This window comes from Owenweeksia hongkongensis DSM 17368 (assembly GCF_000236705.1).
GTDB classification, from domain to species: Bacteria; Bacteroidota; Bacteroidia; order Flavobacteriales; family Schleiferiaceae; genus Owenweeksia; species Owenweeksia hongkongensis.
This window is the reverse complement of the sequence record NC_016599.1, coordinates 2,306,858-2,768,230: the sequence shown is the minus strand read 5'-3', so window position 1 is coordinate 2,768,230 and position 461,373 is coordinate 2,306,858. Positions and strand designations below refer to the sequence as shown.

Here is a 461,373-nt window from a genome sequence, read left to right as displayed (position 1 = left end):
AAAATTAGTCCATTCTATTTGCACTTCCCTCTCAATAACCTTGATAAAAATGAACTCACCAAAAACCAAGGCTTCTTCTTTTTACCGCATTGTGTTGCTCATTCTGGCTGGTGAATCCATTTTCATTTTACCCTTTGTGCTAGCTCGAATTTTCCGGCCTACATTTCTGGATGTTTTTCAGGTCAACAATTTTCAGTTGGGCACCTGCTTTTCCATATATGGTGTGGTGGCACTTCTCTCCTATTTATATGGTGGCGCTATTGCGGATAAGTTTTCCCCTAGAAAATTAATAGCCACAGCTTTGTTTCTCACAGCCATTGGCGGTTTACTCATGGCTACATTTCCCTCTTATCTAATTTTAAAATGGCTTTTCGGCTACTGGGGTTTCACCACCATATTTTTATTTTGGGGTGCCATGATAAAAGCTACCCGCGTATGGGGCGGCTCCGCAAATCAAGGGCGCGCTTTTGGCTTTTTGGAAGGAGGTAGAGGTTTTGTAGCCGCCTCTATAGGTGCCATTGGGGTTTTCATTTTCGCACTCTTTTTACCTGCAGATATTCAATCGGCCAGCTTACCCGAGCGCCAGAAAGCCTTTCGATTTGTTGTGTTATTCTCTTCCTTTCTGGTCGCTTTTATTGGTCTGTTGGTTTTCATTTTTCTTAAAGATGACGAGGAAGTCGACACCACAACCCAATCCAAAAGACATTCTTTTGCCAATATCAAAATGGTGATGCGACTCCCAGCCGTTTGGCTTTTGATGATTATAGTGTTATGCGCCTATGTAGGCTACAAGCTCACCGATATTTTCTCACTTTATGCCAGCGAAATCATGCTGTTTGATGAAGTGCAAGCAGCTCAAGTCGGAACTTTTCAATTGTACCTTCGACCAATTGTATGTATCACTATTGGTCTACTAGCCGATAAAACCAAAAGTTCGCTTTGGCTGAAGGTTGGTTTTGCAACCATGCTTATTGGTGCTATTGCTTTTGCATCGGGTGGCATTTCTGCCAATCTCAACTTTCTATTTTTCTTGTCACTCATCATTACCGCCACCGGAACTTATGCTGCGCGCACTTTGTACTTTGCAGTTTTGCATGAAGCTAAAATACCTTTGGCTTTGACAGGAACAGCTGTTGGAGTAGTTTCTGTTATAGGCTTTACACCAGATATTTTTGTTGGCCCCGTGATGGGTTATTTTTTAGACCGTTCGCCTGGAATTATTGGACATCAGCAGGTATTTGTGATGTTAGCCATTTTCGCACTAGCGGGATTTTTCGCTTCGTTCCGCTTTAGCAGGATTGTAAAACGATAAGGATACCCATTTAAAGTTCCCTCAAAATCAGAATCTATATTAAACCTCTTCATAAAAAATTGGTCTATCAGAAATAGAACTTACACTATGATGAAAGGGTTTCATATTTACCTAATTCTTATTTCGGTTTGCCTGGCTTGCACCAACCAAGCACCCGAAAACATTTCTGTGAAGAATTACCCGATTACGGATACAATTCCTATTTATGATTTTGAGGATTTAGAACCCCTGCTTTACACAAATTCAGACACAACCTACATGGTAAACTTTTGGGCTATGTGGTGCGCTCCTTGTGTAAAAGAGCTTCCCTACTTTGTGGAGTATGCCAAAAGCAATCGAAATCAAAAAACTAAGGTTATTTATATCAGTCTCGATTTTCCAAAAGACATTGATAGCAAAATCAAGCCTTTCTTAAAGAGGAAAAATATCACCTCAAAAGTTATTTTGCTAGATGACCCGGATTCCAATTACTGGATTGATGAAATAGACCCAAACTGGTCAGGAGCCATTCCTTTTACCATTGTTTTTAATAAAGAAAAGCGTGAATATTTTGAGCGCTCTTTTGAAAGTCTACAAGACTTGGAAAACACCATACATAAACACTTTAATACCAATTGAATTTAAAAATGAAGAGATTGAGCGTACTCGTTGCGGCATTGGCATTTGGCCTTGCATCTTGCAACAATCAAGCAGAACAAAATACTGCAAGTCAAGAAAAGAATAAGCCTGCTGAAGGCCGCCATCACGAAGGACACCCACCAAAAGATGGAGACCATAAAGGCCCTCATGGACATGGAGGTGAAAAAGGGCACCCACCGCATGGTGAAAGAAAAGGACCACCAAGAGGAGGAAGCCCGGAGCAAACCAAAACTCTGGAAGAAATAGGCGGCTATAAAATGGGCGAGGTTGCCACCGATTTTTCTCTTAAAAACGTGGATGGCAAAATGGTTTCGCTGGCTGACTTTAAAGATGCCAAAGGCTACATTGTAACTTTTACCTGCAACGAATGTCCATTTGCAAAAATGTATGAAGACCGTTTAATCGAGTTGCACAACACCTATGCACCACAAGGTTATCCGGTAATTGCTATCAACCCAAATAGTCCGGAAAACGAAATGGAAGGCTATAAAGTAATGCAAAATCGCGCAAAGGAAAAAGGTTTCCCATTTCCCTACTTGGTAGATGAAGGGCAAAAAATATATCCACAATATGGAGCGGTGAGAACGCCTCACGTATTTTTGCTAGATGCAAATCGCACCGTACAATACATTGGCACCATTGACAATAATGCGAAATCTCCAGAAGATGTAACCGTAAAATATGTGGAGGATGCTATTGCCGCATTGCAAAAAGGAGAAAAACCAAACCCCAATTTCACAAAAGCTATTGGCTGCCCGGTAAAGGCCAGCAAAGCATAGTGATTAATATTTAGGTTAAAGTACTGATTCATTAAAGGCCGCAATTGCGGCCTTTTTTACTGTATTATAGATTGAGAAAACCCAAACAGTTACTCATTCAAAATAAGCTTGTACCCTACCCCTCGCACATTCACTATTTTCAGGTTCGTATCTCCTTCCAGTTTTTTGCGAAGCTTAGAAATAAACACATCCAATGTGCGGCCCACATAATCGCCTTCATCGCCCCATACTTTATTTAATATGGTATCACGGTCTAAAGTGGAGTTGGCAGAGTTATACAACAGCAACAATAAATCAGACTCTTTGGATGTTAAATCTGTTTTTTTCCCTTGATGCAAAAGCACCATATTTAGGGTGTCAAAATCAAAAGCTCCAAGAGAAATCATGTTAGGATTCTCTCTATTACTAGTGGGATTTTTACGGAAGTAAAACCACAAAACTGTAATAATGATAAGCAAGGCCGCTGATACCGCCATTGGCAAATGACCTTGAGGCTGAGTAGAGGCTACATTCGATTCTGCTCTTGAAGACTGCAGAGACAATGGCAGCTCTAAAATAGTGAATGACAACAAATAGCAACCAACTGGCAACTCCCTCCCTCTGCAAGGAATAATATCCATCTTTTCAGGACCCCCAATTTCATAGCTATACAGTACTTCTTTACTCTCGCAGTTTTGTATTTCTACCAAATAGCTCTTGGCAATACTGGCTTTTTTCACCACGCTATCCATCACCTGCACCAATTCATTTGGCTCTATTTTAATAGGCGCTTCAAACTTTAACTCATAGCTATCCCCATTTCTGCCAACAGGCAACACGCGTGAAGTGCTATCGCCAGCATTGAGGAGCATCTGATGCCCCACCATGCGTAAAGCCACATTTACATGTTTGTCATCCAGCCTCAGCTGAGCGTACGCTCCTGAGATGTCAATCATGAAGCTCCACAAAACAAGAAGTCCGATTTTAACTTTTATAAAACCCATGTTACAAATCTACCGGATAATAGGTCCAATTGAAATGTTTTGCTTCTGCTTTTACATTAATTTACACTTCTTAATAAGCCCCCTAGCTAAAGCAAGGTCGGTAGATACTTGAAAAAATAAATAGATTTGAAATACTAAATGCACCTCATTTGATTACTATGAACCCAAAAGTCGATTTCTACTTCAATAAAGCCAGTAAGTGGCAGGAAGAATATCAGAAACTAAGAACCATTGTTCTGGATTGTGGGCTCACCGAAGAGCTGAAATGGGGAGTACCTTGCTACACACTCAATGGTAGCAACGTAGTTTTGATTCATGGTTTTAAAGAATACTGTGCACTGCTTTTTCACAAAGGAGCTTTACTAAAAGACAGCGAGGATATTCTTATTCAGCAAACTGAAAATGTACAGGCTGCCCGCCAAATTCGCTTTACTACGCTGGAAGAGATTTTGGAGACAGAACCTACCATCAAAGCATATATACACGAAGCTGTAGAAGTAGAAAAAGCTGGGCTAAAAGTGGAATTGAAGAAGACCAAGGAATTTGACATGCCTGAAGAATTTAAAACCGCCTTGGAGGAAGACCCCGAATTGAAAGATGCTTTTAAAGCTTTAACGCCAGGCCGACAAAGAGGCTATCTTTTACATTTCTCTGGGGCGAAACAATCCAAAACCCGTGTGTCGAGAATTGAAAAAGCCACCCCCGATATTTTAGCCGGAAAGGGCTTAAATGATTAACGCATGAATACGAATGTTGATTTATATTTTACGGAAGGCTGCGGACGCTGTCCCCTAGGCGGAACCCCACAATGTAAAGTTTACAATTGGCCCGAAGAGCTAAAGCTACTGCGTAAAATTGTACTCGATTGCGGCCTGACCGAAGAAAGCAAATGGGGCGTGCCCTGCTATACTTACAAAGGTGCAAATGTGGCCATAGTAAGTGCTTTTAAAGATTACGCGGCCCTCAGCTTCTTTAAGGGTGCCTTGCTTAGTGATGAAAACAATTTGCTGGATAAACCCGGTGAAAACTCACAAGCTGCCCGACTATTTAAGTTTACCAAGCCGCAGCAAATTATAGAAATCGAAGACCTTATAAAAGCCTACATTTTTGAAGCTGTAGAAGTAGAAAAAGCTGGCCTTAAAGTAGAGTTTAAAAAAGACCTTGAGCCAATCCCTGAGGAGCTACAAAACAGATTAGACGAAGACCCAAATCTTCAATCAGCATTTTATTCTTTAACCCCAGGAAGACAGCGTAGTTACATCCTTCACATTTCACAAGCCAAGCAAGCCAAAACCCGCGAAACCGGGTAGAAAAATGCCTGCCCAAAATCTTTTCAGGGAAGGGGTTTAATGAATATTAAATCCAATGGTTCACATATTTTACCACAAACAGGAGACTTATAACATTTTATTAAAAATTAAAAGCGAAGGATTTCTCTCTTTTCATTGTCTAAAGGACAAAACCATAAACAATGACACAAATAAAATTCCCGCTTTTGGCTTTAAGCCTATGCTTGCTGGCTTTTTCTTCCTGCAAAAAAGATGAGGATAGTACTGATACAGATACCACGGTAGACGCTTGCAATACTTCTGGTACGGTAGACCAATCTTCCAATACAGAGATTGAAACCATGAGACAAGCCATGGTAGCATTTAGAAACTCACTATCTACTGAGCTCCTGAATGAAGGGTCTACTTGTCTTGACAATGAGCGCTTTTATTTATGGCACAACACCCCTGCGAACAATAATAACAGGGATGGAATTACCTACGGAGATTTAAGCGCCTCTCAGCTTACAGCTTTCAAAGAAATTCTCCAGCTGTTTTTGAGCGCTGATGGATATCAAAAAGTATATGAAATCACAGAGTTATCAGAAGGCTGGTTGAACAATGTAATGAGTGCGGTATGGAACCCCGATTTCTATTCTATAGATATGTTTGGTGACCCTGAAACCAGTGGCTCATGGGGATTTCAATTAGATGGCCATCACTGTGTAGTCAACTTTTTGGTGCATGGAGATAATGTATCTATTGTTCCTGCTTTTTTGGGTGGCGAGCCTGCTGTCGACACATGGAATGGTGAATCGTTTGATATCTTTTCTGATGAAAGAGATTTGGCCTTAACTTTATACAACAGCCTGGATGCAACTGAACTTTCACAGGCATCATCCACTTCTACATCTCATTCCTTACAGGTAGGACCGGCCGATATGAACGGAGACCCTGATCCATATAAAGGAAACTATGATTATTCAGGTTTTGAAACTGGTCTGAAATATTCAGAAATGTCGGCCACAGCTCAAGCCAATCTTATATTGGTAATGAAGGAATATGTATATAATATGACCACCAATTTTGCAGATGTATGGTGGGCTGATATTATGACCAACATAAATGACACATACTTTGTGTGGATAAATGATGCTGGCACCACACCCACGGCCACTTCTGAGTTTTATTACAGAATTTACAACCCTTACCTATGGGCAGAATTTAATACCGAAGGTTCTACCGGGGCCAACTCAGGTAGCATAGCTGATTATAATCATGTGCATACCATTACCCGTATTCCCAACAACCCGACTACAGACAATGGTGGCGACTATGGCATTTTTGCCAGTATGATTAATGGCAATGGCCCCAAAACATTATATGAGCACTACGCCATGGCAAATCACCATGAATTGAGCTCATTTAAATTTGACTACACCGTAAAACTGGAGGATCACAATCACACACATGGTCACCATCACCATCATGAAGGGTAGGTTTTAAAACCAACTTTGTGTTAAAGGTGAAAGCGGTTTGGGTAAGCACTCAAACCGCTTTTTTTGTTTGCAATCACTTGTATTTTTATAATGCCATAACTGGCCAAACCATCGCATTGTATCACCCCGATACTTTGAAATTAAAATCTATCTTGCAAGGGCATGTTTCCCTAAAAGCTAAGCAATTGCAGAGTTAGAGCGGGATACAGCGTTAAATTATATAGTGGATATAAGCAATATGTTGTTTAGGCATTAGTTGTGCTTACTACAAAAAAACTCTCCAAGCAGATAAAATTTTCTTTTAAAACAATTCTCTTGCCAATAAGAAAATGTTTTTACATTTGCACTGACCGTACGTGCAGCCAATTAGCTTTAATCGATTTTTTATGGATAAGAGAGAACAATTAATAGAAATAGCTACTAAACTATTCTCCGAGAGAGGATACGAGAATACACCACTGTCGTTGGTATGTGAAAAGGCAAATGTCTCTAAAGGACTAATTTCCCATCATTTTAAGTCGAAAGATGGATTATTAAGAGAAATTTTTCTAAAAACAACTCAGTTGATTGTTGAAATAAACAGAGTTGATAAGGAAAATCAAACCCCTAACAAACAACTCGCTGAACTATTAGAATCATTCTTTTCGAAACTGGCATCAGATAAGCTATTCTTCCAATTTAATATGAATGTAATGGTTCAACCTAACACTAGAAAGGTATTAGATGACTTAATTAAAGAAAGGTCATCTTTTATATTAAAAAAAACTAAGGAGATTTTTGATAAAATTGATATTGAAAATTCCTTGGTCATGAGCCATATGTTCATTGCTGAATTGGACGGGATAGCTCTAAATTATTTAGGGATTTATGAAGACTTCCCTTTACAACAAGTCAAAAAAGAAATAATTAAAAAATACGCATTATAATGCATTTCATAAAAACAGATATTACAGAAACAATTAATAATTTAAGGTCACAGTTATACAAATCATTAAAAGCTCCCATTGATGCAATGTGGGAACAGCTTTACATAGGTTCATCACAGCATTATCTAATTGAAGAAAATGAAACATTAGGGTATTGCTGCATTAATGAAGAAGGATCTTTAACTCAAATATTTCTTGCTAAAAACCATCTAACACTGATGGAGAACGTAATTCAAGAACTAATTTCAAACGGATTAATAAATTCTGCAAGTTTGAGTTCAAACGAACCTGTGGCATTTAACGCATGTTTGTCCCATTCGAAATCGTTGAAGAAAAATACCTTTTGTTTTCAGCATGTGAACAATGAAGTGAAAGTTGATTCGGACCTAAATATTGAATTGGTCAATACGGACAATATTCCTTCAGTAAAGCTATTTCTAAAGGAACAAGTTGGTATGGACGACACTTTTGGTTATACAGAGAATCTTGTAGCAAGAAAAGAAATTTTTATGCTTAAAGAGTCTGAATCAATCGTAGCAACAAGTGAATGCAGAATGAGCGATTCTCAACCTGAAATAGCAGACCTAGGAATTATCGTGAATCGTAAATTTCAAGGCAGAGGACTTGCAACTCAAATCATGAAAATGCAAGTAAACAGAATCCTCCAAAGCGGAAGAAAACCAATTTGCTCAACCACATTGGATAATATTGCTTCAAGAAAAGCAATTGAAAAATCAGGGTTTTATTGCTCGAATATAATTTTTGACATTAATTTTAAGGATATTGTTTAGCAAAAAATACTAGCAAAATAATTATGTATAAGCAATAGTGGTTTGAGTTCTAGCTCGAACCGCTATTTTATTAACTTAAAGTATCTTTAAGTTGAAAAGTAGTTGAATAAAATCCGCTACTGCTCATACACGAGACCTTCACCAACAATTACACATGACCGAATTCTGGGAATCTGCTTTTAAAGACAAACAAGAAATGTGGGGATCTGCTCCAGCGGATTCTGCTATTACTGCTGCCAATCTGTTTTTAGAAAAAGGATTAACAAACATTCTCATTCCCGGTTTTGGCTATGGCCGAAATGCCAGGGTATTTACCGAAAAGGGCCTAAAGGTTACGGGTATCGAAATTTCAGAAACGGCCATAGCTTTAGCTAAGCAGCATTTTGGAGAAAGCATAACCGTTCATCATGGTGGTGTTGGTGATATGCCATTTGATAGCCATCAGTATGATGGTATTTTTTGCTACGCCTTGATTCATCTTTTGAATGAAACCGAAAGAGCCAAACTTATTAACGACTGCTACCGCCAATTAAAGCCTGGTGGCCTTATGGTTTTTGTAGCTATTTCAACAAATACCCCCACCTATGGTGAGGGTATAAGATTAGGAAAGGATTGGTTTGTGACTAAACATGGCGTGAAACTATTTTATTACCAACCTGAATCTATAGAGAAAGAGTTTGGCAACCATGGCTTGCTGGAAGCAACTGAAATAAGTGAGCCCGCCAAAAATATAGAGAGCAAGCCTTCGCAAAAGTTTTGGCAAATAGTATGTAAAAAAGATTCGCCTGCTAAATAATAGTAGACTGCCCGAGCGAAATATTTTGATGATTGAGATTTACCACCAGTTCCTCTGCACTTTGAATTAAAACCGAAATGTAGTCTCCTACAGCTTTGGTTCCATACGTGCTGTGCTCATCCAGATCAGAAGTTACCACACCGTTGGCCAGGGCAATATCTACCGCTTCTCGCACGGCATTACCTTCTTCATTAAGACCGAGATAATCCAGCAATAAGGCGGCACTCAAAATAGACGCTATGGGATTGGCAATGTTTTTCCCTTTGGCCTGCGGATATGATCCATGAATAGGCTCAAACAAACCATGCTCATCGCCAACAGAGGCTGAGGCCAAAAGCCCGATTGAACCGCCAATCACGCTGGCTTCATCAGAAATTATATCACCAAACATATTCTCCGTAAGGATTACATCAAACTGTCTGGGGTCAAGTATCATTTGCATTGCTGCATTGTCTACAAACAAAAAGTCAAGCTCAATTTGTGGATATTCTTCCTTGGCGATTTTTGTAACCACTCGTCTCCATAGGCGCGAAGTTTCCAGCACATTGGCTTTATCTACCAAGGTTACTTTCTTTCTTCTAAGCTTAGCGGCTTCAAAAGCCATTCTGGCTATACGGCTTATTTCCTCTTCAGAATAACTACACAAATCGGAAGCTTGCTTACCGTCTTCACTTAGGTGCTTTTCGCCAAAATATATACCACCGGTAAGTTCACGGTAAATCAACATATCTGCACCTTCAATGCGATTGCGCTTTAATGGTGATTTGTCCAATAAAGTTGGATAAGCCTTTACGGGCCTCACATTGGTGTATAGGCCGAGCGACTTTCTAAGTTTCAGCAGACCCTGTTCGGGGCGCACTTTGGCATCCGGGTTTGTATCATACTTCGGATCACCAATAGCCCCGAACAAGACTGCATCACCTCTCAAGCAAATTTTTATCGTTTCATCCGGTAAAGGATTTCCCGTTTTATCAATGGCAATAGCACCCACAAGTCCTTCTTCAAAAGTGAAGGTGTGCCCAAATGCTTTTCCTACCGATTCCAACACATTCACGGCTTGTTTTGCTACTTCAGGCCCAATTCCATCACCTGACAACAGCGCAATTTTATACTCCATAACTCAAGCTTTTTGAAGCTTCAAAAGCCTCAATTTTAGTTTTTCTACTAATTAAAAAGTCGATATCATCATAGCCATTCATCAGGCATAGCTTTTTATACGAGTCTATCTCAAAGTGTTCATTCAACTCTTCCACGCTAATGGTTTGATTTTCTAAATCCACCACTATTTTCAAACAAGGGTTTCTGCGAACTCTGTCCAGAGCTTCCGCTAAAAACTCAGGGGAAACCTGAATTGGAAGAATACCATTATTCAAGGCATTTCCTTTGAAGATGTCAGCAAAATAGCTGCTCACCACTACTTTAAAACCATAATCAGCCAAGGCCCACGCGGCATGTTCGCGGCTGCTTCCACAACCAAAATTATCACCCGCCAAAAGGATATGTCCGCCATAGGTAAGGTCGTTTAACACAAAATTGGTAAGCGGTTTTCCTTCGCCATCATAGCGCCAATCTCTAAATAGATTAGCCCCAAAACCCACCTTATTGGTGGCTTTCAAAAAGCGGGCGGGGATAATCTGATCGGTGTCTATATTTTCAATAGGCAGAGGCACCGCAGTGCTGTGCAGCTTTACAAACTTTTCCATCTAATTCAAAAATTTAGTGATGTCTACAATTCTACCTTCTACAGCTGTAGCTGCCGCCACCAAAGGGCTAGCCAAAATAGTGCGAGCGCCTTGCCCTTGTCTACCTTCAAAATTTCTATTGCTTGTAGAAACGCAATATTCGCCAGCCGGAACTTTGTCCTCATTCATTCCCAGACATGCTGAGCATCCCGGCTGACGAATCTTAAAACCTGCCTCCTCAAAAGTTTGAGATAACCCCTCCTCAAAAATTTGCTTTGCTACTTGTTGTGAGCCAGGAACCACCAGCGCATTTACGTTTGGTGCTTTTTGTTTTCCTTTTATAAAATCTGCGACTATCCTAAAGTCCTCTATTCGGCTGTTGGTACAGCTACCTATAAATACATAGTTCACTTCCTTTTCGAGCAATGACTCGCCCGGAGCAAACCCCATATATTTTAATGATTTGGTGAAACTTTCACCTTTAAAGTCCATTGGAATAAATCCATTCAACTTGATGCCCATCCCAGGATTGGTGCCATACGTTACCATGGGTGCAATGTCTGCTGCGTCAAAATTGTACTCCTTGTCAAACACCGCGTCCGCATCAGTTTTTAAGGTTTTCCAATAAGCTACCTTCATGTCAAACTCTTCACCTTTTGGAGCAAACTCACGACCTTTTACATATTCAAAAGTGGTTTCATCAGGAGCTATCATTCCGCCACGAGCACCCATTTCGATGCTCATATTACAAACCGTCATTCGGCCTTCCATGCTCATTTCTTCAAACACATTTCCAGCATATTCACAGAAATACCCTGTTCCGGCATTGGTGCCAATTTTTGAAATGATATAAAGAATCACATCCTTGGGAAGCACACCTTTAGCCAACTTTCCATTCACGTTTACACGAAGGCTTTTTGGCTTTTGCAGCAACAGACATTGGCTGGCAAAAACCTGTGCCACCTGACTGGTACCAATTCCAAAAGCGATAGCTCCAAAAGCACCATGTGTAGAAGTATGGCTATCTCCACATACCATGGTCATTCCCGGTTGAGTAATGCCAAGCTCCGGTGCCATCACATGCACTATCCCTTGATATTTGTCACCAAGCCCATACAGTGTAATACCGTGTTTTTCACAATTTGTGGTAAGCTTTTCTACCTGATTTCTAGACAACTCATCTTTGATAGGTAAATGCTGATCTTCTGTGGGCACATTATGATCAGCTGTGGCCACAATTTGATCGGGGCGCAAGATTGGAATCTTACGCTCCTCCAGCTCAGTAAAGGCCTGAGGGCTAGTTACCTCATGTATTAAATGCTTGTCTATATAAAGAATTTGGGGCCCTGCGGGGACATTGTCCACCACATGAGCGTCCCAAACCTTATCAAAAAGAGTCTTTATCATTCTTTATCAGAAATAGATCAGGCCGTAGCCCTCACATTTAGTTTACAGTTTTCCATTATTTGATGAATATCTCCATCGCATACTTCCTTGCTTCGGTCGGCAAAAACCAAAAATTCATTGTACACATCATCCAGCTGAAGCTTGGTCAATTCATAACCTAGATTCTTTGCCCGATAGGCTAAAGCTGCACGTCCACTTCTGGCAGTTAGTACAATTGCTGATTCGGTTACCCCAACATCTTTGGGATCAATAATTTCATAGGTCTCGCGGTTTTTTATCACACCATCCTGATGAATTCCTGAGCTATGCGCAAAAGCATTCGCTCCTACTATGGCTTTATTTGGCTGCACGGGCATTCCCATACTTTCCGATACCATTCTGCTGGTGCTGTACAGTAGTTTTGAATCTACATTGGTGTCGAGGTTTAGGTAAGGATGCTGGCGAAGAACCATCACTATTTCTTCCAAAGAAGTATTTCCTGCACGCTCGCCCACTCCATTTATGGTACATTCTATTTGACGGGCACCATTCATCACCCCTGCTATAGAATTGGCCGTAGCCAAACCCAAATCATTGTGGCAATGGCAGGAAAGAATAGCCTTTTCTATTCCCTGCACGTTTTCCTTTAGGTACTTAATTTTTGCACCATAAGCTTCTGGTAAGCAATAGCCGGTAGTGTCCGGAATATTTAAAACCGTGGCTCCGGCTTTAATAGCTTCGGAGCAGATGTAAGCCAAAAATTCATTGTCGGTACGACCAGCATCTTCGGCATAAAACTCTACGTCATCCACAAAAGTTTTGGCGAACGAAACCGCTTCCACGGCTCGTTCGACAACCCCTTCACGAGTAGAGTTAAACTTGTATTTTATATGCGAATCAGACGTTCCTATTCCTGTATGAATACGCGGCTTTACCGCATGTTCCAAAGCTCGGGCAGCGGCTTCTATATCGCTCTTCACCGCTCTCGACAATCCACATACGGTGGCGTTTTTCACAATTCTTGCAATAGCTTGCACCGAGGCAAAGTCTCCGGGACTCGAAATTGGGAACCCCGCCTCTATTACATCTACGCCAAGTTCATCCAGCCTTTGCGCAATAAGTACCTTTTGGTGAGTGTTTAACTTGCACCCCGGCACTTGCTCACCATCCCGTAAAGTGGTATCAAAAACCTGAACTTTATCTGCATTCATATCAAATATTTAAAACCAAATAATAGATTTGTGTCTCACGAATGTAGAGGCTTGTTGATTGCTAAACTCACCCCATTTTGCAATCATTACAATGTTTAAACTGCTATATTTTTTTATAACACATTGACAAACAGCCAAAAACATATTTTGAGATTACGATGACCAATCGACAAAAGGATCCGTTATTTATTTTAGTAAAGTCTCTTTCCAAATCTGAAAAGCGTCAGTTTCGGCTTTATGCAAATCGGCTGGACGTAAATGCAGAAGCAAAATTTATGGCCTTGTTTAACCATTTGGATAAGGCCAATGATTATGATGAAGAAGCGATTTTGAATACCGGAATTGTAAAGAAGCAGCAAGTCTCCAATCTTAAGGCTCACCTTTATCGTCAAATATTGATTAGCCTTCGGCTTTCGCCCTCGCACCAAAACATTCGTATCCACTTGCGCGAGCAGCTGGATTTTGCTACCATACTTTATCAAAAAGGTCTTTATAAGCAAAGCCTGAAATTGCTGGAAAAAGCAAAACAGCAGGCCATTGAAAACGAGGAGAAAACCATAGCCTTTGAAATAGTAGAGTTTGAAAAAATAATAGAATCGCAATACATAACGCGCAGTATAAGCGGCCGTGCCGATGAACTTTCCATTCAGGCCAAAGACCTGAGCCGACTGAACATTGTGGCCAGTAAGCTTTCCAATCTTTCGCTGCAGCTGTATGGCACCATGCTAAAATCGGGCTATGTGAAAAACGATGCCGAGATGCAGCACGTTACCGGATACTTTAATGCGCGCATGCCCGAAGTTGACTTGCAACAGCTCGGTTTTCGTGAAAAGCTTTGGCTCTACAAAGCCAACCTATGGCATAGCTTTTTGACGCAAAACTTTTTGAATAGCTATAAAAATGCTACTCGCTGGGTGGAGCTATTTTATAGTGAACCCAAAATGATAACGCAAAACCCTGTTTGGTTTTTGAAGGGCAATCACTATTTGCTGGAATCGCTCTTTTTGATGCGCTATTATGCCAAGTTTAAAACGGCCCTGCACAATCTTGAAAAAACCGTGACTGAAAAGAGTTTTCCAAAAAATGAAAACACCCAGTCGCTGGCATTTCTATATGTGTACATCAACAAAATAAACCTCCACTTTTTGGATGGCTCATTTGCTGAAGGGGTTTATCTAGTGCCTGAGATTAACAAGAAAATTGCGAAGCACGAGGATCGGCTGGATCACCACCATGTGATGTTGTTTTATTACAAAATTGCCTGCCTGTATTTTGGGATGGGCGATAATCTAAATTGCATTGTGTACCTCCAAAAAATAATACACAACAAAAACCTCAGCATGCGCGAAGACCTGATGTGCTTTGCCCGTGTGCTCAATCTTGTGGCGCATTATGAAGCCGGGCTGGATGAAGACTTTGAGCGAAACTTGAAAAGCACGTATAAGTTTCTCATAAAGATGAATGACCTGCATGAGGTGCAGCGCGAAATGATTCGCTTTTTGCGAAACCTTGACCTTGGAAATGTGTACCCGCACCAGCTTAAAACGGAGTTTAAAAAACTGCATGGCCGCCTAAAACTGTATGAAGAGCACCCTTATGAAAAGCGAGCTTTCCTTTACTTAGACATTATCTCTTGGCTGGAAAGCAAAATAGAAAACCGCCCCGTAGGCGATATAGTTACCGAAAAAGCAAAACTACTAGGGCGCTGGAAAAGGGTAACGAGCTAGACCTAATCCTAAAAAAATTAATAATTCTTTTAGCTTTACATGCTAAGCTCTGTAAAGAGTTTGGAGTGGAATTATATAGTGGATACAACGCTATAGACGTTATACACTAGTTGGCACTAATATGAAAAGGACCATAAATGATTGAAGATTTCAAATATGAATTAATTGACAACTCAAGCTCATTTATTTGTTCCAAATGGGTTTTAGACAGAGTCCCATTTGTATTTGAAGATGACAGAATTTCATATATCGAATGGAAAGAAGAACTCTCTAAGAAACTTGAAATTGACAGTAAATCAATGGTTTTTACAGGAAGCTCAAGTTGTGGGTTTAGTCTAAATCCATATAAGGATTATAAAAGTTTTAATGACGAATCTGACATTGATATTGCAATCATTTCCGAGTTATACTTTGATATAGCATGGAAGTGCCTTAGGAACCTTGGCACCAAAAGGTTTGACTTAACACCGAGACAAAAGGCTAGTCTGCGAGACCATAGGGAAAAGTATATTTATTGGGGAACAATCGCAACGGATAAGATACTAGAGCTCCTTCCATTCGGCAAAGAATGGTCATTAGCACTCATGGAACAATCAAAAAAATCACCTGCTAATAATAGGACAATTAATATTCGACTGTATAAGGATTATGAATCCTTAAGAGCATATCAAATAAACAATCTCGAAAACCTTAGAGTAAAACTCTTTGAAACAACATAAAATGAAAAATTACTTAAATACCACAAATCGAAACGTAGCTTGGTTCAAGGGCGCATATGACAGAGGTGAGCTTGATATGAAGCCGCCCTTTCAAAGAAACCCAGTTTGGGTTACTAGACAAAAAAGCTTTTTAATTGATACAATTTTAAATGGTTATCCCATTCCAGAAATATATATGCAGGAAACTGTAGATGAGAAAGGAAAAGCTAAATACATTATTGTTGATGGACAGCAGAGAACAAGAGCTGTACTTGATTTTTTAGAAGGAAAATACTGCATTGATTCAAAAGAAAGTCCAGATTTAGCAGACTTATATTTCGAGGATTTATCAGCTGAACAGAAGAAGGTTTTCTTTCAATACAATTTTGTAATCAGAGTTTTACCTGATATACCTGATACTGAACTTAGGGCGATTTTTCAAAGACTTAATAAAAATGTCGTATCCCTGAATAAACAAGAATTAAGACAAGCAACATACTGGGGCTCATTCATTAAAACAATGAATCTAATTTCTGATAAAGAGTATTGGGGTAAAATTGATGTTTTCACTCCAAATGATATTAGAAGAATGTTGGATGTTGAATACATAAGTGAACTTGCCATTTTTGCGCTACATGGTTTTCAAAACAAAAAAGATAATCTAGATAAGTTTTACGAATTATATGAAGAGGAATTTGGAAGAGAAAAGGAAATTGTTGAAGTTTTTGATATAGTCAATGGAGAACTGCTAAAGATACTGCCTGAAATATCAAATACTCGTTGGAGTAAAAAAGCAGACTATTATACATTATTTGGGTTATTTGCCAAACAAGTCGCTAGCCTTCCATTAGCAAAAGAGTCACGACAAGAAGTAAGAGAAAAACTTCTAGAATTTGCAGGTGAAATAGATTATTTCGTTAAAACTGATAAAGGAGATGCAGAAGTTGAATACAATGAAGCTACCAAAGAATATGGTAGAGGTATTAGAGCTACCACAGACATTGGAAGCAGAAAAGTACGTGAGAACGGTTTGAGTTTGAAATTGGGTAATGTTTGGAATTAAATACTAGTGCCAATAGAGCAAACGACTCCGCCCCTAATTAGGAACGGAGTGCGCCTCTCACCACCAAGCGTACGAGTCTCCCCGCATTAAGTACAGGGCAGGCTCTGCTGGGCTATTAGTTTCACTAAAAACAAACCTCATGAACAGATTGATTTTTCTTTTTTCAATATTAATTCTGGTTTCATGTAAAGAGCCGAGAAAATCCTCAAGCAATAGCGCTCAAGAAAAGCGTGTAGAGGTAAGTGTAAATCAAACCATAGAGACATTTATGATTTTACGCTCTATTTCTCAGGATGATCCCTTGTTTCAATATCGGGATTCAAATTACAAGGGCAAGCCGATAATGTACGAAGCAAGGGAGTTTTTTGCTGAATATAAAAATCATCCTGCAGTGCTAGAAACTCAAAATATGCTGAATGCTACAAGTAGTACAGGGGATATGATTTTGCAAGGACTATTGTATTTTGAGGAACTACCTTCAAATTCTTTGAAGCATGAAATATCTTCTGAATATTGGGATAAGCGCAAGGACACTTTGATGGTCTACATAAATACTCTCCAAAATTTTTATGAGGATGCCAAGGTTGGGGAATTCATCTCCAAGCATTCATATTTCTATGAAGGAGCAATTGCTGAAGCAAAATCCTATTTAGATGACAATCTAATACCTATAATGGAAGATTATTTTGGAATAAAAAACCATGCTTACCACATGATCTTAATTCCAAATTCACCATTCGGGATGGGTTTTGGTGCCAATACAAAGTCAGAAGATGGAGATATATTTTTCCAGATAATTTCCCCGGCAAACGATGTCGAATGGGATAGTAGTTCAACTTATGAAACCTTTGGTTTTTCAGGAGAGGGTGCAGATGAATATTATAGAGACTTGGTTGTACACGAGTTCTGCCACCCCTTTATTACACCATACATTGAGTCCGAAAAGCTAAAATCGCAAATCGCCAAAACGGACTCTTTGTTTGTTCCTAAGCTTGACTCTGTAATGACTAAACAAGGCTATGGCACTTGGTGGGGATTTGTAAATGAACACCTGGTAAGATTAGGAGAAATTAGAGTAGCCAGAGCAATGGATATTCCAGACCTCGATGCGATGAGAAAATACAATATTGAAGAAAATGGTTTCATTCTATTGCCCGAAGCGGAGGAACTCGTTTTGCACTATGAAAGCAAAAGAGATAAATATGGCACATTTCAAGATTTCATCCCAGTATTGCTTAAGCAGCTTGAAACCTTCAATAAAAAGCAAATAAATAGTAAGTTGATGCGGCTAACAAAAGATACGAACTGATAGTGCTGCCATAGCCAAACAGCTATCTACAAACTACTTAACCATGAAACAATTCATTCTCTCTCTATTAATCCTACTCAGCACGGTTTCAATTGGGCAAAACCAAAATTTGTCTAATGGAAATGTGTTTGATGGCGAGCCCTACCTAGCTATTGATCCGTATAACTCGCAACATTTGGTGGTAGCCTGGATGGGCTGGATTAATTTTTCCAATCTCTTTAAAATAAAAATACGCAGCAGCTTTGATGGCGGAAAAACATGGAGTTCTACTGTAGAGCTACCTCACACAGTAAGTAGCTATTCATCAGTTGACCCCTCCCTAGATTTTGATCACAATGGTGATGTGTTTGTTTGCTTTATAGATTTTACAGGAACAAATCCTCCCGTTACAGGTGGAGTGTACATCAGTAAATCTACAGATGGTGGTTTGTCTTGGGGCACCCCTACCGAAGTGATAAACACCAATTATGACGGCACCAAGTGGCCTATCGACAGGCCCTGGATCGCGATTGATAAATCAGCTGCACCTACCCAAGGAAACATTTATGTAAGCTCGATGCCCTTAAATCGTAATAATCCTAGTTACCGCCCCTACCTATCGGTATCCACCGATGGCGGAAACACATTTACCACCACCTATATAGACACGGCAGGCTGGCTTGCCGGAAGCATCAATCCTTTACCACTGTGTTCTCCCGCTATTAGTTCTACAGGTACATTTTATGGCGCCTATCCCTCTTATGTGATTTCACAAAGTCCCTATGCCCAAACCTTTTTGGCATCTTCTACCAATGGTGGCAAAACTATTTCGCACAAAAATCTGATAACCTTCGTTTCGCCTACAAACATTGGCGATTATCCTTTAGCCAAAAAAGCCAATCTTTTAATCTGCGATCCATCAGATCCCAATCATTTGGCCTATATATTTTTAAGCGCCACGCATGGCGATTTGGATGTGTTTTTTATAGAGTCAGTAGATGCCGGAAATAACTGGACCTCGCCCATCCGCGTAAATGATGACCCGATTGGAAACAATAGAATGCAGGATTTACTATGGGCAGATTTTGATACAGATGGCGATTTGGTGATAAGCTGGAGAGATAGAAGAAACGGTGCAGACAGCACGTTCCAAGCATCAACCGAGATTTGGGCTTCATACCGTAGCAAAGATTCTGCAAGCTTTTCCCCCAACTTTCAAATCACCAACCAAGCCGCAGCACACGACACTGTTTTAGAAGCTGCCGGAAATGATTTTATGTGCATCAAATTGCAAAACGACACGCTGAATGCCACCTGGGGCGACACTCAAAATGGTGATCTGAACATTTGGTTTCAAAGAATGACAGCAGATGGAACCACCTTATCCTTGCAGTCAATTTCTTCTGAAAAAGTGCCTACTGTTTTTGTGTACCCCAATCCGGCCGTCTCCACCATTTACGTGGAAAGCAAACAACTACAGTATGTAAAAATTTACGATTCCAATGGTCGACTAATGATTTCAAAACAAAATACTGAGGCTAGCGAGAGGCTGGAGATTAACCTAGAAAACTACGGAAGCGGCACTTACCATGTGGAGATAAGCACTGCGCGCGAAACGGTGACTACACAGATTGTAAAGCAGTAACAGTATTTCAACTTTGGATAAACAGATGAGCTTTTCAAAAATTAAGCTTTACATTTAGCATCTACCTTATAGAAAAAGAAACATTCGATGATCAATAGCACCAAGTCTCGCACACTTTTAATCACCGGCCTATTTATGTTGGCCGCTACTCAAATTCTTTATTTCTATTTTCAGTTGCCAGATATGCTTCACGGTTTATTGGTAGGCATCAGTGTAGGTTTAACGCTTACCTCACTTCTTCCAAGAAAAACACTCAAGAAGTCTAAGGTTCGCTCTTAGTCCTTTCCTAAATTTCTAAATGGATGAGTTGCTCGGTTTTTATAACCGTGTATTGCTATTGCCAAAAATAGAACCGCTGCCCAAAAAACGGCCGTCCACTGTATTGCGGGTATTTCTCCCCAGTGCCTTACCGCTATTGCTAAAATCGCCCACACGCCCACAGCAGCAAACTCGCGCATATTTCGGGTGTAAATCATAAAGAGGTTTAATACACCTGCCACGCTTATCATTATTACCGTCCAGTTGACTTCACTAAAAAGTGGACTCCAATCGGCTTTGGCCAAATAGGCTGAAATATTGGCAATGCTGGCTACTGCAATCCATCCGCTATAAATACAAATGGGCCACCACACTGTGGCAATGTAACTCAATGGAGCGTCCCATTTCTCCATGTTTAGCCTCACAATTATTTGAATTAGCGAGAATAAAATCACCAGCATTATGAGCACGCTTAGCCCTGTTTGCTCATGGAGCCAAAACCACAACCAGGCAGCATTGCCTAAGTTTGCAATTATCAGCCAAGGCCCTATTTGCAAAATGCTTTCACTGTGCTTTCCATCAAAAAAGGCTTGCTTTATTTGATTAAAACCTAAAACCAAAAGCGCTAAAAATATAAGGCCCCAAATAGCAAAGGCATAGCCAGCAGGTGTAAACAAATTATAATATTGGTCGCTCAAGTCTCCAACCGTATTTCCATTGATTCCGCCCGTATTGCTCCAATAGTTCCAAATTATTAGCGCAATAATCACCACCGTATTTAGGACTGCGTATAGTTTTTTCATTTTGCTCGTCTTTGATTGAATTATCCTAAAAACCTAAAACCTGGCTTTGTGTTCAGTATCAGTTCAATTTCCAACCTTTACCTAAAAATTCAGTCTTTGGTAAAAGTGACGCACTTGCATTGCAATCATGTCGCGCCTTACCTTAATTTCCTATTTTTAGAACCCAAACAAAATCACTTCACCATGATCCGGATTATCCTAATTACCGCACTTTCATTTTGCACCTTACACATTGGCTTTGCGCAAACCTTTGACAAGGAAAAGCTCGACAATTACCTGGAAGCTCTAGAAGCCAATGATAAGTTTATGGGCAGTGTGGCTATTGCCAAAAATGGCGAAGTGATTTACACCAAGGCCACGGGCTTTGCTGATGTGGAAAGCAAAAAGAAGCCAGATGCCAACACGAAATACAGAATTGGTTCTATCTCCAAAACCTTCACCGCTACTATGGTTTTAAAAGCTGTAGAAGAAAATAAGCTAAGCTTGGATCAAACGATTCACAAGTTCTTTCCTTCAGTGACCAACGCTAAAAAAATAACCATCAGCAATTTGCTAAATCACCGAAGCGGTATTCACAACTTTACAAATGATGATATCTATTTGGAATATAATACTGAGCCAAAAACTGAGGCCGCCATGGTTGCCATCATTGCCAAGTCAGGAAGCGATTTTGAGCCAGACTCAAAAGCCGAGTACAGCAACTCCAACTATGTTTTGCAATCCTACATTTTGCAAAAAGTATACGACCAGCCTTATTCGGACATTTTAGATGAGAAAATCATAAAACCTGCGAACTTGAAAAACACCAAGTTTGGCGGTAAGATTGATTTATCTAAAAACGAGTGCAACTCATACGAATATGTAAGTAGCTGGGAAAAACAACCTGAAACGGATATGTCTGTACCTATGGGTGCTGGGGCTATTATTTCCACACCTTCGGATTTAACCCAGTTTGCTTTTGCGCTTTTCAGCGGAAAAATAATTTCTGAAGAAAGCTTAAAAACCATGACGACCATAAAAGATGGTTATGGAATGGGCCTTTTCACCATGCCTTTTGGCGACAAAACAAGCTATGGTCACACTGGCGGCATTGATGGTTTTAGTTCCGTTTTTGGATATTTTGAAGATGACAAAGTTGCTTTTGCAATCACTTCTAACGGGAACAATTACAATCACAATAATGTGAGCATAGCTGTGCTTAGCGCTGTTTTTAATGAACCCTACGAAATTCCGGTTTTTAAAAGCATTGCGGTTTCCTCTGCCGATTTGGACAAATATTTAGGAGTGTACTCCAGTCCACAAATACCTTTGAAAGTTACCATCACTAAGTCCGAAAACACCTTAGTGGCGCAAGCTACCGGCCAGCCATCTTTTCCGTTACAAGCTACTGCCGAACATCAATTTTCTTTTGATAAGGCCGGAGTGGTTTTAGATTTCAATCCAGAAGCAAAGCAAATGACTTTAAATCAAGGCGGTGGCAGCTATGTGATGACAAGGGAGTAATAGGGTATTAAAAAACAATGTATCTTTTCATTTCAATGATTTGAGAAATGCACATAACAGATTTTCCAACTACAGCTCCCACAGACCTAAGCGAAAAGAAAATAACTAAGAAATTCAAGAAGCTTCAGGATCGACTTTTTGATTTACAGCATTTGCTTTACGCTAACCAGAAAAACTCCGTGCTTATCATTTTACAAGGGCTTGATGCTGCTGGAAAAGATAGTACAATAAGGCACGTATTTTCTTGCCTCAACCCCACGGGTTGTAATGTAACCTCATTCAAAAAACCAACTGAAGAAGAGTTGATGTACGGATTCCTGTGGCGTATTTACAAGCACCTTCCCGCCAAGGGAATGATACAGATTTTCAACCGATCGCACTATGAAGATATATTGGTGCCAACTGTGCATGAAACGGCCGATGCCTCCAGAATCGAGCATCGATACGATTACATAAATGACTTTGAGCAGCACCTTCAAATGCAAGGCACTCTAATTTTAAAATTCTTTCTCAACCTATCAGAAGAAGCGCAGCAGGCCAAATTGAAGGCACGTTTAAAGGATCCTAAAAAGCAATGGAAATACGATGAGGCCGACACCAAGGAACAGAAAAACAGACAGGCCTACTTAGAGACTTATGAAAGAATATTTGAGCGCTGCAGTCCTCAAATTCCATGGCAAATAATACCCGCTGAGGATAAGTGGTACCGAAACTACCTTATTGCAAAAGCAGTGGTAGAAAAGCTGGAGACATTAAATATGACTTATCCGAAGCCGAGCTAAAATTGCTATCTATGCTCATTGCTTTATTCATTCCATGAAACACATCTTTCATACACTATTATTTTTCGCTTTTTGCGCTTCCCAAAGCCTTGCTCAACCCAACATTATTCTCATTGTAGCTGATGATATGGGCTACTCAGACCTGGCGTGCTTTGGCAGCGAAATACAAACTCCCCACCTTGACAAGCTAGCACAAGAAGGAATAAGGATGCGCCAGTTTTATAACAGTGCCAAATGCGAACCTTCGCGAGCCATGATTATAAGTGGGCAACATTGGCACGACAGCGGCATTCATCTGGAAAATGGGCCAACTATTGCCGAAGTGATACGAAGAGCCAACTATAATACCTACGCTGTGGGAAAATGGCATCTTTCGGGAAACCCGGTAAATCGTGGCTTTGACCATTTTTTTGGACATCTCAATGGTGCTACTAACTACTTTAAAGGCGATCCAAGCTTTAGGCTTGATCATGATAAGTTTGAAGTTCCGGATAATTTTTATGCCACTTCAGCCTATGGCGATTATGCAGTCAAGTTTATTGAAGAAGGTCATAAAGCAAACCCGGAAAAGCGTTTTTTCCTTTATCTGGCGCACACCGCCCCGCATGCGCCTTTGATGGCACTTCCTGAAGATATTGAGCGGTTTAAAAACACCTATAAAGCAGGCTGGGATAAAATCCGTGAAGAGCGAATAAAACGTCAATTAAAACTTGGGATCATTGATGCGAAATGGCCCGTTCCTGATCGTCCATCTACAATCCCCGCATGGAAAGATTTATCGCCAAAGGAGCAGGAAATTGAAGCTGATAGAATGGCGACTTATGCCGCCATGATTTACAGAATGGATGCTTCTGTAGGTAGAGTAATTGATAAGCTTGAAGAACTAGGAATTCGAGACAACACTCTTATCGTTTTTATTAGTGATAATGGGGCCAATCCTTTTGACCGCGGAAGAAAAGATGTACCCGGAGCATTGGGTGAAAATCACAATTACGGTCTGGGCTGGGCGTTTGCAAGCAACACTCCATATAGGTTGTATAAGCAAAATCAGCACAATGGAGGGGCTTGTACTTCAGCCATATTAAACTGGCCAGATGTGATTCCTCCCAATGAAAAAGTGAACGATACACCAGCACAGATTCTGGATCTGGCCCCTACTTTTTTTGAACTCGCTTGCGCTGAATATCCAAGCGCACCTGATGATAAGCCTTTATCCGGAAGAAGTTTGTACCCTCTGCTAACGGGTAAAAAGATGCCACCTTCTCCTCCTATGTATTTTCATTTGTATGACAATGCCGCCCTCATTGATAATAACTGGAAACTTGTGAAAGCTTTCGGAAATACTTGGGAACTGTACGACCTAGAAACTGACCGAGCCGAAACCCAAAATCTGATATCAGAACAACCAAAAAAAGCACAAAAGCTACAGCAGGAATGGGAAAACTGGATGGGTAATTACCGTTTAAAGCACGTGGGCAATGAACCTAAGTATGTTCCGCTGCAAAACGACTAGAAGCCATTTTGACGTTCTTCGTTCAATTTCCCTAGAAATCCTTTTAACTACAGCCAAATAGCGGGTCACACAAAACACTAAGGCTAGCATCTTTAATCTTCATTAATTCATACCTTTGCCCCCAATTTTTAAATGGAATTTTTATGAATCTTGCATCTGTAATGTTAGGTATGATTGGCCCTTGGCAAATCGTTCTTATTGTAGCCGCGGTACTTTTACTTTTTGGTGGTCGCAAAATACCTGAATTAATGCGCGGACTTGGTGGTGGAGTGAAGGAATTTAAGAATGCAATAAAGGAAGACGAAGACACCGATACCAAGGCTTCTTCATCGGATAAAAAATAACCCACTTTTCCCAAATACCCGTCTTTTAATGGATTTTAAAACCTTAGCTGAAGTACAGGAAAAATTACACAATGGTGAATCTTCTTGTACCCAACTGGTAGAATTTTACTTGGAGCGTATTGCTGAGCATGAGCACCTCAATGCTTTTGTAGAAGTATTTGCGCATGACGCTCGAAGCCGCGCCACTGTAATTGATCAAAAGATACAGCGCGGCAATGCCGGTAAACTGGCGGGTATGGTAATCGGTATTAAAGACAACCTTTGCTTTAAAGGTCATAAAGTGACTGCCGCTTCCAAAATTCTTGACGGTTTTGAATCTCTTTTTGACGCAACCGCCATTGAGCGCCTTTTGGAAGAAGATGCTATTATCATTGGTCGCCTCAATTGTGATGAATTCGCAATGGGCTCAGCCAATGAATTTTCGCATTATGGCCCGGTAAAAAATCCACATGATATCACCAAAGTACCTGGAGGTTCTTCAGGTGGAAGTGCTGCTGCTGTTGCTGCCAACCTTTGTCACGCTGCATTGGGTAGCGATACCGGTGGCAGTATTCGTCAGCCGGCCAGCTTTTGCGGTGTAGTTGGTTTTAAACCATCTTATGGGCGAATTTCTCGCCACGGTCTTATTGCTTACGCATCATCTTTCGATCAGATTGGCCCTTTTACCAAAAGTGTGGAAGACGCTGCCTTGCTATATGAGGTAATGGCGGGTAAGGATAATTTTGACAGCACGCTTTCGCGTAAAGAAGTTGAGCCGATTGAACTTAATGCGAGCGGTGACAAAAAACTAAAAATAGGATACATCAAAGAATGTATTATGAATGATAGCCTTGATGGCGAAATTCGTGATGGCATGATGGATCTTATTGAAAAATTAAAAGCTGAAGGTCACACTGTAGAGCCTGTAAATTCTCCACACTTGGATTATATGGTTCCCGTGTACTACGTACTTACCACGGCCGAAGCTTCTTCAAATTTGGCTCGCTATGATGGAATTCATTTTGGCTACCGCAGCGAAAATGCTACTGATCTCGAATCTACCTACAAACTTTCGCGCACCGAAGGTTTTGGCACCGAGGTAAAGCGTAGAATCTTGCTAGGAACATTTGTACTGAGCAGCGGATATTACGAAGCATATTACGGTCAGGCACAAAAAGCAAGAATGCTAATCAAACAACAAACCGAAAAGGTTTTTGAAGATTATGACTTGATGCTTTCGCCAACAGCTCCACACACGGCCTTTGAAATTGGCAAAAAACAAACCGACCCTACGGTAATGTACCTCGAAGACATCTTTACGGTACAAGCCAATATTTGCGGTATTCCTGCCGTTTCATTACCTATGGGAAATCACAGTAATGGGCTGCCCTACGGTATACAATTGATGGCTCCTGCTTTTTCTGAAAAGGAATTGCTGCAGTTTTCACACCAGTTAATGAACAGCAACTAGTTGAAAAAACCGGGGTGCTTTTGTTATTCGCTCCTGTTATTTTTTCAAATTGACTAAAAGCTTGGCACTATTAGTGTTAATAGGCTTTTTTGTGAAAACCCGAGAAATGTTTTATAATGCAGAAGAAAACGGATTACCCACAGGATAAGGAACATAGAACGATAAACTCTCTCACTTTGAAAAATATAATCTTAACAGCCTTTGTCACCTTTTGTGGCTTTAGCCAAATCGCTGCTGCCAATAGATGGCAGACAATGGAAAAAGGCGATACCGACACCATCAAAAAAATAAAGCCGCTAGATTTAGGTGAAATCTCGCTTGAGGACGATCCTTTTGTAGCGAAACTCGATAGCCTTCTGAATCTCAGCTTTTTTATTACTGATTCGGCTATTGCCTCTACCGAAGAGTTTGTAAATACTGAAGATACCGCTTTTGTGGTTCCTACCTTTTCAGACAGCATCTATAAAGAGCGTATTGCACTTCTAAATGCCAACACCCCTTTTGATTTAGATTATAACGAATACGTAAAACGCTACATTGACGTGTATGCTCAGCGCAGACGCGAACAGGTGAGCCGTATGCTAGGTTTGTCCGAATACTATTTCCCTATGTTTGAGGAAGCACTGGATAAATACAATCTTCCGCTTGAGCTAAAATACCTTGCAATCGTAGAGTCTGCTTTGAACCCAGCTGCACGCAGCCGAGTAGGAGCAGCCGGACTTTGGCAATTTATGTACGCCACTGGGCGCATGAATGGACTTTCCACCACCTCTTATGTGGATGATCGCAATGACCCATTAAAATCTACAGAAGCAGCTTGTAAATACCTGCAAACACTTTATGGCATTTTCGGTGATTGGAATTTAGCTTTAGCAGCATACAACTCCGGGCCAGGAAACGTAAACAAAGCCATAAGACGATCTGGCGGAAAGCGTAACTACTGGGAGATTCGCCCATTTTTACCACGTGAAACTGCTGGATATGTTCCGGCTTTTATAGCGGTAAATTATATTATGAATTATCCTAGTGAGCACTTCATTTTCCCTACGGATGTAAAACCTTCTTACTTTTCTACAGACACCGTTCTTATAAAAGAGCAAATTAGCTTCGAGCAAATTTCTAAACTCATTGATATCACTGAGGAAGAGCTGGCTTTCCTGAACCCTGCTTACCGCTACAAGATGATCCCTAAAAATGAGAAGAAGCCTTACACCTTGATTCTACCTTCGCAAAAAATGGGAATGTTTGTTACTAATGAAGATTCTATTTACGCTTTAGCGCAAAAAGATTTTGAGCAAAAAAAGCCTGATGTTCCAACCGAAATAGTGATGGACGAAAGAATTCGTTACACTGTGCGTAGAGGTGACGTATTGGGAACTATTGCTGAAAAATATGGAGTGTCCGTAAGTAGTATTCGCAGATGGAATGGCATTAGAGGAAACACTATTAGAGTAGGACAAAGGCTTACCATTTACCCAAGAAAATTACCCACATCCAATGTAGCACAATCTACTACTCCAAAGCCCGCAGCAACAGATGGAAAAGGAGAGTATGTAATGCATAGCGTGCGAAGTGGAGAATCCTTTTACAGCATTGCAAAACAATACCCTGGAATAAGTGCTCAAAATATAATGGGATGGAACGGCATTAGTAATGCCCGAAACCTGAAACCAGGCATGCGATTAAAAATTTACCCAAATAGCTAAACATGAAAAATTTCTGGCTCTTACCTATTCTTCTTCTATTTGTTGGATGTCAGGATGGTTCTGAAAGCCAGATTTTCGCAGACACCCTACCCACAAGTAATGGCGGCCGTTTAGACATTATTGTGGTGACTGAAGAGTCCATTTGGAGTGAAGTAGCCGGGGAAAAGTTTATCAAGTATTTTGCACCTCAGCAGGATGGACTTCCACAAGCAGAGCCCATTTTTACCGTAAGGCAAGTGCCCCCAGAATCATTCAATAGTTTGTTGCATCGCTCTCGCAACATTGTGGTTTTGGAAGAAGGCCCTGAAGCTAAAGTGACCGTTGAAAAAGACGAATTTGCCCGCCCTCAGATTTTCATAAAATTTACAGCTCCAAGCGGCACTGAACTGGCCAAGCTGATTATCCAAAATCAGAAAGATCTAACCAAAATGCTTCATGATAGTGAAATGGAGCACCTGCAAAAAAGAGTGACAGCTAAGCCACAACCTGTGCCTAAGCTTCTTAAGGATCATCATGTTTCCATGAAAATTCCCGCCTCGTTTATCATAGATCAGGAAAGTGAAAACACTCTGGTGCTTTGGAATAAGTCCTTAAAAAGTGATCAAGGTATACTCATCCACTTTGACCCAATAATGGAAGATGACGCCCTTATCGGAGATCGCATTATTCCTTTGCGCGATAGCCTCACTAGCCATTTTATAAAAGGTGACCGTGAAGGGAGTTACATGGTGGTGGAAGATTACATTCCGCCAGTGTTTGAAAACCTGAAAATAGATGGCAACTTTGCTATAGAAACCCGTGGGTTGTGGCGCACTAAAGGTGATTTTATGGGCGGCTCGTTTATCAACTATACTGTGTTTGACGAAACCAATAATCAACGCATAATGCTTGATGCATTCATTTATGCCCCCGAAATAAAGAAGCGCAATTTGATACTTGAGTTGGAGGCGATTTTGCGAACTCTGGAGATTACTAACTAAGTAAAACCCTTTTTACTCCACCACCAATTTACCCACCTGCTCCGTTTTACCTTTCGCAGTTTTTAAGTTGTACAGATAAAAATCTTCCTTCAGGTTTATATTCATAGAACTGCTATTCCGCTCTAAGAGTTGACTCAAAACAAGTTTGCCATGCATATCCATTATCTCCATTGTGCATGGCCCTTTTGCCTCTGGCAAAAAATCATAATACAGCCTGTCTTTTACCGGGTTGGGGTAAAAACTTATTACTGTCTCCGGAGCATCAAACTCCACATTAGAGATAGTACCATCTGGACCGAGTTTTATAAGAACAATACTGCTCTGTGGAAAATTATAAAAATGTAGACCAGCCATAATGCATCCCCCGTCTGGTGTGGGTGTAACACTTCTCATATTTGTAAGAGCTCCTTTACCGTCCCACACATAACGCTAATATTCATCGCCCCGACTATTCGTTTTTATTATCATAAAATAATACTCATTTGGCCCTTGTTTCGAAAGTTTTGAATGAGTGGCTAAAAAGATGTTATTGGTATCATAAACAATAGCAAGTGGCCCTTGTGCATCTTCTATTGAATAGTTAATATACCCCAAACGCGGGTATGTACTGGAATCCACCACTGTATTGAACTTCAAGGTCTCTAACACATCTCCATTTGCATTGATACGATAAAAACCTAAATCATCACTATAATTACCCGGCTGCCCTGGCACGGTGGGCTGACCTACGGTACCAAAAGCCAAATACTTGGTGCTATCTATTTTGTAATAACTTTGAGTTTCTCCGTATAGTTTTTTACCAGAAATCGTCTGTTTACTTTTCGGATTATACAAGTATAATGCATCATTAGTATGAATATGCCAAAGTGTATCATTAACCGGGGTTATAGAAAGTATTAAAGATATCCATTTTAGCACGTTTGGTTGAACCTGTATGGTATGATACTCCTTCATGTTAAAATTTGAATCTAAATCTACAATTGTAGAATTAAGAATAAACCTATGATTAGTATCCCATTTTGCTATTATCATTCTTGTAGTATTCTCATCTACCGTATAGGCTCTAAATGGTTCACCCCTGTCAATTGTGTCAATAGGAAGAAACAAAGAGTCTTTTAAGCGTTCATTATGAAGCTTTCTTGCATAGAAAACATTTCTGCCATTTTTTATTTTCCTCAAGAGAATATGAGGTTCAGAATTTATCACCAAATTAAAGGCATAATCCAGTGAATCGCGGCCAAGTGCAAAGATTAATGTATCAATATTATTAAGATCATAATCAAGTTGTAAAAATCGAGAAGCTTTTACTGCCGAGTAGTCTTGATACGGGCAATAAATTGTATCGTTAATTTCAAATAGACCACAAGTCCAAATATTCCCAGAAGGCGGGAGTAGTGTGACAACTTTGTCTTGAGCATGGCTTACGCTAAGGGTTAAAAGACAAAATGCAAATAGTATATTTTTCATTGAGAGAGGGTTAATTCACATAGGTTACATACAAACTTCAAATTTGCGCGTTACCTTATCCTCAATATTAAAAAATCATCTCCAACAAAAATCGATTATATCAAACTTTAACAAATTGTAAGCACCTAATTGTAGCTAATTTATTTGCCAAATCATTTGTTGTTATTGACAAAAATGACTTACTACTATATCCTAAAGGTAGTCTGCTTTCTTAACTCAAAAGTGATTTCACCACTTCCAACGAGCGTAGCTGCCCAAAATCGGTAATATGCAATCGGTAGTAATTGAGCATAAATTCCAACAGCTGTGAACGACTTGTTTTTGCAATTCCCATCTTTAAAGAATTAGCTTTTTCTGCCTCCTGCATTTGCAGCCACAGCTTACTTTCTTCTTTATTTAAGTAATGATAATGCTCTACATTGCTGGAGCTATAAATACCGCTTTGCAAATCAAAATACTCCTGCCCCTTCAAAGGCATTTGAGGAGCGAAACCCAAAAAGCCAGAAAGCCGAAGCAGAAAGAAAAGGTGAAAATTGCCAATACCCTCCTCCAGTTCATCCAGCTCCATAAAAGCTTCACTTATAAAATCAAAAAGGTTTGGGTTGGTTTCTTCTTCCTTTAAAACATGAGCCAGTATTTCAGCCAGAAACATAGCTAAGCTACTCTTTACAGGGTCAAACCACAGTTCATTATAATGATGTGCCATGGCAGCCTCCTTTATCCTTTTCAGCTCACCCTTTCCTTTGGAATAATACACCAGATCCAGCTGGCTCAATGCTTGAACCATGGCTGGTTTTAGAACACCTTTTTTGGAGTGAATACTCCCCACAATAAAACTTTTGATTCCCTCGTCTTTGGTGTAGGCTTTCACAATTAAACTATTGTCGCCATACTTTACAGAGCCCAATACCAAAGCACGGGTTTTGGCAAGCATCAGTTAATGATCATAATTTTTGTGACAGCAGTTGCTGAACCATCATCATTAGTAATGTAAGCTAGGTATACCCCAGATTTTACGCGCTGGCCGCTAAAACTCTTGCCCGACCATAGTGCTTGTCCACCTTCAGCTATGGTTTCATAAACGATATTCCCTTCAATGTCGGTGATTTTTACCTGAGCATTGGTTACTAAGCCTCTAATAAGAATTGGCCCCTCATAACCAGGCTCTACAGGATTCGGGTAAGCAAATACATCTACCATGTTGCCCACTCCCTCAGTAGCTCCCCCCTGAAAAGACACGATTCCTTGATCGGTAGCGAAGTACACCATTCCGGTAACGTCATCAATCTCAATATCTAGAATATTATTACTCGGCAATGGACTGTTATCTATGGTAAAATTATAGATCTGTTCCTTTCCGTTTTCGGAAGTGTAAAACACCCCGCTACTTCCGGTAGCAAACCATTTTTTGTTACTTCCATCTACCTCAATGTCATTTATGATTTCTGTTCCAAGCACACGCTCACCATTTCCATCACCATCCTCATCTATCACTATTATTTGAAAATCATAATTGCGCTCAGCTTCAAAAATATTTTGTGGACTATACAATACAGCCATGCCCTCTATTGTGCCTATCCATATCTCTCCATCTAAATCTTCGGCATAGCTCAAAACGGTACCACTTGGCAGGTTTCCAAAGCCTTCCTCTGTACCCAAAGCCTTCCTGTCACTCACCACACCATCTTCGTTTATTTGAGCCACTACTACTCCATCATTCCTTACCTGAAGCCACACCTGATCTTGGGTGGTATACATTATATTCTTTATTGCATCTGAACTGCTGGTAAGTGATCCTAAAGAAAACATTTCTATGCTCCCATCCTGGCGAAGCACCCCAAGTGGCCTTTCTGTTTGGCTATTTGAAAACCAAATTCCACCATCCTCATCAGCAGAAAAACCGCCAATTCGCTGCTCCGTTCCGCCCGACATTGGTACCATATCGCTATTCTCTGAATTAATCAGTTTCACAAAATCTCCATCTTTAAACTCTAGAATACCATTACCGTAAGAAGAGGCATAATAATGATCCTTATCCTCGGGATCTGTAATAAACGCTACTAAATCCATGTATTGATTATACTCCGAAGAAGTATGACTTGTCCAATTATATTCTCTTAGCTCATAATAACCATAATCTACAAATGAAGGGCTCCAGACCCCGGTGATACCCCCAGGCGCCACAAACAAACGTTCGTCATCATGATACATTTGTATTACAAATTTTTGATTGGGGCTGTTGGGCAAAATCTGCTCCGCATAAGAGTTCACCCCATCAAACTTAATCCAGGCAATCATACCAATTCCGCTAGTGCCTATCCAGTAAAATCCAATACTAGAGCTTAGGGCTGCACAGGTGAGGTTTGGTATATCAAGGGATTGGGTCCCCGCTTGAAAATTTTGAATAATGGTCAAAGCATCTTTTTCCACGGCTTGTGAGCCAAAATTATTGGTGATAAGTAGATAACCTTTATCACTTCTCATGTCATTCAAGTCACCCCTAAAAAGTGGATCCAGCATACTTGCAGTCCACCCTTGCCCATCACTGTATAATATTTCATCACTACTATCCTGATACACGAAAACCCTGTCATCAATACTACACACAAAGGGAATATCATCCCCCAAACTATTGATCCGGTTCCAACTTTCGAAAGTGAGTAAGGGTGCATTTCTATTGGCGGCAAAGAGACCTAAAGATGTTGCGGCAAATATGCTATCCTCTGAAAACGCCAGTTGATCCACCCCCAAGGTGACTCCATTTGGCCCGATTACAAAAGTTTCTTCCACAATACCACGAGCCATATCATACTGTACAATACCAAAATTGGTACAGATGTATGCGTATTTTCCATTTGTTTCTATGTGATTTACTTGCTTAAGACCCGTGTAGCTTGGACTGGCTTTGATGTCCTGCATGTTCTCAATGTCGCTTCCGTCAAAAAAATCAATATTCCCGTTCTCATATCCGATGATAAGGGTTTGATACTGCTCAGACCAACCGAGACAGGTAAGAGAAACATCACTTAGCGCATTTACTTTTGAATAGCGCTCTATATTTAACTCATTATGATCGTACACAAAAAGGCCTTGATCGGTAGCGCAATACAACACTTTTTCGCGCTCCACCATATCTTTTATATTTCCATAAGGCAGATGATCGAGCCACACTCCGATGGTGGAAGAAGCTTGAGCTATGCCCAATGTACTGAAAGCCAAGTATAAAAAAGCGAATATTGTTAATCTCATATCAGGTATCATGTGAATGCTTGATGTAGTAAACGCGAAACTATTCAAAAATGATATGAAACAGCCATATTCTCCGTTGTTGGATATTAATATCTTTGCGCACTTTGTGGCCTAGCTTTGCAAAGCCATAAAGCAAATAAATTTGAAATACAGATAAATGGGATGCACTAATTGTAGTAGTAACGGGCTTCCCAAAGGTTGCAAGAGCAATGGCTCGTGTGGTACCAATAGCTGTGATAAATTATCCGTTTTTGATTGGCTCTCTAATATGGAGCAGCCTGCTGGCAAAAAATTTGAATTTGTAGAGGTACGATTCAAAAACGGACGAAAGGAGTTTTATAAAAATACTCAGGATCTTCCCATCCATATTGGTGATAATGTAGCCGTAGAAGGGAGCCCTGGACATGATATAGGTACTGTATCTCTTACCGGAGAACTGGTACGCTTACAAATGAGGCAAAAAAAGGTAAAACTTGATGCCAGTGATTTTAAGAAACTTTATCGCAAAGCCAATACCCGCGACATTGAAATTTGGCAACAAGCCCGCGAAAGAGAACAAGAAACCATGGTGAGAAGTCGTGTGCTGGCACGCGAACTTAACTTGGTAATGAAAATAAGCGATGTAGAATACCAAGGTGATGGCAACAAAGCCACATTTTTCTACACTGCCGAAGAGCGCGTAGACTTTAGAGAATTGATTCGCGTTTTGGCCTCTGAATTCAAAATACGTGTGGAAATGCGCCAAATTGGTGCGCGACAAGAAGCTGGCCGTGTAGGCGGAATTGGCTCCTGTGGTCGTGAGCTTTGTTGCTCCACCTGGCTTACAGATTTCCGCTCAGTAAATACTGCCGCAGCACGTTATCAGCAGCTTGCACTAAATCCGCAAAAGCTAGCCGGCCAATGTGGAAAACTAAAGTGCTGCCTCAACTATGAGTTGGATTCTTATTTGGACGCACTCAAAGAATTTCCAGATACTTCGCAAAACCTATTTACCCAAAAGGGTGAAGCCGTTTTTCAAAAAATGGACATTTTTAAGGGTAGACTTTGGTACGCTTACCGCGAAGGTGGTACGGATTGGGTAGCTATGGATGTGAGCAAGGTGAACGAAATAGTAGCTCAAAACAAGCAGAACAAAAAGCCCGCTGCGCTTGAAGATTACATGGTAGTAGAAGATACAATTGCTTCACCAACCTATGAAAGCGTAATTGAGCAAGATAGTATCACACGTTTTGATCAGTCAAAATCGCGTAATGCGAAAAAGCGCAGAAACAAAAAGCGTCCACAGGGTGAAAATCCTAATGCTCCAAAAGCGCAAGGAAATCAACCTAGAGCTCAAAAACCAAAAGGACAGAAAAAGCCGAAAGGTCCTAGGCAACCCCAAGGTTCAAAAGATGCAAAACCTGGAAACGCACCAAAGCCCCAAGGAAAACCTCAAGGCCAGGGACAAGGGCAAGGGCAAAAGCAAGGAAAGCCAAAGCCTAACAATAATCGAAACAGAAGACGTCCACCGCAAAACCCAAAGAAGAGTGAGGAGTAAATTTCTGGTATTATTTGCAGGCATACTACTGGCCTCCTGCGGTCCATCGCCTATTTATGAGGCCTACGTTCCTGTTTCAAAAAACGGATGGTTCAAGGATAGTTTGGTTTCTTTTGATGTAGAAATTGACGATACACTGGCTGCCTATCAAATAGTGTGGCACCTCCGCAATAATGATGACTATGAGTACAGCAATATCTATTTGTTTCGCTCAGTAGCTTCTGATAGAGGAATAGAGTTTAGTGACACCGCGCAGTTTACTCTTGCTGATGCTTATGGCAAATGGCTTGGTGATGGAGTGGGTGAATTAAAAACCAACACTTGGCCTTTCAAACAAGGCTACTTGCAATTTAACCGATCAGGAAATTATACATTTACGCTTCAGCAGGCAATGCGGGTGGATTATTTGAAAGGTGTGGAGGATATAGGTCTGGGGGTTTATAAAATCGAGAATACAAAAGATGGCAAATAAGAAAAAGACCAAGGATGATTTCAGGGCTTATGTAAAATGGTTGTGGATACTCTTTGGCATCGGCTTATTTGCAACCTTTGCTTTTATCACTCTTGTGGCGGTGGGCGCATTGGGCAAGCTCCCCACTTTTGAAGAAATTGAAAATCCAAAGAGCAACCTCGCCAGCGAAATCATTACATCTGATAATAAGGTGCTAGGGAAATTTTATCAAGAAAACCGCACCCATACCGATTACAAAGATTTATCCCCTCACCTTATCAATGCTTTGGTAGCCACCGAAGATGAGCGCTATTACCAGCACAGTGGAATCGACTTTGAGGCTTTGGCAAGAGCCGTTATCCGAATGGGAAAAGATGGCGGGGGCAGTACCATAACTCAACAATTGGCTAAGCAGCTATTCCATGAACCTGCCCAAAGTGTTCTTGAGCGTATCAAGCAAAAGTTTATGGAGTGGGTAATTAGCGCAAAGCTAGAAAGACAGTATACCAAGCAAGAGATCATTGCTATGTATTTTAATCAGTTTGACTTTATTTATCAAGCTGTGGGAATAAACTCTGCCGCCAAAATATATTTTGACACCACTCCAGATAGTTTAACCATAGAGCAATCTGCTATTTTGGTAGGAATGGTGAAGAATCCCTCTTTGTACAACCCCAGACGAGATACCGTCCGCATGAAAGATCGCAGAAATGTGGTGTACAGCCAAATGTTGCGAAATGACATGATTACCAAAGAGGAATATGACACACTGAAGATTCGCCCACTTCGCATCAAATTTTCGCGCCAAAGCCACCTGGAAGGACTTGCCCCATACTTCAGGGAATACCTTAGAGCCTATATGAAAGACTGGGTAAAAGAACACCCAAAACCTGATGGCACTGAATATAACATTTACACCGATGGTCTTAAAATATATACCACGCTAGACTATCGCATGCAAACCTATGCTGAAGAAGCTGTAAAGGAACATTTCTCCAACTTGCAGCGAGTTTTCTTCATGAAAGAAAAAGGCCGCAAATATGCACCTTTCCATAATGTGTCAGAGTCTCAGATTGAATCGATAATGGAACACGCGAAGCGTAGAAGTAACCATTACAAAAGCTTGAAGCGAAGAGGAATGTCTAATGATTCCATTGACATTGTGTTTAATACACCAAAGGAAATGACCGTATTTGGCTGGAATGGTGATTTTGATACGATTATGAGTCCCATGGATTCCATTCGCTACTACAAGCATTTTTATCAGGCAGGTATGATGTCGGTAGAACCACAAACTGGTTTTGTAAAAGCCTGGGTAGGAGGAATAGATTATAAGCACTTTAAATACGATCACGTAAAACAGGGAAAGCGTCAGGTGGGATCTACATTTAAGCCATTTGTATATGCCACAGCTATTAAGCAAAAGCATTACTCCCCTTGCTTTACTGTACCAAACGTAAAAACCTGTATAGAGCAAGGCAAGTTCGGGCTTTTGCAAGATTGGTGTCCTTCCAATTCAGATGGTAAATATGGTGGTTCACTTACATTAAAATCGGCTTTGGCGAATAGTGTGAATACGGTAACCACGTATTTAATGAAGCAAGTTGGTCCGCAGCCGGTGGTTCGCTTAATTGAAGAAATGGGCGTAACCAGCGAGATCGATATTCAACCGTCTATCGCTTTAGGAACTTTGGATCTTTCAGTATATGAGATGGCTGGCTCATACACCACTTTTGCCAATAAAGGTGTTTACACGGAGCCTATAATGATTACCCGAATTGAGGATAAAAATGGCGTAGTACTTCAGGAGTTTACACCCCGTACCAACGAGGTAATGAGTGAGGAAGATGCGTACGTAATCTTAGATTTGATGAAGGGTGTAACTCAAAGCGGAACTGGAGCACGACTGCGTTTAGGATCAGGTCGCTACACCAATGATGTTGTAACTGGCTTTCCATGGGATTTCCAAAACCCAATTGCCGGAAAAACCGGAACCACACAGAACAATTCTGATGGTTGGTTTATGGGTGTGGTTCCTAATTTGATCACTTCTGTATGGGGAGGTTGTGAAGACCGAGCCGCACACTTTGGAAGTATTTATTATGGGCAAGGAGCAACAGTGGCATTACCTGTTTGGGCTCTTTTTATGGAAAAGTGCTATGCAGACAAAAACCTTAATATAAGCAAGGCGGACTTTGAAAAACCATTGGATCCCATTAGCGTAGAGCTAAACTGCAAGCAATATGAGGATGAGGAGGGTGAGCCTATGGAGCAAGTAGATCCGAATGAAATTGACAACGAAATTAATCTTTGATAAAATCAGGACATTATGATAAAGAAAGTAGTGGCTGGAGCCAAAGAAGCGATAGACGGAATTAAGGATAACATGACTTTGATGCTGGGTGGTTTTGGTCTCTCAGGAATTCCTGAAAACAGTATAAATGCTTTACGCGAAAGCGGAGCTACTAACCTTACCTGTATAAGTAACAATGCCGGTGTTGATGATTTTGGCTTAGGTCTTTTACTCCAGACACGTCAAATCAAAAAAATGATTTCTTCTTATGTAGGTGAGAATGATCTTTTTGAAAAACAGATGCTTAGCGGTGAACTTGAGGTAGAGCTAATCCCGCAAGGAACATTGGCAGAAAGGTGCCGAGCTGCTGGAGCTGGAATTCCTGCTTTCTTTACTCCTGCAGGCTATGGTACCGAAGTAGCTTTGGGCAAAGAAGTTCGCTGGTTTAATGGAAAGCCACACATTTTAGAACACGCCTTTGAAGCTGATTTTGCCTTTGTAAAAGCCTGGAAAGGTGACGAAGCAGGAAACCTAATCTTTAAAGGAACTTCACGAAATTTTAACCCCTTGATGGCAATGGGAGGTAAAATCACCGTGGCCGAAGTGGAAGAGCTAGTGCCTGCTGGTGAGCTTGATCCAAATGAAATTCACACCCCAGGTATTTTTGTGCAGCGCATTTACCAAGGTGAAAAGTTTGAAAAACGCATAGAACAAAGGACTGTAAGGCAAAAGGCGGTTTAAGCTTTTTTTTACACAATGGCCAAAGTCGAGAAAGTCCTCTTCGTCCTTTTTGCCCTGATTGCGGTTATTTATGTAAGTGCTAGGGCGTATCTCAACCCGCTAATAAATGATGAGGCTTATACCTTTCTATATTTCATTTATACGGATAGGTTCCTTCCTTTTGACACCATATTTTGGTCAGCTAATAATCACCCTGTAAACTCACTACTTACCTGGATTTGCTTTAAGTTGATCAGCATTGAGGAGTGGGCACTAAGGATTCCCAATGTGCTTGCCCTTGGTCTATTTTCCTTCTATAGTTTCAAAATAGGGAAGCTTCTGAAAAATATCTGGATTCGTTGGGGCTTTTGGATCTGTCTTATTGCCACCCCCTACCTACTCGAACTATTTGGATACACTCGTGGATACGGTCTTTCTATAGCCTTTTTTACCGCTGCTATTTGGCACTTTATAAAAGCTGTAGAGAGCAAAAAACTTCTACTTGATTGGCAAACTTGGCTCTTTATGACTTTAGCGCTTTTTTCCAATCTCAATTTGGTGAATAGTTATTTTATATGGATTCTACTGTTTGCCTACTTTACTTATACGCAAACGCCCAGATTTAAATGGTTTGTAAATATTCTCATTAGAGCCAGTGTACTTATAATCCCAATTCTTATGGGGTTACAATTAAAAGCTTACAATCAATTATACTTTGGCTTTCAAACTAACATCCGCGACAGTTTTCACTCCCTGTTAGCGGCACTACATGGCAATATTTCTTCAGCTTGGGACTTATTAATAATTGCTCTAATAATTGCAACTGCAATAGGAACAATCATAAGTAAAATAGGCACGAAAAAAGCCCAAAATCCTTACTTCATAATTGGCACGCTTCTTACATTAAATATACTAGCCACCTTAGTGCAGTTTTGGTTTTTAGATGTAAACCTACCACGTGAGCGCACCACCATCCATTGGTATTTTCTATTGGTAGCTTCACTATTTTTTAGCCTAGATTTTCTCCAATCCTATTGGAACAAGGCATACTTATTCAGCGTTCCTCTATTACTAATACCCATAACCCAAGTACCACGCTATAACCTATACCGCGCCTCTTTGGACGATTGGGCTCTCCAGCAATTTTCAGATGATTTTTATGATGACCTTGTAAAACTTCAAAAGGATACTAATCAACTTTTAACCCTTGAGAGCAATGTACTTTTTAACAAGCATGTGTACGATTATCTCAATATGAAAAATGGAACTCAGCTGAACGATTTGCAATATGCTTGGAACATCACCAACACCTCCGCAGATATAGTTTTGATTTCAGATTCGCTCGGCCAGTTTCCCGCTAAGGATTATAAAATTATATCCAGCGATAAGCGAAACAGTACCTCACTTTTAAAGCGAAAATCTCCGAAAATATTGACTCCCGTATATAATTACCAGATTTCACATCCAGACAAAATTGAAAACCAGCGCTATGAATTTGGAGATATTGGGCTAAACACACTCAAAAACAAAAACCTTCTGTTTTCTTTTTCGGTAAATATTGCAGCTCCTTCTGCACCACATTTACTCTATACAACCATTGAGCTAAAAGATTCGATTGGAGAAATAATAGCCACCGAACAAATAGAAATCACTCCTTTAAAACTCAATTGGAATCAAACGGGTGATACAAAATTTACTTTTACTTGGTACAATATTCCTGCATCTGCTACCTTGGCCCACGTTTATATTTGGAACTACCGAGTACCCAAAATAAGCGTGAAAGCTGCAGAATGCACTATTTTTAAACTTGATTAAATACACAATATGGCACTTGATAAAAACGGAATCGCGCAACGCATTGCACAAGAAATGCAAGATGGATATTATGTAAACCTTGGAATTGGCATTCCCACATTAGTGGCAAACTATATTCCTGAAGGCATTTCTGTAGAGTTTCAATCCGAAAATGGAATTCTTGGAATGGGACCATTTCCCTACGAAGATGAAGTAGACGCTGATCTTATAAATGCTGGTAAGCAAACCATTACCGCTTTGCCTGGAGCAGTGTATTTTGACTCAGCCACGAGCTTTGGAATGATTCGCGGACAGCATGTGCACATGACGGTACTTGGAGCTATGGAAGTTTCTCAAGATGGAGATATTGCTAACTGGAAAATACCTGGCAAAATGGTGAAAGGCATGGGTGGAGCTATGGACCTTGTAGCTTCTGCGGAAAACATTATCGTGGCTATGATGCATACTAATCGTGCTGGCGAATCCAAGCTTTTACCAAGCTGTACTTTACCCCTTACCGGAGTGCGCTGTGTAAAGAAAATAGTAACCGACCTTGCCGTAATTGATGTTACTGAAAGAGGTTTTGAGCTAAAAGAAGTAGCACCGGGAGTTACCGTAGACCAGGTTATAAAAGCAACAGAAGGAAAACTTATCGTGGAAGGAGATATTCCTGAAATGCAACTTGGCTAATGAAGAAAAACTCACGAGTTTTTTATATCACCTATTCTCTCCTTTGCATTATTTCGGCCATAAGTTTTCTGCGATTAAGCATTTGGAATAGTAAACCCGTGATTGATTGGGATATAAGCCAATATTACACATACCTACCTGCCACCTTTATTTATCAAGACTTTCATTTTGAGGACCAGGATTCCTTGTGGCATAAAGCACACTTTAAACATGCTGTAATTGATGGCACAACCCTGCCAGTTAAAATGACTTACGGAGCATCTATATGTTACGCTCCATTTTTTCTTGCAGCTCACGGGTATGCATTGTATAATGATACCCACTCGGCTGATGCTTTTAGCAAACCATATAAAATCGGCTTGCTAGCCTCTAGTCTGGTTTTTGCCCTAATCGGACTCTGGTATTTGGGCAATTGGCTTCAGTTTTATGTTTCCTCATTCATAGCTTCGGTGGTCACAGTCGCCCTATTTATAGGCACCAACTTGCCGCATTATACCTTTGTTGAACCTATGAGTCATGCTTATGGCTTCGCACTGTTTTCAGCTCTCCTTTATTTCTTTTATAAATACCGCATCCGCCAAAGCATGAGCTTAGCGATAGGCTTAGGGTTGCTTGCTGGTCTTTTGGTATTGCTGCGCCCTACTAATATTGTCCTACTTCTATTTCCTCTTATCTCCTTATTTTTTCAAAGAAAGCAACATGATCCTCTTATAATCCTAAAGCATGCTTTAATAGCCGGTCTACTTGCCATTTTACTTTGGGTTCCTCAGTTTGTCTATTGGAAACACATGACAGGACACTGGTTTTTTTACAGCTACAATGAAGAAGGCTTCTTCTTTTCTGATCCCAAGCTCTGGAAAGGCCTCTTCAGCTACCGCAAGGGTTGGTTCATCTATAGCCCTCTGCTGTTTCTGGCTTTACCCGGATTTTACTTTCTATTCAAGAAAAACAGAACAACAGCCACAGCCTCGCTTATTACCCTTTTTGTAGGGTTATGGATTACTTTTAGCTGGTGGTGCTGGTGGTATGGCGGCAGTTTTGGAGCTCGTGCATTGATAGAGTACCTGCCTTTTATGGGGCTTTCCATAGCCTCCTTATTGGCGGCTGTCGCCAAAAAAGGCATTTTACCTTCTACGCTTACCTACACACTAATTGTGGTCGCCAGCATTTTATCACTGCACTTCAATATTCTTTATTCTAAAGGGCTGATACACCCCGATAGTATGTCAAAAGCATTATTTTGGGAACAGATTACCGAAGACAATTTTGTAAAAAACTACCCTGAACTTTTAGATCCACCAGACTACGATAAAGCCAAAAGAAATGAAGGATTTTGATATAAAAAACTTGTCTCTCCACTCATGAACATACTTTTATTTTGCAGCATATTACTTTTCATGATTGGTGGTCTTTTATGGTATCGGCAATCTTATAATTTTTCTTTTTTCACCATCTTAGGCGGAGGAATTTTAGTCGCCATTCACTCCATATTTCTTGACGACTATCTTCATCCCTGGGATGAGCGCTATCACGCTGTAGTTGCACTTAATGCAATGACGGATCCATTCCATCTAAAACTGATGCCAACAAATTACATTACTTCATGGCCATATCAAGCTTGGTACGCCACATATACTTGGCTTCATAAGCAACCCCTCTTTACTTGGCAAATGGCCCTAGGAATGAAAGTTTTTGGCACCTCACTACAGGGCATGAGGAGTGCAAGTGTAGTGATGTTTCTAGTTATGGGATTAGCTGTTTATAAAGCAACAAAACTCTATTTTCCCAAGGCCTCACATTGGCTTATGCTCATCGTATTTACCTCCCCCATGCTATTATTGCTCGTTAATGGGCGCCAAGGTATGGATCATAATGACTTGGCTTTTGCAAGCTACACGAGCTTAGCTTTTTGGGCATTCATCTCTTATACAAAAGCACCTAAACTAAAATATGCCTTAGCAATAGGGCTTGCTTGCGGAGCAGCCATGCTCACTAAATGGTTGGCAGGCTCATTGGTGCTATTCAGTTTTGGGCTATTCTTGCTGCTCACAAAGAATTTTACGCTTAAAAGCTGGAGGGATCTATTTCTTTCTGGCCTTAGCTCATTACTCGTTTTTGTTCCTTGGCAACTCTATTCATACCTACGCTTTCCAGATCTATTTATAAAGGAATGGGAATACAATAGTCTGCATTTCTCACACACTGTAGAAGAACACTACCATGCCTGGAATTACCATTTTGTAGTATGGGCAGAACAGTTTCTTGTTCTTGTATTACTTGCTTTGGGCACTTTATCCATCGCCCGGTCTTTGCGCAGGGAGCACCGCCCCATACTCATCACCGCAGCAGTTTCATTTTTTGCCGTCCTTATTTTTTATACCATTGCGGCCACTAAGCTTAAGGCCTTTACCATAATATTAATTCCCTATGCCGCTTTTTTAGCTGCACCGTTTATCGAATGGTTGTGGGCCGCTCGCAAACGAAAGTTTGTCTTCCTTCTTATAGTAGCCATTATCTCAATAAAGTTTTTTGTGACCTATGTAAACGAAAGTGAACCACAACTAACTATTGAGCGCTCTGAGAAATACCGGGAATTTGCTCTCGAAGTAAAAAATAATATTCCGGAAAACTCGGTAATCTTCAACACACCATCTATGCTATTTGCCGATATGATTTTCTATACACATTGTACTGCTTATGATCGCCTACCAACCTTGGATGAAGTGGAGTTGTTGCAAAGTCTGGAGAAAACTATTTGCATTTTGGTTGCACCTAATCAACAAATAGATTCTTCGCTTTCAAGTCGCTCAATACTTATCTCTGCAGATTCAATACATTTCTTTTATCCACAGAACTAAAAACTAATTAAACGTAGACGCAATCAATTTCTTGGTATACTCCGTTTGCGGATTATCATAAAGCGCATCGGCCGCGCCTTCCTCCACAAGTTGTCCATCTTTGAGCACCACTATTCTATCAGAAAAATACTTGACCACAGAAAGGTCATGAGAAATGAAGAGGTAAGTAAAATTGAATTCGTCTTTTAGGTCATTTAAAAGGTTGAGCACTTGCGCCTGTACCGAAACATCCAACGCGCTCACTGACTCATCACAAACAATAAACTTGGGCTGCACAGCCAAGGCTCGTGCAATACCAATTCTTTGCCTTTGTCCACCCGAAAACTCGTGTGGGTAGCGGTCATACTGCTCAGCAGTCAACCCCACTTTTACCAAAAGACTCTCGGCCTCGGCCTTTCTATCTTTACTTTTAATATCCTTTCGCAACGCCATAGCTTCTACTATTGCGTCTCCAATTTTTATCCTTGGGTTTAAAGCTGAAAACGGATCCTGAAAAATGATTTGAATATCGCGGTGCAAAGTTCGCCAATCACTTGTGGTGGCTTTACTTATATCTTTTCCTTTGTAAAAAACAGAACCGGTGCTGGCCTTTTCCAAGCCACAAAGTATTCTTCCCAATGTAGTTTTTCCTGACCCTGACTCTCCCACCAAGCCCAAAGTTTCTCCGGGGTAAATCTTTAATTCCACTTTATCCAGAGCAGTTACAGTGCTACTTTTCGTAAACATGCCGCTCTTCCCCTTAAAGTATTTGTTTACATCCTTTACCTGCAAAAGTGGTTTTTGCTTAAGCAGCTCCTCCAACTTATGCTCACGCCCTTCAGGGGTTTGCAACTTTAACTTAGGTCTATTTCCCTCTAAAAAATCACTCACCACCGGAAGCCTTTCAAAAGAAGTTCCGGGGCTTGGCTTACATGCCAAAAGGCCGCGGGTGTAAGGGTTTTTAGGATGATGAAAAACTTCTTCAGACTTACCGTATTCCATGGTTTCCCCCTTGTACATCACCAAAATATCATCCGCCACATTTTTTACCACACCCAGGTCATGGCTTATAAAAATCATACCCATACCGTATTCATCACGCAGAGCATTCAAAAGGTCTAAAATTCCTTGTTGCACGGTAGCGTCCAGTGCAGTAGTTGGCTCATCCGCTATCAGTATTTTTGGCTTGCAAGCAATAGCCATGGCAATCATCACGCGCTGCTTTTGTCCACCGCTTATTTGATGCGGATAGCTATCTATTATTGCCTCCGGCCTTGGAAGGTCCACCTTATTGAAGAGTTCTAAAGTTCTTGTTTTCGCTTCTTCCTTTCCAATTTTCAAATGACGAAGCATTATTTCCATCACTTGTTTTCCACATTTCATGGTTGGATTGAGAGCTGTCATAGGCTCCTGAAAAATCATAGCAATGTCCTTTCCGCGAAGTGCTGAATACGCATTCTCCTGGATTTCAAGAAGGTTCTTCTTTGTGTAAATAATTTGCCCGGAAACGGTAAGAGATTTGGGCAAAAGCCCCATGATAGCCAAACTGGTCAGTGATTTTCCTGAACCGGATTCACCTACAATACCCAGTGTTTTTCCTCTGAAAAGGTCAAAATTCAGATTATGTACAAGCGGTAATTTTCCCGCTTTTATGTTCAATTCTTTTACGCGAAGTAAAGGGCTATCAGTCATTATTTATAACTATTTCATCTTCCGGGAGCTCTCCCAGACCTTCCATTTTTAAAAATACACGCGCCACGGTTACCGCGTCCTTTTGGCAATAGGTAACTATGCGTTCCAAATCTTTCTCTTTCCAATACACATCTCCCACCATACTGCCGTCAATGTCATCTTTGGGGGTAGGAATGTCCAACAAAGCCGAAAGCAGCTTAATACTTGTGTAACTTTTCCAATCGCCAAATTTCCACATTTCCATGGTATCCAAATGTGGCACTTCCCACGGTTTTAGTCCGCTTGTATTTAGCGAATTTGGCAAATGTATTCCGTGCACAATCATTCTTCGCGAAAGGTAGGGAAAGTCAAACTCCTTACCATTGTGAGCGCATAGCAAATAATCTTTGTCAAAGTGCTTGCAGAGCATTTCTGCGAAATCTTCGAGAACCTTTTTTTCATCATCACCATAAAAGGATCGAACGCGAAATGTACGGTGTCCTTCTATTTCTTTGAGAAAACCGCATGAAATACAAATCACCTTTCCAAACTCTGCCATCACCGCAGCACGCTTGGGGTAATATTCTTCAGGAGTTTCATCCTGTCTTTGGTATTGAGTTTTTCCATCCCAAAGGTGTTGCCAATTTTCATCCAGCTTATTGAAATCTTCTACCTGGCTCACTGTTTCAATATCCAGAAATAAAATTTTGAAGGGGTCTGTTTTGTAGAGAGGCATAATTATGAGTTTTTAGTGTTAATGGAAGTTATGATATTTCAAGCAATTAGAAATTACAACTGTTTGATTTTCACATCTAACCAAACGCTACAGCACTGAAATTCAAACCATTTACACAATAAATTGTATTAAACTTGCGTAAGTATTACTAAAGTAAACAATCATGAAAACACCAAAATTTCTACTCTCCGCACTTCTTATTGCGGGGTTGGCCTCATGCCAAAAAGACGACACACAAGCTGATACTAGCCCTGAAAAGCCAGAGGCTGAAACCACAGATGACATCGCCATGACGATGAGCATAGACGATGAAATCACCAACCTTGGGCAAATGAGTATGGAAGGTAACCCTTCAAAGAAAACAACCTCGTGGCTCAGCTGTATTACCTACACTATTGACACCACAGGATCTACAACAGAGGTCACGCTTGATTTTGGAGCCACAAATTGTTTAGGTTCTGATGGTAAAAATAGGCGTGGAAAATTGATTGTTACACTAGAAGATAATCCATTTGATGCTGGTTCGGTTACTTCTGTAACTTCTAATGGGTATACGGTAAATGATCACTTAGTTATAGGTTCTAAATCAATGACTTTTCAAGGCTTAAATAATGATGGAGATCCGTATTTGGACATCAACACCGCTTTATCTATTATCAATCCAAATCAAGATACGATAACATGGAACAGCACTCAAACCCGTGTATGGACTGATGGCTTTGGAAACTTAAATCCGCATGACAATGCAGTAGAAATTACAGGTGTGGCAGATGGAAAAACCGCTTCTGGAATTGACTACGACATTACTATAATCGACCCACTTCGTGTAGAAGCTGGTTGTAGTTACATTGTTAGTGGTTCATTTAACCTGCAAGTTCCACCGCTTCCAGATCGCCTGTTTGACTATGGAAACGGAGTCTGTGACAGAGTCGCCACCGTAACTATTAGTGGTTACACCTTTACTTTTTTGATGTAAGTCAATATGTTGCAAAACAACAAAGCCCCGCATCAGCGGGGCTTTGTTGTTTTGTACAAACCTGTAAATACTTAATCCGCTTTTATTCTAAACCAAACATAGCGCAGTACTTCATACAAGTTTTGGTTTTTTAGATTATCCCGATCTATTGTAACACCACTTTGATATGCGATATCATATAAAGCTTCCTCCATTCCAAAGTTGGAAACATCGGATTTCTTAGCCGCCTCTTTAAGAACTCTATACAACGGAAGATCTTCTCCAGCCACATATACAGGATTCTCATGAATGTGTGAAACCACCGATTTGAAAAAATAGTAAGCCGACAAAGCCACGTAATTTGGAATATCTTCCAGTGCCTCTACTCTTTGATAAAGTGGGCTTCCATCACTATATAACACGGCAAAAAGGTACTTTAGAGCAATTGGGTTTTGGGTAAGCGCATAATCTTGAAAGACATAATATGCAGTCAAAAACTGACCAAAAGATAAATTGAAACACAAATCTTGAGGGCCAGTGTATCTAATGTTATTCCACGTGTACTGTGGTAAATTATTTGTTACCGTAAAAGTGTTTATTTCTATAACTCCATCTAAGTGTTGCACAAAGCCATCTAGACTATACTCCTCAGAATTAATCATTTCTTCCACTCTCATTCGGCTTGCACCAAAAGAACTCATTCGAGTGAGATAAGCCAACCATTCTACTTTAAAATCCTGAATAGATATTTCTTGATTGCTGTACCTCGACAGAAGCATCAAGTAATGAATCCATTGGGCAGGCGTTAATTCAGAAATATTTTGGGGATAGTTTGGAGAGTCTGCGTAAGACTTGAATGCAGCGATATTAGTCATTTCAATTTTATGTTATTTTATAAAAGCAAGCCTGGGGAGTCAACCTGCTTGTAAGAAAACTACTGCATAAATCAGGCCTAAAATATTACTAACGAAAGTGACACATATCTACCATCTGATTTTAAGCGCATTGATTTTCAGACGAATCAAAAAAACGAGAATTAACATTTGGGGATTTTTCCTACAAAACGAGCAGCGAATCACAATTTGTGCAAAATACCTAGCAATCTTTCTAGCGGTAAATACCACAGTAGAACACTACCGCCTGTAATTTTTACATTCCGTTTGCATTGTTTTACATTAGGTAATGCTTTGTCTCGATGGCTTGCTGCAACTTCACTGTAGTAAAACATAACCCGGTGTGCCCAATGGCATTCCTCAAAAAATCAAGTGATGAAAAAAGGAAAAATCATGTTATCGCTGCTTATAGTTTCTTGCGGATTTATAACAGCCTGTGCACAGCAAGACAAAGCAAATCAACCTGAGCAAGCAACGGATGCTGAGCTTCAAACCGTAGAACAAACCAATGCAAGTATTCACCCTTATGGTGGATGGTATTGCCCGGATAATTTGCGTGGCTTTCCACCGGTAAATGTGGTTGATCTTGCCAAGATCCCGGTAGTGAATGGTAGAATGCCTACCAAAGATGAAACACGAAACGGAACCTCCCTTATGTATTTTGACCCAGCCGAATATCCCACCGCAAAACCTGTGGACATCACTCTGCCCAAATTGGCACATTACTATTCTCCGCAAACCCGCCAAACCGAATTGGTAATTGTAATCCAAGCTGTAATAGTGGATACAGATACAGTGGTTGGTTTTAGGTATTTGAATGGCGGTAACGGCACTTCCTGGTATAATGAAGTAGACTTTCTTACAGATAAAGAAGCAGCCGAAATTGGATCTACCCCTTTTGTGTTTTTGGAAGCTGAAATAAACGCCTCTAAAGAAAAAATTTGGGAAGCTTTTACCAAAACAGAGTATGCCCAAAGTTTAGGAAAACGATTTGGCGAAGAGGCCTTTTTTAACGCTCCTTGGACAAACGGCTCTCGTGTAAAACTAAACCTTGACGTACCAGGCGAAAAAGCCCACGGCTATGTAATGACCCTTTTTGGAAACCTATACCTACAAATAGACTATGATATGAATGGCCGCCATACAGTAGAAAAACTGCTTGTAATGGATACTGAAGACGGTAACTCCAAACTTCAGTTCGTTTTTGGGCCTTATATAGATGATTATGGAAGCCAGGAAATACGCTGGCAACAATGGCTGGAAGAAGTTAAAACACTAAGTGAAGCCCAATAGACCAAACTTATTTTCTGCAAAAAATATCTTTCTATATTGCCTACTAATTACGTGTGAACTACCGCCAGCACTGAGACTTAGTGAAAAGGTGCTATTGGCGTATATAAACACACTTACTTATACACAAACGTTGTAACCAATGAGCGAAAAAAATAATGAGTAAAGAAGATTGGTATAGAAATACAAAATGGAACGACCAAATTGAATCTGAATTTGAAGCTCGTTTAAAACGTTCTCGTGGGAATTACCACAAAGCTCAATATTTAAGAATTCAGGCTAGTTATTTATTGGACTCTGACATAAAAACTCTTCAAGAAAAGGGAATAGAATTTATGGAAAGAGTTATTAGCGATTACCCTGAAGAAAAATCAAGCACTATTTTCGGAAATGAGCAATTAGGAGAATACTACCTAAAGAATAATTCTTACAATAAAGCAGAAAAACACTTTCGAATTGTAGTTGAACATTATTATTCAAAAAATAGAAGCGGGACAACTGGACTAGCTGATTTGAAATTATGTCAAGTAATTCTTGAATCAGAGCAATCGGAAAAATATGATGATGCTTATGAAATAGCGACTGTAAGATTTGACAAAACAGGTGGAGACTTAATGATGAATAGTGACAAATTCTATTATGCTGACTTAATGGCTAATTTATGTCACAAATTGGACAGAAAACAAGAAGCCTCTGAATTCGCTATTTCCGCATTAGAACTATCAAAAATTACTGAACCTCAATTTAATCGACATAAAACTGTAGGATTAATTAAAGCTAAATCTGAACAGCTAAAAAGGTTAGAAATAATAAAAGAAAAGAAATCACTGGTTACAACAACAGCTATAAATAATAGCGGTTTAGGTGCCAAATTGAAAAATATATTTAAAAAATAAAGGTTTAAGTATTCTGAAAAGTAGGTGAATATAAATCCGCTACTATTCATAGCTAAACCGTTCCCAACAAACAGCAACACCTCCCGCAAACAATTTCTATCTTGCGCAGCACATCACGCACCCCAAAATTTTAGTCTAAAAAGTGAAAGTCTGCATAGCCGAAAAGCCCAGCGTAGCCCGCGAAATTGCTCAAGTGATTGGTGCCAACACCAAGCATGATGGCTATTTTGAAGGCAATGGCTATCAGGTAACCTGGACTTTTGGCCACTTTTGCACTTTGCTTCCACCAGAAGATTACAAACCCCACTGGAAACGCTGGGATTTGAACACCCTCCCCATGCTTCCGGAGCGCTTTGAAACTAAGGTGATGCAAGACCCCGGAGTGAAAAAGCAGTTTAAAGTCATCAAAGGACTTTTTGACAAAGCTAGCGTGGTGATAAACTGTGGTGATGCCGGGCAGGAGGGAGAGTTGATACAACGTTGGGTGATTCAGCAAGCTGGCTATAAAGGCGAGGTGCAAAGGCTTTGGATTTCATCACTTACCAAAGAAGCCATTGAAGATGGTTTTAAACAACTGCGACCCGCCACGGAGTTTGACAATCTATACTATGCCGGCAGCTCACGCGCCATTGGCGATTGGCTTCTCGGCATGAATGCCACCCGGCTTTTTACTTTAAAATATGGGGCGCCCAAGCAGGTGCTTTCCATCGGGAGGGTGCAAACCCCTACCCTCGCCATGCTGGTCAATCGCCATCACGAAATTGAAAACTTTAAGCCCCAGCCTTACTGGGAACTTCAGACTTTATATCGCGAAACGATTTTCAACAATACCGAAGGTAAATTCTTTACAAAAGAGGATGGGGAAAAACTGCTAAATCAGGTTAGCGGAAAGGATCTCGAGATTACAGATATAGAAAGAAAAGAGGGCAAAGAATACGCTCCCAAGTTGTTCGATCTTACTAGCCTTCAGGTATATTGCAACAATAAGTTTGGGATGAGTGCCGATGCCACGCTCAAAACTGTGCAGAAGCTTTATGAAATGAAAGTGGTAACTTACCCGAGGGTTGACACCACATTTCTACCCAATGATATGTATCCCAAAATTCCCGGTATTCTTCAAGGGTTAACCAACTACTCTTCATTTACCCAACCTTTATTGGGCAAGAAAATTCCAAAATCCACCAAGGTTTTTAATGACAAAAAAGTAACCGATCACCACGCGATTATTCCAACGGGTGAGCAAAAACCTCTGGACGGGATTAGCCAAAACGTGTATGACATCATTGTTCGCAGGTTCATCGCTGTTTTTTACCCGGATTGTAAGGTGGCCAAAACGGTGGTTACCGCTAAGGTTGAAACGGTAGAGTTTATAGCCCGTGGAAAGGAGATTTTGAAACAAGGCTGGCGCATACTTTTTGACACCAATAAGAAGGATACAGATGATGGCGACAAAAATGATACTGACGATGACGGTATTTTGCCCGCTTTCGCGAAAGGGGAAAAAGGACCTCATCAACCCTCGTTTATAGAGAAAAGTACCAAGGCACCGAGCTACTACACCGAAGCTTCTTTGCTACGAGCCATGGAAACGGCCGGCAAGCAAGTAGATGATGACGAGCTTCGCGATTTGATGAAGGCCAACGGCATCGGAAGACCATCAACCCGTGCCAGTATTATTGAGACACTTTTTAGGAGAAACTACACCCAGCGAAGAAAAAAGCAAGTGATCCCCACCGAGATGGGAATCCAACTTATCAGCACCGTTCAAAATGAATTATTGAAGTCGGCAGAGCTTACCGGCCAGTGGGAAAAACAGCTCAAGGAAATTGAAGAAGGTGAGTTTAGCGCCAGGCAATTCATATATAATATGAAGAAAATGGTGAACGAACTGGTGTATGAAGTGCGCATGGAAAACAGAAGACCAAGATTGGCACATGCCTCGGAAACACAGACTGAGTATAAGAAGGCAAAAAAAAGCACCCCAAAAAAAACAAGCTCTAACAGGAATTGCCCAAAATGTAGTGAAGGAAAAGTCCTCAAAGGAAAGTCTAGCTACGGTTGCAGCAGATGGAAGGACGGATGTGATTTCCGTCTGCCTTTCCACTTCTTAAAAAAGAAACTTACCGAGGCTCAAGTAAGGCGATTGATTGACAAAAAAGCTACTACAAAAATCAAAGGATTCGTTTTGAATGGTGAAAAAGTGGAAGGCATTTTGAAGCTCACCGATTCATTCGAATTAGAGTTTGAAAACAAAACCCCGGCCTCTCCCAAAAAAGATGGAGGAATGCCCAGTTGCCCAAAATGCAAGAAGGGAACTTTGATAAAGGGAAAAACCGCCTATGGTTGTGACCGCTGGAAAGAAGGTTGCGACTTTCGTTTCAACTTTGAAGACATTAAGGTCAAAGCCAACGGTAAGCCCTTGACGAAAGAATTGGTGCTGGAGATTATCTCAGGATAAGCGTTAGAATTTTCATGAGTTGATCTCTGCGATTTACTCTGCGTACTTAGCGACTTTGCGTTGAGGAAAAACCGCACCCCTTTGGCCTTTTGCGTAAAATCAACCCCCCACTGCCATAATATTACAAAGCCTGTAGAGCAATCTCGCCCCTACGTTAGCATCCCATTCGTCCTCTCCGGGAGCTACTTCATTAAGGTCCAGTCCGATTATTTTCTTACCGGATTTCACTAAAGTTTCCAAAAGAAAAAGCACCTCTTCTACTTCAAAACCACCTGCTACGGGTGTTCCTGTATTTGGACAAAGCTTAGGATCCAAGCCATCAATATCAAAACTCAAATACACCTTTTCAGGAAGCTGCGCCACGATTTCCTCGCACTGCTCTTTCCACGTTTTCCCGTTAAATCGAGCGGCTTTTAAATCACGGTCAAAATATGTAGTAACGCGACCTTTTGACTGTTCAATGATGTCGTTCTCTGCCTCGCAATAATCTCTAATACCAATTTGCACCAGTTTACTTACCTGAGGTATTTTAAGCGCATTAAACATTATGGAAGCATGAGAATACTCAAAGCCTTCATAAGCATCTCGTAGATCTGCGTGGGCATCAATTTGCAGTATCGCGAAGTCGGCATGCCTTTCGGCTAAAGCTTGCATGTATCCTAATGGCGTGCTATGATCACCTCCCAAAAGCGCAACCCTTTTTCCATCATTCAGGGCATTCGCACACAGCTCCTTCACACGCGCCACCATTCCTGCACACGCTCCATTCACACTATGCAAAAGTTCTTCATCTACCCTTTCACTTTCTAAATTGTCAATGTGCTTTTCAGCCAAATGACGATACTGATTGCTCGTGGCTTCCCATTTATGATCTTGCTCCATCATGAAAATTCCGCGCTTCCAGGCATCCTTCAAAAAAGCATCGTACAAATCTACCTGTAGCGAAGCCTCTGCAATGGCTTTTGGCCCCGATGCAGTTCCAGCACTATAGCTCACGGTAACTTCCCATGGAATCGGAATGACTACAGTTTCACTCTCTTCATAGCTAAACGGCAAGCCAAAAAGCTGGTCACTAGTTGCTAATCCGTTGGGATCAAAGGCTGAAATTTTTTCTTGCTTGGTCATGATCAATGCTGTGTTTTTGATGCCTCAAAAGTAAGCAGGAATATCCTACCTAGAATTGGAAAATATTCAGAGACTCAACACACATGTCTCTTTAAAAATCTGCCTGTCGCCATTCGGGTTAAAGTACTCCAGCACAATAATATAAATCCCTGAATTTAGGAGTTGTGAGTTATTGTCTGTGCCATCCCAGGTAAAGAATCCCTCCTGACCCACGTTGGTGTTTTCCTCAAGCTCTTTAACCAAAGTACCGCCACTATTCCGAACATTTACCGTCACCACATTTCCAGGCTGCTCAAAGCTGTAATTGATATTCAAAATATCGCGATACCCATCCTGATTTGGAGAAAAAACTTTTGGATCAAGCGACACTGTTCCTTTAAAAATGCTTTGATAAGCCATGCTATTTAAATAGCCAGGAGTTGCAAAGCCCACCCCTTCGGCTGCACTGTGCCAATTATCTTCATCTTGGCTTGATTTTGCAAAACTGATACGTTCCAAACTCACACCTTCTTCACTTTGCAAAACAGAAAGATGCATTTTATCGTCATACTCCAAATAATCACAGATAGTAGACAAATCGCTGCTAACAAGGGCAACACTACCCTCTGCATCTGGCATACTGGGCACAGCATCGGATTTTAATAGGGCCCGCTTATTTTCTATTTTATAATTCTCATTTAAAAAATCCACATCAACAGAAATTGCAACATATTCACCAGGCCCAAACAGGTAACTTTCGTTTGAAATCAGCTCAACATTTTCCACGGATTTTGTTACTGGGTTCCAAGTACCCAAAAGAAGCTTATTAAGGTCAAATACTTTTTCAGAGTAATTATAAAGTTCCACAAAATCAGAACCTTCTGGATAGGGATTAAACAAAACTTCATTAATTAACACTTCCCCCTCCTTTGGGATAGAAGGAATAGCAAATATAGCAGTGTCATTCATCATAGTATTTCCAGTACAATCAAATAGCAAACTACTCATCCACAACCTATAAAGCGTCTCTTCCTTAATTTTTTCTCCAAACCTAATAACAGTACTAGAGTAACTTATAGAATCCGGCTCCACACTTTGGATAGCGATACTAGGAGAAATCATATAATTTGAAATATCTGTCAATTGTAGCTGGTCTACTCTCTCTGAAAAGTAAACCCCGATGCTGCTATCTCCCAAAATAGCTACTCGAGTAATTGCTGGAGGAATGGTGTCCGGATTCACTCCTGCCACACTATTTTTAGCGCCAGGTGTTCCTCCAATAGGATTCACAGATGCCGTCCAATTCTCCTTAACACCGCAAGGATTATCAATATCAATCAGCTCTATCGACCACCCACCATTTTCCTTGTTTGCATCATTATACCAATCATCTGTGTATGTCACACTATTTACAAACACTCCCTTTGGAGACATTAAAGAAACACTTGTTCCACTATTGGTAAGTGCGGTTGAAGACATATCCAATCCTAAAACAGGAATTCCTTGAGGAAATTCAGCAACTCCAATGTCTTTAGTGACCACCACAAACTCTCCCGAATCCAAAATGAAATTTGGCAATAGTTCATCTGCACTTCCCAAACGTAAAACCCAATCTTTCAAATCAATAGATAAACTACTGTTATTATATAGTTCCAAATATTCCCTCTCGGGCAATGCGTTTGGTGGAACACCCACCACAGGACTTGGATCAGGCATTAACTCAGTAATTACGATTTGATTTTCGACAGCCTGAAAACGGATAAAGGGAAGCGTATCATGAGTTGTATTTCCAAACAAATCCGTGACGTCATTTACATTTAGATAATATTGTTTATTTATTTGGAAAACAGAACTAAACGCAAGGTCAACTTTAGTGAAATTTGACTGGTTGAAAACTGCAGAAACAGGCAAACCTAAATTTCCGCTCCCTTGGTAATTTGAGATGTCAGAAGCGCTGGAACTATCCATTGCCTCAGAAAACTCCAAGCGCAAAGAAGAAGAGTCTAAAATTGTCAAACCAACAATGGCAGCGGGTTGATTATCATTATAGGCATTTCCTGAAATTGAGAAGTCATCAAAATAGAATTTATCTGACTTGGTGCTGGTATAAATACATTCTACACCAAAATACTGACTCCTGATATAAGTAGCATCTGAAGCCGAATCTAACGCCACATAATTCGTGGCTCCGGATGTATCCGCGCTAAGCACCCAAAAACCTAAACTATCGCGAGTAACTTTGACCGAAACTTCGACAGCAGCAATATCCAACCAATCATCACCACTTTCGGCAACCAATAAAGAGCTAGCTCCATCCTGTCTATACAAACTAATTCGATCATCAGAACTCCCTCCCAGCCTCACATAGTAACCATAGAAAGGACCACTTATATCTGCATTGTCTGCAACCAGGCATATTTTGGAATAGTTACTTGAAGATGGATTGAAATCCATTTTGACATAAAACTCCCAGATAGCATTATCGATAACTTCTGAAACTGAGCTTAAATAAGTACTACCCGCAGCATTGTCATTCAACTGAAGTTGAAAATTGGGGTTCACAATAAATTTTCCGGTGTCACCTACCCAATTCGGGTTCTGCATAAAATCACCATCCGAAAAATCATCAGAAACGGTAATCTGCGAAAAGCAGAAAACAGGGAGCAATAATATTATCAGCGCAGTTCTCATTGATTGAATTTAGAGCTTAACTTTGAGCTCTTAAAATCAGTTGATTAATTTAAGATTAATTTTTTAGAACCTATGCGTATTGCTGTAGTTGGAGCCACCGGAATGGTAGGCCAGGAGATGCTCAAAGTACTTGAGCAAAGAAATGTCCAGATGGACGAATTACTATTGGTTGCCTCAGAAAAGTCTGTAGGTAAAGAAGTTTCCTTTAAGGGTAAACAGGTGAAGGTAATCTCCATGAAACAGGCAATCGCATCCAAACCTGACATAGCTCTTTTCTCAGCCGGTGGCGATACTTCATTAGAGTTTGCCCCCCAATTTGCCGCTGTTGGAACTACCGTTATCGACAATTCTTCGGCCTGGAGAATGGACCCAGACAAGAAACTTATTGTACCTGAAATAAATGGTGACAGCCTTACGGAAGATGATAAAATTATCGCCAACCCAAATTGCTCAACCATCCAATTGGTGATGGTTCTTAAACCACTTCACGAAAAATATTCTATAAAAAGAGTGGTGGTAAGCACATACCAAAGCATTACCGGAACTGGTGTAAAAGCTGTTGCTCAAATGGAAAATGAGCGCACTGGTCAAAAAGGCGATATGGCTTATCCTTATGAAATTGACAGAAACTGCATCCCTCATTGCGATGTGTTTTTAGAAAACGGCTACACCAAAGAGGAAATGAAACTGACCAACGAAACCAAGAAAATTCTTGGTGATGATAATGTTCATGTTACCGCTACAGCTGTGCGTGTTCCCGTAGTTGGCGGACATTCTGAAAGTGTGAATATTGAGTTTGAAAACGAATTCAACACTGGTGATGTAAGAAAGTTATTGGCAAACTGTGATGGAATCACCGTGCAGGATATGCTGGAAACTAACACCTACCCGATGCCGTTATATTCTAAAGGAAAGGACGATGTATTTGTGGGGCGTATTCGTAGAGATTTGTCGCAAATAAACACTCTGAACTGCTGGATAGTGGCTGATAACCTGAGGAAAGGGGCTGCTACCAATGCTGTGCAGATTGCGGAGTATTTGATTAGTAAGAAGGTAATGGCGTAAGGTTTTAAGACCAATGTCAGTCTGAGTTTTCTGACCAAAGGGAGGAAAGTACCTAAGACTGTTTTTGACTTCGGAACCACCCTTCGATACTTTCAATTGCGCAAAAAGCTTCATTGAAAACTCAGGGTGACTTCTAACACAGAACCTTTGGCGTGTCTTTTGCGTAATTGATATCACAGGTTTTTTCGCAGTAATCCGCGAAATCATCGTGACATCAAAACTTAAAGACAATGAAAAATTGGATAATAACAACATTGGCGCTGATGCTAAGCATCGGTGCCTTTGCACAAAACAATAAGCCCAAAACTATGGAAAGAGCTCTTTTTGCCTCAGGATGCTACTGGGGAACTGAATATTATATGCAAAAAGCTGACGGTGTAATTTCCACTACAGTGGGATACACAGGTGGCCATGTTGCCAATCCTACTTATCGTGAAGTGTGTACTGGAACTACAGGCCACGCGGAAACGGTAGAGGTTGTTTACGATCCGTCAAAAACAGATTTTGAAACCTTGGCTCGTTTGTTTTTTGAAACTCATGACCCAACTCAGGTAAACGGACAAGGCCCGGATATTGGCACCCAGTATCGTTCAGGTTTGTTTTACCTAAATGATGAGCAAAAGCAAATTGCCGAAAAACTGGTAAAAGAGCTTGAAGCAAAAGGTTATAAAGTAGCAACTGAAATAACCAAGGCTGGTGAGTTTTACCCTGAAATGGATGACCACCATCAAGACTATTATGACAAAAAAGGAACCACTCCGTACTGTCATGCTTATAAGAAGAGATTTTAATTTTCCTACTTGATACAAAAACAACAAAGCCCCGAAATTTGGGGCTTTTGCTTTATACTACATTGCTCTTGCTTAGTCTTCGTCTGCTTCCTCAGGAGCCTCTAAATTAGCATCATCACCAGCTACAGTATCATCATCGTCTTCATCATCATCCATGTAAGCCTCAATTTTAGCATCCATTTCCACACTTACCTTTACTAGGTATTTGGTGTCCTTGGTTTCAAAGGGCACTGCTCTTACAGTTTCGCCTTTGGCATTTTTAAACTTGATGATGTCCTCATCTTCGTATCCATAAGGATAACGATCTGTAAATAGCTCAAGAATATCCTGAGTTACATTCTTGTAATCCACGATCACTCGCTTCTTGTCGCTCGATGGTGTTGGTTTCATAACGCCCCTTTTATCTGATTTAATAATTTAAAAGCCACGCAAAGATTAATGGCGCCACTATAGTAGCGTCCGATTCTACAATAAACTTTGGGGTGTCAATATCCAGTTTTCCCCAAGTAATTTTCTCATTTGGCACCGCTCCAGAATAAGATCCGTAGCTGGTGGTTGAATCTGAGATTTGGCAAAAGTAACTCCAAAATGGTATATCTTCCATCTCTAAATCCTGATAAAGCATAGGCACCACACAAATCGGGAAATCGCCCGCTATACCGCCACCTATCTGGAAAAAGCCAACTCCTTTACCTTCAGAATTTTTCACATACCAATCTGCCAACCATGTCATGTATTCAATTCCACTTTTCATGGTAGTAGGCTTCAGTTCGCCCTTCATGCAATAGGAAGCAAAAATGTTTCCCATGGTACTGTCTTCCCATCCAGGGCAGATAATTGGCAAGTTCTTTTCGGCCGCAGCCAGCATCCAGCTATTCTTTGGATCGATCTCATAGTATTGCTCCAAGTCACCGCTTAGCAGCATTTTGTACATATACTCATGTGGAAGAAAACGCTCGCCAGCAGCTTCCGCGTCTTTCCATATTTTTTCAATGTGCTTTTGCAGTCTTCTAAACGCCTCCTCTTCAGGAATGCAAGTATCGGTAACACGGTTAAAGCCACCATCCAAAAGCTCTCTTTCTTCTTGTGGGCTTAAGTCGCGATAATGCGGAACACGCTTGTAGCTATTGTGTGCCACAAGGTTCATTATATCTTCCTCAAGGTTTGCCCCCGTACAGGAAATAATATCCACCTTATCCTGACGAATCATTTCAGCGAGACTTTTACCCAACTCTGCCGTACTCATAGCTCCGGCAAGGGTAATCATCATTTTACCACCTTCTTCCAGGTGCTTTTCATAACCTTTGGCAGCATCCATAAGTGCCGCTGCATTGAAGTGCAAATAATGCTCTTCAATAAACTTCGATATCGTGTTTCTTTCTTTGCTCATTTCTATTGCAATATTTTAAATCCTTTTGATATATCAAATGAAAATTATCAGTACCCTAAAATTTTCATCATCGATTTGTAACTCTGTTCTTTAGCAAACAATCTTGTACGCACTTCGCCATCCTCATCACGGTCTATCACCACGTGTTTTGGGGCCGGTGTTAAGCAGTGCTGAATTCCTCCATAGCCACCCACACTTTCTTGATAAGCACCCGTATGAAAGAAGCCTACAATTTGCCTTTCCTCAGAATCATACTTTGGCAAGTAAATCGCATTGGAATGCTGCTCACTGTTGTAATAATCATCGCTATCACAAGTAAGCCCACCTAGCAAAACTCGCTCGTATGGCTTCTCCCATCGGTTTACCGCCAACAGGATAAAGCGCTTATTAATAGCCCATGCATCAGGTAAAGCCGTCATAAACGAACCATCAATCATGTTCCAATTTTCACGGTCATTCTGCTTCTTTTGGTCAATAATCGAAAAGAAGGTCGCTCCACTTTCTCCTACTGTAAATGAACCAAATTCAGTAAAAATGTGTGGTTCCTGCACTCCATTGCTGTTACACATCATTTTTATTTGCTCAATTATTTGCTCCGCGATGTAGTCGTAATCATAGTTAAAGCTCAAACTATTTTTAATAGGGAAACCTCCACCAATATTCAATGAATCCAGTGTTGGGCATATTTTCTTAAGCTCCACATACACGTTCACGCACTTCAACAATTCACTCCAATAATAAGCCGTATCGTTGATACCGGTATTAATAAAAAAGTGAAGCATCTTCAGCTCAAACTTCTTATTGTTCTGAATCTTATTCTTGTAAAAAGGAACAATATCCTTGTAACCAAGTCCTAAACGAGAGGTATAAAACTCAAACTTTGGTTCTTCTTCAGAAGCAATTCGGATACCTATCTTAGTTGGATTCTTAAAACTTTGGTCAAACAAATCAAGTTCGTTCTTATTATCCACCACTGGAATAACGTTTGTATAACCACTATTTATCAAGCGAGCAATGTTCTCCACATACTGGTTCCTTTTAAAACCATTGCACACGATGTACTGCTCCTTGCTAATTTTTCCACTTTCAAAAAGTGATTCTACAATATTGATATCAAAAGCACTTGAGGTCTCAATATGAATATCATTCTTCAAAGCTTCCTCAAGCACAAATGAAAAGTGTGAACTCTTTGTACAATAGCAGTAATTGTATTCACCCTCATAGCCAGACTTGGCGATAGCAACATTAAACATGCGCTTGGCACGCTGTATCTGTTCACTGATTTTTGGCAAATATGAAACCTTCAAAGGCGTTCCATATTGCTTTATGATGTCCATCAAATAAACACCATTCCACATTAAGGTTTGGTCATCATCAAGCTCAAACTCTTTTTGTGGCCATTCAAACGTTTGATCGATAAGATCGAAATATTTGTTTCTCATGATTACTTTGCTTTAAACAAATCCAACTCATTTGGATTCGAAAAGTTTCGGCAAAGTAACTCACTTAGATAATACGAAATCAAAAAAAGTGTTGTCTGTGGGTTAATTTATACAAATGTCACCCCTACAGGTCTATCCAACATCCAACCCGTAATACTATACCGGTCAACTTCCGTAGACATAACTTCATGTAAAACTGTATCACTTCGGAATATTGCAATTCGGCCCGCTATGGGCTCAATGTCTAAATACCCATCATTCTTGTGAATGCGCAGCTCTCCACCATCACCAGCTTTCCAATTTTCATTGAGATAAAAGGCAAAAGAAATTTTACGCGCTCCCGAGCTTTGAAATTGATCAATATGGGCTTCGTAGAAAGTGCCTTTAGGGTAAATAGCAAAATGTGTTTCGTAATCCTTAAGACTAAGAAATAAGCAACGATTGAGCTCTCGCATAAAGGATTCAATCTTTTCAAGAAACATCTTTGTAGGACTCAATGCTTCCTCTTTATCAATCCATTTAATACGATCACCTCGAATGTCGCGATCTACCTGAAAATTTTGTAGCTGGCCAATTCCGGCCTTCTGAAATGCCTCTTGCTCACGATGATGATTCATCACCGCTTTGAGGCGCATAACATCTTCGGCAGCTAAAAAATCTTCAATTACACAGAAGTCATTATCTGCCAAGGAATCTGCGATCTGGTCGATACTGCTGTCCGACCAGATCACACTTCCATTATAGGTCAATTCTCATTTTGATTGAGGAATTATTTTATTACACCAAGCTCCTTACCTACTTTAGTAAAGGCAGCAATAGCTTTGTCGAGATGCGCAGTTTCGTGTGCCGCAGATAGCTGTACACGGATTCGGGCTTGACCCTTAGGAACTACCGGATAGAAGAATCCAATTACATAAATGCCTTCTTCCAAAAGTTTATTGGCAAACTCCTGGCTCAAGGCTGCATCGTAAAGCATAATTGGAACGATGGCAGAATCTCCATCTTTTATATCAAAACCAGCCGCTTTTATTCCTTTCTTAAAGTAATTTACATTGTTCTCAAGCTTGTCTCTCAAATCTGTGCTTTCGCTCAAAAGATCAAACACTGCATTAGAGGCGCCAACTATTGCAGGTGCCAATGAATTTGAAAACAAATATGGACGTGAACGCTGACGCAATAGCTCAACAATCTCTTTTCTACCTGAAGTAAAACCACCCATTGCTCCACCAAGCGCTTTACCCAAAGTACCCGTGATGATGTCAATGCGACCCATCACATTTTTCAACTCGTGAGTTCCACGGCCTGTTTTACCAATAAATCCGCTGGCGTGACATTCGTCCACCATCACCAATGCATCATATTTTTCGGCCAAGTCACAAATTTTATCCAGCTGAGCTACGTATCCGTCCATTGAGAAAACCCCATCGGTAACAATGATTTTGAAACGCGATGTGTCTTTAGCTTCAATTAGCTTAGCCTCAAGATCGGCCATGTCATTATTATTGTAACGGTAGCGCTGAGCCTTGCACAATCGAACCCCATCAATAATAGAAGCGTGATTTAAAGAATCAGAAATAATAGCATCTTCAGCGGTAAGCAATGGCTCAAAAACACCTCCGTTTGCATCAAAAGCTGCTGCATAAAGGATAGTATCTTCTGTGCCTAAAAAGTCCGCAATCTTTTGCTCCAACTCTTTATGGATATCTTGAGTACCACAAATAAAACGCACCGAAGACATTCCAAAACCGTGAGTATCCAAAGCTTTTTTGGCTGCCTCAATCACTCTTGGGTGAGAAGAAAGACCCAGATAATTATTGGCGCAAAAGTTTAAAACCTTCTTACCATTTACATCAATTTCAGCTCCTTGCTCGCCTTCAATAATACGCTCCGACTTAAAAAGACCGTCAGCTTTTATCGCTTCAAGTTCTTCTTGTAAGTGCTCTTTTAATTTGCCGTACATAATTTCTTTTTTGAATTTGGAAGAGCAAAGATACTTTTTCAGTTATCGATTACCACTTCACCACCTCAGGATTTTCATTTAGGTAAATCAACACTTTATCTCCCACCTTAAAGCCCATTTCAAGCAACACATCACTATAAGCGTCAAGCTGTTTTTGATGATTGGGATCGGAAACCCCTGTTTTGTAATCAATAATATGAACCACACCATCTACCACAGAGAGCCTGTCCGGTCTCAAACTTCCCTTTTTAGGAAGTAAAATATCCTTCTCATTCAGCATCTCCACTCCTTCTGCAAAATAAGGCATCACCTCAGGGTTAGCTAAAACTGAATCTATTAAAGTCTTCAACGGTTCTGACTCCTCATTTGACAACCTGCCCAATATTACTTCATTGTCTATAATTTCTTCAATCGAGGTTTTCCCATCCAGCTTGGCAAAAACGCCATGAACTTTCTTCCCATAAGACGTTCCTTCACTTTCTCCAGAAGTCCAGTCCAGAGGAGCATCAATCGTAATTCGCAACCTATCTTGCCAGGAAACAGCTTCATAGTTCTTCCACATCAAGGCATTGTCTTTTACATCTTCGTGGCGCTTCTGAGACCTTTCGCCCACCTCCAACAACAAGTCCTCAACACCCTTATTTTTAAAGTATTGTGAAATATAGATAGTGAGGTTTGAGCTCTCTTTGGGCTTACCCTTGCTTCCAAAAACATACAGCTCATCCACAGCTCTGGTAAAGGCTACGTAAGCCAAGTTTAGATTGTCCAAATACACCAAGCCTTTATTCCTTTGATAAAGATTCTGGTAGTCTTTATGAGCATTTGCGTTTTCCGACAAGGACACTCTTGCCACCGGCAAACCAGCCATATCATGAGATTCTAGGTTCACCCAAGCACTACTTCCATTCGGTTCGCTTGTAGAAAGCCAGTCTGCAAAAGACACTATGGTGATCGGAAATTCCAAACCTTTACTTTTGTGGACCGTCATAAGATTTACAGCATCCACACCATCCGGCAAGGCTATACTTTGCCTTGATCCTTTATCATCCCAATGTCTGCAAAATTCAGCTTCACCACCCTTTTTATTGTTTTGAAAGTCAGAAACTTTGTCTACAAAAGTGTGCAAGAACGGATTTCCCTGAACGTCTAATTTAAACCACTTAGCCAACAAATAAACTTTATCTAACAAGCCTTGCTGAAGGAGCTCTGGGTAACTATAGTTAGGAATTATTTCAGACAGTGCTGAATTGAGTTCTACAGGATTTGACTTTACATGAGAACTAATAAACTGATGTTCTTCCTTGTACTCTTCTTTAATAACATCCAAAGCCCAAAGCGAACTGAGGAAATCCCAGCGTGATGCAAAATCATCTGGTCGGCATAAAAATTTAAGAAATGAAACTAGAGATCTTACTTCTTGTGATTGCTCTAACAGTAAACTATCCGGACTAATTACTTTAATTCCTTTATCCAACAAGAATTCAGCAAGCGCAGCTAAATAATCCTTTTTCCTAGTAATGATGGTAATATCATTCAATTTATAGCCACGAGAAATAGCATCCTGAATTACCGCCAAACTCTCCTCACATTGCTGCTGCTCATAGGTTTCCTTATCGTATTCTATTTGCTTTAAGCAAACGTAGCCACCATCTTGTCTTTCTACATTTTGATTGCTTGCAGAGTAAATGTCTTTAAAAACCTCTTCCTGCATCAAGTCCGCAGAATTGGTAAAGAAGTCATTATTGAACTCCACCACATTTTTTCTGCTTCGGAAATTGGAGCCCAGGTTTAGTGTTTCACGAGAATACAATTCCATTTCTTCACCATTGAGCAATACTTTGTTACTCGGATCAACGTCATTGCTCAAGTCGATAAACTGACCAACTTCTCCACCGCGCCAGCGATAAATAGACTGCTTGGCATCTCCTACTATCATTGCTGAGCCACTGGATGACAATGCATTATTTATAAGTGGAAGTAGGTTTCGCCATTGAAGTACTGATGTGTCCTGAAATTCATCAATAAAGAAGTATTGATACCTATCACCCAACTTTTCAAAGAGATAAGCCGTGGGTTCATTTTCTAGTTTATCACTAATTAACTTATTGAATTCCCCAATCGGCAACTTGTTCTCCTCCTCTTTTACCTCTTGAAGATTTTTATCAATTTCTGCCAATACAGCCAGTGAATAAACATCCTTTAAAATTTTGGTTATTAAATGATAACGGGGGAAAACCTCAACAACCTCCTTAACCAACTTATCCAGCTTCGCTCTTAACTCATCTTCTATTGGACTGAACCTTGGAGCAAGGTTTTTGGCCTTAGTTTTTGCATAAAACGGAGCTCCATCAAAAACCACTTTTTCAAGGGTTTTATTTATTGGCCATTTGCTAGAATCCTTTTCTACAAATTTTAAAATGTAATTATATACCGTGCCGCTACTGAAGTCCATCCGCTCAATCCCTTGGCTATGGATCAAGGTCATCATCTCCTGCGCTTCATCACTCCATTTATCCTCCCAATCCTTTTTTTCCTTTCGCAGCTTTCCCGCAGCTTTCATTATTTCTTCCTTTCCAAAACCCTTCAAGTGTTTTAGATAAGGATAGGCGGCCTCATCAAAGAGGTTCCTACCCATCGCAAGCAAGCTTTGCTCTGGCCTTGGTGATTTTCCCTCAGATAATTTATCATTAATAAACTCCAACAAAACCTTGGAAGTAGCATCTCCCTCCTGCAAATCTGCTAACATTCTATCTACTGCTTCCCGAAGCAGCTCGTCCGTGTCCAGCTCCACTTCATAATTACTGCTCAACTTTAAATCCTGTGAAAAACTACGGATTAGGCGATTGGTAAATTTATCAATGGTAGAAACAGAAAAAGCCGAGTAATTATGGAGAATCGACTTTAGCGCGGCCTGTGCTACATAACTCAACCTTACATGCGAAACTTGCAAATCTTCAGCTAGTTGCAAAAATATAGGGTCCTGTATTGACTCCTGTTCATTGGCAAAAGTTTCTAGCTTTTGCACGATTCGTTCTTTCATTTCATTGGCTGCCTTATTGGTAAAGGTAATAGCCAAAATTTGACGATACTGGTTTGCATTTTCACCTGTGAGGCAAATTCTCAAAAACTCTTTTACCAGAGTATATGTTTTTCCTGCCCCAGCAGAGGCATTGTAAATTTTAAACTTTGACAATTTTAAAAGTATTTCACGCCTGCATGTTCGCCCCTCAAAATTAGGGGCATACATACAAAGCTGTTATGAGATCATTATAAAATCTAATAAGCGTAAACTTATGTAGAAAAGCATTGTTACTTTTGGGAAACCGAATTTAATATTAACATTCAAAATCAAATATTTATGTCTTTTGAACTTCCAGATCTACCTTATTCTAAGTCAGCATTAGAACCATATATTGATGCTCAAACCATGGAAATTCACCATGATAAACATCACGCTGGATACACTACCAAATTGAATGATGCAATTGAAGGCACTGAGCTTGAAAAGCAGTCAATCGAGGATATCCTAAAAAATGTTTCTAAGCATTCAGGTGGTGTGCGCAACAATGGTGGTGGATATTATAACCATAGCTTGTTCTGGAGCATCATGGGCCCTGATGCTGGTGGCGACCCTACTGGTGATGTAGGTGCTGCAATTGACGATGCTTTTGGTTCTTACGAAAACTTTAAAACTGAATTTAGCAATGCAGCCGCTACCCGTTTTGGCTCAGGTTGGGCTTGGCTTATCGTAAATGGTGAAGGAAAACTTGAGGTTACTTCTTCTCCAAATCAAGATAACCCATTGATGGATGTTGCTGAGAAAAAAGGAACTCCAATCTTGGGTCTTGACGTGTGGGAACACGCATACTACTTAAAGTATCAGAACAAACGTCCGGATTATATCTCTGCATTTTTTAATGTGATAAACTGGGATGAAGTAAATCGCAGATTTGCTGAAGCGAAATAGTAACTTTCGCTAGAAATAATTAAGAGCCTCGCATTTGCGGGGCTTTTTTGTACCTGCTTATTTCAGAAAAAACAATAAACCGCGTTAACAAACAATAACTAATTTTACTCAAATGAAAAAACTTACTGCTATACTATCTCTCTCACTTCTATCGTACTTCATGCACTCTCAAGTCTATCAAGAAGATATTCAACTTGGCATTCTCGGAGGAGCCCTTATCACTAGCAAACCAGGCATTGGTCTGCAGGCATTAGGAGAATTAAAGATTGCCAAACGGTTTTCTTTAAGCTATAGAGCATTATCATCGGCTGGTGAAAATGTGATGTTATTTGGAGGTGCTCGCTCCAATAAATATGTCGAACAAGCGATTTTATTTGGCTTTCATCAGCCTATTGGCAAATCAAGGTTTAGCGCATTTGCCAAGGCAGGACCAGCTTCTTATAAGCTCACCACATCTACCATCCAACTGTTATTTAAAGATGAATCTACCACTTATAAAGGTTCTGAACTAGCTGTTGAAATTGGGGCGTCCTACGAGTACAAAGCTTTGGACATCCAGCTTGTGGTAGGCAAAACTGACTTCAACGCTGTGAACAAAAATCCGTTCATTTTAGGTATTCGAATTGGTTTGGATCCATTTTACTGGTTGCTACCTAAAAATCCCGATTCATCAAAAACTCCCTATACTCCAGACAGACCATCTCTCGTAAGTACAGACCACTTATAGATAATATCATTTCTTAATTATCTTCGCCCCATGCAACTGGAAAACGGCAAAAAAATCTACTTCGCTTCCGACCTCCATTTAGGAGCACCAAACCATGAGGAAAGCCTAAAGCGTGAACGTCATTTTGTAAAATGGTTAGAAGAGATCCGCCATGATGCTGCCGAAATCTTTATTGTTGGCGATCTTTTTGACTTTTGGTTTGAGTACAAAAAAGCCGTTCCCCGTGGCTTTGTTCGTGTATTAGGGAAACTGGCAGAAATAGTGGATTCCGGGATTCCTGTACATATGTTTACCGGCAACCATGATATGTGGATTTTTGACTACTTACCTCGGGAAATTGGTGTCACTCTATACCGCAAACCCATTGAACGAGAATGGGATGGAAAAAAGTTCTTAATAGGTCATGGAGACGGACTCGGCCCTGGCGACCATGGATATAAGCTTATAAAAAAGGTGTTTTCAAATCCCTTCCTGCAATGGTCATTCGCTCGGCTGCACCCCAATTTTGGGATTGGTCTTGCAGATTATTTTAGCAAAAAGAGCCGTGCAAAAACCGGAGATGACGATGCTGTATTTCTTGGCGAGGAAAACGAGTGGCTTGTGATTTACTGCAAAGAAGTTTTAAAAAAGGAACATTTCGACTATTTCATATTTGGCCACCGCCATCTACCATTAAATATTGAGCTTAAGCCAGACAGCCACTACATAAACCTTGGGGATTGGATTCAGTACTTTACCTATGGAGAATTTGATGGTGAAACAATGGAACTAAAAGACTACCCTTTTCCAAAAAATTAACGGCTTTTCCTACAACAATGTAAGTATCTACTAGTTATCTTTAGTAAAATTTATTACCATGGATAATCAGTACGGAACACTTTCTGAAGCTACAAATGCGCTTCAAAAAAAGGGATATGAATTAGATTTTACCTTTAAGCCAGAGGCAATAGTTTGCAAAGCAATCAACAAAACTTACGAGCCAGAAGATTTTCATATTGATGAATTTCATCGCTTTGAAGGGATGTCCAATCCTGATGATATGTCTGTAGTGTATGCTGTAACCACAATTGACGGAAACAAAGGAATGCTCATTGATGCCTACGGAGCCTATAGCTCTCTTTCGCAAAAAATGGCTCAAAAGATAAGGATGCACTAATTTTTTCTTTTTATAAAAAACAACAAAGGCCGGTAGATAATCACCGGCCTTTGTTGTTTAGCTCTCAATTTGCTACCTCAGCAATTTCATTAATAATGAAATCACAAAGAGAACAATGAATATGTAAAAAATGATTTTAGCGATACCTGCTGCTCCTGCTGCTATACCCCCAAATCCAAAAATGGCAGCTATGACTGCCACTACTAGAAAGATTAAAACCCATCGTAACATAATTGTCGTTTTTATTGGTTAATAAATACTAAACTGAATTTTAGCCAATTAGTTCACAAGCCGGGTTTCTAATTGAAAGTACAACGCACTCCCAAGAAAGCTCTTACTCCTTGGTTTGGTGCGTACACGTAGGAAGGATCGAAAGTTAAAGCCTCAGGGTTTTCCGCTGTTGGTACCACATTTCCGCTGGCATCAAACACTACATTTTTATCAAATGGGTCATTCGCTCTCGCAATGCTATTATCTGCAGGGCGAAAGTTTAGAATATTCTTAACCCCTCCATAAAATTCCCAGCGAGAACCCAACTTACTCCAGGTAAGCTGAATATTCTGAATACTCCACCAAGGAGAGTATTCATCACGTGAATCCAATTCACCAAGTAAAGGCAAACGCATCGGTCCATAAAGATTCCCTGTATAGTCTACTTTGAGATTTATAGAAGCTATTTTATAACCCAAAGCCCAAGTCGTTGTCCACCTTTCGGTAAGAATTGGGCGATATGTATTCATAATACCATTTTCATCCTTTTCCGTAACTGACACATCTATAAATGACCCTCCAAATCGAGCATCCCAACCTTTAGGCAAAACCACATCCGCATTAAGTGAAACACCACGGCTAACCGAGTTTCCATCTAAATTATCATAGATTATTTTGTTAGGATCTGAATCGTAATCAGGAAGAATTTGATTGGTAAAGTAGGTATACCAAGCGGATGCATCCAATGTCACAAACGCTTGGGCACCAAGCACCATTCTCTTTTCATAATTGAGGTTTACATTATAGCTTCTTTCAGGCCTCAGCTCCTCTTGTACCTCCACCTCTCGAGCACCAGTAAGAGCGGCATGCTCTTCGGTGAAAAGATTTACAACCCTAAAGCCAGACCCCGCATTTAGCCTAAAAATATTCTTCTTATTAATGCTCCACTTATACGCTACTCGTGGTGTAAAAATACTGCCATGATCCCGATGGTAGTCATACCTCATGCCTAGCAATAGCTTGTGCTGTTCAGACAAAAAGATTTCATCCTGAATAAAAAAGCCTGGTAAAATCACCTCATTTGGTTGATTGATTGAGTCTAGCTCAGTGGCAGGTGTACTGTCATCATAATATGTATATCTCGATGTCACACCGCCAAGCACATCATGTACCCCTATCGCTCTATTCCAGTACGCTTGCGCGTAACCTACTTTTTGATTTGCCATATACGGCACATCACCATAGTATGAATTTTGATTATGTGAATTGAAAGACACATCTACAAAAACGTCTTCTTCAATGGGCAATTGATATTTTCCAAACACCTCAACTCTATTGGTGATAATACTTTCTCCATAAACTTCATCACCCCCTCTATCCTCAGGCTGCCATTGCATTTCACCTCCCCATCGATTTTCATAAAAATACCTCCCTCCTAATGTGAATACTCTGCCTACTTTGCCAAAATCCCACTTTTGAAAAATCGAAATTTTGTCTTGTAATGTCACGTCCGTGAAATTGTCCCCATTAAGATCTACCGGGTTATCGTATTTATAAAAGCTCAAAGCCGTAAGGACGTTCGTTTTCGCCCCAACCTTATTTTTAAAAGCCATATCCAGACTATGTTCAAGGTAACTCGTAGTCATAAAGTCTGCTGAAAACACAGGTGCTTTTTCGGGGCTTTTAGTAATCACGTTAATAAGCCCACCCACCGCCTCGGAGCCGTATAATGAAGATGCAGGTCCCTTTACCACTTCTATCCGTTCAATTATCGAGTTTGGAATTCCACTCAAACCATACACCGTAGACAAACCGCTCACCACGGGCATTCCATCAATCAAAATCATGGTGTACGATCCTTCCAGTCCATTAATATGAATATCACCTGTATTGCACACATTACAATTCAATTGTGGCCGAACACCATTTATATTTTGAAGACCTTCAAAAAGGTTTGGTGTTGGATTTTTCTTAAAGAAAGCAGCATTATAAACCTCAACAGGCACTGGACTTTCCGAGCGACTTACAGCTTTCATTGTACCCGAAACCACTACTTCATCTAATCCTGTTTCAATCTCATGAAGCTCAAAGTTCACCTCCCTTTGCTCACTTTCCCGTAAGGTGATTTTTTGAACCTCAGGGCGACAACCAATAAATGAAGCTCGAATTTGATACGTTCCCGGTTGTGCAATCACCAACTGAAATCTGCCTTGAGCATCGGTAACGCTTCCTACTTTGCTGTCTTGCACCTCTATCGCCACTTCTCCCATGGGTGCCCCATTTACAGTAACGACACCCGAAACAGATACCCGAGCAAAGCTTACTAAACTATGAAGCAAAGCAATTACGATAAAGCTAAATCTAAAAATAAGATTGCGCATTGATTAATTTTTAGACAAACCTAAATATTAAATATTAGCTATCAAACATTTTATCTTAGATTTGCCTAGCAATTGTTTTTTGATGTACACATTTACCGAAGAGAATTACCTGAAAGCCATACATTTCCTATCTCAAGGATCTGAAAAAGGCGCCACTACCAATGCCATTGCTGAAAGGCTTGAAACCAAAGCGGCTTCTGTGAGCGATATGCTCAAGAAATTGAGTGATAAAGATTTACTCATTTACAAAAAGTACCAAGGCGTAAAGCTTACCGCCAAAGGCAAAGAAATCGCCATTAAAACTGTTCGTAAGCACCGATTGTGGGAAGTTTTTTTGGTAGACAAACTCGGTTTTGGATGGGAAGAAGTGCATGAGGTGGCTGAGCAGCTAGAGCACATCCAGTCTGTAAAACTTACCGATAGACTAGATTCTTATTTGGGTAACCCGAAGTATGACCCCCATGGTGATCCTATTCCAGATGATGCGGGTAATTTCCCGAAAAGGACAGAGACTACTTTAGAAGAGTGTGAAACAAATTCTGAAGTAATAATAAGAGGTGTAAAAGATACCTCACCTGAATTTCTTCGATATCTCGAAAAGCTGGGCATTGGCTTAGGCGCAAAACTAATGGTAGAGGAGAAAGAAGAATTTGACGGGTCAATGCGTGTAAAAATAAACTCAACATCCGAGACTAGCCTAAGCGCTGCCGTATGTACCAATCTATTTGTAAAGCAACTATGAAAAAAATAATTCTATTCTGCGTCTTAGCCGTATTTGCTATTTCCTGTACCGAAACGAAAAAGGACCACCGACCGCACATTGTGTGCACCACGAGCATAATTGGCGATGCTGTGCAAAACCTTGTAGGTGATACAATTAAGGTAACTTCACTAATGGGAGCCGGGGTTGACCCACATTTATATAAAGCTACACAAGGCGATATCGCTGCACTAACAAATGCCGATGTGGTGGTTTATAATGGGCTTCACCTTGAAGGCAAAATGGGCGAAATATTTGAAAAACTTGGTAAAACCAAACCCACATTTGCCATTGCTGATTTTGTTCCAAAAAACTTACTTATAAATAGCACCGACTTTCAAGGTGCTGAAGATCCGCACATCTGGTTTGATGTTACTGTGTGGGTGCGTGGTGTAAATGGCCTTTCTAAAAAGCTACAAGAAACCTTTCCTGCTTACGCAGATTCAATAGAAGCAAACCGACAGGATTATGCTAAAGAACTTTATTATCTCCATGGCCGAATTGTGGATCAATTAAATCAAATCCCTGCGGACCAGCGGATAATGATCACCGCACATGATGCTTTCAAATATTTTGGGAAACAATACAGTATGGAAGTGCGCGGCTTGCAAGGCATCAGTACTACCGCAGAGTACGGATTGCAAGATGTTTCGGAACTGGTAAAATACATCACAGAAAAAAAGATCAAAGCCATTTTTGTGGAAAGCTCGGTGCCCAAAAAATCTATTGAAGCGGTGATAGAAGGCTGCCGTGAAAGTGGACATGACGTAAAACTCGGAGGCGAATTATACTCAGATGCACTGGGCGCTGCTGGCACACCTGAGGGAACGTATGTTGGAATGTTTGATCACAATGTGAAGGTGATAACGGAGGCGTTGAAGTAACTGGGTCTCGACTCCGCTCGACCTGACCAACCGACAAAACCTCGTCTACGGTCTGTTCGAGCGGAGTCGAGAACACACAAAGAGCATGAATAAGCTCTAAACTGAAAAAAATTAGAATGGACATCAGACCCGAAAAAACCGCGATAGAGGTACACAACCTCACTGCAAGCTACAACCGCAAGCCTGTATTGTGGGACATTGACTTTAGTTTGCCTCAAGGCCAACTCATTGGGATTGTTGGCCCAAATGGTTCGGGAAAAACCACACTGCTTCGCAACATGATGGGCCTGATGAAACCCGACAGCGGCTATGTAAACATGTTTGGCAAAAAGTTGGACGAAGTCCGCGAAAGGGTAAGCTACGTACCTCAGCGTGAAACGGTAGATTGGGACTTTCCCGCCAATGTGATGGATGTGGTTATGATGGGGCGTTACCGCAAAAGCAACCTCTTTAAAAGACTAACCAAAAAGGATAAGGACATTGCAACGGAAGCGTTAGAAAAAGTAAATATGCTGCCCTATGCCAACCGTCAGATTTCGCAACTTTCGGGTGGACAACAGCAAAGAGTTTTCATTGCACGCTCCTTAGCTCAACAAGCCGATTTATACCTAATGGACGAACCCTTTGTAGGGGTAGATGCCGCCACGGAAGAGTCCATTTTAACCCTGCTTTCTGAAATGAAAAAGGAAGGAAAGACAGTGGTAATCGTACATCACGATTTGCAAACAGCTTATGAATATTTTGATTGGATCGTTTTGCTGAACACCAGATTGGTGGCCAGCGGCCCCAAGCAAGAAGTGTTTGAAACCGAACTTTTACAGGAAGCTTATGGTGGACGCCTAACAGTTTTGTCACGAATTGGAGACCTGATGGCGAAGAAAGATTTCCCTATGCGCGAAAGCGAGTTTAAAGAAAAAGAAGGACCAGGCGATGAAGGAGCTTCTTGAATTTTTGAGCTTTAGCAACCCCAACGTGCGGGTTGTAACCTTCGGCACCATGTTTATTGGCATGAGCGCTGCTATGGTAGGAAGTTTTGCTTTTTTGCGCAAGCGCTCCCTTATCGGGGATGCCATAGCTCACGCCATTTTGCCGGGTATCGCCATTTCATTTATGGTTACCCAAAGCAAAAGCCCCTACATACTTATGTTTGGTGCGCTTATTAGCGGATGGGCTGCCATGCTCCTCATTGAGGCTATCACCAAACATTCCAAATTAAAACCCGATACGGCCATTGGCTTGGTACTAAGCGTATTTTTTGGGGTTGGTATTTTACTCCTCACCCACATTCAACATTCCGGTGCAGGCAATCAAGCCGGGCTCGATCAATTCCTTTTCGGGAAGGCCGCCTCTATGACCAAAGATGACTTGGTAGCGTACTCCGTGGTAGCCAGCATACTTTTGGTAACGGTGTTTTTACTTTTTAAAGAATTTAAGCTGATGAGCTTTAACGCAGAATTTGCCCAAATTTCGGGGCTACCTGTAAAGAGCTTGCAGTTTGTGCTTTCGTCCATCACCGTTTTGGCTATAGCCACCGGAATACAAGCCGTGGGTGTAGTATTGATGGCTGCTTTGATTATTACTCCAGCTGCTGCCGCACGCTCCTGGACAGAAAATCTGGTGAAGATGCTTTTCATTGCCGGTTTTGCCGGAATGCTCTCCGGGTTTGTAGGTTCATACATCAGCTTTACCGCACCCAATATGCCCACCGGACCATGGATTGTGATGAGCCTTTCCGCTATAGCGGTGATCTCTTTGGTGTTTGCGCCCAAGCGAGGACTATGGAGCAAGATGAAGCGCCAGCGTGAAAACCGTGAAAAGATCTTAACTGAAAACATCCTGAAAGCTATTTACCACCTCAGCGAAAGACGAGACGCAGACTTCCCGGTGATTGATGAGGAAGACCTTCAGGAAATACGACAATTTAATTCGGATGAACTTAAGAAGGGGTTACGCCTATTGAAAAAGCGCTTTTTGATTTTGCGCCAAGCTGAAGGTTTTCGCCTGAGCGAAGCAGGCCTTACCGAAGCTAAGCGCGTGGTTCGCCTCCACCGACTTTGGGAAATGTATCTCACGCAGCGTATGCGCCTCAAGGCCGATCACATTCACCCCAATGCCGAAACCATTGAACATATTATTAGTCCTGAAATAGAAGAAGAACTTTTACGTGAACTCGGTTACCCGGACAAGGATCCGCATGAAAGCCCGATACCTTACGAAGGTAGCTCGCCCCCTAAATCCCCCTATAGGGGGACTTAATTACAGCGCTGAAATACCACAATTCCAACTAATGAAACCTTTAACATATAACTTTTTAACTTTTAACATCGTAGCGTGGCAGCATTCTACATCATACTAACAGCATCAGTAATAGCCGTAAGCTGCGGCCTCCTCGGCTGCTACCTCATCCTACGAAAAATGGCGATGGTAGGCGATGCCATCTCCCATGCCGTATTACCGGGAATTGTGATTGCCTTTTTAATCTCTGGTTCGCGAGGAAACTTTGTAATGCTGGCAGGAGCAGCAGCTATTGGTGTGCTTACCACTATTTTAATTGAGATACTTCACAAAAAAGCAAACCTACAGGAAGACGCTTCGATTGGCGTAACCTTCACTTCTCTTTTTGCCTTTGGCGTAATTCTTATTTCCAGCTTAACCGGGCAGGTAGACCTTGACCAGGAATGTGTGCTGTATGGCGAAATCGCTTATGTGCCGCTCGACCCAATTTTGCTAGGCAATGGAACCAACATTGGCCCACGAGCTTTGTGGATTAGCGGAACGGTTTTACTCATTATTATTATCGCTTTAGTAAAAGGCGACAAAGGCTTGGCCTTAACCACCTTTAATGCGGATTACGCCAAGGCTTTGGGTATCTCCACTGCCTTTTGGCACTTTGGTTTTATGGGATTAGTGAGCCTCACCACCGTTGTTTCTTTTGAATCTGTGGGTGCAATTTTAGTAGTAGCTCTACTTATCGCTCCACCTGCCACCGCTTACCTACTTACCGAAAGCCTTAAGAAAATGCTTTGGCTGACTGCCCTTCTGGGAATACTCACTGCCGTGGGAGGTTATTACCTAGCACTCATTTTGGATGGCAGCATTGCCGGTGCTATGGCCACTTTTGCTGGGTTGCTGTTTGCTGGGGCTTGGGGGTGGGGTAGAGTGAAAAACAGAAAACACTCAAAAGATCAGTGAAATAAAACCAAGACTAGAAACGAAATCTTCCGTTTTTAATAGATGCCTCTTCTAGCATAAGGCTCATATTGTTTGAACAAAGCCCTTATCTCATTTTGTATCGGACCCATCGGGTCTCGTTGTAGCTCCTCTCTTGCCGAAATCCCTTTTTTTCCTTTTAAATCAGGATTAGCTCCTCTTGAAAGCAATAAATGCACTGCATAAACACGCCCAGCGTTAACAGAGGCAACCAGCATGTTTGTTATTTCTTCTTCGGTGGCGGTTTTTGAATCAAGTAATAATTTGATTGCATCAATATTTCTTCCTTCAGACTGATACTTTGACAGAAGGGAGGGATAATACCGTACTAAAGTTCGGTTATTTAGGTATTCCTTTTCAAACCACATATCGTATACCCTTACCATTTCTTCAGGATCACAGTAGAGGCCAAGCTGGGCCTTTAGAACGCCCGCCTCTTTGAGAGTATATGAAGATCTTTCTAGGTATTTTAGAAACCTGCCTTTCACAGACTTGTAAGTTTGCCACAACTCCTCACTATCTTTCAGAGTTGCAATTATCTCTCCAGCGCCTGAAATCACCTCGTATGTTTTTTGCGACACCTCTTCGTTATTATCCAACATTCTTTCAATCTCATTGGCCGACATATCAATGTTTCCATTTGCATCTACATTTGGGTACATCCATGACGGCCGAAATGCCCAATTGAAAATAACTTCTCTCATAGCCTTATTAAGCTGCTGCTGTTGTTTGTACATTTCAATTGCCCAGTCCTGCTCAAATTTGAGAAAAGCTACCACAACGGCATCTGGTTCTAACTTTTTTTCGGCTGTATACACAATATTAGCAATGGCAGTTAAAGAAGCTCCATTCTTCTCACACGGGTAAACTCTTTTTTCGGAAATTGGAAATGTTCCCTGCCCACCCCAAAATTTATTCAGCACATCGAAGTATTGTTCTTTAAGAATAGTATAACTCCTAATTCGCAACAATCTAATATTAGCCAACAATTCTGAGTATTCACGTTGCGTTGGGCTTTTTGGATTATACATGGTTAGAATCCTGTCCCAATACTCTTGGTTCCCTTCCATCGCAAGCTGAAGATAATACTCAAATGCCTCATCTTGACTCAGCTTTATAATAGCTAACGAATGCCAGCTTCCAGTGGCAATTGAAACAGCACTCTTGCCCCTTTCTGGCAAATCTAATTGACCATACTCATTGGAGCCCCACCCCACTATTTCACCATCTTTTCTTTGCATAAAACCGTGTCCCCCCTTGCTCGAAAATATCTTAACAATTGAGTTTTCTCTATTTGATAAAGGATATGATTGCGGTTCAGAACAATTACTATACAGCATTCCATTTGTTCCTAAAATTGTCAAGCACTCCATGCCTGCATATATCTTTTTAATTGGAAAACACTCCTCTGGGATGCTTCTTACCCAATCTGGGCTTATCTTACCCCAGGTCTCTACTTCTCCATTTTGCTTTAGTGCTGCAGCAACATTATAACCTGCAGATATTTCTACAACACCCCCTAGCCCTTTTGGAACGGAGGCCTGCCCAAAATTATCCAGCCCCCAGCCTTTTACTTCTCCATTTTTTAAGAGAGCTAAGCTAAAACCATAACCTGCTGAGATATCAACAGCATCATTCAAATCATCTGGCCTAATTACTCCATCCCTGAGACCAAAGCCTCCTAGTTCATACAAATCACCAGATTTTGTTAAAAGTAATGAATGGTTAAAACCTGCTGCAATCTTATCAATATTATAAAATCGATTTAAGCTGGCTATCTGCCCACTTGCATTCGATCCCCAGCCAATCACTCCTCCATTTTGTAAAAGAGCCAAACTAAAAGACCCTCCACAGGCTACTTCCTTTACGTTTTCTAAACTTGTAGGAACTGAAATCTGACCATTTGTATTATCTCCCCACCCTATTACAGTCGTAATATCCTGTCCAATACTAACTTGTGACATTATTGATAAAATAATAACTAGCTTTTTCATCTTTAGGATTAAAGAGTTTTGTGATTAAAATGTGAGCCCAAACTTTATTCTGAAATTTATCGGCATTACCTTCTCCCTTTCGAAAGAAACAGACTCCTTAGTTGACCCTGAGTCCATGCTATAATATAAATCGCCTTGCTCTACTATTTTTACAATCGATTCATTCTTATATTCCGTAGTTAGCTGAATAATAAAAAGGTTTTCGATAATAATCCCAAAATTTAAAACACCATAGATTGGTGGCCCCGTAAATTCAAGCATTTTATTAAACTTTTCTCTCCTTAAATTGAGACCCGCATGTGTTTGGTTTATTGCCTGGTCCTGCTCAGCATTAAACCTTAGTTGTGCATTTGTGTATGCATTCCACCCGCCACCTACATCCACATAGAAAGGTTTCATATAAAACTTTAAAAAAGCTCCTGCACTAAGTTTTTGAATATTTAAATTGACATAGTCTGGTTTTACAATTTCTTTTAGATCCGTTCCATCAATAGAGTTTTCCGTAATATAAGCTCCCGCATAATAGGAGTGCCCCTCTTGGTTCAACCCATAATTATCAGAGTTCCAGTTTACAAACGCACTTATACTCCATAACGTTTTACTTTTCAAAAGTTTATAGTCACCTAAAATCATGTAAGACAATTGAACGTCATAAGCAATTCCCGACCCATCGTATCCTTTTTCCCAAATCTCATTATAATTTACTCTGGCGAAGGGGAAGCCTAGGGTTAATTGTGTTTTTGGAGTTATAGTTTGTTTACTGATGAACGACTTATAACTTAGGGTATCAAGAATCTTATTATCATTCAATTTATACTGACTTTTATACATCTCCTCCAGCTTCATTATCTCTTGTATTCTGAACTTTATGCCATCTGAATTCCTTAAGCCATACTCCGCCATTAGCAACTCAATCTGTGGCATATTTGGATAAAAAAAACTGTACTCCTTTATAAATTGCTTCCCCTTACCGCTATTGCCTATAATGTTTTGTAAGACAACATTGTTATCCCTGATGTCTTTCAAGTAGTCTTGCTGCAAATAGACTACCGTCACGCCCGTATGTTTCCGCCTTTTAGACTTCATCCGAATTTCTTTGGATTGATATTGCCGAAGTTTAAAGCCATTTGTATCTTCTTCAAGAAATAAGGTGAGTGTTGCAGGGGTTTGGTTTGTAACGGTAAGTGCAAATTTATCTGATGCCGAAAATTTCACAGTCCTTCCCTGCGCAACCATCATTAGAGGAATAGCCGTGATTAACAAAATCGCAAAAACATACCATGATAAATGCCATCTCGGTTTCATAGAGGTTGGTTTGGTGTTGAATATATAACCTACTTTAAAGTCAATAAGAAGACCCTATTCAAATTTAGCTTTTTAGAGCTACCCAACAAAACTGGTGGTTAACTTAAATCATGTAAACTCCAGTACGCACGCTTTTGCAGAGCGTATTCAAAAAACAGTCAATTTTTGGCCTGCCCTTCATTTTATAAAATCTTTTATCTTTCGCCAATCAACAAAAACTAATGCAGTCGGATACCAATTACCGCAAGCACTTCCCTCTTCATCAAAACTCACTCAACCCCACTACTCAGAAACCACCCATGCCAGAAAATCAAGATCAACTCAATGCGCTCTTGGAAAAGATGAATGCTCTGATGAAAAGACAAGAGGCCTTTTCGCAAGAGATTGATTCTTTGAGAAATGAGGTTTTAAAACTAAGGGGTGATGATCCATCTGAAGCTGATTCTGCCCAATTAGCAACTGAGCAAAATTTTATAAATGCCAAAATAAACCATCGCAATCCACCGATAAATCAAACGGTAAAACCTGCTTCTTCAGAAATCAAATCATCCCGCTCAAAGGTCAAATCTCCCAGGCTAAAAACAGACCTCGAGAAGTTTATAAGTGAAAACTCACTTATACTTCGCCCTAAATCCCTTTGGTGTAAATCCAGTACGAGCTTTAAACAACTTTGAGAAATAGGCATAATCTTCATAACCGAAGCTATAGGCTATTTGAGATAGGTCACCATTTTCGTACACTATTCTACGCTTTGCTTCCAATATCACACGGTTCAAAATAAGGCTGGATGTGGTTTGGTCAAGCGTGGTTTTCACAATTCTATTGAGGTGCTTTGTTGTAATATTCATCTTATCTGCATAAAAGGCCGCAGATTTGTTCTCCACAAAATTCTCATCAATAAACCGCCCAAGCTCTCTCAACTTCGCGGAATAGCCTCCAGCACCAATTGCAGCATGTGTCGGCTCTTGTAGATACCAATTACTTAAATCCAAATAAATAAGATCGACCAATGTTACCAGCTTTTGATATGCTAAAGCATTCTGGTTTTCGCTCTCTTTAAGCAGTTCTTCAAAATAGCCCATGAGTTTTTCAACCTGCTTTGATCCTAACTGCAAACCTGGAGAGTTTTGAGTAGAATAGAAAAATGGAAATTGATAGATAGACCTAGCCGCATAGTGTTTATCAAAAAATTCTTGTGAATGAAAAAAGATGAAGCCATCTATATCATCAGTAAAAGTCCAACTGTGCACTTGCCCTGGCGACATCATAAACACACTCCCTGGCCTTATCGGAAATTTTGCGAAGTCAATTTCGTGCGTTCCGCTGCCCGCAGTAAAAACTACGGTAAGAAAAAAGTCATGTTTATGGGCATGAGTAATAGAATGAAAATGGTCATTAAGATGACTCTTAAAGTCATTGCAGTAAAAATTTAGGGTCCCACCCTGTTCTTCAAACTGATCAATATGTAAAACCTTCACCTCGTCCACACTCTTTTTTAATGTCCTAATAATACAAATATTGGAGACAATAGTATAACATATCAAATAATCTACACACGAACTTTGTCCTATAAATTTGAAACCAATGAGCGGCTTAAATACGATACTATCCGGAACATGTCCCTGCTGTCAAAAATCTAAGGTATTTGAAAAAAGTACAATCGTCACACTCTTTGAAATTCCAAAAATGCGTGATAATTGCAATAATTGCGGATATAAATTTACCAAAGAACCTGGTTTCTTTTTTGGCGCCATGTATGTAAGCTATGGCCTGATAGTAGCCCAAATGCTAACTGTAGCCGTAGTCTCTAAGTTTATCCTTGATCTTGAAAATTTACCCACAGTATTCGCCATGGGAATAACGGCTTTACTGTTCAGCAAAATAAACTTTAGACTATCTCGACTGATATGGATGCAACTATTTCTGAAAAAGGCAGAGTGCAATTAGCTCCTTGGTTATTACCAATGTTGATGAAATCTTGTTTTCAGTCAAAAGCCAGTATTCTCTTCAAGTAAATTCATTAAAGCCTTTTGGGGGCCATTCTTGTGCTTAAAACCTCCGCACTGTGGTATTCCCTGATGAAACCTCATCGCCCAATTCAAGCGTAATATTGGCAATTTGAGGCCCACAGTCACAACACTTATTTTCCGGATCATATAGGTTTATATCACGCACTCTAAGTGTGTCCGCAAACTGCAGAGTATCCGAAGTAATTACCCAATAGGTATTTGGTCGATAGTATATTTCTACAACACATTCATAAGAGTAAAAGGCCGATGGCTCTGCAACCACATCATTGGTAGTTTGATTATATGCTGTAACTACTATTTGGTCGCCAAATGAAGTTGGACAACTCAGGCTATCACTTTCGTAAAAAACGCCCACACTCGGAAAGTTACAATCACAGTTCATAGATCGGCAACATCCAGACAGAATGACTCCTGCCAAACAAGCAAGCGCGCCCAGCTTAAAAACACCTTTTGGTTTCATAAAAAGAAAAGAATGAAGTTTTGAAAAACGCCTCTATCACGGTGAGAACTGAGGATGGTGTCCTAAACTCGAATACGATTACCACAAGCAAAAGGTGGGGTGCTGCGAAAATAAAATGCTAGCCATTTAGCCTAAGCTGATTTGTGCTGAGAGTAAAGTCCTTTAACGAATCATAAAAGCCATACTGTTAATATTCCGCACTACCTCATCACCCGGGCACTTGGCTTTTATGTATGTAAAAATGTAGGTATCCCCAGGTTTGGCACGATTCACCAACTCACGTGTTTTGTTGGTGTATCTTGGGCCAGCATTCGTAACTGTAATAGGCTCACTTCGCTTAGCTATGTAAGTCAATCTAAATTCAACGACAGCACAGGTGGCGTCAAAATCAAAATTGTCAAGGAAGGCTGCTACTCCTCCTTGAGCCTTAAACTCTCCATTGCCCATAAGTCCTCCTGTTTTATTACTAAGTCTTACTACAGGATCAGGTATGCGCTTGACCCGAAAGATGTGAATCCGTCCTAGCCCGGGGCCTTCTACACTGATCTGGGCTTCTCCCGGTTTTGCAGCCGTTGCCACATACCTTCCCACTGAAACTTCTTTAACGGAAACACCTTCCAAACCTTTTACTTCAATATCCGCTGGACTCAGCCCAGCCACATGTACACTAATAGGATTATCAACACCAACGTACAATACACGCATCCTCTCTAGCTGAAGAAACTCCTGCGGTTGGTGTCTCACTACTGTGTCATGGATGTAAACTGTGTCTATTTGGCTCACAGCTTCAATTGCAGGTTGGTTTGATGAAGTTTCTTGCTTCGTATTTTTACACTGGCTAAAAACTAATAAGAGTGCAAGAATTGAGATTTGAATTAACCTTCTTTTTAAAATCATTGGTTGGTTTGGTTTAAATTACTTTAGTTGAGTAATTTACAAATAAAGCATGTAGTAGAATGATCCGCCCATATCTCCCCTCCGACAAACCACACCTCATCGAGCTTATTCGATTGAACACTCCTCCTTATTTTGACAAATCAGAGGAAGCTCTATTCTCAAACTATTTGGATAATGAACGCGAAGATTACTTCGTTCTCGAAAGCAGTGGAAAAATTATAGGCTGTGGGGGGCTCAATTATGAAAAAGGAAAAACCGAAGCAGTACTCTCCTGGGGCATGATTCACCCCTCGTATCATGGTTTAGGCTATGGAACACAAATTACCCAACACAGAATTAACCATCTTAAAACCATAAGAACTGCACATACATTAGTAGTGCGCACTAGTCAGCACACATCAGTATTTTATGAAAAAATGGGCTTTAAAGTTCTTGAGATCAAAGAAAACTACTGGGCTCCAGGACTTCACTTACATTACATGAAAATGAAGCTTTAGTCCTCCGTCTTCTTTGTTTTTACATTCTTGGTAACCAGCACATTCTTAGCGGTAATATCTTCTACAATCAAACCACTTAGTTTGGCGCTTTCATCGTTCAAATCTTTGTAATCAATTGTTTTACTCTGTGAAGAATAAATCAATTGCTCCGAGGCTACATCAAACAAGTTGTTCTGTAAATAATAAGTGGAAGAGGTTGTGTAATACCCTTCTGAGTGCGCTGTCGCTACATTGTAAGCATAGTAGTCATAATAGCTACCATACGCATAGGGAGAGGAACTACCGCCATACCCAGGGTAAGGATAGCTATTGCCATACACCGGAGCTGCAATGGTAATGCTCGGCCCTCCTTGATGGTATTCTTTCGTCTTTTGTATATCAAAAGCACTGATCATAAAAATACCATCAGCCTCTTTTCTGATAACTTTTTCTTTGAAACTTTGCTTTACACTTTCAAGCATTGCACTATCGCGAGCCATTCCCATAAGTTCCTTTGCCTTTCCGGCCATTGGAAACTCATCATAACTCACCATTGCTCTTACGCCTTTTGCCACCAAAGCATCTACCATAGCATTTTCTACCGCCACGCGAGTTTCCATATTGGGAAACATAGCCATCACGTATAGCTTATGATACTTTTTTGCTTCTTCGCTCTCCCCGCTCCATGAACTCATAAGGTTAGAGCTTGGACCACAACCAGTAGCTACAAGAAGTGTAAAAATGAAGATGGTAATTATGCGCATGCTTTTCAGCTTTTAAATTAAGGCGGAAAGATATAGTTATTCCAGATATTTTAGCCGGAAAAGCACATCCTCTTGGTCAAATACAATTCATTATTACCCATATAAACGGAGCATCTCCTGTAAATCAGCAAGTGTATTAGCTTCTTTGGAAGGTTTATCTTTTCTCCACCTTTTCATACGTGGAAAGCGCAAGGCTATACCTGACTTATGACGCGTGGATTTTTGAATTCCTTCAAAGGCAATTTCAAAAACCAATTCTGGCTTTACACTTCGCACCGGGCCAAAGCGCTCCAAAGTGTTGCGCTTCACAAAGCTGTCTACCTTATTAAATTCTTCATCAGTAAGACCTGAATACGCTTTTGCAAAAGGAACCAACTTGTCGCCATCCCAAACAGCAAAAGTGTAGTCGGTGTATAAATTTGCTCTTCTTCCATGACCTCTCATCGCATATATCATCACAGCATCTATGGTGAGGGCGTCCACCTTCCATTTCCACCAATCGCCTTTTTTCCGGCCCACTCCATAGGTCCCTTTTTTTGCTTTTAGCATAAGTCCTTCACTATACTGGCTACGGGCATCTTCGCGTAAAGCGATCAACTCTTCCCAACTATTAAAGTTAATGAGCTCCGAAAGCTGAAGCAGATTATTGTCCGGCAAACCAGTAAACACTCTTTCCAAAATCTCCCGTCTAAACTCTTGTGTCTCATGTCTCAAGTCTCTTCCCTCCCATTCCAAAATATCATAGCAGCGCAACACCACAGGTGCATCCTTCAGCATTTTTGCACCCACTGTTTTGCGCCCTATTCGTTTTTGCAAAAGGCTGAATCCTTGTATTTGCCCGTCTTTATACACAAGCACTTCTCCATCCAGTACGGTGCCTTCAGGCAAAAGTTCAACTACCTCTTTTAGTTCAGGGTATTGATCCGTTACGAGTTCTTCACCTCGGCTCCATAAAAACACTTCTCCATTTCTAAAAATCAATTGGCCGCGGATTCCATCCCATTTATATTCTGCAAACCAATCATGTGGTGACCCTAAACTTTCGGGACCATCTTCAAGCTGGTAGGCCAAAAAGAAAGGATAAGGTTTGGAAGTATCTGCTTCCACGCTATCATCCAAAAGCAAGTCATAAAAAGTAACCGCTGCAGGGTCCCAGTTTCCCATCAGGCGGTGGGCCATCTCAGCCGGATCCTTGTCTAGATGTTGGGAAAGGGCGCGGGTCATAAGCTTTTGGCTCACCCCCATTCTAAACCCACCTGTTATCAATTTGTTAAAGACAAAACGCTCAAATGTTTCCAGCTCCCTCCATGCTGCCAGTATTTGCTTTTTCTTTTCCTCTTGCGGTTTTCCGCGTAGTTCTATCAGAAAATTAACCCAGTATAGTAAACCTCTGTCTTCAGTGTTTTCAACTTTAGGTAATAGCTTGGCAATGGTTTCAGCAAGGTCGCCCACCACATGGTAGGTTTCGTCAAAGAGCCATTCAGGCAAACCCGTTTCTTCCTGACACCATTCTCGCAAATCACGTGTACTAACAGGGCGCTTTGGCCTTCTGTGGCTCATAATGGCGATGGCCCACACTTTTTCTTCATCGGGCGCTTTATCAAAATAATCTACCAAAGCAGCCACTTTTGTGTTTGTCTTGTTGGTTTGGTCCAACTGCATAAAAAGGTTTGCGAACTGTTTCATGCTTTTTTCACTTCTTTTCCTTCCTGCTCTTCAGCACCTTCTCCTTCATAAAGAGTTTTCACAGCCACCGCATTCAGCCCGTACTCTTCCACAAGCCAGCGCGTATAGGCGGCTTGATAGCCATGCGTTACGTAAATATTTTCAGCACCAGTGGCTATTACAGCCGTATTCAAACCATCCCAATCAGCATGGTCGCTTAGCACAAAACCCCTGTCTGCCGCCCGTCTACGTCTTGCTCCTCGCAAAGCCATCCACCCACTTCCGAATGCTGTTTCAGCAGGGCCAAGCCTTTTCATCCAAGCGCTGCCAAGCGCCCCGGGTGGACATACCACCAAGTTTCCAGCAAAATCCTTCTTTGCGAATTCATCGCTCACATAGGTGGTGGGCGCTATTTCCATCCCACCTTCTCGCAGCGCCTGATTGGTATTTTCCACCGCGCCATGTGTAAATATCCTTCCAATGCCTTGATCTACATGATTAATGATACGCTGTGCTTTGCCCAATGAGTATGCTCCAATCACAGCTACCTTTCTTTTTTCTTTGCAGGATTGCCACCATTGATTGATTTCATCCATTACAACAGGCTGCTCCTCCCATTTATAAATTGGCAGGCCAAAGGTGCTTTCGGTTATAAAGTGCTGACAAGCCACCGGCTCAAACGGGGTAGAAATTCCATCCTTCTGCACTTTGTAATCCCCACTTACCACCCATATTTCGCCCTTATACTCCGCACGTATTTGCGCAGAGCCGGGGATATGCCCTGCCGGGTGAAAAGAGAACTTCACACCATTGATAGTCTTTACTTCTCCAAATTCTACGGTTTCTAAATTGATATCTGCACCCAGTCTCAATCGCATTACTGTTTCACTATCCTTATGAGCCAGATAACTTTGATGCCCGCTCCTTGAGTGATCTGCATGTGCATGGGTTATCAGGGCCCGTTTTACAGGCTTCCATGGGTCGATATATACATCGGCCAGCTTGCAATAAATTCCATTTTTATTAAAAGTAAGGAGTGACATTGCAGGCAATAACCCTGAGCAGAGTTAGAAGTTTAAAACTTTCGCATGTAAACCTTTATTTCCTATACCTTTTTTGTCTGGATCTTCATCCTTCGGTTTGACCTTTTCTGGATATTATCGTCCATTTATGGACTTTATCTTACCAATTACTAAGTACCAGCCAAGCCTCACGTTTTAAGTCACAGCTCTTTGTACATTTGAATATGTAACCAATGTCCTTGTGCCTCTTTGCATTAACTTTCGCAAGCACGCTCAACTAAAACTCCTGACTTTAAGAGGTTACAAAAGCTGCTTTGCCATGCTCGCCTTTGATGTTCTTTTAAGTAAAACCTAAGAACACCTCGATACTTACTGCACAGTTTTACATACAATTACTTTACTAAACCAATCTTACAATGCGACTTCACAAATTTAATCCTGCATGGCTACTTGCACCTGCTGTAGCGATTTCAATGCTTTTCTCTTCTTGCGAGAAATCCCCGATAACCTTGGCCCTACATGAGCCAATTTACCCTACCGGAAGCCAAGCGGTAACCTATACGCTAACCAAGGTTACTGATGGTGATATTAATTCGGCCAAACTTTATGAAACTGTTTCCACTATCAATTCTTCAGGAAGTATTACTTCTGCAGGAAGTGAGGTGGAAATTAACTCATGGACAAGTCCTGCTGGAGACTTGAGCTTTTCTAAACCTTCAGGGTATGGGAACAATAAGTTGGTAACCTATCGTTTTGAAGTGGTGACACCCGAACAAACCAAAAACTTTAGGGTAACCTTTGCTACCAGACCGTATCCGGTGGCAAACATGGCTGCTCCCATATATACTCAAGGCGACCCTGATGATGTATTTGATTTAGTGTTTATTCCTGATAATGACATCTCTAACATGAATGACTTCTATACCCATTGCCGGGGAGCTATTTTGGAGTCATTTTTTGATGAGCCCAAACTTCGCTTTTGGAGGCGTCAATTCAACTTTTACATAAATCCATTGAAAGGGACCGCCACCGACTACGACCGAATATCTACTGATGGAACTCATCAGGTGCCAAGCAATAATGCCAACATTTCGTGGGCCGAAGGCCGGGTTTTGATGCATCAAAATAATCTTAGGGATTATGCCAGTGGAGGGTTATTTTCTACTGAAATGCAAAACCGTGGAACCATTCTTCACGAATGTGGGCACGCCTGGTTTGACCTTGCAGATGAATATGGAGGAGGCTCCCACTGGGAAGAGGCTGATTACCCAAACAATTGGCCATCGTTAGCTTCAGCGCAAGCTGCTGGCGGAAATTACGGTAGTTGTAAATCAGATGCCGATGCGGTGGAAATGGACTCTAGTGGTTGGTTTAAACTCTGTGTAAACAATTGCCAGATGAAGGCAACTGGCCTAAATCACACCACCTACGATTGCCCTTGCCAGTACCGGATAAACCACGCCATTTTAGATAACGCAATAAATTAATTAGGTATGAAAACTTTATATAAATTAAGCTTAATGGTACTTTTTGTACTTATATGCGCCACAGCCTTTGCTCAAGAAACCCCTGACCAGCAAAGGGATAAAGTAGAGAAAAACACCGCACCTTATTCCACGGACTATTTTACTCGCTCCGGAAATTCATACTATGTGATGACCTTAAGCGTAGAAAAAGGAAAAATTGTAGTAGATCAAAACTCGAAACTGGAGGAGGTGAAGGGTAAGTTTCCATACCAACGAGGTAATTTAAATGTGCAGGTAATGGACACCAAGGGAGAGCGGTTAGCCAACTTCTTTATGCCCGACCCTTTAGTAGTTCGCTCTTGCGAAGGCGAAGATTCTGAAACAAAGCCCATTCAAAAAGGCAGTATTCAAATACCGCTGCCAAAGGCATCCAATATTGGAAAGATTGAGTTGGTAAGAGGGAAGCAAACAGTTGATAGAGTAGACGTAAGTGCCGTAGTGGAAGAATTCATTAAACGCCAGCGAGGCGATGATGGTAAAGACGAGGAGGAATAGACTTTTACATGAAGTCCACTGGCTTAACGCTAGAGGCTGCCGGAAAAGAGTATGTTTTAAAAATAAAAGCTCCATTCCCTACTCCTGCGATTTTGTTCTGTTTCACAGCCCTGACAGGTTTTGGAAACCTGTCAGGGCTTCTTAGTCTATAAAAAAGCGGGACAGAAACTTAATTCCATCCCGCGTTTAAAACTTTTATCTAGATCGGCTTACCCGAATAACTTCAAAATGTCATTTCCATTGGCCAGTACAATCAAACCTAGCAGAATGATAAAACCTACCATCTGAGCATACTCCAATACTTTTTCAGAAGGCTTGCGGCCAGATATCATTTCCCAAAGTACAAATACTACATGACCACCATCAAGCGCAGGAATGGGAAGTATATTAAGGAAGGCCAACATAATGCTCAAAAAGGCTGTGAAAGACCAAAAGCGTTGCCAGTTCCATTGGGTGTCAAACTGATCGGCAATCATTAAGAAACCACCAACCTCCTTGTAGGCTTCTGTTTTTGGGTTCAAGATTAATTTAAACTGACGGATGTAATCGCTAAGCACCGTGTACGACTTATTAAGGCCGGCAGGAATTGCTTCAAAGAAACCGTAATGTTTTGTTTCTAAATCGTAAAAGTGTGTGAATGGCATCGCATAAACTCCAATGCGACCACTCTCAGGAACAATCATTTCTACAGATCCTTCCTCACCATTTCGCACATAGTTTAGCGTCATTGTTTGCCCTGCGTACCCAGGAATCATGCCGATATACTCATCAAAAAAGGCTACCTTTTTTCCGTCAAGGCCATATATGCTATCACCCTCCATCAAGCCAGCTGTTTTGGCTACAGATGAATCGGTAAAACCACCAACCACATAAGGAACTCTTGGAGAAACCAATGTGCTTTGTGATTTTATCAAGTCTCTTTTATCCTCTTCAGTTATCTGAATTTCTTTGATTGAGCCATTGCGCTCCACGGTGATCAAGCCATTATCAGAAAGCAGAATTTCAATTGGAATTTGAGAAAAACGTTCAATCTTAACTCCGTCTACCGAAAGAATTTTGTCTCCATTTCTTATTCCAATCTCACGTGCAGTAGAGTCTGCCGCTACTCCATAGGTCAGGTTTTCGTTTGGTAAATAGCTTTCGCCATAATACATCATCATACCCGCATAAATGATGATGGCCAGGATTACATTTACGGTAACGCCACCAATCATGATAATTAGGCGCTGCCAAGCCGGCTTAGAGCGAAACTCCCAAGGCTGAGGCTCTTGCTTCATTTGCTCCTTGTCCATGCTCTCGTCTATCATTCCGGCTATTTTTACATAACCACCTAGAGGAAGCCAACCAATACCATATTCGGTACCGCCAATTTTCTTCTTTACCAAAGAAAACCACGGGTCAAAAAAGAGGTAGAATTTCTCAACTCTTGTCTTGAAAAGTTTGGCAGGAATAAAGTGCCCCATCTCGTGCAAAATGATGAGTAGAGAAAGGCTAAGTATAAATTGAGAAGCTTGTATAAAAATGTCCATTCGTATATTTTAGTCGGTAGCGAGTGTTAACGCATTCCGGGGGTATTCATTATTAAAGCGGGCAAATTTAACCAAAGTGATTTACTTTGGTCCATAATATTTCTTTACCAATATTTTAGCCTTTTTGCGCACCTCAGCATTGGAGTCGTTTTCACTCAAAGCTATAATCGTGTCTTTCAGTTTTTGCTGGCCCGCTGCATTTAGGTTATCCGCATAATCCAGCGCTAACGCACGCAAGCGCGCTTGATCATCATCCATTGCTATGCCAAGTGCGGTAGAAAACAAATTTGGGTTTGATGTCTTGAACAAACCAATAAGTGCTTCCTCACGCTCCTCTTCACTTTCGGCCTTACTCAGCTGAAACAAATTGTACGTATCAGGGCGTTTATCCGACAATGTTCCTGGAAAGAAATCACCCACCTCAACTTTTGCCAAATTGGGCACTTTTGGAAAGGTGATTTTAAGCTCTCCGCTCACCTGATCCACAAGCTTAAAAGCGGTATCTATCAGGTCGCCACTGCGCACTATCACCCTTACAGGAAAAGCATAAACATTGCTCTTTGCTGTGTCTTGTACATACTTTACGTAAAGGGCTGTATCTCCCGAAACATAACGATAGCTGAAGCTCACCATGGGCAAAACTCTGCTTTGCGTTAAAGGTTTTACAAAAGCTGTATCCAGTTGTTGTGATGGGATTTCGGCCATCAATTCAGGATTGCTCTTTTGATAATTCACCACACGATAGGCCAGCATCTTATCATAATGCTCCACAGTCAAACTATCTCTATCCTTCCATTTTTTGAGCATAATTTGGTTTGTCCAATCCGCTCCTTTTAGTTTTGAATAAGCACCCCAATGTCTGTCTGATGCCTTTTTAAAATCTCGATTTTCTATATAAAAGGCTAAAGCAGCTTCTATTTGATATTGCTCTTTTAAGATAGTTGGTAAATCATCTTTACTCAAAAAATATGCTGAAAAATCCTGTGCACTCAAGCTGTCTACAATTGCATATTCACTGTCAGAAATAGCGCCTTCGGTAAAACCGTATAATGAAATATAAGGCATCACTTTCCGCTTCGCTTTTTCATACTTCATTTCCTTCAGGGCAATGGTACTTAGCTCAAACTCCTCCTCCAATTCTTCAGCGTCATACTCGTTGAAGGTTCCAATTATTAAGTAAAAGTCTTCCGGCAAAATCTCTTTATCGCTTTTCCAAAAGTGTGCAAGCAAGCCGTTTGGCAGCTTTACTTTGTATTCCTCGCTTCCGCTAAAACCAATATTCTCGTCCGCTTTGGTGGTAATGTCCAGCTTCATTTTAAAGCGATCGCCACTTGCTGAGGGAAACCACATTCCCGGAATACCCATGCCCATTTCTGTGGTGGCATTCATCGCGTTAAGCGCAAAAACGTCTTCTGATTTTTGAATGTAAGCCAAGTTGTTTTCATCAGTCAGGCTTATTTGGTAATCAATTTTTACCGTGCTCGTTGACCTTTTACCTGCACGTAATTGAATAAAAAGGCTGTCATTGCGCTGGTTCCATTTTAGCTTTCCTTTTATCCTTCCTTCGCGTAATTCTACATTACTTACAGCTAAGCCTTTGGTGAGCAAAACCGCTTGGCTAGGAGATTTGCTCGCTTTGAAAGTAACTTCAGCGGAAGCTTGAATTACATTTGGATTAGCAGAAGCGAAAGCCCCGTCCTTCCAAATTGAAAGGTGAATAGAAACAATATCTGAGGGTTGCGCCATCAACACACTTCCCATTATGCAGAAAATAAAAAAGAGCCATCTTTGCATTTTGCCTTTTCCTATAAATTGAAGCGTCAAAAATAAAGGCATTATTCAAAGAAGAGCACATGCAGATAATAAACATTGGAGAACAGCAGTATCAGGTAGAGCCAGTAAAGGAAAAACCACAAACAGGCACCGTAAATGGAGAATCGTATGACTTGGATTTAGCCAAAGATGGAGACGGTTTTCACATTTTACGCAACAGCAAAAGCTACCGTGTGGATGTAGTAAAGGCCGACTATGCTGCCAAAACCTTTACCATAAGGGTAAATGACTCTATGTATGAGCTTAGCGCAAAAGACCGTTTTGACCTTCTCTTGGAAGAACTTGGAATGGCTGATTTAGCTTCCAGCAAAGCCAATGACCTTAAGGCACCTATGCCCGGAATGGTTTTAGACATTATTGTTTCTGCTGGAGACACGGTAACCAAAGGCGACAAGCTAGTAGTATTGGAAGCTATGAAAATGGAAAATGTGCTGAAGGCCGAAGGCGATGCTGTGGTGAAAGCTATTCACGCTGAAAAAGGTAAAGCTGTAGAAAAAAACCAAATTTTGGTGGAGTTTGAATCCTAAGGGTGCGCCACTGCAAAACTCCCAAAACATTCGGTAAGCTCTACTGAAGTGCCGTCCTCACTTTTTAAAATTGCATTCGCCTCAAAAAAGAAACGGGTAGTTTGCTGCCCTTTTTCATTTTCTAAATAGGGGCTTAGCGAAACTATTTCAAAATCACCATTTGTACCTGAATAAAAAGTGGTGAACTTCTTTCCATTTTCATCATAGTACTCGAGCTCCACCGCTCCAAGTTGCTCAGAATCATAAGTAGTTGACTTGTTTTTTTCATACCAAAAGTCAGTAAGGCATGGTGTGGTGTTGAAAGCGTCAAAAGTTCTTTCCACCACTTTAGAGCAGCCTTCCTCAAAATAAATTTCGGCCCTCAAAGTATGTGTGCCATACAAGCTTGAGCTAATGGCTCCAACAAAATCAGGATCTACTTCCTGACCATCCAAAGCCCAGTCTACATTCAGAACATTTCCTTGGCGGGAAATAGCCTTTACCTTGAAACCATAGTTTGAAATCTCTGAAATCTTAATGGTTGCATCACAGTTGTTCTGAATATTAACCCAGTGTGTAACCTCACTGATGCAGCCATAATAGTCCGTCTTCAACGTCACTTTAAAGGGGTCAAACTCTGACACCGACACCCGAATTGGAGCAGGGCTGCGAAGCGAAGAATTGCCTCCGTTTTCAAATGTCCAATTATACCCCAGTTGCGAATAGGAAGTATCTCCAAGGAATTTCAAATCATAGGAACCCGCAACGGTGATATATCCGGAAAGGTCACGGTACGAAAACAGACCTGGGTAAAGTGACTGTTCTACTCTAAAGCTGGACTCGTCCGCCACCTTTTTATTTCCTCTTATGTTCAGTAGTATAGTATTTTTTAAGGGTTGATTTTCTTTGGCCAACTTACCAGTCATTATAATTACACTATCCTCAAGAGTGTAATCTGTTTCCAATCCATACCCATTTTCACCAGCATTAAAATCGATTGGCAAACCGTTAATTTTTGCCTTGGCATAAAAGCGATACTCGTCCTGGTAGCCGCTACCTGAAGCCAGATCAGAGCTATCCTTACTACATGCTGTAGCTAAACCAGCTATCAGCGCCAACATCCATATTATCCTCCCCTTCATCATAAAAATCTGTATCGAAATACTACTCTGGTATTCTGGTTGGTGTGCCTTTGTAGGTAATCTCCTTGCGTGTTTTTAGTGATGTCCACTAAGCCAAGATTGTAATGTAAACCCACACTTAATGCGGGAGTAAGTCTATACCTATACCCTAATGACAAACCGTAATCCATTCGCTTAAACTCCTTTTGGTAGCCATTTTCTTTGGTTGACTCGTATTGTGTTTCAGTTTTAAACTTTGAAATTTCCTTATCCACATCACGGGAAACGTTTACCAAATACCCAGTATACATTCCAAGCTCTACCATATTTCTTTGATTAAGCTTGTAGCTAATGCTTACAGGAAGCTCCACATAATCCAGTCGCCTGTTTATTTCTTGTGTTTCCACTAATTCTTTACCAAAATTGTAGAACACACTGTCACTATTATTCTCAATACCTACACCGTTTTGTACTGTATAGCCGAGTCCAATAATAAACTGAAACTTCTCGCCAATCGCTCTTTCCCAACCAAGGCCAGCATGCCAGCCTACTCCAACGTTATTTGCATTATATGAGCCAGAGAATACAGGTGATACTTCCAGATAAAATGAACTCTTTGAATCGAACTTTTTGAAAGCCTCTGGAGTAAAGTTGTTTCCTGAGGTAATCTCCACTAAAGCCTGTGGAAGCTCATTATTAAAGACAAAACCTTTTTTAGAAAGAGGAATTGTAGAAACAGGGTCAACCAAAGAAAACTCATCAGCAACAACTTCATCTACATAAGAATCTTCAGCAGTAGCTACTTCAGTTGGTGCTGGCTGCACCTCTTGATTGATAACCGTGTTTCGCTCAGCAACTCCAGCAGACGTGGGCGCCACAGCTTTCTCCGGTTTTCCTTTCTGCAGTTCGTTTTCTGCTAAATTTTCTTCCAGTTGGGTTTCCTTAAGGGCGGTATTTGCCTCTTGAGCCTGATCCACTTCTTCTAGTGGAGCCGTAACCTCGCTATTGTTTACCACATTACTTTCAGCTGCAACTGGAGCAAATGTGATAAGGCTCCATACAGCCACACCAAATAATAATACTGCCATAACCGAGCGCCAATAAAAGGCTCCAGCAGGCTTAGGTGTGCTATCGAGAATTGCCTCCATAGCCTCCCAATTGGCAGGATTAAACGCAAACTCACGATTATCGAGCTTACTCTTAAATAGTTTTTCAATCTCCTTCTCCGTCATAACAATACCGCTACGTTATTCAGTATTTTCTTCATCATTGCTTTCAACTTCTTACGAGCGCTGCTCAGGTGCCATTTGCTCGTCCCTTCGCTCATGTCAAGCTGGTCAGCTATTTCTTTGTGATTATATCCGTCAATCACGTATAGGTTAAACACCTTTTGGCTAACAGGAGGCAGCATCCTTATCATCGTCTCCAGCTCCTCAGCATCAAACTTTTTGTCGGCCTCGTTGTAATCCATCACCGTGAGTGGCGCCATATCCATGGGCTGCTCATAATAATCCAACTTACTGCGGCTGTTTTTTCTAAACTCATCAATTTGAGTATTGATGGCAATTCGTCTAATCCAAGCTTCAAATGGAGCTTTGTCGTCATAGCGATCGAGGTGGGTAAGTATCTTGTGAAATACTTGATTGAGCATAAACTCAGCGTCCTCCTTATTGCGCTCGTACCTCATGCATACCGACATTAAAATACTGTAGCAGCGCTTATACAGCTCAAACTGAGCCCTACGCTCCTGCTTAATGCAAGCTTCTAACAGTTCCTTTTCAACGTCCATATATTATAAAAACCGGGATGACTAATTTAACCAAAATCAGCCCTCCCGGTACAACCGAACAATTAACCACAGGGTTTGCGACATTCTGAGACATTAGGGTATAATGTTTTCGCAACTATATGGGTACACGATAGAGGTTGGAGAAAGGTTGGGTAGGGCACAAAAAAATCCCGAAAAAATTTCCGGGATTTCTAAAAACGTAGTGTTTATAGGCTTTTATAGCTCTATTTCAAACTGAGTAAGTTCAATAAATTGGCTTACGCGTTCATTCATTTCTTCAGGAGTAATGGCTGCTATGCGCTCTGTCCCAAATTTCTCCACACAAAAAGATGCCAATGCAGAACCAAAAATTACCGCACGCTTCATATTGTCAAAAGAAATATCGCGAGTGTGCGCCAAGTGACCGATAAATCCACCGGCAAAAGTATCTCCTGCTCCGGTTGGATCAAATACTTCCTCCAAGGGCAATGCTGGTGCAAAGAATACTTCACCTTCCCCGAACAAGAGCGCTCCATGCTCACCTTTCTTGATGATTAAATATTTTGGACCCATTTCAAAAATCTTTTGAGCAGCCCTTACCAATGAATACTCACCACTAAGCTGGCGTGCTTCTTCATCATTTATCGTAAGAACATCAATCTTCTTGAGCACAGCTTTTAGCTCGTCCATAGCAATATCCATCCAAAAGTTCATGGTATCCAAAATCACCAACTTAGGACGTTCCTCCATTTGGTCAAGTACATTCATCTGCACAGCTGGAGTAAGGTTACCCAACATCAGGAAGTCACTCTTTCTAAAGCTTTCTGGAATTACCGGATCAAAATCCGCCAACACATTAAGTTGTGTATCTAAGGTATCACGAGTGTTCATATCGTTGTGGTACTTCCCTTTCCAAAAGAACGTTTTACCGCCTTTTACCACATTGATTCCTTCCGTAGAGATTCCTTTTTTACGAAAGTTTGCCAAATGCTCTTCCGGAAAATCTTCTCCAACAACGGAAACAATGTTGATGTCATCCATAAAATTGGAAGCAGAAAGCCCAGCGTAAGTGCCGGAACCGCCTAATATTTTGCCCGATTCGCCAAAGGGAGTAATCAATTCATCAAAGGCTACGGTACCTACAATAAGTAAACTCATAATTTTTATTTGAATAATTTCTGCAAATATTGTGTAATTGAATGAAAGGTACTAATATTGCACCCGCAAAAACGAGGAAGGTACACTTCCTTAACCTTGCGGAAATATTCCTCCTTAGCTCAGTTGGTTAGAGCATCTGACTGTTAATCAGAGGGTCCTTGGTTCGAGCCCAAGAGGAGGAGCTTTAAAAACCCGATACGAAAGTGTCGGGTTTTTTTATGCGCATTATTTTGACAAGAGAATTAGTTATGCCTTTTCCTGAAACTAAGCATTCATTGTTTCCTTAAAAATTATCAAGCCATTTATTTTTTTTGTGGGTGCCCCCCCCTCAACTCATCGATTTGCAGCACTTACCTTCATCTACGACATTCATATCCGAATAATTTTACATTTGTGACATTCAACACTTACAATGTCATTGAACCATAAACTCAAATCTCGCTTTAACTTTACCGATTACGTCTCCGGTAAAGACTTGCTTGAAAACAAGATTTTCAACGCAGCTACACTTGTTTTCTTTTTGTTGAGCACCGCCACAACGGCTTTGGCTAGTTTTTATGAGTCTACCTTATGGGTAAGGCTTTCGCTTTCTATACTCTCGCTTATATTTCTCTATATTTTTTATAACGCACATTACAAAGGGCGCTACATTCTATCCAGCAAAGTGTTTGTTTTACTTACCCTATTGTTTAATGATGTAGCCTGGTGCTGGAGTATTTCTTCCACCCACACTGCAAACTATTTCTTTGTGCTCATAATAGTTGTAAACCTCACTATACTCAAGGTTAGAGATCACTTGGGGTTTATGATACTTACCGTTGTAAATGTTGTGGTAGTACAGTATTTGGCCTACAATTTCCCTAATTATATTCTCACTAACCCTGAGCTTTTTGAAGAGCTTACATTTCCCTTCCCAGGTTTTTATCGTCTCATGAGCCTGGTGATTTTGATTTCTGTAGTTCTAAATTACTTCAAGAAAAGCTATGAGAGAGAACGTGCTGATTCGCATTTAAAAAGCCGTCAACTGATAAACAACAATGAGGCTTTGCGGCACAGAAATGAACACCTCGAATCTATGGCCAGAATGGTGTCTCACAATTTGCGTTCTCCAATGGCAGGGCTTAAGATGATTATGAACCTCTTTGACAGAATGGAAACGCCTGAGGATAAGGCAGAGCTTTTAAAAAACTTTAAAGACGGCTCACAGGTAATGTTTGATATGGTAGATGATTTCTCAGAAATACTAATGGACTACAGAGAGCTTGTGAAAGACCTTGAGCCACTCGAATTAGCAGTGCATTTAGAAAATGTAAAAAAACAACTCGCATCTCAAATAAAAGAAAGTGGAGCAGTGATAAATGCAGACTTTTCCGGGTTTCCTGAAATAATTTACTCACGACTATTTTTAGAAAGCATTTTCCTAAATATGATTTCAAACTCCATAAAATATGCGCAACCGGATACTAAGCCAATCATTGAGATTTCATCTTATGTGGATGATGGATTAGTAATGCTTACTTTTAGTGACAATGGTATTGGAATAGACCTAGACCGACATGGTAAAGATGTATTTAAAATGTATAAAACATTTCATGGCAAAAAGAATGTAGATAGTAAAGGAGTAGGTATGTTTATCACCAAAAACCAAGTGGAAATAATGGGTGGAAAAATTGATATTGACAGTACTCCTAACCAAGGAACTCAATTTTACATTGAGCTTTATAGGTTATAAATACTCCTTGAATTTAGTTTTTACATCGTTTTTGTAAGACCTACTTACCGGAAGGTTAAAGTATTCACCCACAAGATAGCTATCATCAATTTCTAGCACCTTATCCAGATTTACGATGTATGATTTGTGAACACGCAAAAAGGCATCGGGCAGTTGAGTAATAAAAGCTTTCATAGTGCTGTGCACCACATAATTTGAATCAGCAAGTACAACTTTTATATAATCCCCCATCGCCTCTACATAATCAATGTCTCCAGCATTTATTTTTACCAAAACACCATCTGACTTTATCACTAAGTTATGCTCCTCCACACGCTGAGGCATGCTTTGAGAATACCTAAGTACACGCTCCACAGCTTGCTCAAAACGACTATGATCGATAGGTTTAGAAATGAAGTCGGTAACGTCATACCTGAAGGCTTCAAATGCATGGTCCTTATTTGAGGTAACTAAAACAACCTGTGGAATATTTTTATACGAATTCAAAAGCTCAAAACCCGTCATTTCCGGCATTTCTATATCAAGAAAAACTAGATCAAGGTCTTTTTTGGCTAGAGCCATTTTTGCTTCTAAAGCATTGTGATAACTCCCTTCAAGCCGAAGGTCGGAGTGTCTTCCAATGCTGTGACGAAGCGCTTCACGCGAAAGCGGATCGTCATCAACGATTATGCACTTTAGTGGCTTCATGTAGAGTTTTATCCCAACCAAAACGTAAGCTGAGACCGAGTCAATTTTTAATTGTTAAGGGTTTTCTTACTTGCTAATGTAAACAAGTATTCACAATGTTAATACATTTTCATTAATCTTGGGCATTGTAAAAGCAGTAAAATGAGGATTGATAAATTTCTTTGGAGTGTACGCAAGTACAAAACGCGCTCTCTTGCTACCGATGAAATACGAAAGGATAAGGTTTCTATAAATGGTGATACCGCAAAACCATCTCGCGATGTAAAAGTTGGCGATACTATACATTTCAGGATAGAAGGAATAGAGTATGGCCTCAAAGTTTTGGATATCCCAAAGTCGAGAGTGGGAGCCAAACTTGTGCCTGATTTTATAAAAGATGTAACCGCTGAAGAAGAACTGAATAAAAAAGAGTTCATTCAACTAATGCGCAGCTATGATCGCAGGAAAGGTACAGGACGTCCTACAAAAAAGGAAAGACGTGATTTAGATGATTTTAAGGAGTAAGGAGCTTTTTAAACAAACCCTCAAGCACTGGTTTATAAAGCTTGTGTTCACCTTCAAAAGTTTCTTGTTCCACCTCAAAACCTTGTGCTTCCAATTGCCTAATATGTTCGCCAAACTTTTCCAAGGATATATATTCATCAGCATCCCCAACCAGCATATGCACAGGTATGTTTCGCATTTTGGCAATAGCACTTTTATGATCTAAATCAGGAGGAAATGCCCCGGCATAATTTACCAAGTAATCGAACTTATGCTCAGATGCCGTAAGCCACCTACACGCTGTAGCCACACCTTGCGAAAAAGCGAATAGGCCCACACTTTTTGCAGAAGCTATTTGCTCACCAAAGTGCTCATAAAGTTGATCCAGATATTTACAGTAATCGGCAATATCATTCAGCCGATCTTCCTTAGTCATCCAGCTTGTGCCAACTCTTCCTTTGCTTCCATTAAGGTAAAAACGGTGCAAACCTTCGGGGGCAATAAAAAGTACATCCTTCATTTCCAGTTCTTCAAAATGGCGGATAAAATAAGGCACCAATTGGCCATAGCCGTGCAGCACAAAACAAATGTGCTTATAATTATGTGACAACGGCCCGCTAAGGTAATAGCGAGCCGTTTTTTGTATTGTAATGTAGTGGGGTTCCTGAAGCATTAAAAAGAGGGTTTTCTCTTTTCTAAAAATGCAGTGGTGCCTTCTACAAAATCCTTAGTGCCAAAGCACTTTCCAAATTCTTCAATCTCTACTTTGTAGCCGTCAATACCTGTGCGGTAGCCGGCATTTACACTTCTAATAGCGCTCTTCAAAGCGTTAGGCGAATTCTTAAGCATTTTCTTTACCAAATTCACAGCCTCGGTCATCAACTCATCAGCTGTGTAAAGATGATTTACCAAGCCCATTTCATGCGCTCTTTCGGCATCAATCATTTGTGCTGTGGTAATCATTTCAATAGCCCTACCATGGCCAATCAATCTTGCCAAACGCTGAGTACCACCATATCCCGGGATTAGCCCAAGACCTGTTTCTGGCAAACCTAATTTAGCATTGTACGAAGCCACACGAATATGACAAGCCATAGCCAATTCTAATCCACCGCCAAGGGCAAAACCATTAACAGCTGCAATCACAGGCTTGTTAAAATTTTCTACAAAGTCAAAAAGCAACTCATGTCCGCGGGCAGCTAGTTCGGTTCCTTCACTTATGTTAAAATTGGCAAACTCCTTAATATCCGCTCCCGCCACAAAAGCCTTTTCTCCACTTCCGGTGATGATTACTGCACGCACATTTTCATCTGCGTTAAGCTTAGTTAGAGCATCATGAAGCTCTTCGATGGTTTGCTTATTCAGCGCATTCATCTGCTTGGGGCGGTTGATTGTAATAATGGAGTACTGCTCCTCGTGATTAACTACTACGTTTTCGTAAGCCATGGTTTACTTTTACTTTAGTTCAAATTGTATCTGTACGGTTTTGGTGATTTTCAAGGTTCCCGGAGATACCGATGGACCTCCCCCTCCTGCGGATGAATCAGAAGAAAAAGCCATTTTATACTCCGCCATTGGATACGGCCCTGCATTTCCCTGCTCATCAATCACCTTGGCTGCGCCAACTTCCTGACCCAACTCTGAGGCCAAAATAACGGCTTTTTTGCGAGCATCCTGCACTGCTTTGCGCATCAATACTTCTTCGTAGTTTTCCTCCTCTGTACTTTTAAACTGCACATTGCCCACTCCATTTATGCCCATATCTATAAGGCTCAGCATTACCTCGTCATAGTTCTCCAGTTTCTTCAACTCAAAATTTAATGTTTGACGCGCATTGTATTCTTTAGCTCCACTCTTATAATCTCGAATACGAGGGTAGAGCATTACTTGTGTGGTTTTAATATTTTCAATGTCATCTCGTTTTTTCAAATAAGCAATCGCCTTGCTCATTTCTTCGGTCGTCATTTTGTAAGCTTCACGGGCATTTGCATCTGTGTGGTCAGCCACAATTTGTATAGCTACATGATCCGCCACAATATTCATGTCCGCACTTCCGCTTACCGCAATTGTTCCACTTGTTTTTTTGGAGGTGGGCTCATCTTGGGCCATCAAATTAGCAGCCGGCATTAGCAGTGAAGCGCCCATTATACATTGAAAAACTATTCTTCCAAGCATGTTTCGTTTCATATTATTTGGTTTTAAATTAATGTTCAGAAAGAGGTAATGTGAAGTAGAACGTACTTCCAACACCTAGGTTCGAATTGTACCACACCCTGCCTCCAAAACCTTCGATAATGTTTTTTACCATGGCCAAGCCAAGGCCCATTCCATTTGTTTTGGTGGTAAATCGAGGCTCAAAAATTCGTTCTCCTTGCTCTTCAGCAATGCCACAACCATTATCGCTTATGCTGATCAGCACCTCTTTTTCCTTTTGCTCCATGCGCACATGTAGTTCTGGCTCCAGTCCTTCGGGTATTGCCTGGATGGCGTTATTGATAAGATTATTCATCACGCGCACTAGTTGATCCTGATCTCCATAAATCTCCACCTCCTGATCTTCGCAAATAAATTCTATCTGATAGCCTGGATAAAGGGCTGTAGTTCTTTGTATGATTTCCTTAGCGGGGAATTTCTCAAAGTTCAACTTAGGCATACTGGCAAACCTAGAAAATGCTTCAGCAATACTGCTCAAGGTATCAATTTGACTAATCATACTTTCAGTAAACTCATGCAGCTTTTCAGGGTTTTCACACTTTAGGGTCTTCTCCAAATACTGTACATTAAGGCGCATTGGTGTCAGCGGGTTCTTTATCTCATGCGCCACCTGCTTGGCCATTTCCTGCCATGCACTTTCCCGTTCTTGTTTGGCTAATTTTATGGCACTCTTTTCCAGCGCAGCCAGCATCCGGTTATATTCGTCTACCAAGGTTCCAATCTCATCATCAAATTTCCACTTAAGCGGAGGGTTGGGTTCATTGATTTTAATGTTTTTCAGCTTTTGCCCTACAGCATTCAAAGACCCAGTGATATAATTGGAAAGCAAATAAGCAATGAAGGTAGAAACGATTCCCAGTAAAAGATAAATTTGACTAAGGCGTATCAGGAAGTTCTCAGTGTCCTGACGATGCACATCCTCGGTTTCAAAATAGGGAAGGTTGATTATTGCAATCGCTTTTCCTTCATTATTCCGAATGTAGTCGTAGGTAGAAAGATATTTGGTACCATAATTATCCGACTTTACCAAAAGTGGCTCATGCGCACTCTGAATAGAACTTAATATAGATTTGTGAAGCGTATCATTGAGTACATTTTTATCAAACAGTTCAGGATTGCTGCTAATAAGCAAACCTCCGTTCATACTAAAGATGTTTATATCCATAGTGTTGATTTTAGAAAGCTTGCAAATCTCTGTGTCAAACATACCTACCAGCGAGTCGGCATGCACGCTGGAAGTTTCTTCGCGAAGTAAGAAGTTGATAGACTCCAGTACAGCAAATTCCTTTCTGCGCAAGCGCTCATGGTGGTAGCGCTCATTTTCCATTTTAAAGTGGTAGAAGTAAATCATACCCGTAAGAAAAAAGGAAATGAGGATGATAAGAATCATCGACATAAAGATGCGGGCACGCAATGTAAGCTTGAAACGTTTCAATGAAAATTGTTTTGTCGGGCTAAACTTATCAAAACTAAAGCCAAAGTCGGTGGCTAAGTTAATCGGTTGATTTGTTAAATGGTAGAATGGGTTCGTTGGGACTCACCATTCCCGAATCCTTACTCCCGACTACCAACTCTAACTACCAACTCTAAGAACCATTTCATAATCATCCATCACATAGCCTTCCCCAATATCCATCACCAGCTCGCGAGTTTTGGCAAAACCCATTTTGAGATAAGCCGCAATACTGTTGTGATTGTATTTGTTTACGGTTAGCCTAATTTGTGAAAGCCCACGTTTTTGAACCTCTGTTTTCACAAACTCGATAGCGGCTTTTCCAAGCCCTTTTCCACGTGCCTTAGAGTGAACGTACACTTTGCTAAGAAAAAGCCCGTGCTGCTCTTCTTTAAAAGCCAAATAGCCTACAAGCTGCCCCTCTTCCTGTATCCTAAAATATTCATAGCCCTCCGAAACCTGCTTTTGCATGGCCTCCACACTTTGAAACTTATCCAGCATATAGGCCACCTGAGCGGCACCGATAATGGGTGTATAATGCTCTTCCCAGATTTCACGGGCAAGGGTTTCGATTTGAAGGAAGTTTTGTTTCGATTGGCTTTTAATAATTAGTGTTTTAGGCATAATTTTCAAAAAGTAATATCTAAAAATTCGATTATGAAACCTACAGCCCAAAAAAGTGCAAACGCCAGAAAGCCAATTTTTATCCTCATCTTTTTAGTAAAAACCAAAATACCTAAAACGACTCCTATCACATCAACTAAGCATTCCATAACAAGGACCCAATGTGAAATCATGAGAGCATATAATATACCTTCAATCTGATAGTCTTGCATGATTCTCCAGTTTCGGTAAAACCACAAAAGAGAGATAGCAACTTCCGCAATTCCGGCTATTCTTTCGCGCATAATAACCGCAAACTAAACAAAAAACCCTGACCAGCTTACGCCAATCAGGGTCAGAGTAGAGACTCCCTCCATGTTATCTCTTCAGTATCTTACCTGTCCACTCACCTTTGGCGGTGGTGTATTTTACAATGTAAACTCCTGTAGGCAGGTTTTTAATTCGTATTTCTTTTGAGCCCAGCGCTGAAACTTCCTGATTCATCCGCTCTACACCGTCCAAAGACTGAACGGAAAACACACCCTCAGAACCCATTTCTTCCGTCACCCAAAAGTTCAGTTTTTCAATAGCGGGATTGGGGTAAACCTCCAATGTATTGAGATTTGAGTCTGCCACAAATACACTTGTCTTTTTTGAGAATCGAGCATTCTTCAAGCCGGCTTCAACAGCTCCGTCATCGTTAGGCGAAAAGGCAAAAATGAGTCCTGTGACCTTGGTGAAATCAACATCTCCAAATTGTTCAAGCGATACAGAAACCTCACCCTGTAGCACTTTTACTGAAGGGTAATCCTGCCAATTGGTGTTTTCCAACATCAGGAAAATTTCCATCGACTCATGGCCTGCAAAGTCAAGCTTCAAACTTTTATACTCCTCCAAGTTGACGGGCATAGCACCAGCCTTCAGAAAACGGTATACCGAAACATAATCATTTGTAGCCGCAGCAATTCTAACCGAACGCTCCACTAAATATTCGTCTTCCAACACCTCATCGGTAGAAGATTCGTCAATTTCAAAACTTTGTATCTGAGTGTATGCTTGCTGGTAATCCAGACCCCAACTACCATCCGCCTGATATACATAGTCCACCATTTTACCATTGCTGTAAAAGGCCAGCCCAGCATCAAACAAATGACCTGTTACAATACTTACCTCTTGCGTTTTTTCTCCGCTCAAGCTTACACTTTCTTTATATCCAAAAGCGCTTTCCACCTCAGTGGCACGCAGAACACCGCTTACTTCCAGCCCGGTGGCCCCACCTCTATTTTTGAACACAGCCTGGATGTTTCCATCCTTGTAAAAAGCTTTGCTCACATACACCTCCGGCACTTCTGGCAACTGCTGCTGAGTAGTTTGGTCAGGTAGATTAGAAACTACCTTCATCACCAGCTCTTTGGTGTATGCTGGCGCAGAAGCCCATACCTGCACGTTGATCACCTCATCCCCTTTGCGGTAATTGGCAAGGTTCCAAAGGCTTTGCAAATCATACACACCATCTTCTTCAAAAACTGAAAAAGTAGTAGCATACTCTACTTCTCCGTTTGTTCTTTTGATAGTGCTTTGCAAAAACTCAAACCCGTTGATCTCAACAACCTCCACATTTAGCAACTCTGCACCAGTAAGGCGATCACAAATAGTCTTGGTATGATCATACACATCACCCTGTGTACGGGTGGCCAAAAAAGATGCTTTCCGCTGTTCCCCGTCCATATAATCCACAGCTAATACTTCCTGTGCATTGGTGATGGTCAACAAATCATAAGGTGTAGTGGTAAATGCATCTTTTGCACAAAGCAATTCTGCAGGTGGTAATTGCTCTAGGCTCATCGCTCCGCTTGACTTCTTGGCTGCAGCAGGAAGCTCTACATAGCGATATTGCTCATTGATAAACTGCGCAGGTTTTGCACCTTTTTGCATCCTATTCAGATTGCGCTTTCCTATTAGTTGCGACAGTCCACCACGGCTTTCCAGTCCGCCATTGAAACCACTGGAAACACCCTGCCCGGTAGGCGTGATGGCTTCCATGCCAGTGGTAGAAATGGCCTCGATAGGGTTTGACTTCACATAAAACAGCGCGTCATTAAAATCCTGGTCACAACTGCTGTAATCTCTACGGATGTCCTCAAAACCCAACACCACCAAACCATTTGCTGAATCATTCAGTAGTACATTATGATTTCTCAAAGTCACATCACTTTCGGGATTAAAACGTGGGTCAGAGTAAAGCGTCCAGTTCCCTGAAGTTACGGTAGAGTTTTGAAATCCGTTGGCCAAAAGCACCCAGCCAATTCCCGTATTTGCAGGGAATGTTCCGATTTTCACTCGATCCCCCACTAGGAGTTCTCCACCAGAGTAAAGTGCCGATACATTTGGGAAAACTATTTTGATATCTGCCGGAGTGGGCGCGGTAATTAAAGGATTCGTGATATCATAAGTGTAGTAGCCCAATACATTTCTGTAGCCCGCTCCCTCTCCTACAAAGGTCACCCACACATCTGCTGAATCGGTAAGAATAATATCCGTAGGAACGCCATTGGCAATGTACTGAGGGTTGAAAGTAGGCACCGGATACCCTTCCGGAAGACTTGCGTCAATATCGCTTAGCAAACTTGGAGAAACTGTGTCGCGAGTATCTAAATAGTTTGGGCGGCCATTTGAATTAAAACTCCCAAGGTATTGATAGCTCTGTGCTTTTAGGCAAGCATTTACCGTAAGGAATAGAGCAAGTGCGTATAACTTTTTCATGATTCGTAATTTTTAAGGTTTATGGATTAATTATTCTACAGTTACTGATTTGGCTAAATTGCGTGGCTGATCCACATCACAACCCTTCAGTACAGAAATGTGGTAAGCCAAAAGCTGAAGAATGGTGTTGGCCACAATAGTGCTCAGCATTTCATTTGTTTTTGGGATATACAGCACATGTGAAGCGCTTTCAGCAATTTCTGTATCACCTTCAAAGGCAATGGCAATCACCTCACCCTTTCTGGCGCGGATTTCCTGCATATTGCTGATGATCTTATCACGACCAGCCCCGCAGTTTGCCAATACCATACATGGCATATTCTCGTCAATCAAAGCGATAGGGCCATGCTTCATTTCTGCAGCAGGATAGCCTTCGGCATGTATGTAACTGATTTCTTTTAGCTTCAAGGCTCCCTCCAGGGCAATTGGGAAATTGTAACCACGACCGAGATACATAAAGTTGGTACTCTCCGTATAATCGCGAGCCAATTCCTTCACCTCATCATTAAGGCTAAGCACCTGCTCGATGGCTTTATCAAGCACCGCCAACTCACTAAGGTTATTCCAATAGGTAAAGTCTTCCATTTCATTATTGGCACGAGCCAACTCCAGCGAAAGCATGTACAGACAAATAAGCTGCGTGGTGAAAGCTTTGGTAGAAGCCACGCCAATTTCCGGGCCGGCATGAGTGTACATTCCGGCATGCGCTTCACGCGAAATTGATGATCCTACTACATTACAAATGCTGAAGATAAATGCGCCTTTGCTCTTTGCTAGTTCCATCGCAGCCAGGGTATCGGCAGTTTCACCCGATTGTGAAATGGCAATTACTACATCCGTAGGTTTTATTACCGGCTGACGGTAGCGAAACTCAGAAGCGTATTCCACTTCCACAGGAATGCCAGCCATTGCTTCAATCCAATACTCGGCTACCAATCCGGCATGCCATGATGTTCCGCAGCTTACTATGATAATACGGCTTGCGTTTTTAAAAGTGTCCAGGTTTTCGCGAACCGCTCTCAGATCCAGATTTAAATCCTCCACATTCAATCTCCCGCGAAGACAATTTTGTATGGCTGCTGGTTGCTCATAAATTTCCTTTAGCATGAAGTGGTCAAAATCTCCCTTTTCTAGATTTTCAAGGTTGATATCCAGCTCCTGAATAAATGGATCAACTACCTCATCCTCTACTGTTTTTATAGTCAAGCTCCCATTCACTCTTATTGTAGCGATTTCAAAATCGTTTAAATAGATAACTCTTTGAGTATGCTCGGCAAAGGGAGAAACATCACTTCCTATAAAAAAACTATCATCTGCCACTCCAATAGCTAAAGGGCTACTTTTCCTTGCAGCTACCAGCTTTTCTGGATCATTCACCGCCATTACCACGATGGCATACGCGCCTACTACCTTTTTCAAAGCCAAGCGCACTGCATCCTCCAACTGATACTCACCTGCCAACTGAATTTCTTCAATAAGGTGAAGCAATACTTCGCTATCGGTTTCACTTTTAAAACTGTGACCACGAGCGATCAACTCGGCTTTTAAGGTTGCATAATTTTCAATGATTCCATTGTGCACCATGGCAAGGTTTCCATGGCTTGTAGTATGAGGGTGAGCATTTATTTGATTTGGCTCTCCGTGGGTTGCCCAGCGGGTATGACCAATTCCAATAGCTCCATTTTTATCTTTTTCTTCGCAAACGGCTTCAAGGTCACTCACCTTGCCTTTTGCTTTATAGATGTTCATTTCATCACCGCTAAGCAGTGCGATTCCGGCACTGTCATATCCACGGTATTCCAATCTTTTAAGTCCGTTTACCAAAATTGGGTAAGCAGCTTTAGGTCCTAAGTATCCAACTATTCCACACATAACTTTTCGTTTTTGATGATTAATTATGGTACAAATGAACTTCAGCTGGAAGGCTTATGAGGGAGGTTTTCGGAGTTTGGAAGCGAGGCTTCGGAGTTTGGTTAGGCGTCCGGTTTTTTGGCAAAACCTGCACGGGTCATTTCGCCCCAGCCTTTGTTGCTACCAGTGGCAAAATCACGGTTTCCTCTAAGGGACCAAAGCACGGTGCGTGGGTGATACACCACTGCCTCTATCATAGCGGTATAGAAAATCATCATAAGGTCGCCAATACGCTTGTAACTGCTGTAAGTACGCTCTTGTGTAAAAATGGCAAAGGCACTAATCGAAATGGCCATAGAATACACCAGTAAAACCATGTAGAAAAAAAATTCCCAGTTGGCTAAACCGAATAGCGCCATGATAAAAAAGAATATTAAACCCAAAAACTCAACAAAGGGAGCCAGCCACTCAGCCAACAACCAATACGGGTAGCTTAGCAAACCAAGCACTCCATATTTTCTGTTGAGGAACATTTTTTTGTGAAATAGCAAGCACTCAATGGTTCCACGGGTCCAGCGGTTTCTTTGCCTTCCGAGTATCTTGTAATCAGCAGGAGCTTCTGTCCAGCACAAAGGCTCAGGAATATAGCTCACCCGATATGGGCGTTTCTTTTCGCGCATCAAAGCGTGCATACGCATCACTAGCTCCATATCCTCGCCCACCGTTTTGTGATCATACCCACCGGCTTCGAGCACTATTTCTCTATCAAAAATCCCGAAAGCACCCGAGATAAGCAGTAAGCCGTTGAACTTACTCCAGGCGGTACGTCCCAATAAAAATGCCCTGAAATATTCTAACACCTGCATACGGGGAACAAACTTTTTCGGCATTTTCAGGTCGATCAATTTTCCCTGCTTTACAATAGAATCATTGGTAAGCCATACAATACCGCCTACGGCTACAATGCGCTCTTTAGTGTTTCGCATTATCGGCCGTACCATTTTTAAGAATGCATCCTGCTCAATTATGCAGTCCACATCAATACAAGCAAAATAGGTAGAGCTACTTACATTTATTCCCACATTTATGGCATCTGCTTTTCCACCATTTTCCTTGTCTACTACTATCAGTTTAGAGAATGAAGGATTTTTGGATTTATAAACACCACGAACATTTTTGGTATCTACCTGCATGTCATAAAACCAATCCACTTTTTCTAAATCATAGGCATCAATGGCCCTCTGAAGGGTATCGTCTTTAGACCCATCGTTTACCACAATTACCTCAAGCTTGCCGTAGTGCAGAGACAAAAGACTACGGATATTATCCACTATAGTTACCGATTCATTATACGCAGGAGCAATGATGGAAATGGAAGGCAAAAATGGTGACCCCATAAGCTCATCAAATCGCTCCTTCTCCGTTTCCTTAATATAAGCTCTTACCACGTGGTACGATACAACTGAAATAACCCAGTAAGAAACCAAAATGCCTGTGCAATAAAAGAAAACACCAAACTCAAAAAAGTCAACCAGAAAATCTACTATATCCCAAATCATAGCTTAGCAGTTTTAAGGTTAATTGCGTGCTGTATCCATTGCTTTCTGTTTTCATCCGCCACTGGAATGGCTCGTACATCCACAGATTGCTGAAGCATGTGTGCCACCAACATTGTCACGCGCTTTTCTGCCGTTTGCATCAGGTCTATCAGCCAGTTTTGATCTTCGCTGGTAAGCATGGCGCTCAATGCCTTTAGCACTATCATGATGTTTTCTTCGCCCTCTGTTTTGTCAAGAGCATCCAGCAAACAATCCTTTACGCGCTGCGAAGGAAATGCCCCAAGCACTTCAATTACCTTCATGCGCAGACTCTGCTTCCCGCTTTGTAAGTATTGTAAAAGCTCAGGAATAGAATCATCCCAATGAAAGTGTGAAATCAACTTTAGCAAAAAGCTGGAAATATCTTCTCGTTCGGTAGAAAGCCAGTATTGAAGACTGTCATGCGAAATTTGAGAGTGAACGGTAACTTGCTTAAAAACTTTGCTTTGTTGCCACGGTGAAAATGAAAACTCTAATTCCTTGAGCATTGTAAGCGGGTTGGCATCCAACTCTGCACGAGCCTGAATTGCCGCATCTCGCACGATCTCTGATTTGTCATTTATCAATTCAAAAATAGAGTCATACGCATCGCGAATGTCCATCTGAGCAAGCTCGTCAACGGCATCTCTTTTTTTGAAAGGGTTTTTGCTTCCGAGTTGTTTCAGGGCGCTTACCGCAAAACCCAGCATTAAGTACACTTCTCTGAGTTTACCTTTTTCAGGCCCGGCCAGCAGGCGATGTAAATCCATCAGGTTGGTTTTGAGCACCGCCCTATTAAACTCATTTTTTATGTCCGCTTCAGAAAGTGTGAGGGTAGTTTCACCATCTCCTGAAAGCATGCTGAGCATTCCACCGCTGCTTTCGCCACTCACCAATTCTGATAAAAAATTGTAGTATTTCTTTTGAAGCTCTTCAGCGCGAGCCTCCCTTTTGTTTTTACGGTTTCGGCTATAAATGGTGAAGAAAAAGAAAAGAAACGCCAGCGTGAAAAGTAAGGTTACGATGCCGGTAATCCACATTACCAGCGTTTCTTCTTGCACAAGATTTGTAATATTTTCATCGCGCATATCGCCCATCCTGTGGGCGGTACGCTCCAGGCCACTTACCTGCAGCAAAGGACTATATGTGATCCCAGCGCTCATTTCTACTTTGCAAAATGATAATTTAAACTCAAATTCAGAGTAGTTAAATTTCTTGAAAGATTCTCACTTATGGCTTGCTGCTCGGCAGAAAGTGTAAGCTCAGCACTCCACCTTGGTGAAAGTCTATAATTTATCCCTGCGCCTATGCTGTTTGAGGTAAGCGCTCCTGCTGCATTAGCTAATCTGTCTACTTCAGTGCCTGCTGCCACGCGCAGCAAAAGGTAACCAAAACCATTGTGCAAATAACTTCTGGCTTCGCCCATCACAGCGTGACTTATGCCATTTCCGGATTTTACATTAAAGTACTTTACGTTGATGTACATCCCTTTAGGATAATAGGTAAGCGATGCAATACGCATTTGTACCGCGGTGTTTGAAAACTTTGAATAACGATAACCAAGGCCAAGTTCCGTCTTCTTTATACCTGTAAAATATATGCCTGCTCCGGCTCCCCATACAGGGAAAAGGTTGTTGCTACCAAGATTGAAATTGCCATTAAAGTAAAAGCTGTTACTGGCTTCCCAATAGTGATCCAAGTCCAATTGATTTCCGGACTGCTGAAAGCGCTGCGCCTGAGCTACACTAACCACACTGGTGTGGTCTCCATTTTTCAGCTTTACGCCAAGGCGAGTTTCTGTCCAGGGTGCGCTATTATCTACAAGGGAATGGGTGTGCTTAAACATCACTTCATTTTGCAGGTTTTCTACGGCCCATAGTTTCAGTTGCTTTTTGCTTATAGCTTTCAGGCTGTCATCTTCGAGCTGAGAAATAGCAAGCTTGGCCTGATGCAAAGAATGACTTTCCATAAAACGGAAAGCCTCAAAATTACTTTGTGCCTGAAGTGCCAATGAAGCAAGCACCAAAATCGATATGTTCAATAGGTACTTCATACCGCCAGCCTCATTCTTTTGAACCTGTTAAGACGCGCTATAAGCTCTCCCGGCAAAAAAGGTTTTGTCAGGTAATCGTCTGCTCCAAGATCAAAACAACGAACCTTCTCCTCTTCAAGCCCCATTTGCGAAAGCACCATAATAGGCACATTACTATTTTGCTCATGGCGAATAAAGTGAATGAATTCCGGTCCGGTAACAAACGGCATCATAAAATCCGTTATTACTATATCGGGCTGGTAAGAAATAAAGAAATCTTTGGCTTGCTGACCATCAACCACACCTTGCACTTCAAAGCCTTCCTTCTGTACTTTCCAGCACACACTTTGTAGCAATAATGGGTGATCTTCTGCGATTAATACTTTCATGGCATCGTAATTTGATACCAAAAATCACTTTTGCCGATGGTGTAAATGGGGAGTTTTCGGAGTTTGGAAGCTATTCTTCGGAGTTTGGCTTAGCCACCCAGATTTAGGCGTTCTTTGAGCACTGGCCGGAAAGCCCTACTCACAGGAATAACGGACTGCCCCACAACAATTGTTGTTTCTTCTATATCCACAATTTTGCTCAGGTTTACGATGTATGAACGGTGTACTTTTTGAAACTGAGCAGCAGGTAGCTTTTCTTCCATTTTGGTAAGCGTACTATGTACAATACACTTGCTTTTATCCTCCAGATGGAGCTTTAGATAGTCGTCCATCGTCTCTACATACATAAGGCTTTCAAATGGCACACGAACATATCGGCCTTCTGATCGGACAAAGAAGTCATCACGTTTTTCCACTGTGTTATCCAGTCGTTCTACTGCTTTTGCTAAACGACCGTAGCTTACTGGCTTTGGAATAAAATCGAGCACTTCGTACTCAAAAGCCTGTACGGCATAGTCTGGGTTGTTGGTGGTCAAAATTATATTAGGCAGAGTATCCATAGAAGCTAAAAACTCCATTCCACTGAAGTCGGGCATTTCTACATCCAAAAAGATGACATCTACCTGGTTTTTCTCTAAATACTTTTTAGCATCAATGGCCGATTCAAAAGATTCAACCACTTCAATATTATCCACTTTTTCAATGAGATAACTCAGCGATTCGCGCGCCATTTCTTCGTCATCTACAATAAGTGCTTTAATCATTCTCAGTATAGTTTAAGAGTATTTGTTTCAGTTGTTTTAGCTTCTCCTCTTGCTGTGCAAATTCGTGCACCAATTTCGGTATTTCTTTTTGTTCCTCTTTAGTAATACTTCCTGCTTTAATTTTTAGCTCTATCTGGCTATACTTATTAGAAAGGTCCACTATTCCAAGCATTTTTAAACCAGGCGATTGTTTGTGAAACCAGCTTTTCAGGCCATGAAGGTCATTTTCTTTTAATAATTCCACAGCTACTTTGTACTGCTTATCCAGCAACCTTAAAAAGATCCCAATCATGTTTAGCGCATACTCTATATCCTTTCCATAGAAGTCACTCAGAGCATTGGCGTCAATTCCATCCGGTAATGATAAAGTGGAAAAAATAACCTCTTGGGCTTCCATAGAAAGGCCACGTTTCGATTTACCTAAGTGTAAGATCAAATAATTTAATAATTGATCAGGTGTAAATGGTTTAGTTAAATGACCATCCATCCCTACCCCCAGAGCTTTCTCTTTTTCGTCCAATAAGGCTGAGGCTGTGAGCGCTAAAATTGGAGTCCTGCAATTGGGGTTTTTCTGATTATTTCTAATCTCTTGGGTTGCTTCATATCCATTTATTAAAGGCATTTGCATATCCATTAAGATGATATCGTATTTTGTTTTTTTAGCTTCTGCTATGGCTTGCTGCCCGTCAGACGCAAACTGACACTCTACTCCCCATTGCTTTAACAAGCCCTTAATATACTTTTGATTCAAATAGCTATCCTCTGCTACCAATATTTGTTTGCCCTCTAATTCGGCATAGTTTTCTTCACTTTTCTCCTGATCGTTCCAATCTCGAAATTCACCTTTGGCCATCCCTATGCTAAGACTAAAAGTAAAACTTGATCCTTTACCTTTTTTGCTAAATACATCAATGCTTCCGCCATGAATCTTTACTAATTGCTTTACAATACTTAAACCAAGGCCCGTACCGCCATGTTTGGATTGAGTAAAGTTGTCTTTCTCTTGTTTATAGGGCTCAAAAATCTTCTGAAGTTTAGCCTGTTCGATACCTATCCCCGTATCTGCTACACTTACTATTAAGCTTCCCTTGTCTTCTTTATTTGGCCTATAGCTTACATCTACGTTTATTGAGCCATTCTCAGTAAACTTAACGGCATTACCAATCAGATTCAGCAAAATCTGATTGACAAAATTTCGATCTGCCAAAATATTTACAGGCACACTTTTATCTACCTTATAATTGATAGTATTAAACCTCTCTTTGGCCCTGTGTTCCATCGTTTTACAGACCATAGATAATACGTCATTTACATTGAGTTCACTGGGCACCATTTCCACTTCACCAGATTCGATTTTAGAAATATCTAGCACCTCACTAATCAATCCATGCAGAATATCACCGGCATACTGAATATCGTTTACATACTCCCTTTGGTCGGCATTAAGCTGAGTTGTACCTAAAAGATTAGCCATACCCACCACCGCATTGAGCGGTGTGCGTATTTCATGGCTCATATGCGCTAAAAACTCTTTCTCGGCTTGCCTTGCTTTCTCGGCCACCTCTTTTGCTCTTAGAAGGTCATTCTGAAGCTTTTTTTGATTTGTTATATCAAGATGTATCCCAACTGATCCGATCATTTTTCCCGATGGGTTATAAAATGGTGCTCCGCTAATGGTTACCCATATTAGTCTTTCGTCCTTTCGCCTTAGTTGTATTTCATACACTTCGGCTTCACCATCTTTACGCTTTTCATTTCTATTTCGCATCTTTTCCACACCTTCCGCTGTGAGCAAAAGTTTTTCAAGGTCGGACTGTTTTAGTTCTTCTACGGAGTAACCCGTCATTTCGCAAAACCAGCTATTAGCAAATATGACTTTGCCTTGCTGATCTACCTCTACCAATCCCAGCTCCATGTTTTGAATGATCCCCCGGTATTTGTTCTCACTTGCTTCCAAAGCTTCTTGCACTTGTTTTAAGGCGCTTATATCCCGGGCTACAGCCGTAATCATAACCGGGTCTTTACCTTTAAAGTCAATTTGGGCAGTCTGGCCAAGCCAGCGTACCTCACCATCCTTGGTTACTACCGGAAACTCATAATATGTGGCCTTTCGCATGCTCTTTACAGCTTCTCCATAATAGCGCTGCACTTCCTCTCGCATGTCTTCCCGAACAAGATCCAAATAATGCATTTGTAAAATTTCATCGGTGGTGTAGCCAAGCAAGCGTTCGGTAACCGGGTTGGCATAGGTAAACTTACCTGAGGGCGAAGCATTGTAAATAATATCACCTGCAGACTCTACCAGTGTTTTAAAACGAGCTTCACTTTCCTGTAATTCTTTAGTGCGCTCAGCAACGGTAGCCTCCAAATGTTCATTAAGCTTTTGCAACTTAAGATTGCTCTGGTAAAGCTCAAGAGCTTTTTGCTCCAAAATTGTCTCAGCCTGTTTTCTAGCTTTTATCTCTCGCTGTAGCCGCCTTTCAAGTAGATCAGACATAGGTGATTATTGTGCAGTGATTGTAAATCTCACTAAGCTACCGTCTTCATTCAAAAAATCGCGTTGGATATTAGCATCCTCTTTATAATGCTCGAGGGTTTTTTCAATAAGTCCCAATGCTAAATCCGACATTTTTCTTTCAGAAGTATACGTCATCACCATTTCTCCAGAAGTCTTTTTATTGATTTCAAACCTAGGCAACTCCGCATCAGGGTAAAGCTTAGCAACCTCAATATGGATATAATTATCTATTGAGCTAAAGAGATCGAAAGCCGTTGGGTTGGGTTCAAAAAATTCTGGATAGGACTTGTGAAAAACCATAAGAAGATGATGCCCAAACTTTCTAAGTACTTCACCAACCTCTTGCTCAGATCGCTGAGCATAAGCCACTACTAACGCGACTATCTCAGTATGGCTATAGGTACCCACCGCGGTATACACACCCTCTGATTCCGGGTCCACATCGTTTATGATTTGATCCACCAACTCATAGTCGTGAGCGTCCTCAACCATTTGCAGAAACTCAGTAAATACAATGCCTTTCATTTGTTTTCATGATTTTTGTAAAGATGATTTAAAATTGAGATTCTTCCAAACAAAAAACCCTGACCAGCTTTCACCAATCAGGGTTTCTTAATTCTTAATACCAGATACCAATTACCCAGTACCCACTACTATATTCTATCCGTTCAATGCCTCAGCACCACCCACAATCTCTAGGATTTCGTTGGTAATAGCTGCCTGACGCGCTTGGTTGTACGACAGTTTCAATTGCTTTCTAAGGTCAGAAGCGTTGTCGGTTGCTTTGTGCATAGCCGTCATACGTGCCCCGTGCTCAGAAGCATTGCTATCAAGCAAAGCTTTGAAAAGTTGTGTCTTTAATGACTTAGGAATAAGGTCTTCAAGAATTTCTTCTTTTGAAGGCTCATAGATGTAATCCGTTTGTGAAGTACTGTTGCCACCTTCTACTTCGCGTACCGGCAAAAACTGCTCTACTTGTACGCGCTGTACAGCTGCATTCTTAAACTGGTTATACACCAATTCAATTCTATCGTACTCTCCTTTGCGGAATTTCTCCATTAGCATTTCAGCAATCTCACTTACATTTTCAAAAGTAAGATCATCATAAATGCTATTGCGCTCTCCAATCTGGTTAAGCCCTCTTCTACCTGCAGCTTCAAACACTTTTTTACCAATGGAAAAAACAGTGTATTCTACATTAGAGTTTGCGCTCACCTCGTTAGACACAGCCTTCATGATGTTGGCATTAAATGCTCCGGCCAATCCACGGTTAGAAGATATAGCTACCAAAAGCACTTTTTGCACATTATCAGCCTTGCGAGCATACTCCCCTTCGCTAGCGTCAAGAGTGGCACTTACGTTTACCAATATCTCTTCAAGCTTTTGGGCATAAGGACGCATCTCGGTAATAGCATCCTGCGCGCGCTTTAGCTTTGCAGCAGATACCATCTTCATAGCAGAGGTAATCTGCATGGTAGATGATACCGAGGTAATTCTATTTCTTAATTCCTTTAAGTTCGCCATCTTTCAGATTGCAATTTTTCAGTTTGCAGTTTGCAAATTGCCCACTGCTTTTATGCTAATTGAAAACTAGTAATTCGCTGATAATTCCTTAGCTACTTTCGTCAATACATCAGTAACTTCATCGGTAAGTTTTCCAGCTCTCAAAGTATCCAAAATGTCTTGGTGCTTGTTTTCCAAAAAGCTGATATACTCAGTTTCAAAAGCTTTCACTTTTTCTACAGGAACATTGTTAAGCAATCCCTTGGTACCTGCATAAATGATAGCAATTTGCTTTTCTACAGACACAGGGCTGTTTACACCTTGCTTAAGGATTTCCACGTTACGCTTTCCTTTGTTGATTACTCCCATAGTGGCAGCATCAAGGTCAGAACCAAACTTAGCAAATGCTTCTAGTTCGCGGTACTGAGCTTGGTCAAGCTTAAGGGTACCCGATACTTTCTTCATCGACTTAATCTGAGCGTTACCTCCTACACGTGATACAGAAATACCTACGTTAATTGCAGGACGCACACCTGATAGGAACAAGTCAGATTCCAAGAAGATCTGTCCGTCAGTAATCGAAATTACGTTGGTAGGAATATATGCTGATACATCACCCGCCTGAGTTTCGATAATTGGAAGAGCGGTAAGTGAACCACCACCTTTTACTTTACCCTTCAATGACTCTGGAAGATCGTTCATCTGAGATGCGATTTCATCATCATTGATCACCTTAGCGGCACGCTCCAATAAGCGGCTGTGTAGGTAAAATACATCACCAGGGTAAGCCTCACGACCTGGAGGACGTCTCAATAGTAGAGATACCTCACGGTATGCAACAGCTTGCTTAGACAAGTCATCAAATACGATCAAAGCAGGACGACCTGTATCACGGAAATACTCACCGATAGCAGCTCCGGCAAATGGTGCGTAAAACTGCATTGGTGCAGGATCAGCAGCATTTGAAGCTACAATTACAGTGTAAGCCATTGCTCCTTTATCTTCAAGGGTTTTAGCAATACCTGCCACTGTAGATCCTTTTTGGCCAATAGCCACATAGATACAGAATACAGGCTCTCCCTTATCGTAAAATTCTTTTTGGTTGATGATGGTATCAATCGCCACGGTAGACTTACCAGTCTGACGGTCACCAATAATCAACTCACGCTGACCTCTTCCTACAGGAATCATAGAGTCAATCGCTTTGATACCCGTTTGAAGTGGCTCAGTTACCGGCTGACGATAGATAACACCAGGAGCTTTACGCTCAAGTGGCATTTCAAAAGTTTCGCCTTGGATTGGTCCTTTACCATCAATAGGGTTACCAAGAGTGTCTACCACACGACCTAGCATACCTTCACCTACTTTTAGTGATGCGATACGGTTGGTGCGTTTTACAGTGCTACCCTCTTTGATATTATCTGCTGGGCCTAATAGTACGATACCTACGTTATCTTCTTCAAGGTTAAGTACGATTCCTCTTAGTCCACTTTCAAATTCAACCAATTCACCGGCTTGAGCTTTGCCCAAACCATAGGCGCGGGCAATACCGTCACCTACTTGCAATACAGTTCCTACTTCTTCTAGCTCAGATTCAGATTTGAATCCTGCAAGTTGTTGTCTTAAAATTGCTGATACTTCAGCTGGGTTTACATCTGCCATCTCGATTAACCTTTATGAATGGTTATTTAAAAATCTGCTATATACTGGTTAGACTCAAATTGTCTCTTAAGCTGGTCAAGCTGGTACGCGATGCTACCGTTATATTGCTTGTCTCCAACTCTGATTTTAACACCACCAATAATTGATGGATCTATCATCTCTGTAATTTCTATAGAGTTTCCGGTTATGCCTTTCAGCTTTTCGCGGATATCATTTCGTTGAGCTTCGCTCAATTCTACTGCACTTGTTACTACAGCCTCTTCTATACCTTTATTTTTGCGGTAAAGGTTCAAAAAGCCGTGTGCAATACCTTCAAGCTGAGACTCACGCCCTTTGCTCAAAATGATGTTGATAAACTTGAAGGTAAGGTCGCTTATCTGTCCTTGAAACAAGTTGACAAGAATCGCTTCCTTTTTATCAGCATTTACAATTGGGCTCTTCAACAATACACGCAAATCTCTTGAAGAAGCAATAACCTTCATTACATAGTCCATATCCTTCATGCTTTCCTCAAGCTTATTTTGCTCGATAGAAAGATCAAGAAGAGACTTTGCGTATCTGCGATTTAATGCGGTTACTATCATCAGGTGCGCCTTAGTTTAATTTGAAATCTTGCAATTGCTCCCCAACAAGAGCTTCCTGGTTTGCTTTATCAGAAAGTTCCTTGCGGATAATTTTTTCAGCAATGTCGATTGACATTTTAGCTACCTGATTCTTCAAATCAACAATAGCCGCCATTTTTTGGTTTTCGATTTGCTCGCGAGCTTGCTCGATAACTTTATTTCCTTCTGCAGTAGCTTTTGCCTTTGCGTCAGCTACCATCTTTTCGCTAATCTCACGGGCGTCTTTTAGAATACCGTCTCTTTCAGCTCTTGCTTCACGGAGAATCTGCTCATTGTCAGACTTCAATTTCTCCATTTCTTCGCGAGCCTTGTCCGCAGATTTTAATGCATCTGAAATAGATGTTTCACGGTCTTTTACCGCTTTCAAGATCGGTTTCCAAGCAAATTTCCCTAAAAGGAAAAGTAGGATAAGGAAAGTAAGAGTGGTCCAAACGATCAGTCCAATTGCGGGCGTTACTAATTCCATATTAATAAACTGGTTTATTCTTTTATGTAAGTACTTGTTTTCTTTGTTTAATTAAACCGAAGCTAGCAGCCAACCGCTACTGAGCTTCGGTTTGGTCTTCTTCAATTACTTCAAGAAGGCTACTACTACACCAAAAAGGGCAACACCCTCAACAAGTGCAGCAGCGATAATCATAGCAGTTTGGATTTTACCAGCAGCTTCAGGCTGACGGGCAATAGCATCCATAGCACTCCCACCGATTTTACCAATACCGAATCCGGCACCGATTACAGCAAGACCTGCTCCAATTGCAGCATAACTCATGTTACTTAGATTTGAAATTAAACATTAAAAAAAATCTTAATGACCTTCCTCTACTGCTTGGCCAATAAATAGGGCTGCAAGCATGGTGAAGATAAAGGCCTGTAATGCTGCTACCAACAGCTCTAATACTGATATAAATAGTGCAAATGGCACTGAGATTCCTGCTACTCCCACATTTTTGAAAACAAAAATCAAGGACATCAAACTCAAAATAATAATGTGACCTGCAGAGATGTTTGCAAACAAACGAATCATCAATGCGAAAGGCTTGGTAAGTATTCCAATAACTTCAATAGGAATCATAATTGGCCACAAAGCCCAGTGGGTGGGTGGTGCAAAGATATGGCTCCAGTAATGCTTACTACCATTAATATTTACTACAATAAGTGTAAATGCGGCCAAAGTCATAGTAAAAGCAATGTTACCAGAAAGGTTGGCACTAAAAGGGAAGAAAGGAATAAGCCCGATAAGGTTGTTTATCCAAATAAGGAAGAAAATAGTAAGTAGGAAACCCATATACTTCTCGTATTTCTTACCAATATTAGGTCTTGCGATTTCATCACGTACAAATACTACAAGAGGCTCCATAAAGGAAGCAAGTCCACTTGGCACCGCATGTCCTTTCTTATATTTTCCTCCTACAGGTATAAATATCAAGCAAAGAAAAACAGCTGACATTAAAAGTGTGAATACATTTTTGGTAATAGAAAGGTCAACTGGCGCGCTAGCGTTTACCGGATGGTGCTCATCATCTAACTCTAGAGTAGTAGCTCCTTCTTCAAGCATAAAGATGTGTTCATGAAGATTCACGAAACGCATTCCATTGCGCTCTACCACTTCTCTACCTTCTATATCATGATGAAAAGCTGAAGACATGAAAGTAACCAAGCCGTTATCTGTCCACAAGATAACTGGCAACGCAACAGAAACAGCATCATGGCCCTCACCATATACATGAAAACCGTGAGTGTCACCAATATGATGCAAAATCATTTCAGCAGGATCAAACTCACCCTCCTCATCACCGTGCGCAGCTTCTTCATGATGCTCATCCAGCTGTGAGTGGTCTAAATCCACTTTTTCAGCGGCACGATCCTCTAGATTGTGCTCATTTTTATCTTGCGCTTGCAAGTTACTGGAGAACCCTAACAACAGCATAAAAACTGCTAAAGAACTGAGTTTTAAATATTTACTCATTGTATAAAGTGTCAACTTAGCCTTTTTAAAAATCGGGGCAAATGTAGAGATAAATATTTGAACGAATAGTGGAAAAAAAAGGAAAACTTTTGCCTTTTACTACTCAGCTGCGAAGGGGCTCTTTTGGATAAGAATATAGGCCTCGCGTACTTCGAAAAACAAAAATGCAAGGTAAATAGCAAAAAAATTGAAAACAACTTCCTTTACATCATACACTGGTGGCTCCAGTAGTGGATACAGATAAGCAAAGCTTACGATCATTTTTATAATTACCAATCCGGCAAAGGTGAACCCCACCTTGGTGTCATCCAACCTTGCCACCACCAAGAGCATTGCGTAAGCAAGCATGGTAAGCGCCACCACAAATACATGCATTTTGTAAACCTCCTTTATAGGAAAAGTCATGGAAATATTAGTAGCGACCAAATAATGTAATGCCGCAACCACCAGCGAAAAAACCAGCAACTTTAAGAGAAACTGTAAAAAGGCTTTAAGTACCGTCATTTACTTTTTTAGAAAATCGCGAAGGGTGAGATAGAGTGCTGCAAAGATTGAAAACAATCCAATGCCTATGGTAAACCATGGTGTTTCATTAGCGTTGCGCTTGTCTAGCCAAGAGCCCAACAATACTCCAGCCACAATTATACCCCCCATCTGGAATGCCAAAGTGGAGTATTTTATATAAGAATTAAGCTGAGGCTTCTTCTTTTGATTTTTCTGATCGGTTTCCTGCTGATTCATCATTCTTCATCTTTCTTACTACCGATCCCATATTACATGATCCGCTGAACTCAGCACCAGGCTCTACAGATAGTTTATTGGTTTGCACCTCTCCATTTACTATAGCCGTGGCTTGTAGTGATAGCAATTCACTTACCTCAACCTTGCCCTTCAGCTTACCAGAAACGGTGGCGTAAGCACACTTAATGTCACCTTCTACAGATCCGTTTTCGCCAATCACCAATTTTCCGCTAATGCTAATGGTTCCTTTTAGTGATCCATCTACTCTAATATCTCCGTTTGAATGCACCTCGCCTTCAATATTGGTTCCGGCCAATATCCGATTGCTTGCTTGGTTTGCATCTGTTACGTCCCTATTTTTCTTAATCATCTGTGATTTACTTTATGTAATTCTCCTTATAATATGACTCGTACCCTTCAAAATCTTTTGTGCTGTAGAAGGTTTGAAAATTAGTGTTCGAAATTACAAAATGTTTTACGGCTGCCCCTCCCAAACCTTTGCTAGCCACTTTTTGCTGCGTTATATTCTCCACATAACTAAGCGCTTCCTTCTTATCTGCCAGACCACTCACTAATATCATTTGCTCTGAAGGATTTAAATACACCGCCTTTGTTTTCAGGCCAGAGTTTTTAAAATACTTCTTATTAAAATCTGCTATAGCTATGGTCATATTACTCACTAAACCTTTGGTATTGGGCACTACCAAAATATACTTGTGTTGCTCATTATCGGTTACCTTATAAGGTGACTCTTCTTCCTTTTCTTCAGGTTGTTCTGTAGCCACGGATCCCGGCTTTTCGTTGACCTTAGCCTCTTCTTCCTTACCACTTCCTATTTGTGCTAAGATTCGCGCAGCTTCTTTTCCTTGCTCGGTACTTGCATACTGATTGCTCACCACAGTAAGTGTAGCTATCATACTTTCCGTTTTTCCTACCTTTCCCTGGCTCAATGCTTTTACCATCAAAAACTGTGGGCCTTGCTCTGTATTACCAAAAGCCACCGCTCCTGAATCAGACATCTTTAACGCCTTTTTGTATTCGCTTTCTTTAAAAGACTTGTAGGTTTTTATGTAATACAACTTGGCTTTAGAAGCATCTTGCTCACCTCCAGCTACCAAGCCATCCACTAGGCGAGCATATTCAGAATCGGGAAACTCCTGTTTAATTAAGTTCTTATAATACTGAGCATCCGTTTCATCTTCGGCCAGCACATTTATGCGATACAGCATATACCACACACGGCTTTTTAGTTCCAAGTCCGGGTATCGTTTTAGGAGTTCTTTGAGCTCCACTTCAGCTTGGTGATAATCCTGAAAGTTATCCTTATAAATAGCTCCCACATTTATGAATGCATCTATTATCATCACATGGCTTTTGGCCATTGCCTCTTCAGTAAGTGGAACATTTGCCAAATACTGCTGCACTTTACTGTTCGCTTCCTCTTCAGCAGAGGCCGTCACATCGCCTCCTTCTTCAAGATCGTCATCGCTACTTTTGCCTCCGTCAAAGTCACTTATCGTTTCCTTATCTCTTCTTCGCCAGTTATCTTCCAGCTTTCGGTTTCCAAACTGGTTTGTAAAATCACGCACGCCCACCGATCGCAAGCTTTGATTGTAAAAATACCATTGACCACCCTTTACTGCACCTTGGTTATTTGCTGTAATAGAGCCTTCCTGTGCAAAAGGATTCGAGTTTCGCATTTCGTCCTCCCTTCTTTTTTCTTCAGCAGCTTCTTGTTCCTTTTCTACTATCTCTTCTATTTTGCGCAAGCGTTGCTTTTCGCCCATATTGGCTAGCATCTGTAGGCTGTCTTGGGTAATAATAATGTTCAGGTTTTTCACCAACTCACCCAAGCTTTCCTTTTTCCTTTTTACCTCATCAAAGCGTGGGTTTTCTTTATCAATGTTGGTAAAGGAGCTATCGTAATAGGCAGAAGCCACTGTGTACATTTTATCATCAAAATTGTTTTCGGCCAACTTCAAATAGCTCATCCCTTTTTGATTATTATTGATGGTGCTATTGCGAACTGATTCTTTTAAATAGTCTTCTTCCAAGCCGTCTTCATCAAGCTTGGCTTGCACCTCAGCCATCACATAATAAATCTGATCACGATTATCATAATTTTTATCATCCTTCAGCATAGCTCGCAAGTCGTCCATCACAACTTCCGGATCCTGTAGATCTACGTCATAATTACGTGCGCGATTTAGCTGTGCTTGAAAAAGCAGTTCGTAAGGAGGGCCTTTTTTGATCACCTTCTTAAACATTTCACTCGCCTCAAAATCATTGCCCAGTGCAGAATGCAGCTGACCGATAATAAACATCCATCGAATTTCACTATCCCGGTCCTTTGTTTTATCCACCGCCTGGGTAAGCAGCTGTATAGCCACAGAGTAATGTTTTTGATCAATCTCCAATTGGCCAAAAGCCGCAAAAACATCTCCCTTCAATTTTTTTGGAAGTCGCTCACTTCGATACATTTTTTCAAACTTATCCTTAGCACTGATAAAGTTCCCCAAACGTGTTTCGGTGCGTGCCGCCCAATAGCGTGCTTCTTCATAATCTTTTGAATCTGGGTATTGCTGCACACAATAATTAAATGTTTCAAGTGCCTCCAAATACTCACGTTTGTAGTATCTGGCTTTTCCCAAAAGCAGATAACTATCATCCACATAAGTGTTCTTTTGGTCATTGCGAATCATCATAGAGTGCTCCTGAATGACCTTGGCCGCTTTTTCAATGGCCTTATCCATTGTAGGCTTTACATTAGAAGCCGCAGCTTTATCACCCTCCTGAAATACCGAAAGTATAGTGTTGAAATCATCGCGATGCGCCTGCTTTAGTGCGGCCTCGCCCTGTACCATAGCCTGCTGACCATTATACAATGGATTAAACTTGGATACCATACGGTGAAAAGTACGGCTCGTAAAAGTGTCTTTCGTTTTTTTACAGCCGGCCAATACAAGAGCCAGTCCAAAGAATAGGACTATTAGTAATTTATATGGTTTCAGAGCGATCGCCTTTTAAGGATTCAATTTGTGTAACTGCAAAAGAGCAAAATTATTTTAATTTTTTGCTAATTGATGCAAAGGTGTATTAATATCCTGCTCAGCAATTAGGCAATCTCTTTTTTTAAGAATAAAAAAAGTACACCACCAATCCTCCTGCCAGCCACAAATAACAAAGTAAGGCCAGATACTTTAAAACTTGCTCCAGCAGTTTACTTTTTGGTGCCATTTCCTTCATGTAGTGCATCCCCTTAAACTTTGAAAAACCTAACCACATCAGGAATCCAGAAAGAGCGAGAAAGGCAAGGTTCAGGTAAAATGTATAGTTCAGTTCAAAATATTTGGAATCGGAGATGGTAACCTGAGAGGGATCTGGTAATATTCCCGCTAAGGAAAAACCATAATGCAACATTAGCGAAGTCCCGATAAGTGATGTAAAAAGTAAAAACAGAATAAACAATGACATTTTCCAACCATAGTATTTCGCATTTATTCTCAATACCGGAAACACCACCAGGTCGCTAAAAATAAATGCCATTACTCCTGCAAAGCTCACCCCTTTGCCAAACAAAAGTGCCGCCAAAGGAATATTTCCCATAGATCCGATAAAAGTTAAAAAGGCCGCAACCGGCCCAACAATAACATGCTCCAGAATCTCAAAAAATGAAAAGTCGGTGTTGCCATTTCCTGAGTTTATAAATAATGTCTGAAAAAATGAGTCAGGAACAAAAGCCGCAACTATTCCAGCAATGGTAAAGCCCACCGTAACATCCTTCCATACCATTTTCCACTCCATGGCGTATTGGCGAGAAACTTTTGCCCAGTTTTTTTCTCTCTTTATGCTCTCCTTCCAATCAGACTTTTCAGCCTCTTCATCTTCTTCGGCAGACTTCAAATTTTCTCTGGCCCGTTTTATCAATTTAGTTGGGTTAATAATTCTAATTAAGAGCCAACTGATTAATATTAGCAGGACGCCTCCCACATATTCACCCACTACAAATTGCCACCCTAAAAAAATGGATATGATGATTCCCAACTCCACCACCAGATTGGTAGAGGCTAACAGAAATGAAATAGAAGAAACAAAACTTGCCCCTTTTTGAAAAAGTGATTTGGCAGAAGCCAAGGCCGAAAAACTACATGAACTACTGATAAACCCAAAAAAAGCACCTAGTAGGACACCCTTTCCTTCTTTCTGGCCCATGGTTTTTTGCATGCGCTCTTCTGTAACAAAAACTTGAATCATACTACTAATGAGGTAGCCTAAAGCAAATGCCCATAGTGCCATCCAAAAAAAGCCAGCACTTGTATAGGCGGCTTCTCCCCATTTTTGTAAAAATTGCTGCATATCGGTTTTTTAAACCGGTAGCTTTCTTTAATGTTTGAAAAAAACTCACAAAGCCTTTAGCCCTTAATCGGTTCCCTCAAGTATCATTTCGATGCCCACTTGTACTGCCCTCGTTTGTGTAAGCATCATCATATGCGAGCCATTTTTAATCACCACATCACAATTCACATTATTTATAGGAATGGTGTGGTCATTATCTCCATGAATGTGAAAAACATTGTCGGGAAGACAATCTGGCTGACTCCAATTTGTAATCATGTTGATCGTTCGCTTCAAAAACACTGGAGATTTAGAATCCAGCATGGCATTGCAGGTTTCTTTTTCTAACCTTCTATCTGGCTCAAAAATAGGTTGTGCTACAAATGATAATTGCTTAACCCAAGCCGAAGGAACCGCCTTATAAACAGGAATCGATTTTTGAAAGCGATATTGAAGGGGTAACTCATCTCTGCATTTTGCACTCGACACAAGAATTACTTTTTCTGGATTTAAAAACTTACTCATCTCCACAGCTATCATCCCTCCAAGGGAAACACCAACTAGGTAAAATGATTTTGATGTATCAATTTGGGCGGCCAGTTGACGTGCAAACCCACTCATAGTTTCACCCTCTTCAGGAATTTCCCAGTTTACATAGCACATTTCATATTTTATAGAGTCTAGTTTTAGATTCTTAAAAATTCGATAATCAGAACCTTGACCGGGAATAAGATAAACACGCTTTCTGTGACCCACACCCTGAGCTACTCCAAGTAATGGCAAGAAGGAAATAACAAACAGAAAAATGCGGAAAATCATGGAGATTAATCTTTGCTGAATAGCCTAAGTAACAAAGATCAGCTGAAAATGATTGCTTCGTTAGAACAAAGCCGAAATACTAAACTCGAAACAAAATATAAAATGGCTGAACAGTTCCAGTACTAAACCGTGCCTTCAAGCATTTGTCAATCGTAAAGCAAAAATCGTGAACCACAATCCTAAATCACTGCTTCACAAACCTCAGCACTCTATCCTCAATTTTCAAAAAGTAAATGCCTTTAGAAAAGTGCTTCACATCAAGCGTTATTTCCCTATCCCGTGAGGTGTCCAACTGCTTTTGCAAAATGATTTTGCCATTTACATCAAGCACGTTTAGCCCTGTGTTTTTGCTCACCATTTTTTTGGGAAGAACTACATGAAGCACATCTTTACTAGGATTCGGATAAATCGATATTTCTTTATCAAGGGCATTTTCAGGCAAGCTAATATTACTCACCTGAAAGCAAGCCGAGGTATCCACACATCCGTTGGGAGTAATGATAATCACCGCGTAGCTTCCAGGTTGTGATGGGTAGAATATTTTATCAGTAACCCCAAAGTTTATTGTGGAATCATTGCAATCTACCCACCGATATGAAACGGAATCCGCCTTAGCCTCCAATATTCCGCCAAACCAAGCTTGAACATCAGTATTTGGTGTGTCAATGCTTAAAGAAAAATATTTGGCCGAATCCGGAGCATAGCTTTGTTTGTAAACTCCACCCTCAGCATAATAGCTGCTGTCAAAAATTATAGAGTCTCCATTACAGATTGTTTGAAAGGTAGTGTCCGCCCAGGCAGGAATGTATTCGTAAGCGCCCAAATCTACTTGACCATCTGCTATGCGCATTGTGCCGTTCACATCCAATGGCAATAACTCATTGGTTATACCGTCATCATCCAAATCATGAATATCCATGGGAATGGAATCATTGAGACCTGCATTGATAGCTGGTGAAATGGATTGTACAGCAAAACTCCCTGCCCCAACGAAATAGGCGTTGGTGTCAATATTTCCACCTAAATCGGTGGCGTCATGTGCCCAATTAGAACTTCCTCCTGAATAACGTACTAACGAGTTTGAAACATACACGCTAGAAATATTTGATGGAAAAGCTTCCTCCCTAATCAATATAGAATCTGAAATAATTGAATTAACAAGAAAAACGACTGCCTTGTTTGCACTCGCAATCGCACGGTTGCTAGAGCAATTGGCAAAAGTGCACCCTATAAATCGAACAGTTCCATAATTGACTAAAACGTCTGCTAAATCAGCTCCGGTAACAGGACTATTTGAATTCACAGTATTAGACCCAATTACACAGTTAATAAACGTATCATCACCAACGCACACAATTCCAGCACCGCCTACAAACGCGCCATAATTATTAATGATTTGGCAATTATAAAATGTGCTTCTATTATCCTCCACAGTAAATATTGCTCCACCTCCATTATATGCAGAGCATCTGGTAATTTTAAGGTTTCTAAAAATGGCACTTATACTATAATCTGTATTCAAAATACCACCTCCTAGCCTATCATCTGTGCTGACTACTACCGTCATCGCATACCCATCCCTAATTGTAAAGCCGTCTAAAACAGATTGATTACTCAACGCCCAATCGTTATAAATTACATGTCGGCTATTATCCGTTTTATCACCTATCACCCCTAGGTCACCCGAAAGTTTGGTGAGGTTTAATCGCCAATCTCTTTGTTGCCTAATAGTTTCGGTGCCCGCAAAGCCACCATAAATACCCACGCTATCTATCATAGCAAAACTCATTTGTTTGGTATCTACATTGGCATCATAGTTTATATCCTTAGAAGGGTAATAGGTACCCTGAGCCACCCAAATATCGTCTCCGGCCTGAGCAGCCTCCAAGGCATCTTGCAGGTCAGCATAAGCGTTGGCCCATGAGCTACCATCATTAGCACCAGTGGCGGCATGGTTTACATAAATAATATTTTGAGCAAATAATAACTGGCATGAGATAGCCAGTGTGAGGAGGAGAAATTTTTTCATTGTTAGTTTTTAAGCTGTTAGCGTGGGTTAAAATAAGTAGAAATAATAAACCCGAAAATCTAAACCCTAAACAAAGCTCAAAACGTTTAAACTCTTAGCCCAAAATCAAAAATCTCTTTTCTAATCAATCGTAAATCCGAAATCAAAAATCGCAAATAGTCCTTTTAACGTTTAACTTTTCACCCCCTGCTTCCCCTTTTTCGCAAGGTTTGCGATATTTGCGCTTTATGGCAAAAGAGAAAAACCAAAGAAAGATTAGCAAGAAGCTTCGCAATAAGTACCGCTTGGTAATTCTTAATGACGATACTTTTGAAGAGAAGCTTTCGCTAAAGCTAAGCCGCCTCAATGTGTTTGTGCTCGCAGGTTTTCTATTTATCTTTTTGATTACGGCCACCACATTGCTTATTTCTTTTACCCCTTTGCGGGAATACATTCCAGGGTATTCAAGCACTGCTTTGCGCAGAAAGGCTTTTGAGCTTTCGCTAACCACGGATTCATTGGAGCGACAGCTTACCTATAATCAGCGCTACCTATTGAACATTAAAAACATTGTAGAAGGAAAACCCACCATCAACTTTGCAGACACAGCTATGAGCGACAGCATAGTACAGGCTGAAATAAATAAGTCTATAAGCAAAGAAGATAGCTTGCTTAGACTCATGGTAGAGGAAGAAGAGCAGTTTAACATCAACTCTGGAAACAGAGGAGAAGTGGCACTAAAGAATATTTCTTTTTTCACCCCGGTAAAAGGGCTTGTTACCAATGATTTTAATCCAAAGGAAAATCACTTGGGGGTGGACATTGTGGCTAAAAAGAATGAGGTAGTAAAAGCCTGCCAAGAGGGTATTGTTATTTTCTCAGAGTGGACTTCCGAAACGGGTTACACCCTAATAATTCAGCATCGGGGTAATTTTATATCGGCTTATAAGCACAACTCATCCTTGCTAAAGCAACAGGGCGAAAATGTAAATGCTGGCGAACCTATTGCCATTATTGGTAATTCAGGTGAACTAACTACCGGTCCACACTTACATTTTGAGCTTTGGTATGATGGTCACCCAGTAAATCCGGAAGATTATATTTCTTTTTAGACCGAAGTCCGTAGTCAGAAGACATCTTTGGACTGTGGACTAAAAGCTACAAACTATTCTCAAACCCTTCATCCACCTGCAGCACGCCTTCTTTGTAGGCATTTACAGCCAAAAAATCACAGCGCTCATTTTGCGGATGATTATTATGTCCCTTTATCCAATGGAGGGTAGGTTTAAATTTTCGGTATTGCACCAAAAACTTTTGCCATAAATCAGGGTTCTTCTTGTCTTTAAAACCCTTCTTTTCCCAATTAAAAAGCCAACCTTTGTTTACAGCATCCACTACATATTTACTATCTGAGTAAATATGCACTTCAATATCAGCACGCTTTAGAGCCTGCATAGCCACAATTGTGGCCAGCAGCTCCATTCTATTATTTGTTGTATTTCTGAAGCCTTCGGAGATTTCTTTACGCTTTTTAGCGGTTTCCATTACCACCCCAAAACCACCCGGCCCTGGGTTTCCGCTAGCACCTCCATCAGTATAGATGTTTACTCTCAATCCAAATCCTTTATCACATATTCTATTACCTCAGGGTAATGCTTATGCTCTAGCTGTTGTACTTTATATTGAACGTCTTCTGGAGTGTCCTCATAGTCTACCTCCACAGTTTCCTGAAAAATGATTTCTCCTTCATCATAATCATCATTTACATAATGAATGGTGATTCCGGTTTCTTCTTCTTCATTTTCTACCACCGCTTCGTGCACATGCATCCCGTACATTCCGTCACCACCATAGTCAGGCAGCAGTGCTGGGTGTAGGTTTATTATCCTATCAGGAAATTGTTGGATGATGTCAGAAGGAACTTTGAGAAGGAAACCTGCCAAAACAATCATGTCGATTTTGTATTCCTTGAGTTTTGCCAAAACTTCGCCATTTTGAAGTCCTTCTTTGCTAAAAACAATGCAACGAACACCCAATAATCGAGCACGATCTACTACACCTGCATTCTTGCGATTGCAAAAAACAACGAATACTCGAGCCAAGTCGCTGTCTTCAAAATAATTTACAATACCCTCAGTATTAGTGCCGTTGCCCGAGGCAAACACTGCAATTCTCTTCATTTTAACAAAAGTTCAATTCTGGTTTTTTATTAATCCTTGTAATGTCAGACGGCTAAAGTAAGTTATTGTTTCATTTTTGATAAATTTACTTTCTTTGCAGCCTAATAATTACAAAACAAAATCGACCATGTCAGAAATCGCTTCAAAAGTAAAAGCAATAATCGTTGATAAACTGGGTGTAGACGAAAATGAAGTAACCACCGAAGCAAGTTTCACTAACGATCTAGGTGCGGACTCATTGGATACAGTTGAGCTTATCATGGAATTCGAAAAAGAATTCGACATTCAAATTCCAGACGATCAGGCTGAAAACATCGCTACTGTAGGACAAGCAGTATCGTACATCGAAGAAGCCAAAAAATAAAATTCTAATTCAATTAGATGGAATTGAAAAGGGTTGTAGTAACGGGTGTAGGAGCCATTTCGCCAATTGGCAACACTGCTGAGGAAACTTGGCAGAATATGCTAAATGGTAAAAGCGGGGCGGCTCCTATTACCCTTTTCGATGCTTCCAAATTCAAAACCCAATTTGCCTGCGAGGTAAAAAACTTTGACGCTGCTGAGTATTTTGATAGAAAAGAAGCCCGTAAAATGGATCGTTTCTCTCACTTTGCAATTGCAGTGGCTGATGAGGCGCTAAAAAATAGTGGCCTTATTGAGCATCCAAGTTTTGATCCTGATCGTGTAGGTGTGATCTGGGGTTCTGGAATTGGAGGGTTAGATACATTTCAGCAAGAAAGTATCGCCTTCGGAAAGGGTGACGGCACTCCTCGATTTAATCCTTTCTTTATCCCTAAGATGATTGCGGATATCGCTGGTGGTCATATTTCTATAAAATATGGTTTGCGCGGACCAAACTTTACTACAGTTTCGGCCTGTGCATCATCTACCAATGCTATGATTGACGCTTTCAACTACATTCGTTTAGGGATGATGGATGCTTGCGTAACCGGAGGTAGCGAGGCTGCGATTACAGAGGCAGGGATGGGTGGCTTTAATGCCATGCATGCCTTGAGTACACGCAACGATAGCCCCGAAACGGCCAGCCGTCCTTTTGATAAGGATAGAGATGGCTTTGTACTGGGCGAGGGCGGTGCATGTATAATTTTAGAAGAATACGAAAGCGCTAAGAAAAGAGGTGCAAACATTTTGGCTGAAGTAATTGGCGCAGGCCTTTCTGCTGATGCTCACCATATCACCGCTCCTCACCCCGAAGGGTTGGGCGCTAAAGCGGTAATGGAGAATGCACTAAAAGATGCCGGTATCAAAGCTCAGGAAATTGGGTACATTAACGTACACGGCACTTCTACCCCTCTTGGTGATGTTGCAGAACTAAAAGCCATTAAAGCCATTTTTGGTGATGATGCCTATGATCTCAATATAAGTTCTACAAAATCTATGACTGGTCATTTACTTGGTGCAGCAGGTGCTCTAGAGGCAATTGCTTGTATAATGGCTGTCAAAGAAAATATTGTTCCTCCTACTATCAATCACGTTACTGACGATCCTAACATTGATTCGAAACTCAATTTGACTTTCGGAAAAGCACAGGAACGTGAGGTAAATGTTGCTCTAAGCAACACCTTTGGTTTTGGTGGACACAACGCATCAGTTATCGTAAAGAAGCACATCTAGTACTTCATGATCAACTGGTTAAAAAGATTAAGTTCCCGTTTCCGAAAGGATACCGGGAACTTTTTTTTTGAAATTAAAAATATCACGGGCTTTGACCCCGTTACTGAGGAGCATTATAAATTAGCCTTTAGGCATAGTTCCGCTTCACGCGAAAACCAGGGTGCACGTCTTAATAATCAAAGGCTGGAATATTTAGGGGATGCTATTCTTGGAGCTATTGTAGCCGATTTTCTGTACGATAGATACCCCGAAAGTGGCGAAGGATACCTTACCAGTATGCGCAGCAAAATTGTTAGCCGCAGGCACCTCAACCAGCTGGGTATGAAAATGGGGCTCAACAAACTGGTAGTAAAGAAAACCTCGCGCACGGTAAACGCAAAGTCTATTTATGGTGATGCCCTTGAAGCTTTGATTGGCGCTGTATATCTCGATCGTGGTTTTGAAGACACAAAAGCTTTTGTGCTCGACCGAATCATCAACGTACATGTGGATGTAAGCACTCTAGAGAACAGAATTGCCAGCCACAAAGGAGCAATACTTGAATGGGGACAAAAACACAAAAAAGAAATCGCCTTTGAGATTACCGGCTGTTACGGTGAAAGCCATAACCGCAAGTATGAAATCTCCATGAAAATTGACGGTGATCTAATAAGCACCGGCAGTGGAAGCAGTAAAAAGAAAGCTGAAGAAGAAGCCTCGAGACTGGCCTACAAAAAAATTCTTGTACACGATAATGGCTAAAAAGATTGAGCTTGACGAAGACTTTTACTTTAGAGAAGCTACCATCTTTGGAATCGTAAGCGAGCTTCCCGATTACCGCCTCTGCTACATGCTTAATGAAGCTTTAAGCTTAAAGCTAAAACGCGCTCCGGCTGACCGTGAGTTTAGCTCCAAAAAAGGAACTTTTCTTTATAGCGAGTTTGAATTTGACGACCCTGAAAAACAAGTAACCTGGCTACTTACCACAAATAGAAAGGCAAGAATCAAACAATCAGAGCATTCTGCAACTCTGCAATTGGATTCTCTCAGTTCCGAAACCAGTGCCGTACCTTTGGTATCTGATTTAAAAATGATTGATTTCTTTTTATGGTATGATGGCGAGTCATCTTCGAGTCTTGATGCTTTTATTAATAAAAACTTAAAGAAGCTCAGCTATGTTCGTACCTTTCAAAAAGTTAACATTGAAAGCTCAAAACACATTAAAAACCTACTATTAGAGTATTAAAATATGTCTTTTAACAAAACAAAAATTATAGCCACCCTTGGCCCAGCTACCGAAAGCAAAGAGACCATGTATAAAATGATACAGGCCGGGGTAAACGTTTTTCGCATCAACTTTTCGCACAGCTCACACAAGGATGCGGTGCAAATGATAAAGCAAATTCGTGAGCTAAATGCTGAACACGACTATAACGTAGCTATTCTTGCCGACCTTCAAGGTCCTAAGTTGCGAATCGGAAACGTAGAAGAGGGAGCTGTAATAAAGCAGGGCGACATTCTTACCTTTTCTAATGTAGACGAGATGGGTACTGCCAAAAAGGTGTTTATGACCTACTCGCAGTTTCCTCGCGATGTAAAAGTTGGTGAGCGCATACTCGTTGATGATGGTAAGATTCTTTTAAAAATCATCCGCACTAACGGCATTGATGAAGTACAAGCCGAAGTAATTCATGGCGGCCCACTTAAGTCCAAAAAAGGTGTAAACCTTCCTAACACTAAAATCTCTCTTCCTTGCCTTACGGATAAGGATTTGGCGGACCTTAAAGTTGCCATGGAACATGAAGTAGAGTGGATTGGTCTTTCTTTTGTTCGTTCAGCAGATGATGTGATAGAACTGAAAAAAATTATTGCCGAAAATAACGCCCCGTGTCGCGTTATCTCTAAAATAGAAAAGCCTGAGGCCGTAGTTGAGATTGATCGCATTATAGAGGAAACTGGAGCTATTATGGTAGCTCGTGGTGACCTTGGTGTAGAAGTTCCGATGCAAAGTGTTCCGCTTATCCAAAAGATGATTGTGAACAAGTGCCACAAAATGTCTCGTCCTGTAGTGATCGCTACACAAATGATGGAGAGCATGATAGAAAATGCCAGCCCCACAAGAGCTGAGGTGAATGATGTAGCCAACAGTGTATTGGATGGCGCTGATGCTGTAATGCTAAGTGGAGAAACCTCTGTGGGAAAACATCCTATTAAGGTAATTGAGGCCATGACAAAGATTATAGAGCACGTAGAGGAAAGTGGGCAGGTAGCTACCAAAACTGAAAACCCACCAACCTATCGCAACGAACGTTTTATCACAGATTCAATTTGTTATAACGCCAGTAAAATTGCGGATCAGATTGGAGCCTCCTCTATTCTCACCATGTCATTTAGTGGTTATACCGGCTATAAAATTTCTTCTCACAGGCCAAAAAGTAACATCATTGTATTTACAGCCAACCGCTCTATTTTGAACATGCTAAGCTTAGTTTGGGGAGTGCGAGGGTATTTTTATGATAACATGGAAAGTACCGACAATACCTTTAAGGAGATTAAACAAATTGCCAAAAACAATGGTTTGGTAGATGAGGGTGACCTTGTGGTAAAAATTGCAAGTATGCCAATTGAAGAAAGCGGTACCACCAATATGTTAAAAATTAGTCAAATAGATTAAGAGATGAACTGGGAAGAGAAGGACAATAAGCTAGTAAAAGATTTTAAGTTCAAAGACTTTAGCGAGGCTTTTGCATTTCTCACCCGTGTGGCCATTTTAGCTGAAAAGCACAATCACCATCCCGAAATCTATAATGTTTACAATAAAATATCCTTATCTCTCACTACCCATGATTCGGGTTCTAAAGTGACAGATAAGGATATTAATTTGGCAAAAGCCATTGACGGGCTTTCTTAAAGAGCAGATTTGAATTGCTCTAAAAAGCGCTGATCATTTTCAAATAAAAGTCGGATATCACTGATTTGGAATCGTTGCATCGCAATTCGTTCTACGCCCATTCCAAAAGCATAACCGCTATATTCTTTAGAGTCTATTCCACAGTTTTCCAGCACATTTGGGTCCACCATTCCGCAACCCATTACTTCCAACCAACCAGTTCCTTTGGTCATTCTGTAGTCCACTTCATTTTCCAAACCCCAGTACACATCCATCTCGGCACTCGGCTCGGTAAAAGGAAAGTATGATGGACGAAGTCGGATCTTTGTATCCTTACCAAAGAATTCCTGAGCAAAGTAAAGTAGTGTTTGCTTCAGGTCTGCAAAACTCACATTCTTGTCAATATAAAGTCCTTCTACTTGATGAAAGATACAGTGCGAGCGCGAAGAAATTGCCTCATTTCTAAATACTCTTCCTGGCGAAATAGTACGAATTGGTGGTTTTTGATTTTCCATAGTGCGAACCTGAACACTACTTGTATGAGTGCGAAGAGCCCAGTCTGGATTCCTTGCTACAAAGAATGTATCCTGCATGTCTCGAGCTGGATGCTCCTCCGGAAAATTTAATGCTGTGAAATTATGCCAGTCGTCCTCTACTTCCGGTCCTTCACTTACGTTAAACCCTATCCTTTCAAAAATTTGAATAATTTCATTCTTCACCAAGTTTACTGGATGGCGGCTTCCTAAGCCAATTTCTCCTCCTGGACGGCTGAGATCATAGTGCATTTTCACACTTTCTCCAGCGCCTGAGTTCGCTTTTAGCTCCTCAACTTTAGCCGAAGTAGCTTGCTTTAACTCATTTAGAGGTTTCCCCACATTCCGTTTTTGATCACCGGGTAAAGCCTTGAACTCGTCAAACAGCGCAGGTATCAGCCCTTTTCGACCCAAAAATTTTATCCTAAATTCCTCTATCTTAGCTCCATCAGACTCATTGAAGCTTTCTACTTCTTGAAGATATCCCTTAATTTTAGCTTCCATAAAAGGCGAAAAACCTATCGTATACGTTAATTACTATATTTGCTTTTGGCAAAGATGTGAATTATTATCTACACTCATGAAAAGACTTCTTCCGGTTATCGGTGCATTATTACTCCTTTTGGGAGTTGCCATTAGCACCACATCTTGTGAAAAAGATACACGAGACTATGAACTTACAGTGGTCATTACAACGTACGACTCTGTAAGAGTACAAAACGCTAACGTTCATTTATTTGCACCTGTTTCTAATTCAATAATAGACTACTGGTATACTACTGATGATAAAGGCGAGGCTAAGTTTAGCTTTGAAAATAAGGTGATTGTGGAGATTGAAGTAGCAAAAGGATCTTTTCAGGCTTGCGGCTTTGCAGAAGTAAATAGAGGTGAAAACACTATTTATATTGACCTAAAACCATTTGTGGATCGAGCACATAACGGCTGCTAGAATAGTATGAAAAAGGTTTTAATAGCATTTCTTTCTATTATTTCTTTGTCTTTTTTATCATGTAAAAAAGAGGCCGATTTGTACCAGCTTACTGTTTTGGTTTCAACCGAGTCTTCTGTAGTTAATGATGCATCCGTACATCTATATGAGGCTACTACAGGAGGCACAAGTATATTTCGTAGAACTGACGAAAACGGAGAAGTTCGTTTTATTTTTGAACAAGCTACGCATGCCGAAATAGAAATAACAAAAGGGAGTGCCCGTTCATGTACTTCGGAGATAATAAGCAAAGGCCACAAAACGATATATATTGAGCTAAAACCATTTAGCCAACAAGCTACCAACGGATGTTAAGTTAATTATGAAAAAGATATTTTTCCCCCTTATTATTCTTTCCCTTGCCTTGATATTCTCATGCAAGAAAGAAGATTTAGACCCTGAATACCCCTTTACTATAGTGGTAAAAACTTATGACGACAGTATTTCTGTGGCAAACGTAAACGTGGAGGTATTTACTCCTGTACAGGGAAATACGGTTGATATGTTAGGTATAACTGACCAAAATGGAAAAGTAAGCTTTACATACGATCAGAACGCAGTTTTATTGATCCGCGCCACAAGAGGAGCTAATCCTTTTGCCTATATGGGCTGCGCTGATATTAGACTTGAGCCAAATGAAAGGGTAACCAAAACTGTGTATTTGGAAGTATATGACCCTAATGTTCCTGGCTGCGTTTATTCGCCTTAATTTTCAAAATACCTTACTAAAGCCTCTTTCATAAGTAGGCTCTGCTCCCCGGGCTTCAGAGATGGCAGCTGTTCTATCACCTTATAATGTGGCCATCCGTCAGGATCACGTCCTTCATATTCGTAATATCCGTAAGGTTCTAGTACACGGCAAATGGCGATATGCATAAGGTTCAGCTTTTCATCCTTCTTGAATTTTCCGAAGCCCATTCCTAGCTCTTGCACACCTACCAAAAATATAATAGCATCAAGATCTAGTTCCTCACCATCTCCAAAACGAGCAGAAACGTCTTTTACGAGCTTTTCCCACTTTACTTTAAGTTCTTCCCTATTCATTTATTTAAAATACTTTTGAAGCCCTCTAAAAGGACTATATCTTGAATTTTGTTGACATTCTTCTCTTACTACCTTTAGTCTATGGCCTTGTCCGCGGGCTATTAAAAGGTTTGGTACACGAGTTAGCTTCGGTGCTGTCTATTATACTCGGAATCTATTTTGCTTACACCTATTCCGCAGAAATGTCCAAGTGGCTTGCTAAGCATTTTGAGGCCTCAGAAACCACATTAGAAATTGCTGGCTACATTTCTGTATTCCTAGTTATTTCATTGGGTCTTTATGCTCTCGCATTTATCCTTACCAAAATGCTAAAGTTTATGATGCTCGGTATGGTAAACCGCGTTCTTGGCGGAATTTTTGGTTTCCTCAAAAGCCTACTCCTCCTCTGTCTGTTTATATTCTTTGCTCAGCCGTGGTTCAATCAATGGAAAAAAAATTCCCCACAACTTAAGAAGAGCATCGTATATGAATACCTTTTGGACGCAAGTCTTTATATAGGAGGACTCTCCACTGATTTTGACCAGAAAGAATCCCCCTTTGATTTTATTCCGCCATCAATTAAGGATAGCCTTGATGCCAGGGAGCTCCTTCCCCTCTAGGTACTCAAGCATTGCTCCGCCCCCCGTAGAAACGTAACTTACCTGATCAGCCATTCCGAACTGCTTTACAGCTGCCACAGAGTCTCCACCGCCAACAATACTAAAAGCACCGGCTTCAGTAGCCTTCACAATACTTTTAGCAACTTCCCTTGTTCCAAATTCAAAGTTTGAAAACTCGAAAACACCCATCGGGCCGTTCCATAGAATCACTTTGGAATTAACCAAAACTTCATCAAGCATGGTAACGGTTTCCGGTCCCACATCAAGGCCCATCCAGCCATCTTTCACTTCATCAGCTGGGGTAGTTTCTTTAGCAGCATTATTGTCAAACTTATCAGCATTCACCGAGTCAACAGGAAGGTAAACCTTAACTCCTTTGGCTTCCGCTGTTTTTAGAATTTCTCTTGCGGTTTCTAAAAAGTCATCTTCCACCAAGCTTGATCCAACTTTTCCGCCCTGAGCTTTAAGGAAAGTATAGGCCATTCCTCCACCGATAATTAGGTTATCCAATTTTGAAACCAAGTTCTCAAGAATAGCAATCTTAGAAGAAACTTTTGCTCCTCCAACGATTGCTGTTACCGGCTTTTCGGTACTATTTAACACCTTTGTTACGTTTTCTATTTCTGCTGCCATCACCAATCCAAAGGCTTTCTTTCCCTTGAAAAACTCTGCTATTACAGCAGTGCTGGCGTGGGCTCTATGTGCTGTACCAAAAGCATCATTCACATAATAATCGCCATTTTTTGCAAGCTCTTGGGCAAATCCTTTATCTCCAGAGGTTTCACCTTCATGAAATCTTAAATTTTCCAGTAACAACACTTCGCCTGACTTAAGATTGTTGCTGGCTTCTACAGCTTCATCGCCTACGCAATCCAAAGCGAAGTTCACTTTTGCACCAAGCAGCTCTTCAAGCTTGTAAACTATGTTACTTAGGCTAAACTTGTCGTCATATGCACCTTTAGGCCTACCTAAATGAGACATTAATATCGGACGACCTCCGTTTTTTAGCACCGCTTTTATTGTTGGTATGGTAGCTCTGATTCTGTTGTCATCAGTTACTTTCAGGTCATCATTCAGTGGCACATTAAAGTCCACTCGAATAAGCACCCTACCATTGTTGTATTGAATATCTTCTACTGTTGTCATGTTTAGCTAATTTTGGGCGTCAAAAATACACTCTTAATATTAAGCTCCAGCATATGAAGTTTGAAGAAATTGTAGGGCACCAAGCTTTAAAGCAACAATTGATTGATACTATTCGTCACAATAGGGTTAGTCATAGTCAGCTTTTTTATGGCCCTGAAGGCAACGGAGCATTAGCTTTAGCCATAGCTTATGCGCAATATCTTCTTTGCGAAAACCCTTCGGAGCGAGATAGTTGTGGAACATGCAGCTCTTGTAAGCAAATGGCTTCCTTCAATTACCCGGATTTACATTTCGTCTACCCTATAGCAAAGCAAGGGAAAAGCACCTCAAAAGTTTTCAGTACTGATTTCTTAAGTGACTGGAAACAAATGGTTCAAAAAGACTTGTATTTCAGCATATACGGATGGCTTGAGGCACTTGGTGTGCAAAATAAGCAGGCCCAAATTGGCGTGGATGAAAGCGCTCAAATGCTCAGGAAACTCCAATTAAAATCTTACTCTGGTAAACATAAAGTGATGATTCTATGGATGCCAGAACGAATGAATGCCAGTGCCTCAAATAAGCTCCTTAAACTGCTGGAGGAGCCTCCTCAAAAAACCCTTTTCATCTTTGTTTCTGAGGATCCCGACTCTCTTCTGAAAACAATTACTAGTCGCTGTCAAAAGGTATTTATTCCAAAATTCACCTTTAATGAAACTCATGCTTTTCTTCAAAGAGAAGAAAACCTTGAAAGTGGACCTGCACAGGTAATCGCTAGAATGGCTGATGGAAACTTGGCTCAAGCAAAAAGACTAGCAGAAAAAGCGGAAACCTATAGTGATTACGCAAAACTTTTTAGCCACTGGGTTCGAAGTTGTTTCACTGCAGATTTAAAACAGATTATCGGATGGGCTGAAGAATGTGGAAAGTTTGATAGAGAAAAAATTAAACACTTCCTCTCTTTTTGCAGCCAGACTTTTCGCGACTCCTTAAATATTCACTACAAAACCCTTGAAGACTTTAACCAGATATTTCAAGAGGTGAATTTTGAGTTGTCAAAATTTGCACCATTCGTACATGTTGGAAACACCCCACGAATTTTGCAGGATTTAGATGTCGCAGCTTACGATATTGGAAGAAATGCTAACCCAAAAATAGTTTTGACTGATTTAAGCCTAAATATGGCCCGCCACCTTCGTATAAAACCCTAATACACAATCACCTACAAACAGGCTTTAAAAAATAGCTTTTCTGCGCATTTCTCAATCTTTTAGACACACAACCCCCCAGACGCATAAAATCAAAGCTAAGCGCCTTATTTATGGTCTTTCCAGAATATAAATAAGGCTACTCATATTTTTGTCAGATTTTCCCTTCAAATTGCTCTTTAAACCCGTAGTTAGCGCCTTCAGAGAGCTCCCTTTAGCAGATCCAATCTTTTCACTCAGCAACGAAACATAAAAACTATCAAAAGGCATATTTAACGCCTCTTTAAAAACAAAGCCATGCTTTTTAGCAAGAGCCTGAATACTTGATTTCTTAAAATGCCATAAATGAAGTGGGACATCAAGTGCCGCCCAATTTTCACCGTAATGTTTGCTATCGCTTGATTCGTGATTAGGAACGGCTATCACCAATTTTCCTCCAGACTGAAGTCCATTGTAAAACGACTGAAGGTGTTCATTCAAATTTGGTAGATGCTCCAACACGTGCCAAAGCGTAATTACGGAATACTTACCGCCTTCTACCTCGAATTGCTCAGGATCATGAAGCTCAAGCGCATTGTCCTTTTTAGCAACCTCTCTAGCGTCTCCTGAAATTTCAACACCTTCTATGTTCCAACCGGACTTCTTAGCTTCAAGTAAAAAGTGTCCTGTCCCAGCTCCATAATCTAACAAGCTCTTTGAGCCATTATCTATTCTGGAAATCAACTGAACCTTCTTTTTCAATGAATAATTACGAACTACCTGATACGCTTTATCCATTAAACTTTTGCTACTATTGTTATGACTAATGTAATTAGCGGAGTCATAATACTTACCCAAATCAGCATCTTCCGGCCGAGGACTAGTTACCCAGAACTTACATTCATTACATTCTTGAATTGCAAACAACTCATTGTCACCTCTAAAATAAGGCGCTTTAAACACCTCTTTAAAAGAAGACGCCCCGCAAACGGGGCAACTTTTTACTTCAATCATAACTTTAGTTTCACGTGGAACGTGTCATTTATCTTCCCATGTAAACCAGCAATACGCTAATATCGCTTGGCGTTACACCACTTATTTTCTTCGCTTGTTCAATGGTTTGAGGCTGAACTCTGCTCAACTTCTCACAACCCTCATAACTCAGACTCTTTAACCTCTTGTAATCAAACCCCTCAGGAATGCGTATATCCGACAATCTAGAAAGCTTTTCGGCATTCTCCTTTTCCTTGTTAATATAGCCCTGGTACTTAATTTTAATCTCTGCCTGCTCCCACTCTTCACGGGTTATTCCATTGTCTAAAACAAAATTGGACAACTCACCATACTCCATCAAATCTGTAAACTCAATTTGAGGACGAGATAATATACCATCCAAGCGAAGCTTTTGCTTTATAGAACTAGAACCCTTACTCTCAAGAATAGGATTAACATCCATAGGTTCAACACCATGTTTCTCCAAAAAGCGATTCAATTCCTCAACCTTTGATTGCTTCCCTTCCAACTCCGCCAATCTTGACACCTCTGCCAAACCAATATCAAAACCCTTCCGCGTAAGACGTTCGTCTGCATTATCCTGCCTCAAAAGGATTCTATACTCCGCTCTGGATGTAAACATCCTATACGGCTCCTCAGTACCCTTTGTAATCAAATCATCTATAAGAACGCCTATATACGCCTCATCACGACCGAGAACAAACTCACCTCCTTCCTGCACTTTTCTGTGCGCATTAATACCGGCCATTAATCCCTGACAAGCTGCCTCTTCATAACCAGTAGTACCGTTAATCTGACCAGCGAAATAAAGGCCATCAATTAACTTTGTCTCTAAAGTGTATTTCAACTGCGTTGGAGGAAAATAATCGTATTCAATAGCATATCCAGGCCTAAAGAAGCGAACGTTTTCAAACCCCGCAACACTTTTTAGCGCCTTAAACTGAATATCCTCAGGTAAGCTAGTACTAAAACCATTAACATAAACCTCACAAGTCTTCCAACCCTCAGGCTCTACGAAAATCTGGTGTCTATCCTTACCCGCAAACTTATTGATCTTATCCTCAATACTTGGACAATATCTAGGACCTGTGCTTTCTATCTGCCCATTAAACATTGGACTCCTATCAAATCCTTCTTTCAAAATTTCATGAACCTCATTACTTGTATAAGTAATATGACAACTTCTCTGAGTCTCTAAAGGCTTAGTCTGGCTACTAAAACTGAACTTCTCCGGCCTTTCATCGCCAGCCTGCTCTTCCATTTTGGAGTAATCCAAAGAACGGCCATCCACACGAGGAGGCGTCCCTGTCTTCATTCTTCCATATTCAAAGCCCAAAGCAGCTAGCTCAGGTGTAAGACCAGTAGAAGCCCTTTCTCCAGCACGACCTCCACCAAATTGCTTTTCTCCCAAATGGATCAAACCATTAAGGAATGTGCCATTAGTTAGAATAACAGACTTCGCTTTTATCTCAACTCCTATACCCGTCTTAACACCGGCAACCCTGCCTCCTTCAACAATAAGGCCTGTAACCATATCCTGAAAAAAGTCAAGATTAGGCAAGGACTCCAAAGCCCATCTCCATTCTTCCGCAAAACGCATTCTATCACTTTGTGCTCTAGGAGACCACATTGCAGGTCCTTTGCTCCTGTTAAGCATACGAAACTGTATCATGGTTTTATCCGTGATAATACCACTCATTCCACCCAGTGCATCAACCTCCCTCAGAATCTGACCTTTCGCAACACCTCCCATAGCAGGGTTGCACGACATCTGCGCAATTGTTTGCAAATTCATAGTAACAAGCAATGTCTTACTGCCCATTTTAGCCGCAGCCGCAGCTGCTTCACAACCAGCATGACCACCGCCTACTACAATTACATCATATTCTCCTCTCGTCATAAACTAAATTCGTTTCACGTGAAACAACTATAACTAGTTGCTTCTCAAAATTTTGGGGCGCAAAATTAGGCAATTTTCTTCTTCACTCCTCATTTCAGCCTTTTCCTCTTCACTACGATCGTCAAAACCTATTAAATGCAGTAGACCATGAGCAATCACTCTGCACAACTCATCCTCTTTTGGAATACTACGGTCATCTGCATTTTCAAACACCGTTTCATATCCTATAAACACCTCTCCACTAACCCTTCTCCCTTCGGAATAACCGAAGGTGATTATATCAGTGGCATAGTTATGCTCCAAATGCCTAACATTTCTAGCCGTGATCTCCTCGTTATCTATAAAGTGATACACTAGATTCTTAATCCTGCTTTCATGACTCTTGGCACAATCCTTAAGCCAATTTTTAAGATCTTCTTCCCTACCCAATAATACATTCGGCAAATCTAAAAACTGAATCATTCTACACTAAGATATTTAGACGTTTGTCCCTTGTAATAATTCCTAAACTCAACAGGCAGCTTATCCAAAGTTTCCTCTTCAATCCCCTTCTCCTCCAGATATTTTTCGAGTTCTTCAGTATACAACTGCTTTAATTTATCCGCTGTGGTAGACTCCCTCTTTTCGTCCTGTTTTTGTTTTAGCTCCGCCTTCTCTGACTCCAACAATCTTGTTTCAATGTCTTTCAAACGCTCCTTATAATTGTCCGCAATCTTACCATCCATAAGGTCGTCTTGCATCTTTTTAAGCTCCTCAATAGCCTTCTGCCTGTTTCCTTTACTTCCGCTGCTTCCTTCCTTGTCCTGCATCTCTTCCAAAGCCTCACGCAGCTGCTCCTGCTTGCTAATGGTTTCCACCATTTCCCTACTCATCTTTCTTCCCTCGCCCTTCTTTTGACCTTCCTTAAGGCGATCCATCATCTTTCCAATTTGACCCTGCATTTCCTTCAAGGTTTGTCCATCCGGTTTGCTACCCGGTTTCTGGCATTGCTGTTGACCTTGAGTCATTTGTGCCTGCATTTGCTGCATCTGCTGCAGGCTTTGCTCAAGCATAAGTGCCAAGTTATTTGCGGCCGTCATCACATACTGTTGATGCGAAGCTGCTCTTGCCGATTCCACCTCTTGCAAATACTTAATTCCGGCATCCATATTCTCCTTCATCGCATCCAATTCGTCAAAAACCAATTGCTGAATTTGAGGGGCTCTAGAGGCCAAAGCCAGTAAGCTATCTTCAATCAATTTTGCACCATCCATCAATCGCTTTTGTTCAGTAAGAATGTCCTTAATGCCCGGATCATCTCTACCAATTGATCGGCTCTGGCTAGCTAGTTCTTCTATTCCAAATGACACCGTTTCTAGGTTCTCTAAAATTTGACGAAGGGTTTCAATATTCTCCTTATTACTTTGAGACTGCATATTCATCATAGAGCTTTGTAAACTTTCGCTCATTTCCTGCATTTTTTCACCAGACTTCTTTTGATTCTCATTGGCTCCTTCCGAATCCTGATTTTGCATCTTATCAGACGATTTCCGCATTTCTTCGGAGGCCTCTTTTTTGCTTTCGTCTAAGCCTTGTTCTTCGCTTTCTTTTTTAAAGTCTTCATTCTCCTCCTTCATTTCCTCCAACTTTTCGGCTACCTTCTCAAATTCCTCTTTGACCTCATCCTGTTTAGCAGACTCCTCTTTCTCATCCCCTGTTTTCTCAGAGAGCTCCTTCATTTCCTCAGACAGATTCTTAAGCTTTTCGGCACTCTCCAACATGTCTTTCTTAAACTTCAAGTCCTTAAGTAACTCATCCTTTCTTTCCTGAGTTCGCTCATTGCTTTTGTTCATTTTCTGGAGTTCATCAAGCTTCTCCTTAAGCTTATCAGTATCCAGTTTTTCCATCAGGTCCTCAATCTCCTTCATCAAGTCTTCGATCTCCTTATCCTTTTCACTTAGCTCGTCAATCTTCTTTTCCTCTTCCTTAAGCTCTTCCTTTTTGAGATCAAGCTTCTCTTCTTCTCTTTTAAGTTTTTCAAGTAACTCTTCGTTCTGCTCTTGCTTTTTCAGCAATTCCTGTTGCTTCTCCAGCAAATCCTTAAGCTTAGATTTTTCCTTAAATGAAAGGGATTTCTTTTCCATCAAAGCTCTCCTCATCTCCTCCAAAGATTTTTTCAACTCCTCACGCTCCTGCTGCTCTTGTTTACCTGATTGGAAATACTGCTTATACCCCTTCTCTATATCTTCTTCCCGTTCTTTTTTTCCTTTAAGGTCCAAAACAAAAGGTTGTGAGCTTGTAGTTTTTGCCCCATTCACCCCGTCATTATCTGAAACTTTAAAATATACCTTTACTGTTTTTCCATCATCTCCAGCCAAGCTGTCCAGGTCCAATACATTTCCAAATCTTTGGTTTAACCCAGATTTCAAATTCACCTTTTGAACCTCAGCCTTTCCTTCCTCCTCAATTACCAAGCTTAAACCCGAGAAACCATAATCATCAGAAATCGCCACCGAATAGTACAAGACATTTGCCTCCAAGCTATCCTGGTCAAAATCTGCTTTCACATCAGGAAATGCATCTTTTACAACATGTATCTTGTTTCCACTTAAACCTCTCTTTTTAAGCGCATTATTCTCTACATCAATTGCATATTCCAAATCTGCAGTAGTTCGCTTTTCATACTTAAAATTATCAGTGTTTAGTTTCTCGAACGGCTGGCTTGATGTATCACCCACAAACCAAGCTTTCTCAGCTTGCCTTGAACCCAGCACCCAGATCACCTGACTTCCCTCGGGAACATCGTGAACCATGCGTAACTCTTCTTCTGATGGTGCCAAACCCGTATATGAAGGTGGGATGATTTTTATGCGGACATTCTGCAGTTGAGGCACCGGCAATACTTCAAAATGATAAGTTTTGCTGAGAAAACCTGCGGCTTTAAAACGCAGATCAAAGTTTGCCCTGGCCTCTGGAATCGTAAGTGAAAACTCAGAACCTTCACCTCTATTCATCCGAATTTCTTCATCGCCCAATATCAAACTAGCTTCGGCAGGTATCTTGTCTCCTTCAAGCTGTAGCTTAATAGTTACACTCTGTCCCTCTTCTAAGGTATTTTCATCATTCAGAAGCACAAACTGGAAAGGAGCTGCTGGAACAAATTCACGATTAAACTCAGCTATCCTTCTTCCACTTTCGGTAAGATTAGTCCATTCACCGCTAAGGAAAACACCAATAAAAATAAGAGCAGGAATAACAAGAATCGGCCAGTACTTTTTGTTTTCACTAAAATCTACTGCCCGAGTAAACGGAACAGGCGACAAGTTTTCGATCTTTTGATCAATACTGGCTTGAATCAAATCACTTTGCGCACCCGAAACCGTTTCTAACTGAATAGCGTTCAGTAGTTTATCGTCAACTTCAGGAAAATGCTTACCAATAATTTGAGCCGCTTTTTGGTAACTAATCCTTTTTCCAACTTTGAGTAATTTACTCAGCGGATACAAAATGTAATAGCCAAGGATTGCAAGAAGACCAGCGATAAGACCAATAAGAAGTGTGAGTCGAGTTCCGCTGCCAAAGCGACCAAAATATTCCGCTACAGCGAGAAAGAAAAAATACATAGCGCTCAGACTGACGCCATAGATAGCACCCTTTATCAGCTGATTTTTGTAATACTTGCTGATAAAAACTTCCAGTCTTTTCCGTAAAATTTCACTTTTTGCCATAGTCTCGTAATGACGCTTTACAAATCAACGTCAATTTATACAGTCAATTGCTGTTGTTCAAAGGTACAAACCCTGTTAAGATAATTATCTTTGCCGCCTCAAAGTAAAAGATCAAATGAGCGAAAGAAAAGTACGAGTACGTTTTGCCCCCAGTCCCACTGGCCCTTTGCACATGGGTGGTGTGCGCACAGCCCTTTATAACTACCTGTTTGCCAAGAAACACGGTGGCGATTTTATTCTTCGAATTGAGGATACGGATCAAACCCGATACGTTCCTGGTGCCGAAGATTACATTATCCAGGCTTTGACTTGGTCAAAAATCATACCTGATGAAGGACAAAGCGTAGGCGGAAATTATGGACCGTATCGTCAGTCAGAACGCAAACACTTATATCGTGCGTATGCAGATCAGCTAATTGAAAGCGGACACGCATACTATGCTTTTGATACTTCAGAAGATCTGGACAAAATGCGTGAACTGGCAAAACAAGCCGGAACTGCAAACTGGCAGTACAATCACGTAACCCGCAGCCACATGAAAAACTCCATCACACTTTCTGCACAGGAAGTTCAGGAGCGATTGGATGCTGGCGAGCCTTATGTAATTCGTATTAAGCTTCCGCGAAATGAGGAAGTGAAATTTGAAGATATCATCCGTGGTTGGGTTTCTGTAAACACCAACAACATGGACGATAAAGTGCTTTTTAAATCTGACGGAATGCCTACTTATCACTTGGCAAACATTGTGGATGACCATTTGATGGAAATCACTCACGTAATTCGTGGTGAAGAGTGGTTGCCTTCTGCCCCGTTGCACATTTTACTTTACAGATATTTAGGTTGGGAAGAAACCCGCCCACAATTTGCTCACCTACCGCTATTGCTTAAGCCTGATGGAAATGGTAAACTCAGCAAGCGTGATGGCGATCGACTTGGCTTCCCGGTTTTCCCACTACAGTGGAAAGACCCTGAAACAGATAATATTTCTTCGGGTTACCGCGAGCAAGGGTATTTCTCTGAAGCCTTTATAAATATGCTGGCCTTTTTGGGATGGAACCCAGGTACTGAGCAGGAATTATTTACCATGCAAGAGCTAATTGACGCCTTTACTTTAGAGCGTGTAAATAAGGCTGGAGCTAAATTTGACCACGAAAAAACTAAGTGGTTCAACCAACAATATTTGCGCAAGCACAGTGACAAAGAATTAGGAGAACTGCTTCTTCCTTACCTTGATGCAAAAGGTATTCACACCGATGCTGAATATGCAGGAAAAGTAGCTTCTATAATGAAAGAACGCGCTTACTTTGTTACCGATATTCTTGATGAAGGCATGTACTTTTTTGAGCCTCCTATCAATTACGATGAAAAGACTTTGGCCAAAAAATGGAACGCAGAATCTCGTATGCACGTAGAAAATCTGCTTCACCGTTTTGAAGCTTTAGAGTACTTTGATTCAGAAACTTTGGAGAAAAACTTCAAAGATTACCTTACTGAAAAAGAAACAGGATTTGGTAAAGTAGGTCCAGGGTTTAGACTTGCCGTTACGGGTCAAGGAATGGGTGCTTCTATGTTTGACATTTGCGCCATTCTTGGCAAGCAAGAAACCGTGGCACGCATGCGCACCGCTTTGGAAAAACTACCTGCCTAATGGACAGAATTGAAGTAGAAGGAATAAAACTTTTTGGCTACCATGGCTGCCTTGACGAAGAAGGCAAGATTGGCACCGATTATAGAGTTAATGTAACTGTGTGGGGCGATTTACATCGCCCTGCACAAACTGACGAACTGAAAGATACGCTTGATTATGTTATCATCAATCGCGTAGTAAAGCAGGAAATGGCCGTTCGCTCCAAACTTATTGAGCACGTGGCGCAGCGCATTTTGGATGGCCTTATGGCCGAAATGCCTTTGGTGCAAAAAGCAGAGATTAAACTAAGCAAACTACAGCCGCCCATAAATGGTGATGTAGAAAGTGTAAGTGTGGTGATGGCTACAAGCCGCTAAGTGCATTGTAAGTTACTTCATCATAAATGCCGACTACGCAAGTATTGTAATTCCACATTACATAGTAGTTGGCTCCTTGTTGTATAAAAACCTCTCCCGTTCCTGTTGCCTGGCAGCGTTCAGTTCCACAGCCAATTAATCCGTTTATAGAATAGGTTTGATTCCCTGTTCGCAAATTCTGCATCAACAACCGGTTTCCTGTGGGTTGAATGGTCTGACCGGCAATGTTTACAGTAATGTCCAAAATACAATTGTACATATCTCCCATGTAAATGAGATTAGCACTCACCAGGTTGTTTGAAACTGGCTTGCTATAATCTTTGTCGTATCCCGGGTCATTACTTTTACCCTGGTGGTAATCATTATCGTCAACCACATCCTCCCTTACTGGATCCGGTGGATATGCCGTTTCCATCACAATCTGGTCTATTAAAATATCGTCACCTTCTTCATCAAAATTCACTTTTACCTTTTGGCGAATGAGCTTATAGTTTTTGTGCTTTAGCACCACATCCAGGTATTTACTTCCTTTTCCATTTAGTCTCACGGCAAATTTTCCTGAGCCATCGGTTCGATCAAAAGCTTCAGGGTATTGAGCTACTTCTACCTCGGCACTCACCACAGGTTTTCCCTCTGCATCTTTTACATGTCCAGTAATATATTTTGAAACCAAAATAGCCTCCTTGTCTCTCTGATTCTTCTGGACATCAACATAAATCCAGGCAGCAATTCCTACCAAGGCCAGCACACACGCCCCGATTATCATCATCCGAATAACCGTGTAGCCCTGCTCTTTGGTAAGGCCCGGGAAGATATTTTTGCGGATAACGCTACCGAAAATAAGAACCAGTGCACCGATGGAAATCCCCGCTATTCCAGCAATTTTCCCAAGGTTTTCTAAAGCTTCGATATTCATGATACTGAAAAGGTTAAGGTTGGTATTAATCTATTGAATTTACATATTTCAAATTATCTCTTTCAATCCTGTATATTTTTCTATTTTTGCACCCTGCATATGGTTCCGTGGCCGAGTGGCTAGGCAGTGGTCTGCAAAACCATCTACAGCGGTTCGAATCCGCTCGGAACCTCAACAAGGGTTTGGCTTTCGCCAGACCCTTTTTTGTTTCCAGCCTATCTAAAATACTTCTTATCCAGTCTAGCTGCTACTCCCTTCTATCATTTATCACAAATGCCTAGGGTTTCTGCTTTTCTCAATGAGCATATTCTCTTTGCCAGTTTCCTCAAATTTATGTGGCAAACATTTTCCTTACCCCAATCCTTTATGTAATATTGATATATAATTCTTAGACCCTAGAAGCCATGGAGTATATAAAGCGAGAAGGAGAGTGGATTCCCAAATTAGGCTTCGGTACTTTTAACCTTACCGGAAGACAAGCCCTTGGTATTCTTGAGTTCGCTCTAGACGTAGGATATCGTCATTTTGATACTGCACAGATGTATGAAAATGAGGATCAAATTGGAAAGGTAATTGGCAATACTTCCATACCAAGAGAAAGGCTGTTTGTCACCACCAAGGTCTGGCATACTAACATGTCCAAGGATAAATTTCTGCCTTCTGTAGAAAACAGCTTAAAAAGCTTAAAACAAGATTACATCGATCTGCTCCTAATCCATTGGCCTAACAAGGAAATTGATTTACAGGAATCACTTGAGCAATTAGCAGAAGCCCGCGAAAAAGGCTACTGCAAACTTATTGGTGTGAGTAATTTCAATATTGAATTACTTGAGGAAGTTGAGAGGTCCGGTATTAAAATTCACTGCAACCAGTTTGAGAATCACGTTTTTCTAGATCAGAGAGCTTTGCTGAATAAGACACGAGAAATGGGCTGTTTCGCTACTGCTTATGCTCCTATTGCGAAAGGTCAGGTTGCTGATGAACCGATTCTCCAAAAAATTGCCAGAAGACATAACGTAACCGCAACCCAAGTGGCTCTGAGGTATCTTGTAGAACAGGAAGATGTGGTTGCCATTCCAAAGTCCAGCCAGCTTATTCGCATTAAGCAAAACTTTGATGTGTTCAATTTTCATCTTGAGCCAGAAGAAATTACGGAAATTGAAAAGCTACGAAGCAGAAATATGCGGTTGATAGACCCTAATTTTGCTCCTGTGTGGGATAAGTAGCCGTGCAGCCTCTTCCCCTTTCATACTATCAAAATGATGATGTGGTTTTTTTGGCCAAAGACCTTTTAGGCAAAAAGCTTTGCACCAACATAAATGGGCAATTTACCTCTGGTATAATTACCGAAACGGAAGCTTACTGTGGGCGAAATGATAAAGCCTGCCATGCTAATAATGGAAAACGGACCAAGCGCACTGAGATCATGTTTCAGGAGGGGGGCAAAGCTTACGTCTACCTGTGCTATGGCATTCACAATCTCTTTAACGTTACGAGCAATGTAAACGGCTTGGCAGACGCTATTTTGGTACGAGCTATACAACCGGTAGACGGAATAGAAATAATGCTTGAGAGACGAAATAAAAGCAAGCTGGACAAAACCCTGTCGTCCGGACCAGGAACCCTAAGTCAAGCTCTTGGAATTGACCGTAACTTTTATGGGCTAGATTTAACAGGCCACGATATTTGGATTGAAAATTCTACAACTAAAATTGCACACTCAGAAATTGTTGAATCTACACGCATTGGAGTAGATTATGCCGGTGAGGATGCCTTACGCCCGTGGCGATTTTATATTAAGAATTCTATTTGGGTGAGTAAGCTTTAGGAGAACCCTTCTCTTCATACTTTGCCAAATTCCTTATCATACCATTGAATACAAAATAGTGAAAAGGTAAAACTGCATACCAATACAATCGTCCAAAAAGCCCATGGGGTCTGAATGTAGCTGTTTGATATAACACAGGTGGTGACTGTTCTTTATCAATTTTGAACTCCAACCAAGCTTCACCAGGAAGTTTCATTTCTGCGTAAAGCAATAATCTTGACTCTTTAGTATCTGCAACTATCACTCGCCAAAAATCAAGGGCATCGCCTACATATACTCTATCAGAATTTGTCCTGCCGCGCCTTAAACCAACACCTCCTACAAACTTATCCATGATGCCCCTTATTTTCCACAGAAAGCTCCCGTAATACCAGCCACGGCTACCACCTATTGCAAAAATATTCTTTGCCACATCCTCTACTGGCCTTTCTATTTTCAAGGATTTACAGTCTTGAAAAACACCATTTTTGGGCACCTCTACAAACTCGCTCCTATTGATAAAGCCACGGCCAGCCACCATGGCATCCTTCCAACTGCTTACCACCATGTGCTGCTCTATTTTGGTAAAAGCCAGCTCTACAGCTTCCTTATAGCTCAGTAGCTCCATTGGGATAATCTCCTTTATACCCTCCCGTTTCACCACCACATCTACCTTCATACTGTCTACCAGATTTGTTGCCAAACTATAACTTGTAGCGGTTACAAAGTAGAGCCAGTAACTGCTGAGCCTCGGTGTCATTACGGGCACACTAATTATGCTTCGTTTCAAACCCCGTACTTTGGCAAAATCCATTAGCATTTCTCTATACGTAAGTACATCTGGCCCGCCAATATCAAATACCTTGTCGTAACATTCTTCTTTTAAAAGAACACCGTTCAAGTAACCCACCACGTTACGAATAGCAATAGGCTGACATTTGGTGTTTATCCATTTAGGAGCCACCATTACGGGTAATTTCTCCACCAAATCTCGAATGATTTCAAAGGATGCTGAGCCAGACCCAACGATAATTCCAGCTCTTAAAACTGTGGTGGATAATTGAGATTCTTTCAATACCTCTTCCACTTTTAACCTTGAGCTAAGATGTGCAGAGAGCTCTTCATTATTTACAATTCCACTTAGATAAATTACTTGCTTGCACTTTGATTTCTCTAAATGTTTCAGGAAATTCTTTGCACTTCGCTCCTCCTTTTCAGCAAAATCTCCAGCCTTGCTCATTGAGTGAATTAAGTAGTAAGCCGCATCAATGTCGGTTGGAAGAGTTTCTTTTTCAGGCTCTTCCAAAAAGTCAATTTCTACAACTTCAACCTTCTCTCTAATTGACTTTTTTATTTCAAAGCGACTACTATCACGAACCGTACATATCACATGATGACCAGCCTCCACAAGTACCGGAAGCAGGCGCATTCCGATATATCCATTGGCTCCTGTAAGAAGTATTTTCATGCAGGTATAACCCACATATTGCCAAATAGTTGGCACGCGGTCAAATTTCTACACAAAAGCCTTCTCCAATACATCTCCTACAAAATACGCCAGCGTGGCTGCAGCTCCACCAAGAAATAAGGTTTCGAGAATACTTCGCAAAATTTTGGTCTGAGTAACTATGGCTTTGAGCCCTCCAATTAGCGCAAAAGTCAGAGCGGTAAGGGTTGAAGAAATTACGAATAAATCTGAGTCTACATCTCCGAAATAATCTACAACGTAAGCCAGCAAAGGAATAAGCCCAAAAAGCTGAAAACTTAAAAAGGTAACCCCGCCCATTGCCAGAGGAGATTTACTTTCTTCCATCATTTCCAGCTCCTCCTTCATCATTACATCTACCCAGCGGTGGCGGTCTTCAGTAATTACATCTACAACTTGCTCCAGCAATTCGCCTTCAAAGCCTTTGGCCTCGTATATCTCACGTACCTCAGCTCTTTCCTTGTCGGGAAGGTTATCTACTTCCCAATATTCCACAGCCTTGTGTTTATTGTAATTCTCCTTTTCACTTTTGGTAGATAAATAGCTACCTACAGACATCGCAAAACCATCAGCAATAAGATTGGCAAACCCTAAAATGATAACCACCTTGCTATCCAATTGAGCACCAGCGGCACCCGCCACCACCGCAAAAGTGGTTACACTTCCATCTATTCCGCCATACACAAACTCCCCCAGGTAATCCTGGAAACGGTTTATGAGTGAATGTTTGCTTCCGTGAATTTTATCTTCCTGATGATGAGGCATTGTAGGCATAGAGTGCGCTTTTTATAAAATTAAAGGTAAAGGCTTATTCCAAAAAATGGTATCCATCACCTTTATTGTTTCATTATCATCTAAGCCAAATAGAAAGTTTCTCTAACTTCAAAGTATCTTGCCCTACATTAAAAAGGTATGCTTTGATACTGGCATCTTTAGGATAATCTTTTGGTAACAAGAAGGTATAATTTGCCTCATTTCCACCATCTCTCTCCATTTCCTTCGCTACATTAAAGCTGGCAAATGCAAGAACACTATCCTTATAAACTTCAAATGCAAGTTCCGTTTTGGGGCCATACCCCTCCACTTTTAAGCAAACATCGGCTGCATGATAATTACTAATAGTAAAAAAGCGGTGGGCATCACTATTAACACCCAAAAACATTTGATTAGGTAAAACCTCCTTATTGGAAATGCTTTGATAATGCACGCCTCTCGTTGCCATACCTACAAATTCCTTCCAGTTCCAAACCCCAAAAGTGTAGCAACCTCCAAAACTATGGGCCAGACTAAGAGTAAACATCATTGAAGTAATTAGTAAACCTCTCATAAGCTTTACCCTTTTTAATTCATTTAGCCACAGCGCCAGAGGTATAAAAAACAATACACTAAACTCTACAAGGTTTCTGCTCCCAAATGAGCAACCAAAAAAGTAAACATGCCAGGAGGCCATTAGGTAGCAAAAACCTAAGAATCCTATTATTAATACTTGGTTTTCCCTTTGTTTTATCTTTCTAAAAATTGCTACAATAGCAAGCAAATAAGCTGGTGAATACAAAAACAAACCCGCCAATGGCGCAAACCAAAACTCGATGAGCATTGGACTCTTCCAATTGCTAAAACCTTCATTGCCGTAAGAGTAATGAATGGCGCTACCAGAAGTATATTTCCAATACAAAAACTGTGGTGCTAGCATTAATACGGCCATGGTAATTCCCACCATTACTTTGGATATACTTAGTTGCCTCTTTGCCCAATGCCAATCTCTTTTATAAAGGAAAAGAAGGTAAAACACGGCCATCGGAATGAAGAGTAAGTTAATTGGTCTTACTGCAACTATAAGCCCACAAATTGCCCCAACAGCAACGAGGTTTATCCAATTTAGTCCATTTCTACATACTCTATTAAAAACATAAATAAACGCACTAAAAAGGAAAAACGAGTAGATGTGGCTCATTCCCGTATTATCCACTCCGTAATAATAGGTACTTGTTCCGAAGAAAATAACACTGATAATGACCCAGGCTATTTTGCGCTGTACCCGCTCTATTAGAAATAAATAAAATAGCCACAGCCCTATGCTCGCATAAAACCAAGCCGCGCAGTTGGGAACATTGTGATAATTACCTGAAAAGCCATCTATGCGTCCTCCGGTAATTTTGGTGTGAAGATGGACCAAGCCGAAAAAAGGAGCTTGTAACATGGCTACTCCCACCGCATATTTAGTAATCATTTTTCCGCTGGTGGTGTCTACATGAAAGCCATGCCCAATACTTTTTAGTAACGTATCAGGCATTTCACTCCCGTCAAAATCATAAATAAATGCACCCGGCAAATACATATAATAGCCTGCCTGGTCAGCCCAAAGCTCTCCCTTAAAATGGAAATATTCCCTAGGCTTGCGCTTGCTATAAATAAGCAATCCAATTACCACCATGATAATGGCTAATGCACCTAGTTTATTCTTTTTCAAATACTTAATTGTTTGCATTATACTTTATACGGGCTTTCATAAAAAAGCCCCGACATAATGCCGAGGCTCCTAAAGTCTCTATTTAATTTATATCCTACAAATCAAACTTGATACCTTGTGCTAGTGGCACTTCCGTAGAATAGTTGATTGTATTTGTCTGACGCCTCATGTAGGCTTTCCAGGCATCAGAGCCAGATTCGCGTCCACCGCCAGTTTCTTTTTCGCCACCAAAAGCACCGCCAATTTCAGCACCGCTAGTACCAATGTTTACGTTTGCAATTCCGCAATCGCTACCTTCTGCCGAAAGGAATCTTTCTGACTCACGCATATTGGTAGTCATTATTGCAGATGATAATCCTTGCGGTACATTGTTTTGAATGGCAATTGCTTCATCCAAATCTTTGTATTTCATGATGTACAAAATTGGAGCAAAAGTCTCAGTACAAACAATTTTGTAATGGCTTTCCACTTCAATGATGCAAGGCTTCACATAGCAGCCACTTTCGTATCCTGCACCTTCTAATCGACCACCTTCTACAAGCACGGTTCCACCTTCTTCCTTTGCTTTCTTGATTGCATCTTCATACATATCAGCCGCCATGGTGTCAATAAGTGGACCTACGTGATTATTCATATCCAGAGGATCACCAATGCGCAATTGGCTATAAGCTTTCTTCAGTTTTGTCTTTACTTCATCGTACATGCTTTCATGGATGATTAATCTACGTGTAGAAGTACAACGCTGACCAGCTGTACCTACAGCCCCAAATACGGCTCCTACCAAAGTTGCATCTAAATCAGCATTTTCGGTAATGATGATGGCATTGTTTCCACCTAATTCCAACAGAGATTTTCCTAGTCTTTTAGCTACAGCTGTACCTACTTCGCGCCCCATACGGGTGCTACCGGTGGCTGATACCAAAGGAATCCTTCCATCATTACTCATGTACTCTCCAATCTCGCGACCACCATTTATAAGACAGGAAATTCCTTCCGGAAGATTGTTTTCTTTAAGTACCTCGGCCATTATATTTTGGCAGGCAACACCTGTAATTGGAGTTTTCTCGGATGGTTTCCAAACGCAAACATCGCCACAGGCCCAAGCTAGTGCCGTGTTCCAGCTCCAAACAGCCACAGGGAAGTTAAATGCAGAAATAATTCCTACTGTTCCCATTGGGTGCCATTGCTCGTACATTCTGTGCTTAGGACGCTCCGAGTGCATGGTAAGCCCATAAAGTTGGCGGCTAAGCCCTACTGCAAAGTCACAGATATCGATCATCTCCTGAACTTCTCCCCAGCCTTCTTGCAGGGATTTTCCCATTTCATAGGAAACAAGTTTTCCAAGGGCATCTTTTTTCTCACGTAGCTTATCTCCAAACTGACGAACTATTTCGCCACGTTGAGGAGCTGGCATCATTCTCCAAGTTTTAAAAGCCTCTTGTGAAGTTTTGATTACCTCATCATATTCTTCCTTTGTAGTGGTAGTAACCTTAGCTATCAGCTTGCCATCTACTGGTGATTTTGATTCGATAACTTCACCACTTCCAAAATTCTTCTGACCGGTTGATGTTCCTGAATTCTCGGCTTTTACACCAAGTTCATTTAATATATCTTCTATCTTAAAATCGCTCATGCTCAATAATTTTAAGGCGAAGTTAAAAGAAAGTGCGAGGGGATAAAATGATGAAGCATTTATCTTAAAATATGCCTCTAGAAATCAAACCAGGTGCGAAAAAAAACCACAATAAGAAATAGAGCGGCAATCGTTAATACCATTGACAAAAGCATTCTTAACACTTTTTGACGATCCTCTTCCTTCGCTTTTTCCCTTACTTCTCTTCGAAATTTTTTCCATTCGGCTGCGGTAAACTTCCTATCAGCAGTAGATAAAATACTAGTCGTGTTCAAGTGTTTTTCTAACTGTTCACCATATAGCTGCTTTAGATAAGCATAGGGTTTTTTGGGCTTACGCGAAGACACTGTCCTGTTATTTCCAAAGCTCATATGCTGATGTTAGTTTCGTTTCTACTTATTAATACGACATGAATTTGGATAATAGGACAATCCTCCCACGTCCTGCGGCCACCCCCTCCAGATGGGCTATCCACTCTGATCGTATTTCAGAATTGTTGTTACTACCTAATATTAACGGTTCTCCCTTTCGGGTAACGCACATTATACTTCAGGTCTAGCTTCTTTTCTTCTTTTGGTTCCAGCTTAAATTTCCAAACAATCTTGCCTGACTTATCATCCACAACTCCTTCACTACTTTCTACACGTTCCACAGTAATTTCATCATTACCCGAAATTGGGAATTGATCCATGATTTCTAAGTTGAGCGATGCAGTTTTGTTGTTGCGCACTTTTATTTCATAGTGGAATTTCTCTTCTTTCCTGTTGCTCCAAACTCGGCTTCCTTCTTTTGAAACCACCGCCTCTCGCTGTACAATTATGTTTTCATCTTTACCCAAAGAAATGCTCAGAGTATCCCCAGCCTCTTTTGGATTAAGAGCGGTTTCGCCCAAATAGGTTCCTTCAAAATAAATACATGCACTACCATTCATCAGGTTAAGCTCTTCCCAATCTGTAATACTTGCCGTAAGAAATGCATGCTCATTTAGTTTTGGAACAGCCTTGTACAAATAATCCGCTTCTTTCTCGTATTCCGTAATGGCCACTTTGTATGGCTCACCATCCGATGGAATGTCATAAGGTGTTTTTACATCAAACTTCAGGTTAACAGGGTTTTGAGAGATCTGAAACTTAGCAGTACTTGGAATATCCGCACTGCCTCTCACCTTTACTCCATCAATAAAATGTACCTCCCCCCTAGCTCCACGAATATTTGTTCCACCGTTTGCATTCACACTATTTGGAGCCATTGAAATCTCTCGTCTTTCCATTATTGTCTCCTCGCTTGTGTACTCTCTATCCATAAGCGGTGCCTCATAGGTTATCACCACTTCTTCCAGCTGGCTGGCGCTTTCGCTTAATCGGATAGTCTGAAAACGGTTGCGGTCATTTAGCCCCGTTGTGTATTTGTTATACCCCACATAGCTCACCTCCATCAGGCTCACAGCTGAGTTGGCGCTTACCTTAAACTTCCCATCAATATCAGTAGTTGCTCCACTTATCACCCTCCTGTAATTGTCCAGCAATACCACATTGGCAAAAGGAATAGACTCCGCGGTTTTTGCATCCAGCACCACACCATTAAACTCTCCGGTTACGCCTCCTTTTTGGGGTGTGGTAGGTCTTGTTTGTTGCTGATAATATCCTGGGTTTACAAAGTTCAAATACCAAGGATCCAATTCCGGTAAACGTCCACTTTCATAAGGGTTTCCTGTGCTTAATGTGATTTTCACATCGCCCCAGTCCTCACCCGTTTTTTGGTACACTTTGGCTTTGTACTCTATTTTCAATGGCTTACTAATATCTTCTACACGTAAATCATAATAGGGCTCCCAGCCTGCATCGGCCACCACATAACTAATGTTTCCTTTTGAATTTCCCGCTGCTGCGGCATCCACTTTTACCACCAAAACACCATTTGGAGTAGCGTCTTCAATTCGCATTTCCGAAAGGCTATTTAGTGTTTTTTGGCGCTCAATATTCAGTGCATCTATTTGCTCTTTTGCTTTACGCTGACGCTGTTTTATATCCGTCAACCGGGTTCTTACCAAATCCAGTCCTTGCTTCAGCTCTACTGTGTTTATTCCTTCCCATACATCAAAATCGGTGTTGGAAAGAAGTACCTCCTCTTCCCTTTTAGAAATTACCAAAACATCATTTTGAGTTCTAATATCTTCCTGCAACGACTTCAGTTTGGAACTCAAAGTTTGAGCCTCAAGCTTGCGTGCCTGGGTACCTTCATCGTAGCGTATTTCATAATTTAAAGACAAAATACTGATATCTCCTTCGGCAAAAAACTGGATTGATTTTTCATCTAACCCAGGCGAAAGTCCTTCAAAAGCCAAAGTGTTTTCGCCTTTTACCAAAGTCATTTTTACATCACGGCTCACCTGGGCCCCAATGGTAAAAATGGTAACCTCATTGATTTTTGATTTGATCAACTTTTCATCATTACCAAAAGAAAACAGAGGTATTAATGCCGCAAGAAAAATGGTGATAGCTTTCATGATAAACGTCTTTAGAATATTAGAGTAGGCTTTTGTGATTAGTTGCCTAAAACAAAAAATTCGCATCCTTGGTGTATTACCAAAGATGCGAATCTTTATCATTTCGTTGCTTGTAACTTATACCTTTTCAGCTTCCAAGCTTTTCTTTTTAACGTCAATTTTTTCCTTCTCGGTTTCACAAATTGGCTTTTTCATCACCTTGTTTCCGAGGTTCCAAAGGAAAATAATCAAGCCCACAATAAACACCTGGCTAAGGAATGTTTCCCAAGTAGGATACAATCCGATTAAGCTCCAGCGAAGGTCTATTGGCATTAAGCTTATACTTATTATTCCAGCTTCCTGAATAGAGTGCACACCTTTCCCGATAAGGACTACAGCCAAGAAAGAAATAATCATAGCCGAATATTTGAACAGTTGCGTGATCGGAATCTTTTTAGAATAACGCAATAGAAGAACTGAGATAACCAACAGAATGGCAAAGGCTACTACAATCCCCATTACAAATGAAAACTGATGATCTTCTCCTACTTCCATGTTTAAAGCTGAAAGGAAAAGTACCGATTCAAAAGCTTCTCTAAACACCACCATGAAGGATAAAAAAGCAAGGCCAAGCATGTTTTCCTTACGGGCCAAAACCTGAATTTTGCTCTTTACATAAGCCTGCCATTTTCCAGCTTCTGATTTGCTGTGCATCCAAAACCCTACATAGAGCAGCACTCCCACCGCAAAGATGGCGATGGCGCCTTCCATTACCTCTCGCTGCGCACCTGAAAAAGTGAAAAGTCTATCGGCTGCCAGCCAAAGTAAAAAGCCAACAACAATGGCAGCAACCCAACCTGAATGTACCCATACGGCCGCATTAGGCAGCTTTAGCGAGCGAATAATCCCAAGGATGGTAACGATTACCAGAAAGGCCTCAAGACCTTCTCTAAGGATGATGGAGAAAGACATTAAAAACGCCAACCATGCCGAAAACTCCTTTTCCGAAAGCATTACCTGCGCATCGTTTATCATGTCTACGCTTGCCACACCTATGGCTTCCACCTCGCTAGCATCGGCATCTTTTTCAATTGCACTTCTAAACTTTGCCAGTTGATTTTCTATCCCCACTGAAAAACTCGCGTCATTAGCTCTTAGTTGAGCTTCCACAGGTTCTACACCTTCCAAATAGGCTGTAAGCGCCAAGTTGCGAGCTTCATCTCTTCTGCCCTCTTTATAAGCTTCAACAGATAGGTTCAATAGTCTTTTGGCCTTTTGTAAATAATCACCCTGACTCTTTTCGGCTACCTCTTTTGGGTACAGTCTCAAAGCAGCAATTACTTCTTCATGATGCTCCGGAGCTATGGCCAAATCTAGTTTTAACTCTTCATTGCTCGAAGAAGCCAATCTCTCTAAATCAATTTCAGCATCTACTTTTTGTGCAGCATCTACACTAGTTTCTTTTCCTATTTGCGATAAGCTCAAAGCATAAAATGCCAGATCCCAAACCTCATCATCATTCAATTCATTGAAACCACGCATTCCTGTTCCTTCCACACCCAAACGAATAGTGTTATACGCTTGGAATGGTGACAAACCATTGGCTTTATCCGGACTATGAAAATTAGTAGGGGCTGGCTCTAAACCTGCAGATAAAGGGCCGTCTCCTCGGCCATCTTCTCCGTGACAACTTTGGCAATGCACTGCAAATAATGCTTTTCCACTTTTAAGCTCTGGCCAACGTTTTGGAGCAATTTCCAGATTGTAAAGACTGATAACTTCTTGCTTCAAGTTAGAAGCAACACTGTTTATTTTTTCCTGACTGGCCTTTTCATCCACCAACCTTTTGATCAGCATAATGTCAGATTGCAACTCGGCTGGAGCTTTTTTTCCAAGGTCATTTACCGTGGCGGCAAACTCTTGCATTTCGGTATACTCCGCCTGGCTGATTACTTTACCATTTTGCACGGCCATACCGTAGTCCACAGCTATGTAATCCAGCAAGTGAACCATCATACGAGCGTCTTCTCCCTGTGCCGATGCTTTTCCAAACCCTGCCATCATTACGATAGCTGCCAAATACAAGCGCCAAATACTTAAATACTTCAAGGTGATTTATTTAGACCAGTTAAAAATAAAACGCAAATATAATATACCCACTCCAACTGGGCATATCTATCCATAAATATTAGCTATCGGGACCATCAAATACTAAAAAAACCCATTGCACTACACAATGGGTTTTCATTAAATCTATATTAATAAACCGTTATGGTAAGGCATTCTGAAACGCCACATACCCACTATCCATTGATAAGCTAGTATCGCAACCTAGTTCATCTGCCTTTTCTTCAATGTTCTCTATCCTATTAACCGGGTTTGGATGCGTGCTCAAAAACTCAGGTGTAGTTCCTCCCTGCCCACTATTTTCCAATTCCTGAAAGAAAATCTTAGCTCCATCACATGCGTACTCGGTTTGTGCCAAATATTCAACAGAACGCTCATCCGACTCGGTTTCATACGCACGGCTAAACTGAAGTCCTGCCAAATTACCTGCTAGTTGTCCGGCAATTTGCTCTAGCTGACTGCTATTTTCTCCCAACAATATGCTCAACAATACAGATACTCCGTATTGCTTTTGAAGGTTTCTACTGGTGTGTCTCAAATCTGAATGAGCTACCTCATGACCTAAAACTCCGGCCAAGGCATCAGCCTCTTGAAGATACTTTATCAATCCGGTATACACATAAATGTAACCCCCTGGCGTTGCAAAAGCATTAAGCACCGCATCATCTTCAACAATAGTTACATCCCACTCAAACTCATCGCGATATGCCACCTCACCACTATTCAAAATTTCATTTACCATGGCATCCAAATAACTGTAAGCTGCCTCGTTTCCGGTCCTTGGCAACAATTTATAAGTTGGGTCACTCGCAATTTCATCTCTCACCTGCTTACCCAAGGCTATGTCATCGTTTACACTAAATAATAAAACCGTGTTGTCATTTTTATCACAACCAGCAATGCCTATGCTCATTGCAATGGCCATAAAACCTAATTTTAAACTTTTCATCATAATTCTGTAATTGTCTTTGTAGCAACGCATTTTGCTTATGCAAAGTTCGTAATATCTGCTTTGTGTGTACCTTGAGCTTACAAATTATCCCCTTTATCAATGGAACACTTGCTAAAATTACTGGAATATAACTTTTGGGCAAATGACCTTTTCATCACTAGATTAACATTAAATGAATCTATTCCCACCGAAGTCCAAAAGCAGCTTTCGCACCTACTCTCTGCTCACCAAATATGGTTGGGAAGAATAAACGGTCGCGGTAGTTTACCCTCTGTTTGGGAATCTATAGACCCTGAGACATGGGAAGGTGTAAATATTGAACTGTATAATGAAACCACGGATTTGGTGAAATCTATTTCACTAGGAACAACCTTCACTTATAAAAATACGCGAGGTATCCCTTTCCAAAATTCCCTCGAAGATCTGATCACGCATATTCTCCATCACAGTACCCACCACCGAGCTCAAGTTGCTCTACTTATGCGCCAGCATAGTATTTTACCTCCACAAAGTGATTATATTTTCTATCTACGCAAGTGAACAATCCGAACTCACCTGCTGTAATTGTTCTTTTAAAAACCTTATTTTCACCGTCTTAATTCAATATCACCCTTTAAAAATTTCTTTATTATGAAACTAAAACTTTTGGCACTTAGCATTTTAGCCGCATTTACTTTTAACAGCAATGCACAACATGGCGACAAACAAAAAAGACAAAGCCCACCTGCAACAATGGAGCATAAAATTGGCGATGCGTCAATTACAATTAACTACAGCCAGCCTTCCGTAAAGGGACGTGAAATATTTGGAGAATTAGTTCCTTACGGTAAAGTATGGCGTACGGGAGCAAATGAAGCAACTACCTTCACCACAGACAAGGATATAACCATTGGGGGGCAAAAATTGGCAGCTGGCACTTATGCCCTACTTACAATCCCAGGTAAAGATGAATGGACTGTAATTTTAAACACGGAAGCCAAGCAATGGGGCGCTTATAAATATGATGAGGAGAAAGACGCTGTGCGTTTTACTGTAAAACCTGTATCGCATGACATGACGGAAGCCATGACTTTCAGTGCAAAGAAAAACACTATCTATCTAGACTGGGCAGAAACCCGTGTTCCAATGGCAGTCAAATAATTTTTCTCGCAATAATATTTAAAGCCCGAACATTTCTGTTCGGGCTTTTTTTGTCAGAGCTATTTTTTAAAAGCTCCAATGTTTACTATTTGTATCCTTTTCAAAAGTTTACTTCATTATAACACAAAGCCCTTATAAGCACTAAAAATCAACACTTTACCTTCTTAACAGTTCCTTAACCTACAGTTTCTTATTAGTAAACTTTGTTGACTCATTTTTGCACTGTTCACAAATAACAACAATCAGGAATGAGGGGTAATACGTTAATTAACTTGATTTTAATCTGCTTTCTTTCTAGCAGTATTATGGCTCAAGTAGAGGTAAAAGGTAGAGCAGTTGGGAATGATGGACCATTGCCAGGAGCTGCTGTTCTACTTGTTGGTTCTAACCTTGGAGTTGCCACAGATTTCAATGGCGCATTTAAACTTACCAACATCCCTGCAGGTGAGCAAAGTATTGAAATCTCTTTCATTGGATTTGAAAATAAGGTAGTATCATTTAATGGTACAAATGGTCAGAAAATAAACTTAGGTGATTTAAAACTTACGGAAGGAGCAACTCTTGAGGAAGTAGAGATAACAGGGGCCTTGGATGAAGGTGAGCGAAAGGCACTACAAATGGTGAAACTTTCACCCCGCATTCTTAGTGTTGTTTCTAAAGAAGGGATAGAAAAGTTACCAGACCGTAATGCGGCAGAAGCGCTGCAGCGCATGCCTGGGGTGGTTATGGAAAGCGATCAGGGAGAAGGAAAATATATTTCCTTTAGAGGAACACCTACTGATTGGAGCTCCGCTCTAGTAAATGGAGATCGATTGCCTGTAGCTTCCGAAGAAATGGAGGGTAGAACCATGAATTTTGATATTCTACCCACTAGTTTGATCGAATATATCGAATACAATCAAAACCTTACTCCAAATATTGAAGGCGATGCCATTGGTGGTAGCGCCAACTTTATTACAAAATATATACCTGAAGAAAAGTCAATGGATTTTCAGGTGGGTTACGGTCACAACTTTAAAGCGGACAAACCTCTTTGGAATGCTTCCTTAAATTTTAGCGACAGAACAGAAAATAAAAAATGGGGCTATCAGGTAGGAGGATCTGTGTATAACAGAAACTGGGCTACCGACAATTATGAATTGTTTTATGGTAATAACGAAGATCAATCCATTGAACGACTAGAACTCCGAGATTATAATGGCACCCGCACCTCTTATGGCGCCAACGTACGGTTCGACTATAGACCCAATGCTAAAAATGAATTTTATGTATTAGGTTTTGGTGGCTTGCTTAAGGATGATGAGTATAACCTGAAAACCATGTACAACTGGGTGGCAGGAGTTGGTCAGTCTATTCGTGTTCAAAATATCCATAACATTATGCAAAACCGCGTTATGGGTGGTGAAGTAGGAGGTAATCACCATTTAAACGATCGCTTTAGTGTAAACTGGAAAGCAGCCCAATATGATGCCCATTTTGGATTTGGAAATGTTCCTTTTGAAGATGGAGATAATAGAAATGGCTATTATGTAGTAGAGTTCGAAAAACAAGTATACTTCACTGACTACCTATACCTTGACGCTGATGGAAATAGGACTGATGAAAGAAATTCTACCTCCCGTATGCGCCTGTTGGATATTGATAGTCCATTTGATGATTACGGTGATTCATATGACAATATTCAGCCAGAGTATGTGAACCTGGTTGCCAATAAGCCCACAGATACTATGTTTCAGTTTACCAGAGCCTATACTGAAACCATGGAGCACACGGAGCGAGACCCTTTGGTACTTTCCCTTAATGGAACTTATGATTTAAGCAAGAAACTAAAACTCCACGCTGGCTTTAAGTTTAGAAACAAAGTAGGAAGCAGAAGTATAGGTTTTGAAAAATGGGTAAGAAACCCCGAATACCGCGACCCAATAGTTTTAGGTGAGTTTGAAACCAGAGAAATACCAAGGAAAGACCAGTACCTGAGTGAATTAGATGGCAATTATGTAGATGATGTGTATCCTTTTCTCGCAGAAAATGAACTGAATAATTTTCTGGAGAACAACGAAGATCGTTTGCTCTATTTACCATTTGGTCCTGATATAGAGTACTATCGAGAGTTTGTTGGTTCTTCATTTACCTATACCGAAAATGTAACGAGTGGATACGTCATGGCTGACTTTAAACCTACCCCACGATTCTCCATGAATGTTGGCGTAAGATTAGAGCAAACGGATGTAGAAATTATTGCGGACGCAGTAGAAGAAGACACCATCAACTTTACGCGTAATCTTTCGCAAAAGGAACTGCAAAAGAACTATCTGTCCGTACTTCCAATGATGAGCCTGAAATTTTCTTTAAACGAAAAACAAAACATCCGAGCTTCCATTACACGTTCTTTCAGAAGGCCAAATTTTAATGAAATGAAGCCTGGTGAACCTGAAATTCACTATACACATTTTCATGTAATTTATGGTAACCCCGATTTGAAGCCCACTTACGCCTGGAATACAGACTTGTCTTACCAATACTTCTTTGGGCTGGATGGGATGATTACAGTAACTGCTTTTTACAAGTATGTTACCGACCATATTTATACGGCTTATCAGGCTACTGAACTGGAAAATGAAGGTTCGGCAAACACAGTAAACCTTAATGTAAATGCCAAACGTTTTGAAAACGCGCCTTATGCTCATGTAGGAGGTTTGGAGTTTGTGATAAATAAAAAGTTCTCATTCCTCCCCGGAATATGGAAAAACCTGGGTGCTCAATTGAATTACTCCTTCACATCTTCTAGCATGAAAATGGAAGCACGTCCAACCTTACAGGATTTACCAAGACAGGCAAGGGATGTATTTAATTCGAGACTGTTTTACGAAGGCAAAAAGTTTAGTGCAAATCTGGCGCTCAACTATCGCTCACCATATTTAATGGAGTTTAGTTTTTATGCTGCTCCTGATCCCGAAACCGGTGAAATGGTAAACCTTAGAACCAACAATGACTACGATACCTACATGGGCAAAAGTCTTACGCTAGATGCTTCTATTCATTATAATTTAACTAAAAAACTAAGTGTGTATGCGGAGGCAAATAACCTCCTTAACACACCCTATGTAATATACCGAGGGCAGCGCGAACGCCCAGTTAAGACTGAGTATTATTCAATTAGAGCTTTAGTAGGAATGAAATATCAAATCTTTTAACAATTATCACAATGAAAAAAAGAGTACAATTTTTTGCAGCACTCACTTTAGGAGTGTTAATGGGAACTGCAGGTTATGCACAAAAGACCTTTAAGGAAAGAAAAGTTCTTTTCATTGGTATTGATGGCGTGCGCAGTGATGCACTTAATGCGGCCAACACCCCAAACATGGACTCACTTATGAATGCCGGTATCAGCACTTTTGATAGCTGGCATTTGGGGATTACATCATCAGGACCAAGCTGGAGCTCTATGCTTACCGGTGTATGGGAACCAAAACACGGTGTTACAAACAATAGCTATGGTGGCGCAGATTATGGCAATTACCCATATTTCCCTACGCGTGCTAAAGAAGTTGACCCTAACCTTAAAGCGGTACAAATCATTACTTGGAATCCCATGGATGACGCCAGCAATGGTACAGGGGGTTACGTTTTTAATTCCAGCTGGGATCAAGCGATTGATGCAGGTACATATGGCCAAGGATTGGTTACATCTGCGGCTAAAATTCAACTCCAAGATCCAGATTTGGATATCTTATTTATACACTACGATGAATGCGATGCTGCAGGTCATGGAACCGGTTTTGATTTAAATAGCCCTACTTACATGAATGCTATTCAAACAGTAGATACCGAAATAGGTGAAGTAATGAAAGCTTTGATGAAGCGACCAACCTTTGCTGATGAAGATTGGCTGGTATTGTGCACTACAGATCATGGTGGTAATGGCTATGGACATGGTGGAAACTCAAACACTGAACGCCATATCTGGTGGTTTGCTGCTGCTGAAAGTTTACCAAAAATGACTGTTACAGGCGCTGACCCTGGCTCTTATCAAATGCCCACCAATCCAGTTAATCCTACCTTGCTTGAAACCACTCCTGTTTTAACCGACATCGCAGTTACAGCAATAGATTGGATTCTACCTTTTGATGCTCCTAAAAACCACACTAACTGGGGATTGGACGGGAAATCATGGATTCCCGATTCATTGAGCATCATTGATACAAACACCGTTGGATTTGATGAAAGAATCTTGGCAACTAATGTGAAGTTTTATCCAAACCCTGCCCAAAATGAACTTACTATAGAATCTACAAGTACAGAACAAGTGCAGCTTTTGATGCTATCACTTACCGGAGCTGCTGCAGTAGAGATGAACATAAATGAGGGTAAAACCACAATCGATGTGAGCAATTTTGCTAAAGGAATTTACATCATCAGGCTTTCTTCAACGGAAGCGGTAATAACTCAAAAAGTAATAATTGAATAAACTAAAAAGGCCCGTTGCAGCGGGCCTTTATTAATTATCTAATAATCGTAAACAAACAATTTAGACATGTCAAAAGTAAGGACTTTCCTATTATCATGTTTTGCGCTGCTTGCACTAGGTGCTTGGGCACAACAAGGCGGTGCAGGTTCTGCCTTGTATTTTCCTGCCACATCTGCTTCTGAGCACCTTCGCTTGGATACAGCAATAAATGATGTAATTGATACCACCGACTTTACCATAGAATGGTGGATGCGTGGTGAGGCCATGAGTGGTGATCCCGGTATAATTGCCAACAAAAATTGGAATAGTGGTAATAACCCTGGCTTTATTGTAGCGCGAACAGGTAGTTCTACAATAAAAGTTAATGGCCGCTTCAGTGGTGGTAGCCGTTTCGACTTAAACAATGTTAGCATTCCAGCTTTGGAAACAGACTGGGTACACATAGCAATAGTTTTTGACCGTAGAAGTAGCCATCCTGATTTAAAAATTTACGCCAATGGATTGATAGTAGATTCATTAGTGCTTAGTGGAAGTGTACCCACCGGTGCTATGGCTCCAAATTATCCCATTGTAGTAGGGCAGGATGGTACCGGAAGCTATGGCCATAAATACAAAGGTACTCTGGATGAAGTACGCATTTGGAATGAAGCACGAACAGCAGACGATATTCGTACAACTATGTGTCATTCTCTAGTTGGAACAGAAACTGCGCTTGTAGCCGCTTATAGTTTTAATAATATATCAGGCTCAGTAGTGCCAGATGCTACTGGTATGCACGATGCTTTGTTGATCAATGCACCATCCGTAGTTAGCTCAGGAGCCGCAGTTGGAGATACTTCTGTATTTGTTTACCCAACTAGTTGGTCAGCACAAAGTCTAAACCTGAACTCGGCTGCAAACGGAAACATTACTCTTGACAGTATTCAAAACGGTGCTGCGGGGTTACACTTGTACAGAACTACCGCTGCGCCAAGCAGTGTTACCGGTATCAAAGCATTGGCCACCAATGATGTATTCTTTGGTGCATACGCAGTAGCCGATACTGGAATTGAATACAACATTACGTATGACTATTCAAGTTTTGCTCTTGCTGTAGCAAATGAAGATAGCTTGGAACTATTTGCTCGAGGTGGTGGAGATAGCCTTACCTGGAAAACGCTTCCAGCCGCCAGATACAAAACAAATGATGAGATAAAGACCAGAAGTTTATCAGGTAAATACAACGAGGTAATCCTTGCAAATTTTGCCGGTTATGTTTGTGCTGCACCTTCTTTGGGTACCTCTTCAAACATTACTTACAACAGCGCACAGCTTGCGTGGACTAGTGGTGGAGCACTAGTATGGGATATCGAATACGGTTCAGTAGGTTTTACCGCTGGTACAGGCACCTTGATTTCTGGTATTACCAGCAACCCGTATACTCTTAATGGTCTCATCCCGAGCACTAATTATGAGTTTTATGTAAGAGATAACTGCGGTAGCTTAGGTAGTTCTGTATGGGTAGGGCCATTCAGCTTTGCCACTACGGCAGCTCCAGCTTGTAATGCCCCTTCTTCTCTAAGTGTTTCCAGCCTTGGATTTAACAGTGCTAATCTAAACTGGGTAACGGGTGGTTCAAATCTTTGGAATGTAGAATATGGAACAACAGGATTTACTTTAGGCAGTGGAGCTAAGTTGGATTCTGTTTATACTAATTCTTACTTCCTAAACGGACTTTCTCCAAATACCACTTACGATTTTTATGTTCAGGATACTTGCAACTTTGCCAATGCTTCAGCATGGGTTGGCCCATTTACATTCACCACTCTAAATGATTATAGTAAAATGGGTAGTGGAACATCATTGAGTATTGATGGTAATGGATATGTCGATCTTTCTGGTGGAAAAGTTTCAGCTGAGTCAATCGGCTTGCCTGATTCTGCAATCACTTTGGAAGCCTGGGTAAAACCATCTTCATTTGGTCAGTGGAAATCTATAGTATCCTTTATTCAGGATAATGGAAACTTTGAGCGTGGATGGGACTTGGAAACTAGTAATAATAATAAACTTGCTTTTGCCCTTAAAAGTGATTCTGCTTCTAGCCTTACCTATTTGGAAACTACAAACAGCTTTAATACCGATGAATGGATGCATGTCGCTGGTGTGTATGATGGAGATACAATGAAAATTTATGTAAACGGAGTATTGGAAGCCAGTAGCACTTCTCAAACAGGAGCTATAGACTATGCTGATAGCTGGTTGGTAATCGGTAGTTATAAAGATGATAATGAGGATAACAGAGTGGATGCTGAAATTGATGAAGTGAGAATATGGAATTCTGCTCGTAGTGCTTCAGAAATTCGCCAGTACATGTGCCAAAAGCTAAATGGAAATGAAGCCGACCTAGTAAGTTACTATACGCTTAATGAAGGTTCAGGAACCAGCGTGATGGATCAAGCAGGGAATAATCACGGAACTTTTACAGCCCTAACCCCTGCAGCATGGCAAGTATCAGGAGCTCATATTGGTGATACTTCTGTATATGCTTATGCTACTGATTATTCTCAAGTTGCTCTTAGCCTTGCTTCTGCAGGTTTTGGAGATGTAGCTATTGATTCTATAATTAATAACCCTGAAGGTATTCATCTTTACAAAGTAGATACTCTACCAAATTTCACCTTGGGTATTAGTGATTTAGGAAATCAAGAAGTACACTTTGGAGTTTTCCTAGCTGAAGGTTCTACCAATGCTTCTTATAATTTCACTTATGATTATAGCGGTTTTGCAGATGCTGTAAGCAATGAAGCATTTCTAAACATTTACAACCGTAAAGATGCCTCTTATCACAACTGGGTAAATACTGGTGCTGCCAGACTTCTAAATAATGATGAGGTGAAACTTACCGCTACAGCAGCAAACAAGCAGTTGATCCTTGCAGATTTTACCGCTCCATCATGCGCGTCTTCTACTGGCCTTACCGCCACCAATGTTCAATTCTTTTATGCTGATATAGCTTGGACTGCTGGTGCTGCAGGAACCTGGAAAGTAGAATACGATAAATCAGGATTTGCTATTGGATCCGGAATGAAGCAAACTATATCAGGTACTCCGGCTACTACCTTATCAGGTTTACAACATAGCACTACTTATGATTATTATGTAAAAGATAGTTGCAGCACTACAGATCAAAGTAGCTGGGTAGGCCCATTCACTTTTACCACTATGAATGTTTGTCCAGAGGCCGATTCACTATCAGTAGTTTCTGTGACTGGAAACTCAGCCACCTTTAGTTTTTCATCTACAGGAACAAATGCTGATTGGGATATCCAGTGGGGGCCAACAGGATTTACACCTGGTGTGGGTATTATTACAAAAGTGTCGGGTAATCCTGCTGATCTTTTAAACCTCTCGAAGAGCACTACTTACGATGCTTATGTTCGTGCAAATTGCGATAGCATCAATAGCGGCTGGATTGGGCCTGTAACTTTTACAACAGATTCAATTGGTGGATTTAGCATTGGTGAAAATAATTTGGCTAATTCCTTGAATGTATTTCCCAACCCAAATCATGGTGAGTTTACAATTAGCGTTGAGTTGCTAGATCAATTTACAATCAGCATTCTAGATTTGAGTGGAAAAGTAATTTATTCTCATACACAACTCAATGGAGGAAAGTGGGAGGAAAAGATGACTTGGAAAGAACTACCTAAAGGTTTGTACATCATTAAATTGAATAATGATGAAGGACATTTCAGCAGGAAAATGATTATTGAATAGAAGAGGGTTAGTTTTTTATGTGTGATAACCGCTTCGGGAAACCGGGGCGGTTTTTTTATTTAGATATATTACCCTGATTGCATTTATCTTATAATTGACAGGGTAATCTCTACCACTACATTCTCAACATACTTATCCAGCTTCACCTTCTTCACTTTAAATAATGGAGCGCTGCATTGCTTAAACATGCAAATAGATGGGGAGTTGAACGAAAAATATATACTTCCGCAAACAGCTTTAAATGCTTTTAGATCGTGCATTTAAAACCTAAAGAGAGAAGTACACCAAGGAAAGTATATTCAATATGCTTACTTTAAAACAGTACTATCGCCAAACCATTGAGATAGCTGCTGTTCTCTTAACCGAATTACGACAGCACCATTTTACCTTGCAATTCTTCAACTTTTCTGCTGGTCTTTTTTTTAAAGTACAGAAGACAAAAACTAGCGGAAAGGATGGTAATAATACTAAAGGCATAACTCAAACCTACAGTAAAAGAAAGCCAATTGATAGAAGGCGCTCCAAAGTTTTTATAAAGCAATAACCCTACGCTACCCATATACCCGAAAGAATCTGCCAGATATATGAGAAAGCCTACGTTAGCACTTTCCTTAATTGTGGCAATCAATCTATCAAAGAGCATAGTATTGAACATAGTGTAGCCTAAATAAAGCCCAAAGCCTATACCGGTCATCCAAAGGATGGGAGATATTAATTGCAATTGAAGTAGCCAGGTAGAAACACCTGCAATCACGCCCCCAAATAATATTGCTATAAAATTTATTCTAAGTGCTTTAGTGTTATTTTTTACAACAACTAATGAGGCGGTAATTACTAAGGTGATAATAGCAATTGGAATTTCAGTGAGGCTCAATAGCTCCGGCTGAGATGCGTATCCCAAGCCTTGCCATATTTCTACAGCAAAGTTGTCTCTAAAGTCACGATAGGCCGTCATAGCCATGTAAATGAATATTAATACTGAAAGCCCCAGTGCATGCTTTTTGAAGAAGGCTAGTCTTTGCTTTCTATCCATAGGCTTTCTTGCACTTCTAAGCGCTACATCATCAGCCTTGGGCGCAGGAATTTTACTCAACATCCATGCACCTGCAAGAAGTAAAGGTAAGTATAAGAGCCCTGTATAAAATGGCATCCAAAAGTCTGAAACCCCAAAGTCCATAATAAGCCAACGTCCGGTATTTTTTACAACTCCCGATGAAACGATAAAACTAACGCTGAGGCCGGCTCCTAGAAGTTCAGTAAACTTTCTACCTTCTAAAAAGCTAAAGACAATTCCCCAAATCATACCCAATGGAAGACCATTAACAAAAAGCCAAATAAAACTGTATGGGAAGGGTGTGATTGCGAAAAGTAACAATGCCAGTTGGGCAATTCCTATAAGAATAAGCAAGAAACTAATTCGGTGCGATGGTTTCAGCTCAGAAACCAGCTTAATACCGCTAAACTTTGAAAGCATGTATCCTAAAACCTGCGCTATGATGAGAACTATCTTATAGTCCATTCCGTAAAACTCTAACCCATCAAAGGTGCCTGCACTAAACGGTTTACGAAAAGCATACATAGCAAAATAGGTGGAGAAGGCAGCTAGAGAGGCCCAGCTTGTAAATAAAATAGAGCTTCTGTTGAGATACTTTTGAATCATCCTGTTCTTCTAAAATTGGTTTACAAAACTAGGCTGAACAAGTGTGTAAAAGTTTACAAATGGTAAAACTTAACAGGAACTTAATGTCGAATTTTGACCAATACTACTACTTTTGTTTCTTAATTGTAAACAACAATAAATTCTGAAAGATGGATATTAAACTTGCAGTGCTTGACATGGCAGGAACGACCGTAAGAGATAACAAAGAAGTGGAAAATTGCTTTGCTGAATCTCTTGTGCAAGCTGGTTTGCAGATCAGTGAAGAACGTATACTGGCAGTTCAAGGGTGGAGTAAATATTTTGTGTTTGAAACCCTTTGGGCTGAGGTCATTGGAAAAGATCATCCTGACTACCGAAAAAGGGTAGATGAAAATTACGCACTATTTAAGCAAATACTTGAAAATCATTATAAAAAACATCCCGCCCAGCCGCAGCCTTTTGCTGAAGAAACATTTCAATGGCTTCGTGAGAAAGGAGTAAAAATAGCCCTCACCACTGGTTTTTACCGAGAAATTACAGATGTAATTCTTGCACAGCTTGGATGGAATAAAGGCTTAGATGACAATCATCTAGCCAACGGTCAAGGAATTATCAATTGTTCGCTTTGCAGTGATGATGTAGAAAATGGCCGACCAGCACCAGACATGATTTTTCTTGCCATGAAAAAATTAGGAATCAATGATGTAAAACAAGTTTTAAAAATAGGGGATACTCCTTCTGATTTAGAAGCTGGTAAAGCAGCAGGGGCAGGAGTAAACCTTGGTATTTTGAACGGGACTCATACTAAGGCTCAATTACAAGCAATAGAAAATACCGATTTGATAGAAGATTTACGCGGTATTAAAAATTATATAAACAACGAAGTGATTGTTTAATTTTGGATAGATGTGATGATCGAGAGCCCGCCATTTTGCGGGCTTTTTTCATTTATATCTCTGGAACCCTTGCTGTTTCCACAAGCTGTAAAAATGAAGTTAAATCCGGGTACTTGGATAAAGCCAAATAATCTTTTAGTAAAAGAGCTTTCTTCAAGTTTTTCTCAGGGTCTACACCAACAAAACGAAGGTTTAACTTTTTACAAGTAACCAAATCCCAGTAGCCATCCCCTACATATACTACATCAGTAAATTCCTTTTTGTAATGACGCTGTGATGCCACTATGGCCTGGGTTACAATTTCATCTCTGGTGAAATATTTATCTGATGTAGCCATTGGCACTTTTGGCAAAGGAAAGCCTGCTGCTCTTAATTTTATTTCTGCAGATTTACGCCAGCAGCCAGTTGCCAAAGCATAAGGTATTTCGTTTTTCTTTAATTCCTTCAAAAGTGATTGAGCACCCTCTGCGGCTTCAAACTTTGTGCTTTCAGCTTCCAATCTCAGGTTTATCAAAAACTGCCGTTTGAATTCTTGTTCTGAAAATGAATCATTGTTTTGTGCCATAGCCAGTTGAAAGGCTATGTATGAATCAGTAAAGTGCCACTTTTCATTAAACGAAAACTTAAACTTTCTTGTGGTGGCTAATTGTTTTACCGTGCGAGTGAAGCATTTTTCATCAATAGCATTGGTTTTGGTAAGGGTGCCATCAATGTCAAAAACAATTAAACGACTCATGATGGACTATGATCAAATAAATATACAATGAGCATTACAGTATCCTCAGTACCTCTATTCTCCGGTACATGTGGAATTCTTCCATTAAAATATAACGAGTCTCCCGCTTCAAGCTCATACTCATCTTCACCTATAAGATAAGTCACATTACCACTCAAAATGTATTTATACTCATAAGCATCGGTTACTACCTTTTCGCGCTTAGCACCAGGTTTTAAGGTTAGCATTACACATTCCAGCGTAAGCTTATCTATTTCTGTAGTAGTAATGTGATGATAGAAAAAACCTTCGGCTTCCTCTTTTTCAAAAGGATCATACTCTGACTTCTTTATAACCCTTACATCTTGATGTGGCTCCCCATTCCCAAATCCATGAAAAAAGTCCTCGGCATTAGTTTCGAGTCCTCCTATTATAGAAAGTAGTACGGGTAAACTAGGTATGGTTCTACCATTTTCGATTTTTGAGATAAGTCCTTTACTAACATCTGCCCGCTCAGCTACGGCTTGCACTGTAAGGCCATTTATTTTTCTTACCTCTTTTAACTTCCTAGCTATTTGTAGAAGTAGTTTTTCGTTCATCTAAATCTTATTGTGGGTTTAGAATAAAGTGCAACAAACTTACATCTAAATATTTCAATCTGCTTAATGCCAATGCCTAGTTTAGTTTATTAATAGTAAACAAATATTTCCAAAATAACTTAATTTTAACATTAAAGTGTAGTAATAGTAAACTTAGTACTTTTCTTTTGCTCAAAAGATTAGCTATGACAAGCAATTGGTTTATCCGTTTAAAATTATGTGCAATCGTACTGACTATTGCAACATGTATAGCATTAATAATATGGACATGAAAAGTGATGTTTTGGTAATAGGTGCGGGTATAGTTGGATTGGCCCATGCCCTAGCGTTTGCAAAGCGTGGAAAAAATGTAACTGTGGTTGATCGCGATTCAAGAGCGGTAGGTGCTTCGGTTAGAAATTTTGGTATGGTATGGCCCATCGGACAGCCAGCCGGTAAACTTTTAAATCGAGCGTTGATTTCCAGACAAATTTGGGCCGATATTGCCAATGAAACTCAAATTTTTAATGATTCTGTTGGCTCCATATGTCTTGCATATGAAGAGGATGAGCTAGCACTTCTTCAGGAGTTCTATGAATTACATCAAAACAGCGCATATAAGCTGGAATGGGTAAGTCCTGATAATCTTAAAGAATATAGCAAAGCAGCAAAGTCCGAAGGTTTCTTAGGAGGATTGTTTTCTGCTACAGAATTGATTGTAGACCCTAGGGAAGCTATTGCTAAAATTCCTCAATATCTCAACGACAAATATGGCGTAGAGTTTTTGTGGAATCGCCCCATACAAAAGGTAGAGTCAGGAAAGGCCTGGAGTGCTGATTTTTGTTTTGAAGCAGAACATATTCTAGTTTGCACTGGTGCCGATTTTGAAGTGCTGTACCCTGAAGTTTATAGTAAAACCTCCATAACCAAGTGTAAATTACAAATGATGCGCACTTTACCTCAACCCAATGATTGGAGATTGGGGCCAGCTATTAGTGGAGGTTTGACCTTATTACATTATCAGGCTTTTCAAGAGTGTAAATCCCTATTGCCTTTAAAAGAACGCGTGCAAAAGCAAATGCCTTATTATGTAAAATATGGAATCCATGTAATGGCATCCCAAAATGGTTTAGGAGAAATAATTATAGGAGATTCTCATGAATATGCGCAAACGCATGACCCCTTTAATCGCGAGCATATTAATGAAAAGATACTAAGCTATTTTCATAAAATGGTAGAACCCGTAGAGGCCAGGATAAGTGAACACTGGCAAGGAATTTATGCTAAAATGACAGACGGGGCAACTGAATTTGTATATCATCCTGAAGCGGGTGTAACTATAGTAAATGGCTTAGGAGGTGCTGGTATGACTTTAAGTTTTGGTTTGGCCGAAGAAACGGTTCCTGAAGTCTTAGAGCAAAAAGAGCCCATTATAATTTAATTAAAAAAACACTCTTCTAAAGCGAGTCCAAAAGTGGACTCGCTTCTTATTTCAGCTCATGTTGAAGGCCATAAAGCAAAGGGTTTCCTTCTCGTATTTTTAAGCAGGCATGGTTCATATATATCTTCCTCTTTCCCATGTTCCAAAGCATAATTTGCACTTTGCTTCCCTTAATTGGAACGTTTGTATCGCGCACCCTCACACTAAAGAAAGAAGTAGTTGTTTCATTCCTGTTTTTTGATAAATCTACTTTTTCTGCTCGCCAGTCTAAAACTTTTCCCTGTTCATCGGTAGCTTGCCATACCCAATGCAGTTCTCCAGTTCCTGCAGTGCTATCTATAATCACATTCCCGTCAATCACATTGTCTGTAGTTTCTATTAGTTCATCCAGATTTCCATTAAATATGGGTATCCACTCGTGCTCTATCCGTAATTGTTCTTTGTACCTACAACGTTCACTGCTGTATAGTTTTTCTTTTCCGCTTTTCGCTAAGGCGTAAAAACTACCATTGTCATAATTTACTTCTCGCTCCATGTAGGGAAAATAATTAGCCATTATATTCATCAGCACCGGGTCAGCACTTGATACATAACCATAGGTCAAATATTGATCCGTAGATTGATTTAGCTTCTCCTTCAAGCTCTCTCTATTATATCCATTTTCTATCCATTCATACTTTCCTTTTGCACCATATACCTTTTCATAATGAGCGTTTATTTCTGGATGCGAATTGATAAAATGAAGTGTTCCCGCATCATCCAAATCCATGGTTTCTTTTACAATTTGATCATAAGATGAATTATAAAAGAGCTGATAATACTGTCTTTGGTAAATCGTGGAATACACGCATACGCTCGCTAATACAACAAAAAGTACGAGCTCTTTTTTGTAGTCCATTTTGGCTAAACCACCAAATAATGCCAGCAACAAAAAAGGAAAAGCAAAGATTAGAACCGATACCTGAAGGATAGGATTTACTAAATGTGAGTAAGCAAAACCAATGGTAAATGGAATGGCAAACCAAAGAACCATAAGTCCGCGAGTTCCGAGTTTTCCTTTCTTCCCAAAAAAACTAGCAACAAAAAGTATGGCTACAGGAATATACACCCACCATGAAAAATTGAAGATATACTTGACATAATGAATAAAGAAATCTGACTCTGGAGCCCCTAACCAACCATCCGCTCCACCTACTCCGCCTTTTTGAATCTGTACCCAAAAGATGGGCAAGTTGGGTGCATATAAAATCAATGATGCTACTAAGGCTAAGAAGTATTTCTTCCTTTGATTAGCCTCCACCATAAATATTCCACTTACAGCAATTACCGCTGCCTGTACGGCACTAAAATGATGGTTATAAGCACAGAGTGCCAAGGCTACCGCTAAGCCTATGTAATCCCTTAATTTTTGGCTTTTTTCATAAACTATGTTTTGCCAAAACAGGAAAAGCAACAACACCAAAAACACTCCCGACACATACGGCCTTGCAATTTGCCCATAATACATACTGTAAGAAACCGTAGCTAAAAGGGTAGAAGACACTACGGCCGTGGATGTTCCAAATCTTTTTTTTGCTAAAACAAACAGCAGCCCCACCGCCAATATCCCCGAAAGGATGAAAGGAACCTTTACCCACACTTCTCCTTCACCACCAAGCATGGTCCAGTAGTATAAAAATACTTGCACACCTGCCGGGTGAAAATCTACTTCTACACCTTTTTCTATGAGGTCTGAAAAGTTGTCGAAATGTGTTCTGTTTACTGCGCTAAACTCATCATGCGTAAAGGGAATGTCTGAAACATGATAGAACCTAAGAGCTGCCGCAAGCGCTAATATTAAGAATAGCAGTATGTATGCGCCACGCTTCATTTTTACTTAATGGAAACTTTTTCTCCACCAAATTCTATCACATCTCCGCTGCGCAATTTCTTTCTTACTTGCGTTTCTGGTTCACCGTTTAGTAAGGCTTCTCCATCGCTAATTCTAATTTTAGCTTCCCCCCCTGTACCTACCATTCCCAGCGTCTTTAGCAAGCGGTTTAACTCTATAAATTCTTGGTCGTTCAGTTCGAATGTTTTCATATATGTGTAAATAAAAAAGCACCTCAAATGTAGGGTGCTTCCAAAGTATCAAAATAAATTATGTTGTTTTATTTGCTTTGATGCGCGGCATACATCCACACAAGCTTTTCTTGCTCGGTAATATAATCGCTCATAAGTGAGTTTGTACCTTCATCACCTATCTCTCCAGATAGATCTAAAAGAGCACGCTGCATGCTGATGATAATCTTAAAAGCTGCCAAAATTCCTTCAACACAAGCATTTCCGTCAGATACCTTTCCACTTTCCTTTACTTGCGACACTTTAACGTATTTGGTGTAATTATGCTCTGGGGTATGTCCCAATGTCAAAATACGCTCAGCTATTTCATCAATCTTTAGCTTTTGATCATTGTACAATTCCTCAAACTTTTCGTGAAGCACAAAAAACTGCTCACCTTTTACATTCCAGTGATAACCTCTAGTGTTTTGGTAAAACACAGAATAGTTTGCCAAAAGATCATTTAGTCCTTTTGCTAATTCTTCAGTTTTTGCTTTGTCTAATCCTATTGCATTGGTTCGATCCATGGTCATGTTCTTTTTTAAATTCTGAGATTAAAATTAAAGTTTGTTGATTTATTTTCTACTGATAAATATCAGTCGATTTACATTATATCTAAGGCCGTTCCATACTTTTTGTTCGTAGATAAAACCTATTTGCTCTTCATCAATTTCAATATCCTTTCAGAGTCTTCTCCTTTCACTTTTAGCAAATACATTCCTTCCTGCAGCTCAATCACATTTACTTTAGCCTCTCTAGAATTCGTGTAGTTTATATCCAGAGCCTTCTCCTTTCCGCTAAGGTCAAAAATGCTTACCTCCACTATTTCCTCAGTTCCTTTTATCTCCACTATTTCTTTAGCAGGATTTGGATAAACTTCCCAAACGCTTAACTCTTTCTCTTCTATATTTACACCTTGCATGCAAGATTTTGAGGCTAAGCGCTGACGAATTTCTGGTAACTTACTGTACAATGAATCCCCGGGACAAGTAGTTCCTTTTGGGCAACCGATTGGTGCTGTGGAGGAGTTTCCATCTCTATGTGAACTGATGTTAAAAAGATTGAGTTGAGAGGTAGAATGCACGCTCATTCCATCTGGGTCAATATTGAAATTGCTAGCTTCATAAGCCAATATATTTAGTAAGCTTCCAATTGATGTATCTGTAGGAGCCTGGCTTTCAAAATTTCCAATCATACAAATACCCAACGTGTAGCTGTTCATGCAGCTAAAATGAGAACCCTGAACTCCGCTTCCTCGTCCTTCATAAATCACCCCATTAGGGTCTACCAGCCAATTGTAACCAATATCATCCCAGCCATTGGTGTTTACATGAAAATCCCAATAGTATGAAACCACATCCTTATAATTTGTATTTGTATTAAATCCTGCCGAATGATGTACTATTAGATGCGTAGGGACAGTAGGGGTAGGGGTGCTATCCGCAGGACAATCATTTTCTCCCCAGCAATAGCGCGAGCAATAAATTGGTAGAGGGCATCCGGCAACAGCTGTCGACTTCTTCCCCGTATTTTCTATTTCAACCTCCCCATTTCCTTGCGGGAAATACAAACGAAACGTCCATGCATTGTCAGTTATGTGATTACTTCTAAACTGTATGCTATCAAAAGACACAGTAATAGGTGCAGCTTCAAATACGGTTCTATCTTCAAGCTCTACCTCATGATACAGTTCCATACTTTGCCAAGCTTCCCATCCATCAATTGCATAAATGCGAAAAGATAAATCACCCAGTAAGTGGGCTTCTTTATTAAAAGCTGTTAATCCTATAAAACTTTGATTGTTTGAAGCTTCTATGGCTTCTACTGTGCTGTAATGATACTCACCCTTACTAAAACCGTCTATACTAAAATCAACCTTTATTTCTCTGGTTTGGCTCAATGCCGTTCCAAACATTGCAAAGGCAAAAATCAGTATTGACGTTAACTTGTATATCACTTTGGTGGTTTACTTATTATCTCCTTTTTGAAAGGAATTCTATAGCTCAAGGTCCAATTGTAGGTAATGGTAATATTTTTTTCGCCTGACCCATATCCTGGTATCACGTAGGCATCCATGCGGGTATCTCTCTTACCCCATAAGTATATTCCACTTCGTATTGACCATCCTATAAAGACATTTTTCATGAAGAAAAGTTCGGCCTTCATTCCCAGCACCAACTCCACCCAATTGCCATTAAAGCTTTCCTCTCTTATCGACTCTTGGATAGGACCCCAGTAATTCTCAATGGTAATATCTGCCGCGCGATGTTTATATCTCGATACCCCATATCGAAGGCCCACTGTAACTATATCATCTGTAAATTCTGATTTTAATACATCATAATCAAAACCCAGTTTAAAATAACCTCCTTGAAGATCGTACTTAAAATTACTTCTATCTACATGTACTTGCTCAGCGCCAAACTCTGTTGCGGCAAACCAGTTTCTCTTCCATTGATAATCTCCCGTAACTTCCCAACCAGTACGTTCGGGCAATAATTGATGTACCAATAAATAACTAGCATCTACACCTATACGTAAGCCCTTTGTAGTAAGTGGCTCACGCTCGCTACCTTGAGACATTGTAGACAAGGTACACAGTATAAAAACACTACTTAATATATACCTTGATATTCTCTTTGTCATCAGTATTTACATCGTTATCCGTAATATTTACTGCCTCTATAAAATTGGTAGTGTTTTCCACCTTACTAAGCGTATAGTTTGGCACAAAGCCACATACCGTATTTATCAACTGTAATTTAGAAGTATAGGTAAAAGTGAGAGTATCAATAATGCTATCATTTATTAATATAAAACTCCGCTCACTAAAATCAGGGGAGAGAGGCATGGTAAATATATCCACCTGCGTGCTGCGATTATTGAGCTTCTCATCTTCCTTGTCCAACCCATAAAGCGTAAATACAGGTAGCTTGGTCACTATCTGCGTTCCTAAACTATCTCTTAGATAAAAGGTTCCCTGCACCTCTGATGAAAATGCTTGTGCGCACTGTTGTTCTTCACAGGACAATAACCCTAGAGTAATACTAAGTACCACTAACAACAAAGTGCTTTTTCCTAATTTCATTAATGCTCTCACTAAAAAAGGGATGTGCTTACACCCCTCTCTGTTTATTAATTTCGTCTTGTAATTCTCTTCGCAATTTTTGTTCCCTTTCCAGTGAACGCTTTTTGTATTCCGCAAATTCTTCCTCTACATCATTCAAATTACTCTTTGCCAAACTAGAAGCAGAATTACTGCTTTTAAAACGGAAAATGAACACTAATAGTAACAATACTAAAACACCAATCACAGACCACATCACGGTTCTGTATCCTGATTTTTCCATTGGCATACCCAATAGAGCTATGCTGTTCTTCTCTTCATTTACAGTATTCAAGCTATCCTTTGTATGCGCCAACTGCGCTTTCAGTTGGTTAATTTCCTGCACTTGAGACTTAGCTAAATCCTGCGCTTCTTTTTTGCTTTGCGCGAATGCCTCTAGGCTATCATTCAGGTTTTTTTCAAACTTTGCTACCCAAACTTTTTTGATAACCTTGTACTCCTGAAAATCATTTGATTCTTCTATCAGGTAATCATACTGACTTTTTAAAGTACCATTGTCCAAAGATGGTTTTTCTTCTTCCGTTTCTTGAGCTATTCCAGTGTTGATAAACAATACCGAAGCCATTAAGAGTAGTGTCGCTCTTATTTTCATCAATAAATTTCTATTTGCGTTGCCTTCGCAACTATTTGTACATGGTTAGTAATGCTAAATAAACCGTTTGCGAAAGCTTTTAACCGATGCTTAAATTATAAAAGTTGAGATTGTTTTTGTGCAAAACATAAATATTCCACACTGTATTTTAGATGTTAAACGCCAAAAATAAGTTTATCCCTTCAATTAGCGAAAAGCAAATTTTATATCTGACCAGCTTCTTTTAATATCTTATACTTTAACACTCCTGTAACACTCAAGGAATCAACTACCTCCCCAGAAAGAACCATGTTATAAAGCCCATCAAAAGAAACTTTTCTAATATCCAGCTTCTCCGTTTCGTCAGGGTTGGTTTCGTGCTGTGTAAGTCCCGTTGCCACGTAAATTTTTACACGCTCTGTTGTAGCAGAATTACTCAAATCCATCTCCTGAATCAACGTTAGTTTTTCTGCTTTCAATCCTGCTTCTTCCAGTAATTCTCGTCTTGCAGATTCTTCTGGATCATCCTCTAAAGGACCACCGCCTTCTATTATTTCCCAGGTATATTTTCCATCAAAAGGAAACCGCTCCTGACCCACAATCCAGGTATTTCCTTCTTCATCTATGGGAATTACACCAATTGCTAAATTTTTAAAATGAACCACACCATAAATTCCTTTACCACCATTGGGGTTCAGGATTTGGCTTTCGCTTACCTGTATCCATGGATTGTCATATTTTATCTCGGTGCTCAGCTCTGTCCAGCTGCCGCGTTTCTTTGGAAAATCACTCATAAAAAAACCCTTTGCGCAAAGAAACACAAAGGGTTTTAATTCCATTATAAACAAGGTTTAACTATTATCTCTTTCCTTCTCTCTTTCTTCACGCTCCTGTGTTTCTTGTTCCAAAGCTCTTTCCAAACGTTTACCGTATTTTATCTTATCTCCATTGTATTTTACTTCTTCTCCATTTTCATATTCAATGGTAATTGTTCGAGCTCCTGTTTCGCTAAAATACTCCCAAATGCCATCCTTTATTCCACCACTGTAATTTCCTCTGCGCTTTACTTTTCCATCAGGATAATAATAGATGTGCATCCCATTTTCCAGGCCGTTTTCATATTCCCCTTCAAAGGAAAGCTTGTCGGTTGCTAAGTAGTAAAACTTCCATTTTCCCTTTCTTTCTCCTTCAAAATAGCTACCCTCTTCCCGGTGGTCGTTTTGCTCAAATACCCATGGACCATCTTTAAATCCTTCAATATAATTTCCTTTCGCTATCACAGCACCTGTATCGTTATACTCTATAGAAGGACCGTCTTCCTCGCCCATCACATATTCTTCTTCACGCCAGGTTTGACCATTAGGATAAGTCCATGTCCAAATTCCATCAGGCAAGCCATTCATATAACTTCCAGTTTGTTCTACAGTTTCATCCCTGTAATAATATACCCATTTAGAAATTTTCAGATTGTCCTTATATCGCCCTTCGGATTTCAACTCTCCAGTTTCGTAGTATTCTTTCCAAGGGCCTTGTCTGCGGCCTTCTTCATCCACTATTCCTTCAAACAATACTTTTCCATTGTGGTATATTTTTGAAGAAATAACCTCGCCATTCTCATCATAATTTCGGTGTACACCCTCTGCTACACCATCACGATAAGAACCTTTAAACGACAGTTTTCCTGTTTGTGGGTTTATCTCCCTTCGTATTTCAATTTTTACCGTCTCCTGAGCATTCTCCTGAAGAACCCCCATCACCCACTTTTCAACACGCTTTAAGTTTCCGTTTGGCTGATAGTATTTCCAATAGCCATGTTTAAGATCATTCACATAAGGCCCTTCATTATCCACAGCTTTATTCTTGAAAAAAGTCATCCAAATTCCCTGCTTTTGCTCCTGCTGATCTTTTCTATTGATGCGTTGTTTTTTGGTAAGCACACCACCCTTATAGGTGAGCAGAGTTATTACCAAACCCTCCTTGTTGTACTCATAGCCAGCGCCTTTTGACTTTCCATCTTCAAAAGGGGTTTCCTGTTTTAGCTCACCTGTAGGAAAATAATATTCTCTTGTAAATCCTTGAAGCTGATCCTCCTCAAAGTTTTCTTCCTTAGTAACTTTGCCCTCGCGAAAAGTTTTTCGCAAGCCGTTCTTCTTATTTTCAGAATAGTTGATTTCAACTGTTTTGGCGCCATCTTCATTGTAAAAAATCCATGGGCCATCCAGCATATAATTCTTGCGGTTTCCTTCAGCTTTTATATTTCCATTGCGATAAAAGCTTTTCCAATAGCCATCTGGCTTGTCATCTCTCAGGTAGCCTTCTGAGCTTTTTCCTCCCGTCTCGTAGTAGTAAGTCGTAAACTGTAAGCTGTCATTTTTATCCGTTTGTGAGAACGAATGTAGACAACTCATCACAAGTGCCAGAGTGAGGGGAACTCTTAATAACATATATATTTTCTTCTTTTTAAATTTTATAAATCTATAGTAGTAATAATGGGCTGTTAATAAGGTTGACAAAATTTTGGACACTTACTTTGTAGAGTCATTTTTGAGGGGTTATTCACAGCTTATGAGCCATTATTATGCAAACAAGAGTTTCATTTTTAAGGACAAACGAATTTAATTAACAATTGTTAGGAAGCATTGTTAATAGCCAATTATTGAAAACAAATATCAGGCTCACGGTTAATATAACTCCTTAACAAGGTGAAAAAGTACAAAGCAATTAATGACAGCTTGTGAGGTATTATTCAGATACTTGAACATAAGAGAGTATATTTCGAAAATGCAAGAACTTATTTTGAAGAGTAATTAACACTGGCTTAATCTTGTGTTCATATTGGCTGTTAATTCTAAAAGATTGATTTCAAGTATTCAATGAAGGTTATTAACAGTTACTAACAGTGCCTTATCTTTGCCCCGTGCAAAGCACAATAAGTGTTTATAAAAGCAAAAAAACATACCATGAATATCTCTTTAGGATCAGATCACGCTGGTTATCAGCTAAAAGACAAAATCGTAAAGCACCTTGAAGACAAAGGAATAAAAACAAAGGATTTTGGAACACACGGAGATGCTAGTGTTGATTATCCGGATTTTGGACACCCAGTAGCAACTGACGTTACCACAGGCATGGCAGATTTAGGAATTGTAATATGCGGAAGTGGGAATGGTATTAATATGAGTGTGAATAAACACAAGGGTATTCGCTCGGCACTTTGCTGGAATGAAGAATTGGCTTCATTGGCCCGCCAGCATAACAATGCAAACGTATTAGCACTGCCAGCGCGTTTCATTTCAGAAGAAATGGGAATCAAAATTGTGGATGCCTTTTTGGATGCCGAATTTGAAGGCGGCCGTCACCAAAGAAGAGTAGATAAGATTAGCGTGGAAGGATAATAGTTTTCAACTTCTCAACAAGGAGCAACATTTGCTCTTCATTGTTGAGGTTACCACTCCCTTCTAACTCTATATAGTTAATGAGATAGTAAGAACTATAAAGCGCGGCCTCCTTGCGATGAGCCGCGCTTGTCATTGCATAGCCATCAAAGTTTATCCAATATATTGGTTTTGCTACAGCAAAAAGCTCTTGAATAAAAGGAGCTTGTGCATAACTCAGCCATTGATGATTGGTGTTTGGGGCCAGCTGTTCTGCACCAAATTCATTTGCCCAGGTATTAGAAATTCGTGTCTTTAACTCATCAAGGTCTACAATATTCTTAGCGTGGAGTATTTGCGTTTGGCGAGGTGTTAAACTATCCGCAATTACCCATTCGGAATAATCATGTAGTGGACTTTTAATTCCTATGTTAATAATAATAGAAGTATCACTTTGTAGAGGGTGGCTCAATTTAGGAACTAGATAAGCTCCTTCACCGATACCTATTAGTATAAAGTGGTCGTATTGGCCAGCAATTTCTTGTTGATAAACGGAAACAATATCAGCCAACCTTCCTTCACGAGAGTCTAAAGAGTGAACATCTTGTATTGTAGATCCCGGTTTATTGACCACCAAAATATCATATCCTTCTTTTTTTAGTAAAGAGGTGGCCTCTGTATTGGCAATATTCAAAGTATCCGGATTGTCGGGAAGTATAAGGGCAACTTTGGAACTGGATTTTTTTTGCTTAAAAATCTGATAGGGTACTTCGCGATAAGGTTGGTTAGTATCTATTTTTTCCTGATATACCACGGTGGTTTTGCAGCTTATCAGCAAAAGGAAGCAGCAAAGGATGAATATGTGCTTGGTGTGTTTCATTATTAAAATAGTAAGGCAATAATAATGAGAATTGTGGAAAAGGGGAGGAGAACGTTACGGCAAGAGCTATTGAGGCTTTCCGTAAATTCCTAAAGAATCGCGATCTACATCGTCCACCGCGTCTTTGTCTATCGGATATGAAATGTCGGTATTAGCTTTAGGGGTTGATGTAGGCAGTGATTTTTTTTATTTTTTCTTCGTCCATATTTCTCCACCTTTATTTCTATAAGCAACCAAACCATCTTGGTCAGTCCAATACACAACTTCAATTTCGGTGGAGTCTTTTATTCTTTCAGGATATCCATGTTGAACTTTGTAGTAATTCGTCAAAGTCAAATTATTAAGTTCTAAGGGTCCTGTATTGAACTGTCCAATTAGGCTGTCCGTTGTTGAGTGAAAGTCTTTAAAATCGATATTGTATTGAATGGTTTTTCCAATAGGATATTTGCTAATCCAAAGCAATCCTTGATAGTCAATTTCAATTTCGGCTTCTTTGGTCATGTCTTGTGAAGTTCCATGCCATTTGTCTTTTGGAAGGTGCTTTATTGTTACCCATCTTGTGTTTGAGGGTTGTCTTGATATTAATCCACCGCAGTTGTCAAATTTTTCATTTTCATAACCCATTATCTTGATGGTGTCAATGTTACCTGAGTTGCTTTCAAAAAATATGGTGTCGCCCGTTTCATAGTCAGCGAAATGCCTTAATTCTTGGTTATCAAATTCCAAGTCCTTTTTGTCAAATGAACAGCAACTATTCAAAATCAATGAGATTGTTAATATGATGAAGATTCGTATCATTTTTGGCTTGCTGCCAACTAGTGGCTAACGATGTCATCGTTATATATAATATATAAAACACCCTGAAACCTTTTCAGGGAGCGGATTGTGAAGCTAAAAGAAAAATAGCAGCCCTGGATTTTGATAATACACTGGCTATGAGTTAGTTTTCCCATCCATTATATTATTGCCACCTTTGTTAGCGTTTTGATTCATCCTATAGATCTCACCATATTTATTGCTTACCTGCTGGCCATGCTCGGTGTGGGTTTCTACTTTATGCGTAGAAACAAAAATGTGGATGACTACTATGTGGGTGGCCGTGGAATGAGCAGTGGACACATTGGCTTGAGTGTAGTAGCCACAGATGTTGGTGGCGGTTTTTCTATCGGTTTGGGAGGTTTAGGCTTTGCGATTGGCCTTGCGGGTAGCTGGATGCTTTTTACTGGTTTGGTTGGAGCCTGGCTTAGCGCGATAATCTTAATTCCTCGGGTGTTTAAGCTTATTTCAAAACACAAGCTTTTCACCTTTCCGGAAATATTTCTTCACCTTTTTAATAAACGAGTAGCGCTGATTGCCGGAATCATTTCAGCTATTGGTTATATCGGCTTTACAAGTGCACAAATTTTGGCTGGTGCCAAATTAGCTACAGCAACTTTTCCAAGTTTAGATTTACAGCAAGCGGTTTTAATAATGGGAATTACGGCTGTTGTCTACACAGTTTTTGGTGGACTAAAAGCCGTGATATATACAGACACCGTACAGTGGTTGCTGCTTATGGTGGGTTTAGTTTTTATAGGAATTCCTTTAGGTTATAAAGCCGTGGGCGGTTGGGAAGGAATTACTTCCACGCTCGATCCTAGCTTTCTTGACATTTGGAATGTAGAGTGGCAGCAACTTCTCAATTGGGCAATTACAATTATTCCCATCTGGTTTATCGGGATGACGCTGTACCAAAGAATTTACGCGAGTAAAGATGAGAAAACAGCCAAGCGAGCTTGGTTTATTGCCGGGCTGTTTGAGTGGCCTGTGATGGCTTTTATGGGTGTGCTTTTAGGCTTGTTCGCTAGAGTAGCCGTACAGCAGGGTCTTTTTGAAGGGCTTGGCTATGGATCTGTAGCTGATATGGATAGCGAAATGGGCTTGCCCGTAATGTTGCGAACTGTCCTTCCGGTAGGTTTGATGGGGCTGATGATGTCCGCTTATTTTTCAGCAATAATGAGTACAGCGGATAGCTGCTTGATGGCCGCCAGCGGAAATGTGGTAACCGATATTTTGTCGAATGTGCTTCCCGTAAAGGAGGAAAAGTTGTTGAAATATTCACAAGTGGCCACTTTTATAATTGGAGCCGTGGCGCTTTTGCTGGCTACCGTAATGACCAATGTGCTGGATTTGATGTTGCTGTCCTATTCCTTCATGGTTTCGGGATTATTTATTCCGCTGATAGCTGCACTTTTCTTTAAAAAGAAAGACTCAAAAGCCGCCATAGCCGCTATGATAAGCGGAGGAACAACCACGCTAGTTTTGGAGTTATTGAAAAAAGAAGAAATCATACAAATGCCCTGGAATATCGATCCCAACATTTTCGGGATTTTAATGTCTTTAATAGTGTACCTATTGGTATCCAACAGAAAAAATTAAGAAATGAATATTACAAGAATAGAATCGAAAGATGGAGAGCATAGTACTTTCACTAAGGATAAAGTAGCCGATTTTCTCTTTGAGCATTTAGAGCAATATGGTGACGAGAGAGTCGATATAATGAAGTGCTTGAATTATGTTTTCACCAAAGGAGGGTCGATAACGGTAGCGCATGAAGATGACACCATAAAAGGTGCCGTAGTGCTGAATGATACAGGAATGGAAGGCTATATCCCTGAAAATATTTTGGTGTACATAGCAGTACATAATAGCACACGTGGCCAAGGAGTAGGAGGAAAGCTGATTGAAGATGTGCAGAGTAAAACCAAGGGTGACATCGCGTTGCATGTGGAGCCGGACAATCCTGCCAAAAAGCTTTACGAAAAGTTGGGCTTTACCAATAAGTATCTGGAGATGCGGTATAAAGGGAAATAGAACATAGAAAATGGCACGCGGATAACACTGATGAGACTGATTTGAGCGGAAAGAGTGTAAAACTAATCGGTGATAATCCGCACAACCCGTGAAATCAGCGGTCTAATTTTGAGAAAATGACAGCAGAAGATTTAAAGCAAATACGTAGACATTTACATAAACACCCTGAAGTTTCTACCGAAGAGGTGGAGACACAGCGCTACGTGAAAAAGCATTTGGAAAAGCTGAATCACGATGGCTTGCAGGAAGTGGGGAAAACAGGATTGGTTCTGTTCTTTAAAGGAAAAGTTGTCGGAAAGAAAATTCTGCTTCGTGGTGATATGGACGCTTTACCCATTCAGGAGATAAATGACTTTGAGTACAAATCGGTAAATGAAGGTGTTTCTCACAAATGTGGTCATGATGGGCATACTACCATTTTGTTGGGGGTAGCAAATCACCTTTCGGAGAATAGACCAGAGAAAGGCGAGGTGTGTTTGGTATTTCAACCAGCTGAAGAAAATGGCAAGGGAGCGAAGGCGATTTTGGAAGACCCCAATTTTAGCTTTGATGCGGATAAAGCCTATGCGCTCCACAATTTGCCGGGCTATCCATTGCATAAAGTGGTTTGCAGAAAATCGAGTTTTACGGCTGCGGCCAAAAGTGTGATTTTTAAACTCAATGGAAAAACCTCTCACGCTGCGGAACCCGAAAAAGGCATCAATCCGGGACTGGCGATTTCTGAGATTTTACAGCTTAGCGAAAGCTTATCGGAAAAGGATATCAATAAGGATGATTTCCGATTGATTACCATGGTGCATGTGGAAATGGGTGAGAAAGCCTATGGCATTTCTGCGGGATATGGTGAAGTTCATTTTACCCTGCGCACGTGGCGAAATGACGTTATGCAAATGCTGGATAAAAATTTGGTTGAGGCCGTAGAACACATTTGCGCCAAGCAAAACCTAAGACTCGATAAAGAATACTTGGAGATATTTCATGCCAACGATAATGACGAGGGAGCCTATGAAATAATAAAACAGGCGGCCGCCAATAATAGCCTTAGCTTTGAAAATCGCGAAACGCCTTTCAAATGGGGCGAGGATTTTGGCTTATTTACTGAAAAGTATAAAGGCGCCATGTTTGGAATTGGCTCGGGCGAAAACTGTCCGGCACTACACAATCCCGATTATGACTATCCGGATGAAATTACGGAAACGGGAATCAAAATGTTTACTGAAATATTAGCTCTGTCGCAGCAAGAAGTATGATGGAAAACACCAGCTACATTGAGCTTAGCCGAAAGGCTGTGCAAAATAATTTTGACTACCTCCGAGAAATTATAGGAGATAGAGTCACCATTTCGCATGTGGTGAAAGGCAATGCCTATGGCCACGGAATAAACACTTATGTTCCCTTGGCGGTAGAGCTTGGCGCTAAGCATTTTTCCACCTTTGATGCACACGAGGCTCATCAGGTGTACAATGCTGTAAATGGCGATGCCACTTTGATGGTGATGGGCATGATTGATAATGAGGAGCTGGAGTGGGCGATTGAGCATCAAATTGAATTCTTCATTTTTGATATTGATCGGCTGAAAAAAGCGATTTCTGCCGCCAGAAAAATGAAGACTCAAGCCAGGGTTCACATAGAGTTGGAAACTGGGATGAACCGAACAGGCTTTGAAAAAGATCAAATGGCTGAGGTGATCAAAATCATTAAAGCCAATGCTGAGGTACTATTCATAAAAGGTATTTGTACACATTACGCAGGAGCGGAGAGCTATGCAAATTTCTTTAGAGTGAAAGATCAGTTTCAGCGTTTTAAGAAAGGTGTAAAACGTTTAGAAAAAAATGACATTCAGGCGGAAGCCTTACATGCAGCATGCAGTGCCGCTGCGGTGCGTTTTCCAAAATCGCGGTTGGATATGGTGCGTATTGGAATTATGCAGTACGGTTTTTGGCCTTCAACGGAAACGTATATTGAAAAAGTGAAGCCTACTCAAATACTAGGAGAAGATCCCCTGCAAAGGGTGATAAGCTGGAAGAGTAGAGTGATGAATATAAAACATGTGAAGCAGGGCGAATATGTGGGCTATGGAACCAGCTATTTGGCCACTTCAGATATAAAAGTTGCCACAGTGCCGGTTGGCTATGGTCACGGTTTTAGCCGTTCATTAAGTAATACAGGCCGTGCTTTGGTGCGCGAAGTGCGTGTGCCGGTAATTGGCACGGTAAATATGAATATGATGCTGCTGGACGTTTCGCAGGTGGATAATACTGAGAAAGGTGATGAAGTGGTGCTCATTGGTAATCAAGGAGAAATGAGCATTTCTGTATCTTCATTCAGTGATTATAGCGATCAATTGAACTACGAACTTTTGACAAGACTCCCTCATGATATACCGAGGTATATTGTGGAATAACAAAACATAAAATGGCCTATTTAACATTAGATAGAAAGAAACTCAAAACGAATTACGATTACCTGAATAAGCTTTTTAAAAGTAATGGCATAGAGTGGGCAATAGTTACCAAAATGCTGTGCGGATATGAGCCTTATATTAAGGAAGTGCTCAACCTTGGCATTAAGGAAGTTTGCGATGCCCGTATCAGTAATCTTAGAAAGATAAAGGAGATGGCTCCTGATGTAGAAACGGTGTATATAAAGCCGCCTGCTAAGCGGGCTATTGGTGATATTGTAAAATATGCGGATGCCAGTTTTAACACAGAATTTCATACCATAAAACTTCTTTCTGAAGAAGCTGGCCGACAAGGGAAGGTTCACAAAGTAATCATCATGATAGAGCTAGGCGACTTACGCGAAGGTGTGATGGGCGACCATTTGATGGATTTTTATGAAAGTGTGTTTGAGCTGCCAAACATTGAGGTTACCGGAATTGGTAGTAATCTAAATTGCCTGCATGGTGTGATGCCGAGCCATGATAAGTTTATTCAACTTTCGCTATACAAGCAATTGATAGAAGCCAAGTTTAACCGCAAAATTCCATGGGTTACGGGCGGCACTTCTGTAGTAATTCCGCTGATAGATTTACACCAACTGCCAGCGGGTGTAAATCACTTTAGGGTGGGGGAGACGCTTTACTTCGGAACCGACTTGGTACACCAAACTATTTTTGAGGGAATGGAGCATGATGTGCTTCGACTGTATGCTGAGATTATTGAAATTACCGAAAAGCCAGTGGTGCCCATCGGTACTATGGAAGCCAACCCTAGTGGAGAAACATACGAGATAAACGAAGAGGATTATGGTCGTACCACCCACCGCTGTATTTTGGACGTTGGGCTCCTCGACATCAATTCAGATTACTTGATTCCTGAAGACAAGACTTTTGAATTTGTAGGCGCTAGCAGCGATATGCTGGTATTGGACATTGATGATAATGACCAAGGCTACAAAGTGGGAGACCTCATTCCTTTTGACCTAAAATATATGGGCGCGCTTACGCTGCTTAACTCGAGTTATATTGGGAAGAGGGTGATATAGCAACGGCACCATCCTCAATAAGTTTTTATTGACCTAGAATTTCGGCATCTACAAAGAAGACTGAATGAACATCAATTGTGTGATCAGAACTCATAGCCTCGTCAGTAATTGTATTTAGTCTTAGTTTGAATTCATCTTTTTTAATGAATTCCTGTAAATCCGCATCAGTAGTTTCTAGCTGGATGCTGCTTTTGTTTTCAGGAATATTATCTCCCCAGGCAATTCTTCTCTCAGACAAACCCTCAGCAGATATGTAAACATCAATAGATTTTAAAAAGCTGAAATCTGAATTAGAGGGTGAACTAACAGTCAGTTCCAATTCAATTAACTGTATTTCTTCGATAAGATCCTTTCGCGTATCATTTACAGCAAACGCAGACTCTGAGTTGGATTCAACCTCAGGGGTAAACAAATTGAAAGGAAGGTTCAGGCCGCTGGAAGAAGGAATAACAACGCTTTCATTGTATTCCATTTCAAACTGTGTCAACTCGTCTATCTTTTTGCAAGCAACTGTAGATATAAAAACAATAGCGGTAAGTAAGAGTAATTTTTTCATGGTAAAAATGTATTTGACTTTAAAGGGCTAAGGTAACACAAGTGAAAATGTTAACTAATCTACTTTCTCTTAACAACCCCTTGCAGCAGCCTCTCTTCAAAATGATCATCATTAGAAGAAGCGCGGTGCAAAACGGAAATATCACCAGTTGATTCCAAAACTACAGCTACAATCTGATCATAGTTGAGAACATTAGCTTCACGCAGTTTGGCAACCACTTGGCCTTCCTGAACCTTAGCAGATTTTAAATTATCATACAACATTTTGGAACCATCCATTAATAGAACAGGATCGTTGGAAATAAGATTGTCAAAGGGTTTATACTTTTTCTGAAGTGCCGAGAAAACATAAGTTAAACCTAGAAGCGCGCCTATAGCAATGAAACCTTGGACTACAGAAGTGGAGGATGTTAAAACCGAAGAAATAATGCTACCTACGGCTATGGTTACAGCGAAATCGTACACAGTAAATTTTGCGAAAGACCTTAAGCCAATTATTCGAGTTAACAAGATTATCAATACAAAAGCGATAATAGATCCAGCGATGGTTTCTAGCAAGGGGTCAGTGGGCGAGTATATCCAATCCATAATTCTTATTTTTTGTTAGAAACTGTAAGTGTTTCATATTATCTAATAGATAAAGCCCTTAGCTGATTACATTGTTCTATGAGCTTAGATTTAATCTTACCACACTGCGTACTTTTGCGCCTTCATGAAAAAAGAGAAAGACCTAACTACAGGCAGTATTTTCAAATCACTGGTTTTTTTGGCTTGGCCCATTATTATGGCCAATGTGCTGCAAACCATGTATCAGCTTATAGATACATTTTGGCTTGGCCGCTTAGGTGCAAATGCGGTGGCCAGTGTGAGTTTGAGCTTTCCCATTTTGTTTTTGGTACTTTCCTTAGGTGGTGGTCTTACCTTGGCGGGGACCGTGATTGTGGCGCAGCACAAAGGGGCTAATAATCAGAAAAAGGTAAACTACAGCTCATCGCAAACGGTGATGGTCATTTTTCTTATTTCCATCTTGCTGGCTTTTGTAGGTTACTTTTCAGCCAGCCCACTTATGAAGTTTGTGGGTGCTGGGCCAGAGGTGTTTCAAGATTCCGTGGACTATTTTCAGGTCTCATCCTGGGGGTTCATCTTCTTGTTTATGTTTTTCGTTTTTCAGTCGCTTATGCGCGGGATTGGCGAAGTATTTATGCCCATGTACATTGTACTGGCCACAGTACTTCTCAATTTGGTTTTAGACCCACTTTTCATTTTTGGCTATGGCCCAATAGAAGGACAAGGTGTTGCGGGAGCTGCTGTGGCAAGCATCATTACGCAAGGGCTTTCGGCAGTTGCGGGGCTATGGATTTTATTTAGAGGCTCGTATGGCATTCGCATTAAGTTCAGTCAAATGAAGCCCGATTTTAAATGGATAAAAAAACTGTTTCAGCTTGGTATTCCTTCCAGTTTGGATCAATCGAGCCGAGCTGCGGGTATGACGGTGATGGTAATGCTGGTAACGGGCTATGGTAGCGAAATAGTGGCGGCCTATGGTGTGGGCGCTCGCATATTGAGTTTGGTAATTGTGCCAGCTCTGGGCTTTGCCATGGCTACCACTAGTTTGGTTGGCCAAAATTTCGGTGCCGGAAAAATTGTGCGAACAGAAAAAGTAGCGAACCTTAGTGCTATGATTGCCTTAGTCGGTCTTACTAGCGTAGGGCTTATTTTCTTCTTTTTTGCTGAAGCTATTATTGCCTTTTTCGTGCCGGGAGATGAGCAAGTGATACGTGATGGAGCATTATTTATAAAAATAATGGCGCCAAGCTTTGGCCTTTTAGGAGTTCAGCAAGTTCTCAATGGTGCTTTTAACGGTGTGGGCATGACCACGGTTTCTATGCTGATTTCCATATTCAGTTTGTGGATAGTTCGCTTCCCGTTGGCATGGATGCTTTCCGAAAAAACAACTTTGAGCTATGAAGGTATTTGGTGGGCATTTCCCGCCTCTAACTTACTGGCGGCTATTGTGGCTTTCGCTTATTTCAAATCTGGAACCTGGAAGAAGAGAAAACCAGTAAGGCATTAAAATACTCAGATGCCTTACATCAACCGCAGTTTAAAATATTTATACCCGCCCTCTACACCGGTGGTGGTACGAGAGCCTTCATACACCTTAAGGGCAACAGTGTTTTCGTTAATCCAAAAAAGATCCTCAATTGACCAATTGTACAAGTGGTGAGCAAGTTCATCATGGATAGCTTTAAGACCTGTATCATTACTTAGGTTATAGCTAACAATTTCCGCTCTATGAAAATAATAACTGGTGTAATCGGGGCCGTCATAAGAGGAGTATATAACGAAGCGCTCATTGGATGGTGAAAATACAATTCCCATTACGCCTTGGTCAAACCCTGAAGGAAGCTGCATTTTGTGTTTGCTTTTCTTTTCTACCAAGTAGGTCTCGCATATTTCATCACATTCACTATCCATAGTTAGCCCAAGCTCTTCAAGTTTGTCAAGCGGCTCCTTGGTATCTCTTTGAGTAAACTTGAGCATGGCATTCATGTAGGCATTGGAAGAAATTTTTACCAAATGGCGATCTACCGCCAAGGAGTCATCATACATCTGGGCATATGCCTGACTAAAATAACAAGAAGCTAAAAGGAAGATGAGTTGAGGTAAGGAGTATTTTTTTAGCATAAAATTCTGAAGGCAAGGTTTGTCTCCTTAAATCTACAAGAAAATTTGCGTGTAGAAAAAAGCGACTTAGAATAATACTAAGCCGTTAACTAAATGGATGTTATAGCTAGCTAGCCAGCCTCCACATACTTTTTAAAATTATTGAGAATTGCCTGCCAGCCATCTTTTTGCATTTCAATTGGGTTCTCGGTTTCCGCATCAAAAACGATGATTATTTGAGTACCGCTTTCAGTTTCCTTAAAAGTAATATCCACTTTGCGACCATCCGTAAGCGAGTATACCATTTTGTGAGGAGATTCTAGCTCATCATACAGAGCTTCAAAATCAAAACCGAAACTGCCATCTTTGGCTTCCATACGAGCGGAGTATTTTCCACCTACACGAAGGTCATTTTCAGCACTTGGGCAACACCATGATGGGTCGGCAAAGTTCCACTGTGTAATGTGCTTGGGCTGGGTGTAATAATCCCAAACCTTTTGAGGGCTGGCGTTTACTGCCGCTTCAATGGTGATTTTTTCGAAATTCATAGCTATGCTTTTAAAAGTGTTTCAATATCAAATTTCTGCATTTTCAAAAATGCCTGAGTAACTCTTGGAGCTCTGTCAGGGTCGGACATTAGCTCACCCAAAATAGAGGGAACCACTTGCCATGAAACTCCGTATTTGTCGGCAAGCCAGCCGCATTTATCGTAGCGCCCAGCTTGCCCAAGGGTTTCCCAATAATGGTCTATTTCATCCTGGTTTTCACATTCTATCACATAAGAACTGGCCGGAGTGTGTTTGTATTTTGGGCCGCCATTTAAGGCCATAAATTTCGTCCCGTTCAGTTCAAAGTTTACAACAACAGGGTTAGCACTCAGAATTTTTGATTCCTTAAAAATGGAACAGTAAAAGTCTGCTGCTTCCTGTGCATTATTGTCAAACCAAAGGCAGGGATATATTTTCTTGGTCATGTTGCAGGTTTTTAGATTGAAACGAATTTTACTTGCTGTTTGCCAGCACCTCATCAAGGTTACCAAGAGCCATGGTAAACCCTTCTTTAAAGCCCATTTCGATTACTTTTTCAAGATCTGCGAGGCTATCATATTTTGCTACAATCGAAACAAGGGTTTTATCAGCAGTTTGCTCTGTGAATGTATTTGTCCAAAGCGTTCTTGGCATTGCTGTATTCGTAGTGCCGTTTTCATCACAAAAAGCATCCAAAGCTGAATAATTTTGCTTGGTGTGAATGGTTTGATAATCGTTTTTGCACCAGTGTTTATCACCTTCAGGGCTTATCATATAATACAGCCACATCCCGCCTTCTCTAAAGTCCATCGACTTAGTTACCGTCTTGTATGGTTTTGGCGCCCACCATTGATCCAGAATTTCGGGTTTAGTCCAGGCGTCCCAGGTTAGATCCAGGTCAGCAGCAAATTCACGCTGTACTTTTACTGTGTTGGTTTCCTTGTCTACTTGGAAATCAAATTGAAGATTACTTTTCATTTTGGTCTTTTTTAAGGGTTACTAATATATCGTCTAGTTGATTAAAGCGGCTTTCCCAAATCTTTCTGAATTGCTCTAGCCAAACGTCTATCTGTTGCATTTTTTCTACCTCTAGCTGGTAGTATATTTCGCGCCCTTGTTGTTCTTGCTTTAGTAATTGGCATTCGCTAAGAATGCGGAGGTGCTTAGAAACGGCCTGCCTTGTCACTTCAAAGTGCTCGGCTATTGCATTTGGCGTCATGGCCTGTGTTGCTATCAGCACTATTATGGCTCTTCTTGTTGGGTCGGCTATAGCCTGAAATATATCCCTCCTCATAAATCAACATTTTAAGAAACTATTCGGTTGCAAATATATGCGCAACTAATTGGTTTCTCAAAATAATTATTGTGTTTTTTTAAAAATTCATTTTACCCTTACTCCAATCCAAGAAGTAAAAAAGGCCGTAACTCTTTATGTAAACCCTTAAAAATCAAATAGGATTATGAAAAAGATATACACTTTGATGCTGGCTTGTCTGGCATTTACATTTACGGCCACCGCTGCCCACCTTAGCGGAAATCTTTTGCTTACAGCAAAAATGACGGGGTCTCAAGAGGTTCCTGCGGTTACTACCAATGCTGTTGGCTTGGGAAGTTTTTTCCTTAATGAAGATATGGACACACTTTGTGTAAACATTACTGCTATCAACCTTTCGGGACCAATTACTGGTATTCACGTACACCAAGGTGCTGCGGGAACCAATGGTAGCGTAGTTACCAACCTTACACCATTTATAAATGGAAACAAGATTACCGCTACCCTTACCGGAAGCGACCTTACACCAGCCATGCTTAAGGCTTACCTGAAAGGAAACATGTATTTGAATGTACACACTGCCGCTAATCCAAATGGGGAAATCCGTGGACAGATTACTGTAGAAAGCGACTTTTCATACCATGCGGCTTTGGATGGAGCGCAGGAAGTACCTGCCGTAACGACCAACGCTATAGGTTTGGGGACTTTTGCTTTGTCCAAAACTTCAGAAGAAATGTTAGTTGAAGTAGTAGTTGATGGACTATCAGGTCCAATTACCGGAGCGCATTTACACAGAGCCCCAGCGGGAATGAACGGTGGTGTTTTGATAAACCTTACCCCTGGAATTACCGACAATAGAATTAGCATGAGCGTAGATCCAACAACTATTTTGGGAGCTTTAGATTCTGGTAATATTTACATCAATATTCATACAGCTGCTAATCCAAACGGAGAAATCAGAGGTCAACTGAAACTTGCGAAAAGTGTGCTGTACTTTGATGCTGTGCTAGACACCATGCAAGAAAACACGCCAGTAACCGCAGCTGGAAACCCAACGGGAGTGGCTTGGTTTAACCTAAGTGCAGGACTTGATACTTTAGATTATGATGTGTTAGTAGAAGATGTAACCGGGACACCCACTGGTGTACACCTTCACATGGGAACTGTGGGTAATGATGGCCCTGTGGTGCTAAATCTTACTCCAGGTATTAATGGAAACCATATTAAAGGGCAAATTACCGGAGCGGCTATTACTTCTCAAGTAGTGCATGATATGCTATCGGGTGCATTTTATGTAAATGTTCACACTGCTGCAAATGCCAATGGAGAGCTTAGAGGTCAAGTATATAGATTGGCTCGTGAAGGATACACGGCAAATTTAGAAGGCGCGCAAGAAGTACCGGCAGTAACAACTACTGCAACAGGTAACGGAATTGTGACTATTGATAGAAACCAAAGCAATGCCCACTATATGGTAGTTGCTGATGGCCTTAGCGGGAATGTTACTGGTGCTCACCTTCATGTAGCTGAAGCTGGAGCTAATGGTCCAGTAATCTTTAACCTTACCCCAGACTTTGCAGGTACGGGTACATCTGATGGTGCATTCGGATATTGGACGGATAATGATATGACAGCTTTTGTTACTCAAAATTCAGTACAGTTTAGAGGCGACAGCGTGTATTTTAATATTCATACCGCAGCCAACCCTGGTGGTGAAATAAGAGGACAAGCGATAAGAGGTTCTTTTTGCTTCCCGGAAAGCACCATTGGTATCAATGAAACAGAGTCTGTGATTGAAGGACTGAGCGTTTATCCAAACCCATCAATGAGTAATGAAATCAATATTGATTTTGTACCAAGCAGCGATGAGGTTTCAATAAACATAAATGATATCTCTGGCAAAAGCTTGATGAGCTACACTAGTTCTGCGGCCTCAGGAAACTTGGTAATAAACCCGGACCTGACAGGTGGAATTTACCTTATCACCATAAAAATGGGTAATAGCACCGAAACGGTGAAGTATATAAAACGATAGGTTGACTTGTGTTAAGCAACAACAGAGGGGAGGCAGAAGTGTCTCTCCTTTTTTTGTTTAATGGAGCCGTAGCCGTGAGTGATATTTTAATTCCAGAAATTGAATAAACCCCAATAGGCAAAGGCAATAATAGAAAGTAAGTAGATAAGATTATTGGCAACCAGCAGGCTCTTAATCCCAGCTTTTGCGCCCGCATTTCTAACAAAACGTATGGTATAAGTGAAAATGGGGACAGTTATGATTAAAAGAAGAAAGGGCATATATGAGGACATACTGATAAGGCTGGAACTGTAATGCTTGAAGGGAGCATCAAAGTAATAGATCCCAATATTTGTGGCTAATACGAAAAAATAGAAAGTTAGCGCCACGTTCAATCCTGAAATGAAAATCAGGTTTTTATAAGCTGAATCTGTTTTTCGGTTTCTTAAAGAAAAAACTATAAAACTAAAGGCGAGTAGTGTAAGAATGCCTGCCAGGATCACGAGTGAAACTCTAAGCGAGGCGGTATTAAAAGGTGTTTTGAAGCTTGCTAACCTTTCAAACTCAGGATTTGTGGGAAATAAACTGGCCACATTTATAATATGATCTCCTTGAGCTAGTTCGTCAGCAATATCAAACTGTACAGTAGAATCATAAGAATGGTAGAAGTACAGGTTTACAAGACCCTCCTTGGTGTCCCAAATGGAGGTGAGCAATGTGCCATCACCATTTCTACTTCTGCACACATGCATGGTGTCCGAAACAGCAGTGCAGAAATCCAGGGAAGCATTGGGTGTATGATTAGTTAATAAGTCTTCACCATTTCTGTAGCGTTCCAATTTTCGTGCTTTGTCATTGGTGGTTATGGATGGGCAAAAATTGGATAACACATAATACTGGTCACTCCCTTCAATTAAGTCATAAGGCTCCACCACCAAATAGTTGCCAGAACTATCAATATAAATGAACACATCACCTATAAATATGCTGTGATCATACTGCTCAATAAAGCGCTTCACATCTGCTACTGTAGCACAGGTGTGTAATATTTCAGTTAAATAGCTTACTTCATTCGTAATATTCTTTTTGTCACTTTTTTGATCGCTTTTAGGAAAATAAGAGACTAACCGAGAAAACGTGAGGCCAACGGTATTCATTCCTGATTGTGGTGCAAATTGGTTTGGCCCAACTTTTCGAGAACCCGTGAATGCTGCTCCGTATTCACTTTCGTTTTTAGCGGTTTCAAACCAAATTCTTGAAGTTGTTCTCCAGGCATCTTCATTGCAGCCCACCATTGTTTTTCCGTCAGCAGTTAATTTGTACATGCTGCATGCCTGGCTTTCATTTTGAAAAAAGAGCAGGAGAAATACGAGAATGAAAAATATAGGTGACGGGCTGATTTTCATAAGAATTAAACGAAGCTACTTAGATTTTAATTGTGATTAGAGCTTTGGCAAATCGAACCGGCATTGCTCAGCTATACAAGCGACTGGAATCCGCCATAAACCATGCGGGACGCATCAAAAATCAACTTTGACTTATCGGTCAATGGACCCACCAATTTTCCCATTCGTGGATCCTTAGGAACCTGTTTGTTGGCTTGGTCGCGAACTTCTTTTGAAGAAAATAAAGCCCAGCCAAATACCACCACTTCATCTTCCTGCAAATCCACAACTTCTGCGAAAGAACGTGTGCCTTCCAATTTTAAATCTTCTCCTACATATTCAAAGTAGGCAAGAGCGCCATATTCTTTCCAAATCTCAGCTACTTGTTCAGCTACAGCTTTGTATTCGTGTAGGTGCTTTCGTGGAATTGGAAGCATAAATCCGTCTATGTAATTGCTCATGTTGTTGTAATTTTAGAATTAGTCGAGGTTTTTGAGTGCACGCTCGTTTAGTTGCTGAGGCAAATGCTTTTCTAGCTCTTCAAAACTCACTTCTTGTACCGAAGATAAAGTGATATTGCCATTTGGGTGGCGATCCGAATAGGGAAGGTAAATTCCAAAGTTTTGATTGTTTCTAAAGGTGCCTAAAAGATATTCTTGATCCGATTGAGAATCTACTTTTACGATATAGTCTTTTGACGAATCTACTTTATTGATCCAATAGCCGTAAGATTCATCCGAAGCGATAGCGCTAAGAAAATCAATGGCTTGGTGAAAATCATGAAAGTTGGAACCCTGAATCTTAACCACCTCCCATTTTGAAGGCGTTTCTATTTTCTCCGATTGCAATCCCATAGAGTCTTGCAGCAATTTTCCTAGCTCTTCTGTCTTTTCAACTAGGTTCCGTTCACCCACAATCAGGTATTTCGTGTAGTTAGTAAAGTCAATTGGGTGCCAATGTGGATCGCTGGTAGGAACAGGAGGAACAATATGATGATGCGACTTCTTTTTTAATAGCCGGCTGCCAGGGCCAAATCTGAAATAGAAAAAAGCGATGCCCGCAATAATTCCTAGTATGCTTTTCGGGTCCATTTAGTTTTGTTTGAGTCAAATATATTGGAAAGAGTCAATGATTTGTGTTGGTTAGATAGAGCTTTCACCTAATGTATAATAGTAGTAGCAATCCAATAATTTCTGCAAAGAACTCAAAAGGGGACATTCTAATTCGTAAAATTTAAACTTGAGACTCATGATTATCATGATAAAAAAGTGAGGACACCAGCGAGACGCTATCCCCATCTGCGACTAGATTCTATCTACTCTATATATTTAAAAAAACATGTTGCAACTATTTAAGGTAAGACTATGTTAAGCAAGCACATGTGTCATTTAACACATACTTGATTAAACCTAAAATCACATCCCTGCATTGAAAAAAATAGCTCTAATAGGTGGTGGCCCTGCTGCACTATTTATGTTTAAACGCTTGGTGCAATCACCGTTGAAAAACATCGAAGTTTCCATTTTTGAGCAACATGAAAAATTAGGAGCAGGAATGCCTTACAGTAGATATGGTTCTTCAAAAGAGCATATTACCAACGTTTCTGATAATGAAATTCCCGAGCTGAAAGCGCCTATAAAAGATTGGCTGAGTCATGCGCCAACCGAAATGCGGATCGATTATTCAATATCTGAGAAAGAATTTAATGAGGACAAGGTTTTGCCTCGACTTTTATTTGGAGAGTACCTTTCGTCTCAGTTCGATTTGTTTTTGGCTGAAGCCAGGAAAAACAAGCTTCCAACTAATGTTTTTTACAATACTCGGGTAACGGATGTAGAAGATGTCCAAACCAAAAAGCAGGTTAAGGTAAGTGTTGAGAGCGGGGAGACTTTCATTTTTGATGAAGTAATAATTTGTACGGGCCACAGCTGGCCGTGTAAGGCGGAAGGGAGTATTACAAATTGGTTTGATTCTCCATATCCCCCTCAAAAGCTTTTCAAAAAAGCAAACTTTCCAATTGCCATAAAAGGGGCTTCGCTTACCGCCATAGATGCGGTACGAACACTTTCTCGTGCTAACGGCTGTTTTACTAAAAATTCAGATGATACCTATAGCTTTAAGCTGAACCCTGAAAGCGCAGGTTTTCATATCACCCTGCATGCTATTGACGGCCTGTTGCCTGCTATGCGATTTCATTTGGAAGACAATCATTTGGAGCCCGCCCATGTTTTGTCTCACGAAGAAATTTATGAGATCAAGCAAAAAAATAATGGGTTTGTTCCACTGGATTTGATTTACGAACTCAATTTCAAGCAGGTTATCCAAAGGAAAAACCCTGAACTGTTTGAAGAAATCAAAGAGATGAGCATTGAGGATTTTATTTCTTTTATGATGGAAAAGAGAAAAAAAATAGATGCATTTGCCCTCTTAAAAGCTGAGTATAAAGAAGCCGAGAAATCCATTAAAAGGCATGAGTCTGTAATTTGGAAGGAGGCACTAAGCACTTTGAGCTATGCGATAAATTATCCCGCTAAGCACTTTTCTGCCGAAGATATGATTCGGCTAAAAGAAAAGGTAATGCCTCTCATTTCTATAATTATTGCTTACATGCCTCAAAGTTCGGCTAGAGAACTAATGGCGCTTCATGAAGCTGGTCTTATTGAAGTTAAGGATGTAGATTCTTCCAGCAGTGTAGTGCCCGGCAAATCGGAAGGTGCCATTTATAAATATAGCCAGGGAGAGGAAAAATATTTTTCAATGTTTATAGATGCGGTAGGGCAGAGGCCCTTTTTCTATAATCAAATTCCGTTTGAAGGACTCAAAAAGAAAGAAACCATCAGTGCAGCTTATTTAAGGTTTGCTTCTAATTTACGTGGTGAAAAGGAAATGGAATCTGATACTAATGTCGTGCTGAAAGAAGAGTCGGGTGGATATTTACTACAGCTGCCGGGTATAAATATAAGCGACTTTTTCCAGCCTCTGGACGTTTATGGCGTTGCAAACCCTCGTTTATTTATAATGGCGGTTCCTTTTATTGCCGGTGTTAATCCTGACTATTCCGGTTTGGATTTTTGTGAGGCGGCATCTGAAAAAATAATTCAGAGAATGATGGAAAAGTAATGGGGAAAATGCTTTAGCCTAGAAGACTTGAGGTTTCTCAATGTAGTTCCGCTAGGGCAAATTGCTATAAAGCGGACACCCAACTTTTCGGGAAATTTATTCTTGAAGCTAATTATTGTGAATAGATAAAGATGGAGGGCACGAGCTAGACACTCGCGGTAGCGGAGGACATTGGAAAAATTCTCACTTGTTTCGATTCAAAATACTTACAATAAGGTTTTTCACAACATCCATCTCGTCTGGTTTGCTGGCGGCTGCGAAGAGAGTGATGCTTGCCAATGCTTCATTGCTAATTATCAGCGTGCCGTCATTATTTGAAAGTGCATTGTTGGTTTCAAGGAATAATAGAAAACATGCGGCTGCTATTCTCTTGTTCCCATCAGCAAATGCATGGTTTTTAATTATCAGATATAGAAGAGTTGCTGCTTTTTCTTCAATACTTGGGTAAAAATCTCGTTCTCCAAATCCTTTTGAAATCTGACCGATTGCACTTTCAAAGCTCTTATCCTTTTCAATCCCAAATACATCTGATTCGAATTCTAGTTTCATTTGATTTATTAAAGACTGATACTCGTTTCTTGTAGGGTAATGTGCGGTTTCTAGAGAAAGTCCTTTGCTATCGAGTCTCTCATGGTCATAATCGTCCAAAAGTGTCAGTCCCTTTGTAAACTGGGCGAGCCATTGAAACCCCTCTTCCTGCGCTGTTTCTTCTAAAGCTCTGCTGAGTATTTGTAACCCAGATTTCAAAACTTTTATTTCTTGATTCTTTTGCTCTAGTCGTTTTTCATTGATTGAATACCCCAGAATCAAATAATCTTTGAGCCGACTACTAGCCCACTGACGAAATTGTGTTCCTCGTATGGATTTGACTCTGTAGCCAACTGAAATAATAACATCAAGATTATAGTATTTGGTCGCTTTTGTCTGAGTTTTCCCTTCAATAGCGCCATGTTGAGTGGTGTGTGCAAAATCTGCACATACCATATTTTCATCTAATTCCCCTTCATTGAAAATATTCTTTATATGCCGTCCGATAACCGTTCTGTCTCGGTCAAACAATTTACCAAGTTGATCCTGATTTAGCCAAACTGTATCATTATCAAAAGTTACTTGAACCTCAGTTTGTCCGTCAGAACTTTGATAGATTTCTATTTCGCTATTCATTTTTAAATTGAAGCCAACGGTTTGTCCAAAATAATGGCGCGTTTAAAAGTACGTTTTTGTCGGCCGTAACCAAAGCTGGCCAATTGGCCTAAACCTTTCGTTTAGCTGTCAACCCGCGCTATTTTTTGCACTTTGTTGGCGATAGTATTTTTTTAATCTTCTGGATATATAATATTGGTAAACATAAAAGTCTCTTGTCCAATAATGGCTGTTATACTTAAAGGGTCTGTGCAAAAATTCATATCTACCAGTTTCTTTTTCAAAGTCAAGATAAGGTCAGGGTTAATTGATTCACTTATCTTGTCTTCACTTGTGTCCGCTTTTTTTGTGTTTTTGAAAATGCTTGTAATAGACTTCTTTTTATTGTAGACAATATTATCTCTCAATTGTAGCTTAAGTCTCCAGGTCGCTCCAATATATTCATCAGCTTGTTCACGAAACCCGAATAGAAATCCAACGGGTGTGCTAAGACTACCTCCACTTGAATTAACCACAATGTGCATTAATTCACCGATAAATCCATTTTCGTCTTTTGATTTCCAATGAATAATGTAGTCAAGAATTCGTGTTGATTTTTCCATTTTTATATTATCGCCAACTAGTGGCTAAACAATATGTTGTTTATATCTCATTATATACTAACACCCCTGAAACCCTTTCAGGGATTGGACTTGTGTTAAAATCGATACTCTTGCTTCACCATTCCCTTTATTTGCAAATAAGGAAACTCCAGCGTAATGCTGCCTTCAGAGTAGGGGGCAATTTCGTACTGATTGTACATAATGGTAAGTCCGGAGGCATCATACTTAAAGTTGTTATTCAGAGCAAAAGCATCATTTTCAAACCAATATCCGGCTTCTTCAAAAGTTTGCCCTTCTTCTATTTCGCGGGTTTCTCTAAACTGCTTTTCGGCCAAGGCTTTAAACTCCGCAAACTTATTGGGGAGAATCAAATCGGTAAGCTTTATGGGAGTGCCTTTATCAGCGGCAAAGGTGTAGTAAAACTTAAATCCATTAGGGTGCGCACCACCCGTAAAAGTGTAGTTGTAAATAGAGCAGCCAAACAGGTTATTGTCGTTTAGGTACACTTCCATATTGTGAATGTACTCCCACGAAAGGTCATAGTTTTTCATGTCCTTGCTAATCTGCGTGTACTCTTTTTCCAGGTTGGCAATTATGTCTTGCGGCTTTCTGGGCGCTCCTTCGCTATTGTCGGTTTCGCTGAGTGCTTTACGCAAAGTGGCTTCTATTTTTGAGGCCGAGGCCTTGTTAGTTCCACCGTTTATGTAAAGTTCATCAATCTTTACTTCCACACAGTTTTTGGCAGAATCCTTAGCGCAAGGCAAATTGCTGGCTACGGTTTTTATTTCGTACTGAAGGGTGTCGGCCGCAGGCGCGGCTTCTTCTTTCACCACCTCTGGGGTAGCGGGGTCGTTTTGGCAGGCAAAGCTTGTCGCAAAAATAATAGCGGCAGCAGAATAGTTTTTGAGCGTCATAAATTCCAAATTTTTAAGCTCTTCAAATTACGTTAATTTTGAGCGTAAATACTGAGAATCCACATTATGAAAATACACCCCCTACATACCGGAAATTTTAAACTTGACGGAGGAGCCATGTTTGGCGTAGTACCAAAATCCCTTTGGCAGCGCACCAACCCGGCAGATGAAAACAATCTTTGCACCTGGGCCATGCGCTCTATGCTTATTGAAGATAACAACAAGTTGATTCTTATAGATACGGGCATTGGCAACAAGCAGAGTGAGAAGTTTTTTAGCCACTACCATTTACATGGAAATGATTCACTGGATGGAAACCTCAAGAAATTAGGCTGCAGCCGCGATGATATTACGGACGTGTTTTTGACACATCTGCATTTTGACCACGTGGGTGGAGCAATTGAGTTTGATTCATCTAAAGATGCTTTTCGCCCGGCTTTTAAAAACGCACATTTTTGGAGTAATGAGCGCCACTGGAAATGGGCCACTGAGCCAAATGCCCGCGAAAAAGCTTCGTTTCTAAAAGAAAATATCATCCCCATACAGGAAAGTGGGCAGCTAAAATTTGTGCCGGTAAATGATGATAAAGACGGGGTTTACAATACTGAATTAGGTTTTGACGTACTTACCGTAAGCGGCCACACCGATGCACAAATGTGCCCGATTTTAAAGTATAAAGACAAGACCATCGTTTTTATGGCCGACCTTCTTCCGTCTACCGGCCACATTCCATTGCCTTATGTGATGGGATATGATACGCGCCCACTTATTACTTTGGATGAAAAAGGACGTTTTCTAAAGGAGGCTGCCGACAAAGGTTACTATCTGTTTTTGGAGCATGATGCCGCCAATGAATTGTGCACAGTAGAAAACACGGAGAAGGGCGTAAGGCTGAAGGATAGCCACAGTTTTGCTGATATTTTTGGCAAATAATATTGATGGCCGCCACCTTTCAAAAAATACATTATAACCTACTAAAGCAATGGGGAGCATTGCGGCCTGCACAAGAGGTGAAGGCCGATGCCCCCCTGTTTGTGGCCTGTGTTTTCAAAAATGAGGCGCCATTTCTTAAGGAGTGGATTGATTTTCATTTGAAGCGAGGCGTGCAAAAGTTTTACCTCTCGGATAATGGCAGCACCGACAATTTTGAGGAAGTATTGGCACCTTATGTGAAACAAGGTTTGGTGAGTATTTCTAAAACGCCATTTACCCAATGGAGCATAAGGCGGCAGGCACAGGAGTTTAATCGTCTGGTTCAAAAAATCAAAAGTGAGCAGGGTTCTGATTGTTGGGTGGCTTTTATTGATATTGATGAATATTTGTTTTCGGTGGAGCCCCGAGGGGTGAGGGATGTGTTGAATTCTTTTGAAGGAAAAGAAGTGGCCGCTGTGCAGGTAAACTGGCTGATGTTTGGAACATCAGGTTTGAAGAAGCTGGATAAATCTAAACCAATGATAGAGCAGCTTACCAAGCGGGCGCCAATGGAGCATGATGAAAACACCAACTTTAAGCCCATTGTATATTTGGCAAATACATTTCAGTTTTTTGAAGGGCCACATTTACCTATTCAAAAAGGGAGTGCGCAGTTTTACTTTAGTGACGGAAGCAATTTTGCGCCAAGCAGAAAAGAGGGAAAACATAGCCCATTACGGCTAAACCACTATTGGTACCGAGCGGAGGAAGATTACTATCAGGAAAAAGTAGCCAAGCGCGAAGCTTATGGCGACTATCGTAAAAGGGAATTGGAAGAGTGGCACATGAACCGCTGCAATGAGGTGGAAGATTTGGAGATTTTGAAAGATGAAGTTTAAGATACAGCCAGATGTTATTGCCATTCATGTCCCTAAAACTGCGGGAAGTACGTTTCATGCGGTTTTAAAGGAAGCTTATGGCTTTCGCCTAAAGCACATTCAGGCTTTTGAAGATATGCACACTTGGAATAACGGGCTGCCTTATAAGTGTAATAAGCCGCTAGTGCAGGCTGTTTATGGACACATCACAGTACACCCCAATTGGTTGGAATATTATCCACAGGCAAAACTGATTACTTGGGTAAGAGAGCCGGTGGAACGCGTTATTTCGGCTTATTATCACTGGCAAAAAGCAGGTGAAAATCAGAGTGAAAGACAAAAGGCTTTTTTGAGCAAACAACCAAGCCTATTGGAGTTTGTGGAAAACAAGGAATATCAAGCCACGGTAAATGCCTATGAAACCTACCTCGGTAGAATTGAAATCAACAATTATGGTTTTGTTGGTCGCACAGAGTATTTTGAAGAAGATTTGAAAAAACTGGAAAGCTATTTAGGTAAGCGTTTTTCGCCAAAAACTGGAAACAAAAATGTGAATTCTAAAAAGCCGGAAATTCCTTTTGCCGAAAAGGAAGAAATCAAATTACTGCTGAAAAGCGAGTACGATTTATATCATGAGCTTTTGAAAGCAGGCAGGCACAAATAAGCCAATTATCTCAACACAATAAATTTTCAGAACTTTCGCGGCTCTTAAGGATTTACCTGCGGAATGAAAATTGAATAGAAAGCGAAAAATACATTCATGAAGAAATTTCTTTTAGCACTTCTTTTACCATCAGCTTTGCTTGCACAGCCGGGACCAGGTTACTGGCAGCAAGAAGTGAAATACACGATGGACATTGATTTTGATGTGGCGAAGCATCAGTTTAGCGGAAAACAAGAGTTGCTATATACCAACAATTCCCCTGATACTTTAAACGAGGTTTTTTACCACTTGTATTTTAATGCTTTTCAGCCGGGGAGTATGATGGATGTTCGTTCGCGAAACATTGTAGATCCTGACAAAAGAGTAGGAGACCGCATAAGCAAGCTCAGCAAAGAAGAAATAGGATATCATAAAATAAACATGCTGAAGCAAAACGGTCAGCAGGTAAACTTTCAGGTAACTGAAACTGTGATGAAAGTGGAGTTGGCCGAACCAATCTTGCCAGGAAGCACGGCAACTTTCAGTATTGATTTTGAAAGTCAGGTACCTGTGCAAATTCGCAGAAGCGGTAGAAATAACAAGGAGGGAATTGATTATACCATGACCCAATGGTACCCAAAAATGGCCATGTATGATGAAGATGGCTGGCATCCTGATCCGTATGTAGGACGCGAGTTTTACGCTGACTTTGGAACCTTTGACGTAAATATTTCTATCCAGGATAATTTTGTGCTTGGCGGTACAGGAACCCTTACCAACAGTGAAGGAATTTGGGAAGCGAAAAAGGAAAAGAGAGGAATTACCACCCATGAAATGGTGCGGTCAAAAACTGAAAAACGCCTTTGGAAGTTTCATGCTGAAAATGTGCACGACTTCGCTTGGGCTGCTGACCCGGACTATATTTATAAAAGCACCGTTGGTCCTGACGGACTTCAATTAAATTTTTACTACTTAAAAGACTACAAGGAAACCTGGGAGCAACTTCCGGAGCATACAGTGGAGCTTTTCACTTTAATGAACAAGAGCTTTGGGAAGTATGCTTATCCACAATTTTCAGTGATACAAGGTGGAGATGGCGGTATGGAATACCCAATGTGTACGATGCTAAAAGGTACAGGAAAGCTTGAAGGATTGGTAGGGGTAACGGTACATGAAGCGGTACACAACTGGTACTATGGAATGCTTGCCAGCAACGAAAACCAGTACCCATGGATGGATGAAGGTTTTACATCCTTTGCGGAAGCTGAGGTATTGCACACAATGGGTTTTGAAGAAGCTGAAAACCCTCATGGTGGTGCTTATCGTGGAAATGCCTACATGTTTGCCAAAGGAATTGAGGAGCCCCTGAGCACGCCTGCTGATTATTTTGCTGTAAACAAAGCGTACAGTATTTCGGCCTATTCGCGTGGTGAAATGTTTGTGAGCCAAATGCGCTTCATAGTGGGAGAGGAAGCCTTTAGCAGAGGCATGCACAGGTACTTTAATGCATGGAAATTTAAGCATCCAGACCCAAAAGACTTTATAAGAATAATGGAAAAGGAAAGCGGAATGCAACTGGACTGGTATCTCAACTTTTGGATGAATACCAACAAAACTCAGGACTATGCGATAAAGGAGGTGAAATCCGTAGATAGGGGTGTAGTGCAAGTAGAGCTAGAGCGAATTGGAGAAATGCCCATGCCGGTGGACATCACGTTTATTTTGAACGATGGAACTGAAATGGTGTATACAATTCCTTTGGTCTCTATGTTTGGAAGCAAAGAAGGAATGAATGCCTTGAAGCCTTGGCCGTGGACATCCCCAACCTACACTTTACATACCGACATTGTGGCTAGCAGCGTGAAAGAAGTGATTATTGATAGAAAGCAAGAAACAGCTGATTTGAACCGTAAGAATGATAATTATGAAACGGCTAGCGCAGAATAACGTAAACCTGTAAAACTAAAAAGCCGCCCTGGTTTTTAAATCAGGGCGGCTTTTTAGTATGAAGTGGGCATTACAAAAATGCGCGAATAACAATATACACACCGAATAGCAACAAAATAAGTCCGATTATCTTTTCTACCATTTGTAGATTTCGGCCTTTAAAACGCTCTTTAAACTTATTGGCAAAGTAGATTTTGAACATATCAACCGTAAGGTAAGTAAGCATTATCAAGGCATACACCATGATCATTTTGCTGCGCTCATGATGCACCAACGAACCAATTGCCACGGTGGTTGCAATCCAATAAAAGAGTACCCCAACATTTAAAAAGTTCAGTAAAAAACCTTTGAAGAAAAAGAGACGTTTACGCTTTACCGCTACACGGTTTTTAAACTGACCCGGGGTTTTAGATTTTAGGATATAATAGCCACCAAACACAATAACGGCAAGCCCTCCAATCAGGCTTACCCAAATATTATCTTCGAGGCTAGAAATTAGCGATTGACTGCCATAAAATGCAATAAGAATAAAGATTACATCTGCTAGAGCGGCACCCAGGTCAAGCATCAGTGCCTTGGTTTTGCCTTGCGAAATACTAGTCTCTATTATCACAAAAAAAACAGGACCGGCAGCAAAGCTCAAAGTGATGCCCAGTGTTACGGCATACAGTATTACTTCGAGCATAGAGGAGTTTTAGATATCTGAATCAGCACCTGACGACTCTAGGTCAGAAAGCCTTTTTTCCAGCATGTTTACTTTTTCCGTTTGCAAATTTAGGGCTTCATCCTTTTTTACCAAGTCTTGTTGTAAGTTTTGAATTTCAGCATCCTTATCGGCTATCTGTTTTTTGTATTTGGCAATTTCGTGTTTCAATCCATCCAAATGTTTATTCAGTCCTCGTATTTCTTTATTAAGGCTATTAGCCGACATAATGGAGTATACGATGTACACCAGGAAGCCAAAAGAGAAAATAAGGTTGGTAATGAAGATTGATTTGGAAGGATCTTCATTATCACTGAACATAAAAAACAAGGCGATTCCGATAATGGCAACACCTACCACAAGAACGATGGTTTCAATACTGCTTCTTTTCATAGTATGGCTTTAGCGCGGGTTTTCGTTAAGTTAATGGTTTTTAGATGCAGGAACAAAATCTAATTGCTTTTTGTCCAAATCAGCATTTTTTACAGTCACCATTATTTGATCACCAAGTTGGAAAATTTTTCCATTACGCTCCCCCTCTATGGCAAAGTTTTTTTCGTCAAATACATAATAGTCATCCTTAAAGTCGCGGATTCGGATCATACCCTCGCACTTACTTTCGATAAGTTCTACAAAAACACCCCATTCGGTAACACCCGAAATTACGCCCATAAAATCTTCACCTACATGCTTCTCCATAAACTTCACTTGCATGTACTTAATGGAATCACGCTCAGCTTCGGTAGCTAGTTTTTCACGGTCAGATGAATGCTCGCAAAGTTCTTCGTAGGTGTTTTTGTTTACAGGATTTCCACCATCCAAATAATGCTGGAGCAGGCGATGCACCATCATATCCGGATATCTCCTAATTGGCGAGGTAAAGTGTGTATAATAGTCAAAGGCCAATCCATAGTGACCAATATTCTGTGTGCTGTACACGGCTTTGGCCATACTTCTTATGGTCAAAGTTTCAATCATATTCGCTTCACCTTTTCCCTTCACATCGCTAAGCATTTTATTTAAGCTTCGCGAAATACCGTTTCGATTTTTGGTGTCTACCTGATAGCCAAATTGTTTCACAAAATTGCTAAGGTCCATTAGCCTGTCAGGCTTGGGTTCATCATGAATTCTGTACACAAAAGTCTTGTCGCTAGGCTTGCCGTTTTTACCTTTTCCTATAAAGCGGGCTACACTTTTGTTTGCCAAAAGCATAAACTCCTCGATGAGGTGGTTCGCATCTTTACTTTCTTTAAAGTAAACACCCGTTGGGTTATTTTCTTCGTCAAGCTCAAATTTCACTTCTACTTTATCAAAAGCTAAAGCACCACTTTTCATGCGCTGCTGGCGCAGAATTTTAGCCAGTCCATTCATGATAAGAATTTCTTCGGCAAGTGTTCCTTTTCCGGTTTCAATCACTTCCTGAGCATCAGCGTAAGCAAAGCGATGATCAGAGTAAATAACTGTTCTACCAAACCACTCATTGAGCACATTGGCATTTTCGTCCATTTCAAACACTGCGGAAAAGGTTAGCTTTTCTTCATGAGGGCGAAGTGAGCATACCTTGTTGGAAAGCTTTTCAGGAAGCATAGGAACCACGCGATCTACTAAATAAACAGAGGTGGCACGTTTTACGGCTTCTTCCTCGAGCTCGCTGCCGGGCGTAACGTAATGCGTTACATCAGCAATGTGAACACCAATTTCCCAGTTGCCATTTTCAAGCTTACGCAGAGAAAGGGCATCATCAAAATCCTTGGCGTCATGCGGATCGATGGTAAAAGTTAATACATCACGGAAGTCACGCCTTTTAGCAATCTCTTCTTTTGAGATTTCTTCAGCGACTTTCGCGGCTTCGTTTTCTACAAGTTTTGGAAACTCGCGTGGCAAGCCGTATTCCGCAAGTATAGAATGTATTTCTACATTGTGATCTCCGGGTCGGCCCAGTACTTCGGTTACTTCACCAAAAGGGCTACTGGCGTGCTCGGGCCAATCAGTAATTTTGGCAATAGCCTTATCACCATGCTTGGCGCCATTCAGCAATTCTTTATGGATGTACAAATCCACCAGCATTTTCTTATTATCGGGTACCAAAAATCCATAGTTTTTGGACATTTCAATTATTCCCACAAACTCAGTTTTGGCGCGCTCTATTATTTCGGCAACCTCACCTTCAGGTTTTTTGTTTTTGCGCTGAGCATAAAGCAGCACTTTCACAAAATCGCCATCCAAGGCATGGTTTATATTTTTTGGTGTGATGTAAATGTCATCTTCCAGCTCATCAGAAACCACATAGGCAGAACCCTTTTGAGTCATATCTACATAGCCTTCTACGTAGTGTTCAAAATGTTTGTATCGGTATTTTCCACGTTCCGTTTCATCTACGCGTCCATCCTCGGCAAGGCGCATCAGGGCTTCTGAAACCATCTTGCGTTCTTCTTTATCAGAAATGCCCATTTGGGCAGAAAGCTGTTTATAGTTGAAAGTAGTTAGTCGGTCTTTTTTAAGTGTGGCCAATATGGCCGTTTGCATTTTATCTAAACGCTTACTTCTGCGTTTTTTCTTTGGTTTACTCATAGTATTGCTAAGGTAAAAGAAGGGCGAATGTGCACATCTTCTTTTTGAAATTATTAATGAAAAATTAATCCACCAGCGGAGAAGCGGTGGATATGAGCCTTTTGCCCACTGAGCCTTTGGTAGAAACTTTTTGGCTCATTGATGTCTATAACGACAGGCCAAAGGTAATGTTTTAGAATTGTTGCCAAATGGCTGATAAATAAGGAATAAGATTTCTGACTTTTATGCTTGAGTGTAAGGAGAAGGTTCGCTAACTAATTATGTAAGCATCGCCTGATCTATTTCTTTATCTAAGCTCGTAATACTGGTACAAACAAAATATTACGATTATGAAAACAAGACAATTAACCACAGCGCTGTTAGTATTGATGATAGCTTTTATTGGAACTATCAATGCACAAATATTTCAACCCATGGGGAATGGGATTAACCCAAATGATGATTTAATGCAGACGTCTGGTATTTCTTCCGAAAATGGGAATGTTTGTGCTTATTACACTTCGTTCACATCATTCCCAATAACACAAATTATCAAAAAATGGAATGGTATATCCTGGACAACGCTGCCGTCACCCCCTCAAGTTGGGTATATCACAGATATTGAATTATTTAATAATGAGGTATATCTATCATTCAGCTCAGGAGGCTCCTTAGGCCCTGGTATTTTAAAGTTTGATGGTACAGGGTGGATACCAGTGCTTCCGAATCTTTCGGGGAGAGTAATGGATATGGAGGTTCATAACGGAGTTTTGTTAGCAGGAGGTGCTTTTCAAAATGGTTCAGGAGGAGCGTTTGGCATAATAGGCTACGATGGTACAAACCAAATAAACATTCCTACAATGACAATTGACGACACTATAAATGATGTCAATATTATTAATGGTGAAATTTGGATAGCAGGTTTCTTTAGAGAGTCTAGAGGGCAGAGAGACACGGTAAGCGTAAGAAGGTTAGATAATGGAAATAATTGGGTTCATCCAGCTACTTCATTTAAAATCGATCCTATATACAGAGCATTGCAGTCAGTATTTGAAATTAACAATGAGATTTTTGCCGTGGGTTCAGGAAAAATTTATGAGCTGAAAAATGACACGGCTTACGATGTTCAGAGTTACAATGGGTGGATTACATCATATAGCGAATTTGATGGTTTGATGTATATGTCTAATGGTGTTGACATGTATGTTTTTGATGGTACTAGTATTTATGGTCCGACCACATTTCCTTCAGGAGTTCAAAGCTTTGAGTCTGACAAAAGTTTTTTATATGCCACGTTCACAGATACCAGTAAGATGCGTGTAGATACTAGCTATGCCAATAGACGTAAGTTTGGACATATATTAAAAATGGGAACACAATCTCTTGGTTTACTTACAGGGAAAATGTTTATAGATAATAATGCAAATTGCAATTATGATAACGGAGTAGATGTTTCTGCACCAGCGGTAACATTGCCGGTGTATGCAGGAAATAATCTTAGCTATTCGTCAACCGATGGTGATGGGAATTATCGGATCTATTTACCAGCGGGGTCATATAATATTAATACCCCGTCAAGTTCGTTGCCGCTAATGAATCATTATAGTTTAGGATGCAGTGTTCCTTCTAGTGTGAGTATTACTTCATCACAAACCACTACTCAAAACTTTGCATATTCTCACGATGGCTCAAAAGATTTAGAAACTGTGATTTTCATGAATTTAGGAAACAGAAGCCGTCAAGGTTTTTCAGAAAGTGGAAAGCTGGTTTTAAGAAACCCAGGAATCACGATTAATACACCAGTAAGCGTAAAACTCACAATCCCAAATTCAGTAAGTTTCAGTTGGTCAAACCCGGTACCTACAAGTTCGAATGGAAATGTGTACACGTTTACTTTCCCTGGAATAGGACAAGCTAATGAAGAGTACATTAGTTTTAGGGTGAAAGTTGACCTTGCAGCGAATGGTGTTGGCGACACTTTAAAATGGTATTCGGAGGTAGTTCATGTTTCGGGAGATGTAGATATGAGCAACGATAAAGACACCACATGGACAACGGTGGTTGCTGCCTGCGATCCTAATGATAAAACACCGAGCGTAGAGCAAAGCCTTCCTGGCCTTTCGAGGTTAGATTACCACATTCGCTTTCAAAATACAGGAACAGACACAGCCTACAAAGTGACGATTGTAGATACTTTGGAAAGTTACTTTGACCCTGCAAGTATTATGATAAACGGAGCAAGCCATGATTACAGTTTTGCCATGGCAGATAACCGAGTAATTGCATGGACGTTTGACAACATTCTTTTGCCTGACAGTGGGGCAAACTATGCGGGTAGCCAAGGTTTTGTAAACTTTAGCATAGATGTAGACCCAACTCTTAATGTTGGTGATATCATAGACAACGATGCAGAAATTTACTTTGACTTTCAGCCAGCGGTACATACTAATCATGCAAAAACTGCTATCGTTTCAGTACTTGGTGTGGAAGAATTTTTAGAAAGACAAACGAGTCTAGAGGTTTATCCCAACCCAGCACGAGGCATGTTTTACATAGAGAATTCTCTAAATGAAGAGCAAGAAGTAAAGCTAATTGATGCCACAGGAAAGGTGATTAAGAGCATTAGCCTTCAGCCCGAAATGAAAGCTGAGGTAGGAGCAGAAAGTTTAGCACCAGGAATGTATTTTATAAATAATGGAAGCAATACGCACAGAGTAATTATTACCCAGTAATAGAATTTTGAGTTTGTGTTGAAAGCCTCGATTGTGAAAGCGATTGGGGATTTTAGCTTTTGAGCATAAGAACTGGCAGAGTTTGCTCATTAGAACCTTTGCTTGGATATAAAATTTACTGTAGTGACATTCTTTTTAAACTGTTGAAAAACAGAGGTAAGGTATAATAGCTCCTAAGCTTTAGTAAAAGGTTCTGTTTCGTTAAATAGTTAAGCGCATATAGCCTGACCTATTTCTTTATCTATGCTCGTATTACTTGTACAAACAAAAAATTACGATTATGAAAAAACTAAAACGACTCTTTTTTATTCTTACTTTTTTAATTTGTGGAATTGCGCTGCACGCTCAAACGTGGGATCTTATTGGGAATGGAATTGGTCAGGATGTTTCGTATAGAAACGATGTTGATGTTTATAACAATGAGCTCTACGTTTCAGAAATAATTTGGAACGGAAGTACACCTGGAACGGAAGTAAAAGTTCGAAAGTGGGATGGGCAGTCTTGGGTTACCCTTCCCTCATATACAACTCCAACGTTTACTGAATTTGGAGACATGACTATTTTTCAGGGAGAAATATACATAGGGTTGGTAATGGCAAGTGGAACCACCTCTTGGCTTGTAAAATTTGATGGTATGCAGTGGTCGGTTGTGCCAATGTTCAGCGGTGTATTATCCGGTTCTGTAAGAAGTTTGGAAGTTCATAATGGGGAATTGTACATAGGAGGGTTTTTTGATGTTACAATAGGAGGAACCTCTTATGAGAACATTTTGAAGTATGATGGCACCAGTTTTACCGGATTTACTGGGCTCAGTGGTCCAAATCAAACGGTATCAGATATTCATTTTGCTAATGGGGATGTGTATGTATTAGCCAGACAATTGTATAAGTTGAATGGAACAACTTTCGGGACAGGGGTGCAAATTCACCAATCGGGCACTAGCCAAAGGAGCTTTTTAGCATCGTATAACAATGAATTATATTGCGCAACAGATACTTTCCTTTATAAAGTAGGAGCCAGTGCAAGTACACTAATAAAGACCTTTCCGTATAGAATCACCGATATGGATGTATATAATGGTGAGTTGTATGTTGTGGGGGATACATTAAGGAAAACATGGACTTTGGGAGGAGGTTTAACTAAATATGATGGCCAAACCTTTACCATTCTATCAGCACCAAACGCCCTTCATTCAGGGGAAGTGTACAACGGAGCACTGCATTATTTTTCATGCTCTGTTACCATGTTTAATGGCCAACAATATGATAGGGCCTTTAAAATGAGTAATGTTTTAGGACTGGGTGAGAAAGCGGTAAGCCAATCAGGCCTATCGGTTTACCCAAACCCTGCCCACGGTCTGTTTTACATAGAGAATTCTCTAAATGAAAAGCAGGAAGTAGAACTGATTGACGCTACCGGAAAGGTGATTCGAAATATTAGCCTTCAGCCCGAAATGAAAGCTGAGGTAGGAACAGAAAGTTTAGCCCCAGGAATGTATTTTATTAATAATGGGTCGAATACACATAGAGTGATTATTACCCCTTAGTAGGATTTTTGAGTTTGTACTGAAAGCCTCGATTGTGAAAATAATTGGGGCTTTAGCATTTTTTTAACATTTCCCCCAGACAACCCCTTGTATAATGTTGGGTCAAACTAAGGTGGTAACGAAAAAACAATGGCGAAGTCTGCTTTATTTAAACTGGTGTACCCGCTCCGCTTAGAAAAGCCGACCACATCATAAATTAAAAACTGTGACGTTATAGTTTCAGTAATTCGTTACTAACCCTGTTTCTCTAAAGCCCTACGGTAGCTCCGTGGGGCTTTGTTTTTCTGGTAAACAGAAAGATTCCTCAACTTTTAGAAAATTTTTTTCACCCTCAGGCAACCTATCTTTGTTTATGTCCTGTCATATAGATAACAGGCATTAACCAAAACCATGGCAAAACTGATACGCCTTCCTAACACAGATGAACGACTTGCCAAGCAGTGCAAGAAGGGAGATCGCAAAGCGCAAAGAGAGCTTTACGATATGTACTCCCCAATCATGCTGAGTGTGTGTAGGCGATATGTGCAAACGGTGGAAGATGCCGAAGAAGTTCTTTCAAACGCCTTTATTAAGGTGTTTAGAAAAATTGATCAGTACAGTGGCGAAGGCCCTTTGGGAGCTTGGATAAGGAGAATTATGGTAAATGAATCACTCAACTTTATCCGTTACAAGAAAAATCTATTTGTAGAAATAGAAGAGGAAAATCACCAAAGCTTAAGCCACACAGGAGTACAAGATCAAATGAATGCGGACCATTTAATGAGCTTAGTTATGGAGCTGCCAATGGGCTACCGCACGGTTTTTAACCTTTTCGGAATAGAAGGGTATTCGCATAAAGAGATTGGAGAAATGTTGGGGATTTCGGAGAATACTTCCAAATCACAATTGAGCAAAGCTAGAAAACAGCTACAGCAGAAGCTGGGAGAAACAGAACTTTTATACAAAGAGCAATGAAGAATGAAAAGCATCCTTTAGACGAGTTTTTTAAAGAGGGGCTGAGTGAGCATAAAATTCAACCCTCCGCAAGTGTGTGGGACAAAATTGAAGAGGCACAGCCGGAGCCAAGCCGCAAAAAAGGTGCTTGGTTTATACTTCGCGCTGCGGTGGTTACGCTGCTTATTGGGCTTAGCACCTTGTTTTATTTTCAAAATAATGATGTGGATACCAATGATAATGTGGTGAGTAGCCCAGATATTATTGAGGTTGAAGGACCGGATAAAAACAATGCAGCACAGAAGCAAAACAAGGCTACTGAGGGAAATAAGGACAAAACGGAGACGCCAAAAGAAGAGGTGAAACCTAAGAAAAAGGCAGTGCCAATTATGCGTCAAAGTACTTCTCGCCCTGTTTATGTAAGTAATGATGGAGTGTTTCAAGTAATTGATGAAGACGCCCTTTATGCTGAAGACATGAAAGTTGCTGATGCAGATATTTCGCTACAGCTAAAAGCAGAAAGAAAAGCTGCCGCAACACCTATAAAGGTGAAGGTAAGATTGAAGCCAAGAGCAGCAACTGAAGGTTTTTATGCTAATGCAGATGAGTCAGAAGAAGAAACTCCAAGGCCGAGCTTTAAGAATAGAATGCAAACTTATGCCAGTAGCCAGATGGACAATGTGCTTAGCGGAAAACCGCTGGAATGGCCTAAGGTGGAAAAGAAACAGATTGAAATACCACTACCCAGAATATTAAGTAACTAAACCAAATTTGATATGAAAAGAGTATTGATGATAGCTGCGATTGCAGGAATGAGTTTTACAGCCTGGTCGCAAAATGAGCAAACCGATGAGCTACAGCAAAAGCTACAGGAAATGAAAGCTTCTACTGAAAAGTGGCAGGCAGAAATGAAAGAGCAGATGGACTATTACTCCGATAATGCTGAAGAAATGACGGAAAAGCAGTGCAAAGAGTACGCTGAAGTGATGGAAATGCAATCTGAAAGTTTTGAAATGAGCATGGAAGCTTTTGCTGAAAGCATGGAAAAATGGGCAGAAGTATATGGCCCACAAATGGAAGAAATGGGCGAAAAGATGGCTAAGGACATGGAAAAATGGGCCGAAGGTTTTGCCAAAGAAATGGAAGAGTGGGCAGAGCAAATGGAAGAGCAAGCAGAGAGATCAGCTAATGCAACGCCACCAGCACCACCTGCTCCTCCAGCAGCGCCTCAAGCAGAATAAAACAATTAAGAGGGTTTTATGTAACTGATAATAATCTAACGAAAAGTAAAAATGAAAAAATTGATGATGACTGCCGGGTTTATGTTTGTAACGCTCTTTGGAGTGTGGGCGCAGCCGGATGATAAGAAGAAAGAAGAAACGGTAGAGATTGAAATTAGTGGTAACAAAGTAACTATTCAGGCAGAAGATTTAGAAAATCTTTCTGAGGTGGATATAAACACAATCATCCGTGAAGTTACGGCACGCAGCATTCAAATTCAGAAGCAGCAACAAGAGCTTTTAGCACAGGTAAATAAGCAGGAGGCTAATGGAGAAATTACCGCTGAACAAGCCGAAGAAATGCGCGATATGATAAATGACCATACTGAAGAAAGTATGGAAATGGTAGGCGAATTGATGGAAGCCTGGGGCGAAAGCTATGAAGAGCGCATGGAAGCCTGGGGTGATGAATATGAAGCGAGCATGGAAGCTTGGGAAGCTGAAATGGAAGCAAGAACTGAAGCTGGAAACTTTGTGATGCCTCCATTACCACCAATGCCTCCGCTACCACCTGCTGGAGCGCCAGTTCCCGAGTCTGACAGCAAAAGGCAAAAAATAATCATCAACGAAGAAGGTATTATCATTCAACAGGGTGAGAATGGAGAGGAGCCATTTGCCTGGAAGTTTGATGAAGAAGATGAAACTGATGAGGATGAGCCCAATGATAGACCTAGTAAAATAGATCGTACCAATGGTTATTTTGATATCAATTGGGGATTTAATCAACAGTTAGCTGGAGGAACCGATTTTATAACCGATGGCCCTGAAGAACTTGACTTTTGGAGATCGCATGTTTTTGACTTTGGATTTGGAGGAAAGACACGCATTGGTTCCCCTTACAGCAAGTTTTATATCAAGTGGGGAGGTGAGTTTAGCTTCAATGGATTTAGACTTTTAGAAAACAATACGCTACAAAAAGATGCTAATACTGGTGAAGCGGTTATTAAGATGGACACAGGAAAAGCTGTAGATAAATCAAAGTACAAAATCGCATATTTCAGTATTCCGGTTATGCTTCAGCTAGACTTTAGCGAAGTGGGCGATATCGATGAATCTTTTACCATAGGCGTGGGCGGATACGCTGGTGTAAGACTGGGCGCAGGTCGCGTGTTGAAATATAGCACACCACAATATAGCAAGGTAAAAGAAGATATTGATGGAGATTTTAATACCAACCAGTTTCGCTATGGCGTGATGGCTCAAGTAGGATGGGACGCGTTTAAAATCACAGCCAAGTATGACCTCAATTCTTTCTTTAAGGATGGAAAAGGTCCAGATTATCAAGTGGCTTCAATAGCTCTTGGATTTACATTATAACCCTCTTTTTTTAGTTTCTTATATGGTAGATCCTGCATAGATGAATTCTGTGCAGGGTTTTTTCATTGATGTAAGTTCAGAACTTACATTTGTGGCAAATGTGAAGTTTTTGAAAATTTTGGAATCACTTAAAATCAAGCAACCTGAGTATTTTTTGCTAATAGGAGCAGGTCGCGGAGGAACCAGTTTACTGGCTTCCATGATAGATTATCACCCAAAGGTGAAGGTTGGTTTTGAGCGATTTGCTTTTGACTTTCTTCTTGGCGAAAAGTTAGAGAGCGAGGATAAAAATGATATAAACTCTAGGCTTGAAGCTTTTAACAAAAGCTGTAAGGAAGAAGCTGTATTAAGCAAAGGCCTGTGGGGAAACAAAATAACTACAGAGCAAATTTTGGCTTTAGAAGATTGCCAGGATATTCCACCGAACGGAAGTATTTTAGAGTTTATACGAAAGGTAGTTAGAAGTCAAAAGGTAATTTTTATAGTACGTGATGGGCGACACTGCATATTGTCTAAAATGAAGCGTACCGGTCAAGGCTATGAAACAGCGTTGCAGAGGTGGAAGTATTCCACCAAGGTTTTGAATGAATTTTCTAAACAGGGTGTAAATCTTCACTTGTGTAGATATGAAGACTTGCTGCAAAATCCAGAAGGAGAATTGTGTAGAATTTGCGAGTTTTTGGGGGTTCAATTTGAAAGGGATATGCTAAAAGGACCATCAAATAGTATGATGCCAGAAATGTATGCCGGTAAAGGGCTGCGGCCAGTTTCTGAGCTTACGGAAGAACAAAAACTTTGGACAAAGGATATTAAGAAGGAATTGGAACAATTAGGATACCTGAATGACAACTGAAGCAAAGAAATTTGAAGAATTAAGCGGTAGTCAGCTCTATGAGCTTATGAAGCTAAGGGTTGACATTTTTGTGGTAGAGCAAGAATGTGCCTACGAGGAGTTGGATAATTTTGATCAGGTGGCTACTCATATTTTAGGCTACAGCCAAAATGAACTGGTAGCTTATGCCAGAGTGCTACCGCCTGATACAGTGTATACCCAAAGTAGTATTGGCAGAGTGGCGGTAAAAAAAGAAGCCCGCAATATGGGCTTCGGAAGAATATTATTTAAAGCTGCTCTTGAAGAAGCTCAGAGGCTTTACTCGGGTCAAGAGATTAAAATTCAAGCGCAGATTTATCTGGAAGAATTTTATTCAAGTTTTGATTTCAAAACCATTTCGGAGCCATACCCTGATTGGGGCATTTGGCATGTAGATATGATTTTAGAAGCCAGTTAAACTCTACTGCTCATCGTAGCTTATCACCACCTTCTCACTGGTTGGGTGAGTTTGGCAGGTAAGTACAAAACCTTCTTCTACTTCATCATCTTCAAGGGCATAGTTCATGTCCATTTCTACGGAACCCTCAAGCACCTTGGCGCGACAAGTACAGCACACGGCACCTTTACAGGCATAAGGTACATCTGCACCAGCATCAAGAGCAGCGTCCAGCACATTTTTGCCATTTGAAGCAATGTCAAAGTGAGTTTCTTCTCCATCAAGAATAATGGTAACAGCACTTGTTAAAGCATCGCTTTTCTTTTCAGCAGACACTTTGGTTTTGTGGGCAATGTTTTGCGAAGGAGAAGTAAATAGTTCATAATGAACGTGAGATTTATCAGCACCAAGCTTAAGTAAACTGTCATTAATACAGTTAATCATGGCTTCTGGTCCACAGATGAAATACTCATCAACTTCATTGATGTTGAAGAATTTTTGAGAGAAAGAGATACACTTCGCCTCATCCAAGTGACCTTTCAGCATATCTGTACCTTGATCTTCACGGCTAAGAATATGGTGAACCTCAAGTCTATTCATGTGCTCATTTTTCAATGCATCAATAGCATCGCGGAACATTACAGACTGGGTAGTTTTGTTTCCAAAAAACAAAGTGAAAGTACTTTCTGGCTCAATGGCCATTACCGATTTTATAATCGAAAAGATGGGTGTAATTCCAGAACCAGCAGCAAAAGCTACATAGTTTTTCTTGTTGGCCGGATCTAGCTTTGTGTAGAACTTCCCTTCGGGAGTCATTACATCTATTTCGGTGCCTACAGTAAGTTCTTGATTGGCAAAAGTTGAAAATTTACCACCAGGAACTTGCTTGATTGCTACACGTAATTCGCCATCTACAGGGCTTGAACAAAGTGAGTAAGAACGTCTGATTTTCTCACCACCAATTTCCTTTTCCAGCGTAAGGTATTGGCCAGGAATAAAGTTATAGTCATCAACCAAATCCTCGGGCACATCAAAGGCTACAGAGATACAGTCCGAAGTTTCGCGAGTAATGTCCGAAACGCGAAGGCTATGAAAACGAGCTCTGCGTGACGATTTTTCATTGGTAAGGAGTGAATCCTTTTTATCTTTTGCTTTCTTGAAGAAATTCAGCATAATAGTATAATTTCAGGGCAGCAAATATACTACCCCCTTACGTAATGGCTCAATATTGTTTAAAGAAACCTTGCGCAAGCCTTTTTATGCTAAGTATGGAAGTGTAATATTTGCACCCTATCTTTGTAAATCACTAATATCCGTGTGACAATGACGAAAGAAATGAATTTGGAAGAACGTTTTCAGCAATATGTAGATGCAGAAAACAAGGTGGAGCCAAAAGATTGGATGCCGGAGAAGTATCGAAAAACACTAATTCGCCAAATAAGCCAGCACGCCCACTCAGAAGTAGTAGGTATGTTGCCCGAGGCAAACTGGATTACAAGAGCACCTTCTTTGAGAAGAAAAGTTGCTCTACTTGCCAAAGTGCAGGATGAAGCTGGCCACGGTTTATATCTATATTCTGCAGCTGAAACTTTAGCAGCCGACCGCATGGATATGGTAGAGGACCTCCTTAGCGGAAAGGCGAAATACTCAAGCATATTTAATTATCCTACCCCAACCTGGGCCGATATAGGCGCTATTGGTTGGTTGGTAGATGGTGCAGCAATTGCCAATCAGGTGATGCTATGCCGTACATCATATGGCCCATATGCTCGTGCAATGGTTAAGATTTGTAAAGAAGAAAGCTTTCACCAACGTCAGGGGTATGAAATTACCATGACTTTGGCTCAGGGCAGTCCGGTTCAAAAGCAAATGGCACAAGATGCGCTTAACCGCTGGTGGTGGCCATCGCTAATGATGTTTGGCCCTACTGATGATGCTTCGCCAAACTCTGCCCAGAGTATGAAGTGGAAGATTAAACGTAAATCAAATGATGAGCTTCGTCAGGAGTTTATTGATAAAACGGTTCCTCAGGCTGAGTTTTTAGGTCTTACTATTCCTGATAAAGACTTGAAATGGAACGAAGAAACTGGTCATTATGAGCATGGCGAAATTGACTGGGAGGAGTTTTACAATGTGATAAAAGGTAACGGAAAGTGCAATAAGCAACGTCTTATAGCCCGAAACAAAGCGCATGACGATGGTGCATGGGTACGTGAAGCAGCCAATGCTTACGCAGAAAAAGAAGCCGAAAGAAGAAAGAAGAAAAGTAGCGCAGCGTGAGTTCTGTAAAGAAAGAAATACTGAAGAAAGTCAACTACATTTTGGAGAATGAAGCGGATGAAACTATCTTGGTTCAACTTCGAGAAGAGCTGGCAAGTTACGAGGCCAGAGTAGTTGCAAATGATGCTTCAATGGCAGAACAGGCTTTGTTTTCAGAAAAAGAGATACGTGAAATTAATGAGGGATATGAGCGCTCTAAGAATCCGGAAAACTTGATTCCTCATGATAAAGTGATGGAGCATATTTGGAAGGATATAGGGAAATATACTGGGAAAGCTTAGCTCAAGCAAAGCTGAACAAGGTTCTTTTATATCTTCTGGAAAATTGGGAAGGAAAGCATGCAACACAATTTTTTGACAAGCTAAATGGAATAGTAAAGAAGCTGGCAAGAAACCCTGAAATTGGAACAAGGATTGGACCTACTCAAGGTAGTTACAGCTTTCCATATAGTTATTATAGGGTGGTTTATCATTTTGACAAAGAGAAGTTGATTGTTACCAATTTCATAGATATGCGCTCCAGCGAAGAGTTGAAATAATAAAGATAGTAGAGATTTTATGAGCAATAAAGACAATTGGAAAATTTGGGAAGTGTTTATCCGCTCCCGCAATGGTTTGAGTCATAAACATGTAGGAAGCCTTCATGCTCCTGATGCCGAAATGGCGATAAAAAATGCCCGCGATGTTTACACTCGCAGAAGTGAGGGTATCAGCATTTGGGTGGTTCCTTCAGAATCAATCACTGCCAGCAGCCCGGATGAGAGCGAGCCATTGTTTACTCCAGCAGATGACAAGGTATATCGTCACCCTACATTTTACGATATCCCGGACGAAGTGGGACACATGTAGCCTTTGGCATTTTAAGTTTAATGTTTGTGGTTTCGCTTCGGGTGACATATAAAAACGTCAGTTCGAGCGGAATCGAGAACAAACGGTTAAAGAAGTAAAGTTTTGCAAAACGAATTATTACAATATACACTGCGCCTTGGAGACAACGCTTTGATACTTGGTCAACGATTAGCTGAGTGGTGTGGTCATGGTCCTATTTTAGAGCAGGATATCGCTCTTTCAAACATTGCTTTGGATCAGCTAGGTCAAGCCCGAATGCTAATGCAGTATGCGGCTGAACTAAAAGGAAGCGAGTCTACTGAAGATAAAATGGCATTCTTTAGAGATGTGACAGAGTATAACAACTTATTGTTGCTGGAACTAGAGAATGGCGATTGGGGGAAAACAATAGCCCGCCAGTTTCTTTTTGATACCTACAATTACTTTTTGTACACCGAATTACTAAACAGCAAGGATGATCACATTCGCGCTGTAGCGCAAAAGGCGATTAAAGAAATCACATACCATGCCCAATGGAGTGCTGAGTGGGTGATTCGCTTAGGTGATGGAACAGAAGAAAGTCATGAGCGTATCCAAAATGCCATCAATGACCTTTGGGAATGGTCAGGCGAAATGTTTACCATGGACGCCATAGACGAAGCGATGCTAAAAGCCGGAATTGGTGCAGATTTAAATAAAATTAAAGCTGACTGGCACGAAAAAGTAAGCATGATATTGGACATGGCTACTTTAGAAAAGCCAGAAGCTGACTGGTTTCAGAGTGGAGGCAAGCAAGGAGAGCATACCGAATACCTCGGGTTTTTGCTAGCCGAAATGCAGCACTTGCCAAGAATGTACCCAGAGGCAAGTTGGTAAACTAAGCTTGTATAATTTTAAAAAAGGTCGATCCAATTAGGTTCGACCTTTTTTGTTGGAGGCTTATACAGCTCGCAATTTCCGTAAGTTTAAAGAATGGTTTCAAAAGCTTGCAACTAAAACTAAATTGGCGGTCTGTATATATAATATGAAGTCACTTTTCTCTTGGATATTAATAGGTTCTATAGCTCTCCTTGCTGGCTGTAAAATGAAGACATATAACAGTCTTGACTCAGCATACCGTGATGCAGAGAATACAGAGAAACTGGTGCTCTACCGAAAGAAGATTGGCGTTCTACCTCCAGATATTGCACGCTTGGCCAATTTGAAAGAACTGCGAGTTTTTAAGTGTAATCTGTACAGTATTCCCCCCGAAATAGGCATGCTGGACTCACTTGAAGAACTGGTGTTGAGCAATAATCACTTGGACTCATTGCCTCCTGAAATAGGGAATCTTAAAAAATTAAAAAGGCTTTCCCTTCATCACAATAATCTGAAAACCTTGCCAAAGGAAATTGGACAATTGGAGAGCCTGGAGTCGTTAAATCTGGCCTATAATAACTTGACAGAGTTGCCACAAGAAATAATGCTGCTCAAAAATTTAAAGTATCTCTACTTAAGTTTTAATGATTTGAAGAAATTCCCTTTAGGGGTTGAATATTTAGAAAAACTAGAAATTCTGGATTTAGAGCGTAATGATTTAGAAGAAATCCCGGCTGAGCTGGCTGGGTGCCAAAAATTGCTGGTGCTCAATGTAGCTTATTGTGGCACTGCCACAGATGTTCCCGATGAGTTGTGCAAGTCACTTTCTTTGGAAGAATTAGTTGTAGGTAGAAACACAGTGGTGCCGGTATGTTTTGCTGCTCCTTCTTATAGGCGATTACAAATAATATTGCGCCCTTAAAGGGCTACCTTTGCACGGTATTTGAACTATAAGAATCATGGTGTTAAGCGAAAATCAAATATGGCAATGGCTAGAGGATGTTTCCGATCCTGAAATTCCAGTACTCTCTGTAGTGGATTTGGGTGTGGTGCGGCATGTAGATATTAATCATGACCATCCCATTGTAACCATCACTCCTACTTATAGTGGATGCCCGGCTATGAATGAAATCGAAGAGAATATTCGCAAAAAGCTAAAGGAAGAAGGCCTAGAGACAATCGAAGTAAAAACTATTCTTTCCCCTGCATGGACTACCGATTGGATGACCGAAAATGGCAAGAAAAAACTTCAGGAATTTGGCATTGCCCCACCCGAAGGAAGCTCTGCCGATAAGTCTGTTTTATTTGGAAAAGCCAAGCAAGTGACTTGCCCCAAGTGTAAATCCACCAACACCTCCATGATAAGCCAATTTGGCTCCACAGCCTGTAAATCCCTGTATAAGTGTGAGGACTGTAAAGAGCCATTTGATTATTTTAAATGTATTTAGTTTGGCCTAAGCAAAGTGAGATGTCACTTGGGTAAACATATTTTCATCAAAAAAACAGGTAGTCTAAAAAGTCTTATAATTGAGGTTTAAAACCCTTTTTATGAGAACTATCATCATTGCAATCTTTTGCTTATTTGGAACCTTCGCTTTTTCGCAATCAGAAACGGTTAGGGTAAAAACCGAGATGAAAGCTGGGAAAGATGGCTACCCGGGTGGTTGGGGCTTCGCCTATTTTAAACAGCCTAAAACGAACTCTTGGGCAATATCAAACACTAAGCTAACGGGAATTCCAAAAGATTGGAATGAATACTATAGGAAAGATATTCTGTTCCAAAGAAACCAATTCATATTTCAGAATTATAAGGAAGGGAATATTACAGATTCTACATTTACGGATCTCTTTCAAAAAATGGGTCTTGATACCGCAGGCAACAAGTATTCTTCAGAACCAATTGCTTGTTTTAGTACACTAATCTACCGGCAGAAAAATAATGGGAAAGTAGAATATATGGTGGATACGGATGCCGATGGTGACTTTTCGGATGAAGAATCTTATAAGCCATTAAAGGGCGCGGTAGTCAAGCGTCTGGAATCTACTATTAAGAAAGTTCCTTATATGCAGTATGAATTATTCGTAAATAATAGGATAGTGAGAGATAGCGTTCCTTTTATGACCTTCTCGAATGAATCAGAAAAACACGGAAAATACCTTGCTTACACGTTCCCAATATATTCTGAAGGTATTTTTGGGGATGAAACCTTTGTTGTAACACCATCTAAGGTTGACTTTAGTACGTTTACGGTAAGCACAAAAACTCAATTGAACAATGAGATCAAGACCCACGAATGGGAAAAAGCCAAACGGGGCGATAGGGTAAATTACTTTGGAGATTGGTATGAAATAAGTCATTTTGATAGGGCCAACATGGAGCTTGTTTTGGATAAGGTAGATCTTGAAAAGGATAGCATCAGTCCTACTGTTGGGTTTTATGCCCCGGATTTCGAATTTGAAGTAATGGATACAGGGAAAGAAATGAAGCTCAGCGACCTTCAAGCTAAGTATGTGTTACTTGATTTTTGGGGCACATGGTGCAGTCCGTGTGTTAAAGGAATTCCAGACTTAGTAAAACTGCATGAAGAACTAAAGGAGGAACCTTTTGAAATAATTTCCATTGCGGTGAAATCAAAGCGCGAAGCTTTTGATGAGTTAATCGAGGAGCATGGAATGGATTGGCTGCATGCATGGGAGGAAAATGGTAGTGGAGGAATGGTACAGCTTTACAATGTTGATGCTTTTCCCTCTTTTATTTTGATAGCCCCTGACGGGAAAATTGTAAGTAAGGCCAACTATACTGATAAAATTAAGGATTTCGTAATACAAACAGACCCTTCAGCTTTGGAGTAAATCAGGCAAGTGGTTTTGTCCTTTCCCCACCCTTTCTTTTTACTTTTGGGCCAAAACCAGAAAACATGTCAGATTTTATACAAGTAGAAAAGATTGATAAAGTCTTAAAAATAAACCTCAATCGTCCGGATAAGTATAACAGCTTTGTGCGTGAAATGGCTTTGGCTCTTCAAGATGAACTGAAGAAAGCCTCAGCTGATCCCAGCAATCGCTGCATTTACCTTACGGGAAATGGCAAGGCATTTTGTGCGGGGCAAGATTTAGCAGAAGCTACCGATCCCAATGGCCCTGAGTTGACCAAAATCGTAACGGAACATTATAATCCAATTGTAGGAGCAATCAGAAACATTGACCTGCCCGTGGTAGCAGCTGTAAACGGTGTGGCAGCAGGTGCTGGAGCCAATATCGCTTTGGCAGCAGATGTGTGCGTAGCAACAGAGTCTGCAAGCTTTATTCAGGCATTTTCAAAAATCGGATTGATACCTGATAGCGGTGGTACCTTTACTTTGCCGAGATTGATAGGAATGCAAAAAGCTTCTGCATTAATGATGATAGGCGACAAAGTTTCGGCTATGGATGCCGAGCGCATGGGTATGATTTACAAAGTTTTTAGCGATGAAACCTTTGCGGAAGAGTCGATGAAAATTGCTCAAACACTGAGCAACATGCCAACCAAAGCTTTGGCGGCAACTAAGAAATTACTCAATGCTTCTTCGCTTAATAATCTGGAAGACCAATTGGCACTGGAGGATAAGTACCAAACGGAGTGTGGACAGAGCTATGATTATGCTGAGGGAACGAAAGCATTTTTAGAAAAGAGAAGACCGGAGTTTAAGGGGGAGTAGTTAATTGGTGGATTAGTAGATTTGTTAATTAGTGGGAACGTAAATAAGAGGTTTATTGATTCAAAATAAACGTCCCCCTCTTTCACTAATTAACCAGTATACCATTTAACGAATCAACTAAGAGAGATGCAAAGCTTTAGAGATTTGAACTGCTGGAAGGAGGCGAGAGTATTTCGCAATCTGATGTTTGAGTTATCCAAGTCATTTCCTGTTGAAGAAAATTATAGGTTAGTTGATCAACTTGTACGGAGTTCACGAGGTATTACAGCTGCTATAGCTGAAGGACATGGAAGGTATCACTATCAAGAAAACATTCGGTATTGTAGGGTTGCCAGAGGATCTTTGGAAGAAACTTTAGACCATTTAATCACTGCTTTGGATTGTAGGTACATTGCCCAAGAACAGCTGGAAAATTATGAGAAGCATTATAATACCATTCTTGCTTTGCTAAATGGCTATATCTCCTATCTCAAAAAACGAAAAGAAAATTGAAACGGACTTTTTTACTAATTAACAAGTCCACGACTTAACAAGTTAACTACACAATGAAAATAGCAATAATAGGAGCTGGCGCCATGGGTGCCGGAATAGCGCAAGTAGCTGCGCAAAAAGGTCACGAAGTTTATCTAACCGATAAGTTTGAGGCAGCACTAGATAAAGCCAAGGCTGGACATGAAAAGATATTGGCTCGCTTGGTAGAGAAAGGTCGACTAGCTGAAGGTGAGGACAAGGAGATTGTTGGGCGCATCAGCTATACGTCAAATATGGCCGATTTGAAAGATGCCGGTTTGGTCATTGAAGCGGTAATTGAAAACATTGAAATTAAGAAAGCCATTTTTCAGGAGTTGGAAGGCATTGTTGCTGAGGATGCAATTTTGGCGTCCAATACTTCGTCACTTTCTATTGCCAGCATTGGTTCTTCTGTAAAAAAGGCGGATCGAGTAATCGGAATTCACTTCTTTAATCCGGCACCTTTGATGCCATTGGTAGAGATTATTCCTGCGGTGTCCACTTCTGTGGAAACAACAAAAAAGGCAAGAGAAATAATTGACCTCTGGGGAAAAGTAACCGTTTTGGCAAAAGACACGCCTGGCTTTATCGTAAACCGTGTCGCTCGTCCATTTTATGGTGAGGCCGTGCGTATTTATGAAGAAGGATTTGCAGATCCGGCAACTATCGATTGGGCCATGACCGAGTTAGGAGGTTTTCGTATGGGACCATTTACACTTATGGATTTTATTGGTCATGATGTGAATTATGCCGTTACCGAAAGTGTGTTTGAGGCGTTTTATTACGATCAGCGCTACCGACCAAATTTCTCACAGAAGCGGTTGGTAGAAGCAGGTTGGCTTGGACGAAAAACTGGTCGTGGTTTTTATGATTATAGCGAAGGTGCCGAAAAGCCAGAACCAAGCACTAATCAGGAAATGGGAGAAAACATCCTTTGGAGAATTTTGGTGATGCTTATTAACGAAGCTGCAGATGCTTTGTATTTAAATATTGCCAGCCGCGAAGACATTGATTTGGCCATGACCAAAGGTGTGAATTACCCAAAAGGACTTTTGAAATGGGCCGATGAAAAAGGTATCCAACATTGTGTGGATACTTTGGATAGAATGCAAACTGAGTATGGGGAAGATCGCTACCGTTGCAGTCCATTGCTGAGAAAAATGGCAAGAGAAGGACAGACTTTCTTTTAGAGTAAAAAGACTTCTATAAAAAGATAAAGGTGAGCTGTTGCTGAAACGGCTCACTTTTTTTATGCTCTCTAAATTATTTCCGCTAAGGCGTCACCACAAGATTGGAAGAGCCTGTTTTTCCATCGTTTCTCCTAAAGTTTAGAGTATAAACTCCCGTTGGTAGATTGAGGTCAATTACGGTTTCGGCTTGATTTTCTACTTCAATCTGCGTGACTATTTTACCCGCTGGGTTTATCACAAATAAGGTTCCTGCTTCGGTATCCATTCCTTGAGAAAAGGTGAATCTTCCTTTTGTGGGGTTTGGAAAAACGCTAAGCTGCGAAAGGTTATTTTCAGTAAGTCCTATATCAGTAAACTCACAAGCTGACGTATCGGTGCAACCATTTTTGGTGAGTATCACGGCATAGTTGCCTCCTTGGGTGGGCGAATAGGTTTGAAGAACCGCGCCTGGAATGATTTGTTTATCATCACAATTCATCCATTGGTAATTCGCACCACCTAGTTTGGCGAACAAGGTAGTTGGGTTTGACCAAATAACATCGGTATCCAGCGAGTCGATGTTTAGGGTTAGTTGCACAATTGAGTCACACGATCCAGAAGTTGGAAAAGTAGCAGAGTAAATACCTGCATTTTTGTAATAATCATTGCCAAACTGAACGCTGTCACCTTTGCAAATAGTAGCTGAAACCGTGCTTCCCAATACTTTTCCTTGAACAAAATTGGAGCTTGATCCGCTCATGCTAAATCCACTCAAGTTGCCATCTATATTTCCTTTGTCGTCAATGAGTTTTGTGATTGTTGTATTGCTTCCTCCAGGGCTGCCTTGGTCACATTTGTAGAAGAGTTTAAGATTGGGGCTTGAGTTATCATGACCATTAGTGTACATGCAACTAATTTCAGATTGTGTTAAGGCTTTGTTCCAAAGGCCTATTTCGTCTAGCTTTCCTCCCAACTGGAAGTTGGTAGGAGAAAAGGGTAGATATCCAATATGCAGAGATTCGCTTGACAACGAGATAGAGCCACTCGCGGGCATAGAAGCATTTGCCACTCCGTTTAGGTAAGTTTTTATGGTGCTGCCATCATAGGTCATTACCAAATGTTGCCATGTGTTTATCTGAAAACCGGTAATCACAGGGGTGTAGTCCGTTCCTGAGCTATTTCTAAACCTAGCCTCTACTGTGGTTGCAGAGAGGTGGAGGAGGTAGAAGTCGCAAGAAGCATCATTTCTGAATCCAGCTATTCCGTCAAAATTTGGATAGTTTGGAGATGGATTGGTTGCGTACACCCAGCAGCTAAGGCTAATTCCAGAGGTAGAGTTGGCTATATGAGCGGAAGCATTAGGTACTGTAACTATATCATTTGAGCCATCAAAAGAGAGGCTATTGGAGCTTTGACTAAAGGTGGTAAAGGAAAAAAATAGGGAGAAAAATAAGAAGCATGAAAGGTGATGGGGATAGTTTAGTTTATTCATTTTGTTAAAGTTTGATTTGGAAATCTAATTTAGAAAATAATGAGTCTGATTTTGAGTGACCAAAATTTAGGTGTATGTAGTTTCCCTAAAATCTTAAATTGCATCCTATCAGAAAGTACTTTATCCATTATCCTTAAACCTTTTAAACCTAAGAATGTACGCAACTTTATTTCGGCAGCAGTTCAAAAAAGCCCTACGTGCTAAAGCCTTTTCGCAAGGATGGGGGGTGAAAATTCTTATCGGATTTTTAGTGATTTACTTTGGCCTCTCTTTTTTAGCCTTAGGCTTTTTGTTGCCAGAAATAATAAAGGAAACAAACCCCGCAGCCAGTCTTATCACGCCAATATTTGGGCAATTTGTACTGTATTACGTGCTGGTAGATTTGGCGATGCGCTTCTTCTTGCAAGACCTAAATGTACTTACGGTTCAGCATTATTTGCTTCAGCCAATCAAAAAGAGTAAGGTTATAAATTACCTATTGGGAAGCAGTATATTCAATTTCTTCAATCTTTTTCCATTACTTTTTATTGTGCCTTTTGCCTTTCGGGGGGCGATGCCTGAGCTAGGTATGGCAGGCGGTATTACTTGGCTTGTCACAATGTGTTTGTTGGTAATGGTAAATCACTTTTTAGCCATTTATATCAAAAGAGTTGCGGCAGTAAAACAGATGGTTTTTATCGCTTTTGCGGCAATCGTAGCCTTGGTTTTTGTGGCCAATGCTTTCGGGTGGATTTCCTTAAACGACTGGTCAGGCATTGTGTTTGGCAATTTGGGGTCTTGGTGGTTTGCATTGGTGGTCTTGGCTGTTGTGTTTGGTGTTTATATGGTAAACTTTCGTTTTCTTTTGGCCAATAGCCACATTGATAAATGGAAAAAACAGGACGGAAACGTATCCACTCAAAATTTTGATTATTTGGAATCAAAAGGTGCAATTGGTACAATGATGGCCAATGAGCTAAAGCTGATTTTACGAAATAAGCGCACCAAGAGCATTTTGATTATAACTGCACTTTTTGGTGCTTATGGGTTAATATTTTATACACAACCTGAGCAGTATTCTGGCATGGGGTGGCTAGTGTTTGTGGGTATTTTTTTAACAGGCATTTTTATGATTAACTATGGCCAGTTTATGTTAGGTTGGGAAAGCGCTTATTTCGATGGAATCCTTACGCGAGCCTATCCCATGGAATCTTTCTTTAGGGCTAAGTTCTGGCTATTGGTTTCCAGTAGCGTTATTACCTACGTAATTTCTCTGGCCTACATTTATTTTACTTGGGATGCTTTGTGGATTAATACGGCTAGCTTTATTTACAATATTGGAGTCAATAGTTTTGTTCTGCTTTTTGCCAGTACCTATCAAAAGAAAAGAATAGACCTGACCAAAGGCTCGCCTTTTAATTATCAAGGTACAAGTGCTGTTCAGTTTTTGGTGGCTATTCCACTTTTGGTGCTGCCCATCCTTATTTTTCAGGCGTTCAATATTTTTGATAAACCTTATTATGGACTGGCCACAATGGCAGGAGCTGGCCTATTGAGCTTAGCTTTCAGCAAATATTGGTTTAAAGAAATCAGCAAGAATTTTAAAGAAAAGAAGTATCGAAACGCAGCAGGGTTTAGAGAAGCTTAATTGAAACACAGAAATAATATGCCAGAAATTCTAAGAGTTCAAAACCTTAAAAAATCCTACAACGGAGAGACTGTTCTCAACATTCCGGAGCTGAATATTGAGGCAGGTAAATCGTTTGGTTTGGTGGGAAATAATGGAGCGGGTAAAACCACACTTTATCGCTGCCTTTTAGATTTAATCCAACCGGATGGTGGAGAGGTTTTGATCAACAATATTCCGGTGGCAACCGATGAAAGTTGGAAGAACTTTACGGGTAGTTTTATTGACGAAGGTTTCCTTATCGATTACCTCACCCCTGATGAGTATTTCACGTTTATTGCCAAGCTTCATAATATAGATGCCTCACTGCTAAGTGCATTTTTGGATGGCTATGAAGACTTTTTTAAAGGAGAGGTGCGTGGTCGCAAAAAGTACATTCGCGACTTGAGCAAGGGAAACCAAAAGAAGGTAGGTATTGTGGGTGCCCTTATCGGAAACCCACAAGTTTTGATACTCGATGAGCCCTTTGCCAATTTGGATCCGTCTACCCAATACCAGCTGCGCGACCAGTTGAAAAAGCTGGACGCAGAAACCGACATTACCATGCTTATTTCCAGTCATGATTTAGGGCATGTTACGGAATTTTGCCAGCGTATTGTGATTCTTGATCATGGTGAAATCGTAAAAGACATAGAAACGAATTCGCAAACGCTATCTGAGTTGGAAGAGTTTTTTGTGAAGAAGGTGAGGGTGGAATGAGCTTCACTCTAAGTAATTTAAATATATTGAGTTAGTCTTAATAAGACACAAAGGCTGTGCAAGGGTGCCAAAGGTTTACTGAACAACTAATTTTCTTGAAGCCCTAACTTCCCCATTTTCGATAGCACTAATGATATAGATGCCGGATTTTAATGCAGGCTCAACTTGGTATTGTTTACTCGAAGGCCATAAATCCTGAAACACTATTTGGCCGGTGATATCCGTAATTTCTATAGTTGATCCAGGTTCTAAATTTTCCCCTATTATGGAAAAGCTGCCATTGGTAGTAGGGTTTGGGAACACCGAGAAAGTAACGGTTTGGCCAGCGTATACCTTTGAAACAGATAATGAGTTAGTATAAAGAGTTTGAATTTCGCTTGTGCTAAGTAACCGGTTGTAGATTCTAAGGTCATTAATGACCCCAGTAAAAGTTCGGGTATTAAATGTAGAAGCACCCACGTAAATTAAATTATCAGTACCTCCTGTAGAAGGGTATAAGATTTCATTTACGCTACCATCAAATACACCATCAAGATAAAGACTGGTGGAAGTGCCATTGGATTGCATTACAATATTGTGCCAAATGCTATCTACCACGGAGCTTGTGGAGATTCGGGAGCCAGCTGTGGAACCATCAAAAGAAGCAAACAATTTACCGGTGACTGGCTGTATGCCCAAACCAAAACCAATATTTGCTCCTTGAAGTATAAGTTGATCAGAAGTAGTGGTCAGGTGGGAGGTTTTAATCCAAACAGAAATGGCCATTTCAGTAAATGATGAAGCGTCAAAAGTAGAGGTAGACGTTAGTCGATCGTTACCATTAAAACTTAGAGCAGAGTCCTTTCCCGCGACCAAAATGTAGGGGCTGATGCCGCCATTTACCATTAGGTTGTTTCCGTACTGTGTTACATCCCTAAGATTATTGTCAAATGGGTAATGAGCTTTAAGACTATCTGTAAGGGTTTGGCTGTATAGGCTAGGAGCAAAGAAGACAGGGATTAGAAATAAGGCTAAAAAAATTTTCATCGGTTGAGGTATTAATAATGGTTGAGCAAACTATGGATTGCTTACTACGTAAAGATGACAAAATTATTTATGTGTAAAATACATAAGTGTAAACAAACCAATAGAGTACATCTTTTTCGTATTGTTCCCCTAAACAATACCTTTGCTGATATGAAGCAACCCAGAAAAGATTTTGTAGCGGTGGCCATTGCCGATTATGAAGCGATGAGCCAAGCAGAGCAAGGAAAAATGATAGTTCAGATATTGGAAGATCAGCCTATTTTGATGGGCTTTATCACCAACCTTGCCGATGATTTTAGTGACGAAGAGCACGAAGCTTTGGTAGATTCTGCCGTGATCCTTATCAATGCCTTTATTTCAGCCGGTATTCCGGTAGAGCTGGTTCCTCACCAAATGCTGGAAGAGGTGATCAACGACCGCATGGATGCCTATGAGCAAAAAGCGAAAGAGGTAGAGGGTTTGCCTGAAGGCGAAATGATTAAAATTTCAGATAGTCCTTTAGTGTTTGAAGATTTGAAAACCCGAGCGGTGTTTAAAACCAAATCAGCAGATAGTGATGAGCTGGATCGCCAAAATTTCAATGTGGCATTGGACACGATTATTTCCATTATCGAAAGATCTGTTTCCATTACCATGGAAAAAAAGTAGGCCATGGAAGGAAAAGCGATAGTTGATAAAATGTACAATGGCGATGCTTTTAGTCAATGGCTGGGTATTGAACGCATCGAGGAAAGGGCGGGGTATTCCAAACTAAAAATGAGGGTTCGCGAGGAGATGACCAATGGTTTTAAAATCGCTCATGGTGGAATTACCTACTCTTTGGCGGATAGCGCTCTGGCCTTTGCAAGCAACAGCCATGGACGCCAAGCTGTGAGCATCGAAACCAGTATTTCTCACACCAAAGCCGTGCATATTGGAGACATCCTAATTGCGGAAGCCATTGAACTAAATTTGACAAACGCTACAGGCATTTATGATATAAAAGTGACGAACCAAAATAATGAGGTGGTTGCGCTTTTTAAAGGAACTGTTTATAGAACGAAGAAAGAGTGGACTAATTAATGTTGAATATTTAAAACGGAATATTTAATAGATGACTAGCCAAGAGTTAAAAGACAGGACTAAAGCCTTTGCAAAGGGGTGTTTAAAGCTGTTGATTGCAGAAAGTAGAAATAGCAAATTGTTCTGACATATCGAAGGCCAGTTGATTAGATGTTCAACTTCTGTGGCTGCAAATTATAGAGCAGCATGCTTGGCGCAAAGTAGGCCCGCCTTTACGGCAAAAATCAGCATTGTACTGGAGGAAGCTGATGAAAGCATTTTTTGGTTAGAGCTTTTAGAGGAAGAGCTTGAAATAAAGGATAGGAAGGGATTACAAGAATTAAAAAAGGAAGCGCAGGAATTGACGAACATATTTGCATCAACGCGGAAACGCATGCAAAGCGGTTCGGGCAAATCTTAAATATTAAGTTTTCAATATTAAATAAGAAATGAAAGACGCATATATAATAGACGGAATACGTACACCAATTGGAAGTTTTGGTGGAACATTATCAGCAGTAAGAGCTGACGATTTAGGAGCACATGTTATCAGAGAGTTGATGGCTCGCAACGCAGATTTGGATCGGGAAATGATAGCAGACGTAATAATGGGCTGCGCCAATCAGGCAGGTGAGGATAACAGGAATGTGGCTCGAATGTCATCGCTATTGGCAGGGTTACCTTTTTCTGTACCAGGCGAAACGGTGAACAGACTTTGTGCCTCAGGAATGAGTGCCACAGCTCAAGCCATGCGTGCAGTTAGAAATGGTGATGGCGATGTATTTGTAGCCGGAGGTATGGAGCACATGACCCGTGCACCTTACGTAATGAGCAAGCCGAGCAAAGCTTATGGCACAGATTCAAAAATGTATGATTCAAGTTTTGGATGGCGCTTTGTAAACCCTGAAATGTACAAGCGTTATGGCACCGATGCCATGGGCGAAACAGCCGAAAACCTGGTGGAGCTTTATAACATTAGCCGCGAAGATCAGGATGCGTTTGCATACTGGAGCCAAATGAAAGCTAAGGAAGCACAGAATAATGGCCGATTGGCAAAAGAGATTGCAGCAGTAAGTATTCCTCAAAGGAAAAAAGACCCTATCATTTTTGCTAAAGATGAGTTTGTAAAACCTACCAGTACACTGGAAATTTTAGGAAAACTTCGTCCGGCTTTTAAGAAAGAAGGAGGCTCGGTAACTGCTGGTAATGCATCGGGACTTAACGATGGTGCAGCGGCACTTTTGGTAGCTTCTGAAGAAGGCGCGACTAAGAACAATCTTAAGCCAATGGCCAGAATTGTATCAATGGGCGTTGCGGGTGTGGAGCCTCGCATTATGGGAATAGGGCCGGTTTATGCTTCTGAAATTGCTTTGAAAAAAGCAGGTCTTACTTTAGATCAAATGGACATTTTAGAGCTGAACGAAGCCTTTGCTGCACAAGTTTTGGCTTGTACCCGCAAAATGGGCTTGGCAGATAATGATCCTCGAATTAACCCAAATGGAGGCGCTATTGCATTGGGTCACCCACTGGGAATGAGCGGTGCAAGACTGCTTCAAACCGCGGCAATTCAATTACAGGAAACTGGAAAGCGCTACGCACTTTGTACAATGTGTATTGGTGTTGGACAAGGTTATGCTGTAGTTTTGGAGAGAGCGTAAAAGTATTTAATATGTAAGATTGAATATTTTAAATTGATGAGGTTTAGAATATTCAATTTTAATTTTTCACTACTAAATGGCAAAGCCCAAAAACACGGACGAATATCTGGCTCGGCTAGAGAGCAACTTTGCTCACCCGATACTTACTCGTGTGCGAAAAGTTGTTTTGGAAACAGCACCTCAGGTTGAAGAAACCATAAAGTGGGGCGCACCAACTTTTGAGTATAAAGGTATAATGATGAGCATGGTTGCTTTCAAAAATTTTGCGGCCATGTGGTTTCACAAAGGCGCTCTTTTCAATGATCCTAAAAACCTTCTGGAGGCTACAGCCGAAACGACCAAATCTATGCGGAAGTACAATGTTTCTAGCATCGAAGATTTGGATGAAGAGGGTCTTCGAGGTTTAGTTTTGGAAGCTATTGAAAAGAACGAATCTGGAGAGCAAGTTGAGGGTTTCAATCAGCGTGATAAGAAGTATGATTCGTCAGAGTTGTTAAACGAAGCCTTGAAGAACAATGCTGCGGCTCGGAAGACTTTTGAAAGCTTACCACCTTCGCATCAGCGCGAATATGTGGAGCACATAGAAAGTGCCAAACAAGATGTAACCAAACAGCGTAGGTTAGAGAAATCACTGACTTTACTGGAGCAAGGCTTGGGCTTACACGATAAGTATAGAAAGTAAAACCACATTATGATTTACGAATTTGAAGGCTTTAAGCCTGTAATTCACGAGAGCGCGTTTATTCACAAAACTGCCTCAGTGATTGGCAATGTACATATTGGTAAAGATGTTTACGTTGGACCCGGAGCCGCTATTCGAGGAGATTGGGGAGAAATCGTTATTGAGGATGGATGCAACGTTCAGGAAAACTGCACTATTCACATGTTTCCAGGAGTTTCTCTCCGTTTGCAAGAAGGTGCTCACATTGGCCATGGGGCTATTATTCATGGAGCTCAAATCGGTCGCAATTGCTTGGTGGGAATGAATTCAGTTTTGATGGATAATGTGGAGCTTGGGGAAGAATCTATAGTAGGAGCACTTTCCTTTATAAAAGCGGATACTATTATTCCGCCAAGGAGCTTGGTTGTGGGCAATCCCGGCAAGGTGATAAAGCAAGTAAGTGATGAAATGATAGCTTGGAAAACCGAAGGAACAAAGTTGTATCAAAAACTGCCATCTCAATGCGTTAACTCATTGAGGGAATGTGAACCTCTTAGAGTGGCCGAGCCGAATCGCGCAAAGCAGCAAACCTCTTACTTAACTTGGGGTGCTGACAGAAAAAAATGACAGACAGTTGTAGTTCAACTGCTTAATGGTGCAGTTAGTCGAAATTTATTAGGGTGGTTTATTGAAGTGCTGATTTATAACGTACTTTAATAGACCATTTTCTATTTAATCTAAAACTAATTTTTGCTATGAGGAGAAGAATACTTCTAATGACAATGTTGATTATCAGCTATTGTCAGGTCATTGTAGCGCAAAATACTTGCGCCACGGCAACATTAATAACTTCAAACGGCACAATATCGGCCCCGGGACCATCCACAGGTGGGGGGTGCTATAATTGTGGTTCTGCTACCGATGCCAACTGGTATCAATGGACCGCTACAGCGGATGGACTGTTGGATGTCAGCGCCTGCGGGCTGACTGCTACCGACACGAGGCTCTGGGTGTATTCAGGAACATGTGCAGGTCTTACCCAAGTGGCCGCTGATGATGATGCGTGTACAAGTTCTGATGGGTTTGCTTCAGCTGTCACTGCTATTCCTATTACAAACGGAACAACGTATTATTTGGAATGGGACAATCGATGGAGTACTGCTGCTTTCCAGTTTAATTTCACATTTACCGCTGTTAGTTGTTTACCACCTTCAGCTTTAGGGGTAGAAAGCAATACGGCTACTACAGCAGATATTTATTGGACTTCTGGAGGTGCTAGTAATTGGGATGTTGAATATGGCTTAATTGGCTTTTCCCCTGGGAGTGGCACCATTGTAAATGCAACAAACGACTCAATTACATTAACAGGTTTAACCGCAAACTCAGTTTATGAATTTTATGTTCGTGATAGTTGTGGAGTAGGAAATTCTTCAGGCTGGGTGGGTCCCATTGTTTTTGGTTTAAATAATACTTGTGCAACAGCAACTATTTTAACAGCTGGTGGTACTTATTGGGCTGCAGGCCCAACTTCGGGAGGAGGGTGTAATAACTGTGGAACTGCCACAAATGCAAACTGGTATCAATGGACAGCTCCAGGTAATGGGCTTTTAGATATAAGTGCATGTGGCCTTTCGGGAAATGATACTAGACTTTGGGTTTACGATGGATCATGTGGTTCGCTCACCCAAGTAGGGGCAGATGATGATGCTTGTACTTCAGCTGATGGATTTGCATCTGCCGTGATTGGACTTGCTGTAACAAATGGAACGACTTACTATCTGGAGTGGGATGATCGTTGGGATAGTGATCCATTTCAATTTTCAATCGCGTTTACACTGGTTTCATGTAACGCTCCTAGCGCCTTAGGTGTTTCTAATGCTACTGCTACTGGTGTAGATTTATATTGGACCGCAGGTGGCGCTACAGACTGGAATGTAGAGTATGGACTTAGTGGTTTTACACCTGGCACTGGTACCCTGACCAATGCCACTAATGATACCGTATCTGTAAGTGGACTTACAGCGGCCACCGCTTACGAATTTTATGTGCGAGATAGTTGTGCCGTTGGAAACGTGAGTAGTTGGGTTGGGCCATTTGGCTTTAAGACAGGGTTCACCCCACCTATGCCGCTCAGCTGTACTGTTGGTAATCCTATTGTGGTTTTTACTGAAGAATTTGACGCAGTTAATGGTTGGACGGGCGATATCAATGGTGGCAATGATACTTGGGAAATCCCAGGTGCGCCTACTTCCTCTAACACTGGGCCGGATGACGAGCATAGTGGTCCTGCAGGAAGCTTTATGAACTTTGAAGCTTCCAATACATCAGTAAGTTCAGGTCAGGTGGTATCACCAGCGATTGATCTTACTACGGCAATGGGAGATGCTGAGCTATCTTTTTGGATGCATGCCTATGGTGCTAATATGGGAAGGCTTACCGTAGGTGTGGGAACATCAGCTACAGGTCCTTTTACACCGGTGTTTACCTGGGCGGGCCAGTACCAAACAAGCGGAAGCGATCCATGGGTAAATATAGGGGCCGACCTAAGTGCTTATATTGGTCAAACAATATATATCCAGTTTCATCAATTGGATAGTGTTTCTGGGTTTACTGGAGATATGTCAATAGACTTAGTAGAAGTAAGTGCATGTATAAGTTGCCCTAATCCTACGGCACTAGGCGCAACGAATATAACGAGTACGGGTGCCGATTTGTATTGGACGACTGGTGGTGCCTCCAATTGGAATGTAGAGTACGGTACAACGGGTTTTACACCTGGCACAGGAACTATGGTGAATGCTATAAACGATACAGTTTCAATCGGGAGTCTAAGTTCGCTAACTACTTATGAATTTTATGTGAGAGATAGCTGTGCTGTTGGGGACGTAAGTGGTTGGGTTGGCCCGTATACCTTTATGACACCATGTGCTGTCGTTTTATCCGGTACTTATACGATTAATGGAGCACAGCCAACAGGAGGCACCAACTACAATACATTTGCAGAAGCGGCATATGATCTTAATAATTGTGGTATATCATCAGCAGTTACCTTTAATGTTCAAGCAGGTCTGTATGTTGATCAACTCCATTTAAATGGGGTGCCAGGAACTTCTGTGAGTAACACCATAACTTTTAATGGTGTGGGAGGCGACACTCTTGTATGGGACGGCAATGGTGAGCAAGGAACCGTGATTATCGAAAACACTTCTCATGTTACCCTTCAAAATATGCTGATTGCAAATCAGGCTTCTTCAGAGGCATGGGGTGTATTGCTGATTGATAACTCAGACACAGTTACCATAGATAATTGCATTATTGCTATGGACTCAACTTCAACCTCCACTGATGTCAGTGCGGTATTGGTATCTAATAGCTATATTAATGACCTTACAGAAGGAGCGGATGTGGATGGACTTACAATCAACAACTGCCTTATTATTGGAGGGTATTACGCAATGAATTTTGAAGGTGTAGGTTCAGGAACTTACTCAAAGGATTATAATGTTACTAATACAGTGATTCGAAACTTCTATGCTGCAGGAATTTATGTTGACGAAATTCAGGATTTTACATGCGTTGGTAACACTATGGAGACCTCGCGAGGTACAGCAGCAGATGGACTTTATACATTTGATATAAACAATTTTGTATTTGAGGAAAATGTAATAAATGTACCCGACTATGGCCTTTATATTGTGGATGGTAACGATGGCTTTACTCCTACAAGCAATTCGCGGGTGGTAAATAACATGATAACTAGTACAGGTGATTACGGTATGTATCTAAATGACTTTGAAAGTACAGAGGTATACCATAATAGTGTAGTAGGAGAACCAGCTATCCGAATAAACGATCAAATTAATCTGGATGTAAGAAATAACATTTTTGTGTCTATCGGTGATTTTGCATTTGAATCGGATGATGCTCTAACCGCTACAGATGTATTAGACTACAATATTTATTTCAGTACAGGTGCAAATGCGTTTGATGTTGGACCAACTGTATATGCAGACTTAGCATTATGGCAGGGAGGTGATCTTACCAAGAATGTTAATTCTATAGAAGGAGATCCAATTTTTTACGGAGCAACAGATCTGCACCTCTTGGGAACTATTGCGAATAACTCAGGAGATGCTACAGTAGGAGTGTTGGTCGATATTGACAATGATGTTCGTTCCTTAACAGCTCCGGATATAGGTGCTGATGAATATGCCCCAGCTTCATGTGTCCCTTCTTCGGTTCTTATGGTGGCTAATGTATACGCGGATAGTGCAACGGTATACTGGACCCCAGGAACAGGTCAACATTATAATATAGAATATGGAACAGCAGGGTTTACAGCAGGAACAGGAACATTAGTTACAGGAGTGGTAGATACTTTCTATACTATTACAGGGCTTACTCCTAATACTGCCTACGATTTTTACTTACAAGATAGTTGTGGATTGACTGATGTGAGTGTATGGGCAGGGCCAGAATCTTTTATTACATTCCCTGTCCCGGTGACTGTACCCTATACCGAAGATTTTGAGGGGGCTACAAATGATATGGCCATTAGCAGTGGCTCTGATGCCTTTGCTGCCGTGGATACTTTTGGTTGTGCTAGTACCAACGCGATCCTGTTTACAGGAGGTTCATCTGCGGGCTGGAGCGGAAGCTCTTCGAGTACTGGAACCTCTGTTAATCAGGCATGGGTTGTGAATACCACTAAGCATAGCCAAGCATTACTACTGGTGGATGCTACTGCAAATACGGGGACGCTAATGCTTGAGTTTGACCTTCGCCAAGAATATTCTTATGGTCAAGGGTATAACTGGTTTAGAGTACTAATAAATGATACGGATCAGGTAACTCCTGACTATCATGCTAGTGCCAGTACTGGAGACGTTTGTGCACGAATGTCTATAGATATTTCGGCCTATACCGGTACTATGTTTTCTGTGAAATTTCAGGGGGCTAACAAGTATGCCATAGGTACTGGTACCGCAAATGGAGATAACGCTTTTTTAGATAATGTGAGTATTTATCAACCTGCGGTTGCTGGTTGTAGCCCATTTACATCTAATATTCCTAACGATACGATTTGTGCTCCAGGCTTTACTGGTTTTACCAGTAATACGGGAAGCAGTGTAGTTTATCTAGACACAGCTCTAGGTCAAATTACAAATGCGGGAGATACACTTCGTATAATCACAAATTCAGATACCACCTTATCACTAATTGAGGCTGCGCCAACTTCTGTTACAGGCCATGTTGGACCTCTTTCAAGTATTGTTACCGCTGGTTACGGATACTTCAGCAACGGTCAGTGGATTTCCATTTTAGATACTGTGAGAATAGATAGTATGACCGTGAATGCAAATGGGGTGGTGGAAGCAAACCTTAGGATATGGACAGATGATCCAGCAAACGGAGGAACTTTGGTTCAGCGAGGCAAAACTTTCACCACGGGTTCAGCTACTGGAGATTATCAAGTATCTGTAGGCGCTGTGCTTTTGCCTGGAAGTTATTTCATAAATGTAGAATTTACAGGAGGAACGGGACAGTTGTTTAGAGCGACAGGCGGTGCTTCTTATCCATATGTTCTAGCTGGATTGATGTCAATTGACAGTACAAACTTCTCAAGTCAGGCAAGGATCTATTATACCTTTGACTTGGTGGCAACCAAAGTTTGCCTTGGAGCTCCAGTTTTAGCTACGTCTTACATCAGAGGTTTAAGTGCAGGTTCTGATCAGTCGCTTATTTTATGTGATAATGGTTCGGCTGAGGATTTAACAACTTACCTTTCTCAGGGGGCTGATCTAGGAGGAACATTTGTTTCTTCAAATGCATCGGCAGCCATTTCAGGTAATATGTTTGACCCTACTTTGCTTACCGCAGGTACTTACCAAGTTTACTACACTACGGTAGCTACAGCCACTTGTCCTTCTGACTCTGCCTTGTTTACAGTAGAGATTCAGGCTTGTTTAAGTTGCGTTGGTTTGACTACGCCTACCTTAACACCAGATACAATTTGTGGCTCAGGTGTGGTTAACTTAATGGCAACACAGTCTGGAACCGACATTGTATGGTTTAATCCACAAAATAGGGTAGAAGGTTATGGTACAACATTGAGCACCACTATTAGTGCTACCACGCAGTTTGTGGCTCAAGCAATTTTAAGCTCAGGGCCCAGCATAACCGCTGGTCCTTCTCAGAGCTTGAGTGTGAATGCATATCCCACTGCCAACTTTACAAATGGTCAATACATTAGTGTTGCTCAGGACGTAAGAATTGACTCAGCAGTATTTGCGGTTAATGGACCACTTGATTTTGTAGTGGCTATTCAGGATGCACAGCGTACCGATACCCTTCAGGTTAGTAATCTGATTAGTTTCACCGCTGGAGATACATCTGCCAAGGAAATAGGTATTTATCTAAGTCCAGGTAACTACTTTATAAATACTATTCCAATTAGCGGAACTGGTATTTTGTGGAGGCCAACAGCAGGAGCTAATTTCCCATACGGAGCACCAAATATTCTGAGTGTAGATAGTTCGGATTTTGGGCCTACCAGATTGTATTATCTATACGATATGAAGGTAAGTGCAGCATGTTTAAGCGCTCCAGATTCTACTTTTGGAGTTATTGTTTCTGGCACAAATGCTGGAACCAGCGATTCTGTAAGTGTTTGTGGTTCTAATACTATGGTAGATTTAAGTAGCTACTTAGGATCATTTGATATGGGCGGAACATGGTACGATGATGATGCTACTGGAGCCATGAGTACTTCCGGTATGTTTGATGCTTCCATGGTAAGCACTGGAGTATATAACTTTACGTATGCATTGCCTTCTGCTTCAGGATGTCCTGGTGATAGTGCAACGATTACCGTAACAGTGGCTTCACCTAATACGGCTGGTATGGACACTACTGCAAGTGCATGTACTTCGCAAACAGCCCTACCGCTTAGACCATTGCTACCTGGTTCTGCCCCTGGTGGTTCTTGGATAGATGTTGATAATTCAGGAGCACTTGTTGGAAATTCATTCTTTGTATCAGGCGTAAGCGTAGGTACCTACAGGTTTACCTACTATACTGCAGCCGGCATATGTCCAGCTGATAGTGCTACTGTAACTGTAGTGGTAAGTGCGGGTGTTTCTGCGGGAACTTTTGCCAATGATACTATTTGTAACGATGCCAGCCCTCTGGATCTTAATACTTTGCTTGACGCCACTGCTACAACCGGTGGTACTTGGAAAGAGGTGAGTGCGTCAGGAGGTCTGTCAGGTAGCATGTTTAATCCAGGAGCTGTAGTAGCAGGTCAATCTTACGTACTGAGATACGTGGTGAGCAATGCTTGCGGTATGGATAGTGCTGAGGTTTCACTTTATGTGGAAGATTGTACGGTAGGTCTTAAGGATTACGTAGCCAGTAACTTGGTGATGTATCCTAACCCAACATCTGGAAATCTTACAATCGAGATGACTGGAGAGGATATGAAAGACATGAATGTACAGGTTTATGGCCTTAGCGGAAAGTTGCTAATTAGTTCCGAGTTTGAGGATACGAAGAAAGCAACTATTGACCTGACAGCGATGCCTAAAGGAGTTTATACCATTAAGGTATTTACAAATAGAGGTATGGTAGTTCGTCAAGTAACAAAAATGTAACCCCCTTTTAAATAGGTAAATGGAAGCGCCTCAGTCATCTGGCTGGGGCGTTTTTTTATGACTTATACAAAGGTGTATATTTGTTCGTCCTTTGACTTTTGCTACTGTGCGAACCTCAATTTTTAAAATTTTATGAAAACAAAAAAAGTACTTTCTGTAGTTATGGCATCTTCTATTTTGATGGCCTGTAATCAGCAAGTTGAAAAAAAAGAAACAGCTTTGAGTTATCCTAATACAATGCGTGACACCACAGTAGTGGATGAGTATTTTGGCACCAAAGTGCCAGACCCTTATCGTTGGTTAGAAAATGATACTTCTGCCGAAACAGAAGCTTGGGTAAAGGCAGAAAACAAAGTGACCTTTGACTACCTGAAAGAGATTCCATACCGCAAGGATATCAATGATAGACTTACCGATCTTTGGAATTATGAAAAGTACTCTGCACCATTTGTAAGAGGTGAGTACACGTATTTCTACAAAAATGATGGGCTACAAAACCAGTCAGTATTATATCGTCAAAAAGGTGAAGAAGGAACTCCAGAAGTTTTTTTAGATCCAAACAAATTTTCAGAAGACGGCACTACATCTCTGGCGGGGCTTAGCTTTACAGAAGATGGAAGCATGGTGGCTTACCAAATTTCTGAAGGTGGATCTGACTGGAGAAAAGTGATTGTACTAAACGCTGAAACCAAAGAGCAAATTGAGGACACATTGATTGATGTGAAATTCTCAGGGGTTTCTTGGTTAAACAATGATGGCTTTTACTACAGCAGCTATGACAAACCAAAAGATGGTAGTGCTCTTTCAGGGCTTACTCAATATCACAAGTTGTTTTATCACAAGTTAGGAACTGAGCAGTCTACTGACGAGTTGATTTTTGGTGGAGACATCACTCCTCGTAGATATATTGGAGGATATGTTACAGAAGACAATAATTATCTGGTGATAAGCGCAGCCACTTCTACAAGTGGAAATGAACTTTACATCAAAGACCTTAGAAAAGCAGATAGTAAGATTGTGAATGTGGTTGATAATTTTGAAAACAACAACAGTGTAATTCACACCGAAGGTGATAAGATTTTTATCAAAACAAACCTGAACGCTCCAAATGGTCGTTTGGTTACAACCAATATTGCCAATCCTTCTCCAGCTAACTGGAAAGATTTAATTGCCGAGACTGAAAACGTGCTTAGCGTAGGTTCTGCTGGAGGTAAGTTTTTTGCCAGCTACATGATTGATGCTACTGACCGTGTTTATCAGTATAGCCTTGATGGCAAAATGGAGAAGGAAATTGAACTTCCGGCTCTGGGCTCCGCAGGTGGTTTTGGTGGCCGTATGGAAGACACTGTTCTGTATTACAGCTTTACTAACTATGTGTATCCTTCTACTATTTTCAAATACAACATTGCTGATGGAACTTCAGAAGTTTACAAAAAGTCAGGTGTGAAGTTTGACCCAGCTAATTATGAGTCAAAGCAGGTATTTTATACTTCTAAAGATGGCACCAAAATACCAATGATTATTACGCACAAAAAAGGTTTGAAATTGGACGGAACTAATCCAACCTACCTTTATGGATATGGTGGTTTTAATGTAAGTCTTACGCCAAGCTTTAGCACTTCTACAATTGTGCTTCTTGAAAATGGTGGAATTATGGCTGTCGCCAACCTTCGTGGAGGTGGTGAGTATGGAGAGAAGTGGCATACTACAGGTACAAAAATGAACAAGCAAAATGTGTTTGACGATTTTATAGCTGCCGCTGAATATCTTATTTCTGAAAAGTATACCAGTTCCGAAAAGCTCGCTGTAGCGGGTGGTTCAAACGGAGGTTTGCTTGTAGGAGCTACAATGACTCAGCGTCCAAGCTTGATGAAAGTAGCTTTCCCGGCAGTTGGGGTTTTGGATATGCTTCGCTACAATAAGTTTACCGCTGGGGCGGGGTGGGCTTATGATTACGGTACGGCAGAAGACAGCAAAGAAATGTTTGACTACTTGTATGGCTATTCCCCTTATCATAATTTGAAGAAAGGAACGGAGTACCCAGCCACTATGGTAACTACTGGAGATCATGATGACCGTGTGGTACCAGCACATAGCTTTAAGTTTGCTGCAGAGCTGCAACATTGCCATGCAGGAAATAATCCAGTGTTGATTAGAATTGAAACCAATGCCGGACACGGAGCTGGAAAACCAACCGATAAAATAATTCAGGAGCAGGCCGATAAGTGGTCTTTCATGTTCTGGAATATGGGCTATGAAAAATTGCCTTCGGCAAGTGAAAACTCAGAGGTTGCTGAGAAATAAGCTTGGTCAAAGTTTTAGATAACTAAAGGCTGCCTTCGGGTGGCCTTTTTTTATGCCTCGGAACTTTGCACAATGGATTGGGTTATAAAATGAAAAACATTCCTATGTCCATATTTTCCAATATCAAAAAGCTAAGTAACCTCTTCTCTCAAATTGATGTTTCTGACACCATCGAAGCACTTGGGAAGCTCGACCGTACGGAGCTTTACCAAATCATGAAAATCATAAAGTCGAAGAGCAAACCTTATCAAGCTCCGGAGATTGAGGGTGATTATTATCAGCTTGCCAGACTTCTCACCAAGGAGGAAAGAGAAAAGCAGCTGGAGGTGCGAGAGTTTATGAATGAGCATGTAAAACCGATTGCCAATGAGTATTGGAATAAGGCACAATTTCCCATGCACATAATCCCCAAAATGGCGGAGCTAAATATTGCCGGGCTTACCTATGAAGGTTATAACAGCCCAATGGGAAGTTACCTTTTAGAAGGGTTTATTACGGTAGAAATGGCGCGGGTGGACACTTCCATTTCTACTTTTTTTGGTGTACAAAGTGGCTTGGCTATGGGCAGTATTTATTTCTGCGGAAGCGAAGAGCAAAAGAAAAAATGGCTGCCACCCATGCAGAGACTTGAAAAGATTGGCGCATTTGGGCTAACCGAACCAAATGTGGGTTCCGCTGTGGCAGGAGGGTTGGAAACTACCTGTAAAAAAGAAGGAGATAAGTGGATTTTGAACGGCCAGAAAAAATGGATAGGTAACGCTACGTTTGCTGATTTGGTAATCATTTGGGCTAGGAATGTAGAGGATAATGAGGTTCGCGGTTTTATTGTGGAAAAGGGTACTGCAGGCTTTAAGGCAGAAAAACAAGAAGACAAGATGGCACTACGCACTGTGCAGAACGCTTTGATTACACTTACCGATTGCGAAGTTTCAGAAGAAAACAGACTGCAAAATTGTGACAGCTTTAGAGATACATCCAAGGTATTAAAAGCCACACGAGCCGGGGTAGCCTGGCAGGCTGTAGGCTGTGCAAGAGGAGCCTATGAGTTAGCCCTCAACTATTCGCATACGCGCAAACAGTTTGGAAAACCCATAGGCTCCTTTCAGCTTGTACAAGACCTTTTGGTAGAAATGCTAACTGACCTTACTGCAATACAAAGCATGGCTTTTCACCTCTCTAAATTACAGGATGAAGGCCGTATGACCGACCAACAAGCTTCATTAGCAAAGGTGGCGTGTAGCCGCCATACCCGTGAAATTGTAGGCAAAGCCCGCGAAATATTTGGCGGCAACGGTATTTTGCTTGAGCATGATATTGCCCGCTTTGTAGCCGATGCTGAAGCGATCTACACGTATGAGGGTACCAAAGAGGTAAACTCACTTATTGTAGGTCGAGACATCACAGGGATCAGTGCATTTGTATAAGCAAACCTACTACCCAGCGTGAGCAGTAGTGTGTAGTTTGCCAATTTCCTGATCGATGGTCCAAAGACCAACACCTTCTTCACCAATAATGTCAAAAACTTCAATCACTCTGCGCGCAAGGGTTTCTTCTTCGCGCTGTTCCATTACAAACCATTGAAGGAAGTTGAAGGTGGCAAAGTCTTTATTGCTCAAGCAATGATCTACAATGTCATGAATAGATTTGGTTACTTGAATTTCATGATCAAGTACATTTTCAAAAACTTCACGAAGGCTTTTAAAGCTATGTTTTATATCATGAGATGCTGGCTGAATAGCGTGTCCGCCAGCTTCGTTTATATAACGAAATAATTTAAGCATGTGCCCACGCTCTTCATCAGAGTGATTGTAAAGAAAATTTGCAGAATTGGTATATCCCTTAGTTTCGCACCAGCTTGCCATGCTCAGGTAATACGCAGATGATCTGCCTTCCATTTTTATTTGCTCGTTCAGTAGCTTTTCTACTTCTTCGCTAAGAGATCTATTTGGGGTAACTATCATAATATTAATTTTTGTGGGTTCTTCACAAAGGTATCGCATAATGTCAGCTTTCAATTAAGTTGTAGCCAATTGCTATTTAGATTAAATCTTATAAACAGTACATTTATTGGCTATTTGAGCCTGATGCCCAAATCCTTTTGGGATAAAATTGTAGAGATAATGAAACTAAAGTTTAGCCTATCCATCACCGTATTTTTCTTTTGCTTGGCGCAAAATGTGTTTAGTCAAGAGGTAGTAACTGATGAGAATGGTTTTGAAACCTTCAGCTATCAGGAAGGAGATACAACTTGCACCATGAAAAAGTACTTTATGGTATTTTTAAAAGCCGGCCCTGAGCGTGGACAAAGTCCTGAAGAATCTGCAGAAATACAAAAGAAACACCTGGCACATATTGGCTGGATGGCCGATCAGGGTTATGTAGATATTGCTGGTCCTTTTGGTGATGATGGGGAGGTACGTGGTATTTTGGTAATGCGTGTTTCTGATAAGGAAAAAGCAGAAGAACTTGCCGCCATGGACCCGGCAGTGAAAGCCGGAAGATTAGTGATGGAAATCCATCCATGGTGGGCTGCTGTTGGTAGTACCCTAAAGTAATGGAAACATTTGTTTCTCCTGCTTCAAAAGGAAGTTTACACCTGTGTTTGGTATCAATTATTCTCTATGAAAAAACTACTCAAGTTTTCTTCTAAAAATCTGACAATGATAGCGCTGGTTTGCCTTACTCTTGGGTTGGCACCGTTCGCCCCTGAACCCCATGTATGGGAAAAATTAAAATGGGTAGCCAATGGAGCAGTTGGTATGGTTTGGTATGACTGGTTTGATTTACTGTTGCACGGCAGCCCCTGGGCAATGTTAATTATTGGGCTAGTAGGGCGTTTTGCCCTCTCAAAGGATGAAACTCCTCCATCCATGCGTTAGTGCTTCATATGGTGGCTCGGCTCCGAGCGAGCAAAGTAAGTAGAGAGAGATTCGCTTGAAATATTCTTTGAGTTAAGTAAATACAACCCTTACATTGATGCTTCCCTTAAAGGAAGTGAATGGACAAAAACCCTATCCTTATTTCATAAATCCTATAAAATCTAAAATAGGGCTAAATGCTATTTTAGTTTTCTAAAATAAGGAGACACCCTATTTTAGAATTTCAACAAAACCTAAAACAAGTAGCTATTTTTTTCATCGCTGATAAAGGTTTAAATAGCTTTCAAAGCTGTAAAGTCTGCCTCTTTTTTCTCCAGTCAGCTCTTTTAAAATTCCAAGCTCCTCAAGGTCATGTATAAGTTTGTAGGCAGAAGCCATGCTGAGGTTTGTGGCCTGGGCCACATGACTCGCACTTATAATGGGGCGGGCATACAGGTGGTTTAAGAGTTTTTGCGCATTGTGTGCCCTTGCACCAAGTTTTTGGGTCACTTTTTCTTCGGTCTCATTTTTAAGTTGTAAAATGGCATTAAAGGTGTTTACCCCATTTTTGGCTGTTTCTATAAGCCCTGTCAAAAAGAATTTTAGCCACTGCCTGATGTCGTGGTGTGTGCGGGTGCGCATTAGGTTGTCATAATACAATTGGCGGTTTTTTTCCAAAAAGTCCGACATATAAAGGATGGGCTTTTTAAGAATATCACGGCTCACCAAAAAGAAGGGTATGAGCAATCGTCCAATTCGTCCGTTACCATCCAGGAAAGGGTGGATGGTTTCAAACTGATAATGAATGATGGCAATCTTGATAAGGTCTGGTACATAAACATCTGTATTGTGGGCAAATTTTTCCAAATCTCCCATCAATGTGGGAACACTGGTAAATACGGGAGGCACAAAAGCGGCATCACTTATGGCAGCGCCCCCTATCCAGTTTTGGCTGGTGCGAAACTGACCTGGCTGCTTAGTTTTGCCACGCACCCCTTGTAGCAGTACACCATGGGTCTCACGGATAAGCCGTGTAGAAAAGGGCAGCTCCTGCAAATGTTCCACGGCATAGTTCATAGCGCGGATGTAGTTTTGAACTTCTTCCCAATCGTCCTTCTTTTCGACTGGTACATCTTTTTCTTCTAGCAGTGCTTCTTCCATATTAGTTTGTGTGCCTTCTATTTTGCTGCTTTTGGTAGCTTCTTTTACTACATGCATACTTATAAAAAGGTCAATATTTGGAGCATATTCCGAAAACATGTCCAGCCGTCCAAGCTGTCTGTCGGCTTGGCTCAGTAAGCTTTGTATCTCTGGGTCATCAATCAGCCATTGCCGGTTTATTGGGTTTGGTTCAAAGCTTTTATAATGGCCCTGTGAAATTATTTGTCCTGATTCAAAAGTTTTCATTTTAGAATATGTTTAATATCTAAAACAAAGGTAATCCTTATTTTAGAAACCTAGCAAAAACTAAAATAAAACTAGTTTTATTTTAGTTTCTTAAAATAGGATGATAGGCTATTTTAAAATTTTGGCAAAAGCTAAAATAAGAATGGCTTTTGAAAAAAAGTAAAGACTCATAGCAGCCATTAACTCGAGGTTTATTTTTTGGGTATTTTGGCATCGTTAAAACTCAACTATGAAAACTACTAAACAACTCTTTATTTACGGTTCATTATTAACCATTTTCTTGGCTTGTAAAAAGGAAGTGGAAAAAGATACGGTTGAGCCCGGTGTTACCAACTTCAGGGCAATACCGCTTTCGGGTGATACTATACTGGCGGGAAAGGATATCAACATTTCCGCTTTACTGAGCGACAATGAAGGTTTGGGAAATGCTGTGATAGAGATAGATGAGAATTACTCAAGCCACATACATGGAGTAAACGCATCACGTAAGTGGAACGAAAGTAGGCATATACAGGTATCGGGAAAATCGCATACTGTAAATGAGACTTTTTCCATTCCTCCAAATACGGCTCCAGGAAATTATCATGTGTTCTTTAACGTAACGGATGAGGCGGGTAATTCCACAAAATACACGGCACCCGATTTTAGAGTAGAAAACCTTACAAGGCCTCAGGTAAACTTAGTTTTAAATGGAGGGAAAGTAGGCGACTCCTTAACTTTTAGAGGACAAATAACGGATGATAAGGATCTAGTTAAACTGATTATTAAGATGCATGTGCCGGGATACCCGAACAGTATAAAACTATTGGACGAGGAAATTGATCTGGATAATCTTGACGATAAGGTTTGGGACTTTGAAACTGATGGACAGTTAGACTTTGTAATTCCAGCTTCAACTCCTGTGGGAACGTACGTTGTTAAAATCACAGCTTTGGATAATGAATCCAATTACAATGCTTACGAGCAGTTGGTGGATTTATATTAAAGGGTAGAAGGGCATCACCCTTTAACACAATAATTGATTAGAGAAGCATTTAGCCTTTTGCTGCTTTTTTAATTGCCTTAGATAACTTCTTAAAGTCTTTAGATGAGTAATCTCTGTCAAACACATCCATATTTTTATAAATCCATTCGCCACTAGGAGAGTATACATTCATGTATTGATCCGTATTTGAGATTGCCGGAACGAGGATATACCTTCCTTCAGCATTTTTACCTTCAAGAATCATATTGTTTATTTCTTCCATGCTACGGATTTCGTAATCATAGTGATAATGTTTAAAGAAATCTTCCTCATCCCGTTCGCTGAATTGTTGAGTCCATCTACTGTAGTCCGTCAAAATTCCTTCTGGAATTACTAATGTGCTGGTTGCTAGCTTTGCTAAGCTTTCAGTTTCTGGTTTTTCCAGCACGCCACAGGTCTGCTCATCTTCGAGTAATTCGCTTATTTGTTTCAAATAAATGCTTAAAGTTCCGGGGTAAAGGTTGGTAAACTCTGCTTTAGTAAAAATATAGTTACTAGATAACGCAAGGTCATTTTTGCTTTTTGAGCTTAGCTTATCGCCTTTCCAAAAGTTTGTTTCAATAGTAGGGTCGTCCAGATAATTTCTATAAAGGTAAATGAGGTCTTTGATATCTGGCCCCAACACCAATCTTGTAATTATCTCTGACTCACCATCTAGATTATGGGTAATAAGATCAAGGTATATTCTTACGGCAGCAACATACGGTGCACCGTTGTCCATGGTTTTCACTACCGTATTCATATTATACCCCAAAAAACTATATTCTTCAGGTGATTTGTAATATTCATTGGCTTCGGATAGCGGAGCCAAAATAAGTTGGTTAATAGTCCAGTTCTTCTTTATTTTCGAACCATACTCTTCATAATATGGTGCATCTTTTTCACTGTAAAAGAAGACGGTTTTCGTTGTTTTAAAAAGGAGCATTGTTTCAGGGTTAATGTCCTTTCCATTCATTACTTTATTATCGGGCACCCCTACAATGAGTTGTGCATTAAGGGAAGCGGTGAGGGCGGCAAGCAGAACTGTGTAATAAAGTTTTTGCATAACGTTGTTTTGAGTTTTAGAAGGCTGCAAACATAAAATATCGCAAGCAACCTAGGATACTTTTCTAGGTCAAATAAAAGAAACCTACTTTGACACAATGAATAATAAAACCCTGCTTTACCTTTCAGTTTTACTCGTTTGGTTTTTACCGAAGTCAATACTGGGCCAGAAGGTTCCACAAACCAGCATAGCTTTTAGTGAAGTGCAAAATGTTCTTGGTGTAGAGCAGGGAAAGGGCTTTGCGCTGGTATACAGAGGTGATACTTTGGCAAGTTTCAGTTCAAATGATAAGCGTTCACTCACAACATTTTTTGACGAAGAAATACGCTGTATTTATTTTGAAGATAGTGTAGAGTATCAATATTCTTTACCACACAGGTCAGGAGTTTTTAGGCTTAGCTTGTCTGATAGTTTGCCTCTTTTTGAAAAAGAAAACCTATCTGAATCCAACTATTCAAAACTAATCCGATACGACTCCATGGGGGCAGAAAAATACAAGGAAGAGATTCGTGAAGATGCAAAGATTGTCACCCGCACAAGCGGAAAAGGAAAGGAAGCAACCACCATTCAGGAGAATCGTTGGTTCGTCAATTATACTCAGGAAAATCCAGATTCATCGTATTTTCGAGAATACAATGCAGACAGTGTGTTGCAAGCGTGGAGCTATGTTTTGAATATGACTAATGGAGAGCGAATTCATGTTGCTCAAAGAGAAGATCCTTTCAACTATACTTTTTCTAAAACATACTATGAACGTGACACCAACTACAATTATAGATTTAATATTAATCCGGATGGTGACACTCTACTAAATGAAAGTTTTTCCAAAAAATTTAAAGAGCTGGATTCAACTTACTATTGTGCAGATTGGAGTGGTGCAGATTATGTTGCCCGTAGTGAGCAGTATCATTCATTAAAAGGGGACTCATCGTATAGTGTTAATTCGCAGGATGGACTTTATTATAGCGTTGATAATTTTGAGGATAGTCTAGAAATTTCTAAATCATTTGACCTTCAAGGAAATCTGATTTATCGAACTTCCATGGAGATGCTCAATGGTGATTATGGCGTAGAAGAAACCCTTGAACAGAGAGATACGTTTTATCATGAGATAAACTATTTTCACGGGTTGCAGTGGGGTAAAGGGCAGATCACAGAGATATTTCCATACATCAGGCGAGTTTACCTTGATGAAGATTCGGCCGTTGTTAGAGTGCTAGATTATTCTTTTGAAAAGCAAGATGAGTGGCCTGTTTTGACCATTACTGAAGGAGACACGAGTTGGATAGAAAGCATGGATGATGGAGGGAATTCCAAGTATGCCCCTAAGATAGGGGTTACCATAAGCAATAGAGTGGGGTGGGAAATGCGGGAGTCAACATATTATTTTTCAGGAACGGCAAAGAGGAAAACAGAAAAGCTACTGGGGAGTTTTATTAAAGCAAATAATGGGAGAGGCAAAATGGGCTTTGGAGTTCCACCCTTTTATATTCTTAAAAATCAAAACTCAGTTCAATTTGTACAGAACCTATCAGGGCTTAATGATCTACAAATACAAGGACTGAAGCAAATCCTTTCGGGAAAGGGAAAAAAAGCTGTATTGTATATAAATGATAATGCCCAGCACTTTGAGGGAACTTTCGCAAAACTGTTTTTTGAGTTCAGCTACTATGTACAGTAGTATCCTTTTCAACTTTAAACCCTTCAACTTTCCAACCTATTTTGTTCCCTTATCTTCGCCTTTCCAAAAATTAAAAGATAAGCATGAAAAATATACAGAACTATGTAATGGGCGAATGGGTAAATGGCGAAGGCGAAGAGCTGGTTGCCACCAATGCCATTACCGGTGATGCCATAGGGATAGTGTCAAGCGCAGGTTTAGATTACGAAGCTATTTTAGATTACGGACGTAAAAAAGGTGGTGCCGCTTTGCGCAAAATGACCTTTCAGGAACGTGGTCGTATGCTTAAGGCTTTGGCGCTTCATTTGGTTTCTATTAAGGATAAGTTTTACGAACTGAGCTATGCCACTGGTGCTACCAAAATTGACAGCTGGGTAGATATCGAAGGTGGTATTGGAAACCTTTTTGCCAATGCTTCTCTTCGCAGACAGTTTCCTGATCTACCTTATTATGTAGATGGTCAGCCAGCAGCACTTTCTAAAAACGGAACCTTTATCGGTCACCACATCATGGTGCCAAAAAGAGGTGTTGCCGTTCATATCAATGCCTTCAATTTCCCTGTGTGGGGAATGTTGGAGAAGATAGCCGTGAACCTAATGGCGGGAGTTCCTGCTGTGGTGAAGCCTGCAGAGTCCACTTCATTTCTTACCGAATTAATGGTTCGTGAAATCATAGCTTCCAACATTTTGCCGGAAGGCGCACTACAAGTAGTAACCGGCCTTGGCCGTGGAATTATTGATCACGTACAAACTGGCGACACGGTTACTTTCACGGGAAGTGCCGCCACGGGTAAAAAGCTACAGGCTCTTCCGCACATTATAGATCGCTCAGTTACTTTCAATCTGGAAGCGGACTCATTAAACGCGGCCATTTTGGGTCCTGATGTGGAGCCGGGCATGCCTGAGTTTGACCTTTTTGTAAAAGAAGTTCAACGCGAAGTAACCTCTAAAGCTGGACAAAAATGTACCGCTGTCCGCAGAGTTTTGGTGCCAGAAGATAAAATGGACGCTGTTCAGGAGGCCCTTACTTCCCGCTTGAGCAAAACCGTAATTGGAGACCCTCAGACAGAAGGTGTTCGTATGGGGTCGCTTGCCAGCAAATTGCAGGTGGAGCGCTTGGTTGAAAACGTAGAACGTTTGATGAAAAGCCAGGAAGTGGTGTATGGCGACTTACGCGACTTTGATGTGGTAGGCGCTGATAAGTCTAAAGGTGCTTTTGCTTCGCCAATCCTTTTCAGAAATAATGATCCATTCAAAAATACAGATGTACACGATGTAGAGTGCTTTGGTCCCGTGACCAGCATGATGCCGTACAAAACTTTGGAGGATGCTGTAGAAATTGCCAATATGGGTAAAGGTTCTTTGGTATCATCTATCATTACTGCTGACGATAAAATTGCTCGTGAATACGTTGTAGAAGCGGCTCACATGCACGGCCGTATTCATGTGCTTAATGCTAAATCTGCCAAAGAAAGCACAGGTCATGGTTCGCCAATGCCATTGCTTACGCATGGTGGCCCAGGCCGCGCTGGTGGTGGTGAAGAAATGGGCGGAAAGCGTGGTGTATTGCACTACCTGCAGCGTACCGCCATTCAAGGTCACCCGGATACTATTATGGAAATTACTCAGGTTTACCAACCGGGAGCATCTCGTCCAGAATCTGAAAAGCATTTGTTCCGTCAGCATTTTGAAGAGCTTAAAGTGGGCGATACAGTTTACACACATAAACACACCGTTACCGATGCAGATATTGCCAGCTTTGCCCAGGTAAGTGGCGATAATTTCTATGCTCACGTGGATGCCACATCTTTGGATGGGACCATTTTTGAAGGTAAAGTAGCTCATGGTTACTACGTACTTTCGAAAGCAGCGGGAATGTTTGTGGATCCCCGCAAAGGACCGGTTTTACTAAACTATGGTCTTGATGAATGTCGCTTCACTAAGCCTGTTTACCCCGGAATGACCATTGGCGTGAAATTCACCGTAAAGGAAAAAATAGACCAGGAGAAAAAGAGCGAGGATGATATTGCAAAAGGTATCGTTCGCTTTAATGTGGATGTGTATGATGAAACCGGTGAGACCGTAGCTTTGGCGACTATTCTTACCATGGTAAAGAAGATAGATCAGAGTTCTTAAAGGTTCACGCAAAGGGCACAAAAGAAAACGCTCGCAAAGGCACAAAGAATGTTTAGCGTGTTTTGCATGTATTAAAACCATGATGGGGTACAAAGTATGTTGAAGAAGGTTTGTGTCCTTTGCGAAAACCTTTGCGTGCTTTGCGTGAAATAGATATCTGTTATGACCGAGAATGAAATTTCATATGAAATAATTGGTGCGGCAATTGAACTGCACCGTGCTTTAGGTCCTGGTTTGCTTGAAAGTGTTTATGAAACGGCATTGGCTCGAGACCTTTTAGAACTGGATTTTCAAGTGGAGCAACAAAAGGGTTTGCCTTTCACTTACAAAGAGCTGGAATTTGATCGTGGTTTTCGAATGGATCTTTTGGTGAATCAAAAGGTAATTGTGGAAATAAAGTCAGTAGAAAATTTGGCGCCAGTTCATTTCTCACAGACATTGACTTACTTGAAGTTAGCCGATAAGAAATTAGCACTCTTGATAAATTTTAACGTTCCCGTATTAAAAGAAGGCATTCATAGAATGGTTAATAACCTTTAATCTTTGTGCGCTTTGCGAAAAAACTTAGCGACTTTGCGTGAAACTTAAACCCGCGTTCTAACATGACAACTACCTGGAAAAACCAAACCCCACCTATCGCTCCTTTTTACGCGGTGATTTTCATTTCCCGCAAAGGAGAAAACCTGGAAGGCTATGAAGAAATGGATGCCCGAATGATGGAGCTTGCTCAGCAGCAAGAAGGCTACCTGGGCTATAGCTCTGTTTCAAAGCCAGATGGAGGCATCTTTATTAGCTATTGGCAGGATGAAGAAAGCATACAGAAATGGCGCGTAGACAGCCGTCATGGGGAGGCAAAAGGCAAAGCCAAAGACTGGTACGCTTACTACCACAGCATGATAAGCAAAGTGGAGAGCAGTTATATTTTTGGAGAGCAGTTGTAAGGATAATATTTTAGTCTGAAATATTTTGCTGTAACTCGTGAACAAAGAATGGTTTGCAGTTGCTTTGCATAAAACCTTTATAACATGGGTCTTCTCATATTTTATCTTTTATTGGCGCTGGTGGTGTCATTTTTTTGCTCTTTGCTGGAAGCAGTACTATTGAGCATTACTCCCAGCTTTATTGAGTCAAAACTTAATGAAGGCAAGGCTTGGGCTAAGCTAACCTTTGAATACAAAAAGGACATTGATAAACCCTTGGCCGCGATTTTATCTTTAAATACTATAGCCCATACAGTTGGTGCTGCAGGTGTTGGAGCTCAGGCAGGAAAAGTGCTTTCGAGTGTTTCTATGGGAATAATTTCCGGGGTTTTAACCTTTCTGATATTGGTGTTTTCTGAGCTTATTCCAAAAACGGTGGGAGCTAGGTTTTGGAAAAGTTTTACTTTTTTCACCACCAAGTCGTTACAGTTTTTGATGATCCCAATGTATCCATTTGTGTTGCTTTCGCAGCTTATAGCAAAAGCCATAAAGCGCAGCGATGAACCCACAGTAGAGCGAAGCGAAGTGGTGGCTTTGGCAGAAATTGGCCGTAGGGAAGGCGTGTTTACCAGCCAGGAAGCCAAAATTCTCACCAATATTATAAAGCTCAGATCGATTACGGTGAGAGACATAATGACTCCGCGCACCGTGATGGTGGCTGCTGAAGAAAGCACTACAGTCGGCCAGTTTCAGGCGGATAAAAAATACCAGCGCTATTCGCGGATACCGATTTATAAAGTAAATAGAGATAACATAACAGGCTTTATACATAAGTATGACGTGCTGCTTAATGGTGACGAAGGGTTACGTGATGTCAATACTCAACTAAAAGAACTTAGTAGAACCATTCCGGTGGTAGATCAACATCAAAACTTGTACACCACCTACAAATTTATGGTAGAAGGGAGTGCGCATATAGCCCTTGTGGTGGAAGAGTTTGGAGGTACCGCAGGCCTCGTAACTATGGAGGACATTATTGAAACATTGCTTGGGATGGAAATAATGGATGAGTTTGATACTACTACAGATATGCGTGAGTATGCTCGGGGTAGATGGCGTGAAAGAGCTAGCCGAATGGGCCTGAAAATGGACAAACAAAACAATAAGGAAACCTGACAATAAATTAGAAGCCATACTTTTGGCGAAATTTTTAAAAATCTAAAACTTCAATATGCAAGATCCAACGCAACAAGGACATGTTGAAACATCCATAGAAAATGGTTTGGCGACCATTCAGTTTTTTCACCCCATGAGTAATTCTCTTCCTGGAAAGTTATTGGCCAAATTGGCGGAAAGCATTACCGAGGCAGGAAACAACGATGAGGTAAAAGTCATCTTGTTAAAGTCTGAAGGAGAACGCGCTTTTTGCGCTGGAGCAAGTTTTGACGAGCTTACGTCTATTGAAGATTTTGATACCGGAAAGAAATTTTTTAGCGGATTTGCCAATGTCATCAACGCAATGCGCAAATGCCCAAAGTTGATTATTGGCCGTGTGCAAGGAAAAGCTGTAGGAGGCGGTGTAGGTCTGGCTTCTTCTGTAGATTATTGTTTTGCAACTAAGCATGCCGCTGTTAAGCTTTCAGAATTGGCAGTGGGTATTGGCCCATTTGTAGTAGGGCCTGCTGTAGAGCGCAAGCTTGGCCTTAGCGGAATGAGTGAATTGGCGATAAATGCTAACGAGTGGCGTGATGCGCAATGGGCAGAAAGTCGTGGTTTGTATAATCACACTTTTGACACAGTGGAGGAAATGGACGAGGCAATAGAAAAGCTTGTGGCGCAATTTCGCAAGTCCAATCCTGATGCAATGGAATCATTAAAGAAAGTGTTTTGGAGAGGTACAGACGATTGGGACAATCTTCTGATCGAAAGAGCCGAACTGAGTGGTAGAATGGTGCTTTCTGACTTTACCAAAAATGCCATTGCCGCTTTTAAATCAAAGTAAATTCTTATTTTTTCAATCAATATATTAACCTAATCAACACTACTATGAGGAAAATTTCTATTCTTTTAATTACACTATTTGCTGGGGGATACGCTTTCGGGCAAACGGATTCAGCTACAGCAGCACAAGACACAGCCTGGAAAGTAGGAGGAAATATGGGTCTTCAATTTGCGCAATCATCTTACCAAAATTGGCAAGCGGGTGGTGTGAATTCTGTCGCAGGTAATGCTATATTCAGTGTTTTTGCCAACTATGACAATGGTGGAGACTGGGGCTGGGCCAATAGCCTGGACGTGGCTTATGGTTTGAACCTTCAGGAAGATGTTTTTAATAAGACAGACGACCGATTTGAGTTGGTATCTCGAGTAGATAGACATCTTAGTAAGAACTGGAGTTTGAGCGGTGAGCTAAACTTTAGAACCCAATTAACTGATGGGTATAGCGTGGCAGGAAGCAAGGATGTAGATGATCGTATTTCACGCTTTATGGCACCTGGTTATTTGCTAGTAGGTCTTGGAGCTACGTATGCGCCTAATGAAAACTTTACGGTTTACATATCTCCTGCAACTTCAAAAATGACTTTTGTGCAGGATCAGGTATTGGCTGATGCGGGTTCTTTTGGTGTTGAAGCAGCGGATACTGTAAATGGTGCTTATGTTGCAGGTAAGCAGTTTCGCTACGAAATTGGGGGATACGTAAATGTGACCTATCGTAGAGAGTTGCTAAAAAATGTAGATATGCAGTTTAAGCTTGACTTATTTTCAAACTACTTAGATGGACAGTATAAATACATTGATGTGAACAGTGAGTTTAAACTTTTCATGAAGGTAAACGACTTTATTTCAGCTAGTGTTGCTCTTAACCTTATTTATGATCATGATATTTTGTTTGACACAAACAATGATGGAATAATGGATGGTCCTCGTACGCAGTTTAAAGAAGTAATAGGAGTAGGTTTTGCCTATAACTTTGGCTACCAGCCAAAATAGATTTAGCGTACTTTAAAAGTATGGAAGAGCGTAGTAACCTCGGTTGCTACGCTTTTTTTATCTAATGAGGGTAAGGAAGTTTTTGTAGGTAAAAGGCTCATCGGTGTATGACCCGTTTATGATAAAGTAGTAAACGCCATCTGCAGTCTCGCGTGATTTATAGTTCCCGTCCCAACTAAAGTCGGAGCCTTGATGCTCATAAACCAGTGTTCCCCACCGGTTAAAAATTCTGATCTCAAAATCATTTAAGCACGGGATAGAAATGGGTTCGGTGAGTTGAAAGAAATCATTTGCTCCATCACCATTTGGGGTAAACACATTGGGAAACAACTCCTCTACATCAGGGTTTATCGATTCTAGGTTTATGACAAGACTTTCTGTGATGGTGTCTGTGTGTCTGCAGTTATAAGAAATAGCCTTAAGGTTAATTGCCATAGTTTTAACCAGGTTCACATCTAGGCAGTTTGGTGTATAGCAAATTTGACCCTGAACACTTCCAAAGCCATTTTTTTTTATTGACGAAGGAGCGGTACTGCCTTCATAGCCTGGTGTAGCTGCAAACTCTGAAGTCACATAAATGGAGTCTGTTTCATTGGAATCAACTACTAGAATAGAGATGCAGGTTTCTTCGCGCACGATAGTATTATAGCTAAGAGTTTGAGGTGCAACAAATGTGGGAAGAGTATTCGTTTCACAGGGTAAAACTTGAAGTTGCATATCCCGCCTCACTTCACCTATTCTTACACCACCTCGATACTCACTTACAGAATAGGCAAACACATATAATCCAATTTGAGACGCATTACATGTTAAAACTCCTGTGTTGCCATCAATTTGTAAGGAGGGATTACCAATAATAGCATTGTTTGCGGAGTAGCCAGTATTCCAGTTGATGGGGCTGTAAGGAGGTGCTTTTGCAGGATTGCTTCCCGGTGGGCTCGAAGGGCTGGTGTAGGGAGTTACCAATTCGTAAAATAGTGAATCGCCATCAGGATCGACAGCTCCGAGATCGAGCGTGCGCAACTGCTGTAAGCATAAAAAGCCTGCCGTGGGATATCGACCCAACCGTGGTGTGCTATTGCCAATAGCAGGGTCAGGTACCTTGACTGTCCACGTCATGCCCGTTTGGTCTGGGTTGACTATGTTGTCAATAATGGCATTGCGACAGCAGAGCTGGGCAGATAAAATATATCCATTGGGATTATTAGGAAGAGTAATGCTATCAAGGTAATTGTATTCCTCCACACATAGCGAAGGTGGCGAGTAGCATTCATCTCCCAAGGCAAGTGTGTCCCCGGGGTTTATCGCTATTAATACGCGCACTACTTCAGCGCCTGTGGCAGCATCAAATGCTGAAACATACATGTCTGTAAGTCTGGCGGTGCCCCTGCTACAATCTTTAAATATGGTAAGCATCACATTAAATTCGTTTCCACTTTTTTGAGTTACCTCAAAGTTTCCGCCAATAATATGTGAGCCTTTGGATGAAAGTCCAAGTAGTAATAGTAGTATGAGGAGCGAGTATCTCATAAATGAGATTTAGTTTGAGATGGCGTTTTTCAAAAAGGCACTTACTGGTGCACCAGCCGAAAAGTGCTCAAGGACGATAGGCATAAGTTCATCCGTTTCTATTAACGCTGGATCTAGCGTAGTCATATAATACAATTGCTTTTTATAAATCAACGGCTGTTTTTCTGCAGCCTCAGTAAGCTCTTTGGGTAGACGTTTGTTTTCTTCTCCCTTTAATTCGTCAAAGAAATTTACAAAGTTGGGATCATTTAGTAAAGCCTTTACTTTTTTGGGGTTGTCGGCAATTTTATGGCGTACAGCTGCCAATTGTTTTTTTTGTAAAAAATAAGCACCCCCGCCAACGCTTATATGTTCTGGGCCGAGCGAAATATAAAAGCCTGGTGAAGAATGATCCTTTCTTCCTTTTTCAGAAATAATAGCTGAGCGATCCAATTTATAGGGTGATTTATCCTGCGAAAAGCGGATATCACGATTTATGCGAAAAATACAGTCTTTAGCTTGGGCTGAAATAGAAGGATCAATTTGACGAGACTCCTCCAGTAGTGCCGATATAAAATTTTCAAAGGGTTTCTTTACAGACTTCTCATAGCGCTTGCGGTTCACATAAAACCACTCTTTGTGATTATTAGCGGCAAGCTCCTTAAAAAACTCTAAAAAGTCACGATCAAAATATTTCATAGCGCAGTAGATTAATTTCAAATTACGGCATTTCAAATTGGTTATGCCCTTACCTTATAGTTTACGATATTTGCAGCCCTCTTTTCACAAAAAGAAAATCGCATGAAAGACGCAAATACAGCACAGTCAATTTCTATTTCGAAATATATTCTAAAAAAAGCCTTTAGCTTGATGAGTACAGCCAAGAGTATGGCCGAGCTCTACGAAGGAAATAAGGAAATTACCGCGAAGTATGTGCATGCCACCAGTCGTGGGCATGAGGCTATTCAATTGGCAATGGCCATGCATTTGAAACCACAAGATTGGGTTGCACCATACTACCGTGATGATTCTGTTTTGCTGGGAATAGGTATGCGTCCTTACGATGTAATGTTACAGCTTTTAGCGAAACGCGATGATCCATTTTCTGGTGGAAGAACTTACTATTCGCACCCCAGTTTGAATGATGCGGACAAGCCAAAAATTCCTCACCAGTCTTCGGCTACGGGCATGCAAGCCATTCCTACCACAGGTGTGGCTATGGGAATTGCTTTAAAGGAAATCCATAATTTGGGGGAAAACTATGGTGCAGAAAAGCCTGTAGTTGTTTGTTCTATTGGAGATGCGGCAATGACAGAGGGAGAAATTTCTGAGGCCATGCAAATGGCGGCCTTAAAGCAATTGCCAATCATTTTTGTGGTTCAGGACAACGGCTGGGATATTTCAGCCAACGAAAAGGAGACTCGTGCTATGAACGCGGCAGAATATGCCGAAGGGTTTAAAAAGATAGAAACCCGCAGCATAGATGGTACCATTTTTAGCGAAAGCTATAAAACCATGGAAGAGGTTATCACTATTGTGAGAAAGGAAAGACGACCATTTTTGGTGCACGCAAAAGTGCCATTGCTAAACCACCATACTTCTGGGGTGAGGATGGAATTTTATCGTCACGATAAAGACGAATTGGCAGAAGCAAGGAGCCGTGATCCGTATCCAAAAATGATTCAGGAGTTGAAGGCTGCGGGGATTTCGGGTGCTGAAATTAATGAGATTGAGTCAGCCGCCATAGCAACTGTTGAGTCAGATTACAAAGAGGCTTTGAAAGCTGAAGATCCGCGCCCAGAAGATTTATATATGCATGACTTTGCGCCTACTTCCATTACTGAGGAAACAGGTGAGCGCGAGCCAAAGGGTAGAGAAAAAACCGTAATGGTAGATTCAGCGCTTTTTGCCATCAAAGAACTAATGCACAAGCACCCGGAAGCATTGCTTTATGGACAAGATGTAGGTGCACGTATTGGAGGGGTTTTTAGAGAAGCAGCTACATTGGCGCAGACTTTTGGAGACGACCGTGTATTTAATACACCCATCCAGGAGGCATTTATTGTAGGGTCTACAGTGGGCATGAGTGCTGTTGGCTTGAAGCCAATCGTAGAAGTGCAGTTTGCCGATTATATCTGGCCAGGTTTGAACCAACTGTTTACGGAGGTTTCACGAAGTTGCTATTTGAGTAACGGTAAATGGCCAGTGAGTATGATTTTACGTGTGCCAATAGGCGCTTATGGTTCTGGAGGCCCTTATCACTCTAGTAGTGTTGAGAGTGTGTTGACTAATATTCGCGGAATTAAAATCGCTTACCCAAGTACAGGGGCCGATTTGAAGGGGCTGATGAAAGCCGCATATTATGACCCCAACCCGGTAGTAATGCTAGAGCACAAAGGACTTTACTGGAGTAAAATAAAAGGTACTGAAGATGCCAAAACTGTAGAGCCATCCGATGATTATGTGGTTCCTTTTGGCAAAGGAAGAATCGCATACGAAGCGGATGAAGAAGCCATAGAAAATGGTGAATCATGCTGCATAGTTACTTATGGAATGGGTGTATACTGGGCAAAAGAAGCCTGGAAGCAGCACCAAGGCCAGGTAGAGGTAGTGGATTTACGCACGCTTTATCCTCTGGACGAAGATTTGATTACGGAGCGAGTAAAGAAGCATGGTAAGTGTTTGGTGGTAACCGAAGAACCGGTGAGAAATTCGTTTGCTCAAGGCTTGGCTGGATTTATTCAAAAGGAATGTTTTCGTAAGCTTGATGCTCCTGTAGAAGTAATTGGCTCAGAAAATATGCCAGCTATTCCATTGAATAGTACGCTTGAACAAGAAATGATTCCTAACGGAAAAAAAGTTGCTGAAAGGGTAAGTGAGCTTTTGGCTTACTAATTATTCTTAAAAGTATAATTAAAACATTTAAACAGTTCACGTCTATTAGGCGTGACTGTTAATGATGTTCCCTGAGGTGAGTTAATTAGATCAATAGATTTTCCCCCTCCTCCAAACGGAACATCAACGTGTAAATGCTCCAAGAAATTAATTATTGTATGCATTGTTCGATTTGTTAATAATTTATTTGAAGGCGAACGAATATAGAAATCTTTTTCAAGATAACAAGTTCTAATTAACTAAAAACCAACAAGGTATTTTTTGACTAAAGAAAAAACTATAAATGATTTGTCGAAAAAGTTATTGACAATGTTGGTGATTTTCACGGCTTGACGTGCGTGAGAGGGTTTTCCTACATCTGGAATTTGTAGATTTTTTAGGCTAAGTAGACATTGTATTTAAGCCAAAAAAATAATTGAACTTTACGAGTAGGTTGTGAAAACCACTCTTTTTCTGAAACAAACTGGATTTTTAGGAGGGAATGAAGGGAAAAAGAAAAGGGAGGTAAGCACCTCCCTTATTGTTGTAAAGTTAATTACAACAATTAACCAAACCTTAACCGGTATAAAGAACGGGTTATTGTTTCAAATAGTTCACGATAAGCATAAAAGTTTTTTAACAAATCTTACTTGAATGTTGATAATCAACAGGAAAAACTTTTATAAGGGTTGTTTTTAGGGCTTGATTTCACTTCTTATTTGGCAACTACATCATACTTATCAAGTAAATAAATGAATGCCGCCAAAGTTGCGGAGCCCGTCTCCAGCTCACGGGGACTTACAGATTCTATTACATCTGCAGCCGAATGATGGATGTCAAAATAACGGTGATTATCGGGGCGCAAACCCAGCATCACCAGATCTTTGCTGTATAGTTGTGAAATATCGGCTCCGGAACCTGTTTCAGTAAATTGGTGCAAGCCATAGGGTTCAAAAAGAGATCTGAATTCGCGAACACGGGCCACCAAACTATCAGGTGCTACCACGCTAATTCCTCTAGGTGAAAACCCGCCAGCATCTGACTCAATGGCAATGACGTGATTTATGTTTTCCTTTTTGCTTTCCTTGGCGTAAACTTTGGCACCATTTAGCCCAAACTCTTCATTCATAAAGAAAACCACGCGAACGGTGCGTTTAGGTAGAAGATCCATTTGCTTTAGAAGCCAAATAGCTTCCAGAGAATGCACGCAGCCGGCACCATCATCATGAGCCCCTGTGCCTAAGTCCCATGAGTCGATATGACCACCAAGAACAATTACTTCCTCCGGTTTTTCAGAGCCCTTTATTTCAGCCACAAGGTTGTAAGAAGTCACGCTGTCCTTACCTTCACAGTTCATTTTCATGAAAAACTCTAAGGACGGGTCTGCATTTAGGTTTGTGCTGAGTTGTTCAGCGTCAAGTGTGCTGATGGCCATTGCTGGAATTTTCACATCGGCACCTTTATAAGTCATACTTCCGGTATGAGGAAAGTCATTAATCGTGGCGCTAAGCGAACGGATTACTACGCCTACAGCTCCTTTTTTTGAAGCTTCCAAAGCACCCACATAACGCTGTTTGGCGCTACTGGAGTAGGCAAAAAAGGTGTTTATAAAAGCAGGGTTCATAGGAATGTTGTAGAAAGCGATTTTCCCTTCCAGCTCTGTAGTCACTGTATCTAATTGTTCAAAAGAGGTAATTTCAAAAAGAGGGGCTGTAAGGCCATTTTTAGGAGTGGCAATGGAACCTCCGAGTGCACAGGGGTTCAAAACAATTTTTCCTTCTGTGGTCTTGTAATTGGCTTCTTCGGCTTCTCCTCTTACCCATTGCGGAACAGTTACCGGCTGAAGAAAGGTTTTAAAACCAAGAGAGTCCGCTATTTTTTGAAAGTGATAAACAGCTTTAGTCGCATTCTCAGAGCCCGTTAATCGAGGTCCCATTTCGGTGAGCTCCTCAAGCCACTTGTAGCCTTGGTTTTTCACTAAAGCAGTGGTGTAGATTTCTTTTAGGGTTTCTTCATCTGTTGCAGGAGAAATTGTTTGAGCAAAGATTAAAAAGGGAAAAAGAGAAACAAGCCAAATAAAAATACGTGTCATAAAATTTCAACTTTAAGATCATGAGGGTAGTTTTGATCCTTTAGCCAAACTCTAAAGATGTAGATACCTTTAGGAAGGTCTTCAACTGTAATTAAACCTGTTTTAGCGTTAAGTTCTGTATGGCTCAAAGTCTTACCATAAAGGTCTATAACTTCAACATTCTTTATGCTTTTGTCTTTGGACGAAAGGTTTACTACCGAGGACGCTGGGTTAGGGTATAGTTGTATGTTCCGCGGTTGGGTTAGCGATAATTCAGGTTGTGTGAGGAATGGTGTGTTTTTAGCCCATACCAGACAGCCAAATTCGTTTTCATATTGAACGCCATAATGGCCAGGTGTACTTGCCTGGTAGAAGTACTTGGTTGCCCCAGAAATTGCAATGGTATCTCGATACCACTGATAATAAAAATATCCAGTGTCTATTGAAACTTGGTTTTGTTGCACAGAAATAGTTTGTTGCACAACGCTGGAAAAATCAACTGTACTTTCAAGCGAGTCTCTGCCATAGCTATTAGAGCTTATTAGCTTAAATGTATGCGTTCCTTGACCGGAAAACGTTTTAGAGAAAGATTTGCTTGTGTAACTAGTGCCGTCACTAAACTTCCAAAAGGAAGAGGTAGACCTAGGGCTGCTGTCAGTAAAGGTAAGGGTGGAGCTAGAGTCTGTGCAGGTCTGTGCATAAAATGCACAAGGTGCTATGTTTGAGTTTTTAAATTCATCCGCCCCAATATCGGGCGAGGTGACGGATCGAGATTCGCCATCAAAATCGAATAGGGTTCCGGTATTTCTCCCGGCCCCTACTAGCGCATCTGAGCAAGCGTGCAGATCTGTTTGAGAAATAAAGTTAGGGTTCTTCCAAACATGGTATTTATAAATGGAGAAATCAGAGAAATGCAGATACTGTTGGTTGCTGGTCGAAAAACCGATCGAATCTGATCCGTGTGGAGTAAAAAAGGAGTTGTTTTCAAAAATGTAAGGGATGATATCATATAGTATTATAGTTTGTTTATCACTATAAAAGGCATTGTTTTTTATACGTGTATTGGCTCCTAAATTTGCAAATACCAGTCCTCCCCAAATGCTATTGTTGTAAAGGTCTACGTTTTCTGTGGCGTTTATTTCTAAGGTTCTGACGTAAGAAACCACGAACGATTGTCCGGGAGTACTAAAAGTATGATTATGCTCATAACCTCCGGAGAGCATGTTATTTCTTAAAACCACATTTCCTGCATTGAGTACCATGAAATCTAGAAAGATAGCTTTGATAGAGGGGTTAGTTATAAGGTTTCCATCAATAAGCATTAGGCCGCTGCGGAGTTCCAAGCGGTTTGAGTTGCTGACATAATACATCTGTATTCCAACTTCGCCACCATCAATTCGATTGTGAGCAATGATTGTAGTGTCCGTAAAGTAGCCACCAAACTTTAGTGCAGTTTCTATATTAATAAAGTGATTGCCACTAATGACTTTGGTGCCCATGTGATATTTAGAATTGTAATAGGAGTATGCTGAGAATACCACCCCCATCTTTAGTCTCTGAAAAGTATTGTTGGAAATCTGTAAGCCTCCGTAGCAGTCACTAATGGTAAACCCTATGTTGTGATACCTCTGAAGCTTACCAACAATAAGACAACTATCAATAATAATGTTTTTACATCTTTCAATGGCACTTCCCTTGTCAGTATATACAGTATTAGTATTGGTAACGGGTATAAGCTTCAGGTTTTTAATTTTTATGTTTTCACATTCATAAATCATCGAAAACACCAAGGATGTATTGGAGGTGTCACCACTCTGAGATTCAATCGTTATTGTATCTGCCGGATTTATGCTGCCCCACATCATTGGAGTAGTATAGGCACCTGGTTTAATAAGGAGAGTTACTGGGCCAGAGGTGCCACCAAAATAAATACTGTCGCGAGCATCATTAAGAGTGGCAAAATCCGATGGAGCTGATCCCACGGTATATGTTCCGTTTAATTGAGCAGACGCTCCTATCACAAAGAGTGAAAGAATAAAAAGTAAAGTTGTCCTCATTAAAAAAAATTAAGGAGCCACGGCTTGCATTAGATAACCGCAAATCAATGCGCCATAAGTTCCAAGAGCATATCCTAGTACGGCCAATAATACGCCTACAGGAGCTAGGGAAGGATGGAAGGCTGCGGCAACTACCGGTGCGGATGCGGCTCCACCAATGTTTGCCTTACTACCCACGGCTAAAAAGAAGAAAGGAGCTCGGATAAGTTTTGCTACAATAACGAGCAGTGCTACGTGAACAGTCATCCAGGTAAGGCCTACGAGGAAAATTCCTGGGTTGTCAAAAATGGCCATGATGTCCATTTTCATACCAATAGTAGCCACTAATATATAAATGAATACACTACCCATTTTACTCGCGCCAGCACCTTCGTAATTTCTCACTTTGGTAAAACTCATTATTATACCAAAAGTGGTGGCGAGTACAATAAGCCAGAAAAAGCCAGAGCCCAAGCTGAATGTTTTTGCCAGGTAAGGGGCGTTGACATTTACCCAAGGGGCAATGATGTCAGCTCCCAAATGGGCAAGACCTGTAAAACCTAATCCAATACCTATTATTACCATTAAATCTGTAAAGCTGGGAATGCGTGCTGTGCGTTCGCTAAATTCCTGCATGTGGTTTTTAAGGGTTTCCACAGCAGAAGCATCAGCTTTAAAAAACTTGTCAATCTTAGCTGCTTTTCCCACACCAAGTAATAGGAAAAACATCCAAACTTCAGCCACGATAATGTCTACGGTAATCATCATGCTAAAGAGACCTCCTGAAATAAGGTTGGCATCTCCTTCTTTAAAAATCTCATACATGGCCAACTGATTAGCGCCTCCACCAATCCAGCTTCCGGCAATAGTGGTCATGCCTCGCCACACTTCATTGGGCGCCACCCCACCAACGATATCTGGAGCAAAAGATGAAAAAAGCATAATTGCCAATGGGCCTCCAATGACTACTCCGATAGTACCGGTTACAAACATGATAAGCGCCTTTGGGCCGAGCTTAAATACTTCTTTTAGATTAATGCTCAGGGTGAGCAAAACTAAACTGGCGGGTAGCAAATAGCGACTGGCCACAAAGTATAAATATGATTTTCCGATGAAAGGGCTTAGTAATGCTGGGTCCACTTCATTGGTCAGAACAAAGTTTTTGAAGTCTTTGAATTTTGTGATTCCGCTTAAGTCATAGCCGTTTTGAGTAAGCACTGCTATGGCTGCATCCATATCAATCCACTTTGGTGAGATTATGCCAAAGGTGCTAAATAGAGAAGGTAAAAAGTAGCACAGCAAAAGTGCTGGAATAATCTTGTAGAATTTTTTAAAACCGTTGAGCTCGGTTGTTTTAAAAATGAGCAACAGCAGTGAAATTAAGATTCCAAAAACTACAGCGTCATTGGTTATTAGGGGGATGTCCGATACTACTTCTTCCATAGAATATTGCGTGTTTGCGCCAAAAATAGGATTTTAAGATTTGCTGGGTTTGTCTCCTTGGTTTTTAGGTGAGTTCTTTTTTTGTGGAGCAAAGGTTTTCTTTCGTTTTTTCACCTTGGGAGCATTCTCCAATTTTGCTGTAGCCGGAATAAACTGCTCACGATTTACCGTGGTGGAAATATTCGCGCCAAGCGAAATAGTGTACTTGTCGCGCTTTATTTCAATGATGTTTCCTTTTATGCCGCTCTCAATTATCTTCACCTGGTCTCCTATCTTTACTGGAGCTTCTTTTAGTTCATTGATTTGCTTTGCCCTTCGGGATTGGGCTTTGCTAACGGTTTTTTTCTCTTCCTGCTCTGTTTCACCGCTGCGCTGGTTCAGAATTCCGATAAATCGGGAAACGACCTCTTTTTTATCTTTTTTTCCGGTTTGGTCCATCCAGCTATCTACCAACTTTTGAAAGCGTTGCCCCCAATAAATAATCCGGTCGTTTTCTTCATTTTGACGGGATTGTTTGCTGAGTTTTTCTTCCAATTTTTCGATGGTAGACTTTCGCTCTCTTTCTAGTTTTCTAAGCTTGGTAAGTTCTTGGTTTAGCTGATTTTTCTTTTTTTCAAGGTGCAGTTTATCATCTTGAAGTTGAACCAAAAGTTTATCTACTTGCAAAGTTTCCTTTGAAGTTTTGCCTTTTGCTTCATTAATAATATGATGGGGGATGCCACTTTTTCCAGCCACCTCAAAGGTGTATGAACTTCCAGGATTGCCCACCTCAAGCACATATTGTGGGTTTAGGTTTTTCTTGTCAAAAAGCATGGCTCCATTTTGAACACCGGGCAATTTTGCCGCCAAGGCCTTTATATCATTATAGTGAGTGGTGAAAATTCCGTAGACTTTAAAGGAATTTAGTTTTTCAAGAAAAACTTGAGCAAGCGAGCTTCCGAGCTCGGGATCGGAGCCAGAGCCAAATTCATCCAAAAGTAAAAGCGTATCATCATCAGCAAACTCTAAAAAGTGCTTCATTTTTTGAAGTTTAGAGCTGTAGGTGCTCAACTCATTTTCTATAGACTGGCTATCGCCAATATCTGCATAAATGCGAGAAAATAAGGTCATGGTGCTATCTGGATGTACGGGAACTAGAAGCCCAGACTGAAGCATCAGATCTAAAAGCCCTAAGGTTTTTAGGGTTATAGATTTTCCACCGGCATTGGGACCGCTAATTACAAGTATTCTGTGGTCTTGGTTTAGCTTTAAGTTTAAAGGAATGGTGGGCTTGCCTTTTTGGTCATTCAGAATTTTAAGAACAGGGTTGTAAGCCTCAATTAGAGTAATTTTCTTTTCATCCGAAATCACCGGAAGACAACATTCTTGTTTATAAGCAAACAGTGCCTTGGCTCGAGTAAAATCTAAATAGATAAGTTTTTGCTCCATTTGAAGAATAGGAGTTGCAAAGGGACGAAGCTGTTCACTAAGTTCTTTAAGTATTCTTCGTATTTCCTGTTTTTCATCATCCTGAAGTTTTGCAACTTCATTATTCACCTCCACAGTTTCGGCTGGTTCTATGTAGGTTATAGAGCTTTTGCTGCTGCTCCCATGAAAAATTCCTGGTACCTGTCCCTTATACGCAGATTGAATGGCAAGGACTCTTCGGTTCTCAGAAATAGTTTCGTCAAACTCGGCCAACACACCACGGTCACGATACTTTTTTACAGCTCTGGCAAAAATGCGGTCAGCTGCAGCTCGGCTTTTGTTTAATGAGTTTCTAATTGAGGCCAGTTCCTTTGAAGCATTAGAACGAATTTCGCCACGTTCATCTATTTTTTCATCGATGCTTTTGGTAAGAAAAGGATTTGGCTCAAGCTCCACCATGGTTCCAAATAGTATTTCAAACCTGTCCTTTTTCTTTTTTAGGAAGGTAAATAGTGACTCATAAACCAACAGTGTGGAGCGAAGTTCGGCAAAAGCTTTTGTCTCAGGAACGTTCCCTTTTATCTTTAACCTGTTTGCGGTTTCGGTGATTTCTGTAAACTGTGTAGAGGGAAAACTCTCATCAGAAAGTATATAAGCTAGAATCTCGTCAGTGGTTTCTAGTTCCTGATATATGGTAGTAGAATCAGATAAAGGAGAAAGGTCAAGAATTCTACGTTTTGATTCTGTTGAACTACAATGATTGCTGACAGCCTTTTTTACGAAGTTAAAGTCGAGAGATTCTAAAAGATTATTCGGGTATAATTCCATTCAAAAATAATTCCAAAGGGTAATTTACAAAGTCTCAAAATGAGACGATGGTTTCTATTTGGTTCAAGTTTAATAAATTAAATAAACATAAGCCACTAATACACAAGTGATTGTCGTTTGGCATAAAAATCAGATACATGTTGTAATCACTTAACAAATTATTAAACTATGAAGAAACTTATGCTTTTAGGCACTATGCTGGTACTGGCACTTTCTTCTTGTCAAAAAGACAAGGATCAAGTGAAGTCCAAAAATAGTGTAAATGCAGTCAGTACTGCCGACTTGGTAGTACCAAAAGACTTTGATTGGAAAACGACAAGGTTAACCACCTTGCGTATTGAAGGTTCTGACGCCATGTTTACTGGCAAGAGACCTATTGTTATTAAAACTGAAGATGACAGACTTATCCTTTCACGTCATGTAGGAATGAATGAGGATGTTGACATTCAATTTGAGCTACCTATTGCCTACAAGCAAATCAAGGTAGAATATGGGGCTATTACCAAGCTTGTGGATGTGAATAATGGCATGGCAAGTTTTGATTTTGTTCCTGCTGCCAATGAGGAAAGAATTATGGATGATTCGGAAAATCCTCAGCCTGAAGTTGAACTAATTAAAGTTGACGAAGAATGAAAAATTTAATACTATCATTGACCACAGTTCTTGTGGCGTCACTTTCGGTGAATGGAGCAGTAACCGAAAATTTTAACCATGGGAGTGAGTGCTATTCATGGATGAACTGCTGGGCTTTTTGTAATGTTGATATAAGAAGCCGCAGTTATGGGTGTAACCCAGCAAATGAAAGCCCAATGGCACAAACCTCACAACTACAGGGTTGGTGGGGCTGCTATAGCACAGCAAAGCTTTATTCACCATATGTTTCTTATGACGGAACAGGTAATGTGACATTTAAGCATAAGCTTAGTAGCACCAGTGGTAAGTATAGATACCTACAGGCTTACCTTATAGACGATCAAGGTAATTTAGGACCCAAAATTTTTCATCACACTTATATTTATAAGTATAATAAGCCAAATGGAGATCCTAGAAATGTGATTACGGAAACTATTCCGGTTACGTGGACAGGTGTTTACCGCATTAAGTGGTATTGGTTGGGATATGGTGGATCTAGTCGAGGTGTTATTGATGACATTTCAATGGATGGAATTTACGCTTCAGATCCTTGGAATTGGTGCCGACCAACTAACCCATGTCCTGATGCGGATAGTGATGGGTGCTGTGATAGTGAAGATGCTTACCCTAACGACCCTACGAAATGTGATAACTATTATGAGCCATCTAAGGATACCTACAACACAGTGGCGTATGAAGATTTATGGCCATATTCTGGAGACTATGACTTTAATGATAAAGTAGTGGATCGCTATAGTACTTATGGATTGGACAATAACGGTAAGGTTATAGATGTGGTTCACAAATTTTTCTTGAGAGCAGGTGGTGCTGGTTACCATAATGGGTTTGCAATCAATATGCCTGACCTTACGTCTAGTGATATCGCTTCTGTTACAGGTGCGGTAAACCCAGAAGAGTATACGGTGCTAAACGCGAATGGAACTGAAGCTGGTCAATCATCTGCTGTGGTTGTTGTGTGGGAAGATTGGTTGGATATCGTAACATGGGGTAGTGGAGGATACTTTAATACTGAGCCTAGTGCAACTCCAGGAACCTCTGATACGGTAACTATTCATATTACTTTCTCTTCACCACAAGAGTTGTCGGATATGACATTTGATCCATTCTTAATTAAAAATGGACTGAGAAATACAGAAGTACACCTTCCTTGGTTTGGACCAACAGATTTGGCAGACTTAAGTATGTTTAATACAGGTGATGATGATTCAGACCTAAATGGACCAGGAAACAATTATGTAAATTCCTCCAACAAGCCTTGGGCGATTTATACGCCTGTTCAAACTTTTGATTACCCAATTGAGAAAACAGATATAGTATTAGCTCATCTTAAGTTTGCGCAGTGGGCAAGTACTAATGGAGCTTCTTTCCCTGATTGGTATCTTGACCTACCAGGGTATAGAGATAGCAGCAAATTATACTAAGGGTATTTATAACAGTTAACCCCAAAGTAAAACGGGGCGGCCTTCTAAAAAGGCCGCCCCGTTTGTTTTTGTAAAATGGTAGTATTTTTTATTCAAACCAATTTTCTACATCTGGCAATTGTAAAGCAGGAATGTCCAGCTTTTTCTTTTTGCGGTATCCGTTCAATTGCTGGTGAACTTGAGTGGCTTTCGCTTCTTGTAGTTTTTTTACATTACCAAAAACTTCCATAACATGTGCGCTCCATTCTTTAGAAACACCAACTTTTTCAAAGTCTTCTTTCTTAGGAAGAACTGGTTTTTTCTCTGGACGCATCTGTGGGAAGAAAAGGACTTCCTGAATAGAAGTTTGTCCTGTAAGGAGCATAGTCAAACGGTCTATACCGATGCCCATACCCGATGTCGGAGGCATTCCGTATTCCAAAGCCCTAAGGAAATCCTGATCGATAAACATCGCTTCGTCATCTCCTTTTTCAGAAAGTGTAAGCTGCGCTTCAAAACGCTCACGTTGATCAATCGGGTCGTTTAGCTCAGAGTAAGCATTGGCTACCTCTTTACCATTTATCATCAGTTCAAAGCGCTCAGTAAGCTCTGGGTTGTCACGATGCTTTTTGCACAGTGGCGACATTTCTACAGGGTAATCGGTAATGAAAGTTGGCTGGATGTAATGAGGCTCACATTTTTCACCAAAAATTTCATCTATCAATTTTCCTTTACCCATGGTTTCGTCAGTCTCCACATGTAGTTTTTTACAAACTTCAAGTAGTTCCTTTTCGTCCATTCCGTTGATGTCGATGCCGGTATGTTCCTTAATTGCATCAATCATGCTAATACGCTTAAACGGAGCTTTGAAGCTAATTTCTTTATCTCCAATTTTCACCGTTGTGGCACCATTTACGGTTTTCACCACGTGCTCCAGCATCTTTTCGGTAAAGTCCATCATCCAGAAGTAGTCCTTATAGGCAACGTAAATTTCCATCACGGTAAACTCCGGATTGTGCGTGCGGTCCATTCCTTCATTTCTGAAGTCTTTTGCAAATTCATACACACCATCAAAACCACCAACAATCAGTCTTTTTAGGTAAAGCTCATTGGCAATACGCAGATAAAGAGGCATGTCCAGCGCATTGTGATGCGTAATAAACGGACGAGCAGCAGCTCCCCCAGGGATAGGCTGTAGTATTGGAGTTTCAACTTCCAAATAGTCTTTGGCGTTGAAAAACTCGCGCATGGCATTCATGATTTTGGTGCGTTTCACAAAGGTTTCTTTCACACCATCATTTACCACTAGGTCAACATAGCGCATGCGGTAGCGCATTTCAGGGTCGTTAAAACGGTCATGCACATTACCCTGATCATCAGTTTTTACAACTGGAAGAGGCTTTAAAGCTTTGCTCAGCACAGTAAAGGATTCTACCTCAATGGTAGTTTCTCCAACCTGTGTGGTAAATACTTTTCCTTTTATACCGATAAAGTCACCGATGTCCAGCAACTTTTTGAATACGTCATTGTAGAGCGATTTATCTTCTCCGGGACAGATTACATCACGGTTGAAATAAACCTGCACGCGACCCGATGCATCCTGAAGGTTGGCAAAAGATGCCTTTCCCATCACGCGAACGCTCATAAGGCGGCCAGCCAAAGACACAGACTTAAACGCCTCGTCTTCCTTGTTTTCTGGATATTGAGCTTTGATTTGCTCGGTGGTGTGGGTAATATGATACTCGGCTGCAGGATAAGGCTCAATGCCCAAGTCGCGAAGTTTTTTTAACGATTCGCGTCTTTGAATTTCCTGTTCTGATAAATGTTGGCTCATTGCTACGAAAAAATTTGCGCAAAGGTACTAATAGGAATGTTTATGGCGAGGGTTTTAGGTAATGGGGTATTGAAGATGTTTGGAATGACTTATAAATAATCCGTCATAACTAAGTATGAACTAGTATTGTTCTTCCGCGAAATACTTAACAATAGGCCATGCATATTTTTCGCTTATTTTATAGACAGGTATACCAGGATCACAGGTTCTATCGAATCCATGATAATAACATTCTTCTTCGGTTCCTGTAAACTTTGAAGCCTTAAGTTTAAATTCGACATTCAGATCAGCTTCTTTTGGAATTCTTAGGCATGGAATAATTAGAATCAAAGTATCCACTTCTTCAAGGTTTGAGACTTTAAACTTGACAACCCCACCACTACAGAATACACCACAGGAGCCATTATAGAAATCCAAGATGATACCTGTCAGCAGGAGTGTGTCAGAAAGGTGTTCAAAAGAATCATTTATGATTGTGTCACAATTTTCTGAATAGGGTGGTTTTCCTTCACTATCATGGAAAAGAATTTGGAAAGAACCATGAGGCAGGATTAGACCTTTAAGTGGGTCTTTATTTGTAAGTTCCTCATTAGTATCCTGTGCAAGGGATAATGAATTACACAAGATTAGAAAAATTGAAAGAAGGAGTGGTTTCACCGGGAAATAATTGTAGAGTTTAATCTAAAAGTAAAGTAATACATTTCAATTGCAAATCGGTGGTTTGGGAGATATGATTTAACTATATGGTTTCAAAGTTTTGTCATAGCGTTCTTCTTTTTGGCTAGCAGTCTTTGTTTCAGTTTTTTTAGAAGGTGGATGTTCTTTATTAATGGTTTTTCTCAATTGATTATAAAGTAGCCTGGAAAAAGCGCCAGCAATGCTTAAGATGATAAAAAGAATGAAGTCGTCCATTAGCCGAGTTTGAGATTTTGCTATATTCATACAAGACGTTGATTTTAGCAGCTACTAAGTTAACATGGATTTACAATTCGTGCAAAGCCTCAAGGTTTACTTACCACCAGCCAAGGCCGCAAAAAATGCTTTTGAGTTATGTTGTGCAAGGATAAAAACGACCATTCGAGAGGCTTTTTTTTGTGATTACAACCTCCCCATTTCCTCAAGCTTCTCTTTAAACTCCTTTCTCTCCTTTTTAAGCTGATTATAACTAGAGCCGAAAGAAATGAGTGCCCATCGTGATTTTCGTAAGAAGGAACTTATAAAATTGCTTGGTCCGGAGTTGTACTTTTTTAAACCTGCCCTTATTGTGTGTTTGTAAAACCGCATGTAGTCATTTACTGATTGATGATCAATGTGCTTTTGCACTCGGGCCAGTTCGGTTTTCATTACCTCCTTATCGATATAGTTGGGGTCTATAGCATAATCTTGATTTGTATTTTCTGGAAATGGCCCCAGCTCTGTAAAATGATTTAAATAATAAAAATTGTGCATCAAGAGAAAATCCAGTGAATTGAAGTTGCCCTTGGCATGCATTCCAAAGTAAGCATCGGCTATTGATCTTTCTGACCTATCAGGCATAGCCCACCCAAAAGGAGTGAAATCACTATCAGTATGGTTAAAATTCCCTTGGCAGGGAAATACGTTGAGGTAGAATTCGGTAGTAGCTTTTAATTTGGCATCTCTCTTTTGTCGTTTACCTGCCGATGAACCCATTGGCCAATTGTAAACAAGCTTTCCATAGTAGAGGAAAAAAGACTCATAACCATACTTCCAGCTTCGGTTCCACGCTTTATAGTAGTTGCCCGAAATACACTGCTTTTCCATAGACATTCTCCCGTTCATCCAGCCTGTCCACATAAAACCAGCCCATGGGCTTAGAAGCTTATACCCTCGAGGGTTGCCGGTAATGTTTTCTGAAGACTTTTTAATGGCAGCCATGTCGATAACCATGTTCCCACCAATGGGCACGGTACCATCTGGTGTCTGTATTTTGCCGCCATTTTTAGAAAGGAAGTTTTTGACTCTCCTATGAATGGCCCGGCATTCTGTTTTAAAATCACTTTCTCCATCCATAAACTTTTCTTGGGCAAAGTGTAAGTCATCATCCAGCAATTTAGTAGCGAGCAGCAAGCCCCAGATTATTCTAAAAATATGATCACGTGATACGGGTTTGTAAGAGGCTGCCCTAATTTTATTTATGGTTGTGGTTAGCCCTGAATTTTTAATGTAGCCTGTGATTGCACTTGCGTTTACGTCTGGAAACCCGGAGGTGATTTTAGGATTCTCCTCTAAAAAAGTAGAATAGTCAATGTCGTGCCTTACAAGGTACCCACTCAGTTTTGGTGGAAAGTTTTTTGGTGGGTTGGAGTTTGGAATCTGCGTAAATGTTTCTGCATTATAATCTAGCCGGTTTAAAGCGTCCAAGGCGTAGAACAATTCTTTTACTGTTTGCTCAGTGCTGAGGTTTGAATTTTTAAAAAGACGGTACTCAGTGGCCAGAAAGGCAATGTATGTGCCCAGAGTAAAGGTTGTTTCACCAGAGCGGAGTTCATGGTGGGTTCCATTCCAATATCTTGAAGAAAACGGAATACACTGTCCTGGTTTGTTTCCAATAGAAATAAAGGACTCGGCAAACCTGTTTCTACAGTAGTAGTATTTGCCAACGTTGTTAGGGTCGTAGGCCATGATGGATTGGAGGTTTGGTTGTGCTAGTCTAATTTAGGTGTTTTAGACTAAGCATACTAAGAGCCATGTAATTTGTGAAAGCGAAGAGCTCACTTATACGATACTGTATTTAGGGTATGCCCAAAAAATAAGAGAGAGAAACATCAAATGACATTTCCCTCTCTTGGCCTAAAATTAAAGTGAAACTTTAATGTTGTTGCCTAAATAGGCTAGTAAATCTTAATAGTGCGATGCTATATTTACACTTATGGAGACTTTTTCTTGTATAGCATCGTAGTCAAATTCTCCGTTTTCTTTTTTTGCAAAAAGCTTAGAACCCATACCTACGCACATTGCACCAGCGCTAAACCAGCTGTTCAAATTATCCTCAGTAGGTTCCACGCCACCGGTGGGCATAATTTGCAGCCATGGACAAGGAGCTTTTGCACCTTTTATCATAGCTGGGCCATATATGTTACCTGGAAACAGTTTTAACAAAGGCACGCCCCAACTGTATGCAGTTTGCATTTCAGTAATGGTACCACAGCCTCCAGTCCAAAAAATATCATTGGCACTGGCTGTTTTTGCTAAATCTTCATTAATAAAAGGGGATACCAAAAAGTGAGCTCCTATTTCTATAAATTGTTTGGCTTGATCCACGCTAGAAATTGAACCAATACCCAAAGCAAGTTCCGGGTACTTGGAATTGCAGTAAGCCAAAAGATTTTCAAATACCTCCACTGCTTTTTCACCACGATTGGTAAATTCTATTACTCGGGCTCCTCCAGCAAAGCAAGCGTCTACAAGCTTTTTAGCTACTTCAGCATCAGCGTTATAAAATAGCGGAACTATTTTCGTTTCCGCCATTTTGGCTATTACATCTTCTTTTTTCATAATTGGAAATTATCTCGCAACTCTACCAGAAGAATCACCACCCATTAATTTTTCTACTTCTGCGATGGTTACCAGGTTGGCATCACCTTTAATGGTGTGTTTCAAACATGAAGCAGCTACTGCAAAGTTTAGTGCCTGTTGGTCATCACCATCATACTTCAGCAATCCGTAAATCAGTCCACCCATAAATGAGTCTCCACCACCTACACGATCTACGATATCGGTGATTTGATACTGTGGAGATTCGTACAATGTTTTACCATCATAGAGAACACCTGCCCACGAGTTGTGAGAAGCAGAAATAGAACCTCTTAATGTGGTAATTACTTTTTTGGCGCGAGGGAATTTTTTCAGCATTTGGTCGCAAACCGATAAAAATGCTTCGCCTTTTACGTGCTCGCCTTGAGTGGTAATATCCAATCCTTCGGGCTTAATGCCAAAGTGCTTTTCAGCATCTTCTTCGTTGCCCAAAATGATGTCGCAGTAAGCCGTTAATTCGGTCATTATCTTCTCACGATCGCCACCGTATTTCCACAGCTTTTGGCGATAGTTCAAGTCGGTAGAAATGGTCAATCCCATTTCGCTGGCTACTTTCAATGCTTCAAGACAAGCATCGGCTGCACCTTGCGAAATAGCTGGTGTAATGCCGGTCCAGTGAAACCAATCAGCTCCTTCAAAGGCTTTTTTCCAGTCTACCATGCCAGGCTTAATTTCTGCCATAGCAGAATGAGCTCTGTCGTACACTACTTTACTACCTCTATTTACAGCACCGGTTTCTAGAAAATAAATACCTAAACGGTCGCCTCCCCAGATGATGTTTTCACAGTTTACACCTCTTTTGCGCATTTCCATCATGGCACATTCGCCAATGTCGTTTTGAGGCAAACGCGTTACAAAATCTACAGGAACCCCATAGTTCGCTAGTGATACAGCTACGTTAGATTCTCCACCTCCGTAAACAACATCAAAGCTATTGGCTTGAGAAAATCTTAAAAATCCATTAGGTGACAAGCGAAGCATGATCTCCCCAAATGTTACAACTTTTTTCATTTTAATCTTTTTAAAAATTAGATACCTAAGGCCTGACCTCCGCCTATTTGAATTGTTTCAGCAGTGATGAATGATGCATCCTTGCTAGCTAAAAATGAAACTACAGAAGCTACTTCTTCTGGTTGACCTAGTCTTCCAAGTAGAATGTTGTTTTTCCATGAAGCAAAAACTTCTGGTTTGGTAGACTTGATTTGAGCGTGGAAAGGGGTGTCGATAGTTCCCGGAGAAACAGCGTTTACACGGATTCCGTACTCAGCTAAATCCTTGGCTAAAGCTCTTGTGATAGCATGAACTCCGGCTTTGGATGTACCGTAAATTCCAGCTCCAGGGCCACCAGCATTCCAACCTGCGTTAGAAGTATAGTTAATGATGTTAGCGTTTTCGCCTTTTTTCAAAAATGGAATTGCGGCTCTAGAAACGAAGAAAGTAGAATCAAGGTTCAAAGCCATCACACCTCTGTAAAACTCAGTGGTCATTTCTTCAAATCTTGATCTTCCGCCAAGACCACCAGCATTGTTTACTACGGTGTCAATTTTGCTATATTTTTCTCCAATTGCTTTGATGTTTTCGTTCACAGCGTTTTCGTCTGTCACATCAAATCCGCGGTATTCAGCTTTAATACCCAAAGAAGATAGCTCCTTTACTTTTGCTGCTCCTGCTTCATCATCTATGCCGTTCAGAATTACGGTGAAACCGTCTTGTCCTAGTCTCTTGGAAACTTCAAAACCTATTCCTCCGGTGGCTCCGGTTACTACTGCTATTTTTTGTGCACTCATGTTTATTCTAATTAAATGTATTTGACTTGTTGATTTACTATTCCCTTACAGGGCCTATGTTTTTTATTAATATGAAAATGGATAATACGCCCATGGCAACGGCTACGCATATTGCTATAAATGCTGGTGTGTAGGAACTTGTGGTTATTTGACCTACAAACCAGTTCATAATCATGGGAGAAATGGCTGCTACTGTGCCTGCTAATCCTGCTAATGTGCCTACAGATGGGCCTCTGAATAAATCACTTGATATGGTTTGGATGTTGCCAATGGCAAACTGAAAACCAAATAGAGCGATACCTGCCAGGTAGATAAATGTCATGAAGTTGTCTTGTCTCACAAACATTATTATGGAAACGAAGGCCGCTAAAATCAATACTCCTCCCACTACTATGGTTGCTTTTCTAGAAGCATCTACCGAGAATCGCTTCATTAACTCTCCAGTAAAGATTCCTCCTAAAATACTTCCGGCTGCTGCCATCAAATAGGAGATCCACATCGTACCGGCAATTTCTTCAATGCTCAAACCGAACTTGTCATTCAAGTAAATTGGCATCCAGCCAGCAAAAAACCACCAGATGGGCTCTATAAAAAAGCGGCAGGCTAATACTCCCCAAGATTCTTTGTGGCTTAAAATTTTTGCAACACTAAGGCTTTTGGCTTTTTTAGAAGGGTCATCTTCCTCATCTATTCTGCTGGAAAGAATTAAGTTTCTTTCTTTCTCTGTTACCCAAGGATGTTTTTCAGGCGTAGATTTATTTAGAAACAGCCATGGAATAACCCATAAAATACCAAGTGCTCCTAAAATGATGTAGGTGGTTTTCCAACCAAATTGACTGTAAAGCAAAACAATTACAAAAGGAGCAATTACATTACCAATGGAGGCTCCTGCATTAAATATACCTTGGGCAATAGCGCGTTCTTTTACAGGAAACCATTCCCCGTTGCTCTTCACGGCACCGGGCCAGTTTCCGGCTTCGCCAATTCCTAAAAGACCTCTAAAAATAGAGAGCGTAATTAAGCCTCGAGCGAAAGCATGAAAAGCCGATGCTACCGACCAAACGATAATGGAAACGGTAAAGCCGAGGCGTGTTCCGATAACGTCATACAACTTGCCCGAAGCAAATTTTCCGAAGGCATAGCACGCCATAAAAACATTTAGCATTACCGCGTAGTCCGACTTGTCCATGCCCAAGTCTTCGCCCATCTGAGGCCACAATAATGCAAAGGCAGTTCTATCAATATAGTTTATAACGGTTGCGATAAAAATCAACCCTATAATCCACCACCTTAATCCTTTTAGTTTCATCTTGTTTTATTAATCCGTTAGTCTTTGTCGCCAAAATAAGACACGCCACTTCCGTCAAGAAAATCTTCACGAACAGGGCTGAAAACGTCAATCAGCATTCCGGCTTCAAGGCATACAGCGCCATGTAGCGCATTTGGTGGAATGTAAACTCCATCACCGCCATTTACGATTTGCTTTTTACCGTCTATTTCAAATTCAAATTTGCCCTCTACACAGTAGGTGGCTTGTGTATGAAAATGATGGTGGGGAGAGCCCACGGCACCTTTTTCAAACTTTACTTTCACCATCATGATTTGGTTGTCATATCCTAGAAATTTGCGGCTCACACCGCCTCCAAGTTCTTCCCAATCCATGTTTTGAGTTAGAATAAATTCTTCGCTTCTGTTCATACTTTTGATATTGATATATGCGGGTTGTTAAAATTTTGATTTTCTGAAAGTTCAAACTCAAGTTGAAATTCCTGAGATGAAACCGTGGTAATTTTTAGAGTAAGCACTCCGTTGTTTTCTTCGGCTGTAAGGCCAGAAATTTGAGTTGCTGCGCCAGATGTTTTTTCGTGAATGGTGTTGTAATCGCCATGAGGCTCTAAAACTGAAACCCAGGTTTGCGATTTTTCTTTGCTTCTGTAAATCAAAGCTTCTTGATGAAGCAAATTTGCCTCTGGATCATTAGCTCCAGTTTGCGCCCAAAGCACTTTAAAAGGCTGGGTAGCTGTTGTGCTAATGGTGTAAAATGAATTGCCGTTTACCAATGTGCTTTGTGCCAGTTTGGTGGTTTCTGAAGCGCCACGCAGCCAAAGGTGTTGATAGCCATTTTCTTTACCCAAAACTGTAAGTTGATTGGCTTCCATTTGTACCGCTGGCTTGCGAAATACTATGTCTCCTTTGTAGTGAAAGGGCAAATCAAGTTGGTGACTTTGCTCGCTATTAGCGGTAGTTATGTCTATAGTTACAGCCCCAAGTCCTTCTAAGGTGACCAAGGCTACATGGCGTTGTAAGTTTATCCCCGGGTAGGCCGTGTTGTTTTTTGCAGCAGCAGCTTTTATAGAGTCCGAATTGATAAAGTAAATGCCATCACCATGATGCTGATCGGCTAAATCATCATCGCCACCGTATTGGTTGTTTTCGTCTACCACCAATGTATTGTGCGCAATGGTTTGATTGGCCCAAGTATCATTTTCGGGCAAATATCTCCCTCCAAATTTTTGAGGAATGTTGTGGTAACGAGCAGCGCCATAATCAGCTAAAATTTCATTGCCATGGCCGTACCACAATATACCAAGCTGATCAAAATGACCGTGTCCCATGCCGTGTGTACCGAACTTTAAAAGTGCAGTTGTTCCACCACAAAACGGATCGGAACGCAAAATGGCTAAAGCTCCACTTTCACCTTTCGGACCATCTTTTATGTAAAGTGTATTTCGCTTAAAAGGCTCACATTTCTTTTTATGAAGTCCAACCAAAGCATCGGTCAGTACTACATTTCCGTTTTGTTTCATCACCTCAACCCATAGATCCGGGTTTTCGCTGTGATCAAAAACCAGTGGCAAGGCATAACCTAGCTCTGGAGTTTCGATGCTTTTCGCTTTTACCGCATCGTTTAGCGGAAAGAAATATCCGTTGCAGGCACTTAGTTGTACTGTGGTTTCAATGGTTTTTAAAATCACACCGTCCTTGTACTCCAGTACTTTTATCTCAGGCTGATTTGCTTCTATAGCTTGGGCCAAAATCACCAGTGGCATTAGAGCGTAGCGCTGATAATATGGGCCTTCAGAATAATATCCGTCAGGTGAAAAAAGCTGGTCTATTTGCTTAAAATAGCCACTGTTTCCCGATTTGTCTCCTCCGTTGAGGGCGGCATCAACCCACTCTGGATGATCTAAAACGTAACCGGCCATACCAACACCCGCAACACCCCACATGGCGTGGTTGTGTATTTTGTTAAATGTGCTGGCAGATTCGTCTTTGATAAAACTTACCATAGGCTCAAACAAGCCGGTGATGATGGTAGCTCGTTCGTTTTCAGAAAGAGCCGAATTGATTGCGTCAAAAGCTTGGATTAGGTAAACCAATGAAACTTCTTCGTTCAATATTTGCCAAAATAGTTTGCCGGGTGCTTGCGTTTTTCCTTCTGGGTGGGTAGATAAATTTGGATACATGGCTGCGTAGCCAATTAGAATTTCTTTAGCGTAAGCCAATGCAGACGTGTCACTTTCCAGTAAATAAAGGGTGGCAGCTGTAAGCGCATTTTGGTAATTTGCTTTGTGCGTTTCGTGAGAATATCCACCGCCAGCATCAAGCGGTTGTGGAAATTCAAGCGGCTTTTCTACAGCTGTATTAAAAGCTGTTCTTAGCTTTCCAAGCGATTTTTCTATAAGCACATTATCCTGATGCGCCATTATAAAATCAGCGCCATTTTGGGTCAATAGTAATTTTGGCGCATGGGTATTCACGGTGGCTTCTGTTTCTTCTTGGTTTGCACAAGCAAGGAGCATCAGGCCACAAAAGGCCATGGTAATATGTATCAGCAGTTTCTTCATTTGGTTTCTTCTAACTGCCAATTATTGATTGCTTCGTTGCTATAGCTTACCGGCTTTTGCGTGATGGAATTTCTTTGAACCCTTGAAGGGTAAAATGTTTGGATACGCCCAGAGTTGTAGACATTACAATCATGTATAGAAATCTCTGCCCAAGCAGGATCTTCAAATAAAATTACACGGCCACTTTTGCCAGATTCAGTGAAATTGCAATTGTAGATTTCAGCATCTTGGACTCCAATCATACGAACCACTGTGCCTAGCTCACGATTACAAACGTTGGCAAATGTGCAATTGCTAATTGTGGCAAATGGTCCTAATGTGCTTTCGTCATTTCCGCCTCGGTAAATATTGATGGCTTCGCCCATTATGTTGGCAAAAACACAATTTTCAATAGTTATAAACTCTGCGTTGTAGCGGCCTTTATCATCGTTTTCGGAAGCCAGTTTTATGCCTTGGCCAGAGATAGTTTTAAACCACGAATTGCTTACTTTAATGCTGTCTGCAAAAGTTCCCTTCTCGGCAGAAATACCGGCAAAGCTACCTTCGTTAAATTCTGAAAAGCGGCAATTATTGACCGTAAGGTTGTAATGCTTGAGCATTGGAGCGATGGCTGAAACGCCAAATGGAACATCGCCATAAGCCGATCGTCCGATGAATGAAATTCCATCTATAGTCACGTCAACACCGTCAGTAATTTCAATAAATGCGCGGCCTCTAAAATTTTTACCAGGCACAAATTGCGGGTGCTCAATACCTGCTTTCGCTACAATGTGAATGGACTTTGAAGCTTCTATTGGTTGCTCAAATGGATATTCTCCAGCTTCATCAATCCAAAGGGTGTCACCAGTTTGCATATTGGCAACGGTACTTGCGAGATCTGCTTTAGTACTTTGGTTAATGTGAAATGCTTCACCGGTTCTTGAACCTTCCTTTTCGAATTGATTCTTGTCCAGCCAATGCGGACCTGTTTCGGATTTTTGTACAGGTAATTTAGGTTGAGGGTAACCGTTGATGGCATCCAGGCCTTCCGAAGATTCCGCTAGCATAAGGTCTGCTTCAGAAAAGCCTGAATGCGCAACATCAACGTCACTTAACACATTGTTCTCAAACTTTACGCCTGATATATCGTCTAAAAATTCTACTTGCCAATCTTTATCATCCTGATAAATAATATTGTTGCTAAAGGTGGTATTGATGGGTGCCGCAGTGCGCTCATTATCGCTACCAATTCCAAAAGCTATTTGAGTACAATCGATAAAAATGTTACTGTCTATGAGCACATTGTTTACTTGGTGATAGCGGTTGATGGGTGAGTTTGGAACTCCATTCATCACTGCCAATGCCGCAAAAAAGCGTTTGCCCCTAATTCCACTGAAGTAATTGTGCTTGATAGTATGGCCAGCATTTATTACTCGAAGTCCGCCCGTGGCTGCAACTCCGTTGCCAATGAAATAGTTGTTTTCTACAAGGTTTTCGTTTCCATGGCGCATGGCTAATACGCCTTCGCATTCATAAAAAACGTTACCGGACACAGCGTTTTGACTGCTCTTTATTGATACGGCTTCCACTTCGCCATTGCATCGGTCGAAGTAGTTATTTTTTAAAGTTAAGTGGCTTGGTTTTAAAGATTGTGATGATGCTCCCACACGGATAGTTTCACCACCATTACTGCCCATGCGTGGTTTTGGGGCAAAGTAATTGGAGTCGATAGAGTGATAATTGTTTATAGCAAGCGAGTCGGCAATTTCTACAATAAGTGTAGTGCCCAAGTTGAGTTTTGTTCCGATGTAGTTGTGGTCGAATCTATTGTGAGTTCCGTCAATAGTCACCCAGCTGTCTTTCTTTATTCTATCAGGGTTTGAGTAATTGATAATTGCGCATTCCGTAACTCTGGTGTATGATGCTTTTTGTTTTCCATCTTCTGAGCTAAATGATATTACTGAACCTTTTGGTGAAAAACCATTTTCGAATTTGAGGCCATGAAGTACTAAATGTGATCCTGAGATATACACCTGAGATTGTCCGCTAAAAATTGTGTTTCCTGCATTTTCTGCCATTAAAACGATGGGAGCATTTTCTTCGCCATTTGCACTAAAATGAATTATTACATCTTCATAAGTTCCTGAGGGTACCAATACGGTGTCACCAGGTTTTGCTGAGGATATCTTTTCATTTAAACTTTCAACATTAAGAGTGGTAACCTTTTGTTGGTCACAACTAAAAAGTGCGAAAAGAGATAATACGATAAATGAATATTTGGACATGAAGGTCTATGTGTTCGAAAAGGAATGGAGAGGGGCTTTTACACCCCCGACCCCATTCAAATGTTAAGTTTTTAGTATCCTGAATTTTGAGTTAGCAAACCATTGCTTACATCAATTTCTCTTTGCGGTATTGGATAAAGCAGTCTATAGGTAGGTACAGAAAAACCTTCTGTTGCACCTTGAGCATTCATTACATCGAATGCACGGCCTGTGCGAAGTAGGTCAAACCAACGATGGTTTTCAAAGGCCAGCTCGTATCTACGCTCCTCTTCCATAGCAGTACGATACTCATCTGCAGTAGTAATGTCTGTGGTAGTAAGAGATGATAGGCCTGCTCTGTTTCGTGTTTCATTTAGGTAATCCAAGGCATCCTGTGTAGGGCCGTTAAGTTCATTTTCCGCTTCCCCATACATTAGTAGTACATCGGCATAGCGCAGCAAAGGCCAGTCATTACCCGCATCTAGTGGGTTTGCGGATGATAGATACTTTCCACAAAGGGGAGGAGAATCATTTGTAATCAAGAAGCTGGTACGAATGCTATCTTCAGCAGCAGCGGAGTTAATAAAATCCGTAGTAGGATTATTCAATCCTCCAAACTCACCCTGAATAGTCATTTCATGACTAAATGATTGTCCTTCTCCATTTGAGTTTTCTTTAAACTCAATAGCCATAATGATTTCATCATTAAGCTCATTAGAAATGCTAAATACATCCTCATAATTAGGCTCCAGAGCGTACCCACCCATATTGATAACATTACCTAATTGGATTTTAGCATCACTATATTCTTTTAGAGTCAAGTGTACTTTTCCTAAAAGGGTCATAGCCGTGTAAAGATTTGGTCGACCTGCATCACTGGTAGCGGGCAGGCTTTGAGCGGCAAATTGCAAATCACTTTTGATAAAGTTATAGATTGTTGCTTCATCCACTCTTTTGAAGAATTCGTCTTCTGAAGAAAGAATTACATCATCTACCAAAGGCACAGCACCATACAACCTTACTAAGTTAAAGTAGTTGATTGCTCTTATCAATCTTGCTTCACCTTCAAAGGATGAGCGCTGTCCGGCATCTGTCACCACGTCAAGATATTTCAAAACTGTGTTGGCACGCATAATCGTGTTGTAGCTAAGCTGCCAATAGTTTAGTGTGTAGTTATTAGTGGTAGCGTCATTGAATTTATCAAGCTGACCAAATCCACCTTCGTTTAGCACGGTGGTTCCATTATCGGAGCGCATTTCGGTAAGTATAAATTCGATTTGAATCGTTTGCTGCAAACCGTCATAACAGGCATACAGTCCAGACTCTATTTGTTCGGCATCTTCATAGTATCCTTCTGCCGTTAGCTCAGACTCTGGCTCAAGCTCTAAGAACTTTTCGCAAGACGCAGAAACTGCCAGTATCAATCCAAGGGTGATATATTTTATTGCTTTCATAAGTCTGTTTTTTAAAAGTTTAGATTAAGGCCCAAGGCGTAAGATCTGTACTGAGGAGCAGCACCACGCTGATATCCCATGGTAAGTGGGTTGTCGTTAAACAAGTTTACACCTTCAGGATTATAGCTGGTATAATCGTCAGCTGTAAAGTATAGTAGGTTATAGCCCGTAAAGTATACACGCACGCCTGCTTTTTTGGTCCAGGTTTTTGGGAGTGTGTACCCAATGTTTAATGATCTAAGAGCAGTAAAAGATGCGTCCTGAATCATGTCATCAGTTTCTACCTTAAGGCGAGTTTTGGCTTGCTCATCAGCAGTAAGTGTGTTGGCACCTTTCCATTGAGACTCATAGTAATATGGGTCAATGTTGAAAACTTCAGCACCTTGAGAACCTTGCCATACCATGGAAAGATCGAAGGCTTTATAGTTCATACTAGTGGTGATACCCCAAACAAAATCTGGAATTGGTGACCCTAAAACAGTTCTGTCCTCATCGGTAATTACACCATCTCCATTCAGGTCTTTTACATATACAGCATCGGCACCTACATTTACCGGCCAGTAAGGTGTAGCAAGATCTGAAGTGCTTATTTGTGAAGCAGTTTCATATCCATAAAACTGTACTAAGGGAGATCCCACTTGTGCGATGTACTGACTTGGACGTTTTTCATCAGGAGTTGAAATCAATTGATCTACACCGGCAAAGTCAAGCAACTCATTGCGGTAGTGCGAAATATTTCCGCCAATTCTCCATGTAAATTTATCATTGTCAATGGCTACAAAGTTTACCTCAAAGTCAAACCCTGTATTTTTCATTTTACCAATGTTCTGATATTCTTCAGTAAAACCAGTTACAGCAGAAATTGGAACAAGTAGAAGGAGCTGGTCAGTTTCGGCAATGTAGTAGTCAAATGAGAAATACAGGCGATTTTCCATGAAGGCCATGTCAATACCAAAGTTTGTCTCAGTAGTACTCTCCCAACTTAGGTCAGGATTTGAGGTAGAGGTTTGTGCAAAGCCTTGCTCTATGGTATTGTTGTTTATGCTATTTACCGGGGTCAATGTGCCGTAGGCAGCATAGTTTGGGATACCATTGTTTCCTGTTTTTCCCACAGTAGCTCTAAGCTTAAATTCATTAATGGTGTTGGTAAGTGGCTTGAAGAAATCTTCCTGACTAACACGCCATCCTAAAGATGCTGAAGGGAAAAATCCCCATTGATTGTTTATTCCAAACTTTGAGCTTCCATCCCCACGGGCACTTAACGAAACCATGTATTTGTTTTTGTAGGAGTAGTTTACTCTAGAAAAAAGTGACGCTAGAGAAGACTGCTCTTCAAAAGTGCTTCCGCTAGAAATAATACCAGCGTTCAATGTAGATATTTGGTCGGTTAAGAAAGAGTTAGCCGCAAGGCTGGTATTTGAGTAAGTTGTTTTTTGTGCTGAAAACCCACCAAGAACATTCAGGTCATGATCTCCAAATGACTTATCAAACGTAAGTGTATTTTCACTTAACCAGTCAAAAATTTTGTCTTCAGAGTAAGTTCCTTCTGTCGCCTCAGTTCTGATTGACCAAGACTCTTGGAAGTACTCATTTTGTGCTGAGCTATTAAAAGTACCAAAGCTTGTTCTGAAGGACAGAGACTTGGTAAGCTTTACTTTGGCATAAGCATTCGCAATGTTGCTAAAATACTGTGAGGTGCGGGTTCGGCCGTCTACTTTTGCCAAGCTACTATTGTTGCTTGTAAGCTGAAGGTTCACTCCATTTACATCCGAAAAATGTCTTTCATGAGCAATATCGCCCACCTGTACATCATAGCCGGCAGCAGCTGCATATTGTACGGTTTCAGATGTATGATATTCAGGCAACCATGGCTGAGAGCGAAGAGCATCATGTAGACCAACTCCAAGAATTTGCTGCTTGCTCATGCTTGGGTTTATATTTACGCCTACTTCTAACCAGTCATTTAGTTTACTGTCAATATTTACCCTAAGGTTATACTTGTCATAATCGTTAGTGCGAAGCACACCTTCATCTCCAATGTAACTACCACCTATGTAATAGTTTACTCCTTGAGTTCCACCAGATACGCCTAAGGAGTAATTTTGAATTAAACCGTTACGCATCATCACATCTTCCCAGTCTGTGTTGGTACCTAAATTGTCCATTTGTACAATTTCATCAGGTACGGTAGTTAAGCCCATTTGTGAAAGATTGCTTCTTACATAGTTTGACCATTCATCACTTGAAGGATAAATTTCTTGTTTTATGGGAGTTTTTACGCCAACATATGAGTTGAAAGTAAATGTTGCAGGTTTTGCACCGTAAGAGCTTCCGCCACTTTTGGTTGTAACCAGAATTACTCCGTTAGCACCTCTAGATCCATATATAGAGGCAGATGCAGCATCTTTTAATACTTCAATAGACTCAACGTCATTCATGTCAATAGTAGAGAGATCACCTTGAATAGGGTATCCATCAATTACAATAAGTGGAGAAGTACTAGCGCTAATGGAGGTTAAACCTCTCACTTGAATGGTTGGCGCTGCTCCGGCTTCTGCGCTAGTGTTAGTTACTTGAACTCCAGCTAGCTTACCAACAAGCGCTTGATCAGCACGAGGTACAGCAATTTGAGCCATTTCGCTACCCTCGGCTTTACTTACTGATCCGGTAACATGTGATTTCTTTTGAGTACCATAACCAACAACAACTACTTGTTCCAGCACGCTGGTCTCTTCTTCCAGTGAGATGTTGATTTGCGTTCTACCTGAAACTGAAACTTGTTGAGTTTTGTGCCCGATAAATGAAACCTCGAGTATGGCATCTGGGCTTGCTTGGATTGTAAAGGCTCCATTGGCATCGGTAATAGTGGCGGCTTCTGAGCCCTTTACTACCACAGCGGCACCAGGTAGTGGTAGTCCATCCGTGGGTGAGGTAATCACACCTGAAATTGTCTTCGTGTCTTGAGCGTTAAGTGGCTCGTAACAGACCGTAAAACAGGTGATTAATAAAAGGATTTGTAATAATTTTTTCATAACATAGGTTTTAATTATGTGTTGTATTTTTGCTAAATAATAAACGCACGTTCCCCTGACGACTTTGACCGGTGATACTTGCAGGTAGGCTCGGTGTCTGTTGGGTGTGGGTGCAACGATAAAAGGATCAGTATTTAGTTACTGATCCTTTTTTTAACTGGAATTGTCTTTATTCATTAAAGGTATTTTTCGGATTATTAGAGTTTAGGATATCACTTAGGTGTTCCGCCATTCCCGCTTCAGCCTTATCAGGATTTTGCTCCTTAATAGCTTCTAGAATTTGACGGTGCTCTTGAAGAGCTTTATAAAATTTACCATCTCCACATACATTCTTAGAAATATAATTTCTTAGAATATCCGGAGTTATTAGCATCATCAAAGATTTAAGAACTTGATTCTTACTTGCTTCCGCTATTTTTAGGTGAAACATTAAATCTTGATCAATAGCTTGCTTGCCAAGCATCACTTCTTTTTCATAAGCTTTGTATGCCTCCTCAAGCATTACTAAATCTTCTTCAGTTCTACGCAAAGCAGCATTTCTTGCTGATTGTATTTCTAAGATGTATCGGGTTTCTACCAAAGATGAAAAGTCATCTTCATGCAACTTGAGTACATCAGATATTAAGCCTTCAAGTGCGGTAATTCCAATTCCTGATACTATGGTGCCACTTTGAGGAAGTGTTTTTAGAATTCCATAAAATTCTAGCTTTTTAATGGCTTCGCGTACATAACTGCGGCCAATACCAAGTTTTTCGGCCAACTTCCTTTCAGGGGGAAGTTTTTCTCCAGGCTTTAGCTCTCCATCAACGATCAAATTTCTTATTTGACGTATGATGATGTCAACTGGAGATTCGATTTCAATCTCCGTAAGATTTCTTAGTAAATCACGTTGCCCCATAGCATAAAAATTGGTTGACCAAAATTGGTTTACCAATATTACTAAAATTATTCTATTTGCAAATTTTACTCAAAAAAAAACAGTGAAGAGAGGTTAAATCCTGATTAATAGTGGTGTTGCGAAGTGGTTTTTATTTTAGAATTATGTGTGGAGTTGCCGGTGGGAAGTGAAAATTTTAAGTTGATTTCTTCAAAAAATGACATTTGGGTAACCTAAAACGCAAAAAAACTACGTTGCGAAAGGGAAGGTGGTAAAGTAGTTTTTAGGGATATTCCTACGTCATTGTGTTAGGAAGAAACAACATTGCTTAACCCAAAGTGATTACCGTAAAAACAACAATTACTCCGGTCAGAAAACCAGTTATAATTTCAGTGGGTGTATGAGCTTTTAAATATAATCTGGCGCTGGCGAGGAAGCCACATAGTATTATGCACAAAGCAATAAGTGGAAGAAGGTTGATTTGAAATTTTAGCGAAAGCGCAAAAAGCAAAGCGGTGAAACCTGCAATGCCGCCAAGGTGAGCACTCGGTTTCATAAACCGTAAAAGCATTAGATGCAATACAATAATAATAGTGCTGGCAAGTAAAAAGAGGTAAGCTTCTCGCGGGAGTTGCAACACATTTATCATGGTAGCAATGAAGTAATAGCAAATGGCCCCTACGAGATAAGGTATTCGTCTTTCTTGGGCGGTTTTCATTTCCAAGCTTTTGATTACATCTAGCTTGTAAAGAAGGTAGCTGATGGCTAGAGGTAAAACATAGGTGCCTGTAAAAACCAAAGCCAAGGTGATGATAAGTACATTAGAAGGAATAAAATAGGGACTAAATTGCATTACAGCCAAGGTGCCCAATAAGGGGAAAACCGCTGGATGTAATAAATAGGAAAGTGCTTGGGCAAAAGACCTATTCACCTTAAAGTTGTTTTCTTAGTCTGGCTACCGGAATGTTTAACTGTTCGCGATATTTGGCCACAGTTCTTCGGGCAATGGGATAGCCTTTTTCTTTTAGAAGCTTGGCCAAACGGTCATCGGTAAGTGGGCTGCGCTTATTTTCTTCGCCAATGGAGTCTTCTAAAATCTTCTTGATTTCTTTGGTAGAAACATCTTCGCCCGCATCGTTTTTCATGCTTTCGCTAAAAAACTCCTTTATAAGAAAAGTGCCATAAGGTGTTTGCACATATTTGTTGCTAGCCACCCTGGAAACCGTGGAAATATCCATTCCAATTTCATCAGCAATGTCTTTCAAAATCATTGGGCGAAGCTTGCGCTGATCCCCGGTAAGAAAATATTCTTGCTGAAAATTCATGATGGAAGACATGGTAACTAAAAGCGTTTGTTGGCGTTGACGAATGGCATCAATAAACCATTTTGCGCCATCCAGCTTTTGCTTCACAAACATCACAGCTTCTTTTTGTGACTTGCTTTTTTCTTGTGAACTTTTGTAGGTTTCGAGCATGTCTTTATACTCGCGACTAACGTTCAATTCAGGGGCGTTTCTAGAGTTTAGCGTAAGCTCTAGTTCGCCTTCTTCTATACTTATGGTAAAATCAGGAATTACTGATTGAATAGACTTTTGGGTGTTAGTTGATGAATTACCAGGTTTTGGGTTTAGTCTGCTAATTTCCGAAATAGCATCTTTCAAAAACTCTTCATCAATTTCCATGCGCTCCATCAACTTGGAGTAATGCTTCTTTATAAATTCGTCAAAGTAATTTTTTAGAATTTCACGTGCTACTCGAATAGCATTGGTGTTTTCTTTTCTTTCAAGTTGAAGAACCAGGCATTCTTGCAAATCACGAGCTCCCACTCCAGGTGGGTCAAGTGATTGGATGATGTGTAACACCTCCTCTAATCTAGGTTCGTCTACAAATACATTTTGGGTGAAAGCGAGGTCATCTACAATAGCGTTCAGTTCGCGTCTGATGTAACCGTCATCGTCAATGTTTCCTATGAGATATTCAGCAATTTTGCGATCCTCTTCTTTGAGGCGGCTCATGCTGATTTGGTCCATCAAATATTCAGTAAAAGATGTACCGCCCGAAATAGGAACACGTGCGTCTTCGTCATCAGCTGAGTAATTGTTGGCCTTCATTCTATAGTCAGGCACTTCATCATCACTCAGGTATTCGTCTACATTAATATCCTCGGCTTCTATAGATTGATTGTCACCCTCATCATATTCTGGGTAATCATCTTCGGGATGCTCATCTGCATCCATCCCTTCTTCAAGCGCAGGATTAGCCTCAAGCTCCTCTTTTATTTTCTGCTCCAGAGCCTGTGTAGGCAACTGAATAAGCTTCATCAGCTGTATTTGCTGAGGAGATAACTTTTGCAGTAATTTTTGACTGAGGTGCTGTTTTAGCATTTTTTATTAACGTAGCTTTTTAGTTTGTGACAGGCCTTTTCTCATTTTGAAAAAAAGGCGCTCTATCAAATATGTTGCCGAAGTTAATAAAAGTAAGAAGATAGCTTCACAAAACGACCTTCAAAAGCAAGTATTTTTTAAAAATCTGCGTTACCAGGTGTTCTTGGGAAAGGAATTACGTCTCTAATATTGGTCATTCCTGTTACAAAAAGCACGAGTCTTTCAAAGCCAAGGCCGAATCCGCTGTGCACACAGGTTCCGAATTTACGAGTGTCGAGGTACCACCAAAGCTCTTTTGGGTCAATGCCAAATTCCTCCATTTTTTGTAGAAGGACATCGTGACGCTCTTCTCTTTGTGAGCCTCCTACTATTTCTCCAATTCCTGGGAAAAGGATGTCCATAGCACGAACGGTCTTTTCATCATCATTGAGGCGCATGTAAAAAGCTTTGATAGTAGCAGGGTAATCATAAAGAATAACCGGACAGCCAAAGTGTTTTACCAAAAACTTTTCGTGCTCTGATTGAAGGTCTACCCCCCACTCATTAATTAGATATTGAAATTTCTTCTTTTTGTTAGGTTTAGAGTTTCTCAAAATTTCAACTGCCTCCGTATAACTTACTCTGCGGAAGTTATTGTCTGCTACAAACTCCAAGCGATCTTTCAATGACATTTCGCTGCGCTCGGCCTGAGGCTTGGTTTTTTCCTCATCTTCCAGCCTTTTACTCAAAAACTCGATATCATCAGCACAATTGTCCAGAGCAAACTTTATCACTTTTCGCAAAAAGTCTTCGGCCAAATCCATGTTGTCATCAAGATCAGCAAAAGCTACCTCAGGCTCAATCATCCAGAATTCTGCAAGATGGCGAGTGGTGTTTGAGTTTTCAGCTCTAAAAGTCGGTCCGAAAGTGTAAACTTTTCCAAGAGCCAATGCACCAAGTTCTGCCTCGAGCTGGCCAGAAACTGTAAGATTGGTTTCTTTCCCAAAAAAATCTTCGCTGAAATCTACTTCTCCGTCTTCAGTAAGTGGGATGTTCTTTTTGTCTAATGCAGAAACGTTGAACATTTCCCCTGCTCCTTCAGCATCACTTCCTGTAATAATAGGGGTGTGCATATTGTAAAAACCACGCTCATGGAAATACTGATGAATGGCAAAAGATAAACTGTGACGAATTCTCAATACAGCTCCAAATGTATTAGTGCGTGGACGCAAATGCGCTTTTTCGCGCAAAAATTCCATCGAGTGCTTTTTAGGTTGAAGTGGATATTCTTCAGGGTTACTTTCCCCAAGAATTGCCACACCCGTGGCTTGTATTTCTAAATCTTGCCCAGCGCCTTGTGAACTTACCACATCACCAGTCACCTTTATACAAGCACCCACGGTGATTTTTTTCAGTACCTCTTCCGGAGTGTTTTCAAAATTCACAACTGCTTGAAGGGTTTTTATAGTGCTACCATCGCTAAGAGCGATAAAACGGTTGCTTCTAAAATTTCTAACCCAGCCTTTAACGGTTGCTGTGGTGCCAATCGGCTTTTTGCTAAGTAGTTCTTTTATTGAAATATGATCCATTGTGGTCTGATATTTTGAGGGCGCAAAGTTCTTAAAATTCTGCAATCGCAATAAGGTAAATATCGGTTTTAGGATGGCTAATTATTCGGATGGGATGAATCGAAACAACCTAGAGGAATAGGTTGGGGTTGACTGGGTTTCTTCTGCCTTGATGTTAAGCAAGTTATGTTTTTTGGAAACCAAGGAAACTTTTAAAGCCTCAATAGTTTCCGAAAGACATTTGTGTATATATTTGCGCCCGATTTATGGAAAAGCAGGAGAGAGAAATAATGGAGTGTGCGCTTAGGATGTTTAATAAATATGGCATCAGGAGCGTGACGATGGATGATGTGGCCAAGGAATTGGGCATTTCCAAAAAGACGATTTACAAGTATTTTGAAAACAAGGCAGACCTTATACATAAGAGCATCATAAATAAGTTTGCCGAAATACAGCAAAGCCTTTTAGAAATTCATAGTCGTACTACAAATGCCATTGATGAGCTAATGGAGGTGGATGCCGTAGTTGGTCGTATAATGAGAAACCACAATCACAGTATGCAGTTTCAGCTGCAGAAATACTACCCAGAAACTTTTAGCGAGGTGTTTGAAGGACGTCATGAAATGCTAAGCATGATGATTCAGGAAAACATTGAAAGTGGAAAGCGTGATGGATTATACAGGCCTGAGGCGAGCACAGAGGTGATTTCATTTTTGTACTGTGCTAAAATGGAAACCATGCCGGAAGAGGAGCGCGAGCTTTTTGATAATCACTCTATGCCATTTGTGATGCATCAGGCTTTGGAGTATCACATTCGGGGTTTGGCCACACCTAAAGGATTGGAATATTTGGAACAAAAATTAAAGAATAAGTCAATATAGAATATGCGAACATTAGGACTTTTAATGCTAATGGTTTTTGGCGTTACAGCTTGGAGTCAGGTTGACGAAGAGAAAGAAAATAAAACGGCCTTTAGCCTAAAGGAGGCTCAGGAGTATGCTCTGACACATGCTTTTAGTAATAGGGATAGAGAGCTGGAGTTTGAAAAAGCAAAAAGAACCATAAATGAAACGCGAGCTATTGGTTTGCCGCAGGTTTCTGCAGGTTTAGATTTTACTTACAATGCTCAAATTGGAAAAACAGCAATTCCATCGGAATCATTCCCAGGAATGGCTCCAGGGGATATATTTTATTTACCAATGGGGGTAACCTATTCAAATATTGGTAACCTTAACGTTAATCAACTAATTTTTGATGGATCTTACTTTGTGGCTTTACAGGCTAGTAAAGTGGTTAAGGAAGGCGCAAGACTGGATGTGCAGCGTTCAGAAATTGAAATCAGAAGGGATGTAGCACAGGCGTATTATGGTGTTTTGGTAACTGAAGAAACAATTGAGATTATTAAAGAGAATGTAGAGAGTCTTCAAAAGAACTTTAAGGAAACTCGCGCTTTGTATGATAATGGATTTGTAGAGGAGCAGGACGTAGATCAGTTGGAACTGTTAGTTACCGGACTGGAAAATACACTGGATAGAAGTGAAAGGCAATTGATTTTAGCCAAGATGCTGCTCAACTTTAATATGGGAAGGTATATAGAAACAGAAATTGAACTTACTGATAAAACGGAGGAGTTAATGGTAAGTGAGGAGGCTGTGCAGGAATCAGCATTTAAGTTAGATGCTAATGTCAATTTTAAATATGTACAGGCGGTAGAGCGTGGTGCTCAGCTTTCTGTAAAAAATGAAAAGTGGAAATATGCACCAACCATTTCAGGTTTCGTGAGACATGGTCAGTCAAACTACACTAATGATTTTGATCAAACATTTGATTTCAATCACTATTGGATTCCCAATACTGCAATAGGCGCTAGCCTAAAATGGGATTTGTTTACAGGCCTTAGGAGAAATGCAGTAACTCAAAAAGCAAAACTTGATCTGGAACAGGCAACTTTGGCTAGAATGCAAACGGCTAATCAGCTTACCATGCAATACGAGCAGGCAAAATCGGACTATGAATACGCTTTTGATAATTACAATACCACCAAAAGAAACGTGGAGTTGAGTAAGCGCATAAGGGACAAAACCAGAATAAAATATCAGGAAGGTATTTCAAGTAGCTTGGATCTTACTCAAGTCGAAAATCAATATTTTGAAATACAGCAGAATTATTTACAGGCATTGCAGCAATTGCTAAATGCTAAAGAAAACCTTGACGCAGCAATTGGTCAACCTTAATAAAACCCACACAGTAAATTATCCCACAATGAAAAGATTTTTAATAATTGCCATATCCGTTTTAGCAGTTTCATGCTCTACCCAAGAGGCAAGTTCACTTGAAGAAAAGCGTGTTTTGCTTGGAGAGAAGGAGTCAGAAGTGGCAGCATTGCAGGCAGAAATTGAAACCTTGAAAGAGGAAATCAGTGAGATGGATACTACCAGTAACGAAGTGTCTACTTCAATTAAAGTTGCTGAGCTTAAAAAGCAAAAATTCAGTCACCATGTACAGCTTACAGGTACTGTTACCTCTAAGGAGAATATCATGATTAGCGCGGAAGCTGGGGGGCGAATAGTAAGCGTTCCGGCAGAGGAAGGGCAGAAGGTAAGCAAGGGTCAAATCTTGGTGCGGATCGAAAATGAAGCAGTAGGAAATCAATTAGCTGAAGCTAAAACTGCATTTGAACTTGCCGAGACTACCTACAAGAAACGCAAAAACCTTTGGGATCAAAACATAGGTTCGGAGATTGAGTATTTGCAGGCAAAATCAAACTTTGAAAGCACTCGTAGTCGATATGCACAAATACAAACTCAGTATAATAATACCATGATTAAAGCTCCTATAAATGGATCAGTAGATGTGATTCAGGTAAACGAAGGTGAGTTTGTAAGTGTAGGTACTCCCATAGTGCGTGTGGTAGACTTGGCAAAAGTGGAAATTGAAGCAGAGCTTTCGGAGCAGTACATGACTAATGTGCACAAGGGAGATAGTGTAAAGGTGAAAATCCCTGCTTTGGGAGTTGAGCTTACTGCTCCAGTGACATTTGTGAGCCAGGTAATAAATCCTGACAATAGAAGCTTTAAGGTGAAGGTAAATCTTGACAATAAAGATGGTCGCATTAAGCCAAATGTATTGGCCAATCTTATGATTAATGACTACACAAATGATACCGCAATTGTGGTTCCTTCAAAGGTGATTACAAAAGACCTTAAAGGTGACTTTGTGTATGTAGCTTCAAATGAAGGTGGCGAACTAAAGGCTATTAAAAAGTACATTAAAAAAGGAAGGTCATCAGGGCCTGAAACTGAAATTTTGAGTGGCCTTAAAGAAGGTGATAAAATTATTACTGATGGTTACAATCAGGTAAATAATGGAGAAACTGTAAGCGTACACTAAGCTTTATAACCAGCACAGAAATGGCAAATAAAACAGAAAGAAATTTTAAGTTAAGTACACTTTCGCTCAATAACTCGATAAGTGTATTTATTCTTTCGGCACTACTACTTCTCTTTGGATTGTACTCCTATCGTACCATGCCCAAAGAGTCGTTTCCCGAAATTGTGTTTCCACTAATTTATGTGCAAACACCTTATGCTGGAAACACCCCAGCCGATATTGAAAACCTTATAACCCGACCTCTTGAAAAAGAAATTAAGGGTGTGGATGGTATCAAGGATTTGAATTCTGAATCCGTACAAGACGTGTCCATCATTAATGTGGAATTTAATATTGATGTGGATACCGAAAAGGCGCTTCAGGATGTGAAAGATGCGGTAGATCGCGCAAGGACAGACTTGCCTACAGACTTGGATCAAGAGCCACTGGTAATGGATATTGACCTTTCCCGGATCCCTATTTTGAATATCAATCTTTCGGGGGATTATTCTATCGATCAGTTGGTGGATTTTGCGGAAGATCTGCAGGACGAAATTGAGGAATTACCTGAAATTTCAGAGGCAACCATCACAGGCGATAAGGAAAAGGAGGTTCAGATAAATGTGGATTTACCTTTGCTTAAGGCAAACCAAATTAGCTTTACTGATATAGAAAATGCCATTGCCAGTGAAAACGTGAACATTGGGGCAGGTGATATTTTACTGGGAAATACGCGTAGAAGTATTCGTACTGACGCGGAGTTTCAGGATATGAATCAGATTAAAAACATCATTGTAAAGCACGAGAATAATAACATTGTGTACTTAAAGGATGTAGCTGATGTATTGTTTACCTACAAAGAAGTGGAAAGTTTTGCGCGTCTTGGGGGTGAGCAGGTGGTTTCTCTGAATGTAATTAAGAAGAGTGGCGAGAACTTATTAAACGCCACTGATAAGATTACAGAGATTCTGCAGGAGTCAAAAAAGAATGGAATGTTGCCAAAAGGACTTCGTATTACAACGACAAATGATCAGTCCGTGCAAACTCGAAATCAGATTAGCAACCTGGAAAATTCCATTATTAGTGGAGTAATCCTGGTGATTCTTGTTCTTTTATTTTTCCTCGGATTGAGAAACGCAATCTTTGTTGGTTTGTCTATACCGTTTTCAATGTTCATCTGTTTCCTTGTGCTAAGTGCCCTTGGTATTACCCTGAATTTCATGGTGTTATTTGGGCTAATACTTGCCTTGGGTATGCTGGTGGATAATGGAATTGTAACCATTGAAAATATTTACCGACTCTATGAAGAGGAAGGTCTGTCCAAATTTGAAGCCTCAAGACAAGGGGTAGGCGAGATTGCCGTACCTATTATCAGTAGTACGGCTACTACGCTGGCGGCATTTTTTCCATTACTATTTTGGGATAGCATTATTGGTGAGTTTATGGGTTTCTTGCCCAAAACCTTGATCATTGTTCTGGCCTCTTCACTTTTTGTGGCTTTGGTAATTAACCCGGTAATCACGGCTACTTTTATTAAAAAACAAGACTTAAAGAAAAAGCCGAATTACAAGCGAGCATTAATCTCAGCAGCCATTTTTGGAGGCTTAGGAGCGTTATTTATTCTTGCCGGTGTCTTTGTATTTGGGAATTTGATGTTGATCATTGCTGCGCTGATATTAATCTTCGCTTACGTATTAGAGCCTTTAGCGGTAAAGTTTCAAACAGGGGCATTAGTAAAGCTGGAAAACCTATATGCTCGTACACTAAAATGGGCGTTGGATGGTATTAGGCCAATTGTGATTTTGATTGGCACATTTGTGTTAATGGTAGTTTCTATCATGTTTTATTTTGGTAGTAATCCAAAGGTTGTGTTCTTTCCAGTAAATGAGCCAAACTTTATAAATGTATATGTAGAGGTGCCGTTGGGTACAGATGTGCAGGCTACTGATAGCGTTACGCGCATAGTTGAGTCTAAGTTGGATGAAATCCTTGAGCCTTACGGAGAAGTGATTGAATCGGTGGTGACTAACGTAGGAGCCGAAACAGCTAGTCAAAATGACTTTGGAGGTGGTGGTCAGTCCACTCCTAATAAAGCTAGAATTACAATCGCTTTTGTGGAGTATCAATACAGAAATGGCATTGAGACTACCGAAATACAGAAGGATGTAACTAATCAATTGCTGGGCTACTTACCAGGTGTCACCTTTACGGTAGAGAAAGAACAAAATGGACCTCCTGTTGGTAAGCCAATTAATATTGAAATCACCGGTGAGGAGTTTGATCAGCTAATTGAGATTGCGTCCGATGTGAAGAATGAGGTGGATGCGGCCAATATTCCGGGTATTGAAGGTTTACAAATTGATTTGGAAACCAATAAGCCCGAAATGCTTATTAAGATTGATCGTGAAAGAGCAAGAAGATTGGGTGTTTCTACACAGCAAATAGCACTGGTATTGCGCACTGCTTTGTACGGTAGAGAGGCAAGTAAATACAAGGAAGGTGAAGATGAGTACCCAATCGAAATTCGACTTAAAAAAGAGTACCGCTATGATGTAGCGAGTTTGATGAATCAACTGGTTACTTTTCGCTCACAAGCAACAGGAAAAATTGTTCAGGTGCCAATTTCAGCTGTTGCGAGTTATGAGTTTAATAATTCATTCAATTCCATTAAGCGTCTTGATTCTGAACGATTGATTACAGTTTATTCTAACGTTATTGAAGGGTACAACGAAACAGAAGTAAACAATCAGATAAAGGCTACATTGAAGAATTTCAAGTTGCCACAAGGTTATGACCTAAAGTTTACTGGAGCCCAGCAGGAGCAAGATGAATCTTCAGCATTTTTGGGTACAGCAATGCTAATGGCTATTGCATTAATTTCCATTATCCTGGTGTCACAGTTTAACTCACTAGTTAAGCCATTCATTATTATTATGACCGTGGTATTTAGTACTATCGGGGTGTTCCTCGGCTTGGGTATTTTCCAAATGGACTTTGTTGTAATTATGACAGGTATTGGTATCGTTTCGCTGGCAGGTATTGTTGTAAATAACGGTATAGTTTTGATTGACTTTATTGAACTCAGTAGGTCTCGTCAGCGAGAAGCAAAAGGGGTAACAGGTAATCATGAACTTACGGATGAAGATTTGAGAACTGCTATTGAGTTAGCGGGTAAAGTTCGTTTGCGCCCTGTATTGCTTACCGCCATTACTACAGTGTTAGGGCTGTTACCGCTGGCTGTAGGTCTTAATATTGACTTTATAGGCATGCTTTCCAGTTATGACCCTAATATATATTTTGGAGGTGATAACGCGGTATTTTGGAGCCCAATGGCCTGGACAGTTATTTTTGGCCTGGTGTTTGCTACATTCTTAACGTTGGTCGTTGTACCTGTTATGTATTTAATATTTGAACGACTAACCAGAAAAAGTCGAGAACTTTTTAATAAGTTCGCAAGTTAATTAGGTTAAGGTTTGGTTAATTGGTTGACCAAGGGGTCTCTAGCGTTTCGTTAGAGGCCCTTTTTCATTTTAAGAAGAAACTCCATCGTACATTTGCCACTTCGTGTTATTAGATAAAATCAACATACCAGCCGATTTAAAGCACCTAGCCGTGGAAGAACTTCCACAGCTTTGTGAAGAATTACGTGCATTTGTTCCCCAAACCACACAGCGTAAGGAAGGGCATATAAACGCTAGTTTAGGAGTAACAGAATTGAGCGTGGCTCTGCATTATACTCTAAATACTCCAAATGATATTTTAGTTTGGGATGTTGGGCATCAAGCCTACATTCATAAAGTACTAACAGGGCGTAAAAACCAGTTCCATACTAATAGGTTAAAAGGTGGTGTTTCGGGTTTTACTAAGCGTACCGAAAGCCAATATGATCCATTCGGTGCGGGGCACTCGTCTACTTCAATTTCGGCTGTGGCCGGATTTGCCGAGGCTGATATTTTAAATAAGTTAAAGCGAAATCGTGTAGCGGTAATTGGTGATGGTGCTCTTACGGGCGGGATGAGTTTTGAAGCTCTAAATTACATTGGTGAAAGAAATTTGGATGTTCTGATTGTTCTGAACGACAACAATCAGTCAATTGACGATAATAAGGGAGCCCTTTCTGTTTCCAAAAATTACAAGCAGTATTTTGAATCTCTCGGTGTAAATTTTCTTGGCTCTGTAAATGGCTTGGATGTTAAAGAGGTAGTGGAATCTTTAAACTCAGCACTTGGAGTTAATGGGCCTAGATGCATTAGGGTAACTACTTCAAAGCAGTTTCCCAAGGCTGAGAAACCAGCTTCTATTGGCGGCAAGCCGGAAACTACTTTTCAGACGGTGCTTGGCAATACAATTTGCGAGCTCGGAGCTCAAAATGAAAAATTGGTAGTGGTAAGCCCGGCCATGCTTTCTGGTGGCGGTTTTGGTGCTTTTCAAAAGCAGTTCCCAGAAAGGACTTTTGATGTAGGCATTGCTGAGCAACATGCGGTGACTATGGCCGCGGGAATGGCTGCAGCAGGCTCTGTTCCGTTGGTACATTTATATTCAACTTTTGCTCAAAGAGGTTATGACCAAATAATTCATGATGTAGCCCTCCAAAACCTTCACATGGTTTTCTGTTTGGATAGAGCTGGATTGGTGGGTGAAGATGGTGCTACGCACCACGGTACCTTCGATGTGGGGTTTTTAAACACTCTTCCAGGTGTAAATATTTTGGCGCCTAGAAATGGTGATGATTTGAAAGCCATGTTGAATTATGCTGTTGCGAATCATGGAGTGTGGTTTATTCGTTACCCAAAAGCCAATACAAATTATGATGGAGCTTTAAGCAAAAGCTTTGCTCCAAAACCGAAGTGCTTGAAAACAGGAGAGGGAAAAGTTGTTTTGAGCTTTGGCTCAGTAGGAGAGGAGGTGGAAAAAGGTTTGGATGAATTGGCCTATGCCCATTATGACATTCGCCAATTAAAACCTTTGGATGAATCCTTTATTCATGAGCTTGCTTCGAATTATGAGGTGCTAATCACCGTTGAAGAAAACAGCCCTAGAGGAGGATTGGGCGATACGGTGGGTTCTATTTTACATAAAAATGAACATCTAGGGACAAAATTTTTAAGCCTAAGCTTACCCGATAAATTTATTGAGCATGGAAGCCGCACCGAACTTTTGAAAGACTGTGGGTTGGATGCTGAAAGTTTAAGACAAGCCTTCTTACTGGCGTAAGGCCATCATTCGGGCAACGTACTTGCCAATAATGTCAAACTCCAGATTTACCGTTTTGCCCACTTCTAAATTTCTAAAAGTAGTGTGCTCATAGGTGTAAGGAATAATTGCCACTGAGAACATATCCTTTTCGGAATCTACTACAGTAAGGCTAACGCCATTTATGCAAATAGAGCCTTTTTCTACAGTCACATTATCGACTTTTGGATTGTAACGAATAAAGAATTTCCAGCTACCATCTACTTCTTCTATTTTTTCGCAAACCCCAGTTTGATCCACATGGCCTTGTACAATGTGTCCATCCAAGCGGCCATTGGCAATCATGCATCTTTCAAGGTTTACAATATCTCCTTGTTTTAGTTGACCCAAATTGGTGCGATCCAATGTTTCTTTAATAGCCGTTACCACATAGTTACTTCCATCAATAGAAACCACAGTAAGGCAAACGCCATTATGAGCTAAGCTTTGGTCAATTTTGAGCTCACTCGTAAAAGGGCTGGAAAATTTAAAGTGACGATTTGTGCCTTCGTCTTCAATGTGCTGAAGCGTGCCTAAGCCTTCAATAATACCTGTGAACATGGGGTGGAATTAATTTCGGAACAAATGTACAAAGCCCTTGTCAACTTGCTCTTGTACTTCTGTAATTGCTGTGGGAGTATAATGGGCAACATAATAATACACCCCATCAGAGCAAGGCTGGCCAGTATTTATATCTGAACCATCCCAGCCATTTTCAAAAAAGTCTATTGGGCTGTCGCTTTCATATACCATAGTTCCCCAGCGGTTAAACACTTGAATATTTAGTTCAGCTACATCTTTATAATTAATGGCGGTGAAAAAGTCATTGTTACCATCTCCGTTAGGTGTAAATACATTTGGAAAATCAATTAGCGGACACGCTTCTACACAAATCACATTGCTAATCATACTTTCGTTAGGCTGACCATTGGGGTCGCTTCCGGCATCATCTACAGCAGTGATGGCATAGCATCCAGCTACAGATTGATTGGAAATATCCAGATAAAAGTTGGTGATATTTGAAAACATCGGCTGTGCAGGGAAGTCTCCATCTCTGGAGGGTTTATAATACACATTAAAATAGGTGATGTCATTCACACATCCAGAATCTGTGCTTAGGCTCCAGGATAACCGCAGTTCATCCTCTTCACAATTTATAGTGTCAGCTTGTGCGATGGGAGGGCAAGGAGCATTAGTATCTAATGGAGAGCCACAGGCAATTTGTGAGTTGTTTAGCAAATTACCTGGGGTGTTTGGTGCCGTGTATTGTCCTATGGCCAAAGCTTTATAGCAATAGTTGTCACCATTTACCAAGCCAGTATCAATATATGTATTGCTAAAGGAAAGGTCTAGGCTGTCAAAAACTGCACTGCCCGTTGGGTTTTCACGAAATACCACAAAAGTGTCATTTTGCCAAGGGGTGAAATGTCGGAAGCGAAGGATGTTGGATTCATCGCTGGGTTGCACCTCAAGAAACACCGAAGAAGCAGGGTCGGAAGTGGAAGCCAAAACCGCAGGTGAGCCAGAGTAAAATTCTACTTTATAGTTGTAACCACGATCCTGTGTGTTCAGTGTGGGGTCATTATAAAATGTATCTGTAATGGTGGGAAAGTTTCCTACTTCCACAAAATTCACTCCGTCAATCTCGTCTGCCCGATAAAGTTTATAGCTGTAGGGAGGGGGATAAGTATTGCTGTCAATGGTTGGTGGTGCAATCCATTTAATATCTATCCCACCATTTTGAGTGTCTGTATTTAGAATGTCGACATTGGTGATTAGGGGTGATTCTACTTGTTTGGATGAGCAGAACTCTACTGATGCATAGCTTTCTGAGCTATCAGCAAAATAGGCTATCACCATGTAGCAATACTGTACACCATTTAGTAAGTCAGTAGTATCTCTAAAGTTGAGAGAGTCCACATGCGGTGTCTCGCCATGAAATTTATAGCCAGTATAAGCGGGAACGCCCGTTTCACAAGGATCGGGAACAAAGCCATAAGTTCCTTCTCGCCTATAAATTTTGTAACCACTGGCGTCCGTACAAAAGCTTTTATCCCAGCTTAGGTCAATAGCATCTTTTATTCCCGTTGCTTGCGGGTTTTTAGGAGCTGGAGCTACGACTTGAATTTCGGTAGTGTATAAATCTACTAACTTGGTTTCATTAGTAGCCCTTGCACTTGGGTCATCCTCGGCTTTAAAGGTAACTTGGTAAGGAAGCTTTCGAACATGCTCACATTTGGCATCCCAATTAAAAGTGGCGGTAACATTTTGTAACCCTCTGGCATAAACAGAGTCAGCAGGAAAAATCACTTCAAAAGGTCCACCAAAGGCAGTCATTGTAACTTCATCATAAGCGGTTCCTGTTGCTGGTGGCAATGCGGGGCCAGAGTCAGGGTCAATTGCAGTGATGTTAAAGTTTAGGTTTTGACCGGCTTCTACACAAAACGGTCCAACGGGTTGAATAACTGGAGGGTTGTTGTTGCAACTCTTTATGTCTACTTGCAAATCTCTTACCACATAGCCTATTTGACGATAACCTCCATTGCCTGTTTGTCTCCACTCGGTAATTTGAATGGCAAAATTGTACTGTCCAATATTTTGTGGTTTGTCCCAAATCAAATCACCGTTTAGTGAGTCGATGGTTACTGGTGCTTGAACAATATTGGGGTCATAGGTTGTAGGGATGGTAGCGCCTCCAGATTCCCGGCAAAGAACCAGTGAGTATGTTAATAGATCTCCATCCGCATCATAGGCGCCAGGGTTATGTTCAAAACGCCTGTTGAGACATCCGTCATCAATTGGAGGATTGGTAAGAACGGGGGAGCTATTGGGGCCAACCCCTGGGGCAACTTTTAATTCAGACTGAACGTAAAAAGGTTTGTTTACAGATTGAGGGATATTTGAAATCCCAGAGTTTCTGTTCATATCTTCAAAAGAAAGAATATAGGTTCCAGCGTTAGGGTAGGCGTGTGTTCCTGTATAAAGGTTTTTTCTTACGTCATTGCCTACTATCTCACCTCTCCTTGTTCCATTACAGTCCCCTTGGCTGTTATCAATTACTCCATTTACTCTGCTTAAAATCGAACTGGTGCCATCTCCCCAGTTTATTTCAAGCTTGCAACGGTCAGCAGGAGCTGAATCCTTGGTATAGGTAGCAATTGTGATTTTGTACTGATTGTTTCCTAGAGACTCATAGGTGATTTCACCAGCACGGTTGTGAGTGGCAAATCCCTTTAGACTAAAAAGTAGAAGGAAATATATAAGTAGGTGTTTCTTCATGAAAATTTCTTGAGAGCGCTAGCATAATTGTTTTCGCCTAGCTTTATAACTCTATTTAAACAAGCATATTTTAAAGGAGTTGCACTCTGGTTAGTGGTTGCCTGAAATAATAATACTTTTGCTATCAAATTTAATAAAATACTTAGATGAACATTAGAGCAGCCAAGAGCGCAGAAGCTACAGAAAGCTCAGTCTACATATATTCTGAAATAAAGGAACTAGAATCTTTGAACCTTTCCAAGAGCGAATTAGCTTATGTTGAAGATTCAGCTAAAGACGAAGCTCGAAATATTTCAAGAATCAACAGATTTCCTGCATTTCTTTATTTGGTAAAAGTATCAAGCAAAAAGCTTGCTAAAGAACAGTTTCAGGAAAAATTAAGAATGGAAGGTGTGAAGTGCTTCAAAATGTTGGCTTCGCAAAAAACAAAAGTGGTTTCGGTTTCTAGCCTTTCGGCAAATGAAAACGCATACTATCTGGCGGAGGGATTGGCTTTGGGAGCTTACCAGTTTCTAAAATACTTTTCTGATAAAGAAAAGCGCCATCACGGTTTAGAAGAAATTATACTACACGGAATTAGTGATGAAAGAGTAACTGAGTTACAGGCCACAACTAATGGTGTGTACGCTGCTCGAAATCTAGTAAACGAGCCTTTAAGTTATTTAACGGCAGTTCAGTTAGCTGAAGAGGCTTCTAAACTCGGAAAAGAGAAAGGCTTCAAAGTAGAGGTGATGAACAAGAAGAAAATCGAAACCCTTAAGATGGGTGGGCTTCTTGCTGTAAATCGCGGAAGTATTGACCCTCCTACTTTTTCTATTTTGGAGTACACCCCAGAAAACGCCACTAACGAAAAGCCATTAGTTCTTGTTGGTAAAGGTGTGGTATACGATACAGGTGGTTTGAGCCTTAAGCCAACTGCTGGGTCTATGGATAGTATGAAGAGTGATATGGGTGGAGCCGCAGCGGTAATCGGTGCAATGTCTGCTATTGCCGAAGCAAAACTTCCTGTAAAAGTTATTGGACTTATTCCAGCAACGGACAATCGACCTGGCGAAATTGCTTACGTGCCAGGCGATGTGATTACTATGTATGATGGCAGTACCGTTGAGGTGTTGAATACCGATGCCGAAGGAAGAATGATTTTGGCAGACGCACTGGCTTACGCCAAAAAGTTGAACCCAGCATTGGTAATTGATTTAGCCACACTTACCGGAGCGGCAGCTGTGGCGATTGGCAAATTTGGAGTTGTGGCCATGGGAACGGCAGGTCAAGAAGCAATGAATCGTTTGGATAATTCTGGTAAAGAAGTGTACGAGCGTATTGCTCAGTTTCCTTTTTGGGATGAATACAATGACTTGTTAAAATCTACTATTGCCGATGTGAAAAATATTGGTGGTCGCGAAGGCGGGGCGATTACGGCTGGAAAGTTCCTGGAGCGTTTTACTGATTATCCATGGATACATTTAGATATTGCCGGTCCTGCGTTTTTGGGTAGTGATGATAGCTACCGTTTGCAAGGAGGAACCGGAGTTGGTGTGAGAATGTTGTTTGATTTTGTAAAATCTATGGCATAATGAGCGAATCGAGAAAGCCGATAATAGGCATTAGTTGTGGAGACCTGAATGGCATTGGTATGGAAATTATCATGAAAACCTTCAGCAATGGAGACATGATGGATTTGTGCACACCTGTGGTTTTTGCTTCTTCTAAAGTGGCGTCTTATCACCGCAAGGCGTTAAATATGGATCATTTCAATTTCCATATTTGTAATGACTTTGGTCAGATATCAGATCGTAAAGCTAATTTGCTAAATTGCTGGAATGACGAGGTAAATCTTGAATTTGGAAAGGAAAATAAGGAGGTGGGTAAGTTTGCCTTAAAATCTTTGCAAGCCGCTGTTGAAGCTTTCAAAGACGGAAAGATTGATGCTATTGTAACAGCTCCAATTCACAAAAACAGCATACAAAGCGAGGAATTTAAGTTTACCGGTCACACAGATTTTCTTGAAAGTAATTTTGAAGGAAAGAGCACCATGATGATGGTGAGCGAAGAGATGCGCATGGCTTTGGCAACTGTTCATATTCCGCTTGCAAAGGTTACCGGAACTATCAATACGGAAATGTTGACCAATAAATTGGTGGAGCTAAGCCGAAGCCTCAATTATGATTTTCATAAAAAGAAGGGAAAGATTGCTGTGCTTGCGCTAAATCCTCATGCTGGTGATGGAGGCGTGATTGGTGATGAAGATGAGAAAATTGTTTCCCCGGCTATTCAGGCAGCTTTTGATAAAGGGGTGATGGCTTTTGGGCCGTTTCCTGCAGATAGTTTTTTTGGGAGCAACAAGCATAAGCATTATGATGCTATTTTGGCGATGTATCACGATCAAGGTCTGATACCTTTTAAGTCTATGTCTTTTGGGCAAGGGGTAAATTATACAGCCGGGCTAAATGTTATTCGCACCAGCCCGGACCACGGAACAGGTTTTGACATTGCAGGAAAGGGAGAAGCCTCTGAATCTTCTTTTAGAGAGGCGGTTTACTTAGCTTGTGACTTGGTGAGAAATAAAGGAATAAGCGTGGAAATACATAAAAATCCACTTCCGATAAAAAAGGGCAAGAAAGATTACTGATTATTACGCACTTGCGTACTAAAAGATTTTATATCTTTGCCGGCTCTAACGATGAATAGGGTGAAATGAAGAATTTGAAGGAATATAACATCAAGTTTTCAGGCCTTAAGTTAGGGATGCATTCTTTTGAATTTCAATTGGATGACAAGTTCTTTGAACATTTTGAGTATTCGGAATTTACGCGCCCGAGAATAAAAGCTGACGTGGACCTTGTGAAAAAGGAAAACGGGCTTGAAGTGAAGGCAGTTGTAAAAGGTGTTGTAGAGATTCTTTGTGACATTAGCGGTGAGCCGTTTGATTTGCCTATTGAAGGTGATTTTTCGCTCCTCGTGAAGTTTGGAGAAGAGTACAATGATTCCAATGAAGAGATTTTAATTTTGCCGCATGGTGAATACCTTCTCTACGTAGGGCAATATTTATATGAAACTACAGCATTGGCTATTCCTTTGAAACGAGTAAGCCCGGAGGTTCAAAATGGAGAGAAGGGAAAAGAAGTGTTGAATAAACTTGAGGACTTAAAAGGTGGTGAAGACGAAAGTACGGATCCACGCTGGGATAAGTTAAAGGATTTACTGAATTAAAATTGTAATAAACCATACGCAATGGCACATCCTAAACGGAAGATATCAAAAACAAGAAGAGACAAGCGTAGAACTCACTACAAAGCTGTAGCTCCTACCGTAGCAATTTGCGCTACTACAGGCGAGCCTCACCTTTACCACCGTGCACACTGGCACGAAGGAAAGCTTTACTATAAAGGTAAAGTGGTAATGGAAAAAGAAGTAGCTTAAATGCTGAAAAAAGGTAGTTTAAAGCTGCCTTTTTTTGTTTATGACTAATATCGGAATAGATATTATGGGTGGCGACTCGGCACCCAAAGTTACACTGGAGGGTAGTGCGAAAGCACTGCCTGACTTAGGTGAAGACACCTGTCTTTACCTTATTGGCCCTGAAAAACCTATTCATGAATTTTTAGCCAAAAATGGCTTGAGTGAAAGTGAAAAGCTAAAGGTGGTCAACGCTGAAGAAGCTATTGCTATGGATGAACATCCGGTAAAAGCTTTGCAGCAAAAAACAAACTCATCTTTGGCTGTAGGCTTTGGCTTGCTCTCTCGTGGTGTGCTTCAGGGTTTTGGCAGTGCCGGAAACTCAGGAGCCATGATGGTGGGTGCTTTTAATGCATTAAAGCCAATAGAAGGTGTGCTTCGTCCATGTGTGGTAAGCTCATTTCCCCAAAAGGATGGTGGGTTTAATACATTAGTGGATGTAGGTATAAACGTAGATGCCAAACCCGAAATGTTTCTGCAATTTGCCAAGCTGGGCGAAACGTATGCTCGTCTGGTTCATGGTGTAGAATCACCAAGAATAGGCCTATTAAATACTGGCGCAGAAGAAGGTAAAGGAAGTCTCCTTTATCAAAAAGCTTATGAAATTTTAAAGACAGCAAAAGACCTTACATTTGTGGGTAATCTTGAAGCACGAGATTTTTATGAGAATCGTGTGGATGTTACCGTTTGTGATGGTTTTACTGGAAATGTGTTTTTGAAACAAGCAGAGGCTTTTTATAAATTGCTTCAATATAGAAACATCGAAGATCCATTTCTGGATAAGTTCAATTACGAGCGATACGGAGGAACTCCAATTTTGGGGGTTAATGGTAATGTGATTTTAGGTCACGGTGTATCCGGATCTACTGCCATTGCTAATATGATATTGGCTACTGAAAAAGTGGCCAAAGCAAAATTATCGGAAAACATAACTAAGGTTTTTAAAAAGTAATGGGATTGAAAGCTGCGATTACAGCGGTTGGGGGATACGTTCCCGAGTATAGGTTGACCAATAAAATATTGGAAACCATGGTAGATACTACGGATGAATGGATAATGACCCGTACCGGAATTAAGGAAAGAAGAATTTTAAAGGGGGAAGGTTTAGGCACCTCTTTCATGGCTATAAAAGCTGCGGAAGATTTGTTGGCCAAACGCAACCTTGACCCTAAAGAAATAGAGTTGGTGATTTGTTGTACCGCAACACCTGATATGCCAGTAGCTTCCACGGCTGCTTATGTGGCAACACAAATAGGAGCAACCAATGCTTTTGGTTGGGATTTGCAAGCTGCATGTTCTGGCTTTTTGTTTGGTCTTACCACTGGTTCTCAGTTTATTGAAACCGGAAAATATTCAAAAGTATTGGTGATTGGTGGAGATAAAATGTCTTCTATCATCGATTATTCGGACCGTACTACTTGTGTGATTTTTGGTGATGGTGCTGGAGCCGTTCTGCTCGAGCCAAGCGAAGAAGGCCTTGGTGTACAAGATTCAATTTTGAAGAGTGATGGTGGGGGTAGAGAGTTTCTGTATATAAAATCAGGAGGCTCTATGTCACCGCCTTCCAAAGAAACTGTTGAAAACAAGGAACACTTTGTTCATCAGGAAGGCCAGCAGGTGTTTAAATTTGCCGTGACCAATATGGCAGATTACAGCGCTAAAATAATGGAGCGCAATAACCTTACTGCTGAAGATGTTAACTGGTTGGTTCCACACCAGGCTAATATGCGTATCATCAGTGCTACCGCAAACCGTATGGGTTTAGGGGAAGAAAAGGTGATGCTTAACATAGATAGGTATGGGAATACTACCAATGGTACGTTACCGCTTTTATTGTGGGATTATGAGAAGCAATTGAAAAAAGGAGATAACTTAGTACTCGCTGCCTTTGGCGGTGGATTTACCTGGGGAGCATTGTACCTTAAATGGGCGTACGACCCTTCATAGCATTTTAATAGATTTGTGTATAAACTGTAAACAGTTCGAAAATGGATATTAAAGAAATACAGAACTTAATAAAATTCGTAGCTCGTTCAGGAGCAGCTGAAGTGAATCTGGAAACGGAAGACTTTAAAATCAATATTAAAACTGACGCTGCATATAAGAGCGAAAACCCTGTTCCACAGGTATACTCTATGCCGCAAATGGCTCAGGCACCTATGCCTCAGCAAGCTGCTCCTCAGGCTGCTGCTCCTGCTCCTACAGGTGGAGACGCTCCTGCTGCTCCAGCTGCAGAAGATGATGATTCAAAATACATTGCCATCAAGAGCCCAATGATCGGAACTTTCTATCGCAGACCAAGTCCTGATAAGGAATTGTTTGTAAACGTTGGTGATGATATTTCTTCTGGTTCAGTAGTTTGTATTATTGAAGCTATGAAGCTTTTCAATGAAATTGAGAGTGAAGTGAGCGGTAAAATTGTTAAGATACTAGTGGATGATCAAACTCCTGTAGAGTACGATCAACCATTATTCTTGGTAGATCCTTCTTAGGATTTTTCAAATCTATCTTCACAAAATTTACATCTTATGTTTAAGAAAATATTAATAGCCAACCGAGGTGAAATTGCTTTGCGCGTAATAAGAACGTGCAAGGAAATGGGCATCAAAACAGTGGCTGTGTATAGCACCGCTGATAAAGATAGCCTCCACGTTAGGTTTGCAGATGAAGCGGTATGTATTGGTCCTGCAGCGAGCAGCGAATCGTACCTAAACATACCCAATATTATTGCTGCTGCAGAAATCACCAACGCTGATGCAGTACATCCTGGTTATGGTTTCTTGTCAGAAAACAGTAAGTTTTCTAGAATTTGTACTGAGAATGGTATCAAGTTTATAGGGCCAACCCCAGAAATGATTGACCAAATGGGAGACAAGGCCACGGCCAAAGCTACCATGAAAGCCGCTGGTGTGCCTACAATTCCCGGGTCTGATGGCCTATTGGAGTCTTACGAAGAGACTGAAAAGCTTGCCGCTGAAATGGGTTACCCAGTAATGCTAAAAGCTACTGCCGGTGGTGGTGGTAAAGGTATGCGTGCTGTTTGGAAAAAAGAAGACCTTAGAAAAGCTTGGGACAGTGCCCGTCAGGAAGCTGGTGCAGCTTTTGGTAATGATGGAATGTACATGGAAAAGCTTATCGAGGAACCTCGTCATATCGAGATTCAGGTGGTAGGTGATTCTACGGGTAAAGCTTGTCACCTTTCAGAAAGAGATTGCTCAATTCAGCGCAGGCACCAAAAGCTTACGGAAGAAACTCCTTCCCCGTTTATGACAAAGGATTTGCGTAAGCGAATGGGAGAAGCTGCTGTAAAAGCTTCTGAGTACATTAAGTACGAAGGTGCAGGTACAATCGAATTTTTGGTTGATAAGCATCGCAATTTCTACTTTATGGAAATGAATACGCGTATTCAGGTAGAGCATCCAATTACTGAGCAGGTTATAGATTATGACTTGATTAGAGAGCAGATTAAAGTAGCTGCAGGCATCCCAATTTCGGGTAAGAATTATGAGCCGCAGTTGCATTCTATCGAATGTAGAATTAATGCTGAAGATCCTTTGAATGGCTTCAGACCGTCACCAGGTGCCATTACTACTTTTCATGCCCCAGGTGGTCATGGAGTAAGGTTGGACACTCACGTTTATGCAGGATATATGATTCCTCCATACTATGATTCAATGATTGCGAAGCTTATTACTACAGCTCAAACCCGCGAAGAGGCCATTGACAAAATGCGTAGAGCCTTGGATGAGTTTGTAATAGAAGGTGTTAAAACAACTATTCCTTTCCACAGAGCCTTGATGGATGATCCTGAGTATTTGGCAGGAAACTATACAACGAAGTTTATGGAAGATTTTAAGCTTGAGAAGGCTTAGAAATTAGAAAACGCATATAGTTCTTATGAAAGCCGCCTCAAAATATTTCGAGGCGGCTTTTTTGTTTTAAAATCAATCTTATTGAAGTTCTCTCTGAGAGTAGACCCTGCATTAGTCAAAGGTTGGGACAACAAAAAAATCCCGCTCTGCAATATGCAGAGCGGGATTTTTTAGACTTATGTTTTACTTGAGCCTAGCGGGTACCACTAGTGAAAATATTTAGGTGACCTTTAAGTTGCTCCTTTTCGCCAGAAGCTTCGTCACTTAATTCAATTACATAATAATAAGTGCCATCAGCAAGCTGATTTCCACTGTTTATGTCTTTACCATCCCAGCCTTTTCCGCCTTCGTCATAATCCGTTTGTGGAGCATCTATATCTTCAAATACCATTTTCCCCCATCTGTTATATATAGAGATGCTTACGTTGGAGTAATCAGACTGAATATAAAATATGTCATTCATCCCATCACCATTAGGCGTAAACACATTTGGAATTACAGGTTCATTAGGTATTATAATAGGTGGATCTTTTGGCGTTTTAAATTCAAGGTAAACCCAATTAGATTCCGAAATAAAAGGATTATTTGGATTTTGAGGTTCAGTAGCTAGAACGCGGTAGGCGTAAACTACAGAGTCTCCTTTGGCTACATCTGGCCAATTATACAAATTGGTATAAACACCAGTGTTGGCAGCCGGACCCCAAATATTTTCCCACTGTGGTGTACCCCCAACTACGGGACCTCCTTCAAATTCGTAAGTAGAGCTGTCAGCATCATTGCTGGCTGATATGGTATCATTATCAAAACCATCGTATGCAGTCCATGTAAATGTGGAAGTGCTATCTCCATTATTATCTTGAGTAAGTAAAATACTGCGAATAGCATTAGTAGGAGTTATAGCTTTATAATTCTGTACTAATTGCACGGCATATTGAAATGGGCTACCATCTACCAGCTCTGCACTCAAGGTGGTGTCCAGGTAGGTACGTGCATGTACATCATCTACATTGTCGTGTAGGTAGAATTGATCGTCATTATTAGCTCTTAAGATTTGCCATGTGGTAAATACATTTTCACTAAAGGTGGTATTGTCAGCTTCCCAATCAATTCTGATGTCAATATCACGCTCTACCGAAGTATTCAACATGCGATAATCAAGGATAGGACAATCATTAACCTCAATCATAATAGCATAGAAAGGATTAACAGCAAATCCGCACTCATTTTCCAGTACATCACCGTCATCACCAGTTTTTAGATAAAGTAAGAATAGGCCATTAGTATCTAATGGACGGTGCAGTATAAGATCAACTTCATCGGTAAGCAAGTCAGTTCCACATTTGGTGTTTACGCCAACCACTGGTCTGGTAACGCCATCAGGCCCAATAATTCTAAATTCAGAACCATTAGGTGAGAAAGTAGAACACTTCAATCGGGTACTAAAACCAATGGTAACAACAGAGTCATAGCAGAAGTAAGGAACTCCAGGGATTTTGACATTGTATCCACCCGCGCTAGCGGTAGAGTCATTTCCAATTTGAGTAATGCCATAAATTTCTCTTAGACTGTCAGTATTAAATGTAGAAGTGTTAGCAGGAATGTTTCCTGGTCCTGTAAGGTTTGTATCAATTGTCAATCCTTGCTGCGCTAAAATGTTACACTGAGATACAATAGGTACCTGCATTTCTCGAATTGCTGTACCATTTTGCAGCCATACACTAAATGTAGAATCATAGCGATATTCTTCAACTACAACCTTAAGTACATCAACCTCTACTTGGCTAGGTTCAAATGTAAAAGTACCAGTCTTTTGATCCAGATTATATCCATTAGCAGTTTTCATGGGCTGTGGAGTAGAGTATGTTGCAGCCCATTGGATTGGGGCATTTGGTCCGCTCCAAGGTTGTCCTTTTGAGTAACGCAAAGAGTCGCCATCAGGCTCAGCAGCAGCTTGTGACCAAGTGAAAGATGTGCCAACACAGAACTGCTTTGCAGCAGCATTCAAAAATCTACCTGAAGTATTTGGTCCTAAAGTATTATTAAGGGTAGATTCTAGGTATAGATTATTACCTGCAGGATTAACTAGGTTTGTAATGTTTGAGTTTCTACAGCATAGAGACCATGAAAATTTAAAATCTGAGCACTTGCCAGGAAGTACAACACATGTTTGGTATCTATGCTCAGATATATTAAAACCTGCTGGATCATTTTCATCAACGCACGAGGTATAGTTTAGAGGAGTCCAACCACCATCGCCAGCCGCACGACCAGGAGGAGGAGGTGTTCTAGGCATCGATAAAGATTGAGTTCCAAAGCAACCACTTGTAACTTGTAGCTGAGGAGATAAGGTAGCTGGTAATGATGCACTACCAGATTCATTTCTGCGATAAACAGTAAGGTAGATACAATAATGGTAAGGTATCCCGGTTGAGTCGCCTATGTATTTGTAGGTAATCTCTCCTCCTGCGGCATGGCTGGCTTTCGCTTCCTGAGGCATACCCAGTAGAAATAGCGCAGCAAATAGTGTAAATAGTATTTTTTTCATAAGTCTGTGGTTTAGGCTTTCGCCACTAAAATGCGCATAAAATTAGAGCAATGCTATTTAATGACCAAACCCCCTAACGATAATTCGATAGGGGATTTAGTAAAGGGTGAGTTTAAAAAAGTTTGCGATAGTGAATTAATGGGTGCCTCGGATAATTGTGAGGGGGCCTTTTAATTCTTCTGATTTGCCACTTACGAAATCTGAGGCCTCTACTAGGTAGAAGTATACGCCATCTGATGCCGGCTGGCCGGTGTTTATGTCCGTACCATCCCAGCCCTTACCTTGCGTATAATCTTGGCTTGATGCATTAAGGTCTTGATAAACAAGTTTACCCCACCTGTTGAAAATGCTCACACTGATGTTGGAGTAGGTGTTATCATTTATATAGAAAAAATCATTTTGAGAATCCCCATTTGGTGTTATCACATTTGGAATGTTAGCGATATATGGCTCATCATCAATTACAGGTTCATTTTTAAACTCAAGATATAACCAATTACTTTCGGCAATATAGGCGGCTGGAGCAGCTGGATTGGTGGCTATTACTCGATAAACGTAGATGCCTTCATTGGCCGCAGTTATTTCTGGATGATCATAACTATACGAAAGAATGCTAGCAGTGGGGCCAGCTAAAGATTGCCATGGCTCGGAAGTACTTGTGTTTCTGTACTCAAAATTGTACTCTGCATTTGTCCACCCCAAATAATCACTCCAGTCAAAAGTTGTCATTTGATCGTTGGTGCTTTCTTTCAATAATATGTTATTGATGGTATTGCTAGGTGATTTGGCATTAAAGTTTTGAACTAGTTGAATAGCATACTGAAACTGAATGTTGTCCACAGCATTGGCATCCGCAGAGTTATCAACATAACTTGTGGCATTATAATCAGTTACATTATCAATTGGATAAAATTGATTATTGTTAGATCTTAAAATATTCCAACTTGTGAATAGTTTTTTGGAAACAGTAGAGTCAATTTTCGTCCACTCTATCTTAATGGTGCTATCAGCCACAACTGTTACATTTTCTAATTTGTAAATAGGCTGGGTACAACCTTGAACCTTTACTTTTAAAGTATAAAAAGGTGTTAGGCTAAAGCCACACTCATTTTGTAAAGTATTGCCATCATTGCCATTTTTTATTTGGAGATAGTAGTCACCATTTTGATCTAGTGGTTGATGCAATAACAGTGCAATATTATTTGTGGTAAGATCTGTTTGGCAAGCGAATGAAACTGCGGGAATGGCGGTAGCGGCACTGTCTGGCCCCACCAACCTAAAATCTGTTCCATCAGGAGAAACCGTGCTGCATAAAACATCACTACTGAAGCTCAAAGTGATAATAGAATCTCCGCAATTATACTCAACTACCCCTATTGAATCTGTGCGAGGAGAAAGGGTGCTATCAAATACAGCCTTTGTAAGCCCCAGCCCATAAAGAAAGGTGCGCATTGTATCTGCTTCAATAGCTTCATTTGAAAATCCAGAAGCCGAAGTATTAATTTTTGGACCAGCTGCTGTGGCCTGCAAACAGGCCCCAACAACTGGTATTTGAAGGTCGCGAACTGTGGTGCCTACTTTTAGCCATAGAGTTGTTACCGGGTCTAATCGATATTCTTCCACAATTACATTTACCACATCCGTTTCTATTTGGCTAGGGGTGAAGGAGAACGTTCCAACCTTTTCGTCAATATTAATACCGGAAACGGTGGTCATAGGCTGTAGAACACTATATCCAGTTGCAAATGTGGCTAAAGTAGGTGTGGTGCACACTGCGCCAAAAGGAGCATTAAGAGGATGTCCGAATGAGTATCTCAAAGAGTCGCCATCAGGCTCAGTGGCTGCTTGTGACCATGTAAATGGAGAGCCTACACAAAATGATTTTGCTGCTGGGTTTACAAAGGTTGGGCTGGTATTTTGGCCAATAGTGTTATTGAGAAGAGTTTCAACGTATAAGTCTGAGTTGCCTATGAATGTAAGATTATCGATATTATTTACATTTCGAGCATTTCCATGCCAACTAAATTTCCAATTGGGACAGTTTCCCTGCAATGTTACGGTAGCTTCAAAATAGTAAATTTCGATGGTTACCAAATCAGGATCATTGGCATCTACACAGTCAGAAAGACCAGGAACAGGCAGTGCCTGGCGAGCATTACCTCCATTTTGTGGAAGCACAGGCAGAAATGTAAGAGCAACAGTTTGCTGGCCAAAACAAGATGATGAAATACACAGCGACTGATTGAGGTCAAGAGGTATTCCACTGATATCTCTATAGATTTGGAGCCTTACTTTATAATCGTGACTTCCGTTGGTATTGGTACTCAAGTATTCGTAACCAATTTCTGCACCAGCAAAGTGACTGGCCGAAAGGCTGAAACTTGTAAATATTGTAGCGAGAAAGAATATTAACTTTTTCATGGCAAATGGATAATTAAGTCGATTGAAGCTCGAATTTCACTCTATAATCATAATTTGGAAACAGTGACTTAGAATCCAATAGTTAGGAATGAGTGACAAAACTGTATTCCGTAGAATAATTGAACAGCAGGTTTGTAGCAATTTCATTTAGCTTATTTTCGCGCTTACTAAAGGAGAATGATATTTGACTGTATGAAGAACATCCGTAACTTTTGCATCATCGCGCATATTGACCATGGTAAAAGCACCTTGGCAGATAGACTTTTGGACTCTACCAAAACGGTAACCGAGAGAGAAAAGAAAGAGCAGTTGCTCGATGATATGGACCTGGAGCGCGAACGAGGAATCACCATTAAAAGTCATGCAATACAAATGGTGCATGAAAAGGATGGGACGGACTATGTTTTCAACCTCATTGACACTCCTGGACACGTAGATTTTTCATACGAAGTATCTCGTGCCATTGCTGCCTGCGAAGGTGCCCTACTTATTGTAGATGCCGCACAAGGTATTCAGGCGCAAACTATCTCAAACCTTTATTTGGCCTTAGAGCATGATTTGGAAATTATTCCAGTGCTCAATAAAATTGATTTGCCAAGTGCCAACCCTGAAGAAGTAAAAGATCAGATTATTGACCTTATAGGTTGTGAAGACGAGGACATCCTTCTGGCTTCCGCCAAAACCGGACTTGGAATTCAGGAAATTCTGGACACCATTGTAGACCGTATTCCTCATCCTGTGGGTGATGAAGAAGCTCCACTTCAAGCTTTGATTTTTGACTCTGTTTTTAACCCTTATCGAGGCATTGAAGCTTTCTTTAAGGTAGTAAACGGAACCTTAAAGTCTGGTGAAAAGGTGAAATTCATGAACACCGGTAAAACGTATTTTGCCGATGAAATAGGTGTGCTTAAACTTAAGCAGCAGCCCGTAAAAGAAATAAAGGCCGGAAACGTAGGCTACATTATTTCTGGAATAAAAGAAGCCAAAGAAGTAAAAGTGGGTGATACCATCACCGTGGCTGAAAGACCTGCCGATAAAGCTATCTCTGGTTTTGAAGATGTAAAGCCAATGGTATTTGCTGGAATTTACCCTGTAGATACCGAAGAGTTTGAAGAGCTCCGTGCTTCATTGGAAAAGCTGCAGCTAAATGATGCTTCATTGACTTTTGAGCCTGAATCTTCAGTTGCGCTAGGATTTGGTTTCCGTTGCGGATTCTTGGGGATGTTGCACATGGAAATTATTCAGGAGCGATTGGAGCGTGAGTTTAACATGACGGTAATTACTACCGTGCCCAACGTAAGTTACTATGCTTACATGAAGAAAACTCCGGACGTAAGAGAGATTGTAACCAACCCAACCGAATTTCCTGATCCTACCAAATTGGATCGTATGGAAGAGCCATACATCAAAGCTCAGATTATTACTAAATCTGACTATGTAGGTGCGGTGATGAATCTTTGTATTGAGAAGCGCGGAATTCTTAAAAATCAAACCTATTTGACTTCAGAGCGTGTCGAGCTTTCTTTTGACATGCCTTTGGCCGAAATCGTGTTTGACTTTTATGATCGCCTAAAATCTATTTCTCGCGGATACGCCTCTTTTGATTATCACCCAATTGGCTATGTAGAGTCAGAACTTTCTAAAGTTGACATCATGCTAAACGGTGAAATTGTAGATGCACTTTCTGCATTGGTACACCGAAGTAATGCCTATGATATTGGAAAGAAAATCTGCGAAAAGCTAAAAGAACTAATCCCGCGCCAGCAGTTTATGATTGCTATACAGGCAGCAATCGGTGCTAAAATTATTGCCCGCGAAACTTTGAGCGCCTTGCGTAAAGACGTTACCGCAAAATGTTATGGTGGTGATATCTCGCGTAAGCGTAAACTACTTGAAAAGCAAAAAGCAGGTAAGAAGCGTATGCGCCAGGTAGGAAACGTAGAAATTCCTCAAGAGGCGTTTTTAGCGGTGTTGAAGCTGAACGACTAGTTTTTAGTCGGGAGTTTCTAGTTGGCAATAGGCTGTTTGCAAATTGCCAACTGGAAACTGTTTTCTAAAACCCCAACTTACTCCTCACTCTCCCCAAAACTTCCCTCGCAATAGGTCTGGCTTTTTCCGCTCCTTTTTGAAGTTGTTCTTCTATCAGGTGCGTGTTTTCCATGTAGTGGCTAAACTTCTCTCTTTGCGGGGCATACTTTTCAGTAATGAGGTTTAGCAAAGCTAATTTGGCGTGACCGTAACCGTAATTTCCGCCAAGGTAGTTAGCACGCATTTCTGCAACTTGATCTTCGGTGCCTATTATTTTATACAATGCAAATACGTTGCAGGTGTCCGGATCTTTTGGTTCTTCCAAAGGTGTGCTGTCGGTCTCGATGCTCATCACTTGCTTTTTCAATTGCTTTGGAGGCAAAAAGACATCAATAATGTTTCCATAAGATTTGCTCATCTTTTGGCCGTCCGTTCCAGGGATAGTCATCACGTCTTCGCGAATAGCGGACTCCGGTAAGATCAAAATCTCCTCACCCATTTTATTGTTCAGGGCACTGGCAATGTCACGGGTGATTTCAAGGTGTTGCTTTTGGTCTTTCCCCACAGGCACTACTTCAGCATCATACAAAAGGATGTCGGCTGCCATTAAAACCGGGTAATCAAAAAGACCAGCATTCACGTCACTAAGGCGATCACTTTTATCTTTAAATGAATGCGCATTGGCCAACATAGGATAAGGCGTAAAGCAATTTAAATACCAGGTAAGTTCAGCTACTTCAGGCAAATCACTTTGACGATAAAACACATTGCGATCGGTATCTAAACCAAAGGCTAGCCAGGCGGCAGCTACGGCATATACATTATGTTTGCGCGTTTCGCCATCCTTCTCTGTAGTGAGGGAATGCATGTTGGCAATAAAAATGAAAGACTCGTTTTTGTCGTTTTCAGCTAATTCAATAGCAGGGACGATTGCTCCCAAAATGTTTCCAAGATGAGGTCTTCCGCTGCTTTGTATTCCTGTAAGTACTCTGGCCATTTGTGTTTTTATTAATGGAGCCCAAAAGTAAGTATTCAGGCCTAATTCAAAATTCTATTTTTGCAGCGTGAATATTATTAGCGCAGCATTATCGTCAATCTGGAAAGTGTGGTACTATACCACCATACTTATCGCCATCCTCATGCTTTTTCCACTTCTGGTTATTACATCTGCAAATCCTGCGTGGTATAAGTCATTCTTTTACCTGTCAAGGGTTTGGGCGTGGACGGTGCTTTTGCTTTCTGGGTTTATACCCAAAACTACCTGGTTGCAAAAACCTGATAGAGATGGTATTTATATTATTTGTGCCAACCACACTAGCATGATTGATATCATGATGACTTTGGCGCTTTTTCCAAATTGTTTCCTCTTTATTGGTAAAAAGGAATTGGCAAAACTCCCGCTTTTTGGATATTTCTATAAAAAGACGAACCTGCTTGTAGATCGTAAAAGTATGCGTAGCCGCAAAACAGTTTTTGATCGTGCGGCAGTAAAAATTGACGAAGGTTATGGCTTATGCATTTTCCCAGAAGGAGGTGTGCCAGATACGGATGTAATGTTGGCTCCTTTTAAAACAGGGGCCTTTCGCCTTGCCGTAAATAAGCAGATCACCATTATTCCGGTTTCTTTTCTTGATAATAAAAAACACCTGCCTTTTGATTTTACCAAAGGTGGTCCAGGAGTGTTGAGGGCTGTAGTGCACCCATTTATTGAGCCTAAAGGTGCCGAGGAGCATGAGGTGGAAATACTTATGGAAAAGTGCCGTGAAGCTATACTTTCTGGGTTGGGGAGTGTCTCACAAAACCTAGAATTGAGCAAATAAGATAAGGTTGAGGTTGTGGTGGAAATTCAGAAATAGAAATCTGATTTACCATTGATGGTAAAAGGTTACTGCTGGATTACCATTAAAAAATTCATATAAAATATTGTAATTTGGACTAAACCAATACCTCAAGCTCAATGAAAACTAATTTGCTTTTAGTGCTTGCGCTAATTTTTGTATTGTCATCCTGCTACACGCCTTCTTCACTTCCTTCTGGCGTGTATTTACAAAACTCTAATTTAATGGAGAAGCCACTTTACAAGGGGGAGAATGAGAGTATGTTACAGATCTCGGCAGGTTATTCAAAACTAGGCATAGCTGACTCAGAGATAGAAGACGATAATAATTTTTTTTACTCAGGGTATTATGACTATAAATCAACAATCGATTACGGTTTTGCGGAGATTGTTTACGGCCGAAGCCAGAAACGATTTAGTTATGCCTTGGGACTTACGGGGATGTATGGAAGTTTTAGAGCTGAAAGTAGCAGCCCAGTTGTAAGCCCACGAGGTTGGAAATATGCTACTTATGGATTAGGAGCAAAGGCGAATATCTCTTATGATATTAATTCGGAAAAGGTTAGCCTTAGGGTGGCTCAGTTGCAAGTTGGTGTTAGTCGTGATTTTGGAGAATACGGAGAGCTGAGAGATGAGTGGTACAATGTAGGTGAGAGATCTGAAATGTTTTCTGTAACTCATCCCCGGGATGCACTGGTTTATAATGCGTCCCTAAGTATAATAGCAAACTTTAAGGTGGGTAAATATTCTCGTATAAGATTAGGAGGCGGTATCGGATACATGTATGTTACTGAGATATACGAAAATAGTATTACTCATCAGTTTGACTGTGGATTAGGTTATAAGGCATTTGATCTCATAGGGACGTTTGTTATCCAGGGTTCCGATCCGGCAATTATAGATGAGGCTTATAAAATAGGATTAGGTTATAGAATTCCTTTAAAGAAAAATCAGACATTAAATTAAGAGAAGCAGATCGTATGCGTTCAATGCAATAAGTAATTACCTTTGCCCCGTTTTAAAAGCAAATGCGTTTTCCATGAACATCGATAAGAATACTGTAGAAAAATTAGCTCACCTGTCACGTCTTGAATTTTCGGAAGAAGAGAAAGAAACGATGGTGCAGGATATGGACAAGATTCTTGCCTTTGTAGACAAAATCAGTGAGCTGGATCTGGAAAATGTAAAACCGCTGGTTTACCTTACGGAAGAGGAAAACGTGATGCGAAAAGATGAGGTAATCACTCAGGTGACTAAAGATGAGGCTTTGAAAAATGCTCCAGATAAAGACACTGATTATTTCCGTGTGCCAAAGGTGCTTCAGCGCAAAGAAGACTAATCTATCTTCTCCTTCTTTTTATAATCCATAGAATACGAAAACATGATGCCGACAATGTTTTGGCGTCCGTTTAGCTTTTTGTTGGTTTCCATATCCACTCGGTAAAAAGTAGAAAGATCCATTTCTTTATTTATTCGCCACTCTACACCTGCGGTGTATCTATCCTGGCGAAATTCATTTTTCTTATTAAGGCGAAAGAAACTTTCATACTCTACAAAGGGAGTTATGTTTTTTGAAGCTTCCCACTCTAGTGAAAACTTGTTTCTCCAAAAGGTGATTTTTTGATCTGTGTAATGCTCTTTCGCATCCTGAAAACGAGTACGCACTTCTAGCGAAAGCGGAAAATTTTTCTTGTCAAACTCGTAGCTGGCGTCAAGTGAAATACGGCTGGTGTTAAAGTTGGATCTGTCAATCGCATTTTCAGCAAAGCTATTGGGGAAAATGCTAAAACGATATTTAAAGCCTACTTCAAAATCTTTGAAAACCTCATACCCAATGCTTAATTCGGTAAAAGTCTTTTTTATTTGATCAAGATTATTGTGAATTCGAACCTGCTCCTCAAGCTGTACTTCTAGCTTGTTTTCAAACTTTAGCTTATAGCTGGCGCCAAACCAAACTTCACCATCCGTAAGAGTTGGCGTTTGGCTCGTGGCCAAAAAGGGCGAGACTATAAATAAGGTGTAGAGAAGTTTTTTCATGAGGTGAAATTCACTTTATGCTAAAGTGAGATTAGTAAAATACAACTAAGCGACTTATCATAAATAGAACGAAGGAGCTTACTAGGCCAATCACAAAGAACTGAAGGGAAATACGGATGAGTGTATATTTTTTCTGCAGGGTTTTGCCCAAATAGTAAAGGTCACGAATCATGGAGCTGTACAGAAAATTACTATCGCTGAGCTTTTGCAACATTCCCCATTCATAGTCTCTAAATTCCATATTGTGAAAGTTGCCGAAGTATAATAGGTTTCCTTTTTTGTTTCGAATATCATCTACTGTAAACTCGCCCTGTGTGCGATTGGGCGTAATGGAAAGGATAGCGAAAATGATAGAAAACAGAGAGGCGATAGACAAAATAGCCATGGGCAGAATGCCTAGTAAGGTGTCTCCTGTGGATCGAAGCAAGCCACCAATTACTACCGAAAGAATAATAGCATTTACCGTAATCATAATGCTGGCTTTGCGGTCTACCATTTGGTTTAGTGTGTAGTGATTTCGCGAGGTGGTTCTAAATAAGGTTTGAATTCCACGAACGTCTCTTCCTTTTACACCAACCAGGTTTTTACGAAGTTCTTTCAATTCATCTTCTGAAATCTCTAGCTGCTTTTTCAGGATGATATTTTTCTTCTGAGAGAGCTTTCTCTTTTCCTTTTCCAGCTTGTGAATGAGTTCCAGTGCAGCAGGTTGAATGTGAGCTTTACCATATTCTGTATTGGCATTATATGGGCTCAAATAACCAATCATCAAATCATAAAACTTGCTTAAGCTAAGGTTCACATCACCAAGTACCGCTTCTTCATACAGCTTCTTTAAACGATCCATGGCTTGATCTCCAGTAAGATCCATTACCACGGCATCAGTAAAAATGCCGCTCAGCCGATTATGAGGTACTTCAGTTTTTATGGCAGCTTTTACTAGATTAATAATTCTTACACTATCAATTTTGTCCATTCCGAAACTGTCGAGCAATTTAGGGTAGTGCTCATCTATATATATAGAAGATTCGTCAAAGAGCTGATTCTTATTTTTTGATCCTGTTCTAATATTACCAAATAGGGTGGTATACAGCCAAGCACAAATTGAAAGGATTTGAAGATCATCTTCACCTATTTCCTCGTCAGCCGTAATAGTATTTATGTGGGCAATCAGCCTTTTGGCAAAGCGCACATCGTGGTACACCACACGAGTAGCATTTTCAATAATACACTCCATGGAGTGAAGTTGAACTTTGGTAAGAACAGTGGTATTTAGTTTGCTGGTAGAAATATTGTCCATGGATGGTTTTATACTATTCCAAATATAAGGAAGTTGTTCTGTCTAAAATTTTGCTCAATCGAGCTTGTGTTTCTTCCTTATATACTTGTCCTGTCGTTCAAATTCGCGCTTCAGTATTTCAATATTTTGTCTCCAATGCATGCGGCTTTCCGGCTTTTGATATTTTGAAATCAAATAAGGGATGTCATCTTCAATATCTGTAGCCAAGCGATCTACTATGGTGTTAAACTTTTCAGAACTAAAAAATGAGTAAAGCTCTTTTTGCCGTGCTATAAATCTCTCGCGATAAGCGGGAGCATCTTTCATACTTTGGTAAATAGAAGCCATCCCACTTTCATCATATTCGAGTTTTGGAAGCTCGGGATCTTTTGGCCTATCTGCAGACCAATCAGAATCATAAAACATAAACCTGAACCGACCGCCATTTGAGCTATATAAGCGTAGGTTATTGTTTGGCCAGTCGCGGTTGCCGATATAATCTTCATAAATCAAATAGTCGATGTAGGAAGACATGTCCACCAATTCTTCAATCTCCTGCCAGTCTTTGTTTTCAATCGCCTCAAGTAATTCGTTCGAAGGTTCTTCTGGCCCGGATTCCCATTCAAACTCACCATCCTTCATTTGGCTATCCATGGTGGTAATACCTGAAACAGGCACATCAATCAGCCCGGCAATTCCAAAGGCTTCATTTTCGGTTCGCATATTCATAAGCCCATAGTATTCATCATTTATAAATACATGAACGGGTTCATAATACATCATCTCAAAATCTAAGCCCGCCTGAATGGCCAGCTCAGTATAGGCAATATCCTTGATCATGGTTCGCCCAAAATCTTGGCCGCTATTGCGGAAACGTAAGGCGTGAAAAGTGTTCACCGAGTGATTATTTATCAAACGTGTAGGTTGAAAGATTTGAGCACTATCATTATTCAAGGGGTGATTGAAGCGTATGCCTATAGATTTTAATACCAAAGAAGCCGATCCGTTGCCCTTAACTTCTATTTGAGCAGGAGTGGCATTTAGACGTAGATCTCCATTTTGATTGTAAAAGAAAAGGCGCGCATCGACACTTAAATCACGGGAATAAAGCCTGTACATTTTATCAAACTCCGCCTGGTCGCACTCAATGTTTGCCACACTAAACTTAGTGCTTATGGTAGTAGGTGTAATACCATTAACACCTGGGAGGTTTTTATTTTCCACGTTCAGCTCGCTGCAAGCGGCTAATGCCAAAATTGCCAATAGGCCAATCAAATACTTTTTCATGGCTTAGTGATTTGATAGTTTATACCAAAGCTCAACCTCTGAGCCGGATTGTAAAGCAAGTAAGCATCCACATTCGGATAAATCACATGGCTATATCTGAGTAGTAGCGAGAAGCGTTGACTAACATTATAATGTACATCCAGCAGGGCATTGTATCTAAAGTTGTCTGTGCTTTTAGCGCGAAATTGGTCACCATCCCTGTTATTTTCAAGGTTAACTCCTAAACCAGCTTTCCATTTTTCACTAAACCTATAAAGACCCTGTAGCAAGATTTCAAACTTTGCCGAATTGCCGCTAAACTCCTCACCACCTGATTCTCCATTGAAATACATCATTTGGCCGCCAAGGCCCAAGCGGAGGTTAATAGCAGGTTTTGCGAAATGGTACTCATAATATAAGTGCCCATTGAGTCCAGAGGCAAAGTATTGATCAACGGGAATATGAAAAAGCTCTAGTGTGTGTGATTGAAATCCCTGAACATATTGGGCGTCCACCGAAAAATGACTTTGAGCCACCACAGGTTTTATGGTGCAAATCAAAAAGGCAAACAGAAAAAGAAAACGATGCATAAGCCAAGCGTTTGGAAGTCTTTTAAATGACGCGGTAAAATTGAGGATTCTTCTCCAATTTTCGAGCAAATGCCTTTGCGATTATAGTTTTAGACTATTTTATGTGTACGTTTCAAAATTGTGACAAACAAGAATAGAAACTTTGACGGTTAGGTACGATCTAAGGGCTTATATTTGCTGAAATTTTCGAGAAAATATTATCATGAAGTACAATAGAATACTCCTAAAACTTAGCGGTGAAGCCCTAATGGGTGATCAAGAGTTTGGTATAAATGGCGAAAGACTGCTTGAGTATGCCAATGAAATCAAACAAGTAGTGGAGCTTGGTGTACAAGTGGCCGTAGTTGTTGGTGGTGGTAATATTTTTCGTGGCCTGGCAGGTGCTAGCGAAGGTATGGACCGCGTGCAAGCCGACCACATGGGAATGTTGGCAACCATGATTAATGGCCTGGCTTTGCAGTCAGCTTTGGAAGAAAGCGGTGTGAAAACCAGACTTCAAAGTGCCATAGAGATGGACAAAATTGCTGAGCCCTTCATCAGAAGGAGAGCAACTCGCCACCTTGAAAAGAACAGAGTAGTTATTTTTGGAGGAGGTACCGGTAATCCATATTTTACCACAGATACTGCTGCAACTCTAAGAGCCATCGAAATTGATGCAGACGTAATTTTGAAAGGAACACGTGTAGATGGAATTTACACAGCTGACCCTGAAAAAGATTCAACTGCTACAAAATACGACACACTATCTTTTAAAGAAGTGTATGAAAAAGGCCTGAATGTAATGGATATGACGGCTTTTACTTTGAGTAAAGAAAACAAATTGCCAATTTTGGTATTTGACATGAACACCCCGGGCAACCTTACCAAGGTGGTGAAAGGTGATGTAGTGGGTACTTTAGTTCAGAATTAATTTAAAACCAAATTCCACAAAAGAGAGATGGAGGAAATTGATATTATTTTAGAAACTGCCAAGGAGCAAATGCAGGCTTCTATTAAGCATTTGGAAAAAGAATTGCTGAAAATTAGAGCCGGACGAGCCAATCCTGCTATGCTCAGTAGCGTGAAGGTAGACTATTACGGAAGTCAAACACCTTTGGCTCAGGTTTCAAATATTAGCACTCCTGACGCTCGTACTTTGCAAGTGCAGCCATGGGAAAAAGGTTTGATAGCTGATATTGAAAAGGCGATTCTTAACAGTAACCTTGGACTAAACCCTCAGAATAATGGAGAGGTGGTGATGATCAATATTCCTGCACTTACTGAGGAGCGTAGAAAGGATTTGGCAAAACAGGCAAAAGCCGAAGCTGAGCACGCAAGAGTTGGTATCAGAAATGCACGTAAGGAAGCCAATGACGAAATAAAAGCGATTGACGGCATTTCAGAAGATTTTCAAAAGGATGGTGAAGCTCGCGTTCAAGCGATTACTGATTCTTTTGTAAAGAAAATTGATGAAGTGTATGAAAAGAAGGAAGCGGAAATAATGCACGTATAGGCACTATTCCTTTCCACTTACACATATTACGAATTCCCCTTTTGGGGAATTTTTTTTGAAGTGATCTTCCAATTCTGTCACCGTGCCGCGGAGGGTTTCCTCAAACTTTTTGGTTATCTCACGAGAAACAGAAGCTTGTCTATCAGCTCCCCAGTATTTTGCCATTTCGCCCAAAGTTTTAGCAATGCGGTAAGGCGATTCGTAAAAAATCATGGTTCGGGTTTCATCCGCTAGTTCGGTGAATTTTGTTTGGCGGCCCTTCTTTACAGGAATAAATCCTTCAAAAGTGAAGCTGTGAGCCGGCAATCCTGAGTTTACCAAAGCAGGCACAAAAGCCGTAGCTCCAGGCAAGGTTTCTACCGGAATATCTTCACCAATAGCTTCTCTCACCAATAGAAAACCAGGGTCAGAAATAGCAGGAGTACCGGCATCGGTAATTATCGCCATGATGCGGCCGGCTCGCAATTCCTTGACAAGACCCTCCAGAGTTTTGTGCTCATTATGCATATGGTACGGACGCAGCGAAGTGCTGATGCTGTAATGATTCATCAGCTTTCCGCTGGTGCGGGTATCCTCTGCTAAAATCACATCTACTTCTTTCAATACTTCTAACGCACGAAGAGTGATGTCCTTAAGGTTACCAATTGGTGTGGGTACGATGTATAGTTTGCCGCTCATGGGGAAAATGTGGTTATAAGTTATCGGTTATATGATTGGTGCAGATTTCGATTTTAGAATTTGGCATTTGAATTTTGTTTAGAGTTTAGGTTTTCGAATTTAGAGTTTACAAGAACGTTTCTCTATCCAACTCAATAAAAGGATCCCAAAACACTTTTTCAAAATCCTGTACCTGATCATCCTCTACTGAAATGCCTTCACTTTGCAGCAACTGCTCCATCACGCGGCTTCCGCCAAAGTGTGACTTGCCGCTCAAAATTCCATTTCGATTAACCACTCGGTGAGCCGGAATATCGTGTTCGCTAATTGAACCATTCATCGCGTAGCCCACCATTCTTGCACTTTTTGGAGCACCAATAAATTTGGCAATAGCCCCGTAGCTCGTCACTCTTCCGTAAGGGATGAGTTTGGCTACGGCATATACGCGCTCAAAAAAGTTGTCATCAGCCATGTACGCCAAATTGGATGTAGGTGATGGCTTTTCCTTTTTCGCGGAAAAGGCCTTCGTAATGGGTGCGTACGCTGTGCAGTATGTTGTTCTTGTCGTAAATCTGAAGGTCTATATCATGGAAAGCGCGGTGAACGGGCAAATCTAAAGCTTGTAAAATACCATGTGTGTATCCGTGTAAAAACTCACTGTCGGTTTTCAGGTGCATCAAACCATCCTGTTTCAGGATTTTAGCATAACGCTTCAAAAAGTCTGGATTGGTAAGGCGGTGCTTTACGCGCTTATATTTTATCTGAGGATCAGGGAAAGTGATCCATATTTCGGAAACCTCATTTTCAGCAAAGCAGTATTCCAGCAGTTCTATTTGTGTACGAAGAAAAGCACCGTTCTTCAGGTTGTTTTCCTGAATTTCAGTGGCTCCGTACCAAATTCGTGAGCCTTTAATATCTACACCAATAAAGTTTTTGTCGGGATCATTTTTGGCCATAGCTACGGTGTATTCACCCTTTCCACAACCCAATTCTAAAACGATAGGATTATCGTTTCCAAAAAACTCATTCCACTTTCCTCGCCATTCCAAATTCTGAACTACATCGTCGCGGGCAGGCTCTATCACATGCCTGAAACTTTCATTCTCTTTAAAGCGAGCTAATTTTTTTCTTGCCATGCGGCAAAAATAGGGAAGATACAGTTCACGCAAAGACGCTAAGAACGCGAAGTTTTAATTGAAGGTAATATTGATTGTGTTCTGCGTGCTTGGCGACTTTGCGAGACAATGAGTTCTAATCAAGCCACCTAACAGAAAGAGTCTATATCCTTTTTCCAAAACCTGCAATTAACGTAAGTTGCGCCCCCAATTTAGATGATGATTATGCAAGACAATACCGTGCGAAATTATATTAGTGATGTACTGAAAAACATGCCTTCTGACTGGCTGAATCTCACCACACATCGACTGGATATTTATGATGAGAAGTTGGCCAAAACCCAGTTTTTGGATCAATTTGAAGATTTGTACAATGCAGGCAATTTTGCTGCTAGTGGCTTGGCGGCATTACCCACGGCTTACGATTATATCCGTTTGGGTCATCCTTTATCTTCTGTGCTCGAATGGACCATCGCCCAGTTGAATAATTTGAAATCGGAAAGTGTAATTAGCTATGATTCTCAAACGGTGCCAGTTTTGGCTGTTTTGCGAAAAAATCTATTTGAAAAGAAAAGCACTTTAGTAGCTTACACTGATGAGCTTCCTGCGGGTTTTGATGCCGAAGTTATTCGCGAGGTTTACGGCTATACATTTGAGCTAAGCAAAGTGGAAAGTGTAGATGACGTTCCTTCATTTGATGGAAGTACGGTTTTCATTTCTCATCAAACTCAAATAGGCAAGCTTGCCCCGATGAATATCGGGCTTGACTTTTACCTTGATCTTTATCCAAATCTTGGAAGTGTGCTAATTGTAAACGGTCAGCAGAATGAAAGCTACGTTTCAGAAATTCAGCATGTAAGAAGAAGAGAGACGATTGCTATGACACCCGCCAATTGCCTTGCTGCTTTAAAATCTTTGGTGGCACAAGCTCCAGCGGAGCCATTCATTAGTGATGTGGAAGGTAATAAGGCCAGCGTAGTAAAATCGATAAATACAATTACCGGAACCACTACCAAAGCATTGGTTGCTTCCAGTGGTTTGTCCATTCAGTATGCCATTATGATGGGCTTGGTGGATGATGCTCAGCAAAACCATAAAGGAAAGGCCATCAAGTTTATTGTTCCTCCAAACTGCTATGGCGGAACCAATGACCAGGCCAGACGAGTAGCAGCTTGCCTAGATAATGTTGAGGTTTTGGATTTGGCGGTAGATGGCGATAATGACATGGTGCAAAGCATTGAGTATGTTTTGGAGAAAGTGGCTCAAGAGGATGCCATCCCATACATCATTGCTGAAATCCCCACGAACCCAAGAGTGGAGGTTCCAAACCTGGAAGATTTGAGAACGGCTCTGTCCAAAGAGCGCAAAACTCCTTCGGGCGAAACGGCCATCGATCCGGTGTTTATTTTAGATCAAACTTTCTGTCCTAATTACCTTTTCCTGGGAGAAGGAAAAATTCTGTCGGAAGTAAGAGCAATCTCCTACGCCAGCGGTTCTAAATTCCCGAGTGGTGGACTGTGTACAGCCGGATATTGTGTAGGAAATACCAAGACGGTTTCCTTAATGGAAAAAATAGAGAAGCACCTTGCTCTTTGCGATAATGAAGCTACTCCGCTTCAATATGAAATATTGGCTAAGCAAATGCCTTCAATGAATCAGCGAATTGTAGATGCATACAAGAATACACGTGAGTTTGTAAACTTCATTCACGAAGTTTTACCCGCTGCGAAAATCAATTTTGTTTCCGAAGAATTGGCTGAGCAAGGATTTACACCTTCTGTATTTTCACTAGACCTTCCTACTAAAGGAAATACTGTTGAAGAAAAGGAAGCCTACAAAAGAGCACTAAACTTGAAGCTTATAAACTTGATGATTACCGAAATCCCGAAGGAGAGCAAGTTTTGCGTAAGCTATGGTCAGCTAAAAGGCTGTTACTGGACAATACCGGCAACTTCTACTCAAGGCACCACCAAGGAGGGCGACAAGGATTATATCGTTCGTGCGTCACTTTCGGGAAACATGGATTTGGAGAAACACAAAGAGGTGTTTAGGGAATTTGTGAGGAGTATCTAGATGGGTTTCACGCAGAGGCGCGAAGGAGCAAAGAAATCTCTGCGAGGCTCTGCGGGCTTGGTGGCTCTGCGGTGAAGAAATGCATGGCACGTTTTCAATAAATCTATTGCTATATTGGCGTAGTCTTTACATCTGAAAAAGCAAATATGAAGATTAATAGTCATGTGGCTAATTTGAAAAATGAGATACTCTAGCAAGTTTGACCAAGAAGTAATGATTGGCTTTCCAATTCTTGCGATAGTTGGAGGGTCAATCCTTTTCCTGGTTTTAGACTCTTATCAGATTGGGACAATTACAGCTGCTGTATTAGGAATTGTGGCTGCAACGGGGATAATGTGGGCAATGCTTTTTGATATTAAAAGGCTTACAATCGATGAAAGTCATGTAGAATTTGAGAGAGTTTTTGGAACTCAGAAATTTGACCTTTCTGATGTAAGAGAAATTCGGGATTATTATCATTAGAGCCTATATGCACGTAGGCTATTAATCATTCATTTTAAAAATGGAAAAAAGGTTCAGGTTAAAGAAGCTAGAGAGAAGGCTTTTGACAAATTGAAAGAAGACATCCAAAAGTTGGACTGGGATATTGAGTTTAAAAAGATTAAAAAATAGAAATAGTTACTCTCAGTCTCTAGAGGATAAGCACTGGTGCTAAACAAGTCAAATGAAAAACAAACCCACCATTCTTTACGGCATCCTCAATTGGGGGCTAGGCCACGTCACGCGTTCCATTCCAATTATCCACAAACTTTTGGAGCATGGTTTTGAGGTGGTTATTTGTTCCGATGGCTTGGCTTTAGATTTTCTAAAAAAGGAATTCCCGGACTTAGCCACAGAAACGCTTCGAGGCTACAATGTAAAGTACCGAAAAGGCATGGGGCAGATTTGGGGGCTTACTGGTCAGCTGCCTAAAATATATACCGCTATGAAGGCGGAGCACCGAGCAGTGAAAAAGCTGGTGGAGAAGTACGAGGCCACAGCAGTGATTTCGGATAACCGTCTGGAGTTTTACCACAAAGATTTGCCTTCCGTTTATATCACTCATCAGCTGAAAATCATCATGCCGCTGAACACGGACTTTGCTTCAGCGCTGCATCACCGATTTATTAGGAAGTTTGATGTATGCTGGGTTCCCGATTTTGAAGGGGAAGGAATTTCTGGCGCTATTGGCCATGAGCTGAAACCCAAAATTCCGGTAGAATATATTGGATCATGTTCTCGGTTTACGGAAGCCATTCCCACGACAGTGGAGAAAGAATATAGAATAGCCGCCATACTAAGCGGCCCTGAGCCACAGCGCACTTTGCTAGAAACTAAATTGCTAAAAGAACTTAGCAAACTGGAAGGCCAACACTTAATGATAAGAGGAACAGACAGACCGATAAAGGCGGAGGTTCCAGAAAATGTAAAAGTGGAGGATTTGGTGGCAGCCGATGGAATTTATGATGCAATTTCAAAAGCGGAAACAACAATCAGCCGCTCGGGCTATTCTTCGTTGATGGATTATTATGCTTTGAAAAATCATGCTTTGCTGATTCCAACTCCTGGGCAACCGGAACAGGAATATTTGGCGAGATTTCAGTTACACAAAGGGCGCTTTGCCTACGTAGGGCAAGATTACATAAACTTACCTGAGGACTTGGAGAAAGCTGAAATGTACCAGGGCTTCAATGATATTGAATCGAAAGAAACCGATTGGGGAAGGTTATTTTCCTTTTTAAGGACTGGCGAATAGGTTTTGCAAAAAGAAACTATTGATAGTGATATCGGCAGGAGATAATCAAAAGTTCATTTTCCTGGTGGCTGTAAATCAAACGATGTTCAGTGTCAATTCTACGAGACCAAAACCCTTGCAAATCGTGTTTTAGCGGTTCCGGATTTCCTATTCCTTCAAAAGGTGTGCGCTGGCAACTTTTTACCAATTCGTGAATCCGCTTGATTTTCTTTTTATCGGTCTTGTGCCAATATAGATAATCATCCCAGCACGCAGCTGTCCAAGTGATTCTCATTCTTCAATGAGACCTTTTTGTACCGTATCTCCTTTTTTGGCTTGTTCAAGAGATTCCATCAAGTGATCGCGGTTTTTGCCGGACATTAAATACTGGGTTTCTTTTAGCGAGCGATATTCCTCAAGAGATATTAATACTAGATCTCTGTTGTCTTTGCGTTTGATGATTAATTCTTCAAAATCATCAACAACCAAGTCAAGCCAGCGTTTCAGGTTAAGCCTTAATTCTGTGTAGTTTATAACTTTCATAGTATCACAAAATTACTAATTACGTACGTAATAGCGTTTCTTTTTTGTGATTTATAGATGAGAGAAGGTTATTTTCCTTTTTGAAGAGTAAAGGAGAAAGTTGAGCCAGCTTTTTCGCTACTGCGGGCATTGATAGTTTGCTTGTGCGCTTCTATAATGTGTTTCACAATAGAAAGCCCAAGCCCTGTGCCGCCTGCTTCACGCGAACGGCTTTTGTCTACACGGTAAAATCTCTCAAAGATTCTTGCTAAATCTTCTTGCGGAATACCCACGCCATCATCGCTCACTTCGGTAAGTATTTGCTTATCCATATCATAAAAGCGAACTTCTACTTTTCCCTTGTCATTACCATATTTAATGGCATTGGTGATAAGGTTGATGAGTACTTGTTCTACTTTTTGACGGTCACCATAGACCTTTATAGGTTTGTCGTATTCCTTCTTAAAGACCAATTTTATCTTTCGCTCCCTGGCCTTGTCCTCAAGCATTTCAAATACTTCTTTTACAAGACCAACAATATTGAAATTGGAATAGGCCAGCTGAATCATATTGGACTCCAGCTTACTGATAGTTTCCAAATCGTCAATAATGTAAATCATGCGATCTACAGATTTACTGGCCCTTTTCAGGTATCTTCTGTTAATTTCAGGATCATCCAAAGCACCATCCAAAAGAGTAAGTAGATAACCTTGAATATTAAAAATTGGCGTTTTCAGTTCGTGAGAAACATTGCCAATAAACTCACGTCTAAAGGCTTCACGTACTTGTAGAGCTTCAATTTCTATATCGCGTTGCTCTGCCCATTCTGATACTTCACGTGTAACCATATCAAGGTCACTACTGCGCACTACTTCATCTTCGTCTTCATCATTCCCTATTTTCAGGTTATGAATATTTTTGTAGATGATCTTTACTTTATTGTAAATGAACTCCTCCACAGAATATCGAATGATGAGATAGCAAGCAATAAACATGGCAATAGAAACCATGCCCACTTCTAATAGGTATGCATTTTCGGTACTTACATAAAGTACCGAAGAAGTGAGCGCCCATATAAGCGCGGCAATAATACCGGCCAATGAAAGCGCCAAAATGTTGGGCTTGTCAAATCGCATCTAAGAGCAAGGAGGGGCTTAAGATTGAAACTTGTAGCCTACTCCTTTTACAGTTTTAATGTATTTCTCACCAATCTTTTCGCGTAGCTTACGGATGTGTACATCAATCGTACGTCCGCCTACTACTACTTCGTTGCCCCAAATTTTGTCAAGTATCTCATCGCGATGAAACACTTTGCCAGGGCGCGAAGTGAGCAAGGTAAGTAATTCAAATTCCTTACGGGGAAGGTCAAGTTTTTGCTCCTTATAATTTACCTGATACTTATCCAGATCTATACTTAGGTCGCCAAACTCTAAAAGCGATGTACTGGTAGAAGACTGTCCGTACCTGCGAAGCAATGCCTTGATGCGGCTCACCAATACTTTTGGTTTGATAGGTTTTGTAATGTAATCATCAGCGCCTGCATCAAAACCTGCTACTTGGCTGTAATCTTCACCTCGGGCGGTAAGAAATGCAATAAGAGAGTTTTCTAAATCCGGCACCTTGCGAATTTGATCACAAGTTTCGATACCATCCATACCAGGCATCATCACATCTAATAGTATAAGTTGTGGCTTTTCCTTTTTAGCCAATTTTAGTCCAGCCTCTCCATTAGGAGCGGTAAGTACGTTAAAGCCTTCCTTCTTAAGGTTATAGCTTACAAATTCCAGAATATCTGGTTCATCATCTACTAGTAGTAGGGTGAAGTCGCTGTTGTTCATGACTTTACATATAATTTGAGGCCAAAAGTAATTTATAATTGAATAAAGGGTAAGGTATTAACAAATCCTTAATGCAGTATTATGGATTTTAAGAGAGTGTTAAGCGACTTTTGTGCGCTATAGCCTGATAATCAATGGTGATTGTAAGCGGGGAGTACGATTGTGAATGTTGAGGTATTGTTCAACTTCCATTAACAGTGGCATAACATAGCCGCCATTTCTTTGCCGCAGAATTAAAAACAATCTATCCCGATGAAAAAAATTAAATCAATCGTAATGTTCAGCGCTTTTGCTGCTGCCTTTACTCTTACTTCTTGTGGTGAAGACGACAAGCAAACTACTACTCCAGCAGTAGATACTGAGCTTTCTGGAGTTATTTCTGAAAACAAAACTTTGACCTCTGATAAGGTATGGTACCTTGATGGTCGTGTAACTGTATCTGGTGCAACTTTAACTATTGAGCCAGGAACTGTAATAAAGGCAAATCCGGGAGCTGGTGCAATTTCTTCTGCACTTGTAATTGCCCGTGATGGTAAGATTATGGCAAACGGAACAGCTTCTGAGCCAATTATCTTTACTACAATCGCTGATGATATTGCTTCTGGTGATGTAATTAGCCCAAACATGGATGCTGAAAACAACGGTCTTTGGGGTGGTGTTATCATCTTAGGAAATGCTCCTATTTCTGCTTCAGCTACTGAAGTACAGATTGAAGGTATTCCTACTTCTGATCAAAACGGTCTTTACGGTGGTACTGAGCCTGCTCACAGTTCTGGTGAGTTTACTTACGTTTCTATTCGTCACGGTGGTACTAACATTGGTTCTGGTAACGAAATCAATGGTCTTACTTTAGGTGGTGTTGGTTCTGGAACCACAATTCACCACATCGAAGTAGTAGCTAACCAAGATGATGGTATCGAGTGGTTCGGTGGAACTGTTAGTGTATCTGACGTTCTTATTTGGAACTCTGGTGACGATGGTCTTGATACTGACCAAGATTGGTTGGGTACTTGCGAAAACTTTGTAGTAATCACTCCTAATGGTGGTTCTGCTTTCGAACTTGACGGTCCTGAAGGTCCTGCTGCAACTGGAACTCACTGGTTTAAGAATGGTACTGTTTACGCTGGTGAAAACATTGATCACTTGGTAGACTGGGATTCAGAAACTAATGCTGCTTTAGAAAATGTATACTTCTACGGTCTTGCTTCTGGATATGCTGCTACTGCTGACTTTTCTCCATTCGAATCTTTTGGAGGAGACATGAGCGGAGCTACTTCTAACATCCAAGTTACTATCAACGGAGGAACCCTTGCTGACCTGTTTGAAGGTAGCGTACCTACTGAAGTAACTGAAGTTGCTGAAGGTGCTAACACTGTAGGTGCTAATAGCGGAGAGTTTGCAGGCTGGACTTGGGCTGCTGCTTCTGGCGAACTAAGCAAAATCGGACAATAATTATTCATTCAACATAGAATGCAAGCATGCTTCGGAGTGATTCGAAGCATGCTTTTTTTTCATTTCAAATAAATTCATTCCATCTACACCAGATCGAATTCTATCGCAACAATTCAGAAAAAGAGGAGTAATGAATCACACAATTAAAACATTAGTTATTATGCTGGCCCTGGCTATGCCATTGGTTAGTTTTTCACAAAAAGGTATCATTCGAGGTCAGGTAATTGACGGAGAAACCGGTGAACCTTTATTTAGTGCAAACGCTGTACTGAAGGGTACCATGACAGGTGCCACCACCGATTTTGATGGTAAGTTTGAACTATCAGCAGAAGAGGGTACTTACAATCTTGAAGTTACATTTATAGGAATGGCCAGTGTAAACATCACGGACTTAAAAGTAAAGTCAGGAGATGTAACCGTAGTAGAGGCAATCGCTCTAAAGCCTGCTTCTAATGAGCTTGGCGAAGTGGTTATTACAGCCGAAGTGGCAAGAAACACTCAGGCTGCTATGATGACTTTAAAGAAAAAATCAACCAACGTAATAGATGGAATATCTGCCGGAGAGCTTAAGAAAACGGGTGACTCTGATGCGGGAGATGCTGCAAAACGTGTAACCGGAGTTTCAGTAGAGGGCGGCAAATATGTATATGTACGAGGCATAGGAGATCGTTATACCAAAACTATGCTGAATGGTGTGGATGTTCCAGGGCTTGATCCTGATAGAAACGCTATTCAAATTGATATTTTTCCAACTAATCTTATTGATAATATGACTATCCTAAAGTCAGGATTGGCTGAATTGCCAGCTGACTTTACAGGTGGTTTGGTAGATATTGTTACCAAGGATTTTCCGGATAGACCTGTGTTTGATGTTTCAGTAGGTTTGGGTTATAACCCGGCAATGCACTTCAATAGCGACTATATAACTTATGATGGTGGTAAAACAGATTTCTTAGGTTTTGATGATGGTACGCGCGCACTTCCTGAAGGAGCCGATGATAATCCAATACCATCTCCATTTAGCAGAAGCACTTATAGCGATCAGGAAATAAACGATTTCATCGGAAGTTTTAATCCCACTTTGGGAGCTATGAAGCAACGTAGCTTTATGGATTATGATCTTGGTGTTTCAGCGGGAAATCAGAAAATGCTGGAAAATGGAAATAAGCTAGGTTATATTTTTTCACTTACCTACAAGAATTCTACAGATTATTATGATGAGGTAGAGTATGGTGAATATGTGCTTCCTACTCAGGGGAATGATAATCCTGAGATGCTTTACACAAATAAAAGAAATGGCTCTAAGGGATCTAATAATGTACTTCTTGGAGGAATAGCGGGACTGGCTTATAAAACGCAAAACGCAAAGTACCAGTTTACTGTAATGCATTTGCAGAATGGCGAAACTGAGGCCGCGCAAATGCATGTGGACAATAGTGAAAACGGAAATGCTACCGGTCAGTCGGGGTATCAGGCATATCAGAATAGCTTGGTATACTCTGAGCGAGCGCTAACAAACGTGCTGCTTAGTGGAGAGCATCATCTTAAAGATGACAAATGGGAAGTAAACTGGAGAATATCTCCAACTCTATCTCGAATGGATGAGCCAGATTTGAGAAAAACATCCTTCTCTATAAATCGTGGAGATTCTACATTTGAAGCAGGACAAGGAGGAAACCCAAGACGCAGCTGGAGAGATTTGAGTGAAATCAACACTGTAGCTCAACTGAACCTGATTCGTAAGCATAAAATGTTCGACCGTGATGCTAAACTAAAATTTGGAGGTAGCTATGTTTACAAAAACAGGAGTTATGAAATTTTGACGTTCGATTTGCAATCATATCTTAACTGGCCTGAGTTTACAGGAGATCCAAATGCAGTATTAACACCGGAGAATATTTACCCTAATGGTTCTCAAATGTGGTATAACCCAAGTCAGGAAGAGGTAAATGCCAATGAATATACTTCTACGGCTCACAATACAGCTTTTTATGTTTCTGAAGAGGTAAGCCTTTCTATGAGATTGAAGGCGATTTTAGGGTTACGAGCAGAGTACTTTGTACAATACCATACAGGTAGAGATCAAGCTGGTGCTAATGGTGCTCAAGGTGGAAATGTATTGGATAATGAAAAAGTACTTGATGCCCTTGATTTATTTCCTTCTGCTAATTTGATTTTTGCCAAGGATGAAAATGAAAACATTCGTTTTTCATACTTCCGCTCTATTGCTCGCCCATCATTTAAGGAACTTTCGTTTGCTCAAATTCAAGATCCTATTACAGATCGAATTTTTAACGGAGGGTTTTATGAATATACTGACGGAGGAACAGGTGAGGTACTTTGGAATGGAGACTTAACAGAAACAAGAATCAATAATTTTGATTTGCGCTGGGAGATGTTTATGAAACCTGGTGAGGTTTTCTCGATAAGCGGTTTTGCCAAATTTTTTGATAACGCTATTGAGCTCGTTCGAATTCCTACCGCGCAAACTACTTCAGAATTTCAGCCGCGTAATGTTGGGAATGGACAGCTTTTTGGAGCCGAGATTGAGTTTAGAAAGAACTTAGGCTTCATTAGTCCAGTATTTGATAAATATTCATTTAGTGGAAACTTTACATATGCTTACTCGCAAATAGATATGAGTAACGTAGAAGAAGAGGGACGAAAAGCATACGCAAGAGAAGGGCAGGAAATAACAGGAAAAAGGCCAATGGCTGGTCAAGCGCCTTATATAGTAAATGCGGGTCTATCTTATGACAATCTTGATAAGAAATTTAACGCAGGTGTATTTTATAATGTAAAAGGTAGAACACTTGAAGTAGTGGGTGGTAGAGTATTCCCGGATGTATATACAGAAATGTTCCACTCGCTTAATTTCACCGCCCGAAAGGCATTTGGTAAAGATAGCCGCTCGGCAGTGACCTTTAAGGTAAAAAACATTTTAAATGATGTTCAGGAAAGTTTCTATGTAGGTTACGAGGCTCAGGATCAAATCTTCAGTCGATTGAGCCCTGGAGTTCAATTCTCATTAGGTTATACGTATAAATTCAAGTAATTTAAAATAACACCAAGGGTTCATCTCTTGGATTGTTGCGAGGGGAAAAGGTCGTTCTGTATAGGACGGCCTTTCCTTTTTTAGGGCTACCCTAAAATCATCAAAAATTTCAACTTACTGCCGCAACGTACCAACGGCTCATTATAGGCTTTAGTAAGGTAGTCATCTCTTTACATTTGAGTAATTAATTTCTTGATAAGCTCAGTTTTCTCCACTTCTAGCTCTTACGCTATGCTCATTTATGAGTTCAGTTCTACCTGAATTTATTAGCAAATAGATGGTCACTGACTGTATTTTTAACGATAAACCTTAATTAATAATGAAAACAATTTCTACCCTTATTTTATGTGGGATAAGCTTGTTGGCTTTTTCCCAAAGCACTGATCAAAAAGTGGTTGCGAGCTCAGGTGGCCATTACTCTAATGGAAATAACCAGCTAAGTTTTACCATTGGCGAACCTGTAATAAGCACCGCCAGCAATTCTGGAGTTACCCTTACCCAAGGGTTTCATCAAACCAAATTGCAGGTTATCTCGCTAGAAGAATTTAGTAATGATCCACTCATCTCGGTATTTCCCAATCCAGTAGTAGAATCGTTGAATATCACTACCGAAAAGTTAACCGAAAGTGGTTGGTTATCACTTTACACAGTAAATGGAAAATTGCTTTTACAGCAAAAATTAGTTCCGGGCGAAAGCCAAACTATAGATATGACCTCGTATTCGGATGGCTCCTATTACCTGCGATTTATGGCAGGAGAAACTATCAAACAAACCTTTTCAATCATTAAAAGCCACTAATTATGAAGACTTCAATTTTTACCCTATTAATTTTTGCGCTAAGCTTAATGTTGAACGCCCAAGCCCCTGAAAGATTTCAATATCAGACTATAGTTCGGGATAATGCAGGACAGCTAATAGCCAATCAAAATGTGAGTTTTAGAATAAATATCCACGAAGGTTCAGCTGGGGGCACAGTAGTATATTCTGAAACCCACACCTTGTCCACTAATGATTTTGGTTTGGTGAGTTTACAAGTAGGTGGAGGAACTGTGGTAAGTGGCACCATGGCAGCCATTGATTGGGGTTCAGATGAATTTCATTTGGAAATCGAACTAGATGCTTCTGGTGGTAGCAGCTACGTGTCAATGGGAATTTCACAATTACTAAGTGTGCCTTATGCCTTGAGTAGTGGAAAGGCTTCTAATATGGAGATGAATGACTTGACCGATGCACAGGGAAGCCCAAGTAACGGAGAGGTTTTAAAATGGAATGGAACATCCTGGGCACCAGCAGCTGATAATACTGGCCCTGCAAGTACTACATATACAGGCGGCACAGGAGTTACTATTTCTGGAACTAATGTGATTTCCGCAGATTTGGGGATAGACATTGCCACCAGCGAAATACAAAATGACGCTGTAACAAATGCTAAAATTGCTAACAATGCTGTAAGCACTGCTCAGATTGCCAATGATGCTGTTACCGCAGCAAAAATTGATGATATGGGTGCGAGCAATGGGGAAGTATTAAAGTGGAGTGGTTCTGCCTGGGCACCTGCGGCAGATAATGCTGGTAGTAGCCCTTGGACAACGTCTGGTTCCAATATTCATTTTAATACTGGCAATGTAGGTATTGGTTTGGCCTCCCCTGTGAATACCTTTTCGATATTACAGCCCCTCGGAACTTCAAATACAGCACGTTTTGAAAGCTCAGACCACCCTGCAGGAAAGGATCTTTTAGAGTTAATTGTGCCAAGTACAGCAAGTAACTCATCACAATTCATAGAGTTTCAAAAAGGGAATACAATTGTGGCGGCCGTACATGCAGATGGCTCAGCAAAATTTGAAGAAATAGAATTTGGTGACAATACCGTGCAAACCACAGCTGCAATTAGTCCACTTGCTTTTGGGTCAATCAGTTCTACCGCAACCATACACAGTGGCTCTGGAGGCTACACAGTTACTTACGACAACGTAGCTAACCGTTACGAAATCATTATAACCGGGGAAACATATCACTATACAAATTATACCACCGTTGTTACTGCTGCCAGTTCTACAGTCAAATCTTTTAGAACCAGCAGTGTAAATGGAAAGCTCCTCGTTTACTTGTATAACAGCACAGGAACGCTAATTCAAGGCAATTTTCACTTTATCGTGTATAAATAATCTAATGTAAATATGGCCTCCGTTCCTTGCTTCATAGTGTAGCGATGTATGGCGGCTAAAACTATCAAACAAACCTTTTCAATCATCAAAAGTCATTAATTATGAAGACTTCAATTTTTACCCTATTAATTTTTGCGCTAAGCTTAATGGTGAGCGCCCAAGCCCCTGAAAGATTTCAATACCAGACTGTAGTTCGAGATAATGCAGGACAGCCAATAGCCAATCATAATGTTAGCTTTAGAATAAATATCCACGAAGGTTCACCTGGTGGCACGGTAGTATATTCAGAAACCCACACCTTGTCCACTAATGATTTTGGTTTGGTGAATTTACAAGTAGGTGGAGGAACGGTTGTAAGCGGCACAATGGCCGCTATAGACTGGGGCTCTGATGAGTTCCACTTGGAAACTGAGCTGGATGCTTCTGGAGGAAGTAGCTTTACTTCGATGGGAACTTCGCAGCTGCTCAGTGTTCCTTATGCTCTTAGCTCAGGCGATAAAGTATGGGAGAAAAATGGAGCAAATATTAATTACACGGCCGGAAACGTAGGTATTGGTTTGACAAGTCCTACGAACTCTTTATCAATTTTACAGCCAATAGGAAATGCAAACTCTGTGCGTTTTGAAAGCTCGGACCATCCAAGTGGAAAGGATTTATTGGAGTTGGTTGTCCCAAATACCGCAAGTGCTACATCACAATTCATAGAGTTTCAAACAGGAACTTCGATTGTGGCCGCAGTAAATGCGGACGGTAGTGCAGAGTTTTCAAAGGTAACGGTGGATGAAGAGCTTAATGCTACCACATCTCCTGATAAGGGAACTGTGTACGCCAATGGTTTGCCAATAGCTTACGGCTATGTATCATCAGGTACCACCACAGCGTCATTGGTTACTGATTATGGAGTGGTAAGTGTTACAAAACCTGCGGCTACCACCGGTGAATACCGCATTGTGTTAAATAATACCATAGTAGGAGAGCCTGTAATTATTGCTACATCTTATAATGCCGGTCCCGGAGATGAAATAGCAACTGCCAACAAAGTTTCGGCAACAGAAATTGAGATAAACATTGCCGATGGTGGTGGGGCAGCTTTAAACTCAAACTTTTATTTTATCGTGTTTGGAAGTGTGCAGTAATAATATACCCAACTAAACCAAAAATCCCCGCTTCGAAGTATTTCGAAACGGGGATTTGATATTAAAAAAAGGAGAGAATTAAACCACTCCTTGATCTAGCATAGAATCTGCAACTTTTACGAAACCGGCAATGTTAGCTCCTACTACGTAGTCAACAAATCCATCTTCCTGAGTACCGTATTTACGGGCAGCTTCGTGGATGTCTTTCATAATAGCGTGAAGCTTACTGTCTACTTCTTCAGCTGTCCAAGAATAACGTAAAGAGTTTTGCGACATTTCCAAACCTGAAGTAGCTACACCACCAGCGTTAGACGCTTTTCCTGGAGCAAATAGAATTTTAGCTTCTTTAAAAGCTTCTACAGCTTCTGGAGTACAAGGCATGTTAGCACCTTCAGCTACGCACATAGCTCCGTTTGACAACAATACTTTGGCATCATCACCATGAAGTTCGTTTTGGGTAGCACATGGCAAAGCGATATCACACTTGGTTCCCCATGGAGTTTTTCCTTCGTGGAATTCGCAACCATATTTATCTGCATATTCTTTGATACGGCCTCTGCGGTTATTCTTAAGATCCATAAGGAACTCAAGTTTGTCAGCGTGAATACCGTTTTCATCATAAATGTAACCTGAAGAGTCAGAAGCAGTAACAACTTTACCTCCAAGCTGAGTAGCTTTTTGGATAGCAAACTGAGCAACGTTTCCAGAACCAGAAACAACTACAGTTTTACCTGCAAATGAATCTCCTTTGGTTTCAAGCATTTCAGCAGCAAAATATACAGTACCGTAACCAGTAGCTTCAGGACGGATCAAAGAACCGCCCCAGTTTCTGCCTTTACCGGTAAGTACACCTGTAAATTCATTGCGAATACGCTTGTATTGGCCAAACATATAACCAATTTCACGACCACCTACACCAATATCACCAGCTGGCACATCAGTATCAGGGCCAATGTGACGCTGTAGCTCAGTCATAAATGACTGGCAAAAACGCATTACTTCATTGTCTGATTTTCCCTTAGGGTCAAAGTCAGAACCACCTTTACCACCGCCCATAGGAAGGGTAGTTAGTGAGTTCTTAAATACCTGCTCAAATCCTAAAAACTTAAGAATTGAAAGGTTTACACTTGGGTGAAAACGAAGTCCACCTTTATATGGTCCGATAGCTGAATTAAATTCTACACGGTATCCACGGTTTACCTGAACCTTTCCATTGTCATCAGTCCAAGCTACGCGAAACATGATAGTGCGCTCAGGCTCCACCATACGCTCAAGGATTTTAGCCTCGCTATATTTTGGGTGATTAGAAATGTAAGGAATTACAGTTTCCGCCACTTCTTCTACTGCCTGAAGAAATTCAGGCTCATGAGAATTCTTGGCTTTAACGCCTTCCATAAAGGCGTCAATCTGAGATTGAAAATTTTGTGACATAGTGTTTACACTAGTTTGAATGAGGCCGCAAATGTATAGTATTTGTTAATTTGATGAAATATTGATTCTCAAATGATTAATGAAAAATAATTCGGTTGGAACCTCATTTTAGGATTGTAAGGTCATTCGCCAGTGTTCGTGAGGGTTTGCGCTTATCTTTATCAGGTCTTAATGCTTCATTTTCGCTGCGATAAAAAGTCTCTCAAACATTTTCCGCTTAAGCGTTTTCAATATTTTATTTTTGCGGCCACATTCTATTACACTATGAAGATTTTACTATTAGGAAGCGGAGGTCGCGAACACGCCATGGCTTGGAAAATGGCCCAAAGTTCAAAGTTGGAAAAACTATACATCGCCCCAGGAAATGGAGGTACTGGTGATGTTGCCGAAAATGTACAATTGAACATCAATGACTTTAATGAGGTGGGGAGTTTTTGCCTTGACAAAGCCATTGATATGGTAGTGGTTGGCCCTGAAGATCCTTTAGTAAATGGAATCAAGGATCACTTTAAAACTACAGCTGAGCTTAAAAACATAATGGTGATAGGCCCGGATGCACACGCGGCACAGCTGGAAGGAAGCAAGGAGTTTTGTAAAAAATTCATGCAAAAATACAATGTGCCTACTGCGGCTTACCAGGGTTTTAGCATTAGCGAATTAGAAGCAGCTAATGAGTTTTTGGGAACATTGGAGCCTCCATATGTTTTGAAAGCAGATGGTCTTGCAGCGGGTAAAGGTGTGTTGATAATTGACAATTTAGCGGAAGCGCAGGAAGAATTGAAAAACATGCTGGAAGGCAAGTTTGGAGAGGCTTCTAAGCGAGTTGTGATAGAAGAGTTTTTAGACGGTATCGAGTTTTCTGTTTTTGCTCTGACTGATGGTAAGGACTATGTGATTCTGCCTGAAGCAAAAGATTACAAGCGAATTGGTGAAGGTGATAAAGGCTTAAATACTGGTGGAATGGGAGCTGTTTCTCCGGTGCCATTTGCCGATAAGGCACTTATGCAAAAGGTGGAAGAAAAAATCGTGAAGCCAACTATAGCCGGATTGGAAAGCGAAAAAATGGACTACACAGGTTTTGTGTTTTTTGGTCTTATAAAAGTTGGTGATGAGCCTATGGTGATTGAGTACAATGTGCGTATGGGTGACCCCGAAACCGAAGTGGTAATGCCACGTATCAAGTCTGATTTGGTAGAGGTGTTTGAGAAAGCTGCTACAGGAAAATTAGGCGAAGTAACCCTGGAAACCGAGGATAGAAGTGCTTGCACGGTAATGGTAGTTTCTGAAGGATATCCGGAAGCTTATGCAAAAGGAAAAAGTATTAGCGGCCTACAAAATGTAGAAGACACCATCGTTTTTCATGCAGGAACTAAGCTGGTAAATGGGGACTTACAAACTAATGGTGGACGTGTTATGGCGTTTACATCGTATGGTGCCAATAAAAAAGAGGCGCTGCAAAAGAGCTACGCCTCTATTAATAAAGTTTGCTACGATGGTATCGTATATCGTAAGGATATAGGTTTCGATCTTTAAGATCTAAACCGGACCGCCTTGTTTTTTGTGTTTGTTCATTTGGCCCATCCAGTAAAAGAAAAAGATGAATCCAATAACAATGAAAAGGATGTTTGGAATATTTCCAGCGACTGGAAGAATGCCAAATGTCCACTCAATAAAATCGCCAAGTCCGTATACTATATCTCTGATTTGCATGATAGTCTAAAATTTGACGCCAAAATTATATAAAAAGGCCAATGCTCGCAAAGCTTTTCAATAATATTAGTATTCCTTCACTTGTGCGGGCTTTGGTGGCTTCTTTGGCAGCAGCTGTGCTTGCCGTTATTTGGCTTGGAGCCGAAAATGCTCAACTGAATATTCATTTTTTTGACGTTGAGATTTCCCTTTTTTGGTTTAAGGTACTCATGGTAATCATTACTGCAGGGGTAGCTTTTGGTATAAATAGTGGAATTAACAGCATTGGTTTTCTAAAAAACGATTACCAGTATTTACCAGTGTTTACACTTTTGTGTTTGCCAATGCTTACAAGCGGTGGTGGCGATATTGAGTTGCTGTTAACTTTACCCTTAGGGTCGTTTTTGGTGCTCAGGTTGCTTATGCTTGTGAGAACTGTTGATCCATCTTATATATTATTTGATGCGGGTGTAGCTTTAGGAATAGTCACCATTCTGGTTCCAGAAATGTGTTTTTTGCTGCTAGTAATTTGGCTGGCGATTTTCAATTTTGGGCACGGAGGCATTCGTACTTTTTTGATGCCAATAATGGGAGCCGCAGCGATTTACTTTATGACTTTCACTGTGCTTTACTGGCTTGCTGGTATTAATGGAATCAACTTCATGATGGAGAGGTTTGCAGGTATCAATCTGGGTTTTCACTTTAGAGATATTGAAAAACTCTGGGTGTACATACCTCTGGCAATAGCTGCTGTACCCGCTTTTATTGAAACTCCTCAGATTTACGGAAAAGCAAGCGTTCAGAAACGGCAAGTGTTTACGTTTCTTTTAGCGATGAGTGGTCTATTGGTGCTAGCAGGAACCTATGTGGAAAATAGTTTTGACCTATGGATTTGGCTGTCCATTCCTCTTGCGGCTTTGGTTGTAAACCTTATTCATTACCGAAAAAAGGCCTGGCAAAAGGATTTATATTATTTACTGCTAATAATTTTCTTAGCGTTAAGCATCCTGTTTTGAATCGGCATCCTCAGGGAAGAAAAGAGCCTTAAGCTCGGTGGCATCTTCCGGTTTCATTTTTCCACCTATGATTAATGAAAGTTGCTTTCTGCGCAAAGCACCTTCATGTCTTTGCTTTTCAAGATCTGTTTCAGGAATCAGTTCCGGAACGTTGATTGGATTACCTAATTGATCCACGGCTACAAAGGTGTAGATAGCTTCGTTGGCACGGATTTTTTTCCCGGCCACAGTTTGATCTTCTACAAATACATCTACAATTACCTCCATACTAGAGGTAAAAGCGCGCGAAACTTTGGCTTCGAGAGTGACGATAGCACCCTGGGGAATGGGATGTGCAAATGAAACATTGTTTACAGAAGCAGTTACCACAATACGCTTACAGTGGCGATGTGCTGCTACTGCAGATGCGCGATCCATCCAGCTCAAAAGCTGACCTCCAAAAAGGTTTTTGAGGTTGTTGGTATCGTTAGGAAGAACGATCTCCGTAAATATGGTAAGCGAATCTTTTGGTGTTTTAGCTTTCATCCCGCGGGGTTTTCAATTCGCGGGCAAAAGTACATCAATTGCTATAAATCCAAGATTGTGGTTGAAGGTTTTGCTTTACAGATGTTAAAGCCTGTGCAGCACTTTCATGAGTAGGGTATTGGCCCACAGCCACGCGGAAAAAACGCTTATCACCATTAGCCAGGTAGGCATCATACCCCTTGCTGTTTAGCTCAGCAATATAGGTTCCTGCGTTTTCGGCGTCTTTAAAAGATCCTACAATGATGAAGTATCCTTTCTCCAAAACAACTTCTTCTGGCTCTGCAATTTCTACTGGAGCTTCAATGGTTTCAGTTACAACCGGAGTGTTTACTTCTTCTTTTACTATAGCATCACTTGGAGCATTTTCCATCTTTTCGATAGGACGGCTAAACTGCATCCAGTTGATTCCAGCAACGTTTTCCATAGGGTTCATCGTACCCTGAGTAAAATAGGAATAGCCAATTACTGAGGCAATAATGATTGGTCCAAGAGCAGCTGCCCAAGGAATCCAAGTTGCTACTTTACGGGTTTTGGTTTCAGAATGCTCTACCACCACATGCTTTTCAATGGCTTTGTGAATGGTTTTTCTAATCTGCGCTTCACGTTGTATAGCTGGAGACCTGAAGATAGAAAGTCCGTAGGAAGAAGTTGAATAGTTTGTTTCCAACGAAGGTGAAAACTGTAGTTTTTTAGAAGCTTCATCAATGTACAAACGGCCAATACCTGGTAGGTTTAGCTTTTTGCTTTTGCTCAATGAGTGTTTCCACGCAGCTACTTCTGCCTTGATTATTTCAAGAGCATTGGTATAGCTCACACCTTCAGTGTGGCTAATAGCCTTGGCCAATAGGCCTTCATTCTCATTAATACTTGCATTGAAGTGAACCCTCCTTGAAGGTGGACGCATCATGTGTGTAGCATGATTTACTTCTGCTGCATAATAGCGGGTGAGAAATGCACCAAAGCCAGGCACGATCACACACTCGTGATCGAATAAAAGTTGGCTGATATGTTCGTGTAAACTGAGCTTCATAGCCTACAAATGTAAAAAATCTTTAAAATCAGAACCTGTAAGATAAGGAACTATAAATCAATACTTGATGAAAATATGTATCAATTTCGCTGTGCGTATTTACCTGAGTAATGCCGTAAAGTAGCGTGGGGTGCAATCCAAATTCCCAGTTTTCGGCAAATTTCACTCCGGCTCCAAAGCCTCCAATTAGTTGCATGGAGTAGGTTTCTAAGTCAAATTGCTCATAAGGAACTTCGGTGCCGTCAGCATACACAAGCGTAACTTTTGACTGGCTAATGAAGCGTGAGTTGAGTCCAATATTCGCTTTCACAAACCAACGCTTACTGTCTACCAAATAGTAACCAATAGCTATCGGAACCTCAATAAATTGATAACTTTCTTTGAGTCCCGGGAGGATAGAATAGGGTTGTCCTCCAATATTGGTTGCTTCAAGTTTGCCTTGATTCGTGGGGTCTGTCAGTCCGGTGAAATTTACATTACCAGAAGAAGTATTGCCACTGGCATCAAGGGAAGTGTTGGTACTGGTAGTAAATGAGGGCGTAACTTTTAATTTTACTCCAGTGGCTTCCTGATTCCAGTGATTTACCATTATTCCTGTTTGGAGCTCCAATTTTTTAGAAAGCCTGTAGCCAAATCCAAGTCCATAGCTGTAGCTGGTTTTTAGCTTTTGCTGATCCACATTATCTTCTGTGGTTTCGTCACTTTGGTTTACCGTAATATCAGTAAATGGAAAAGTAGGCGAAGACATGGCACTTATTGAAAATCGGGAAAACGGGGAATTGTCCACTTGCGGACTCTCTGCGTAGTCAAGAATTTCAGCAGCAGGGTTCAATTGAGTTTCCTTTGGAGTTGCTATAACCACCTGAGGCTCCTCCATTGTTTTTACTGTTTGATTTTGTGTTTCTATAGTCGCTATTTCTTCACTTTCGATATCGGTATTTGAGTTGTCCTCAAAATTTGAAACCACAATATTCTCGGCTTCCTGCTCCGAAGTTTTATCAGCAATGGCTACGGTTTGTTTGGAAGTATTGCCGCTGGCAGAACCCGCTTTGCCATTGGTTTTAAGAGCAGGTTTTTCCGAAGAGGAAGAATTTGAAGCAACCTTATTCGAATTTTGAATAGGGTCGCTAGTTGAGTTTTTTGGTTTTTGAGTTCCACGTTCGGGTTGTGAAGTTTCTTTTGAAACCTGTTCATTTAGTTCCGATTGCTCCATGCTTTCTTCATGCGAAATGTAATCGGGATTTGAGTCGCTGGGTTTCGTATTCTGAATATTCGGATAAGTTTCAATGGTGGTATTATCATTAAAATAATAACCTGAATAAAATGCCAAAACCACCGCTGCGGCAATGGAAGCCCAGCGCCAGTAAAAACCTCGTTTCTTTTGCTGCTTTTTCTCCATGGTAGCATTTATACGTGCCCATGAGTCGCTTTGTGGTGATGCCTCAAAATCATTGAGACCATCAGAAAACAGCTTATCTATTTTACTATTATCCCCCATTACTCTTCATTTGATAACATTGTGGAAAACGCTCCAATACTTTGGCTTGCAAAATGCTTCGTGCCCGCGAAAGATTGGATTTGCTGGTGCCTTCGCTGATTTCAAGTTTCTCAGCAATCTCCTTGTGGCTGTACCCCTCAATAGCGTACAGGTTAAAAATCAGCTTGTATTGCGGACTCAGCTCAGTAATTAATTGGAGCAATTCAGCGGCATTAATGTCTTCCAGAATGTGTTCATAGCTTACTTCATTCGTTTCGTTAAATTCAAAACCTGTGGCGTACAGCAGTTTTTTGCTGCGAAATTTTTGAAGAATTAGATTTACAAAAAGCCTGCGCGCCCATCCTTCAAAGGAACCTTGAAAGCCGTATTTCTTAATATTTTTAAATAAATGTATAAAGCCATCGTGCAAGTGGTCCTGCGCCTCTGCTTCGGATGAGGCATAGCGAAGACATACCCCAAACATCTTGCGATGCAGGAGGGTGTACAGTTCACCATGCGCTTTTTTATCACCTTTTTGTGAAGCGCGAACAAGAGACTCTAATTCCAAAATAGGCCCGGCTTTTTAGTATAGACGATAGTATGTAAATTTAGGTTGCGCTCGGCAATAGATAATTTTTTGCGCAACCTTTCGGCAACTTTCCACGTCAATTAAGAAAACCCCTATCATTATGAAGATTATAAAATTACTTTTTGTGACTCTCGCTTTTGGCGGAGTAATGCGGGCCGAAGGATTGCTCGAAAAACTGGTGGACATCAATGATCGCTGGGCTTATGAGCAGCACAGCTGGAAAGATGTTCCAAATCTAAATGCCAATTTTAGCGAAAGCGAATTGATACAACAGCACCTGTATTTGGTGCATGCAGAACTTAGCCAACGAAGTGTGGAAAATCTCACATTAGAGCAGAAGCAAAACCGTGCTTCTAGCTTAGTTGATTTGTATAAATACGCTAAGCGAGGTTTGTTTCCAAATAATATTACCCACAAGGGTAGACGACCCATTTTTATCGATGGATTTGGTGTGCACTGCGCGGTTGGTTTTCTTATTAAAGAAAGTGGCCACCCAGAACTGAGTAAACATATTAGTGCTAATATGAATGATGCTTATCTGCTGGACATGCGCGATTCTGAACTTAATAACTGGGTATCGCAGAGTGGATTTACGGCCGAAGAACTTGCCTGGATTCAACCAGGATATTTCCAACCTATAGATTATGAGCCCCTAAAAGGCGGAGTGAATGGCCCTGTAAACACAATTATTAGTGACAATAATTCCGGGATTTATGCAGGTGGAAAGTTTGATACAGCCGATGGTCAAGCAGCCGGAAGCTTTGCCAATTACTTTTCTGGTTTTGCCGGTTATGATTGGATGGGTATAGGTGGATCAGGTTTTCAGGGACATGTGTCCGATGCAATTATGTACCATGGTGAGCTATATGTTGCAGGTTATTTTTACATGGTAGATACTACTTATGTGAACTCTGGCGTGGCAAAATGGGATGGGTCAAAATGGACTGCTGTCGGTGATTTTTATACCGGTGCTTTGGTAAACTATGTGTTGGATTTGGAAATATATGAAGACACACTTTATGCAGGAGGTTTCTTTAAAAGCAGATATAATGCAACTGATACGTTCCAAAGTTTGGCGAAATGGGATGGTACCGAGTGGCGAGCCACTGCATTAGATATATATGGTGAAGTGGGTGCGCTGCATGTGTACAATAACAAACTTATTGTGGGAGGAGTGTTTCAACTTAATGATACCGCTGGTGTGGAGAATATAGCCATGCTCAATGGGCGCCAGGCTGAGTATTTTGATGCATCCGTGAAAGTTCCGGTTTACGATATTGAGGATTTTGGTAATGAAATATTTATCGGAACTGACTTTTATACACAAGCCAGGCAAGATAGTGGTGGACTAGTAGTTTACCGAAATAATACTTGGGAGACCGTTTTTGGCCCAGGTTTAGGAAACTATGATAAAAATGGAGGTGTGAAATGTTTGGAGGCTCATCCTGATGCATTATTGATTGGTGGTGATTTTGACATTGCCGCGATAGTAGGGAACTATGGCAAGAACATGGGACTTTATCGAAATGGTTACGTGGAGGCTTTTGGAATGCTGGATTCCACAGTCCGAGCAATGACAATAATTAACGATCAACTTTATTTGGGCGGTGATTTTAACGGAGCAACTACAAGCACTGGAGGCGTTACTTTGAATCACATTGCTCAGGTAGATCTTCAAAAATATCTGAGCACTGAAACGGCTGAACTGGAAAGTTTGAAGGTGTTTCCAAATCCTGCAATTATAGAATTAAACATCGAGCTGCCTTACGGAGAATTGAATGATGTGAAACTTATAGATATGAGTGGCCGTGTTCATTCCGCTGTAGCGAAAAAAGAAGGTGCTTATTGGAAATTGAATGTGGAGCACTTACAAAAAGGAAACTACGTTTTAAGTGCAAAAACTCAGGATGGAGTGTTACAGCAAAAGGTGATTATAGAGTAAAGTTATTTTGAGAATTTGGGTCAGGAGAAACATGGTTTTCTCTTGACCTATTTTAATTATCTTGTATTGTTAATCAGCAAGTCACTCGATAATTGGATTCACAACGCATTTTTCAAATCGGCATCAGCCTTATCCCAAACGTGGGTGATCGCGTGGCTAAAACCTTGATTGCGCATTGCGGAAGTGCGGAAGCGGTTTTTAAGGAGAAGAAGGCTACACTGCTCAAAATTCCAGGAATAGGAGGTACTGTTGCCAAGAGTGTTTCAACTCAGGATGTAATATCCAGGGCCGAAGAGGAGCTGAAATTTATAGAGACGAACAAAATTCAGTCACTGTTCTATCTGGAAGAAGACTATCCCCAGCGATTGAAAATGTGCAATGATGGCCCCCTAATGCTTTATTATAAAGGAAATGTAGACCTTAATAAAAGGCAAGTAATAGCTATCGTAGGTACTCGGAATGCCACGAGTTATGGGCTTGAGTTTTGTGAAAATTTTATTGAAGACCTCAAGCCATTCAATCCGTTGGTGATAAGTGGGCTTGCATACGGTATTGACATTTGTGCTCACAAGGAATCACTTAAAATGGGAGTTCCTACAGTTGGTGTTTTGGCTCATGGCTTGGATAGAGTATATCCACAACTCCATAAAAAAGTGGCCAATCAAATGTTGGAAAACGGAGGATTGCTAACGGAGTTTATAAGTGAAACCAACCCAGATCGAGAGAATTTTCCCAAACGAAATAGAATAGTCGCGGGTATTTCAGATGCCGTGATAGTGGTGGAAGCTGCTAAAAAAGGAGGGGCTCTTATTACCGCTGAAATAGCCAATAGCTATAACCGAGAGGTGTTTGCCGTTCCCGGAAATCTGGGAGCGCCTTTTTCAGAAGGATGCAATCATTTGATAAAAATCAATAAAGCCGCGATGATTACAGGTGTGGAAGATTTAAAATATATCCTGGGTTGGCAAGCGGACGAAAAGAGAATTATTCAACCACAATTATTTCCTGAATTAGAAGGAGCGGAAAAGCAAATAGCTGACTTGCTGCGTGATAGAGGTGGAAAGGAAGAGTTGGATATTATCTGCTTATCATTGAAAATCCCGGTTAATAAAGCCTTGCAACATTTGATGGGTTTAGAGCTAAAAGGGGTGGTGAAAAGCTACCCAGGTAAAGTGTATGGCTTATAAGAAAGTAACTCTATTCTGTAAGATTAATCATGCGTTAAATGTGATTGACCGAATATAACGTGTGAATCATCACAAAATTGTTGCATTCTGGTGAAATTCTATTAATTTTCAGGTGTAAATAATCTCAAGAATTTCTCGTCCTCTACTTTGAGTTCTTGTGCTTGTTTTTTTATAACCTTATTTATAAAAGTGTTTTTGGCCCTCTCTCTCAACCGCCAAAAACAAAAAATACTTAGATAAGTTGAACAACTAAAATTGGATTACGTGCAAGAGATAACTGAAAAAACAGTCAGGGCATTCACACCTACCGCAAACAACTCTGCGGGTTCGAGAATTTTAATGGCAGAAGATAATTTGGTTAATCAAAAGTTAGCTAAACTCCTTTTTAGGAAACTTAATCATAATGTTGACATTGTTTCGAACGGTCGAGAGGCTGTGGAAGCTGTTGTGAGTGGTGCGTATGATTTGGTATTTATGGATATTCAAATGCCGCAATTGGACGGTGTAGCTGCTAGTCAAGAAATAAAGAAAGTAATGGGAGAAGAAGCTCCTGTTATTATAGCTCTTACGGCCAATGCCATGCAAGGTGATAAAGAAAAGTATCTGGAGGCAGGGATGGATCATTACATTCCGAAGCCGATTTCTATGAAAGACTTGTCAAATTATATTGAGCAGTATGTGGTGAGCTAAATTTGGATTACTGCCCAAATTTTAATTTTTTTTCCCTCTTTTACTACTTTCTATTTTAATTCGATTGAAGCCTTGGTCTCATATTTAATGTTGGCTATCTATTCTGTTTTGTCGAATTTTGAATTTCTAAACAGGAATTAAACTCCCCATCCATGATTCATCGAATTGAAGAGGCATCCGAATTTTTGAGACGTAAAGGTTTTGATAAGGCTGATGTTGGAATTGTGTTGGGCACAGGCTTGGGTAAGTTTATCGAAAAAATGGAGGTGTTAGAGCGAGTCCATTACAGTAGTATTCCTCATTTTCCAGTTGCTACAATGGAGTTTCATGCGGGACAGTTAGTATTGGGTTTAGTTGCGGGTAAGCGTGTGATTGCCATGCAAGGGCGTTTTCATTTTTATGAAGGTTATTCTACCAAAGAGATTACCTTTCCTTTAAGAGTAATGAAGCTGTTGGGTATTAAAAACCTGTTGCTATCAAATGCTGCCGGGGGGATAAATCTCAACTACAAAAAAGGAGATTTGGTGCTGATTGATGACCATATAAATCTCCAAACTGAAAATCCACTTACAGGACCAAACCCAGAAATTTTGGGTCCTAGGTTCCCTGACATGAGCCAACCGTATTCACGAGATCTTGGAGCAAAGTTTAAAGAAATAGCCAAACAGAAGGTAGTAAATATTAAAGAAGGTGTTTATGTCGCGGTTCCAGGCCCAAATCTGGAAACCCGCGCTGAATATAGATTTTTAGGAATCATCGGAGCTGATTTGGTTGGGATGAGCACGGTGCCTGAAGTTATTGTGGCTAATCACATGGGGGTGCCTTGTATGGCAGTGTCGGTAATTACCGATGAATGCAATCCTGATGATTTAAAGTCTGTGGCAATAGATGAAATAATTGCCGTAGCCAATAAGGCGGACAACGTGTTGAGCTCGCTTTTTGCAGAGCTGATTGAGAAATTATAGGCTTTCATTTTTAAGTTATTACTGACCTTATTTTATGGCCTCACCACATTTGAACATCGTTTTAGTAAACCCTGAAATTCCTAATAATACGGGGAACATTGGTCGGCTTTGTGTGGGTAGTGAAAGCCGCTTGCATATTGTAAAACCTATGGGTTTTGAAATTACCGATAGCAGAGTAAAGCGGGCTGGTTTGGACTATTGGCCGGATTTGGACTTAACTATTCATGAAAACTTTGAAGCGCTTTTAACGAAAGTTGAAGATCCATCGCGCATGTTTTTCTTTACCACCAAGGCTGACAAGGCATATTACAAAACTGAATTCAAAGCTGGGGATTGGTTGATTTTTGGCAAGGAGTCAAAAGGCTTGGACCCGGAAATGGTGGAGCAATTTAAAGAGCAGTTGGTGAAGATTCCCTTTGGCGGCAAAGTGCGCAGCTTCAATCTTTCCAATGCGGTGGCAATGGCTTTGGGTGAAGGTATGCGCCAGTTTGATATGCGTTGAACCTTCGTACTAAAGTTTTGTTAAAACGCGGCCAACCAGCAACATACTTCGTACATTTCGTTGTTGGAAAAATTACCGCCCTATGAAATACATTCTTACCCTTCTATTTGCTGGTGCTTTAGGTTTGAGTCAAGCTCAAAACTTTCAAGGCATTGCAACCTACAAAACATCCACATCGCTGGATTTAAAAATGGACTCATCTGCCGTAAGTGGCGATCAGCAAGCCATGGTGATGAAGATGCTGAATCAATATCTTCAAAAAGAATACACACTTACTTTTTCGAAAACCGAATCCATTTATAAAGAAGTGGAACAGCTTGAGCAAGGCGGTTTTCCGGGAATGGACATTTTGGGAACCGTAATGGGTAGGGGAGGTGTTTTTTACAAACAAGTAAAGGATAGCCGCGAAACCCGACAGATGGAGTTTTTTGGAAAGGAGTTTTTGATAAAAGATACCTTGGAGGCGCTCGATTGGAAGCTCGGCAAAGAATCGAAAACCATTGGAAGTTATACTTGCTTTAAGGCAACAGCCGAAACAGAAGTAGTCGAAAAGAGCATTAGCACATCTGCAGATGACGAAGAAATAGAGGAAGAAGAGGAAAAGAAAATAGTGACGATTACCGCGTGGTATACGCAACAAATTCCGGTAAACCAAGGCCCTGATCAATACTGGGGTTTGCCAGGCTTGATAATGGAAGTGAACAATGGAAGCACGGTAATTCTTTGCAGTCAAGTAGTGTTGAATCCTAAAGAGAAAGTAACTATTGAAGAGCCGAAAACAGGCGAAGAGGTAACGCGCAAAGAGTTTAAAGAGATTGCTACCAAAAAGATGGAGCAGATGAAAGAGATGTACGGAGGCGGTGGCAGCCGTGGCGGAAATAGTGGAATAAAGATTCAAATTCCAGATTAGGCCACCGACTTATGTATTTAAAAACGCTGCTAATATTTGTTATTTTACTTTTTGCAATAAACACATTTGGCCAAAAGCTAAGAATAGAGGGAACCGTAAAGGATACGGCCAATACTCCGCTTGAGATGGCCAATATAATAGCTCTAAGCGCTGCGGATACTTCGATGTTGGGCTATGCTTTTTCGGATGACCGAGGTCGATATCGAATTTCAGTAGATCGTGGGGAAGCCTATTTTCTCCGTTTTTCCTATTTGGGTTTTGAGCAGCAAGAAATCACTTTTACAGTAAAGGAAAGTGATGAAACAGTGGTGCAAAACATTGTGATGACTCCTCTTAATAATGAACTTCAGGAAGTGGAGGTAGTGGAGGATATTCCTATCACCGTTTCTGGAGATACCATAAGTTACAAAGCGGAGGCTTTTACCACGGGGCAAGAGCGTAAGTTGGAAGATGTGCTGGAGCAACTGCCGGGTTTTGAGGTGGACAAAGATGGCCAGGTAAAAGTGCAGGGCAAAAATGTGGAGAAAGTGATGGTAGAGGGCCGTGACTTTTTTGATGGAGATACCAAGTTGGCTACCAAAAATATTCCTGCCAATGCGGTGGATAAAGTGCAGGTATTGCGGAATTATAATGATGTTTCACCTATGCAAGGTGTGGATAATGACGATAGAATTGCGCTGAACATAAAGCTGAAAGAGGGAAAGAAAAACATCTTTTTTGGAGATATGACAGCCGAAGGAGGCCTAGATGAACGCTACCTTTTACACCCCAATCTTTTCTATTATTCGCCCAAGTTTAGTGTCAACTTTATTGGCGATATCAATAATGTTGGGGAGCCTGCTTTTACGGCTCAGGATTATTTTCGCTTTAGCGGAGGCTTTCGAAACTTCAATATGCGATCAGGTTCTTCCTTTCGATTTGGGCAGGACAACATTGGTGTGAGCACTACTTCAAACAATCGTGCGGAGGAAATTACCTCCAAGTTGGGCGCTTTTAACTTTAGTTACAACCCAAGCAAAAAGTGGAGTGTAACGGGTTTTGTGATAGGTAGCCAAACCAAAACTTTGTCATCTAATCTTACCAATAGAAAGTATTTGCAGGTAGACACGAATGACCTTACCGAGGTGCTTAGCACTAATAATGTGCAGAATAATAAGTCGGGCCTGGGGAAGGTTTCGGTAACCTATACGCCAAACAAAGAAGTACATATTAGCTACGATGCTTTTGGTAAGATTTCGGAAATAGAAAACGTGACCAGACAATCTTCAGATTATGGAATCATCACCAATGGTGTGAATTCGGCCGATCGGGAAAAGCCCTATTCCATTCAGCAAAAGCTGGAAGCATATTGGGAAACAGATAACGGCCACCTATTTTCATTTGAGGGGCAGCAGCTTCATAAACTACAAAACCCCACTTTAGCTTTGAGTTCAGATTTACCTCTTTTTATTCAAGTGATACCACCAGCAGATAGCTTGGCTTCGCCTTTTAACTTGATTCAGTACAAAGAGGTGAAGACCAATAAGTATGACGCAAGCCTGAATTATTATTACCTGTTTAGTAAAACCACGCACTTAAACTTTACTATTGGAGTAAGCCACACCGACCAGATTTATAATTCATACATAGAAGAAGAGCTAAACGATGGAACGCGAAATCTGTACACTCAGGATGATTTGAATAATAACGATGTGAAGTTTTCACTCACTGACCTATATGGGTCGGCTCATTACAAGGTGAAGCTTGGGAAATTCATTCTTACCCCAGGTTTGAATTATCATGTGTATAATCTGAATGACACGCAGAATGGTCGCGAAAATCCGGATACCCGTCAGTTTTTGCTTCCCGATTTTTTTGCGAGATATGACTTTAAAAAATCGGAGAGAATTCAGCTGGACTATAAGATGCAGGCCGAATTTACGGACATCAATAATGTGATAAATGGAACGGTTATTTCCAGCTACAACTCCCTTTTTAGGGGAAACCCGGAAATTACAAATGCTTTGGTTCATCAAATTACATTGGCCTATTACAATATCAATCTGTTCAACTTCACCAACATTTTTGGAGGGGTAAATTATAGCCTCAAGGAAAGGGATATTACCAATGTGGTGGTTTTTGACAATACTGGTTTGGGACGCATAAACACTCCCATAAATACGGATGGAATAAACCAGATATTGGCAGGGTTTGGGCGCATAGAAAAGCGCTTTGGAAAATTAAAAGCTGATGTTGGTGCAAATGTGGCTTTGAGTGATATTAACAATCAAGTGAATGGTGAGGCTAATGAAAGCGAAAGTGTAACGCAAAACTATAGCGCTGGCTTGAGCACTAACTTTAAGAAAGCCCCGAATCTAGATTTGACCTATAGCCTAATTTACAATGACTACACCGGGGCAGGTGTGAGCAATAGTTTTGTTACCCATAGCCCGTCAATAGAAGTGGAGGCGGCCTTTTGGAATGGCTTCACCTTTAGAGCAGACTATACTTATAACCTTTACAAAGCCGGTGGCGGCTTGGGAACCAGTGAATACGACTTTCTGAATGCCGGCTTGTATTATCTATTGAATGATGGCCCATGGGAGTTTAGCATTCGCTCTCTCAATTTGCTGGGTGAGGAGATTATTCGTCAGGATGCTTTCAATGATTTTTTTGTGAGCACTACCCGTTACAATGTGTTGCCGAGATATGTTTTAGTAGGGGTGAAGTTTGGGATTTAATTCTGTAGCCCTGCGAGGGTTCTGAACCCTGGCAAGTCTATACTAAGCTCGAACAAGTTCACGTTCTAATTTTCTAAAATCTAAACCTTATGAAAAAGAAAGTTTTAAAATGGCTCGGTGGTTTATCAGCATTTCTGCTAGTCCTTATTTTAATAGTTGGATTTAGTTTCAGCGATCCACAAGCTGACCTTAATATTGCCAATCCTGTAGAAGGTAAAACCATAGTTCTTTCAGAAGTACCTACTGAGTTTACTAAAGTTGGAGTCTTTAAGTCGAGCGTGGATTTTCACTCCCCAAATAATAATGGAATACAAGGCAGAGACTTTTATGGCCAACGCATTACCGTTGGCGGAAACCCCAATGTGGATAGAATAGATATTGGTATTACAAGTAATCTGATTTCTCGAGTGGAAATTTGGAACGGTGATGAACTGATAGAGATAAAGGAATTGGGCTTTATGGATAAAATGACTTGGGGCGATACCCAGCGACTTTATGTAGAAATGACGGACGAAACCAATTCCCGCTATAGCGGAAAGAGTGAAGTGAAAATGCGCTTTACCAAAGGAACCGGCTTTTTTGGTGATATAGGCACTCTTAGTTTTGACCTTAGTAAATATGGATCCTTTTCAGGAGAAAAGACAATCGATGTTTTTCAGAAACCACTAATTGCTCAGAAGGGTTTGCAAAAAGGTGGGTTTTCTAACCTTAGAGTGTGGCGGAATTTTGCTTCAGCCGATTAGGGTAGTTGCCCTTCGATACAACCTCCCTGCGGTCGGTCACTCAGGGAGACATTCCGCAGATACAAGTAAGTGACGATGTGAAAAAGATCGACTATTGCTACGGTCGCTTTTATAATTTATGATGCGTCAGCCTGAGTTTTAAAACTGGCGTGAGCAAAGTTTTAAAGTATCGAAGGCTGGTTGATAAAAGAGAACTTCATAAAACAAAAAAAGCGGCCCGGGTTAGAGGCCGCTTTCGCATTTATAGGGAAAGAGTTATAAATCTAAGATTTAACCCTTTTAATAGAACAACCACGCTCCGTAGTCACGGGATTGTCTATTTCTTGGCCTTTTACCAACTGTGCCATGGCATCATTCAGGTAAAATTTAGTGGCTTTCTTTTCTTTGTTTTCATACTTATCGTTAATGGCTCCACGATATACCAGCTTCATGTCTTTGTCAAAAAGGTATACATGTGGGGTAGTTTTTCCACCCATGGCATCAGCCAGTTTATGGTTTTCATCAATCACGTAAGGCGTGTTGTATCCGGCATCCTTATAGTGAGCCTTCATTTCTTCCATAGAGTCTTCACCCGCACGCTTGGCCTCGTTGCTATTCACTAGCACCATGCCTATATTGTTTTTCTTGGTAAACTTCCCAAGTCCTGGATATTGGTCTTCCCAGCCGATTACAAACGGGCAAGTGTTGCAACTAAAAATCACCAAAAGACCATTTTCACCCTTCATATCATTCAGGCTAAGTGATTTTCCTGAAACGTCTTTCATCTTGACATCTGCCAATGGAGCTTTTTCACCAATGCTCAACATATCATTGTTGGTAAACGCAAAAGCAAAAACGGCTGTGGCTGCGATGGCCAGTAAGTAACTCAGTTTTTTCATAGATTAATTTGTTTAATGAGAATCAAAAATAGGAAAGTGAGATTTTTCCGAATGTTCTTTACCTGACAATTTTTATGCCATGTAAATGATTTCTCTTAATTCTCTGGTCTGCTTTCCATTTTCATAAACCACACATTTAGCTCTGTATAAGGGTGCCTCATTTTGTGGTAAGTATCAAAGCCTATGGTTTCATACAGTTTTACAATGCGCTCATTTGTGGTCTCCGCATATATCGGCAATTGCTTTTTTTTAGATAATTCTAAGAAACCCCGTTTCACTTCCAGAGCAGTTTGCCAGCGGTGTTCATCATTCAATATCGCCAAAGCCATTCCGTATAAACCAGATTTAGGCCTCAACTTGTTCTTCAGCTTTTCCAGCTTCATCAGCTGTGTACTTTTCTTTATGCCTATTAAAAAGATCATAAGATGCAGCTTTCTAAATACTGAACTTATCGAGCGGCTCCTGGCTTTCATATTATACAAAAGCAAAACACCACGACTGTTACTCGTAAGGTAGGCACCATCTTTTGCGATAGCATCTTTCAGCAAAGAAGAAAAAAAGTAGTTCAGCTTTTTGCTGCTCGAATCTACGGCCCAGTTAATATTAGAGGCTTGCTGGTAAGCTTCCGCTAAAACCTGTGTGGCGGTGGATTGATCTTGCTTGGTGGAGATTGGCTGCATAGAATACTTTGTGGCAAAGTAAAGCCGTCAAAGTATTTTACCAAAACCCTAATACTTTACCACCATTATGAATAATAAACCCGGAAAATGAAATCGGAAAAAACCTATTTCGATAGATTTTTCAAAGCCTCAATAATTTCCTCAGGCTCTGAGCGTGTTCTGTAATCAACATTCACATAAGTCCACTTTACAATACCATTGCTGTCCACAATAAATGTGGCTGGAATAGGTAAAATGCTACCGTTTCCATTGTTGATTTTTTCCAAGTCGAGTTTGCGATCTACCCGCATATGTTCTTGCAAAAACTCAGGAACCTCCCAGGCTACTCCATATTGTGAAGCAACTTTTGCATCCTGGTCAGACAATACGGTGAACTCCATTTTGCTAATCTCACTTTCGGTCAAAGAGCCGTCAGGTACTTCCGGGCTAATGCCAATTAATGTAGCACCTAGCGCCTGAATTTCACCCAATCGAGATTGTAAAGCTTTAAATTGCAAGTTGCAGTAAGGACACCAACTACCTCTGTAAAAGGTAATCACAAGCGGGCCTTTTTCTAACAAAGCCTCCATAGACACGTTTTCTCCTTTTGCATTGGGCAGCTCAAAATCTGGTGCCTTTTCTCCAACTTTAATGGCATGGCTTCCCTTTTCAAAAGCTTTTGCTTCTTCAATTATAGCATCCACACCTTTCATAAATTCTGGATTAGCTTTTCTCCCAGCGGCAATTTTGGCGTCTGTTTGTTCTTTTAATGTCTGCATTATTTCTTTTTATAAACTCTAATACTTTCTAGCATATATAGTAGAGACATGGCTTCATGCAAAACCATGCCAGCACTTATCAAGGCTGGCGGCTTAAGCTTTGTTTGGGTAAAAAGAATATCCACTAATATTTGTTAAAATATTTGTCAATCTCAGGCCGATGGTAGTTTACTATCCACTCATTTCGCTTGTGATAGAGGGGCGTTATTTTATCAGGAGTGTCACTCCACACATAACAGCCCCTATCATCATACATGTAGAATCCGCGATTTGTGCTAGGGTCTAAAAAGTAAACAGTTTGACTAATCGAAGGCTCAAGCCCCATTTCATTGTTCGCAATACCGTTCAGGATTTCTTCGGTTTTAATGTCCTTCACTTTCACTTTTCCAATAACTATTCTTGCCTCAACTTTATCAAAAGTAAAACTCCCATCCTGATGCTCCGTCATCATCTGAGTTTCCACTTGTTCTGTGTTATCATAGAACCTGTTAAGTAAATTCGGTGAAAATAGATTTAGCAAAAAGTTATTACCGTTATTGAAAAGTCCTTCTTCATATTCGTAAATAAGAACCCAAATCTCAGATTCTGGATCATTAAATGTCTCGTTGAACAAGGTTGTTGCTCGAAATGTAGCTTGTGACACTCTTTCTTTGATGTGATTTTTGTAGTTGACTTTGTCAATCTTTGTCATTCTGCGCCTATCGTTCCACCATTCAACCTCGACCCCATTTCTTATTATTTTAAACCTAGTGTCACCTCCAAGTTCAAATCGAATATGGATATCGCCAAATATAGAATGGGGTGTTACAATCTTTGAATAGGAATTGACTCGATCCAAATATGCTTGAAATTCGCTTCTGAAATTTTTCATTTTGCTCTTATTCGTAAATACAATTTCAAAGAATTTAATCTAGCAATATAATAAGACAAGTTCACCAGGGTGAAACGAATTACATCACCGCAGAAGTGCTGAGTGGAAGCAAACTAAAGCGCCACCCTGCGATACAACCTCACTTTTTAGGTCACTTAGGGTGACTAAATTTCTACCTATAAAAAAGCTCTTCATCTACATACTTCCACACTTTTTCGGGAAGCATAAAACTTACATTCTTGCCATCTTTTATAGCATTTCGAATGTCGGTTGAGGCAATTTGCATGATAGGTGCCTCGGTGATGGTAACGTGTGGGTGTAGTTTCAAATCTCCACCATCAGATTCTATGCGTGGGTACACATATATGTGGTGGTGCTCCAATATCCACTCATAGTTGCGCCACTTGTGAAAGGTCTCCAGATTGTCGGCACCCATGATGAGTGAAAACTCATGATTGGGATATTTTTCTACCGCATGGGCCAAAGTGGTGGCCGTATAAGAAGGTTGCGGCAGGTCAAACTCCATATTGCTCACCTGCATTTTGTATTGATCATCTACAGCAAGCTGTACCATGTGCAGGCGCTGATAGTCATCCAGCAGGGTATTTTTCTTTTTGTGAGGATTGTGGGGGGTTACCACAAACCAAACTTCATCAAGATCAGTAAACTCAAGCATGTGTTGCGCAATCACACAATGCCCGATGTGGATAGGGTTGAAAGTCCCGAAGTAAAGTCCTGTTTTCTTTTTGCTCATTTCCCTAAAAATAAACGCACTAAACTTTCGGCTTCCTTTTTGGCTGTAGCCAAATCATTGTTCAGCAAAATGTGATCAAAACGATCGGAGCGACCAATTTCTTTTCGGGCTTTGGCCAGGCGCTGTCTTATTTTATCCTCGCTATCGGTTTGTCTTCCGCGTAAGCGCTTTTCCAATTCTTCCATGCTTGGGGGCATCACAAAAATAGAAAGTGCAGCATCGCCATACAGGCTTTTCAGGTTGAGTCCGCCCACCACGTCCATATCAAAAATCACAGCATTTCCTTTTTCCCAAATGCGCTCCACTTCCGAGCGAAGCGTGCCATACATGGTTCCGCTATACACTTCTTCCCACTCCAAAAAATCTCCGTGAATCACGCGCTTTTTAAAATCTTCTTCCGAAAGAAAGTAGTAGTCCTTGCCATCCACTTCTTCGCCACGTGGCGCACGGCTGGTTGCCGAAATGCTGAATTCTATTCCGAGATCAAGGCTCAAAAGAAACCTCACCAAAGTGGTTTTTCCCGATCCGCTGGGCGCGGAAAATATTAATAGCTTACCCTGTTTAGCCATTTATTTTAGTTTTTGGAATTTTTTAAAAGCACATTCTTTTCGTCCTTTTCCCAGTAAGTACTTTGTTCGATATTAAATAATATACTTTCAATTAATCTTGCGAATTGATACGGAGAGGAGTCAAAAGAAGAAATGACACCCCAAGGAAGGTGTAATTCTAAAAGTTTAGGATCAATTATTACCGCAATATCAACATATGGGTAGTGCGATATGCTTGCTTCAGGAATGGTGCTTTGGTTCAGTTCCTTTTCATGTTTCTGATAGAACTCAAATAAGCGTTCATTTCTATATAATCCTACCATATCCCATGAATTCAGATTGAAAATTCCATTTTCATTAATCAACCTAACTTCAAGCTGCTCCCCTTTCCAAAAGATGTAATAGCTTCTGAGATACATACCATGTTGTTTATGATAAACAAGGATTGTATCCACTCCATTAGCAATTAAGGAGTCTGTAAATGTTTTACTTTCCTCAAACAGGCTAACATTTGGCACCGGATTTCTAAGCTGTCTTTGCATGGAGCAACTCATTAAAGTCAAGAATATCAATCCAATTAACAACCTCATGTTTTTTAGTACAAGCTTACAAGATGTTTAGTACCTGCTCCTTTATTTTTTCCAGCTCGTCCTTCATTTCTACCACAAGCTTTTGCATGGCAGCATGATTGGCTTTTGAGCCCATGGTGTTTATCTCACGGCCTATTTCCTGGCTAATAAATCCAAGTTTTTTGCCAATAGGTCCACCTTCATTTAGCAGTTGCTCAAAATAGTCTAAGTGACTTTTCAGGCGAACTTTCTCTTCGGTAACGTCAAGTTTTTCGAGGTAGTAAATAAGCTCCTGCTCGTAGCGATTTTCGTCTGGCTTCTCAGCAATTTCTGCCAAACCACGGCTCAGCTTTTCCTTGATGCGCTTTACGCGATCTTCTTCGTGCACATCAATTCCCGCCATCTTTTCGCGAATGATGGCAATGCGATTGTCAAGATCTACTTTTAGGGTAGCACCCTCATCGGCTCTAAATCCGTTGAGTTGTTCCACCGCCTGGTGCACCACTTCCTGAATAGCTTTCCACTCGGCTTCGTCCACCTCATCTTCGGCAGCTTGCATCACATCTGGCAGGCGCATCACGGCAGACATTATATCGCCCTCCACTCCCGTTTCATCCATTATGCCTTTTAGCTGACTGATATATTCTACCACCAAAGCACGGTTTACACGAGGGGCTTTTTCGGCTCCTGTTACTTCGCTATAAAAGTTCAAATCTATCTTTCCACGGTTCAGCTCTTCCGCCAATTTCTGACGAATGGGGCTTTCTTTTTCTTTATAAAAAGAAGGCATGCGAACGTTGATGTCCAGCTGCTTGCTGTTGAGACTTTTTACCTCAATGGTAATTTTTTTTGCGGGTAGTTGGAGAATAGCCTTCCCGAAACCCGTCATTGAATATAGGTGCGCCATAGGCTTGCAAAAGTATAATAACCTGAGTTCGATTAATATTTACAGCTTCAGATTTTCAAAAAACCTAATATTCATGGCACTTTGGTGAAGATTTAACACGTTATGCAGGGCGGAATTTTTGCTTTTTTGAAAGACATCCACTTAAAAACGGCTATTTTCTTCCCACAAGTCCATTGGAATAGCTCGCTATTCCTGCTGATCTTGTAGTCAAAACTCACCATTTTTAAGTAGCCTGAATCCTGAACTATTAAACAACTCAGGTTAATAATCACCGTTTGTAAAAAGACACTAGAAAAACTCCGCTAAATATTAATGCTGCCGAGAGTAAAAGCACAGAGGTGAGCTGGTCTCTTCCCATGGCAATAGCAGCAATCGCAGCAATTAGCGGCTGCAGGTATATGTAAAAACTCACTGTTGTGCTGGTCACCGTTTTTAGCGCAAACACGTTAAATAGGTAGGCCAAATAGGTGGTGCCAATCACCACAAAAGCCACTTTCCAGATGATGTCTGGAGGAAATGCGTGCCACGTTACGTCCATCAGTTGGCTTGCGCCAAAGGGGAAAACCAAAATGAGCCCATATAGAAATACCCATTTTATTACCGTGATAGCTTTGTAATTCGCCATCAAAGGTTTTACTAAAACCAAATAGGCGGCATAAGATGCAGCGTTGAGAAACACCAAAAGGTTGCCCAAGGATTTATCGGCATCAAAAATATCTACCACTTGTCCGCCACGTGTAATTAAGAAAAGTGCCCCGGCAATTCCCAAGGCAATTCCTAAAACACGGCTCCATCGCAAACTTTCTTTCAAAATAATGGCCGACATTATTAAAACCAAAATAGGATTGGTGGTCATCATCACGGCCGCATTGATGGGGCTGGTGATGTTCAGCCCTTCAAAAAACAGCATTTGGTTGGCTGCCACACCAAACACGCCACATACTGCCAAACGCCAATGGTGCTGGAGAGCAATTTTTTCGTTGCCAAAACTTAAGGCTGTGAGCCAAAAAAGAGCCGTAGCACCAATCGCGCGAAGCAGTATAAATCCGCGAGGTTCTATAAATGCAGGCATCACATCTTTGGCAATAGAATAATTGAGCCCATAGATGAGAGCCACAGCAAAAAGAGCAAAATGCGCAAGTAGTTTTGGAGACATCCAAATTGATTTTGAAGCGGCAAAGCTACACTCATTTTCGATTTGAGATTTTTTAGCACTGCTCCCTTTTTATTTTTAACCACCGAGTACACAGAGTTTCACTGAGATTTCTTTGTGTGGTTTCCTTTGCGACTTTGCGTGAAAAATAAAACCGCACCAATCAGCTAGATCCGCGTAATCCGTATTCCATTTTTTTCACCACAGAGTAAACAGCGTTCCACGGAGCTTGCTTTGCGCGTTTCTTTGTAAGTGCTGTGTGAAAAATCACTGCTATTCAGCTCAACCCGCGTCATCAGCGTTCTACCCTTTACTACCGAGTACCCAGAGTTTTCTGAGATTTCTTTGTGTGGTTTCCTTTGCGACTTTGCGTGAAAAAATAAAACCGCACCAATCAGCTAGATCTGCGTAATCCGTATTCCATTTTTTTCACCACAGAGTAAACAGAGTTCCACGGAGCTTACTTTGCGCGTTTCTTTGTAAGCGCTGTGTGAAAAATCAGTGCTATTCAGCTCAACTCGCGTCATCAGCGTTCTACCCTTTACTACTGAGTACACAGAGTTTTACTGAGATTTCTTTGCGTGGGTTCCTTTGCGACTTTGCGTGAAAAAATAAAACCGCACCAATCAGCTAGATCCGTGTCATCCGCGTTCCACTTTTTTTTGACCACAGAGTAAACAGAGTTCCACGGAGCTTGGCGACTTGGCGTCTTTGCGTGAAAAAATAAACGTGGTAGTTTTTTAACTAATTAACAATTCAACCGATTAACAATTTCCCTTCACGTCCGTTACATTTGCTCTACATATTCAAAACATTGAAATGGCAGACGATAATTTGAAATTCAACACACTTACCATACACGGTGGCCAGCAGCCCGACAAGGCTTATGGCGCGGTGATGCCCCCTATTTACCAAACATCAACTTATGCTCAGGCAGCTCCAGGGGATCATCAGGGCTTTGAGTATTCTCGCTCTGGAAACCCTACCCGAAAAGCTTTGGAAGATAGCATTGCTTCCATAGAGGGTGGAAAGTTTGGTTTGGCTTTCGGCAGTGGGTTGGCGGCTATTGATTGCGTTATCAAAACCCTAAAGCCAGGTGATGAGGTAATTTCTACCAATGATTTGTACGGAGGCACCTATCGTTTGTTTACCAAAATATTTGAGCCATTAGGCATCAAGTTTCATTTTGTGGATATGGACAATGCCGATAAAATTGGTGACTATGTAAATGAAAACACCAAGATTATTTGGGTGGAAACCCCTACCAACCCCATGATGAATATCATCGACATCAAAGCGATGAGCAAGGTGGCTAAAGCTGCCAATGCACTTTTGATAGTGGACAACACTTTTGCCACGCCTTACCTTCAACGCCCGCTGGAAATGGGAGCCGATATTGTGATGCACAGTGCTACCAAATATTTGGGCGGCCACTCAGATGTGGTGTTGGGTTTACTTGCCGTAAAAGATGAAGCTATTGCTGAAAAGTTGTATTTCATTCAAAATTCTTCCGGTGCCGTTTGCGGTCCCATGGATGCTTTTTTGGTAGTTCGCGGAATAAAAACTTTGCACGTACGTATGCAGCGCCATTGCGAAAATGGAAAGGCCATTGCTCACTTTTTGAAGGATCACCCTAAAGTGGAAAATGTGTACTGGCCAGGCTTTGAAAGTCATCCAAATCACAGTGTTGCCAAAGAGCAAATGAAGGATTTTGGTGGAATGATTTCCTTTAGCATAAAGGGTGGGTCATTAGAGGATACGAGGAAAGTGATTTCTTCTTTTAATGTGTTCACTTTGGCAGAATCCTTGGGGGGCGTAGAATCATTGGCCGGGCATCCTGCAAGTATGACGCATGCTTCCATCCCAAAAGAAGAAAGAGAGAAGCTAGGAATTGTAGATTCGCTAATTCGCCTCAGCGTGGGTATTGAAGATATTGACGACCTTAAAGCCGACATTGATCAGGCATTAAATAAAATATAGTGCAACATGGCACAGAGTAAATTTGCAGTAATAGGGCTGGGCCAATTTGGAACTGCCATCGCCAAAAAGCTTGCGCAAAAAGGTGCGGAAGTAATGGCCATAGATAATGATGAGGAAAGAGTAGAGGCCATAAAAGATGATGTGTCGTACGCTGTAACGCTGGACGCCACTGATGGCAAAGCTTTAAAATCTCAGAACATTTTGGAAATGGATGCCGTGGTAGTCGCCATTGGTGAGAATTTTCAGGATTTGTTGCTCACCACTTTTACGCTTCAGGAGTTGGAGGTAAAGCGGATTATGGCGCGTGTTCAAGGTCCTTCTCAGCGCAGGATTTTGGAGAAAATGGGAATTAAGGAAATTCTTTCTCCAGAAGATGAGGTAGGGAATAACGTAGCCGAAAGCCTCATAAACCCGAATGTGCTAATGAGCATGCAGCTACCTGACGATTATCAGATTGTAGAAGTAAAAGCTCCAAAGAATATTTTTGATAGAAGCCTGGAGGATATCGGCTTGCGCCAAAAATATGAGGTAAATCTGGTTACCCTACTCAGAAAAGAAGAAGATGGAGAAAAGCATATAATTGGTGTGCCTTCCGCTGATACCGTTTTACAAGAGGGTGACGTTATAGTTTTATTTGGAAAAACATCTCATCTCACACGATTTTTAGAAATTAATAAATGATACAGTTTTTTATCACCGGAACCAGTTCAGGGATCGGCTATCAGCTAGCTATGCAAGCTTTGGAGGATGGTCATAAAGTAGTAGGAATAAGTCGCAGGCATGTGATTAATCACCCCAATTATCGTCACCTTACTTACAATTTGAATAATTATGATGAGTATAAGCTCATCAATTTCAACATTAATAAAGAAGCTGAAAAGCTTGTACTTGTAAACAATGCTGGATGGCTTGGTGATGTGAAACCAGCGGGCCAGGTGAGCCCTGCAAGTATTGAGCGGGCGTATCAGATCAATCTTATCGCCCCAAGTATTTTATGTAAGCTCTTTATTGAGCAAACAGAAAAGTTGGAGGCAGAAAAAGTGATAGTAAATATTTCTTCGGGTGCAGCAAGTTATCCGGTTTCTGGCTGGAGCACCTACTGTGCTTCCAAGGCGGGTATCAACTTGTTTACCCAAGTCCTTCGAGAAGATTATCCGAACATACATTCATTTGCCATAGCACCGGGAATAGTTGATACCGATATGCAAGGGGAGATTCGTAGGTTGGACACAGAAGATTTTCCGGATAAGCAACGTTTTGTGGATTATAAGGACAAAGGGGAGTTGTCGAGTCCCATTGATGTGGCGTCCAAATTGTTGAAAGTAATTAAACATCCTGAAACTGCTCCCGATTGTGTATTTTCGTTGAGAGATACTTAAATCTCTTCAGCAATGCTTCACATCAAAAAGGTATCCTTACTCACCCTGATCGCTTCATTTGTTATTCTTCTTTCATGCAAAAAAGAGGACAAAGAATCAGTTATTCAAGTGGTCAGTGAATTCCCATATGAGAAAAGGTTGGAGGGCAGCTGGAAGTTAAAGGCAGTAGAGTATGACTCCGAAATTCCTGACTTTACGGGAAGTGGTTCCCCAACAAGGGTGTCTGGTAGTGGCGTGTCTGTGAATGGAAAAATCAATTTTCAGCGGAACCCGAATCTTATGGATTACAATTTTTCATTTATTGCGATGGTAGACCTTACGGGAACTGGTTTTCCTTTACCCATTCCAATTGATTTCGAAGGCTCTGGAGAGTGGACTACTACTTCTGATCAATCCAAAGTGATTCTTACAGATGGGGAAACAGAATTTATCTTTGACGTTTTAGTAAATGAAGAAGACATTCAAGTATTGGAAACCACAATTAGTCAGGATTTTCAAGGTATCCTTAGTTTGGAGGTGGATGTGGTTCTTGCCTTCGACAAAGTCAATTAAACCTTTGGCATAATTTTCAGTCATAATAAACAAAACGATTTATTATGAAAAAGACAATTGCAGCAGTAGTATTGGCCGGTATTTTTAGCCTTCCGGCAATGGCTCAGCCAAAACAAGGTGGTAGTCCTGAAGAACGCGCTTCTAAAATGACGGAGCAGATGACAGAGAAGTTGGAGTTAACTGCAGATCAAAAGGAATCCGTTTATAACGCAAATTTAGAAATGGCTAATTTCATGAAGGATGATCGCAAAACTGCGCATGAGGCGCACCAGGCTAAGATGAAAGAAATCTTAACAGATGAGCAATTTGCTAAGTTGGAGGAAATGCAGAAGAATCGCAGAAAGGGAGGTAAGCATAGGAGAATGGAGTCTTCAGATGCAAAAGAGCTTGAACCCGCTCAAGATTAAGTCCAACTTCAGTAAGGCGATTAAGAATTTTTAAGACTAACCTCTACCTAACGGTAGGGGTTTTTTTGTGTTTAAGGAGAAAAATGTGGAGGTAAGGCTGATATAAATAGAAAAACGTGATGATAGACCATAGGCTTTATTTATGCAATTTCAGGTAGTAGTATGCTTACAAAAAAATACTTTTGCCCTTATCATACAGCCCGTTGGGTTTATGTCATCTTAAATTAAAATACGCGATGCAAATTTTGCCAAAATTGAATTTCACACTTGTCGCTTTAGCTTTCGGGAGTTTCGTCTTCCTTTCGTCCTGCAATCAATCAGAAGGAAAAGACGAACCAAAGAAAGCTACAGCTACCACTGTTCCCACGATAAAAGCAGAAGTGCAGAGTTTGGTTTCCCACAGGGACTACCCTGCAACAATTGAAGGTGCCATAAACAGCGATGTGCGCGCTAAGGTGAGTGGGTATATTACAGAGGTGCTGGTGGACGAAGGGCAGGAGGTAAAAAAGGGACAGTTGCTTTTTAAGTTGGAAACCCAAAGCCTGACACAGGAAGCCGGTGCTGCAAAAGCTCAGGTTGAGGCCGCAAAGGTGGAGGTAGAAAAATTGAAACCTCTGGTAAAAAAGGAAATTATCAGCCCAATGCAGTTGGAAACAGCCAAAGCAAATTTGGCAACAGCCGAAAGCAACTACAATAGTGTATCGGCTAGTATTAATTATTCCAACATCAAAAGCCCCGTGGATGGTGTTTTGGGAGCTATTAATTACCGTAAAGGCTCACTGGTAAGCCCATCTGATCAAACACCCATTACCACCGTTTCGGCAATTGAGAATGTGTATGCCAGCTTCTCGATGAATGAAAGTGAATATTTGGACTTTTTACAAGGCAGCCCGGGGAAAACGCGGAAAGAACGAATTGCCAACTTTCCTGAACTCACTTTAAAATTGGCTAACAACACCACTTATCCTATAAAAGGAAAAATAGAAACGGTGAGTGGACAGATCAATAAATCCACGGGAACTACAAAATTCAGAGTGCTTTTTAGCAATCCAAATCAATTGCTTACTAATGGAAACACGGCTACCGTAATGTTGCCCGTGCATTATGACAGTGTAGTGGTGGTGCCAGAGCCTGCTACTTATGAGCAACAGGGGCAAGTTTTTGTTTTCACCATTAATGAAAATAATGAAGCCACCCCAAAGGCTATAGAAGTACAAACGCGTGCCAATGGATTGGTGGTAGTAAGCAGCGGCCTCAAAGTAGGTGATGTAATTATAGCAAAAGGTGTAGGTAAAATAAGAAATGGTGCTAAGGTAAACGCTGAGCCCATTCCTTTTAAGGAGGCCTATTCCTTTGAACCGGTGTTTAAATAAAATCCTGTAAACAAGATGTTACAAACTTTCATTACACGCCCGGTTCTTTCTACCGTAGTTTCCATCGTAATTGTGGTGCTTGGTATTTTGGGTCTTAGCACCCTGCCGGTTACTCAATATCCTGACATCGCGCCTCCCACTGTTCAGGTTACCGCAAGTTATCCTGGGGCAAATGCTCAAACCATTTTGGAGAGTGTTATAATCCCCATAGAGGAACAAATCAATGGAGTGGAAGACATGACCTACATGACTTCTACAGCTAGTAACACGGGTACAGCCAATATTACTGTATACTTTGCACAAGGTGTAAATCCTGACATCGCCTCTGTAAACGTGCAGAACCGTGTGGCTCGTGCCAATTCATTGCTGCCTTCAGAGGTGATTCGTGCTGGGGTTATTACCCAAAAGCAGCAAACATCAGCCTTGATGTATGTGTCTTTGCTTTCCAGCAATCCTGATTACAACGATACTTACCTTCAAAACTATTTGAATATAAATGTGCGTCCTGAGCTACAGCGTGTGAATGGTGTAGGTGCGGTAAATGTTTTTGGAGGAAAGGATTATTCTATGCGTGTGTGGCTCGACCCGGCAAAAATGGCGAGCTATGGACTGAGCACCAACGAAGTGATTGCCGCCATTGGCGAGCAAAGTCGTGAGGCGGCAGCTGGTTCGCTTGGGCAAAATAGCGGAGAAGCATTTGAATATGTAATCACCTACCAAGGACGATTTAAAACCGCTCAGGAGTACAAAGACATTATTATAAAATCTTTGGGCAATGGGCAGTTTTTGACCGTAGGTGATGTGGCCAAAGTTGAGTTGGATGCTTTTAGCTACTCATCTGTAGGTCGCTCCAAGGGGCACCCTAGTATCAACTTTGGAATTTTTCAAACCCCGGGATCTAACGCACAAGCCATTATTGAAGAACTTTATGTGAAGTTGGATGAACTCAAAGAAGGTTTTCCTCCTGGAGTAGATTACACTATAAACTACGATACCAATCAGTTTCTTACAGCCAGTATTGATAAAGTAATTGAAACTCTAATCGAGGCTTTCCTCTTGGTGTTTTTGGTGGTTTTTCTTTTCCTCCAAGATTTTAAATCCACCATTATTCCTGGTATTGCGGTGCCAGTGGCTATTATCGGTACATTCTTCTTTCTGCAGATTTTTGGATACTCAATAAATCTACTTACTCTTTTTGCCCTCATCCTTGCCATTGGTATTGTGGTTGATGATGCTATTGTAGTGGTTGAGGCTGTTCACGCCAAGTTGGAAGACGGATATACAGATGCCACCGAGGCTACCAAATCAGCGATGAGCGAAATAAGCGGTGCCATTATTTCCATCACCTTGGTAATGGCAGCGGTGTTTATTCCCATCACATTTATTCAGGGTCCATCGGGTGTATTTTATGAGCAATTCGGAGTCACCTTGATTATTGCCATTTTGATTTCTGCTGTAAACGCACTTACGCTGAGTCCTGCGCTGTGTGCATTGTTTCTGCGAAAGCACAACAAGCATGGTGAGAAAAAACAAAATTTCTTACAGCGTTTTTATGCGGCTTTCAATGCCGGGTTTGAAGCTATTTCTCAGCGATATATTCGTTCATTGGGTTTCTTGACCCGCCATAAGTGGATTACCCTTGCCATCCTTTTATTTTCGGGAGGAGTTATTTGGTGGACTAATAGTGTTACTCCAACTGGATTTGTGCCAACGGAAGATAGAGGGGTGATCTTTGTGAATATGGAGCTTCCGGAAGGAGCTTCTATGGACAGAACCTTTGAGTCGGCTATGGATTTGTACGAAATCATAGAACAAGTGCCGGGCGTGAGAACGGGGACTATGATTAGTGGCCGAAACTTTTTTGCAGGCGAAGGTTCATCTTACGGAATGGGCTTTATCATGCTTGATAAATGGGAAGATCGCGAGAGTGACTCTACTAGCATTGGAAACATTATCGCCACTCTAAATCAGCGTGCCACAGCTATAGCTGATGCCAAAATCATATTCTTTACACCGCCAAGTATTCCTGGTTTTGGTAGCTCTGATGGTTTTAGCATGCAGATTTTGGACAGAGCAGCAGGTGATATAAAAGATCTTGACGCCACAGCTACCAACTTTGTGCAAGCGCTTATGCAGCGCCCTGAAGTTGCTTACGCATCCAATTCGTTTAGTACCAATTTCCCGCAGCTCTCCATGGACATAGACGTGCCGCGAGCCAAAGAAGCGGGCGTTTCTGTTTCGGATATCATTAGCACCATGCAAGGATATGTGGGTGGTTTTTATGCTACCGATTTTAGTCGATTTGGTAAACAATATCGCGTGTTTGTGCAGGCGGAGCCTGAGGATCGTGAAAGTGTTTCCGCACTTAACAGCATGTTTGTAAAAAACAATAAAGGTGAGATGGCGCCTGTTTCGCAGTTTGTATCGCTTAATAGGTCTTACGGGCCACAAACGGTGAGTCGTTTCAATTTATTTAATTCGGTTACCCTAAATGGTGCCGCTTCTCCCGGCTATAGTTCTGGTGATGCTATTAAGGCCATTCAGGAAACTGCAGAAGACAACTTGCCCAATAATTTTGACATTGCCTTTTCAGGAATTACGCGTGAAGAAATTGCTTCTGCCGGACAATCGGTTTTGATTTTTGCGCTGAGTATTTTGTTCGTGTACTTCTTTTTGGCAGCTCAATATGAAAGTTATTTGTTGCCATTATCAGTACTCTTTTCATTGCCGCTTGGGGTGGCCGGAGCCTACTTTACTACGTGGGCTGCAGGATTGGAAAACAACATTTACTTCCAAATAGCACTGATAATGCTCATCGGCCTTTTGGCGAAAAACGCCATTCTTATTATAGAGTTTGCGCTACAGCGCAGAAAGATACAAGGCATGGGAATAACCGAAGCAGCCATAGAAGGGGCTCGCTCCAGACTTCGTCCTATTTTAATGACCTCCTTTGCATTTATTCTCGGACTTATGCCTTTAGCTTTGGCGCAAGGTGTGGGGGCTGTAGGTAACCGATCTATCGGAACTGGGGCCGCAGGAGGTATGTTGATAGGAACTATTTTGGGACTCTTCATCATCCCCACTTTATTTATAGTATTTCAGTTTTTACAGGAAAAAATCACCGGAAAGCCGCAGGCAGTCCTCGATAAAGAAAACGCTTAATATGACCGCTCTTAGAATAAAACCGATAATCTGGGTGGTGCCAATTTTGGCGCTGGTAGCGCAAAGTTGCCTCGTGGCAAAAAATTATGAGCGCCCGGATGATGAACTTCCAACGGAGAATTTATACCGTACTGATGCCCAGCCAGAGGATACCACTAGCTTTGCCTCACTTTCGTGGCGAGAGGTTTTTACCGATACCACTTTGGTAAACCTTATAGAAAAAGGACTGGAAAACAATCTGGATATTCGCATTGCGATTGAGCAAATGACAGCTGCACAGGCTTACTTAAAGCAGGGCAAAGCTGGTTATTTTCCAACCTTGGATGCCACTGCTCAGTGGACACATCAGGAGTTTTCTAATAATAGTCAATTTGGGCAGGTGTTTAACGGAAGTTTAGATCAATATGAGCTTTCGGCTGCAGCCTCCTGGGAGCTGGATGTGTGGGGTAGAATACGCAGTACTAAGCGTGCAGCCGAGGCTAGTTATCTGCAAAGCCTGGAGGCGCACAAGGCTGTAAAAACTCGGCTTATCGCTACCATTGCTACTTCATATTATCAGCTTTTAGCTTTGGATGAACAGCTTCAGGTAACCCGCGAAACTGTTGAGAATCGTGAAAAAGGACTTGAAACTACCAAGGCTTTGAAAGATGCTGGAAATGTGACTGAAGTAGGCGTGCAGCAAACAGCGGCTCAACTATATGCATCACAATCTTTGCTGATTGATATTGGTAATCAAATTCGCTTGCAGGAAAATGCCTTAAGCATTCTTTTAGGCGAAGCTCCTCATACCATTGAAAGAACAGATTTAGATTCACAACAAATCGACACGCTATTTGGTGAAGGTGTGCCTGCTCAATTGCTGGCCAATCGTCCGGATGTGAGAGCTGCAGAGTTTGGGTTGATGAATGCCTTTGAATTGACAAATGTGGCCCGTGCCAATTTCTTCCCCACTTTTCAAATTACAGCTACTGGTGGTTATCAAAGCCTGGCATTAGAAACTTGGATTACGCCTCAGTCTATTTTCTTCAATTTGATAGGATCGCTTACGCAGCCCATCTTCAACCAAAGACGAATTAGAACCAATTATGAAGTGTCGCAAGCCGCGCAACGTGAAGCTTTGTTGCGCTTTGAGCAGTCATTGCTTACAGCAGGTCGTGAGGTTTCAGATGCTTTGGGAACCTATGAGGCTACTAAGCAAAAAGTGGAAATCAAAACTAAAGAATTTGAAGCCTATGATCTTGCTTTGCAGTATTCAGAAGAGCTTTTGAATAATGGTTTAGCCAATTACCTGGAAGTGCTGAATGCCCGAGAAAATACGCTTGCATCAGAGTTGACCTTAATCGATTTGCGATTTATGGAACTTCGCACAAGGGTGCAACTATACACCGCTTTGGGTGGCGGATGGCAGTAGAATAGTCTCTTGAACTTTGGAGATTATAGGCTGGAATTAATTTATATATTTTTACCGCCTTTGGATTCATCAAAAATCACCAGAGTAAAACCACATGTTTAATAAGCTCAAGGACTACATTCTTCTAAAACTTGGAATAACTGAGTTAAGACATAATTTGGCTACTGCAGAAAAGAATCTAAACGACCGCTTCGATTTTTTGGGTGCTTACATGAATCTCACCCAGAAGGAGGATATTGAAATAGATCCTGCCATTGCGAGCAAAGTGGCCACCAAGCTCTGCGCTGAATACAACATTGACACCATAAACATGGCCACACACAAGAATGATGTGATGTTTGCAATTCATGTTTTTGGTCACAGGTATAATCTGGAAAACGCAGTTTACACAAACTTTAGGATAGGCGCGGAAACAGCTCTTAATTTAAAGCGCATTTGCGAAGAGTATAAAATAGCACCCCAAAAAATACTGGATTTTGGTAGCGGCTATGGGCGTGTTTCAAGATTTTTGAAGCAAAAGTTTCCAGAATCTGAAATTGAAATTTCTGAGGTAAAAAGTCAGGCGCTGGATTTTCAGAAGCGCCATTTTGGTTTCAAAGGAATTTTTCACAGCCAGGATGCTGAGAGTTTGAATTGCGAAAAACAAGATCTCATCTTAGCGGTGTCTGTTTTTAGCCATTTGCCAAAAACCACCTTTGCACCTTGGTTGAATAAATTGATTCAATGCCTAAACTCAGGCGGAGCCCTGGTTTTTACTTTCAACAACAGTGAAGATCCAAAATATTTTGGCGTGACTAAAAATCAAAATTTTGTATATCAGCAAGTATCTGAGGATAGCAAATTTGCGTTTTTGAGCGATAGTATAAAAGACACGAATGATTACGGACATACCTTTGTTACACACCAATATTTGGAAGATTTACTTTCTGAAAATGATGTGAGTTATCATTTTTTAGGAAAGAGCTTAGTGCAAAGTCAAGAATCAATAATTATCATAAAGAACTAGGGGAAATCAATTTTGAAAGAATAAAACTGCTAGAAGTTTTAGACTTTAGATATTTGCACCCCAATTAATAATGTTGAACACAAGCCCATGTGGCTTTCAGGATAAAAAATATGGACAGTAAAATTCAAAAACTAGACACCAAAATAGCCGAGGCAAAACTTGGTGGTGGTGAAAAACGTATTGAAAGCCAACATAAAAAAGGTAAGCTTACCGCTCGTGAGCGCATCCACTTTTTGATGGATGAAGGCACCTTTGAAGAAATCGGAATGTTGGTAACACACCGCAGTACCGATTTTGGTTTGGACAAACAAAAGATTTTGGGTGATGGTGTAGTTACCGGATACGGTGAAATCAATGGTCGACTGACTTATGTTTTTGCACAGGATTTTACCGTGCTTGGGGGATCATTGGCAGAAGCTCATGCTGAGAAGATTTGTAAAATAATGGACCTTGCCATGAAGAATGGTGCTCCGGTTTTGGGCCTTAATGATTCAGGAGGTGCACGTATTCAGGAAGGTGTGGTTTCATTGGGCGGCTATGCCGACATCTTTTATCGCAACACATTGAGTAGTGGTGTTATCCCTCAGCTTTCAGCTATTATGGGGCCATGTGCCGGTGGCGCTGTGTATTCTCCGGCTCTTACCGACTTTATTGCGATGGTAGAAAATACCTCTTACATGTTTGTAACAGGGCCAAATGTGGTAAAAACTGTAACACATGAAGAAGTGAGCTCTGAAGAGCTAGGTGGTGCCTCTGCGCATTCTACCAAATCAGGAGTTACCCATTTTACTTTCGAAAATGAAATTGCCTGCATCAATGGTTTGAAGCAACTTTTGAGCTATATGCCGCAAAACTGCGAAGAGGATGCACCATCAATCGCCTATACTCCGGGTGATGAGAAGCGTCCTTTGCTAAACGACATTATTCCAGATAACCCCAATCAGCCTTATGACATCCGTGAAGTGATTGACGGTACAGTAGATGAAAATAGCTTCCTGGAAGTTCACAAAGATTTTGCCTCAAACATAGTAGTTGGTTTTGCCCGCCTTGCCGGAAAATCTATCGGTATTGTGGCCAATCAGCCGGCTTACCTTGCAGGAGTTTTAGATATTGATAGCAGTACCAAAGCCGCGCGCTTTGTACGTTTCTGCGATTCTTTCAACATCCCTCTGTTGGTGTTTGAAGACGTTCCAGGTTTCCTTCCGGGAACAGATCAGGAATGGAATGCAATTATTACCAATGGTGCGAAATTGCTTTACGCCTTTAGCGAAGCAACTGTACCGCGTATCACTGTAATTACCCGTAAGGCCTACGGTGGTGCTTATGATGTAATGAACTCTAAGCACATTGGTGCCGATATGAACTACGCATGGCCATCGGCAGAAATTGCAGTGATGGGTGCCAAAGGAGCTGCTGAAATTATCTTTAAAAATGAAATCAAAAATGCGGATGATCCTGCGGCAAAACTTGCCGAAAAAGAAGCGGAATACGCACACATTTTTGCTAACCCATACCGTGCTGCGGCACGTGGTTATGTAGATGAGGTAATTCGTCCTGACCAAACTCGCGAAAAGCTTATCAAGGCTTTCAAAATGCTGGAAAATAAAGCGGTGACTTTACCCAAGAAAAAGCACGGGAATATTCCTTTATAGTGGCTAAGCCACATTTGATATTAAAGAAAAGCAGCTCTGATAGGCTGCTTTTTATTTTTTGCGCTAACTATTTTCATAAACAAATTTCCGGTTTTTATCTTCAAATGCTTAGTAGCTTTGCAGAAGAACTAAAACATATGCAATATTTAAGGTTTTGTCTTATAATTATAGCGATTTGCGCCTTTCATCCCAAGTCATTTTCACAAGGAAACTGTGAAGTTTGGGAATGGGCGGATAGTTTGGGTGTAAACACAGGCTATCAATTACATAGTATAGAAGTTGACGCTGATGGCAATCAATACGTAATGGGTGATTTTCATGGTTCAATAACTTTAGGTACATCCGCATTGAATGCTGCAAATGGCCGTTACTTTATTGCCAAAAGAGATACAAATCACATCTGGAGTTGGGCTGTACAGCTGAGTCAAAAATTTTTAGCAGGTAATGATGTTTTTGATTTAGATATAAACGAGGCCACCAACTCATTGATGATTACTGGCTCTTTTTACGACTCACTTTATTTAGGCCCTATGTCGCTTGTGTCAGGTCATAATTGGTCAAGTCTTTTTGTCGCAAAACTTGACTTAAATACTCAGCAATGGTTGTGGGCGAAAGGTGTAACTGATAGTAGTCATGTAAGAGGCAGTTCAATAATAACAGATTCGACAGGCAATATTTTTGTTGCAGGGTTTGATAATTTAGCTTCCGCGTTTTCTGATTCGCTACACTTTGGAGGCCATAGTCTGCCTTTGGATACTAGCATTTCTTTTGTTGCCAAACTTTCTTCTTCAGGTAATTGGATATGGGTAAAGCAAATTGGTGGTGGCGCGACACCTCCCCAACTGGCATATAGAAAATCAAAAATGGTGGCTGCTGGCACATTTTGGTCGGCCAATCTAATTCAGGGAAAGTATTTTATTACTGCTCTGGATACTTCAGGGAATACGCAGTGGAAAACACAGAGTTCTGGTGGCTCCACTGGTTGGGTTCGTAGTTTGAAACTTGACCAAAATAACAATGTGTATTTAGCGGGCGATTTTACCGGAGGACTACAAATCGGAACGACCAGCTTAAGCACATCTCTCCCTAACCAATTTGTTGCTAAAGTAAATTCAGCAGGACAATGGCAATGGGCCACTAGTTCAGATAGGAAGGTGGTTACTTCAACAAGTTCTCACGGGTTGATAGGTGTGGTTACCAATAAGTTTGGTAACACTTATTATGTTGGAAGTTATAAGGAAGAGATCGTTTTTGGAAACGATACCATTAAGGCATCAATTAATAAACCGGCTTATTTATGGGCTAAATGCAATAGTCAAGGAACTTGGGAATGGGCTTTAAATCTGAAGATTCATTCTTTTTCTAACAATACAGTTTTTTCAAGGCGCATCCTAACAAGTGATGTTGATGGCAATATTTACTTTCAGGGAAAAACAAGGAGTAAGGCTAGATTTGGATTTAACTTTATTCAGAATCCGGATCATTTTATCGCCAAAATTAATGTTTCGGGTATACCAGAAGTGAATGCCGGAGTAGATACACTTCTGCAATGCGGATCTAGGTATAGACTCCCAACTTACTCTAATATGCTGGGAGAAATGAATATAAAATGGACACCGGAAGTTGGGCTTAGTAACCCAGACACTTTAAACCCTACTTTCGATACTAAATCTACTAGAACATATTATGTATCCGTAACAAGTTCTTTAGGCTGTACAGCTATGGATACAATAAATTTATTTGTAGATTCTGCATCAAGTTTTGGGTCCGGAATACCTATAAGTACATCAAATGGTTCTAATTTCTTTTGTCAAAATGCGAATTTTTCAATTTCTGCACCTTCATATTTCAGTGATTTTCATTGGGATAATGGTGATACAACCCAAAGTATTTTCCCCAAAAAACCGGGTAAATATATTCTCGTTGCCAGAGACTCTTTGGGATGCTTCGAGATGGACAGTATCACGTTGGCTCCTCTAGCAGACATTAAGTCTCCGTCTTTTTTACTTTGCGATAATGATTCACTTCCTTTGTCAATCAACACTTTTGGGTTGGATAGTCTAAAGTGGAATACTGGCAGTAAGTCATCACAGATTTACGCAAACCAGCCTGGGAAATATTGGGTTGATGCATATCGAGGAGCATGCTGGGCAACGGATACGGTGGAGGTTATCCTTTTTACTGACACAGCCAATGCCAATTTTGCAGATTCCATTTATGGTCTTGAGGTTCACTTTGCACCAACATCCATTGGTGTAAATAATGGCTACTGGGATTTTGGTGATGGAACCTATCTTTCAGGAGTCAATGTTTCTCATACCTACGCAAACCCAGGCACATATCCAGTATGTTTTTATTCCAAAGACATTTGTGGGGGCGAAGGTGAGCAGTGTAAAAATGTAAGTGTTACAGATATTGGAATTACCGAACTCAAGCCTATTGAGGTTTTCTCACTCTTCCCAAACCCAGCTAATGATATCCTAAACATTTCGAGTGCAAGAGTGCTAGCTCCACATATTATGGTTTTTGATGTTTCAGGACGAATTCTCTTGGAGAAGAATTTATCCAAAAGCAATAATTGGCAACTCAATATTCAGAGCCTGCCGTCAGGTTACTACTTTATTAAGGTTGGGAATCAGACTTCCAAATTTGGAAAGATATAGCCATACCTCTCTTGTGGTTTCATCCCTAAATTTGCCAAAAACCTATTCACACCACTATGCAATCAAAAGCTACTACACCCGAGCAATATTTAGAAGAACTCCCTGAGGATCGCAAGGAGCCCATGTTGAAATTACGGCAAGTGATTTTAGATAATTTGCCTTCGGGTTTTGAGGAGTGTATGAATTATAAAATGCTTGGTTATGTGGTCCCTCATTCGGTTTATCCCGATGGCTATCACTGCAATACCAAGCTTCCATTGCCCTTTATGAATTTGGCTTCTCAAAAAAACTTTATAGCCGTTTATCACATGGGCATTTATGCCAATCCTGAATTGATGGAGTGGTTTACCACCGAATATGCCAATCGGGTAAAAGGCAAATTAGACATGGGTAAAAGCTGTGTTCGTCTCAAAAAAATGGATCAGATTCCCTACGATCTCTTTGGTGAGCTTGCCAGCAAAATGACTGCCCAAGAGTGGATTGATCTTTATGAGGCAAATCTAAAACGCTAAGCATGGCTTTACTCAAAATGCTTATCTGACTAATTCAAGTGCTCTCAGGTTTTACCTCAGTGATGAGCACCCATTCTTGGATTTCACTTTAAAAAGGAAGTCCTAAAGAAATGTTAAACAGTGATTTTGTGGCAACCCTTTTCATTTTTTAAGCATCTATTGGGTAAATAAAACTTACGAAAATGAAAAAATTAATTACCCATTGTCTGATCTTGCCTTTAGCCATGTCAGCTCAGACGTACACCAACATTGCCACGGATAAAACTGGTGACGACCATGCATTTGGTCTGGATTCCAAATCACTAGGCTTTAGATTAAATTCAACTAATGACACACTTTTTGTCAAGATTGATCATCACAATACCCGACACAAAGATTTTGGCTACGCCCTAGCGCTTGATACCAATAATAACCCAGCGGATGGTGCTGCGATACCACAAGCCAATCTTGCTAGCCAAACTCCAAATACCTCGATGAAGGCTGATATTATGCTGTATGCTTATCAAAACAGTATTTTCCCAACAGTGTACACAGAAAGTTATGTAAACGGCTCACCAGCCAATATCATGTTTACCTTAGATACCAACAGTAGTACCTGTGGCATTTTTGCCATACCCGTTTCGGAAATTGGCAGTTCACCAGTCATTAATATGCTGGCATTTACAGGTTCTTTTGATATTTCACCTGCTGGGGCTGGGCCTTCTGATGTAATGCCTGATTCAAACTACGGAAGCGCTATTCCTGCTTCGGTATCCCTAGCGGAACTTAAACATGACATGAGTATTTTCCCAAATCCTGCTACCAACTCTATTGAGTTGAATTATAATGGGGCTATTCAAATTGTAGGTGTTTCAGGAAAAGTTTGGTTGAACCCAATCAGTCGGCAAAACGAGGCTGTTGACGTCAGTCATCTACCTCCGGGTAGCTATCTATTACTCGATGATTCAGGAATTAAGCTTGGTCAATTCCAGAAGAAATAATCCTCAGCCCTTTGTGTTTTACACAAAGGGTTTTTGATTTTTATTCTAATATGGATGAAGAAAAGCTGGACACCGTAAAGTGTCTGTATTTCATTGATGAAAACTGAAGATAACTTTGATAAGCTACACCAGAGCCATCAAGACTTTCATCTACCCGAAGCTAGTGCTTAATTAAAGTGTGATTGAGGGTGATGTGAAAGGAAGAGAGTAATATTCGTATTAAAACTCTTTTTAATCAGCGAAGTTTCAAATTCGATTATTAAGAAGATACATCAATAGCAAGTACTACTTAAAAGCATGTGGAATATGGCAATCAGTATGAAAATGTCACAATTTGCATTACGTAAAAAGTTGTATATCAAACTTTAATTTCACAAAAGAGCGTGTAGATTTTTGGTGAAGAAAATAATTTGACTACTTTCAAGCATCCAACTAAACCTCAAATCATGCAAAAATTTACTTGGCATTTTCCGTGCTCGAAAGAGCGCTATAAACAGGATTGATTTCTTTTCAAAAATTTTCAATCATTTTTTTCAATCAAAACCTGTTTTATGAAAATCATCAATCTTTCCAAGCGATTTGGAACAATCACTTTATTTAAAGTCCTGACCCTTATTCTATCAGGTAAAACGACTTTATCCTATGGCGGATAAGTAGCTCAGGAACAGTAGCTATAAATCCACAGCTTACTATTCAATAGCAGCTTATTTACCTCCACTTTATTGCTATTGCATAAGTCATTTAGGTCTATGTATTGTTTTATAGAAAGGTGGAGTGCACACGGCTTAATTGAAGAATAATTAGGTATAAAAAAAACCAACTTTCATAATGCTATATAGGTAGAAGAAATATGCAGGTTACAAATCCAACATATAGCTAGTAGAGTCTACACCAATTCTCAAACTTGATTTTGGAAAGTATGACTAAACCCTAATGAATAATTTTAATACAAATCAATTAATAAAACCAAATTTCTTAAACAATGAAAAACATCCCAAACCAGTGTTTTTTGCTGTTGCTGGCCCTTGGCTCAGTGGCATGTAATTCATCACCAAATGAAAACACAGAAACCAAAACCGAAAACGAAGCTGTTGAGTTGGCTACAACTACGGCAAGCTCAAGCGAAATCAACGGTGTTGATGGAAACTGCGAGGCACCCCCAGAATGGTTTTCGGGCACTGTTCCCACCCCGCAACCACAAAATTTTCCACAAGGGAATGATGTTACCAATTGTGACTTTCACTTAATCTCTTGGCAGTATTTTTTGTGGCTCACTGAAGAGGTAAATGGAAAACTTCGCTTTGAAAGCTTCTATACAAATAATGCGATACATCCAAATTCTAAGAATGATACCAATCAGGTTTTGGACATCGTTGAGCAGGCACTTTCTAAAGGAATGTTGATAGATCAGCATGGAAGAGCCGTGTATAGCAATATTATGATTAATGATATGTATAGAGACTGGATACTAGATAATAAATTGTATGATCCCGGGGTGTTTGTTGGGTTCGATTCTACCGCCAACTTTCCTGTAGGATCAATGTCGCTAAAAGCTAACTGGAAGCTGGTGCAACCTGATGAAGATGTTAGTAACCTATATACTACAAAAGCCAATATTCAATTGCTTACCATGGTAGATGGTGAGCCACGAATCCCGGATAACAATCCGAAAGTGCAGAAAGATGTGGAGGTAGCATTAATAGGGTTGCATATTGCAGTGGTGGTCGAAGGGCATCCTGAGTTTATATGGGCAACTTTTGAATTTGATGGTAACGCACCAAACTTTAAACAGGATTCTAATGGTGTTGTGACACAAGGTATGAATGATCCCGTTTCTGAGAAGGGGTGGTTGCTTTATAAAGCCAATACTACGGCTAGAAAAACCAACGTGAACAATGCTGAAATTCTTCGCTTTGTAAATGAAGTTAATCAAACCCTCACCCCTGTTACCCAAGTAGCTCGCCAGTATGCGCAGGGTGGAGGAAGTCCTACCAACCGTGGCAACATTGATCACCTGAATGCGAATGTAAAAGATCAGCTTAAAGTTGAAAACTCTGTTTGGAAGAATTACTTTGAAGTTGGCGCGGTTTGGTTCAATACAGAGAAGGGCGTTTTACAACCCAATTGGAACCCGAATGTAAACTCAGAAATGGTGACAGGCTCCTTAACCTTATCCAATGCAACTATTGAAACTTTTACACAAAATGTGCGCTCTCAAAACAGTTGCTTTGGTTGCCACAATACTTTTCCGGTAACCAATGTATTAGGATCCACGGACATTCTCCCGGGTAAAAATGCCAATACCAGCCATATTCTTTTAAAGAATTACCAAGGCGGAAGTGAAGTAAATCGTTCAAATTAATCAACCAATTACAAAAAGAAATACAATGGCAAATTCAAGCTTAAGAATACATCCCGCTATTGGCATGGCCAGAGTTGGGAATAGTACAGAATACTATTTGGGGCCAGAAACCATGGCCGCCTCTCCACATGGAGCTAGTGCAATAACGGGTGGGCTTCCCATAAAACCAGGCACCGAAAGCACCCACATCACCAGTGGAGATATACGAGATGGCTCGGGAAGATTAAAAAGACAGGCAGCACGCTTCAAGATTTTCCAATATCCTAATGAAGGAGAAAAACTCACTTACCCCACTCAAGGCGGAGAGGAAGTATTAATCGGGTCTACTGTAGACGGTAAGAAAGTAACAGACATCATTTGGACAGCCCATTTGGCCAATAAAAAAGCCAATTGCTGGGAGATAGATGAAGATGCAAACAAGGGAATTGAGTTGTACAAACCCCATCCGCCTATAGATGATAAAACTATAACTAAGCTAGTGAGCACCCCACCATTGAGGAATCCGAATTTCGATAGTACTTCACCACAAAACCCTTACAACGTGGATCCGGGCGACACAAATCGCTTGAAGAAGCTGGTGATTGATGCGGGGCCACGAGCGATTAAAGCCAGCCAGGGAACTAAGCCAATTAAATTTGATGATGAACCTAAGGCCAGTTATTATGATAAGAGCTCAGGCACTATTACGGATCTACCTAATTACCCGATTCAGTTTCCTGCAACTAACGGAAGTGGCGCCAATGGGAGTGATCCCATTAGCTATTTAGGAGAAATCCTTACCGAACCTAATGGCCGACTTTTGGTATTGGGTGGACATGGTTTAGCCTGTGCTTTTGATAATCAAGGGAATTTTGATGCCGAGCAGCCATTATGTAAGGATGTGGATAATGATAACTGGCTTGACGACACTTCGGATGGTCCGGTAACCGCAGTACTGGTTTTTGAAGATGGTAGTCAACAACCTGTTGAAGGCAGTGCTTGGGCGGTAGTTACCGATCCTGCTTATGCTCCTCAAACCTTGAATGTGGTAAACCTTTGGGATGATGTTTATAATACATGGTTAGAAAACTTTGATCTTCAGCCGGAAGTTTATAGCAATGGAAACTATAATCCCGACTATAAGCCTTTCTTTCAAGATGATATTTTTCCCACCTTGAATGCAGCTCACATGCAAATGTGGAATACTAATTTACCAGATCAGGCAATTTCGGCACATGAAAGAATGAAGCTTTTAACGGAGGAAAAGCCGCCTTTCGACATTATGAAATTTATCCGAAATCCGGATGATAGCCAAAACGATAAAGGGGCACCATTAATGCCGCTTTCATTGGGCGACTCTAATCAAGCCTTTTTAACTGTTTCGCGACAGCAATATTTTTATATGCAGCAATGGAACAAAGGAATGAGTGTTGGAGCAAGCAAATTACCCATTGGAGCTGGCGAGCAACTCGATAAAACCATTTTAGTCAATTGCCTGGGTGGTCGTTTTAGTCCAGGTATTGATTTGACTTTTATTGTGCGCGATCCTAATTTATATAATAAAGACTGGCAAAACCCAGCTATTGGACCTTTTAGGATCAATGGTGAATCCTTGGATTATGCTTCGGCAACAAAAGATCAACCATTCCTAGGGATAGGCTATATCCCATTAAGATCGGATCCTGTGCAACCGGGAGACTTGTGTAAGTTTATGTCCATCCCTTGGCATACGGATTACAACTCTTGCGCCACGCACACTCCAGCACCAAATCCAGGTGGAAAAATCACTGATAAAAATGTATACAGCGGAACAGTAAACACTACGTTATTTTGGTCGTGGCCAGCCCAAAGGCCTGTGGCCGTGTACACTTTTGATGATTTGTCAGCCAATAATGGTGATCTAAAAGCTACCAAACAGAGATACTCCGTGCGCGGAGAAGGCACGGCAGCCCAAGAGAATTTAAAAACTCCCGATTGTCCCGATTCAAAAGAATTTGACACGGCAGCGATGAACGTAGGTCGCTATCAGAACCGCAGAGACATACTGACTGAATGGGTGAAGATTGGGACTATTATCCAGGGGCCGGCAATTAAAGACTATCCTGATGAATTTAGTAAGGATTACTACCTAGAAGTGGAAAGTCTTTTCAAAAAAGACGACAGTAACCTGGTTGTTTTTTGGCCAAATACTGTGACTGACGAAGTGCATCCTCCGAAAAATTAATCTTGGATTTAGTTAGCGATTATAGTGTGGTAATAATTGGCGCAGGACCCGCAGGGTGTTCCTGCGCCATTTCCATTTTAAATGCTGGTGTGGCCAATGTTACTCTGGTAGATACTTCAAAAACAGGTAAATTTCATATTGGTGAAAGCATTCCTCCTGAGATGAACCCCATACTGCGGCAATTGGGGATCTCTGAAGCTTTTCTGGCCCAGAAGCACGAACCTTGCTTTGGTAGTTGCTCTTATTGGGGCAATGAAAAACGAGGCTATAACGATAGTATTTTGAGCCCATTTGGACACGGCTGGCATTTAAACCGCTCACAATTCAATCAATTTTTAGTGAATGAAGCTGTGGTGCGTGGCGCCAAAGTTTTGTCAGGACACATTTATCAAAGTAGTACAACAACAGAGCGTGGTTATCAGTTGAACTTGAAGAGTAAGGCGGGAGCCTCAAGTTCTATTGAGGCTGATTTTGTAGTAGATGCTTCTGGTGCGCGCAGTATTTTTGCTACCGATAAGGGAAGTAAGAAGCAGCACGAAACACCTCTAGTGTGTTTAGCCTTAAGATTCAAAAATAAAGGGCTTCGGGAGGTTTCTAAGCTTACACATTTAGAATCGGTAGAAAATGGTTGGTGGTATGCCGCTAGAATTCCCAACGAGCAATTGTTGGTTACACTTTACACCAATGCCGAAACAGTAAAGAAGTTGAGACTGAATAATCTTAAAAACTGGATTAAACTCTTACAACAATCGCCAAATACACATCAGTGGATTGCACAGATGGAGCCTATTGATCAGAAACTACTCGGTTTTCCGGCACAGTCTTTTTGCTTAGACAAGGTAGTAGGTGAAAACTGGCTGGCCATTGGCGATGCCGCTTCGGCTTACGACCCAATTACCTCTCAGGGTATAATCAAAGCTATAACGCAAGGCATGCGTGCAGCAGAAATCATTGGGCATTGTAAAATTGGTGCTATCGAAGCTCTTCCTTATTTTCAAAAGGAAGTAATGCTACAGTATGATCAATACAAAGAGGCCCGTCAACATTTTTATTGCTTAGAACAGCGCTGGCTACAAAGCCAATTTTGGAGGGAGATGCATGGCTTGAGTAGAACTTAAAATACTTGCAAAGATTAAAATTACTGAACGATCGCTTATTGATAGAATGAGTGAAAGATGGTAATATGAAGGGGTGAGCGGGGTGTCGTTGGCGTATTAATACCAATATTAAGAACGCAACCCCTTTCTCCATTTAAGCATCCTTTAGAAACTAAATATTCTAATGATGAAAAAACTTGTATTCGCAGCAGCCCTGTGCTAGGTCGGTGTGCTTAGCGCACAAAGTTTTACCCAATTAGCAACAGATCAAAACGGTGATGATTATAGTCATAGCCTTGATGTTACAGAATTTGCTTCTGCACTTTCGGTTAAACAGGATTCTATTTTTGACATTAGCGGAAGTGGTCCTTCGGATGTTATTCCAAACGCAAATTATATAGAGCTTGTAAATGGAACAATCCTCGGTGTGGAAGAAGCGAATGTTGCTACATCTATTTACCCTAATCTTGCTAAAGGCTATATCACGGTAGCTCAAAGGGGAAAGGTGGAGATTTATGATATTACCGGAATGAGACGAATGATCCAAATGGTGGAGGCCAATCAGCGAATTGGCCTAGGTCATTTGCCGCAGGGCGTTTATATTTTAAATCAAAATGGAGCATCGATTAAGCTTATGAAAGAGTAAAACCTTGCTTTTCAAAAATACCAAAAGCACCTCTCTATTCATTAGTGGTTTTTTAGTTGCTAAAATAAATAGGTGTACGCTGCGGCTAATTTGTAGGAAATACTCGACTTAAATTTCTACATCTTTGTGGTATCAAACTATTGGTGAGTATGAAAAAGCAAGTGCTTAGGACTCTATTTTTCTCAATTGCATTTTTAATAGGGTTTTTAGCGAAAGCTCAAAATGACTGCCCTACATGGGAATGGGCTTTTGATGTAGGTTTGCCTAGTCATGTGCAGTTGTTGGAATCACATGGCGATACAGCTGGTAACATGTACTTTGTTGGAACTTTTCAGGGTGCTTTTACCATTGCAGGGATTACGCTTAGTACACCTGATACCAGTCACTTCATCGCAAAGTATTCTAAAAATCAAGTGTGGAGCTGGGCAGTGCAATTTGAAGCTAAATTACCTTCGGGATTTAACAACTTTCCAATTCCACACGACTTTTACTTTGACGAGGCCGGGTTTATTACGGTAACCGGAATTTACACCCATACAGCCATCTTTGGTAGCGATACATTATCCGAGCTTCATCTTGGTTCTTTCAACACTTTTGTGGCGCGCCTCAATACAAACACTCAGCAATGGCTATGGGCTACTCAAGCGGAGAGCCAAATGAAAGTAGAGCCTTCTTCCATAGAAGGGGATGCGAATGGAAATATATACATTGCCGGTAGTGCTAGTATTTATCCACAGTCTTCATCTACCATTTCTTTCGGGAATATTCCATTATCTACTTCTGGAGATACGTACTATATATCAAAAATCGATTCATCGGGAACATGGCTTTGGGCCAGAGATTTCGAGAGAAGCTCACATTCACCAATAATAGCGGTGGATAATGCTCAGGCACCCACTGTAATCACAAATTATGTGGGTAGCCTAACCTTTGCAAGTCAAACGGTCTCCACTACTGGAGGGCAATATGCTTTGGCCATTTTGGGTTATGATGCTGCCGGGCAAGAATCATGGTGGCTAACAGCAGCAGGTTCAAATACTGTTTCAGGGCCCAAAACTTGGCACGCAGCTTATGATGATTTTGGCAACTTATACATTACAGGAGAATCGTTTATTGATGCCATTCAGTTTGGATCAACTCTATTGACAGGAGGCACGCAACTTAGTTATGTCGCAAAAATTAACCCTCAGAAACAATGGGCTTGGGCCGAATATTTTGGAGGAGCCTCGGTGAGTTTAGCTTTTTCCAACTTTCATAGTGAGGCTATTACTTTAGGCAATGGTGATACTTATTTTTCTGGGATTTTTGATAACGACCTCACCTTTGGAAATGATTTGTTATCTGCTGGAAATATCACGGGTCTCTTTATTTGTAAAATGGACAGTGGTGGAAATTACCATTGGGGAGGTGCAGCCTATGCACCGCATGGTAGTGTAAATGGTTCATTGGCAAGGCCAATTGGCTTAGGAGTAGATTTACAGGAAAACGTGTATATATCCGGTATAAATTCAGATTCGTATCTCTTCGGAAACTTCTCTACCGTTCAATACGGAAACTTCGTAGCTAAGTTTAAACGTGACTCAATAATTGGCTTATCCCTTCCAAAAGATACTTTTTTGTATTGCGGTGAATCAATTAAGTTGGTGCCACGCAGCGGTAGCGTTTCTCAGCTTACTTATCAATGGTCGCCAGCTCATGGCTTAAGTGATCCTACGGCCCAGTTTCCCATTGCATCACCCGACAGTACTATCACTTACACCTTAGATGTTTCTACTTCAAATGGCTGCGTAGCTACCGACCAAATAAAAATTGTACGCGACTCTGTGCGATATTATGGTGCGGGAATTAATTTTACAACCTCCACCGGAAACAAGATGTATTGTGATAATGCAAACTTCTCCATTTCTGCGCCCTACACTTATCAAAGCTTTGATTGGAGTACAGGGAGCACTATTCACAATACTTATATAAACGGGCCGGGTGTGTATGTGCTTACCGCAAAAGATGAAGACGGTTGCTATAGAAAGGATAGCATTGAAATTTTTGGGCCTTCCAAAATTACACCTGAGATTCCTCTTTTGTGTACAAATGATTCTGTACTTCTGAGTATAAATACCAACGGCCTGGACAGTTTGCGGTGGAATGACGGTAGCAGTCAGCCGAGTAGGAATGTGCATCAATCAGGAAAATATTGGGCTACATTGTACAAAGGCACTTGTATTTATACAGATACGGTGGAGGTACTTGCTTTTACAAATACGGGTAATGCTACTTTTTCTGCTCGGGTAAACAATTTGGATGTTGATTTTGCAGCTAGCTCAATTGGTTTTGTGCAAGGTACCTGGCGTTTTGGTGATGGAACCTTTGGGAGTGGTAAGAAGATATCTCATACTTATGCAAATACAGGAGTGTACAATGTGTGCCTCGATGCTACCGATGTATGCGGAGTAACAGCCAGACATTGCATGAAGATCACGGTTCCGAACATTGGTATTGAAGAACTCCCCGCCAAAAATATTTTTTCATTGTTTCCCAATCCAGCAACTGGTGTCATAAACATTGAAAGTACAGATGAACAAGCTCCGGAAGTACATTTGACAAACCTTTCAGGAAAGGTGGTTTTACGAGAAAAGTTAGCTCAGGGAAGTCACTGGCAAATTGATATACATCATCTTCCGGCAGGTTATTACTTTATCAATATTGCTGGTAATACTTTCAAGGTAGTAAAGCTGTAGCTATTTGCTTTTCAGCTCTTCCTCCAAATCAGGAGCATAAATGAAAATAGGGGTGGAGGCTTCTTCAAAATAAGCAAAGGATTGGGTAATGGTTTTATCAGGCCAGCGAAGTTGCATATAGCCTTCAGCTGGGCGATACACGGCAGTATAAATGGTGCCGGCTCCACGTTTGTATCTTGTGTTAAATAAGGGTACCCGCAAAAAGTTATCGGCCATTTCCCATTCCGTGAGACCCGGCCGGCTAAGCAGTTCATTCAAAAAACGCTCGCGCTCCAGGCTATTGGGAAATCGTTTGGTGTCCGGCCAGCGCAGTTCACCTTGATGATTGGCACAGGCGCGCATATCCGTAACTCTTGGCTGCTGCTGTGGAGTAATCATAATCATACTGTGGGCTCCGGTTTTATCGAGCAGCATAATGTTATACGCCATGTGGACGGGCACTGTCTTTAGTACCTCCACAGCTTCGGCTACATTACTACAAAATTCAAGTATGTAGCGTAGCACAAATGGAATTCCAAATCCGCGGCCTACATTGCGCCTTCCACCAAAGGTGAGCGAGACCACAAGTCCATCAGAATTCATTCCGTCTAAAACACCCATTAAACAATCGCTTACGGCCATCACTTGTTTTCCATTCCACGAACTATGTAGCAATGTGCCTTCAATAAGATGCGGGTGATAATCATAATTACGCACCAGCGTGGGCGAATCGGTAAAGACGGCTTGCGAGCAGCCAGAAATATATGCAGGAGGTTGCCAGCCCGTAAGAAAACGATGGGCTGTATTATCATCACCAGCCAGTTCGCACATACGTTCGTAGGTAGGCATCATTTCTGGCATATAGCGCTGAAGCCTGTTTTTGGCAATTCCCAAACTAGGTTTTTTATCGGCACCATTGCTTTCATACCATTTTTTGTAAGCCGGCCAGTAAGCCTTATACAGGCTTTGCCATTTTGGGCCAAGCAAAGGCTCGGCTACAGAATCAAAACTAAGTTCTAACATAAGTTAAGGTGCTTGCTTTTCGCAAACTAAAGTACAGTTTCCAATATAAAACCGAGAATGCACAAATATGATATATCTGAAAATAAGATTCTAAAATAGAAGAAAAGCCAATATCGATTTGTACTAGGCAATTGGTTTTGATAATGTGTACTTACATTTGCAGTCTTATAAAAAGACATAATCTGATGAGCACTATAAATTGGACCACCGCAGCCGAATTTGAAGATATTACCTATAAAAAGTGTAACGGGGTTGCAAGAATTGCGTTTAATAGACCAAACGTTAGAAATGCATTTAGACCAAAAACCACCAAAGAGTTATATGATGCTTTTTACGATGCGCAAGAAGATACCTCAATAGGGGTAATCCTCCTTTCTGCGGAGGGGCCTTCTACCAGAGATGGTGTTTATTCTTTTTGTTCTGGTGGCGATCAATCAGCTCGCGGACATCAAGGTTATGTGGGAGAAGATGGCTATCACAGATTAAATATTTTGGAGGTACAGCGCCTAATCCGCTTTATGCCAAAGGTGGTAATTGCTGTGGTGCCCGGCTGGGCCGTGGGTGGCGGACATAGCCTTCACGTGGTTTGCGATATGACCTTGGCCAGTAAGGAGCATGCTATTTTTAAACAAACAGATGCAGACGTTACCAGCTTTGACGGTGGCTATGGCTCAGCTTATTTGGCAAAAATGGTGGGACAGAAAAAAGCCAGAGAAATTTTCTTTTTAGGACGAAACTACTCTGCTCAAGAAGCCTATGAAATGGGTATGGTAAACAAAGTGGTGCCACACGATGAGCTGGAAGATACAGCCTACGAATGGGCGCAAGAGATATTGGCCAAGTCGCCTACTTCTATCAAAATGCTAAAGTTTGCCATGAACCTTACCGATGATGGTATGGTGGGCCAGCAGGTATTTGCCGGTGAAGCCACCCGCCTTGCCTATATGACCGAAGAAGCTGCAGAAGGCAGAAATGCATTTTTGGAAAAGCGCAAGCCAAACTTTGGTGAGAATAAGTGGATTCCTTGATGGGGATTTACAAGGAAAGGCTCCGGACGAAAATTACTTACTCGTTCATTTTTCTGGCTCTTATGGCAAGGACCTTGTCAGCTCAAGAGTGTGATTCAGTTTATGCCTTTTCGAATTTTGATGAATCTGGTTGTTCATTCTGGTATCAGGATGAGTTGTTTGTGATGGCCAGTGTGGACTCCGCTGTGTGCTCATTTTATGATTTCTATGGCTATCGAGATAATACTTTCTTCAACTTAGTTGTTAAAAATGACTCAATTGTATCGGGTAGTTTTTCTTTAGTTGTTTACGAAATGACTTATGACAGTGCACATGCGCATTTGGCCAGAAACAAACATGATAAATATGGGTTATGTGCTGATACGCCAACGATTGTAAATCGACTATTGAGTAGCAAGGATTTAAGAAAACTGAATAGTAACATTGACCTTAATAGATTGAGCAAGGAATTTGTCAAAGGCACTACTCTGGTTGATAGTAATAAGGTCTATTTTGTTGATGGAGTTGAGGTAAGGCCGAATTTTGGCTTGTGCAATAATCTATTCACATTTCATAATAGTTGTGTGGAAATTATGCTTGCAATGCGAACCATTCCCAATGATTCTTCTAATGTGTATGGCAACTTGGTGAGGGCTGTGGATGAAAGCATATCATTTAAGAAAAAGCAAAAGAAAATTATCAAGGAGCTTCCTTTTAAGTATTACTCTTTAGATGGGGGAGGGTACTATTCTTGGAAGAAGGGACCTCTAGGTAAACTCAAATATTGGTTTATTGAAAAGTTGTTTTAGTAGATTGTATAAAGTCGGACCTGTCCCAAGATTTGGCTTTTTTATTTAAGCGCATAGCGTACACCCAACCCTCCTCCAATAAATAAGGATGGGTCCAAATCTGAGCTTGCATTCCAGAGCAAGCTTACATCTGCAAATAGGGCAAAGTTCCAGGGTGATCTCTTTTTGGAAAGTGAAAACTCAAAAGATGGCTTGGTGTAAATACCATAGTATAGCCAGTCTTCAAATTTGGCATCTTGAAATATCTTTCGAGAAGTTTTCCCTTCATCGGTTTTCGTGGTTTGTTTTCGGTCAAAGGTGTTGTAGGTTTTAAAACCAAGAGGGAGCACAAATCTCTTATTTTGCGTTCTGTTTTGCCAACGGTACCCGGCTCCTGCGCTTAAACCTAAAGAATGATAATGTTCGCGAATTTCGATTTTAGGAGTACTGGTTTCTTTTACAAAACCATAGTATGGGTCAATTTGATCAGGGAAAGTTAATTTAGAGCTAAGGTGAAGTTGGGTATAATTGTAAACCATACTTCCCTCATAGAACCAGCCGCTGCGGCCAATGAAATCTCTGACACCCAGTTGCCCTGTAAAAATAGGAAGAAGGTCATAGGTTTTTTTTGGGGAAAAGCCCATTTCTAAAGCGGGGCCAAAAAAATAACTCTCAGGCTGGTAAGCTGCGCTTACATCAAGCGAGATTTGCGTTTTTTGCGGTGCTTGAGCTTTTGCCGAAAGGCTAAAAACAGCAAGGGCGAGAAGGAGGGTTAGTTTTTTCATGCGTTGTTTAGTTGAGCAAATATCGTATTTCAAAACCACCACCTCCAAGAAATGAAGGGTCATGATTTGGCTGATTTAAATGTAAGAGTTCAGCTTCTGCAAAAATGCCAAAGCGCCAAGGGCTATTTGATTTTTTGGATAACTTAAAGGAATAAGTAGGGCGTAAATACAGTCCAAGATAAATGCCATCGGAAAAATTTTGACCTTGGAATATTTCGCTAGACAAGTAGGTGTCCTGTCCGAGTTCTTGAGTTGCCGTGCACGAAAATGGAAGTAGCATCTGCACCCCAAAGGGAATACTCAATTGTGAGTTTCTATTTTTGGATGGAATAAAATAAGCCGCTCCCAAACTAACCCCGAAGTAGTTTAAGGAAGTGACGTAATCCACGTTAAAAGGGGGCGTGCTATATCCACCTGGTCCACTTTGAATGTCATAGTATACTGTGGATTTTGTTTCGATGTGACGGTAGTTCAGACCAAAATATAAAGCCCATTGGCTGCCGGGATCTTTTAAAGTAAACCCTAAGTCGAACTGAGGAATGACCGCATTTGTGTTTATGATGGATGTCCATTCGTCTCCAAGAAAAAGATAAGTCTCAGGGTGCACCAAACCCTCAGGACTGTTTTTTATTCCGCTTTTGAATGAGAAGCTATTTTGGGCTTTTGCTGAAAAGCAGAATAGCAAGAAAGCAATAGCGAAGTAAATAGTTGAGCGCATTTTTATAGGGGTTTTCGTACAGCAAATCTAATTAAGTTTTTGAAGTAGTATAAAAAGAGAATACGCTGAGTCAGTGATTACAATGATTAAACAGATGAAATACCTTTCGCGCAATCTCCATGGTGAATGTTTCACGCAAAGACGCTAAGTAAAGAAAGCGCAAAGATAACTCTGCGAAACTCCGAGCCCTCAATGGTGAAAGATAGAACTCGGATAAATTATTTCCTCAATCTGCGCTTAACAACGTTATCCGCATGCCCATTTCACGCAAAGGGCGCAAAGAGAAAAACGCAAAGTGAAATAAGTCAGAGATGTTACTCTGCGAAAAACTCAGCGTACTCTGTGACTCTGCGGTGAAGAAATTATAACTTTTAAATCTGCGCTCATCCGCGTGCCATTTTTTGATAAATCACAACTCAAAAACCGTCAATCCCAAATCCCTCCCTACTTTTACCCTCCTAAATATTTCCCATGGCCAACTTTCTTACGAGCACCGCTGCTGATATTCTTGAACGCTATCCGGATTTTCAAAAAATAGGAATCGTATTGCCGAGCCGTAGGGCTGCGGTTTTCCTTAAAAAGGAATTGAGCAAGCTTATCACCAAGCCGGTTTTTAGTCCGTATATCACCACCATCGAAGATTTCATGCTGCAAAGCTTAGGCTGGCAACAGGCCGATCAACCGTCCTTGATGTTTAAGTTGTATGATAGTTATGCGGCTGTGGCGCCAGAGCCCAAAGAGAGTTTTGCGAATTTCAGCCAGTGGGCACATTTGCTGTTGGCGGACTTTAATGAGCTGGATCGCTATCGTGTAAATGCCCGTGAGGTGTTTGATTATTTGGCGGATGTAGAGCGAATCAAGAGGTGGGACCTGGATCCTGAAAAGGAAATGAGTGAGCTGGTGCAGAATTACCTCAAACTATGGAGGCTTTTGCCGGATGTGTACACACATTTCACCGAAAGGTTGAAAGAAGAAAAAGTGGTGTATCAGGGGCTTGCTTACCGCGAAATGGCGGATACGATTACCACGCATACTGAAACTTTAAAACAGCAATTTGAAAAGTTTGTGTTCATTGGTTTTAATGCCCTCAATGCTTCGGAAGAGGAAATACTGCGCACTTTATATCATGAGGGCTTGGCTGACTTTTATTGGGATGTGGATGAGTATTATTTTAATGATATCGATCAGGAAGCGGGAAACTTTTTGCGCCAAAGCAAGCTCGTGCAAGAGCTGATTGAAAAAGAGGATTTCCGATGGATGCATAATAGCCTTTCGGAAATACCCAAAAATATAGAAGTTGTAAATGTGAGTGGCCGTCAGCAGCAGGCCATTGCAGCCAATGCGGCTGTTTTGCGGTTTCAGGAAAAGCAGCTGGAAGATGTGGCCGTGGTGCTAGCCGATGAAGAAATGCTGATGCCCTTTCTCAACAATCTTGCGGCAGATGTTTCTACGCTAAACGTAACGATGGGATTGCCACTTTCCAATACTCCGGTAGCTGGTTTTTTTCAGCTATTACTGGAAATGTTTCAGGAGTTTGAAAGTAGCGGACGAAGAGATAAACAAGGTCATCCGAGCTTCCATTTTCAGAAGTGGGATGACATGCTGGGGCACCCACTTTTTAAGCGATGGGTGGGTGATAGTGTGAGTACAGAATCGCTCCGGTATTACATGCGAAAACAGAACAGAATCTTCATTTCTGCGGCCGAATTGCAGCAGGAAAGTGGCGATACGCTCAATGCGGAATTTGTTCAGTTTTTTGCTAATCAGAGCAATACATTGTCGCAAATTTGGGCGAGCCTAGCGAAGCTTGCTGAGCGGCTTCATGAGGCTCAACCTGAGAAAACCAGCTTGCTTCAGTCGCTTTTTGGCTTCTATAAGTTGTTCAATCGCCTGTCGCTTTTGATGGCCGAGTATCCGTATGTGGAGGATATAAAAACAGCTTTGCGCTTTTATAAAGATTTGCTGAAAAGCGAAACTTTGGACCTTTATGGAGAGCCTTTGAGCGGACTTCAAGTGATGGGAGTTTTGGAGACCCGTACCCTTGATTTTAAGAATATCGTAATGACTTCTCTCAATGAAGACATTTTGCCGAAAGGCCGCTCTGATAATAGTTTGATTCCTTTTGATATAAAACGTGAGTTTGGTTTGCCAACCTACCTGGATAAGGACGCTGTGTTTGCGTACCACTTTTATAGGCTAATCCAGCGAGCTGAAAATATTACCCTTATCTACAATGGTCTTTCTGAAGGTTTGGGAAGTGGTGAGCCTAGCCGCTTCATCAAGCAGCTGGAATATGAATTGCCAAAGGCCAATCGAAGGGTGAGGTTTGAATATCTCAATCCAACTTTTGAGGTGAAGATTGAAGACAAAAACGCTACCGACATTGTCAAAACTCCGGCCATTATGGAGCGCCTGAAAGAAATGGCGGTGAAGGGTTTTTCGGCAACGGCTATTACTGATTATATAAATGACCCTGTGGAGTTTTATAAAAAGCGGGTGCTCAATTTGCAGGAAGCTGATGAGGTGGAAGAAGTGGCGGGCTATGACAAGCAGGGGAATGTGGTTCACAATATTTTGGAGCGACTGTATTCGGTGATAGAAGGCGATGAAATTTTGAAATGTAAAAGTGTATTAAAAGCTAATGACCCGGCTTTTGCGCTAAGCGAAGAAGAAATAAGAAACCTGGTGGTGGATGAACTTCGCAAGGAAGCTAAGTTGGCGGATTTGGACGTTGGTAAAAACCTTCTTATTCGCGAAATCCTGGTGGGAATGCTGGTCAATTTTCTCCGTAAGGAAAAAGAGGAACTGGAAATACTGGAAAGCCAAAACGAGGTTCTTTCTTTATTGGGATTAGAACTTGACCTGAGTTGCCAAATGATTTTGAAGAATGGGCAGGAAGTAAAACTGAAGGGGATTGTTGACCGTGTGGACAGGATTGGTGATGAGCTACGCGTGATAGATTACAAGACAGGCTCTGTGATTGACGGAAACCTGAGTATCAAAACCATGCATGATTTGAGGCAACCGAAGGAGAAAAACAAGTCTCTACAATTACTGATGTACGCTTATCTATACTTCAATAATTACAAGGATTACGATAGTCTGAATGCGGGGATCATCAGTTTGCGAAATGTAAATAAGTGGCCCATGCCTTTTAAAATGGGTAAGACAACAGAGGTCAATCGCGAGCTAGTTTCAGAATTTGAGGACTTTTTGCGTACCTTGATGGAAGAAATATTTGATGAGTCAATTCCTTTTTCGAAAAAGCTATTAACTTTGGAATCAGATGAATAAGAAAATCGCCATATTATCCTTAATCTTTTTGCTCCCCCTTTTCATGTGGGCGCATGGCGACAAAATCAGCATTTCATTTTCTGGAATAATCTCTGAACCTGCAGGAGCTGCAGTGGAAGGAGCTGTTATTTCTATCGAATATAAAGGGCAGATTATTCATTCCACATCTTCTGATGCACAAGGTAATTTTGACATAAAAATGGAGGGCCCTATTGGTCGCTACGACCAGCTTAAAGTTAGGGTTTCAAAAAAAGGCTATCGCTCAAGTCACCTGATTCCAGTTGATTGTCAGAATAAAAATATTGAGCTTACACTTCAGCGCGCCCCTGTCATGATTCCCATAATGCGCACCCTTGAGGGAAATTCTTTAGCTATATAAATGATAGACCAAATTTTGATTGAGCAGGCGCATCAGCGCGTGGCTCCTCATATTCACAATACCCCCATTCTTACCAACTCACACATCAATAATCTGCTCGGAGCAGAGGTGTTCTTTAAGTGTGAAAACTTTCAAAAGACAGGTTCGTTCAAAGCACGGGGCGCCATTAACTCCGTGTTGCAGCTTAGCGATGAGCAGAAGAAAAAAGGCGTAGCCACACATTCTTCTGGCAACCATGGGCAAGCATTGGCCTGGGCGGCAAAAATGGCCGGAGTAGCTGCTTATATCGTAATGCCCGAAAATGCACCCAAGGTAAAAGTAGCGGCTGTGAAGGAATACGGAGCAGAAGTGATTTTTTGCAAATCTACCCTGGAAGCACGCGAAACTACTCTCGAAAAAGTAATGACCGAAAAGGGCTGCACCTTTATCCCGCCTTACAATTTTGACAATACTATTTGCGGCCAAGCTACTTGCGCCACGGAGGTTTTTGAAGATCTTCAAAACCTTGATTTTTTATTGACACCCGTGGGTGGTGGTGGCCTGCTTAGCGGCTCGGCCCTTAGCGGGAAATACTTTTCGCCTACAACAAAAGTTATTGGTTGCGAGCCTGAACTGGCCAATGATGCCTATGCGTCTTTTCACTCTGGTGAATTACAACCAGCCAAAGAACCCATCACCATTGCGGATGGTCTTCGCACTTCTTTGGGAGACATCAATTTTGGATACATCCGTAAACATGTAGATGATATTTTGCTATGCAGCGAAGAGGAAATTATGAACGCCCAGAAGCTGATTTGGCAACGCATGAAGATTATTATCGAGCCATCAAGTGCGGTGCCTTTGGCCTGTTTGTTAAAACATAAAACACATTTTGCGAAAGCTAAAATTGCGGTGATAATTAGTGGTGGGAATGTGGATTTGGGCTAAGTCGTTTTAGTTTTAATACCTTGGGTGTTTAACTAAACTTCTTCCTATGAAAGCAACCCTTTCTGCCCAACCTTTGCTTGGAATACCCCTGACGAAATGCAACGGCAGGTAAACCCGCTTTGTATAACTGTGAAACAAATTACATTCATCATACTATTATTTACCTGTGTACAAGTTGTTGCGCAAAATCTGGTGCCAAATCCTAATTTTGGAGATGTGGCAGTATGTGATAGTATAGATGGTTCACGCTTTCTTTTTCATGACTGGTTTGACCCGCCTCGCCCTGATACGGCATCAGGTGTGGGTGGTTATGGATTTCATGATCTGTGCATAGATAGTACCTTCAAAGCTACTAGACCTGGGCAGAACATACAACAAATGTACTGGCCAATGCCAAAGGCGGATAGCGGTTATATTTCAATATTTGGTTTAGATGTATGGACTTTCGGCAGCCACCCTAATTTTCCAAATCGTGTGAAATGGGTCGGAAGATCTTTTGGAGAAGTTATGCTTAATCAATCCCTGGTGAAGGGCGACAGCCTTATGGTAGAGTTTTATACCGCAGCCTGGCGTTGGAGTACTGAATATGTTCAAAACATAGGCGTACATTTTTCGACTGACACTTTTCGGCTGTATGATTATTTGTTGCCCGGGATGAAACCCCATGTGGAAGCGGACTCCATTTTGAGGGATACTACTTGGACCAAGGTTAGCGGTACTTATGTAGCCATGGGAGGCGAAAAGTTCCTTACTGTTGGAAACTTCACTCCTCTTGACAGTTGCACCAGATGGGATAACCCGTTGGCTTATTGGACGGTGAGCACTGAGGAACAACCCGTTCAATATTTCATAGACGCAGTTACCGTCATCCCCTGGGATGATATCACTTTTAGCGTAAGCCTGCCCAATGATACCTTGCTGTGTGCGGGTGATAGTCTACTGCTTCACGCTGTGCACGATACGGGTTTTGCCCTTCCTGTACATTCCAAAAGTTTTTTGTGGAGCACGGGCAGTTCCGATAGCAGTATAACCATAGGTAACCCCGGTACCTACTGGGTAGAGGTGCAATACAATGGAAAATATGCTCGATATGATACCATTGAGGTAGATTATTATCCAACTTACCAAAGCGGCCTGCCCGCTGAGCTACAAATATGTGATGGGCAAAGTGCTGTGCTTAGTGCAAATACTCAATCGAGCGTAAGCCATGTTTGGAGCACAGGTAGTACTTCTAATAGCACAAACCTTAACCAGGAAGGGAAGTACTGGTTGCAAAGCTTTACGCCATGTGATACAGTGAACGATACCCTACTGGTGAGCTATTATGGAAAATACAGTACCAGCCTGCCTACAGATACAGTGCTTTGCACCAATGAACCGGTAGAACTAATAGCCCATGAAGATAGTAGTGTAGCGTATAGTTGGAGCAACGGTGGTTCTAGCCATTCGTCCACGTATTACCAAGGTGGAGAAGCTACACTCACGGTGCATACGCTTTGTGATACTTTACAATTTGTAACTACCATAACTGAAGAAGACTGTGAAGCGCTAGAGGTGTACATACCCAATAGCTTTAGCCCTGATGGTGATGGACTAAATGATATGTTTGAAATAGGGAACCTACCGCCCGATGCTTCACTACAAATCATTAGCCGCTGGGGCGAAGTGGTGTATGAAGCACGCCCTTACCAGAACAATTGGCGCGGCACTACCAAAAGTGGAAAGGCTCTTCCTGCCGGGGTGTATACCTATGTTTTGATTTATGAGACATCTGGCAAAGAAATAAATGAAAGCGGCTGGGTGCAGGTGTTGAGGTGATTTGTAAACGAGTTGATTGGTAAAATGGTGGATAGGTTAATTGTGGTTACAATATAAATTCAGAGATAGTTTGATAAAAAGAGAAAGCGAGGGCACACGCCCCTCGCTTTTTTGGTTTAAAGCTTTTATAAGGTACTCTCAGTACTAAACATAATGATTTTACTGTTTTCCTAGCTTTTCAATGATTTTGTGCTCACCAGCTTTTATTTGAAGGGTATAAAATCCAGCGGCTAGATGGCTTAGGTTTATTTTCTCCTTTACCAAAGCACCGGCAGAAATCTCCTTTCTCAAAACCACAGCACCATTAAAGGCAATTAGCTCATAAGTGAGTTTATCGGTGCCGGGGTTTCTAAGCTCAAAGGTACTTTCATCTTTTGCCGGGTTGGGGAATAATTTAAATGCAAGAGCTGCTTTGAGGTCATCCATTCCAAAGTCGTTTATCACCGTTGGGTCTGATTGATCAGAGCAACCTGTAAGACCAATCTGGACACTGTAGGTTCCATTTCCTGTAGCGGTGTGCGTTTGTGCTGTAGCTCCAGGAATAGCATTTCCATTCAAAATCCACTGATAATTGTAGCCTGCTTCATTGCATGTAAGCACCATATTATTATTTGATATAGTAGGCTTTGGCACGTTTTCCACATTTACCGTTAAGGTGATAGATTCAGAACAAGAAGGTGAGTTTATATATGAATATCCATAGGTTAAAGTATGGCTGCCTGTGGCTACATTTTCAGCAATAAACTTCCCATTGGCTACACCTGGTCCATTCCAGTGGCCTATCCCTGGGTTTCCGAAACTGTTTACCGTGGCGGTAAGTTGTAAAGTATCTTCTTTACACAATGGACCTACAGGTAAAGTAGTAGTATTGGTGATCACAGGGTCTTGCAGCACTTGAACCGTTTTGCTTGCAGAAACTGCCGTGGTGGGAGAAGCACAAGCCAATGAAGATGTAATTTCTACTGAAACCGCATCATTGTTATTTAGGGTCCTGATAAAAGTAGGGCTGTTTGTACCAGCATTTATACCATTTACTTTCCACTGATAAGTGGGGCTTGCACCAGCATTTAGCGCTGCAGCGCTAAAGATAGAACTGCTGCCTTGGCACACGATGGTATCATTACTACTAATGCTTACAGATGGTGCCACAGCACTGCTTACGCTCATGTTTATGGTGTTTGAGCTTACAGTGCTGGCGGTAACACAATTTTCGCTTGAGCTAAGTTCTACGCTTACTGCATCTCCATTGGACAATGTGGAAGAGCTAAAAATTGCACCTGCTCCAGTTACATTGCTGCCATTTATTTTCCATTGGTAAGAAGGTGTGCTTCCTCCGTTTACAGGGCTTGCAGTAAAGGTTACATTAGTGCCCACACATATTGATGTGGCTGATGCAGAAATACTGACAGATGGAGTTTTTATACTATCTACTATCATGGTAATGGATGATGAGCTTGTAACAGAAATAGGGTTAGCACAAGCTGCATTGCTGGTCATGTCAAAGCTTACTACATCCCCATGTGCCAATGTGGATAAGCTAAAGGTGCTGCTATTTGTACCTGCATTTACACCATTTACTTTCCATTGATAGGTTGGTGATGATCCTCCATTATTAGCTGTGGCTGTAAAAGTTACCATGGTACCAGTACAAATGCTCGTGTCGCTTGCCGAAATACTGGCAGTAGGTACAACTATGTTGGCAATAGAAACATAAGCTGCCTTCACTTCACTATCATTACCTACAGTATTACTCGAATTAAGGCTTACCTGGTAGTTTCCACTTCCGTTAAAAATTACTTCCGGGTTTTGAGAAGAAGCGGAAGTACCATTTACGTAAGTAACGGTAGAAGGTGAGAAGGTCCATGCCCAACTAGTGGGTGCGTTGGTAGATAGGTCGGTAAATACTACAGTATCTGATACGCAGCCGTTGGTTTTGCTTGCGCTAAAATCAGCAACAGGGGCTACACCAGCAGAACCTGTGATGTTTACATTATCAATGTACATGTTGTTTCCGTAGTCGGTAATGTTTTCAAACTTGATAACTACGTTGTCATTTCCGGTGTAAGAACTGATGTCAATAGAAGGGCAGGTCGGGTTTCCTATGGCTCCACACCAATCTGCTGCTGAGGTAGGAGTAAATCCAGATGTGGTTGGGATACCTGTGGCAAAGCTACCGGTACCATCATCCCCGTAAAGGGCAAGTTGGGTAAATGTAACTCCGCAATCAGTGCTAATATATACGGCCAGGCTGTCAGAGTAAGTATTGCTATATCTACGATACGCATAGTCAAAAGTTAGTGTGGCTTGGCTTACCCCATTTAGGTTAATAGCTGGCGAAAGCAATCCGTCCTTTTGCCCCGCGGAGTTGTAAGAGAAATTATCGACACCTGCTGCCTTGGTGCCAGGTGTGCTTCCTGCAACCGTATATAATCCCCAAGTAATTCCATTGTCAGGGTTATCTACGGCCCACCCTGGGGCTGAACCTTCAAAGTCTTCGCTAAAAGGTAAACCTTGGCCACCTACTTGTACGGCTTGTGCGATTTCTAAACTGTCTATACCATTGGCATTACTCACTACAAGTTTTATACTGTAGGTTCCAGCTGTATTAAAAGTTACTTCCGGGTTTTGGCTGCTGGCCGAGCTGCCTGTTCCATAGCTAAAAGTGGAAGGTGTGATGGTCCATGCCCAACTTGTAGGATTTCCGGTGCTGCTGTCGCTAAGAGTTACGGTTTGCCCCGTGCAAGGTGTACTTGTGCTTATTCCAAAGTCAGCTACAGGTGCTTGAGTGGCAGCAAAGCCTGATGAGGAAAACAAACCACGGCCGTGTGTTGCGGCAATTACTTCATTGTCACTATCACGCATTTGAAGCATATCTACACGCACATTGGCCAGACCGCTATTGCTTGCTACCCATGTAGGTGATGAAGCACTGAAATTACTGGTGCTCCATACCCCAACTTCTGTGGCCAGTAGTACCTCTGTTCTATCATTAGGATTAAATAAAGCCCAGCGCACCGGCATGTCGGGAAGGTTACCTTCTTTACTGGCCCATGTAGTTCCACCATTGCTGGTGTACCACACGGAGGTAATTCCATAATTGGTATAGGTTACCAAAAGTTCATTTTCGTTAGCACCGATTTCTACACAAGAAATATTGCCCGCAGGCAGGCCTCCACCTATACTTGATGTGGAAGGCGAACCGCCATCGGCATTAGTTATTTTATAAAGATCACCAGCTTCGGTACCTACAAATAAAGTAGTAGACGAGGTAGTGTATGGCGATACGCGAAGATGCGAGGCCATGCTGTTCATCCCGCTTACGGTAAGGCTACCAATGGATGGGGAGCTGGTAATATTCGTAACCCTATTTATAGTATTTATGGTACGCGAAGAGTAGAGCACATCTTGATTGTCATCATAATCAGCAGGGTTAATAAACTTACCTGTGTTTTGATCATTTTGGAAAAAGCTTGGGCCAAAACTGCTTCCACCATTGGTAGACCTCCAGTAGCTATTATATACGTACGATGTAACTTGATAATTGGGGTTCGTCTGATCTATAAAGCAGTACGCTCCGTCTCCCCCGGTTACTTCGGTGGTGGCATTCATTCCGGCAGCTCCATATTTATGGCTACCATTATCTTGAGCTCCAGCCAAAAAGTAATTACTACCCGCTGTAGGATGGATTGCACAAGCGTAAAATTGGGTTACGTTGTAGCCATTGTCTCTACGATGAATTACATTGGAAGTGGCCGCAGTGGCAATGCTATTGGAGTAATACACGCCTCCATCATTTCCAAAAAGCACTTCGCTGCTTGAGCCTGGCTTAAAAACTATGGCGTGTTGATCAGCGTGTACATTGGAACAGTTTAAGGCTGCTAGATTATTATTGTTACTCCATTTTGAAATTTGACTCCAGCTATTGGCCCCGTCTGTAGATCTGAAAAGGTCAATACCACCTACTATCAGTGTGTTTCGGTTGTTAGGGTCTACCGCAGCAATAAGGTCATACCAAGCTTGGCCACGGGAAAAATCCGAAGCGGGTATCCCATTATCTACATCACTAGGCTCGTTGCGGCTGGTCCAGGAAGTTCCTCCATTGGTAGTTTGCACCATATCATCCACCACATTGCTTGATTCTATTAGAGCATAAGCATAGTTAGCATCGCTAGGGGCGCAGACCACTTCCACTCGTTCGCCACCTGCACTTGTATAGGCAATGGTCCAAGTGGTGCCATTGGTGCTGGTAAGTATGCGCCCGCCACCTCTATCGCTAAGGCTATAGGCAGAAGTGGTGGTACCCACCCATAATTTATTGTTAGCGCCAAGCTCAATATCGGCTGCCACAAAAGGCTGTGATTGCCCTGGAATATTTGGCAATACTTGTGTAAAACTTGTGCCTCCATTGGTAGAGCGTTGCAAGCCTTGAACACCTAAGCCATGCCAGGTTTGCCCGTAATAGTTGCCCCTCATAGCTACGTACAATACACCGCTGCCGCTTTCATTGCGTACCACCATATCATTGATATAATAAAAAGACGAGGTGGAACTCAGGTGACTCCAAGTTGTACCACCATTGGTAGATTTCCAAATACCAGCACCACGGCTTGCGCCAGCACCCCAGCCTTCGCCAGTGCCTACATACATTATTTGAGTATTGGTAGGGTCAAAAACTATGGAGGTAATAGCAATATTATCCCAAAAATCATTGACTGCGGTCCATTGTGAAGTGTTGCTGGTAATATCATTGTTGTACCATAATCCACCTGTTACACCACCTGCCCATACTTTCTTGTTGGTAATATCATTAGGGTCATACACCAGGGCACGTGTTCTTCCAGAAACATTGGAAGGTCCTCTTTCTACCCATGGTGTGGCTGCTGCCCCGGGTGTGGTGGTAAGGCTGTTTTGAGCCTGAGAAATTTGCTCATATACCGGAATCAACTTTTCTGGAGTGGGATGACCTAAAGCAGGATCCATAGTGGCCAGATAGTTTTGCTCCCAAGCCAAATCGGGACGATCCTTTTTTGTGATTTGTTTTATTTGGGTAGGATTAAGGTGTGTCCTGGTACTAAACTCGTGGGAGTTTATGAGGTGACGATATTTGTCTTTTTCGGTTGATCTAGGTTGTAGCCAGGCAAACAATAGGCCGGTGGCTATAAATGTAAATAGGATAAACTTTTTCATAGCAGATTGGAGATTAGATTAAGGTAGCTGCAAGTTAGCACCTCTATAGTCAAAATCTATATATGAAAACCAAATACAGGAATAAGCCTATAATGAGAACGGTGCAATTTCCCGAATATGAAAAAAGGCGAAATCGCGATTTGCAATTTCACCTTTTTTGGAAATTTTTTTAGGTTCTAAGCCTTGCTTATACTTTTGCTATAACTCTGATTTCCAATATTGATTTTTATCAAATATTGACCTTTCGGTAAATGACCCAGAGAAATGGTTTCCTCTACGATTTTACTTGCTTCTGTATTTTTTTGAAAAACAACCTTTCCTTGCATGTTAAAAATCCTAATACTACCGTTTTCGCCAGAAGGGTTAGGAAGCTGTACATTCAACTTATCAGTTAGAGGGTTAGGGTAAATTTTGATTCCAGCTTCAGTGGCAAGGTCGTTCAAACCAATATTTTGAAGGTCAAAAGGAGGTGAGGTTTCACTACAACTGCTACTGGAAACGGTAACGGTGTATACTGCATTGTTGGTGATGTTAATAACATACCAGTTTGCATTTGGAATAAGAACCCCGTTCTCGTACCATTGATAAGTTAAGCCTGCTCCTCTACTGCTACAGAATAATTGATCGTCTAGTGCTGTGATAACAGGTGGAGAATATACACCTGCGGTGATGTTTTGGATAGAGCTATCCGACCCCATAGTATTAGTTACTACCAGTTTCACCTTATAGTTCCCAGAGGTATTAAATAACACTTGTGGATTGGTAGATGAAGCAGATGTTCCATTAACAAAACTGTACGTATTGGGGGTTATTGTCCACTGCCAGCTTGTAGGGGCAGAGGAGGAGTGATCACTCAGGGTAATAGGAGAGTTGCCGCAAACTGGATTTGACGAGGGTGTGAAATCAGCATCAGGCGAAGAAATGGAAGAAAAAGCGCTACTACTAAATAGACCACGTCCGTAAGTTGCAGCAATTACTTCATTATCCGAGTCACGCATTTGCAGCATAGATGTTCGCACATTAGCTAGTCCAGATGTAGAAGGTGTCCAACTTGGGTTTGGAGAATTGATATTGCTGCACCTCCATACACCCACTTCTGTAGCCAGCAAGACTTCGTTCCGGTTATTGGGGTTAAAGAGAGACCATCTTACGGGCATATCAGGTAGGTCACCTTCCTTGCTTGTCCAATTGGCTCCACCGTCATTAGTATACCACACACTATTTACGCCATAGTTGCTATACGTTACCAAAAGCTCATTTTCGCTACTGCCTATTTCTATGCAGCTGACACTACCTATAGGAAGATCACTTGTAGTAATGTTGGTGAGAGTAGGAGAAGAACCATCAGCATTGGTGATTTTATAAACGCGCCCAGCGGTAGTCCCTACAAATAGGGTTGTAGAAGTAGTGGTATAAGGTGAAACCCTAAGGTGTGTGGCTGGACTCCCGATAAATGCTCTAAATGGACTTATATCAGGGTTTCCGTCCATATCTAAAATCCTGTTTATAGAGGCTCCTGATAGATTGGAGTAAAGTATATGTAGGTTGTCATCATAATCTGTGGGGTTGATAAAACTTCCTGTGGTTTCATTCTGAATACGTGAGGAGAATGAAGCCCCGCCATCAGTAGACCTCCAGTAGCTGTTGTACACATAGGATGTAACTTGTATTTGTGGATTAGTCTGGTCAATAAAACAGTATCCTCCATCTCCTCCTGTCACTTCGTTGGTGCTGTTTATACCCGCACTGGTAAATTGCTGGGAACCGTTGTCTTGGGCACCGGCCAAAAAGTAATTTGTGCCTGACGAGGGGTGTATGGCGCCAGCATAAAACTGGGTGACATTATATCCTCTATTGAGGTTTGTAAATGAAGGACTAAAGCTTTGTGCATTTGTAGACCTATATAAGCCGCCATCATTTCCAAAAAGAACCTCTGAGGAAGAGCCAGGCTTAAAAACAATTACATGCTGGTCTGCATGCACATCAGGGTAACCGAACCCTCCATACCAATGCGAAATTTGATCCCAGTTGTTTCCTCCGTTAGTGGTTTTAAACAAGTCTATAGCACCTGTAAACACCACATCTGGATCATTAGGGTCAACTGCCAAAGTGAGGTCATACCAAGCTTGCCCGCGTGAAAAGTCGTCAGAGTCTATGCCGCGATCAGCGTCATCAGGTTCTGAAACATTGGTCCAGTTGGTTCCATAATCTGTGGTTTTTACAATAGCCTCTACTTGGTTGGAAGATTCAATTAAGGCATACACATAATTGGAGTCACTTGGTGCACAAGCTAGCTCTACACGTTCACCACCACTTTGACTATAGCTAACAGCCCATGAAGTACCGTTGTTGCTGTAAAAAACTTTACCGCCACCTTGAGGAATAACCGATCTAAAACTATTTGTGGTACCAACCCAAATACTGTTATTTGCAGCTATTTCAATATCAGCTGGAGCGTACGGTCCAGAGCCTACGTTGGGGAGAACCTGAGTAAAAGTTTGGCCACCATCAATAGATCGTTGTAATCCTTCATCCGCAATTCCATGAAATTGACTATTATAGGACATTCCCTGTACCGCAGCGTAAATTGTTCCGTTGCCATTTTCTTCTCTTACCACCAAATCATTGATGTAGTAAAAGCTACTGGTAGAAGGTAAATGTGTCCAGGTATTACCAGCATCTGTAGTTTTCCAAACTCCTGCTCCCCGGCTTGAACCAGTTCCCCAGCCCTCACCAGTGGCTACATAAAATGTGCTGCTATTGGTAGGGTCGGCAGCAATGGCGGTAATGGCAATGTTATCCCAAAAGTCATTTACAGCAATCCAATTAGAGTTAAAGTTGGTAATATCGTTGTTATACCAAAGTCCACCGGTTACACTTCCTACCCACACTTTTTTGTGAGTAACATCATTTGGATCAAACATTATGGCACGTGTACGGCCACCTACATTGCTAGGGCCGCGCTCTATCCAAGGGTTGGTAGAGGCTCCAGGAGTACCGGGAATAGGATTGTTTCTTGCATTACTTACCTGTTGATACACACTCAGCAAGCGTTCAGGAGCTGGATGGCCTAGCGCAGGGTCTAGAGTAAGAAGGAAGTTTTGCTCCATGGCTAAGTCAGGCCGATCCTCTTTAGGAATAGCTTTTATTTGCTCGGGAGTAAGGTGCTCACGGGTGGAGTATTCATGGTTATTAATAAACTCAGCATATTTTTCGTGCTTATCTTTTTTTGTAAACGGTACTACAAGTGCGAATAACAACACAGCTAATCCTAGCGATAATAATAGCTTCTTCATAAAAATAATAGGTTCAAAATTAAGGGTAGAGAGGTTGTTTTTCTTCTGTAAAATTGGTTACACGTAAGGAGTCGTTTACTCCATCATTTGAGTAATAAATTACTGCTTCAAATGTATTTTCATTAAAAAGTACGGGATCCATCGGCTCAGGGTTTGGATTTTCCACTGTCGGTTCTCTGTCAGCATAAAATACCGAAGCTATTATCAGGTTGTCCTCAATCTTAGCAGGTACTTCGATACCGTTTATCAAAAATCGATTAATAAGGAGGGTTTTGGATGGGTTTTTTAATGGAACGGTAAAAAGAATGCCCTTGCCTCCACCCGCTCCAGGTATATAACGCATATAGCTTGCCGAATCCTCGGCTGGCTGGTTAGTAGTGGTTTTCGTTGATGTGGTGCACTGGGTAAAAATAAGTGCCAAAAAAAGAATGCGTACAAACATGATATTACTTAAGAATAGGGGCAGTTCACTATATGGAGCACAGCCGCTTGGTTTTTATTAATGTTTTACAACTACCTTTTTGCTTACAGATATTTTGGTGCCTTCCAGGCGAAATACATATACGCCTTGTGCTAAGTTGCTAAGGTCAATCTGTTGGATGGTACTACCCTCAAAATGAATATTTTGCTGGCGGATTACTTTTCCTGTAAGGTCACTTACATTAAGCGAAACCGCAACAGATTCATCATAATCCATTTTTAGGTTTACCACATCATTAGCAGGGTTTGGATACAATCCAAACTCGAAGCCTACTGGCAATTCCTCAAGACCTATAGAAAATGACGTGTAAGCACTTTGGCCATAGCAGCCATTTGCATCAAGCACATCCACACGGTAGCTTCCATTAGAAGTTGGTGTGTAGGTTTTTGCATTTGCTCCCGAAATCCAGGTGCCGTTACCAGTGTACCATTGGTAGCTGGTGGCGGTAATGTCACACTCCAAATATCCGGGCTGCACTACAATGTTTGGTGTGGGGTTTGGTAAAATATTCACATCAAAAGTTTTGGTAACTACACCACAAGATCCAGAATTGTAGGTGTAGGTAATGGGATGCAGTCCAGCGCCCAGAGAATCAGGGAAAAGATTGTTGTTATAAATACCATTTCCGGAATAAGTACCGCCCGCAGGCACTGCAATGTTCAATGGGCTTGCGCCATCGCTTTCGCAAAATGTATTATTAGTAATGCTTACTGTAGGTAACTCAAAAACCTGAGCCATAGTACTGCTAGTATAATTGCATCCGTTTGCATCTTGATAAGTATAGGTAATGGTGTGCTGGCCTGCTCCGGCCACGGCAGGGTCAAAGTTGCTGCCTGATACTCCTGGCCCTGAAAATTGACCTCCAGCTGGAGTAGCCGTAAGAGGTAGCGGAGGATTGGTTTTACACACAGAGTTTACCGAGGTAATATTTAGGCTGACTGGGGCATATACATTTATAACAATGGTATCTGAGTAAGCCATGGCTGGAAATGCACAAGTAGCATCTGAAAGCACTGTAGCGTAAATTTCATCTCCAGGTAGAAGTTGTGAAAAGTTATTGACTGGCGAGTTGGTTTTACCAATATTCACATTGTTCAAGTACCAGGTATACTCAGGGTTAGAGCCCGAATTAGTTACAGTGGCTGTAAGATTCAAGGTATCATTAGTACATATAAAAGTACCAGTGTAGTCAAGTGAGATCGAAACTGAGTCAGCAGCCAAAACACTGATATAACTTATTTTGGTAATAGAATCACTCCCAATGGAATTAGTGGTTTTTAGTTTTACCGAGTAAGTTCCAGCCTGAGTGAATCTGATTTTTGGATTTTGATCGCTTGACGTAAAAGTGGTAGGCCCGGTAAATGTCCACTCCCAAGTGTTGGCTGATCCATAAGTTTGATCATTAAATGGTACGGTGTCTAAAGCGCATGTAGATTGCACCGAACTGAAGTCTGGACTTGGAGCCAAAGTTGGACTTCCCTCAATCACCACATTATCCAGATAGATGTCATTGCCACCATTATTTACTGCTACAAACTTCACTCTCACACCTTCTTGCCCTGCAAAAGCAGAAAGATTTACGGTAATGCAATTGGCCGCTGTAGCGGAATGGCACCATTCATTGGCAGCAGGGTTGAATTTGGTGGAAATACCTGCTGTTGTTTGAAAATTTCCGGTACCATCTTCACCTCGGGCAGATACTAATGTCCAGCTGTTTGAGCACCCGGTGGAGGCATAAATAAGCAAGCTATCGGTAGTATTTGTAGCAGTTCCACTATAGGCGTAATCATAGGCCATCCAAGCAGAGTCGTGCCCGCTTAAATCGAGTGCTGGCGAAATAAGTTCATAATCAGTGTTGCTAGTGCTACCAAAAAGATTTGCTTTGAAAGCCATGCCTTGAGATGAAGATGCATTTTCCCAACCCATTTCGGTTTGGTCATAATTCCAATGCTTCACATCATCTAAATCTGAGAAATCAACCGAGTAGGAAATTGGTAACCCACCAGCCGCAATTGCATTTTGATAATAAATAGAATCGCCACCAATGCTATTACTCACGCTAAGGCTTACGTTATAAATGTCTTTTTGTGTAAAGACCACTTCTGGGTTTTCAGATGTAGAAGAAGTTCCATTCACATACATGAAAGTGGATGGAGTAATGTTCCAGCTGAATTGATCAGGAGAATATTGAGAGTTGTGCGTAAGGATTATGGTGTCATTCACACATACGTTTGATGAAAAATCAGCTTGAGCAATTGGAGCCACCAAAGCGCCATATACCGGAGATTCCCAAACTCCGCGGCCATAAGTAGCAGCACGTAGTTTATTGTTGATGTAATTGATCTCCAACTCATTTACAATCACGTTTGGCAAATTAAAGTTGAAAGAAACCCAACTCGGGTTCGTATCATCTTTATAAAACACGCCTAAATCGGTACCAATATATACACTGTGCACAGCATTTTTTTCTATCACTACACAGTTTACAGGAACATTTGGCAAGCCTGTAGAAATGTTGGTAAATGTTGCTCCACCATCTTTAGATTCATAAACTTTATCTGTGCTGATATATCCGCTTTTAGTAGCCACAATGTGATCTGGTGAATCATGCGCAGCTGCAATTCCTGTAACGGAACGCGAGCCGCCAAAATTTAAGTATGTCCAGTTGGTGCCATGGTCAATACTTTTCCAGGCATCACTACCATTGGCCATGAAAACTACATTAGTATGCTGAGGAGCAATTGCCAGTACATCAATATTTCCACCACCAGAAACACCTGAAGAATTTAAAGAAGTAAAGGATACTCCACCATTGAATGACCTCCATACATTATTAAAACCTGCATACAAAGTGTCAGGATGAAGTGGGTCCATTGAAAATGGAGTTACCCAGTTTCCGTTTCCGGCAGGGGGCAGATTGAATGGGCTATTAAAAGAAAATCCACCATTAGTAGACTTAAAGAAATCGCCATAATAAATGGAGGCATACATGGTATTTGGATCTTTGGTGTCAATAGCGCAATCCATTCCATCACCACCATATACATCCGCCCAACCGTTATTTCTACGCAGGTGAGTTCCGTTATCCTGAGCCCCACCTATTATTCCAGTAGTATCTGATAGAGAATTGGAAAAGGTATAATATTGAGTAATATTAATACCGTCATTTAGCGCATCCCAGTTAAACTTGTTTTCTGTATCGCGGTAAACACCGCCATCTGTGCCTGCGTATAAATCTCCTGTGGTAGGGTTGTATTCTAAATCATGAACATCGGCATGTACATAAGGTGCGCCACCTCCACCATACCAGTGAGAGGCTAAATTCCAGGAGCTTCCGCCATTAGAGCTTGACCAAATGTTTACCCCACCTACAAAAAGTTCATCTTTATCCGCAGGATTTACAGCTAAGGCTAAATCGTACCATGCCTGTCCTCCAGCATCTGCTCCAGTTGTGCTCCACCCCAAAAGGTTGGGTGAGCTAGCTTGCAATGTCCAAGTAGTCCCTGCATCTGTAGAGCGGTATACTCCTCCAAATCCATTAGAATTATTGCCATAAAGGGCGTATACATAATTACTATCGTCAGGAGTTACAGCTAGTTCTATTCTTCGCGCATTGCTTAGTGGAAGCACCGAAGAAGAGGCCTGAGTCCAGTTGAGTCCATTGTCGGTACTTTTAAAAATTCGGCAAGAACCAGTGTTTAGCGAACTCACAAAAAGTACATTAGGGTTTCCGGGCATTTGCATTATTTCGTTGTGGCTGCCAATCTTTACAGAAGTCCAGGTTGCTCCTGCATCTGTACTTCTAAAAATCCCGCTGTAAGACGATGCTATAATAATACTTGGACTATCAGGATTGATGTATAAATCTGTAATACGAGTTTGCTGTGTGACATTATGAGTCAGTCCTGTTTGTACCCAAGTGATGCCACCATCTATAGATTTTAAAACACCATAGCTGTAAGTGTCTCCAGCATCGCGGTCGCCAGTGGCAATATACATTATGTTGCTATTGGTAGGGTGAATAGCGATGTCGGAAATGCCAAGGTTAGTCAGTTTATCTGTGTTGGTCGTCCAGTTTTGACCACCATCAGTGCTTTTCCAAAGTCCACCGGCTGGCGTTCCAATCCAAACTATATTGGAATTTTGAGGGTCAAAAACTACACGGTTTACCCTTCCTATTCCGCCTAGGCTAGGGCCATTAAATGGACCTACTGGTTTCCATTGACCAAGGTCGGAGGCTGCGCTATTGCTAAAAACCCAATTGTAGGCGGCTGTTGTGATTTCGGCAGATGGTCTTTCTCCATCAGGAAAAACACGCGGTTCCATAAAGGCTTCCCAACGCTTGAATTGCTTCCAACCCTTTCCTTTTTCGATCTCCTTACCCTCCCAGTATTGTTCAAAGCTTTGCTGAACAGTATAGAAGTTTACAGATGGATCATTCATTTGCTCTACCCAATCTGTAGAATTTTGGGCAGAAAGAGGGGCAATAGCAAGTAGCATAGCTAGCGCTAGTAGGGGAAATCGAATCATAAAAATGGGTTATCCTTTCAAAAAAATAGGGTTTCTCTTTTTAGTCTGGTTGTGTGCCCAGTTTCTAAAAAGCCGCTAAATATAATGATTTTCAACCTGTAGGAAATGTCAGGTGAATTACACCACATACAAAATGTGCCGAATTAGTTGAACTCGATCAACTTTCTACGGTATACTGAGAAGAGTTTTGATTTGGATATAAAACCGAAATATTTTCCTTGATCAACCACCGGTAAATTCCAAGCCCCAGTTTCCTGAAATTTCCTCATCACTTGATTCATATCCTCCGATTTTTCGATAAGGGCGGGAGGGGGGCTCATAAGTTGAGAAACCGTGGTAGTAGTATATACAGCCTGGTTAAACATGAGATGGCGGAAATCATCCAGAGTAAGGACTCCAACGAGTTGCTGATCTTGATTTACTACCGGAAACAAATTTCTGCGGCTGGTGGCTACTACTTTTATCAAATCTCCAAGCTGCATTTCTGGATGTACAGGCTTAAAGTTGGTTTCCACAATTTTTTCGAGGCTCAATAAAGTAAGGATGGCATGATCCTTATCGTGCGTAAGCACATCTCCTTTTTGTGCCAACTGCTCGGTATATATTGAATGAGGGGTGATGCTGCGGGTTACCAAAAAAGAAATAGCCGATACAAGCATAAGTGGGACAAATAGCTCATATCCTCCAGTGATTTCTGCAATCATAAATATTGCCGTAAGCGGAGCATGAAGCACACCGGCCATAAGCCCCGCCATGCCTACCAAGGTAAAGTTACTGGTAGGGATATTTACAAAGTTTAAGCGATTGACAAAGCTGCTAAACACAAAGCCAAGTGAAGAACCAATAAATAGTGCCGGGGCAAAAACACCTCCAACACCTCCTGCACCCATGGTAAAACTGGTGGCAAACACTTTGAATAAAACCAAACCAAGCAATACCAACAAAATGATCCAATTGTCTTCTATGTAATCATACAAAATACTGCCTTCAATTACAGCTTGTACATTTCCGTTAAGGAGATGATTTATAGTTTCATAACCTTCACCATACAGCGGTGGAATAAGGAATATTAATGACCCTAAAAGTAAACCTCCCACTAGCACTCTGGCTGTTGTGCTTTTAAATTTGCTGAAATACGTTTCTACGGTAAAGTATATTTTATGAAAATATACTGAGGCAAATGCCGTGAGCACACCTAGCAGCAAGTAAAAGGGCACATCCGCTACATTAAAGGGCTCAATGTATTTGTAATGAAACAAATAGTCATTTCCCTGAAGGAAAATTGAGGTAACCGCACCTGAGGCTGATGCCATGAGCAACGGAATCAGAGAACTGAACGTAAGGTCCAGACTAAAAATTTCGATAGTAAAAATGATAGCTGCAATAGGCGCATTAAAGATGGCGGCAATTGCTCCGGCTGTGGAGCAGCTTATCATCAAAATGCGTGACTTAAAATTGAGGTGAAATAATCTTCCCAAGTTAGAGCCTATGGCCGATCCTGTGCTTACAGCCGGTCCTTCCAATCCTACAGATCCCCCAAAGCCTACTGTGAAAATGCTAGTGATAAATGAGCCATACATGCGGTAACTCCGCATAAAACCTTGCTTTCGTGAGATTGCAAAAAGGGTGCTTGGTACACCTTCACCCACATTGTGTCGGATGAGCTTTTTTATCAATACCGTAATGATGATACCGATAACCGGAAACACAAAGTAGTACGGGTTGTAGTACTTTGTGAAAAAACCGGATTGTAGTAAATCTTGTATAAAGTGAGTGGTGTTTTTTAGGGCCACCGAAACCAGACCGGTAAAAAAACCAATAAAAATACTAAGTATCAATACGAACCGCTTCTGAGGGATGTGCTTGGCACGCCATTTCAGGAATTTAACCAGCGGTGTATTGACTGTTTCGGGCATTTTTAGTTTTTCTCTGCGATGCGAATGTCGAGGCTCAATTCAGCCAACTGAGATTGATCAAGTGCTGCCGGAGCATCAATCATCAAATCTCTACCCGCATTATTTTTAGGGAAAGCTATGAAATCTCTGATAGTTTCTTTGCCTCCCAAAATTGCAGTCAATCGGTCAAAACCAAAAGCGATACCGCCATGTGGAGGAGCACCATACTCAAAGGCATCCATCAAGAATCCAAACTGTGCCTTAGCTTCTTCATCGCTAAAGCCTAAAAATTTGAACATCTTATTTTGAAGCTCTTTGTTGTGAATACGAATAGAACCACCACCTATTTCATTTCCGTTAAGAACCAAATCATAAGCATTGGCGCGAACTGCCGCAGGGTCAGTTTCTAAAAGAGGTAAGTCTTTGGGGTAAGGAGCGGTAAACGGGTGGTGCATGGCGTACCAGCGTTGAGTGTCTTCATCCCATTCCAAAAGTGGAAAATCGAGTACCCAAAGTGGTGCAAATACTTTCGGGTCGCGAAGACCTTCTTCTTCAGCAATGTGAAGACGGAGGTCGTTAAGAGCTTTGCGGGTTTTGTCTGCTGGCCCTGCCAATATAAGCATCAAGTCGCCAGGCTTAGCGCCAAAAGCTGTAGCCCATTTTTCCAATTGCTCAGGGCCGTAAAATTTGTCTACTGAAGATTTCAAAGTTCCATCTTCATTGTATTTGCAATATACCAATCCTGTTGCCCCAACTTGTGGACGTTTTACATAGTTGATAAGTGCATCAATCTGTTTGCGGCTATATTTTGCAAGGCCTTCTCCGTTTATCCCAACTACTAATTCGGCATCGTCAAATACTTTAAAGTCCTGACCTTTTACGGTTTCGTTTAGTTCTACAAACTCCATCGCAAAACGAATATCCGGCTTGTCGCTACCATACTTTTTCATGGCTTCGTCATAGCTCATGCGAGGAATTTCACCTACTTCATTTCCGGTTATTTCTTTGATGAGGTGTTTGGTCAATCCTTCAAAAGTGGAAAGAATGTCTTCACGCTCCACAAAAGACATTTCGCAGTCAATCTGTGTAAATTCAGGCTGGCGGTCAGCACGCAAATCTTCATCGCGGAAGCATTTTACAATCTGAAAATACTTATCAATTCCACCAACCATAAGCAATTGCTTAAAAGTTTGTGGCGATTGTGGAAGGGCGTAAAATTGACCTTCATTCATACGAGAAGGCACCACAAAATCGCGGGCGCCTTCAGGTGTTGATTTTATTAAGAAAGGAGTTTCTACATCTACAAAACCCAGTTTGCTCAGGTAGTTTCTCACTTCAAGGTTTACACGGTTTCTAAGTAATAAATTTTCGCGTACCGGATTTCTTCTTAGGTCCAGGTAGCGGTACTTCATGCGTAGTTCTTCACCACCATCGGTTTCATCCTCTATGGTAAAGGGAGGCGTTTTGGCTACATTTAGTACTTCAAGTTTTTCTACCTGAATTTCAATCTCACCGGTAGACATGTTCGCGTTTTTAGAACTACGCTCAATTACTTTTCCGGTGATAGATATTACAAATTCACGGCCTAGCTTGCGTGCATCTTCAATCAGGGCGTGGTCCCACTCCTCATTAAAAGCCAATTGAGTAATGCCATAACGATCTCTAAGATCTATGAAAGTCATTCCGCCAAGGTTGCGCACGCGCTGTACCCAGCCGGCAAGGCTTACTGTTTCATTTAACTTGCTAATATTGAGTTCTCCGCAGGTGTGAGTTCTGTACATCTGTAAATCCGATTTTTTGAAGGTGGCGAAATTACAAACAATAAGGGGTAAAGTATATTTGCTGGGGCTTAAATTGTGAATAAGAAAATAGGCTACCGTAGATAGTTCTCAGATAGCGGTAAGGAGATGCTATTTTATTGACATCTGTGGACTGCGGACTACCGACTAAAAAACTAAAGGAATGGAAATAGAAGTATACAACGATGAGTATTTTATGAAGCAGGCCATGCGTGAAGCAGAGCTGGCTTATGCCGAAGATGAGGTTCCGGTGGGGGCGATAATCACGGTAAATAAAAAAATAATTGGAAGAGGGCATAACCTTACCGAAAGGTTGGTGGACGTAACTGCTCATGCCGAAATACAAGCTATTACTGCAGCTAGTGGTTATTTGGGTGCAAAATATTTGAAAGACTGCACGCTATACGTTACACTAGAGCCTTGTCCTATGTGTGCCGGGGCTTTGTTTTGGTCACAGATTGGAAGGGTAGTGTATGCAGCCAAAGATGAAAAGCGTGGATTCCTTGCTCATGGCGGGCGTTTACACAAAACAACTGTGCTCGAAGGAGGCTTTATGGAAAAAGAGGCATCAAGTTTGCTTAAGACGTATTTCGCTTCAAAGCGACTGTAGAATAATTCAAAGGCACACAAGGATAATTTAACAATTTGTTCACTTGTAAGACTTTGTAAATTAGGATATAATACTTACTTTTGAAATCAAATTCTTACAATAGTGTCAATTCATAATCAAAATATTAAAAATGCGCTAAGAGCCGTCATAGGTATAATGGTGGTAGTAGCGGTGATAGATGTAATAATTGCAAATACCTCGGGTAGCCTTGGTGCCTTTTTCAAAGGATATTCTGCTATTATTTTCCCGGTAATGGTAGTAGCCACTTATGCATATTTAGGTATTCCAATTTTTAATTTTGATAGTGATTCAGAAGTGCTGCATATTCAAAGTCACTTTGCTTTGGGGCGTCTTTTTGGTAAAGAACTATACGTTCCAAAAGCCAATATTGTGAGTTTTTCTATAGATCGTAAAAGAATTAGAAAACGTCTTACCATTCGATACATTAAGAATGGGCATGAATTTTCAGAAAAGTTTGGAATTAGCCTTTTAGGCAATAAAAAAATTGAAGAGTTGGCTCGTCAGGTAGAGTTAATACAATCTACCAAAGACACACAAAGCGGTACACATCTCTTTATATAGTAATAGCGGTTAGTTTAGGTTTAGGATAGGCTCGGTGTTCGCATCGAGCCTTTCTTATTTTAAGAGAGTTTGATTTATATTTTGTCATGGTTTTCCAAATGTTAAACGTAAAGAATGGAAAACCCAGCCAAAATTCACTGGAACCATAAGCATATATAGCCCCGCGCTAAAGCTCAGGGCTATTGATATATACCTCCTTTGGGTTGTTTAAGTTTTACAACTAACGAAGTTTAAAGGTGTTAAGTAGCTTAAACCGTCATCGGCTAAAAGGTATTTGTTTACAACCCTGCAAATTATTGAAAGCAATTTGCCGACCAGGGGACCGGCATTCAAGAATAAAGTGTTCTAATCAAAGCTCATCCTTAGTGAGACAGGGAAGCTCCGAAGAATTGAGGAGATCACCCTGCCGAACTTGGAATGAGCAAAGATTAGGTTACTTTATTCTTGTAAGCCTTGACTTTTTGGTTCGTTTTGGGTCAAGCCAAAATGAACGGACAAAATTTAAAAGATGTGGTAGATATTTTAAGGAATCAGCAGTTTGGCCAATTTCTTATTTACCATAGTTTTAAACTACACTTACATCATTGATATTGATGGCAGTTGTGAAAGTGATTAGTAACTTTGCATAAAATTTAGAATATGTATCCAGAAGACCTTATAGCTCCAATGCGCGAAGATTTAACCAGCGCAGGACTTAAAGAGACCAAGACTTCAGCAGACGTTGAAGCAAGCATAAAACAAGACGGAACCACTTTGGTGGTAATAAATTCAGTGTGTGGATGTGCAGCAGCTAATGCTCGCCCAGCCGTAAAAATGGCTGCTACTCATAGCAAAACTCCAGATAGAATGATTACCGCTTTTGCTGGTAATGATGTGGAAGCTGTGAATACCGCTCGCTCACTTATGGCTCCATTTCCTCCATCATCGCCAAGTATGGCTTTGTTCAAAAATGGAGAATTGGTACACATGATTGAAAGACATCACATTGAAGGTCGTCCGGCAGAAATGATTGCTGACAACCTGAAGCAAGCTTTTGACGAGTTTTGCTAAGAAGCTGAAAAGCTAAAGTATAAAGCCCCGCTCCGAAATACATCGGAGCGGGGCTTTTTCTTTTTGTGGTTTTTGCTTAAAACGGATAACCAATGGCAAAGTTCCAGATGAGGTTATCCCTTCGCCATGACTTCCGGCCAAAGGTAAAATCCTGTTGCCAGTGTGTGCCACCTTCCTCATAGGGGAATCTTAGAGGTGTGGCGACATCTAATCTTATTATCAAGAAATCGATATCTAACCGGATGCCGTAACCTACTCCTATACCAATTTCCTGGTCCCAGCTTCCGCTGAACTGACCACCGGGCAAAGCCGGATTATCGTTCCATAACCAAACATTGCCGGCATCCACAAATACAGCTCCTTTTAACAAACTTACCAAGGGGTGTCTAAGCTCCATATTTGCCTCGAGTTTAATGTCTCCTGATTGGTCAAAAAAGGAGATAGAACTGCTAGCTTCGGGCGGATTGTAACTTCCCGGGCCAACCGAGCGTACTCTAAACGCTCGTACACTGCTTGGCCCACCAGAGAAATATTGTTTGATAAAGGGGAGCGATTTTGAATCTCCATAAGGAAAACCAGCCCCGGCAAAGATTCTACTCACCAACTGGCTTTCACGCCACAGCTTGATGTAATGTCTAAAATCAACATCAGCTCTTAGGTATCGGGCGTAATTCAATCCCAATAATTGATTATCAGCATTTACCAAATCCTGACCCAGCCCCAAAAGGTTGCCAGCAATATCAAAGCCAACCCTAATGTAGAAACGGTTCTTCTTATCCTTTTCACCTAGCTCACTGTATTCCATGGCACCAGTTCCGCCTATTATAAATTGGTTTTCAAAACTGCGTGCTAAAAAGGGGTTGGAATTCAATATTTGACTGAACTCTGCAGATTCATTATAAACGAGGGTGTAGTTTACAGAGATTGGGTTGAACTCCCAATATGTAAATCGGTTGGATTTATAATTATAGCCATAGGAAAATAATATAGAGCTGAGGTTATAATAATTGGCTCGTTGCAGCAATGTGTAGTTCAGCGAAACTTTGGTATTGGGAATTAAGTAGCCCTTTTGTGTATTTATTTTAAAGGGTGCTATTAAACGCGGGAAGGAAATACTATTGAGCAGTTTAAATTCAAAGCTACTGAGATTTTTGGCTGAGCCCCCTGCAATTTGTGTTTCATAACTTATGTTTCCTGATATATCTAAGCGTTCACCTCCCTTAAAAAGGTTTTTATTTTGATAACTACCAATAAGCCCCGGCCCAGCAAAACTGTTGGACTTGGTTACTACCTGCGTTTCTAATCTTACACTTTGCCGTTTGGCGGGAGTTAAAAGTATGCGCGCAGCCAACTCCCCAATGGAATCTCTATTGTTGGTGTCAGTGCGCTCATACCTAATGCTTACTAATTGAAAAGTACCTATAGAAGAAAGCCGTCTTGTGGTAATGTCGTTGCGCCTTTTATTGTATAAGTAGCCGGGCTCAAAGGTGATAAATGGCCTTAACCTTTCTGGCTTAAAAATCAATTGGTTTTGGATAAAGTCAATATTCTCAACAGTGGTGGTAGTGGTCGCACTAGCTGTGTCAGATGCTTCTAAAGCGTAATTGGGGAATACCTTAACATCATTAATTTTATAAGGCCGTAAAGCCTCTTTAGGAGCCACCTTTTTAAAGGATAAGTATAAGTCGTACTTCCTGTCATCGTATTGATTGGTGTCAGAAGTGAAAATCAAAAACTCAGAGTTGAATTTATAAAACCCTTTGTTTTTAAGCATGTCATCTATACGTTGGCGCTCTGCTTTAAATTTTTCAGTGTCAAAGCGAGTGCCTTTGGTGAGTTCCGTGTCTTTAAGGGATGCTTCTATTAATGAATCAATTCCGGTAGAATCCCGCTGATAAACATAGGTTTCGAGCAGGTAAGGTTGAGAAACCTTCACCACGTATTTGGCAGAGGCCGTCCTGTCTTTCTCTATTATAGAAGAGCTTATTTCCGAGTAAAAGAATCCCGTGTTTTCACAACGGTTATTTATGATTTCCTCCGTTCTACTGGTGTTTACATCACTTAGATATACAGGGTCTTCGCCAAAGCGTTTATCCAGGCTTTTTATGATTTTTCCCGCATCTTCTTTTTCTGCTTTAAAGTGAAAATACAAACCATAGCGAATACCAAAAATGGTTTTGTTTGGAGCTGGTTCCACTACATCTTCAATCTCATATTTCAACTGGTTTTTACCTTTCAGAGCTTTATCCGATTCAAGCTCAACTTCAGCACCAGTATATAGCTTTTCATCCTCAGGCACGTATTTTATTACATTGCATGAGCCCAGCAGTACGAGCAGTATCAAGCTACTCAACCAATGCATCTTTTTCCCAGCTAATATGTTTTGCTTTTTCTTCAATATTTTAACTTCCTTACTCCTTACTCCTTACTCTCCTCTTTCTTTTTCTTCTCTTGCTTTTCAAGCAATTCCTTTAAAGTGTCAAACTCTTTATTAAAGAGAATAGCCAAACCTGTAATCGTTACCTGGCCTTCCAGAAAATCTTGATATTGGTTTTTACTGAACGCCTTTAATCGGTACTGGCCTTCTTCCGTGAGGAGATACTCCAAACTGACGTTTCCAATAATTTCATTGCTTCGCTGTTCACCTTCAAGGCCTACCGTGCTGCCTACCTGCACCACTACTCTATCTGCAAAAAGTGATTTTTGAAGACTTACGTTGAGGTCCGTTCGTTGCTCAGGATTGCCAGATTGATAATCCTGATAACTGTCCAAATCAAAGTTTAGCTCAAAGCCTTCAATGTACTTTTCAGAGAGTTTGTTGAGTTGACCAGATAGTAGCTTGCTTACGCTAGAACGGGCCAGTTGCTCGGTGCCACCACCAGTGCCATCGGTAGCATCGCTTGGCAAAAAGCGATTGAATACGATGAGCGCAAAAACCTGTTTATTGAGTTCAGATTCGTCCTCCTCTAGCTGTTGCACTCTTCGGTAAACGCTTCCGCCTATAGCATCCTTGCTATCATCGGGCATATCCAAGCCAAAGGAAATTTCCGGCTTACTAATAGTTCCATCAATATTGAGTAATACTTCAAAAGGTAACTTTTGATTGTACTTAGATGCGGACGTACCCTGCGCTGAGGCTTCGTAGATCATGAGGTCAGCAGCCGAGGTTTTAACATTATAAACTGCAGTCAAATTTAGCTCGGCATTCATAGGGTCACCACTCCAAACAATGCGGCTTCCGGGTGTAATCTCAAATTTCTTTTTCACCAGCTCATAGAGGTTGAGATTGTAGCTGCCATCACTTAGCTCATAGCTTCCGCTTAAATCCATGTTGCCGTTGGGGCTGAGGCTATAGTTGAGATTTGCCTCTCCAGTGATGGTAAGTTTATCACCAGATTGCTCATCAAGTATAACGTTGAAAGTAGTTTTAGGGTCTATTTTTAAATAAGCAGCTACATCCAGGCCAGTAATGGTTTGGGAAGAAACTTCATCCGAGGAAATGATATCTGTAGAATCCTTCATGTTGGCAAAGCGCACAATGCCCTGCCTCTCTTGTATTTGTGCCTGGCTAGCTGGCACTATGTAGCTTAGCTCAGTTCCTCTTTCCAGGCCTACTTTAGCATTTACTTTCGGAAGGTTTAAGTTTCCCTTTACATCAATATCCAAACTCACAATCACCTTTCCATAAACCAAGTCATTATCTTCTCTCGTAGAGTTTAGCGCCTGAAACTTATTGGCCTTTAGACTAAGGTTAAAAGTAGGGTTCAGCATATCCTCAGTTCCTATATCTCCATTTAGGACCAAGGTGTTGCTAGCCTCATCTTTCAAAGTGAATTTATTGAGATAAACACCCTGATTGTCAAGTTCTATTTTTTCATCACCCAAGGTAAATGTACTTCCCAGAAACACGGATTTGAAGCCAACATTCTTGAATGAGAGGTTGCCTTTATATTTTGGTTCAGAGGTAGAGCCATTTACTTTAAAATTTCCGGTAAGGTAGCCTGAGGTGTTGCTCAATTGGTCGGGAACGAATGCTTCTACCAAACTCAGGTTAATTTTGTTGATATTCAATGCTAAATCCAAATTTTGGCTTTCGCCAGATATTGAATATTCTCCTTCCAAGTCAAGGTCGGCATCTTTTCCTTTTAGTGATAAATCGACTACATACTGGTTTGCAGTGCTATTATTGGCCTTTAAATTTAAGGTGCCAATAGGGTTGCCCATAGCACCCAAATTGTTGAGAGTAACATCAGCCACAAAGGCGGGGGTTCCGGTAAGGTCATTCAGTACCACATTTCCACCAAGGGTTCCGCTAACCGGGCTATTGCCGGCATTTAATATGGAGAACAAAGCCGCAAGGTTGAAGTCAGAAAAGGCCAGTTTCATTTTTTCTTTTTCATCCTCATTCAGGCTTTCAATGGATAGCTGCTGGCCGTTACGTGTCAAGGTAAAATCCGTAAAACGGGTCAGGTCGGGGTCAATCCGAATCTCGTTAGATTCAGGAATAGTCCATGGTTTGGAGTTGAGTATAAGTTTTTCGACACCCAACTTAAGTATTGTACTTTGATCGGTTTTAGAAACATCCAAAGCCGTGTAAAATACATCCTGCTGCTGCGCGTCTTTAATACTGAGTGAAGCAGTACCCTTACCGTCATCAAGGTTTAAATTTAGTCTGGTAGCATAAATATCTATAGGACCGCTGGTAATCCGTTCAAATCCAAATTGTGCATCAGTTGAGGAACGTGTGGCATCCAAATCTAAAAACAGATTGCTGACTTCCGATTCGCCATAAAGGATGCCTGGTGCTGTAAGATTTACTTTCAGTATTTCTTCGGATGGTTTAAAAGCCATATTTATATGCACCGTATCCAGGCGCTGCAACTCCGGCAGAAATACTTCACTTATTATGGGTGAGTTTACCACGTAGAAATCAGCGGTCATATCCAGCTTTTGGTACGTGCTATCCATTTGTGTGGAGTCGCCACCCATCATTTGTTTTTGATAGGATTGCAAGCTGCTAATCAGGTTTTGAATGGAGGTGTTTCCCTTTAGCATTCCACTAATCACTTCGCTATTGAGGCGTAAATCAGTTGTTTCTTTGCTATTGCTCAGGCTGACAAAAACCGAATCTAAGCGGTACGATTTGTCTTGTTGCACCACAATACCTCTTTTGATGGTAAGCTGGCTATTAAACTTATCGGCATTACCTTCAAAGGAGGCGTTTAGCAAAGCAGCCACTTTCATGGGGTTGGCCTGCAGGTGAAGGTCTTTAAGGTCTGCTCCCCTTAAATCTAAGCTTAGGTCTACCATGGTTTTTACCGTGTCCAGAATGGCATTTAGCTTCAGGTCAAAATCAAGGTTTTTATCAGAGAAGTTGAGGGCCAGGTCAGCTTTTTTGTTTTTTATATCTGCTTTAAGTGCGAGGCCATTGTAATCGTAATCCCTGAAAAGCAATTGCTGAAAATCGAGTTTCGCATCGAGTGCCAGCGTTTTCAATTCTTTTCCACTTCCGTTAAAATCAAGCGTAAGCGAAATGGGTTCTAACTCTTGATTTTGCGCAAACTTGCCAATGTTCAATGTATCTACTTCCAGCACTCCCTTATAGGCTGGGGTTTTCAATACGTTCTGTACGTTTCCGTCAAACTGCATAAAACCGTCCGGAGTATTTACGCTAAGGAGGGCATTTATGTTAGCGGCATTTCCATTCACTTTGGTTTTTAGTACTACATAGCGCGGCAGGCTTTCTTCGGGATTTTTTCGGCCCAATAGCAAACCAAGGTCATTTGCATTCGTGCTTACATTTAGCTCATTAAAATCTACTTTCAGATTATTGGTGTCAGGAAAATCTTTTACAGTTCCATTAACTGAAAGGGCTGTAGAAGTAAGCCAGTCTACCTTAAAGTTGTTGATGGCAATATCTTTATAGGAGCCGGAAATTCCTCCTCCAAGCTTCATGGGATATTCTTCAATGCTTTGGATGAGTGTATCATAACGCAGCGAATCCGCAAAATAGTAGGCATCCTTTACGGAGAGACTGGTTTCGCCAAACCCGAGTCCATAGCGGGTATTGTTTTTTGGGTTGGCTATAAGACTGTCAATACTTGGGTAGCCCAAACTCAATTGCATATTCAGTTCACTGTTGGCAGTGAGTAGCTGAAAATTCTTCACATCCAGTTCTTCATCCAGAAGCTTGGTTTCAAAAGCTAGCTTGTTTAGCACAAAACCACTCCGCTCATTGAAGGCAAGGTTTTCCAGATTAACGCTGGCCTCGCGGTCTTTAAGAAGCACATCTTGTAAATCAATGGTCAGATTTCTCAGGCTAATGTGCGAGGCATCAAACACTCCCGGCTGTGCGGTGCCAGTGCCCTGGTTTATAATAATGTTGTTTTTGTCCAGTAATAACTGATTCAGTTTCACTTTCCAGGACGGCCATTCAAAGGGTTTGGCGCTGTCAGTTTCTGCAATTCGCTGCGTTGTGTCAGCTTTGCTTTGCTTGGGAAGCTTCACGCGAATGTCGCTTTCCAAAAGTTTTATGTTTTCAATGGAAATGTCTTGTAGGGCTAAATTCAAATCTGATTCTCCAATACTGAAATCTCCAATTCGGGCGCGTGCATCCAAGCTGTCAGGCTCTGATTTGTACCTGGCCTCAATATTGCGAAAAGCAATTTCATTAAAACTGATATAGGGAAGGGGCGAGCTAGAAGTATCTTCCGGACTTGGCGGTGGGGGAAGGAATTGGACCACTTTTACCTGTGTATTCTCTAAAAGAATATTATCCAGCTCAAAGCGCATTTTTTCCAGGTTGAGGTCCTCAGTACTCAATTCAAGATTGCCCAAGCGTAGGTCGGTATCCATTCCCGCAAGGGAATCAATATAAGTGAGGTTAATGTTTGTGAGATTAACCGGCCCTATAGAAATAGTGGGTGGTGGACTACTTGCTGTGTCCGCAGGTTCTATAGCAGCAGCTGTATCTGCGGAAGCGAAAGCTTCAATAATGAAATCAAAATTAAAGGTGCTGTCTTGGCTGCGTCTTACGTTCGCTCTTAAACCGTCCAAATCTATGCGGCTTATGGCGATGTGGTTGTTGAGCAGTGATTTAAAACCGACTCCAGCTTCCAGGCTGCGGAAATATACAAGTGTGTCCTGCTTTTGGTCTTCCAGATAAACGCCCTCAATCTGTATATTTCCTGAAAAGGTGATAAAGATGCGTTCGATATCTACGCGGGTGTTGGTCTTTTCAGAGACAAAGTTGGTAGCGTAGCCCACAATTTTGTTTTGGCCCCATTCAGTGCGTATCAGCAGTACTATAGCCACAAAAAGGCCTAATAGCACCAAAAGAGTGATGCCTAGCCATTTGCCGGTTTTTAACAGGATTTTTTTGGGATTGCTCAAAGGGTAAAGGCTACAAGTCTCATAATGTTTTAGGGCCGGGTTTGAAAGTGCAAAGCACGGTAATGAGGATCAAAACAAACCATATATTTATAAGCAACTTAGGGGCAAAAGGTTTACGGTTTTCAACTGTGAAAATGCCCCTTAATCTACTTGCTTTCAACTTCTCCGGGCTTCGGGCTGATTTTACCCAATATAGCGGCAAGGATTAAACCGTAAAGGACATAGGTTAAAAACAGCATAAACCCCGGTTGCAAAGAAGTAAGATTTGTAGCCAGTGAAGTAAGTGTTTCGGTTTCTACGCGGGCATATTCTAGTTGATGATCCAATATCCCATCAAAGCTTACGTAGCTCATAAAAATCGCTACCACCATTACATCGGCCATGCTCCATTTGCCGGATTTAAAGGCCAACCACTGTATGATTTTATTTTTACGCAAAGCGCCCTTTCCCAAAAGGTAAATTTGGGTGGAGATAAGTTTGGAAATAGGTAATATCACACTGAAGGCTAACACCAGGAAACCAACCATTTTGGAATCAATTCTCGGAGATTGAAACAGTAAAGAAACTACCTGGAGGATGCTTTTGCTTCGGTAAAAAATCATTTGGTTATCAAAGTAGATATGCTCACCAAGCAAAACGAAATCCACCTTGTTGATACGGGCATCAATCTCAATCATGGGGCTTGCAAGCCCGGTAACAACAACAATTAGAGCCAAAAGCACCGACATAAAGAAAAGTGGTTTTCGCAATTCCGGAAATTTATAGGCTAAGGCCCATAATAGCAAAAAGAATCCTACAACCGCCAGCATAGACAGTGCTAGCTGGTTCACGTCATCCTCCATGGCATCTGTTTGTTCTACTACATACTCATTAAAGGCGGGCTGATTTTCCAAATCATATTTGGTGTAGATGCTCTGGAGATAGGTAGTAAGTGTATCATCGTAAATCTGATCTGCGTATTCATTGAATTTATCAAGCGCAAATATTTTCAGTCGCTCCTTACTTTCTTCACTGGTGAGGTCTTCAACGATAGATTCTGTAAAACCAGGAACTCGTTCTCTTAGATTTTCCCAATCCACAACGGTATTTATGGCCCATCTACGTATTTTTTTTCCAAGAGTTTTATCATCTTCCTTTACCTGATTTTTGGCTTCCGTAATCATGCTGTTTAGCAATGAGTTTATCTGAACCCGCAAAATGCTGTCCTGCTTCGGGGTTAAGTCAAATTCCTCAATTTGGTTAGTGATGATGTTTTTAAACTCTTCGCGCCAGTTGTTTACAGAAAAGATACCATGCATAATGCTGTTGGCCTCCATGTAGTCGTCTTTAATGTCGGAACGTTCATTGGATTGACTATAGACCTGGTACCCCCACCAAGCGGTTAGGGCTAGTAATGGGATAAGACAAACAACAAGGATGATTTGCTTAAGTGTGCTTTTCTTTTCTGAATTCATAGTTGAGCTTGAAAGTAGGATTAAAGACCCAAAAGGTGGTAAATTGTTTTGAGTCTTTACAATTTGACGAATTATTAATACAGATTGTGACTCCCCTTTACTTACTTCTGCCATTTCTTCGGCTTTGCGCTGAGGTAGGTATTGTTTTCAGGAGTAGCCGTAAAAGCAGAGTTAGAAATCTTCATCTATAATCAAAAATGTTTGGCTCAATGATGTTCTACTTGAAGTGGTTTTTATCACAATGCAAATTATACCTTTGCGGCAATGAAATCATTCTGGAGAATAATTAGATATGCGCGCCCTTATCGCGTAAACGCCTTCCTTAACATATTTTTCAACCTTCTGGGAATAGTCTTTTCCTTGGTTTCCATTGCGCTCATTATTCCTGTGCTGGGGATAATTTTTGACAATGCTAAAACCGAATTGGTACAACCGGTATTTGAGGGTAGTATTATAGATTACGGAAAGGCATATTTGGAGTATGAAGTGGCCTTAAGAATGCAAGACACCGGGCAAAGTGATGCTTTGATGTATGTATGCTTCATTGTAATTATAGCTTTCTTTCTAAAGAATTTGTTCGGCTATTTGGCCTTGTATTTCATCACACCCATGCGAAATGGAATAACCCGCGATTTACGAAAAGAGCTTCACACCAAAATATTAGCACTTCCGATTGGGTTTTTTAGCGAACAGCGAAAAGGTGATATAATTTCTAGAATGACCACCGACATGAAAGAGGTGGAATGGTCCATCCTTATGGCGCTTGAAATGGTGTTTAGAGAGCCTATAATGATTATTAGCTCGCTTGTGGTTTTGCTATGGATGAGCCCTGCGCTTACCGTTTTTGTATTTATCCTTTTACCTGTAGTTTCCGTTGTTGTTACTACTATTGGTAAGAGTTTAAAGCGGTCCTCACAGAAAGCTCAAATGCAGGTGGGCGGCATTATGTCGCAAACGGAAGAAAGCATTACAGGGCTAAAAGTCATCAAAGCTTTTAATGCGGAGCCGCTTAAGCGAAACTTGTTTCAGAGAAGTGTAGATAGTTATTTCGATACAATGAACCGCGTGATGCGTAAGACGGCTTTGTCATCACCTATTAGTGAATTTTTAGGCGTAAGTGTAATGGCCGTTGTAATATGGTATGGTGGTGGTTTGGTGCTAGCCAATGAAGGCTTTACACCAGAAGCGTTTATCGCCTACATTGTATTCTTTTACCAGATTATACCACCTGCAAAAACCTTGTCTAAGGCATCCTATAATGTGCAGCGTGGAAATGCAGCCTCGGAAAGAATTTTGGAAATATTGGATGCTGAAAATCCAATAATCAGCAAGCCGGATGCTGTATCTATTTCAAGTTTTGATAAAGAGCTGAAGTTTGAAAATGTGTCTTTTGCTTACGAAGAAAAGAATGTGGTAAACAATGTGAGCCTCACTGTGGAGAAGGGAAAAATGGTAGCCTTAGTTGGGCAATCCGGAAGTGGAAAAACTACGCTTACCAATTTAGTTCCTCGCTTTTATGATGTTACAGGCGGTCAGCTTTTGATTGATGGAAAAGATGTTCGCGATGTGAAGCTTCATGATTTAAGAGGACTTTTGGGAATTGTTACCCAAGAGTCATTATTATTTAATGAATCAGTGTTTTACAATATTACTTTGGGTAAACCAGAAGCTACTTTGGAAGAAGTGCAGCAGGCCGCAAAAATTGCAAATGCTCACGATTTTATAATGGGTCTGGAGAAAGGCTACGATACCAATATTGGTGATGCTGGAGGTAAATTAAGCGGTGGCCAAAAGCAGAGAATTAGCATTGCAAGAGCCGTTTTAAAGAACCCTCCAATCCTTATTTTGGATGAGGCTACTTCAGCTTTGGATACTGAATCTGAAAAACTAGTTCAAGAGGCTTTGTTTAAGCTTATGCAGAATAGAACCTCTTTGGTTATTGCACACAGGTTGAGCACCATTCAGCATGCCGATGAAATAGTAGTGATGAACGAGGGTCATATTGCTGAGAGGGGCACTCATCAAGAATTATTGGAAAAAAACGGCATCTACAGCCGACTGGTGGAGATGCAGAAGTTTGACTAGTCCGAAGGCATTTTTGATTTGAAAATTCGAGGATTTGAAAATTCTACAAACATGTAACGATTGCTTTTGACCTTAACCTTGTATAACATTTAACCTACAACTTTTAACATTCCCCATGGACAAAATAGAACACATAGGAATAGCCGTAAAAGACATTGAAGCTTCAAATAAACTTTTTGCAAGCCTATTTGGTGAGCCACATTATAAGATGGAAGAGGTGGCTAGTGAAGGCGTGAAGACCTCATTCTTTAAAACTGGCCCCAATAAAATAGAATTGCTAGAGGCTACCCACCCTGATAGCCCCATAGCCAAGTTTATAGAAAAGAAAGGCGAGGGAATACATCACATCGCCTTTGCTGTATCTGATATTAAAGCTGAAATAAAGCGCTTAAAAGCTGAAGGTTTTACGGTGCTCAATGAAGAGCCAAAGCACGGTGCCGATAATAAGCTTGTTGCTTTTATGCACCCAAAAACTACGAATGGAGTTTTGATAGAACTTTGCGAAGATCGTTAATATCATCTTCCTCGGGCTTAAAGTGCCAGGTTTCTATTCCCAGTGATTTTGCAGTTTTGATGTGCTTCTTTCCATCATCAATATAAAAAGTCTCTTCGGCCACAAGGTTATTGTCTTTCAATACTTTTTCAAATATTTCAGCGTCTGGCTTACGCATGCCCATTTCATAGCTGTAGTGCACATTTTCAAATTGACTGATAAATTGCTTGTATTCGAATAAACCCGCTTGCTGCTTAATATGGTTTATGTGAAGTTCATTCGTATTACTAAGTAGAAATATTCTGTATTCTTTTTTTAGTCTTTTCAGAAAATTCACGCGCTCACTTGGGAGTGGTTTTAACATTGAGTTCCAAGCTTCGCCCAGTTGGGGTGGGTATATTTTTCTAAAGAAGTAAGGTTGAATTTGAGCTAAAAATTCTGAGGTAGAAATTTTTCCCTTTTCGTATTTCTGAAATAATTTCTGCTGATCCTTTAGTTCATCCTTTGCGCCAAGCTCCTGAAATGCTGACCAAGTGAGGCTTTCGTCAATCGGAATTAAGACAGCACCAAAATCAAATAGTATGTTTTTTATCATTTCCCTTTGTGTGATTCGAGTGGCGCAAGGTAAATGATAAATTAAGCAGTGTGCAAAATTCATGGCGGCACATATTTGTTATGCACGTATAGCTTACGGTATAAGACTTTGCAGCTCTTCTCAAAAGGAAAATCCGCCATTTTATTGACATAGTAGGAGAAAATTAACTTTTTAGTCTTGTGGATTTTCACTTACTTCGATGTTTAATAACCCAATTTCTAATTTACTTATATGTTAAAAAAATTACTCAAAGCTACCGCGGTGTTGGTTGCACTGGTTGGTAGCGGGCCGTTATTCGGTCAAGCAGGAGACTATGCGTTTAGCACCTCCACAAGTACTTATACTCCACTAGGAGGGTCAGCAACGGCTGTGGATATTCTCGCTGATACCAGGTCAGATACCGTAGCCATAGGTTTTGATTTCTATTTTGAAGGTGTGGCCTATGACTCAGCATCCGTAGCTTCTGATGGCTTTTTGTCATTCGTAGTTGGAGCTAGTTCTACCCTATCTAATGATTTGGATAATGGGTCTGGAATTAGACGCCCGTTAGTTGCACCATTATGGGATGATCATGATGGTCGAGCGAATACTTCAGCGGCAGCTTACGAAGTTACCGGGGTAGCTCCAAATCGTGTTTTCACTTTTGAGTGGCGAGACTGGGAATGGAGTTATAATTCTACAGACTCTGTAGTATCGTTTCAGGTAAAGCTATATGAAACTACCAATGTTATTGAGTTTCATTATCGTTGGGAATGTGCAAACTGCATAACTAGTCCCGATGCCTCTATTGGTTTAAGTGGAGCAAGTACTTTTCTTTCTGTAACAGATATTAATACAGGTACACCCACTGCATCTAATACTACGGAGAATTCTTCGATTGACACCGTAGTTAGCAATCAAGTATTGACTTTTACTCCACCGGCATGTGCCAGCCCTGGGAATGTGGCCTATACTAACGTAAAGTCGGATAGCATAACTGTAAACTGGAGTGCTGCCGGAAGCGGCCCTTGGTATATTTACTGGGGTCCATGCGGCTTCGATCAAGCTTCATCTGGAGTTAATATTGATACTTCCTCAACTTTAAGTTTTATTGCACATGGCTTGTCTCATTCTACTAGCTATGAGTTTAGTGTTTTTGAAGATTGCGGAACAAATGGTCTAAGTGATACAACCGAAGGTGGTTGTGTAAACACCACTTGCCTTGTACAATCATTGCCATATAGCGAAAGTTTTGGTGCCAACCTTGGGTGTATGTCTGTAACTCAAAATGGAGGGACAACAGCCGACACATGGGAGTGGGTACTGGATTACCCAGACCTGTTTAGCGGACCACAAACTATTGATGGAAACCCAGGTTTTGCTTTTGTGGATAGTGATGGAGCAGGTTCTGGTGTGGATATGGACGAAATATTAGAAAGCCCAGAAATTGATGCTTCTGGAATAACTGGTGCCTTGGTATTAGAGTTTGATCAATACTACAGAAATCTAGGTGATACTGCTTCAGTGGATGTTTGGGATGGATCTCAATGGGTGAATGTGCTTAAGCAATCTGCTTCTGCCGGTTTATTTGGAAATCCAGATTTCCAGTCTATAGATATTAGTGCTTACGCTAATGCCAATTTAAAAGTTAGATTCCATTATTACGAAGCTAACTACGCATGGTATTGGGGTATAGATAATTTGCTTATTCATGAAGTTTTATGTCAGCCATCATCAAATCTTGTAGCTTATGCAACTTCATCAGATTCCATTGCTGTAACCTGGAACCCTGGCGCTGGTGTAAGTTATGGAGTGGAATACGGTCCGGCTGGTTTTACTCCAGGAACAGGAACTGGCATATCAACTACAGATACATTTGCAATTGCAAATGGCCTTACTACCCAAACTCTGTATGATTTTTATGTATATGATACATGTTCAGCTGGAAACAGCCTGCCTTTGGGACCTCTTACAGTAAGCACAACATGTCTAAAACAAACAATACCATATACCGAATCATTTGACACAGATCTTGGCTGTTTTGTAGTTACTCAAAATGGAGGAACCAGCAATGATACTTGGAACTGGGTATCTGAATATAACTCATTTAGCGGAGCTCAAACTTTGGATAATGACACAGGTTTCGCCTTTGTAGATAGTGATGGCGCAGGCATTGGAGTTGATATGGATGAAATGCTTGAGTCTCCGGCTATTGATGCTTCAGGTTTGCCGGGTACTACTGCTTTGATTCTTGAATTTGATCAATATTATAATGCATTAGGTGATACAGCTGCAGTAGACGTATGGGACGGTACACAATGGGTAAATATCTTAAAGCAGTCTTCAGATATTGGTGCTTTTGGTAATCCAGACCATCAGTTTATTGATGTTACCGCACATGCGAATGCAGATTTTAAAGTGCGTTTTCATTACTATAATGCGAACTGGGCTTACTACTGGGCTGTTGATAATTTTTCGGTATCCACATTACCATGTGGAATAGCTTCTGCACTTGATACGGGTGTGGTTACACCTAATTCAGCTGTTTTGAAATGGACATCTAATGGTACTTTGTGGAACATCCTGTGGGGACCTCCAGGGTTTAACCAAGCTTCTGGTAGCGGAAATAAAATTAGCGGAGTTTCAACTAACCCATATACTCTTACAGGTTTAGGTGCTGATTCTTGCTATAGTTTTTATGTTCAAGATACTTGTTCAGGAATAGGCTCTGGTCCATGGGTAGGTCCGTTTACTTTCTGTACGCCTCCAACTTGCCCGGCACCTACAAGCTTAGGAGTTGTTGCAGGTTCAATAACAAATAGCGGTGCGGACATTTATTGGACATCTGGTGGTGCTACCAACTATAATATTGAATATGGTCCAACAGGCTTTATAAAGGGTACTGGCTCTACAGTACAGGCTACTAATGATACCATTACCTTAAGTTCATTGAACTCAGCAACGAGCTATGAATTTTATGTGAGAGATAGCTGTAGCGCTACAGACACAAGTAAGTGGACTGGGCCAGTAAGTTTTGTTACATTATGTAATCCATTTGTTGCTCCTTATGTACAGAATTTTGATGCAGCGGATTGGGTAGCAGATGACGCGGACTTTAGTGCAACAAATAGTCAAATTGGCCTTTGCTGGGAAAGAACACCAAATAGCGGAACTAGCTATAGCTGGAGAGTACGATCTACTTCTACTGGGTCTAGTAGCACTGGGCCAGACAGCGATACTACCGGTGGTAGCTTCGTTTATGCTGAAGCATCTAGTGGTTTGAGTGGAGATTCAACTCAACTGATTTCTCCCCAAATTGATCTTTCAAACTTGAGTACACCTATTATGACATTTGCTTACCATTTTTATGGTAGTAATATCAATAAAATGTATGTGGCCATAGACGCGGGAAGCGGTTGGGTAACTGTTGATTCAATTGTAGGTAGCCAACAATCATCAAGCAGTGATTTGTGGATTAATGACACTGTTGACTTAGCAGGTTATATGAACCAATCGATAAAGGTTGCCTTTACTGCTATTTCAGGTGGATGTTGTGCAGGAGACCTTGCTTTAGATGCATTCTATGTAGGAGATCCTGTAACTTGCCTTTCACCTACAGCTGTAGCAGTAGCTAATGCATCATGTGATTCAGTAGAAGTAAGTTGGACGAGTGATGCAGCTAGCACATCCAGCTATATAGAATATGGTGCAAAAGGTTTTGCATTTGGTAGTGGAACTATAATAGCGAATGCTACAAGCCCACAAACTATCAGCGGATTGATGCTAGACACAGAGTATGACGTTTATGTAGTGGATAGCTGTAGTATGGATCAAAGTAATCCATCTTCGGTTGCTACTTTCAAAACTGACTCAGTAGGGCCAGTATTGGCAAGTTTCACCAATGTACAAACGGCAACTACTTTGGCTGACGCAATGGTTGATTTTGACGGATCGGGATCTACAGGTGATGGGCTTAGCTACGATTGGGATTTTGATAACGGAAGTACAGGAACAGGTATGAATGCTCAAGGTACATATACTACCAATGGGACTTACAATGTGATGCTTACTGTAACCGATCGTTGTGGAAACACCGATGATACCACTATCGTAATTACGGTGGCAGGTATCAGCATCATAGAAAATGAGTACAATGCAGGTATAGAAATGTATCCTAATCCAAACAAGGGATCATTTAATGTAAATGTGACTGATGGCTCTGGTGCATACACGATTGAAGTGGTAGACCTTAGCGGTAGAGTAATTTATCAGCAAGGAGACATTAATCCAGGAACTGCGCACAAAGTTGAACTTCAGAACAAAGCCAATGGGGTGTATATGGTACGCCTAAAAGGTAAAGGACTGAATGTAACACAGCGTATAGTGATCGACTAGTGATTTTTCTTTACAATAGATTTTTTTGAGAACGGCCTCGCAGCAATGCGGGGCCGTTTTTTTATGGTAGATAATGACAAATAACTGGGCGATTGCCTGACAATTATCATTTTCATGGAGAATGCGGCAAAGTACTTTTGACAAGTATTTTAAGACTTTAAATTATGGATGTTAAGCTGTTAGAAAAATATAATGTTCCTGTACCCAGATACACAAGCTACCCCACCGTGCCTCTTTGGGATACTACCCAAACTAGTGCCGAAAAGTGGATGGAACATGTGCAGATGAGTTTTGCCGCGAACAAGGAAATAAGCCTATACATCCACCTGCCTTACTGCGAAGCGTTGTGCACGTATTGCGGTTGCAACAAGCACATTACCAAAAATCATTTGGTGGAAGTGCCTTATGTAAATGCTGTACTCAAAGAATGGAGAATGTACACCAGCCGTCTTCCCGAAAAACCAGTGATTAGAGAAATCCATTTAGGTGGTGGGACACCCACATTTTTTGCTCCCGAAAACCTAAAGAAGCTGGTGGAAGGTCTACTGGAAGATGCTGAGGTGGCAGAGAAATATGACTTCAGTTTTGAGGCGCATCCCAACAGTACAACTTACGGCCACCTAAAAACTTTACGTGAATTAAGTTTTAACCGGATAAGTATTGGTGTGCAAGATTTTGATGCAGAAATAATGCGCATCATCAATCGCTTTCAAACTATTGAAGAAATACGCACGGTAACTACGCAAGCACGTGAGTTGGGCTACACTTCTGTCAATTTTGATTTGATATATGGGTTGCCCAAACAAACTTCCGCGCACATTGCTGTTAACCTGCAATTGCTGGAAGAATTTAGACCCGACCGAATTGCCTTTTATAGCTACGCCCACATTCCTGATGTAAAGAAAGCACAACGCGCCTATTCCGAAGCTGATTTGCCAATGGGCAGGGATAAGCTGAACTTATACCTTCAGGGAAAATCAGGATTGGAAAAGATGGGTTACAAAGACATTGGTATGGATCATTTTGCTTTGCCGGGTGATGAGTTATATCAATCATTCATGAAAGGAGAGCTGCACAGAAACTTCATGGGCTACACGCCTTATCATACTAGCCTGTGCATTGCACTTGGCGCCAGCAGCATTAGCGACAGCTGGACGGCTTACGCCCAAAATGAAAAAACGGTAAAGGAGTATTTACTAAGGGTAAAAACGGAGCATTTACCTCCCGTTATAAAAACGCATTTCCTTACCAATGAAGACCAACGTTTGCGCAAGCATATCTTAAACTTGATTTGCAATGATGAGACAAATTGGTTTAGCGAAAAGGAGCATTTTACCTTTGAAATTCAGAAGGCATTTGCAAGATTGGAGCACGATGGTTTGCTAAAGGTCTTTCCACATCAGGTGAAAGTTACAAGCTTGGGTAAAAGCTTTGTCAGAAATATTTGCAGGACTCTGGATGCCCGAATGGACAGGCACAAGCAGCAGGTTACATTCAGTAAGGCGGTATAGTTTTATTTGGCTGTAGCCGAATGAGCACAAGGGCGCAAAGCACTAACAGAAGAAGCTCTACTGATTTCTATTGTAATCATAATCTTCATAAAATCTTTCCTCAAAAGTATGGGTGGGGGTGTATGGCTCTTTCAGTGTTTTAAAAACCAAACAAATTACCAGCACAGGAGAAAGGCCAAGCAAAAACAAAGCGCCTTGTGTAAAACTTGAAATGATGACAATGCTATACACAGCAAGGAAAACGAATGAAAATCCTATGGCATTTTTAAGGCTCATATAAACTTAACATCCATAAAATGAGAATGTTCGGTTTATTTGCACACCTCGGTACTGGCTCCTGAGACGGGTTGTTGTGGAGAAACATAGGGAATCCCTAAGTCCATTCCTCTAAGGATAAGGAGTAGGGCGGTAATCACCACCATGGCAGGGATGATTTTTTGTACCATCTTTCCATTGGTATATAAAAACTTCAGTGCTCCAATATTCGCCAAAATGAGCAAGGGCAAGGTACCCGCTCCAAACAGAATCATATAAAAAAATGAAGCGCCAAGATTGGCAGAACTCATGGCCGGGAAAATTGCTAGATAAACCATGCCGCATGGCAGTAAGCCGTTTATGAGGCCGCTTCCGCTAAAGTAGAGGGCTCGTGCAGATTTGTTTTTTTGCAGACCTGTACGAAGTCTGCTAATAAGAGGATACAGTACTTTCAGAAGCTTTTTATCCAGCCTGAGTATATAGAATCCCGCGAAAGCGAAAAGAAGTAAGAGGCCGCTTAGAATGGAGGTTTCCTGTTGCCAGCTTTGTAAGCCCACGCCTTTGCCAATCACCCCGGCAAGTAAGCCCAGCACGCCATAGGTGAGTATTCTTGTGCTATGATATAGTGCAATATACCCGGTGTTCACATTTTTGTGAAATGCCCCCAAGGCCGCAGCTTGCAAAGGGCCGCACATACCAAAGCAGTGCAGCGATGAAACAAGACCCAAAAGGAAAGCACTCCACAGCATGTTAAAAAACTATTTCAGGGTCAAAGTAGTAGTCTACACCTTCGCAGTTGAGTTTTACTTTAGCTATCCATTTACCAGTGCTGAAGGTTGTAAAAGGTATCGCAAACTGATTTTCGGTAGTTGATTTTTTTTCAAAGTTAAAATCATTGTCAGCTTCTTGCTCATGATACATTTGCACTGCAAAGCTTTTTGTTTTGCCATCTAAATCTGCGGGAAGCACTAAGAAAACCTGCTCATCCGTCATTCGGAGCTTAGCCCTTCCATCAAGTTTTAGAGCATTTGTTTTTTGATTGATGATATCTTGATACACCAATTCATCAGCATAATATTCTTCGCTCACCAAATCAAAATCCTGCTGCATGGCCTTGTAAACCATAAAGCCCATAAGCATGGCAAAAAGTACAAGCGTAAGTGCGATTCCTGTTCCCCAATTAAATTTCATAATATGTTTTTCGATTGAAAAGGGCCTACCTCCTAACTATGGGCCCATTAAAACTTGTCTCTACTTCATCTATCATCACGCCTTGTTTAAAGATACCAATCTTCAAATCGGTGTTGTTACTTTCAAGGTCATCTTTTGCCAAAAAGATAATCATGGCTCCTTCGCTCAAATCCCCTTTGCCCAGCTCTATTGGGTTTGCCCCAATAAGCTGTAATCTACCTTTTGGCTCAAGTAATTTCACTTCCAGCTCCATATCCTCGGCAGTCTTGTTCACCATCTTGTAATTGTACAAATTGCTCAGCGTATCGGCACTTACCTTTTGGTAAAGTTGACCTGGAGTTCTTAGAATCAAAGTGTCTACAGCTGTTCTCCCTGCTAGTAAAAAGCCGAATAGCCCGGTAAGAATTACTAACACACCCAGATAGCCAATCACCCGAGCGGTGAGTATTTTCTTGGTATTGTTGGCAATGTTGTTTTCGCTGTCATAGCGAATCAAGCCTCGAGGACGGTTAATTTTGTCCATCACGTGGTCACAGGCGTCCATACAAGCTGTACAGTTGATACACTCAAGCTGGGTGCCGTTTCTGATGTCAATCCCTGTAGGGCATACTTCGACACATTGATTGCAATCAATACAATCACCCTTGCCTACGGCCTCTCTATCTTCACTTTTCTTGAACTTACTTCTGATTTCCCCACGCACATAATCGTATGCAATTACGATGGAGTTACGATCAAGCAGCACACTTTGTAATCTCCCGTAAGGGCAAACGATGATGCAAACCTGCTCACGAAACCATGCAAATACAAAAAAGAAAACACCAGTAAAAATGAGCATAGAGGCCAAGCCTGCAATGTGATTGACAGGATTGTCACTCACAATTTCCCACCAGGCATCGCGGCCAATTATGTACATCAAAAAGATGTTGGAAATTCCAAAGCTGATGGCGAAGAAGATACCATTCTTAAATACACGTTTTCTAATCTTCTCGGCATTCCACTTCATCTTGGCCAAGCGCATTTGCTGGTTTCTGTCGCCATCTATCCAGTATTCAATTCTACGGAATACGTGTTCCATAAAAATGGTTTGAGGGCAAATCCAACCACAAAAAAGGCGACCAAAAGCAACGGTAAATACAGCAATAAAAAGCACCCCAATGAGCATGGCTACCAAGGCTAATAAAAAGTCTTCAGGCCAAAATATCTTTCCAAACAAAATGAACTTTCGCTCTAAGATGTTGAACATCATAAAGGGCTCTCCATCAATTTGAATGAAGGGTGTGAATAGCAAAATTGCCAGCAAAATGTAGCTGGCAATTCTGCGGTAGTTGGTAAACTTTCCGTTTGTTTTTCGGGGATACAAAAACTTTCGTTTTCCACTTTCGTCAATGGTGCCGATGTGGTCTCGAAAGTTTGGATTTGGGATATGTACGCCCATGATTTATAGTTTACTGTATCGTTATAAAACGTTTTTCACTAAAGTGAAGACATCACCGCCTCAGCAGTTTCATCCTCAGTTTTTTCCATGGTGCTATCCACAGATTCCTGCGTTTCCTGTGGCACAGGAGTCATTTTTTCACCTTCCGGATCCTTTGGGTTTGGTGGATTAGTTCCTTGAAGACTCAGAATATATGATGCCACCTTTTGAATTTCCTGAGGCCCTATGATATCTTTCCAAGAAATCATCCCTTTTGCAGGAACCCCATATTTAATTGTTGCAAAAACGTCTTCGATAGCACCTCCATGCAACCAATACTCATCTGTAAGATTTGGGCCTTGGAGACCTCCTCCGTCAGCTCTATGGCAAGCTGCACAGCTTTGAGCAAATAATGCTCCTCCTTCTTTTATCAATGCTTCATCTGTTAACATTACTACCGAAGTTTCATCCACAAGATTAGCAGCCGTTTTTAGGTATTCTTCTTTGGCGATTTCTGCGGCCGCCATATCTTGCTCATACTCTTCAATAGTTGAAGGTGCTGTGTGCAAGACTTCAAAACGCAATATGTACACTACTGAGAATACAATAGAAATATAGAAGCCCCACAGCCACCATGGTGGAAGATTGTTGTCCAATTCACGAATGCCATCATACTCGTGATCCATTTCAATTTCAGACTCTTCCTCTACTGGCTTGGCATCTTGCAATTTTTGCCATAGGCGAGAGAAAACGTCATCACCAGTAGCTTCAGCTTCTTGTAATTCTTTAAGTTCCTCGAGTCGTCCTTCTTTGCGTAGGATATAGTATTTGATGCCCTCCATAGCCTGACTAACGGCAAAGAGTGCTAGTATCAAAAATGCTATAGCCACTCCCAAAATCCATGTCAGCGGATTTTGTATAAAGCTAGAGACATCACCCCTATCAAGAAAAGGTACAATAAGTGCTCCGACAAAAACAAGTAGGGTAAAACCCAAATAATATTTGCTGCTATTTTTCATGGTCGATGGGGTTTATAGGTTCGTCATCAAGCGGTATGTTGGCTATTTCTTTCATTCTGTTTTTGTCTGCTCTTATTACATAAATGAGCATTAAGAGAAAAAAGATGAAGAATATCAGGAAGGAAATGATGGGATAAATGGATATTCCATCAATAGTTTCCATGTGGTGTTTTATGAATTTTAGCATGATTAATCTTCTTCAGCAAGTTTAGTTTCCTGGGCCTTGATGTCCACACCTAATCTTTGTAGATAAGCAATCAAAGCCACTATTTCATCATCTCTCTTTATTTCTAAATCCTCGATTTGCTCACGTAACTCATTAGTTATTGCTTCTTGCTGTTGAGTCAAGTAAAATTCATAATTGTCAATATAGTCCTGCTCATAGGGAACACCCAATCCAGCCATCACTTCCAGCTTTTTCTGTGTATACTGGGTGTCAAGAGTGTTTTCAAACAACCACGGGTAACGAGGCATTATAGATTTATCGCTTGTATTAATTGGATTGAGCATGTGTTTATAGTGCCACTGATGTTGGTATTTACCTCCTACTCTATGTAAATCTGGCCCGGTTCGTTTACTTCCCCATAGGAATGGGTGATCGTAAACAAATTCACCAGCTTTAGAGTATTCACCATAGCGAGCAACCTCTGACCTAAACGGACGAACCATTTGAGAGTGACAAGCATTACAGCCTTCGCGGATGTAAATGTCCCTTCCTTCTAATTCCAGTACGGTGTAAGGTTTCACACTTTCAATCGTTGGAATGTTAGATTTCACCATCATGGTGGGTACAATTTCCAGAATACCTCCAATAGCTACAACCACAAGACTCCATACCATAAGCTGTATTGGACGTCTTTCAATCCAGCGGTGCCAGTGCTCGCCTCTTGGTTTTTCAAACACTTTACCGAAAGGTACAGCGCTGTCTTCTTCAGTTCTAAGGAATTTACCACTGCCAGCAGTGCGCATCACATTTACCACCATTATTAACATACCAATGATGTAAAGTCCGCCACCAAGAGCACGGAGTTTGTACATCGGGATAATTCGAGTAACAGTTTCTAGAAAATTAAAATAAACCAAAGTTCCATCCGGGTTAAATTCTTTCCACATCAAACTTTGGGTAAACCCAGCCACATACATCGGTAGTGCCCAAAATATGATTCCCAAAGTTCCTATCCAGAAGTGGGTATTGGCCAGTTTTTCAGAGTACAAGCTGGTTTGATATAATTTAGGAAGTAACCAGTACACCACGCCAAAAATCATAAACCCATTCCAGCCAAGAGTACCAATATGAACGTGTGCAGGAATCCAGTCGGTGTAGTGCGCAATGGCATTAATGTTTCTAAGGCTCAAAAGTGGCCCTTCGAGAGTAGCCATACCATAGCAGGTAAGGGCGACCACAAAGAATTTTAGCACGGCACTATCTCTTACTTTATCCCAGGCTCCACGCAAGGTGAGTAGTCCGTTTATCATACCACCCCAGCTAGGGAAAATCAACATAATAGAGAAAACGGTTCCAAGGCTTTGAGCCCAATCGGGAAGTGCAGTATAAAGTAGGTGGTGAGGGCCTGCCCATATATAAAGGAATATAAGTGCCCAAAAGTGTACGATAGAAAGTCGGTAGGAGTAAACCGGGCGGTTAGCGGCTTTGGGAACAAAGTAGTACATCATCCCCAGCACGGGTGTGGTAAGGAAAAAGGCTACTGCATTATGACCATACCACCATTGCACCAGTGCATCTTGTACTCCTGCGAAAGCAGAGTAAGACTTCATAAAAGATACAGGGATTTCAATGCTGTTTACAATGTGAAGCATGGCCACCGTAACGAATGTGGCGATGTAAAACCAAATGGCAACATATAGATGGCGCTCTCGTCTTTTGATGATCGTCCAAAACATGTTTACACCAAAAGTTACCCAGATAAGTGCAATGGCAATGTCAATTGGCCATTCTAGTTCTGCATATTCTTTAGAAGAAGTGAGTCCTAAAGGCAAAGAAATAACAGCTGCTAAAATGATAAGCTGCCAACCCCAGAAGTGAATTTTGCTGAGGAGGTTGCTGGCCATCGGGGTTTTGAGCAATCGAGGTAATGAGTAATAAACCCCGGCAAAAATGGAGTTTCCTACAAAGGCAAAAATGGCCCCGTTGGTATGCAAAGCTCTAAGTCTACCGAAGGTAAACCAGGAAGTGTCCAAGTTGAGGTCGGGAAAAACGAGCTGTAGAGCAATGGTGAGGCCTACAAGTAGGGCAATCACACCCCAGGCAATAGTTGCAATCAGGAAGTTGCGTGTCCACTGATTGTTGTAATAGAATGTTTCGCGCTGCATACTAATGGTTGTGTTTTGTGCTGGTTTTCTTATTGTCTTTTAGCATTCGTACCCCGGGGGAGTAGTCATCATCGTATTGTCCGTTTTTTATGCTCCAGATAAAAGCTACTAAAAAGCCAATGGCTACAATAAAACTGATGGAAATGAGAATATAGATGGCTGACATGGGTTCCTTTTATTTCAGGTTCAAATGTATAGGTGAACTTGTCGAAGGAAAATGACATATATCAGGTTTTGAGAAAAATAGAAGTAGAGTCATGATGGAGAATGTTTAGTTGGTTCATTAAAATTAAGATTTTTAATGAGCTGTGAAAGTTTTTAGTTTTGAGCTGAGTAAATGCCTTCGCGAACGTTTTAAACCTTGACAATCTAAACGTCCACCTGAAAGAAAAGCTCTCTCTTTTCTTTTGGTACTTTTTGTTTTCTCTTTTGAAAAATGGTGTGAAAGCTCTGTTATTAGGCAGAGGTATCTCAGTTAGTAGGCCCTTATTTACGATCCTGTTGATGTCAAATTGTACCACATCCTAGTCTAGTACCCACATTTTTAGCCCTCGAAGAAGCCCCAAAAGGACAAGTAATCTATTATAGAGGTGAAGTTAAAATGTAGGAGGTCGTAACTTGTGTGTAATCTCAATCTATGAACTTTTTGTGTGGTTTTTCGATCGGCATTGGTTGTGAGCGCATAGAAATTTATAACATAAACATCTACAAAATTTTTGAAATCATAAAAAATAGTGATTCTTTTGAAGAAGCATTTAATGCTTTTTACCTCTTAAACTAAAAACTTACTGTCTATGTTTCCTTCCCAAAAAGCTCAATTTGGGGCTGGCTTTTTTCTCAGAAGCTTATCCTTGTTTTTTCTAGCATTTATCACTTTCTCTGCACCCGGACAGATTCTTAAAGAAATACCACAGCCTACTTGGGCGTATCAATGGACGGCTCAAACGATGCCAAGTTATATAGATACGTTTTCAATCGGCAACCATCCTATATTGGATGCTGAAGGGAGCTTGCTTCATAAATATTGCGAGGCAATTGGTGAAGAATCGGTTGGTACTCTTTTTA

General features: G+C 40.9%; 396 protein-coding genes and 2 tRNA genes (2 of these 398 only partly in view). 203 read left to right on the top strand and 195 right to left on the bottom strand.

What is annotated here, in order from left to right:
- The 4 genes from OWEHO_RS17970 to OWEHO_RS12250 all read left to right on the top strand — a co-directional run.
- Positions 1-8: the end of a hypothetical protein gene (locus OWEHO_RS17970; protein ID WP_014202802.1), read on the top strand. 553 nt of this gene lie to the left of the window's left edge; the window shows 8 of its 561 coding nt (coding positions 554-561); its start codon lies off the left edge, out of view; the stop codon is at positions 6-8.
- A gap of 41 nt (positions 9-49) precedes the next feature.
- Entirely contained in the window at positions 50-1,312 is a 1,263-nt protein-coding gene (locus OWEHO_RS12260) for an MFS transporter (RefSeq protein WP_014202801.1), read from the top strand.
- 87 nt (positions 1,313-1,399) lie between these two features.
- Positions 1,400-1,930, top strand: a complete 531-nt coding sequence (locus tag OWEHO_RS12255) for a redoxin domain-containing protein (RefSeq protein WP_014202800.1) — start codon at positions 1,400-1,402, stop codon at positions 1,928-1,930.
- Between the two features lie 8 nt (positions 1,931-1,938).
- Positions 1,939-2,730 carry a thioredoxin family protein gene (locus tag OWEHO_RS12250; RefSeq protein ID WP_014202799.1) on the top strand — a complete coding sequence of 264 codons (792 nt, stop codon included), beginning with the start codon at positions 1,939-1,941 and terminating at the stop codon, positions 2,728-2,730.
- A gap of 89 nt (positions 2,731-2,819) precedes the next feature.
- Here the strand turns inward: OWEHO_RS12250 and OWEHO_RS12245 are convergent, their stop codons facing one another.
- A complete protein-coding gene (locus tag OWEHO_RS12245; protein WP_223252687.1) occupies positions 2,820-3,665 on the bottom strand; it encodes a winged helix-turn-helix domain-containing protein in 846 nt (281 codons plus the stop codon).
- Positions 3,666-3,871: 206 nt separating this feature from the next.
- On the opposite strand from OWEHO_RS12245, the gene OWEHO_RS18540 reads away from it, so the two are divergent.
- The 6 genes from OWEHO_RS18540 (at position 3,872) to OWEHO_RS12215 (ending at position 8,993) form a co-directional block, all read left to right on the top strand.
- Entirely contained in the window at positions 3,872-4,450 is a 579-nt protein-coding gene (locus OWEHO_RS18540) for a YdeI/OmpD-associated family protein (RefSeq protein WP_014202797.1), read from the top strand.
- Between the two features lie 3 nt (positions 4,451-4,453).
- Positions 4,454-5,023 (top strand): YdeI/OmpD-associated family protein, encoded by a 570-nt coding sequence (locus OWEHO_RS18535; RefSeq protein ID WP_014202796.1) that lies wholly within the window; start codon positions 4,454-4,456, stop codon positions 5,021-5,023.
- A gap of 161 nt (positions 5,024-5,184) precedes the next feature.
- A complete protein-coding gene (locus OWEHO_RS12230) occupies positions 5,185-6,480 on the top strand; it encodes a DUF3500 domain-containing protein (RefSeq protein WP_014202795.1) in 1,296 nt (431 codons plus the stop codon).
- Between the two features lie 386 nt (positions 6,481-6,866).
- The gene (locus OWEHO_RS12225) at positions 6,867-7,406 is read left to right on the top strand and encodes a TetR/AcrR family transcriptional regulator (RefSeq protein ID WP_014202794.1); all 540 of its coding nucleotides are present in this window, start codon (positions 6,867-6,869) and stop codon (positions 7,404-7,406) included.
- Entirely contained in the window at positions 7,406-8,197 is a 792-nt protein-coding gene (locus OWEHO_RS12220) for a GNAT family N-acetyltransferase (protein WP_014202793.1), read from the top strand. The genes OWEHO_RS12225 and OWEHO_RS12220 overlap by 1 nt, the downstream gene beginning before the upstream one ends.
- Before the next feature lie 154 nt (positions 8,198-8,351).
- Positions 8,352-8,993, top strand: coding sequence for a class I SAM-dependent methyltransferase (locus tag OWEHO_RS12215; protein ID WP_014202792.1), 642 nt, complete (start codon positions 8,352-8,354; stop codon positions 8,991-8,993).
- On the opposite strand, the gene leuB is transcribed toward OWEHO_RS12215, so the two are convergent.
- From leuB to OWEHO_RS12195, 4 genes are read right to left on the bottom strand one after another with little or no spacing between them, the layout of a single operon-like run.
- On the bottom strand, positions 8,986-10,110 hold the full coding sequence (gene leuB, locus OWEHO_RS12210; protein ID WP_014202791.1) for a 3-isopropylmalate dehydrogenase: 1,125 nt from the start codon (positions 10,108-10,110) through the stop codon (positions 8,986-8,988). The two genes, OWEHO_RS12215 and leuB, sit on opposite strands and share 8 nt — an antisense overlap.
- Positions 10,100-10,696 (bottom strand): 3-isopropylmalate dehydratase small subunit, encoded by a 597-nt coding sequence (leuD, locus tag OWEHO_RS12205; protein WP_014202790.1) that lies wholly within the window; start codon positions 10,694-10,696, stop codon positions 10,100-10,102. The genes leuB and leuD overlap by 11 nt, the downstream gene beginning before the upstream one ends.
- Positions 10,697-12,082, bottom strand: a complete 1,386-nt coding sequence (leuC, locus tag OWEHO_RS12200; RefSeq protein ID WP_014202789.1) for a 3-isopropylmalate dehydratase large subunit — start codon at positions 12,080-12,082, stop codon at positions 10,697-10,699. It lies immediately after the preceding gene.
- Between the two features lie 17 nt (positions 12,083-12,099).
- Complete coding sequence (locus OWEHO_RS12195; RefSeq protein ID WP_014202788.1) at positions 12,100-13,272, bottom strand: 2-isopropylmalate synthase; 1,173 nt, start codon at positions 13,270-13,272, stop codon at positions 12,100-12,102.
- Between the two features lie 158 nt (positions 13,273-13,430).
- On the opposite strand from OWEHO_RS12195, the gene OWEHO_RS12190 reads away from it, so the two are divergent.
- From OWEHO_RS12190 to OWEHO_RS12170, 5 genes are all read left to right on the top strand, one after another.
- Positions 13,431-14,999, top strand: a complete 1,569-nt coding sequence (locus tag OWEHO_RS12190) for a hypothetical protein (RefSeq protein WP_014202787.1) — start codon at positions 13,431-13,433, stop codon at positions 14,997-14,999.
- 137 nt (positions 15,000-15,136) lie between these two features.
- Positions 15,137-15,718, top strand: a complete 582-nt coding sequence (locus OWEHO_RS17965) for a hypothetical protein (RefSeq protein WP_014202786.1) — start codon at positions 15,137-15,139, stop codon at positions 15,716-15,718.
- A 1-nt stretch (position 15,719) separates the two neighbouring features.
- Positions 15,720-16,760 (top strand): DUF262 domain-containing protein, encoded by a 1,041-nt coding sequence (locus tag OWEHO_RS12180; RefSeq protein ID WP_014202785.1) that lies wholly within the window; start codon positions 15,720-15,722, stop codon positions 16,758-16,760.
- Between the two features lie 139 nt (positions 16,761-16,899).
- The gene (locus tag OWEHO_RS12175) at positions 16,900-18,069 is read left to right on the top strand and encodes a DUF4932 domain-containing protein (protein WP_014202784.1); all 1,170 of its coding nucleotides are present in this window, start codon (positions 16,900-16,902) and stop codon (positions 18,067-18,069) included.
- A 43-nt stretch (positions 18,070-18,112) separates the two neighbouring features.
- Positions 18,113-19,693: a T9SS type A sorting domain-containing protein gene (locus OWEHO_RS12170; protein ID WP_014202783.1), complete on the top strand. Its 1,581-nt coding sequence runs from the start codon at positions 18,113-18,115 to the stop codon at positions 19,691-19,693.
- Between the two features lie 275 nt (positions 19,694-19,968).
- Here OWEHO_RS12170 and OWEHO_RS12160 read toward each other — a convergent pair whose 3' ends face one another.
- Positions 19,969-20,754 carry a hypothetical protein gene (locus OWEHO_RS12160; RefSeq protein WP_014202781.1) on the bottom strand — a complete coding sequence of 262 codons (786 nt, stop codon included), beginning with the start codon at positions 20,752-20,754 and terminating at the stop codon, positions 19,969-19,971.
- A gap of 183 nt (positions 20,755-20,937) precedes the next feature.
- On the opposite strand from OWEHO_RS12160, the gene OWEHO_RS12155 reads away from it, so the two are divergent.
- From OWEHO_RS12155 to OWEHO_RS17960, 7 genes are all read left to right on the top strand, one after another.
- Entirely contained in the window at positions 20,938-22,257 is a 1,320-nt protein-coding gene (locus OWEHO_RS12155; RefSeq protein ID WP_014202780.1) for a serine hydrolase domain-containing protein, read from the top strand.
- A gap of 47 nt (positions 22,258-22,304) precedes the next feature.
- Positions 22,305-23,039, top strand: coding sequence for a PPK2 family polyphosphate kinase (locus tag OWEHO_RS12150; RefSeq protein ID WP_014202779.1), 735 nt, complete (start codon positions 22,305-22,307; stop codon positions 23,037-23,039).
- Positions 23,040-23,073: 34 nt separating this feature from the next.
- Positions 23,074-24,552 carry a sulfatase-like hydrolase/transferase gene (locus OWEHO_RS12145; protein ID WP_014202778.1) on the top strand — a complete coding sequence of 493 codons (1,479 nt, stop codon included), beginning with the start codon at positions 23,074-23,076 and terminating at the stop codon, positions 24,550-24,552.
- 143 nt (positions 24,553-24,695) lie between these two features.
- Entirely contained in the window at positions 24,696-24,896 is a 201-nt protein-coding gene (locus OWEHO_RS12140; RefSeq protein ID WP_014202777.1) for a Sec-independent protein translocase subunit TatA/TatB, read from the top strand.
- A 28-nt stretch (positions 24,897-24,924) separates the two neighbouring features.
- Positions 24,925-26,346, top strand: a complete 1,422-nt coding sequence (gene gatA / locus OWEHO_RS12135) for an Asp-tRNA(Asn)/Glu-tRNA(Gln) amidotransferase subunit GatA (RefSeq protein ID WP_014202776.1) — start codon at positions 24,925-24,927, stop codon at positions 26,344-26,346.
- A gap of 116 nt (positions 26,347-26,462) precedes the next feature.
- Entirely contained in the window at positions 26,463-28,052 is a 1,590-nt protein-coding gene (locus OWEHO_RS12130) for a lytic transglycosylase domain-containing protein (protein WP_014202775.1), read from the top strand.
- Between the two features lie 2 nt (positions 28,053-28,054).
- Positions 28,055-29,032, top strand: a complete 978-nt coding sequence (locus OWEHO_RS17960; RefSeq protein ID WP_014202774.1) for a DUF4837 family protein — start codon at positions 28,055-28,057, stop codon at positions 29,030-29,032.
- A gap of 12 nt (positions 29,033-29,044) precedes the next feature.
- On the opposite strand, the gene OWEHO_RS12120 is transcribed toward OWEHO_RS17960, so the two are convergent.
- The 4 genes from OWEHO_RS12120 to porZ form a co-directional block, all read right to left on the bottom strand.
- Positions 29,045-29,425, bottom strand: a complete 381-nt coding sequence (locus OWEHO_RS12120; protein WP_014202773.1) for a T9SS type A sorting domain-containing protein — start codon at positions 29,423-29,425, stop codon at positions 29,045-29,047.
- Between the two features lie 36 nt (positions 29,426-29,461).
- Positions 29,462-30,499 (bottom strand): hypothetical protein, encoded by a 1,038-nt coding sequence (locus OWEHO_RS12115; protein WP_014202772.1) that lies wholly within the window; start codon positions 30,497-30,499, stop codon positions 29,462-29,464.
- 211 nt (positions 30,500-30,710) lie between these two features.
- On the bottom strand, positions 30,711-31,433 hold the full coding sequence (gene recO, locus OWEHO_RS12110; RefSeq protein WP_014202771.1) for a DNA repair protein RecO: 723 nt from the start codon (positions 31,431-31,433) through the stop codon (positions 30,711-30,713).
- Positions 31,433-33,748, bottom strand: a complete 2,316-nt coding sequence (porZ, locus tag OWEHO_RS17955; RefSeq protein WP_169312788.1) for a type IX secretion system anionic LPS delivery protein PorZ — start codon at positions 33,746-33,748, stop codon at positions 31,433-31,435. The genes recO and porZ overlap by 1 nt, the downstream gene beginning before the upstream one ends.
- Positions 33,749-33,905: 157 nt before the next feature.
- On the opposite strand from porZ, the gene OWEHO_RS12100 reads away from it, so the two are divergent.
- Genes OWEHO_RS12100 through OWEHO_RS12065 form a run of 8 tightly spaced genes read left to right on the top strand, consistent with a single transcriptional unit; the run spans position 33,906 to position 44,091 of the window.
- Entirely contained in the window at positions 33,906-35,285 is a 1,380-nt protein-coding gene (locus OWEHO_RS12100; RefSeq protein ID WP_014202769.1) for a PSP1 domain-containing protein, read from the top strand.
- On the top strand, positions 35,275-35,757 hold the full coding sequence (locus OWEHO_RS18510) for a gliding motility lipoprotein GldH (RefSeq protein WP_014202768.1): 483 nt from the start codon (positions 35,275-35,277) through the stop codon (positions 35,755-35,757). The genes OWEHO_RS12100 and OWEHO_RS18510 overlap by 11 nt, the downstream gene beginning before the upstream one ends.
- Positions 35,747-38,050 (top strand): transglycosylase domain-containing protein, encoded by a 2,304-nt coding sequence (locus OWEHO_RS12090; RefSeq protein WP_014202767.1) that lies wholly within the window; start codon positions 35,747-35,749, stop codon positions 38,048-38,050. The genes OWEHO_RS18510 and OWEHO_RS12090 overlap by 11 nt, the downstream gene beginning before the upstream one ends.
- A gap of 15 nt (positions 38,051-38,065) precedes the next feature.
- The gene (locus tag OWEHO_RS12085; protein WP_014202766.1) at positions 38,066-38,770 is read left to right on the top strand and encodes a CoA transferase subunit A; all 705 of its coding nucleotides are present in this window, start codon (positions 38,066-38,068) and stop codon (positions 38,768-38,770) included.
- A 15-nt stretch (positions 38,771-38,785) separates the two neighbouring features.
- Positions 38,786-40,564, top strand: a complete 1,779-nt coding sequence (locus tag OWEHO_RS12080) for an ArnT family glycosyltransferase (protein ID WP_014202765.1) — start codon at positions 38,786-38,788, stop codon at positions 40,562-40,564.
- A 9-nt stretch (positions 40,565-40,573) separates the two neighbouring features.
- Complete coding sequence (locus OWEHO_RS12075; protein WP_014202764.1) at positions 40,574-41,233, top strand: CoA transferase subunit B; 660 nt, start codon at positions 40,574-40,576, stop codon at positions 41,231-41,233.
- Positions 41,233-42,570, top strand: coding sequence for an SLC41A family transporter (locus OWEHO_RS12070; RefSeq protein WP_014202763.1), 1,338 nt, complete (start codon positions 41,233-41,235; stop codon positions 42,568-42,570). Before OWEHO_RS12075 ends, OWEHO_RS12070 begins: the two co-directional genes overlap by 1 nt.
- 24 nt (positions 42,571-42,594) lie before the next feature.
- The gene (locus tag OWEHO_RS12065; RefSeq protein WP_014202762.1) at positions 42,595-44,091 is read left to right on the top strand and encodes an ArnT family glycosyltransferase; all 1,497 of its coding nucleotides are present in this window, start codon (positions 42,595-42,597) and stop codon (positions 44,089-44,091) included.
- Positions 44,092-44,094: 3 nt separating this feature from the next.
- Here OWEHO_RS12065 and OWEHO_RS12060 read toward each other — a convergent pair whose 3' ends face one another.
- Together OWEHO_RS12060 and OWEHO_RS12055 are read right to left on the bottom strand one after the other, a co-directional pair.
- A complete protein-coding gene (locus OWEHO_RS12060; protein WP_014202761.1) occupies positions 44,095-45,762 on the bottom strand; it encodes an ABC transporter ATP-binding protein in 1,668 nt (555 codons plus the stop codon).
- Positions 45,755-46,477 carry a 3'-5' exonuclease gene (locus OWEHO_RS12055; RefSeq protein ID WP_014202760.1) on the bottom strand — a complete coding sequence of 241 codons (723 nt, stop codon included), beginning with the start codon at positions 46,475-46,477 and terminating at the stop codon, positions 45,755-45,757. Before OWEHO_RS12055 ends, OWEHO_RS12060 begins: the two co-directional genes overlap by 8 nt.
- Before the next feature lie 163 nt (positions 46,478-46,640).
- Between OWEHO_RS12055 and OWEHO_RS12050 the strand changes: the two genes are divergently transcribed.
- Positions 46,641-47,453, top strand: coding sequence for a hypothetical protein (locus OWEHO_RS12050; RefSeq protein WP_014202759.1), 813 nt, complete (start codon positions 46,641-46,643; stop codon positions 47,451-47,453).
- Positions 47,454-47,524: 71 nt separating this feature from the next.
- Here OWEHO_RS12050 and OWEHO_RS12045 read toward each other — a convergent pair whose 3' ends face one another.
- A complete protein-coding gene (locus OWEHO_RS12045; protein WP_014202758.1) occupies positions 47,525-48,307 on the bottom strand; it encodes a hypothetical protein in 783 nt (260 codons plus the stop codon).
- A 393-nt stretch (positions 48,308-48,700) separates the two neighbouring features.
- On the opposite strand from OWEHO_RS12045, the gene OWEHO_RS12040 reads away from it, so the two are divergent.
- The 3 genes from OWEHO_RS12040 to OWEHO_RS12030 all read left to right on the top strand — a co-directional run bounded on the left by OWEHO_RS12040 (position 48,701) and on the right by OWEHO_RS12030 (position 52,969).
- Positions 48,701-49,618: a hypothetical protein gene (locus tag OWEHO_RS12040; protein ID WP_014202757.1), complete on the top strand. Its 918-nt coding sequence runs from the start codon at positions 48,701-48,703 to the stop codon at positions 49,616-49,618.
- Between the two features lie 155 nt (positions 49,619-49,773).
- Entirely contained in the window at positions 49,774-50,511 is a 738-nt protein-coding gene (locus OWEHO_RS12035; RefSeq protein WP_014202756.1) for a hypothetical protein, read from the top strand.
- A 142-nt stretch (positions 50,512-50,653) separates the two neighbouring features.
- A complete protein-coding gene (locus tag OWEHO_RS12030; RefSeq protein WP_014202755.1) occupies positions 50,654-52,969 on the top strand; it encodes a type IA DNA topoisomerase in 2,316 nt (771 codons plus the stop codon).
- 99 nt (positions 52,970-53,068) lie between these two features.
- Here the strand turns inward: OWEHO_RS12030 and OWEHO_RS12025 are convergent, their stop codons facing one another.
- Both OWEHO_RS12025 and OWEHO_RS12020 read right to left on the bottom strand, forming a co-directional pair.
- Positions 53,069-54,094, bottom strand: a complete 1,026-nt coding sequence (locus tag OWEHO_RS12025; RefSeq protein ID WP_014202754.1) for an agmatinase family protein — start codon at positions 54,092-54,094, stop codon at positions 53,069-53,071.
- A 66-nt stretch (positions 54,095-54,160) separates the two neighbouring features.
- Positions 54,161-56,764, bottom strand: coding sequence for a lamin tail domain-containing protein (locus tag OWEHO_RS12020; RefSeq protein ID WP_014202753.1), 2,604 nt, complete (start codon positions 56,762-56,764; stop codon positions 54,161-54,163).
- 72 nt (positions 56,765-56,836) lie between these two features.
- Between OWEHO_RS12020 and OWEHO_RS12015 the strand changes: the two genes are divergently transcribed.
- Positions 56,837-57,829 (top strand): aspartate-semialdehyde dehydrogenase, encoded by a 993-nt coding sequence (locus tag OWEHO_RS12015; RefSeq protein WP_014202752.1) that lies wholly within the window; start codon positions 56,837-56,839, stop codon positions 57,827-57,829.
- A 230-nt stretch (positions 57,830-58,059) separates the two neighbouring features.
- Positions 58,060-58,620 carry a peptide-methionine (S)-S-oxide reductase MsrA gene (msrA, locus tag OWEHO_RS12010; RefSeq protein ID WP_143764592.1) on the top strand — a complete coding sequence of 187 codons (561 nt, stop codon included), beginning with the start codon at positions 58,060-58,062 and terminating at the stop codon, positions 58,618-58,620.
- A 72-nt stretch (positions 58,621-58,692) separates the two neighbouring features.
- Here msrA and OWEHO_RS12005 read toward each other — a convergent pair whose 3' ends face one another.
- The 6 genes from OWEHO_RS12005 to OWEHO_RS11980 all read right to left on the bottom strand — a co-directional run bounded on the left by OWEHO_RS12005 (position 58,693) and on the right by OWEHO_RS11980 (position 66,605).
- Positions 58,693-59,010, bottom strand: coding sequence for a hypothetical protein (locus OWEHO_RS12005; RefSeq protein WP_014202749.1), 318 nt, complete (start codon positions 59,008-59,010; stop codon positions 58,693-58,695).
- A gap of 19 nt (positions 59,011-59,029) precedes the next feature.
- Complete coding sequence (locus tag OWEHO_RS12000) at positions 59,030-60,010, bottom strand: deoxyhypusine synthase family protein (protein WP_014202748.1); 981 nt, start codon at positions 60,008-60,010, stop codon at positions 59,030-59,032.
- A gap of 47 nt (positions 60,011-60,057) precedes the next feature.
- Positions 60,058-61,452: a type III PLP-dependent enzyme domain-containing protein gene (locus OWEHO_RS11995; protein ID WP_014202747.1), complete on the bottom strand. Its 1,395-nt coding sequence runs from the start codon at positions 61,450-61,452 to the stop codon at positions 60,058-60,060.
- Positions 61,453-61,559: 107 nt separating this feature from the next.
- Entirely contained in the window at positions 61,560-62,201 is a 642-nt protein-coding gene (locus OWEHO_RS11990) for a 2OG-Fe(II) oxygenase (RefSeq protein WP_014202746.1), read from the bottom strand.
- Positions 62,202-62,221: 20 nt separating this feature from the next.
- Positions 62,222-63,412, bottom strand: a complete 1,191-nt coding sequence (gene kbl, locus OWEHO_RS11985; protein WP_014202745.1) for a glycine C-acetyltransferase — start codon at positions 63,410-63,412, stop codon at positions 62,222-62,224.
- Positions 63,413-63,461: 49 nt separating this feature from the next.
- On the bottom strand, positions 63,462-66,605 hold the full coding sequence (locus OWEHO_RS11980) for a UvrD-helicase domain-containing protein (RefSeq protein ID WP_169312787.1): 3,144 nt from the start codon (positions 66,603-66,605) through the stop codon (positions 63,462-63,464).
- Positions 66,606-66,770: 165 nt separating this feature from the next.
- On the opposite strand from OWEHO_RS11980, the gene OWEHO_RS11975 reads away from it, so the two are divergent.
- The 4 genes from OWEHO_RS11975 to OWEHO_RS11960 all read left to right on the top strand — a co-directional run bounded on the left by OWEHO_RS11975 (position 66,771) and on the right by OWEHO_RS11960 (position 69,262).
- Complete coding sequence (locus OWEHO_RS11975) at positions 66,771-67,379, top strand: superoxide dismutase (RefSeq protein ID WP_014202743.1); 609 nt, start codon at positions 66,771-66,773, stop codon at positions 67,377-67,379.
- A gap of 112 nt (positions 67,380-67,491) precedes the next feature.
- Positions 67,492-68,106 (top strand): hypothetical protein, encoded by a 615-nt coding sequence (locus OWEHO_RS11970; protein ID WP_014202742.1) that lies wholly within the window; start codon positions 67,492-67,494, stop codon positions 68,104-68,106.
- A 30-nt stretch (positions 68,107-68,136) separates the two neighbouring features.
- A complete protein-coding gene (locus tag OWEHO_RS11965; RefSeq protein WP_014202741.1) occupies positions 68,137-68,904 on the top strand; it encodes a UDP-2,3-diacylglucosamine diphosphatase in 768 nt (255 codons plus the stop codon).
- A gap of 58 nt (positions 68,905-68,962) precedes the next feature.
- A complete protein-coding gene (locus OWEHO_RS11960) occupies positions 68,963-69,262 on the top strand; it encodes a hypothetical protein (protein WP_014202740.1) in 300 nt (99 codons plus the stop codon).
- Positions 69,263-69,334: 72 nt separating this feature from the next.
- Here the strand turns inward: OWEHO_RS11960 and OWEHO_RS18230 are convergent, their stop codons facing one another.
- Positions 69,335-69,493 (bottom strand): DUF1328 family protein, encoded by a 159-nt coding sequence (locus OWEHO_RS18230; RefSeq protein WP_014202739.1) that lies wholly within the window; start codon positions 69,491-69,493, stop codon positions 69,335-69,337.
- Positions 69,494-69,561: 68 nt separating this feature from the next.
- A complete protein-coding gene (locus OWEHO_RS11950; RefSeq protein WP_014202738.1) occupies positions 69,562-71,853 on the bottom strand; it encodes a TonB-dependent receptor in 2,292 nt (763 codons plus the stop codon).
- 82 nt (positions 71,854-71,935) lie between these two features.
- On the opposite strand from OWEHO_RS11950, the gene OWEHO_RS11945 reads away from it, so the two are divergent.
- From OWEHO_RS11945 to OWEHO_RS11925, 5 genes are all read left to right on the top strand, one after another.
- Positions 71,936-72,595, top strand: coding sequence for a metal-dependent transcriptional regulator (locus OWEHO_RS11945; RefSeq protein ID WP_014202737.1), 660 nt, complete (start codon positions 71,936-71,938; stop codon positions 72,593-72,595).
- Positions 72,592-73,497 (top strand): metal ABC transporter solute-binding protein, Zn/Mn family, encoded by a 906-nt coding sequence (locus tag OWEHO_RS11940; protein ID WP_014202736.1) that lies wholly within the window; start codon positions 72,592-72,594, stop codon positions 73,495-73,497. Before OWEHO_RS11945 ends, OWEHO_RS11940 begins: the two co-directional genes overlap by 4 nt.
- A 116-nt stretch (positions 73,498-73,613) precedes the next feature.
- A complete protein-coding gene (locus tag OWEHO_RS11935) occupies positions 73,614-74,444 on the top strand; it encodes a metal ABC transporter ATP-binding protein (protein ID WP_014202735.1) in 831 nt (276 codons plus the stop codon).
- Complete coding sequence (locus tag OWEHO_RS11930) at positions 74,428-75,753, top strand: metal ABC transporter permease (RefSeq protein ID WP_014202734.1); 1,326 nt, start codon at positions 74,428-74,430, stop codon at positions 75,751-75,753. Before OWEHO_RS11935 ends, OWEHO_RS11930 begins: the two co-directional genes overlap by 17 nt.
- A gap of 75 nt (positions 75,754-75,828) precedes the next feature.
- On the top strand, positions 75,829-76,689 hold the full coding sequence (locus OWEHO_RS11925; RefSeq protein WP_014202733.1) for a metal ABC transporter permease: 861 nt from the start codon (positions 75,829-75,831) through the stop codon (positions 76,687-76,689).
- Between the two features lie 35 nt (positions 76,690-76,724).
- On the opposite strand, the gene OWEHO_RS11920 is transcribed toward OWEHO_RS11925, so the two are convergent.
- Positions 76,725-78,701 carry an RCC1 domain-containing protein gene (locus tag OWEHO_RS11920; protein WP_014202732.1) on the bottom strand — a complete coding sequence of 659 codons (1,977 nt, stop codon included), beginning with the start codon at positions 78,699-78,701 and terminating at the stop codon, positions 76,725-76,727.
- A gap of 24 nt (positions 78,702-78,725) precedes the next feature.
- Positions 78,726-80,006 carry a hypothetical protein gene (locus tag OWEHO_RS11915; RefSeq protein WP_014202731.1) on the bottom strand — a complete coding sequence of 427 codons (1,281 nt, stop codon included), beginning with the start codon at positions 80,004-80,006 and terminating at the stop codon, positions 78,726-78,728.
- 221 nt (positions 80,007-80,227) lie between these two features.
- On the opposite strand from OWEHO_RS11915, the gene OWEHO_RS11910 reads away from it, so the two are divergent.
- On the top strand, positions 80,228-80,680 hold the full coding sequence (locus OWEHO_RS11910) for a hypothetical protein (protein ID WP_014202730.1): 453 nt from the start codon (positions 80,228-80,230) through the stop codon (positions 80,678-80,680).
- Here OWEHO_RS11910 and OWEHO_RS11905 read toward each other — a convergent pair.
- On the bottom strand, positions 80,618-81,493 hold the full coding sequence (locus OWEHO_RS11905; protein ID WP_014202729.1) for an AraC family transcriptional regulator: 876 nt from the start codon (positions 81,491-81,493) through the stop codon (positions 80,618-80,620). The genes OWEHO_RS11910 and OWEHO_RS11905 overlap by 63 nt on opposite strands.
- Before the next feature lie 97 nt (positions 81,494-81,590).
- On the opposite strand from OWEHO_RS11905, the gene OWEHO_RS11900 reads away from it, so the two are divergent.
- Positions 81,591-81,953 (top strand): DUF983 domain-containing protein, encoded by a 363-nt coding sequence (locus OWEHO_RS11900; RefSeq protein ID WP_014202728.1) that lies wholly within the window; start codon positions 81,591-81,593, stop codon positions 81,951-81,953.
- A gap of 102 nt (positions 81,954-82,055) precedes the next feature.
- On the opposite strand, the gene OWEHO_RS11895 is transcribed toward OWEHO_RS11900, so the two are convergent.
- Positions 82,056-82,391: a hypothetical protein gene (locus OWEHO_RS11895; protein WP_143764590.1), complete on the bottom strand. Its 336-nt coding sequence runs from the start codon at positions 82,389-82,391 to the stop codon at positions 82,056-82,058.
- Between the two features lie 267 nt (positions 82,392-82,658).
- Positions 82,659-83,393 (bottom strand): GldM family protein, encoded by a 735-nt coding sequence (locus OWEHO_RS11890; protein WP_014202726.1) that lies wholly within the window; start codon positions 83,391-83,393, stop codon positions 82,659-82,661.
- 59 nt (positions 83,394-83,452) lie between these two features.
- On the opposite strand from OWEHO_RS11890, the gene OWEHO_RS11885 reads away from it, so the two are divergent.
- Complete coding sequence (locus OWEHO_RS11885; RefSeq protein WP_014202725.1) at positions 83,453-83,890, top strand: GNAT family N-acetyltransferase; 438 nt, start codon at positions 83,453-83,455, stop codon at positions 83,888-83,890.
- Here the strand turns inward: OWEHO_RS11885 and OWEHO_RS11880 are convergent.
- The 3 genes from OWEHO_RS11880 to OWEHO_RS11870 all read right to left on the bottom strand — a co-directional run bounded on the left by OWEHO_RS11880 (position 83,887) and on the right by OWEHO_RS11870 (position 87,341).
- Positions 83,887-84,633, bottom strand: coding sequence for a hypothetical protein (locus OWEHO_RS11880; RefSeq protein WP_014202724.1), 747 nt, complete (start codon positions 84,631-84,633; stop codon positions 83,887-83,889). The two genes, OWEHO_RS11885 and OWEHO_RS11880, sit on opposite strands and share 4 nt — an antisense overlap.
- Before the next feature lie 93 nt (positions 84,634-84,726).
- A complete protein-coding gene (locus tag OWEHO_RS11875; protein ID WP_014202723.1) occupies positions 84,727-86,319 on the bottom strand; it encodes an ATP-dependent DNA ligase in 1,593 nt (530 codons plus the stop codon).
- Positions 86,316-87,341 (bottom strand): ligase-associated DNA damage response exonuclease, encoded by a 1,026-nt coding sequence (locus OWEHO_RS11870; protein WP_014202722.1) that lies wholly within the window; start codon positions 87,339-87,341, stop codon positions 86,316-86,318. Before OWEHO_RS11870 ends, OWEHO_RS11875 begins: the two co-directional genes overlap by 4 nt.
- A 395-nt stretch (positions 87,342-87,736) precedes the next feature.
- Between OWEHO_RS11870 and OWEHO_RS11865 the strand changes: the two genes are divergently transcribed.
- Both OWEHO_RS11865 and OWEHO_RS11860 read left to right on the top strand, forming a co-directional pair.
- Complete coding sequence (locus OWEHO_RS11865) at positions 87,737-88,807, top strand: hypothetical protein (protein ID WP_014202721.1); 1,071 nt, start codon at positions 87,737-87,739, stop codon at positions 88,805-88,807.
- Between the two features lie 6 nt (positions 88,808-88,813).
- Positions 88,814-89,341, top strand: a complete 528-nt coding sequence (locus OWEHO_RS11860) for a hypothetical protein (RefSeq protein WP_041627589.1) — start codon at positions 88,814-88,816, stop codon at positions 89,339-89,341.
- 209 nt (positions 89,342-89,550) lie between these two features.
- Here the strand turns inward: OWEHO_RS11860 and rseP are convergent, their stop codons facing one another.
- Together rseP and OWEHO_RS11850 are read right to left on the bottom strand one after the other, a co-directional pair.
- Positions 89,551-90,870, bottom strand: coding sequence for an RIP metalloprotease RseP (gene rseP, locus OWEHO_RS11855; RefSeq protein ID WP_014202719.1), 1,320 nt, complete (start codon positions 90,868-90,870; stop codon positions 89,551-89,553).
- A gap of 81 nt (positions 90,871-90,951) precedes the next feature.
- Positions 90,952-92,616 (bottom strand): hypothetical protein, encoded by a 1,665-nt coding sequence (locus tag OWEHO_RS11850; protein WP_143764588.1) that lies wholly within the window; start codon positions 92,614-92,616, stop codon positions 90,952-90,954.
- Positions 92,617-92,723: 107 nt separating this feature from the next.
- Between OWEHO_RS11850 and OWEHO_RS11845 the strand changes: the two genes are divergently transcribed.
- Complete coding sequence (locus OWEHO_RS11845) at positions 92,724-93,230, top strand: acetyl-CoA carboxylase biotin carboxyl carrier protein subunit (protein ID WP_014202717.1); 507 nt, start codon at positions 92,724-92,726, stop codon at positions 93,228-93,230.
- Here OWEHO_RS11845 and OWEHO_RS11840 read toward each other — a convergent pair.
- The 4 genes from OWEHO_RS11840 to OWEHO_RS11825 form a co-directional block, all read right to left on the bottom strand.
- Positions 93,227-94,354, bottom strand: coding sequence for a hypothetical protein (locus tag OWEHO_RS11840; protein WP_014202716.1), 1,128 nt, complete (start codon positions 94,352-94,354; stop codon positions 93,227-93,229). The genes OWEHO_RS11845 and OWEHO_RS11840 overlap by 4 nt on opposite strands.
- Positions 94,351-95,562 carry a porin family protein gene (locus OWEHO_RS11835; protein ID WP_014202715.1) on the bottom strand — a complete coding sequence of 404 codons (1,212 nt, stop codon included), beginning with the start codon at positions 95,560-95,562 and terminating at the stop codon, positions 94,351-94,353. Before OWEHO_RS11835 ends, OWEHO_RS11840 begins: the two co-directional genes overlap by 4 nt.
- Entirely contained in the window at positions 95,559-96,119 is a 561-nt protein-coding gene (locus OWEHO_RS11830) for an RNA polymerase sigma factor (RefSeq protein WP_014202714.1), read from the bottom strand. Before OWEHO_RS11830 ends, OWEHO_RS11835 begins: the two co-directional genes overlap by 4 nt.
- Before the next feature lie 216 nt (positions 96,120-96,335).
- Positions 96,336-97,259, bottom strand: a complete 924-nt coding sequence (locus tag OWEHO_RS11825) for a PfkB family carbohydrate kinase (protein WP_174268277.1) — start codon at positions 97,257-97,259, stop codon at positions 96,336-96,338.
- 105 nt (positions 97,260-97,364) lie between these two features.
- Here OWEHO_RS11825 and OWEHO_RS11820 point away from each other — a divergent pair.
- Both OWEHO_RS11820 and OWEHO_RS11815 read left to right on the top strand, forming a co-directional pair.
- Positions 97,365-97,438 (top strand) — tRNA-Asn (locus tag OWEHO_RS11820).
- Between the two features lie 230 nt (positions 97,439-97,668).
- On the top strand, positions 97,669-98,988 hold the full coding sequence (locus OWEHO_RS11815; protein WP_014202712.1) for a sensor histidine kinase: 1,320 nt from the start codon (positions 97,669-97,671) through the stop codon (positions 98,986-98,988).
- Here the strand turns inward: OWEHO_RS11815 and OWEHO_RS11810 are convergent.
- Complete coding sequence (locus tag OWEHO_RS11810) at positions 98,983-99,675, bottom strand: LytR/AlgR family response regulator transcription factor (protein ID WP_014202711.1); 693 nt, start codon at positions 99,673-99,675, stop codon at positions 98,983-98,985. The genes OWEHO_RS11815 and OWEHO_RS11810 overlap by 6 nt on opposite strands.
- Positions 99,676-99,816: 141 nt before the next feature.
- Here OWEHO_RS11810 and OWEHO_RS11805 point away from each other — a divergent pair, with 141 nt between their 5' ends.
- Positions 99,817-100,179: an RNA-binding S4 domain-containing protein gene (locus tag OWEHO_RS11805; RefSeq protein ID WP_014202710.1), complete on the top strand. Its 363-nt coding sequence runs from the start codon at positions 99,817-99,819 to the stop codon at positions 100,177-100,179.
- On the opposite strand, the gene OWEHO_RS11800 is transcribed toward OWEHO_RS11805, so the two are convergent.
- From OWEHO_RS11800 to OWEHO_RS11665, 28 genes are all read right to left on the bottom strand, one after another.
- Positions 100,169-100,831 (bottom strand): alpha/beta hydrolase, encoded by a 663-nt coding sequence (locus tag OWEHO_RS11800; RefSeq protein WP_014202709.1) that lies wholly within the window; start codon positions 100,829-100,831, stop codon positions 100,169-100,171. The two genes, OWEHO_RS11805 and OWEHO_RS11800, sit on opposite strands and share 11 nt — an antisense overlap.
- Positions 100,831-101,604 carry an enoyl-CoA hydratase/isomerase family protein gene (locus tag OWEHO_RS11795; RefSeq protein WP_014202708.1) on the bottom strand — a complete coding sequence of 258 codons (774 nt, stop codon included), beginning with the start codon at positions 101,602-101,604 and terminating at the stop codon, positions 100,831-100,833. The genes OWEHO_RS11800 and OWEHO_RS11795 overlap by 1 nt, the downstream gene beginning before the upstream one ends.
- Before the next feature lie 9 nt (positions 101,605-101,613).
- Positions 101,614-102,345, bottom strand: coding sequence for an SIMPL domain-containing protein (locus OWEHO_RS11790; RefSeq protein ID WP_014202707.1), 732 nt, complete (start codon positions 102,343-102,345; stop codon positions 101,614-101,616).
- Between the two features lie 16 nt (positions 102,346-102,361).
- The gene (locus tag OWEHO_RS11785; protein WP_014202706.1) at positions 102,362-103,807 is read right to left on the bottom strand and encodes a sensor histidine kinase; all 1,446 of its coding nucleotides are present in this window, start codon (positions 103,805-103,807) and stop codon (positions 102,362-102,364) included.
- Between the two features lie 138 nt (positions 103,808-103,945).
- On the bottom strand, positions 103,946-104,449 hold the full coding sequence (locus OWEHO_RS11780; RefSeq protein WP_014202705.1) for a GNAT family N-acetyltransferase: 504 nt from the start codon (positions 104,447-104,449) through the stop codon (positions 103,946-103,948).
- Between the two features lie 5 nt (positions 104,450-104,454).
- Positions 104,455-104,733, bottom strand: a complete 279-nt coding sequence (locus OWEHO_RS11775) for a hypothetical protein (protein WP_014202704.1) — start codon at positions 104,731-104,733, stop codon at positions 104,455-104,457.
- Positions 104,734-104,806: 73 nt separating this feature from the next.
- Entirely contained in the window at positions 104,807-107,191 is a 2,385-nt protein-coding gene (locus OWEHO_RS11770; protein ID WP_014202703.1) for a DUF4114 domain-containing protein, read from the bottom strand.
- A gap of 30 nt (positions 107,192-107,221) precedes the next feature.
- Complete coding sequence (gene glmS / locus OWEHO_RS11765; protein WP_014202702.1) at positions 107,222-109,063, bottom strand: glutamine--fructose-6-phosphate transaminase (isomerizing); 1,842 nt, start codon at positions 109,061-109,063, stop codon at positions 107,222-107,224.
- 101 nt (positions 109,064-109,164) lie between these two features.
- On the bottom strand, positions 109,165-110,601 hold the full coding sequence (locus tag OWEHO_RS11760; RefSeq protein WP_014202701.1) for a glycosyltransferase family 2 protein: 1,437 nt from the start codon (positions 110,599-110,601) through the stop codon (positions 109,165-109,167).
- The gene (locus OWEHO_RS11755; RefSeq protein WP_014202700.1) at positions 110,598-111,782 is read right to left on the bottom strand and encodes a HEAT repeat domain-containing protein; all 1,185 of its coding nucleotides are present in this window, start codon (positions 111,780-111,782) and stop codon (positions 110,598-110,600) included. The genes OWEHO_RS11760 and OWEHO_RS11755 overlap by 4 nt, the downstream gene beginning before the upstream one ends.
- A 2-nt stretch (positions 111,783-111,784) precedes the next feature.
- Positions 111,785-112,672 carry a YaiO family outer membrane beta-barrel protein gene (locus tag OWEHO_RS11750; RefSeq protein WP_014202699.1) on the bottom strand — a complete coding sequence of 296 codons (888 nt, stop codon included), beginning with the start codon at positions 112,670-112,672 and terminating at the stop codon, positions 111,785-111,787.
- The gene (locus tag OWEHO_RS11745) at positions 112,669-113,040 is read right to left on the bottom strand and encodes a response regulator transcription factor (RefSeq protein WP_041627584.1); all 372 of its coding nucleotides are present in this window, start codon (positions 113,038-113,040) and stop codon (positions 112,669-112,671) included. The genes OWEHO_RS11750 and OWEHO_RS11745 overlap by 4 nt, the downstream gene beginning before the upstream one ends.
- An 89-nt stretch (positions 113,041-113,129) precedes the next feature.
- Positions 113,130-113,804, bottom strand: coding sequence for a LytR/AlgR family response regulator transcription factor (locus OWEHO_RS11740; protein ID WP_014202697.1), 675 nt, complete (start codon positions 113,802-113,804; stop codon positions 113,130-113,132).
- Positions 113,797-116,301, bottom strand: a complete 2,505-nt coding sequence (locus tag OWEHO_RS11735; protein ID WP_014202696.1) for a PAS domain-containing hybrid sensor histidine kinase/response regulator — start codon at positions 116,299-116,301, stop codon at positions 113,797-113,799. The genes OWEHO_RS11740 and OWEHO_RS11735 overlap by 8 nt, the downstream gene beginning before the upstream one ends.
- A gap of 6 nt (positions 116,302-116,307) precedes the next feature.
- Positions 116,308-116,847 (bottom strand): heme NO-binding domain-containing protein, encoded by a 540-nt coding sequence (locus OWEHO_RS11730; protein ID WP_014202695.1) that lies wholly within the window; start codon positions 116,845-116,847, stop codon positions 116,308-116,310.
- Between the two features lie 135 nt (positions 116,848-116,982).
- Positions 116,983-117,846 (bottom strand): ATP synthase F1 subunit gamma, encoded by an 864-nt coding sequence (gene atpG / locus OWEHO_RS11725; protein ID WP_014202694.1) that lies wholly within the window; start codon positions 117,844-117,846, stop codon positions 116,983-116,985.
- A gap of 66 nt (positions 117,847-117,912) precedes the next feature.
- Positions 117,913-119,487 carry a F0F1 ATP synthase subunit alpha gene (atpA, locus tag OWEHO_RS11720; protein ID WP_014202693.1) on the bottom strand — a complete coding sequence of 525 codons (1,575 nt, stop codon included), beginning with the start codon at positions 119,485-119,487 and terminating at the stop codon, positions 117,913-117,915.
- Between the two features lie 26 nt (positions 119,488-119,513).
- Positions 119,514-120,071, bottom strand: coding sequence for an ATP synthase F1 subunit delta (atpH, locus tag OWEHO_RS11715; RefSeq protein WP_014202692.1), 558 nt, complete (start codon positions 120,069-120,071; stop codon positions 119,514-119,516).
- 10 nt (positions 120,072-120,081) lie between these two features.
- Positions 120,082-120,576 (bottom strand): F0F1 ATP synthase subunit B, encoded by a 495-nt coding sequence (locus tag OWEHO_RS11710; RefSeq protein WP_014202691.1) that lies wholly within the window; start codon positions 120,574-120,576, stop codon positions 120,082-120,084.
- Between the two features lie 105 nt (positions 120,577-120,681).
- Positions 120,682-120,879 carry an ATP synthase F0 subunit C gene (gene atpE, locus OWEHO_RS11705; protein ID WP_014202690.1) on the bottom strand — a complete coding sequence of 66 codons (198 nt, stop codon included), beginning with the start codon at positions 120,877-120,879 and terminating at the stop codon, positions 120,682-120,684.
- Positions 120,880-120,915: 36 nt separating this feature from the next.
- The gene (gene atpB / locus OWEHO_RS11700) at positions 120,916-122,076 is read right to left on the bottom strand and encodes a F0F1 ATP synthase subunit A (RefSeq protein WP_223252686.1); all 1,161 of its coding nucleotides are present in this window, start codon (positions 122,074-122,076) and stop codon (positions 120,916-120,918) included.
- A gap of 99 nt (positions 122,077-122,175) precedes the next feature.
- Positions 122,176-122,580, bottom strand: a complete 405-nt coding sequence (locus OWEHO_RS11695; RefSeq protein ID WP_014202688.1) for a hypothetical protein — start codon at positions 122,578-122,580, stop codon at positions 122,176-122,178.
- On the bottom strand, positions 122,581-122,817 hold the full coding sequence (locus OWEHO_RS11690) for an AtpZ/AtpI family protein (protein ID WP_014202687.1): 237 nt from the start codon (positions 122,815-122,817) through the stop codon (positions 122,581-122,583). It abuts the gene before it with no gap.
- Positions 122,765-123,187: a bactofilin family protein gene (locus OWEHO_RS11685; protein ID WP_014202686.1), complete on the bottom strand. Its 423-nt coding sequence runs from the start codon at positions 123,185-123,187 to the stop codon at positions 122,765-122,767. Before OWEHO_RS11685 ends, OWEHO_RS11690 begins: the two co-directional genes overlap by 53 nt.
- A gap of 7 nt (positions 123,188-123,194) precedes the next feature.
- Positions 123,195-125,777: a type IX secretion system periplasmic lipoprotein PorW/SprE gene (gene porW, locus OWEHO_RS11680; RefSeq protein ID WP_456152320.1), complete on the bottom strand. Its 2,583-nt coding sequence runs from the start codon at positions 125,775-125,777 to the stop codon at positions 123,195-123,197.
- Between the two features lie 172 nt (positions 125,778-125,949).
- Complete coding sequence (locus OWEHO_RS11675) at positions 125,950-127,173, bottom strand: permease (RefSeq protein WP_014202684.1); 1,224 nt, start codon at positions 127,171-127,173, stop codon at positions 125,950-125,952.
- Between the two features lie 63 nt (positions 127,174-127,236).
- Positions 127,237-127,971 (bottom strand): alpha/beta fold hydrolase, encoded by a 735-nt coding sequence (locus OWEHO_RS11670; protein ID WP_014202683.1) that lies wholly within the window; start codon positions 127,969-127,971, stop codon positions 127,237-127,239.
- Positions 127,972-128,155: 184 nt separating this feature from the next.
- Positions 128,156-130,000 carry a T9SS type A sorting domain-containing protein gene (locus tag OWEHO_RS11665; RefSeq protein WP_014202682.1) on the bottom strand — a complete coding sequence of 615 codons (1,845 nt, stop codon included), beginning with the start codon at positions 129,998-130,000 and terminating at the stop codon, positions 128,156-128,158.
- A gap of 227 nt (positions 130,001-130,227) precedes the next feature.
- On the opposite strand from OWEHO_RS11665, the gene OWEHO_RS11660 reads away from it, so the two are divergent.
- Positions 130,228-131,091: a M23 family metallopeptidase gene (locus OWEHO_RS11660; RefSeq protein ID WP_014202681.1), complete on the top strand. Its 864-nt coding sequence runs from the start codon at positions 130,228-130,230 to the stop codon at positions 131,089-131,091.
- Between the two features lie 46 nt (positions 131,092-131,137).
- Here OWEHO_RS11660 and rnhA read toward each other — a convergent pair whose 3' ends face one another.
- Positions 131,138-131,593, bottom strand: coding sequence for a ribonuclease HI (gene rnhA / locus OWEHO_RS11655; protein WP_014202680.1), 456 nt, complete (start codon positions 131,591-131,593; stop codon positions 131,138-131,140).
- Entirely contained in the window at positions 131,590-132,159 is a 570-nt protein-coding gene (purN, locus tag OWEHO_RS11650; RefSeq protein WP_014202679.1) for a phosphoribosylglycinamide formyltransferase, read from the bottom strand. The genes rnhA and purN overlap by 4 nt, the downstream gene beginning before the upstream one ends.
- A gap of 127 nt (positions 132,160-132,286) precedes the next feature.
- Here purN and OWEHO_RS11645 point away from each other — a divergent pair, with 127 nt between their 5' ends.
- From OWEHO_RS11645 to OWEHO_RS11620, 6 genes are read left to right on the top strand one after another with little or no spacing between them, the layout of a single operon-like run.
- A complete protein-coding gene (locus OWEHO_RS11645; protein WP_014202678.1) occupies positions 132,287-132,523 on the top strand; it encodes an acyl carrier protein in 237 nt (78 codons plus the stop codon).
- A gap of 17 nt (positions 132,524-132,540) precedes the next feature.
- Entirely contained in the window at positions 132,541-133,794 is a 1,254-nt protein-coding gene (gene fabF, locus OWEHO_RS11640; protein ID WP_014202677.1) for a beta-ketoacyl-ACP synthase II, read from the top strand.
- A 6-nt stretch (positions 133,795-133,800) separates the two neighbouring features.
- On the top strand, positions 133,801-134,535 hold the full coding sequence (gene rnc / locus OWEHO_RS11635) for a ribonuclease III (protein ID WP_014202676.1): 735 nt from the start codon (positions 133,801-133,803) through the stop codon (positions 134,533-134,535).
- On the top strand, positions 134,528-135,019 hold the full coding sequence (locus OWEHO_RS17950) for an IPExxxVDY family protein (protein WP_014202675.1): 492 nt from the start codon (positions 134,528-134,530) through the stop codon (positions 135,017-135,019). Before rnc ends, OWEHO_RS17950 begins: the two co-directional genes overlap by 8 nt.
- A gap of 3 nt (positions 135,020-135,022) precedes the next feature.
- On the top strand, positions 135,023-136,447 hold the full coding sequence (pyk, locus tag OWEHO_RS11625) for a pyruvate kinase (RefSeq protein WP_014202674.1): 1,425 nt from the start codon (positions 135,023-135,025) through the stop codon (positions 136,445-136,447).
- 3 nt (positions 136,448-136,450) lie between these two features.
- Positions 136,451-136,684, top strand: a complete 234-nt coding sequence (locus OWEHO_RS11620; RefSeq protein ID WP_014202673.1) for a 4a-hydroxytetrahydrobiopterin dehydratase — start codon at positions 136,451-136,453, stop codon at positions 136,682-136,684.
- On the opposite strand, the gene OWEHO_RS11615 is transcribed toward OWEHO_RS11620, so the two are convergent.
- Positions 136,681-137,700 (bottom strand): phenylalanine--tRNA ligase subunit alpha, encoded by a 1,020-nt coding sequence (locus tag OWEHO_RS11615; protein ID WP_014202672.1) that lies wholly within the window; start codon positions 137,698-137,700, stop codon positions 136,681-136,683. The two genes, OWEHO_RS11620 and OWEHO_RS11615, sit on opposite strands and share 4 nt — an antisense overlap.
- A gap of 76 nt (positions 137,701-137,776) precedes the next feature.
- On the opposite strand from OWEHO_RS11615, the gene OWEHO_RS11610 reads away from it, so the two are divergent.
- Genes OWEHO_RS11610 through OWEHO_RS11600 form a run of 3 tightly spaced genes read left to right on the top strand, consistent with a single transcriptional unit; the run spans position 137,777 to position 138,893 of the window.
- Positions 137,777-138,145 (top strand): hypothetical protein, encoded by a 369-nt coding sequence (locus OWEHO_RS11610; RefSeq protein WP_014202671.1) that lies wholly within the window; start codon positions 137,777-137,779, stop codon positions 138,143-138,145.
- 6 nt (positions 138,146-138,151) lie between these two features.
- Positions 138,152-138,499 carry a hypothetical protein gene (locus tag OWEHO_RS11605; RefSeq protein ID WP_014202670.1) on the top strand — a complete coding sequence of 116 codons (348 nt, stop codon included), beginning with the start codon at positions 138,152-138,154 and terminating at the stop codon, positions 138,497-138,499.
- 7 nt (positions 138,500-138,506) lie between these two features.
- Positions 138,507-138,893, top strand: a complete 387-nt coding sequence (locus OWEHO_RS11600; protein ID WP_014202669.1) for a hypothetical protein — start codon at positions 138,507-138,509, stop codon at positions 138,891-138,893.
- On the opposite strand, the gene OWEHO_RS11595 is transcribed toward OWEHO_RS11600, so the two are convergent.
- Positions 138,890-139,228, bottom strand: a complete 339-nt coding sequence (locus tag OWEHO_RS11595; protein ID WP_014202668.1) for a hypothetical protein — start codon at positions 139,226-139,228, stop codon at positions 138,890-138,892. The genes OWEHO_RS11600 and OWEHO_RS11595 overlap by 4 nt on opposite strands.
- Before the next feature lie 41 nt (positions 139,229-139,269).
- Between OWEHO_RS11595 and OWEHO_RS11590 the strand changes: the two genes are divergently transcribed.
- On the top strand, positions 139,270-139,827 hold the full coding sequence (locus OWEHO_RS11590; protein WP_014202667.1) for a CvpA family protein: 558 nt from the start codon (positions 139,270-139,272) through the stop codon (positions 139,825-139,827).
- Here OWEHO_RS11590 and OWEHO_RS11585 read toward each other — a convergent pair.
- Positions 139,783-140,973 carry a phosphoglycerate kinase gene (locus OWEHO_RS11585; RefSeq protein WP_014202666.1) on the bottom strand — a complete coding sequence of 397 codons (1,191 nt, stop codon included), beginning with the start codon at positions 140,971-140,973 and terminating at the stop codon, positions 139,783-139,785. The two genes, OWEHO_RS11590 and OWEHO_RS11585, sit on opposite strands and share 45 nt — an antisense overlap.
- Positions 140,974-141,026: 53 nt before the next feature.
- On the opposite strand from OWEHO_RS11585, the gene OWEHO_RS11580 reads away from it, so the two are divergent.
- On the top strand, positions 141,027-142,163 hold the full coding sequence (locus tag OWEHO_RS11580; protein ID WP_014202665.1) for a DNA polymerase III subunit: 1,137 nt from the start codon (positions 141,027-141,029) through the stop codon (positions 142,161-142,163).
- Positions 142,164-142,271: 108 nt separating this feature from the next.
- Here OWEHO_RS11580 and OWEHO_RS11575 read toward each other — a convergent pair whose 3' ends face one another.
- The 4 genes from OWEHO_RS11575 to OWEHO_RS11560 are packed head-to-tail and all read right to left on the bottom strand — an operon-like array spanning position 142,272 to position 148,760.
- Complete coding sequence (locus OWEHO_RS11575) at positions 142,272-143,153, bottom strand: class I SAM-dependent methyltransferase (RefSeq protein WP_014202664.1); 882 nt, start codon at positions 143,151-143,153, stop codon at positions 142,272-142,274.
- A gap of 28 nt (positions 143,154-143,181) precedes the next feature.
- Complete coding sequence (gene mnmG / locus OWEHO_RS11570; RefSeq protein WP_014202663.1) at positions 143,182-145,053, bottom strand: tRNA uridine-5-carboxymethylaminomethyl(34) synthesis enzyme MnmG; 1,872 nt, start codon at positions 145,051-145,053, stop codon at positions 143,182-143,184.
- A 33-nt stretch (positions 145,054-145,086) separates the two neighbouring features.
- A complete protein-coding gene (gene ybeY / locus OWEHO_RS11565) occupies positions 145,087-145,515 on the bottom strand; it encodes an rRNA maturation RNase YbeY (RefSeq protein WP_014202662.1) in 429 nt (142 codons plus the stop codon).
- Positions 145,512-148,760, bottom strand: a complete 3,249-nt coding sequence (locus tag OWEHO_RS11560; protein ID WP_014202661.1) for a DUF4175 family protein — start codon at positions 148,758-148,760, stop codon at positions 145,512-145,514. Before OWEHO_RS11560 ends, ybeY begins: the two co-directional genes overlap by 4 nt.
- Before the next feature lie 115 nt (positions 148,761-148,875).
- Here OWEHO_RS11560 and gltX point away from each other — a divergent pair, with 115 nt between their 5' ends.
- Together gltX and folB are read left to right on the top strand one after the other, a co-directional pair.
- Positions 148,876-150,408, top strand: a complete 1,533-nt coding sequence (gltX, locus tag OWEHO_RS11555) for a glutamate--tRNA ligase (RefSeq protein WP_014202660.1) — start codon at positions 148,876-148,878, stop codon at positions 150,406-150,408.
- Positions 150,408-150,764, top strand: a complete 357-nt coding sequence (folB, locus tag OWEHO_RS11550) for a dihydroneopterin aldolase (RefSeq protein WP_014202659.1) — start codon at positions 150,408-150,410, stop codon at positions 150,762-150,764. The genes gltX and folB overlap by 1 nt, the downstream gene beginning before the upstream one ends.
- Here the strand turns inward: folB and OWEHO_RS17945 are convergent.
- Positions 150,751-151,680, bottom strand: coding sequence for a hypothetical protein (locus OWEHO_RS17945; RefSeq protein WP_014202658.1), 930 nt, complete (start codon positions 151,678-151,680; stop codon positions 150,751-150,753). The two genes, folB and OWEHO_RS17945, sit on opposite strands and share 14 nt — an antisense overlap.
- A 101-nt stretch (positions 151,681-151,781) precedes the next feature.
- Between OWEHO_RS17945 and OWEHO_RS11540 the strand changes: the two genes are divergently transcribed.
- From OWEHO_RS11540 to OWEHO_RS11530, 3 genes are all read left to right on the top strand, one after another.
- Positions 151,782-151,852: transfer RNA gene (locus OWEHO_RS11540), tRNA-Cys, on the top strand.
- Positions 151,853-152,084: 232 nt separating this feature from the next.
- A complete protein-coding gene (locus OWEHO_RS11535) occupies positions 152,085-152,906 on the top strand; it encodes an aldo/keto reductase (protein WP_014202657.1) in 822 nt (273 codons plus the stop codon).
- 2 nt (positions 152,907-152,908) lie between these two features.
- The gene (locus OWEHO_RS11530; protein WP_014202656.1) at positions 152,909-153,508 is read left to right on the top strand and encodes a DNA-3-methyladenine glycosylase; all 600 of its coding nucleotides are present in this window, start codon (positions 152,909-152,911) and stop codon (positions 153,506-153,508) included.
- On the opposite strand, the gene OWEHO_RS11525 is transcribed toward OWEHO_RS11530, so the two are convergent.
- The 8 genes from OWEHO_RS11525 to OWEHO_RS11490 all read right to left on the bottom strand — a co-directional run bounded on the left by OWEHO_RS11525 (position 153,486) and on the right by OWEHO_RS11490 (position 164,640).
- Positions 153,486-154,955, bottom strand: a complete 1,470-nt coding sequence (locus OWEHO_RS11525) for an SDR family oxidoreductase (protein ID WP_014202655.1) — start codon at positions 154,953-154,955, stop codon at positions 153,486-153,488. The two genes, OWEHO_RS11530 and OWEHO_RS11525, sit on opposite strands and share 23 nt — an antisense overlap.
- A 48-nt stretch (positions 154,956-155,003) precedes the next feature.
- Positions 155,004-155,747 carry a VIT1/CCC1 transporter family protein gene (locus tag OWEHO_RS11520; RefSeq protein ID WP_014202654.1) on the bottom strand — a complete coding sequence of 248 codons (744 nt, stop codon included), beginning with the start codon at positions 155,745-155,747 and terminating at the stop codon, positions 155,004-155,006.
- Between the two features lie 76 nt (positions 155,748-155,823).
- Entirely contained in the window at positions 155,824-157,443 is a 1,620-nt protein-coding gene (locus OWEHO_RS11515; protein ID WP_143764586.1) for an ArnT family glycosyltransferase, read from the bottom strand.
- Positions 157,444-157,537: 94 nt separating this feature from the next.
- Positions 157,538-159,076: an L-piperidine-6-carboxylate dehydrogenase gene (gene amaB / locus OWEHO_RS11510; protein WP_014202652.1), complete on the bottom strand. Its 1,539-nt coding sequence runs from the start codon at positions 159,074-159,076 to the stop codon at positions 157,538-157,540.
- Between the two features lie 77 nt (positions 159,077-159,153).
- A complete protein-coding gene (locus tag OWEHO_RS11505; RefSeq protein ID WP_014202651.1) occupies positions 159,154-159,447 on the bottom strand; it encodes a hypothetical protein in 294 nt (97 codons plus the stop codon).
- Positions 159,448-159,578: 131 nt separating this feature from the next.
- Complete coding sequence (locus OWEHO_RS11500) at positions 159,579-161,582, bottom strand: mucoidy inhibitor MuiA family protein (RefSeq protein ID WP_014202650.1); 2,004 nt, start codon at positions 161,580-161,582, stop codon at positions 159,579-159,581.
- A 117-nt stretch (positions 161,583-161,699) separates the two neighbouring features.
- Complete coding sequence (locus OWEHO_RS11495) at positions 161,700-163,670, bottom strand: cytochrome c/FTR1 family iron permease (RefSeq protein WP_014202649.1); 1,971 nt, start codon at positions 163,668-163,670, stop codon at positions 161,700-161,702.
- A 160-nt stretch (positions 163,671-163,830) separates the two neighbouring features.
- Complete coding sequence (locus OWEHO_RS11490; RefSeq protein WP_041628216.1) at positions 163,831-164,640, bottom strand: M48 family metalloprotease; 810 nt, start codon at positions 164,638-164,640, stop codon at positions 163,831-163,833.
- A 99-nt stretch (positions 164,641-164,739) separates the two neighbouring features.
- On the opposite strand from OWEHO_RS11490, the gene OWEHO_RS11485 reads away from it, so the two are divergent.
- From OWEHO_RS11485 to OWEHO_RS11465, 5 genes are all read left to right on the top strand, one after another.
- Entirely contained in the window at positions 164,740-165,180 is a 441-nt protein-coding gene (locus tag OWEHO_RS11485; protein ID WP_014202647.1) for a DinB family protein, read from the top strand.
- A 90-nt stretch (positions 165,181-165,270) separates the two neighbouring features.
- A complete protein-coding gene (locus OWEHO_RS11480; protein WP_014202646.1) occupies positions 165,271-165,780 on the top strand; it encodes a DUF2911 domain-containing protein in 510 nt (169 codons plus the stop codon).
- Positions 165,781-166,085: 305 nt separating this feature from the next.
- Positions 166,086-168,974 (top strand): TonB-dependent receptor, encoded by a 2,889-nt coding sequence (locus tag OWEHO_RS11475; RefSeq protein ID WP_169312786.1) that lies wholly within the window; start codon positions 166,086-166,088, stop codon positions 168,972-168,974.
- An 11-nt stretch (positions 168,975-168,985) separates the two neighbouring features.
- Positions 168,986-170,248 carry an alkaline phosphatase family protein gene (locus OWEHO_RS17940; RefSeq protein ID WP_014202644.1) on the top strand — a complete coding sequence of 421 codons (1,263 nt, stop codon included), beginning with the start codon at positions 168,986-168,988 and terminating at the stop codon, positions 170,246-170,248.
- Positions 170,249-170,314: 66 nt separating this feature from the next.
- Positions 170,315-174,004, top strand: a complete 3,690-nt coding sequence (locus tag OWEHO_RS11465) for a LamG-like jellyroll fold domain-containing protein (protein ID WP_014202643.1) — start codon at positions 170,315-170,317, stop codon at positions 174,002-174,004.
- Between the two features lie 367 nt (positions 174,005-174,371).
- Here OWEHO_RS11465 and OWEHO_RS11460 read toward each other — a convergent pair whose 3' ends face one another.
- The gene (locus OWEHO_RS11460) at positions 174,372-175,664 is read right to left on the bottom strand and encodes a DUF5690 family protein (RefSeq protein WP_014202642.1); all 1,293 of its coding nucleotides are present in this window, start codon (positions 175,662-175,664) and stop codon (positions 174,372-174,374) included.
- A 149-nt stretch (positions 175,665-175,813) separates the two neighbouring features.
- Here OWEHO_RS11460 and OWEHO_RS11455 point away from each other — a divergent pair, with 149 nt between their 5' ends.
- Positions 175,814-176,539 (top strand): HAD family hydrolase, encoded by a 726-nt coding sequence (locus tag OWEHO_RS11455; protein ID WP_014202641.1) that lies wholly within the window; start codon positions 175,814-175,816, stop codon positions 176,537-176,539.
- 52 nt (positions 176,540-176,591) lie between these two features.
- Here the strand turns inward: OWEHO_RS11455 and OWEHO_RS17935 are convergent, their stop codons facing one another.
- Together OWEHO_RS17935 and OWEHO_RS11445 are read right to left on the bottom strand one after the other, a co-directional pair.
- Positions 176,592-177,275 carry an HAD family hydrolase gene (locus tag OWEHO_RS17935; RefSeq protein WP_014202640.1) on the bottom strand — a complete coding sequence of 228 codons (684 nt, stop codon included), beginning with the start codon at positions 177,273-177,275 and terminating at the stop codon, positions 176,592-176,594.
- The gene (locus OWEHO_RS11445; RefSeq protein WP_014202639.1) at positions 177,272-177,853 is read right to left on the bottom strand and encodes a helix-turn-helix domain-containing protein; all 582 of its coding nucleotides are present in this window, start codon (positions 177,851-177,853) and stop codon (positions 177,272-177,274) included. Before OWEHO_RS11445 ends, OWEHO_RS17935 begins: the two co-directional genes overlap by 4 nt.
- 217 nt (positions 177,854-178,070) lie before the next feature.
- Here OWEHO_RS11445 and OWEHO_RS11440 point away from each other — a divergent pair, with 217 nt between their 5' ends.
- Positions 178,071-179,273: a TIGR03364 family FAD-dependent oxidoreductase gene (locus OWEHO_RS11440; protein WP_223252685.1), complete on the top strand. Its 1,203-nt coding sequence runs from the start codon at positions 178,071-178,073 to the stop codon at positions 179,271-179,273.
- 46 nt (positions 179,274-179,319) lie between these two features.
- On the opposite strand, the gene OWEHO_RS11435 is transcribed toward OWEHO_RS11440, so the two are convergent.
- The 9 genes from OWEHO_RS11435 to OWEHO_RS11395 all read right to left on the bottom strand — a co-directional run bounded on the left by OWEHO_RS11435 (position 179,320) and on the right by OWEHO_RS11395 (position 187,515).
- Positions 179,320-181,143 (bottom strand): glycosyltransferase family 39 protein, encoded by a 1,824-nt coding sequence (locus tag OWEHO_RS11435; RefSeq protein ID WP_014202637.1) that lies wholly within the window; start codon positions 181,141-181,143, stop codon positions 179,320-179,322.
- Positions 181,144-181,145: 2 nt separating this feature from the next.
- A complete protein-coding gene (locus OWEHO_RS11430) occupies positions 181,146-181,355 on the bottom strand; it encodes an RNA-binding S4 domain-containing protein (RefSeq protein ID WP_014202636.1) in 210 nt (69 codons plus the stop codon).
- 68 nt (positions 181,356-181,423) lie between these two features.
- On the bottom strand, positions 181,424-181,900 hold the full coding sequence (locus OWEHO_RS11425; protein ID WP_014202635.1) for a Dps family protein: 477 nt from the start codon (positions 181,898-181,900) through the stop codon (positions 181,424-181,426).
- Positions 181,901-182,025: 125 nt separating this feature from the next.
- Positions 182,026-183,330, bottom strand: a complete 1,305-nt coding sequence (locus OWEHO_RS11420) for an N-acetylmuramoyl-L-alanine amidase (protein ID WP_014202634.1) — start codon at positions 183,328-183,330, stop codon at positions 182,026-182,028.
- Positions 183,327-183,956 (bottom strand): DUF6048 family protein, encoded by a 630-nt coding sequence (locus tag OWEHO_RS11415; RefSeq protein WP_041627579.1) that lies wholly within the window; start codon positions 183,954-183,956, stop codon positions 183,327-183,329. Before OWEHO_RS11415 ends, OWEHO_RS11420 begins: the two co-directional genes overlap by 4 nt.
- A gap of 28 nt (positions 183,957-183,984) precedes the next feature.
- A complete protein-coding gene (locus OWEHO_RS11410; RefSeq protein WP_014202632.1) occupies positions 183,985-184,461 on the bottom strand; it encodes a DUF6452 family protein in 477 nt (158 codons plus the stop codon).
- Between the two features lie 28 nt (positions 184,462-184,489).
- On the bottom strand, positions 184,490-185,092 hold the full coding sequence (locus OWEHO_RS11405; RefSeq protein ID WP_014202631.1) for a hypothetical protein: 603 nt from the start codon (positions 185,090-185,092) through the stop codon (positions 184,490-184,492).
- A gap of 203 nt (positions 185,093-185,295) precedes the next feature.
- Positions 185,296-185,865 (bottom strand): NUDIX domain-containing protein, encoded by a 570-nt coding sequence (locus OWEHO_RS11400; protein ID WP_041627578.1) that lies wholly within the window; start codon positions 185,863-185,865, stop codon positions 185,296-185,298.
- Between the two features lie 57 nt (positions 185,866-185,922).
- Positions 185,923-187,515, bottom strand: coding sequence for a toxin-antitoxin system YwqK family antitoxin (locus OWEHO_RS11395; protein WP_014202629.1), 1,593 nt, complete (start codon positions 187,513-187,515; stop codon positions 185,923-185,925).
- A 516-nt stretch (positions 187,516-188,031) separates the two neighbouring features.
- Here OWEHO_RS11395 and rpiB point away from each other — a divergent pair.
- Positions 188,032-188,466 carry a ribose 5-phosphate isomerase B gene (gene rpiB / locus OWEHO_RS11390; protein WP_014202628.1) on the top strand — a complete coding sequence of 145 codons (435 nt, stop codon included), beginning with the start codon at positions 188,032-188,034 and terminating at the stop codon, positions 188,464-188,466.
- Here rpiB and OWEHO_RS11385 read toward each other — a convergent pair.
- Complete coding sequence (locus OWEHO_RS11385; RefSeq protein WP_041627577.1) at positions 188,450-189,325, bottom strand: hypothetical protein; 876 nt, start codon at positions 189,323-189,325, stop codon at positions 188,450-188,452. The genes rpiB and OWEHO_RS11385 overlap by 17 nt on opposite strands.
- Before the next feature lie 186 nt (positions 189,326-189,511).
- Entirely contained in the window at positions 189,512-190,123 is a 612-nt protein-coding gene (locus tag OWEHO_RS11380; protein WP_143764584.1) for a hypothetical protein, read from the bottom strand.
- A 186-nt stretch (positions 190,124-190,309) separates the two neighbouring features.
- Here OWEHO_RS11380 and OWEHO_RS11375 point away from each other — a divergent pair, with 186 nt between their 5' ends.
- The 5 genes from OWEHO_RS11375 (at position 190,310) to OWEHO_RS11355 (ending at position 195,664) form a co-directional block, all read left to right on the top strand.
- Positions 190,310-191,743, top strand: a complete 1,434-nt coding sequence (locus tag OWEHO_RS11375) for a sodium:solute symporter family protein (protein ID WP_014202625.1) — start codon at positions 190,310-190,312, stop codon at positions 191,741-191,743.
- A 3-nt stretch (positions 191,744-191,746) separates the two neighbouring features.
- Complete coding sequence (locus tag OWEHO_RS11370) at positions 191,747-192,178, top strand: GNAT family N-acetyltransferase (RefSeq protein ID WP_014202624.1); 432 nt, start codon at positions 191,747-191,749, stop codon at positions 192,176-192,178.
- A gap of 116 nt (positions 192,179-192,294) precedes the next feature.
- A complete protein-coding gene (locus OWEHO_RS11365) occupies positions 192,295-193,428 on the top strand; it encodes a M20 metallopeptidase family protein (RefSeq protein WP_014202623.1) in 1,134 nt (377 codons plus the stop codon).
- The gene (gene alr / locus OWEHO_RS11360) at positions 193,425-194,582 is read left to right on the top strand and encodes an alanine racemase (protein WP_014202622.1); all 1,158 of its coding nucleotides are present in this window, start codon (positions 193,425-193,427) and stop codon (positions 194,580-194,582) included. Before OWEHO_RS11365 ends, alr begins: the two co-directional genes overlap by 4 nt.
- Positions 194,583-194,593: 11 nt before the next feature.
- Positions 194,594-195,664, top strand: a complete 1,071-nt coding sequence (locus tag OWEHO_RS11355; protein WP_014202621.1) for an alanine racemase — start codon at positions 194,594-194,596, stop codon at positions 195,662-195,664.
- Between the two features lie 25 nt (positions 195,665-195,689).
- Here OWEHO_RS11355 and OWEHO_RS11350 read toward each other — a convergent pair whose 3' ends face one another.
- Together OWEHO_RS11350 and OWEHO_RS11345 are read right to left on the bottom strand one after the other, a co-directional pair.
- The gene (locus OWEHO_RS11350; protein WP_014202620.1) at positions 195,690-196,220 is read right to left on the bottom strand and encodes a hypothetical protein; all 531 of its coding nucleotides are present in this window, start codon (positions 196,218-196,220) and stop codon (positions 195,690-195,692) included.
- A gap of 59 nt (positions 196,221-196,279) precedes the next feature.
- On the bottom strand, positions 196,280-196,807 hold the full coding sequence (locus OWEHO_RS11345) for a DUF421 domain-containing protein (protein ID WP_014202619.1): 528 nt from the start codon (positions 196,805-196,807) through the stop codon (positions 196,280-196,282).
- 124 nt (positions 196,808-196,931) lie between these two features.
- Between OWEHO_RS11345 and OWEHO_RS11340 the strand changes: the two genes are divergently transcribed.
- Positions 196,932-198,293 carry an MATE family efflux transporter gene (locus OWEHO_RS11340; RefSeq protein ID WP_014202618.1) on the top strand — a complete coding sequence of 454 codons (1,362 nt, stop codon included), beginning with the start codon at positions 196,932-196,934 and terminating at the stop codon, positions 198,291-198,293.
- Between the two features lie 14 nt (positions 198,294-198,307).
- Here the strand turns inward: OWEHO_RS11340 and OWEHO_RS11335 are convergent, their stop codons facing one another.
- From OWEHO_RS11335 to OWEHO_RS11315, 5 genes are all read right to left on the bottom strand, one after another.
- Positions 198,308-198,907 carry a hypothetical protein gene (locus OWEHO_RS11335; RefSeq protein WP_014202617.1) on the bottom strand — a complete coding sequence of 200 codons (600 nt, stop codon included), beginning with the start codon at positions 198,905-198,907 and terminating at the stop codon, positions 198,308-198,310.
- A 110-nt stretch (positions 198,908-199,017) separates the two neighbouring features.
- Complete coding sequence (locus tag OWEHO_RS11330) at positions 199,018-199,434, bottom strand: SRPBCC family protein (protein WP_014202616.1); 417 nt, start codon at positions 199,432-199,434, stop codon at positions 199,018-199,020.
- A 2-nt stretch (positions 199,435-199,436) separates the two neighbouring features.
- Positions 199,437-199,859, bottom strand: a complete 423-nt coding sequence (locus OWEHO_RS11325) for a VOC family protein (protein ID WP_014202615.1) — start codon at positions 199,857-199,859, stop codon at positions 199,437-199,439.
- A gap of 28 nt (positions 199,860-199,887) precedes the next feature.
- The gene (locus tag OWEHO_RS11320) at positions 199,888-200,391 is read right to left on the bottom strand and encodes an SRPBCC family protein (protein ID WP_014202614.1); all 504 of its coding nucleotides are present in this window, start codon (positions 200,389-200,391) and stop codon (positions 199,888-199,890) included.
- A complete protein-coding gene (locus OWEHO_RS11315; protein WP_014202613.1) occupies positions 200,381-200,707 on the bottom strand; it encodes an ArsR/SmtB family transcription factor in 327 nt (108 codons plus the stop codon). Before OWEHO_RS11315 ends, OWEHO_RS11320 begins: the two co-directional genes overlap by 11 nt.
- A gap of 166 nt (positions 200,708-200,873) precedes the next feature.
- On the opposite strand from OWEHO_RS11315, the gene OWEHO_RS11310 reads away from it, so the two are divergent.
- Positions 200,874-202,721 carry a CHRD domain-containing protein gene (locus tag OWEHO_RS11310; protein WP_014202612.1) on the top strand — a complete coding sequence of 616 codons (1,848 nt, stop codon included), beginning with the start codon at positions 200,874-200,876 and terminating at the stop codon, positions 202,719-202,721.
- Between the two features lie 86 nt (positions 202,722-202,807).
- On the opposite strand, the gene OWEHO_RS11305 is transcribed toward OWEHO_RS11310, so the two are convergent.
- The 3 genes from OWEHO_RS11305 to OWEHO_RS11295 all read right to left on the bottom strand — a co-directional run bounded on the left by OWEHO_RS11305 (position 202,808) and on the right by OWEHO_RS11295 (position 205,176).
- Complete coding sequence (locus OWEHO_RS11305; RefSeq protein WP_014202611.1) at positions 202,808-204,025, bottom strand: Ntn hydrolase family protein; 1,218 nt, start codon at positions 204,023-204,025, stop codon at positions 202,808-202,810.
- 152 nt (positions 204,026-204,177) lie between these two features.
- A complete protein-coding gene (locus OWEHO_RS11300; protein WP_014202610.1) occupies positions 204,178-204,546 on the bottom strand; it encodes a DUF1428 domain-containing protein in 369 nt (122 codons plus the stop codon).
- Between the two features lie 18 nt (positions 204,547-204,564).
- Positions 204,565-205,176, bottom strand: a complete 612-nt coding sequence (locus tag OWEHO_RS11295; protein ID WP_014202609.1) for a hypothetical protein — start codon at positions 205,174-205,176, stop codon at positions 204,565-204,567.
- A 337-nt stretch (positions 205,177-205,513) separates the two neighbouring features.
- Here OWEHO_RS11295 and OWEHO_RS11290 point away from each other — a divergent pair, with 337 nt between their 5' ends.
- On the top strand, positions 205,514-207,205 hold the full coding sequence (locus tag OWEHO_RS11290; protein ID WP_014202608.1) for an FAD/NAD(P)-binding protein: 1,692 nt from the start codon (positions 205,514-205,516) through the stop codon (positions 207,203-207,205).
- 183 nt (positions 207,206-207,388) lie between these two features.
- On the opposite strand, the gene rhuM is transcribed toward OWEHO_RS11290, so the two are convergent.
- From rhuM to OWEHO_RS11275, 3 genes are all read right to left on the bottom strand, one after another.
- Positions 207,389-208,369: a RhuM family protein gene (gene rhuM, locus OWEHO_RS11285; protein WP_014202607.1), complete on the bottom strand. Its 981-nt coding sequence runs from the start codon at positions 208,367-208,369 to the stop codon at positions 207,389-207,391.
- Positions 208,370-208,521: 152 nt separating this feature from the next.
- Positions 208,522-208,950: a hypothetical protein gene (locus OWEHO_RS11280; protein WP_041627574.1), complete on the bottom strand. Its 429-nt coding sequence runs from the start codon at positions 208,948-208,950 to the stop codon at positions 208,522-208,524.
- A 95-nt stretch (positions 208,951-209,045) separates the two neighbouring features.
- Positions 209,046-209,864 carry a DUF3298 and DUF4163 domain-containing protein gene (locus OWEHO_RS11275; RefSeq protein ID WP_014202606.1) on the bottom strand — a complete coding sequence of 273 codons (819 nt, stop codon included), beginning with the start codon at positions 209,862-209,864 and terminating at the stop codon, positions 209,046-209,048.
- A gap of 66 nt (positions 209,865-209,930) precedes the next feature.
- On the opposite strand from OWEHO_RS11275, the gene OWEHO_RS11270 reads away from it, so the two are divergent.
- The 4 genes from OWEHO_RS11270 (at position 209,931) to OWEHO_RS11255 (ending at position 214,244) form a co-directional block, all read left to right on the top strand.
- Positions 209,931-210,797 (top strand): MBL fold metallo-hydrolase, encoded by an 867-nt coding sequence (locus OWEHO_RS11270; RefSeq protein ID WP_014202605.1) that lies wholly within the window; start codon positions 209,931-209,933, stop codon positions 210,795-210,797.
- Between the two features lie 5 nt (positions 210,798-210,802).
- Positions 210,803-211,675: a glycosyltransferase family 92 protein gene (locus tag OWEHO_RS11265; RefSeq protein WP_014202604.1), complete on the top strand. Its 873-nt coding sequence runs from the start codon at positions 210,803-210,805 to the stop codon at positions 211,673-211,675.
- Positions 211,665-212,318 (top strand): sulfotransferase family 2 domain-containing protein, encoded by a 654-nt coding sequence (locus tag OWEHO_RS11260; RefSeq protein WP_014202603.1) that lies wholly within the window; start codon positions 211,665-211,667, stop codon positions 212,316-212,318. The genes OWEHO_RS11265 and OWEHO_RS11260 overlap by 11 nt, the downstream gene beginning before the upstream one ends.
- A gap of 96 nt (positions 212,319-212,414) precedes the next feature.
- Positions 212,415-214,244, top strand: coding sequence for a M1 family metallopeptidase (locus tag OWEHO_RS11255; protein WP_014202602.1), 1,830 nt, complete (start codon positions 212,415-212,417; stop codon positions 214,242-214,244).
- Between the two features lie 70 nt (positions 214,245-214,314).
- On the opposite strand, the gene OWEHO_RS11250 is transcribed toward OWEHO_RS11255, so the two are convergent.
- From OWEHO_RS11250 to rnr, 3 genes are read right to left on the bottom strand one after another with little or no spacing between them, the layout of a single operon-like run.
- Complete coding sequence (locus OWEHO_RS11250) at positions 214,315-214,929, bottom strand: LysE family translocator (protein ID WP_014202601.1); 615 nt, start codon at positions 214,927-214,929, stop codon at positions 214,315-214,317.
- Positions 214,930-214,938: 9 nt separating this feature from the next.
- Positions 214,939-215,340, bottom strand: coding sequence for a DUF948 domain-containing protein (locus OWEHO_RS11245; protein WP_014202600.1), 402 nt, complete (start codon positions 215,338-215,340; stop codon positions 214,939-214,941).
- 30 nt (positions 215,341-215,370) lie between these two features.
- Positions 215,371-217,518, bottom strand: coding sequence for a ribonuclease R (gene rnr, locus OWEHO_RS11240; RefSeq protein ID WP_014202599.1), 2,148 nt, complete (start codon positions 217,516-217,518; stop codon positions 215,371-215,373).
- 329 nt (positions 217,519-217,847) lie between these two features.
- On the opposite strand from rnr, the gene OWEHO_RS11235 reads away from it, so the two are divergent.
- The 8 genes from OWEHO_RS11235 (at position 217,848) to OWEHO_RS11200 (ending at position 226,594) form a co-directional block, all read left to right on the top strand.
- Positions 217,848-220,229 (top strand): DUF7619 domain-containing protein, encoded by a 2,382-nt coding sequence (locus tag OWEHO_RS11235; protein WP_014202598.1) that lies wholly within the window; start codon positions 217,848-217,850, stop codon positions 220,227-220,229.
- A gap of 280 nt (positions 220,230-220,509) precedes the next feature.
- Complete coding sequence (locus tag OWEHO_RS11230) at positions 220,510-221,775, top strand: T9SS type A sorting domain-containing protein (protein WP_014202597.1); 1,266 nt, start codon at positions 220,510-220,512, stop codon at positions 221,773-221,775.
- Between the two features lie 390 nt (positions 221,776-222,165).
- Positions 222,166-222,729 carry an RNA polymerase sigma factor gene (locus OWEHO_RS11225; RefSeq protein WP_014202596.1) on the top strand — a complete coding sequence of 188 codons (564 nt, stop codon included), beginning with the start codon at positions 222,166-222,168 and terminating at the stop codon, positions 222,727-222,729.
- The gene (locus OWEHO_RS11220; protein ID WP_014202595.1) at positions 222,726-223,472 is read left to right on the top strand and encodes a hypothetical protein; all 747 of its coding nucleotides are present in this window, start codon (positions 222,726-222,728) and stop codon (positions 223,470-223,472) included. The genes OWEHO_RS11225 and OWEHO_RS11220 overlap by 4 nt, the downstream gene beginning before the upstream one ends.
- Before the next feature lie 12 nt (positions 223,473-223,484).
- Positions 223,485-223,949: a hypothetical protein gene (locus OWEHO_RS11215; protein ID WP_014202594.1), complete on the top strand. Its 465-nt coding sequence runs from the start codon at positions 223,485-223,487 to the stop codon at positions 223,947-223,949.
- A gap of 51 nt (positions 223,950-224,000) precedes the next feature.
- Positions 224,001-225,305, top strand: coding sequence for an outer membrane beta-barrel protein (locus OWEHO_RS11210; protein ID WP_041627573.1), 1,305 nt, complete (start codon positions 224,001-224,003; stop codon positions 225,303-225,305).
- A gap of 40 nt (positions 225,306-225,345) precedes the next feature.
- Positions 225,346-226,158 (top strand): sulfotransferase family protein, encoded by an 813-nt coding sequence (locus OWEHO_RS11205; protein ID WP_014202592.1) that lies wholly within the window; start codon positions 225,346-225,348, stop codon positions 226,156-226,158.
- Positions 226,148-226,594 carry a GNAT family N-acetyltransferase gene (locus OWEHO_RS11200; RefSeq protein ID WP_014202591.1) on the top strand — a complete coding sequence of 149 codons (447 nt, stop codon included), beginning with the start codon at positions 226,148-226,150 and terminating at the stop codon, positions 226,592-226,594. The genes OWEHO_RS11205 and OWEHO_RS11200 overlap by 11 nt, the downstream gene beginning before the upstream one ends.
- A gap of 3 nt (positions 226,595-226,597) precedes the next feature.
- On the opposite strand, the gene paaE is transcribed toward OWEHO_RS11200, so the two are convergent.
- Positions 226,598-227,746, bottom strand: a complete 1,149-nt coding sequence (gene paaE / locus OWEHO_RS11195) for a 1,2-phenylacetyl-CoA epoxidase subunit PaaE (protein ID WP_014202590.1) — start codon at positions 227,744-227,746, stop codon at positions 226,598-226,600.
- A gap of 150 nt (positions 227,747-227,896) precedes the next feature.
- On the opposite strand from paaE, the gene paaA reads away from it, so the two are divergent.
- The 11 genes from paaA (at position 227,897) to OWEHO_RS11140 (ending at position 235,936) form a co-directional block, all read left to right on the top strand.
- A complete protein-coding gene (gene paaA / locus OWEHO_RS11190) occupies positions 227,897-228,853 on the top strand; it encodes a 1,2-phenylacetyl-CoA epoxidase subunit PaaA (RefSeq protein ID WP_014202589.1) in 957 nt (318 codons plus the stop codon).
- A complete protein-coding gene (locus OWEHO_RS11185; RefSeq protein WP_014202588.1) occupies positions 228,850-229,134 on the top strand; it encodes a hypothetical protein in 285 nt (94 codons plus the stop codon). Before paaA ends, OWEHO_RS11185 begins: the two co-directional genes overlap by 4 nt.
- The gene (locus OWEHO_RS11180; protein ID WP_014202587.1) at positions 229,098-229,391 is read left to right on the top strand and encodes a type II toxin-antitoxin system RelE/ParE family toxin; all 294 of its coding nucleotides are present in this window, start codon (positions 229,098-229,100) and stop codon (positions 229,389-229,391) included. The genes OWEHO_RS11185 and OWEHO_RS11180 overlap by 37 nt, the downstream gene beginning before the upstream one ends.
- 19 nt (positions 229,392-229,410) lie before the next feature.
- Positions 229,411-229,701, top strand: coding sequence for a 1,2-phenylacetyl-CoA epoxidase subunit PaaB (paaB, locus tag OWEHO_RS11175; protein WP_014202586.1), 291 nt, complete (start codon positions 229,411-229,413; stop codon positions 229,699-229,701).
- Positions 229,702-229,803: 102 nt separating this feature from the next.
- Entirely contained in the window at positions 229,804-230,556 is a 753-nt protein-coding gene (gene paaC, locus OWEHO_RS11170) for a 1,2-phenylacetyl-CoA epoxidase subunit PaaC (protein ID WP_014202585.1), read from the top strand.
- Positions 230,557-230,611: 55 nt separating this feature from the next.
- Positions 230,612-231,460: a leucine-rich repeat domain-containing protein gene (locus OWEHO_RS11165; RefSeq protein ID WP_223252684.1), complete on the top strand. Its 849-nt coding sequence runs from the start codon at positions 230,612-230,614 to the stop codon at positions 231,458-231,460.
- A gap of 37 nt (positions 231,461-231,497) precedes the next feature.
- Positions 231,498-231,986, top strand: a complete 489-nt coding sequence (gene paaD, locus OWEHO_RS11160; protein ID WP_014202583.1) for a 1,2-phenylacetyl-CoA epoxidase subunit PaaD — start codon at positions 231,498-231,500, stop codon at positions 231,984-231,986.
- Between the two features lie 100 nt (positions 231,987-232,086).
- Complete coding sequence (locus OWEHO_RS11155) at positions 232,087-233,391, top strand: TlpA family protein disulfide reductase (protein ID WP_014202582.1); 1,305 nt, start codon at positions 232,087-232,089, stop codon at positions 233,389-233,391.
- 65 nt (positions 233,392-233,456) lie between these two features.
- Positions 233,457-234,236, top strand: a complete 780-nt coding sequence (locus OWEHO_RS11150) for an enoyl-CoA hydratase-related protein (RefSeq protein WP_014202581.1) — start codon at positions 233,457-233,459, stop codon at positions 234,234-234,236.
- A 126-nt stretch (positions 234,237-234,362) separates the two neighbouring features.
- Positions 234,363-234,728, top strand: coding sequence for a four helix bundle protein (locus OWEHO_RS11145; RefSeq protein ID WP_014202580.1), 366 nt, complete (start codon positions 234,363-234,365; stop codon positions 234,726-234,728).
- 53 nt (positions 234,729-234,781) lie between these two features.
- The gene (locus OWEHO_RS11140) at positions 234,782-235,936 is read left to right on the top strand and encodes a 3-hydroxyacyl-CoA dehydrogenase NAD-binding domain-containing protein (protein ID WP_014202579.1); all 1,155 of its coding nucleotides are present in this window, start codon (positions 234,782-234,784) and stop codon (positions 235,934-235,936) included.
- Positions 235,937-236,018: 82 nt separating this feature from the next.
- Here OWEHO_RS11140 and OWEHO_RS11135 read toward each other — a convergent pair whose 3' ends face one another.
- Positions 236,019-237,407 carry a LamG-like jellyroll fold domain-containing protein gene (locus OWEHO_RS11135; protein WP_014202578.1) on the bottom strand — a complete coding sequence of 463 codons (1,389 nt, stop codon included), beginning with the start codon at positions 237,405-237,407 and terminating at the stop codon, positions 236,019-236,021.
- A gap of 154 nt (positions 237,408-237,561) precedes the next feature.
- Here OWEHO_RS11135 and OWEHO_RS11130 point away from each other — a divergent pair, with 154 nt between their 5' ends.
- Positions 237,562-239,034, top strand: coding sequence for a DUF5687 family protein (locus OWEHO_RS11130; RefSeq protein ID WP_014202577.1), 1,473 nt, complete (start codon positions 237,562-237,564; stop codon positions 239,032-239,034).
- Between the two features lie 27 nt (positions 239,035-239,061).
- Positions 239,062-239,772 carry an ABC transporter ATP-binding protein gene (locus OWEHO_RS11125; RefSeq protein WP_041628200.1) on the top strand — a complete coding sequence of 237 codons (711 nt, stop codon included), beginning with the start codon at positions 239,062-239,064 and terminating at the stop codon, positions 239,770-239,772.
- A gap of 75 nt (positions 239,773-239,847) precedes the next feature.
- Here OWEHO_RS11125 and OWEHO_RS11120 read toward each other — a convergent pair whose 3' ends face one another.
- Positions 239,848-240,798 carry a LamG-like jellyroll fold domain-containing protein gene (locus OWEHO_RS11120; RefSeq protein WP_014202575.1) on the bottom strand — a complete coding sequence of 317 codons (951 nt, stop codon included), beginning with the start codon at positions 240,796-240,798 and terminating at the stop codon, positions 239,848-239,850.
- Between the two features lie 150 nt (positions 240,799-240,948).
- On the opposite strand from OWEHO_RS11120, the gene OWEHO_RS11115 reads away from it, so the two are divergent.
- The 9 genes from OWEHO_RS11115 to OWEHO_RS11075 all read left to right on the top strand — a co-directional run bounded on the left by OWEHO_RS11115 (position 240,949) and on the right by OWEHO_RS11075 (position 255,538).
- The gene (locus OWEHO_RS11115) at positions 240,949-241,446 is read left to right on the top strand and encodes a hypothetical protein (protein ID WP_041627571.1); all 498 of its coding nucleotides are present in this window, start codon (positions 240,949-240,951) and stop codon (positions 241,444-241,446) included.
- A gap of 3 nt (positions 241,447-241,449) precedes the next feature.
- Positions 241,450-241,860 (top strand): hotdog fold thioesterase, encoded by a 411-nt coding sequence (locus OWEHO_RS11110; RefSeq protein WP_014202573.1) that lies wholly within the window; start codon positions 241,450-241,452, stop codon positions 241,858-241,860.
- A 142-nt stretch (positions 241,861-242,002) separates the two neighbouring features.
- Complete coding sequence (locus tag OWEHO_RS17930; protein WP_223252683.1) at positions 242,003-242,260, top strand: four helix bundle protein; 258 nt, start codon at positions 242,003-242,005, stop codon at positions 242,258-242,260.
- Positions 242,261-242,288: 28 nt separating this feature from the next.
- Positions 242,289-243,497 (top strand): 3-oxoadipyl-CoA thiolase, encoded by a 1,209-nt coding sequence (pcaF, locus tag OWEHO_RS11100; protein ID WP_014202572.1) that lies wholly within the window; start codon positions 242,289-242,291, stop codon positions 243,495-243,497.
- A 76-nt stretch (positions 243,498-243,573) separates the two neighbouring features.
- Complete coding sequence (locus tag OWEHO_RS11095) at positions 243,574-244,179, top strand: YdeI/OmpD-associated family protein (RefSeq protein WP_014202571.1); 606 nt, start codon at positions 243,574-243,576, stop codon at positions 244,177-244,179.
- Positions 244,180-244,188: 9 nt separating this feature from the next.
- Positions 244,189-244,785, top strand: a complete 597-nt coding sequence (locus OWEHO_RS11090) for an acyltransferase (protein WP_014202570.1) — start codon at positions 244,189-244,191, stop codon at positions 244,783-244,785.
- A gap of 128 nt (positions 244,786-244,913) precedes the next feature.
- Positions 244,914-251,810, top strand: a complete 6,897-nt coding sequence (locus tag OWEHO_RS11085) for a T9SS-dependent choice-of-anchor J family protein (RefSeq protein ID WP_014202569.1) — start codon at positions 244,914-244,916, stop codon at positions 251,808-251,810.
- A gap of 132 nt (positions 251,811-251,942) precedes the next feature.
- On the top strand, positions 251,943-254,114 hold the full coding sequence (locus OWEHO_RS11080) for a prolyl oligopeptidase family serine peptidase (RefSeq protein ID WP_014202568.1): 2,172 nt from the start codon (positions 251,943-251,945) through the stop codon (positions 254,112-254,114).
- A 104-nt stretch (positions 254,115-254,218) separates the two neighbouring features.
- Positions 254,219-255,538 (top strand): acyl-CoA dehydrogenase family protein, encoded by a 1,320-nt coding sequence (locus OWEHO_RS11075; protein ID WP_014202567.1) that lies wholly within the window; start codon positions 254,219-254,221, stop codon positions 255,536-255,538.
- Positions 255,539-255,547: 9 nt separating this feature from the next.
- On the opposite strand, the gene OWEHO_RS11070 is transcribed toward OWEHO_RS11075, so the two are convergent.
- A complete protein-coding gene (locus OWEHO_RS11070) occupies positions 255,548-256,075 on the bottom strand; it encodes a ferritin (RefSeq protein WP_041627569.1) in 528 nt (175 codons plus the stop codon).
- 159 nt (positions 256,076-256,234) lie between these two features.
- Here OWEHO_RS11070 and OWEHO_RS11065 point away from each other — a divergent pair, with 159 nt between their 5' ends.
- Positions 256,235-256,669, top strand: a complete 435-nt coding sequence (locus OWEHO_RS11065) for a YciI family protein (RefSeq protein WP_014202565.1) — start codon at positions 256,235-256,237, stop codon at positions 256,667-256,669.
- Between the two features lie 66 nt (positions 256,670-256,735).
- A complete protein-coding gene (locus OWEHO_RS11060) occupies positions 256,736-256,993 on the top strand; it encodes a hypothetical protein (protein WP_169312785.1) in 258 nt (85 codons plus the stop codon).
- A 255-nt stretch (positions 256,994-257,248) separates the two neighbouring features.
- Here OWEHO_RS11060 and OWEHO_RS11055 read toward each other — a convergent pair whose 3' ends face one another.
- A complete protein-coding gene (locus OWEHO_RS11055; protein WP_014202563.1) occupies positions 257,249-258,379 on the bottom strand; it encodes a Fic family protein in 1,131 nt (376 codons plus the stop codon).
- Positions 258,380-258,608: 229 nt separating this feature from the next.
- Here OWEHO_RS11055 and OWEHO_RS11050 point away from each other — a divergent pair, with 229 nt between their 5' ends.
- Positions 258,609-259,364 carry a DUF4625 domain-containing protein gene (locus tag OWEHO_RS11050; RefSeq protein WP_014202562.1) on the top strand — a complete coding sequence of 252 codons (756 nt, stop codon included), beginning with the start codon at positions 258,609-258,611 and terminating at the stop codon, positions 259,362-259,364.
- 49 nt (positions 259,365-259,413) lie between these two features.
- Here OWEHO_RS11050 and OWEHO_RS11045 read toward each other — a convergent pair whose 3' ends face one another.
- Positions 259,414-260,448, bottom strand: coding sequence for a hypothetical protein (locus tag OWEHO_RS11045; protein WP_014202561.1), 1,035 nt, complete (start codon positions 260,446-260,448; stop codon positions 259,414-259,416).
- Positions 260,449-260,545: 97 nt separating this feature from the next.
- On the opposite strand from OWEHO_RS11045, the gene OWEHO_RS11040 reads away from it, so the two are divergent.
- From OWEHO_RS11040 to OWEHO_RS11010, 7 genes are all read left to right on the top strand, one after another.
- On the top strand, positions 260,546-262,129 hold the full coding sequence (locus OWEHO_RS11040) for a hypothetical protein (RefSeq protein ID WP_014202560.1): 1,584 nt from the start codon (positions 260,546-260,548) through the stop codon (positions 262,127-262,129).
- 83 nt (positions 262,130-262,212) lie between these two features.
- The gene (paaZ, locus tag OWEHO_RS11035; RefSeq protein ID WP_014202559.1) at positions 262,213-264,264 is read left to right on the top strand and encodes a phenylacetic acid degradation bifunctional protein PaaZ; all 2,052 of its coding nucleotides are present in this window, start codon (positions 262,213-262,215) and stop codon (positions 264,262-264,264) included.
- Positions 264,265-264,426: 162 nt separating this feature from the next.
- On the top strand, positions 264,427-264,804 hold the full coding sequence (locus OWEHO_RS11030) for a GxxExxY protein (protein ID WP_014202558.1): 378 nt from the start codon (positions 264,427-264,429) through the stop codon (positions 264,802-264,804).
- Between the two features lie 62 nt (positions 264,805-264,866).
- Entirely contained in the window at positions 264,867-265,205 is a 339-nt protein-coding gene (locus OWEHO_RS11025; RefSeq protein ID WP_014202557.1) for an antibiotic biosynthesis monooxygenase family protein, read from the top strand.
- An 84-nt stretch (positions 265,206-265,289) separates the two neighbouring features.
- On the top strand, positions 265,290-266,360 hold the full coding sequence (locus OWEHO_RS11020) for a CNNM domain-containing protein (protein WP_014202556.1): 1,071 nt from the start codon (positions 265,290-265,292) through the stop codon (positions 266,358-266,360).
- Positions 266,361-266,415: 55 nt separating this feature from the next.
- Entirely contained in the window at positions 266,416-267,186 is a 771-nt protein-coding gene (locus OWEHO_RS11015; protein ID WP_014202555.1) for an enoyl-CoA hydratase/isomerase family protein, read from the top strand.
- Between the two features lie 44 nt (positions 267,187-267,230).
- Positions 267,231-268,175 carry a DUF3078 domain-containing protein gene (locus OWEHO_RS11010; RefSeq protein WP_014202554.1) on the top strand — a complete coding sequence of 315 codons (945 nt, stop codon included), beginning with the start codon at positions 267,231-267,233 and terminating at the stop codon, positions 268,173-268,175.
- 57 nt (positions 268,176-268,232) lie between these two features.
- Here the strand turns inward: OWEHO_RS11010 and OWEHO_RS11005 are convergent, their stop codons facing one another.
- Both OWEHO_RS11005 and OWEHO_RS11000 read right to left on the bottom strand, forming a co-directional pair.
- On the bottom strand, positions 268,233-269,705 hold the full coding sequence (locus OWEHO_RS11005) for a gliding motility-associated C-terminal domain-containing protein (protein ID WP_014202553.1): 1,473 nt from the start codon (positions 269,703-269,705) through the stop codon (positions 268,233-268,235).
- A 9-nt stretch (positions 269,706-269,714) separates the two neighbouring features.
- Complete coding sequence (locus OWEHO_RS11000) at positions 269,715-270,383, bottom strand: DUF2461 domain-containing protein (protein WP_014202552.1); 669 nt, start codon at positions 270,381-270,383, stop codon at positions 269,715-269,717.
- A gap of 102 nt (positions 270,384-270,485) precedes the next feature.
- Here OWEHO_RS11000 and OWEHO_RS10995 point away from each other — a divergent pair, with 102 nt between their 5' ends.
- A complete protein-coding gene (locus tag OWEHO_RS10995) occupies positions 270,486-272,579 on the top strand; it encodes an alpha-ketoacid dehydrogenase subunit alpha/beta (RefSeq protein ID WP_014202551.1) in 2,094 nt (697 codons plus the stop codon).
- Between the two features lie 694 nt (positions 272,580-273,273).
- Here OWEHO_RS10995 and OWEHO_RS10985 read toward each other — a convergent pair.
- From OWEHO_RS10985 to OWEHO_RS10970, 4 genes are read right to left on the bottom strand one after another with little or no spacing between them, the layout of a single operon-like run.
- The gene (locus tag OWEHO_RS10985; protein ID WP_014202549.1) at positions 273,274-274,650 is read right to left on the bottom strand and encodes a M20/M25/M40 family metallo-hydrolase; all 1,377 of its coding nucleotides are present in this window, start codon (positions 274,648-274,650) and stop codon (positions 273,274-273,276) included.
- Entirely contained in the window at positions 274,647-276,686 is a 2,040-nt protein-coding gene (locus OWEHO_RS10980; protein ID WP_014202548.1) for a T9SS type A sorting domain-containing protein, read from the bottom strand. Before OWEHO_RS10980 ends, OWEHO_RS10985 begins: the two co-directional genes overlap by 4 nt.
- 9 nt (positions 276,687-276,695) lie before the next feature.
- Complete coding sequence (locus tag OWEHO_RS10975; protein ID WP_014202547.1) at positions 276,696-278,108, bottom strand: DUF819 family protein; 1,413 nt, start codon at positions 278,106-278,108, stop codon at positions 276,696-276,698.
- Positions 278,109-278,141: 33 nt separating this feature from the next.
- A complete protein-coding gene (locus OWEHO_RS10970; protein ID WP_014202546.1) occupies positions 278,142-280,343 on the bottom strand; it encodes an endonuclease MutS2 in 2,202 nt (733 codons plus the stop codon).
- A gap of 168 nt (positions 280,344-280,511) precedes the next feature.
- Between OWEHO_RS10970 and OWEHO_RS10965 the strand changes: the two genes are divergently transcribed.
- On the top strand, positions 280,512-280,976 hold the full coding sequence (locus OWEHO_RS10965; RefSeq protein ID WP_014202545.1) for a hypothetical protein: 465 nt from the start codon (positions 280,512-280,514) through the stop codon (positions 280,974-280,976).
- Entirely contained in the window at positions 280,973-282,418 is a 1,446-nt protein-coding gene (locus OWEHO_RS10960; RefSeq protein WP_014202544.1) for an LruC domain-containing protein, read from the top strand. The genes OWEHO_RS10965 and OWEHO_RS10960 overlap by 4 nt, the downstream gene beginning before the upstream one ends.
- A gap of 88 nt (positions 282,419-282,506) precedes the next feature.
- Here OWEHO_RS10960 and lysS read toward each other — a convergent pair whose 3' ends face one another.
- The 17 genes from lysS to asnS all read right to left on the bottom strand — a co-directional run bounded on the left by lysS (position 282,507) and on the right by asnS (position 304,979).
- Positions 282,507-284,231, bottom strand: coding sequence for a lysine--tRNA ligase (lysS, locus tag OWEHO_RS10955; RefSeq protein ID WP_014202543.1), 1,725 nt, complete (start codon positions 284,229-284,231; stop codon positions 282,507-282,509).
- A gap of 120 nt (positions 284,232-284,351) precedes the next feature.
- Positions 284,352-284,888, bottom strand: coding sequence for a hypothetical protein (locus OWEHO_RS10950; RefSeq protein WP_014202542.1), 537 nt, complete (start codon positions 284,886-284,888; stop codon positions 284,352-284,354).
- A 78-nt stretch (positions 284,889-284,966) separates the two neighbouring features.
- Positions 284,967-285,173 carry a hypothetical protein gene (locus OWEHO_RS18390; protein ID WP_014202541.1) on the bottom strand — a complete coding sequence of 69 codons (207 nt, stop codon included), beginning with the start codon at positions 285,171-285,173 and terminating at the stop codon, positions 284,967-284,969.
- 156 nt (positions 285,174-285,329) lie between these two features.
- Positions 285,330-286,874, bottom strand: coding sequence for a hypothetical protein (locus OWEHO_RS10945; protein WP_014202540.1), 1,545 nt, complete (start codon positions 286,872-286,874; stop codon positions 285,330-285,332).
- Positions 286,875-287,093: 219 nt separating this feature from the next.
- Positions 287,094-287,747: a bifunctional 4-hydroxy-2-oxoglutarate aldolase/2-dehydro-3-deoxy-phosphogluconate aldolase gene (locus tag OWEHO_RS10940; RefSeq protein ID WP_014202539.1), complete on the bottom strand. Its 654-nt coding sequence runs from the start codon at positions 287,745-287,747 to the stop codon at positions 287,094-287,096.
- A gap of 9 nt (positions 287,748-287,756) precedes the next feature.
- Entirely contained in the window at positions 287,757-288,797 is a 1,041-nt protein-coding gene (locus OWEHO_RS10935; RefSeq protein ID WP_014202538.1) for a sugar kinase, read from the bottom strand.
- 17 nt (positions 288,798-288,814) lie between these two features.
- Positions 288,815-289,573, bottom strand: coding sequence for an SDR family NAD(P)-dependent oxidoreductase (locus OWEHO_RS10930; RefSeq protein ID WP_014202537.1), 759 nt, complete (start codon positions 289,571-289,573; stop codon positions 288,815-288,817).
- Positions 289,574-289,610: 37 nt separating this feature from the next.
- The gene (locus tag OWEHO_RS10925; protein ID WP_014202536.1) at positions 289,611-290,882 is read right to left on the bottom strand and encodes an MFS transporter; all 1,272 of its coding nucleotides are present in this window, start codon (positions 290,880-290,882) and stop codon (positions 289,611-289,613) included.
- A gap of 17 nt (positions 290,883-290,899) precedes the next feature.
- On the bottom strand, positions 290,900-291,271 hold the full coding sequence (locus tag OWEHO_RS10920; RefSeq protein ID WP_014202535.1) for a cupin domain-containing protein: 372 nt from the start codon (positions 291,269-291,271) through the stop codon (positions 290,900-290,902).
- On the bottom strand, positions 291,268-293,421 hold the full coding sequence (locus tag OWEHO_RS10915; RefSeq protein WP_014202534.1) for a heparinase II/III domain-containing protein: 2,154 nt from the start codon (positions 293,419-293,421) through the stop codon (positions 291,268-291,270). The genes OWEHO_RS10920 and OWEHO_RS10915 overlap by 4 nt, the downstream gene beginning before the upstream one ends.
- Complete coding sequence (locus tag OWEHO_RS10910) at positions 293,418-295,685, bottom strand: chondroitinase-B domain-containing protein (RefSeq protein ID WP_014202533.1); 2,268 nt, start codon at positions 295,683-295,685, stop codon at positions 293,418-293,420. Before OWEHO_RS10910 ends, OWEHO_RS10915 begins: the two co-directional genes overlap by 4 nt.
- A 71-nt stretch (positions 295,686-295,756) precedes the next feature.
- Complete coding sequence (locus OWEHO_RS10905; protein WP_014202532.1) at positions 295,757-297,118, bottom strand: RagB/SusD family nutrient uptake outer membrane protein; 1,362 nt, start codon at positions 297,116-297,118, stop codon at positions 295,757-295,759.
- 11 nt (positions 297,119-297,129) lie between these two features.
- The gene (locus tag OWEHO_RS10900) at positions 297,130-300,150 is read right to left on the bottom strand and encodes a SusC/RagA family TonB-linked outer membrane protein (RefSeq protein ID WP_014202531.1); all 3,021 of its coding nucleotides are present in this window, start codon (positions 300,148-300,150) and stop codon (positions 297,130-297,132) included.
- Positions 300,151-300,319: 169 nt separating this feature from the next.
- On the bottom strand, positions 300,320-301,048 hold the full coding sequence (locus tag OWEHO_RS10895; RefSeq protein ID WP_014202530.1) for a FadR/GntR family transcriptional regulator: 729 nt from the start codon (positions 301,046-301,048) through the stop codon (positions 300,320-300,322).
- A gap of 307 nt (positions 301,049-301,355) precedes the next feature.
- On the bottom strand, positions 301,356-301,958 hold the full coding sequence (locus OWEHO_RS10890) for a phosphatase PAP2 family protein (RefSeq protein ID WP_014202529.1): 603 nt from the start codon (positions 301,956-301,958) through the stop codon (positions 301,356-301,358).
- 1 nt (position 301,959) lies between these two features.
- Positions 301,960-303,411, bottom strand: coding sequence for an RNA polymerase factor sigma-54 (gene rpoN / locus OWEHO_RS10885; RefSeq protein WP_014202528.1), 1,452 nt, complete (start codon positions 303,409-303,411; stop codon positions 301,960-301,962).
- A gap of 137 nt (positions 303,412-303,548) precedes the next feature.
- The gene (asnS, locus tag OWEHO_RS10880) at positions 303,549-304,979 is read right to left on the bottom strand and encodes an asparagine--tRNA ligase (protein WP_014202527.1); all 1,431 of its coding nucleotides are present in this window, start codon (positions 304,977-304,979) and stop codon (positions 303,549-303,551) included.
- A gap of 245 nt (positions 304,980-305,224) precedes the next feature.
- On the opposite strand from asnS, the gene OWEHO_RS10875 reads away from it, so the two are divergent.
- The 5 genes from OWEHO_RS10875 to OWEHO_RS10855 all read left to right on the top strand — a co-directional run bounded on the left by OWEHO_RS10875 (position 305,225) and on the right by OWEHO_RS10855 (position 313,541).
- Positions 305,225-305,839 carry a TetR/AcrR family transcriptional regulator gene (locus OWEHO_RS10875; protein ID WP_014202526.1) on the top strand — a complete coding sequence of 205 codons (615 nt, stop codon included), beginning with the start codon at positions 305,225-305,227 and terminating at the stop codon, positions 305,837-305,839.
- A 3-nt stretch (positions 305,840-305,842) separates the two neighbouring features.
- Positions 305,843-307,192 carry a TolC family protein gene (locus OWEHO_RS10870; RefSeq protein WP_014202525.1) on the top strand — a complete coding sequence of 450 codons (1,350 nt, stop codon included), beginning with the start codon at positions 305,843-305,845 and terminating at the stop codon, positions 307,190-307,192.
- 28 nt (positions 307,193-307,220) lie between these two features.
- The gene (locus OWEHO_RS10865) at positions 307,221-308,348 is read left to right on the top strand and encodes an efflux RND transporter periplasmic adaptor subunit (protein ID WP_014202524.1); all 1,128 of its coding nucleotides are present in this window, start codon (positions 307,221-307,223) and stop codon (positions 308,346-308,348) included.
- Between the two features lie 20 nt (positions 308,349-308,368).
- Positions 308,369-311,788 carry an efflux RND transporter permease subunit gene (locus OWEHO_RS10860; protein WP_014202523.1) on the top strand — a complete coding sequence of 1,140 codons (3,420 nt, stop codon included), beginning with the start codon at positions 308,369-308,371 and terminating at the stop codon, positions 311,786-311,788.
- A gap of 103 nt (positions 311,789-311,891) precedes the next feature.
- The gene (locus OWEHO_RS10855) at positions 311,892-313,541 is read left to right on the top strand and encodes a 1-deoxy-D-xylulose-5-phosphate synthase (protein ID WP_014202522.1); all 1,650 of its coding nucleotides are present in this window, start codon (positions 311,892-311,894) and stop codon (positions 313,539-313,541) included.
- On the opposite strand, the gene OWEHO_RS10850 is transcribed toward OWEHO_RS10855, so the two are convergent.
- Together OWEHO_RS10850 and OWEHO_RS10845 are read right to left on the bottom strand one after the other, a co-directional pair.
- The gene (locus OWEHO_RS10850) at positions 313,530-314,120 is read right to left on the bottom strand and encodes a riboflavin synthase (RefSeq protein ID WP_014202521.1); all 591 of its coding nucleotides are present in this window, start codon (positions 314,118-314,120) and stop codon (positions 313,530-313,532) included. The genes OWEHO_RS10855 and OWEHO_RS10850 overlap by 12 nt on opposite strands.
- Positions 314,121-314,129: 9 nt before the next feature.
- Positions 314,130-316,838, bottom strand: a complete 2,709-nt coding sequence (locus tag OWEHO_RS10845) for a T9SS C-terminal target domain-containing protein (RefSeq protein ID WP_014202520.1) — start codon at positions 316,836-316,838, stop codon at positions 314,130-314,132.
- A gap of 146 nt (positions 316,839-316,984) precedes the next feature.
- Here OWEHO_RS10845 and OWEHO_RS10840 point away from each other — a divergent pair, with 146 nt between their 5' ends.
- The 8 genes from OWEHO_RS10840 to accC all read left to right on the top strand — a co-directional run bounded on the left by OWEHO_RS10840 (position 316,985) and on the right by accC (position 324,166).
- The gene (locus OWEHO_RS10840; protein WP_014202519.1) at positions 316,985-318,412 is read left to right on the top strand and encodes a leucyl aminopeptidase family protein; all 1,428 of its coding nucleotides are present in this window, start codon (positions 316,985-316,987) and stop codon (positions 318,410-318,412) included.
- Entirely contained in the window at positions 318,412-319,467 is a 1,056-nt protein-coding gene (gene pdxA, locus OWEHO_RS10835) for a 4-hydroxythreonine-4-phosphate dehydrogenase PdxA (protein WP_014202518.1), read from the top strand. Before OWEHO_RS10840 ends, pdxA begins: the two co-directional genes overlap by 1 nt.
- A 65-nt stretch (positions 319,468-319,532) precedes the next feature.
- Positions 319,533-320,048, top strand: coding sequence for a YceD family protein (locus tag OWEHO_RS10830; RefSeq protein ID WP_014202517.1), 516 nt, complete (start codon positions 319,533-319,535; stop codon positions 320,046-320,048).
- A gap of 21 nt (positions 320,049-320,069) precedes the next feature.
- Entirely contained in the window at positions 320,070-320,258 is a 189-nt protein-coding gene (gene rpmF / locus OWEHO_RS10825) for a 50S ribosomal protein L32 (RefSeq protein WP_014202516.1), read from the top strand.
- A 40-nt stretch (positions 320,259-320,298) separates the two neighbouring features.
- Positions 320,299-321,246, top strand: coding sequence for a phosphate acyltransferase (locus OWEHO_RS10820; protein ID WP_014202515.1), 948 nt, complete (start codon positions 320,299-320,301; stop codon positions 321,244-321,246).
- Positions 321,246-322,241, top strand: coding sequence for a beta-ketoacyl-ACP synthase III (locus OWEHO_RS10815; RefSeq protein WP_014202514.1), 996 nt, complete (start codon positions 321,246-321,248; stop codon positions 322,239-322,241). Before OWEHO_RS10820 ends, OWEHO_RS10815 begins: the two co-directional genes overlap by 1 nt.
- Before the next feature lie 41 nt (positions 322,242-322,282).
- Positions 322,283-322,786 (top strand): acetyl-CoA carboxylase biotin carboxyl carrier protein, encoded by a 504-nt coding sequence (gene accB, locus OWEHO_RS10810; protein ID WP_014202513.1) that lies wholly within the window; start codon positions 322,283-322,285, stop codon positions 322,784-322,786.
- Positions 322,787-322,822: 36 nt separating this feature from the next.
- Positions 322,823-324,166 carry an acetyl-CoA carboxylase biotin carboxylase subunit gene (gene accC / locus OWEHO_RS10805; RefSeq protein WP_014202512.1) on the top strand — a complete coding sequence of 448 codons (1,344 nt, stop codon included), beginning with the start codon at positions 322,823-322,825 and terminating at the stop codon, positions 324,164-324,166.
- Positions 324,167-324,359: 193 nt separating this feature from the next.
- Here the strand turns inward: accC and OWEHO_RS10800 are convergent, their stop codons facing one another.
- Both OWEHO_RS10800 and OWEHO_RS10795 read right to left on the bottom strand, forming a co-directional pair.
- Positions 324,360-326,711 carry a gliding motility-associated C-terminal domain-containing protein gene (locus OWEHO_RS10800; protein WP_014202511.1) on the bottom strand — a complete coding sequence of 784 codons (2,352 nt, stop codon included), beginning with the start codon at positions 326,709-326,711 and terminating at the stop codon, positions 324,360-324,362.
- Positions 326,712-326,846: 135 nt separating this feature from the next.
- Positions 326,847-329,132 carry a gliding motility-associated C-terminal domain-containing protein gene (locus OWEHO_RS10795; RefSeq protein WP_014202510.1) on the bottom strand — a complete coding sequence of 762 codons (2,286 nt, stop codon included), beginning with the start codon at positions 329,130-329,132 and terminating at the stop codon, positions 326,847-326,849.
- Between the two features lie 192 nt (positions 329,133-329,324).
- Between OWEHO_RS10795 and lepA the strand changes: the two genes are divergently transcribed.
- The gene (gene lepA, locus OWEHO_RS10790; protein ID WP_041627564.1) at positions 329,325-331,121 is read left to right on the top strand and encodes a translation elongation factor 4; all 1,797 of its coding nucleotides are present in this window, start codon (positions 329,325-329,327) and stop codon (positions 331,119-331,121) included.
- Between the two features lie 64 nt (positions 331,122-331,185).
- On the opposite strand, the gene trpS is transcribed toward lepA, so the two are convergent.
- A complete protein-coding gene (gene trpS, locus OWEHO_RS10785; RefSeq protein WP_014202508.1) occupies positions 331,186-332,157 on the bottom strand; it encodes a tryptophan--tRNA ligase in 972 nt (323 codons plus the stop codon).
- 67 nt (positions 332,158-332,224) lie between these two features.
- On the opposite strand from trpS, the gene OWEHO_RS10780 reads away from it, so the two are divergent.
- The 3 genes from OWEHO_RS10780 to gatC all read left to right on the top strand — a co-directional run bounded on the left by OWEHO_RS10780 (position 332,225) and on the right by gatC (position 334,336).
- A complete protein-coding gene (locus tag OWEHO_RS10780) occupies positions 332,225-332,980 on the top strand; it encodes a lysophospholipid acyltransferase family protein (RefSeq protein WP_014202507.1) in 756 nt (251 codons plus the stop codon).
- A 137-nt stretch (positions 332,981-333,117) separates the two neighbouring features.
- Entirely contained in the window at positions 333,118-333,963 is an 846-nt protein-coding gene (locus tag OWEHO_RS10775; protein WP_014202506.1) for a hypothetical protein, read from the top strand.
- Positions 333,964-334,036: 73 nt separating this feature from the next.
- Positions 334,037-334,336, top strand: coding sequence for an Asp-tRNA(Asn)/Glu-tRNA(Gln) amidotransferase subunit GatC (gatC, locus tag OWEHO_RS10770; RefSeq protein WP_014202505.1), 300 nt, complete (start codon positions 334,037-334,039; stop codon positions 334,334-334,336).
- Here the strand turns inward: gatC and OWEHO_RS10765 are convergent.
- From OWEHO_RS10765 to OWEHO_RS10750, 4 genes are read right to left on the bottom strand one after another with little or no spacing between them, the layout of a single operon-like run.
- Positions 334,333-335,034: a DUF2490 domain-containing protein gene (locus OWEHO_RS10765; protein ID WP_014202504.1), complete on the bottom strand. Its 702-nt coding sequence runs from the start codon at positions 335,032-335,034 to the stop codon at positions 334,333-334,335. The genes gatC and OWEHO_RS10765 overlap by 4 nt on opposite strands.
- Before the next feature lie 31 nt (positions 335,035-335,065).
- Positions 335,066-336,331: a Pycsar system effector family protein gene (locus tag OWEHO_RS10760; protein WP_014202503.1), complete on the bottom strand. Its 1,266-nt coding sequence runs from the start codon at positions 336,329-336,331 to the stop codon at positions 335,066-335,068.
- A 54-nt stretch (positions 336,332-336,385) separates the two neighbouring features.
- Complete coding sequence (locus OWEHO_RS10755; RefSeq protein ID WP_014202502.1) at positions 336,386-337,597, bottom strand: CotH kinase family protein; 1,212 nt, start codon at positions 337,595-337,597, stop codon at positions 336,386-336,388.
- Positions 337,594-338,166 carry an outer membrane beta-barrel protein gene (locus tag OWEHO_RS10750; RefSeq protein ID WP_014202501.1) on the bottom strand — a complete coding sequence of 191 codons (573 nt, stop codon included), beginning with the start codon at positions 338,164-338,166 and terminating at the stop codon, positions 337,594-337,596. Before OWEHO_RS10750 ends, OWEHO_RS10755 begins: the two co-directional genes overlap by 4 nt.
- Before the next feature lie 202 nt (positions 338,167-338,368).
- On the opposite strand from OWEHO_RS10750, the gene pyrH reads away from it, so the two are divergent.
- Complete coding sequence (gene pyrH / locus OWEHO_RS10745) at positions 338,369-339,076, top strand: UMP kinase (protein WP_014202500.1); 708 nt, start codon at positions 338,369-338,371, stop codon at positions 339,074-339,076.
- Between the two features lie 27 nt (positions 339,077-339,103).
- Complete coding sequence (gene frr, locus OWEHO_RS10740; protein ID WP_014202499.1) at positions 339,104-339,658, top strand: ribosome recycling factor; 555 nt, start codon at positions 339,104-339,106, stop codon at positions 339,656-339,658.
- 3 nt (positions 339,659-339,661) lie between these two features.
- Here frr and rsmI read toward each other — a convergent pair whose 3' ends face one another.
- From rsmI to trmB, 3 genes are all read right to left on the bottom strand, one after another.
- Positions 339,662-340,336, bottom strand: a complete 675-nt coding sequence (rsmI, locus tag OWEHO_RS10735; protein WP_014202498.1) for a 16S rRNA (cytidine(1402)-2'-O)-methyltransferase — start codon at positions 340,334-340,336, stop codon at positions 339,662-339,664.
- 106 nt (positions 340,337-340,442) lie between these two features.
- The gene (locus OWEHO_RS10730; protein WP_014202497.1) at positions 340,443-340,787 is read right to left on the bottom strand and encodes an MGMT family protein; all 345 of its coding nucleotides are present in this window, start codon (positions 340,785-340,787) and stop codon (positions 340,443-340,445) included.
- Positions 340,780-341,451 carry a tRNA (guanosine(46)-N7)-methyltransferase TrmB gene (gene trmB, locus OWEHO_RS10725; protein ID WP_014202496.1) on the bottom strand — a complete coding sequence of 224 codons (672 nt, stop codon included), beginning with the start codon at positions 341,449-341,451 and terminating at the stop codon, positions 340,780-340,782. Before trmB ends, OWEHO_RS10730 begins: the two co-directional genes overlap by 8 nt.
- 204 nt (positions 341,452-341,655) lie before the next feature.
- Between trmB and OWEHO_RS10720 the strand changes: the two genes are divergently transcribed.
- From OWEHO_RS10720 to OWEHO_RS10710, 3 genes are all read left to right on the top strand, one after another.
- Positions 341,656-343,503 (top strand): PLP-dependent aminotransferase family protein, encoded by a 1,848-nt coding sequence (locus OWEHO_RS10720; protein WP_041628186.1) that lies wholly within the window; start codon positions 341,656-341,658, stop codon positions 343,501-343,503.
- 180 nt (positions 343,504-343,683) lie between these two features.
- On the top strand, positions 343,684-343,965 hold the full coding sequence (locus OWEHO_RS10715; protein WP_014202494.1) for a hypothetical protein: 282 nt from the start codon (positions 343,684-343,686) through the stop codon (positions 343,963-343,965).
- Positions 343,966-344,167: 202 nt separating this feature from the next.
- Positions 344,168-345,238, top strand: a complete 1,071-nt coding sequence (locus OWEHO_RS10710; RefSeq protein ID WP_014202493.1) for a glycosyltransferase family protein — start codon at positions 344,168-344,170, stop codon at positions 345,236-345,238.
- A 16-nt stretch (positions 345,239-345,254) separates the two neighbouring features.
- On the opposite strand, the gene OWEHO_RS10705 is transcribed toward OWEHO_RS10710, so the two are convergent.
- The 4 genes from OWEHO_RS10705 to OWEHO_RS10690 all read right to left on the bottom strand — a co-directional run bounded on the left by OWEHO_RS10705 (position 345,255) and on the right by OWEHO_RS10690 (position 347,577).
- Positions 345,255-345,512 (bottom strand): Txe/YoeB family addiction module toxin, encoded by a 258-nt coding sequence (locus tag OWEHO_RS10705; RefSeq protein ID WP_014202492.1) that lies wholly within the window; start codon positions 345,510-345,512, stop codon positions 345,255-345,257.
- Positions 345,509-345,760, bottom strand: a complete 252-nt coding sequence (locus tag OWEHO_RS10700; RefSeq protein ID WP_014202491.1) for a type II toxin-antitoxin system Phd/YefM family antitoxin — start codon at positions 345,758-345,760, stop codon at positions 345,509-345,511. Before OWEHO_RS10700 ends, OWEHO_RS10705 begins: the two co-directional genes overlap by 4 nt.
- A 68-nt stretch (positions 345,761-345,828) precedes the next feature.
- Positions 345,829-346,875: a sensor histidine kinase gene (locus tag OWEHO_RS10695; protein WP_014202490.1), complete on the bottom strand. Its 1,047-nt coding sequence runs from the start codon at positions 346,873-346,875 to the stop codon at positions 345,829-345,831.
- 18 nt (positions 346,876-346,893) lie between these two features.
- Positions 346,894-347,577 (bottom strand): response regulator transcription factor, encoded by a 684-nt coding sequence (locus OWEHO_RS10690; RefSeq protein WP_014202489.1) that lies wholly within the window; start codon positions 347,575-347,577, stop codon positions 346,894-346,896.
- 252 nt (positions 347,578-347,829) lie between these two features.
- Here OWEHO_RS10690 and OWEHO_RS10685 point away from each other — a divergent pair, with 252 nt between their 5' ends.
- The 5 genes from OWEHO_RS10685 (at position 347,830) to OWEHO_RS17920 (ending at position 355,389) form a co-directional block, all read left to right on the top strand.
- Positions 347,830-349,029: a hypothetical protein gene (locus OWEHO_RS10685; RefSeq protein WP_014202488.1), complete on the top strand. Its 1,200-nt coding sequence runs from the start codon at positions 347,830-347,832 to the stop codon at positions 349,027-349,029.
- Positions 349,030-349,159: 130 nt separating this feature from the next.
- Complete coding sequence (locus OWEHO_RS10680; RefSeq protein WP_014202487.1) at positions 349,160-352,084, top strand: TonB-dependent receptor; 2,925 nt, start codon at positions 349,160-349,162, stop codon at positions 352,082-352,084.
- 319 nt (positions 352,085-352,403) lie between these two features.
- Entirely contained in the window at positions 352,404-352,883 is a 480-nt protein-coding gene (locus tag OWEHO_RS10675; protein ID WP_014202486.1) for a T9SS type A sorting domain-containing protein, read from the top strand.
- Between the two features lie 2 nt (positions 352,884-352,885).
- Positions 352,886-354,253, top strand: a complete 1,368-nt coding sequence (locus OWEHO_RS17925) for a hypothetical protein (protein ID WP_014202485.1) — start codon at positions 352,886-352,888, stop codon at positions 354,251-354,253.
- 101 nt (positions 354,254-354,354) lie between these two features.
- Positions 354,355-355,389: a hypothetical protein gene (locus tag OWEHO_RS17920; RefSeq protein ID WP_014202484.1), complete on the top strand. Its 1,035-nt coding sequence runs from the start codon at positions 354,355-354,357 to the stop codon at positions 355,387-355,389.
- A 78-nt stretch (positions 355,390-355,467) separates the two neighbouring features.
- Here the strand turns inward: OWEHO_RS17920 and gdhA are convergent, their stop codons facing one another.
- Entirely contained in the window at positions 355,468-356,820 is a 1,353-nt protein-coding gene (gene gdhA, locus OWEHO_RS10660; RefSeq protein ID WP_014202483.1) for an NADP-specific glutamate dehydrogenase, read from the bottom strand.
- A 264-nt stretch (positions 356,821-357,084) separates the two neighbouring features.
- Here gdhA and purD point away from each other — a divergent pair, with 264 nt between their 5' ends.
- On the top strand, positions 357,085-358,353 hold the full coding sequence (purD, locus tag OWEHO_RS10655; RefSeq protein WP_014202482.1) for a phosphoribosylamine--glycine ligase: 1,269 nt from the start codon (positions 357,085-357,087) through the stop codon (positions 358,351-358,353).
- Between the two features lie 3 nt (positions 358,354-358,356).
- Here purD and OWEHO_RS18505 read toward each other — a convergent pair whose 3' ends face one another.
- On the bottom strand, positions 358,357-358,530 hold the full coding sequence (locus OWEHO_RS18505) for a DUF6341 family protein (protein ID WP_014202481.1): 174 nt from the start codon (positions 358,528-358,530) through the stop codon (positions 358,357-358,359).
- A 41-nt stretch (positions 358,531-358,571) separates the two neighbouring features.
- Here OWEHO_RS18505 and OWEHO_RS10650 point away from each other — a divergent pair, with 41 nt between their 5' ends.
- Positions 358,572-359,525 carry a DUF6427 family protein gene (locus OWEHO_RS10650; protein ID WP_014202480.1) on the top strand — a complete coding sequence of 318 codons (954 nt, stop codon included), beginning with the start codon at positions 358,572-358,574 and terminating at the stop codon, positions 359,523-359,525.
- Here the strand turns inward: OWEHO_RS10650 and OWEHO_RS10645 are convergent.
- Genes OWEHO_RS10645 through OWEHO_RS10630 form a run of 4 tightly spaced genes read right to left on the bottom strand, consistent with a single transcriptional unit; the run spans position 359,508 to position 363,125 of the window.
- Positions 359,508-360,050 (bottom strand): acyl-CoA thioesterase, encoded by a 543-nt coding sequence (locus tag OWEHO_RS10645; RefSeq protein ID WP_014202479.1) that lies wholly within the window; start codon positions 360,048-360,050, stop codon positions 359,508-359,510. The two genes, OWEHO_RS10650 and OWEHO_RS10645, sit on opposite strands and share 18 nt — an antisense overlap.
- A 34-nt stretch (positions 360,051-360,084) precedes the next feature.
- Positions 360,085-361,080, bottom strand: coding sequence for an HU domain-containing protein (locus tag OWEHO_RS10640; RefSeq protein WP_014202478.1), 996 nt, complete (start codon positions 361,078-361,080; stop codon positions 360,085-360,087).
- Positions 361,081-361,108: 28 nt separating this feature from the next.
- Positions 361,109-362,578: an outer membrane beta-barrel protein gene (locus OWEHO_RS10635; RefSeq protein ID WP_014202477.1), complete on the bottom strand. Its 1,470-nt coding sequence runs from the start codon at positions 362,576-362,578 to the stop codon at positions 361,109-361,111.
- A complete protein-coding gene (locus tag OWEHO_RS10630) occupies positions 362,568-363,125 on the bottom strand; it encodes an RNA polymerase sigma factor (protein ID WP_014202476.1) in 558 nt (185 codons plus the stop codon). The genes OWEHO_RS10635 and OWEHO_RS10630 overlap by 11 nt, the downstream gene beginning before the upstream one ends.
- A gap of 121 nt (positions 363,126-363,246) precedes the next feature.
- Between OWEHO_RS10630 and OWEHO_RS17915 the strand changes: the two genes are divergently transcribed.
- From OWEHO_RS17915 to OWEHO_RS10590, 8 genes are all read left to right on the top strand, one after another.
- Positions 363,247-365,088 (top strand): T9SS type A sorting domain-containing protein, encoded by a 1,842-nt coding sequence (locus OWEHO_RS17915; RefSeq protein ID WP_014202475.1) that lies wholly within the window; start codon positions 363,247-363,249, stop codon positions 365,086-365,088.
- Positions 365,089-365,180: 92 nt separating this feature from the next.
- Complete coding sequence (gene dprA / locus OWEHO_RS10620) at positions 365,181-366,275, top strand: DNA-processing protein DprA (RefSeq protein WP_014202474.1); 1,095 nt, start codon at positions 365,181-365,183, stop codon at positions 366,273-366,275.
- A gap of 264 nt (positions 366,276-366,539) precedes the next feature.
- Positions 366,540-366,965, top strand: a complete 426-nt coding sequence (locus OWEHO_RS10615; RefSeq protein WP_143764577.1) for a response regulator — start codon at positions 366,540-366,542, stop codon at positions 366,963-366,965.
- A gap of 152 nt (positions 366,966-367,117) precedes the next feature.
- Positions 367,118-367,930, top strand: a complete 813-nt coding sequence (locus OWEHO_RS10610; RefSeq protein ID WP_014202472.1) for a purine-nucleoside phosphorylase — start codon at positions 367,118-367,120, stop codon at positions 367,928-367,930.
- A 34-nt stretch (positions 367,931-367,964) separates the two neighbouring features.
- Positions 367,965-368,432 carry a tRNA (cytidine(34)-2'-O)-methyltransferase gene (locus OWEHO_RS10605; protein WP_014202471.1) on the top strand — a complete coding sequence of 156 codons (468 nt, stop codon included), beginning with the start codon at positions 367,965-367,967 and terminating at the stop codon, positions 368,430-368,432.
- 82 nt (positions 368,433-368,514) lie between these two features.
- Positions 368,515-369,342, top strand: a complete 828-nt coding sequence (locus tag OWEHO_RS10600; RefSeq protein ID WP_014202470.1) for a GLPGLI family protein — start codon at positions 368,515-368,517, stop codon at positions 369,340-369,342.
- Positions 369,343-369,353: 11 nt separating this feature from the next.
- Positions 369,354-372,062, top strand: coding sequence for a TonB-dependent receptor (locus tag OWEHO_RS10595; RefSeq protein WP_014202469.1), 2,709 nt, complete (start codon positions 369,354-369,356; stop codon positions 372,060-372,062).
- 89 nt (positions 372,063-372,151) lie between these two features.
- Complete coding sequence (locus OWEHO_RS10590; RefSeq protein ID WP_014202468.1) at positions 372,152-372,805, top strand: hypothetical protein; 654 nt, start codon at positions 372,152-372,154, stop codon at positions 372,803-372,805.
- A gap of 263 nt (positions 372,806-373,068) precedes the next feature.
- Here the strand turns inward: OWEHO_RS10590 and OWEHO_RS10585 are convergent, their stop codons facing one another.
- The 9 genes from OWEHO_RS10585 to OWEHO_RS10545 form a co-directional block, all read right to left on the bottom strand.
- Positions 373,069-373,683 carry a thioredoxin family protein gene (locus tag OWEHO_RS10585; RefSeq protein WP_014202467.1) on the bottom strand — a complete coding sequence of 205 codons (615 nt, stop codon included), beginning with the start codon at positions 373,681-373,683 and terminating at the stop codon, positions 373,069-373,071.
- 95 nt (positions 373,684-373,778) lie between these two features.
- Positions 373,779-374,363, bottom strand: a complete 585-nt coding sequence (locus OWEHO_RS10580) for a hypothetical protein (protein ID WP_014202466.1) — start codon at positions 374,361-374,363, stop codon at positions 373,779-373,781.
- Positions 374,364-374,467: 104 nt separating this feature from the next.
- On the bottom strand, positions 374,468-375,121 hold the full coding sequence (locus OWEHO_RS10575) for a peroxiredoxin-like family protein (protein ID WP_014202465.1): 654 nt from the start codon (positions 375,119-375,121) through the stop codon (positions 374,468-374,470).
- Between the two features lie 124 nt (positions 375,122-375,245).
- Positions 375,246-375,992: a DUF3885 domain-containing protein gene (locus OWEHO_RS10570; protein ID WP_014202464.1), complete on the bottom strand. Its 747-nt coding sequence runs from the start codon at positions 375,990-375,992 to the stop codon at positions 375,246-375,248.
- 172 nt (positions 375,993-376,164) lie between these two features.
- Complete coding sequence (nadD, locus tag OWEHO_RS10565; RefSeq protein ID WP_014202463.1) at positions 376,165-376,746, bottom strand: nicotinate (nicotinamide) nucleotide adenylyltransferase; 582 nt, start codon at positions 376,744-376,746, stop codon at positions 376,165-376,167.
- Positions 376,743-377,315: a guanylate kinase gene (gene gmk / locus OWEHO_RS10560; RefSeq protein ID WP_014202462.1), complete on the bottom strand. Its 573-nt coding sequence runs from the start codon at positions 377,313-377,315 to the stop codon at positions 376,743-376,745. Before gmk ends, nadD begins: the two co-directional genes overlap by 4 nt.
- Positions 377,316-377,320: 5 nt before the next feature.
- Positions 377,321-377,836: a hypothetical protein gene (locus OWEHO_RS10555; protein ID WP_014202461.1), complete on the bottom strand. Its 516-nt coding sequence runs from the start codon at positions 377,834-377,836 to the stop codon at positions 377,321-377,323.
- A 64-nt stretch (positions 377,837-377,900) separates the two neighbouring features.
- Positions 377,901-378,770, bottom strand: coding sequence for a YicC/YloC family endoribonuclease (locus OWEHO_RS10550; RefSeq protein WP_014202460.1), 870 nt, complete (start codon positions 378,768-378,770; stop codon positions 377,901-377,903).
- A 268-nt stretch (positions 378,771-379,038) separates the two neighbouring features.
- Positions 379,039-379,926: a DMT family transporter gene (locus tag OWEHO_RS10545; protein ID WP_014202459.1), complete on the bottom strand. Its 888-nt coding sequence runs from the start codon at positions 379,924-379,926 to the stop codon at positions 379,039-379,041.
- A gap of 816 nt (positions 379,927-380,742) precedes the next feature.
- Between OWEHO_RS10545 and OWEHO_RS10540 the strand changes: the two genes are divergently transcribed.
- The 18 genes from OWEHO_RS10540 to OWEHO_RS10455 all read left to right on the top strand — a co-directional run bounded on the left by OWEHO_RS10540 (position 380,743) and on the right by OWEHO_RS10455 (position 406,043).
- A complete protein-coding gene (locus tag OWEHO_RS10540) occupies positions 380,743-381,903 on the top strand; it encodes a cystathionine gamma-synthase (RefSeq protein WP_014202458.1) in 1,161 nt (386 codons plus the stop codon).
- A gap of 6 nt (positions 381,904-381,909) precedes the next feature.
- A complete protein-coding gene (locus OWEHO_RS10535) occupies positions 381,910-382,584 on the top strand; it encodes a potassium channel family protein (protein ID WP_014202457.1) in 675 nt (224 codons plus the stop codon).
- The gene (locus OWEHO_RS10530) at positions 382,581-383,282 is read left to right on the top strand and encodes an SDR family NAD(P)-dependent oxidoreductase (protein WP_014202456.1); all 702 of its coding nucleotides are present in this window, start codon (positions 382,581-382,583) and stop codon (positions 383,280-383,282) included. The genes OWEHO_RS10535 and OWEHO_RS10530 overlap by 4 nt, the downstream gene beginning before the upstream one ends.
- A 12-nt stretch (positions 383,283-383,294) precedes the next feature.
- Positions 383,295-383,834, top strand: coding sequence for a hypothetical protein (locus OWEHO_RS10525; protein WP_014202455.1), 540 nt, complete (start codon positions 383,295-383,297; stop codon positions 383,832-383,834).
- Between the two features lie 44 nt (positions 383,835-383,878).
- Complete coding sequence (locus tag OWEHO_RS10520; RefSeq protein ID WP_014202454.1) at positions 383,879-384,241, top strand: hypothetical protein; 363 nt, start codon at positions 383,879-383,881, stop codon at positions 384,239-384,241.
- 254 nt (positions 384,242-384,495) lie between these two features.
- Positions 384,496-385,614, top strand: a complete 1,119-nt coding sequence (locus OWEHO_RS10515) for an efflux RND transporter periplasmic adaptor subunit (protein WP_169312783.1) — start codon at positions 384,496-384,498, stop codon at positions 385,612-385,614.
- Between the two features lie 15 nt (positions 385,615-385,629).
- Positions 385,630-388,776, top strand: coding sequence for an efflux RND transporter permease subunit (locus OWEHO_RS10510; RefSeq protein ID WP_014202452.1), 3,147 nt, complete (start codon positions 385,630-385,632; stop codon positions 388,774-388,776).
- 1 nt (position 388,777) lies between these two features.
- Positions 388,778-390,187 (top strand): efflux transporter outer membrane subunit, encoded by a 1,410-nt coding sequence (locus tag OWEHO_RS10505; RefSeq protein WP_014202451.1) that lies wholly within the window; start codon positions 388,778-388,780, stop codon positions 390,185-390,187.
- A gap of 94 nt (positions 390,188-390,281) precedes the next feature.
- The gene (locus tag OWEHO_RS10500) at positions 390,282-391,193 is read left to right on the top strand and encodes a class I SAM-dependent methyltransferase (protein WP_014202450.1); all 912 of its coding nucleotides are present in this window, start codon (positions 390,282-390,284) and stop codon (positions 391,191-391,193) included.
- A gap of 110 nt (positions 391,194-391,303) precedes the next feature.
- Entirely contained in the window at positions 391,304-392,845 is a 1,542-nt protein-coding gene (locus OWEHO_RS10495) for an acyl-CoA carboxylase subunit beta (RefSeq protein WP_014202449.1), read from the top strand.
- A gap of 104 nt (positions 392,846-392,949) precedes the next feature.
- The gene (locus OWEHO_RS10490) at positions 392,950-395,508 is read left to right on the top strand and encodes a T9SS type A sorting domain-containing protein (RefSeq protein WP_014202448.1); all 2,559 of its coding nucleotides are present in this window, start codon (positions 392,950-392,952) and stop codon (positions 395,506-395,508) included.
- Between the two features lie 56 nt (positions 395,509-395,564).
- On the top strand, positions 395,565-396,020 hold the full coding sequence (locus OWEHO_RS10485) for a DUF1801 domain-containing protein (protein ID WP_014202447.1): 456 nt from the start codon (positions 395,565-395,567) through the stop codon (positions 396,018-396,020).
- 182 nt (positions 396,021-396,202) lie between these two features.
- The gene (locus tag OWEHO_RS10480; protein ID WP_014202446.1) at positions 396,203-397,000 is read left to right on the top strand and encodes a T9SS type A sorting domain-containing protein; all 798 of its coding nucleotides are present in this window, start codon (positions 396,203-396,205) and stop codon (positions 396,998-397,000) included.
- Positions 397,001-397,982: 982 nt separating this feature from the next.
- A complete protein-coding gene (locus tag OWEHO_RS10475) occupies positions 397,983-399,362 on the top strand; it encodes a hypothetical protein (RefSeq protein WP_014202445.1) in 1,380 nt (459 codons plus the stop codon).
- A 25-nt stretch (positions 399,363-399,387) separates the two neighbouring features.
- Positions 399,388-401,565, top strand: a complete 2,178-nt coding sequence (locus tag OWEHO_RS10470) for a LodA/GoxA family CTQ-dependent oxidase (protein ID WP_014202444.1) — start codon at positions 399,388-399,390, stop codon at positions 401,563-401,565.
- Between the two features lie 2 nt (positions 401,566-401,567).
- Positions 401,568-402,683 carry an NAD(P)/FAD-dependent oxidoreductase gene (locus OWEHO_RS10465; RefSeq protein WP_014202443.1) on the top strand — a complete coding sequence of 372 codons (1,116 nt, stop codon included), beginning with the start codon at positions 401,568-401,570 and terminating at the stop codon, positions 402,681-402,683.
- A 208-nt stretch (positions 402,684-402,891) separates the two neighbouring features.
- The gene (locus OWEHO_RS10460; RefSeq protein ID WP_014202442.1) at positions 402,892-403,308 is read left to right on the top strand and encodes a T9SS type A sorting domain-containing protein; all 417 of its coding nucleotides are present in this window, start codon (positions 402,892-402,894) and stop codon (positions 403,306-403,308) included.
- Between the two features lie 149 nt (positions 403,309-403,457).
- Positions 403,458-406,043 (top strand): T9SS type A sorting domain-containing protein, encoded by a 2,586-nt coding sequence (locus OWEHO_RS10455; RefSeq protein WP_014202441.1) that lies wholly within the window; start codon positions 403,458-403,460, stop codon positions 406,041-406,043.
- On the opposite strand, the gene OWEHO_RS10450 is transcribed toward OWEHO_RS10455, so the two are convergent.
- The gene (locus OWEHO_RS10450) at positions 406,044-407,045 is read right to left on the bottom strand and encodes a C45 family autoproteolytic acyltransferase/hydolase (protein ID WP_014202440.1); all 1,002 of its coding nucleotides are present in this window, start codon (positions 407,043-407,045) and stop codon (positions 406,044-406,046) included.
- 185 nt (positions 407,046-407,230) lie between these two features.
- Here OWEHO_RS10450 and OWEHO_RS10445 point away from each other — a divergent pair, with 185 nt between their 5' ends.
- Positions 407,231-408,073, top strand: coding sequence for a 1,4-dihydroxy-2-naphthoyl-CoA synthase (locus OWEHO_RS10445; RefSeq protein ID WP_014202439.1), 843 nt, complete (start codon positions 407,231-407,233; stop codon positions 408,071-408,073).
- 62 nt (positions 408,074-408,135) lie between these two features.
- A complete protein-coding gene (locus tag OWEHO_RS10440; RefSeq protein WP_143764575.1) occupies positions 408,136-408,861 on the top strand; it encodes a hypothetical protein in 726 nt (241 codons plus the stop codon).
- A 41-nt stretch (positions 408,862-408,902) separates the two neighbouring features.
- Here the strand turns inward: OWEHO_RS10440 and OWEHO_RS10435 are convergent, their stop codons facing one another.
- Positions 408,903-409,625, bottom strand: a complete 723-nt coding sequence (locus tag OWEHO_RS10435) for a hypothetical protein (RefSeq protein WP_041627557.1) — start codon at positions 409,623-409,625, stop codon at positions 408,903-408,905.
- A 7-nt stretch (positions 409,626-409,632) separates the two neighbouring features.
- The gene (locus OWEHO_RS10430; protein ID WP_041627556.1) at positions 409,633-410,343 is read right to left on the bottom strand and encodes a hypothetical protein; all 711 of its coding nucleotides are present in this window, start codon (positions 410,341-410,343) and stop codon (positions 409,633-409,635) included.
- Between the two features lie 471 nt (positions 410,344-410,814).
- On the opposite strand from OWEHO_RS10430, the gene OWEHO_RS10425 reads away from it, so the two are divergent.
- The 4 genes from OWEHO_RS10425 to OWEHO_RS10410 all read left to right on the top strand — a co-directional run bounded on the left by OWEHO_RS10425 (position 410,815) and on the right by OWEHO_RS10410 (position 416,761).
- Entirely contained in the window at positions 410,815-413,637 is a 2,823-nt protein-coding gene (locus OWEHO_RS10425) for a PD-(D/E)XK nuclease family protein (RefSeq protein ID WP_014202436.1), read from the top strand.
- Positions 413,630-414,016 (top strand): carboxypeptidase-like regulatory domain-containing protein, encoded by a 387-nt coding sequence (locus tag OWEHO_RS10420; protein WP_041627555.1) that lies wholly within the window; start codon positions 413,630-413,632, stop codon positions 414,014-414,016. The genes OWEHO_RS10425 and OWEHO_RS10420 overlap by 8 nt, the downstream gene beginning before the upstream one ends.
- The gene (locus OWEHO_RS10415) at positions 414,017-414,943 is read left to right on the top strand and encodes a threonine ammonia-lyase (protein WP_014202434.1); all 927 of its coding nucleotides are present in this window, start codon (positions 414,017-414,019) and stop codon (positions 414,941-414,943) included.
- 129 nt (positions 414,944-415,072) lie between these two features.
- Positions 415,073-416,761, top strand: coding sequence for a gliding motility-associated C-terminal domain-containing protein (locus OWEHO_RS10410; RefSeq protein WP_169312781.1), 1,689 nt, complete (start codon positions 415,073-415,075; stop codon positions 416,759-416,761).
- A gap of 159 nt (positions 416,762-416,920) precedes the next feature.
- On the opposite strand, the gene OWEHO_RS17910 is transcribed toward OWEHO_RS10410, so the two are convergent.
- The 6 genes from OWEHO_RS17910 to aspS form a co-directional block, all read right to left on the bottom strand.
- Positions 416,921-421,948: a PKD domain-containing protein gene (locus tag OWEHO_RS17910; protein ID WP_014202432.1), complete on the bottom strand. Its 5,028-nt coding sequence runs from the start codon at positions 421,946-421,948 to the stop codon at positions 416,921-416,923.
- A 176-nt stretch (positions 421,949-422,124) separates the two neighbouring features.
- On the bottom strand, positions 422,125-425,244 hold the full coding sequence (locus OWEHO_RS10400; RefSeq protein WP_014202431.1) for a T9SS type A sorting domain-containing protein: 3,120 nt from the start codon (positions 425,242-425,244) through the stop codon (positions 422,125-422,127).
- A gap of 19 nt (positions 425,245-425,263) precedes the next feature.
- On the bottom strand, positions 425,264-425,686 hold the full coding sequence (locus tag OWEHO_RS10395) for a hypothetical protein (RefSeq protein WP_014202430.1): 423 nt from the start codon (positions 425,684-425,686) through the stop codon (positions 425,264-425,266).
- 57 nt (positions 425,687-425,743) lie between these two features.
- Positions 425,744-430,255, bottom strand: coding sequence for a T9SS type A sorting domain-containing protein (locus tag OWEHO_RS10390; protein ID WP_014202429.1), 4,512 nt, complete (start codon positions 430,253-430,255; stop codon positions 425,744-425,746).
- 143 nt (positions 430,256-430,398) lie between these two features.
- Positions 430,399-432,171: a chloride channel protein gene (locus OWEHO_RS10385; RefSeq protein WP_014202428.1), complete on the bottom strand. Its 1,773-nt coding sequence runs from the start codon at positions 432,169-432,171 to the stop codon at positions 430,399-430,401.
- A gap of 2 nt (positions 432,172-432,173) precedes the next feature.
- On the bottom strand, positions 432,174-433,931 hold the full coding sequence (gene aspS, locus OWEHO_RS10380; RefSeq protein ID WP_014202427.1) for an aspartate--tRNA ligase: 1,758 nt from the start codon (positions 433,929-433,931) through the stop codon (positions 432,174-432,176).
- Positions 433,932-434,112: 181 nt separating this feature from the next.
- Here aspS and OWEHO_RS10375 point away from each other — a divergent pair, with 181 nt between their 5' ends.
- The 3 genes from OWEHO_RS10375 (at position 434,113) to OWEHO_RS10365 (ending at position 436,191) form a co-directional block, all read left to right on the top strand.
- Positions 434,113-434,559, top strand: coding sequence for a nucleoside deaminase (locus OWEHO_RS10375; RefSeq protein ID WP_014202426.1), 447 nt, complete (start codon positions 434,113-434,115; stop codon positions 434,557-434,559).
- A gap of 102 nt (positions 434,560-434,661) precedes the next feature.
- Positions 434,662-435,141: a hypothetical protein gene (locus OWEHO_RS10370; RefSeq protein WP_014202425.1), complete on the top strand. Its 480-nt coding sequence runs from the start codon at positions 434,662-434,664 to the stop codon at positions 435,139-435,141.
- Between the two features lie 639 nt (positions 435,142-435,780).
- The gene (locus tag OWEHO_RS10365; protein ID WP_014202424.1) at positions 435,781-436,191 is read left to right on the top strand and encodes a BrxA/BrxB family bacilliredoxin; all 411 of its coding nucleotides are present in this window, start codon (positions 435,781-435,783) and stop codon (positions 436,189-436,191) included.
- A gap of 76 nt (positions 436,192-436,267) precedes the next feature.
- Here OWEHO_RS10365 and tamL read toward each other — a convergent pair whose 3' ends face one another.
- The 3 genes from tamL to OWEHO_RS17905 all read right to left on the bottom strand — a co-directional run bounded on the left by tamL (position 436,268) and on the right by OWEHO_RS17905 (position 445,151).
- Positions 436,268-438,589 (bottom strand): translocation and assembly module lipoprotein TamL, encoded by a 2,322-nt coding sequence (gene tamL, locus OWEHO_RS10360; protein WP_143764573.1) that lies wholly within the window; start codon positions 438,587-438,589, stop codon positions 436,268-436,270.
- A gap of 20 nt (positions 438,590-438,609) precedes the next feature.
- Positions 438,610-443,583 (bottom strand): translocation/assembly module TamB domain-containing protein, encoded by a 4,974-nt coding sequence (locus OWEHO_RS10355; RefSeq protein ID WP_014202422.1) that lies wholly within the window; start codon positions 443,581-443,583, stop codon positions 438,610-438,612.
- A gap of 146 nt (positions 443,584-443,729) precedes the next feature.
- Positions 443,730-445,151 carry a paraquat-inducible protein A gene (locus OWEHO_RS17905; protein ID WP_014202421.1) on the bottom strand — a complete coding sequence of 474 codons (1,422 nt, stop codon included), beginning with the start codon at positions 445,149-445,151 and terminating at the stop codon, positions 443,730-443,732.
- Between the two features lie 150 nt (positions 445,152-445,301).
- Here OWEHO_RS17905 and OWEHO_RS10345 point away from each other — a divergent pair, with 150 nt between their 5' ends.
- On the top strand, positions 445,302-447,122 hold the full coding sequence (locus tag OWEHO_RS10345; protein ID WP_014202420.1) for an ABC transporter ATP-binding protein: 1,821 nt from the start codon (positions 445,302-445,304) through the stop codon (positions 447,120-447,122).
- 115 nt (positions 447,123-447,237) lie between these two features.
- Positions 447,238-447,636, top strand: coding sequence for a methylmalonyl-CoA epimerase (gene mce / locus OWEHO_RS10340; protein WP_014202419.1), 399 nt, complete (start codon positions 447,238-447,240; stop codon positions 447,634-447,636).
- Here the strand turns inward: mce and OWEHO_RS10335 are convergent.
- Positions 447,596-448,210, bottom strand: coding sequence for an HAD family hydrolase (locus tag OWEHO_RS10335; RefSeq protein ID WP_041627554.1), 615 nt, complete (start codon positions 448,208-448,210; stop codon positions 447,596-447,598). The two genes, mce and OWEHO_RS10335, sit on opposite strands and share 41 nt — an antisense overlap.
- Positions 448,211-448,441: 231 nt before the next feature.
- Here OWEHO_RS10335 and OWEHO_RS10330 point away from each other — a divergent pair, with 231 nt between their 5' ends.
- Together OWEHO_RS10330 and hemN are read left to right on the top strand one after the other, a co-directional pair.
- Positions 448,442-452,584 carry a PKD domain-containing protein gene (locus OWEHO_RS10330; protein WP_014202417.1) on the top strand — a complete coding sequence of 1,381 codons (4,143 nt, stop codon included), beginning with the start codon at positions 448,442-448,444 and terminating at the stop codon, positions 452,582-452,584.
- 164 nt (positions 452,585-452,748) lie between these two features.
- The gene (hemN, locus tag OWEHO_RS10325) at positions 452,749-454,095 is read left to right on the top strand and encodes an oxygen-independent coproporphyrinogen III oxidase (protein WP_014202416.1); all 1,347 of its coding nucleotides are present in this window, start codon (positions 452,749-452,751) and stop codon (positions 454,093-454,095) included.
- Between the two features lie 57 nt (positions 454,096-454,152).
- Here hemN and OWEHO_RS10320 read toward each other — a convergent pair whose 3' ends face one another.
- Genes OWEHO_RS10320 through ccoS form a run of 8 tightly spaced genes read right to left on the bottom strand, consistent with a single transcriptional unit; the run spans position 454,153 to position 460,474 of the window.
- Positions 454,153-454,371 carry a hypothetical protein gene (locus OWEHO_RS10320; RefSeq protein WP_014202415.1) on the bottom strand — a complete coding sequence of 73 codons (219 nt, stop codon included), beginning with the start codon at positions 454,369-454,371 and terminating at the stop codon, positions 454,153-454,155.
- A gap of 35 nt (positions 454,372-454,406) precedes the next feature.
- Positions 454,407-455,099, bottom strand: coding sequence for a sulfite exporter TauE/SafE family protein (locus OWEHO_RS10315; RefSeq protein ID WP_014202414.1), 693 nt, complete (start codon positions 455,097-455,099; stop codon positions 454,407-454,409).
- Between the two features lies 1 nt (position 455,100).
- Positions 455,101-455,541, bottom strand: coding sequence for a FixH family protein (locus tag OWEHO_RS10310; protein WP_014202413.1), 441 nt, complete (start codon positions 455,539-455,541; stop codon positions 455,101-455,103).
- A 25-nt stretch (positions 455,542-455,566) separates the two neighbouring features.
- Positions 455,567-456,979, bottom strand: coding sequence for a cytochrome c oxidase accessory protein CcoG (gene ccoG / locus OWEHO_RS10305; RefSeq protein ID WP_014202412.1), 1,413 nt, complete (start codon positions 456,977-456,979; stop codon positions 455,567-455,569).
- Positions 456,980-457,017: 38 nt separating this feature from the next.
- Entirely contained in the window at positions 457,018-457,977 is a 960-nt protein-coding gene (locus OWEHO_RS10300; RefSeq protein ID WP_014202411.1) for a cbb3-type cytochrome c oxidase N-terminal domain-containing protein, read from the bottom strand.
- Positions 457,967-458,164, bottom strand: a complete 198-nt coding sequence (locus tag OWEHO_RS10295) for a CcoQ/FixQ family Cbb3-type cytochrome c oxidase assembly chaperone (RefSeq protein WP_014202410.1) — start codon at positions 458,162-458,164, stop codon at positions 457,967-457,969. Before OWEHO_RS10295 ends, OWEHO_RS10300 begins: the two co-directional genes overlap by 11 nt.
- A 2-nt stretch (positions 458,165-458,166) precedes the next feature.
- On the bottom strand, positions 458,167-460,308 hold the full coding sequence (ccoN, locus tag OWEHO_RS10290; protein WP_014202409.1) for a cytochrome-c oxidase, cbb3-type subunit I: 2,142 nt from the start codon (positions 460,306-460,308) through the stop codon (positions 458,167-458,169).
- 1 nt (position 460,309) lies between these two features.
- On the bottom strand, positions 460,310-460,474 hold the full coding sequence (gene ccoS, locus OWEHO_RS10285) for a cbb3-type cytochrome oxidase assembly protein CcoS (protein WP_014202408.1): 165 nt from the start codon (positions 460,472-460,474) through the stop codon (positions 460,310-460,312).
- A 628-nt stretch (positions 460,475-461,102) separates the two neighbouring features.
- Here ccoS and OWEHO_RS10280 point away from each other — a divergent pair.
- A protein-coding gene (locus OWEHO_RS10280) for a T9SS type A sorting domain-containing protein (protein ID WP_014202407.1) crosses the window boundary here: on the top strand, positions 461,103-461,373 show its start. The gene runs 1,526 nt beyond the window's last position; the window shows 271 of its 1,797 coding nt (coding positions 1-271); its start codon is at positions 461,103-461,105; the stop codon falls past the right edge of the window.

Bases quoted from the DNA above. Each gene is read 5' to 3' on its own strand.
- OWEHO_RS12260 (WP_014202801.1), top strand. From the start codon at position 50: ATGAACTCACCAAAAACCAAGGCTTCTTCTTTTTACCGCATTGTGTTG.
- OWEHO_RS12255 (WP_014202800.1), top strand. From the start codon at position 1,400: ATGATGAAAGGGTTTCATATTTACCTAATTCTTATTTCGGTTTGCCTG.
- OWEHO_RS12250 (WP_014202799.1), top strand. From the start codon at position 1,939: ATGAAGAGATTGAGCGTACTCGTTGCGGCATTGGCATTTGGCCTTGCA.
- OWEHO_RS12245 (WP_223252687.1), bottom strand. From the start codon at position 3,665: ATGATTGACATCTCAGGAGCGTACGCTCAGCTGAGGCTGGATGACAAA.
- OWEHO_RS18540 (WP_014202797.1), top strand. From the start codon at position 3,872: ATGAACCCAAAAGTCGATTTCTACTTCAATAAAGCCAGTAAGTGGCAG.
- OWEHO_RS18535 (WP_014202796.1), top strand. From the start codon at position 4,454: ATGAATACGAATGTTGATTTATATTTTACGGAAGGCTGCGGACGCTGT.
- OWEHO_RS12230 (WP_014202795.1), top strand. From the start codon at position 5,185: ATGACACAAATAAAATTCCCGCTTTTGGCTTTAAGCCTATGCTTGCTG.
- OWEHO_RS12225 (WP_014202794.1), top strand. From the start codon at position 6,867: ATGGATAAGAGAGAACAATTAATAGAAATAGCTACTAAACTATTCTCC.
- OWEHO_RS12220 (WP_014202793.1), top strand. From the start codon at position 7,406: ATGCATTTCATAAAAACAGATATTACAGAAACAATTAATAATTTAAGG.
- OWEHO_RS12215 (WP_014202792.1), top strand. From the start codon at position 8,352: ATGACCGAATTCTGGGAATCTGCTTTTAAAGACAAACAAGAAATGTGG.
- leuB (WP_014202791.1), bottom strand. From the start codon at position 10,110: ATGGAGTATAAAATTGCGCTGTTGTCAGGTGATGGAATTGGGCCTGAA.
- leuD (WP_014202790.1), bottom strand. From the start codon at position 10,696: ATGGAAAAGTTTGTAAAGCTGCACAGCACTGCGGTGCCTCTGCCTATT.
- leuC (WP_014202789.1), bottom strand. From the start codon at position 12,082: ATGATAAAGACTCTTTTTGATAAGGTTTGGGACGCTCATGTGGTGGAC.
- OWEHO_RS12195 (WP_014202788.1), bottom strand. From the start codon at position 13,272: ATGAATGCAGATAAAGTTCAGGTTTTTGATACCACTTTACGGGATGGT.
- OWEHO_RS12190 (WP_014202787.1), top strand. From the start codon at position 13,431: ATGACCAATCGACAAAAGGATCCGTTATTTATTTTAGTAAAGTCTCTT.
- OWEHO_RS17965 (WP_014202786.1), top strand. From the start codon at position 15,137: ATGATTGAAGATTTCAAATATGAATTAATTGACAACTCAAGCTCATTT.
- OWEHO_RS12180 (WP_014202785.1), top strand. From the start codon at position 15,720: ATGAAAAATTACTTAAATACCACAAATCGAAACGTAGCTTGGTTCAAG.
- OWEHO_RS12175 (WP_014202784.1), top strand. From the start codon at position 16,900: ATGAACAGATTGATTTTTCTTTTTTCAATATTAATTCTGGTTTCATGT.
- OWEHO_RS12170 (WP_014202783.1), top strand. From the start codon at position 18,113: ATGAAACAATTCATTCTCTCTCTATTAATCCTACTCAGCACGGTTTCA.
- OWEHO_RS12160 (WP_014202781.1), bottom strand. From the start codon at position 20,754: ATGAAAAAACTATACGCAGTCCTAAATACGGTGGTGATTATTGCGCTA.
- OWEHO_RS12155 (WP_014202780.1), top strand. From the start codon at position 20,938: ATGATCCGGATTATCCTAATTACCGCACTTTCATTTTGCACCTTACAC.
- OWEHO_RS12150 (WP_014202779.1), top strand. From the start codon at position 22,305: ATGCACATAACAGATTTTCCAACTACAGCTCCCACAGACCTAAGCGAA.
- OWEHO_RS12145 (WP_014202778.1), top strand. From the start codon at position 23,074: ATGAAACACATCTTTCATACACTATTATTTTTCGCTTTTTGCGCTTCC.
- OWEHO_RS12140 (WP_014202777.1), top strand. From the start codon at position 24,696: ATGAATCTTGCATCTGTAATGTTAGGTATGATTGGCCCTTGGCAAATC.
- gatA (WP_014202776.1), top strand. From the start codon at position 24,925: ATGGATTTTAAAACCTTAGCTGAAGTACAGGAAAAATTACACAATGGT.
- OWEHO_RS12130 (WP_014202775.1), top strand. From the start codon at position 26,463: ATGCAGAAGAAAACGGATTACCCACAGGATAAGGAACATAGAACGATA.
- OWEHO_RS17960 (WP_014202774.1), top strand. From the start codon at position 28,055: ATGAAAAATTTCTGGCTCTTACCTATTCTTCTTCTATTTGTTGGATGT.
- OWEHO_RS12120 (WP_014202773.1), bottom strand. From the start codon at position 29,425: ATGAGAAGTGTTACACCCACACCAGACGGGGGATGCATTATGGCTGGT.
- OWEHO_RS12115 (WP_014202772.1), bottom strand. From the start codon at position 30,499: ATGAAAAATATACTATTTGCATTTTGTCTTTTAACCCTTAGCGTAAGC.
- recO (WP_014202771.1), bottom strand. From the start codon at position 31,433: ATGCTTGCCAAAACCCGTGCTTTGGTATTGGGCTCTGTAAAGTATGGC.
- porZ (WP_169312788.1), bottom strand. From the start codon at position 33,748: ATGAGATTAACAATATTCGCTTTTTTATACTTGGCTTTCAGTACATTG.
- OWEHO_RS12100 (WP_014202769.1), top strand. From the start codon at position 33,906: ATGGGATGCACTAATTGTAGTAGTAACGGGCTTCCCAAAGGTTGCAAG.
- OWEHO_RS12090 (WP_014202767.1), top strand. From the start codon at position 35,747: ATGGCAAATAAGAAAAAGACCAAGGATGATTTCAGGGCTTATGTAAAA.
- OWEHO_RS12085 (WP_014202766.1), top strand. From the start codon at position 38,066: ATGATAAAGAAAGTAGTGGCTGGAGCCAAAGAAGCGATAGACGGAATT.
- OWEHO_RS12080 (WP_014202765.1), top strand. From the start codon at position 38,786: ATGGCCAAAGTCGAGAAAGTCCTCTTCGTCCTTTTTGCCCTGATTGCG.
- OWEHO_RS12075 (WP_014202764.1), top strand. From the start codon at position 40,574: ATGGCACTTGATAAAAACGGAATCGCGCAACGCATTGCACAAGAAATG.
- OWEHO_RS12070 (WP_014202763.1), top strand. From the start codon at position 41,233: ATGAAGAAAAACTCACGAGTTTTTTATATCACCTATTCTCTCCTTTGC.
- OWEHO_RS12065 (WP_014202762.1), top strand. From the start codon at position 42,595: ATGAACATACTTTTATTTTGCAGCATATTACTTTTCATGATTGGTGGT.
- OWEHO_RS12060 (WP_014202761.1), bottom strand. From the start codon at position 45,762: ATGACTGATAGCCCTTTACTTCGCGTAAAAGAATTGAACATAAAAGCG.
- OWEHO_RS12055 (WP_014202760.1), bottom strand. From the start codon at position 46,477: ATGCCTCTCTACAAAACAGACCCCTTCAAAATTTTATTTCTGGATATT.
- OWEHO_RS12050 (WP_014202759.1), top strand. From the start codon at position 46,641: ATGAAAACACCAAAATTTCTACTCTCCGCACTTCTTATTGCGGGGTTG.
- OWEHO_RS12045 (WP_014202758.1), bottom strand. From the start codon at position 48,307: ATGACTAATATCGCTGCATTCAAGTCTTACGCAGACTCTCCAAACTAT.
- OWEHO_RS12040 (WP_014202757.1), top strand. From the start codon at position 48,701: ATGAAAAAAGGAAAAATCATGTTATCGCTGCTTATAGTTTCTTGCGGA.
- OWEHO_RS12035 (WP_014202756.1), top strand. From the start codon at position 49,774: ATGAGTAAAGAAGATTGGTATAGAAATACAAAATGGAACGACCAAATT.
- OWEHO_RS12025 (WP_014202754.1), bottom strand. From the start codon at position 54,094: ATGACCAAGCAAGAAAAAATTTCAGCCTTTGATCCCAACGGATTAGCA.
- OWEHO_RS12020 (WP_014202753.1), bottom strand. From the start codon at position 56,764: ATGAGAACTGCGCTGATAATATTATTGCTCCCTGTTTTCTGCTTTTCG.
- OWEHO_RS12015 (WP_014202752.1), top strand. From the start codon at position 56,837: ATGCGTATTGCTGTAGTTGGAGCCACCGGAATGGTAGGCCAGGAGATG.
- msrA (WP_143764592.1), top strand. From the start codon at position 58,060: ATGAAAAATTGGATAATAACAACATTGGCGCTGATGCTAAGCATCGGT.
- OWEHO_RS12005 (WP_014202749.1), bottom strand. From the start codon at position 59,010: ATGAAACCAACACCATCGAGCGACAAGAAGCGAGTGATCGTGGATTAC.
- OWEHO_RS12000 (WP_014202748.1), bottom strand. From the start codon at position 60,010: ATGAGCAAAGAAAGAAACACGATATCGAAGTTTATTGAAGAGCATTAT.
- OWEHO_RS11995 (WP_014202747.1), bottom strand. From the start codon at position 61,452: ATGAGAAACAAATATTTCGATCTTATCGATCAAACGTTTGAATGGCCA.
- kbl (WP_014202745.1), bottom strand. From the start codon at position 63,412: ATGTACGGCAAATTAAAAGAGCACTTACAAGAAGAACTTGAAGCGATA.
- OWEHO_RS11975 (WP_014202743.1), top strand. From the start codon at position 66,771: ATGTCTTTTGAACTTCCAGATCTACCTTATTCTAAGTCAGCATTAGAA.
- OWEHO_RS11970 (WP_014202742.1), top strand. From the start codon at position 67,492: ATGAAAAAACTTACTGCTATACTATCTCTCTCACTTCTATCGTACTTC.
- OWEHO_RS11965 (WP_014202741.1), top strand. From the start codon at position 68,137: ATGCAACTGGAAAACGGCAAAAAAATCTACTTCGCTTCCGACCTCCAT.
- OWEHO_RS11960 (WP_014202740.1), top strand. From the start codon at position 68,963: ATGGATAATCAGTACGGAACACTTTCTGAAGCTACAAATGCGCTTCAA.
- OWEHO_RS18230 (WP_014202739.1), bottom strand. From the start codon at position 69,493: ATGTTACGATGGGTTTTAATCTTTCTAGTAGTGGCAGTCATAGCTGCC.
- OWEHO_RS11950 (WP_014202738.1), bottom strand. From the start codon at position 71,853: ATGCGCAATCTTATTTTTAGATTTAGCTTTATCGTAATTGCTTTGCTT.
- OWEHO_RS11945 (WP_014202737.1), top strand. From the start codon at position 71,936: ATGTACACATTTACCGAAGAGAATTACCTGAAAGCCATACATTTCCTA.
- OWEHO_RS11940 (WP_014202736.1), top strand. From the start codon at position 72,592: ATGAAAAAAATAATTCTATTCTGCGTCTTAGCCGTATTTGCTATTTCC.
- OWEHO_RS11935 (WP_014202735.1), top strand. From the start codon at position 73,614: ATGGACATCAGACCCGAAAAAACCGCGATAGAGGTACACAACCTCACT.
- OWEHO_RS11930 (WP_014202734.1), top strand. From the start codon at position 74,428: ATGAAGGAGCTTCTTGAATTTTTGAGCTTTAGCAACCCCAACGTGCGG.
- OWEHO_RS11920 (WP_014202732.1), bottom strand. From the start codon at position 78,701: ATGAAAAAGCTAGTTATTATTTTATCAATAATGTCACAAGTTAGTATT.
- OWEHO_RS11915 (WP_014202731.1), bottom strand. From the start codon at position 80,006: ATGAAACCGAGATGGCATTTATCATGGTATGTTTTTGCGATTTTGTTA.
- OWEHO_RS11910 (WP_014202730.1), top strand. From the start codon at position 80,228: ATGCAGTCGGATACCAATTACCGCAAGCACTTCCCTCTTCATCAAAAC.
- OWEHO_RS11900 (WP_014202728.1), top strand. From the start codon at position 81,591: ATGAGCGGCTTAAATACGATACTATCCGGAACATGTCCCTGCTGTCAA.
- OWEHO_RS11890 (WP_014202726.1), bottom strand. From the start codon at position 83,393: ATGATTTTAAAAAGAAGGTTAATTCAAATCTCAATTCTTGCACTCTTA.
- OWEHO_RS11885 (WP_014202725.1), top strand. From the start codon at position 83,453: ATGATCCGCCCATATCTCCCCTCCGACAAACCACACCTCATCGAGCTT.
- OWEHO_RS11880 (WP_014202724.1), bottom strand. From the start codon at position 84,633: ATGCGCATAATTACCATCTTCATTTTTACACTTCTTGTAGCTACTGGT.
- OWEHO_RS11875 (WP_014202723.1), bottom strand. From the start codon at position 86,319: ATGAAACAGTTCGCAAACCTTTTTATGCAGTTGGACCAAACCAACAAG.
- OWEHO_RS11870 (WP_014202722.1), bottom strand. From the start codon at position 87,341: ATGTCACTCCTTACTTTTAATAAAAATGGAATTTATTGCAAGCTGGCC.
- OWEHO_RS11865 (WP_014202721.1), top strand. From the start codon at position 87,737: ATGCGACTTCACAAATTTAATCCTGCATGGCTACTTGCACCTGCTGTA.
- OWEHO_RS11860 (WP_041627589.1), top strand. From the start codon at position 88,814: ATGAAAACTTTATATAAATTAAGCTTAATGGTACTTTTTGTACTTATA.
- rseP (WP_014202719.1), bottom strand. From the start codon at position 90,870: ATGGACATTTTTATACAAGCTTCTCAATTTATACTTAGCCTTTCTCTA.
- OWEHO_RS11850 (WP_143764588.1), bottom strand. From the start codon at position 92,616: ATGGCGCAACCCTCAGATATTGTTTCTATTCACCTTTCAATTTGGAAG.
- OWEHO_RS11845 (WP_014202717.1), top strand. From the start codon at position 92,724: ATGCAGATAATAAACATTGGAGAACAGCAGTATCAGGTAGAGCCAGTA.
- OWEHO_RS11840 (WP_014202716.1), bottom strand. From the start codon at position 94,354: ATGATGAAGGGGAGGATAATATGGATGTTGGCGCTGATAGCTGGTTTA.
- OWEHO_RS11835 (WP_014202715.1), bottom strand. From the start codon at position 95,562: ATGACGGAGAAGGAGATTGAAAAACTATTTAAGAGTAAGCTCGATAAT.
- OWEHO_RS11830 (WP_014202714.1), bottom strand. From the start codon at position 96,119: ATGGACGTTGAAAAGGAACTGTTAGAAGCTTGCATTAAGCAGGAGCGT.
- OWEHO_RS11815 (WP_014202712.1), top strand. From the start codon at position 97,669: ATGTCATTGAACCATAAACTCAAATCTCGCTTTAACTTTACCGATTAC.
- OWEHO_RS11810 (WP_014202711.1), bottom strand. From the start codon at position 99,675: ATGAAGCCACTAAAGTGCATAATCGTTGATGACGATCCGCTTTCGCGT.
- OWEHO_RS11805 (WP_014202710.1), top strand. From the start codon at position 99,817: ATGAGGATTGATAAATTTCTTTGGAGTGTACGCAAGTACAAAACGCGC.
- OWEHO_RS11800 (WP_014202709.1), bottom strand. From the start codon at position 100,831: ATGCTTCAGGAACCCCACTACATTACAATACAAAAAACGGCTCGCTAT.
- OWEHO_RS11795 (WP_014202708.1), bottom strand. From the start codon at position 101,604: ATGGCTTACGAAAACGTAGTAGTTAATCACGAGGAGCAGTACTCCATT.
- OWEHO_RS11790 (WP_014202707.1), bottom strand. From the start codon at position 102,345: ATGAAACGAAACATGCTTGGAAGAATAGTTTTTCAATGTATAATGGGC.
- OWEHO_RS11780 (WP_014202705.1), bottom strand. From the start codon at position 104,449: ATGCCTAAAACACTAATTATTAAAAGCCAATCGAAACAAAACTTCCTT.
- OWEHO_RS11775 (WP_014202704.1), bottom strand. From the start codon at position 104,733: ATGCGCGAAAGAATAGCCGGAATTGCGGAAGTTGCTATCTCTCTTTTG.
- OWEHO_RS11770 (WP_014202703.1), bottom strand. From the start codon at position 107,191: ATGAAAAAGTTATACGCACTTGCTCTATTCCTTACGGTAAATGCTTGC.
- glmS (WP_014202702.1), bottom strand. From the start codon at position 109,063: ATGTGTGGAATAGTTGGATACTTAGGACCTAAAGCTGCTTACCCAATT.
- OWEHO_RS11760 (WP_014202701.1), bottom strand. From the start codon at position 110,601: ATGATTTGGGATATAGTAGATTTTCTGGTTGACTTTTTTGAGTTTGGT.
- OWEHO_RS11755 (WP_014202700.1), bottom strand. From the start codon at position 111,782: ATGAGCGCTGGGATCACATATAGTCCTTTGCTGCAGGTAAGTGGCCTG.
- OWEHO_RS11750 (WP_014202699.1), bottom strand. From the start codon at position 112,672: ATGAAGTACCTATTGAACATATCGATTTTGGTGCTTGCTTCATTGGCA.
- OWEHO_RS11745 (WP_041627584.1), bottom strand. From the start codon at position 113,040: ATGAAAGTATTAATCGCAGAAGATCACCCATTATTGCTACAAAGTGTG.
- OWEHO_RS11740 (WP_014202697.1), bottom strand. From the start codon at position 113,804: ATGATTAAAGCACTTATTGTAGATGACGAAGAAATGGCGCGCGAATCG.
- OWEHO_RS11735 (WP_014202696.1), bottom strand. From the start codon at position 116,301: ATGTCTGATCTACTTGAAAGGCGGCTACAGCGAGAGATAAAAGCTAGA.
- OWEHO_RS11730 (WP_014202695.1), bottom strand. From the start codon at position 116,847: ATGAAAGGCATTGTATTTACTGAGTTTCTGCAAATGGTTGAGGACGCT.
- atpG (WP_014202694.1), bottom strand. From the start codon at position 117,846: ATGGCGAACTTAAAGGAATTAAGAAATAGAATTACCTCGGTATCATCT.
- atpA (WP_014202693.1), bottom strand. From the start codon at position 119,487: ATGGCAGATGTAAACCCAGCTGAAGTATCAGCAATTTTAAGACAACAA.
- atpH (WP_014202692.1), bottom strand. From the start codon at position 120,071: ATGATAGTAACCGCATTAAATCGCAGATACGCAAAGTCTCTTCTTGAT.
- OWEHO_RS11710 (WP_014202691.1), bottom strand. From the start codon at position 120,576: ATGGAATTAGTAACGCCCGCAATTGGACTGATCGTTTGGACCACTCTT.
- atpE (WP_014202690.1), bottom strand. From the start codon at position 120,879: ATGAGTTATGCTGCAATTGGAGCAGGTCTTGCTGTAATCGGTGCCGGA.
- atpB (WP_223252686.1), bottom strand. From the start codon at position 122,076: ATGAGTAAATATTTAAAACTCAGTTCTTTAGCAGTTTTTATGCTGTTG.
- OWEHO_RS11695 (WP_014202688.1), bottom strand. From the start codon at position 122,580: ATGACGGTACTTAAAGCCTTTTTACAGTTTCTCTTAAAGTTGCTGGTT.
- OWEHO_RS11690 (WP_014202687.1), bottom strand. From the start codon at position 122,817: ATGAATCAGCAGGAAACCGATCAGAAAAATCAAAAGAAGAAGCCTCAG.
- OWEHO_RS11685 (WP_014202686.1), bottom strand. From the start codon at position 123,187: ATGATTAAGAAAAATAGGGACGTAACAGATGCAAACCAAGCAAGCAAT.
- OWEHO_RS11675 (WP_014202684.1), bottom strand. From the start codon at position 127,173: ATGCAGCAATTTTTACAAAAATGGGGAGAAGCCGCCTATACAAGTGCT.
- OWEHO_RS11670 (WP_014202683.1), bottom strand. From the start codon at position 127,971: ATGATTTTCCGCATTTTTCTGTTTGTTATTTCCTTCTTGCCATTACTT.
- OWEHO_RS11665 (WP_014202682.1), bottom strand. From the start codon at position 130,000: ATGAAAAAATTTCTCCTCCTCACACTGGCTATCTCATGCCAGTTATTA.
- OWEHO_RS11660 (WP_014202681.1), top strand. From the start codon at position 130,228: ATGGCAAAAGAGAAAAACCAAAGAAAGATTAGCAAGAAGCTTCGCAAT.
- purN (WP_014202679.1), bottom strand. From the start codon at position 132,159: ATGAAGAGAATTGCAGTGTTTGCCTCGGGCAACGGCACTAATACTGAG.
- OWEHO_RS11645 (WP_014202678.1), top strand. From the start codon at position 132,287: ATGTCAGAAATCGCTTCAAAAGTAAAAGCAATAATCGTTGATAAACTG.
- fabF (WP_014202677.1), top strand. From the start codon at position 132,541: ATGGAATTGAAAAGGGTTGTAGTAACGGGTGTAGGAGCCATTTCGCCA.
- rnc (WP_014202676.1), top strand. From the start codon at position 133,801: ATGATCAACTGGTTAAAAAGATTAAGTTCCCGTTTCCGAAAGGATACC.
- OWEHO_RS17950 (WP_014202675.1), top strand. From the start codon at position 134,528: ATGGCTAAAAAGATTGAGCTTGACGAAGACTTTTACTTTAGAGAAGCT.
- pyk (WP_014202674.1), top strand. From the start codon at position 135,023: ATGTCTTTTAACAAAACAAAAATTATAGCCACCCTTGGCCCAGCTACC.
- OWEHO_RS11620 (WP_014202673.1), top strand. From the start codon at position 136,451: ATGAACTGGGAAGAGAAGGACAATAAGCTAGTAAAAGATTTTAAGTTC.
- OWEHO_RS11615 (WP_014202672.1), bottom strand. From the start codon at position 137,700: ATGGAAGCTAAAATTAAGGGATATCTTCAAGAAGTAGAAAGCTTCAAT.
- OWEHO_RS11610 (WP_014202671.1), top strand. From the start codon at position 137,777: ATGAAAAGACTTCTTCCGGTTATCGGTGCATTATTACTCCTTTTGGGA.
- OWEHO_RS11605 (WP_014202670.1), top strand. From the start codon at position 138,152: ATGAAAAAGGTTTTAATAGCATTTCTTTCTATTATTTCTTTGTCTTTT.
- OWEHO_RS11600 (WP_014202669.1), top strand. From the start codon at position 138,507: ATGAAAAAGATATTTTTCCCCCTTATTATTCTTTCCCTTGCCTTGATA.
- OWEHO_RS11595 (WP_014202668.1), bottom strand. From the start codon at position 139,228: ATGAATAGGGAAGAACTTAAAGTAAAGTGGGAAAAGCTCGTAAAAGAC.
- OWEHO_RS11585 (WP_014202666.1), bottom strand. From the start codon at position 140,973: ATGACAACAGTAGAAGATATTCAATACAACAATGGTAGGGTGCTTATT.
- OWEHO_RS11580 (WP_014202665.1), top strand. From the start codon at position 141,027: ATGAAGTTTGAAGAAATTGTAGGGCACCAAGCTTTAAAGCAACAATTG.
- OWEHO_RS11575 (WP_014202664.1), bottom strand. From the start codon at position 143,153: ATGATTGAAGTAAAAAGTTGCCCCGTTTGCGGGGCGTCTTCTTTTAAA.
- mnmG (WP_014202663.1), bottom strand. From the start codon at position 145,053: ATGACGAGAGGAGAATATGATGTAATTGTAGTAGGCGGTGGTCATGCT.
- ybeY (WP_014202662.1), bottom strand. From the start codon at position 145,515: ATGATTCAGTTTTTAGATTTGCCGAATGTATTATTGGGTAGGGAAGAA.
- OWEHO_RS11560 (WP_014202661.1), bottom strand. From the start codon at position 148,760: ATGGCAAAAAGTGAAATTTTACGGAAAAGACTGGAAGTTTTTATCAGC.
- gltX (WP_014202660.1), top strand. From the start codon at position 148,876: ATGAGCGAAAGAAAAGTACGAGTACGTTTTGCCCCCAGTCCCACTGGC.
- folB (WP_014202659.1), top strand. From the start codon at position 150,408: ATGGACAGAATTGAAGTAGAAGGAATAAAACTTTTTGGCTACCATGGC.
- OWEHO_RS17945 (WP_014202658.1), bottom strand. From the start codon at position 151,680: ATGAATATCGAAGCTTTAGAAAACCTTGGGAAAATTGCTGGAATAGCG.
- OWEHO_RS11535 (WP_014202657.1), top strand. From the start codon at position 152,085: ATGGAGTATATAAAGCGAGAAGGAGAGTGGATTCCCAAATTAGGCTTC.
- OWEHO_RS11525 (WP_014202655.1), bottom strand. From the start codon at position 154,955: ATGAAAATACTTCTTACAGGAGCCAATGGATATATCGGAATGCGCCTG.
- OWEHO_RS11520 (WP_014202654.1), bottom strand. From the start codon at position 155,747: ATGCCTACAATGCCTCATCATCAGGAAGATAAAATTCACGGAAGCAAA.
- amaB (WP_014202652.1), bottom strand. From the start codon at position 159,076: ATGAGCGATTTTAAGATAGAAGATATATTAAATGAACTTGGTGTAAAA.
- OWEHO_RS11505 (WP_014202651.1), bottom strand. From the start codon at position 159,447: ATGAGCTTTGGAAATAACAGGACAGTGTCTTCGCGTAAGCCCAAAAAA.
- OWEHO_RS11500 (WP_014202650.1), bottom strand. From the start codon at position 161,582: ATGAAAGCTATCACCATTTTTCTTGCGGCATTAATACCTCTGTTTTCT.
- OWEHO_RS11490 (WP_041628216.1), bottom strand. From the start codon at position 164,640: ATGATGAAAAGTTTAAAATTAGGTTTTATGGCCATTGCAATGAGCATA.
- OWEHO_RS11485 (WP_014202647.1), top strand. From the start codon at position 164,740: ATGGAACACTTGCTAAAATTACTGGAATATAACTTTTGGGCAAATGAC.
- OWEHO_RS11480 (WP_014202646.1), top strand. From the start codon at position 165,271: ATGAAACTAAAACTTTTGGCACTTAGCATTTTAGCCGCATTTACTTTT.
- OWEHO_RS11475 (WP_169312786.1), top strand. From the start codon at position 166,086: ATGGCTCAAGTAGAGGTAAAAGGTAGAGCAGTTGGGAATGATGGACCA.
- OWEHO_RS17940 (WP_014202644.1), top strand. From the start codon at position 168,986: ATGAAAAAAAGAGTACAATTTTTTGCAGCACTCACTTTAGGAGTGTTA.
- OWEHO_RS11465 (WP_014202643.1), top strand. From the start codon at position 170,315: ATGTCAAAAGTAAGGACTTTCCTATTATCATGTTTTGCGCTGCTTGCA.
- OWEHO_RS11460 (WP_014202642.1), bottom strand. From the start codon at position 175,664: ATGATTCAAAAGTATCTCAACAGAAGCTCTATTTTATTTACAAGCTGG.
- OWEHO_RS11455 (WP_014202641.1), top strand. From the start codon at position 175,814: ATGGATATTAAACTTGCAGTGCTTGACATGGCAGGAACGACCGTAAGA.
- OWEHO_RS17935 (WP_014202640.1), bottom strand. From the start codon at position 177,275: ATGAGTCGTTTAATTGTTTTTGACATTGATGGCACCCTTACCAAAACC.
- OWEHO_RS11445 (WP_014202639.1), bottom strand. From the start codon at position 177,853: ATGAACGAAAAACTACTTCTACAAATAGCTAGGAAGTTAAAAGAGGTA.
- OWEHO_RS11440 (WP_223252685.1), top strand. From the start codon at position 178,071: ATGTGCAATCGTACTGACTATTGCAACATGTATAGCATTAATAATATG.
- OWEHO_RS11435 (WP_014202637.1), bottom strand. From the start codon at position 181,143: ATGAAGCGTGGCGCATACATACTGCTATTCTTAATATTAGCGCTTGCG.
- OWEHO_RS11430 (WP_014202636.1), bottom strand. From the start codon at position 181,355: ATGAAAACATTCGAACTGAACGACCAAGAATTTATAGAGTTAAACCGC.
- OWEHO_RS11425 (WP_014202635.1), bottom strand. From the start codon at position 181,900: ATGGATCGAACCAATGCAATAGGATTAGACAAAGCAAAAACTGAAGAA.
- OWEHO_RS11415 (WP_041627579.1), bottom strand. From the start codon at position 183,956: ATGTCTCAAGGTAGCGAGCGTGAGCCACTTACTACAAAGGGCTTACGT.
- OWEHO_RS11410 (WP_014202632.1), bottom strand. From the start codon at position 184,461: ATGAAATTAGGAAAAAGCACTTTGTTGTTAGTGGTACTTAGTATTACT.
- OWEHO_RS11405 (WP_014202631.1), bottom strand. From the start codon at position 185,092: ATGAAAATAAGAGCGACACTACTCTTAATGGCTTCGGTATTGTTTATC.
- OWEHO_RS11400 (WP_041627578.1), bottom strand. From the start codon at position 185,865: ATGAGTGATTTTCCAAAGAAACGCGGCAGCTGGACAGAGCTGAGCACC.
- OWEHO_RS11395 (WP_014202629.1), bottom strand. From the start codon at position 187,515: ATGTTATTAAGAGTTCCCCTCACTCTGGCACTTGTGATGAGTTGTCTA.
- rpiB (WP_014202628.1), top strand. From the start codon at position 188,032: ATGAATATCTCTTTAGGATCAGATCACGCTGGTTATCAGCTAAAAGAC.
- OWEHO_RS11385 (WP_041627577.1), bottom strand. From the start codon at position 189,325: ATGAAACACACCAAGCACATATTCATCCTTTGCTGCTTCCTTTTGCTG.
- OWEHO_RS11380 (WP_143764584.1), bottom strand. From the start codon at position 190,123: ATGATACGAATCTTCATCATATTAACAATCTCATTGATTTTGAATAGT.
- OWEHO_RS11370 (WP_014202624.1), top strand. From the start codon at position 191,747: ATGAATATTACAAGAATAGAATCGAAAGATGGAGAGCATAGTACTTTC.
- OWEHO_RS11365 (WP_014202623.1), top strand. From the start codon at position 192,295: ATGACAGCAGAAGATTTAAAGCAAATACGTAGACATTTACATAAACAC.
- alr (WP_014202622.1), top strand. From the start codon at position 193,425: ATGATGGAAAACACCAGCTACATTGAGCTTAGCCGAAAGGCTGTGCAA.
- OWEHO_RS11355 (WP_014202621.1), top strand. From the start codon at position 194,594: ATGGCCTATTTAACATTAGATAGAAAGAAACTCAAAACGAATTACGAT.
- OWEHO_RS11350 (WP_014202620.1), bottom strand. From the start codon at position 196,220: ATGAAAAAATTACTCTTACTTACCGCTATTGTTTTTATATCTACAGTT.
- OWEHO_RS11345 (WP_014202619.1), bottom strand. From the start codon at position 196,807: ATGGATTGGATATACTCGCCCACTGACCCCTTGCTAGAAACCATCGCT.
- OWEHO_RS11340 (WP_014202618.1), top strand. From the start codon at position 196,932: ATGAAAAAAGAGAAAGACCTAACTACAGGCAGTATTTTCAAATCACTG.
- OWEHO_RS11335 (WP_014202617.1), bottom strand. From the start codon at position 198,907: ATGCTAAAAAAATACTCCTTACCTCAACTCATCTTCCTTTTAGCTTCT.
- OWEHO_RS11330 (WP_014202616.1), bottom strand. From the start codon at position 199,434: ATGAATTTCGAAAAAATCACCATTGAAGCGGCAGTAAACGCCAGCCCT.
- OWEHO_RS11325 (WP_014202615.1), bottom strand. From the start codon at position 199,859: ATGACCAAGAAAATATATCCCTGCCTTTGGTTTGACAATAATGCACAG.
- OWEHO_RS11320 (WP_014202614.1), bottom strand. From the start codon at position 200,391: ATGAAAAGTAATCTTCAATTTGATTTCCAAGTAGACAAGGAAACCAAC.
- OWEHO_RS11315 (WP_014202613.1), bottom strand. From the start codon at position 200,707: ATGAGGAGGGATATATTTCAGGCTATAGCCGACCCAACAAGAAGAGCC.
- OWEHO_RS11310 (WP_014202612.1), top strand. From the start codon at position 200,874: ATGAAAAAGATATACACTTTGATGCTGGCTTGTCTGGCATTTACATTT.
- OWEHO_RS11305 (WP_014202611.1), bottom strand. From the start codon at position 204,025: ATGTACAAATTAACTGCTGACGGAAAAACAATGGTGGGCTGCAATGAA.
- OWEHO_RS11300 (WP_014202610.1), bottom strand. From the start codon at position 204,546: ATGAGCAATTACATAGACGGATTTATGCTTCCAATTCCACGAAAGCAC.
- OWEHO_RS11295 (WP_014202609.1), bottom strand. From the start codon at position 205,176: ATGGACCCGAAAAGCATACTAGGAATTATTGCGGGCATCGCTTTTTTC.
- rhuM (WP_014202607.1), bottom strand. From the start codon at position 208,369: ATGAATAGCGAAATAGAAATCTATCAAAGTTCTGACGGACAAACTGAG.
- OWEHO_RS11280 (WP_041627574.1), bottom strand. From the start codon at position 208,950: ATGGAAAAATCAACACGAATTCTTGACTACATTATTCATTGGAAATCA.
- OWEHO_RS11275 (WP_014202606.1), bottom strand. From the start codon at position 209,864: ATGACGCTCAAAAACTATTCTGCTGCCGCTATTATTTTTGCGACAAGC.
- OWEHO_RS11270 (WP_014202605.1), top strand. From the start codon at position 209,931: ATGAAAATACACCCCCTACATACCGGAAATTTTAAACTTGACGGAGGA.
- OWEHO_RS11265 (WP_014202604.1), top strand. From the start codon at position 210,803: ATGGCCGCCACCTTTCAAAAAATACATTATAACCTACTAAAGCAATGG.
- OWEHO_RS11260 (WP_014202603.1), top strand. From the start codon at position 211,665: ATGAAGTTTAAGATACAGCCAGATGTTATTGCCATTCATGTCCCTAAA.
- OWEHO_RS11255 (WP_014202602.1), top strand. From the start codon at position 212,415: ATGAAGAAATTTCTTTTAGCACTTCTTTTACCATCAGCTTTGCTTGCA.
- OWEHO_RS11250 (WP_014202601.1), bottom strand. From the start codon at position 214,929: ATGCTCGAAGTAATACTGTATGCCGTAACACTGGGCATCACTTTGAGC.
- OWEHO_RS11245 (WP_014202600.1), bottom strand. From the start codon at position 215,340: ATGAAAAGAAGCAGTATTGAAACCATCGTTCTTGTGGTAGGTGTTGCC.
- rnr (WP_014202599.1), bottom strand. From the start codon at position 217,518: ATGAGTAAACCAAAGAAAAAACGCAGAAGTAAGCGTTTAGATAAAATG.
- OWEHO_RS11235 (WP_014202598.1), top strand. From the start codon at position 217,848: ATGAAAACAAGACAATTAACCACAGCGCTGTTAGTATTGATGATAGCT.
- OWEHO_RS11230 (WP_014202597.1), top strand. From the start codon at position 220,510: ATGAAAAAACTAAAACGACTCTTTTTTATTCTTACTTTTTTAATTTGT.
- OWEHO_RS11225 (WP_014202596.1), top strand. From the start codon at position 222,166: ATGGCAAAACTGATACGCCTTCCTAACACAGATGAACGACTTGCCAAG.
- OWEHO_RS11220 (WP_014202595.1), top strand. From the start codon at position 222,726: ATGAAGAATGAAAAGCATCCTTTAGACGAGTTTTTTAAAGAGGGGCTG.
- OWEHO_RS11215 (WP_014202594.1), top strand. From the start codon at position 223,485: ATGAAAAGAGTATTGATGATAGCTGCGATTGCAGGAATGAGTTTTACA.
- OWEHO_RS11210 (WP_041627573.1), top strand. From the start codon at position 224,001: ATGAAAAAATTGATGATGACTGCCGGGTTTATGTTTGTAACGCTCTTT.
- OWEHO_RS11205 (WP_014202592.1), top strand. From the start codon at position 225,346: ATGAATTCTGTGCAGGGTTTTTTCATTGATGTAAGTTCAGAACTTACA.
- OWEHO_RS11200 (WP_014202591.1), top strand. From the start codon at position 226,148: ATGACAACTGAAGCAAAGAAATTTGAAGAATTAAGCGGTAGTCAGCTC.
- paaE (WP_014202590.1), bottom strand. From the start codon at position 227,746: ATGCTGAATTTCTTCAAGAAAGCAAAAGATAAAAAGGATTCACTCCTT.
- paaA (WP_014202589.1), top strand. From the start codon at position 227,897: ATGACGAAAGAAATGAATTTGGAAGAACGTTTTCAGCAATATGTAGAT.
- paaB (WP_014202586.1), top strand. From the start codon at position 229,411: ATGAGCAATAAAGACAATTGGAAAATTTGGGAAGTGTTTATCCGCTCC.
- paaD (WP_014202583.1), top strand. From the start codon at position 231,498: ATGGTGTTAAGCGAAAATCAAATATGGCAATGGCTAGAGGATGTTTCC.
- OWEHO_RS11155 (WP_014202582.1), top strand. From the start codon at position 232,087: ATGAGAACTATCATCATTGCAATCTTTTGCTTATTTGGAACCTTCGCT.
- OWEHO_RS11150 (WP_014202581.1), top strand. From the start codon at position 233,457: ATGTCAGATTTTATACAAGTAGAAAAGATTGATAAAGTCTTAAAAATA.
- OWEHO_RS11145 (WP_014202580.1), top strand. From the start codon at position 234,363: ATGCAAAGCTTTAGAGATTTGAACTGCTGGAAGGAGGCGAGAGTATTT.
- OWEHO_RS11140 (WP_014202579.1), top strand. From the start codon at position 234,782: ATGAAAATAGCAATAATAGGAGCTGGCGCCATGGGTGCCGGAATAGCG.
- OWEHO_RS11135 (WP_014202578.1), bottom strand. From the start codon at position 237,407: ATGAATAAACTAAACTATCCCCATCACCTTTCATGCTTCTTATTTTTC.
- OWEHO_RS11130 (WP_014202577.1), top strand. From the start codon at position 237,562: ATGTACGCAACTTTATTTCGGCAGCAGTTCAAAAAAGCCCTACGTGCT.
- OWEHO_RS11120 (WP_014202575.1), bottom strand. From the start codon at position 240,798: ATGAAAATTTTTTTAGCCTTATTTCTAATCCCTGTCTTCTTTGCTCCT.
- OWEHO_RS11115 (WP_041627571.1), top strand. From the start codon at position 240,949: ATGAAGCAACCCAGAAAAGATTTTGTAGCGGTGGCCATTGCCGATTAT.
- OWEHO_RS11110 (WP_014202573.1), top strand. From the start codon at position 241,450: ATGGAAGGAAAAGCGATAGTTGATAAAATGTACAATGGCGATGCTTTT.
- pcaF (WP_014202572.1), top strand. From the start codon at position 242,289: ATGAAAGACGCATATATAATAGACGGAATACGTACACCAATTGGAAGT.
- OWEHO_RS11095 (WP_014202571.1), top strand. From the start codon at position 243,574: ATGGCAAAGCCCAAAAACACGGACGAATATCTGGCTCGGCTAGAGAGC.
- OWEHO_RS11090 (WP_014202570.1), top strand. From the start codon at position 244,189: ATGATTTACGAATTTGAAGGCTTTAAGCCTGTAATTCACGAGAGCGCG.
- OWEHO_RS11085 (WP_014202569.1), top strand. From the start codon at position 244,914: ATGAGGAGAAGAATACTTCTAATGACAATGTTGATTATCAGCTATTGT.
- OWEHO_RS11080 (WP_014202568.1), top strand. From the start codon at position 251,943: ATGAAAACAAAAAAAGTACTTTCTGTAGTTATGGCATCTTCTATTTTG.
- OWEHO_RS11075 (WP_014202567.1), top strand. From the start codon at position 254,219: ATGTCCATATTTTCCAATATCAAAAAGCTAAGTAACCTCTTCTCTCAA.
- OWEHO_RS11070 (WP_041627569.1), bottom strand. From the start codon at position 256,075: ATGATAGTTACCCCAAATAGATCTCTTAGCGAAGAAGTAGAAAAGCTA.
- OWEHO_RS11065 (WP_014202565.1), top strand. From the start codon at position 256,235: ATGAAACTAAAGTTTAGCCTATCCATCACCGTATTTTTCTTTTGCTTG.
- OWEHO_RS11060 (WP_169312785.1), top strand. From the start codon at position 256,736: ATGAAAAAACTACTCAAGTTTTCTTCTAAAAATCTGACAATGATAGCG.
- OWEHO_RS11055 (WP_014202563.1), bottom strand. From the start codon at position 258,379: ATGAAAACTTTTGAATCAGGACAAATAATTTCACAGGGCCATTATAAA.
- OWEHO_RS11050 (WP_014202562.1), top strand. From the start codon at position 258,609: ATGAAAACTACTAAACAACTCTTTATTTACGGTTCATTATTAACCATT.
- OWEHO_RS11045 (WP_014202561.1), bottom strand. From the start codon at position 260,448: ATGCAAAAACTTTATTACACAGTTCTGCTTGCCGCCCTCACCGCTTCC.
- OWEHO_RS11040 (WP_014202560.1), top strand. From the start codon at position 260,546: ATGAATAATAAAACCCTGCTTTACCTTTCAGTTTTACTCGTTTGGTTT.
- paaZ (WP_014202559.1), top strand. From the start codon at position 262,213: ATGAAAAATATACAGAACTATGTAATGGGCGAATGGGTAAATGGCGAA.
- OWEHO_RS11030 (WP_014202558.1), top strand. From the start codon at position 264,427: ATGACCGAGAATGAAATTTCATATGAAATAATTGGTGCGGCAATTGAA.
- OWEHO_RS11025 (WP_014202557.1), top strand. From the start codon at position 264,867: ATGACAACTACCTGGAAAAACCAAACCCCACCTATCGCTCCTTTTTAC.
- OWEHO_RS11020 (WP_014202556.1), top strand. From the start codon at position 265,290: ATGGGTCTTCTCATATTTTATCTTTTATTGGCGCTGGTGGTGTCATTT.
- OWEHO_RS11015 (WP_014202555.1), top strand. From the start codon at position 266,416: ATGCAAGATCCAACGCAACAAGGACATGTTGAAACATCCATAGAAAAT.
- OWEHO_RS11010 (WP_014202554.1), top strand. From the start codon at position 267,231: ATGAGGAAAATTTCTATTCTTTTAATTACACTATTTGCTGGGGGATAC.
- OWEHO_RS11005 (WP_014202553.1), bottom strand. From the start codon at position 269,705: ATGAGATACTCGCTCCTCATACTACTATTACTACTTGGACTTTCATCC.
- OWEHO_RS11000 (WP_014202552.1), bottom strand. From the start codon at position 270,383: ATGAAATATTTTGATCGTGACTTTTTAGAGTTTTTTAAGGAGCTTGCC.
- OWEHO_RS10995 (WP_014202551.1), top strand. From the start codon at position 270,486: ATGAAAGACGCAAATACAGCACAGTCAATTTCTATTTCGAAATATATT.
- OWEHO_RS10985 (WP_014202549.1), bottom strand. From the start codon at position 274,650: ATGACACGTATTTTTATTTGGCTTGTTTCTCTTTTTCCCTTTTTAATC.
- OWEHO_RS10980 (WP_014202548.1), bottom strand. From the start codon at position 276,686: ATGAGGACAACTTTACTTTTTATTCTTTCACTCTTTGTGATAGGAGCG.
- OWEHO_RS10975 (WP_014202547.1), bottom strand. From the start codon at position 278,108: ATGGAAGAAGTAGTATCGGACATCCCCCTAATAACCAATGACGCTGTA.
- OWEHO_RS10970 (WP_014202546.1), bottom strand. From the start codon at position 280,343: ATGGAATTATACCCGAATAATCTTTTAGAATCTCTCGACTTTAACTTC.
- OWEHO_RS10965 (WP_014202545.1), top strand. From the start codon at position 280,512: ATGAAGAAACTTATGCTTTTAGGCACTATGCTGGTACTGGCACTTTCT.
- OWEHO_RS10960 (WP_014202544.1), top strand. From the start codon at position 280,973: ATGAAAAATTTAATACTATCATTGACCACAGTTCTTGTGGCGTCACTT.
- lysS (WP_014202543.1), bottom strand. From the start codon at position 284,231: ATGAGCCAACATTTATCAGAACAGGAAATTCAAAGACGCGAATCGTTA.
- OWEHO_RS18390 (WP_014202541.1), bottom strand. From the start codon at position 285,173: ATGAATATAGCAAAATCTCAAACTCGGCTAATGGACGACTTCATTCTT.
- OWEHO_RS10945 (WP_014202540.1), bottom strand. From the start codon at position 286,874: ATGGCCTACGACCCTAACAACGTTGGCAAATACTACTACTGTAGAAAC.
- OWEHO_RS10940 (WP_014202539.1), bottom strand. From the start codon at position 287,747: ATGAAAAAAGAAGATGTAATAGCCAAAATGGCGGAAACGAAAATAGTT.
- OWEHO_RS10935 (WP_014202538.1), bottom strand. From the start codon at position 288,797: ATGAAAAAAGTTGTAACATTTGGGGAGATCATGCTTCGCTTGTCACCT.
- OWEHO_RS10930 (WP_014202537.1), bottom strand. From the start codon at position 289,573: ATGAGTGCACAAAAAATAGCAGTAGTAACCGGAGCCACCGGAGGAATA.
- OWEHO_RS10925 (WP_014202536.1), bottom strand. From the start codon at position 290,882: ATGAAACTAAAAGGATTAAGGTGGTGGATTATAGGGTTGATTTTTATC.
- OWEHO_RS10920 (WP_014202535.1), bottom strand. From the start codon at position 291,271: ATGAACAGAAGCGAAGAATTTATTCTAACTCAAAACATGGATTGGGAA.
- OWEHO_RS10915 (WP_014202534.1), bottom strand. From the start codon at position 293,421: ATGAAGAAACTGCTGATACATATTACCATGGCCTTTTGTGGCCTGATG.
- OWEHO_RS10910 (WP_014202533.1), bottom strand. From the start codon at position 295,685: ATGTCCAAATATTCATTTATCGTATTATCTCTTTTCGCACTTTTTAGT.
- OWEHO_RS10905 (WP_014202532.1), bottom strand. From the start codon at position 297,118: ATGAAAGCAATAAAATATATCACCCTTGGATTGATACTGGCAGTTTCT.
- OWEHO_RS10900 (WP_014202531.1), bottom strand. From the start codon at position 300,150: ATGAAAAAATTATTACAAATCCTTTTATTAATCACCTGTTTTACGGTC.
- OWEHO_RS10895 (WP_014202530.1), bottom strand. From the start codon at position 301,048: ATGGGGCAACGTGATTTACTAAGAAATCTTACGGAGATTGAAATCGAA.
- rpoN (WP_014202528.1), bottom strand. From the start codon at position 303,411: ATGCTAAAACAGCACCTCAGTCAAAAATTACTGCAAAAGTTATCTCCT.
- asnS (WP_014202527.1), bottom strand. From the start codon at position 304,979: ATGGATCATATTTCAATAAAAGAACTACTTAGCAAAAAGCCGATTGGC.
- OWEHO_RS10875 (WP_014202526.1), top strand. From the start codon at position 305,225: ATGGAAAAGCAGGAGAGAGAAATAATGGAGTGTGCGCTTAGGATGTTT.
- OWEHO_RS10870 (WP_014202525.1), top strand. From the start codon at position 305,843: ATGCGAACATTAGGACTTTTAATGCTAATGGTTTTTGGCGTTACAGCT.
- OWEHO_RS10865 (WP_014202524.1), top strand. From the start codon at position 307,221: ATGAAAAGATTTTTAATAATTGCCATATCCGTTTTAGCAGTTTCATGC.
- OWEHO_RS10860 (WP_014202523.1), top strand. From the start codon at position 308,369: ATGGCAAATAAAACAGAAAGAAATTTTAAGTTAAGTACACTTTCGCTC.
- OWEHO_RS10850 (WP_014202521.1), bottom strand. From the start codon at position 314,120: ATGTTCACAGGTATTATTGAAGGCTTAGGCACGCTTCAGCACATTGAA.
- OWEHO_RS10845 (WP_014202520.1), bottom strand. From the start codon at position 316,838: ATGAAGAAACACCTACTTATATATTTCCTTCTACTTTTTAGTCTAAAG.
- OWEHO_RS10840 (WP_014202519.1), top strand. From the start codon at position 316,985: ATGAACATTAGAGCAGCCAAGAGCGCAGAAGCTACAGAAAGCTCAGTC.
- pdxA (WP_014202518.1), top strand. From the start codon at position 318,412: ATGAGCGAATCGAGAAAGCCGATAATAGGCATTAGTTGTGGAGACCTG.
- OWEHO_RS10830 (WP_014202517.1), top strand. From the start codon at position 319,533: ATGAAGAATTTGAAGGAATATAACATCAAGTTTTCAGGCCTTAAGTTA.
- rpmF (WP_014202516.1), top strand. From the start codon at position 320,070: ATGGCACATCCTAAACGGAAGATATCAAAAACAAGAAGAGACAAGCGT.
- OWEHO_RS10820 (WP_014202515.1), top strand. From the start codon at position 320,299: ATGACTAATATCGGAATAGATATTATGGGTGGCGACTCGGCACCCAAA.
- OWEHO_RS10815 (WP_014202514.1), top strand. From the start codon at position 321,246: ATGGGATTGAAAGCTGCGATTACAGCGGTTGGGGGATACGTTCCCGAG.
- accB (WP_014202513.1), top strand. From the start codon at position 322,283: ATGGATATTAAAGAAATACAGAACTTAATAAAATTCGTAGCTCGTTCA.
- accC (WP_014202512.1), top strand. From the start codon at position 322,823: ATGTTTAAGAAAATATTAATAGCCAACCGAGGTGAAATTGCTTTGCGC.
- OWEHO_RS10800 (WP_014202511.1), bottom strand. From the start codon at position 326,711: ATGAAAAAAATACTATTTACACTATTTGCTGCGCTATTTCTACTGGGT.
- OWEHO_RS10795 (WP_014202510.1), bottom strand. From the start codon at position 329,132: ATGAAAAAGTTAATATTCTTTCTCGCTACAATATTTACAAGTTTCAGC.
- lepA (WP_041627564.1), top strand. From the start codon at position 329,325: ATGAAGAACATCCGTAACTTTTGCATCATCGCGCATATTGACCATGGT.
- trpS (WP_014202508.1), bottom strand. From the start codon at position 332,157: ATGGCCAGAGTACTTACAGGAATACAAAGCAGCGGAAGACCTCATCTT.
- OWEHO_RS10775 (WP_014202506.1), top strand. From the start codon at position 333,118: ATGAAAACTAATTTGCTTTTAGTGCTTGCGCTAATTTTTGTATTGTCA.
- gatC (WP_014202505.1), top strand. From the start codon at position 334,037: ATGAACATCGATAAGAATACTGTAGAAAAATTAGCTCACCTGTCACGT.
- OWEHO_RS10765 (WP_014202504.1), bottom strand. From the start codon at position 335,034: ATGAAAAAACTTCTCTACACCTTATTTATAGTCTCGCCCTTTTTGGCC.
- OWEHO_RS10760 (WP_014202503.1), bottom strand. From the start codon at position 336,331: ATGGACAATATTTCTACCAGCAAACTAAATACCACTGTTCTTACCAAA.
- OWEHO_RS10755 (WP_014202502.1), bottom strand. From the start codon at position 337,597: ATGAAAAAGTATTTGATTGGCCTATTGGCAATTTTGGCATTAGCCGCT.
- OWEHO_RS10750 (WP_014202501.1), bottom strand. From the start codon at position 338,166: ATGCATCGTTTTCTTTTTCTGTTTGCCTTTTTGATTTGCACCATAAAA.
- pyrH (WP_014202500.1), top strand. From the start codon at position 338,369: ATGAAGTACAATAGAATACTCCTAAAACTTAGCGGTGAAGCCCTAATG.
- frr (WP_014202499.1), top strand. From the start codon at position 339,104: ATGGAGGAAATTGATATTATTTTAGAAACTGCCAAGGAGCAAATGCAG.
- rsmI (WP_014202498.1), bottom strand. From the start codon at position 340,336: ATGAGCGGCAAACTATACATCGTACCCACACCAATTGGTAACCTTAAG.
- OWEHO_RS10730 (WP_014202497.1), bottom strand. From the start codon at position 340,787: ATGGCTGATGACAACTTTTTTGAGCGCGTATATGCCGTAGCCAAACTC.
- trmB (WP_014202496.1), bottom strand. From the start codon at position 341,451: ATGGCAAGAAAAAAATTAGCTCGCTTTAAAGAGAATGAAAGTTTCAGG.
- OWEHO_RS10720 (WP_041628186.1), top strand. From the start codon at position 341,656: ATGCAAGACAATACCGTGCGAAATTATATTAGTGATGTACTGAAAAAC.
- OWEHO_RS10715 (WP_014202494.1), top strand. From the start codon at position 343,684: ATGAGATACTCTAGCAAGTTTGACCAAGAAGTAATGATTGGCTTTCCA.
- OWEHO_RS10710 (WP_014202493.1), top strand. From the start codon at position 344,168: ATGAAAAACAAACCCACCATTCTTTACGGCATCCTCAATTGGGGGCTA.
- OWEHO_RS10705 (WP_014202492.1), bottom strand. From the start codon at position 345,512: ATGAGAATCACTTGGACAGCTGCGTGCTGGGATGATTATCTATATTGG.
- OWEHO_RS10700 (WP_014202491.1), bottom strand. From the start codon at position 345,760: ATGAAAGTTATAAACTACACAGAATTAAGGCTTAACCTGAAACGCTGG.
- OWEHO_RS10695 (WP_014202490.1), bottom strand. From the start codon at position 346,875: ATGCGATTTGACAAGCCCAACATTTTGGCGCTTTCATTGGCCGGTATT.
- OWEHO_RS10690 (WP_014202489.1), bottom strand. From the start codon at position 347,577: ATGAACAACAGCGACTTCACCCTACTACTAGTAGATGATGAACCAGAT.
- OWEHO_RS10685 (WP_014202488.1), top strand. From the start codon at position 347,830: ATGAAAAAAATTAAATCAATCGTAATGTTCAGCGCTTTTGCTGCTGCC.
- OWEHO_RS10680 (WP_014202487.1), top strand. From the start codon at position 349,160: ATGAATCACACAATTAAAACATTAGTTATTATGCTGGCCCTGGCTATG.
- OWEHO_RS10675 (WP_014202486.1), top strand. From the start codon at position 352,404: ATGAAAACAATTTCTACCCTTATTTTATGTGGGATAAGCTTGTTGGCT.
- OWEHO_RS17925 (WP_014202485.1), top strand. From the start codon at position 352,886: ATGAAGACTTCAATTTTTACCCTATTAATTTTTGCGCTAAGCTTAATG.
- OWEHO_RS17920 (WP_014202484.1), top strand. From the start codon at position 354,355: ATGAAGACTTCAATTTTTACCCTATTAATTTTTGCGCTAAGCTTAATG.
- gdhA (WP_014202483.1), bottom strand. From the start codon at position 356,820: ATGTCACAAAATTTTCAATCTCAGATTGACGCCTTTATGGAAGGCGTT.
- purD (WP_014202482.1), top strand. From the start codon at position 357,085: ATGAAGATTTTACTATTAGGAAGCGGAGGTCGCGAACACGCCATGGCT.
- OWEHO_RS18505 (WP_014202481.1), bottom strand. From the start codon at position 358,530: ATGCAAATCAGAGATATAGTATACGGACTTGGCGATTTTATTGAGTGG.
- OWEHO_RS10650 (WP_014202480.1), top strand. From the start codon at position 358,572: ATGCTCGCAAAGCTTTTCAATAATATTAGTATTCCTTCACTTGTGCGG.
- OWEHO_RS10645 (WP_014202479.1), bottom strand. From the start codon at position 360,050: ATGAAAGCTAAAACACCAAAAGATTCGCTTACCATATTTACGGAGATC.
- OWEHO_RS10640 (WP_014202478.1), bottom strand. From the start codon at position 361,080: ATGAAGCTCAGTTTACACGAACATATCAGCCAACTTTTATTCGATCAC.
- OWEHO_RS10635 (WP_014202477.1), bottom strand. From the start codon at position 362,578: ATGGGGGATAATAGTAAAATAGATAAGCTGTTTTCTGATGGTCTCAAT.
- OWEHO_RS17915 (WP_014202475.1), top strand. From the start codon at position 363,247: ATGAAGATTATAAAATTACTTTTTGTGACTCTCGCTTTTGGCGGAGTA.
- OWEHO_RS10610 (WP_014202472.1), top strand. From the start codon at position 367,118: ATGATTCATCGAATTGAAGAGGCATCCGAATTTTTGAGACGTAAAGGT.
- OWEHO_RS10605 (WP_014202471.1), top strand. From the start codon at position 367,965: ATGGCCTCACCACATTTGAACATCGTTTTAGTAAACCCTGAAATTCCT.
- OWEHO_RS10600 (WP_014202470.1), top strand. From the start codon at position 368,515: ATGAAATACATTCTTACCCTTCTATTTGCTGGTGCTTTAGGTTTGAGT.
- OWEHO_RS10595 (WP_014202469.1), top strand. From the start codon at position 369,354: ATGTATTTAAAAACGCTGCTAATATTTGTTATTTTACTTTTTGCAATA.
- OWEHO_RS10590 (WP_014202468.1), top strand. From the start codon at position 372,152: ATGAAAAAGAAAGTTTTAAAATGGCTCGGTGGTTTATCAGCATTTCTG.
- OWEHO_RS10585 (WP_014202467.1), bottom strand. From the start codon at position 373,683: ATGAAAAAACTGAGTTACTTACTGGCCATCGCAGCCACAGCCGTTTTT.
- OWEHO_RS10580 (WP_014202466.1), bottom strand. From the start codon at position 374,363: ATGCAGCCAATCTCCACCAAGCAAGATCAATCCACCGCCACACAGGTT.
- OWEHO_RS10575 (WP_014202465.1), bottom strand. From the start codon at position 375,121: ATGCAGACATTAAAAGAACAAACAGACGCCAAAATTGCCGCTGGGAGA.
- OWEHO_RS10570 (WP_014202464.1), bottom strand. From the start codon at position 375,992: ATGAAAAATTTCAGAAGCGAATTTCAAGCATATTTGGATCGAGTCAAT.
- nadD (WP_014202463.1), bottom strand. From the start codon at position 376,746: ATGAGCAAAAAGAAAACAGGACTTTACTTCGGGACTTTCAACCCTATC.
- gmk (WP_014202462.1), bottom strand. From the start codon at position 377,315: ATGGCTAAACAGGGTAAGCTATTAATATTTTCCGCGCCCAGCGGATCG.
- OWEHO_RS10555 (WP_014202461.1), bottom strand. From the start codon at position 377,836: ATGCAAAGACAGCTTAGAAATCCGGTGCCAAATGTTAGCCTGTTTGAG.
- OWEHO_RS10550 (WP_014202460.1), bottom strand. From the start codon at position 378,770: ATGGCGCACCTATATTCAATGACGGGTTTCGGGAAGGCTATTCTCCAA.
- OWEHO_RS10545 (WP_014202459.1), bottom strand. From the start codon at position 379,926: ATGTCTCCAAAACTACTTGCGCATTTTGCTCTTTTTGCTGTGGCTCTC.
- OWEHO_RS10540 (WP_014202458.1), top strand. From the start codon at position 380,743: ATGGCAGACGATAATTTGAAATTCAACACACTTACCATACACGGTGGC.
- OWEHO_RS10535 (WP_014202457.1), top strand. From the start codon at position 381,910: ATGGCACAGAGTAAATTTGCAGTAATAGGGCTGGGCCAATTTGGAACT.
- OWEHO_RS10530 (WP_014202456.1), top strand. From the start codon at position 382,581: ATGATACAGTTTTTTATCACCGGAACCAGTTCAGGGATCGGCTATCAG.
- OWEHO_RS10525 (WP_014202455.1), top strand. From the start codon at position 383,295: ATGCTTCACATCAAAAAGGTATCCTTACTCACCCTGATCGCTTCATTT.
- OWEHO_RS10520 (WP_014202454.1), top strand. From the start codon at position 383,879: ATGAAAAAGACAATTGCAGCAGTAGTATTGGCCGGTATTTTTAGCCTT.
- OWEHO_RS10510 (WP_014202452.1), top strand. From the start codon at position 385,630: ATGTTACAAACTTTCATTACACGCCCGGTTCTTTCTACCGTAGTTTCC.
- OWEHO_RS10505 (WP_014202451.1), top strand. From the start codon at position 388,778: ATGACCGCTCTTAGAATAAAACCGATAATCTGGGTGGTGCCAATTTTG.
- OWEHO_RS10500 (WP_014202450.1), top strand. From the start codon at position 390,282: ATGTTTAATAAGCTCAAGGACTACATTCTTCTAAAACTTGGAATAACT.
- OWEHO_RS10495 (WP_014202449.1), top strand. From the start codon at position 391,304: ATGGACAGTAAAATTCAAAAACTAGACACCAAAATAGCCGAGGCAAAA.
- OWEHO_RS10490 (WP_014202448.1), top strand. From the start codon at position 392,950: ATGCTTAGTAGCTTTGCAGAAGAACTAAAACATATGCAATATTTAAGG.
- OWEHO_RS10485 (WP_014202447.1), top strand. From the start codon at position 395,565: ATGCAATCAAAAGCTACTACACCCGAGCAATATTTAGAAGAACTCCCT.
- OWEHO_RS10480 (WP_014202446.1), top strand. From the start codon at position 396,203: ATGAAAAAATTAATTACCCATTGTCTGATCTTGCCTTTAGCCATGTCA.
- OWEHO_RS10475 (WP_014202445.1), top strand. From the start codon at position 397,983: ATGAAAAACATCCCAAACCAGTGTTTTTTGCTGTTGCTGGCCCTTGGC.
- OWEHO_RS10470 (WP_014202444.1), top strand. From the start codon at position 399,388: ATGGCAAATTCAAGCTTAAGAATACATCCCGCTATTGGCATGGCCAGA.
- OWEHO_RS10455 (WP_014202441.1), top strand. From the start codon at position 403,458: ATGAAAAAGCAAGTGCTTAGGACTCTATTTTTCTCAATTGCATTTTTA.
- OWEHO_RS10450 (WP_014202440.1), bottom strand. From the start codon at position 407,045: ATGTTAGAACTTAGTTTTGATTCTGTAGCCGAGCCTTTGCTTGGCCCA.
- OWEHO_RS10445 (WP_014202439.1), top strand. From the start codon at position 407,231: ATGAGCACTATAAATTGGACCACCGCAGCCGAATTTGAAGATATTACC.
- OWEHO_RS10440 (WP_143764575.1), top strand. From the start codon at position 408,136: ATGGCAAGGACCTTGTCAGCTCAAGAGTGTGATTCAGTTTATGCCTTT.
- OWEHO_RS10435 (WP_041627557.1), bottom strand. From the start codon at position 409,625: ATGAAAAAACTAACCCTCCTTCTCGCCCTTGCTGTTTTTAGCCTTTCG.
- OWEHO_RS10430 (WP_041627556.1), bottom strand. From the start codon at position 410,343: ATGCGCTCAACTATTTACTTCGCTATTGCTTTCTTGCTATTCTGCTTT.
- OWEHO_RS10425 (WP_014202436.1), top strand. From the start codon at position 410,815: ATGGCCAACTTTCTTACGAGCACCGCTGCTGATATTCTTGAACGCTAT.
- OWEHO_RS10420 (WP_041627555.1), top strand. From the start codon at position 413,630: ATGAATAAGAAAATCGCCATATTATCCTTAATCTTTTTGCTCCCCCTT.
- OWEHO_RS10415 (WP_014202434.1), top strand. From the start codon at position 414,017: ATGATAGACCAAATTTTGATTGAGCAGGCGCATCAGCGCGTGGCTCCT.
- OWEHO_RS17910 (WP_014202432.1), bottom strand. From the start codon at position 421,948: ATGAAAAAGTTTATCCTATTTACATTTATAGCCACCGGCCTATTGTTT.
- OWEHO_RS10400 (WP_014202431.1), bottom strand. From the start codon at position 425,244: ATGAAGAAGCTATTATTATCGCTAGGATTAGCTGTGTTGTTATTCGCA.
- OWEHO_RS10395 (WP_014202430.1), bottom strand. From the start codon at position 425,686: ATGTTTGTACGCATTCTTTTTTTGGCACTTATTTTTACCCAGTGCACC.
- OWEHO_RS10390 (WP_014202429.1), bottom strand. From the start codon at position 430,255: ATGATTCGATTTCCCCTACTAGCGCTAGCTATGCTACTTGCTATTGCC.
- OWEHO_RS10385 (WP_014202428.1), bottom strand. From the start codon at position 432,171: ATGCCCGAAACAGTCAATACACCGCTGGTTAAATTCCTGAAATGGCGT.
- aspS (WP_014202427.1), bottom strand. From the start codon at position 433,931: ATGTACAGAACTCACACCTGCGGAGAACTCAATATTAGCAAGTTAAAT.
- OWEHO_RS10375 (WP_014202426.1), top strand. From the start codon at position 434,113: ATGGAAATAGAAGTATACAACGATGAGTATTTTATGAAGCAGGCCATG.
- OWEHO_RS10365 (WP_014202424.1), top strand. From the start codon at position 435,781: ATGTATCCAGAAGACCTTATAGCTCCAATGCGCGAAGATTTAACCAGC.
- OWEHO_RS17905 (WP_014202421.1), bottom strand. From the start codon at position 445,151: ATGGCAGAAGTAAGTAAAGGGGAGTCACAATCTGTATTAATAATTCGT.
- OWEHO_RS10345 (WP_014202420.1), top strand. From the start codon at position 445,302: ATGAAATCATTCTGGAGAATAATTAGATATGCGCGCCCTTATCGCGTA.
- mce (WP_014202419.1), top strand. From the start codon at position 447,238: ATGGACAAAATAGAACACATAGGAATAGCCGTAAAAGACATTGAAGCT.
- OWEHO_RS10335 (WP_041627554.1), bottom strand. From the start codon at position 448,210: ATGATAAAAAACATACTATTTGATTTTGGTGCTGTCTTAATTCCGATT.
- OWEHO_RS10330 (WP_014202417.1), top strand. From the start codon at position 448,442: ATGTTAAAAAAATTACTCAAAGCTACCGCGGTGTTGGTTGCACTGGTT.
- hemN (WP_014202416.1), top strand. From the start codon at position 452,749: ATGGATGTTAAGCTGTTAGAAAAATATAATGTTCCTGTACCCAGATAC.
- OWEHO_RS10320 (WP_014202415.1), bottom strand. From the start codon at position 454,371: ATGAGCCTTAAAAATGCCATAGGATTTTCATTCGTTTTCCTTGCTGTG.
- OWEHO_RS10315 (WP_014202414.1), bottom strand. From the start codon at position 455,099: ATGCTGTGGAGTGCTTTCCTTTTGGGTCTTGTTTCATCGCTGCACTGC.
- OWEHO_RS10310 (WP_014202413.1), bottom strand. From the start codon at position 455,541: ATGAAATTTAATTGGGGAACAGGAATCGCACTTACGCTTGTACTTTTT.
- ccoG (WP_014202412.1), bottom strand. From the start codon at position 456,979: ATGGGCGTACATATCCCAAATCCAAACTTTCGAGACCACATCGGCACC.
- OWEHO_RS10300 (WP_014202411.1), bottom strand. From the start codon at position 457,977: ATGAAAAATAGCAGCAAATATTATTTGGGTTTTACCCTACTTGTTTTT.
- OWEHO_RS10295 (WP_014202410.1), bottom strand. From the start codon at position 458,164: ATGCTAAAATTCATAAAACACCACATGGAAACTATTGATGGAATATCC.
- ccoN (WP_014202409.1), bottom strand. From the start codon at position 460,308: ATGCAGCGCGAAACATTCTATTACAACAATCAGTGGACACGCAACTTC.
- ccoS (WP_014202408.1), bottom strand. From the start codon at position 460,474: ATGTCAGCCATCTATATTCTCATTTCCATCAGTTTTATTGTAGCCATT.